The organism is Citrobacter sp. CK185, from assembly GCF_030333565.1.
GTDB lineage: Bacteria > Pseudomonadota > Gammaproteobacteria > Enterobacterales > Enterobacteriaceae > Citrobacter_B > Citrobacter_B koseri.
This window is the reverse complement of record NZ_JAOWFR010000025.1, coordinates 1-456133: the sequence shown is the minus strand read 5'-3', so window position 1 is coordinate 456133 and position 456133 is coordinate 1. Positions and strand designations below refer to the sequence as shown.

At 53.3% G+C, this 456133-nt stretch carries 459 protein-coding genes, 4 tRNA genes, 1 other RNA gene, 8 pseudogenes and 1 other annotated feature (1 of these 473 cut by a window edge); of the genes and pseudogenes, 277 read left to right on the top strand and 195 right to left on the bottom strand.

Going from position 1 to position 456133, the window contains the following annotated elements; translation table 11 throughout:
- Both kdsB and OGV79_RS14720 read left to right on the top strand, forming a co-directional pair.
- Nucleotides 1-134: the 3' end of a 3-deoxy-manno-octulosonate cytidylyltransferase gene (gene kdsB, locus OGV79_RS14725; protein ID WP_012133008.1), read on the top strand. The gene continues 613 nt to the left of window position 1, outside the view; 134 of the gene's 747 nt are visible here — the last part of the coding sequence; its start codon lies beyond the left edge, outside the window; it ends in the stop codon at nt 132-134.
- Between the two features lie 154 nt (nt 135-288).
- On the top strand, nt 289-1182 hold the full coding sequence (locus OGV79_RS14720; protein WP_012133006.1) for a YcbJ family phosphotransferase: 894 nt from the start codon (nt 289-291) through the stop codon (nt 1180-1182).
- On the opposite strand, the gene elyC is transcribed toward OGV79_RS14720, so the two are convergent.
- Entirely contained in the window at nt 1159-1938 is a 780-nt protein-coding gene (gene elyC, locus OGV79_RS14715) for an envelope biogenesis factor ElyC (RefSeq protein WP_047457766.1), read from the bottom strand. The genes OGV79_RS14720 and elyC overlap by 24 nt on opposite strands.
- A gap of 135 nt (nt 1939-2073) precedes the next feature.
- On the opposite strand from elyC, the gene cmoM reads away from it, so the two are divergent.
- The 7 genes from cmoM (at nt 2074) to OGV79_RS14680 (ending at nt 12873) form a co-directional block, all read left to right on the top strand.
- On the top strand, nt 2074-2853 hold the full coding sequence (gene cmoM, locus OGV79_RS14710) for a tRNA uridine 5-oxyacetic acid(34) methyltransferase CmoM (RefSeq protein ID WP_286468641.1): 780 nt from the start codon (nt 2074-2076) through the stop codon (nt 2851-2853).
- Nucleotides 2854-2856: 3 nt separating this feature from the next.
- Nucleotides 2857-4179, top strand: coding sequence for a chromosome partition protein MukF (mukF, locus tag OGV79_RS14705; RefSeq protein ID WP_058668967.1), 1323 nt, complete (start codon nt 2857-2859; stop codon nt 4177-4179).
- Nucleotides 4160-4864: a chromosome partition protein MukE gene (gene mukE / locus OGV79_RS14700; protein WP_024130476.1), complete on the top strand. Its 705-nt coding sequence runs from the start codon at nt 4160-4162 to the stop codon at nt 4862-4864. The genes mukF and mukE overlap by 20 nt, the downstream gene beginning before the upstream one ends.
- Entirely contained in the window at nt 4864-9333 is a 4470-nt protein-coding gene (gene mukB, locus OGV79_RS14695) for a chromosome partition protein MukB (RefSeq protein ID WP_112002303.1), read from the top strand. Before mukE ends, mukB begins: the two co-directional genes overlap by 1 nt.
- Nucleotides 9334-9605: 272 nt before the next feature.
- Nucleotides 9606-11468, top strand: a complete 1863-nt coding sequence (gene ldtD, locus OGV79_RS14690; RefSeq protein ID WP_286468640.1) for a L,D-transpeptidase — start codon at nt 9606-9608, stop codon at nt 11466-11468.
- 180 nt (nt 11469-11648) lie between these two features.
- Nucleotides 11649-12197: a peptidoglycan L,D-endopeptidase MepK gene (gene mepK, locus OGV79_RS14685; protein WP_012132998.1), complete on the top strand. Its 549-nt coding sequence runs from the start codon at nt 11649-11651 to the stop codon at nt 12195-12197.
- Nucleotides 12198-12225: 28 nt separating this feature from the next.
- Nucleotides 12226-12873, top strand: a complete 648-nt coding sequence (locus OGV79_RS14680; RefSeq protein WP_012132997.1) for an MBL fold metallo-hydrolase — start codon at nt 12226-12228, stop codon at nt 12871-12873.
- A gap of 73 nt (nt 12874-12946) precedes the next feature.
- On the opposite strand, the gene aspC is transcribed toward OGV79_RS14680, so the two are convergent.
- From aspC to pncB, 4 genes are all read right to left on the bottom strand, one after another.
- Nucleotides 12947-14137 carry an aspartate transaminase gene (gene aspC / locus OGV79_RS14675; protein WP_047457753.1) on the bottom strand — a complete coding sequence of 397 codons (1191 nt, stop codon included), beginning with the start codon at nt 14135-14137 and terminating at the stop codon, nt 12947-12949.
- A gap of 184 nt (nt 14138-14321) precedes the next feature.
- Nucleotides 14322-15440: a porin OmpF gene (gene ompF / locus OGV79_RS14670; RefSeq protein ID WP_047457749.1), complete on the bottom strand. Its 1119-nt coding sequence runs from the start codon at nt 15438-15440 to the stop codon at nt 14322-14324.
- Nucleotides 15441-16035: 595 nt separating this feature from the next.
- The gene (asnS, locus tag OGV79_RS14665) at nt 16036-17436 is read right to left on the bottom strand and encodes an asparagine--tRNA ligase (protein ID WP_104868834.1); all 1401 of its coding nucleotides are present in this window, start codon (nt 17434-17436) and stop codon (nt 16036-16038) included.
- Between the two features lie 215 nt (nt 17437-17651).
- Nucleotides 17652-18854, bottom strand: a complete 1203-nt coding sequence (gene pncB / locus OGV79_RS14660; protein WP_071258278.1) for a nicotinate phosphoribosyltransferase — start codon at nt 18852-18854, stop codon at nt 17652-17654.
- 685 nt (nt 18855-19539) lie between these two features.
- Here pncB and OGV79_RS14655 point away from each other — a divergent pair.
- Together OGV79_RS14655 and pepN are read left to right on the top strand one after the other, a co-directional pair.
- Complete coding sequence (locus OGV79_RS14655) at nt 19540-20547, top strand: stealth family protein (RefSeq protein ID WP_012132987.1); 1008 nt, start codon at nt 19540-19542, stop codon at nt 20545-20547.
- A 214-nt stretch (nt 20548-20761) separates the two neighbouring features.
- The gene (gene pepN, locus OGV79_RS14650) at nt 20762-23374 is read left to right on the top strand and encodes an aminopeptidase N (protein ID WP_286468639.1); all 2613 of its coding nucleotides are present in this window, start codon (nt 20762-20764) and stop codon (nt 23372-23374) included.
- 72 nt (nt 23375-23446) lie between these two features.
- Here pepN and ssuB read toward each other — a convergent pair whose 3' ends face one another.
- The 5 genes from ssuB to ssuE are packed head-to-tail and all read right to left on the bottom strand — an operon-like array spanning nt 23447 to nt 27698.
- Nucleotides 23447-24214: an aliphatic sulfonates ABC transporter ATP-binding protein gene (gene ssuB, locus OGV79_RS14645; protein WP_012132984.1), complete on the bottom strand. Its 768-nt coding sequence runs from the start codon at nt 24212-24214 to the stop codon at nt 23447-23449.
- Nucleotides 24211-25002: an aliphatic sulfonate ABC transporter permease SsuC gene (gene ssuC / locus OGV79_RS14640; protein ID WP_012132983.1), complete on the bottom strand. Its 792-nt coding sequence runs from the start codon at nt 25000-25002 to the stop codon at nt 24211-24213. Before ssuC ends, ssuB begins: the two co-directional genes overlap by 4 nt.
- Nucleotides 25003-25013: 11 nt before the next feature.
- Entirely contained in the window at nt 25014-26159 is a 1146-nt protein-coding gene (ssuD, locus tag OGV79_RS14635) for an FMNH2-dependent alkanesulfonate monooxygenase (RefSeq protein ID WP_104868831.1), read from the bottom strand.
- Nucleotides 26156-27130 carry a sulfonate ABC transporter substrate-binding protein gene (locus OGV79_RS14630; protein ID WP_012132981.1) on the bottom strand — a complete coding sequence of 325 codons (975 nt, stop codon included), beginning with the start codon at nt 27128-27130 and terminating at the stop codon, nt 26156-26158. Before OGV79_RS14630 ends, ssuD begins: the two co-directional genes overlap by 4 nt.
- Nucleotides 27123-27698 carry an NADPH-dependent FMN reductase gene (gene ssuE / locus OGV79_RS14625; protein WP_012132980.1) on the bottom strand — a complete coding sequence of 192 codons (576 nt, stop codon included), beginning with the start codon at nt 27696-27698 and terminating at the stop codon, nt 27123-27125. Before ssuE ends, OGV79_RS14630 begins: the two co-directional genes overlap by 8 nt.
- A 243-nt stretch (nt 27699-27941) precedes the next feature.
- On the opposite strand from ssuE, the gene pyrD reads away from it, so the two are divergent.
- Both pyrD and zapC read left to right on the top strand, forming a co-directional pair.
- On the top strand, nt 27942-28952 hold the full coding sequence (gene pyrD / locus OGV79_RS14620; RefSeq protein ID WP_214143892.1) for a quinone-dependent dihydroorotate dehydrogenase: 1011 nt from the start codon (nt 27942-27944) through the stop codon (nt 28950-28952).
- Between the two features lie 170 nt (nt 28953-29122).
- Complete coding sequence (zapC, locus tag OGV79_RS14615) at nt 29123-29665, top strand: cell division protein ZapC (RefSeq protein ID WP_024130474.1); 543 nt, start codon at nt 29123-29125, stop codon at nt 29663-29665.
- On the opposite strand, the gene OGV79_RS14610 is transcribed toward zapC, so the two are convergent.
- Nucleotides 29662-30771, bottom strand: coding sequence for a YcbX family protein (locus OGV79_RS14610; RefSeq protein WP_049009867.1), 1110 nt, complete (start codon nt 30769-30771; stop codon nt 29662-29664). The two genes, zapC and OGV79_RS14610, sit on opposite strands and share 4 nt — an antisense overlap.
- Before the next feature lie 153 nt (nt 30772-30924).
- On the opposite strand from OGV79_RS14610, the gene rlmKL reads away from it, so the two are divergent.
- The 6 genes from rlmKL (at nt 30925) to rmf (ending at nt 38850) form a co-directional block, all read left to right on the top strand.
- Complete coding sequence (gene rlmKL / locus OGV79_RS14605) at nt 30925-33033, top strand: bifunctional 23S rRNA (guanine(2069)-N(7))-methyltransferase RlmK/23S rRNA (guanine(2445)-N(2))-methyltransferase RlmL (RefSeq protein ID WP_058668971.1); 2109 nt, start codon at nt 30925-30927, stop codon at nt 33031-33033.
- Nucleotides 33034-33045: 12 nt separating this feature from the next.
- Nucleotides 33046-34953: an ABC transporter ATP-binding protein gene (locus tag OGV79_RS14600; RefSeq protein ID WP_115181753.1), complete on the top strand. Its 1908-nt coding sequence runs from the start codon at nt 33046-33048 to the stop codon at nt 34951-34953.
- Between the two features lie 14 nt (nt 34954-34967).
- Nucleotides 34968-36221, top strand: a complete 1254-nt coding sequence (gene pqiA, locus OGV79_RS14595) for a membrane integrity-associated transporter subunit PqiA (RefSeq protein ID WP_047457723.1) — start codon at nt 34968-34970, stop codon at nt 36219-36221.
- A 4-nt stretch (nt 36222-36225) separates the two neighbouring features.
- Nucleotides 36226-37866, top strand: coding sequence for an intermembrane transport protein PqiB (gene pqiB, locus OGV79_RS14590; RefSeq protein ID WP_047457720.1), 1641 nt, complete (start codon nt 36226-36228; stop codon nt 37864-37866).
- Nucleotides 37863-38426 (top strand): membrane integrity-associated transporter subunit PqiC, encoded by a 564-nt coding sequence (gene pqiC, locus OGV79_RS14585; protein ID WP_012132972.1) that lies wholly within the window; start codon nt 37863-37865, stop codon nt 38424-38426. Before pqiB ends, pqiC begins: the two co-directional genes overlap by 4 nt.
- A 256-nt stretch (nt 38427-38682) precedes the next feature.
- Complete coding sequence (rmf, locus tag OGV79_RS14580; RefSeq protein ID WP_012905338.1) at nt 38683-38850, top strand: ribosome modulation factor; 168 nt, start codon at nt 38683-38685, stop codon at nt 38848-38850.
- A gap of 142 nt (nt 38851-38992) precedes the next feature.
- On the opposite strand, the gene fabA is transcribed toward rmf, so the two are convergent.
- Together fabA and OGV79_RS14570 are read right to left on the bottom strand one after the other, a co-directional pair.
- Nucleotides 38993-39511, bottom strand: a complete 519-nt coding sequence (gene fabA, locus OGV79_RS14575) for a bifunctional 3-hydroxydecanoyl-ACP dehydratase/trans-2-decenoyl-ACP isomerase (RefSeq protein WP_012132970.1) — start codon at nt 39509-39511, stop codon at nt 38993-38995.
- 68 nt (nt 39512-39579) lie between these two features.
- Nucleotides 39580-41340, bottom strand: coding sequence for an AAA family ATPase (locus tag OGV79_RS14570; RefSeq protein ID WP_275375667.1), 1761 nt, complete (start codon nt 41338-41340; stop codon nt 39580-39582).
- A 185-nt stretch (nt 41341-41525) separates the two neighbouring features.
- Between OGV79_RS14570 and matP the strand changes: the two genes are divergently transcribed.
- Nucleotides 41526-41978, top strand: a complete 453-nt coding sequence (gene matP, locus OGV79_RS14565; protein WP_012132968.1) for a macrodomain Ter protein MatP — start codon at nt 41526-41528, stop codon at nt 41976-41978.
- 74 nt (nt 41979-42052) lie between these two features.
- Here matP and ompA read toward each other — a convergent pair whose 3' ends face one another.
- Together ompA and sulA are read right to left on the bottom strand one after the other, a co-directional pair.
- On the bottom strand, nt 42053-43099 hold the full coding sequence (gene ompA / locus OGV79_RS14560) for a porin OmpA (protein WP_047463714.1): 1047 nt from the start codon (nt 43097-43099) through the stop codon (nt 42053-42055).
- Between the two features lie 355 nt (nt 43100-43454).
- Entirely contained in the window at nt 43455-43964 is a 510-nt protein-coding gene (gene sulA / locus OGV79_RS14555) for an SOS-induced cell division inhibitor SulA (RefSeq protein WP_049008471.1), read from the bottom strand.
- A 216-nt stretch (nt 43965-44180) separates the two neighbouring features.
- Between sulA and OGV79_RS14550 the strand changes: the two genes are divergently transcribed.
- The gene (locus OGV79_RS14550) at nt 44181-44804 is read left to right on the top strand and encodes a TfoX/Sxy family DNA transformation protein (protein WP_071258272.1); all 624 of its coding nucleotides are present in this window, start codon (nt 44181-44183) and stop codon (nt 44802-44804) included.
- On the opposite strand, the gene yccS is transcribed toward OGV79_RS14550, so the two are convergent.
- Both yccS and OGV79_RS14540 read right to left on the bottom strand, forming a co-directional pair.
- The gene (yccS, locus tag OGV79_RS14545; RefSeq protein ID WP_024130467.1) at nt 44773-46920 is read right to left on the bottom strand and encodes a YccS family putative transporter; all 2148 of its coding nucleotides are present in this window, start codon (nt 46918-46920) and stop codon (nt 44773-44775) included. The genes OGV79_RS14550 and yccS overlap by 32 nt on opposite strands.
- An 18-nt stretch (nt 46921-46938) precedes the next feature.
- Complete coding sequence (locus OGV79_RS14540) at nt 46939-47385, bottom strand: YccF domain-containing protein (RefSeq protein ID WP_012132963.1); 447 nt, start codon at nt 47383-47385, stop codon at nt 46939-46941.
- 123 nt (nt 47386-47508) lie between these two features.
- On the opposite strand from OGV79_RS14540, the gene helD reads away from it, so the two are divergent.
- The gene (gene helD / locus OGV79_RS14535; RefSeq protein ID WP_058668974.1) at nt 47509-49563 is read left to right on the top strand and encodes a DNA helicase IV; all 2055 of its coding nucleotides are present in this window, start codon (nt 47509-47511) and stop codon (nt 49561-49563) included.
- Between the two features lie 31 nt (nt 49564-49594).
- Here helD and mgsA read toward each other — a convergent pair whose 3' ends face one another.
- Nucleotides 49595-50053, bottom strand: a complete 459-nt coding sequence (mgsA, locus tag OGV79_RS14530) for a methylglyoxal synthase (RefSeq protein ID WP_012132960.1) — start codon at nt 50051-50053, stop codon at nt 49595-49597.
- Nucleotides 50054-50168: 115 nt separating this feature from the next.
- Complete coding sequence (locus tag OGV79_RS14525) at nt 50169-50831, bottom strand: DUF2057 family protein (RefSeq protein WP_012132958.1); 663 nt, start codon at nt 50829-50831, stop codon at nt 50169-50171.
- A gap of 173 nt (nt 50832-51004) precedes the next feature.
- Between OGV79_RS14525 and OGV79_RS14520 the strand changes: the two genes are divergently transcribed.
- Complete coding sequence (locus OGV79_RS14520; protein WP_049008447.1) at nt 51005-51418, top strand: CoA-binding protein; 414 nt, start codon at nt 51005-51007, stop codon at nt 51416-51418.
- A 60-nt stretch (nt 51419-51478) separates the two neighbouring features.
- Here the strand turns inward: OGV79_RS14520 and hspQ are convergent, their stop codons facing one another.
- Both hspQ and rlmI read right to left on the bottom strand, forming a co-directional pair.
- Nucleotides 51479-51796, bottom strand: coding sequence for a heat shock protein HspQ (gene hspQ / locus OGV79_RS14515; RefSeq protein ID WP_012132956.1), 318 nt, complete (start codon nt 51794-51796; stop codon nt 51479-51481).
- 57 nt (nt 51797-51853) lie between these two features.
- The gene (gene rlmI / locus OGV79_RS14510) at nt 51854-53044 is read right to left on the bottom strand and encodes a 23S rRNA (cytosine(1962)-C(5))-methyltransferase RlmI (protein WP_049008455.1); all 1191 of its coding nucleotides are present in this window, start codon (nt 53042-53044) and stop codon (nt 51854-51856) included.
- Nucleotides 53045-53138: 94 nt separating this feature from the next.
- On the opposite strand from rlmI, the gene yccX reads away from it, so the two are divergent.
- Complete coding sequence (gene yccX, locus OGV79_RS14505) at nt 53139-53420, top strand: acylphosphatase (protein WP_012132954.1); 282 nt, start codon at nt 53139-53141, stop codon at nt 53418-53420.
- On the opposite strand, the gene tusE is transcribed toward yccX, so the two are convergent.
- Both tusE and yccA read right to left on the bottom strand, forming a co-directional pair.
- Nucleotides 53417-53746: a sulfurtransferase TusE gene (tusE, locus tag OGV79_RS14500; protein WP_012132953.1), complete on the bottom strand. Its 330-nt coding sequence runs from the start codon at nt 53744-53746 to the stop codon at nt 53417-53419. The two genes, yccX and tusE, sit on opposite strands and share 4 nt — an antisense overlap.
- Nucleotides 53747-53836: 90 nt before the next feature.
- Entirely contained in the window at nt 53837-54496 is a 660-nt protein-coding gene (yccA, locus tag OGV79_RS14495) for an FtsH protease modulator YccA (RefSeq protein ID WP_012132952.1), read from the bottom strand.
- Nucleotides 54497-54866: 370 nt separating this feature from the next.
- Here yccA and OGV79_RS14490 point away from each other — a divergent pair.
- Nucleotides 54867-54954, top strand: a tRNA-Ser gene (locus OGV79_RS14490).
- Nucleotides 54955-55089: 135 nt separating this feature from the next.
- Here OGV79_RS14490 and pgtP read toward each other — a convergent pair.
- On the bottom strand, nt 55090-56481 hold the full coding sequence (pgtP, locus tag OGV79_RS14485) for a phosphoglycerate transporter PgtP (RefSeq protein ID WP_024130464.1): 1392 nt from the start codon (nt 56479-56481) through the stop codon (nt 55090-55092).
- A 394-nt stretch (nt 56482-56875) separates the two neighbouring features.
- On the opposite strand from pgtP, the gene pgtC reads away from it, so the two are divergent.
- The 7 genes from pgtC to OGV79_RS14450 all read left to right on the top strand — a co-directional run bounded on the left by pgtC (nt 56876) and on the right by OGV79_RS14450 (nt 65999).
- Nucleotides 56876-58108, top strand: coding sequence for a phosphoglycerate transport regulator PgtC (gene pgtC, locus OGV79_RS14480; protein WP_172962719.1), 1233 nt, complete (start codon nt 56876-56878; stop codon nt 58106-58108).
- Nucleotides 58109-58119: 11 nt separating this feature from the next.
- Nucleotides 58120-60114, top strand: a complete 1995-nt coding sequence (gene pgtB / locus OGV79_RS14475; RefSeq protein ID WP_391511774.1) for a two-component system sensor histidine kinase PgtB — start codon at nt 58120-58122, stop codon at nt 60112-60114.
- Nucleotides 60104-61351 carry a two-component system response regulator PgtA gene (gene pgtA, locus OGV79_RS14470; protein WP_049008883.1) on the top strand — a complete coding sequence of 416 codons (1248 nt, stop codon included), beginning with the start codon at nt 60104-60106 and terminating at the stop codon, nt 61349-61351. The genes pgtB and pgtA overlap by 11 nt, the downstream gene beginning before the upstream one ends.
- 125 nt (nt 61352-61476) lie before the next feature.
- Nucleotides 61477-61917 carry a DUF2946 domain-containing protein gene (locus OGV79_RS14465; RefSeq protein WP_115181746.1) on the top strand — a complete coding sequence of 147 codons (441 nt, stop codon included), beginning with the start codon at nt 61477-61479 and terminating at the stop codon, nt 61915-61917.
- A gap of 84 nt (nt 61918-62001) precedes the next feature.
- The gene (locus tag OGV79_RS14460) at nt 62002-64056 is read left to right on the top strand and encodes a TonB-dependent copper receptor (protein WP_199971437.1); all 2055 of its coding nucleotides are present in this window, start codon (nt 62002-62004) and stop codon (nt 64054-64056) included.
- Between the two features lie 164 nt (nt 64057-64220).
- Nucleotides 64221-64799, top strand: a complete 579-nt coding sequence (locus OGV79_RS14455; RefSeq protein WP_110494364.1) for a PhoP regulatory network YrbL family protein — start codon at nt 64221-64223, stop codon at nt 64797-64799.
- Nucleotides 64800-64892: 93 nt separating this feature from the next.
- Nucleotides 64893-65999 carry an acyltransferase family protein gene (locus OGV79_RS14450; RefSeq protein WP_286468637.1) on the top strand — a complete coding sequence of 369 codons (1107 nt, stop codon included), beginning with the start codon at nt 64893-64895 and terminating at the stop codon, nt 65997-65999.
- 54 nt (nt 66000-66053) lie between these two features.
- Here the strand turns inward: OGV79_RS14450 and OGV79_RS14445 are convergent, their stop codons facing one another.
- Genes OGV79_RS14445 through OGV79_RS14435 form a run of 3 tightly spaced genes read right to left on the bottom strand, consistent with a single transcriptional unit; the run spans nt 66054 to nt 68763 of the window.
- Nucleotides 66054-66920, bottom strand: a complete 867-nt coding sequence (locus OGV79_RS14445) for an ABC transporter permease (RefSeq protein ID WP_012132940.1) — start codon at nt 66918-66920, stop codon at nt 66054-66056.
- Nucleotides 66892-67734 (bottom strand): ABC transporter ATP-binding protein, encoded by an 843-nt coding sequence (locus tag OGV79_RS14440; RefSeq protein ID WP_101744364.1) that lies wholly within the window; start codon nt 67732-67734, stop codon nt 66892-66894. Before OGV79_RS14440 ends, OGV79_RS14445 begins: the two co-directional genes overlap by 29 nt.
- Before the next feature lie 21 nt (nt 67735-67755).
- Nucleotides 67756-68763, bottom strand: coding sequence for an ABC transporter substrate-binding protein (locus tag OGV79_RS14435; RefSeq protein ID WP_012132938.1), 1008 nt, complete (start codon nt 68761-68763; stop codon nt 67756-67758).
- A 242-nt stretch (nt 68764-69005) separates the two neighbouring features.
- Here OGV79_RS14435 and OGV79_RS14430 point away from each other — a divergent pair, with 242 nt between their 5' ends.
- The 6 genes from OGV79_RS14430 (at nt 69006) to OGV79_RS14405 (ending at nt 74590) form a co-directional block, all read left to right on the top strand.
- Nucleotides 69006-70028: a malate/lactate/ureidoglycolate dehydrogenase gene (locus OGV79_RS14430; protein WP_110494363.1), complete on the top strand. Its 1023-nt coding sequence runs from the start codon at nt 69006-69008 to the stop codon at nt 70026-70028.
- A 253-nt stretch (nt 70029-70281) separates the two neighbouring features.
- On the top strand, nt 70282-71295 hold the full coding sequence (gene cuyA, locus OGV79_RS14425) for a D-cysteate sulfo-lyase (RefSeq protein ID WP_071258262.1): 1014 nt from the start codon (nt 70282-70284) through the stop codon (nt 71293-71295).
- Nucleotides 71292-72011 (top strand): cysteate racemase, encoded by a 720-nt coding sequence (gene cuyB, locus OGV79_RS14420; protein WP_071258261.1) that lies wholly within the window; start codon nt 71292-71294, stop codon nt 72009-72011. Before cuyA ends, cuyB begins: the two co-directional genes overlap by 4 nt.
- A gap of 28 nt (nt 72012-72039) precedes the next feature.
- Nucleotides 72040-73047 carry a taurine ABC transporter substrate-binding protein gene (locus OGV79_RS14415; RefSeq protein ID WP_286468636.1) on the top strand — a complete coding sequence of 336 codons (1008 nt, stop codon included), beginning with the start codon at nt 72040-72042 and terminating at the stop codon, nt 73045-73047.
- A complete protein-coding gene (locus OGV79_RS14410; protein ID WP_058668982.1) occupies nt 73044-73814 on the top strand; it encodes an ABC transporter permease in 771 nt (256 codons plus the stop codon). Before OGV79_RS14415 ends, OGV79_RS14410 begins: the two co-directional genes overlap by 4 nt.
- Nucleotides 73814-74590, top strand: a complete 777-nt coding sequence (locus OGV79_RS14405; protein WP_012132930.1) for an ABC transporter ATP-binding protein — start codon at nt 73814-73816, stop codon at nt 74588-74590. The genes OGV79_RS14410 and OGV79_RS14405 overlap by 1 nt, the downstream gene beginning before the upstream one ends.
- 33 nt (nt 74591-74623) lie before the next feature.
- On the opposite strand, the gene OGV79_RS14400 is transcribed toward OGV79_RS14405, so the two are convergent.
- The 3 genes from OGV79_RS14400 to cbpA form a co-directional block, all read right to left on the bottom strand.
- Complete coding sequence (locus OGV79_RS14400; protein WP_104868816.1) at nt 74624-75730, bottom strand: 4Fe-4S binding protein; 1107 nt, start codon at nt 75728-75730, stop codon at nt 74624-74626.
- Between the two features lie 234 nt (nt 75731-75964).
- Nucleotides 75965-76270, bottom strand: a complete 306-nt coding sequence (cbpM, locus tag OGV79_RS14395) for a chaperone modulator CbpM (RefSeq protein ID WP_047457663.1) — start codon at nt 76268-76270, stop codon at nt 75965-75967.
- Complete coding sequence (gene cbpA, locus OGV79_RS14390; RefSeq protein WP_230011339.1) at nt 76270-77190, bottom strand: curved DNA-binding protein; 921 nt, start codon at nt 77188-77190, stop codon at nt 76270-76272. The genes cbpM and cbpA overlap by 1 nt, the downstream gene beginning before the upstream one ends.
- A 229-nt stretch (nt 77191-77419) precedes the next feature.
- Here cbpA and OGV79_RS14385 point away from each other — a divergent pair, with 229 nt between their 5' ends.
- The 14 genes from OGV79_RS14385 to agp all read left to right on the top strand — a co-directional run bounded on the left by OGV79_RS14385 (nt 77420) and on the right by agp (nt 91572).
- The gene (locus tag OGV79_RS14385; protein WP_047457658.1) at nt 77420-77785 is read left to right on the top strand and encodes a hypothetical protein; all 366 of its coding nucleotides are present in this window, start codon (nt 77420-77422) and stop codon (nt 77783-77785) included.
- A 48-nt stretch (nt 77786-77833) separates the two neighbouring features.
- The gene (locus OGV79_RS14380) at nt 77834-79720 is read left to right on the top strand and encodes a cytochrome c biogenesis protein CcdA (protein WP_230011337.1); all 1887 of its coding nucleotides are present in this window, start codon (nt 77834-77836) and stop codon (nt 79718-79720) included.
- Nucleotides 79717-80340: a DsbA family protein gene (locus OGV79_RS14375; protein WP_230011335.1), complete on the top strand. Its 624-nt coding sequence runs from the start codon at nt 79717-79719 to the stop codon at nt 80338-80340. The genes OGV79_RS14380 and OGV79_RS14375 overlap by 4 nt, the downstream gene beginning before the upstream one ends.
- Nucleotides 80330-80836 (top strand): protein disulfide oxidoreductase, encoded by a 507-nt coding sequence (locus tag OGV79_RS14370; protein ID WP_012132917.1) that lies wholly within the window; start codon nt 80330-80332, stop codon nt 80834-80836. The genes OGV79_RS14375 and OGV79_RS14370 overlap by 11 nt, the downstream gene beginning before the upstream one ends.
- Before the next feature lie 182 nt (nt 80837-81018).
- A complete protein-coding gene (locus tag OGV79_RS14365) occupies nt 81019-81834 on the top strand; it encodes a Na(+)-translocating NADH-quinone reductase subunit C (protein ID WP_286468635.1) in 816 nt (271 codons plus the stop codon).
- A 349-nt stretch (nt 81835-82183) separates the two neighbouring features.
- Complete coding sequence (locus tag OGV79_RS14360; protein ID WP_286468634.1) at nt 82184-84070, top strand: FTR1 family iron permease; 1887 nt, start codon at nt 82184-82186, stop codon at nt 84068-84070.
- Nucleotides 84071-84110: 40 nt separating this feature from the next.
- On the top strand, nt 84111-84638 hold the full coding sequence (locus tag OGV79_RS14355) for an iron transporter (protein WP_012132914.1): 528 nt from the start codon (nt 84111-84113) through the stop codon (nt 84636-84638).
- A 103-nt stretch (nt 84639-84741) separates the two neighbouring features.
- Nucleotides 84742-86121 (top strand): Fe-S-containing protein, encoded by a 1380-nt coding sequence (locus tag OGV79_RS14350; protein WP_000119836.1) that lies wholly within the window; start codon nt 84742-84744, stop codon nt 86119-86121.
- 2 nt (nt 86122-86123) lie between these two features.
- The gene (locus OGV79_RS14345) at nt 86124-87407 is read left to right on the top strand and encodes an ABC transporter permease (RefSeq protein WP_115614874.1); all 1284 of its coding nucleotides are present in this window, start codon (nt 86124-86126) and stop codon (nt 87405-87407) included.
- A complete protein-coding gene (locus OGV79_RS14340) occupies nt 87397-88527 on the top strand; it encodes an ABC transporter permease (protein WP_000729219.1) in 1131 nt (376 codons plus the stop codon). The genes OGV79_RS14345 and OGV79_RS14340 overlap by 11 nt, the downstream gene beginning before the upstream one ends.
- 4 nt (nt 88528-88531) lie before the next feature.
- A complete protein-coding gene (locus OGV79_RS14335) occupies nt 88532-89227 on the top strand; it encodes an ABC transporter ATP-binding protein (RefSeq protein ID WP_000117262.1) in 696 nt (231 codons plus the stop codon).
- Nucleotides 89214-89699, top strand: a complete 486-nt coding sequence (locus OGV79_RS14330; protein ID WP_012132911.1) for a TlpA family protein disulfide reductase — start codon at nt 89214-89216, stop codon at nt 89697-89699. Before OGV79_RS14335 ends, OGV79_RS14330 begins: the two co-directional genes overlap by 14 nt.
- 24 nt (nt 89700-89723) lie before the next feature.
- A complete protein-coding gene (locus tag OGV79_RS14325; protein WP_000874189.1) occupies nt 89724-90209 on the top strand; it encodes a hypothetical protein in 486 nt (161 codons plus the stop codon).
- A 121-nt stretch (nt 90210-90330) separates the two neighbouring features.
- Nucleotides 90331-91572: a bifunctional glucose-1-phosphatase/inositol phosphatase gene (gene agp, locus OGV79_RS14320; RefSeq protein ID WP_286468633.1), complete on the top strand. Its 1242-nt coding sequence runs from the start codon at nt 90331-90333 to the stop codon at nt 91570-91572.
- 36 nt (nt 91573-91608) lie between these two features.
- Here agp and OGV79_RS14315 read toward each other — a convergent pair whose 3' ends face one another.
- Both OGV79_RS14315 and wrbA read right to left on the bottom strand, forming a co-directional pair.
- Nucleotides 91609-91836 (bottom strand): YccJ family protein, encoded by a 228-nt coding sequence (locus OGV79_RS14315; RefSeq protein ID WP_047457633.1) that lies wholly within the window; start codon nt 91834-91836, stop codon nt 91609-91611.
- Between the two features lie 20 nt (nt 91837-91856).
- On the bottom strand, nt 91857-92453 hold the full coding sequence (wrbA, locus tag OGV79_RS14310; protein ID WP_047457630.1) for an NAD(P)H:quinone oxidoreductase: 597 nt from the start codon (nt 92451-92453) through the stop codon (nt 91857-91859).
- A 385-nt stretch (nt 92454-92838) separates the two neighbouring features.
- Here wrbA and OGV79_RS14305 point away from each other — a divergent pair, with 385 nt between their 5' ends.
- Together OGV79_RS14305 and rutR are read left to right on the top strand one after the other, a co-directional pair.
- Entirely contained in the window at nt 92839-93012 is a 174-nt protein-coding gene (locus tag OGV79_RS14305) for a con-10 family general stress protein (RefSeq protein ID WP_012132907.1), read from the top strand.
- Nucleotides 93013-93213: 201 nt separating this feature from the next.
- On the top strand, nt 93214-93852 hold the full coding sequence (rutR, locus tag OGV79_RS14300; protein ID WP_153258399.1) for an HTH-type transcriptional regulator RutR: 639 nt from the start codon (nt 93214-93216) through the stop codon (nt 93850-93852).
- On the opposite strand, the gene OGV79_RS14295 is transcribed toward rutR, so the two are convergent.
- Nucleotides 93849-94244 (bottom strand): lysozyme inhibitor LprI family protein, encoded by a 396-nt coding sequence (locus OGV79_RS14295; RefSeq protein ID WP_012132905.1) that lies wholly within the window; start codon nt 94242-94244, stop codon nt 93849-93851. The two genes, rutR and OGV79_RS14295, sit on opposite strands and share 4 nt — an antisense overlap.
- 127 nt (nt 94245-94371) lie before the next feature.
- On the bottom strand, nt 94372-98334 hold the full coding sequence (putA, locus tag OGV79_RS14290) for a trifunctional transcriptional regulator/proline dehydrogenase/L-glutamate gamma-semialdehyde dehydrogenase (protein ID WP_214143907.1): 3963 nt from the start codon (nt 98332-98334) through the stop codon (nt 94372-94374).
- On the opposite strand from putA, the gene OGV79_RS14285 reads away from it, so the two are divergent.
- From OGV79_RS14285 to phoH, 3 genes are all read left to right on the top strand, one after another.
- On the top strand, nt 98333-98599 hold the full coding sequence (locus OGV79_RS14285) for a hypothetical protein (RefSeq protein WP_123907508.1): 267 nt from the start codon (nt 98333-98335) through the stop codon (nt 98597-98599). The two genes, putA and OGV79_RS14285, sit on opposite strands and share 2 nt — an antisense overlap.
- 157 nt (nt 98600-98756) lie before the next feature.
- The gene (gene putP, locus OGV79_RS14280) at nt 98757-100265 is read left to right on the top strand and encodes a sodium/proline symporter PutP (RefSeq protein ID WP_024130454.1); all 1509 of its coding nucleotides are present in this window, start codon (nt 98757-98759) and stop codon (nt 100263-100265) included.
- A 562-nt stretch (nt 100266-100827) separates the two neighbouring features.
- The gene (phoH, locus tag OGV79_RS14275; protein ID WP_047457616.1) at nt 100828-101616 is read left to right on the top strand and encodes a phosphate starvation-inducible protein PhoH; all 789 of its coding nucleotides are present in this window, start codon (nt 100828-100830) and stop codon (nt 101614-101616) included.
- A 736-nt stretch (nt 101617-102352) separates the two neighbouring features.
- On the opposite strand, the gene OGV79_RS14270 is transcribed toward phoH, so the two are convergent.
- Nucleotides 102353-102440: transfer RNA gene (locus OGV79_RS14270), tRNA-Ser, on the bottom strand.
- Nucleotides 102441-102675: 235 nt separating this feature from the next.
- Here OGV79_RS14270 and ghrA point away from each other — a divergent pair.
- The 4 genes from ghrA to OGV79_RS14250 all read left to right on the top strand — a co-directional run bounded on the left by ghrA (nt 102676) and on the right by OGV79_RS14250 (nt 105600).
- Nucleotides 102676-103614 (top strand): glyoxylate/hydroxypyruvate reductase GhrA, encoded by a 939-nt coding sequence (gene ghrA / locus OGV79_RS14265; protein ID WP_286468630.1) that lies wholly within the window; start codon nt 102676-102678, stop codon nt 103612-103614.
- An 86-nt stretch (nt 103615-103700) separates the two neighbouring features.
- Complete coding sequence (locus OGV79_RS14260) at nt 103701-104438, top strand: phosphatase (RefSeq protein ID WP_012132897.1); 738 nt, start codon at nt 103701-103703, stop codon at nt 104436-104438.
- A 23-nt stretch (nt 104439-104461) separates the two neighbouring features.
- Entirely contained in the window at nt 104462-105016 is a 555-nt protein-coding gene (locus tag OGV79_RS14255; protein ID WP_012132896.1) for a TorD/DmsD family molecular chaperone, read from the top strand.
- Nucleotides 105017-105117: 101 nt separating this feature from the next.
- Nucleotides 105118-105600, top strand: coding sequence for a DUF1097 domain-containing protein (locus tag OGV79_RS14250; protein WP_114848580.1), 483 nt, complete (start codon nt 105118-105120; stop codon nt 105598-105600).
- A 117-nt stretch (nt 105601-105717) separates the two neighbouring features.
- Here OGV79_RS14250 and csgG read toward each other — a convergent pair whose 3' ends face one another.
- From csgG to csgD, 4 genes are read right to left on the bottom strand one after another with little or no spacing between them, the layout of a single operon-like run.
- On the bottom strand, nt 105718-106551 hold the full coding sequence (gene csgG, locus OGV79_RS14245) for a curli production assembly/transport protein CsgG (RefSeq protein ID WP_024130452.1): 834 nt from the start codon (nt 106549-106551) through the stop codon (nt 105718-105720).
- 26 nt (nt 106552-106577) lie between these two features.
- A complete protein-coding gene (gene csgF, locus OGV79_RS14240) occupies nt 106578-106994 on the bottom strand; it encodes a curli production assembly/transport protein CsgF (protein ID WP_012132893.1) in 417 nt (138 codons plus the stop codon).
- Between the two features lie 25 nt (nt 106995-107019).
- A complete protein-coding gene (csgE, locus tag OGV79_RS14235) occupies nt 107020-107415 on the bottom strand; it encodes a curli production assembly/transport protein CsgE (RefSeq protein WP_012132892.1) in 396 nt (131 codons plus the stop codon).
- 4 nt (nt 107416-107419) lie between these two features.
- A complete protein-coding gene (gene csgD, locus OGV79_RS14230) occupies nt 107420-108070 on the bottom strand; it encodes a biofilm master transcriptional regulator CsgD (protein WP_012132891.1) in 651 nt (216 codons plus the stop codon).
- Nucleotides 108071-108839: 769 nt separating this feature from the next.
- Here csgD and csgB point away from each other — a divergent pair.
- From csgB to OGV79_RS14200, 6 genes are all read left to right on the top strand, one after another.
- Complete coding sequence (csgB, locus tag OGV79_RS14225) at nt 108840-109295, top strand: curli minor subunit CsgB (protein WP_047457584.1); 456 nt, start codon at nt 108840-108842, stop codon at nt 109293-109295.
- Between the two features lie 40 nt (nt 109296-109335).
- Nucleotides 109336-109791 (top strand): curli major subunit CsgA, encoded by a 456-nt coding sequence (gene csgA, locus OGV79_RS14220; RefSeq protein WP_024130450.1) that lies wholly within the window; start codon nt 109336-109338, stop codon nt 109789-109791.
- Between the two features lie 59 nt (nt 109792-109850).
- On the top strand, nt 109851-110183 hold the full coding sequence (gene csgC, locus OGV79_RS14215) for a curli assembly chaperone CsgC (protein ID WP_024130449.1): 333 nt from the start codon (nt 109851-109853) through the stop codon (nt 110181-110183).
- 156 nt (nt 110184-110339) lie between these two features.
- Nucleotides 110340-110663: a YmdA family protein gene (locus OGV79_RS14210; RefSeq protein WP_047457582.1), complete on the top strand. Its 324-nt coding sequence runs from the start codon at nt 110340-110342 to the stop codon at nt 110661-110663.
- Between the two features lie 98 nt (nt 110664-110761).
- A complete protein-coding gene (gene ymdB / locus OGV79_RS14205) occupies nt 110762-111295 on the top strand; it encodes an O-acetyl-ADP-ribose deacetylase (RefSeq protein ID WP_047457580.1) in 534 nt (177 codons plus the stop codon).
- A complete protein-coding gene (locus tag OGV79_RS14200; RefSeq protein WP_080975442.1) occupies nt 111288-112718 on the top strand; it encodes a phospholipase D family protein in 1431 nt (476 codons plus the stop codon). Before ymdB ends, OGV79_RS14200 begins: the two co-directional genes overlap by 8 nt.
- Before the next feature lie 18 nt (nt 112719-112736).
- Here the strand turns inward: OGV79_RS14200 and mdoC are convergent, their stop codons facing one another.
- On the bottom strand, nt 112737-113897 hold the full coding sequence (gene mdoC, locus OGV79_RS14195) for a glucans biosynthesis protein MdoC (RefSeq protein WP_012132882.1): 1161 nt from the start codon (nt 113895-113897) through the stop codon (nt 112737-112739).
- A gap of 271 nt (nt 113898-114168) precedes the next feature.
- On the opposite strand from mdoC, the gene mdoG reads away from it, so the two are divergent.
- The 3 genes from mdoG (at nt 114169) to OGV79_RS14180 (ending at nt 118577) form a co-directional block, all read left to right on the top strand.
- Nucleotides 114169-115704 (top strand): glucans biosynthesis protein MdoG, encoded by a 1536-nt coding sequence (gene mdoG / locus OGV79_RS14190; protein ID WP_286468629.1) that lies wholly within the window; start codon nt 114169-114171, stop codon nt 115702-115704.
- The gene (mdoH, locus tag OGV79_RS14185; RefSeq protein WP_047457577.1) at nt 115697-118225 is read left to right on the top strand and encodes a glucans biosynthesis glucosyltransferase MdoH; all 2529 of its coding nucleotides are present in this window, start codon (nt 115697-115699) and stop codon (nt 118223-118225) included. The genes mdoG and mdoH overlap by 8 nt, the downstream gene beginning before the upstream one ends.
- Before the next feature lie 124 nt (nt 118226-118349).
- Complete coding sequence (locus OGV79_RS14180; RefSeq protein ID WP_024130446.1) at nt 118350-118577, top strand: YceK/YidQ family lipoprotein; 228 nt, start codon at nt 118350-118352, stop codon at nt 118575-118577.
- Here the strand turns inward: OGV79_RS14180 and OGV79_RS14175 are convergent, their stop codons facing one another.
- From OGV79_RS14175 to OGV79_RS14165, 3 genes are all read right to left on the bottom strand, one after another.
- Nucleotides 118578-118952, bottom strand: a complete 375-nt coding sequence (locus tag OGV79_RS14175; RefSeq protein WP_012132878.1) for a MysB family protein — start codon at nt 118950-118952, stop codon at nt 118578-118580.
- A gap of 81 nt (nt 118953-119033) precedes the next feature.
- Nucleotides 119034-120254 (bottom strand): multidrug efflux MFS transporter MdtG, encoded by a 1221-nt coding sequence (mdtG, locus tag OGV79_RS14170; protein ID WP_071258243.1) that lies wholly within the window; start codon nt 120252-120254, stop codon nt 119034-119036.
- A gap of 163 nt (nt 120255-120417) precedes the next feature.
- Nucleotides 120418-121338 (bottom strand): Kdo(2)-lipid IV(A) acyltransferase, encoded by a 921-nt coding sequence (locus tag OGV79_RS14165; RefSeq protein WP_200053574.1) that lies wholly within the window; start codon nt 121336-121338, stop codon nt 120418-120420.
- A 218-nt stretch (nt 121339-121556) separates the two neighbouring features.
- Between OGV79_RS14165 and trhO the strand changes: the two genes are divergently transcribed.
- Nucleotides 121557-122609, top strand: a complete 1053-nt coding sequence (gene trhO / locus OGV79_RS14160) for an oxygen-dependent tRNA uridine(34) hydroxylase TrhO (RefSeq protein WP_200075397.1) — start codon at nt 121557-121559, stop codon at nt 122607-122609.
- 253 nt (nt 122610-122862) lie between these two features.
- On the opposite strand, the gene OGV79_RS14155 is transcribed toward trhO, so the two are convergent.
- From OGV79_RS14155 to mdtH, 10 genes are all read right to left on the bottom strand, one after another.
- Nucleotides 122863-123438, bottom strand: coding sequence for a YceI family protein (locus OGV79_RS14155; protein WP_012132872.1), 576 nt, complete (start codon nt 123436-123438; stop codon nt 122863-122865).
- Entirely contained in the window at nt 123435-124007 is a 573-nt protein-coding gene (locus tag OGV79_RS14150) for a cytochrome b (RefSeq protein WP_012132871.1), read from the bottom strand. Before OGV79_RS14150 ends, OGV79_RS14155 begins: the two co-directional genes overlap by 4 nt.
- A gap of 262 nt (nt 124008-124269) precedes the next feature.
- Entirely contained in the window at nt 124270-124383 is a 114-nt protein-coding gene (locus OGV79_RS14145; protein WP_047457560.1) for a YceO family protein, read from the bottom strand.
- 50 nt (nt 124384-124433) lie between these two features.
- The gene (solA, locus tag OGV79_RS14140; protein WP_286460064.1) at nt 124434-125552 is read right to left on the bottom strand and encodes an N-methyl-L-tryptophan oxidase; all 1119 of its coding nucleotides are present in this window, start codon (nt 125550-125552) and stop codon (nt 124434-124436) included.
- A gap of 194 nt (nt 125553-125746) precedes the next feature.
- On the bottom strand, nt 125747-126001 hold the full coding sequence (gene bssS / locus OGV79_RS14135) for a biofilm formation regulator BssS (RefSeq protein ID WP_012132867.1): 255 nt from the start codon (nt 125999-126001) through the stop codon (nt 125747-125749).
- Nucleotides 126002-126290: 289 nt separating this feature from the next.
- Complete coding sequence (dinI, locus tag OGV79_RS14130) at nt 126291-126536, bottom strand: DNA damage-inducible protein I (protein WP_012132864.1); 246 nt, start codon at nt 126534-126536, stop codon at nt 126291-126293.
- Between the two features lie 78 nt (nt 126537-126614).
- Entirely contained in the window at nt 126615-127658 is a 1044-nt protein-coding gene (gene pyrC / locus OGV79_RS14125) for a dihydroorotase (protein ID WP_058668995.1), read from the bottom strand.
- Between the two features lie 104 nt (nt 127659-127762).
- Nucleotides 127763-128323, bottom strand: coding sequence for a lipoprotein (locus OGV79_RS14120; protein WP_286468648.1), 561 nt, complete (start codon nt 128321-128323; stop codon nt 127763-127765).
- A 122-nt stretch (nt 128324-128445) separates the two neighbouring features.
- Nucleotides 128446-129093 carry a glutaredoxin 2 gene (grxB, locus tag OGV79_RS14115; RefSeq protein WP_024130444.1) on the bottom strand — a complete coding sequence of 216 codons (648 nt, stop codon included), beginning with the start codon at nt 129091-129093 and terminating at the stop codon, nt 128446-128448.
- A gap of 63 nt (nt 129094-129156) precedes the next feature.
- A complete protein-coding gene (mdtH, locus tag OGV79_RS14110) occupies nt 129157-130365 on the bottom strand; it encodes a multidrug efflux MFS transporter MdtH (RefSeq protein WP_114848575.1) in 1209 nt (402 codons plus the stop codon).
- Nucleotides 130366-130725: 360 nt separating this feature from the next.
- Between mdtH and rimJ the strand changes: the two genes are divergently transcribed.
- The 4 genes from rimJ to murJ all read left to right on the top strand — a co-directional run bounded on the left by rimJ (nt 130726) and on the right by murJ (nt 134669).
- The gene (gene rimJ, locus OGV79_RS14105; protein ID WP_286468628.1) at nt 130726-131310 is read left to right on the top strand and encodes a ribosomal protein S5-alanine N-acetyltransferase; all 585 of its coding nucleotides are present in this window, start codon (nt 130726-130728) and stop codon (nt 131308-131310) included.
- A 10-nt stretch (nt 131311-131320) separates the two neighbouring features.
- Nucleotides 131321-131968: a YceH family protein gene (locus tag OGV79_RS14100; protein WP_286468627.1), complete on the top strand. Its 648-nt coding sequence runs from the start codon at nt 131321-131323 to the stop codon at nt 131966-131968.
- Nucleotide 131969: 1 nt separating this feature from the next.
- Nucleotides 131970-132893 carry a Gfo/Idh/MocA family protein gene (locus OGV79_RS14095; protein ID WP_047457547.1) on the top strand — a complete coding sequence of 308 codons (924 nt, stop codon included), beginning with the start codon at nt 131970-131972 and terminating at the stop codon, nt 132891-132893.
- A 240-nt stretch (nt 132894-133133) separates the two neighbouring features.
- The gene (gene murJ / locus OGV79_RS14090; RefSeq protein WP_024130442.1) at nt 133134-134669 is read left to right on the top strand and encodes a murein biosynthesis integral membrane protein MurJ; all 1536 of its coding nucleotides are present in this window, start codon (nt 133134-133136) and stop codon (nt 134667-134669) included.
- 103 nt (nt 134670-134772) lie between these two features.
- On the opposite strand, the gene flgN is transcribed toward murJ, so the two are convergent.
- The 3 genes from flgN to flgA all read right to left on the bottom strand — a co-directional run bounded on the left by flgN (nt 134773) and on the right by flgA (nt 136245).
- Entirely contained in the window at nt 134773-135195 is a 423-nt protein-coding gene (flgN, locus tag OGV79_RS14085; protein ID WP_012132851.1) for a flagella biosynthesis chaperone FlgN, read from the bottom strand.
- 4 nt (nt 135196-135199) lie between these two features.
- Complete coding sequence (gene flgM, locus OGV79_RS14080; protein ID WP_012132850.1) at nt 135200-135493, bottom strand: flagellar biosynthesis anti-sigma factor FlgM; 294 nt, start codon at nt 135491-135493, stop codon at nt 135200-135202.
- Nucleotides 135494-135585: 92 nt separating this feature from the next.
- Entirely contained in the window at nt 135586-136245 is a 660-nt protein-coding gene (gene flgA / locus OGV79_RS14075) for a flagellar basal body P-ring formation chaperone FlgA (protein ID WP_012132849.1), read from the bottom strand.
- A gap of 157 nt (nt 136246-136402) precedes the next feature.
- Here flgA and flgB point away from each other — a divergent pair, with 157 nt between their 5' ends.
- The 11 genes from flgB to flgL all read left to right on the top strand — a co-directional run bounded on the left by flgB (nt 136403) and on the right by flgL (nt 146222).
- Nucleotides 136403-136819 carry a flagellar basal body rod protein FlgB gene (gene flgB, locus OGV79_RS14070; protein WP_012132848.1) on the top strand — a complete coding sequence of 139 codons (417 nt, stop codon included), beginning with the start codon at nt 136403-136405 and terminating at the stop codon, nt 136817-136819.
- Between the two features lie 3 nt (nt 136820-136822).
- On the top strand, nt 136823-137227 hold the full coding sequence (gene flgC / locus OGV79_RS14065; protein WP_012132847.1) for a flagellar basal body rod protein FlgC: 405 nt from the start codon (nt 136823-136825) through the stop codon (nt 137225-137227).
- A gap of 11 nt (nt 137228-137238) precedes the next feature.
- Nucleotides 137239-137937, top strand: coding sequence for a flagellar hook assembly protein FlgD (gene flgD / locus OGV79_RS14060; RefSeq protein ID WP_012132846.1), 699 nt, complete (start codon nt 137239-137241; stop codon nt 137935-137937).
- A gap of 26 nt (nt 137938-137963) precedes the next feature.
- Nucleotides 137964-139169, top strand: coding sequence for a flagellar hook protein FlgE (gene flgE / locus OGV79_RS14055; protein ID WP_012132845.1), 1206 nt, complete (start codon nt 137964-137966; stop codon nt 139167-139169).
- Between the two features lie 20 nt (nt 139170-139189).
- Nucleotides 139190-139945 carry a flagellar basal-body rod protein FlgF gene (flgF, locus tag OGV79_RS14050; RefSeq protein WP_012132844.1) on the top strand — a complete coding sequence of 252 codons (756 nt, stop codon included), beginning with the start codon at nt 139190-139192 and terminating at the stop codon, nt 139943-139945.
- Nucleotides 139946-139958: 13 nt separating this feature from the next.
- The gene (gene flgG / locus OGV79_RS14045) at nt 139959-140741 is read left to right on the top strand and encodes a flagellar basal-body rod protein FlgG (RefSeq protein WP_012132843.1); all 783 of its coding nucleotides are present in this window, start codon (nt 139959-139961) and stop codon (nt 140739-140741) included.
- A gap of 54 nt (nt 140742-140795) precedes the next feature.
- On the top strand, nt 140796-141494 hold the full coding sequence (gene flgH / locus OGV79_RS14040) for a flagellar basal body L-ring protein FlgH (protein ID WP_024130441.1): 699 nt from the start codon (nt 140796-140798) through the stop codon (nt 141492-141494).
- 12 nt (nt 141495-141506) lie between these two features.
- Complete coding sequence (locus OGV79_RS14035) at nt 141507-142604, top strand: flagellar basal body P-ring protein FlgI (RefSeq protein ID WP_012132841.1); 1098 nt, start codon at nt 141507-141509, stop codon at nt 142602-142604.
- The gene (flgJ, locus tag OGV79_RS14030; protein WP_047457531.1) at nt 142604-143554 is read left to right on the top strand and encodes a flagellar assembly peptidoglycan hydrolase FlgJ; all 951 of its coding nucleotides are present in this window, start codon (nt 142604-142606) and stop codon (nt 143552-143554) included. The genes OGV79_RS14035 and flgJ overlap by 1 nt, the downstream gene beginning before the upstream one ends.
- A 64-nt stretch (nt 143555-143618) precedes the next feature.
- The gene (gene flgK, locus OGV79_RS14025) at nt 143619-145253 is read left to right on the top strand and encodes a flagellar hook-associated protein FlgK (RefSeq protein ID WP_012132839.1); all 1635 of its coding nucleotides are present in this window, start codon (nt 143619-143621) and stop codon (nt 145251-145253) included.
- A gap of 15 nt (nt 145254-145268) precedes the next feature.
- Complete coding sequence (gene flgL, locus OGV79_RS14020) at nt 145269-146222, top strand: flagellar hook-associated protein FlgL (protein WP_012132838.1); 954 nt, start codon at nt 145269-145271, stop codon at nt 146220-146222.
- Between the two features lie 162 nt (nt 146223-146384).
- Here the strand turns inward: flgL and rne are convergent, their stop codons facing one another.
- A complete protein-coding gene (gene rne, locus OGV79_RS14015; RefSeq protein ID WP_200031010.1) occupies nt 146385-149588 on the bottom strand; it encodes a ribonuclease E in 3204 nt (1067 codons plus the stop codon).
- Between the two features lie 686 nt (nt 149589-150274).
- Here rne and rluC point away from each other — a divergent pair.
- Entirely contained in the window at nt 150275-151228 is a 954-nt protein-coding gene (gene rluC / locus OGV79_RS14010) for a 23S rRNA pseudouridine(955/2504/2580) synthase RluC (protein ID WP_012132836.1), read from the top strand.
- Between the two features lie 151 nt (nt 151229-151379).
- On the opposite strand, the gene OGV79_RS14005 is transcribed toward rluC, so the two are convergent.
- Entirely contained in the window at nt 151380-151964 is a 585-nt protein-coding gene (locus tag OGV79_RS14005) for a Maf family protein (RefSeq protein WP_012132833.1), read from the bottom strand.
- A gap of 198 nt (nt 151965-152162) precedes the next feature.
- Here OGV79_RS14005 and yceD point away from each other — a divergent pair, with 198 nt between their 5' ends.
- The 14 genes from yceD (at nt 152163) to ptsG (ending at nt 164711) form a co-directional block, all read left to right on the top strand.
- Entirely contained in the window at nt 152163-152684 is a 522-nt protein-coding gene (gene yceD, locus OGV79_RS14000) for a 23S rRNA accumulation protein YceD (protein ID WP_012132832.1), read from the top strand.
- Nucleotides 152685-152700: 16 nt separating this feature from the next.
- Nucleotides 152701-152874: a 50S ribosomal protein L32 gene (gene rpmF, locus OGV79_RS13995; protein ID WP_000290727.1), complete on the top strand. Its 174-nt coding sequence runs from the start codon at nt 152701-152703 to the stop codon at nt 152872-152874.
- 79 nt (nt 152875-152953) lie between these two features.
- Nucleotides 152954-154033, top strand: coding sequence for a phosphate acyltransferase PlsX (gene plsX / locus OGV79_RS13990; RefSeq protein ID WP_214143786.1), 1080 nt, complete (start codon nt 152954-152956; stop codon nt 154031-154033).
- Nucleotides 154034-154109: 76 nt separating this feature from the next.
- Entirely contained in the window at nt 154110-155063 is a 954-nt protein-coding gene (fabH, locus tag OGV79_RS13985; RefSeq protein WP_012132830.1) for a beta-ketoacyl-ACP synthase III, read from the top strand.
- Between the two features lie 15 nt (nt 155064-155078).
- Nucleotides 155079-156008 (top strand): ACP S-malonyltransferase, encoded by a 930-nt coding sequence (fabD, locus tag OGV79_RS13980; protein WP_058669003.1) that lies wholly within the window; start codon nt 155079-155081, stop codon nt 156006-156008.
- 12 nt (nt 156009-156020) lie between these two features.
- A complete protein-coding gene (gene fabG, locus OGV79_RS13975) occupies nt 156021-156755 on the top strand; it encodes a 3-oxoacyl-ACP reductase FabG (protein ID WP_012132828.1) in 735 nt (244 codons plus the stop codon).
- Between the two features lie 151 nt (nt 156756-156906).
- The gene (gene acpP / locus OGV79_RS13970; RefSeq protein WP_000103754.1) at nt 156907-157143 is read left to right on the top strand and encodes an acyl carrier protein; all 237 of its coding nucleotides are present in this window, start codon (nt 156907-156909) and stop codon (nt 157141-157143) included.
- Between the two features lie 85 nt (nt 157144-157228).
- A complete protein-coding gene (fabF, locus tag OGV79_RS13965) occupies nt 157229-158470 on the top strand; it encodes a beta-ketoacyl-ACP synthase II (RefSeq protein WP_058669004.1) in 1242 nt (413 codons plus the stop codon).
- 116 nt (nt 158471-158586) lie between these two features.
- A complete protein-coding gene (gene pabC / locus OGV79_RS13960; RefSeq protein ID WP_047457518.1) occupies nt 158587-159396 on the top strand; it encodes an aminodeoxychorismate lyase in 810 nt (269 codons plus the stop codon).
- Nucleotides 159397-159398: 2 nt separating this feature from the next.
- Nucleotides 159399-160421, top strand: a complete 1023-nt coding sequence (yceG, locus tag OGV79_RS13955; RefSeq protein WP_049008934.1) for a cell division protein YceG — start codon at nt 159399-159401, stop codon at nt 160419-160421.
- Complete coding sequence (gene tmk, locus OGV79_RS13950) at nt 160411-161052, top strand: dTMP kinase (RefSeq protein WP_275166375.1); 642 nt, start codon at nt 160411-160413, stop codon at nt 161050-161052. Before yceG ends, tmk begins: the two co-directional genes overlap by 11 nt.
- On the top strand, nt 161049-162053 hold the full coding sequence (gene holB / locus OGV79_RS13945; RefSeq protein ID WP_286468626.1) for a DNA polymerase III subunit delta': 1005 nt from the start codon (nt 161049-161051) through the stop codon (nt 162051-162053). Before tmk ends, holB begins: the two co-directional genes overlap by 4 nt.
- Nucleotides 162054-162063: 10 nt before the next feature.
- Nucleotides 162064-162861: a metal-dependent hydrolase gene (locus OGV79_RS13940; protein ID WP_115626610.1), complete on the top strand. Its 798-nt coding sequence runs from the start codon at nt 162064-162066 to the stop codon at nt 162859-162861.
- A gap of 416 nt (nt 162862-163277) precedes the next feature.
- Entirely contained in the window at nt 163278-164711 is a 1434-nt protein-coding gene (gene ptsG / locus OGV79_RS13935; RefSeq protein ID WP_024130440.1) for a PTS glucose transporter subunit IIBC, read from the top strand.
- Between the two features lie 187 nt (nt 164712-164898).
- Here ptsG and fhuE read toward each other — a convergent pair whose 3' ends face one another.
- The gene (fhuE, locus tag OGV79_RS13930) at nt 164899-167097 is read right to left on the bottom strand and encodes a ferric-rhodotorulic acid/ferric-coprogen receptor FhuE (protein WP_110494920.1); all 2199 of its coding nucleotides are present in this window, start codon (nt 167095-167097) and stop codon (nt 164899-164901) included.
- A gap of 354 nt (nt 167098-167451) precedes the next feature.
- Between fhuE and hinT the strand changes: the two genes are divergently transcribed.
- The 8 genes from hinT (at nt 167452) to OGV79_RS13890 (ending at nt 173578) form a co-directional block, all read left to right on the top strand.
- A complete protein-coding gene (gene hinT / locus OGV79_RS13925; RefSeq protein ID WP_047463701.1) occupies nt 167452-167811 on the top strand; it encodes a purine nucleoside phosphoramidase in 360 nt (119 codons plus the stop codon).
- Nucleotides 167812-167813: 2 nt separating this feature from the next.
- On the top strand, nt 167814-168188 hold the full coding sequence (locus OGV79_RS13920; RefSeq protein ID WP_049008937.1) for a YcfL family putative periplasmic lipoprotein: 375 nt from the start codon (nt 167814-167816) through the stop codon (nt 168186-168188).
- 13 nt (nt 168189-168201) lie between these two features.
- On the top strand, nt 168202-168843 hold the full coding sequence (gene lpoB, locus OGV79_RS13915) for a penicillin-binding protein activator LpoB (protein ID WP_012132815.1): 642 nt from the start codon (nt 168202-168204) through the stop codon (nt 168841-168843).
- Nucleotides 168824-169648 carry a thiamine kinase gene (gene thiK / locus OGV79_RS13910; RefSeq protein WP_114848565.1) on the top strand — a complete coding sequence of 275 codons (825 nt, stop codon included), beginning with the start codon at nt 168824-168826 and terminating at the stop codon, nt 169646-169648. Before lpoB ends, thiK begins: the two co-directional genes overlap by 20 nt.
- A gap of 10 nt (nt 169649-169658) precedes the next feature.
- The gene (gene nagZ / locus OGV79_RS13905; protein WP_024130435.1) at nt 169659-170684 is read left to right on the top strand and encodes a beta-N-acetylhexosaminidase; all 1026 of its coding nucleotides are present in this window, start codon (nt 169659-169661) and stop codon (nt 170682-170684) included.
- Between the two features lie 23 nt (nt 170685-170707).
- Complete coding sequence (gene ycfP / locus OGV79_RS13900) at nt 170708-171250, top strand: alpha/beta hydrolase YcfP (RefSeq protein ID WP_012132812.1); 543 nt, start codon at nt 170708-170710, stop codon at nt 171248-171250.
- A 248-nt stretch (nt 171251-171498) separates the two neighbouring features.
- Nucleotides 171499-172803, top strand: coding sequence for an NADH-quinone dehydrogenase (gene ndh, locus OGV79_RS13895; protein ID WP_024130434.1), 1305 nt, complete (start codon nt 171499-171501; stop codon nt 172801-172803).
- A gap of 235 nt (nt 172804-173038) precedes the next feature.
- A complete protein-coding gene (locus OGV79_RS13890) occupies nt 173039-173578 on the top strand; it encodes a glycine zipper 2TM domain-containing protein (protein WP_024130433.1) in 540 nt (179 codons plus the stop codon).
- 73 nt (nt 173579-173651) lie between these two features.
- Here OGV79_RS13890 and comR read toward each other — a convergent pair whose 3' ends face one another.
- Nucleotides 173652-174287: a TetR family copper-responsive transcriptional repressor ComR gene (comR, locus tag OGV79_RS13885; RefSeq protein WP_114848564.1), complete on the bottom strand. Its 636-nt coding sequence runs from the start codon at nt 174285-174287 to the stop codon at nt 173652-173654.
- 240 nt (nt 174288-174527) lie between these two features.
- On the opposite strand from comR, the gene bhsA reads away from it, so the two are divergent.
- On the top strand, nt 174528-174785 hold the full coding sequence (gene bhsA / locus OGV79_RS13880; RefSeq protein ID WP_047457498.1) for a multiple stress resistance protein BhsA: 258 nt from the start codon (nt 174528-174530) through the stop codon (nt 174783-174785).
- Between the two features lie 79 nt (nt 174786-174864).
- Here bhsA and ldtC read toward each other — a convergent pair whose 3' ends face one another.
- The 3 genes and pseudogenes from ldtC to OGV79_RS13865 form a co-directional block, all read right to left on the bottom strand.
- Nucleotides 174865-175830, bottom strand: coding sequence for a L,D-transpeptidase LdtC (ldtC, locus tag OGV79_RS13875; RefSeq protein ID WP_286468647.1), 966 nt, complete (start codon nt 175828-175830; stop codon nt 174865-174867).
- Between the two features lie 289 nt (nt 175831-176119).
- A pseudogene (gene mfd, locus OGV79_RS13870) lies at nt 176120-179566 on the bottom strand (transcription-repair coupling factor).
- Between the two features lie 129 nt (nt 179567-179695).
- Nucleotides 179696-180769 carry an acyltransferase family protein gene (locus OGV79_RS13865; RefSeq protein ID WP_286468625.1) on the bottom strand — a complete coding sequence of 358 codons (1074 nt, stop codon included), beginning with the start codon at nt 180767-180769 and terminating at the stop codon, nt 179696-179698.
- 261 nt (nt 180770-181030) lie between these two features.
- Between OGV79_RS13865 and lolC the strand changes: the two genes are divergently transcribed.
- The 5 genes from lolC to cobB are packed head-to-tail and all read left to right on the top strand — an operon-like array spanning nt 181031 to nt 185949.
- Entirely contained in the window at nt 181031-182230 is a 1200-nt protein-coding gene (gene lolC / locus OGV79_RS13860) for a lipoprotein-releasing ABC transporter permease subunit LolC (RefSeq protein ID WP_115182341.1), read from the top strand.
- A complete protein-coding gene (lolD, locus tag OGV79_RS13855; protein WP_012132798.1) occupies nt 182223-182924 on the top strand; it encodes a lipoprotein-releasing ABC transporter ATP-binding protein LolD in 702 nt (233 codons plus the stop codon). Before lolC ends, lolD begins: the two co-directional genes overlap by 8 nt.
- Nucleotides 182924-184168 (top strand): lipoprotein-releasing ABC transporter permease subunit LolE, encoded by a 1245-nt coding sequence (gene lolE / locus OGV79_RS13850; RefSeq protein ID WP_024130429.1) that lies wholly within the window; start codon nt 182924-182926, stop codon nt 184166-184168. The genes lolD and lolE overlap by 1 nt, the downstream gene beginning before the upstream one ends.
- 32 nt (nt 184169-184200) lie before the next feature.
- On the top strand, nt 184201-185112 hold the full coding sequence (gene nagK / locus OGV79_RS13845) for an N-acetylglucosamine kinase (protein ID WP_110494339.1): 912 nt from the start codon (nt 184201-184203) through the stop codon (nt 185110-185112).
- Between the two features lie 15 nt (nt 185113-185127).
- A complete protein-coding gene (gene cobB, locus OGV79_RS13840; protein WP_047457485.1) occupies nt 185128-185949 on the top strand; it encodes a Sir2 family NAD+-dependent deacetylase in 822 nt (273 codons plus the stop codon).
- A gap of 101 nt (nt 185950-186050) precedes the next feature.
- On the opposite strand, the gene potD is transcribed toward cobB, so the two are convergent.
- The 4 genes from potD to potA are packed head-to-tail and all read right to left on the bottom strand — an operon-like array spanning nt 186051 to nt 189875.
- On the bottom strand, nt 186051-187097 hold the full coding sequence (gene potD, locus OGV79_RS13835; protein WP_134769473.1) for a spermidine/putrescine ABC transporter substrate-binding protein PotD: 1047 nt from the start codon (nt 187095-187097) through the stop codon (nt 186051-186053).
- 24 nt (nt 187098-187121) lie between these two features.
- Nucleotides 187122-187901, bottom strand: a complete 780-nt coding sequence (gene potC / locus OGV79_RS13830) for a spermidine/putrescine ABC transporter permease PotC (protein ID WP_012132793.1) — start codon at nt 187899-187901, stop codon at nt 187122-187124.
- Nucleotides 187898-188755 (bottom strand): spermidine/putrescine ABC transporter permease PotB, encoded by an 858-nt coding sequence (gene potB / locus OGV79_RS13825; RefSeq protein WP_047457478.1) that lies wholly within the window; start codon nt 188753-188755, stop codon nt 187898-187900. Before potB ends, potC begins: the two co-directional genes overlap by 4 nt.
- Nucleotides 188739-189875 carry a spermidine/putrescine ABC transporter ATP-binding protein PotA gene (gene potA, locus OGV79_RS13820; RefSeq protein WP_012132791.1) on the bottom strand — a complete coding sequence of 379 codons (1137 nt, stop codon included), beginning with the start codon at nt 189873-189875 and terminating at the stop codon, nt 188739-188741. The genes potB and potA overlap by 17 nt, the downstream gene beginning before the upstream one ends.
- 250 nt (nt 189876-190125) lie before the next feature.
- Here potA and pepT point away from each other — a divergent pair, with 250 nt between their 5' ends.
- Nucleotides 190126-191352 carry a peptidase T gene (gene pepT, locus OGV79_RS13815; protein WP_047457474.1) on the top strand — a complete coding sequence of 409 codons (1227 nt, stop codon included), beginning with the start codon at nt 190126-190128 and terminating at the stop codon, nt 191350-191352.
- Nucleotides 191353-191462: 110 nt separating this feature from the next.
- Here pepT and roxA read toward each other — a convergent pair whose 3' ends face one another.
- From roxA to OGV79_RS13760, 11 genes and pseudogenes are all read right to left on the bottom strand, one after another.
- Nucleotides 191463-192584, bottom strand: coding sequence for a [50S ribosomal protein L16]-arginine 3-hydroxylase (gene roxA / locus OGV79_RS13810; protein ID WP_047457471.1), 1122 nt, complete (start codon nt 192582-192584; stop codon nt 191463-191465).
- 92 nt (nt 192585-192676) lie between these two features.
- Nucleotides 192677-194140 carry a two-component system sensor histidine kinase PhoQ gene (gene phoQ, locus OGV79_RS13805; protein WP_012132787.1) on the bottom strand — a complete coding sequence of 488 codons (1464 nt, stop codon included), beginning with the start codon at nt 194138-194140 and terminating at the stop codon, nt 192677-192679.
- Complete coding sequence (phoP, locus tag OGV79_RS13800) at nt 194140-194811, bottom strand: two-component system response regulator PhoP (protein ID WP_024130426.1); 672 nt, start codon at nt 194809-194811, stop codon at nt 194140-194142. Before phoP ends, phoQ begins: the two co-directional genes overlap by 1 nt.
- Before the next feature lie 73 nt (nt 194812-194884).
- Entirely contained in the window at nt 194885-196171 is a 1287-nt protein-coding gene (locus OGV79_RS13795) for a site-specific integrase (protein ID WP_110123564.1), read from the bottom strand.
- Nucleotides 196171-196386, bottom strand: coding sequence for an excisionase family protein (gene xisR, locus OGV79_RS13790; RefSeq protein ID WP_104868789.1), 216 nt, complete (start codon nt 196384-196386; stop codon nt 196171-196173). The genes OGV79_RS13795 and xisR overlap by 1 nt, the downstream gene beginning before the upstream one ends.
- 64 nt (nt 196387-196450) lie before the next feature.
- Nucleotides 196451-196690, bottom strand: a complete 240-nt coding sequence (locus tag OGV79_RS13785) for a DUF4060 family protein (RefSeq protein ID WP_012132782.1) — start codon at nt 196688-196690, stop codon at nt 196451-196453.
- 40 nt (nt 196691-196730) lie between these two features.
- A pseudogene (locus OGV79_RS13780) lies at nt 196731-197890 on the bottom strand (RecT family recombinase).
- Entirely contained in the window at nt 197853-200819 is a 2967-nt protein-coding gene (locus OGV79_RS13775) for a RecE family exodeoxyribonuclease (RefSeq protein ID WP_286468624.1), read from the bottom strand. The pseudogene OGV79_RS13780 and the gene OGV79_RS13775 overlap by 38 nt, the downstream one beginning before the upstream one ends.
- A 145-nt stretch (nt 200820-200964) precedes the next feature.
- On the bottom strand, nt 200965-201318 hold the full coding sequence (locus tag OGV79_RS13770) for a DNA breaking-rejoining protein (protein WP_077956858.1): 354 nt from the start codon (nt 201316-201318) through the stop codon (nt 200965-200967).
- Between the two features lie 21 nt (nt 201319-201339).
- Complete coding sequence (locus tag OGV79_RS13765; RefSeq protein WP_060816008.1) at nt 201340-201498, bottom strand: YdaE family protein; 159 nt, start codon at nt 201496-201498, stop codon at nt 201340-201342.
- A 9-nt stretch (nt 201499-201507) separates the two neighbouring features.
- A complete protein-coding gene (locus OGV79_RS13760) occupies nt 201508-201693 on the bottom strand; it encodes a YdfD/YebW family protein (protein WP_112002254.1) in 186 nt (61 codons plus the stop codon).
- Between the two features lie 657 nt (nt 201694-202350).
- On the opposite strand from OGV79_RS13760, the gene OGV79_RS13755 reads away from it, so the two are divergent.
- Nucleotides 202351-202557: a hypothetical protein gene (locus OGV79_RS13755; RefSeq protein ID WP_175479750.1), complete on the top strand. Its 207-nt coding sequence runs from the start codon at nt 202351-202353 to the stop codon at nt 202555-202557.
- Between the two features lie 27 nt (nt 202558-202584).
- Here the strand turns inward: OGV79_RS13755 and OGV79_RS13750 are convergent, their stop codons facing one another.
- The 3 genes from OGV79_RS13750 to OGV79_RS13740 all read right to left on the bottom strand — a co-directional run bounded on the left by OGV79_RS13750 (nt 202585) and on the right by OGV79_RS13740 (nt 204251).
- The gene (locus OGV79_RS13750; protein WP_015980176.1) at nt 202585-203235 is read right to left on the bottom strand and encodes a hypothetical protein; all 651 of its coding nucleotides are present in this window, start codon (nt 203233-203235) and stop codon (nt 202585-202587) included.
- Nucleotides 203223-203489, bottom strand: a complete 267-nt coding sequence (locus OGV79_RS13745; RefSeq protein ID WP_001529821.1) for a hypothetical protein — start codon at nt 203487-203489, stop codon at nt 203223-203225. Before OGV79_RS13745 ends, OGV79_RS13750 begins: the two co-directional genes overlap by 13 nt.
- A gap of 360 nt (nt 203490-203849) precedes the next feature.
- Entirely contained in the window at nt 203850-204251 is a 402-nt protein-coding gene (locus tag OGV79_RS13740) for a helix-turn-helix domain-containing protein (RefSeq protein ID WP_286468623.1), read from the bottom strand.
- A gap of 103 nt (nt 204252-204354) precedes the next feature.
- Between OGV79_RS13740 and OGV79_RS13735 the strand changes: the two genes are divergently transcribed.
- The 12 genes and pseudogenes from OGV79_RS13735 to OGV79_RS13680 form a co-directional block, all read left to right on the top strand.
- Nucleotides 204355-204588, top strand: coding sequence for a transcriptional regulator (locus OGV79_RS13735; protein WP_044596227.1), 234 nt, complete (start codon nt 204355-204357; stop codon nt 204586-204588).
- Between the two features lie 2 nt (nt 204589-204590).
- The gene (locus OGV79_RS13730) at nt 204591-205133 is read left to right on the top strand and encodes a toxin YdaT domain-containing protein (RefSeq protein ID WP_286468622.1); all 543 of its coding nucleotides are present in this window, start codon (nt 204591-204593) and stop codon (nt 205131-205133) included.
- A gap of 134 nt (nt 205134-205267) precedes the next feature.
- Complete coding sequence (locus OGV79_RS13725; RefSeq protein ID WP_286468621.1) at nt 205268-206140, top strand: LvrA C-terminal domain-related protein; 873 nt, start codon at nt 205268-205270, stop codon at nt 206138-206140.
- A gap of 2 nt (nt 206141-206142) precedes the next feature.
- Nucleotides 206143-206892, top strand: coding sequence for an ATP-binding protein (locus OGV79_RS13720; protein WP_187305280.1), 750 nt, complete (start codon nt 206143-206145; stop codon nt 206890-206892).
- Between the two features lie 123 nt (nt 206893-207015).
- Nucleotides 207016-207327, top strand: a complete 312-nt coding sequence (locus OGV79_RS13715; protein ID WP_286468620.1) for a hypothetical protein — start codon at nt 207016-207018, stop codon at nt 207325-207327.
- Nucleotides 207324-207776 (top strand): hypothetical protein, encoded by a 453-nt coding sequence (locus OGV79_RS13710; RefSeq protein WP_286468619.1) that lies wholly within the window; start codon nt 207324-207326, stop codon nt 207774-207776. The genes OGV79_RS13715 and OGV79_RS13710 overlap by 4 nt, the downstream gene beginning before the upstream one ends.
- Nucleotides 207773-208192 carry an ead/Ea22-like family protein gene (locus OGV79_RS13705; protein ID WP_286468618.1) on the top strand — a complete coding sequence of 140 codons (420 nt, stop codon included), beginning with the start codon at nt 207773-207775 and terminating at the stop codon, nt 208190-208192. The genes OGV79_RS13710 and OGV79_RS13705 overlap by 4 nt, the downstream gene beginning before the upstream one ends.
- Entirely contained in the window at nt 208192-208947 is a 756-nt protein-coding gene (locus OGV79_RS13700; RefSeq protein ID WP_286468617.1) for a hypothetical protein, read from the top strand. The genes OGV79_RS13705 and OGV79_RS13700 overlap by 1 nt, the downstream gene beginning before the upstream one ends.
- A 12-nt stretch (nt 208948-208959) precedes the next feature.
- The gene (locus OGV79_RS13695; protein ID WP_286468616.1) at nt 208960-209433 is read left to right on the top strand and encodes a class I SAM-dependent methyltransferase; all 474 of its coding nucleotides are present in this window, start codon (nt 208960-208962) and stop codon (nt 209431-209433) included.
- A gap of 3 nt (nt 209434-209436) precedes the next feature.
- Nucleotides 209437-209760 carry a hypothetical protein gene (locus tag OGV79_RS13690; RefSeq protein ID WP_286468615.1) on the top strand — a complete coding sequence of 108 codons (324 nt, stop codon included), beginning with the start codon at nt 209437-209439 and terminating at the stop codon, nt 209758-209760.
- Complete coding sequence (locus OGV79_RS13685) at nt 209760-210182, top strand: hypothetical protein (RefSeq protein ID WP_286468614.1); 423 nt, start codon at nt 209760-209762, stop codon at nt 210180-210182. Before OGV79_RS13690 ends, OGV79_RS13685 begins: the two co-directional genes overlap by 1 nt.
- Nucleotides 210183-210655: 473 nt before the next feature.
- Nucleotides 210656-210934, top strand: a pseudogene (locus tag OGV79_RS13680) (dATP/dGTP pyrophosphohydrolase domain-containing protein); the annotation flags it as partial.
- A 396-nt stretch (nt 210935-211330) separates the two neighbouring features.
- Here the strand turns inward: OGV79_RS13680 and OGV79_RS13675 are convergent.
- Entirely contained in the window at nt 211331-211735 is a 405-nt protein-coding gene (locus OGV79_RS13675; RefSeq protein ID WP_230011290.1) for a cell envelope integrity TolA C-terminal domain-containing protein, read from the bottom strand.
- Nucleotides 211736-211975: 240 nt separating this feature from the next.
- Here OGV79_RS13675 and OGV79_RS13670 point away from each other — a divergent pair, with 240 nt between their 5' ends.
- The 10 genes from OGV79_RS13670 to OGV79_RS13625 all read left to right on the top strand — a co-directional run bounded on the left by OGV79_RS13670 (nt 211976) and on the right by OGV79_RS13625 (nt 215864).
- Complete coding sequence (locus tag OGV79_RS13670) at nt 211976-212236, top strand: cell envelope integrity TolA C-terminal domain-containing protein (RefSeq protein ID WP_071258672.1); 261 nt, start codon at nt 211976-211978, stop codon at nt 212234-212236.
- A gap of 225 nt (nt 212237-212461) precedes the next feature.
- Nucleotides 212462-212695 (top strand): DinI-like family protein, encoded by a 234-nt coding sequence (locus tag OGV79_RS13665; protein ID WP_200098958.1) that lies wholly within the window; start codon nt 212462-212464, stop codon nt 212693-212695.
- A gap of 118 nt (nt 212696-212813) precedes the next feature.
- Nucleotides 212814-213062, top strand: coding sequence for a hypothetical protein (locus OGV79_RS13660; protein WP_012132752.1), 249 nt, complete (start codon nt 212814-212816; stop codon nt 213060-213062).
- A 37-nt stretch (nt 213063-213099) separates the two neighbouring features.
- Nucleotides 213100-213699 carry a DUF1367 family protein gene (locus OGV79_RS13655; protein ID WP_012132751.1) on the top strand — a complete coding sequence of 200 codons (600 nt, stop codon included), beginning with the start codon at nt 213100-213102 and terminating at the stop codon, nt 213697-213699.
- Nucleotides 213699-213905 carry a hypothetical protein gene (locus OGV79_RS13650; protein WP_012132750.1) on the top strand — a complete coding sequence of 69 codons (207 nt, stop codon included), beginning with the start codon at nt 213699-213701 and terminating at the stop codon, nt 213903-213905. The genes OGV79_RS13655 and OGV79_RS13650 overlap by 1 nt, the downstream gene beginning before the upstream one ends.
- Before the next feature lie 2 nt (nt 213906-213907).
- Nucleotides 213908-214198, top strand: coding sequence for a DUF1364 domain-containing protein (locus tag OGV79_RS13645; protein ID WP_042999742.1), 291 nt, complete (start codon nt 213908-213910; stop codon nt 214196-214198).
- A complete protein-coding gene (locus tag OGV79_RS13640) occupies nt 214195-214551 on the top strand; it encodes a RusA family crossover junction endodeoxyribonuclease (RefSeq protein WP_286468613.1) in 357 nt (118 codons plus the stop codon). Before OGV79_RS13645 ends, OGV79_RS13640 begins: the two co-directional genes overlap by 4 nt.
- Entirely contained in the window at nt 214548-214934 is a 387-nt protein-coding gene (locus OGV79_RS13635; protein WP_012132746.1) for a hypothetical protein, read from the top strand. Before OGV79_RS13640 ends, OGV79_RS13635 begins: the two co-directional genes overlap by 4 nt.
- Nucleotides 214931-215077, top strand: coding sequence for a YlcG family protein (locus OGV79_RS13630; protein ID WP_152405020.1), 147 nt, complete (start codon nt 214931-214933; stop codon nt 215075-215077). Before OGV79_RS13635 ends, OGV79_RS13630 begins: the two co-directional genes overlap by 4 nt.
- A complete protein-coding gene (locus tag OGV79_RS13625) occupies nt 215067-215864 on the top strand; it encodes an antitermination protein Q (RefSeq protein WP_286468612.1) in 798 nt (265 codons plus the stop codon). Before OGV79_RS13630 ends, OGV79_RS13625 begins: the two co-directional genes overlap by 11 nt.
- A 489-nt stretch (nt 215865-216353) precedes the next feature.
- Here the strand turns inward: OGV79_RS13625 and OGV79_RS13620 are convergent, their stop codons facing one another.
- Entirely contained in the window at nt 216354-216593 is a 240-nt protein-coding gene (locus tag OGV79_RS13620) for a hypothetical protein (protein ID WP_286468611.1), read from the bottom strand.
- Nucleotides 216594-216672: 79 nt separating this feature from the next.
- Between OGV79_RS13620 and OGV79_RS13615 the strand changes: the two genes are divergently transcribed.
- From OGV79_RS13615 to OGV79_RS13600, 4 genes are all read left to right on the top strand, one after another.
- Nucleotides 216673-216978: a hypothetical protein gene (locus tag OGV79_RS13615; protein WP_286468610.1), complete on the top strand. Its 306-nt coding sequence runs from the start codon at nt 216673-216675 to the stop codon at nt 216976-216978.
- Nucleotides 216975-217505 carry a lysozyme gene (locus OGV79_RS13610; RefSeq protein ID WP_286468609.1) on the top strand — a complete coding sequence of 177 codons (531 nt, stop codon included), beginning with the start codon at nt 216975-216977 and terminating at the stop codon, nt 217503-217505. The genes OGV79_RS13615 and OGV79_RS13610 overlap by 4 nt, the downstream gene beginning before the upstream one ends.
- Before the next feature lie 8 nt (nt 217506-217513).
- Nucleotides 217514-218056 carry a DUF2514 domain-containing protein gene (locus OGV79_RS13605; RefSeq protein WP_286468646.1) on the top strand — a complete coding sequence of 181 codons (543 nt, stop codon included), beginning with the start codon at nt 217514-217516 and terminating at the stop codon, nt 218054-218056.
- A 192-nt stretch (nt 218057-218248) separates the two neighbouring features.
- Nucleotides 218249-218515 carry a TonB family protein gene (locus OGV79_RS13600; protein ID WP_286468608.1) on the top strand — a complete coding sequence of 89 codons (267 nt, stop codon included), beginning with the start codon at nt 218249-218251 and terminating at the stop codon, nt 218513-218515.
- Nucleotides 218516-219504: 989 nt separating this feature from the next.
- Here the strand turns inward: OGV79_RS13600 and OGV79_RS13595 are convergent.
- Nucleotides 219505-219894, bottom strand: a complete 390-nt coding sequence (locus OGV79_RS13595; protein WP_230011253.1) for a DUF6515 family protein — start codon at nt 219892-219894, stop codon at nt 219505-219507.
- 399 nt (nt 219895-220293) lie between these two features.
- Between OGV79_RS13595 and OGV79_RS13590 the strand changes: the two genes are divergently transcribed.
- The 23 genes and pseudogenes from OGV79_RS13590 to OGV79_RS13485 all read left to right on the top strand — a co-directional run bounded on the left by OGV79_RS13590 (nt 220294) and on the right by OGV79_RS13485 (nt 241745).
- Nucleotides 220294-221277, top strand: coding sequence for a terminase small subunit (locus tag OGV79_RS13590; RefSeq protein WP_286468607.1), 984 nt, complete (start codon nt 220294-220296; stop codon nt 221275-221277).
- The gene (locus OGV79_RS13585; protein WP_286468645.1) at nt 221258-222559 is read left to right on the top strand and encodes a terminase large subunit domain-containing protein; all 1302 of its coding nucleotides are present in this window, start codon (nt 221258-221260) and stop codon (nt 222557-222559) included. The genes OGV79_RS13590 and OGV79_RS13585 overlap by 20 nt, the downstream gene beginning before the upstream one ends.
- Nucleotides 222560-222563: 4 nt before the next feature.
- A complete protein-coding gene (locus OGV79_RS13580) occupies nt 222564-223967 on the top strand; it encodes a DUF4055 domain-containing protein (protein WP_286468606.1) in 1404 nt (467 codons plus the stop codon).
- Nucleotides 223954-225066 (top strand): phage minor head protein, encoded by a 1113-nt coding sequence (locus tag OGV79_RS13575; protein ID WP_286468605.1) that lies wholly within the window; start codon nt 223954-223956, stop codon nt 225064-225066. Before OGV79_RS13580 ends, OGV79_RS13575 begins: the two co-directional genes overlap by 14 nt.
- Nucleotides 225067-225158: 92 nt before the next feature.
- Nucleotides 225159-225716 carry a hypothetical protein gene (locus tag OGV79_RS13570; protein WP_286468604.1) on the top strand — a complete coding sequence of 186 codons (558 nt, stop codon included), beginning with the start codon at nt 225159-225161 and terminating at the stop codon, nt 225714-225716.
- Between the two features lie 135 nt (nt 225717-225851).
- The gene (locus OGV79_RS13565; protein ID WP_286468603.1) at nt 225852-226616 is read left to right on the top strand and encodes a DUF6651 domain-containing protein; all 765 of its coding nucleotides are present in this window, start codon (nt 225852-225854) and stop codon (nt 226614-226616) included.
- A gap of 90 nt (nt 226617-226706) precedes the next feature.
- Nucleotides 226707-227843 (top strand): major capsid protein, encoded by a 1137-nt coding sequence (locus tag OGV79_RS13560; RefSeq protein WP_286468602.1) that lies wholly within the window; start codon nt 226707-226709, stop codon nt 227841-227843.
- A gap of 49 nt (nt 227844-227892) precedes the next feature.
- Nucleotides 227893-228183 carry a hypothetical protein gene (locus tag OGV79_RS13555; RefSeq protein ID WP_286468601.1) on the top strand — a complete coding sequence of 97 codons (291 nt, stop codon included), beginning with the start codon at nt 227893-227895 and terminating at the stop codon, nt 228181-228183.
- 3 nt (nt 228184-228186) lie between these two features.
- A complete protein-coding gene (locus OGV79_RS13550) occupies nt 228187-228597 on the top strand; it encodes a protein singed (protein WP_286468600.1) in 411 nt (136 codons plus the stop codon).
- A 1-nt stretch (nt 228598) separates the two neighbouring features.
- Nucleotides 228599-228982 (top strand): glutamate 5-kinase, encoded by a 384-nt coding sequence (locus tag OGV79_RS13545; protein ID WP_286468599.1) that lies wholly within the window; start codon nt 228599-228601, stop codon nt 228980-228982.
- 1 nt (nt 228983) lies between these two features.
- The gene (locus OGV79_RS13540) at nt 228984-229535 is read left to right on the top strand and encodes a hypothetical protein (protein ID WP_286468598.1); all 552 of its coding nucleotides are present in this window, start codon (nt 228984-228986) and stop codon (nt 229533-229535) included.
- Nucleotides 229532-229924: a phage tail terminator-like protein gene (locus OGV79_RS13535; protein ID WP_286468597.1), complete on the top strand. Its 393-nt coding sequence runs from the start codon at nt 229532-229534 to the stop codon at nt 229922-229924. The genes OGV79_RS13540 and OGV79_RS13535 overlap by 4 nt, the downstream gene beginning before the upstream one ends.
- Before the next feature lie 26 nt (nt 229925-229950).
- Nucleotides 229951-230880, top strand: a pseudogene (locus OGV79_RS13530) (phage tail tube protein); the annotation flags it as partial.
- Entirely contained in the window at nt 230863-231111 is a 249-nt protein-coding gene (locus OGV79_RS21640; protein ID WP_378075501.1) for an Ig-like domain-containing protein, read from the top strand. The pseudogene OGV79_RS13530 and the gene OGV79_RS21640, both read left to right, overlap by 18 nt.
- A 62-nt stretch (nt 231112-231173) precedes the next feature.
- Nucleotides 231174-231620 (top strand): annotated as a pseudogene (locus tag OGV79_RS13525) (phage-derived protein YdaY family protein); the annotation flags it as partial.
- Nucleotides 231621-231730: 110 nt separating this feature from the next.
- Nucleotides 231731-231961, top strand: a complete 231-nt coding sequence (locus OGV79_RS13520) for a hypothetical protein (protein ID WP_286468595.1) — start codon at nt 231731-231733, stop codon at nt 231959-231961.
- A gap of 39 nt (nt 231962-232000) precedes the next feature.
- On the top strand, nt 232001-234868 hold the full coding sequence (locus OGV79_RS13515) for a phage tail length tape measure family protein (protein ID WP_286468594.1): 2868 nt from the start codon (nt 232001-232003) through the stop codon (nt 234866-234868).
- Nucleotides 234868-235332, top strand: a complete 465-nt coding sequence (locus OGV79_RS13510) for a hypothetical protein (protein ID WP_286468593.1) — start codon at nt 234868-234870, stop codon at nt 235330-235332. The genes OGV79_RS13515 and OGV79_RS13510 overlap by 1 nt, the downstream gene beginning before the upstream one ends.
- Nucleotides 235329-235817 carry a DUF1833 family protein gene (locus OGV79_RS13505; protein ID WP_286468592.1) on the top strand — a complete coding sequence of 163 codons (489 nt, stop codon included), beginning with the start codon at nt 235329-235331 and terminating at the stop codon, nt 235815-235817. The genes OGV79_RS13510 and OGV79_RS13505 overlap by 4 nt, the downstream gene beginning before the upstream one ends.
- 58 nt (nt 235818-235875) lie before the next feature.
- Nucleotides 235876-236388: a DUF4823 domain-containing protein gene (locus tag OGV79_RS13500; protein WP_200073767.1), complete on the top strand. Its 513-nt coding sequence runs from the start codon at nt 235876-235878 to the stop codon at nt 236386-236388.
- A 69-nt stretch (nt 236389-236457) separates the two neighbouring features.
- Complete coding sequence (locus OGV79_RS13495) at nt 236458-236838, top strand: hypothetical protein (protein WP_012132713.1); 381 nt, start codon at nt 236458-236460, stop codon at nt 236836-236838.
- On the top strand, nt 236835-239552 hold the full coding sequence (locus tag OGV79_RS13490) for a host specificity factor TipJ family phage tail protein (RefSeq protein ID WP_286468591.1): 2718 nt from the start codon (nt 236835-236837) through the stop codon (nt 239550-239552). Before OGV79_RS13495 ends, OGV79_RS13490 begins: the two co-directional genes overlap by 4 nt.
- Before the next feature lie 57 nt (nt 239553-239609).
- Entirely contained in the window at nt 239610-241745 is a 2136-nt protein-coding gene (locus OGV79_RS13485) for a tail fiber/spike domain-containing protein (protein ID WP_230011240.1), read from the top strand.
- 31 nt (nt 241746-241776) lie between these two features.
- On the opposite strand, the gene OGV79_RS13480 is transcribed toward OGV79_RS13485, so the two are convergent.
- The 8 genes from OGV79_RS13480 to rluE form a co-directional block, all read right to left on the bottom strand.
- Nucleotides 241777-243783 (bottom strand): hypothetical protein, encoded by a 2007-nt coding sequence (locus tag OGV79_RS13480; RefSeq protein WP_230011238.1) that lies wholly within the window; start codon nt 243781-243783, stop codon nt 241777-241779.
- Entirely contained in the window at nt 243780-244751 is a 972-nt protein-coding gene (locus tag OGV79_RS13475; protein WP_230011236.1) for a glycosyltransferase family 2 protein, read from the bottom strand. The genes OGV79_RS13480 and OGV79_RS13475 overlap by 4 nt, the downstream gene beginning before the upstream one ends.
- Nucleotides 244751-245074, bottom strand: a complete 324-nt coding sequence (locus OGV79_RS13470; RefSeq protein ID WP_230012594.1) for a GtrA family protein — start codon at nt 245072-245074, stop codon at nt 244751-244753. The genes OGV79_RS13475 and OGV79_RS13470 overlap by 1 nt, the downstream gene beginning before the upstream one ends.
- 521 nt (nt 245075-245595) lie before the next feature.
- Nucleotides 245596-246966: an adenylosuccinate lyase gene (gene purB, locus OGV79_RS13465; protein ID WP_012132704.1), complete on the bottom strand. Its 1371-nt coding sequence runs from the start codon at nt 246964-246966 to the stop codon at nt 245596-245598.
- 3 nt (nt 246967-246969) lie between these two features.
- On the bottom strand, nt 246970-247611 hold the full coding sequence (hflD, locus tag OGV79_RS13460) for a high frequency lysogenization protein HflD (protein WP_024130407.1): 642 nt from the start codon (nt 247609-247611) through the stop codon (nt 246970-246972).
- 35 nt (nt 247612-247646) lie between these two features.
- Nucleotides 247647-248753 carry a tRNA 2-thiouridine(34) synthase MnmA gene (mnmA, locus tag OGV79_RS13455; RefSeq protein ID WP_199977133.1) on the bottom strand — a complete coding sequence of 369 codons (1107 nt, stop codon included), beginning with the start codon at nt 248751-248753 and terminating at the stop codon, nt 247647-247649.
- 54 nt (nt 248754-248807) lie between these two features.
- The gene (locus tag OGV79_RS13450) at nt 248808-249269 is read right to left on the bottom strand and encodes an NUDIX hydrolase (RefSeq protein WP_110494334.1); all 462 of its coding nucleotides are present in this window, start codon (nt 249267-249269) and stop codon (nt 248808-248810) included.
- 9 nt (nt 249270-249278) lie between these two features.
- Nucleotides 249279-249932: a 23S rRNA pseudouridine(2457) synthase RluE gene (rluE, locus tag OGV79_RS13445; RefSeq protein WP_286468590.1), complete on the bottom strand. Its 654-nt coding sequence runs from the start codon at nt 249930-249932 to the stop codon at nt 249279-249281.
- A 172-nt stretch (nt 249933-250104) separates the two neighbouring features.
- Between rluE and icd the strand changes: the two genes are divergently transcribed.
- From icd to OGV79_RS13430, 3 genes are all read left to right on the top strand, one after another.
- Nucleotides 250105-251355: an NADP-dependent isocitrate dehydrogenase gene (gene icd / locus OGV79_RS13440; RefSeq protein ID WP_047457457.1), complete on the top strand. Its 1251-nt coding sequence runs from the start codon at nt 250105-250107 to the stop codon at nt 251353-251355.
- Nucleotides 251356-252059: 704 nt separating this feature from the next.
- Complete coding sequence (locus OGV79_RS13435) at nt 252060-253019, top strand: Kdo(2)-lipid IV(A) acyltransferase (protein ID WP_286468589.1); 960 nt, start codon at nt 252060-252062, stop codon at nt 253017-253019.
- A 123-nt stretch (nt 253020-253142) separates the two neighbouring features.
- Nucleotides 253143-253274, top strand: coding sequence for a hypothetical protein (locus tag OGV79_RS13430; protein WP_012132696.1), 132 nt, complete (start codon nt 253143-253145; stop codon nt 253272-253274).
- A gap of 666 nt (nt 253275-253940) precedes the next feature.
- Here OGV79_RS13430 and uspF read toward each other — a convergent pair.
- Nucleotides 253941-254369: a universal stress protein UspF gene (gene uspF, locus OGV79_RS13425; protein WP_012132695.1), complete on the bottom strand. Its 429-nt coding sequence runs from the start codon at nt 254367-254369 to the stop codon at nt 253941-253943.
- Between the two features lie 531 nt (nt 254370-254900).
- Between uspF and OGV79_RS13420 the strand changes: the two genes are divergently transcribed.
- The 7 genes from OGV79_RS13420 (at nt 254901) to OGV79_RS13390 (ending at nt 261710) form a co-directional block, all read left to right on the top strand.
- Nucleotides 254901-255995, top strand: coding sequence for a NapC/NirT family cytochrome c (locus OGV79_RS13420; protein WP_286468588.1), 1095 nt, complete (start codon nt 254901-254903; stop codon nt 255993-255995).
- Between the two features lie 20 nt (nt 255996-256015).
- The gene (locus tag OGV79_RS13415) at nt 256016-258460 is read left to right on the top strand and encodes a trimethylamine-N-oxide reductase 2 (RefSeq protein WP_047457451.1); all 2445 of its coding nucleotides are present in this window, start codon (nt 256016-256018) and stop codon (nt 258458-258460) included.
- Nucleotides 258461-258596: 136 nt separating this feature from the next.
- Nucleotides 258597-259247: a metal-binding protein ZinT gene (gene zinT, locus OGV79_RS13410; RefSeq protein ID WP_024130401.1), complete on the top strand. Its 651-nt coding sequence runs from the start codon at nt 258597-258599 to the stop codon at nt 259245-259247.
- A gap of 209 nt (nt 259248-259456) precedes the next feature.
- Nucleotides 259457-260095: a leucine efflux protein LeuE gene (gene leuE, locus OGV79_RS13405; protein ID WP_012132690.1), complete on the top strand. Its 639-nt coding sequence runs from the start codon at nt 259457-259459 to the stop codon at nt 260093-260095.
- A 186-nt stretch (nt 260096-260281) separates the two neighbouring features.
- Complete coding sequence (gene yeaR, locus OGV79_RS13400; RefSeq protein ID WP_024130400.1) at nt 260282-260644, top strand: DUF1971 domain-containing protein YeaR; 363 nt, start codon at nt 260282-260284, stop codon at nt 260642-260644.
- Nucleotides 260645-260647: 3 nt separating this feature from the next.
- On the top strand, nt 260648-260830 hold the full coding sequence (locus OGV79_RS13395) for a DUF1869 domain-containing protein (RefSeq protein WP_012132688.1): 183 nt from the start codon (nt 260648-260650) through the stop codon (nt 260828-260830).
- A 232-nt stretch (nt 260831-261062) separates the two neighbouring features.
- The gene (locus tag OGV79_RS13390) at nt 261063-261710 is read left to right on the top strand and encodes a hypothetical protein (RefSeq protein WP_058669016.1); all 648 of its coding nucleotides are present in this window, start codon (nt 261063-261065) and stop codon (nt 261708-261710) included.
- Nucleotides 261711-261773: 63 nt separating this feature from the next.
- Here the strand turns inward: OGV79_RS13390 and fdhF are convergent, their stop codons facing one another.
- Nucleotides 261774-263921 carry a formate dehydrogenase subunit alpha gene (fdhF, locus tag OGV79_RS13385; protein WP_286468585.1) on the bottom strand — a complete coding sequence of 716 codons (2148 nt, stop codon included), beginning with the start codon at nt 263919-263921 and terminating at the stop codon, nt 261774-261776.
- Nucleotides 263922-264387: 466 nt separating this feature from the next.
- On the opposite strand from fdhF, the gene OGV79_RS13380 reads away from it, so the two are divergent.
- Nucleotides 264388-264636 carry a GlsB/YeaQ/YmgE family stress response membrane protein gene (locus OGV79_RS13380; RefSeq protein WP_012132684.1) on the top strand — a complete coding sequence of 83 codons (249 nt, stop codon included), beginning with the start codon at nt 264388-264390 and terminating at the stop codon, nt 264634-264636.
- A 139-nt stretch (nt 264637-264775) separates the two neighbouring features.
- On the opposite strand, the gene OGV79_RS13375 is transcribed toward OGV79_RS13380, so the two are convergent.
- Entirely contained in the window at nt 264776-264874 is a 99-nt protein-coding gene (locus tag OGV79_RS13375; RefSeq protein ID WP_024130398.1) for a YoaK family small membrane protein, read from the bottom strand.
- A gap of 170 nt (nt 264875-265044) precedes the next feature.
- Here OGV79_RS13375 and OGV79_RS13370 point away from each other — a divergent pair, with 170 nt between their 5' ends.
- Nucleotides 265045-265299: a putative hemolysin gene (locus tag OGV79_RS13370; protein ID WP_024130397.1), complete on the top strand. Its 255-nt coding sequence runs from the start codon at nt 265045-265047 to the stop codon at nt 265297-265299.
- A 55-nt stretch (nt 265300-265354) separates the two neighbouring features.
- Here OGV79_RS13370 and OGV79_RS13365 read toward each other — a convergent pair whose 3' ends face one another.
- Nucleotides 265355-265702 carry a DUF488 domain-containing protein gene (locus OGV79_RS13365; RefSeq protein ID WP_012132682.1) on the bottom strand — a complete coding sequence of 116 codons (348 nt, stop codon included), beginning with the start codon at nt 265700-265702 and terminating at the stop codon, nt 265355-265357.
- A gap of 217 nt (nt 265703-265919) precedes the next feature.
- On the opposite strand from OGV79_RS13365, the gene OGV79_RS13360 reads away from it, so the two are divergent.
- Nucleotides 265920-266627 (top strand): CTP synthase C-terminal region-related (seleno)protein, encoded by a 708-nt coding sequence (locus tag OGV79_RS13360; RefSeq protein WP_012132680.1) that lies wholly within the window; start codon nt 265920-265922, stop codon nt 266625-266627.
- Nucleotides 266628-266659: 32 nt separating this feature from the next.
- On the opposite strand, the gene OGV79_RS13355 is transcribed toward OGV79_RS13360, so the two are convergent.
- On the bottom strand, nt 266660-267847 hold the full coding sequence (locus OGV79_RS13355; protein WP_134769462.1) for a CynX/NimT family MFS transporter: 1188 nt from the start codon (nt 267845-267847) through the stop codon (nt 266660-266662).
- Between the two features lie 99 nt (nt 267848-267946).
- Between OGV79_RS13355 and OGV79_RS13350 the strand changes: the two are divergent.
- A pseudogene (locus tag OGV79_RS13350) lies at nt 267947-268736 on the top strand (AraC family transcriptional regulator); the annotation flags it as partial.
- Here the strand turns inward: OGV79_RS13350 and OGV79_RS13345 are convergent.
- The gene (locus OGV79_RS13345) at nt 268719-269165 is read right to left on the bottom strand and encodes a DUF441 domain-containing protein (protein ID WP_012132677.1); all 447 of its coding nucleotides are present in this window, start codon (nt 269163-269165) and stop codon (nt 268719-268721) included. The pseudogene OGV79_RS13350 and the gene OGV79_RS13345 overlap by 18 nt on opposite strands.
- A 209-nt stretch (nt 269166-269374) precedes the next feature.
- Here OGV79_RS13345 and yoaI point away from each other — a divergent pair, with 209 nt between their 5' ends.
- Complete coding sequence (gene yoaI, locus OGV79_RS13340; protein WP_096753847.1) at nt 269375-269479, top strand: small membrane protein YoaI; 105 nt, start codon at nt 269375-269377, stop codon at nt 269477-269479.
- Nucleotides 269480-269483: 4 nt separating this feature from the next.
- On the opposite strand, the gene OGV79_RS13335 is transcribed toward yoaI, so the two are convergent.
- Together OGV79_RS13335 and dgcJ are read right to left on the bottom strand one after the other, a co-directional pair.
- Nucleotides 269484-269987: a YbaK/prolyl-tRNA synthetase associated domain-containing protein gene (locus tag OGV79_RS13335; protein ID WP_012132676.1), complete on the bottom strand. Its 504-nt coding sequence runs from the start codon at nt 269985-269987 to the stop codon at nt 269484-269486.
- 45 nt (nt 269988-270032) lie between these two features.
- Nucleotides 270033-271520 (bottom strand): diguanylate cyclase DgcJ, encoded by a 1488-nt coding sequence (gene dgcJ, locus OGV79_RS13330; RefSeq protein ID WP_286468582.1) that lies wholly within the window; start codon nt 271518-271520, stop codon nt 270033-270035.
- A 170-nt stretch (nt 271521-271690) separates the two neighbouring features.
- On the opposite strand from dgcJ, the gene OGV79_RS13325 reads away from it, so the two are divergent.
- Nucleotides 271691-272461, top strand: coding sequence for a class I SAM-dependent methyltransferase (locus OGV79_RS13325; RefSeq protein ID WP_049008788.1), 771 nt, complete (start codon nt 271691-271693; stop codon nt 272459-272461).
- Between the two features lie 51 nt (nt 272462-272512).
- Here OGV79_RS13325 and OGV79_RS13320 read toward each other — a convergent pair whose 3' ends face one another.
- Both OGV79_RS13320 and yeaG read right to left on the bottom strand, forming a co-directional pair.
- Nucleotides 272513-273796, bottom strand: a complete 1284-nt coding sequence (locus OGV79_RS13320) for a YeaH/YhbH family protein (protein WP_058669020.1) — start codon at nt 273794-273796, stop codon at nt 272513-272515.
- A gap of 204 nt (nt 273797-274000) precedes the next feature.
- Nucleotides 274001-275935, bottom strand: a complete 1935-nt coding sequence (gene yeaG, locus OGV79_RS13315; protein WP_012132672.1) for a protein kinase YeaG — start codon at nt 275933-275935, stop codon at nt 274001-274003.
- Nucleotides 275936-276367: 432 nt separating this feature from the next.
- Here yeaG and OGV79_RS13310 point away from each other — a divergent pair, with 432 nt between their 5' ends.
- On the top strand, nt 276368-277114 hold the full coding sequence (locus OGV79_RS13310; protein WP_012132670.1) for a MipA/OmpV family protein: 747 nt from the start codon (nt 276368-276370) through the stop codon (nt 277112-277114).
- A 209-nt stretch (nt 277115-277323) separates the two neighbouring features.
- Here OGV79_RS13310 and OGV79_RS13305 read toward each other — a convergent pair whose 3' ends face one another.
- Together OGV79_RS13305 and gapA are read right to left on the bottom strand one after the other, a co-directional pair.
- The gene (locus OGV79_RS13305; RefSeq protein WP_047457434.1) at nt 277324-278208 is read right to left on the bottom strand and encodes a D-hexose-6-phosphate mutarotase; all 885 of its coding nucleotides are present in this window, start codon (nt 278206-278208) and stop codon (nt 277324-277326) included.
- Between the two features lie 84 nt (nt 278209-278292).
- The gene (gapA, locus tag OGV79_RS13300) at nt 278293-279288 is read right to left on the bottom strand and encodes a glyceraldehyde-3-phosphate dehydrogenase (RefSeq protein WP_012132666.1); all 996 of its coding nucleotides are present in this window, start codon (nt 279286-279288) and stop codon (nt 278293-278295) included.
- 341 nt (nt 279289-279629) lie between these two features.
- Here gapA and msrB point away from each other — a divergent pair, with 341 nt between their 5' ends.
- Together msrB and OGV79_RS13290 are read left to right on the top strand one after the other, a co-directional pair.
- Nucleotides 279630-280043: a peptide-methionine (R)-S-oxide reductase MsrB gene (gene msrB, locus OGV79_RS13295; protein ID WP_047457431.1), complete on the top strand. Its 414-nt coding sequence runs from the start codon at nt 279630-279632 to the stop codon at nt 280041-280043.
- A gap of 41 nt (nt 280044-280084) precedes the next feature.
- Entirely contained in the window at nt 280085-280360 is a 276-nt protein-coding gene (locus OGV79_RS13290; protein WP_230011209.1) for a YeaC family protein, read from the top strand.
- Nucleotides 280361-280465: 105 nt separating this feature from the next.
- Here the strand turns inward: OGV79_RS13290 and pncA are convergent, their stop codons facing one another.
- From pncA to sppA, 3 genes are all read right to left on the bottom strand, one after another.
- Nucleotides 280466-281107: a bifunctional nicotinamidase/pyrazinamidase gene (pncA, locus tag OGV79_RS13285; RefSeq protein WP_058669021.1), complete on the bottom strand. Its 642-nt coding sequence runs from the start codon at nt 281105-281107 to the stop codon at nt 280466-280468.
- A gap of 10 nt (nt 281108-281117) precedes the next feature.
- Nucleotides 281118-282134: an asparaginase gene (ansA, locus tag OGV79_RS13280; protein WP_058669022.1), complete on the bottom strand. Its 1017-nt coding sequence runs from the start codon at nt 282132-282134 to the stop codon at nt 281118-281120.
- Between the two features lie 127 nt (nt 282135-282261).
- A complete protein-coding gene (sppA, locus tag OGV79_RS13275) occupies nt 282262-284118 on the bottom strand; it encodes a signal peptide peptidase SppA (RefSeq protein WP_286468580.1) in 1857 nt (618 codons plus the stop codon).
- A gap of 180 nt (nt 284119-284298) precedes the next feature.
- Here sppA and OGV79_RS13270 point away from each other — a divergent pair, with 180 nt between their 5' ends.
- From OGV79_RS13270 to topB, 3 genes are all read left to right on the top strand, one after another.
- The gene (locus OGV79_RS13270; RefSeq protein ID WP_012132658.1) at nt 284299-284850 is read left to right on the top strand and encodes an NAD(P)H nitroreductase; all 552 of its coding nucleotides are present in this window, start codon (nt 284299-284301) and stop codon (nt 284848-284850) included.
- 160 nt (nt 284851-285010) lie between these two features.
- A complete protein-coding gene (gene selD / locus OGV79_RS13265; RefSeq protein WP_286468579.1) occupies nt 285011-286054 on the top strand; it encodes a selenide, water dikinase SelD in 1044 nt (347 codons plus the stop codon).
- A gap of 4 nt (nt 286055-286058) precedes the next feature.
- Complete coding sequence (gene topB, locus OGV79_RS13260; RefSeq protein ID WP_071258202.1) at nt 286059-288002, top strand: DNA topoisomerase III; 1944 nt, start codon at nt 286059-286061, stop codon at nt 288000-288002.
- A 102-nt stretch (nt 288003-288104) separates the two neighbouring features.
- Here topB and gdhA read toward each other — a convergent pair whose 3' ends face one another.
- A complete protein-coding gene (gene gdhA, locus OGV79_RS13255; RefSeq protein WP_012132655.1) occupies nt 288105-289448 on the bottom strand; it encodes an NADP-specific glutamate dehydrogenase in 1344 nt (447 codons plus the stop codon).
- Nucleotides 289449-289717: 269 nt separating this feature from the next.
- Between gdhA and OGV79_RS13250 the strand changes: the two genes are divergently transcribed.
- A complete protein-coding gene (locus OGV79_RS13250) occupies nt 289718-289960 on the top strand; it encodes a YnjH family protein (protein WP_172773950.1) in 243 nt (80 codons plus the stop codon).
- Here the strand turns inward: OGV79_RS13250 and OGV79_RS13245 are convergent.
- Complete coding sequence (locus tag OGV79_RS13245; protein WP_111925695.1) at nt 289920-290333, bottom strand: pyrimidine (deoxy)nucleoside triphosphate diphosphatase; 414 nt, start codon at nt 290331-290333, stop codon at nt 289920-289922. The two genes, OGV79_RS13250 and OGV79_RS13245, sit on opposite strands and share 41 nt — an antisense overlap.
- A 79-nt stretch (nt 290334-290412) precedes the next feature.
- On the opposite strand from OGV79_RS13245, the gene OGV79_RS13240 reads away from it, so the two are divergent.
- On the top strand, nt 290413-290982 hold the full coding sequence (locus OGV79_RS13240; protein WP_286468577.1) for a carboxymuconolactone decarboxylase family protein: 570 nt from the start codon (nt 290413-290415) through the stop codon (nt 290980-290982).
- Entirely contained in the window at nt 290975-291610 is a 636-nt protein-coding gene (locus tag OGV79_RS13235) for a CDP-alcohol phosphatidyltransferase family protein (RefSeq protein WP_286468575.1), read from the top strand. The genes OGV79_RS13240 and OGV79_RS13235 overlap by 8 nt, the downstream gene beginning before the upstream one ends.
- A 143-nt stretch (nt 291611-291753) precedes the next feature.
- On the opposite strand, the gene OGV79_RS13230 is transcribed toward OGV79_RS13235, so the two are convergent.
- The 6 genes from OGV79_RS13230 to xthA form a co-directional block, all read right to left on the bottom strand.
- Nucleotides 291754-293061: a rhodanese-like domain-containing protein gene (locus OGV79_RS13230; protein WP_286468573.1), complete on the bottom strand. Its 1308-nt coding sequence runs from the start codon at nt 293059-293061 to the stop codon at nt 291754-291756.
- Nucleotides 293062-293148: 87 nt separating this feature from the next.
- Nucleotides 293149-293781, bottom strand: a complete 633-nt coding sequence (locus OGV79_RS13225; RefSeq protein ID WP_200073759.1) for an ATP-binding cassette domain-containing protein — start codon at nt 293779-293781, stop codon at nt 293149-293151.
- Nucleotides 293781-295316: an ABC transporter permease family protein gene (locus OGV79_RS13220; protein WP_286468644.1), complete on the bottom strand. Its 1536-nt coding sequence runs from the start codon at nt 295314-295316 to the stop codon at nt 293781-293783. The genes OGV79_RS13225 and OGV79_RS13220 overlap by 1 nt, the downstream gene beginning before the upstream one ends.
- A complete protein-coding gene (locus tag OGV79_RS13215; RefSeq protein ID WP_047457401.1) occupies nt 295289-296452 on the bottom strand; it encodes an ABC transporter substrate-binding protein in 1164 nt (387 codons plus the stop codon). The genes OGV79_RS13220 and OGV79_RS13215 overlap by 28 nt, the downstream gene beginning before the upstream one ends.
- Nucleotides 296453-296466: 14 nt before the next feature.
- Nucleotides 296467-297141 carry a TVP38/TMEM64 family protein gene (locus OGV79_RS13210; protein WP_012132644.1) on the bottom strand — a complete coding sequence of 225 codons (675 nt, stop codon included), beginning with the start codon at nt 297139-297141 and terminating at the stop codon, nt 296467-296469.
- 9 nt (nt 297142-297150) lie between these two features.
- A complete protein-coding gene (gene xthA, locus OGV79_RS13205; RefSeq protein ID WP_060816196.1) occupies nt 297151-297957 on the bottom strand; it encodes an exodeoxyribonuclease III in 807 nt (268 codons plus the stop codon).
- 445 nt (nt 297958-298402) lie between these two features.
- On the opposite strand from xthA, the gene astC reads away from it, so the two are divergent.
- From astC to ves, 7 genes are all read left to right on the top strand, one after another.
- A complete protein-coding gene (astC, locus tag OGV79_RS13200; RefSeq protein WP_286468570.1) occupies nt 298403-299623 on the top strand; it encodes a succinylornithine/acetylornithine transaminase in 1221 nt (406 codons plus the stop codon).
- The gene (gene astA, locus OGV79_RS13195; protein WP_104868736.1) at nt 299620-300654 is read left to right on the top strand and encodes an arginine N-succinyltransferase; all 1035 of its coding nucleotides are present in this window, start codon (nt 299620-299622) and stop codon (nt 300652-300654) included. Before astC ends, astA begins: the two co-directional genes overlap by 4 nt.
- The gene (gene astD / locus OGV79_RS13190; RefSeq protein WP_286468569.1) at nt 300651-302129 is read left to right on the top strand and encodes a succinylglutamate-semialdehyde dehydrogenase; all 1479 of its coding nucleotides are present in this window, start codon (nt 300651-300653) and stop codon (nt 302127-302129) included. The genes astA and astD overlap by 4 nt, the downstream gene beginning before the upstream one ends.
- Entirely contained in the window at nt 302126-303469 is a 1344-nt protein-coding gene (gene astB, locus OGV79_RS13185) for an N-succinylarginine dihydrolase (RefSeq protein WP_286468567.1), read from the top strand. The genes astD and astB overlap by 4 nt, the downstream gene beginning before the upstream one ends.
- Nucleotides 303462-304430: a succinylglutamate desuccinylase gene (astE, locus tag OGV79_RS13180; RefSeq protein ID WP_286468565.1), complete on the top strand. Its 969-nt coding sequence runs from the start codon at nt 303462-303464 to the stop codon at nt 304428-304430. The genes astB and astE overlap by 8 nt, the downstream gene beginning before the upstream one ends.
- A 324-nt stretch (nt 304431-304754) precedes the next feature.
- On the top strand, nt 304755-305243 hold the full coding sequence (spy, locus tag OGV79_RS13175; protein ID WP_047457387.1) for an ATP-independent periplasmic protein-refolding chaperone Spy: 489 nt from the start codon (nt 304755-304757) through the stop codon (nt 305241-305243).
- 172 nt (nt 305244-305415) lie between these two features.
- Complete coding sequence (gene ves, locus OGV79_RS13170; RefSeq protein WP_047457383.1) at nt 305416-305991, top strand: environmental stress-induced protein Ves; 576 nt, start codon at nt 305416-305418, stop codon at nt 305989-305991.
- A 246-nt stretch (nt 305992-306237) separates the two neighbouring features.
- On the opposite strand, the gene nadE is transcribed toward ves, so the two are convergent.
- Nucleotides 306238-307068 carry an NAD(+) synthase gene (nadE, locus tag OGV79_RS13165; protein ID WP_104868732.1) on the bottom strand — a complete coding sequence of 277 codons (831 nt, stop codon included), beginning with the start codon at nt 307066-307068 and terminating at the stop codon, nt 306238-306240.
- 228 nt (nt 307069-307296) lie between these two features.
- On the opposite strand from nadE, the gene osmE reads away from it, so the two are divergent.
- From osmE to cedA, 8 genes are all read left to right on the top strand, one after another.
- Nucleotides 307297-307638, top strand: a complete 342-nt coding sequence (osmE, locus tag OGV79_RS13160) for an osmotically-inducible lipoprotein OsmE (RefSeq protein WP_012132630.1) — start codon at nt 307297-307299, stop codon at nt 307636-307638.
- A gap of 300 nt (nt 307639-307938) precedes the next feature.
- Nucleotides 307939-308259 carry a PTS N,N'-diacetylchitobiose transporter subunit IIB gene (gene chbB, locus OGV79_RS13155; RefSeq protein ID WP_024130389.1) on the top strand — a complete coding sequence of 107 codons (321 nt, stop codon included), beginning with the start codon at nt 307939-307941 and terminating at the stop codon, nt 308257-308259.
- 86 nt (nt 308260-308345) lie between these two features.
- Nucleotides 308346-309704 (top strand): PTS N,N'-diacetylchitobiose transporter subunit IIC, encoded by a 1359-nt coding sequence (gene chbC, locus OGV79_RS13150; protein ID WP_012132628.1) that lies wholly within the window; start codon nt 308346-308348, stop codon nt 309702-309704.
- A 50-nt stretch (nt 309705-309754) separates the two neighbouring features.
- The gene (chbA, locus tag OGV79_RS13145; protein ID WP_012132627.1) at nt 309755-310105 is read left to right on the top strand and encodes a PTS N,N'-diacetylchitobiose transporter subunit IIA; all 351 of its coding nucleotides are present in this window, start codon (nt 309755-309757) and stop codon (nt 310103-310105) included.
- A 7-nt stretch (nt 310106-310112) separates the two neighbouring features.
- Nucleotides 310113-310955: a transcriptional regulator ChbR gene (gene chbR / locus OGV79_RS13140; RefSeq protein WP_012132626.1), complete on the top strand. Its 843-nt coding sequence runs from the start codon at nt 310113-310115 to the stop codon at nt 310953-310955.
- 123 nt (nt 310956-311078) lie between these two features.
- The gene (locus OGV79_RS13135; RefSeq protein ID WP_112002380.1) at nt 311079-312434 is read left to right on the top strand and encodes a 6-phospho-beta-glucosidase; all 1356 of its coding nucleotides are present in this window, start codon (nt 311079-311081) and stop codon (nt 312432-312434) included.
- A 12-nt stretch (nt 312435-312446) separates the two neighbouring features.
- Nucleotides 312447-313205 carry a chitin disaccharide deacetylase gene (chbG, locus tag OGV79_RS13130; RefSeq protein ID WP_112002381.1) on the top strand — a complete coding sequence of 253 codons (759 nt, stop codon included), beginning with the start codon at nt 312447-312449 and terminating at the stop codon, nt 313203-313205.
- Between the two features lie 176 nt (nt 313206-313381).
- On the top strand, nt 313382-313645 hold the full coding sequence (gene cedA, locus OGV79_RS13125) for a cell division activator CedA (RefSeq protein WP_196050445.1): 264 nt from the start codon (nt 313382-313384) through the stop codon (nt 313643-313645).
- A gap of 49 nt (nt 313646-313694) precedes the next feature.
- Here the strand turns inward: cedA and tcyP are convergent, their stop codons facing one another.
- The 4 genes from tcyP to hxpB all read right to left on the bottom strand — a co-directional run bounded on the left by tcyP (nt 313695) and on the right by hxpB (nt 317484).
- Nucleotides 313695-315086, bottom strand: coding sequence for a cystine/sulfocysteine:cation symporter (gene tcyP, locus OGV79_RS13120; protein ID WP_047457375.1), 1392 nt, complete (start codon nt 315084-315086; stop codon nt 313695-313697).
- A 132-nt stretch (nt 315087-315218) separates the two neighbouring features.
- On the bottom strand, nt 315219-315821 hold the full coding sequence (locus tag OGV79_RS13115; protein ID WP_077956894.1) for a metal-dependent hydrolase: 603 nt from the start codon (nt 315819-315821) through the stop codon (nt 315219-315221).
- 85 nt (nt 315822-315906) lie between these two features.
- On the bottom strand, nt 315907-316668 hold the full coding sequence (gene kduD, locus OGV79_RS13110; RefSeq protein ID WP_104868730.1) for a 2-dehydro-3-deoxy-D-gluconate 5-dehydrogenase KduD: 762 nt from the start codon (nt 316666-316668) through the stop codon (nt 315907-315909).
- 147 nt (nt 316669-316815) lie between these two features.
- The gene (gene hxpB / locus OGV79_RS13105) at nt 316816-317484 is read right to left on the bottom strand and encodes a hexitol phosphatase HxpB (protein WP_012132618.1); all 669 of its coding nucleotides are present in this window, start codon (nt 317482-317484) and stop codon (nt 316816-316818) included.
- Nucleotides 317485-317632: 148 nt separating this feature from the next.
- On the opposite strand from hxpB, the gene OGV79_RS13100 reads away from it, so the two are divergent.
- Nucleotides 317633-318169: a YniB family protein gene (locus OGV79_RS13100; protein WP_012132617.1), complete on the top strand. Its 537-nt coding sequence runs from the start codon at nt 317633-317635 to the stop codon at nt 318167-318169.
- 79 nt (nt 318170-318248) lie between these two features.
- Here the strand turns inward: OGV79_RS13100 and OGV79_RS13095 are convergent, their stop codons facing one another.
- The 3 genes from OGV79_RS13095 to pfkB all read right to left on the bottom strand — a co-directional run bounded on the left by OGV79_RS13095 (nt 318249) and on the right by pfkB (nt 320542).
- Nucleotides 318249-319109, bottom strand: coding sequence for a fructosamine kinase family protein (locus OGV79_RS13095; RefSeq protein WP_024130386.1), 861 nt, complete (start codon nt 319107-319109; stop codon nt 318249-318251).
- A 110-nt stretch (nt 319110-319219) separates the two neighbouring features.
- The gene (locus OGV79_RS13090; protein ID WP_012132615.1) at nt 319220-319507 is read right to left on the bottom strand and encodes a type V toxin-antitoxin system endoribonuclease antitoxin GhoS; all 288 of its coding nucleotides are present in this window, start codon (nt 319505-319507) and stop codon (nt 319220-319222) included.
- A gap of 105 nt (nt 319508-319612) precedes the next feature.
- Nucleotides 319613-320542, bottom strand: a complete 930-nt coding sequence (gene pfkB / locus OGV79_RS13085) for a 6-phosphofructokinase II (RefSeq protein ID WP_049008572.1) — start codon at nt 320540-320542, stop codon at nt 319613-319615.
- A gap of 287 nt (nt 320543-320829) precedes the next feature.
- Between pfkB and OGV79_RS13080 the strand changes: the two genes are divergently transcribed.
- Nucleotides 320830-321588, top strand: a complete 759-nt coding sequence (locus OGV79_RS13080) for a DUF481 domain-containing protein (RefSeq protein ID WP_012132613.1) — start codon at nt 320830-320832, stop codon at nt 321586-321588.
- Between the two features lie 189 nt (nt 321589-321777).
- Here OGV79_RS13080 and yniD read toward each other — a convergent pair whose 3' ends face one another.
- Nucleotides 321778-321885, bottom strand: coding sequence for a small membrane protein YniD (gene yniD, locus OGV79_RS13075; RefSeq protein WP_096753848.1), 108 nt, complete (start codon nt 321883-321885; stop codon nt 321778-321780).
- A gap of 304 nt (nt 321886-322189) precedes the next feature.
- On the opposite strand from yniD, the gene thrS reads away from it, so the two are divergent.
- From thrS to selO, 16 genes are all read left to right on the top strand, one after another.
- The gene (gene thrS, locus OGV79_RS13070) at nt 322190-324118 is read left to right on the top strand and encodes a threonine--tRNA ligase (RefSeq protein ID WP_060816194.1); all 1929 of its coding nucleotides are present in this window, start codon (nt 322190-322192) and stop codon (nt 324116-324118) included.
- 3 nt (nt 324119-324121) lie between these two features.
- The gene (infC, locus tag OGV79_RS13065) at nt 324122-324664 is read left to right on the top strand and encodes a translation initiation factor IF-3 (RefSeq protein WP_047457361.1); all 543 of its coding nucleotides are present in this window, start codon (nt 324122-324124) and stop codon (nt 324662-324664) included.
- Between the two features lie 96 nt (nt 324665-324760).
- A complete protein-coding gene (gene rpmI / locus OGV79_RS13060) occupies nt 324761-324958 on the top strand; it encodes a 50S ribosomal protein L35 (protein ID WP_001124225.1) in 198 nt (65 codons plus the stop codon).
- 118 nt (nt 324959-325076) lie between these two features.
- The gene (rplT, locus tag OGV79_RS13055; RefSeq protein WP_000124850.1) at nt 325077-325433 is read left to right on the top strand and encodes a 50S ribosomal protein L20; all 357 of its coding nucleotides are present in this window, start codon (nt 325077-325079) and stop codon (nt 325431-325433) included.
- Between the two features lie 119 nt (nt 325434-325552).
- Nucleotides 325553-325676 (top strand) — a sequence feature (Phe leader region).
- Nucleotides 325558-325602 (top strand): pheST operon leader peptide PheM, encoded by a 45-nt coding sequence (gene pheM, locus OGV79_RS13050; RefSeq protein ID WP_001386830.1) that lies wholly within the window; start codon nt 325558-325560, stop codon nt 325600-325602. It overlaps the preceding feature by 45 nt.
- A gap of 62 nt (nt 325677-325738) precedes the next feature.
- On the top strand, nt 325739-326722 hold the full coding sequence (gene pheS / locus OGV79_RS13045; RefSeq protein ID WP_024130384.1) for a phenylalanine--tRNA ligase subunit alpha: 984 nt from the start codon (nt 325739-325741) through the stop codon (nt 326720-326722).
- A gap of 15 nt (nt 326723-326737) precedes the next feature.
- The gene (gene pheT / locus OGV79_RS13040; RefSeq protein ID WP_104868726.1) at nt 326738-329125 is read left to right on the top strand and encodes a phenylalanine--tRNA ligase subunit beta; all 2388 of its coding nucleotides are present in this window, start codon (nt 326738-326740) and stop codon (nt 329123-329125) included.
- 4 nt (nt 329126-329129) lie between these two features.
- Nucleotides 329130-329429 carry an integration host factor subunit alpha gene (gene ihfA / locus OGV79_RS13035; RefSeq protein ID WP_001229266.1) on the top strand — a complete coding sequence of 100 codons (300 nt, stop codon included), beginning with the start codon at nt 329130-329132 and terminating at the stop codon, nt 329427-329429.
- Between the two features lie 100 nt (nt 329430-329529).
- The gene (btuC, locus tag OGV79_RS13030) at nt 329530-330510 is read left to right on the top strand and encodes a vitamin B12 ABC transporter permease BtuC (protein ID WP_286468563.1); all 981 of its coding nucleotides are present in this window, start codon (nt 329530-329532) and stop codon (nt 330508-330510) included.
- Nucleotides 330511-330539: 29 nt separating this feature from the next.
- On the top strand, nt 330540-331418 hold the full coding sequence (gene bla / locus OGV79_RS13025) for a class A beta-lactamase (RefSeq protein WP_286468562.1): 879 nt from the start codon (nt 330540-330542) through the stop codon (nt 331416-331418).
- Between the two features lie 47 nt (nt 331419-331465).
- On the top strand, nt 331466-332017 hold the full coding sequence (locus OGV79_RS13020; RefSeq protein WP_024130381.1) for a glutathione peroxidase: 552 nt from the start codon (nt 331466-331468) through the stop codon (nt 332015-332017).
- Entirely contained in the window at nt 332017-332766 is a 750-nt protein-coding gene (gene btuD, locus OGV79_RS13015; protein WP_101744283.1) for a vitamin B12 ABC transporter ATP-binding protein BtuD, read from the top strand. The genes OGV79_RS13020 and btuD overlap by 1 nt, the downstream gene beginning before the upstream one ends.
- A 78-nt stretch (nt 332767-332844) precedes the next feature.
- Nucleotides 332845-333309, top strand: coding sequence for a C40 family peptidase (locus tag OGV79_RS13010; RefSeq protein WP_012132602.1), 465 nt, complete (start codon nt 332845-332847; stop codon nt 333307-333309).
- Between the two features lie 172 nt (nt 333310-333481).
- Nucleotides 333482-333652: a hypothetical protein gene (locus tag OGV79_RS13005; RefSeq protein WP_153257548.1), complete on the top strand. Its 171-nt coding sequence runs from the start codon at nt 333482-333484 to the stop codon at nt 333650-333652.
- Nucleotides 333649-334362 carry an EAL domain-containing protein gene (locus OGV79_RS13000; RefSeq protein WP_047457349.1) on the top strand — a complete coding sequence of 238 codons (714 nt, stop codon included), beginning with the start codon at nt 333649-333651 and terminating at the stop codon, nt 334360-334362. The genes OGV79_RS13005 and OGV79_RS13000 overlap by 4 nt, the downstream gene beginning before the upstream one ends.
- A gap of 61 nt (nt 334363-334423) precedes the next feature.
- The gene (gene selO / locus OGV79_RS12995; protein WP_200075353.1) at nt 334424-335866 is read left to right on the top strand and encodes a protein adenylyltransferase SelO; all 1443 of its coding nucleotides are present in this window, start codon (nt 334424-334426) and stop codon (nt 335864-335866) included.
- 3 nt (nt 335867-335869) lie between these two features.
- On the opposite strand, the gene hemP is transcribed toward selO, so the two are convergent.
- From hemP to ppsR, 3 genes are all read right to left on the bottom strand, one after another.
- Nucleotides 335870-336061: a hemin uptake protein HemP gene (gene hemP / locus OGV79_RS12990; protein ID WP_047457344.1), complete on the bottom strand. Its 192-nt coding sequence runs from the start codon at nt 336059-336061 to the stop codon at nt 335870-335872.
- 153 nt (nt 336062-336214) lie between these two features.
- Nucleotides 336215-337261 carry a 3-deoxy-7-phosphoheptulonate synthase AroH gene (gene aroH, locus OGV79_RS12985; RefSeq protein ID WP_012132596.1) on the bottom strand — a complete coding sequence of 349 codons (1047 nt, stop codon included), beginning with the start codon at nt 337259-337261 and terminating at the stop codon, nt 336215-336217.
- 165 nt (nt 337262-337426) lie between these two features.
- Nucleotides 337427-338260: a posphoenolpyruvate synthetase regulatory kinase/phosphorylase PpsR gene (ppsR, locus tag OGV79_RS12980; RefSeq protein ID WP_012132595.1), complete on the bottom strand. Its 834-nt coding sequence runs from the start codon at nt 338258-338260 to the stop codon at nt 337427-337429.
- 335 nt (nt 338261-338595) lie between these two features.
- Here ppsR and ppsA point away from each other — a divergent pair, with 335 nt between their 5' ends.
- On the top strand, nt 338596-340974 hold the full coding sequence (gene ppsA, locus OGV79_RS12975; protein ID WP_071258186.1) for a phosphoenolpyruvate synthase: 2379 nt from the start codon (nt 338596-338598) through the stop codon (nt 340972-340974).
- 140 nt (nt 340975-341114) lie between these two features.
- On the opposite strand, the gene rprA is transcribed toward ppsA, so the two are convergent.
- Both rprA and ydiK read right to left on the bottom strand, forming a co-directional pair.
- Nucleotides 341115-341222, bottom strand: an RNA gene (gene rprA, locus OGV79_RS12970) — antisense sRNA RprA.
- Nucleotides 341223-341413: 191 nt separating this feature from the next.
- Entirely contained in the window at nt 341414-342526 is a 1113-nt protein-coding gene (gene ydiK / locus OGV79_RS12965) for an AI-2E family transporter YdiK (protein WP_047457341.1), read from the bottom strand.
- Nucleotides 342527-342739: 213 nt separating this feature from the next.
- On the opposite strand from ydiK, the gene ydiJ reads away from it, so the two are divergent.
- The 3 genes from ydiJ to OGV79_RS12950 all read left to right on the top strand — a co-directional run bounded on the left by ydiJ (nt 342740) and on the right by OGV79_RS12950 (nt 346491).
- Nucleotides 342740-345796, top strand: a complete 3057-nt coding sequence (gene ydiJ, locus OGV79_RS12960; RefSeq protein WP_114848539.1) for a D-2-hydroxyglutarate dehydrogenase YdiJ — start codon at nt 342740-342742, stop codon at nt 345794-345796.
- Nucleotides 345793-346203, top strand: coding sequence for a 1,4-dihydroxy-2-naphthoyl-CoA hydrolase (gene menI, locus OGV79_RS12955; protein WP_012132590.1), 411 nt, complete (start codon nt 345793-345795; stop codon nt 346201-346203). Before ydiJ ends, menI begins: the two co-directional genes overlap by 4 nt.
- 99 nt (nt 346204-346302) lie before the next feature.
- Nucleotides 346303-346491 (top strand): YdiH family protein, encoded by a 189-nt coding sequence (locus OGV79_RS12950; RefSeq protein WP_024130379.1) that lies wholly within the window; start codon nt 346303-346305, stop codon nt 346489-346491.
- A gap of 91 nt (nt 346492-346582) precedes the next feature.
- On the opposite strand, the gene OGV79_RS12945 is transcribed toward OGV79_RS12950, so the two are convergent.
- The gene (locus OGV79_RS12945; RefSeq protein WP_012132588.1) at nt 346583-347434 is read right to left on the bottom strand and encodes a Vmh family MBL fold metallo-hydrolase; all 852 of its coding nucleotides are present in this window, start codon (nt 347432-347434) and stop codon (nt 346583-346585) included.
- Between the two features lie 125 nt (nt 347435-347559).
- Here OGV79_RS12945 and OGV79_RS12940 point away from each other — a divergent pair.
- The 8 genes and pseudogenes from OGV79_RS12940 (at nt 347560) to ldtE (ending at nt 355641) form a co-directional block, all read left to right on the top strand.
- Nucleotides 347560-348453 (top strand): annotated as a pseudogene (locus OGV79_RS12940) (LysR family transcriptional regulator).
- Nucleotides 348454-349015: 562 nt separating this feature from the next.
- Nucleotides 349016-349384 carry a Fe-S cluster assembly scaffold SufA gene (sufA, locus tag OGV79_RS12935; RefSeq protein ID WP_012132586.1) on the top strand — a complete coding sequence of 123 codons (369 nt, stop codon included), beginning with the start codon at nt 349016-349018 and terminating at the stop codon, nt 349382-349384.
- Nucleotides 349385-349392: 8 nt separating this feature from the next.
- Entirely contained in the window at nt 349393-350880 is a 1488-nt protein-coding gene (gene sufB / locus OGV79_RS12930; protein ID WP_012132585.1) for a Fe-S cluster assembly protein SufB, read from the top strand.
- Nucleotides 350881-350896: 16 nt separating this feature from the next.
- Complete coding sequence (sufC, locus tag OGV79_RS12925; RefSeq protein WP_012132584.1) at nt 350897-351643, top strand: Fe-S cluster assembly ATPase SufC; 747 nt, start codon at nt 350897-350899, stop codon at nt 351641-351643.
- Nucleotides 351618-352889, top strand: coding sequence for a Fe-S cluster assembly protein SufD (sufD, locus tag OGV79_RS12920; protein ID WP_198448225.1), 1272 nt, complete (start codon nt 351618-351620; stop codon nt 352887-352889). The genes sufC and sufD overlap by 26 nt, the downstream gene beginning before the upstream one ends.
- Entirely contained in the window at nt 352886-354106 is a 1221-nt protein-coding gene (gene sufS / locus OGV79_RS12915) for a cysteine desulfurase SufS (protein WP_012132582.1), read from the top strand. The genes sufD and sufS overlap by 4 nt, the downstream gene beginning before the upstream one ends.
- Before the next feature lie 12 nt (nt 354107-354118).
- Nucleotides 354119-354535 (top strand): cysteine desulfuration protein SufE, encoded by a 417-nt coding sequence (gene sufE, locus OGV79_RS12910; RefSeq protein WP_049011812.1) that lies wholly within the window; start codon nt 354119-354121, stop codon nt 354533-354535.
- Between the two features lie 101 nt (nt 354536-354636).
- Nucleotides 354637-355641: a L,D-transpeptidase LdtE gene (gene ldtE / locus OGV79_RS12905; RefSeq protein WP_115181691.1), complete on the top strand. Its 1005-nt coding sequence runs from the start codon at nt 354637-354639 to the stop codon at nt 355639-355641.
- A gap of 67 nt (nt 355642-355708) precedes the next feature.
- Here ldtE and lpp read toward each other — a convergent pair whose 3' ends face one another.
- From lpp to OGV79_RS12880, 5 genes are all read right to left on the bottom strand, one after another.
- On the bottom strand, nt 355709-355945 hold the full coding sequence (gene lpp / locus OGV79_RS12900) for a murein lipoprotein Lpp (protein ID WP_001082307.1): 237 nt from the start codon (nt 355943-355945) through the stop codon (nt 355709-355711).
- Nucleotides 355946-356256: 311 nt separating this feature from the next.
- Nucleotides 356257-357669, bottom strand: a complete 1413-nt coding sequence (gene pykF / locus OGV79_RS12895; protein ID WP_012132579.1) for a pyruvate kinase PykF — start codon at nt 357667-357669, stop codon at nt 356257-356259.
- 7 nt (nt 357670-357676) lie between these two features.
- Nucleotides 357677-357871: a protein YnhH gene (ynhH, locus tag OGV79_RS12890; protein ID WP_244264181.1), complete on the bottom strand. Its 195-nt coding sequence runs from the start codon at nt 357869-357871 to the stop codon at nt 357677-357679.
- A gap of 174 nt (nt 357872-358045) precedes the next feature.
- Nucleotides 358046-359191, bottom strand: a complete 1146-nt coding sequence (locus OGV79_RS12885; RefSeq protein ID WP_012132577.1) for a trans-sulfuration enzyme family protein — start codon at nt 359189-359191, stop codon at nt 358046-358048.
- Between the two features lie 9 nt (nt 359192-359200).
- Complete coding sequence (locus OGV79_RS12880; protein ID WP_071258175.1) at nt 359201-360571, bottom strand: pyridoxal-phosphate dependent enzyme; 1371 nt, start codon at nt 360569-360571, stop codon at nt 359201-359203.
- A 423-nt stretch (nt 360572-360994) separates the two neighbouring features.
- On the opposite strand from OGV79_RS12880, the gene OGV79_RS12875 reads away from it, so the two are divergent.
- The 10 genes from OGV79_RS12875 (at nt 360995) to ydhT (ending at nt 370081) form a co-directional block, all read left to right on the top strand.
- A complete protein-coding gene (locus tag OGV79_RS12875) occupies nt 360995-362017 on the top strand; it encodes a methionine ABC transporter ATP-binding protein (RefSeq protein WP_047457318.1) in 1023 nt (340 codons plus the stop codon).
- Nucleotides 362010-362678 carry a methionine ABC transporter permease gene (locus OGV79_RS12870; protein ID WP_012132573.1) on the top strand — a complete coding sequence of 223 codons (669 nt, stop codon included), beginning with the start codon at nt 362010-362012 and terminating at the stop codon, nt 362676-362678. The genes OGV79_RS12875 and OGV79_RS12870 overlap by 8 nt, the downstream gene beginning before the upstream one ends.
- A gap of 21 nt (nt 362679-362699) precedes the next feature.
- Entirely contained in the window at nt 362700-363512 is an 813-nt protein-coding gene (locus OGV79_RS12865; RefSeq protein ID WP_012132572.1) for a MetQ/NlpA family ABC transporter substrate-binding protein, read from the top strand.
- A gap of 203 nt (nt 363513-363715) precedes the next feature.
- Entirely contained in the window at nt 363716-363925 is a 210-nt protein-coding gene (gene fumD, locus OGV79_RS12860) for a fumarate hydratase FumD (RefSeq protein ID WP_012132570.1), read from the top strand.
- 421 nt (nt 363926-364346) lie between these two features.
- Entirely contained in the window at nt 364347-364973 is a 627-nt protein-coding gene (locus OGV79_RS12855) for a ferredoxin-like protein (RefSeq protein ID WP_012132569.1), read from the top strand.
- 20 nt (nt 364974-364993) lie between these two features.
- Entirely contained in the window at nt 364994-367096 is a 2103-nt protein-coding gene (locus OGV79_RS12850; protein WP_353622151.1) for an aldehyde ferredoxin oxidoreductase, read from the top strand.
- 10 nt (nt 367097-367106) lie between these two features.
- The gene (locus tag OGV79_RS12845) at nt 367107-367751 is read left to right on the top strand and encodes a YdhW family putative oxidoreductase system protein (RefSeq protein WP_286468559.1); all 645 of its coding nucleotides are present in this window, start codon (nt 367107-367109) and stop codon (nt 367749-367751) included.
- A 63-nt stretch (nt 367752-367814) separates the two neighbouring features.
- The gene (locus OGV79_RS12840; protein ID WP_070518460.1) at nt 367815-368483 is read left to right on the top strand and encodes a 4Fe-4S dicluster domain-containing protein; all 669 of its coding nucleotides are present in this window, start codon (nt 367815-367817) and stop codon (nt 368481-368483) included.
- On the top strand, nt 368480-369265 hold the full coding sequence (gene phsC / locus OGV79_RS12835) for a thiosulfate reductase cytochrome B subunit (protein WP_286468557.1): 786 nt from the start codon (nt 368480-368482) through the stop codon (nt 369263-369265). The genes OGV79_RS12840 and phsC overlap by 4 nt, the downstream gene beginning before the upstream one ends.
- 3 nt (nt 369266-369268) lie before the next feature.
- Nucleotides 369269-370081, top strand: coding sequence for a protein YdhT (ydhT, locus tag OGV79_RS12830; RefSeq protein ID WP_047457302.1), 813 nt, complete (start codon nt 369269-369271; stop codon nt 370079-370081).
- Between the two features lie 5 nt (nt 370082-370086).
- Here ydhT and OGV79_RS12825 read toward each other — a convergent pair whose 3' ends face one another.
- The 4 genes from OGV79_RS12825 to OGV79_RS12810 are packed head-to-tail and all read right to left on the bottom strand — an operon-like array spanning nt 370087 to nt 373186.
- The gene (locus tag OGV79_RS12825) at nt 370087-370764 is read right to left on the bottom strand and encodes an amino acid ABC transporter permease (RefSeq protein ID WP_286468555.1); all 678 of its coding nucleotides are present in this window, start codon (nt 370762-370764) and stop codon (nt 370087-370089) included.
- Nucleotides 370754-371533 (bottom strand): amino acid ABC transporter permease, encoded by a 780-nt coding sequence (locus OGV79_RS12820; protein ID WP_049010155.1) that lies wholly within the window; start codon nt 371531-371533, stop codon nt 370754-370756. Before OGV79_RS12820 ends, OGV79_RS12825 begins: the two co-directional genes overlap by 11 nt.
- Entirely contained in the window at nt 371533-372351 is an 819-nt protein-coding gene (locus OGV79_RS12815; protein WP_112002403.1) for an amino acid ABC transporter ATP-binding protein, read from the bottom strand. The genes OGV79_RS12820 and OGV79_RS12815 overlap by 1 nt, the downstream gene beginning before the upstream one ends.
- 1 nt (nt 372352) lies before the next feature.
- Entirely contained in the window at nt 372353-373186 is an 834-nt protein-coding gene (locus tag OGV79_RS12810) for an ABC transporter substrate-binding protein (RefSeq protein WP_047457292.1), read from the bottom strand.
- Between the two features lie 304 nt (nt 373187-373490).
- Here OGV79_RS12810 and OGV79_RS12805 point away from each other — a divergent pair, with 304 nt between their 5' ends.
- Nucleotides 373491-373670, top strand: a complete 180-nt coding sequence (locus tag OGV79_RS12805) for a hypothetical protein (protein WP_024130375.1) — start codon at nt 373491-373493, stop codon at nt 373668-373670.
- A 96-nt stretch (nt 373671-373766) separates the two neighbouring features.
- Here the strand turns inward: OGV79_RS12805 and OGV79_RS12800 are convergent, their stop codons facing one another.
- Together OGV79_RS12800 and OGV79_RS12795 are read right to left on the bottom strand one after the other, a co-directional pair.
- On the bottom strand, nt 373767-373907 hold the full coding sequence (locus OGV79_RS12800) for a hypothetical protein (RefSeq protein WP_096753850.1): 141 nt from the start codon (nt 373905-373907) through the stop codon (nt 373767-373769).
- A 135-nt stretch (nt 373908-374042) separates the two neighbouring features.
- The gene (locus OGV79_RS12795) at nt 374043-374945 is read right to left on the bottom strand and encodes an endonuclease/exonuclease/phosphatase family protein (RefSeq protein ID WP_012132554.1); all 903 of its coding nucleotides are present in this window, start codon (nt 374943-374945) and stop codon (nt 374043-374045) included.
- A 243-nt stretch (nt 374946-375188) separates the two neighbouring features.
- Here OGV79_RS12795 and OGV79_RS12790 point away from each other — a divergent pair, with 243 nt between their 5' ends.
- The gene (locus OGV79_RS12790) at nt 375189-376127 is read left to right on the top strand and encodes an alpha/beta hydrolase (RefSeq protein WP_024130374.1); all 939 of its coding nucleotides are present in this window, start codon (nt 375189-375191) and stop codon (nt 376125-376127) included.
- Nucleotides 376128-376199: 72 nt separating this feature from the next.
- Here the strand turns inward: OGV79_RS12790 and OGV79_RS12785 are convergent, their stop codons facing one another.
- The 4 genes from OGV79_RS12785 to mdtK form a co-directional block, all read right to left on the bottom strand.
- Nucleotides 376200-378500, bottom strand: coding sequence for a TonB-dependent siderophore receptor (locus OGV79_RS12785; protein ID WP_200004994.1), 2301 nt, complete (start codon nt 378498-378500; stop codon nt 376200-376202).
- A 282-nt stretch (nt 378501-378782) separates the two neighbouring features.
- A tRNA-Val gene (locus OGV79_RS12780) sits at nt 378783-378859 on the bottom strand.
- A gap of 4 nt (nt 378860-378863) precedes the next feature.
- Nucleotides 378864-378940 (bottom strand) — tRNA-Val (locus OGV79_RS12775).
- Nucleotides 378941-379091: 151 nt separating this feature from the next.
- Nucleotides 379092-380465: a multidrug efflux MATE transporter MdtK gene (mdtK, locus tag OGV79_RS12770; RefSeq protein WP_047457282.1), complete on the bottom strand. Its 1374-nt coding sequence runs from the start codon at nt 380463-380465 to the stop codon at nt 379092-379094.
- A gap of 216 nt (nt 380466-380681) precedes the next feature.
- Between mdtK and OGV79_RS12765 the strand changes: the two genes are divergently transcribed.
- Entirely contained in the window at nt 380682-381323 is a 642-nt protein-coding gene (locus OGV79_RS12765) for a riboflavin synthase subunit alpha (protein WP_286468544.1), read from the top strand.
- 39 nt (nt 381324-381362) lie between these two features.
- Here OGV79_RS12765 and cfa read toward each other — a convergent pair whose 3' ends face one another.
- Together cfa and punC are read right to left on the bottom strand one after the other, a co-directional pair.
- Nucleotides 381363-382511, bottom strand: a complete 1149-nt coding sequence (gene cfa / locus OGV79_RS12760; protein ID WP_115626654.1) for a cyclopropane fatty acyl phospholipid synthase — start codon at nt 382509-382511, stop codon at nt 381363-381365.
- A gap of 290 nt (nt 382512-382801) precedes the next feature.
- Entirely contained in the window at nt 382802-384007 is a 1206-nt protein-coding gene (gene punC, locus OGV79_RS12755) for a purine nucleoside transporter PunC (protein WP_024130373.1), read from the bottom strand.
- A gap of 112 nt (nt 384008-384119) precedes the next feature.
- On the opposite strand from punC, the gene punR reads away from it, so the two are divergent.
- Nucleotides 384120-385052 (top strand): DNA-binding transcriptional activator PunR, encoded by a 933-nt coding sequence (gene punR, locus OGV79_RS12750; protein ID WP_115626655.1) that lies wholly within the window; start codon nt 384120-384122, stop codon nt 385050-385052.
- On the opposite strand, the gene purR is transcribed toward punR, so the two are convergent.
- A complete protein-coding gene (gene purR / locus OGV79_RS12745; protein ID WP_115626656.1) occupies nt 385049-386074 on the bottom strand; it encodes an HTH-type transcriptional repressor PurR in 1026 nt (341 codons plus the stop codon). The genes punR and purR overlap by 4 nt on opposite strands.
- 297 nt (nt 386075-386371) lie before the next feature.
- Between purR and cydH the strand changes: the two genes are divergently transcribed.
- Nucleotides 386372-386461, top strand: a complete 90-nt coding sequence (cydH, locus tag OGV79_RS12740) for a cytochrome bd-I accessory subunit CydH (RefSeq protein WP_096753851.1) — start codon at nt 386372-386374, stop codon at nt 386459-386461.
- 174 nt (nt 386462-386635) lie between these two features.
- The gene (locus tag OGV79_RS12735; RefSeq protein ID WP_071258165.1) at nt 386636-387802 is read left to right on the top strand and encodes an MFS transporter; all 1167 of its coding nucleotides are present in this window, start codon (nt 386636-386638) and stop codon (nt 387800-387802) included.
- A gap of 46 nt (nt 387803-387848) precedes the next feature.
- On the opposite strand, the gene sodB is transcribed toward OGV79_RS12735, so the two are convergent.
- Both sodB and OGV79_RS12725 read right to left on the bottom strand, forming a co-directional pair.
- Complete coding sequence (sodB, locus tag OGV79_RS12730; protein ID WP_110494293.1) at nt 387849-388430, bottom strand: superoxide dismutase [Fe]; 582 nt, start codon at nt 388428-388430, stop codon at nt 387849-387851.
- A gap of 125 nt (nt 388431-388555) precedes the next feature.
- Nucleotides 388556-389377 carry a C40 family peptidase gene (locus OGV79_RS12725; protein WP_047457273.1) on the bottom strand — a complete coding sequence of 274 codons (822 nt, stop codon included), beginning with the start codon at nt 389375-389377 and terminating at the stop codon, nt 388556-388558.
- Nucleotides 389378-389714: 337 nt separating this feature from the next.
- On the opposite strand from OGV79_RS12725, the gene grxD reads away from it, so the two are divergent.
- Entirely contained in the window at nt 389715-390062 is a 348-nt protein-coding gene (gene grxD, locus OGV79_RS12720; RefSeq protein WP_003832760.1) for a monothiol glutaredoxin 4, read from the top strand.
- Between the two features lie 109 nt (nt 390063-390171).
- Here grxD and rnt read toward each other — a convergent pair whose 3' ends face one another.
- From rnt to OGV79_RS12700, 4 genes are all read right to left on the bottom strand, one after another.
- Complete coding sequence (gene rnt, locus OGV79_RS12715) at nt 390172-390819, bottom strand: ribonuclease T (RefSeq protein ID WP_047457270.1); 648 nt, start codon at nt 390817-390819, stop codon at nt 390172-390174.
- A gap of 101 nt (nt 390820-390920) precedes the next feature.
- Nucleotides 390921-391328, bottom strand: a complete 408-nt coding sequence (gene gloA / locus OGV79_RS12710) for a lactoylglutathione lyase (protein WP_024130371.1) — start codon at nt 391326-391328, stop codon at nt 390921-390923.
- A gap of 88 nt (nt 391329-391416) precedes the next feature.
- Entirely contained in the window at nt 391417-392514 is a 1098-nt protein-coding gene (locus OGV79_RS12705) for an alkene reductase (protein WP_286468537.1), read from the bottom strand.
- Nucleotides 392515-392572: 58 nt separating this feature from the next.
- The gene (locus OGV79_RS12700; RefSeq protein WP_047457263.1) at nt 392573-393172 is read right to left on the bottom strand and encodes a TetR/AcrR family transcriptional regulator; all 600 of its coding nucleotides are present in this window, start codon (nt 393170-393172) and stop codon (nt 392573-392575) included.
- Between the two features lie 101 nt (nt 393173-393273).
- On the opposite strand from OGV79_RS12700, the gene OGV79_RS12695 reads away from it, so the two are divergent.
- The 3 genes from OGV79_RS12695 to sodC all read left to right on the top strand — a co-directional run bounded on the left by OGV79_RS12695 (nt 393274) and on the right by sodC (nt 395060).
- Nucleotides 393274-393513: a DUF1289 domain-containing protein gene (locus OGV79_RS12695; protein ID WP_012132532.1), complete on the top strand. Its 240-nt coding sequence runs from the start codon at nt 393274-393276 to the stop codon at nt 393511-393513.
- 49 nt (nt 393514-393562) lie between these two features.
- Nucleotides 393563-394459 (top strand): aldo/keto reductase, encoded by an 897-nt coding sequence (locus OGV79_RS12690; RefSeq protein ID WP_115626657.1) that lies wholly within the window; start codon nt 393563-393565, stop codon nt 394457-394459.
- Nucleotides 394460-394538: 79 nt separating this feature from the next.
- Nucleotides 394539-395060, top strand: a complete 522-nt coding sequence (sodC, locus tag OGV79_RS12685; protein WP_071258163.1) for a superoxide dismutase [Cu-Zn] SodC — start codon at nt 394539-394541, stop codon at nt 395058-395060.
- On the opposite strand, the pseudogene OGV79_RS12680 reads toward sodC, so the two are convergent.
- From OGV79_RS12680 to OGV79_RS12670, 3 genes and pseudogenes are all read right to left on the bottom strand, one after another.
- A pseudogene (locus tag OGV79_RS12680) lies at nt 395036-397076 on the bottom strand (FUSC family protein). The gene sodC and the pseudogene OGV79_RS12680 sit on opposite strands and share 25 nt — an antisense overlap.
- On the bottom strand, nt 397076-397936 hold the full coding sequence (locus OGV79_RS12675) for an efflux RND transporter periplasmic adaptor subunit (RefSeq protein ID WP_286468532.1): 861 nt from the start codon (nt 397934-397936) through the stop codon (nt 397076-397078). The pseudogene OGV79_RS12680 and the gene OGV79_RS12675 overlap by 1 nt, the downstream one beginning before the upstream one ends.
- A 2-nt stretch (nt 397937-397938) precedes the next feature.
- Nucleotides 397939-398175 (bottom strand): DUF1656 domain-containing protein, encoded by a 237-nt coding sequence (locus tag OGV79_RS12670; protein ID WP_012132527.1) that lies wholly within the window; start codon nt 398173-398175, stop codon nt 397939-397941.
- Nucleotides 398176-398369: 194 nt separating this feature from the next.
- Here OGV79_RS12670 and slyA point away from each other — a divergent pair, with 194 nt between their 5' ends.
- The gene (gene slyA, locus OGV79_RS12665; protein WP_012132526.1) at nt 398370-398810 is read left to right on the top strand and encodes a transcriptional regulator SlyA; all 441 of its coding nucleotides are present in this window, start codon (nt 398370-398372) and stop codon (nt 398808-398810) included.
- A gap of 48 nt (nt 398811-398858) precedes the next feature.
- Here the strand turns inward: slyA and slyB are convergent, their stop codons facing one another.
- Nucleotides 398859-399326 carry an outer membrane lipoprotein SlyB gene (gene slyB, locus OGV79_RS12660; protein WP_012132525.1) on the bottom strand — a complete coding sequence of 156 codons (468 nt, stop codon included), beginning with the start codon at nt 399324-399326 and terminating at the stop codon, nt 398859-398861.
- Between the two features lie 283 nt (nt 399327-399609).
- On the opposite strand from slyB, the gene anmK reads away from it, so the two are divergent.
- From anmK to pdxY, 5 genes are all read left to right on the top strand, one after another.
- Nucleotides 399610-400731, top strand: coding sequence for an anhydro-N-acetylmuramic acid kinase (gene anmK / locus OGV79_RS12655; protein WP_024130367.1), 1122 nt, complete (start codon nt 399610-399612; stop codon nt 400729-400731).
- A gap of 86 nt (nt 400732-400817) precedes the next feature.
- Nucleotides 400818-401147: a C-type lysozyme inhibitor gene (mliC, locus tag OGV79_RS12650; RefSeq protein ID WP_012132523.1), complete on the top strand. Its 330-nt coding sequence runs from the start codon at nt 400818-400820 to the stop codon at nt 401145-401147.
- A 58-nt stretch (nt 401148-401205) separates the two neighbouring features.
- Nucleotides 401206-401862: a pyridoxamine 5'-phosphate oxidase gene (gene pdxH, locus OGV79_RS12645; protein WP_012132522.1), complete on the top strand. Its 657-nt coding sequence runs from the start codon at nt 401206-401208 to the stop codon at nt 401860-401862.
- Between the two features lie 126 nt (nt 401863-401988).
- On the top strand, nt 401989-403263 hold the full coding sequence (tyrS, locus tag OGV79_RS12640; protein ID WP_024130365.1) for a tyrosine--tRNA ligase: 1275 nt from the start codon (nt 401989-401991) through the stop codon (nt 403261-403263).
- 61 nt (nt 403264-403324) lie between these two features.
- Entirely contained in the window at nt 403325-404185 is an 861-nt protein-coding gene (gene pdxY / locus OGV79_RS12635) for a pyridoxal kinase PdxY (RefSeq protein WP_058669168.1), read from the top strand.
- Nucleotides 404186-404359: 174 nt separating this feature from the next.
- Here pdxY and gstA read toward each other — a convergent pair whose 3' ends face one another.
- The 12 genes from gstA to blr all read right to left on the bottom strand — a co-directional run bounded on the left by gstA (nt 404360) and on the right by blr (nt 414625).
- Nucleotides 404360-404965 carry a glutathione transferase GstA gene (gene gstA, locus OGV79_RS12630; RefSeq protein WP_024130363.1) on the bottom strand — a complete coding sequence of 202 codons (606 nt, stop codon included), beginning with the start codon at nt 404963-404965 and terminating at the stop codon, nt 404360-404362.
- Between the two features lie 104 nt (nt 404966-405069).
- A complete protein-coding gene (gene dtpA / locus OGV79_RS12625) occupies nt 405070-406575 on the bottom strand; it encodes a dipeptide/tripeptide permease DtpA (protein ID WP_047457245.1) in 1506 nt (501 codons plus the stop codon).
- Between the two features lie 611 nt (nt 406576-407186).
- Complete coding sequence (gene nth, locus OGV79_RS12620; protein WP_049008478.1) at nt 407187-407822, bottom strand: endonuclease III; 636 nt, start codon at nt 407820-407822, stop codon at nt 407187-407189.
- On the bottom strand, nt 407822-408514 hold the full coding sequence (locus OGV79_RS12615; RefSeq protein WP_012132516.1) for an electron transport complex subunit E: 693 nt from the start codon (nt 408512-408514) through the stop codon (nt 407822-407824). Before OGV79_RS12615 ends, nth begins: the two co-directional genes overlap by 1 nt.
- A 3-nt stretch (nt 408515-408517) precedes the next feature.
- Nucleotides 408518-409138 carry an electron transport complex subunit RsxG gene (rsxG, locus tag OGV79_RS12610; protein ID WP_012132515.1) on the bottom strand — a complete coding sequence of 207 codons (621 nt, stop codon included), beginning with the start codon at nt 409136-409138 and terminating at the stop codon, nt 408518-408520.
- Nucleotides 409139-409147: 9 nt separating this feature from the next.
- Nucleotides 409148-410200 (bottom strand): electron transport complex subunit RsxD, encoded by a 1053-nt coding sequence (rsxD, locus tag OGV79_RS12605; protein WP_012132514.1) that lies wholly within the window; start codon nt 410198-410200, stop codon nt 409148-409150.
- A complete protein-coding gene (rsxC, locus tag OGV79_RS12600; protein ID WP_199977079.1) occupies nt 410201-412219 on the bottom strand; it encodes an electron transport complex subunit RsxC in 2019 nt (672 codons plus the stop codon).
- Nucleotides 412212-412790: an electron transport complex subunit RsxB gene (gene rsxB, locus OGV79_RS12595; RefSeq protein WP_012132512.1), complete on the bottom strand. Its 579-nt coding sequence runs from the start codon at nt 412788-412790 to the stop codon at nt 412212-412214. Before rsxB ends, rsxC begins: the two co-directional genes overlap by 8 nt.
- The gene (gene rsxA, locus OGV79_RS12590) at nt 412790-413371 is read right to left on the bottom strand and encodes an electron transport complex subunit RsxA (RefSeq protein ID WP_005121199.1); all 582 of its coding nucleotides are present in this window, start codon (nt 413369-413371) and stop codon (nt 412790-412792) included. The genes rsxB and rsxA overlap by 1 nt, the downstream gene beginning before the upstream one ends.
- A 76-nt stretch (nt 413372-413447) precedes the next feature.
- Nucleotides 413448-413888, bottom strand: coding sequence for a DUF2569 domain-containing protein (locus OGV79_RS12585; RefSeq protein ID WP_012132511.1), 441 nt, complete (start codon nt 413886-413888; stop codon nt 413448-413450).
- Between the two features lie 89 nt (nt 413889-413977).
- Entirely contained in the window at nt 413978-414193 is a 216-nt protein-coding gene (gene ydgT / locus OGV79_RS12580; protein ID WP_024130361.1) for a transcription modulator YdgT, read from the bottom strand.
- Between the two features lie 306 nt (nt 414194-414499).
- Complete coding sequence (blr, locus tag OGV79_RS12575) at nt 414500-414625, bottom strand: division septum protein Blr (RefSeq protein ID WP_048902389.1); 126 nt, start codon at nt 414623-414625, stop codon at nt 414500-414502.
- Nucleotides 414626-414870: 245 nt separating this feature from the next.
- Here blr and OGV79_RS12570 point away from each other — a divergent pair, with 245 nt between their 5' ends.
- The gene (locus OGV79_RS12570) at nt 414871-415911 is read left to right on the top strand and encodes an oxidoreductase (RefSeq protein WP_024130359.1); all 1041 of its coding nucleotides are present in this window, start codon (nt 414871-414873) and stop codon (nt 415909-415911) included.
- Nucleotides 415912-416201: 290 nt separating this feature from the next.
- Here the strand turns inward: OGV79_RS12570 and add are convergent, their stop codons facing one another.
- From add to malX, 3 genes are all read right to left on the bottom strand, one after another.
- Nucleotides 416202-417203, bottom strand: a complete 1002-nt coding sequence (gene add, locus OGV79_RS12565) for an adenosine deaminase (RefSeq protein WP_286468531.1) — start codon at nt 417201-417203, stop codon at nt 416202-416204.
- 100 nt (nt 417204-417303) lie between these two features.
- Nucleotides 417304-418476 (bottom strand): MalY/PatB family protein, encoded by a 1173-nt coding sequence (locus OGV79_RS12560; protein ID WP_286468530.1) that lies wholly within the window; start codon nt 418474-418476, stop codon nt 417304-417306.
- A 10-nt stretch (nt 418477-418486) separates the two neighbouring features.
- The gene (gene malX / locus OGV79_RS12555; RefSeq protein WP_286468529.1) at nt 418487-420079 is read right to left on the bottom strand and encodes a maltose/glucose-specific PTS transporter subunit IIBC; all 1593 of its coding nucleotides are present in this window, start codon (nt 420077-420079) and stop codon (nt 418487-418489) included.
- Between the two features lie 176 nt (nt 420080-420255).
- Between malX and OGV79_RS12550 the strand changes: the two genes are divergently transcribed.
- Complete coding sequence (locus OGV79_RS12550) at nt 420256-421284, top strand: Mal regulon transcriptional regulator MalI (protein ID WP_012132499.1); 1029 nt, start codon at nt 420256-420258, stop codon at nt 421282-421284.
- Between the two features lie 70 nt (nt 421285-421354).
- On the opposite strand, the gene OGV79_RS12545 is transcribed toward OGV79_RS12550, so the two are convergent.
- A complete protein-coding gene (locus OGV79_RS12545; RefSeq protein WP_049011603.1) occupies nt 421355-422863 on the bottom strand; it encodes a YdgA family protein in 1509 nt (502 codons plus the stop codon).
- A gap of 102 nt (nt 422864-422965) precedes the next feature.
- Nucleotides 422966-424141 (bottom strand): mannose-6-phosphate isomerase, encoded by a 1176-nt coding sequence (manA, locus tag OGV79_RS12540; RefSeq protein ID WP_049011602.1) that lies wholly within the window; start codon nt 424139-424141, stop codon nt 422966-422968.
- Between the two features lie 261 nt (nt 424142-424402).
- On the opposite strand from manA, the gene fumB reads away from it, so the two are divergent.
- Nucleotides 424403-426049 carry a class I fumarate hydratase gene (gene fumB / locus OGV79_RS12535; RefSeq protein WP_286468528.1) on the top strand — a complete coding sequence of 549 codons (1647 nt, stop codon included), beginning with the start codon at nt 424403-424405 and terminating at the stop codon, nt 426047-426049.
- 159 nt (nt 426050-426208) lie between these two features.
- Nucleotides 426209-427612, top strand: a complete 1404-nt coding sequence (fumC, locus tag OGV79_RS12530; RefSeq protein ID WP_047457217.1) for a class II fumarate hydratase — start codon at nt 426209-426211, stop codon at nt 427610-427612.
- Here fumC and tus read toward each other — a convergent pair.
- From tus to rstA, 3 genes are all read right to left on the bottom strand, one after another.
- Entirely contained in the window at nt 427609-428538 is a 930-nt protein-coding gene (gene tus / locus OGV79_RS12525) for a DNA replication terminus site-binding protein (protein WP_286468527.1), read from the bottom strand. The two genes, fumC and tus, sit on opposite strands and share 4 nt — an antisense overlap.
- 97 nt (nt 428539-428635) lie before the next feature.
- The gene (gene rstB, locus OGV79_RS12520; RefSeq protein ID WP_200092640.1) at nt 428636-429937 is read right to left on the bottom strand and encodes a two-component system sensor histidine kinase RstB; all 1302 of its coding nucleotides are present in this window, start codon (nt 429935-429937) and stop codon (nt 428636-428638) included.
- A 12-nt stretch (nt 429938-429949) separates the two neighbouring features.
- Nucleotides 429950-430684 carry a two-component system response regulator RstA gene (gene rstA, locus OGV79_RS12515; protein ID WP_024130356.1) on the bottom strand — a complete coding sequence of 245 codons (735 nt, stop codon included), beginning with the start codon at nt 430682-430684 and terminating at the stop codon, nt 429950-429952.
- A 127-nt stretch (nt 430685-430811) separates the two neighbouring features.
- Between rstA and OGV79_RS12510 the strand changes: the two genes are divergently transcribed.
- Nucleotides 430812-431147 (top strand): GlpM family protein, encoded by a 336-nt coding sequence (locus OGV79_RS12510; RefSeq protein ID WP_012132490.1) that lies wholly within the window; start codon nt 430812-430814, stop codon nt 431145-431147.
- Here OGV79_RS12510 and folM read toward each other — a convergent pair.
- From folM to ydgH, 3 genes are all read right to left on the bottom strand, one after another.
- Nucleotides 431144-431866, bottom strand: coding sequence for a dihydromonapterin reductase (folM, locus tag OGV79_RS12505; protein ID WP_047457214.1), 723 nt, complete (start codon nt 431864-431866; stop codon nt 431144-431146). The two genes, OGV79_RS12510 and folM, sit on opposite strands and share 4 nt — an antisense overlap.
- 36 nt (nt 431867-431902) lie before the next feature.
- On the bottom strand, nt 431903-433285 hold the full coding sequence (locus tag OGV79_RS12500; protein WP_012132487.1) for an amino acid permease: 1383 nt from the start codon (nt 433283-433285) through the stop codon (nt 431903-431905).
- 289 nt (nt 433286-433574) lie between these two features.
- Nucleotides 433575-434519 (bottom strand): DUF1471 family protein YdgH, encoded by a 945-nt coding sequence (gene ydgH, locus OGV79_RS12495; RefSeq protein WP_012132486.1) that lies wholly within the window; start codon nt 434517-434519, stop codon nt 433575-433577.
- Between the two features lie 525 nt (nt 434520-435044).
- Between ydgH and pntA the strand changes: the two genes are divergently transcribed.
- Complete coding sequence (gene pntA / locus OGV79_RS12490) at nt 435045-436574, top strand: Re/Si-specific NAD(P)(+) transhydrogenase subunit alpha (protein WP_071258296.1); 1530 nt, start codon at nt 435045-435047, stop codon at nt 436572-436574.
- Nucleotides 436575-436584: 10 nt separating this feature from the next.
- Nucleotides 436585-437973 carry a Re/Si-specific NAD(P)(+) transhydrogenase subunit beta gene (pntB, locus tag OGV79_RS12485; protein ID WP_012132483.1) on the top strand — a complete coding sequence of 463 codons (1389 nt, stop codon included), beginning with the start codon at nt 436585-436587 and terminating at the stop codon, nt 437971-437973.
- Nucleotides 437974-438033: 60 nt separating this feature from the next.
- On the opposite strand, the gene OGV79_RS12480 is transcribed toward pntB, so the two are convergent.
- Nucleotides 438034-439068 carry an AI-2E family transporter gene (locus tag OGV79_RS12480; RefSeq protein ID WP_047457210.1) on the bottom strand — a complete coding sequence of 345 codons (1035 nt, stop codon included), beginning with the start codon at nt 439066-439068 and terminating at the stop codon, nt 438034-438036.
- Nucleotides 439069-439204: 136 nt separating this feature from the next.
- Between OGV79_RS12480 and OGV79_RS21715 the strand changes: the two genes are divergently transcribed.
- From OGV79_RS21715 to mdtI, 3 genes are all read left to right on the top strand, one after another.
- Nucleotides 439205-439378, top strand: coding sequence for a protein YdgV (locus OGV79_RS21715; RefSeq protein WP_012132481.1), 174 nt, complete (start codon nt 439205-439207; stop codon nt 439376-439378).
- A 111-nt stretch (nt 439379-439489) separates the two neighbouring features.
- Nucleotides 439490-439852 (top strand): multidrug/spermidine efflux SMR transporter subunit MdtJ, encoded by a 363-nt coding sequence (gene mdtJ, locus OGV79_RS12475; RefSeq protein WP_012132479.1) that lies wholly within the window; start codon nt 439490-439492, stop codon nt 439850-439852.
- Complete coding sequence (gene mdtI / locus OGV79_RS12470; protein WP_012132478.1) at nt 439839-440168, top strand: multidrug/spermidine efflux SMR transporter subunit MdtI; 330 nt, start codon at nt 439839-439841, stop codon at nt 440166-440168. Before mdtJ ends, mdtI begins: the two co-directional genes overlap by 14 nt.
- Nucleotides 440169-440213: 45 nt before the next feature.
- Here the strand turns inward: mdtI and OGV79_RS12465 are convergent, their stop codons facing one another.
- The 4 genes from OGV79_RS12465 to OGV79_RS12455 form a co-directional block, all read right to left on the bottom strand.
- The gene (locus OGV79_RS12465; protein ID WP_214143739.1) at nt 440214-441032 is read right to left on the bottom strand and encodes a trypsin-like serine peptidase; all 819 of its coding nucleotides are present in this window, start codon (nt 441030-441032) and stop codon (nt 440214-440216) included.
- A 101-nt stretch (nt 441033-441133) separates the two neighbouring features.
- Nucleotides 441134-441214 (bottom strand): small membrane protein YdgU, encoded by an 81-nt coding sequence (gene ydgU / locus OGV79_RS21710; protein ID WP_455549893.1) that lies wholly within the window; start codon nt 441212-441214, stop codon nt 441134-441136.
- Nucleotides 441215-441302: 88 nt separating this feature from the next.
- Nucleotides 441303-441563: an acid resistance repetitive basic protein Asr gene (gene asr, locus OGV79_RS12460; RefSeq protein WP_049011953.1), complete on the bottom strand. Its 261-nt coding sequence runs from the start codon at nt 441561-441563 to the stop codon at nt 441303-441305.
- Nucleotides 441564-441723: 160 nt separating this feature from the next.
- A complete protein-coding gene (locus OGV79_RS12455; protein ID WP_047457202.1) occupies nt 441724-443214 on the bottom strand; it encodes a carboxypeptidase M32 in 1491 nt (496 codons plus the stop codon).
- 175 nt (nt 443215-443389) lie between these two features.
- Here OGV79_RS12455 and OGV79_RS12450 point away from each other — a divergent pair, with 175 nt between their 5' ends.
- Nucleotides 443390-444079 (top strand): CPBP family intramembrane glutamic endopeptidase, encoded by a 690-nt coding sequence (locus tag OGV79_RS12450; RefSeq protein WP_200024293.1) that lies wholly within the window; start codon nt 443390-443392, stop codon nt 444077-444079.
- A 130-nt stretch (nt 444080-444209) separates the two neighbouring features.
- A complete protein-coding gene (locus OGV79_RS12445) occupies nt 444210-444305 on the top strand; it encodes a KPN_01571 family protein (RefSeq protein WP_233609019.1) in 96 nt (31 codons plus the stop codon).
- A gap of 57 nt (nt 444306-444362) precedes the next feature.
- On the opposite strand, the gene ynfM is transcribed toward OGV79_RS12445, so the two are convergent.
- Nucleotides 444363-445616, bottom strand: a complete 1254-nt coding sequence (gene ynfM / locus OGV79_RS12440) for a multidrug efflux MFS transporter YnfM/SxtP(Kp) (RefSeq protein ID WP_286468525.1) — start codon at nt 445614-445616, stop codon at nt 444363-444365.
- A 120-nt stretch (nt 445617-445736) separates the two neighbouring features.
- Here ynfM and ynfL point away from each other — a divergent pair, with 120 nt between their 5' ends.
- The 3 genes from ynfL (at nt 445737) to bioD (ending at nt 448806) form a co-directional block, all read left to right on the top strand.
- Nucleotides 445737-446636 carry a multidrug efflux transcriptional activator YnfL/SxtR(Kp) gene (ynfL, locus tag OGV79_RS12435; protein ID WP_130028383.1) on the top strand — a complete coding sequence of 300 codons (900 nt, stop codon included), beginning with the start codon at nt 445737-445739 and terminating at the stop codon, nt 446634-446636.
- Nucleotides 446637-446764: 128 nt separating this feature from the next.
- Nucleotides 446765-447985: a sugar metabolism global transcriptional regulator Mlc gene (gene mlc, locus OGV79_RS12430; protein WP_012132466.1), complete on the top strand. Its 1221-nt coding sequence runs from the start codon at nt 446765-446767 to the stop codon at nt 447983-447985.
- A gap of 125 nt (nt 447986-448110) precedes the next feature.
- Nucleotides 448111-448806, top strand: coding sequence for a dethiobiotin synthase (gene bioD / locus OGV79_RS12425; protein WP_058669088.1), 696 nt, complete (start codon nt 448111-448113; stop codon nt 448804-448806).
- Here bioD and clcB read toward each other — a convergent pair.
- From clcB to dmsB, 8 genes are all read right to left on the bottom strand, one after another.
- Nucleotides 448762-450051: a voltage-gated ClC-type chloride channel ClcB gene (gene clcB / locus OGV79_RS12420; RefSeq protein WP_048902388.1), complete on the bottom strand. Its 1290-nt coding sequence runs from the start codon at nt 450049-450051 to the stop codon at nt 448762-448764. The genes bioD and clcB overlap by 45 nt on opposite strands.
- A 164-nt stretch (nt 450052-450215) precedes the next feature.
- Complete coding sequence (osmV, locus tag OGV79_RS12415; RefSeq protein ID WP_047457187.1) at nt 450216-451364, bottom strand: osmoprotectant ABC transporter ATP-binding protein OsmV; 1149 nt, start codon at nt 451362-451364, stop codon at nt 450216-450218.
- Nucleotides 451364-452011, bottom strand: a complete 648-nt coding sequence (gene osmW, locus OGV79_RS12410; RefSeq protein WP_012132461.1) for an osmoprotectant ABC transporter permease OsmW — start codon at nt 452009-452011, stop codon at nt 451364-451366. Before osmW ends, osmV begins: the two co-directional genes overlap by 1 nt.
- Before the next feature lie 9 nt (nt 452012-452020).
- Entirely contained in the window at nt 452021-452923 is a 903-nt protein-coding gene (osmX, locus tag OGV79_RS12405) for an osmoprotectant ABC transporter substrate-binding protein OsmX (RefSeq protein ID WP_012132460.1), read from the bottom strand.
- Nucleotides 452924-452950: 27 nt separating this feature from the next.
- Entirely contained in the window at nt 452951-453661 is a 711-nt protein-coding gene (gene osmY / locus OGV79_RS12400; protein ID WP_012132459.1) for an osmoprotectant ABC transporter permease OsmY, read from the bottom strand.
- A 305-nt stretch (nt 453662-453966) separates the two neighbouring features.
- The gene (gene dmsD / locus OGV79_RS12395) at nt 453967-454581 is read right to left on the bottom strand and encodes a Tat proofreading chaperone DmsD (RefSeq protein ID WP_024130349.1); all 615 of its coding nucleotides are present in this window, start codon (nt 454579-454581) and stop codon (nt 453967-453969) included.
- Between the two features lie 41 nt (nt 454582-454622).
- Complete coding sequence (locus OGV79_RS12390; RefSeq protein WP_286468518.1) at nt 454623-455480, bottom strand: dimethyl sulfoxide reductase anchor subunit family protein; 858 nt, start codon at nt 455478-455480, stop codon at nt 454623-454625.
- 1 nt (nt 455481) lies between these two features.
- Nucleotides 455482-456099: a dimethylsulfoxide reductase iron-sulfur subunit DmsB gene (gene dmsB / locus OGV79_RS12385; RefSeq protein WP_012132456.1), complete on the bottom strand. Its 618-nt coding sequence runs from the start codon at nt 456097-456099 to the stop codon at nt 455482-455484.
- Nucleotides 456100-456133: the final 34 nt, after the last annotated feature.

Here is a 456133-nt window from a genome sequence, read left to right as displayed (position 1 = left end):
ATATTGAGATGCTGGAGCAGCTTCGTGTGCTGTGGTATGGCGAAAAAATCCATGTTGCCGTCGCCAAAGAAGTCCCGGGAACGGGCGTTGATACAGCCGAAGATCTTGAGCGCGTTCGCGCCGAAATGCGCTGATATCCGCTATCGCACTCCTCTCACAAATGGGAGGAGTGTCGTATCGTTACGATTTTCCCTTCATTTTTCTTTTCATCAATTGATCTCATCCGGGTGACATCTGTCCATACGGCGCTCATTATAAAAGCAGTGGCGTTTATGAGGGCAATCTGAAATGGAACAGCTGCGAGCCGAACTGAGTCATCTGCTGGGCGAAAAACTCAGCCGTATAGAGTGCGTGAGTGAAAAGGCGGATACGGCCTTGTGGTCGCTGTACGACAGTCAGGGAAACCCGATGCCGCTAATGGCGAGAAGTTTTACGACCCCTGGTGTGGCGCAGCAACTGGCATGGAAAACGACCATGCTGGCGCGTAGCGGCACGGTACGCATGCCGGTTGTCTATGGCGTGATGACGCATGAGGAACACCCCGGGCCTGATGTCCTGCTGCTGGAGCGTCTGCGTGGCGTCTCTGTGGAAGCGCCCGCCCGCACGCCTGAGCGCTGGGAGCAATTGAAGGATCAGATTGTAGAAGGGTTGTTAGCCTGGCATCGACAGGACAGCCGGGGTTGCGTGGGCGCGGTGGATCATACGCAGGAAAATATCTGGCCGTCCTGGTATCGCCAGCGTGTTGAAGTGCTATGGACGACGTTAAACCAGTTCAACAACACCGGGTTAACCATGCAGGATAAACGCATTCTGTTTCGTACCCGGGAGTGCCTGCCTGCGCTGTTTGAAGGATTTAATGATAATTGCGTGCTCATCCACGGCAATTTTAGCCTGCGCAGTATGCTGAAAGATGCCCGCAGCGATCAGCTTCTGGCGATGGTAGGGCCTGGCGTTATGCTGTGGGCGCCACGAGAGTATGAACTGTTTCGGCTGATGGACAATGCGCTGGCGGAAGGGTTGCTCTGGCATTATCTGCAACACGCGCCAGTGGCGGAATCGTTCATCTGGCGGCGTTGGCTTTATGTGTTATGGGACGAAGTCGCGCAGCTGGTCAATACCGGGCGTTTTAGCCGCTCCAACTTTGACCTCGCGACAAAATCACTGCTGCCCTGGCTCGCCTGACGCGCCTTTCAGCCACTGCCAGATGCGCCCCAGCGTTTCATAACCGGCGCGATCGCTATGCATCAACCATACCGGGGAGGGAATTGCTCGCTCCCACGGATTTAACGGTGAATCTATCGCCAGTTGATTGGCTGGCGCAGGCAGCGGATGTAACCCAACATGCTGGAAGAATATCATGGCGCGCGGTAAGTGGGAGGCGGAAGTGACCAGCAGGAAAGGGGAATCGCCGATGGCCTGTTTCACCGCTTCCGCCTCTTCTTCGGTATCTTTTGGCTGATCCAGCGTGATGATGTCGCTGCGCGGCACACCCAGCGATTGTGCCACTCTTGCGCCCGCTTCTGCCGTACTCACGCGATTGGTTTTTGCCGCCGCGCCCGTAAAGATCAGTTTCGATCCCGGATTGGCCAGCCAGAGGCGTACGCCTTCGTTCAGACGTGGGAGGCTGTTATTGATCAGATTTGAACTGGGCGCCCACTGGGGGTTCCAGGTGTAGCCGCCGCCCAGCACCACGATATAGTCTACTTTTTGCGTTCCCTGCCAGGTGGGGTAACTGTCTTCAATCGGTTTGAGTAAACGGTCAGCAACAGGTTGCAGGCTTAACAGAAATATTGCCAGCCATCCCAGGCTGATAAACGCCTTCCCGGTTTTCTGAAAGCGGCTAAACCATACCAGCGCCAGCCCCACGCCCATGATGAGCAGCATAAAGGGAAGCGGCAGCAACAGACCGCCAGTCACTTTCTTCAGAGTAAAAAGCATCCTTTTTGGTTCCTTTTTTGACCATACAGCAGGGGATCAGCAGGGATATTACACCAGACAGGTTAAATATCGCCGCGACTATGACAAAATAGCTTCTTTTTAAAAGCACACCTGAGCCAGCCTGTGGAGAGTCCGATGCGGGACCGCAATTTTGATGACATTGCTGAAAAGTTTTCCCGTAACATCTACGGAACCACTAAAGGACAGCTGCGACAGGCGATTCTGTGGCAGGATCTTGATCGGTTGCTGGCGGAATTCGGCGAGCGAAAACTGCACATCCTGGATGCTGGTGGCGGAGAGGGGCAAACGGCCATCAAAATGGCGGAGCGTGGGCATCAGGTTACATTGTGCGATCTGTCCAGCGAGATGATCGCGCGTGCGCAGCAGGCGGCAGAAGCAAAAGGTGTGAGCGGAAACATGCATTTTATACAATGCGCCGTTCAGGATGTCGCTTCGCATTTGGAAACCTCCGCTGATCTGATATTGTTTCATGCTGTGCTGGAGTGGGTGGCGGAACCGGTCGGCGTGTTAGAGACGCTTTGGTCAGTTTTGCGTCCCGGCGGAGCACTGTCGTTAATGTTCTACAATGCTAACGGCCTGTTGATGCATAACATGGTGGCAGGGAACTTTGACTATGTGCAGGTGGGGATGCCAAAACGCAAAAAGCGTACGCTTTCGCCAGACTATCCACGTAAACCCGAGCAGGTTTATCAGTGGCTGGAAGATATTGGCTGGCAGATTACCGGTAAGACCGGCGTACGCGTATTTCATGATTATCTGCGTGAGAAGCATCAACAGCGTGACTGCTATGAGATGTTAGTTGAATTAGAAACGCGTTATTGCCGCCAGGAGCCGTATATTAGCCTTGGCCGCTACATTCATGTCACCGCGCGCAAACCGCAGATGCAAGGATAACTTATGAGTGAATTTTCCCAGACAGTCCCCGAACTGGTTGCCTGGGCCAGAAAAAATGACTTTTCCATCTCTCTGCCGGTAGACCGACTTTCGTTCCTGCTGGCGGTAGCCACGCTGAACGGCGAGCGCCTGGACGGGGAGATGAGTGAAGGCGAACTGGTGGATGCGTTCCGCCATGTCAGTGATGCGTTTGAGCAAACCAGCGAAACCATCGGCGTGCGCGCCAACAACGCGATCAACGATATGGTACGTCAACGTCTGCTGAACCGCTTTACCAGCGAGCAAGCGGAAGGCAACGCCATTTATCGCCTGACGCCGCTCGGGATTGGCATTACCGATTACTACATCCGCCAGCGTGAGTTTTCCACGTTGCGCCTTTCCATGCAGCTATCCATTGTCGCGGGTGAACTGAAGCGGGCGGCGGATGCGGCAGATGAGGGCGGCGACGAATTTCACTGGCATCGCAACGTTTATGCGCCGCTGAAATATTCGGTCGCGGAAATTTTCGACAGCATCGACCTGACCCAGCGCATCATGGATGAGCAGCAGCAGCAGGTAAAAGACGACATTGCGCAGTTGCTGAACAAAGACTGGCGCGCGGCGATTTCGAGTTGCGAACTGCTGCTTTCTGAAACATCCGGCACGCTGCGTGAGTTGCAGGATACGCTTGAAGCGGCTGGCGATAAATTACAGGCTAATCTGTTACGCATCCAGGACGCCACGATGGCGCATGACGACCTGCATTTTGTGGATCGTCTGGTGTTCGATCTGCAAAGCAAACTCGACCGCATTATTAGCTGGGGTCAGCAATCCATCGACCTGTGGATTGGCTATGACCGACACGTACACAAATTTATCCGTACTGCGATTGATATGGATAAAAACCGCGTCTTTGCCCAGCGACTGCGCCAGTCCATCCAGAGCTATTTTGATGAGCCGTGGGCGCTGACCTATGCCAACGCCGATCGTCTGCTGGATATGCGCGATGAAGAGATGGCGCTGCGCGATGAAGAGGTGACCGGCGAACTGCCGCCGGACCTGGAATATGAAGAATTTAACGAGATCCGCGAACAACTGGCGGCGATCATCGAAGAACAGCTGGCTATCTATAAATCCAGACAAGCCCCACTGGATCTCGGCCTGGTAGTGCGCGAATATCTGGCGCAATACCCACGAGCGCGTCACTTCGACGTGGCGCGTATTGTTATCGATCAGGCGGTACGTCTTGGCGTAGCGCAAGCAGACTTCACCGGACTGCCAGCCAAATGGCAGCCGATTAATGATTACGGAGCCAAGGTACAGGCGCATGTCATTGACAAATATTGAACAAGTGATGCCGGTTAAGCTGGCGCAGGCGCTGGCAAACCCGTTATTTCCGGCGCTGGATAGCGCATTACGCTCCGGCAGACATATCGGTCTGGATGAGCTGGATAATCATGCCTTCCTGATGGATTTCCAGGAGTATCTGGAAGAGTTTTACAGTCGCTATAACGTCGAACTGATTCGCGCGCCGGAGGGTTTTTTCTACCTGCGCCCGCGTTCCACGACGATTATCCCGCGCTCTGTCTTGTCTGAACTGGACATGATGGTGGGTAAAATCCTCTGCTATCTCTATCTCAGCCCGGAGCGGTTGGCGAATGAGGGGATTTTTACCCAGCAGGAACTGTACGATGAGCTGCTCGCCCTGACAGACGAAGCCAAATTGCTGAAACTGGTCAACAACCGCTCAACGGGGTCTGACGTGGATCGTCAGAAACTACAGGAGAAGGTGCGCTCGTCGTTAAACCGTCTGCGTCGCTTAGGGATGGTGTGGTTTATGGGCCATGACAGCAGCAAATTCCGCATCACGGAATCGGTGTTCCGCTTTGGCGCGGATGTGCGTACCGGTGACGATCCGCGTGAAGCGCAGCGTCGCTTAATCCGCGATGGGGAAGCCATGCCGGTTGAAAATCACCTGCAACTCAACGATGAGACCGAAGAGAATCAGCCGGACAGTGGAGAGGAAGAATAATGATTGAACGCGGTAAATTTCGCTCACTAACGCTGATTAACTGGAACGGCTTTTTTGCCCGCACCTTTGACCTCGATGAGCTGGTCACCACGCTGTCCGGCGGGAACGGCGCCGGTAAATCCACCACGATGGCGGCGTTCGTCACGGCGCTGATCCCGGACTTAACCTTACTGCATTTCCGTAACACCACGGAAGCCGGGGCCACCAGCGGATCGCGCGATAAAGGCCTGCACGGTAAGCTGAAAGCGGGCGTCTGTTATTCCATGCTCGACGTCCTCAATTCCCGCCATCAGCGTGTTGTGGTGGGCGTACGTTTGCAGCAGGTCGCCGGACGCGATCGCAAAGTTGATATCAAACCGTTTGCCATTCAGGGCTTGCCGATGTCGGTGCAGCCGACGCAGCTGGTGACGGAAACGCTGAACGAGCGCCAGGCGCGCGTGTTGACCCTCGCGGAGCTGAAAGAGAAGCTCGATGCGATGGAAGGCGTGCAGTTTAAGCAGTTTAACTCGATCACCGATTATCACTCGCTGATGTTCGATCTAGGCATCATTGCCCGCCGTCTGCGTTCTGCGTCCGATCGCAGCAAGTTCTATCGTCTGATTGAAGCCTCGCTGTACGGCGGGATCTCCAGCGCGATTACTCGTTCCCTGCGTGACTACCTGCTGCCGGAAAATAGCGGCGTGCGTAAAGCGTTCCAGGATATGGAAGCCGCGCTGCGTGAAAACCGTATGACGCTGGAAGCGATCCGCGTAACCCAGTCGGATCGTGACCTGTTCAAGCATTTGATTAGCGAAGCCACTAACTACGTGGCGGCGGACTACATGCGCCACGCCAACGAACGCCGGGTTCATCTGGATAAAGCGCTGGAGTTTCGTCGCGAGCTGTACACATCGCGTAAGCAACTGGCGGCGGAACAGTACAAACACGTCGACATGGCGCGTGAACTGGGCGAGCACAATGGTGCGGAAGGGGATCTGGAAGCGGATTACCAGGCCGCCAGCGACCACCTGAACCTGGTGCAGACCGCGCTGCGCCAGCAGGAGAAGATCGAGCGCTACGAAGCGGATCTCGATGAGCTGCAAATTCGTCTCGAAGAGCAAAATGAAGTGGTGGCCGAAGCCGCCGACATGCAGGAAGAGAACGAAGCCCGTGCGGAAGCCGCCGAGCTGGAAGTGGATGAACTGAAAAGCCAACTGGCGGACTATCAGCAGGCGCTGGATGTGCAGCAGACGCGCGCGATTCAGTACAACCAGGCGATCCAGGCGCTCGACCGCGCCAAAGCGCTTTGTCATCTGCCTGACCTGACGGCGGACAGCGCCGCAGAATGGCTGGAAACGTTCCAGGCGAAAGAGCAGGAAGCAACGGAAAAACTGCTTTCGCTGGAACAGAAAATGAGCGTGGCGCAAACCGCGCACAGTCAGTTTGAACAGGCATATCAGCTGGTGGCCGCCATTAATGGCCCGCTGGCGCGTAATGAAGCCTGGAGCGTGGCGCGCGACCTGCTGCGCGAAGGCGTGGAACAGCGTCACCTGGCGGAGCAGGTTCAGCCGCTGCGTATGCGTCTGAGTGAACTGGAACAGCGCTTGCGCGAACAGCAGGAAGCTGAACGCCTGCTGGCGGAATTCTGTAAACGTCAGGGCAAACATTTCGACATTGATGAGCTGGAAGCGCTGCACCAGGAGCTGGAAGCCCGCATCGCCGCCCTGTCGGATAGCGTTTCTAACGCCCATGAACAGCGTATGACGCTGCGTCAGGAGCAGGAGCAACTCCAGTCCCGCATTCAGCACTTAATGCAGCGCGCCCCGATCTGGCTGGCGGCGCAAAACAGTCTGAATCAGCTGTGCGAACAGAGCGGCGAAGAGTTTACCTCCAGCCAGGATGTAACCGAGTATCTGCAACAGTTGCTGGAGCGCGAGCGTGAAGCGATTGTAGAGCGCGACGAAGTTGGCGCGCGTAAGAACGCGGTTGACGAAGAGATTGAACGTTTAAGCCAGCCGGGCGGCTCGGAAGACTCGCGTCTGAACGCGCTGGCGGAGCGTTTTGGCGGCGTGTTGCTGTCGGAAATCTATGATGACGTCAGCTTCGAAGACGCGCCGTACTTCTCCGCGCTGTACGGCCCGTCCCGTCATGCTATCGTGGTGCCGGATCTGTCGCTGATCGCCGAACAGCTTGAAGGGCTGACGGATTGCCCGGAAGATCTCTATTTCATCGAAGGGGACCCGCAGTCGTTCGATGACAGCGTCTTCAGCGTTGATGAGCTGGAAAACGCGGTGGTGGTGAAAACCGCCGAGCGTCAGTGGCGTTATTCCCGTTTCCCGACGGTGCCGATCTTTGGTCGCGCCGCGCGTGAAAACCGTATTGAAAGTTTGCATGCTGAGCGCGAAGGGCTATCTGAACGCTTTGCGACGTTGTCCTTCGACGTGCAGAAAACTCAGCGTCTGCATCAGGCGTTCAGTCGTTTTATCGGCAGCCATCTGGCGGTCGCGTTTGAGGCCGACCCGGAAGCGGAAATTCGCCAATTGAATGGCCGTCGCGTTGAACTGGAACGCGCGCTGGCTACGCATGAAAACGACAACCAGCAGCAGCGTATTCAGTTTGAACAGGCGAAAGAGGGGGTCTCCGCTCTGAACCGCTTACTGCCGCGCCTGAACCTGCTGGCGGACGACACGCTGGCTGACCGCGTGGATGAAATTCAGGAACGTCTGGATGATGCGCAGGAAGCGGCGCGTTTTATACAGCAACACGGTAATCAGTTAGCCAAACTGGAGCCGATCGTCTCGGTTCTGCAAAACGATCCCGAACAGTTTGAGCAACTGAAAGAAGATTACGCATACTCCCAGCAAACGCAGCGGGATGCGCGTCAGCAGGCTTTTGCGCTGACCGAGGTCGTACAGCGTCGGGCGCACTTCAGCTATTCCGACTCAGCCGAAATGCTGAGCGGCAACAGCGATCTGAACGAAAAACTGCGTCAGCGTCTGGAACAGGCGGAAGCCGAGCGTACCCGTGCCCGTGAAGCGTTACGCGGTCATGCCGCGCAACTCAGCCAGTACAATCAGGTTCTGGCCTCACTGAAAAGCTCGTATGACACCAAGAAAGAGCTGCTGGGCGACCTGCAACGTGAATTACAGGATATCGGCGTGCGCGCCGACAGCGGTTCGGAAGAGCGCGCGCGTATCCGCCGTGACGAACTGCATACGCAACTGAGCAATAACCGCTCACGTCGTAACCAGCTGGAAAAAGCGCTGACCTTCTGTGAAGCGGAGATGGATAACCTGACCCGCAGACTGCGCAAACTGGAACGCGATTATCATGAAATGCGCGAGCAGGTGGTCACCGCGAAAGCCGGGTGGTGCGCGGTGATGCGGATGGTGAAAGATAACGGGGTAGAGCGCCGTTTGCATCGTCGCGAGTTGGCTTATCTGTCGGCAGATGAACTTCGCTCCATGTCGGATAAGGCGTTGGGTGCGTTGCGTCTGGCGGTGGCGGATAACGAACACCTGCGTGATGTATTACGTATGTCGGAAGATCCAAAACGACCGGAACGTAAGATCCAGTTCTTCGTGGCGGTTTACCAGCATCTGCGGGAGCGTATTCGCCAGGATATCATCCGTACCGATGACCCGGTTGAGGCCATCGAACAGATGGAAATTGAGTTGAGTCGCCTGACGGAAGAGTTGACCTCCCGCGAACAGAAGCTGGCGATCAGCTCGCGCAGCGTGGCGAACATTATTCGTAAGACGATTCAGCGCGAACAAAATCGTATTCGTATGCTGAACCAGGGACTGCAAAACGTCTCATTCGGTCAGGTGAACAGCGTGCGTCTCAACGTTAACGTGCGGGAAACGCATGCGACCTTGCTGGATGTTCTTTCCGAACAGCATGAGCAGCATCAGGATCTGTTTAACAGCAACCGCCTGACCTTCTCTGAAGCGCTGGCGAAGCTGTATCAGCGCCTGAATCCGCAGATTGATATGGGGCAGCGTACGCCGCAGACCATTGGCGAGGAGCTGCTGGATTACCGTAACTATCTGGAGATGGAAGTCGAGGTCAACCGTGGTTCAGACGGCTGGCTGCGTGCGGAGTCCGGCGCGCTGTCTACCGGTGAAGCGATTGGTACCGGGATGTCCATTCTGGTGATGGTAGTACAAAGCTGGGAAGACGAAGGCCGCCGCTTGCGCGGAAAAGATATCTCCCCATGCCGCCTGCTGTTCCTTGATGAGGCTGCGCGTCTGGATGCGCGTTCCATCGCGACGCTGTTCGAACTGTGCGAACGTCTGCAAATGCAGCTTATCATCGCAGCGCCGGAAAACATCAGCCCTGAGAAAGGCACCACCTATAAGCTGGTGCGTAAGGTTTTCCACAATACCGAACACGTTCATGTGGTCGGACTGCGTGGCTTCGCCCCACAACTGCCGGAGACCCTACCTGGCACTGGCACCGAAGATGCCTCGTCGCAGGCCGCCGGGTAAGTAAGATGAAGACGGCCTTCGCGCCGTCTTTTTTCATCATAAAATCGATCAATAGAAGTCTGAAAAGCACCTTACACCAGGTGCTTTTTCTTTAAACTTCTTTACATTAGGTTAGGCAAAACCTTTTTGATGTTTATATACTGAAGGTAAGCCTGACGAGTAAGCAGGCTTGCTCGTCATACTTCAGAAGGTATTGGCGTTTTCAGGTTTTTACCCAATGTGAGCGGGCAACCTGGCTATTCAAAGTATGATAAAGAAACAGGGGGCAAGGGATGTTGCTTAACAAAATTTGTAGTCGTCGGCTGTCGGCAATCAGTTTATGCCTGGCCGTAACATTTGCTCCACTGTTCAGTGTGCAGGCCGATGAGCCTGAAATGATTCCTGGCGACAGCTCTGCGACCGTCAGCGAACAGCCTACCGCGTTGTCACAGCCGCAAGCGCAATCGCCTGCGACAGCGGTAATGGCGGGGATTCAACTGCTGCCGGAGGGGATCTCTGCGGAGAAAGCCCGGGCTGAATTACAATCGCAACTTCCTTCTGGTTATACGCCGGTTTATCTGAATCAACTGGAACTGCTGTATGCCGCCCGCGATATGCAACCAATGTGGGAAAATCGCGATGCGGTGAAAGCGTTTCAGCAGCAGCTGGCGGAAGTGGCCATCGCCGGGTTCCAGCCGCAATTTACCACCTGGGTCGCGCTGCTGACCGACCCGTCGGTCACCGGTCTGGCGCGAGATGCTGTTTTATCCGACGCCATGATGGGCTATCTCCATTTCATCGCCAATATTCCCGTAAAAGGGACGCGCTGGCTGTACAGCGACAAACCTTATGCGCTGGCAACACCGCCGCTTTCGGTGATCAACCAGTGGCAGATTGCGCTGGACAACGGTCAACTGACGACGTTTGTCGCCAGCCTTGCGCCACAGCATCCGCAATACGCCGCGCTGCATGATTCACTGAAAAAGCTGGTTAGCGACGCTCGCCCCTGGCCGCAGTTGACCAGTACCGCGACGTTGCGTCCTGGTCAGTGGAGCAATGATGTGCCTGCGCTGCGTGAGATTTTACAGCGCACCGGTATGCTGGAAGGCGGGCCTAAGATAGCGCTCCCGGGGGATGACGTGGCGGCCGATGTGGTTGTCAGCCCTTCCGCCGTCGCAGTGGAGCCTGCCGCCGTGAAACCTGTCGCCCGGCAATCCACTCAGCGCAGCCAACCCGCTCCGGCAGTCCGTGCGGCTTATGATCGTGAGCTTGTTGATGCGGTGAAACGTTTTCAGACCTGGCAAGGACTGGGAGCGGATGGCGCTGTCGGCCCGGCGACACGCGAATGGCTGAATGTGACGCCTGCGCAACGTGCGGGGGTGCTGGCGCTGAATATTCAGCGTTTGCGTTTACTGCCAGGAGAATTATCAACGGGCATTATGGTCAATATTCCGGCCTATTCGCTGGTTTATTACCAGAACGGCAACCAGGTGTTGGCTTCCCGGGTGATTGTTGGCCGCCCCGATCGGAAAACGCCAATGATGAGCAGCGCGCTTAATAACGTGGTGGTGAATCCGCCCTGGAATGTGCCGCCAACGCTGGCCCGAAAAGATATTCTGCCCAAAGTCTGGAATGATCCGGGGTATCTGGAACGCCACAGTTATACCGTTATGCGCGGCTGGAACAGCAAAGAGACGATTAACCCGTGGCAGGTGGACTGGTCGACCATTACGCCATCGAACCTGCCGTTCCGCTTCCAGCAGGCGCCGGGCGCGCACAACTCGCTGGGGCGTTACAAATTTAATATGCCAAGTTCAGACGCGATTTATCTGCACGATACGCCGAATCACAATCTGTTCCAGAAAGATACGCGAGCGCTCAGCTCCGGCTGCGTGCGTGTGAATAAGGCCTCTGAGCTGGCAAATATGCTGCTTCAGGATGCAGGCTGGAACGATACGCGGATTTCGGATGCGCTGAAGCAAGGTGATACCCGGTACGTCAACATCCGTCAGAATATTCCGGTGAATCTGTATTACCTGACGGCGTTTGTGGGAGCAGACGGACGCACTCAGTATCGTACAGATATTTACAATTATGATCTGACTGCGCGATCCAGCGCACAAATTGTGTCAAAAGCAGAACAATTAATCAGGTAAATGAAGAAGTTCTGATAAATCTGTTGTCGTAATATTGGTCATCGGCAGGGCTGATTCGCTGCAAGCCCCGCCGTTGCTGGGGATGGGCCACCTTGACGTCGGCTTTTTTGCCAGTTAAGGTGCCCCTCGTGCGCCAGAAGTGCATATTAACGAAAACATTTACCTGTAGACCTGATTATCATGGACAAATTTGACGCTAATCGCCGCAAGTTGCTGGCGTTTGGTGGCGTTGCTCTCGGCGCCGCCATCTTGCCTACGCCAGCATTTGCCACACTCTCCACCCCACGTCCGCGTATTTTGACACTGAACAACCTCCATACCGGAGAGTCAATTAAAGCGGAGTTTTTCGACGGAAGAGCCTATATTCAGGATGAATTAGCAAAACTAAACCATTTTTTCCGTGATTTTCGCGCGAATAAAGTGAAAGCCATCGACCCAGGATTGTTCGATCAGCTCTTCCGCCTGCAAGGCCTTTTAGGCACCCGTAAGCCCGTACAGCTCATCTCGGGTTACCGCTCACTGGATACCAATAACGAACTGCGTGCGCACAGTCGTGGAGTGGCGAAAAAAAGCTACCACACGAAAGGGCAGGCGATGGATTTCCATATTGAAGGCGTTTCGTTAAGTAATATTCGCAAAGCTGCGTTATCTATGCGCGCAGGTGGTGTAGGATACTACCCACGCAGTAACTTTGTGCATATTGACACCGGGCCGGCACGGCACTGGTGATCCGCAGACTTAACGAAACAGGAGCAGTATGAACTATCGTATTATTCCGGTCACCGCATTCTCCCAGAACTGTTCATTGATCTGGTGTGAGCAAACCCGTCTGGCCGCGCTGGTCGATCCCGGCGGCGACGCACAGACCATCAAACAGGAAGTGGACGCCAGCGGCGTGACGTTGATGCAGATCCTGCTTACGCACGGTCATCTCGATCATGTTGGCGCGGCGGCGGAACTGGCGAAGCATTATGGCGTGCCAGTGATCGGCCCGGAAAAAGAAGATGAGTTCTGGCTACAGGGTTTACCGGCGCAAAGTCGCATGTTTGGTCTGGAAGAGTGTCAGCCGTTGACGCCTGACCGTTGGCTGAATGAGGGAGATCGTATTAGCGTAGGGAATGTGACTTTACAGGTGTTGCATTGTCCTGGGCATACGCCGGGCCATATCGTCTTCTTTGATGAGTCTTCACGGCTACTGATTTCCGGTGACGTGATCTTCAAAGGCGGCGTTGGGCGCAGCGATTTCCCGCGTGGCGATCACGCTCAGCTGATTGATTCGATCAAGCGTAAATTATTGCCGTTGGGCGATGATGTGACGTTTATTTCGGGTCATGGGCCGATGTCGACGCTTGGCCATGAGCGGCTGCATAACCCGTTCCTGCAAGATGAAATGCCGGTCTGGTAAATTCTTGTCCGGCCTGCAATGGGAAACCACTGTAGGCCGGGTAAGCGCCAGGCACTACCTGGCGCTATGATACTTACAGTACGGCGACAATGGCTTCGCACAGCGGAGCCATGTTATCCGGCGTCATTCCAGCCACGTTGACGCGACCAGAAGCTACCGCATATACGCCAAACTCTTCACGCAGACGCAGTACCTGCTCTTTCGTCAGGCCGCTGAATGAGAACATGCCATTCTGTTTGGTGATAAAGCTGAAATCGCGATCTGCGCCTTTTTCCTGCAACGTATTAACGAACAACAGACGCATGCGCTGAATACGCTGGCGCATATCGGTCAGTTCCTGTTCCCAGATAGCACGCAGGGCATCGTTGCTCAGGATAGTCGCTACAACGGATGCGCCGTGTGCCGGAGGGTTAGAGTAGTTGGCGCGAATGGCGGATTTCATCTGGCTGAATGCGCGGTCAACGGTTTCCGCATCTGCGGCAACCAGCGTACAGGCACCGACACGCTCGTTATACAGGCCAAAGTTTTTAGAGTAGGAACTGGCGACGATCAGCTCTTTATGCAACGCTGCGAACGCACGCAGACCTTCCGCGTCCTCTTCCAGACCGCGAGCAAAACCCTGATAGGCGAAGTCAAACAGCGGCAGCCAGCCTTTTTCGACAGAAAGCTGAGCCAGCGTTTGCCACTGTTCCAGCGTCGGATCGATACCGGTTGGGTTATGGCAGCAGCCATGGAACAGAACGACGTCACCAGCCTGCGCGTTATTGAGGCTTGCCAGCAAGGCATCGAAATCAAGCGCGTGGTTTTCTGCATCGTAATAAGCGTATTCGCACACTTCCAGACCGGCGGAATTAAACACGCCCTTATGGTTTGGCCAGCTTGGATTACTTACCCACACGCGTTTTACCGCCGTATTTTTTGCCAGGAAGTCCGCGGCAACACGGAGCGCGCCAGTACCGCCTGGCGTTTGCGCGGTGCGAGCGCGTTTGTCATTGATCAGCGCGCTACCTTTGCCAAACAGTAATTCCTGCGTGCAACGGCCGAATTCTGGAATACCATCAATACCGAGATAGTTTTTGGTGGTTTCATTTTCCAGTAAATACTGCTCGGCTTTTTTAACGCTGGTTAACACCGGCGTTTTGCCTGTCTCATCTTTATAGACACCGATACCAAGGTTAATTTTTCCGGGACGGTCATCGACACGAAACAGATCGGCCAGGCCCAGAATAGGGTCGGCAGGGGCGGCGGTAATGTTCTCAAACATGACGAGGTTCCATTGTGGTTACAGAAGGGAAATCCGTAATCAGGTTAACGGCAGATTTACAAAATGCCAACTGTTAGTGACAAAAAGGCTGAGTGTTTTTTTAAGACGCCAGATTTTGCTGGCAGACATAAAAAAACAGGACCGAAGTCCTGTTTTTTAGGCATTTAACAAAGAGGTCTGCTGATTAGAACTGGTAAACGATACCTACAGCAACCGTGTCGTCAGAGCCTACGCCCAGTTTGTTGTCAGAATCAATCTGGTTGATGATGTAGTCAACATAGGTGGACATGTTTTTGTTGAAGTAGTAAGTCGCGCCAACTTCTACGTAGTTGACCAGATCTTCGCTACCCACGCCTTCAACGTTTTTGGCTTTGGACTTGGTGTAAGCGATGGACGGACGCAGACCGAAGTCGAACTGATACTGAGCAACTAACAGGATGTCCTGAGTTTTGTTGGCGAAGCCGCCGTCGATAGCCGTGGCGTTACGGGTTTCACCGTAGTTGGCTGCCAGGTAGATATTGTTGGCGTCGTATTTCAGACCAGTAGCCCACTGCTCAGCGGTTTTACCACGACCAGCAAGGCGAGAATCTTGCTGAGCGTTGGTGCGGTCAGCGGCACCGTAAGCACCAACGATACCAAAGCCTTCGAATTCATAGCTCAGAGATGCACCCCAGCCGTCGCCGTTAGAGCGCTGTACGTCGCTGAAGTTACTGGAATCGTCTGCGTTAACAACATAGTTGCTTGCGCGCTCGTTTTTGCCCAGATACTGAACGCCGAAGTTCAGGCCGTCAACCAGACCGAAGAAGTTGGAGTTACGGTAGGTTGCCACACCGCCAACACGGCCAACGAAGAAGTTATCGCTGTATGCGGTGTCACCACCAAATTCTGGCAGCATATCGGTGTAGCCCAGTGCATCGTAAACGATACCGTAGTTACGACCGTAGTCCAGAGAACCCGCATCGCCGAGTTTCAGACCCGCGAATGCCAGACGGGTTTTGTTGCCTTTCTGAGAGTCAGAACCACCTTCGGATCTGTTACCGCTGAACTGGTATTCCCACTGGCCGTAACCGGTCAGTTGATCGTTGATCTGGGTTTCACCTTTAAAACCCAGACGTGCATAGGTCTGGTCGCCATCACCGCCGTAGCTGTTTTTGCCGTTGTCTTTAGAGAAGTAGTGCAGACCTACCGCTTTACCGTAGAGGTCCAGTTTATTGCCATCTTTGTTATACACTTCGGCTGCGTTTGCGGCGCCAGCTGCCAGCAGGGCAGGGATTACCACTGCCAGGATATTACGCTTCATCATTATTTATTACCCTCATTGGTTTTTATATGACACCTGCCACTGCCGCCAATAAATTCTGTCAATAAAAATTTACGGAACTATTGATGAGAGTTTGGTGTCTTTATGTGTCTGACAAGCATCTTTCCATTCAAACCACCGTTTCGCTACCGTGAAAGTGCTACAAAGATAAAGAATTGGTTTCAAAAAGAAAAAATGTGTAACTAAATGTTTTATTTTTGGCGCTTTGTGAACGACTTCAAATTTCGGGCCAATTTCAGCCACCATTTCCCATTTTTATTTCTATTTATATGATTTCCTTATGTTTAATTTTTCTAAACATAGCACTTACTGCAAATGTGATTGAACACGGGTGTGATTGATAACTTTTTTCAGACGTCTGGAATGCCGTGCGATTGATTAAAAATTATGCTATCAGGTGAGGAAAAACTAATCCGCAATGATCGGAGGGATTATTTTTTGTACTGAGATGTTGCAATGAAATATCAGGTAACAGGAAGGGGGAGCTGAGGGGCTTGTTTTTAGATTTGTTTACTTCTTATCCATAAAACTTGACATTCTGAGAGAGAAAAAGGCCAGCAAAGCTGGCCTTTTAAAATCAGAAACTGGCGTTACGTGGAGTACGCGGGAACGGAATCACATCACGAACGTTTTGCACGCCGGTGACATAAGCGATCAGACGCTCGAAGCCGAGACCGAAACCTGAATGCGGAACAGTACCGTAGCGGCGCAGATCGCGATACCACCAGTAATCTTCTTTATTCAGGCCCATTTCCGCCATACGGGCATCCAGTACGTCCAGACGCTCTTCACGCTGGGAACCCCCAATGATTTCACCAATGCCCGGCGCCAGAACATCCATTGCCGCCACGGTTTTACCGTCTTCGTTAAGGCGCATATAAAACGCTTTAATGTCTTTCGGGTAGTTTTTCACTACCACTGGCGCTTTAAAGTGCTCTTCTGCCAGATAGCGTTCGTGCTCAGAGGAGAGATCCACACCCCAGTAAACCGGGTTTTCGAATTTCCTACCGCAGTTTTCCAGAATTGTGACCGCATCGGTGTAATCAACCTGGGCAAAGTCTGCATCAATAAAATGTTCCAGACGAGAAATCGCATCTTTATCGACACGCTCGGCGAAGAATTTCATATCATCCGCGCGTTCATCCAGTACGGCTTTGAAGACGTATTTCAGCATCGCTTCGGCAAGGCCAGCTACGTCATTCAGGTTGGCAAAGGCGACTTCCGGCTCCAGCATCCAGAACTCAGCCAGGTGGCGGCTGGTGTTGGAGTTTTCTGCACGGAATGTAGGGCCAAAGGTATAGATTTTGGACAGGGCGCACGCATAGGTTTCGCCGTTCAACTGGCCGGATACGGTCAGGAAGGACTCTTTACCAAAGAAGTCTTTATCAAAATCGACTTTGCCCTGGTCGTTACGCGGCAGGTTTTCCAGATCCAATGTTGATACACGGAACATTTCACCCGCGCCTTCGGTATCGGAGGCGGTAATCAGCGGCGTCGAAACCCAGAAGAAACCCTGCTCGTCAAAGAAACGGTGCAGCGCTTGCGCCAGCGTATGGCGCACGCGCGCGACTGCGCCAATCATATTGGTGCGCGGACGCAGGTGCGCGACTTCACGCAGATATTCGATACTGTGGCGTTTCGCCGCCATCGGATAGGTATCAGGATCTTCAACCCAACCGGTTACTTCAACCGTGGTGGCCTGAATTTCAAAACTTTGCCCTTGTCCTGGAGACGCAACGACTTTACCTGTGACGATAACCGAGCAGCCGGTTGTCAGGCGCAATACGTCTTCATTGTAATTGGGCAGAGAATTATTAATGACAGCCTGTACAGGATCAAAGCAGGAACCGTCATAAACGGCGAGGAAGGAGATGCCAGCTTTTGAATCTCGGCGGGTACGCACCCATCCGCGCACGGTGACTTCGCTGTCAACGGCTACGCGGCCCTGGAGTACGTCGGCTACAGGCACAACGCTCATAATATTCTCTCTGTTAATAGTCGGAAAAAATAAACACTTGTCCACCCTGCTTGGGGGGATACCTATGTTACCTGGCATCTGCAATCAGACAAGCAGAATTCGCAGCTGGAACGAAAGATTTCGGAAATAAACATGAAAAGGGAAGCAAAGTCGCGATAAGACGCGCTTTCTGTCGACCGGATAGCGGCGCAAGCGCGTTATCCGGCCAACAATGATTAACTGGCTTTCTTTATATGAGGAAGGTCAAAAGCTTTACGTAATGCACGCACAAAAGCTTTGTCATGACAGATTGTTTTCCCCGGGCTGTCTGACAATTTGGCGACCGGTTTGCCGTTACATTCCACCAGTTTGATGACAATATTGAGCGGCTTCACCTGTGGGATATCGCAGGTCAGACGGGTGCCAATACCAAAGCTCAACTGCACGCGTGAAGAGAAGTGACGATAGAGATCGACCGCTTTCTTCAGATCGAGGTTATCTGAGAAGACCAGCGTCTTACTCAGCGGGTCAATGCCCAGCTTCTGGTAATGGGCGATGGCTTTTTCACCCCATTCAACCGGATCGCCAGAATCGTGGCGTAAGCCCTGATAACGCGTGGCAAATTCGGTGCCGAAGTCGCGTAAGAAAGCGTCCATCGTTATGCAGTCCGTCAGCGCGATACCGAGCTGGTTAGGGTATTCATTCAGCCAGGCGGCGAGAGCTGCGCGCTGGCTGGTTGCCAGATCCGGGCTGATTTGCTGATGCGCCTGGAACCATTCATGCGCCTGTGTGCCCATAGGCGTAAGCGACAGCCGACGGGCGAGATCGTAGTTACTGGTGCCGACAAACCACGGTTCCTGCTGAAGGCGTTTGACGATGGCCTGCTGCACTTCGCGAGAGAAACGGCGACGGGTGCCGAAATCCATCAGATGGAAGCGGGACATATCGAGATCGGCGGTTAATGCAGAGAAATCGACGAGTTTACTCTCCAGCGCATCAAGCGCCTGCGCCACACCCATTTCCGGCGAGCGGTAACGGTGCACCAGTTCGCTGATCACCGCCAACAGCGGGACTTCCCACATGATGACTTCGCGCCACGGACCGGTTAAGCGGATGTTTAGCTTCCCGTTATCGTTGGTCACGCAGACTTGTTCCGGGTTATAGCGGAAGTCACGTAACCAGTTGAGATAATCAGCTTTAAAGAAGGGCAGGCCGGAGAGCCACTGGAACTCGTCCTCCTGAAGTTGCAGGTGTTGCATTGCATTCACCTGCTCGCGAATAGCGTCGGCGTAAATACCGAGCAGGTCGTCACCACGGCAACGAAATTCAGCCGCTACATGCACATCATAGTAGTGGTGAAAAACGGCTTGCTGCATATGCAACTTATAAGCGTCTGTATCCAGCAACGAGTGCAGAACAGGAGAAGCGAATTGTGTCATAGGTGCGCAGTAGCATCCTCTCACGGGAGCGTTTAGTACAATAAACAACTAAGAAAACCGCTGGAGTATACCTTGTTTAGCGATTTATTGAACCCCGATCACAACATAAGCTGTCTTTGCGGTCGAGTGCATTTCGTGCCGCGTGTTATGAAAATGTAGAATGTATGCTATTAACTCTTTGAATTTAATCACTGTTAGCCCCCGATGCCGCGCCCCGAGGGGCTGGTGGAGACAATGTTCATCCCGCCCCCAATAATCAAATTGATCAGATCGTGAAATATCGACGCGTAAGAATCATCTCATCGTTTATTTTTTCTTCAAAAATCATTCTGCATTACCGGATAACAGGGCGATTCTATGACTTCTGTCCTTGATTTCATCTGAATCCGTCATGTATCATTTTCGCGATAAAGTATCGCAGAGCCTGTTCGAACCCAGGAAAACCCTCTATTACCTGGGCTTATCAATATTGAATCTTTATTCTCAAAGGCTTAAAGGGTATGAAAACGTGCCCGGCTGATGCTTTTATTACCTGATTATTTATGCGCGACTCACCGCTCCGGCGGGTTCATCGTCAGGCAATTTAACCGTGCTCATCTTGTTTGCCTTTGCCTTGATGGGGTTAAAAATAGCCTTTCGGACTTGTTATATTTTATGAGCGCAATGATTATTTGAGATAAAAACGATGAGTGATATTGATTTTGTTGTTTTATGGGTTGATTCAACCGATGTAGCCTGGCAAGAAAAGTTTACTGAGTTCAAAGGAAAAGGTAGCCACGGTGAGAGAGCCGTCCACCCTGCGCGGTTCAGGGATATGGGTATCTTTAAATATTGGTTCAGATGTGTCGAAAAATATGCGCCATGGGTAAGAAAAGTACATTTGGTTACCTGTGGACAAATTCCGTCATGGATCAATGTAGAACATGAAAAATTAAATATTGTCTTTCATGATGAGTTTATTCCGTCTGAATATTTACCAACGTTCAACTCTAATACGATAGAGCTAAATCTTCATCGGATAAAAGATCTCAGTAATAAATTTGTTTTATTTAATGACGATACGTTCATTACCTCTCCTTTGCGGGAAGATTTTTATTTTGATAATGGCTATCCTAATGACTTCCTCATCATAAAAAAACAATCACCTAAAAATAAAGACGAGATCATAATGAGGTCGTCAGAATTTCTTAATGTCAGTGTTTTAAATACGCATATTAATAAAAAAACAATAATCAAAGAAAACCGACGTAAATACTATAGCTTACGTTATAAAAAAGGTCTGTTGAAAAATTTTATGAACCGCCGTGCAAGTTATTTTGAAGGCTTCTACGGTAAGCATCTTCCCCAGCCATTCCTGAAAAGTACATTCACTGAGATATGGCAGGCCGAAGAGGAGTTGTTGAAAAAATCATCAAGTAAAAGGTTCAGAGAGCCATTATGTTTAACGCAGTATTTATTCAGGTACTGGCAACTGGCCCACGGTAACTTTAATCCTAAGAACCCGGAAGGGCGTGGAGTATATTTCAATTTGTCGTCCAGTAACATAAACGAGGCCATCAAGACGCTGTCAAATGGCACCGCACAGGCCTGTTTTAATGACACTGAAAAGTTACACGATTTTGAAAAGGTAACGACTACGCTAAGAAATGCCTTTGAAATGAGGCTTGGTCATAAATCAAGTTTTGAGATTTAAGCCTGTGGTTCTCATTGTACTGGCGATGTGACGTTTTCATTTGGCTGGTGGGCGCCTGAACGGCCTCCGTGATTTTAAACGTGATGCCTTTATGTTATAAAAATGTAGCAAAAAGAGTGTTTGTGTCTGAAAAGATGAACATTCTGCATAGCGCGATTTCGACAACAGGAATAGACTGGAGTCGGGACTCTACAAAAGATGCTAAAGGTTTTTTATGACACAACAGCCACAAGCCAAATACCGTCACGACTACCGTGCCCCGGATTACCAGATTACTGACATTGATTTGACCTTTGACCTGGATGCTGAGAAAACCGTCGTTACAGCACTGAGTCAGGCTGTCCGTCATGGCGCATCTGACGCGCCCCTTCGCCTGAGCGGTGAAGATCTGCGACTGGTATCCCTCCATGTAAACGATGCGCCGTGGACTGACTACAAAGAAGAAGAAGGCGAGCTGGTGATCGGCAGCCTGCCCGAGCGCTTTACTTTGCGCATTGTGAATGAGATCAGCCCGGCGGCGAACACGGCGCTGGAAGGCCTGTACCAGTCAGGCGACGCGCTGTGTACGCAGTGTGAAGCGGAAGGTTTCCGCCACATAACCTGGTATCTTGACCGCCCGGATGTGCTGGCGCGTTTTACCACCAAAATCATTGCCGATAAATCCAGATATCCGTTCCTGCTTTCCAACGGCAACCGTATTGCGCAGGGTGAACTGGATAATGGCCGTCACTGGGTGCAGTGGCAGGACCCGTTCCCGAAACCCTGCTACCTGTTTGCGCTGGTGGCGGGCGATTTCGATGTACTGCGCGATACCTTCATCACGCGTTCTGGCCGGGAGGTGTCGCTGGAACTGTACGTTGATCGCGGCAATCTGGACCGTGCGCCGTGGGCGATGACTTCGCTGAAAAACTCCATGAAATGGGATGAAGAGCGCTTCGGCCTGGAGTATGACCTCGACATCTACATGATCGTGGCGGTGGACTTCTTCAATATGGGCGCGATGGAGAATAAAGGTTTGAACGTCTTTAACTCCAAATATGTGCTGGCCCGCACCGATACGGCGACCGACAAGGATTATCTCGACATTGAGCGTGTTATTGGTCACGAATATTTCCACAACTGGACGGGTAACCGCGTTACCTGTCGCGACTGGTTCCAGTTGAGTCTGAAAGAAGGCCTGACCGTTTTCCGCGACCAGGAATTCAGTTCCGATCTTGGCTCCCGCGCGGTGAACCGCATCAGCAACGTGCGCACCATGCGCGGTCTGCAATTTGCTGAGGACGCGAGCCCAATGGCGCATCCTATCCGCCCGGATAAGGTCATTGAGATGAACAACTTCTACACCCTGACCGTCTACGAGAAGGGCGCGGAAGTGATTCGCATGATCCACACGCTGCTGGGCGAAACGAATTTCCAGAAAGGGATGCAGCTTTATTTTGAGCGTCATGACGGCAGCGCCGCTACCTGTGATGACTTTGTGCAGGCGATGGAAGATGCGTCGAATGTCGATTTGTCTCACTTCCGCCGCTGGTACAGCCAGTCCGGCACGCCGGTTGTCAGCGTACGGGACGACTATAACCCGGAAACGGAACAGTACACGTTGACCATTAGTCAGCGTACACCTGCGACGGCGGATCAGGCAGAAAAGCAAGCGCTGCATATTCCGTTCGCGATTGAGCTGTACGACAACGAAGGCAACGTTATTCCGTTGCAGAAGGGCGGTCATCCAGTCAATTCCGTGTTGAACGTGACCCAGGCGGAGCAAACCTTTGTCTTTGACAATGTGTATTTCCAGCCGGTGCCAGCACTGCTGTGCGAATTCTCCGCGCCGGTGAAACTGGAGTACAAATGGAGCGATCAGCAACTGACGTTCCTGATGCGTCATTCGCGCAATGACTTCTCACGTTGGGACGCGGCGCAAAGCCTGTTGGCGACGTATATTAAGCTGAACGTTGCGCGCCACCAGCAGGGGCAGCCGCTGTCGCTGCCGGTACATGTGGCGGATGCCTTCCGGGCGGTTCTGCTGGATGAGAAAATCGATCCGGCGCTGGCGGCGGAAATTCTGACGTTGCCTTCGGTGAATGAGATCGCGGAACTGTTCGAGATCATCGATCCGCTGGCAATTGCCGAAGTCCGCGAAGCGTTGACCCGCACGCTGGCGGCGGAACTGGCAGACGAGTTCCTGGCAATCTATAACGCGAATCATCTTGATGAGTACCGCGTTGAACACGCCGACATTGGCAAGCGTACGCTACGCAATGCCTGCCTGCGCTTCCTGGCCTTTGGTGAAACCCACCTGGCGGATACGCTGGTGAGCAAGCAGTACCATGAAGCCAATAATATGACCGATGCGCTGGCGGCGCTGTCGGCGGCGGTCGCGGCGCAATTGCCGTGCCGTGACGCGTTGATGCAGGAGTATGATGATAAGTGGCATCAGGACGGACTGGTCATGGATAAATGGTTTATCCTGCAATCCACCAGCCCGGCGGATAACGTGCTGGAAACGGTGCGTGACCTCCTGAAGCATCGTTCTTTCAGTATGAGCAACCCGAACCGTATTCGTTCGTTGATTGGCGCATTTGCCGGGAGCAATCCGGCGGCGTTTCATGCTGAAGACGGCAGCGGCTATCAGTTCCTGGTCGAAATGCTGACGGACCTCAACAGCCGTAACCCACAGGTGGCATCACGCCTGATTGAACCGCTGATTCGTCTGAAACGTTACGATGCGAAGCGCCAGGAAAAAATGCGCGCCGCGCTGGAGCAACTGAAAGGGCTGGAAAACCTCTCTGGCGATCTGTTCGAGAAGATTACCAAAGCGTTAGCCTGATAATATTGCCGGATGCGTCCGGCCTACCATTTACGTGTAGGCCGGATAAGCAACAGCGCCATCCGGCATTTTTTAACCGTGCTTGCGTAGCGGAGCCTCATTTTCGCCACGTTGCATCACCCGACCCAACACTTCCGCTTCCAGTTCCGCTAAACGTACCGTCCCCAGACGGCGCGGCCTCGCGATATCCACCGTCAAGTCCAGACCAATTTTCCCGTCCTCGATCAACAGAACCCGATCGGCCATCGCCACGGCCTCGCTGACGTCATGCGTGACCAGCAGCACTGTAAAACCGTGTTCTTGCCATAACGAGACGATCAAATCCTGCATTTCCAGCCGGGTCAGGGCATCCAGCGCGCCGAGAGGTTCATCCAGCAGCAATAATCCAGGCCGGTGGATCAGCGCGCGGGCCAGCGCGACACGCTGTTTCTGCCCGCCGGACAGCGCCGCAGGCCACTCCGTCGCCCGGTTTTCGAGACCGACCGCCGCCAGCGCCTGACGCGCCGCATCTCGCCAGCCGCCTTTCAGACCCAATCCAACATTATCGATCACCGACTTCCACGGCAGCAGACGCGCATCCTGGAACATCATACGCGTGTCGTCCTGGATCTCGGCCAGCGGCGTTGTTCCGGCAAGCAATTCGCCAGCTGTAGGGGATTCCAGACCGGCCAGCAGACGCAGCAGCGTACTTTTCCCGCCACCGCTGCGTCCAACCACCGCCACAAATTGCCCGGCGGGAATATGCAGATCCAACTGGTTCAGCACCGTGTTGTCAGCATATTGTTTGGTTACCGCGTTGAGCAGTAGCGGCGTTCCCTGATTAAGACGAGCGGTATTCATACGGTTGCCTCTTTCGTGTAATAAGCAGGATTCCAGCGCAGCCAGACGCGCTCTAACAGCTGCGCGCTGACGTCGGCGAGTTTACCGAGCAGGGCATACAAAATAATCGCGACCACGACGATGTCCGTTTGCAGGAATTCCCTGGCGTTCATCGCCAGATAGCCGATCCCGGCGTTCGCCGAAATGGTTTCCGCCACAATCAGCGTCAGCCACATCAACCCGAGCGCAAAACGAACGCCAACCATAATAGAGGGCAGGGCGCCGGGAAGGATCACATGCACAAACAGCGGGAAGCCGGATAAGCCATAGCTGCGAGCCATCTCCACCAGACCCCGATCGATATTACGAATCCCATGCCAGGTATTGATATAAATCGGAAACAGCGTTCCCAGCGCCACGAGAAAAATCTTCGCGCTTTCATCAATCCCGAACCATAAAATCACCAGCGGGATCAGCGCCAGGTGCGGCACGTTACGCAGCATTTGTACTGAAGTATCCAGCAGACGTTCTCCCCACCGCGACAAACCGCTGATCAGCCCCAGCGTCAGACCGATAGAACCGCCAATTGAAAAGCCGATGAAAGCGCGCCACGAACTAATGGCCAGATGCTGCCAGAGTTCGCCGCTGGCGGAGAGTGTCCAGAATGCCGCGATCACCCCTTCAGGAGAGGGGAGTATGCGGGTTGACAACCAGCCCATCGAAGAGGCTATTTGCCAGACCGCCACGATGCCCACCGGTAAAAACCAGGGGGCAACGCGCAATAACCATTTGTTTGTGGGCGTTGCCATTGGCGTACTCCTTAACTCTGCGCGGCTTTACGGGGGATAAATTCATTGGCAACCGCTTCGCCTTGCTGATGCAGAGGCTGCGGTTGCGGAATTTCCGGGATGGCGACGTCCAGATGCGGGAACAGCAGTTCGCCTACGTTGTAGGCCTCTTCCAGATGCGGATAACCGGAGAGCACAAAACTGTCGATACCCAGCGCCGCGTACTCATTAATACGTGCGGCGACGGTCGGGCCATCACCCACCAGGGCGGTTCCCGCGCCGCCGCGCACCAGCCCGACGCCTGCCCACAAGTTAGGGCTGATCTCCAGTTGATCACGCTTACCGTTATGCAGCGCGGCCATCCGGTGCTGACCGACAGAATCCGTTCTGGCGAATGCGGCTTGTGCTTTGGCGATCGTATCGTCATCCAGGTGAGCAATCAGGCGCTCGGCCGCACGCCAGGCCTCTTCATTGGTTTCACGCACAATGACGTGCAGGCGGATGCCGAAACGGATTTTACGCCCGCGAGCCGCCGCTTTGGCGCGTACCTGTTCAATTTTCTCTTTTACCTGCGCAGGCGGTTCGCCCCAGGTGAGATAGAGATCGACCTGCTCAGCGGCGAGATCCTGCGCGACATCCGATGAACCGCCAAAATAGAGCGGTGGATACGGTTGCTGAATGGCAGGGAAGAACAGTTTTGCGCCACGAACGTGAATATGTTTACCGTTGAAGTCCACCGTCTCGCCTTGCAGCAGGCGTCGCCATACCTGCGTAAACTCGGATGAGGCTTCATAGCGTTCGGTGTGGTCAAGGAAGACGCCGTCACCGGCCAGCTCCTGCGGATCGCTACCGGTAACCAGATTAAACAGCGCGCGGCCATTGGAGAGTCTGTCCAGCGTTGCAGCCTGACGGGCGGCAACCGTTGGCGACGTGACGCTTGGGCGCAGGGCGACCAGGAATTTCAGTCGCTGTGTGACCGGAATCATTGAGGCGGCAACCAGCCAGGCGTCTTCGCAGGAACGCCCGGTTGGGATCAATACGCCCGTAAAGCCCAGGCGGTCCGCCGTTTGCGCGATTTGTTGCAGGTAACCGTGATCGACCGGGCGCGAGCCTGCTTCGGTTCCCAGATAATGCCCGTCACCGTGGGTAGGTAAAAACCAGAACATATTCAGGCTCATAATTTTGCTCCTTCTTGTTGAGTGGGCTGCCAGATACGCTGGCGAATATCAATTTTTTTCGGCACCAGACGGTTGTCGTAAAACAGATCGGCGGTTTGCTGCTGCAAGGTAGCGACAGAGGCGCTCACCGGCGTAATGGTGGTTGGCGGGCGATGATCCAGATAGGTGGCAATCACCGGTTCAGGCAATCCCATCGTTTTTGCCAGCAGGGTGATACTTTGTTCACGCTGGCTTATCGTTAACGCATCGGCCTGACTGAAGGTGTCCAGAACGCCCTGAATGAAGCTGCCGTTCTTTTCGGCATAAGGGCGCGCCGCCAGATAGAACGAACCGGTTTGTTTCAGGTCGGTCCCGTCTTTCAGGACGCGAACGCCACCCTGCAACAGCGCAGCGGAATAGTAAGGGTCCCAGATTGCCCACGCATCGACATTCCCTTGCTGGAACGCGGCGCGGGCGTCTGCTGGCGTCAGGTATGTGGCCTGGATATCGGTAAATTTAAGTCCGGCCTGTTGCAGTGCGCGCAACAGCAGATTGTGCGAACTGGAACCTTTCTGGAAGGCGACTTTGTGTCCTTTCAGATCCGCGACGGTTTTTATCGGACTGTTTTCAGGGACGAGAATGACCTCGGCTTTTGGTTTGGGAGGCTCAACGCCAACATAAACCAGGTCCGCCCCGGCAGCCTGCGCAAAAATAGGGGGGATATCGCCGGTACTGCCGAGATCGATACTGCCGACATTCAATGCCTCCAGCATTTGCGGGCCTGCCGGGAACTCAACCCAGGAGATTTTGGTTTGCGGGTAACGCTTCTCCAGCAGTTGGTGGCTTTTCGCCAGCACCATACTGATGCTGCCTTTCTGATAGCCGATGCGCAGTGCGTCAGGCGCTGACTCTGCCGCGTGTGACCAGGCCGAAAGCGAGAGCAATCCGGCCAGCGCCAGCCATTGAGGACGATGTCTGAAAAATTTAAACATGGGCAACGCCTCGTGGTGAATGAATGACGGGAACCGGCACATCGCGGCGGTGCAATGCTTGCCAGAATGTTTCAAGCGCGCTGTCAAGGCGATGTTGTAAATTAGGGGTGAACTGCGGTTTATGCTGGTAATCAATCACCTGGGAATCGTCGGCAAATACGCCGTGCAGGATCTCTTGTGCTTTCAGCGCGCTCAGCACCGGCTTGAGCGCGTAGTCAACGGCCAGTAAATGGGCGACAGTACCGCCGGTTGCCAGCGGTAATACGGCTTTGCCTTCCAGCGCTCGTTCAGGAAGCAGGTCGAGCAACGTTTTTAACGCCCCGGAATAGGCGGCTTTATAAACCGGCGTTGCGACGATCAGCCCGTCTGCATCCTGTAATTGTTCTATAAATGTTTTTAACGCCGGGCTGTCGAAACGCGCATATAGCAAGTCTTCGGGGTCAAAGTTATGCAAATTCCAGTGGCTGACTTCGACGTCCAGACTGTTCAGTTTTTCCCGGGAATATTCCAGTAACGCACTGGAACGAGAGGGAAAGCGTGGGCTTCCCGCCAGAGTGATGACGCGCATAATCTCAATCTCCCCTTATAACTAATTATTCGATTTTCATTAACATTGATAACAATTTGTGCAGTCTGACAGAGAGATTTTGTTTACCGAAATGATTTATGCGGGATAGAAAAGTTGGAAATTGAATAAAAAGAGGACAACAAGGAAAACGATTGCTATTTATTGCCGCAAGTCAATTCCCTTTTCGCTGGATATCGCACATAATACGCCCCCGGTCTGCACACCGGGAATCCAGGAGAGTTCATGTACTACCCCTTCGTTCGTAAAGCCCTTTTTCAGCTCGATCCAGAGCGCGCTCATGAATTTACGTTTCAGCAATTACGCCGTGTAACAGGCACGCCGCTGGAAGCGCTTGTCCGACAGAAAGTCCCTGCGAAGCCAGTAAGCTGCATGGGGCTGACATTTAAGAATCCGCTCGGCCTTGCTGCGGGTCTGGATAAGGACGGAGAGTGCATCGACGCTCTGGGCGCAATGGGATTCGGATCGATTGAGATCGGAACCGTGACGCCGCGCCCTCAGCCTGGTAACGATAAGCCGCGCCTTTTCCGCCTGGTTGATGCCGAAGGGTTGATCAACCGGATGGGCTTTAATAATTTGGGCGTTGATAACCTGGTAGAGAATGTCAAAAAAGCGCATTTCGACGGTATCCTCGGAATTAATATCGGCAAAAATAAAGATACGCCGGTAGAGAATGGCAAAGATGACTATCTGATTTGTATGGAAAAAGTCTATGCATATGCCGGTTATATCGCCATTAATATCTCTTCGCCAAATACCCCTGGGTTACGTACGCTACAATATGGCGAGGCGCTGGATGATTTGCTGACGGCAATTAAAAATAAGCAAAATGATCTCCAGACGATCCACCATAAATATGTTCCGATCGCGGTAAAGATCGCCCCGGATCTTTCTGAGGACGAATTGATCCAGGTGGCCGACAGTTTAGTTCGCCATAATATTGATGGTGTGATTGCGACAAATACGACGCTCGATCGTTCTCTGGTTCAGGGAATGAAAAATTGCAATGAAGCGGGTGGTTTAAGCGGTCGACCATTACAGTTAAAAAGTACAGAAATTATTCGCCGACTGTCCCAGGAATTGAAAGGACAGTTACCGATTATTGGTGTCGGCGGGATAGATTCTGTCATCGCGGCGCGTGAGAAGATGGCTGCTGGCGCTACGCTGGTACAAATTTATTCCGGCTTTATTTTTAAAGGCCCGCAACTGATTAAAGAAATCGTTACCCATATTTGATTCTTTTCTCTCATTATCAGACAACCAGGGCTTTATTTCCGGCCCTGGTTGTTTTATATTCCTTCATTGTTGCTTATTTAAACATTTTAGGCTTTGCTTATTAAGGTAATAAACGAAGCGGTGAAAAAGGACATTTTTGCAACAGGGTGATGGAAACGGGAGAGAGTACAATGCGAATTAAACCTGACGATAACTGGCGCTGGTATTATGATGAAGAGCATGACCGAATGATGCTCGATTTAGCCAATGGCATGTTATTTCGCTCGCGCTTTGCTCGCAAAATGCTCACGCCGGATGCATTTTCGCCGTCTGGTTTTTGTGTCGATGACGCCGCGCTCTATTTCTCTTTTGAAGAAAAATGTCGCGACCTCGAATTATCGAAAGAACAAAAAGCGGAACTGGTGCTCAATGCGCTGGTGGCGATCCGTTATCTGAAACCACAGATGCCAAAAAGCTGGCATTTTGTCGCACACGGCGAGATCTGGACGCCAACGGTGGGTGATGCCGCCTGCGTGTGGCTTAGCGATACCGAAGAGCAGGTGAATTTACTGGTGGTTGAGCCGGGTGAAAACGCGGCGCTGTGCCTGCTGGCCCAGCCCGGTGTCGTCGTGGCTGGACGCACTATGCAGCTTGGCGATGCGATTAAGATCATGAACGACAGACTGAAGCCGCAACAGCGACTCGCCAGCTTCAGCCTTGAACAAGCGGTTTAATTTCCCAGCCTGAGCGCGGTTTTTGGCACGCAGCTACAGCTAAGAATCGTTCCGTCATCGTTAATCGCTGATTTTTTCAGCGGACTCACTTCGCCTTCCAGCAGCGTTATCCGGCAACTGCCGCAGATCCCGGCCCGACATGAATAAGGGATGCGGATACCCTGATTCTCCAGTTGTTCAAGCAGCACCTGTTGGTTATTCCCACGAAAGGTTTGCCCCTGCCAGTCGATAGTGACTGTTGTATCAGGCTGTTTTTCCGGCGCCACCGCATCATCAGAATTTGCGGCGCCATAAGGTTTGGCGGGGGCGGTTGCGAGAATGTCAACCTCATCGCCTACGCGAATGACGCCGCTGTTACGCGCAATCAGGTTCTGCCCGAAATCAACATCGCCGTTGTCCTGCGCCGTGCGAAAGGTTTGCAAGGTTGCCAGCGGCTCACCCGTTGGGTGCTTTTGCCCTTTCTCAGGGCTGACGGTGGTGAAAATACAACGGCTGCACGGTTTTGCGACATCAAAGATGACGTCGCCGATACGAATGACTTTCCAGGTGTCTTCTTCCCAGGGCGCCGCGCCGGAAACGACCAGATTGGGACGAAACTGTTCTATTTTCACGCCAGCCGGGCAACGCTGCTGTAAGTCGCGCAGTGAGGCTTCGTTGGCCAGCAGAAAGGGATAACCATCGGCAAATGACAACGGCACGTCGTCGCGGCGTTTGACTCTACGCGTAAGTTGGGGGCCGACCCAGCGTAATTGCACGTCACGGGAAAAGAATCCGCTTAACCACTGATTTATCGCGTCCGGGGCGATACGGGCAGTAAAATGGTTTCCCCAGACTTCGGTTGGCGCATCCTGCGCGGCGAAATCAGCAAAGCGCACCACCACGCTGCTGCCATCCGGGGCGCTAAGATGTAATCCGTCGTGTAGCGGAGAAGGCGTAAAGCGCACCATTTGCGGAAACTGGCGGGCGGTAATAAAGGTGCCATCAGGTTCAGTAACCATAAAGATACGATCGAAAGCCAGGCCACTGATGTCTGCCAGCGCATGCGTCAGGCCGATGCCGCGCATCGATTTGACCGGATGAATAAAAAGCCGGGTTAACGTCACCACTGTACAGCCCTCGAACGAAAATAAGCCTTCAATCTTATGACATGAGCGCCAGATTAGCTATATAAGCCCCATCCTTCACGCTTGTCGCTGCGAGGCAACGCGAAAGATTTTGTGTATAATGCGCAGCAATTTTCTTAGAGTAAAAGTGACAATATGAATTCTCTGTTTGCCAGTACGGCCCGCGGGCTGGAAGAGCTGTTAAAAACTGAACTTGAAAACCTGGGCGCTGCGGATTGCCAGGTGGTTCAGGGTGGTGTCCATTTTCAGGGCGACACGCGGCTTGTGTACCAGAGTTTAATGTGGAGCCGCCTGGCCTCGCGCATTATGCTGCCGATGGGAGAGTGCAAGGTCTACAGCGATTTAGACCTGTACCTCGGCGTGCAGGCAATCAACTGGACAGAGATTTTTAATCCAGACGCCACCTTTGCCGTGCATTTTAGTGGGCTGAACGACACCATTCGCAACAGCCAGTATGGTGCAATGAAAGTAAAGGATGCGATTGTTGATGCGTTCACGCGTAAAAACCTGCCGCGTCCTAATGTCGATCGTGAATCTCCAGATATTCGCGTTAACGTCTGGCTGAACAAAGACACTGCCAGCATTGCCCTCGATCTGAGCGGCGATGGTCTGCACCTGCGCGGCTATCGCGATCGTACCGGTCTGGCGCCAATTAAAGAGACGCTGGCGGCGGCCATCGTGATGCGTTCCGGCTGGCAGCCGGGAACGCCGCTGCTCGACCCGATGTGTGGTTCCGGTACGCTGCTGATCGAGGCCGCAATGTGGGCGACCGATCGCGCGCCGGGTCTGCATCGTGGTCACTGGGGCTTTAGCGGCTGGGCGCAGCATGATGAGGCTATCTGGCAGGAAGTCAAAGCAGAAGCGCAAACCCGCGCCCGTAAAGGGCTTGCGGAATATAGCTCGCATTTTTATGGTTCTGACAGCGATGCCCGCGTGATTGAACGTGCGCGCAGCAACGCCCGTCGCGCAGGCATCGGTGAGTTGATTACCTTCGAGGTAAAAGATGTCGCCCAACTGAGCAACCCGCTGCCGAAAGGGCCGTACGGTACGGTAATCAGCAACCCGCCGTATGGTGAGCGTCTGGACAGCGAACCGGCGCTGATTGCGCTGCACAGCCTGCTGGGGCGCACCATGAAAAATCAGTTCGGCGGCTGGAGCCTGTCGCTGTTCAGCGCCTCGCCGGATCTGCTGAACTGCCTGCAACTGCGCGCGGATAAGCAATTCAAAGCCAAAAACGGCCCGCTGGACTGCGTGCAGAAAAACTATCATCTGGCGGAAAAAACGCCAGACAGCAAGCCTGCGACGGTGGCGGAAGATTACGCCAACCGCCTGCGCAAAAATATTAAGAAGCTGGAGAAATGGGCGCGCCAGGAAGGGATCGAATGCTATCGCCTGTATGATGCCGATCTGCCGGAATACAATGTGGCGGTCGATCGCTACGGCGAGTGGGTGGTGATTCAGGAATATGCGCCGCCGAAAACGGTTGATGCGCAGAAAGCGCGTCAGCGTCTGTTCGACATCATCGCCGCCACGCTGTTGGTACTGGAGATGGCGCCGAATAAACTGGTGTTAAAAACCCGTGAGCGCCAGAAAGGCAAAAGCCAGTATCAAAAGATGAACGAGAAGGGTGAGTTCATTGAAGTCAGCGAATATAACGCGCGTTTATGGGTTAACCTGACCGACTATCTTGATACCGGTCTGTTCCTCGATCACCGTATTGCGCGCCGGATGCTGGGTCAGATGAGCAAAGGCAAAGATTTCCTTAACCTGTTCTCCTATACCGGCAGCGCCAGCGTACATGCGGGGCTGGGCGGCGCACGCAGCACCACTACGGTGGACATGTCGCGTACCTATCTGGAGTGGGCTGAACGCAACCTGCGTCTGAATGGGCTGAGCGGCCGTGCGCACCGCCTGATTCAGGCCGATTGCCTGGGCTGGTTGCGTGAGGCGAATGAACAGTTCGATCTGATTTTTATCGATCCGCCGACGTTCTCCAACTCAAAACGGATGGACGAGTCGTTTGATGTGCAGCGCGATCACCTGGTGTTAATGAAAGATCTGAAACGTCTGCTGCGCAAAGGCGGCACGATCATGTTCTCCAACAACAAACGCGGATTCCGTATGGATCTGGACGGCCTGGCGGCGCTGGGACTGAAAGCACAAGAAATTACGCAAAAAACGCTTTCTCAGGACTTTGCCCGTAATCGTCAGATCCACAACTGCTGGCTGATTACCGCAGCCTGAAAGGAAAAGTAAATGTCATTAATCAGTATGCATGGCGCATGGCTGTCGTTTAGCGACGCGCCGCTTCTCGATAACGCAGAGCTGCATATCGAGGATAACGAACGCGTGTGCCTGGTGGGCCGTAATGGCGCCGGGAAGTCAACGCTGATGAAGATCCTCAACCGCGAACAGGGACTGGATGATGGACGCATCATTTATGAGCAGGATCTGATCGTCGCGCGTCTGCAACAGGATCCGCCGCGTAATGTCGAAGGCAGCGTTTATGATTTTGTTGCGGAAGGGATCGAGGAGCAGGCTGAATACCTGAAACGTTACCACGATATTTCCCGCCTGGTGATGACCGACCCCAGCGATAAAAATCTCAATGAGATGGCGCGGGTGCAGGAACAGCTCGACCACCACAACCTGTGGCAACTGGAAAACCGTATTAATGAAGTGCTGGCGCAGCTTGGGCTCGATCCTAACGCGGCGCTCTCTTCGCTTTCCGGCGGCTGGCTGCGTAAAGCGGCGCTGGGCAGGGCGTTGGTCAGCAACCCTCGCGTATTGTTGCTGGATGAGCCGACCAACCACCTGGATATTGAAACGATCGACTGGCTGGAAACGTTCCTGAAATCTTTCAACGGGACGATTATTTTCATTTCCCACGACCGTTCGTTTATCCGCAATATGGCTACCCGCATCGTCGATCTCGATCGCGGCAAACTGGTTTCTTATCCGGGAGATTACGATCAGTATCTGCTGGAGAAAGAAGAAGCCCTGCGCGTGGAAGAGTTACAGAATGCTGAGTTCGATCGCAAACTGGCGCAGGAAGAAGTCTGGATCCGCCAGGGCATTAAAGCGCGCCGTACCCGCAATGAAGGTCGCGTACGTGCTCTGAAAGCGATGCGCCGCGAGCGTAGCGAACGCCGTGAAGTGATGGGGACGGCGAAGATGCAGGTCGAAGAAGCGGCCCGCTCCGGCAAGATTGTTTTCGAAATGGAAAACGTCAGCTATCAGGTTGACGGCAAGCAGCTGGTAAACGATTTCTCCGCGCAGGTGCAGCGTGCCGACAAGATTGCTTTAATTGGCCCTAACGGCTGCGGGAAAACCACGTTGCTGAAACTGATGCTGGGTCAGCTTCAGGCGGACAGCGGACGTATTCATGTCGGCACGAAGCTGGAAGTGGCTTATTTCGATCAGCATCGCGCGGAACTGGATCCCGATAAAACCGTGATGGATAACCTTGCTGAAGGTAAGCAAGAGGTGCTGGTTAACGGTAAGCCGCGTCATGTGCTGGGCTATCTTCAGGACTTCCTGTTCCATCCTAAGCGCGCCATGACGCCGGTTCGCGCCCTGTCTGGCGGAGAACGTAACCGCCTCTTACTGGCGCGTTTGTTCCTGAAACCCAGCAATTTGCTGATTCTCGATGAACCGACTAACGATCTGGACGTTGAAACGCTGGAGCTGCTGGAAGAGTTGATTGACGGCTATCAGGGAACTGTCCTGCTGGTGAGCCATGACCGTCAGTTTGTGGATAACACCGTGACCGAGTGCTGGATCTTCGAGGGCGGCGGTAAGATTGGTCGCTATGTCGGCGGATACCATGATGCGCGTGGTCAGCAGGAACAGCATCTGGCGTTTAAACAACCCGTCGTCAAGAAAACTGAGGAAGTGGTTGCCCCGAAAGCAGAAATTGTAAAGCGCGGCAGTAACAAACTAAGCTATAAACTGCAACGCGAACTGGAACAGCTCCCCCAGTTACTGGAAGAGCTGGAGGTCAAACTGGAAGCGTTGCAGGCGCAGGTGGCGGATGCCGCCTTTTTCAGCCAACCGCATGATCATACGCAAAAAGTTCTGGCCGATTTGAGCCACGCAGAGCAGGAACTTGAACAAGCCTTTGAGCGCTGGGAGTATCTTGAAGCCTTGAAGAATGGCGCATAATTAAAGGAGCGCATATGTGCGAACATCATCATGCTGCGAAGCACATTTTATGCTCGCAATGTGACATGCTGGTGGCGTTGCCCCACCTTGAGCATGGGCAGAAAGCGGCATGTCCAAGATGTGGCACAACGCTGACGACCGAGTGGGACGCGCCAAGGCAGCGTCCCACCGCCTATTCGTTAGTGGCGTTGTTTATGCTGCTGCTTTCCAATCTTTTCCCTTTCGTGAATATGAACGTCGCGGGTGTGAGGAGCGAAGTCACGCTGCTTGAAATCCCCGGCGTCATGTTTTCGGAAAATTACGCCAGCCTTGGCACCTTCTTTTTGCTGTTTGTCCAGCTGGTTCCGGCTTTTTGCCTGGTGACGATATTATTGCTTGTGAATCGTGTCGAATTGCCGCTACGTGTGAAAAAGGTTCTGGCGCGCGTGCTGTTCCAGCTAAAAACCTGGGGAATGGCGGAGATCTTCCTCGCAGGCGTGCTGGTCAGTTTTGTTAAGCTGATGGCTTACGGGGATATCGGGGTTGGAAGCAGTTTTATTCCGTGGTGCTTCTTCTGCATCCTGCAATTGCGCGCGTTTCAGTGCGTCGATCGCCGTTGGTTATGGGACGATATTACGCCGATGCCTGTGCTGGCGCAGCCGCTGAAACCTGGCGTTACCGGCATCCGCCAGGGACTGCGTTCCTGCTCCTGTTGTACGGCCATTCTCCCGGAGAATGAATTAGTGTGTCCGCGCTGTCATGCAAAGGGTCATGTGCGACGCAAAAACAGCCTGCAATGGACGCTGGCCCTGTTATTTACGTCGATCATGCTTTATCTGCCCGCGAATATCATGCCGATCATGATCACCGATTTATTGGGATCAAAGATGCCTTCTACGATCCTCGCCGGGGTCGTTTTGCTCTGGAGTGAAGGGTCTTATCCGGTGGCGGCGGTTATTTTTATTGCCAGTATTATGGTGCCAACGCTAAAAATGATTGCGATTGCCTGGCTGTGCTGGGATGCGAAAGGGCATGGCACACGCGACAGTGAAAGAATGCACCTGATTTATGAGGTGGTGGAATTTGTTGGTCGTTGGTCAATGATTGATGTGTTTGTAATTGCCGTACTCTCTGCGCTGGTGCGCATGGGGGGGTTAATGAATATTTATCCAGCGATGGGTGCATTGATGTTTGCTTTAGTCGTCATTATGACAATGTTTTCTGCGATGACCTTTGATCCGCGTCTGTCGTGGGATCGTGAACCTGAACCAGGCCATGAGGAGTCCTGACAGTATGGAATCTAAAAATGGGGAAGCCAAAGTGCAGAAGGTAAAAAACTGGTCTCCCGTGTGGATATTCCCTATCGTCACTGCGCTGATTGGGGCATGGGTGCTGTTTTATCACTACAGCCATCAGGGGCCTGAAGTCACCTTGATCACCACGAATGCCGAAGGTATTGAAGGCGGTAAGACCACCATCAAGAGCCGTAGCGTGGATGTGGGGGTGGTGGAAAGCGCGACGCTGACCGACGATCTTACGCATGTAGAGATCAAGGCCAGATTGCATTCCGGCATGGAAAAACTGCTGCACAAAGATTCGGTCTTTTGGGTGGTGAAACCGCAGGTCGGGCGTGAAGGGATCAGCGGCTTAGGCACGTTGCTGTCCGGGGCTTATATTGAGTTGCAGCCGGGGACGAAAGGTAACAGGCTGGAGGATTACCAGTTGCTGGATTCCCCACCTCTGGCGCCGCCAGATGCGAAAGGCATCCGCGTTATTCTTGACAGCAAAAAAGCCGGGCAGCTCAGTCCGGGCGATCCGGTGCTTTTCCGTGGTTACCGCGTTGGCTCGGTTGAAACCAGCACCTTCGATCCGCAAAAACGCTCCATCAGCTATCAACTCTTCATTAATGCGCCAAACGATCGGCTGGTGACCAGCAACGTCCGTTTCTGGAAGGACAGCGGTATTGCGGTGGATCTGACTTCTGCCGGTATGCGGGTTGAAATGGGATCGCTAAGCACGCTGTTTGGCGGTGGCGTGAGCTTTGACGTGCCGGAAGGGCTTGAACTGGGGCAGCCGGTTGCGGAAAAAACCGCTTTCAGCCTGTATGACGATCAGCGAAGCATTCAGGATTCGCTGTATACCGACCACATCGACTATCTGATGTTCTTCAAAGATTCGATTCGCGGCCTGCAACCGGGCGCACCGCTGGAGTTTCGCGGGATTCGCCTGGGGACGGTCAGCAAAGTGCCTTTCTTTGCGCCGAATATGCGTCAGGTGTTTAACACTGACTACCGTATTCCGGTGCTGGTACGCATTGAGCCGGAACGCCTGAAAGCACAATTGGGCGAAGAGACGGATGTCGGCGCGCATCTGGCCGAACTGCTCAAACGCGGCCTGCGCGGTTCACTGAAAACGGGCAATCTGGTGACCGGCGCGCTGTATGTTGATCTGGACTTCTATCCGAAAGAGCCGCCAATTACGGGCATTCATGAGTTTAACGGTTATCAGATCATCCCGACGGTAAGCGGTGGTCTGGCGCAAATCCAGCAGCGTCTGATGGAAGCGCTGGATAAAATTAATAACCTGCCGCTGAACCCGATGATTCAACAGGCGACCAATACGTTGTCGGAAAGCCAGCGGACGATGAAGCATCTGCAAACCACGCTGGATAATATGAACAAGATTACCTCCAGCCAGTCGATGCAGCAGCTCCCGGCGGATATGCAGAACACCTTGCGCGAACTGAACCGCAGCATGCAGGGCTTCCAGCCTGGCTCCGCGGCGTATAACAAGATGGTGGCGGATATGCAGCGTCTTGATCAGGTTCTCCGCGAACTGCAACCGGTATTGAAAACGCTGAACGAAAAGAGCAACGCGCTGGTATTTGAAGCGAAGGACAAGAAAGATCCAGAGCCGAAGAGGGCGAAACAATGAAAAAGTGGCTAGTGGTGATGATGGCGTTCTGGTTAACGTCATGTAGTAGTAGCGGAGAAAACAAGAGCTACTACCAGCTACCCGTCGCGCAAGGGGGCGTACAGAGTACGGCAAGCCAGGGAAACCGCTTATTGTGGGTGGAACAGGTTTCGGTGCCGGACTACCTGGCGGGCAACGGCGTGGTGTATCAAACCAGTGATGTGCAGTACGTGATTGCGAGTAACAATCTTTGGGCCAGCCCGCTGGACCAGCAGTTGCGCAATACGCTGGTGGCGAATCTGAGCGCTCAGCTTCCGGGCTGGGTGGTTGCCTCACAGCCGCTGGGCAGCGTGCAGGATACGCTTAACGTGACGGTGACGGGATTTCATGGCCGTTATGATGGCAAAGTTATCGTAAGCGGGGAGTGGCTACTGAACCATCAGGGGCAGTTGATTAAGCGCCCATTCCACATCGAAACCGCGCAGCAGCAGGACGGGTATGACGAAATGGTCAAGGTGCTGGCAGCCGCCTGGAATCAGGAAGCCGCCGCTATCGCTCAGGCGCTGAAGCAAATACCATAAGTTAAAAATATTGTAAATTTAACCGCTTTCGGCACGTCGCCGGGGGCGGTTTTTTTGTTTTTCTGCCCGGTGAAAATAGCTGTTCTGGCTCACAATTTTTGTACAAATGATTTATTGAGTAGCTCACAAATATGACAATGGCGTGAATTTTGCGCATTGACGGGACAACTTTTTCGCGGTATTCGTTTACTGTGATTGCACATTTCGTAATCACTGTTTTCTTTTCCACCAGACATGAAGATGAGGGAAACGAGGCATGAAGAGACAAAAACGAGATCGCCTGGAACGGGCACATCAACGTGGATATCAGGCCGGCATTGCCGGACGCTCAAAAGAAATGTGTCCCTATCAGACGCTGAATCAGAGGTCGCACTGGCTGGGAGGTTGGCGAGAAGCCATGGCGGACAGGGTAGTAATGGCCTGATTCTGTCTCTTTAGAAAAAAGAAACCTCCGCACTGCGGAGGTTTCGCCTTTTTACAGGCAGGTCAGATAACGTGGTTATGCTGCCATCCGGCAATGACGCCGTGCTTGTGGCAACGCTTATCAGACCTGGAGATGTCCGCGATCAGAACGCTGACGTGTCCTGGAACAGACCTACTTTCAGGTCGTTGGCGGTGTAGATCAGACGGCCATCAACCAGAACTTCGCCATCCGCCAGACCCATGATCAGACGACGGTTAACGATACGTTTGAAGTGAATACGGTAGGTCACTTTCTTCGCGCTTGGCAGAACCTGACCGGTAAATTTCACTTCACCTACGCCCAGCGCACGGCCTTTACCTTCGCCGCCCAGCCAGCCGAGATAGAATCCAACCAACTGCCACATTGCGTCCAGACCCAGGCAGCCCGGCATAACCGGATCGCCGATAAAGTGGCATCCGAAGAACCAGAGATCTGGATTGATATCCAGCTCAGCTTCAACATAACCTTTGTCGAAGTTACCGCCAGTCTCTGTCATTTTGATGACACGGTCCATCATCAGCATGTTTGGTGCCGGCAGTTGTGGGCCTTTAGCGCCAAACAGTTCACCGCGACCAGAGGCAAGAAGGTCTTCTTTTGTATAGGATTCGCGTTTATCTACCATGTTCTCTGTAAGCCTTATTTTATTGAAGCACGCAGGATAGCTAACACGTGTACGCTGAACAAGTCCGATCAGTTCGGTATAAACCAGTTTAGCCAACGTAGCGGCCAGGGAAAACGATGACGTCCTTCCTGTTGTGTAGCCTGGGCAATACGTTCCTGGATGGTCTGCATCAATGTTGTCTGACCTTCGCCATCCCACACCAGATTAAGCAGAAGCGGCAGTGCGTCTGTTACGTCGTCTACCGCCCAGATGCTGAATTTCTCTTCTTCCACGGCCTGCAACAGCGCAGGCTGGAGGCTGAGGTGTCTCACGTTAGCTGCCGGAATAATAACGCCTTGTTTACCCGTCAGTTCACGCTGCTGACAAATTGTGAAAAAGCCTTCAATTTTTTCATTCAGGCCGCCAACAGGCTGAGCGCGTCCAAACTGATCGACGGAACCGGTAATCGCGATATTTTGATTAACCGGCACATTGGACAGAGCGCTGATCAATGCGCACAGTTCTGCCATTGAGGCGCTGTCGCCATCCACTTCACTATAGGACTGTTCAAAGGTCAGCGAGGCAGAGAATGGGATTTGCTGTTCAAGCTGTAGTTCCGACATCAGGAAAGCCTGCATGATCATCATCCCCTTGGCATGAATGTTACCGCCAAGCTCGGCTTTTCGCTCGATGTCCGTGAATTCACCGTCGCCAATATGAACGACGCAGCTGATGCGTGAAGGCTCGCCAAACGCGCGCGGATGGCCGGGAAATTCAATGACGGAAAGGGCGTTAATCTGACCAATGCGCTCGCCTTCCGTTTCAATCAGGATCTGCTCTTGCAGGATTTCGTCCTGCATACGCTCTGCAAGATAGCCTTCGCGCCATTCGCGTTGGGCAAGCATCAGGGCGAGCTGTTCGGCGCTGCATGTCCCGTCCTGGCACAGCGGCGCGGCTTCTCTGAACTGGCGGGAAATCCATAGCGGACACAGTGGAAGCGTGTCCTGTTCTCCCGTGTAGCGAACGGCTTCGCGTACCAGCACTTGCCAGGCATCAGGCGTTGGCGTTGGCAGATTATTGCGTTTAAGCGTGTGCTGAACCCACTGACACCACTGGGTCATGGTTTCGGCATCCACTATTTGCAGATTGTCTTCAAATTCGCTGTAAATCGCCTGTTCAGCCAGTTCCGGCTCCATTTCCTGGAAGTCGGCTAACGATTCACGCTCGCCAACCAATACGACTTTCAGCTTGAGCGGCATAGACGGCACAGAGACCGGCAACGGACGCGACTCGTCAAACGCGACCCAGTCGAATCGGTTATGGCTGACAATCGCCTTCAGACGCATCCACAGCAACGGCTGCGCCAGAAGGGTGCGTAAGGAGATCACCAGAACGCCGCCGTTAGCCTGATGCACCAGACCCGGTTGCAGCGTAATTTCGCCGTTAAACTGGCGCAGACAGCCAAACAGCTGTTCGGCTTCAACCCAGTCAGCGCTGACAACCTGCGCCGACGTGGCAAAATTGTCTTCTGCTTTTTCTGCTGCGCGATAACGGATAGTGTGGCCCGAAATTTCGTAATGGCCCCCGGTCAGCTGACCGGCATCGGCTTGCAACGTTCTGGCCGCATCAGAAAGGAGAGTGAGATACTCGGGCTCTTCCGGCGCTTTCGCCAGCATAAAAGAGGACGACGCCCAGGGCTGAAGAAGTTGTTCCAGCGCAAATTGCAGTCGCGGTTGAATATCGCTGAGTAGGGTGGCGCTTTCGTCAGTAAAGTGTGGCTGTGCAAATATTTCCTGATAACTGTCGGTATCAGGAACCAGATCACGCCATGCAAGTTTCGTAATGGTCAAAGTTGAGGTTTTTTAGTCTGTTGTAAAAAACGCGATTATACCGTAACAGGCAACGCTGCACACGCGGAAAGCGAATGTAAACGTGCAGGATGACGCGTGAGAGTTCACAGGCTGGATATTCTTTTCTTCAGATGCCCAAAAAACTGATATTCTGATAGGAGTTACACGGTAACGTTGAGAGCGCAATGAAATATCAACAACTTGAAAACCTTGAAAGCGGCTGGAAATGGAAGTATCTGGTGAAGAAGCACCGCGAAGGGGAGTTGATTACCCGGTACGTGGAAGCCAGTGCTGCCAAAGAAGCCGTTGATTTGTTGCTAACCCTCGAAAATGAACCGGTTCGGGTAAATGCCTGGATTGAAGAGCATATGAATCCTGCGCTGTTAAACCGTATGAAGCAGACCATACGAGCACGGCGTAAACGACACTTTAATGCCGAGCATCAACATACGCGCAAGAAGTCTATCGATCTGGAGTTTATTGTCTGGCAGCGTCTGGCGGGACTCGCGCAGCGACGTGGCAAAACGCTTTCAGAAACGATTGTGCAGTTGATTGAAGATGCGGAACATAAAGAGAAATACGCCAGCAAGATGTCGACCCTGAAGCAGGATTTGCAGGCATTACTGGGGAAAGAGTAGCGGTTCGTTTCTTCTTTCTTCTGGTTTCAGACGAAAAAAACCCCGCAGTGCGGGGTTTTTTATTAGACGGAAACTTAAGCCTGCGGCTGAGTTACAACGTCTTTAACGCCTTTAACTTCGATCTCAACGCGACGATCCGGGGCCAGGCAGTCGATCAGTGCAGCGCGAGCTTTCACGTTGTCACAGGTGTTGCCAGTAACCGGGTTGGATTCGCCCATACCGCGTGCGGAGATTTTGTCAGCCGGGATACCTTTGGAGATCAGGTAATCAACAACAGACTGAGCACGTTTTTCGGACAGACCCTGGTTGTAAGCGTCGGAACCGATACGGTCAGTGAAGCCCAGAACCACGACGGAACCGTCTTTCGGGTCCAGGTTGCTCAGCTGGCTGTACATCTGATCCAGAGCCTGCTGGCCTTCTGGTTTCAGCGTTGCTTTGTTGAAGTTGAACAGAACGTCAGACTTCAGAGTGAAGTGCTTGGTCTGTACTTCTGGAGCCGGTGCCGGAGCTGGAGCAACCGGAGCTGCTTCTTCCTGCTGGCCGAAACGGTAGGAAACACCAACGCTCAGCAGGCCGTTATCTGGACGACCGCCAACGGTGTTTGCGTCGCCGATGTTGTTAGTCCACTGGTATTCCAGACGGGTAGCGATGTCACGCGTTACAGCGTACTCTACGCCACCAGCGAATACTGGGGAAACACCGGTATCGTGATCTTTGAAGCCAGTGTTGTTCTGAGCGTCTGCGCGCCAAACCATACCACCCAGACGGGTGTAGACATCCAGATCGTCAGTGATCGGATAACCCAGTTTAGCAGTCAGCTGAACGCCCTGAGCTTTGAATGCACCGTTTTGAGTGTTGCCTTTGTACGGCATACGACCTAACCAGTCGTAACCCATTTCAAAACCAACGTACGGGTTTACCTGATAACCACCGAACGCACCAGCACCCAGTTGGCTTTCATGGGTCGGGCCGTTGTTGTCGATCTGGTTGTTGCCAACATCATGGAACTGAGACCAGCCCAGTTTGGCACCAGTGTACCAGGTGTTATCTTTCGGAGCGGCCTGCGCTACGGTAGCGAAACCAGCCAGTGCCACTGCAATCGCGATAGCTGTCTTTTTCATTTTTTGCGCCTCGTTATCATCCAAAATACGCCATGAATATCTCCAACGAGATAACACGGTTAAATCCTTCACCGGGGGATCAGCTCAATAGTTACTCTACCGATATCTGCGGCTTATGCCGAGCACCCCTGGCGATGTAAAGTCTACAACGTAGTTGAAAACTTACAAGTGTGAACTCCGTCAGGCATATGAAAAAAAAAGGCTTGTATACATAATATTTAACATTTCCTGCTGAGAAATCGCTCAGCGAAAATCGCGGAAACCGCTTCTGACAAGCATTCACACACAAAAAGTATTAAGCTTCAGAGCAGATCAAAGAGCAGAAAAAAAATTCCAGGATAAATCCTAATTTCACTCAATGATATAAATTTGAGTGAATTTTTAGCCCGGAATGGTGTCTCGTGGCATGAGCGTGTGCGCTCACAGGACGCATGATAAATCCCATCGCATTTCCCTCATCTGCCGCTTGCACAAGCCGGGTGTGTTCTTCTTCACTGAGCTCATCCGCCAGCCAGCCGATAACGACGCTGTAGTTGCCCGTCCGCAATGCGCGAATCATCGACTCCAGCGTATGGCATGGAGAAAGTTGGCTAATCTGCATCACTTTTGTTAAAGGCAGCCCCGCAGATTGAACCCATTCCCGGCTCAGCTTTTGTTGCGGCGTCAGCCAGAGCTGCCAGCGTGATTGCTGACCTAATTGTTGCAGCAGCGGTAAAAGCAGTAATTGCGTCATCATGGGCTGGTCCTCGCGATAGACCACTTCGCTAATAAGCCCGGCGGTGGTGTTCTCTGAAGAGACGCGCGCAATGCTGCCCGCAGTGGAAGAGAACAACGAAGAACGATTTGCATAGCCTGAAGTGTACATAATCAATCCAGCCCTGTGGGTTACTGTATGGATATACAGTAACTCTGCCGCCAATAAAGATCAACCCTATTTTCGGAAACAGACTCGCAATTTTTATCTGTTGTCGCCGTAAAAATGAAATTCATCTTGCTCACTGAGAATAAGTTGCCTATTTTCGTCATTAACGGATCTGTTACTGCAAATCATTCTTTTACTTTATGATTTAAAAGGGATTTTATGAAATTACGTTCCTATGACAAGATCTATAAATCACAAGAATATTTAGCCTCTCTGGGCACGGTTCACTATCGTTCGCTGTTTGGTAGCTACAGCCTGACAATCGAGGATACGGTGTTTGCGATGGTGGCTGAGGGAGAGCTATACCTGCGCGCCTGTGAGCAAAGCGTCGCGTACTGCGTGAAGCATTCTCCCGTTTGGTTAACATTTATGAAACGTGGCCGTCCCGTCATGTTGAATTATTACCGGGTGGATGAAAGCTTATGGCGCGATCAACAACAGCTGGTGCTTTTATCGCAGTATTCGCTGGATGCTGCCATAAAAGAAAAACGTACCCGTTTTTCACAACGTCGATTGAAGAATCTGCCAAACGTGACGTTTCATCTGGAGAACCTTCTGCATGAGGCCGGAATTAATGATGAAAACACATTGCGGATACTCGGCGCAAAAATGTGTTGGCTGCGGCTAAGAGAGAGCAATAAGCTGCTGACGGTGAAAACTCTCTATGCGTTAGAAGGGGCGATTGCTGGCGTACATGAAGCGGCGCTCCCGGCGGTACGCCGCCAGGAGCTTGCTGAGTGGGCGCAGTCGCTTACGCCGGAGCACCAGAAGGCGACGGCGTGATTTGCCGCTGTAAACGACCAATCTCAGGCAGTAATGCAATGAGCAGGCCGACTTGTTGCACCACCAGGGGTTCTTTACTGTCTGGTTTTGGCTCCAGGTGCTGAATCCGCTCTTTCAGGCTTGCCAGCTCCTGGTGAACGCGCTGTTCATCGGCGGGTTGATGGTGAAGCGCATCATCGACATAACACACTGCATCATCCAGCAGCGCCAGGACATCCGGGTTGGTGAGCTGTTCGCGATGCGCGCCCAGAGCAGAGATATAGCTGGTAAAGGTATGATTGAGGCAGAGTAACCGGAACGCCGCCTCACGAGTTTCGGCAGTGACATCGGGTTCGCTGGACATATTCGACACCACCGAGGCCAGCTCGGCATCACGGTTGTGGGCGTCACGGCGGGCAATGCGGTAGGCCAGCCGGTTATCCCGCCCCTGATGATACTGCTCAAGGATCGCGTCCAGGTAGCGGCAGTTCGCATCCGTGGCCCGTTGCAGGACACACGGCAGGTTACGAAAGCGCCAGTCGGGCCAGATAAAGCTGACGGCGGCCCACGCGATCGCACAGCCGATCAGCGTATCGATCACGCGCGGCAAGGCAACTTCGAAGCCTTCACCCAGCAGGTTAAAACAGAGTAGCACCAGCAGGGTGATGAACATCGTCGCATGGGCATACTGTACGTTTCGAAAAGCAAAAAACAGGACGCCGGTGATGACCAGCAGTATCAACTGGCCTTCAAGCGAGGGGACAAACCACAAGATTGGTATACCAATGGCGACGCCGACCAGCGTCCCGATGACCCTCAGCGCCAGCCGGTGCCGCGTGGCGTTATAGTTAGGCTGGCAGACGAACAGGCTGGTGAGCAGGATCCAGTAACCGTGAGTCATGCCGGTAATCTGGATCAGCGCGTAACCGACGCAGAGCACCAGCGACATACGCACCGCGTGGCGAAATAGCGCTGAATCGGGAGTGAAGTTACGGCTCAGACGTAGCCAGATATCACTGAATCCGTGAGGACTGTCGTCGGCAAGCAGGTTTTCTGATTCGCTGCGCGGCATTGCCTGCGCCTGCTCGGATTCAATCGTCGCCAGTTGCGCATCAATCGCCCGCAGATTGGACAATAAAAAGCCCAGTGTTTTGAGTAAGTCAGCAGATGCTCCAGCGGCGCGCATACGTTCGAGCGCCGCATCAATATGGGTAAACGCGCGTTCAAAGTGTGGATCATGCTGATAAGGCGTACGCAGTAATATACAGCGTGAGAGCTGCATACAGGCTTGCCCCTGCATCGACATCAGGCGCTGGAAACGGAACATCACGTCGCTGTGGCGGAAATGATCGCGCAACGTCTGATACTGAATATGCGATGAGCTTGCACGCTCGTGAATATCCTGCGCGACAAAATAGTAGTGCAGCGTGCGACGGGTTCCCCGTTGCCCCCGGTCGCCGCGTAAGCGAGTAAGAAGAGAGACTTTCGTCTGATTCAGCGTCGCCATCAGTTGTCCGTTGGCCAGCGCTAAATCATACAGCGGCGCCTGGCTTTCATCCTCGATATCCGGGTCAAACAAGCGCGACTTCAACTCCAGGTAGCGTGCAAGCTGTTCGTAGCTGCGCGCCAGATTATCCTGTAGGGGGCGAATTGGGAAGAGCAGATGCCCGGTCAGCGTCAGCAGGTTGTACCATACGGCGCCAGCAAGGAGCAGAATGGGCTGTTGATACCACTGGTCGTAAAGCGAGGTGCCCAGCATCGTGTAAATAGCGATAAGCAGCGCCCCGAAAGCAATGGTGGCGTAACGCTGCCCTAAACCGCCGAGCAGAATGAATCCGCTGGTAGAGAGCGTTAATCCAATTGCGAACAGCCACGGCCAGGGAAAGAGCAGTTCCACGGAAGCGGAGGCGATAAAAAAACAGATTAATGTGATGATTAAATTGCGCAGACGCCCGGTGAGACGATCATCCAGATCGGTCAGGGCGGCGGCGACCATACCGAGCGTTAACGGTATGGTGAGTTTGACATCGCCCAACCACCAGGGCAGGGCCGTTGTGCCGCATAGCGCGATAAAAATGCGAACGTAATACAGCCAGGTGCTGTTCCAGGTATAGCGTTTGAGCAAGGGACTTAACATAAAGGCCATCAGTCCTGATTACTCAAAGCGGCGACGCGCACTGGCTTCACGCGCCGCGCGAGCTGTCTCTACGGAAACCACGCGACGCCCTACCGGCCAGAGCGCAATGGCGGCGATTTTAAAATTCGCGATGCCGACGGGAATGCCGATGATCGTAATGCATTGCGCAATGCCGGAGGCGATGTGCATCAGGCAGAGCCACCAGCCAAAGACGATCAGCCAGAAAACATTGAGTACCGTACCGCCGGTATTCAACAGCGTGCTTTTCCCTGCCGGGTTCAGCTCGTCAACATGAACGGCCTCATTGCCGTAGGGAAGCAGCGAAAGTTTTGTAATCTCCCAGCATGAGCGGGTTAACGGTAATGTGAAAATGAGCACGATGCTGACGAGCGTCGCCAGCAGCCAGGCCAGAGTGGTGGCAAAACCACCCAATACAAAATTTAAAATATTCAGAACAGTACGCATAAACCCTCGGCTAACTCTGGTTTTCTGTGATTGCAGGCAATTGTAACGTTTTTTTGGGCTGGAGCACGTTTTCTCTGGCGGTTACACTGACAAGAAATACTCTTCGTCTGGATTCGCTGAGTCATGGAACTGAAAGCAACTTCTCTTGGAAAACGTCTGGCGCAACACCCGTACGATCGGGCCGTTATTCTCAATGCCGGTATTAAAGTCTCGGGCGATCGCCACGAGTATCTTATTCCATTCAATCAGTTACTGGCTATTCATTGTAAACGGGGACTGGTGTGGGGGGAGCTTGAGTTTGTCCTCCCGGATGACAAAGTGGTGCGTCTGCACGGTACTGAATGGGCAGAGACGCAGCGTTTTCATCACTACCTGGATGCGCACTGGCAGCGCTGGAGCCAGGAGATGAGCGAGGTGGCGGCCCGGGTTTTACAGGAACAACGGGATCTTATTGCCGAGCGAACCGGAGAAAAACGGTGGTTAACGCGCGAGCAAACGTCAGGATTACAGCAACACATTCGCCGCGCTTTTGCTGCATTACCGCTGCCGGTTAATCGCCTGGAGGAGTTTGAGAACTGCCGCGATGCCTGGCGTAGCTGTCTGGCATGGTTGAACGATATCGAGGGATGCCGCCAGCAGCATAATCAGGCCTATACCGAGGTGATGCTGACGGAATATGCCGACTTCTTCCAGAACATTGAGTCCTCGCCGCTGAATCCGGCGCAGGCCAGAGCCGTGGTCAATGGTGAACATTCTTTGCTGGTGCTTGCGGGAGCCGGGAGCGGTAAGACGTCTGTGCTGGTCGCGCGCGCAGGCTGGCTGTTAGCCAGGGGAGAAGCGGCGGCTGAGCAAATTCTGCTGCTGGCCTTTGGCCGCAAGGCCGCAGAAGAGATGGACGAACGCATTCGTGAAAGATTGCATACGGACGCGATCGCCGCCCGTACGTTCCACGCCCTGGCGCTGCATATCATTCAGCAGGGGAGTAAGAAAGTCCCGACCATCAGCAAACTGGAAAACGACGCTGCCGCGAGACATAAACTGTTTATCAAAACCTGGCGTCAGCAGTGCAGCGAGAAAAAAGCGCAGGCGAAAGGGTGGCGGCAGTGGCTGGAAGAGGAAATGCAATGGCCGCTGCCTGAGGGCAATTTCTGGGATGATGAAAAGCTACAGCGCCGTCTGGCCTCCCGGCTGGACCGTTGGGTGAGCCTGATGCGAATGCATGGCGGCGCTCAGTCTGAGATGATCGCCAGTGCGCCTGAGGAGATTCGCGATCTGTTCAGTAAGCGCATCAAATTGATGGCGCCGTTGCTGAAAGCGTGGAAAGGCGCGCTGAAAGAGGAGAACGCCGTCGATTTCTCCGGGCTTATCCACCAGGCGATCGTTATCCTGGAAAAGGGGCGTTTTATCAGTCCCTGGAAACATATTCTGGTGGACGAATTTCAGGATATCTCCCCGCAGCGTGCGGCGTTGCTGGCGGCGCTGCGCAAACAAAATTCGCATACCACGCTGTTTGCCGTTGGCGATGACTGGCAGGCGATTTACCGTTTCAGTGGGGCGCAGCTCTCTTTAACGACCGCGTTTCATCACTCTTTTGGCGAGGGCGATCGCTGTGACCTCGACACAACCTACCGTTTTAACGGGCGCATTGGCGAAATCGCCAATCGTTTTATCCAGCAGAATCCGCATCAGCTCAAAAAGCCGCTTAACAGTCTGACGGCGGGCGATAAGAAAGCGGTAACGTTACTGGATGAAAACCAGCTGGATGCCTTGCTGGATAAGCTTTCAGGATATGCGAAAGAGGATGAGCGCATTCTGGTACTGGCGCGCTACCATCATCTGAAGCCAGCCAGTCTTGAAAAAGCGGCGACCCGCTGGCCTAAGCTGCAACTGGATTTTATGACCATCCATGCCAGTAAAGGCCAGCAGGCTGACTATGTGATTATTGTCGGGTTACAGGAAGGCAGTGATGGTTTCCCGGCGCCTGCGCGCGAGTCGATTATGGAAGAAGCATTATTGCCGCAGGTGGAGGATTTCCCGGATGCGGAAGAGCGGCGACTGCTGTATGTGGCGCTGACGCGCGCCCGGCATCGGGTCTGGTTGTTATTTAACAAAGAGAACCCGTCGCGCTTTGTGGACGATCTTAAGCATCTGGATGTGCCGGTGGCGAGGAAACCTTAAGAGCAGGCGGCTTGTGCCGCCTGTGGGAGCGTTATTTCAGGCGTTCAGCCAGGTAACGTTGATAATCCGGGATCAGGATATCCACGGCATCGTTAAAATGGGGAGACTGGACAATAAAGTCAGCCGTAGACGCGTTGGTGGCGACCGGAATGTTCCACACCGTAGCCAGACGCAGGAGCGCCTTCACATCTGGATCGTGCGGAACGGCATTGAGCGGGTCCCAGAAGAAAATCAGCACATCAATCTTCCCTTCAGAGATCAGGGCGCCGACCTGCTGATCGCCGCCCATCGGGCCGCTCAGCATTGCGTTAACGTTCATACCCGTGGCGCGTTGAATTAAGTTTCCGGTTGTGCCTGTGGCATAAAGCTCGTGCTTTTCCAGCAGCGGCTGGTGGCGTTCCACCCAGCTCATTAACATCTGTTTGCAGTGGTCGTGCGCCACCAGAGCAATGTGTTTGCGCGCAGGCAAGGTGCGAGTCGTCAGTTCCATAGTTCAATTCCGTAGTTAACCTTGCTACAGAGTACTGGAAGCGCTTGACGCTGCAAGAGAAAGACGAAAAAAATGCGCGCCGACTCGTCATACTCGCCAGCGTCGACATAAAATGTCAGGAAGGCGGTTGTTTTTCCGCCCATTGCAGGAAGTTATTACGCGTTTGCGGATCGGCTTGTTTGAACCAGTATTTGAGTCGCTGCTCCGTGAGTGCCTGAGACTGCGGCGGAACGGCGTCCAGCTCAGAGATCCCGGAAAGCAGCGTGCTGTCATCGGCCATCATCGTGGCGAACTGCGGCAAGGAGGCGCGTTTATCGGCTTTGTTGTAGCGCTCAGTTTCGGTTTCGTAATCAATGATTTTGGCGGTCGAGGTGATTGCCAGAATATCCAGTTTGACCGGGATCGGCATTGCGTCGCCGTCCAGCAGTTCCAGACGCGGCGTGGTGGAAAAATGCGCGGCTTCTCGTTCGGTTTCCAGATGCGGAAGATGAAAATTGACCTGGCTGATGAGTTGCGTGTTAAAGCTGATCACCAGCGGGGGAGAAATGTAGAGTCGTTCCTCGTGGCTGGACAGGCGAATGGTTTTCTCAACGCGAAACACAAGCTGATGCGGGCCATTGTCCAGTTCGATGCTGTCCGCGCCGCGCAGCAATGAACTGGAGACTTTTTTGCCGTCTAACACTAAAAGGTCAATGTCATTTGAAAGACGAAGGGTCGTGGCAAAGGCGGTTACCGGCAAATACAGAACGAATAACATGGTTATAATGCCGGTTTTCATAGGGTTCTCCTGTCCAAAAACCGCCCGATTAATAATGTATCAAAATTTTTCGCTAATCATGTTTACTAACATATAGACATATTTTTAGCTTTTGCTCTCATACGTCCGTATGGGATGAATGGTTGCAATGTCAGGTTTGTCGTACACTTTGCAAAACAGCCTGGAGAAAGATGATGAAAGAGACCGATATCGCTGGCATTTTGACGTCCACGCGTACCATCGCGCTGGTGGGGGCAAGTGATAAGCCCGAGCGCCCAAGTTACCGTGTGATGAAATATTTACTCGACCAGGGCTACCACGTTATTCCTGTCTCGCCGAAGGTGGCCGGAACCACGTTGTTGGGGCAGAAAGGCTATGCGAAGCTGACGGACATACCGGAAAGGGTCGATATGGTTGATGTCTTCCGTAATTCAGAAGCCGCATGGGGCGTCGCGCAGGAAGCTATCGCCATTGGCGCGAGGACCTTATGGATGCAACTGGGCGTAATTAATGAGCAGGCCGCCGTGCTGGCGCGAAATGCGGGATTGAAAGTCGTGATGGATCGCTGTCCGGCAATAGAGATTCCGCGTTTAGGGCTGGCGAAATAAGGGCTCAGACATAGCGTGTAAGCCCGATAAGCGTCGCGCTATCGGGCATTTTACGTTGAATCAGTTGCGCAGACGCGGCGCTTGCAGCTGTTTGCGAATAGTGCGCGCCAGTTCATCCATCGAGGGTTGCTCGGGATGCTCATCTTGCGTTTCACTGCTTAACTGGGCTTCAGCCAGATAGGTATGTACAGGCTGGCCTTCATCATCTTCCATCACCACGTGATACCAGGGAGCGGCGCGAAGTTCGTCGTTAACCGCCAGCTCATCAGGTGACGGTTCATCAAGCGAATATTCCGGGTCGATATCCACGACCACTCCGAGGTAACCTAACAGGGAATGGCGGACCTGCTGGCCGATACCGAATTTGCTGGCAATCATAGTCACCTCCCGGGAAATAGATACTCTCAATATGAGGGTAACATTCCACTTTTCAAGTTACATGACGCGACAGGCAAACCCTTTCAGATACAGCCCTTCCGGGTAGGTAGCGATCACCGGATGATCGGCAGCCTGACGGAACTGCTCTATAAATTGTACATCACGACCGGCATCTATTGCGGCATCTGCAATGATTTTCTGAAATAAATCTGTGGTCATCAGGCCGGAACAGGAGAACGTCAACAGCACGCCGCCCGGATTCAACAACTGGATAGCCAGCATGTTGATATCTTTATAGCCGCGACAGGCCCCCATAAGTTGGCTTTTATTTTCGACGAACTTCGGCGGGTCCATCACGATGACGTCGAATTTCTCTCCACGATCGCGATAGGTGCGCAGCAGTTTGAACACATCGTCACGCACAAACTCGGCTTTGCTCAGATCCAGTTTGTTCAGCTCAACGTTTTGCTTCGCGATATCCAGCGCTTCCTGCGATGTATCAACGCTCACCACCTGACGGCAACCGCCCATCAGTGCCGACACGGCAAAACCGCCGGTATAGGAGAAGCAGTTCAGCACGCGCTGGTTTTCCACATAGCGACGTGTCGCCAGGCGGCTGTCACGCTGATCGAGGTAATAGCCTGTCTTATGACCCCCCTGAATATCCACCAGCAGCTTCATGCCATGCTCTTCAATGGGCAGCAGGGCCGGCGGCAGTTCGCCAGTGACAGGCCCCTGGGTGAGTTCCATCCCTTCTTTTTTACGCACGGCGACGTCGCTGCGGTCGTAGATCGCACATTCGGGATACTGCGTTTGCAATGCGCTGATCAGCGCGGCGCGTTGATATTCCGCACCTGCGCTCAATAGTTGCAGAACCAGGAAGTTACCGAAGCGGTCGATAGTGATGCCCGGCAAGCCATCGGATTCACCGGCGATCAGACGGTAGCTGTCCAGCCCGTCTTTTTTCGCCAGCCAGTCGCGCCACTGTTGCGCCTGGTGCAGACGACGAGTGAAGAACGCAATGTCGATGGATTCCGCCTGATCGAATGTCCAGACGCGTGCACGAATTTGCGAGGCGGGAGAATAGGCGCCGCGCGCTAACCATTTACCCTGATGGTCAACAATATCGATGGTTTCACCGAGGCTGGCTTTACCTTCCATTCGGGCTACGGCACCGGAAAAGACCCACGGATGGCGACGAAGTAAAGATTTTTCGCGCCCTTTGGCTAACACTAAACGTACACTCATAATTTGCTATTCTGTCGAATCAAAGAAATGGGCGCCATTGTCCTGAGTTTTGCGAGGATTTGCAACGCGCCCCGCGATGATAAGGAGCACAACAATGTCGAAAGTTTGCATAATCGCCTGGGTACACGGTCGGGTTCAGGGCGTTGGTTTTCGCTATACCACGCAGCATGAAGCGCAGCGCCTGGGGCTGACGGGCTATGCGCGCAATCTGGATGATGGAAGCGTGGAGGTGGTGGCCTGTGGCGAAAGTGAACAGGTGGACAAACTGATGAAGTGGCTGAAGGATGGTGGGCCACGTAGCGCCAGGGTAGACAGGGTTCTGAGTGAGCCACATCGTCCTGGCGAGGAGTTAACAGGTTTCCGTATCCGCTATTAAATACATTTCACCGGTTTAGGCAGGCCAGCAATCTTCGTTGCCTGCTTTGCCGGGCCTTTCGGAAACAGGCGATACAGGTAGCGGCTGTTGCCTTTTTCTTCGCCAAACTTATTCGCCATTGCTTTCACCAGCATACGGATGGCCGGAGACGTATTAAACTCCAGGTAGAAATCACGCACAAAACGCACCACTTCCCAGTGTTCAGGAGAGAGGGTAATACCTTCCTTTTCAGCAATCGCGACTGCCAGAGGTTCGCTCCATTCCGCCGTCTCTTTTAAATAGCCTTCGCTATCCGTACTGATTTCTTTGCCTTCAAAGATCAACATAAATTCTTCACAGCGTTAGTCAAACTGGCGTCAGTTTACCAAAAAACAAAGCCCCGCATAAGCGGGGCCTGGTTAATGCGTTCTTATATCTTAATCGCGGCTGGCGAAGCCCAGAATGCTCAGCAGGCTGACGAAGATATTGTACAGCGAGACATACAGGCTGACCGTTGCGCGAATGTAGTTCGTCTCACCGCCACGGATGATGTTGCTGGTCTCGAACAGGATTGCCCCGGAAGAGATCAGGATAAACACCGCGCTGATGGCCAGATGCAGCGCAGGCAGTTGCAGGAAGATATTCGCAACCATGCCAATCAGCACCACAACGATACCCGCCATCAGCATACCGCCCAGGAAGGACATATCTTTACGCGTTGTCAGTACATAAGCGGAGCAGCAGAAGAAGACCAGTGCCGTACCGCCCAGCGCCATGCCGATAACATCGCCCATACCCGCTGAGAGGTAGGCGTTGAGAATTGGGCCAAGAATGTAGCCCAGGAAGCCGGTAAAGGCGAACGCCGACAGGATACCGGTGGGTTTATTCGCCGTTTTATAGGTCAGGAACATCAGACCGTACATGCCTACCAGCGTCAGAATGAGACCCGGAGACGGCAGCATCAGCACCGTACTGGCGGTGGCGGTGATCGCAGAGAACGCCAGCGTCAGGCTCAGCAGGAAATAGGTATTGCGCAGCACTTTATGGGTGCTGAGTAGCGATGTGCGGTCGCGTGAAGAAGTAATAATACGATCCATGAGTCACTCTCTTATGACAGATGTAGTTAGCGAAAGAGGATAATAAAACCGCTGATAATCACACAGCGGTTTTACCCATCTTTACGCATTTGATCTCTAACAGGTTAAGCATGTTATTTCAGGCGTTGTCGCGAAACCCACCCGACATAAAACGTGACGGGGGAGAAGAGGCGGCAGTAAAGGTTGATGATGAGCGCATAATAAAAGAGGCGCAACGGAACATTTGCCGCCGGGCCTCTTTTTTATGCTGAATAAATGGTCAATTTGTTGTTATTTCAGGCTATTAACAGCTTTTTGCCTGTTTTTCAGGCAAACGAACACATTCGGGCTTTACACGGCGCATCGGGATGTTTATAGTGCGCCTCATTCAGGAAGTGTGGCCGAGCGGTTGAAGGCACCGGTCTTGAAAACCGGCGACCCGAAAGGGTTCCAGAGTTCGAATCTCTGCGCTTCCGCCAGATTAAACAAGGGGTTACCGAAAGGTAGCCCCTTTGTTTTTGTGTCAAAAAATATCGTATCCCGCTTCTTTCAGATCATGCCGAACCCCGGATAACAAAAGCTATCCGGGGTTTTCTTTTCCCTGGTGTGGGCGATTATTGTGCGTCGGCCAGTGTTAAAGAGGCGTCTTCCTGCTGAGTGTTCTTACGCTGTTGCTCAAGTTCCAGCGCGCCGCGATGAGAGAGATAGCAGAACAGAATGCAGCAGACGATCCCGCCCATCAGCAGATAGAAACCGCCGTGCCAGCCCATTTTATCCACCATTACGCCAAACAGGCTGGTACCTAACGAGGCGCCAAAGATGTAGCTCATAAATCCGCGTAAGCCAACGGCTGAACCTACGGCAAAGCTGGGAACAATTTCCATCGTCTGGACGGAGGCCAGAAACTGCGGGACGTAAATCAGGCAGCCAACAATCGCCGCGAAAACCGTCACCATCAGCAGAGATTCACTTTTCCAGTAACCGATCAGGCAGACGAAGATCAGCGCCATACAGATCATGGCTAACGGCATCCGACGACCTTTGAACAGTTTGTCGGAGAGCCAGCCGGCCAGCAGGGTAGAAGGAATGGCCGCCCATTCAAAAAACAGGAAGGCGACGCTCATCTGTTCCTTGGAAAAATGTTTCACCGTCAGCAGGTAGATAGGCAACCAGCTGATCATGCCGAAGCGCACCATATAGACGAACACGTCCACAAGGGAGACATACCAGGCGTTTTTGTTACGCAGCACGTACGTGCAGAAGATCTGGAATGCGCTCATGTTCTCCGGCGCTTTTACGGCGTGTCTGGTCTTCAGCACCACTTTCTCTTCCGGCATCATCTCTTCCAGCGCAGGCAGGCCCTCCTCACGCGGCGAGCCTTTACCAAGCAGCAGTACAATCAGGGCGAAAACCACCGCCACGCAGGCCGGAACAATGTAGCTGGCGCTCTGCCAGTGTTCACTGCCGAGGATTGCAAACGCGGCACCTACGATCGGGGCGACAATCCCGCCGCCAACGTTATGCGAAATGTTCCAGAACGCCCCCACACGTCCACGCTCCCGACGCGGGAACCAGTTAGCGATAGTGATAAAAGAGGGGCCGACGCCCATCCCCTGAAACAGGCCGTTCAGGACAACCAGCGCAGCGAAGATCCAGAATGCGGTACTGAACCCCAATCCGACGTTTACGATAGCGCACAGCACCAGGCCGCAGGCCATAAAGACTTTCGGGCTGGCTTTATCTGCGAGGCTGCTCATGACGCCTTTGCTGATTCCGTACGCAATGAGCATACAGCTGCTGAGCAAACCGATCTGCGTGGCGCTCAGGTCTAACTGTTCTTTCAGGTAAGGCGTGGATAATGTGAAGTTATTGCGCACAATATAGTACGCCAGATAGCCCAGAAATACGCTAAGCAGCGCCTGCATACGGTATCGACCATAAGTTGCCTGAATTTTCTCAGCAGGAACTTTATTCGCCGATGGCCCTGTTTTAAATATTGATAACATGTCGTCACCTGTATTTTATATTGGTATGAACATCAGGAGTATTCGGCATGAAGAGTGAAATAAGCGGCGATGAAACTCAAGTCGATGAAATGTGTCAAAATTGACTCAAAATGATGAATTGAAAGGCTATTTTTGACACGTTTTGAATGAGTGAAATGCGGCGTAATTAATCAGGCGCTGATTTTATGTCTGGCTTGTGCAGATATTAACAAATTCCACATTCATTATCTGGTAATCTTTGCTGGTATTTTCGGATGCCAGCACGAATATTTTTACGATAGTGGTTATTCATCCGCTAATCGTCATAAACGGGTAAGTTTTGTCTCAACGTTATTTTTTCGATATCTCAATATTTATGAACGGGATCACAAACATGTTTCTTCGTCGGGGCGGGATGGTTAGCAAAACGTTCGCGTTGCTGCTGCTGACCGCGTTGTTCAGACCCTGTGCGGCGCAAAGCAATGAACTGGTGATGGCGACAACATTTTCCCCCAGCGCCACCGCGTGGATTATCCAGCGCTGGCAGACGGAGCCGGGGTCGGTGATGATCCGCACGCTCAATCGCACCAGCGCCTCGCTGGAACAGTTGCTTGATACGGCAAATGCAGAAAACGTTGATCTGATTCTGACCTCGTCGCCGATGTTGCTTCAGCATCTTCAGGAACATCAAAAACTGGCGCCGTTCAACGGTGCGCCGTCAGTCAGTCAACATCTGGTACCGGAATCGATCCGTTCAACCTCCGTTGCCGTGGCTATATCGGGATTCGGTTTGCTGATTAATCGCTCGGCGCTGACTGCACGGCATCTGCCTTCGCCAACGGACTGGGACGACCTGACCGATCCCAGATATCAGGGGGCGCTGCTGATGAGCAGCCCATCGCGCTCGGATACCAACCACCTGATGGTGGAGGCGCTGTTGCAACAAAAAGGCTGGGCGCAGGGATGGGAAACGTTGTTGGCGAGTGCGGGAAACCTCGTGACGATTTCATCACGCAGCTTTGGCGTGGCGGATAAAATAAAAAGCGGGCTGGGCGTGGCCGGCCCGGTGATTGATAACTATGCCAATCTGTTGCTGAACGATCCTCATCTGGCCTTTACCTACTTTCCGCAGTCGGCCGTTTCGCCCACCTATGTCGCGGTACTCAAAAACAGCCAGCATGCCAGCGAAGCGCGGCGTTTTATTCGCTATCTGCTAAGCCCGGAAGGGCAGCGGATCCTCGCTGACGCCAATACGGGGAAATATCCGGTTACGCCGCTGGCGGCAGGAAACCCACGGGCAGCGCAACAGGCGGTGCTGATGAATCAACCGCCGTTAAATTATCGGCTGATCCTGAAACGTCAGCGTCTGGTTCAGCGTATGTTTGATACGGCAATCAGCTTTCGTCTCGCCCAGTTGAAAGATGCCTGGCGAGCGCTGCACAGCGCGGAAGCCCGTCTTAAGCGCCCGTTGCCTGAAATACGCGCGCTGCTAACCCGTGTGCCGGTCGATCCGGCAAGCAGTGAAGATGAAGCCTGGCTGGCGCAGTTCGACAATAAGAGCTTTGCGGAGCAGCAAATGATGGAGTGGCAGATCTGGTTTCTCAACAACCAGCGTCAGGCTATCAATAAACTGGAAGAACTGAAATGAAGGGCGGGTCAATGCTGCAACGTCTGCGGCAAATCAGCATCAGCAGCAGTTTACGGGGCGCTTTCCTGATGGGGGCGCTGCTGACGCTGATAGTCAGCAGCGTCAGCCTCTATTCATGGCATGAGCAAAGCTCGCAAATACGCTATTCGCTGGATGAGTATTTTCCCCGCATCCATTCTGCTTTTCTGATTGAAGGGAATCTCAATCTGGTGGTGGATCAGTTGAATGAGTTTTTGCTGGCGCCGAACACTACGGTGCGCCTGCAACTGCGCAACCAGATTATTCAGCATCTGGATAAAATCGAGCGGCTGAGCCAGGGGCTGTCACCCGCAGAACGCCAGCAGCTGGCGGTGATTTTGCAGGACAGCCGCGCGCTGCTGTCGGAACTGGATCGCGTGCTCTACAACATGTTTCTGGTACGTGAAAAGGTGGGTGAGCTGTCTGCGCGTATTGACTGGCTGCACGATGATTTCACCACCGAACTGAATTCTCTGGTGCAGGATTTCACCTGGCAACAGGGAACGCTGCTGGATCAGATTGAAGCCCGGCAAGGCGATGCGGCGCAGTATCTGAAACGCTCCCGTGAAGTACAGAACGAGCAGCAGCAGGTCTATACGCTGGCGCGCATCGAGAATCAAATTGTTGACGACCTGCGCGACAGGCTCAATGAACTGAAGTCTGGAAATGATGATGGCATGCTGGTTGAGACGCATATCCGCTATCTCGAAAACCTGAAAAAAACGGCGGATGAAAATATTCGTGCGCTGAATGACTGGCCGAGCACGATCACCCTGCGACAAACCATTGATGAGCTGCTGGAAATTGGCATGGTGAAAAATAAAATGCCGGACACCATGCGCGACTATGTCGCCGCGCAAAAAGCGTTAGTGGATGCCAGTCGCGCCAGAGAAGCGACGCTGGGGCGCTTCAGGACGCTGCTTGAGGCCCAGCTTGGCAGCAGTCACCAGCAAATGCAGATGTTTAATCAGCGTATGGAGCAGATTGTCCGCGTTAGCGGCGGGTTGATTCTGGTGGCGACGCTGCTGGCGCTGCTGCTGGCATGGGTGTTGAACCATTATTTTATCCGTTCGCGGCTGGTGAAACGCTTTACCGCGCTGAATCAGGCGGTGGTGCAGATTGGTTTAGGGCGGACGGATGCCACGATTCCGGTGTATGGGCGGGATGAGCTGGGGCGGATTGCGGGTTTGCTTCGCCACACGCTGGGTCAGCTTAACGCGCAAAAACAGCAACTTGAGCAGGAGATTGCCGAGCGAAAAGCGATTGAGGCCGATCTGCGCGCTACCCAGGACGAGCTGATCCAGACGGCAAAACTGGCGGTGGTCGGGCAGACGATGACCACGCTGGCGCATGAGATCAACCAGCCGCTGAATGCGCTGTCGATGTATCTGTTTACGGCGGGGCGGGCGATTGAACAGGGGCAGACGGAGCAGGCGCGAACGACGTTAAGCAAAGCGGAAGGGCTGATTAACCGCATTGACGCGATTATCCGCTCGCTGCGCCAGTTTACCCGTCGTGCTGAACTGGAAACGCCGCTGCATCCGGTTGATTTGCGCCAGACGTTTACGGCGGCGTGGGAACTGCTGGCGATGCGCCATAAGCCTCAGCAGGGGGCGCTCGCGATACCGGATGAAACCGTTTGGGTCAGCGGTGATGAAATACGCATCCAGCAGGTGCTGGTGAACGTGCTGGCGAATGCGCTCGACGCCTGCCCGAACGCGGCGGCAATTACGGTGAGCTGGCAAATTCAGGGCGATACGCTGTGCGTGTTGATTGCCGACAATGGCCCCGGCTGGCCTGCGGCCTTGCTACCCTCATTACTGAAGCCGTTTACGACCAGTAAAGATGTGGGGCTGGGCATTGGGCTTTCGATTTGTGTCTCGCTGATGACGCAAATGGAAGGCGCGTTGCGCCTGGCGTCCACGTTGACGCGAAATGCCTGCGTGGTGCTGCAATTCAATGTGACGGATGTAAAAGATGTTGAGTAATGAATGTTCGATTCTGCTGATTGATGATGATGCCGATGTGCTTGATGCCTATACACAGCTGCTTGAGCAGGCGGGCTATCGCGTCTGTGTCTGCAATAATCCCTTTGATGCGCGGGAGTGGGTGCAGAAGGACTGGCCCGGTATCGTGTTGAGCGATGTCTGCATGCCTGGCTGCTCCGGCATCGATTTGATGACGTTGTTTCATCAGGATGACGAGCAGCTGCCGATTCTGCTTATCACCGGACATGGTGACGTGCCTATGGCGGTGGATGCGGTGAAAAAAGGGGCCTGGGATTTCCTGCAAAAGCCGGTAGACCCGGGCAAGTTACTCTCGCTGGTTGAGGCGGCGTTACGCCATAGGCAATCGGTGATAGCGCGTCGCCAGTACTGCCAGCAGAAGTTGCAGGTTGAGCTAATTGGGCGCAGCCAATGGACGCATCAGTATCGTCAGCGCTTACAGCAACTGGCAGAAACGGATATTGCGGTCTGGCTTTACGGCGAACCGGGAACCGGCCGCATGACCGGCGCGCGCTATTTGCATCAGCTGGGGCGTAACGCCGGGGGCCCTTTTATTTACTGCGAACTGACCCCTGCCAGTGCCCAAAAACTTAATGAGCTTATAGCGCAGGTTCAGGGTGGGACGCTGGTATTAAGTCACCCGGAGAATCTGACCCGCGAACAGCAGCATCAACTGGTGCAGTTGCAGAGTCTGGAGCGGCGGCCTTTTCGCCTGATCGGTATCGGCAACGCTTCGCTGGTGGAACTGGCGGCCAGCAACCAGATTGTGGCGGAGCTTTATTACTGTTTCGCCATGACGCAAATCGCCTGTCAGCCCCTGTCACAGCGACCTGATGATATCGGGCCGTTGTTCCATCACTATTTGCAGAAAGCCTGTCAGCGGCTGAATCATCCGGTGCCAGAGGTGGATAACGACCTGCTGAAGGGGATGATGCGCCGGGTGTGGCCGAACAACGTCCGTGAACTGGCGAACGCCGCCGAACTGTTTGCCGTGGGGGTATTGCCGCTCGCGGAAACGGCGAATCCACAGATGCATGTCGGTGAGCCGACGCCGCTTGACCAGCGGGTTGAAGACGTTGAACGGCAGATCATCACCGAAGCGCTGAATATCCATCAGGGGCGCATTAACGAAGTGGCAGAGTACCTGCAAATTCCCCGTAAAAAGCTCTATCTCAGAATGAAGAAATATGGCCTGAGTAAAGAGCACTATAAGTTTTAGCGCAGGTCAGGGGAGCGAGATGTGATGTGTGGGGCTATGAATCACCTGTTCCCCTGTAATTAGTTGTGATATTGCGAATGTAAATCAGTTACAATCTGGCAAACACCTCAACTCCGGGTAACGTTTTGCACGGGCGAACGCGAATCAACCGAATAACAGCATGGCTGGCATTATTTGCCGTCGCCATGTTGTTTATTGCGCCCGTTATTTCAAAATCAATTGCCCGCCAGGCCGACTGTGAGCACTCGTCGCACTCAATGGTGATGATGTCGTCAGGCTCGCACCATGACATGGCGGCTTCTGCGCCGTGTCAGACTTCTCTTTCGGTCGCTCACCAGATGATGTCCGGCAAAGCGATGTCGCCCGTGGAAGAGATCGTCTGCGGGTACTGCCAGTTGCTGGTACATCTGCCGTTTGTCCAGTTTGCGCTGGTGTTCTTGCTCTGGCTGTTGCTGCTGTTTGTTATCTGTTGTTCGGTACGGCCATTACACCTTTCCGTTATCTTCCGCCCGTGGGCGCCTCAGCGTGCTCGCGCGCCGCCTGCTGTATTTCCGTTTTCGTTTTAAACAATAAAAAAACAGACATTGCGTAGCGTTTTGCCCTTTTGACGGGCAATGCGTCGTTGCGCCTGAAAAACAGTAAGGAATGTTATGAAACGGCAATACTTCGGGCTTACTCCTCTGGCTTCTCTGGTCCTGATCGCGCTGACCGCAAAGGCGGCGTGGGCAAGCGAACAGCACGATCATGCAAAAATGGCGGATGATTCGGTAATGATTGTGACCGCGCCGGTCGCTTCTCCGCTGGAAATCGTCACGTCGCCAAAAACGCCTCGTCAGCCCGTTCCCGCCAGCGATGGCTCTGATTATCTGAAAACGATCCCTGGGTTCTCGCAAATTCGCAATGGCGGGACAAACGGCGATCCGGTCTTTCGCGGGATGTTTGGCTCTCGTCTGCGAATTTTGACCGATAACGGCGAAATGCCGGGAGCCTGCCCGGCACGTATGGATGCGCCGAGTTCTTATATCTCCCCGGAAAGTTTTGATGTGCTGACCCTGATAAAGGGGCCGGAAACCGTGCTCTGGGGGCCGGGCAACTCTGCGGGAACCCTCCGCTTTGACCGGGAACAGCCGCGTTTTGATAAACCCGGTATTCAGGGGACGGCCAGCGTCCTTGCCGCCTCGAATAACCGCTGGGATGAAAATGCGGACATCAGTCTGGGAAGTGAGGACGGCTATTTGCGGCTTATCGGCAACAAATCCCGGGCGGGTGACTACAAAGATGGCAATGGCGACCGCGTGCCGTCGAAATGGGATAAATGGAACGGCGATATGGCGCTGGGCTGGACGCCAGACAAAGACACGCTGCTGGAAATGACGGCGGGTAAAGGCGACGGTGAAGCCCGCTATGCCGGGCGCAGTATGGACGGCTCCCGCTTCAGGCGTGAAAGCCTGGGGATGCGGTTTGAGAAATCCGGCATCGGCGAGGTATTTGATAAGTTAGAAGCGAATATCTACTACAACTATGCGAATCACGTTATGGATAACTACTCGCTGCGCGCTCCCGGCATGAATATGTCAGGAAGCATGGGTTCGGCGATGGGTTCGGCAATGGAACACGGTTCTGCCATGCATTCGATGAGTATGCCAATGGCAATGCAGCTGGATCGCCGTACTGTTGGCGGACGGATGATGGGAACGTGGTTGTGGTCAGACTATGAGTTACGCAGCGGCGTTGATACGCAACTGAGCACGCATCGCAGTAAAGATGATGATCGCTGGGACAAAGACGCCCGTTTTCACGACTATGGTTTATTCAGTGAATTGACCTGGCTTGCGACGGAGCAAAGCAAAGTGACAGGCGGCGCGCGTCTTGATCGCGTGCTGGTGGACAATTTCACTGACACCGGCTCCTCGCAGCGCACGGATCTACTACCGGCCGGGTTTGTGCGCGTTGAGCATAACCTGACGGAGATGCCCGTGATGTTTTACGCGGGGATAGGCTATACCGAGCGTTTCCCCGACTACTGGGAGCTTTTTTCTCCCACCTATGGCCCTGGCGGGTCGGCAGATGTTTTCGATAACGTCAAAACGGAAAAGACGACTCAGCTTGATATTGGCGCGCAGTATACCGGTAAGCGTCTTAACGGCTGGGTTTCTGCCTATATTGGCCGGGTTAATGATTTTATTCTGTTCCGTTACGACCCTCATCATCCCCGTATAAGTCAGGTTGATAACGTCAATGCGACCATCATGGGGGGAGAAGCGGGCATCGGCTATCAATTGACCGAAACATGGAAAACCGATGCCAGCCTTGCTTATTCCTGGGGGCGAAATACCGACGACCATCAGCCATTGCCGCAGATTCCGCCGCTTGAAGCGCGCCTGGGTCTGACATGGGAACGCGGCGACTGGAGCAGTACCGGTCTGCTGCGTCTGGTCAGCAGCCAGCATCGCGTCGCAATTAACGAAGGGAACGTCGTGGGTAAAGATTTTGATAGCAGCGCGGGGTTCGCCATCTTCTCCGCGAATGCGGCCTACCGGCTGAACAAGTCTGTGAAACTCAGCGCGGGCGTTGATAATCTGTTTGATAAAGCTTACAGCGAACATCTGAACCTTGCCGGTAACAGCAGCTTTGGTTACTCCGCGAATACGTCAGTGAATGAACCGGGAAGAACATTCTGGGGAAAAGTGAACGTGACGTTTTGATAGCCTTCCGGCGGACGTGAACCGTCCGCCGACTTCATGACTCATTGACCTGCCGTTTAGGTTATTAACATTAAACTGTCTCGGCTGTAACCAGGATATGACGTAACGCCATCTCTTCGTTTGCATGGGCCAGTCTGTTTTTTTCTTTTATGAGTCAACACTGTATGAAAAAGCTTACCTTGACCGAAAATGATTTACTGGCCAGAGGGAACGATCGTTACGTCTTTCAGCATCCGCACAATCATCAACTACTGATCAAAGTCGTCATCCCGAGCATTCCCAAATATAAAAGTAAGCTTCGTGAAGTCTATCGGGACGTCAGAGAGTGCAAGCCGCGCGACGAAACTGACTCGCTCTTCATCCAGAAAATTGAAGGGCTAGTGGAGACAGATAAAGGGATTGGGCAGGTTATCGTCAAAGAGCATGACGAACAGGGCAACATTGCCAGAACATTGTATGACCTTGCAAAGCACAACGAACTGGACGCGGAGAAATTCAGTAAGCTCAACGCTTTTTTAGCGTGGTTTATTCATACAGACGTCATTATCAACTCGCTGCATTGCAAAAATATTGTTTATGCCTGGGACGATGCTCGTCAGGAGTACCGCTTCAAAGTTATTGACGGCTTTGGGGATAAGACGCTCTTTCAGTTGAGCAAGTTCTGGAGCGTTATACGGGATAAAAACAAACTTAAGTGCCTCAGAAGGATGCTGAGGGATCTGCAAAGTATCACGCAAGCGTAATCTACACGTTATCCTTGAACAGGCCTGGTCATTTTCCCAGTATGCAACCGGACCTTTGTCATGTTGTCTGCTGGCTTGTTAACAAGAAAGAGTATGCAAACAACACGTAATTATTTTTTTGATATTCTCCGCATTCTGGCTGTACTGCTGGTTGTCACCTCGCATTACAGCTACATGTTCGATACCAGTACCGTGTTGACGTTCCCGCGCGAATACCTGACCGGAGGAATAGGGCGGCTGGGCGTCTCTTTCTTCTTCATGATATCCGGCGCGCTGGCTTACCTGTCGCTGCGTAAATACTCTGTGCAGGAGTATTACCTGAAACGCGTCTATTCGATCCTGCTTCCCTACAACATCGCTTATTTCTCAATGGCGATCCTGTTCCTCATCCTGAGCGTGTTTTTCCTCTATCCAGGCAATCCGCTGGCTGACGTGCTCGCCGGGAAGCGTGCATTTCACTCGCTGCTGCCTTCCGTTCTCGGGTTTGACCATTATCTGCACGGTGTCTACGACATCAATACCGCGTACTTCACCGGAGAGTGGTTTATTGGCTGTATTATCCTGCTGTACGCCGTTTCTCCGGTGATCTACTGGGCCATTGTCCGTTTTCCTGTCTGTACGATGCTGGCGGCGGTCGTCGTTACGCTACTGGCATATGATAAAAGCATCGTGAACCCTTACTGGTCAGCACAGGTTCGGGTGAGTGATTTTACCTTCGGGATGCTGTTTATACACTTTCAGCCGTGGTTCACGCGCTACCGTCTTCAGGCGGCGTCAGTCAGCCTGCTGCTGGTGGTGACCGGGGTGATTGTGGCGCATATCGATCAGCTACCGGTTCGGGAAGTGCTGTTTCCTCTGAAACCCTCAAGCCTGCTGTTTGCTGCGGCCTTCCTCTTCATTCTGCTGGCGGGATACCCGCTGATTCATCCTCTGTTTAATCTGGATCGCTTCCGGCAGGGGTTATCCAGCCTGGCGTCGCGGGCCTACATTATTATGCTGTTGCAGCATGTGGTGGTGATATTTGTCAGCGCCAATATCGATATGTCGGTACTGAATGCGCCCCAGGCGGTGATGCTGTATTTTGGGATTCTGATTTGCATCGAAAGGCTGTCGTCTTTCATGAAACCGCTATCGGTAAAGTGTGAGCAGGTCTTGATCGCCAGAACGCCGTGGCTACGTGAAAAGCAAAAAGGGAACTAAGACCATTTCGCGCTAAGCCGGACAACGTCCGGCTGCAAAGAACGCGGGGAGGGGTTAACGCTGCATCCCCCAGCGTTTCACCGTGATCTTTTCCAGACTGGCGAATACCACGCCTTCCACCAGCAGGCCAATCGCGATTACCGTTAACAGTCCTGCAAATACCCGGTCGGTGAACAGCTCATTGCGATTCTGGAAGATATACCAGCCCAGGCCTCCTTCGCCGCTGGACGCGCCAAATACCAGTTCGGCGGCAATCAACGTGCGCCAGGCGAACGCCCAGCCGATCTTGAGCCCGGACAGGATAGCGGGCAACGATGCCGGAATAAGAATCGTGATCACATAGCGTGGCCCGCTGAGGCCGTAGTTGCGCCCCGCCATGCGTAGCGTTTCCGGTACGCTGCTAAAGCCAGACCAGGTGTTCAGCGCGATTGGCCACATCACTGAATGTATCAGCACAAATATCAGGCTGGCATTCCCCAGACCAAACCACAGCAAAGCCAGCGGCAGCAGCGCAATTGCCGGCAGCGGATTTAGCATCGCGGTTAATGTGCTGAGCAGATCGCGGCCAAACTGGGTGGTCACGGCCAGCGCGCTGGCAATCAGCGCCAGCGCACTGCCTGCCAGATACCCTTTCAACAGGGTACTGAGTGAGTTGACGATTTTTTCCGGCAGTTCGCCATTGCGCATGTCTTCGCTAAACGCCTGCAACGTCTGAAGTACTCCGGGCAACATCAGATCGTTTTGCTGGATGCGCGCGGCGATCTCCCATAGCGCCAGCACCAGGGCGACAATCAGACACTTGCGCAGCCACGTCTGATTCCACAGGCGCTGGTTTAAAGGCAGCGGCGTTTCCACCGGCAGATTGCGCAGCGGCGGTAATTCGCGTTCGAATTCAGGACGAATGTACGGTGGCTGGGACATACTCTGGCTCCTCGCCGGATGAGTGAGACGGACTGTTCCCGATTGTCGGGAATAACAGATGGTGAATATGACGCGCAGCGTGCTGAAACGCCTCGCTGCCGAAATCATTAAGCGTGAACTGATGACAGTTAAGCTCCGCCCTGACGCGCCCTGGATGCGGCGAAAGCACCAGGATACGGCTGCCCACCACCAGCGCCTCTTCAATCGAATGGGTGACGAACAGCAGGGTAAAGCGCTCTTCTTCCCAGAGCGCAAGCAGTTCTTCCTGCATTGTGCGTCGGGTCAGCGCATCCAGCGCGGCAAAGGGCTCGTCCATCAGCAGGATGCGTGGTTTCATCGCCAGCGCCCGCGCAATGGCGACGCGCTGCTTCATCCCGCCGGAGAGCATATGGGGCATAGCGTCGGCAAATTCTGCCAGCCCAACTTTGTGGAGAAAATGCAGCGCCGTCTCTTTTGCTTGTGAACGACTGGCTTTCCGGCTGGCCAGCAGAGGAAACATGACGTTTTCCAGCACGGTTTTCCACGGCGGCAGTTGGTCGAACTCCTGGAATACCATCATGCGTTCCGGGCCGGGAGCGCTAACCGGCGTTCCCGCAAGCGAAATGTGGCCGCTGCGCGGGGCGAGAAAACCGCCTGTGGCTTTCAACAGGCTTGATTTCCCGCAGCCTGACGGCCCAAGCAAAATAAAGCGGTCGCCAGGCCAGACATCAAAACTGACATCATGCGTCGCGCGCACTTGCCGTTCACGGGTACGGTATTCAATATCAACATTGCTGACCTGTAGCAGCGGGCCGTCGATTTGCTGAGTGACCATCAGAGCCTCCGGTGTCGCGGTTTAACTGCCTGGGTTTTCCCATGCTTCGTTAAAGAAATAGTCTTTCCAGGAGTCGGCCTTATTTTTCAGTACGCCAAGCTCATGGAGTTTTTCGGCATATACGCCAGTACGCTCAGGGAAAACCGTAAAGCTGATTTCTGGATCGTTAACAATTTTTTGTACCAGCGGTAAGGGCAGCCGTGATTTCTCGACGCGAATATACGTTTCGGCAGCCGCATTTTTGTCACGGTTAATGATATTTGCGGCTTCACTGAGGGCGCGATAAAACGCTTTATAGGTTTTTGGATTTTCATCATGGAATTTCTGGGTGGTATAGAGAACATTAAATGTCGCCTGCCCACCCAGCACATCATAGGAACTGAGCACTTTATGCACGTTGCTGTGCTCCAGCGCCTGATACTGAAACGGAGGGCTGGAAAAATGCGTGGTAATTTCCGAGCCACCGGCAATTAAGGCTGCGCTGGCGTCCGGGTGCGGTAAACTGACGCTAATCTTATCGAAGCGTTTGAAGTCCTGGTCGCCATATAATTTCGCCGTCTCGATTTGTAATGTACGAGACTGAAAACCGACCCCAGCCGCTGGAACGGCAATACGGTCTTTTTCGGTTAGATCTTTAATGCTTTTTACCGCCGGGTTATTACTCAATAAATAATTGGGCATCGATCCCAGCGAGGCTATCGCTTTCACATTTTGCTTACCTTTGGTGCGATCCCATAGGGTGAGTACCGGGGGAACGCCAGCTGACGCAACGTCCAGAGCGCCAGAGAGCAACGCTTCATTCATCCCGGTTGCGCCTGAAATCGTGCGCCACTCTACCTTGATATCCAGCCCCTCTTTTTGCCCCTCTTTTTCGATAAGCTGCTGGTCTCGCACCACATCAAGAATTAAATAACCGATGCCAAATTGCTGCGCGATACTAATGTTCCCTTCCGCAAATGCCGACTGGCTGACTCCGCCAAGGGCGGAAAACGCCAGCGTCCAGGCAAATACCCTGTTTCTTTTATTCATATCTGTTCCCCAGAAAGGTGTTTCTCAGCAAAAAATCATGGGCAGAGGCGAGAGGGAAAGGAAATGATTTAAATGGCAATGAATATCAGGAAAATGAATAACGATATTCATGGCGTGTTAGTTAATAAGCGGAAAAGCTTAGTCATTATTCATGGTTATGTAACAAATACATCCTCGCTATAGTCGGACTCACCTCTTTAATAGCCCTTGCCATTGCAGGGGCAATGTCCGTGAGTAGAATCATGCCATTATTTTCACATCATCACTTACGTTCGCTTTTACAACGCTATCTGGTACGGGCGGGTACGGGATCTGATATCGCGCAAAAAGTAGCGGATAACCTGGTTGAATCCTCACTAAAAGGCCACGACTCGCATGGCGTGACCCTGTTGCCTCGCTATATTCGGGCCATTCTGGCGGGAGATTTGAACCCTGGCGCCACGCTGACCACCTTGTCTGATGCCGGGCCGATTGTCTCTTTTGATGGGGGACATGGCTTCGGCCAGGCGTTGGGCGAACAGGCCATGACCGTGGGTATTGAACGTGTGCGCCAGTTTGGGGTGGCAATAATTGGCTTGTCTAATACCCACCATCTCGGGCGGATCGGCGCATGGGCAGAGCAGGTGGCGAGCGCCGGGCTGGTCTCGATCCATTTTGCTAACGTGGCGGCGCCGTCGGCCGTGTTGCCGTTCGATGGGCTGCGCGCCAGGCTTGGTACAAACCCCTTTTGCGTGGGCGTACCGCTACAGAACCGCCCTCCGGTTATCCTTGATTTCGCGACCAGCGCCATTGCGGGCAATAAAGCGCGCATCGCCTGGAATGAAGGGCGCGCCATCCCGGCAGGATGCGCGGTAGATGCGAACGGGCAACCCACGACCGACCCTGCCGTATTAATGACTGAGCCGCTCGGCGCTTTGCTGCCTTTTGGCGGCCATAAAGGCGCGGGATTGTCGCTAATATGTAGCTTACTCGGCGCTGCGCTGACCGGCGGCGAGACCGAAAGCCAGCAGATTCCGCCGCGTGCCGGAATCATTAACAATATGCTGTCGATTCTATTTGACCCCGCGCGACTGGGCGCGGAGGAACATTACTCACAGGCGCTGTTAGCGCAGGTGGACTGGGTTCGTAGCGGGCAGGAAGGGCGCGATGTGCAGATCCCCGGAGAACCGGAATTGCGCGCGTATGCCCGGCGCCAGGAAGAGGGCATCTGGATTGATGACGTCAGCTGGCAGACGTTTGTCGCCCTGGAAGCATTAAATACCTGAGCGTGTCTGCGCACCAAAAGACATATTTGGTTATTTGTTTAAACGGATCGGCATGATGGTCAGTTAATGAATGCTGGTGAATAAATAAAGCGATCGTTTTTTGTTTTATCTTTTTTCCTCATATCCATAGCTGAAAAACTTGGTAAGCCGCGAGTGAGAAAATCAATATAGTCATTCTTATATTCCATGAACCTTTCTTACTCTCGCTGCCGAATTTTAATGTGCGGCGTCGTTATTCTTTACAGGAGTTATTATGCATCTGGCGCGTTTTCCCCGGCTTCATTTTGGCCATTTCCCGACTCCACTGGAGCCCCTCACTCAACTTTCACGCTTGCTGGGGGGGCCAAATATCTGGATAAAACGAGACGATTGCACCGGCCTTGCCACTGGCGGCAATAAAACCCGCAAACTTGAGTTTTTGCTCGGCGACGCCCAGGCGAAACAGGCGGATATTATCATTACCCAGGGTGCCACGCAGTCTAACCATGTGCGTCAGACCGTCGCGGCGGCGGCCAGACTGGGTCTGGAAGCGCATATTTTTCTCGAACAACGCGTCACGACGCTGGGTGATGAGTATCAGCAATCCGGCAATGTGCTGCTGGACGGTTTGCTCGGCGGCAAAGTTATTGCCCATTTGCCTGGCGGTACGGATATGCAGCAGGCAATGGAGCATCATGCGGAAAGCCTGCGTGCGCAGGGCCATACCCCTTATGTCATCCCCGGTGGTGGTTCGAACGCAATCGGGGCGCTGGGTTACGTATCCTGCGCGGAAGAGTTGCTTTGGCAGTCCAGCCAGTTACGGCTGCGTATCGATCATATCGTCCATGCCACCGGCAGCGCAGGCACGCAGGCTGGCCTGATTGCGGGTTTAACCGCCACGCACAGCGGCATTCCTCTCCTCGGGATTAGCGTACGTGCCCCGCGTGATAAACAGGAACACAACGTCTGGCGTCTGGCGCAGCAGACCCGGGAACTGCTCGGCGTGCCGGGTGAATTGCCGCGTGAGGCGGTGGTCGCCAACAGTGATTATGTGGGCGAAGGCTATGGTCTGCCCACCGAGGGGATGCTTGAAGCGCTGCAACTGCTGGCGCAGCACGAGGGGATTCTGCTCGACCCTGTCTATTCCGGTAAAGGTATGGCCGGATTGATTGATCTGATCCGTCAAGGCCATTTCCGCAAGGATGAGAATGTGGTGTTTATCCATACGGGAGGAAGCGCAGGTCTGTTTGGCTATCGTCAGGTCATCGCAGATTCTTTGTCATCATGAGCACACCTTTTCTGCTGGGGATTCTTGGCGGCATGGGGCCGCTGGCGACGCTTGATTTGATGCATAAATTGCTGCGCGCAACGCCCGCCAGCAGCGATCAACAGCAAATTCCCCATGTGGTGTGGAATGTGCCGCAAATTGCGGATCGCCAACAGGCGCTGGCGGGAACAGGGCCTTCGCCGTTGCCGCAGCTCTTGCACGGTGTGGAACAGCTGAACCGCGCGGGCGCCAGCCACATTGTGATCGCCTGTAATACGGCGCACCACTGGTATGAGGCGCTGGCGCAGCACAGCGACGCGCCGTTGCTGCATATTGTGGACGCCACGCTGGCGGTATTTGAAGGGAAAGAGAAGCCCCGCCGGGTCGGGCTTATCGCCACGCAGGGCACGCTGGATGCCGGTTGGTTCCAGCACGGTTTCGCCTCTATGGGGATTGAAAGCGTGCAGCCGACGCCAGAGGAGCTACGGCAGTGGTTTGTGCCGGGGTGCTATGCGGTAAAACGCGGCGAACTGCGTACCGGCGGTGAGCTGCTGAGTTTACAGGCTCAGGCATTGTGCGATCGCGGCGCAGAGAGGCTGGTGCTGGCCTGCACGGAAGTGCCGGTTGCGCTGGCGGAGGTGACATCCCCGCATTTAGCCGTGTCGATTGATCCCGCAGAAGCGCTGGCGCAACAGTGTGCCCGGTTATGGCTAACGCAGCGCGAAGCATGGCATTAATAACGTTATTATTTAAAGGATAAATTAAATGAAAAAAAGTCTCTGCGTATTACTTGCAGCGGGTGGCCTGTGGGTCAATATCAGCGTTGCCGAAACACCCGCAGAAGTCCGCGTGGCATACAGCGGCGGTTCTCAGGTGCTGATGCTGGCAAAAGCCGATGGTTCTCTGGATAACGCTTTACACAGCAAGGTCAAATGGGTGCAATTTGCGTCCGGTGCGGACGCGTTAAATTATTTTGCCAGCAACGCGATTGATATTGCTAATTTCGGTTCCAGCCCGGCAACGGCAGGCATTGTCAGAAAACTGCCGGTGGAGATTGTCGGTGTCTCCGGGGTGATTGCCAGCTACGAGCGTTTAATTGGTAAAGACGGCATTACCCGTATTAACGATATTGAAGGCAAACGCGTAGCCTATCCGCCAAACTCGACGGCGCAATATGCGCTTGAAGCCGCCATCAGCGTTAACCATCTCGATCGCAGCAAAATAACCTTATTGCCGCTGCGTCCGGCGGAAATGGTCGCGGCCTGGAAACGCGGCGATATCGACGCGGGCTATGTCTGGGCGCCGTTTGCTCAGGAACTTGAAGCCTCCGGCGGGCATCAGGTATTCGCGACCAAAGATCTGCAAAAGGACGGCTACCTGATTTACAACAACTACGTCGTGCGTAAAGCCTTTGCCGAGCAGTATCCGCAAACCGTCAGCGCGTTCCTGCGCGTTCATCAGGAAAAAGTTGATGAGTTTAAGAAAGACCCGGAACGCGCGGCGGCGATTGTGGCGAAAGAGGTGGGCGCGCCGGTGACGACTGCCGTGAATACGTTGGGTGGGCTGGAATACCCAACCCTGACGCAGCAGGGTACGGCGGACTGGCTTGGCAATGGAACCCAGACGACTGACAGCGGTATTGGTAAAGCGCTGACCAAAACCTCTGACTTCCTGGCGGGGATTGGCGAGATCCGCAAACGTGATATCCCGGCGAACTGGGACAGCGCCATTAACTCCCGCTACATCCGTGACGCGGCGGTAGCAGCGCAATGAGATTGAGTTATCACATCGCCATCAGCGTCGTTTCGGTGGCTATTTTCTTTATCGTCTGGCAAGTGGCGACGATGCGGCAATGGGTGGACCCGCTGCTGCTGCCGTCGCTACAGGATATCGGTCTGACAACCGAAGAGCTGTTGGCTGATGGTTATCGTCAGGTGCCGTTGTGGGAGCATGTCGCAGTCAGCCTGGCCCGGGCCCTAAGCGCTTTTTCTGTGGCAATTCTCATCGGCATCCCCCTGGGGTTGCTGATGGGGTTGTCGGAAGGTCTGGCGGCGGTACTGAATCCGTTCGTGCAGTTTTTGCGCCCGCTACCCAAGATTGCGCTTATTCCGCTGGCGGTCGTCTGGCTGGGGATCGGTGAGGCGTCGAAGTTCTTTCTGATCTTCATCGCCACCTTCCTGAGCGTGGTCGTGGGGGCATCTGCTGCGGTCGATCGTATTGGTCGCTCGCGTATTCGTGTGGCGCAAACGCTCGGCGCGTCGCGCAAACAGATTTTTCTGCGCGTGGTGTTGCCGGATGCGCTGCCGGAACTGTTTACCACCGTCAGGCTGTCGATAGGGATCGGCTGGACATCGCTCATCGCGGCGGAAATGGTGGCGGCCAGTTCGGGTCTCGGCTGGATGGTGATTAACGCCAGCTCGTATCTGCGAACCGATATCGTGATGCTGGGGATCCTGCTGCTCGGCGGTATCGGCTATTTACTGGATTTATTGCTGCTGGGGCTGCAACGCTTTTTTGTGCCCTGGGCGGGGAAAGAGTAATGAGTGCCATCACACTGGAAAACGTATCGCTCTCTTTTGCGGCAAAACCGCAGCCGTTCACGGTGCTGGACGATATCAGCCTGTCTCTGGAGAAAGGGGAGTTTGTTGTTCTGTTGGGGCCGTCCGGCTGCGGGAAGTCCACGATCCTGAATCTGGTCGCCGGATTCAACAAGCCGGATCGCGGGCGCGTGGCGGCAGGCGGAAAGACAGTGAAGCTGCCAGGGCCAGACCGGGGAATGATCTTCCAGCAGCCAAATTTGTTTCCCTGGCTGTCGGTACTGGAAAACGTCACCTTTGGCCCACGGCTGGGGAAATACCACAAAGATGAGGTCAACGCCCAGGCGCTGGACTGGCTGACGCGGGTAGGGCTGAAAGGCTTTGAACATCATGCGCCCTGGCAACTCTCCGGCGGGATGAAACAACGCGTAGCGCTGGCCCGCGCCTGGCTGCCGGAGCCGGAGGTGTTGCTACTTGATGAACCGTTCGGCGCGCTGGATGCGCAAACGCGTCTGATGATGCAGGAACTCCTGCGCGATGCCTGGCTTGCCACCGGCACCACGCTGCTGTTTGTGACTCACGACGTAGAAGAGGCGCTGTTCCTGGCCGATCGTATTCTGATTATGTCGGCGAAGCCTGGAAAAATCGTTGAGGAGGTTATCCTGCCTTTTGGCCGCGAACGCGATATCGAAACCCTGGCTGAACACCCGGCTTACAGTGGGATCAAACATCATGTACTGCACCGGGTGCGTCAGGAGGCAAAGCGCCATTTAGGATGAAAACACCGCCAGCGTGGGCGCGTTATTTCTTAACTAATGCCCAATCATCCTCGCCTGGGGAATTAAGCGGAAGTAAAGATGCTCCGGCACCGGGCTATCCCAGGCGCCGGCATACATCGCAATCGCGATAGCGGCAAAAAGTATCCCGAGTATCAATATTGTCATGGCGACGCCCGAGAGCGCGGCCTGTCGCCATAACGGTTTTATCGCCTCGGGTTTTCCTTCCGGCGCGCCAGAAGGCGTGCGTAGTGAAAAGTTGAGCGTTGAGGCAACCGGGCAGGACTCCACGCAGGTCATGCAGCCTGTGCATTCAACGGTTCTGACCTGAATCAGCTTGTCTACCGGGATACGGGAGGGACAATTTTGAGCGCACTTTCCACAATCAATACAGCTGTCGGCATTGCGGCGGATTTTAAAGGGAGAAAAAAACGAAAACAGACCAAGCAGAGCGCCGTAAGGGCACAGATAACGACACCAGAAATGACGAATAAATAAGCTGGCGACGGCGAAAAATATGACGCAGATAAGCGTGGTTGTTCCAATATTGCGGAAAAAATCGAGCATTTTAACGTCGATAATAATGCCATAAGCTGACATCAGGAACATCTGAATACCCTGTGCAGGCATGGATAACGCGATATAAAGAAAAAAGCTCAATAACAGATATTTCAGACTGCGCAGGGGAATATCCAGCCAGCGGGGCAGGGTAATCGACGGCCCAAAGAGCGTTTCCCCGAGTTTGCCGATCAGCTCTGACAACGCGCCAACAGGACACAGCCATGAGCAAAAAGATTTTTTTAGCAGCAGGCTGATGACGATAAATGCAACCAGAAGCAGCATGGAGGCGGCGTGAACAGGAGGGAGCAGACCGGTTTCCCAGGTGTATCGGATGTTCATCAAACCGGCGACAGGAAGCCAGCCTTCAATACCACCGGGTCTGGGGACGTAAACGCTGGCGGCGGCAGTTTCGTAATACCGGACCCAAAAATAGAATGTGATGCCAATATAAATATTGATCAGCAGGAGCAGAAATTGTGTCGCCCTGCGCCAGGTCGATGCATTTCGCCAGTCATTCCACGGCAATTTACCGCCGATGGTGCCTGGTCGACGCTGCCAGCGCGTTCTTTTCATCCCACCCATGATCTTTATTTCCCTGTGAACATGTATTCAGAATGCCACTATGCTACGGCGGTTCCCGGAGGCAGGATTTGATTTATATCGGATTAACGGCTTTTGCCACGGAATAATAATGACGATGGATGTCGAAGTACCTATAAAGGATTATATTAAGGAGCGTGAAGGTGAAATGTTTTTTACCGTATCGCGGTGATAAAAATAAGGGGGCGGGCAGTGTGCCAACCCCCGTTTATTATTTTATGGGTGTTTGATAAAGCGGGAAAGACGCTGTATCAGCAAGCGGTTTTCCTGGCGTAGCCGGTCATTTTCTTCCAGCAAGGTCAGCGTCATTGCGATGCCCGGCCAGTCCAGCGCCAGCTCCTGGCGCAAACGTAAAGCACGCTGCACGACGATCGCCGCATGATCGTCAAATAACCAGGATGCGGTTTCGTTCTCGCAGGGCTCGATCACCCCAAGCCCGACAATTTCGTTAAGCTCTTCCTCCGAAACCCCGGTATGCAGGCAAAATTCGGTAATTGTAAAGGTGACGGTTACGTTAGCCATTATGCTTTCCCCCACTCTTTGCGTGGATCAAAGGAGGACTGCGCGTCCGCCAGTTGCTGCCACAGGGCTGTGGCACTGTCGTCGGGTTTCGGCGGCATCACGATTTTGATCACAGCATACAGATCGCCCGTGTGTTTTTTACTGACCAGGCCTTTGCCTCTGATGCGCAGGCGCTGCCCGGCCTGACTGCCTGGCGGGATGGTCAGCAGAATCTTCTCTTTTAGCGTTGGTACGGCGACCTTCGCGCCCAGCGCGGCCTCCCACGGGGCGAGAGGAACCACAATCTCCAGATCCTGATTGACGATATCAAACAGAGGATGCGGCGCGATATGAATCACTAACCACAGATCGCCATTCGGCCCGCCGTTTTCCCCCGGCGTTCCCTGGCCTTTCAGCCGAATGCGCTGGCCGTTGCCAACGCCTGCGGGAATTTTCACATTCAGCGTTTTAGGGATCTCATGCTCCACAAGACCGAACGCGTTATACACCGGCAAGTTATAGCTGATTGTACGGCTGTGTTCGGCAAGGGTTTCCTCCAGGAACACCGCCACTTCAATCTCAATATCGTGGCCGCGCGTCGCCTGACGCTGGCGGGATTGTCGGCCGTGTTGCCCAAAGATGGACGAGAAAATGTCGTCAAAATCTTCGGCGTTATAACTCTGGCCTTCGCCCTGCTGGAACTGTCGGTTGAACTGCGGATCGTTGCGGTGTTGCCACAACTGGTCGTATTCGGCGCGACGCTGTTCATCACTCAGCACTTCCCATGCTTCCGCCACCTCTTTAAAGCGGGCTTCGGCATCAGGCTCTTTGCTGACATCAGGATGGTATTTGCGGGCCAGTCGGCGGTAGGCGGTCTTGATAGTCTTGAGATCGTCCGTCGGTTTCACGCCCATAATGGCGTAATAATCCTTTAATTCCATAGCGTTATCTCGCGTAAATCAATACATACGGCAGGGAATCCCCGGAAAAGTCATCGTTGTTAAGTGTAGGGTAAACCCGAAAGATGCGTATGAAAACAGCAAAATCATTATTAAAACTAATGCGTTTCGCCTGTAATGAGCGGGGCGACGCCGACATAACTTTACAGCGCAAAGGTTGCTAAAACCTTGTCAGTGGCTAAGATAACTCGCGTCAATCAGTGAGGATGTCATGGCGAAACGTCAACAACTGGGATGGTGGTTCCTCTGCCTGGCATGTGTTGTGGTGATAGTTTGCACCGCGCAGCGCATGGCGGGTCTGCACGCCTTGCAGATGGCGCCAGCCGCGACGGCGGTCGTCACTCAGGCGGATAGCTCGTCTGCTGATGATGCCTCGCCCGTGACGCCATGCGAACTCAGCGCGAAATCATTGCTTGCCGCGCCGCCCGTGTTGTTTGAAGGGGCGATTCTCGCGCTGTGTCTGTTGTTGTCCCTGCTGGCGCCCGTACGCGCCGTACGCCTGCCATTCTTTCCACCGCGAGCAATCTCGCCTCCCACACTCAGAGTCCATCTACGCTTCTGCGTATTCCGTGAATGACAGTCTGGTCGTTGCTGACTGTTAATTACCTGTTCACGGAGAAAAAATATGATCACTGTTTTCAGGCAGACTTTGTGCTGTCTGTTATTGCTATGGCTGCCCGTCTCGTGGGCGGCAGAAAGCGGCTGGCTGCGCTCGCCGGATAACGACCATGCCAGCGTCCGCCTGCGCGCGGACACGTCCCCGGAAGGCGAAACCCGGTTACTGTTGGATGTAAAACTGGAAAACGGCTGGAAAACCTACTGGCGTTCGCCGGGGGAAGGGGGCGTGGCGCCCGCCATTGCCTGGAAAGAAGATATGCCTGCGGTTGACTGGTTCTGGCCGACGCCGTCGCGCTTTGACGTCGCCGGTATGACCACTCAGGGTTATCACCACCGCGTGACCTTCCCGATGGCGGTTCGCGGTCCGTCACCCGCGATGCTCAGCGGCGTGCTGACCTTGTCTACTTGCAGCAATGTCTGCCTGTTGACCGATTACCCCTTTACCCTCAAACCTTCGGCGCATGACCCGGCGTTCGCGCATGACTATGCCCAGGCGATGGGGCAGATCCCGCTCTCCCGGGGGCTGACGCAGACGCTCAGCGTGGGCGCTCGTCCTGGTGCGCTGGTGGTTGAAGCCACGCGTGCCGGAGGCTGGTCATCGCCAGCATTGTTTCTCGACGCCGTTGATAACGCTGATTTTGGCAAGCCGCAACTGCGTGTTGAGGGCGAAAAACTGCTGGCGACGGTTCCTGTCAGCGACGGCTGGGGAGAAGGGGCGCCCGATTTGCGTGGTCAAACGGTCACGCTGGTACTGGCGAATGACGGCGTGGCTCAGGAAAGTACCCTGGCGATCGGCAGTACGACGGCAAAAATGGCCGATAGCGGCGAACTGCCGCTCTGGCAGGTGATGTTGATGGCGCTGGCGGGTGGGTTGATTCTCAACCTGATGCCCTGCGTGCTGCCCGTACTGGGGATGAAGCTCGGCTCGATTCTGCTCGTCGAAGAGAAAAGTCGTCAGCGGATACGGCGGCAGTTTCTGGCGTCGGTTGCCGGGATTATTGCCTCTTTTATGGCGCTGGCGATGCTAATGACCGTTCTGCGGCTGACCCATCAGGCGCTTGGGTGGGGCATTCAGTTCCAGAGCCCGTGGTTTATCGGGTTTATGGTGCTGGTGATGTTGATCTTCAGCGCCAGCCTGTTCGGGCTGTTTGAATTCCGTCTGCCTTCCGCGATGACGACCCGACTTGCCACCCACGGCGGCAACGGGATGGCCGGTCATTTCTGGCAGGGCGCGTTTGCCACGCTGCTGGCGACGCCGTGCAGCGCGCCGTTTCTCGGGACGGCCGTTGCGGTGGCGTTGACGGCCTCCTTCCCGGTGTTATGGGGGCTGTTTCTGGCGCTCGGGGTGGGGATGAGCCTGCCGTGGCTGTTTGTCGCGCTACGCCCTGGTCTGGCGCTGCGCCTGCCGCGCCCCGGACGCTGGATGAACGGATTGCGGCGCGTACTGGGCGTTATGATGCTCGGTTCGGCAATCTGGCTGGCGACGCTCCTGCTGCCGCATCTGGGATACGCGACAAGCAGCCCGGCGAAAGAGCGCGTCGTCTGGCAGCCGTTGAGCGAACAGGCGATCCAGGACGCGCTTGCGCAGCACAAACGCGTATTCATTGACGTTACCGCTGAGTGGTGCATTACCTGCAAGGTCAATAAGTACAACGTGTTACAGCGAGAAGAGATACAGGATGCGCTGCAACAGCCGGATGTTGTCGCATTGCGCGGCGACTGGACGCTACCTGCGGATGACATCACCAACTTTTTGAAAAAACGCGGCCAGGTGGCTGTGCCGTTTAACCAGATTTATGGCCCCGGTTTACCGCAGGGTCAGTCATTGCCCACGCTGCTGACGCGCGATGCGGTGCTGCAAACGTTGCGCGATGCGAAAGGAGTTACGCCATGAAATATCTGATGATTATGCTGTTAGCGCTGTTTACCGGTCTGAGCGCGGCGAAAGAACCCGCACCGTTTACGCCGGAGCAGGAAAAGCAAATTGAAGCGCTGATCCAGGAAGCGCTGTTTAACGATCCTGCCAGCCCACGGATAGGCGCGGAGAAGGCGACGCTGACGCTCGTCAATTTTACGGACTACAACTGCCCGTACTGCAAGCAGCTCGATCCGTTGCTGGAGAAGATCGTGCAAAAGTATCCGCAGGTCGCGGTAGTGATTAAGCCGCTGCCGTTTAAGGGCGAAAGCTCGGTACTGTCGGCGCGTACCGCGTTAACCACCTGGCGTGAGCGCCCGCAGCAGTTTTTAGCGCTGCATGAGAAACTGATGCAGAAAAAGGGCTACCACACCGCCGCCAGTATTAAACAGGCGCAGGAAAAGTCCGCCGCCACGCCAGTTACGCTGGATGAGAAAAGCATGGAGACGTTGAGCACCAATCTGCAACTCGCCCGGCTGGTTGGCGTTCAGGGGACGCCGGCAACCATCATTGGCGACGAGATGATCCCCGGCGCGGTATCGTGGGAGACCCTTGAGGCGGTGGTGAAAGAAAAACTGGCGGTGGCCCATGCTCAGTAAACTGCGCCGCTGGCTGCGTGAAGGCGCGATCTTACTGGTTCTGCTGGCAGGCGTGATAATCCTGCTGGATGTCTGGCGTTCTCCGCAGATGCCAGCCATGTTTGACAGCACGCCGCTGCATACGCTGGACGGGGAAACCGTAACGCTGGCGTCGATCAGTGAAGAGCGCCCGGTGCTGCTCTACTTCTGGGCGAGCTGGTGCGGTATCTGCCGTTTCACTACGCCGGATGTCGCCCGTTTGCAGTCGGAAGGAGAGAACGTCATGACCATCGCGCTGCGTTCCGGTAATGACGGGGAGGTTTCCCGCTGGTTATCGCGTAAAGGGGTGACGTTCCCCGTCGTGAATGATAGCGGCGGTGAGATATCACGAAACTGGGAAATCAGCGTCACGCCAACGCTGGTGGTGGTGTCGAAGGGGCAGGTGGTAACCACGACCAGCGGCTGGACCAGCTACTGGGGCATGAAGTTACGTCTGTGGCGGGCAGCCATGTTTTGATAGCGTGCCGGGGAAACCCGGCATTTTTTAACCCATTGTCAGGATGTGTAAAACGAGCGGAGAGCGTGTTTTCTGTTATTTTTGCTGCTCTTTTACCGACGCCAGTTATTATTTTTTACCGCTGCCTGACGTTGCAAACCTGAATTGATAATGGCATATCTGTTTTAATTGAATGAAAGTCTGTGATACGTTCAGGCGATTTTTTCGATTTCCATTTTGACAGGGATAACAATTCAATGCGCAAGGGTAAAATTATTGTTGCATCAATGATGGTGCTTTGTGTCCTTATTTTTGTTGCGGCGGCGGCATGGTTTATGCTGTTCCAGGGAGAAATGACGGAGCCGACAGGGGAGGAAAAACAGGCGGCGATTTTACACGCTGCGGGCCTGATGAAATCAGGGGCCCAGGATAAAAAATCAGTCGAAACGCTCTATCATCGTTATATTATTCAACGCCATGTCAATTTAGATTCCGGCGAACTGGTGGCTGAAAGCAGCGCGGACGCCGCGCGCCAGAAATGTGAAAAACTCGCCCCTGAACGCGACCCAGCGCAGGTTCGTCAGCGCTGTACGGTGGCGGATGTGTTCTTTGTGAAAGATAAAAATAATGAAATTCAGCAGGTTATCATTCCAGTTACCGGTAAGGGCGCGAAATCCATGATGCATGCGTTTCTTGCTCTGGGGCTGGACGGTCGTACGGTGAGAAATCTGTATTATTATCAGCAACGGGAAACGCCGTTTCTGGGGGCTAGGGTGGAAGACGCCAGCTGGCGCAAACAGTGGCCAGGGAAACGATTATTAGATAACAGCGGACATCCTGCATTGAAAATAGTACAGGATAAACCTGAACATGCCGATGAATATACCGTTGACGGTATTTCCGGTGCGACGTTGACATCAACCGGTGTTGAGAAAAGTATTAACTACTGGATGGGGCCGCAGGGATATGGTCAATTCTTACAGCGTCTTGCCAGCGATCGAAATAACCTTAATCTTTGAATATTGCTGTACGCAATAACGCGTTTTATTTCTGCCTGCCGACAATGAATAACATCACTGTCGGCAGGGGAATTTATTCCTCTGTTACCGCGCCTGCCTTGCCGTTAATTCCATGAGAAAAACAGGGAGATAACGTCCCTTTTATCAACGCATAATGTGTGTGTTCATCACGATTTGATGAAATAAGTTTACATAACTTGTCGTCTGCTGACATTTTTATGATCCAGGTCATGTACAACGCGACAAAAAGATATAATGATAATAATTATCATTTGTATTCTTTGGCGGTGTGCACGTGCGTAACTTCCGTAACTCTTTGTTGGTTACTCTCTTTGGCTTGTTTATAAGCATGAGTGTCTGGGCGTCGACGAATTATGCGCCTTTGATTGAAGATATCGAGCAACGTCTTGATAAAACAGCGGAACTTTATCAGCAACAGCATACCGACGAGGCGCGCCGCACGGTACAAATGGCCTATTTCGAGGTATTCGAGAACCTGGAAGGGCCGATCCGCATCAACATTTCCGCGCGCAAAAGTTACGAGATGGAGAGCTCATTCGGTGAGATCCGTCGAATGATTGGCGAGAAAAAACCGCTCGCTGACGTTCAGGCGCGCATTGACTGGCTGAAAGCCGCACTGCGCGAAGTGGAACCGGTGCTGGATGGCGGACATCGTCTGGTGGCCGAAGAGCAGCACAACGCGCTGTCCAGGGACGACATTGCCGTTCACTGGCAGGAGAGTTTCAGGACGATCGACGATCTGCTGGCGCAGGCGGTCACTGAATATCAGGCCGGGAACTACAGCGTTGCCAGTCAGCACGTTCAACAGGCGCACTATCAGGGCTTTAAAAACTCTGAGATGGAGATGTCCCTCAGACAAAACCGTTCTGCAAAAGATGCCGCCGCCATTAACCAACAATTCTCATCCCTGATTGCGCTGACCGCGCAACCTGACCATCTCAACGATGTCTCTTATCAGGTCACTACGCTGCTACAGGATATCGAGGATATCTTACCCGGCTTGCCAACTACCCGTGACGATCAGCAGGTTGCCGCAGCGCAAAGCGCAGACAACATTCCGGCGGCGGACGAGGGAAATAACCGCACCGACTGGGCTGAGGTGACGACGGGAATTAACCAGAGCATTCAGGACGCGATAGCGCGCTATCAGGGCGGCGATGCGAAGAATGCGATTCTGGATATCCAGGATACCTACTTCGACCGCTTCGAAGCCAGCGGCATGGAAAACAAAATCGGCTCTCGCGATTCGGCATTTAAAACCACGCTGGAGGCGTATTTTACCCGCCTGGTCAGTCTGATGAAGGCCGGTCAGCCGGTTGAGCGCCTGAATGCGGAGGCCAGCGCGCTGGCGCAGGATCTGCAAAAAGCCGTGACGATGCTGGGCGAAGGCGAAGAAACCCAGTGGAGTCTGCTGCTCTATAGTCTGATGATCATCGTGCGCGAGGGGCTGGAAGCGCTGCTGATTGTGGCGGCAATCGTGGCCTACATGGTGAAAAACAACCATCAGGATAAGCTGCCGCTTATTCGTCAGTCGGTAATTGTGGCGCTGATCGCCAGCGTCATCACCGCCGCTATCTTCCAGATGCTGTTTACTAACTCCGGCGCCAGCCGTGAACTGCTGGAAGGCATAACGATGCTGATTGCCGTTGTGATGCTGTTCTTTATGAGTTACTGGCTGCTGTCCAAAGTGGAAGCGCGCCACTGGAAAGCCTGGCTGGAAGGCAAACTGTCTCATTCCCTGTCACGAGGCTCCCTGGTCGGACTATGGCTGACCAGCTTCCTGGCGGTGTACCGCGAAGGGGCGGAAACGGTGCTGTTCTATTACGCTCTGATTGGCGATGCAAACACGGTATCCGGCCATATGGCGATTGGCGCCGGTTTTGTGATTGGCTGCGTGGTGCTGCTGCTCGCCTGGCTGGTAATGCGTTACTCAGTGGTGCGCCTGCCGCTGAAACCCTTCTTTATGTTTACCGGCAGTTTCATGTATCTGATGGCCTTCGTCTTTGCGGGCAAAGGCGTTCTGGAACTGGTGGAAGGCAAACTGTTCCAGCCTACGTTGATTAACGGCTTCCCTGAAATCAGCTGGCTGGGGATTTATCCCTACGTGGAAACGTTGTTACCGCAGGTCGTATTGCTGCTCGCGGCGCTGGTGGCGCTGTGGGTGATGCGGCGCAAAAGCGCGGTTCCCGGGGAGACGATAAAAAATAACCCATAATCGTTGTATAGCCGTTGTTTTAGACGAGAGGATACGTTTGATGACCATGAAGAAAACCCTGATTGCCAGCGCAGTGATGGCCAGCATTTTCACTGCGCCAGCCGCGTTTGCTTTTAAAGAGTACCCGGCAGGCGAGCCTGTCACCATGAATGAAATGGAGCTGGCGGCCGTTTACCTGCAACCGATTGATATGGAACCGCGCGGCATGGGCTTACCGGCAGCAAAAGCCGATGTTCACCTTGAAGCGGATATCCACGCTGTAGAAGGCAATAAAAACGGCTTTGGCGCAGGGGAATGGATCCCGTACCTGACCATCAGCTACACCCTGGTCAACAACGACACGGGCGAAAAACAGGAAGGCACCTTCATGCCGATGGTTGCCAGCGACGGCCCGCACTATGGCGCGAACATCAAAATGATGGGCGTGGGCAACTATAAAGTGACCTACCACATTGAACCGCCGTCAAAAGCCGGGATGCATCGCCATACTGACAGCGAAACAGGCGTAGGCCGCTGGTGGAAACCGTTTGATGTGAGCTACGAGTTTAAATATGTCGGTCTGAACTAAAACCGACTAACCAACGCGCCAGGAGGATTCCCCCTTCTGGCGCGTTGGTCAGACCGATCATATGCCCGTCGCCTAATTCAACCCGCCGTACAGAGTCGAAGTTATGAGTTACTTTTTCGTCACGACGCTACAGGTCTTTTTCTGCATTGCGCTTCTTTCCGGTGTTCTCTGGAGTCGAAACGATCCTCCCTCTTTACGTCCACTGACCTGGACGCTGCTGACCGGGCTGATTGCCGGCGTGCTGGCGGGACTGTTTATTCACGGCAGCCAACCGGTACAACTGCTGCTGGTTGGGGCGGAGGTCATGGTATCGCTGCTGTTTGTCCTCAGTTTCTGGTGGGCTTCAACGCGTATTCGCTATCTGTGGCAGGGGATTCTGATTTTCGGCGCTGCCCGCCATTGGGCGCTGGACCCTAATCTGGGCGGGTTGACCAGTACGCATGTGCTGAATACTGACCTGCTGTTAAACCTGACGGCCGTCGTTCTCGCTTTTGCGATCCTCTGTCTGGCGGGCGTACTCTGCGCGATGTTGCTGCGGCGTATTCGTGGCCTGTACTGGCCGTTAACGCTGATTCTGCTGGTGATGATCTGGCTGCCGCTGAGCGGCAACCTGCTGTTGTTGCTGATGAAATTACAGGTTGTTCCGCTGGGTAAATCACTGCTGAGCTTCGTGGCGAAAGTCACAAATAACACGGCGCTGTATAACTGGGCGGGAGCCGCGCTGCTGCTGGCCCTGGCGCTGTGCTGGCTTCCGGCGCTGTTGCGGGCTTTTCGACAGACGCGGGAAACCGAAGAACCGATCGCTCACCGTCTGGCGCTGGCGCAGCGTCGCAACGCTTTACGGCTGTGGCTGGTCACAATCGGCTGCGCGGTGGTCGTTATCGCAGGCCAGCTGTGGTGGGATAAAGTGGCCTCGCAGCCGCCGCAACTCTCTGAAGCCGTGCCCGTAACGCTGGGGAGCGATGGCATGGTGCGCCTGCCGGTCGAACAGCTTCGTGACGGTAAACTGCATCGTTTCGTCTGGGTGGCGGACGATGGCAAAGCGGTGCGCTTCTTCGTGATTAACCGCTATCCCGACAAGCTGCGTTTTGGCGTGGTGTTCGACGCCTGCCTGCTGTGCGGCGATCAGGGTTATGTCATGGAGGGCAATCAGGTTATCTGCGTCGCCTGCGGAGTGCATATTTTTATTCCGTCTATCGGCAAGGCCGGTGGCTGTAACCCGGTGCCGATTGAAAACTGGCACAATGATGAAAAAGAGCTGGTGATCCCCGGTAAAGAACTGGCGACAGGGGTGAACTACTTCTCGACGGTCATGACCATTAAAGTGACCGATCCGGTCGATGGTTCAACGTTGACCAATACCTCAGCCGATTACAAATACAGCTATGGCGGCAAGACCTGGTTCTTCTCGTCAGAGGCTAACTATGAACGCTTCCGTGAAACGCCGGAGCAGTTTGTTCCTGCCGACATGAGGGAGGAATAATCATGCTGTGGCGGATGTTACGACAATCCTGGGGGCGCAATTTACGCCGCAAAGTGCTGGCGATAATTACCGTTTTTCTGGCCTCCAGCCTGATTTCGGCGCTGCTGGCGGTGTCCATTGATATCGGCGACAAAATGTCCAGAGAGCTGAAGTCTTATGGCGCGAACATTTTGATTGAACCCGCCGGACAGGCTGCGCTGCCCGCGCTGTTTAGTGAGAGCAGTAATCCGCTTTCCGGTCAGGATTTTCTTGATGAATCCGAACTGCCGAACATCAAAGATATCTTCTGGCGAAACAACATTGTCGGGTTTGCGCCGATGCTCGGCGGCGAAGCCAGCGTGGAGGGAGAACCGGTGCGGATTCTGGGCACTTTCTTCAGTCAGCCAGTGGATATTCCTGATGAAGAAGGATATGAGACGGGGCAGAAAACGGTCAGCCCTTACTGGCAGGTGACCGGCGACTGGCCGCAGGAACCCGCAGGCGCAGAGCCGCAGACCTTAGTCGGGCACGCGCTGGCGCGGCAAATGGGCTGGAAACCCGGTGATAAGCTGACATTACGTACCGAAGGCGAAGCGGTGCAGGTCACCGTCAGCGGTATCCTCTCCAGCGGCGGCGATGAAGATAACCAACTGGTGATGCCGCTAAGTACGGTACAGCACCTGCTGGGGCTCCCCGGAAAAGTGCAGGCGATTCGCGTCTCGGCGCTGACGGTGCCGGAAAACGAACTGTCCCGCCGCGCGCGGGAAAACCTGGACGCGCTCAATGCCGAAGAGTACGACCTCTGGTATTGCACGGCCTATGTGTCGTCGATCGCGCATCAGCTGGAAGAGGCGATTTCCGGCGCGGAAGTGCGCCCGGTATGGCAGGTCGCGGCGTCCGAAGGGGTGGTGATCGATAAAATTCAGCTGCTGATGGCGGTCGTTACCGTCGCGGCGCTGGCGGCTTCCGCAATGGGGATCGCCTCGCTGATGACCAGCACCATTATGGAACGCGCCAAAGAGATCGGTTTGATGAAGGCGCTGGGTGCGCGACAGTGGCAAATTATGCTGCTGTTCTACCTGGAAGCGGCGTCCAGCGGGCTGGCTGGTGGTGCGCTGGGATGTATTGCCGGGTGGGGGCTGGCGAAAGCGATTGGCGTCATGCTCTTCGACGCGCCGCTTAATTTTGCCTGGATCGTGGTGCCGTGCGTACTGGTGATTGCGGTACTGATTGCGTTGATCGGCACCTGGTTCCCGGCCCGGCGGATCGCCCGACTGTATCCTGTGGAGGTGCTGTATGGCCGCTAAACGTACCATGCTCTGGCTGCTGGTGTGGCGGGCGCTGCGTCTGCGTTTTCAGCGGGTCAGCGTGGTGTTTGCCGCGCTGATGGTGGGGGCGACCATCGTGACGGCGCTTTCTGCCGTCTGGTTCGACATTAACACCAAAATGAGCGAAGAACTGCGCACCTTCGGCGCGAATTTTTACATCGGGCCGGGGCACGGTTCCAGTATGCCGCAGCAGGAGTTGCAGAGCATTCTCGATCAGGCGCCGCAGGGGCTGGTGCATGGCGCCAGTCCGTGGTTGTACGGCATGGCGCGTACCGAGCTGGAAAAAGTGGTGATGGTTGGCGTGTGGTTCGAGTCGCTGCAAAAACTGGTGCCGTACTGGCAGGTCACCGGTAGCTGGATTGGCGTCAGCTTTGACGACCGTAATGCGATGATCGGCGTCAAACTGGCGGAACGCCTCAACGTGCAGCCGGGCGACAGCATCACGCTGGTGGATCACAATCAGCGTAAGAATTTGCAGATTAAAGGCATTGTGGAGTCTGGCGATGCGACGGACAACATGCTGATCGTCAGCCTCGATGTGGCGCAGGCCTGGCTGCATCAGCCGGGCAAAATCAGCCACGGCTTGTTGAGCGTCAGTAACGATGTCGGCCAGGTGGAGAACTACGCCAGCCGGTTGCAGGCGCAGTATCCTGACCTGGAGATTCGTCCGGTGCGTAAGGTCTCTGCTTCCGAAGGGCAGGTGCTGGATAAAATTAAAGGTCTGATGGGACTGGTCTCGATCGTGATTCTGGCGCTCTCTTCGCTGTGCGTGAATACCACGCTGATGGCGATTGTCGGCGAGCGGGCGCGCGAGTTTGCGCTGCAAAAAGCGCTTGGTTCCAGCAACGGCGATATTGTGCGGCAAATTCTGCTGGAAACCAGCATCATCGCGCTGGCGGCGGTGGCGTGCGGCTGGGTACTGGGATATTTGCTGGCGCAACTGTTGGGATTAACGGTGTTTAATGCCGCCATTTCGCTGCGTCTGCCGGTGTTGCCCATTACTCTGGTGTTGTCTTTACTGGTCGCCATTCTGGCGGCGATTGTTCCGGTGCGACGCGCGGTAAGCGTCGAGCCTGCTAAAGTGCTGAAAGGAGAGTAGCGCCATGTCCGTTACGCATATCCCTCAGGTGGCGATCGAAACCCGCCACTTATACAAACGGTTCGGTGACGTTACCGCCCTGGATGACATTAATCTGCGCATTGCGCAGGGTGAATTTGTCGCCATTATGGGCGCTTCTGGTTCTGGTAAAACCACGCTGATGAATATTCTGACGTGCCTTGATACGGCGACGGAAGGGCAGGTGTTTCTTGACGGCACCGATGCCGCCGCGCTGGATGAAGAGGGGCGTCGTCGCTTTCGCGCCGAGAAAATCGGCCTGGTATTTCAGCAGTTCCATTTGATCCCGTTCTTAACTGCGCTGGAAAACATCATGCTCGCCCAGCATTACCACAGCGTGGTGGATGAAGCAGCGGCGAGGAAGGTGCTGGAGCAGGTAGGGCTTGGGCATCGTGTGACGCACCTGCCGAGCCAGCTTTCCGGTGGTGAGCAGCAGCGTGTGTGTATCGCCCGGGCGCTGGTCAACGAACCGCCGGTTATTTTCGCGGATGAACCGACGGGCAACCTGGATGAAGAGAATGAGCAGCGGGTGCTGGATCTGCTCACCGATCTGCATCGTCAGGGGCGCACGATTGTGATGGTGACGCACAACCCTGCGCTTGGGCAGTTTGCCGACCGTATTCTGCGGCTGCAACACGGTAAATATCTGGGTGAGGAGGCCAATCAACATGCGCTGGCATAATGTGCTGCTACTCGCGGCGGCGATCCTGATAAGCGGGTGTAAAGAAGAAAAGCTGGCGGTCGGGGCACCGGCCCCGGCGCTGGCGGCGTTTGATCTGCAAGGCCAGGAGTCAGGCCTTGAACGCTGGCAAGGAAAGGCGGTGTACCTGAATTTTTGGTCTGCGGGATGCGGGGGGTGTCTGGCGGAAATGGACACGCTGGAAGCGCTGAGCAAAAAATGGGGCGATAAAGTGGTGGTTGTGGCGGTCAATACCGATCCTGAAACGGTCAGGATTAACGATCTGCTGGCAAAGCATCAGATAACCTATCCGGTGGTGCGCGATCAGCTCAACATTACCCAGGAACGTTATCAGGTGATCGGCACGCCGACCTCCGTACTGATTGACCCCGAAGGACGCGTTCTGGAGCTACACCAGGGTATGCGTAAGCCGCCAGAGTTAGAGGCCACGTTTGCGCGCCTGGCGGCGCGATGAACGACGCGTACGGAGAGATACCCAATGGCATTTATCTGGAACGACGAAAGCCTTGCGATTCTGCGGGAAAACGCGGGCATCCTCACGACAGAGCAGATAGCGCAACTGCTTCACACTAATATTACCGCCGTGCGGAATATGGCCTATCGGCTGAAACTGAGCCTTCGGGTGACGGCGTATAATCACCGACGCATAGCGCAGGTTCAGGCGCTTTATGCCTCTGAGACGTTGAGTCTCAAAGAGATCGCGGCGAAAACGGGGCTGACGGCCAGTACCGTGCAATATATCGTGTACGTGAAATCAAAAAATAAGCCTTACGCCACCACGGAATATGTCTCTTTTGAAACGGAGAACGCCGTTCATTACCGCGTGCAAAAAGAATTTGTCGATACGGAACGTTCCCTGCTGGACAACATCTCTGATAACACGCGATTTCGTGAACTGTATCTGACGGACGGCACTTTTTATTGCGCCCGCAATATTAAGTATGAGGTTTTTATCTCGGAATAACCGGAACACGCTGACCTGCCGGTTATCTTCTGGAATCTCCCGTTTTGCGAAACCGTTCCCGGAAAAATGTCATATTTCTGTCACACTCTATGAGGATTGATAACAACAAGAGGTTGTAGGGATGAAAAAATCGATACTCGCCGCCGCTGTGGCAGGGGCTGTTTTATTGTCGTCCGCCGCGCAAGCGCAGACAACGCCGGAAGGTTATCAACTGCAACAAGTGTTGATGATGAGCCGACACAACTTGCGCGCGCCGTTGGCCAATAATGGCAGCGTGCTGGAGCAGTCCACGCCGAATCAGTGGCCGGAGTGGGATGTGCCCGGCGGGCAGCTCACCACGAAAGGCGGTGTGCTGGAAATTTATATGGGCCACTACATGCGAGAATGGCTGGCGGAGCAGGGGATGGTCACGTCAGGCGAATGCCCGACGCCGGACATGGTATATACCTATGCCAACAGTCTGCAACGCACCGTTGCGACGGCACAATTCTTTATCACCGGCGCTTTCCCTGGGTGCGATATTCCGGTACATCATCAGGAAAAAATGGGCACGATGGACCCAACGTTTAATCCGGTGATCACCGATGACTCCGCGGCGTTTAGCCAGAAAGCGGTGCAGGCGATGGAAAAAGAGCGCAGCCAGATGCAGCTTGATGACAGCTATCAACTGCTGGCGCAGATGACGGACTACAAAGATTCACCGTCCTGCAAAGAAAAACAGCAGTGTTCGCTGACCGAAGCCAAAGACGCCTTTAGCGCGAAGTATCAGGAGGAGCCTGGCGTTTCGGGGCCGCTGAAAGTCGGCAACTCGCTGGTGGATGCGTTTACGCTGCAATACTACGAAGGCTTCCCGATGGACCAGGTCGCCTGGGGCGAGATTAAATCCGATCAGCAGTGGAAAGTCCTGTCAAAGCTGAAGAACGGGTATCAGGACAGCCTGTTTACCTCGGGTGAAGTGGCGCGCAACGTCGCCAAACCGCTGGTCAAATATATTGATAAAGCGCTGGTGACTGACCGTAGCAGCGCGCCGAAAATTACCGTTTTGGTGGGGCATGACTCGAATATTGCTTCGCTGCTGACGGCGCTGGATTTCAAACCCTACCAGCTGCACGGTCAGTACGAACGCACCCCGATTGGCGGCAAGATTGTGTTCCAGCGCTGGCATGACAGCAAAGGCAATCGCGACCTGATGAAAATCGAATATGTGTATCAGAGCTCGCAGCAGTTACGTAACGCGGACGTCCTGACGCTGAAATCACCGGCGCAGCGCGTCACGCTGGAACTGGCGGGATGCCCGATAGACGCAAACGGCTTCTGTCCTCTTGATAAGTTCGATAACGTGTTGAACAGCGCGGCAAAATAGCAGCGGTTCTCCCCCGCGCAGGCGGGGGAGAAAAGGTCAGACATTTTTACGTTCGATGGTTTGTTCGCCCCAAAATAGCGAATCTTTATCCGTCTTCTCAAAGGCTTTAAGCAACACTTCGTCGCTGCCTTCCTCCCAAATTTTTTCAGCCAGTTTCTCGTCATACTTCGCGACTTCAAAAATGGCTTCGGCTATTTCTGGTGATGTATTACGCAGACTTGCCCATTCGCCGACGTGATGAGCCTTCGCTTCTTGAGTTGGCATTCGAATCCTCCTGTTGAAGATTAGCCGTTGAGTTTTACTGCCAGACCTGCAACATATTCACCCTGATAGCGAGCGATAGAAAGTTCTTCCTGGCTTGGCTGGCGTGAACCATCGCCCCCGGCAATTGTGGTGGCGCCGTATGGCGTACCGCCGCGAACCTGCGAGACGTCAAACAGTTCCTGCGCGGCGTAACCGATAGGGACAATCACCATGCCGTGGTGAGCCAGCGTGGTCCAGGTTGAGGTAATGGTTTGTTCCTGACCGCCGCCGGTGCCTGTCGAGCTGAATACGCTGGCGAGTTTTCCATACAGCGCGCCGGATGCCCACAAACCGCCCGTCTGGTCCAGGAAGGTGCGCATCTGGCCTGACATATTGCCAAAGCGCGTCGGCGTACCAAAAATGATGGCGTCGTAATCAGGCAGTTCCTGCGGGGTTGCGACTGGTGCGTTTTGTGTTTTACCTCCGGCCTTTGCGAAGATTTCAGGCTGCATCGTTTCCGGTACGCGTTTGATAATGACTTCTGCGCCGTCCACCTTGTTTGCCCCTTCCGCCACCGCATGCGCCATAGTTTCGATGTGTCCGTACATGGAATAATAAAGCACCAGAATTTTTGCCATTTTGCACTACTCCTCGAGTTAACCGTGTCCGTAGCGATTCGCTACCTCTATTTAAAGATATGACGTCCTGGAGAGAGTGCAAATATCACAACCATTTCTTTGATTTATAACAAAATTTATCAACGTCGTTTTTGTTGCAAAATGATACATTTTTCGCCGTTCGGATTTCTTTAACCATAAGAGAGGCTTATTGATTTCCTGGGGGGATTATTCCTGTCCCCCTGACGAACCTGTTGCAGAATATTACGATTTACTGGTCAGTCGGGGTAACTTCGCTAAGCTTAGTTCCGCGTGGCAATAATTGTGGCGTCTGCCATATGCCGCGTGAGGAGATCTTCCTCAACACCGATGCAATATGATGTCTAATCTATGACGGAGGTCAGTAATGGCAAACCATCGGGGCGGTTCCGGTAATTTTGCGGAAGACCGCGAAAGAGCATCAGAAGCAGGTCGTAAAGGTGGCCAGCACAGCGGGGGCAACTTTAAGAATGACCCGCAGCGTGCATCAGAAGCAGGCAAAAAAGGGGGCAAAAGCAGTCACGGTAACCGTAACAGCTAGCCTGTAAGTTAACGCCATAATGTTTAGCGCATGCCGCTGGTAAACGTTATGATGCCACCGCCGCCGGTTCCTCCGGCGGTTTTTTTGTCCGTAAGATTGAAGTGTCGCAGCAGGCGACGCAAACTAAGCGTCCTGACGTTCAAAAAGAAAAAAGCGCCGTTGCCACGGTATCCTGGCGGCAATAAAACAAGGAGAGGGCGCATGGTTCAACGCGCAGAGAAAAAAACAGGTAAACGTTCACAGGCCGTCAGCGCCAAGCGGCAGGCGATTTTAACTGCTGCATTAAACACGTTTTCCCAGTACGGTATTCATGGCTCACGTCTGGAGCAGGTGGCTGAGCAGGCGGGAGTGTCCAAAACCAATTTGCTCTATTATTACCCGTCGAAAGAGGCGCTTTATGTCGCCGTACTGCGGCAAATCCTTGATATCTGGCTGGCGCCGTTAAAGGCCTTTCGTGAAGATTTCGCGCCGCTGGTGGCGATCAAAGAGTACATCCGTCTTAAACTGGAGGTCTCCCGTGATTATCCGCAGGCTTCCCGGCTTTTTTGCATGGAGATGCTGGCGGGCGCGCCGTTGCTGATGGAAGAACTGACCGGGGATTTGAAGGCGCTGATTGACGAAAAATCGACATTGATTGCCGGATGGGTAAACAGTGGAAAACTGGCGCCCGTCGATCCGCATCACCTGATCTTTATGATTTGGGCTTCAACGCAGCATTACGCCGATTTTGCGCCTCAGGTCGAAGCGGTAACGGGCGCAACGCTGCGTGATGAAGCCTTTTTCAATCAAACGGTCGAAAGCGTACAGCGGATGATTATTGAAGGCATTCGCGTACGTTAACCGGCAGGCGGCAACGGACAGCTCAAATCACCTTCCTCACATTGCAGCAGCGAAGCTAAAAACGCTTCGCGTTCGTCCGTTTTGTCCGTCATGCACTGGCTGGCGATCATCGGCTGTATACTGCCGCCTTCCGTGCCGGAACTGACCAGCGCGCAGTCGGCGTCCCGCAGGGCAATCCAGGCGATTTGCGCTTTTTTCAGCAAGTCACGCTGCGGCGGTTCGGCGCGTTTTAGCGCATTCTGGTACGTCTCATTGAGTTTTTTATCGGCGGTTTGAAATTGCGCGGCGGCGCAGGTGTTCATCTCCATTTGCGTGCTGGCGTTGGCGCAGTCATCGGCCAGTGCCTGAGCGCTGAGTAGCAGCGCGGCGCATGTGAATATAATTCGCTTCATACTTCCCTCTGGCTCTAAAACATTGCCGGATGGCGGCTTTGCCTGATCCGGCCTACAAATGTGTTTTGTAGGCCCGGTGAGCCGTAGCGCCACCGGGCATTTTCCAAAGCCTTAATTAACCACAGCCTTAACCAATTGTCATCAGGCTGGCGTTACCACCTGCCGCAGCGGTGTTAACGCTGAGCGAGCGCTCGATATACAGACGCTCCAGCAGGATATTGGTTTCACCACGGGCAAAGCCCTGTACCGACACGATCGCGCCGTCACGGGCGGCTACCGCCTCGCACAGCGCCCGTAGCTGATCGGAATCGCCGTGGAAGATCACCGCATCGAACGGCTGCGAAGTCAGCGTGTCCGCTTTCGCAAACTGAATACGTTCACAAACCGCAGCAGGCAGGCGCTTCGCCAGTTCGCGATGGAAGGCATCGTCCGGCCACAAAATCAGACTCCCGACCGCTGTCACGGCGGCGACCTGCACCAGAGCGTCCTGCTCGTCATCAGCCAGACACAATACGCGTTCACGCGGCAGTAACGTCCAGGTATTGCGCTCACCGGTAGGGCCAGGCAGCAGACGCTGGGTTCCGGCCTGCGCCAGCTCGCTAAACTGCTGACAAAGCGTATGCAAAGCCGGGCGATCCGTCGCCCACCCGGTCAGCGCGTCAAGCGGCTGAGTCAGCGCGGCTTTAAGCTGGGCATCCACCGGGTAGTCCGCATCCTGACGGGCAAGCGTAATGCCCAGCGCGTTTTCCGGGCGATTTGCCAACAGACGGTAGAGATAGAGCGGACCGCCCGCTTTCGGCCCGGTGCCGGACAAGCCTTCGCCGCCGAATGGCTGGACGCCCACGACCGCGCCGACCATATTACGGTTGACGTACAGGTTGCCTGCGTGCGCTGAACCGGTGACCTGCGCAATGGTCTCGTCAATTCGGGTATGTACGCCCAGCGTCAGACCGTAGCCGGAGGCGTTGATCTGCGCAATCAGTTCGGGAAGGTGGTTGCGCGTGTAACGCACCACATGCAGCACCGGCCCGAAGATCTCTTTTTGCAACTCATCAAAACTTTCCAGCTCAATCAGCGTTGGCGGAACGAAGGTGCCGGTTTGCCATTCGCGCGCATCGTCGCTGTTTTCACGTACGGCCTGGAATACCGGACGACCTTTCGTACGCATCGCCTGAATATGGCGCTCAATATTGGTTTTGGCTTCGTTATCGATAACCGGGCCAATGTCGGTGGTCAGACGGCCCGGATTGCCCATGCGGCATTCCGCCATTGCCCCGCGCAGCATTTTCAGGGTGTGGTCGGCGATATCATCCTGCAAGCACAGTATGCGCAGCGCCGAGCAGCGCTGCCCGGCACTGTCAAACGCAGATGCCAGCACATCCACAACCACCTGCTCGGTAAGGGCGGAGGAGTCCACGATCATGGCGTTCATCCCGCCGGTTTCCGCAATCAGCGGAATCGGGCGACCCTGCGCATCCAGACGGGTGGCGATATTACGCTGCAATAAGCTGGCGACTTCGGTCGAGCCGGTAAACATCACGCCGCGTACTCGCTCGTCGGAGGTTAACTGCGCCCCAACGGTTTCACCCTGGCCGGGCAGCAACTGCACTACGCCCGGCGGAACACCGGCTTCCAGTAAGATGGCGATGCCCTGGGCGGCAATCAGCGGCGTTTGTTCCGCCGGTTTCGCGAGGACGCTGTTGCCCGCCGCCAGCGCAGCGGCAATTTGTCCGGTGAAGATGGCCAGCGGGAAGTTCCACGGGCTGATACAGACGACCGGGCCTAAAGGACGATGCGTTTCGTTATCAAAGTCATCGCGTACCTGCCCGGCGTAGTAGTGAAGGAAATCCACCGCTTCGCGTACTTCTGCAATGGCATTACTGAAGGTTTTCCCGGCTTCACGAACCAGAATGCCAATCAGCTGTTGCATTTGGCCTTCCATTAATACCGCCGCGCGTTGCAGGATGGCGGCGCGTTCCTGCGGTGGCGTGGCAAACCAGATAGGGGCGTTGTTAACCGCGTTTTGCAGCGCTTGTTCAACGTCCGCAGCGCTGGCTTCGCGCACGTAGCCGACGATGTCTTTCGGCTCTGCCGGGTTGATCACCGGCGTCATCTCTCCGTCAGCGACCGGCTGTTCCAGCATCGGTTTGGCCTGCCATTTTTGCAGCGCATTGTTCAACAGGGCGGAGGAGAGGGAGGCCAGACGGTGTTCGTTCGCCAGATCCAACCCGCCGGAGTTTTCCCGGCCTTGTCCGTAGAGGTCGCGAGGCAGCGGGATTTTCGGATGCGGTAAGCCGGTTTGCCCTTCTTGCTGCGCCAGTTTTTCCACGGCCTCCACCGGGTCGGCGACCAGTTCATCCAGCGGTAGCGTGGCGTCGGCAATACGGTTAACGAAGGAGGTGTTAGCGCCGTTTTCCAGCAGGCGGCGCACCAGATACGCCAGCAGCGTTTCATGCGTGCCGACCGGGGCATAAATACGACACGGACGGTTGAGTTTGCCATCCGCCACTTTACCGGTGACCTGCTCGTACAGCGGTTCGCCCATGCCGTGCAGACACTGGAATTCATACTGGCCCGGATAGTAGTTCTGCCCCGCCAGTTGATAAATCGCCGCCAGAGTATGGGCGTTATGGGTCGCAAACTGCGGGTAAATCAGATTCGGTACGGCGAGCAGTTTTTTCGCGCAGGCCAGATAAGAAACGTCGGTATAGACCTTGCGGGTGTAAACCGGGTATCCCTCCAGTCCGTCCATTTGGGCGCGTTTGATTTCACTGTCCCAGTATGCGCCTTTCACCAGGCGGATCATCAGGCGACGACGGCTACGCGTGGCGAGATCGATCAGATAATCAATCACAAACGGGCAGCGTTTCTGATAAGCCTGAATTACGAAACCGATGCCGTTCCAGCCAGCCAGTTCCGGCTCAAAACAAAGTTTTTCCAGCAGGTCGAGGGAGATTTCCAGACGGTCAGCTTCTTCGGCGTCGATGTTGATGCCGATATCATACTGACGCGCCAGCAGCGTCAGTGATTTCAGGCGCGGATACAGCTCCTCCATCACGCGGTCATACTGCGCGCGGCTGTAGCGCGGGTGCAGGGCGGAAAGCTTGATGGAGATCCCCGGCCCTTCATAAATTCCGCGTCCGTTAGACGCTTTGCCAATGGCGTGAATAGCCTGCTGATACGAAACCATATAAGCCTGCGCATCGGCGGCGGTCAGCGCCGCTTCGCCTAACATATCGTAGGAGTAGCGGAAGCCCTTGTCTTCCAGCTTACGCGCATTCGCCAGCGCTTCGGCGATGGTTTCGCCGGTGACGAACTGCTCGCCCATCAGGCGCATTGCCATGTCAACGCCTTTGCGGATCAGCGGCTCGCCGCTCTTACCGATAATCCGGTTCAGCGAGCGAGAGAGACTGGCTTCGTTGTGGGTAGAAACCAGCTTGCCGGTAAACAACAGACCCCAGGTGGCGGCATTAACAAACAGCGACGGGCTGCGGCCAATATGCGACTGCCAGTTGCCGTTGCTGATTTTGTCGCGGATGAGCGCGTCACGCGTCGCTTTATCCGGGATACGCAGCAGCGCTTCCGCAAGGCACATCAGCGCGACGCCTTCCTGTGAGGAGAGGGAGAACTCCTGCAACAGCCCCTGTACCATCCCGGCGCGACCGCTGGCCGTTTTCTGGTTACGCAGTTTCTCCGCCAGTTGATAGGCCAGCTTGTGGGCCTGCTCAGCCACCGGCTGCGGCAGACGCGCCTGCTCCATTAACATCGGCACCGCATCGGTTTCGGCGCGACGGTAAGCTGCGGTAATCGCGGCGCGGGAGACCGACTGAGGCAAGATCTGCTCGGCAAACTCAAGGAAAGGCTGGTGGTTTTCTTCCTGCTGTGCGGTTGACTCATCGCCTTCATTGGCGGCGCCAGCCAGCAGGGCGGGCAACTCCGGTAACGCCTCGTCGCTTTCCAGTTTTTCCAGATAATTAAAGATTGCCTGTTTGATCAGCCAGTGTGGGGTGCGATCAATTCGTGTTGCTGCTGTTTTAATACGTTCGCGCGTCGCGTCGTCCAGCTTAACCCCCATCGTGGTGGTTCCCATGCCGTCTACTCCTGTTGTTCTGATATGTGCTGCTGATAGTTATCGAGAAATATCCACCATGTTGCAACTTTGTGCAACCTCGTTAAATGTGACCTGCCTTGCAAGCTTAAAAATGAATGAAATGTTAAAGGAAGAGACGCTTCTGGATGGGATAAAAACAATAACCAAATCTTTTTCTCTGCGGCAGTTAACACTTTTGAAAGGTGCAACCTTAAAAAATGTGAGAGAGTGCAACCTGGAGAAAAATAGTATCCCACCCGAATAAAATTTGATGTAAATGATGTGTTAAATCGATTGTGAATGACCACCGCTTCCGGCAGGATACGGTCGCCCTGGTAAACATAAACACCATTGCCACGTTCCGGCAGGGTATAAAACGGCAGCTCTTATTATTGCCGGCACATAAAATCTGGAGACTTTTGATGGCTATTAGCACACCGATGTTGGTGACGTTTTGTGTCTATATCTTTGGCATGATATTGATAGGGTTTATTGCATGGCGTTCGACCAAAAACTTTGATGACTATATTCTCGGCGGCCGCAGCCTTGGGCCGTTTGTGACGGCATTATCCGCTGGCGCATCTGATATGAGCGGCTGGCTGCTGATGGGTCTGCCGGGGGCGATTTTCCTGTCGGGGATTTCTGAAAGCTGGATCGCGATTGGTCTGACGTTAGGGGCATGGATTAACTGGAAACTGGTGGCGGGACGTTTACGCGTCCACACTGAATTTAATGATAACGCCCTGACTCTGCCGGATTATTTTACCGGGCGTTTTGAAGATAAAAGTCGCGTTCTGCGCATTATCTCTGCCCTGGTTATCCTGCTGTTTTTCACCATTTATTGCGCATCGGGGATTGTGGCAGGGGCGCGTCTGTTTGAAAGCACCTTTGGCATGAGCTATGAAACCGCGCTGTGGGCGGGGGCGGCAGCCACCATTATCTACACCTTTATTGGCGGCTTCCTGGCCGTGAGCTGGACCGACACCGTCCAGGCCAGCCTGATGATTTTCGCCCTGATTCTGACGCCTGTTATGGTGATCATCAGCGTCGGCGGTTTTGGTGACTCCCTGGAAGTGATCAAACAAAAGAGCATTGAGAATGTGGATATGCTCAAGGGGCTGAACTTTGTCGCCATTATCTCCCTGATGGGCTGGGGGCTGGGCTACTTTGGTCAACCGCATATTCTGGCGCGCTTTATGGCGGCGGATTCTCATCACAGCATCGTGCACGCGCGCCGCATCAGTATGAGCTGGATGATCCTGTGTCTGGCGGGGGCGGTGGCTGTCGGCTTCTTCGGTATTGCTTACTTTAACAATAACCCGGCACTGGCCGGAGCGGTGAACCAGAACTCGGAGCGCGTGTTCATTGAACTGGCGCAAATCCTGTTCAACCCGTGGATTGCCGGTATTCTGCTGTCCGCTATTCTCGCGGCGGTGATGTCGACGTTGAGCTGCCAGCTGCTGGTGTGCTCCAGCGCGATTACCGAAGATTTGTACAAGGCCTTCTTGCGTAAAGGCGCGAGCCAGAAAGAGCTGGTATGGGTAGGGCGCATTATGGTGCTGGTGGTTGCGCTGGTGTCTATCGCGCTGGCTGCTAACCCTGAAAACCGCGTGCTCGGTCTGGTGAGCTATGCGTGGGCGGGCTTCGGCGCGGCGTTTGGCCCGGTCGTGCTGTTCTCGGTGATGTGGTCGCGTATGACCCGTAACGGCGCGCTGGCCGGAATGGTTATCGGGGCGCTGACGGTTATTGTCTGGAAACAGTTTGGCTGGCTGGATCTGTACGAAATCATCCCTGGCTTCATCTTCGGCAGCATCGGGATTGTGGTCTTTAGCCTGCTGGGTAAAGCGCCGTCGTCGGCTATGCAAGAACGCTTTGCGAAAGCGGATGCGTATTACCACTCCGCACCGCCGTCGCGTTTACAGGCAGAGTAATCTGACCGCTGTCCGTTTACTTTCATAGCCCGCCATGCGCGGGCTTTTTATTCAGAATTGTGGCGTGTTTCTCTGTATGTCGATGAATGAAAGTATTAATTTTTACTATGAGCGTTCAGGTGAAATAATTTTGTAATATCTCTGTAAGAGACTATTGCCAGTGCAAAGGGGAACTTTAGTTAATGTATGGTAAATATGTTGTTGCATTAATGATAAATTATGTTGTACTAATACGTAATAGCGGTAGTTCCCGGCAGTGATGACACTTTTCACTATGGAGATCGCGAATGGTAAGGTCCTGTACTGGACACGTTTTTCGCAGTAACAGCAATAACTTATGCGGATGCCTCTCCTCCGGTAGCCCTGTCGTCACCGCTAAATTCCTCTCACTTCCTCTTTTTATCCCTGTTACTGACGCCGTATTCGGTGCGCGTAGCCGTGTAGGGCGTCTTTTCAAAAAGCAAGCTATGGCTTACAAGGAAGCCAACCCTCAGATGTTCGTGCGCATAATCGTGCCGCCAACGGCGCGTGTGATGTATACCAACAACTCAAGGTGCTATCCATGGGAAGACAAAAAGCAGTGATCAAAGCTCGTCGTGAAGCAAAACGTGTGCTGAGACGGGATTCGCGTAGCCACAAACAACGTGAAGAAGAATCGGTCACCTCGCTTGTGCAGATGAGCGGCGTAGAAGCGATAGGTATGGCGCGTGATAGCCGTGACGCCACACCAATCGTAGCGCGAAATGAGGCTCAGGAGCACTACCTGAATGCTATTGAGAGTAAACAACTGATCTTCGCCACTGGCGAAGCCGGGTGTGGAAAAACCTGGATCAGTGCGGCAAAAGCAGCAGAGGCCCTGATACATAAAGATGTAGACAGGATTATTGTTACCCGTCCGGTTTTGCAGGCCGATGAAGATCTCGGCTTCTTACCAGGCGATATATCCGAGAAGTTCGCGCCTTATTTCCGGCCCGTCTATGACGTGCTGGTGAAACGCCTGGGCGCGTCTTTTATGCAATACTGCCTGCGGCCTGAGATTGGTAAGGTGGAAATCGCGCCGTTCGCCTATATGCGCGGACGTACATTTGAAAATGCAGTCGTTATTCTTGACGAGGCTCAGAATGTGACTGCTGCGCAAATGAAGATGTTCTTAACGCGCCTCGGGGAGAACGTGACGGTTATCGTAAATGGCGACATTACCCAGTGCGATTTACCGACTCATGTTCAATCGGGGTTAAGTGATGCGTTAGCTCGCTTTGAAGAAGATGAGATGATAGGTATTGTCCGTTTCCATAAAGACGACTGCGTGCGTTCGGCATTGTGCCAACGAACCCTTCATGCCTACAACTGAAGCGTCGTCAGATCTCATAGCCCGGGAAACCGGGCTTTGTTTTTTGTAGGCCGGATAAGGCGCTTGCGCTGCCATCCGGGGATGTGCAGGTGCCCGGTGGCGCTAACGCGTATCGGTCCTGGGATGTTTTTGTAGGCCGGATAAGGCGCTTGCGCTGCCATCCGGCGATGTGCGAGCGCCCGGTGGCGCTAACGCTTACCGGTCCTGGGATGTTTTTGTAGGCCGGATAAGGCGCTTGCGCTGCCATCCGGCGATGTGCGAGCGCCCGGTGGCGCTAACGCTTACCGGTCCTGGGGTGTTCTTGTAGGCCGGATAGCATGTGCAATAGGCAAAAAAAAGCCCGTACTTTAGTACGAGCTCTTTTTCCGAATATGGCGGTGAGGGGGGGATTGACTCGCTTCGCTCGCTCTGCGGGCAGCCCGTTCTCTGCGTTCGCGGTCTGTCCAACTGGCTGCCGCCAGTTGTCGAACCCCGGTCGTGGGTTCTCATCCCCCCACAGCGCGTGCAACGTGCAAAAAAAGCCCGTACTTTAGTACGAGCTCTTTTTCCGAATATGGCGGTGAGGGGGGGATTGACTCGCTTCGCTCGCTCTGCGGGCAGCCCGTTCTCTGCGTTCGCGGTCTGTCCAACTGGCTGCCGCCAGTTGTCGAACCCCGGTCGTGGGTTCTCATCCCCCCACAGCGCGTGCAACGTGCAAAAAAAGCCCGTACTTTCGTACGAGCTCTTTTTCTGAATATGGCGGTGAGGGGGGGATTCGAACCCCCGATACGTTGCCGTATACACACTTTCCAGGCGTGCTCCTTCAGCCACTCGGACACCTCACCATATTGTCGTTCCAGTGTTGCTGGAACGGGCGCTAATTTAGGGAAATATGCCCCCGGCGTCAATCACCTTTTCTAAAAAATCGTGCAATTACACAAACTTCAATCAACATGCAGTTTAAATAAGCGGAAACTGCTTTTTTTGCCAGCATCTCTAAATTTGTTATGCTGATGATCCCTATGAAAATGATGATAATAAGTGCGAGTAAATTCCGCACAACAACACTCAGGAGTCAACATGGAGATAATGTTCTATCACCCGACCTTCGATACGGCCTGGTGGCTTAACGCTTTGGCAAAGGCGATTCCCGGCGCGAATATTCGTGAATGGAAACCCGGTGATAACGAACCTGCGGATTATGCGCTCGTGTGGCATCCGCCGGTGGAGATGCTCGAAGGACGGAAGCTAAAAGCCGTATTTGCGCTTGGCGCAGGTGTGGATTCCATTCTGAGTAAGCTCAAAGCGTACCCGGAAATGCTGGATGCCTCTATCCCGCTGTTCCGCCTGGAAGATACCGGCATGGGCCTGCAAATGCAGGAGTATGCCGTGAGCCAGGTGCTGCATTGGTTCCGCCGTTTCGATGATTATCAGGCGCTGAAAAACCAGTCAATATGGCAGCCGCTGCCGGAATATGATCGCGATGAGTTCACCGTCGGTATTATGGGGGCAGGGGTGCTGGGCGCCAAAGTCGCTGAAGCGCTCCAGGCATGGGGATTCCCGCTTCGCTGCTGGAGCCGTAGCCGTAAATCCTGGCCTGGCGTAGAGAGTTTTGCGGGAGCTGAGGAGTTAGGCGCATTCCTGAATCAAACAAGGGTGCTGATCAACCTGCTGCCAAATACGGCGGAGACGGTGGGCATTATTAATTCCGGCTTGCTCAATCAGTTACGGGATGGCGCTTACCTGCTTAACCTGGCGCGCGGCGTGCATGTTAATGAGGACGATCTGCTTGCCGCGTTGAATAGCGAAAAACTCAAAGGGGCGATGCTGGATGTTTTCAGCCGCGAGCCGTTGCCAAAAGAGAGTCCGCTCTGGCAACACCCTCGCGTGGCGATGACGCCGCACATTGCCGCCGTCACCCGCCCGGCGGAAGCCGTGGACTATATTTCGCGCACCATTGCGCATCTGGAGCGCGGCGAATCCGTGACGGGTCAGGTCGATCGCGTTCGCGGCTACTGATGACAACCCGGTTAGCGCCGGGTTTCGACTAATAAATGGCGACGATACCTGCTATCCTTGTCGGAAAACGACTACAGGAGTGAGTTATGTATCCCGTTGACTTGCATATGCATACCGTCGCCAGCACCCACGCATACAGTACCTTGCACGATTATATTGCCGAAGCGAAACGCAAAGGTATTAAGCTCTTTGCCATTACCGATCACGGCCCGGATATGGCCGATGCCCCGCATCACTGGCACTTTATCAACATGCGTATCTGGCCGCGTCTGGTTGACGGGGTGGGCATTCTTCGCGGTATTGAAGCCAACATCAAGAATATTGATGGCGAGATTGACTGCACGGGCCCGATGCTGAACTCGCTGGATGTGATTATCGCCGGTTTCCATGAACCGGTTTTCGCGCCGCACGATAAAGAGACCAATACCCAGGCGATGATTGCCGCAATGGCCAGCGGAAATGTGCATATTATCAGCCATCCGGGAAACCCAAAGTATCCTGTCGATATCACCGCGATTGCGCAGGCGGCGGCTAAATACCAGGTGGCGCTGGAAATCAATAACTCGTCATTCCTGCATTCGCGCAAAGGCAGTGAAGATAATTGCCGCGCGGTGGCCGCAGCCGTGCGTGACGCTGGCGGATGGGTGGCGTTAGGGTCGGATTCCCATACTGCGTTTACACTCGGTGAATTTGCCGAATGCCGGAAGATCCTGGATGAAGTGGATTTCCCGGAAGAACGCGTTTTAAACGTTTCGCCAGGACGCTTACTGAGATTTCTGGAATCGCGCGGTATGGCGCCGATCCCGGAGTTTGCTGAACTTTAATTGCTGATAACTGGAATATATCAATGAATGAGTTTTCTATCCTGTGTCGTGTGCTGGGATCGCTGTATTACCGCCAACCGCAGGACCCTCTGCTGGTTCCTCTGTTTACGCTGATCCGCGAGGGTAAATTGTCGGCAAGCTGGCCGCTGGAGCAGGATGAGCTTCTGGCGCGGTTGCAAAAAAGTTGCGACATGACCCAACTGGCGGCAGACTACAATGCGCTGTTTGTCGGCGACGAGTGCGCCGTGTCGCCTTATCGTAGCGCCTGGGTGGAAGGGGCGAAGGAATCCGATGTTCGCGCGTTTCTTTCCGCTCGCGGTATGCCGTTGGCGGATACCCCTGCCGACCATATCGGTACGCTGCTGCTGGCCGCCTCCTGGCTGGAGGATCAGTCTGCTGAAGATGAGAGCGAAGCGCTGGAAACGCTGTTTATTGAATACCTGCTTCCCTGGTGCGGTACTTTCCTTGGCAAAGTGGAAGCCCATGCCGCGACGCCATTCTGGCGTACGATGGCGCCGTTGACGCGCGATGCGATCGGCGCAATGTGGGATGAGTTACAGGAAGGCGCTGAAGAGTAAGTGTGATCATGGTCACTTTGTTATGCAACGTGATTAATTGCCTTGCATAAAATGTGTGCGTGATCTCATTCGTATGCCGCTTTTCTGCTATGATGCGCGGCATGAATATACTTATCTCCATTGCAATCACAACGGGCATTCTCTCCGGTATCTGGGGATGGGTGGCCGTTTCCCTTGGCCTGCTCAGCTGGGCGGGTTTTCTGGGCTGTACGGCCTATTTCGCCTGCCCGCAGGGCGGCCTGAAAGGGTTATTGATTTCTGCATGTACGCTCCTGAGCGGCGTGGTGTGGGCGCTGGTGATTATTCACGGCAGCGCGCTGGCTCCGCATCTGGAGATCGTCAGTTACGTCATGACGGGAATCGTCGCGTTTTTGATGTGCGTTCAGGCGAAGCAACTGTTGCTTTCTTTTGTGCCTGGCACCTTTATCGGCGCATGCGCGACGTTTGCAGGGCAGGGGGACTGGCGACTGGTTCTGCCTTCGCTGGCCCTGGGACTCGTGTTTGGCTATGCGATGAAAAATAGCGGGCTGTGGCTGGCGTCTCGTCGGGTAAGAGAGTCTTCGCCGACGGCGGTCAGCAAATAAAAAAGCGTGAGGTTTCCCCCACGCTCATATGATGTCAATCCTGATGGCGCAAACTTATCCTGCCTGCTGTAGGCCCGATAAGCCTGCGCCATCGGGCATTCTACGGTTGGCGAAATATCAGGATTCCGGCGGTACGGACATGTGGCGGTATTTCACCAGAATGTCGTTCTGACGCTCCGCTTTGTTCTGCAAATCCCACAGGCCGCGATCGATCCCGTCGTTAATCAGGAAGATAACGCCCGTTTCAATCGCTGACATCAGACACAGCATCACCGGTTCATTAGAGGTGTAGCCGATTTCACCTTCCAGCAGTCGCTGGTAATCAATAAAGCGGAACACCCCGGCCTGCACTTCATAGGAAAGGATGGTCTTGCTGGTATTGACCGAAGAGAGGATCTCGCCGGTGCTGACGTTAACCACGCGCAGGTTTACTGCAATCTGGTCAAGCTGATACTGCGTATCCGCACCGATACCGAAGTACCGCGCGCCGACCCCGCCTGACTTCACGTTGCTTTCGTAACCGATAATCGACCCTTCCACCATGATATTCGCGGCGGTGAGGGACTGAAGCGGGATTCGGTTATTGATAGCCACCGTGCCGTTTTCCTGCGCTGCACGAATAATTTTGCGTTCGTTCAGCAGGTTTTGCAGTCCCTGACGCTCCAGCGGGATAAACCAGCGGGAGTCTTTCAGCGCAGTCACCAGCATCGCGGTGGCGCTCTGCGGAACGGCAGTCGAGAAGTTACTCGCCGGATAAGGTTTAAACTGGCCCGTTTCATCCTGAATATTATAAACCGAGACAAAAATCTTACCCGTTGGCATCGGCAGGTGCGTCAAATCTTTATAGCTTTGCGCACGAGGCATTAATGTCGGTTTCGCGGCTTCTTTAGGCGGGGCGGTTAAGCATCCGCTCAGTAAACATACTGCAACCAAAATAAGTAAGCGCTGCATGATTATTGTCCTTTGGTAGCTGGGGCTTAGAAATCGGTTGACTGTGTTTGCAAACCTGACACTTCAATCGTCGAGGTTTTCCCGGTTTTCCTGTCCGTGACATTAAGTCGCAGTTGCCCATCCCGGTTGGCGATATCAATGATAAAATCATTGGTCACCATTCTGCCTGGTTTGCCGGTGTTAATATTCGTCAGTAATCCGCCAAGGATTTGCGATTGAATAGCCTGCGTAAAGTTATCCAGGGCAGACGGGGTTTCAATCCCGAAGTCGTCGTAATAACTTGGGTCCTTATAAGAGTTTTGTGCCTGAGCGCTATTTAATAAAAATGCGCCGTTATTTGGGTTTCCACCAAAATTAGGATTTCGGAACTGGAATGTCATATTTCCGGCCCAACTTAATGGTGAAATAAGCATGAGCATAACTACTGCATGTTTGACACGCATGGCAGCCTCCAGACTAAATCATATTTTAGAATTCATCGCGCGCTAAATCACTCGTGCTTAATAGCGTTTGATCTATTTGCCGACGATTTAATGCTTCTTCAGTTTGCGCCAGCGCGAAGTCAACGGTTCGCTCGAAGTCTCTTTTCGTTGGGAATAAAAAAGTCTGGAATATAACGTCCTGATTTACCGTTATCGTGATCCAACTTCCCCAACGCGCACTGGGTCTTTCATTGATGGTCAAATTGCCTGTGTACTCACTTTCCCATTTGTCGCTGAAGGCGCGATAAAAATTGTGGCCGACTGATGAGACGGTATGGTCAGTTAAGAGTCCGGGAACTTCCACTTCAACTTCCGCAGCGTGAAGATTCCCTGCGGCAAGCAGTAATTCTGCTGCCACAATCCAGGTCAGATAGCGTTTCATGGCTTTATCGCCTGAGGTTATCGTTTGCCCACGAGACCGCCTGAGTACGGTTTTTAACAGCTATCTTTTTGAAAAGATTATAAAGATGTGTTTTTACCGTATTCTCGCTGATAAAAAGCGAACGGGCGATTTCAATGTTTGAGGCGCCGATTCGCAGTTTATTGAGGATCTCTTTTTCACGATGAGTGAGAAGCGCTGATTCCGTGCTGTTGTAACGGTAGTTTCCTGAATGAGTGATCAGGTAACTGGCCAGCTTTTGCGAAAAATAGCATTCGCCTCGCAGGATCCCCTGCAAGCCGTTAACGACACGTTCTTCATCCTCCGTTGCGTAAAACACGCCATTGATATGTGGCCAGTTTTCAATATCACGGAAGGGATAGTCGTCGGGAGTATTCAACAATAACGTCTTGATATTGTTGTTTTTCCGACTCAAATTGTCTTGCCAGTAATGGATAATTTTTTTATCCGCTTCCATCATATCCAGTAAAACAATGCAGCTGGCGGATATATCATCCAGAGAACGTTGAATATTATGTAGTTTTCCGGTAACAGCCAGTGATTGCTTTAAATGCTGCAATAATGCAGTGGCCTGTAAAGATGGTTTTGTGATCAACAATAATGTATGACCATGAATACTATGGACTTCATTAAACATGATGAAACCCCACTTTTTTTAGTCGCACATCTGACAGCTGCCTCAGCTAAAATACGAGGCACCAGAAGTACTGACAGATGTTGCACTGCTGTGTGTAGAAATAAAACATCAACCCAAAAAGGGTAAAAATATTAAAACAGATGGACTACAACTGATTTCAATCTAGTCATTACAAACCTTAAAGCAAGTGTTAAACTTGTAACAAAATGTAAAATTATATATTCATATGTTAATGTGTGGATTTTTTAGAGATTAGATTTGATAGAAAAGTTGTACATGTTGCTGTTATTGCATAGATTTAAAAAATCATACAAATTATAATAACTGATTGATTTTAAATCATAATTTAAAATTATTTTTGAGTTTGTCTGACAAGTTAATTTTAAAACGTTCGACTCAGGGCCGCCTGGACATTTTTAGTGAGAAAAAAATGATGTTTGTCACGAGTTGTGACGGCGATGCAGTGTGATGCCCGGAGAAACGCATAATGATATGCAGAAAACGGTTTTTCCCTCTCACTGGCAGAAATGTTTAGCCCGCTACAGATAAGAAAATAAATTTTTCGTAAATAACAGTGGAGTCAACAGTGAATTAGCACTTTGGTGTGACGCTGAATATCAAAATACCACTCGCGGGTGAGTTATTTAAAATGTTTCCACGGACATACTCTTCATCGTAACGCGGCGTTAACAAAAAACGAATCGCGTTAACAGTCAAATTGAAATGCTTTTAAATTAACGTAATGTACGACCAGGTCCAGGGTGACAACATGAAAAACAAATTGTTATTTATGATGTTAACAATACTGGGTGCGCCTGGGATTGCAGCCGCGACAAGTTATGATCTGGCAAATGCAGAATATAATTTTGCGGTAAATGAATTAAGCAAGTCTTCATTTAATCAGGCAGCCATTATTGGTCAAAAGGGCACTTATAATAGTGCAAAAACACGCCAGGACGGCTCAAAACTTTTATCTGTTATTTCACAAGAAGGCGGAAATAACCGAGCGAAGATTGACCAGTCAGGAGCTTATAACCTTGCATATATTGATCAGGCGGGTTACGCCAATGATGCAAGTATATCGCAAGGCTCTTATGGTAATACTGCAATGATTATTCAGAAAGGTTCTGGTAATAAAGCAGATATTACGCAGTACGGTACGCAAAAAACAGCAGTTGTAGTGCAGAGACAGTCGCGCATGGCTATTCGCGTTACGCAACGTTAATACCATGACGACTTTTAAATCAATCCGATGGGGGTTTACCATGAAACTTTTAAAAGTGGCAGCATTCGCAGCAATCGTAGTTTCTGGCAGTGCTCTGGCAGGTGTTGTTCCGCAGTGGGGCGGTGGCGGCGGTCATAATAATGGCGGTAATAATTCCGGCCCTGAATCTACCCTGAGTATTTTCCAGTACGGTAGCGCAAACTCTGCTCTTGCTCTGCAAAGCGATGCTCGTAAATCAGATCTGTCCATCAAACAATATGGTCATGGTAACGGCGCAGACGTAGGCCAGGGCGCTGACAACAGCGGCATTGACCTGACCCAGAATGGGTACAGAAACAGCGCGACTATCGATCAGTGGAATGCCAAAAACTCTGATATCGTTGTGAGCCAGTTTGGTGGCCGCAACGGCGCGCTGGTTAACCAGACTGCGTCCGACTCCCAGGTATCGGTTACTCAGGTCGGCTTCGGCAACAACGCCACGGCTAACCAGTACTGATTCAGGTCGGGTACTCATAATAAACAGGGCGAAAGCCCTGTTTTTTTCGTGAGGATATGATGAATACGCTATTACTCCTTGCCGCGCTCTCCAGCCAGATTACATTTAATACCACACAACAAGGTGAAATTTACACCATTGTCCCCCAGGTTACGCTCAGTAAACCCTGCGTGTGCGAAGTCCAAATTTTTGCCGTTCGTGATGGGAAAGGAGGGCAAAGCCGTACACAGCAGAAAACAACCCTTTCTTTGCCCGCTAATCAACCCATTGATTTAACGAAACTCAGTTTAAATATTTCCCCGGAGGACTCGGTAAAAATTATCGTTACCGTTTCCGACGGGCAGTCGTTGCATTTGTCGCAGCAATGGCCATCTCCTGAGAAATCATCTTAATCATTTGATTTATTTGGTGATTGTTTGTGGCAGGGGATGGATTACTGTTCTATGAATTATAGAGAGGCAACAACGTCGTTTCCGTTCACCGCGAGCGTCGCAGTGGAAGGAAAACTCCGATCCTTCAAGTATGATTGATCATTGAGGAGCTATTGTATGTTTGCGTTGTGTTCGAAAAATATCCTCGGAGCGGGCCTTGGCGTCTGCATTCTCTTTTCTTCCTCTGTTACAGCTCAACAAATCACTACCGGCGGCGTTATTCATTTTCGTGGTCAGATTGTCGAACCTCCCTGTGAGGTCAGTGCCCGGCAGCAAAATATTGACATGACATGCGTGAATAATGGCCAGATGAAAACTAACCGTTTTACCCTGCAACAGGTTACAACCGCCCCGCAAAGCCTTCGACAAATTGCATCCGTGAGAGTCAACTATCTCGATCCGCAACAACGTCTGGCGATTATGAGTATTGAATACCAATAGACGCATCACGTCAGAGATAAAACCGTTCGATTAAAAAACGCGATTTCATTGAAAGCCCTGCTGTACACTTAGGCTATAGGTTAAGGTAAGGGGGATCTATGAAATCGCGTATTCATGTACAACATGGCGACATAACCCAACTCACGGTAGATGTGATTGTTAATGCCGCCAACGCTTCATTACTGGGGGGCGGTGGCGTTGACGGCGCGATTCATCGTGCAGCAGGTCCGGCGCTACTGGAGGCCTGCAAAAAAGTCAGGCAGCAGCAGGGCGAGTGCCCGGCAGGACACGCGGTCATCACTCTGGCTGGCAATCTGCCGGCGAAAGCAGTGATTCATACGGTGGGGCCCGTCTGGCGTGGCGGCGATCACAACGAATCCCAGCTCCTGGAAGATGCCTATTTCAACAGTTTGCAACTGGTGCTGGCCAATGGCTACCGGTCTGTCGCGTTTCCGGCGATCAGCACCGGCGCTTACGGCTACCCACGCCCCGCCGCCGCAGAGATAGCGGTCAATACGGTCGCGGATTTTCTTGCCCGCCACGCGCTACCTGAGCAGGTATACTTTGTCTGTTATGATGAAGAAACTGCCCGACTTTACGAGCGATTACTGACCCAACAAGGTGATGAGTGAGTTGACCCGACTTGAGCGCGCTGTTACCCCGCTGTGTGAACGTCATCCCGGCGAATGCGGCATTCTTGCCCTGGATGACAGCCTGGATGCCTTTGCCGCACGCTATCGATTAACAGAAATGGCTGAGCGCACCCTGGATGTGCAGTATTACATCTGGGAGGACGACATGTCCGGGCGTCTGCTGTTTTCGATATTATTGGCGGCGGCAAAGCGCGGCGTTCATGTTCGCCTGCTGCTGGATGATAACAACACGCCGGGGCTTGATGATACGCTGCAACTGCTGGATAGCCACCCCAATATCGAAGTGCGCCTGTTTAATCCTTTCTCTTTTCGTATGCTGCGTGCGCTGGGGTATTTAACCGACTTTGCCCGGCTTAATCGGCGTATGCATAATAAAAGCTATACGGCAGATGGCGCAGTCACCATTGTCGGCGGGCGGAATATTGGCGATGCCTATTTTGGCGCAGGTGAAGAGCCGCTGTTTTCCGATCTCGACGTGATGGCGATTGGCCCTGTCGTAAAAGACGTGGCGGATGATTTTGAACGTTACTGGCACTGCAAATCGGTTTCAACGCTGCAAAAAGTGTTGTCGCTGTCTGAGCAGGAAATCACCCGACGCATTGACTTACCGGATTCCTGGTACAACGACGACATTACGCGCCGCTATTTGCATAAGCTGAAAACCAGCCACTTTATGTCCCATCTTGATCGCGGCGCTTTACCGCTGATATGGGCGAAAACCCGTCTGCTCAGCGACGATCCTTTAAAAGGCGAGGGGAAAGCGCAGCGTCATTCGCTTCTGCCGCAACGTCTGTTCGATGTGATGGGGTCGCCAACGGAACGTATCGACATTATTTCCGCCTATTTTGTCCCCACCCGGGCGGGCGTCGCGCAACTGCTGCAACTGGTGAGAAAAGGGGTCAGGATCGCGATTCTTACCAATTCACTGGCGGCGAACGATGTGGCGGTCGTCCATGCGGGCTATGCGCGGTGGCGTAAAAAACTTCTGCGCTACGGCATTGAGCTCTATGAGCTTAAACCCACTAACGGGCATGCGGCTGAACTTCACGATCGTGGTTTAACCGGTAACTCAGGTTCCAGCCTGCATGCGAAGACCTTCAGCATTGACGGGAATAAGGTTTTTATCGGTTCGCTCAATTTCGATCCCCGATCGACGTTACTCAATACCGAAATGGGGTTTGTGATTGAAAGCGAAACGCTGGCAACGCTGATTCATAACCGTTTTATGCAGAGCCAGCGTGATGACGCCTGGCAACTGCGGCTGGATCGTTGGGGAAGGATTAACTGGGTTGATCGCCACCTGCGTGACGAGGTGGTACTGAAAAAAGAACCCGCCACAGGATTCTGGAAGCGGGTTCTGGTGCGACTGGCGTCTGTCTTGCCCGTCGAATGGCTGCTTTAACGCCCTTCAGCGGGCAGCTTAACTGGCGACAGCCTTGCTGTTATCACGTTTAACCGCGGGTTTGCCCGAAAATAAAAATTTCAGTACGGGAACCCGTAAATGCAGTTCATACAGGACCAGCGCAATACCGATAACAAAGACCAGCCCGCATAAAAAGCCCAGCAGATTCGACGTAATATGCGGCGTAATATACGCGCCGAAAAACAGCGTTAGTGGATGATGCACCAGATAGATGAAAAGCGATGCATTCACAAAATAGGTGACGCGAGCGGACTGGAAATTAAGTAAACGATGGCCCAGCGAAAAGACCACGTTAACCATCCACAATCCCATTAGCATAGTAATGACGTATTCTGTCTCATACATCCAGGCATCGCCGCTGCCATAACGCTGGTTCAGCAGGTAGGCAACGAAGGCGAGCGCCGCAGCCAGCGTGCATCCGCGTGACGGTACGGTAAACAGCGCTTTCAGCGCCGGGTTGATGAATGCCAGCGCGCCCAGGATAAAGAAAGGGAGATAAAACAGCGTTTGCATGACGACAAAATTGAACATGCCATCGCTAAGAATAGAGGGATAAATGATAAAAATGGCGCGTCTCAGCGCGGCGTAACCGACGCCAAGGATAAAGAAGATAAGCGTCAATTTGGTCATCGAAACGGCGGCGAATAACGGCTTTGTTGTGCGTTCCGCGCTTTTTTTGATTTGGCTGAATGCCCACATGCTCAGGGTTGTTAATACAACAAGCACTAATAAAAACCACAGATGAGAAATTAATTCCCAGGCCAGCGTATTGTATTTCTCATACAAAGAAAGCGTGTGCCAGTTCTCGGTTTTTCCTTTGACAAATTGCAGCATGATAAATTGCGGCAAGGTGAGTAAAGGAATGGCCGTCAGCATAGGAATACCTACGCGTTCAACACGCACTTTCCACCAGCGTTTTAATGGATAACGCAGGAATAACATGTACGAAAAATAACCGGAAATAACAAAAAAGACCTGCATGCGAAATGCGTGGACAAAATCGTTAAACAGGGTCAGCCACCATGAGGGCTCTGCGCTGTTGATATGCCAGGTATGGCTTGAATAGATCAACGAGATATGAAAGGGGATCCCCAACAACATCAGCCAGGCGCGGATGGAGTCAAGAAAATATTCACGCTGTGGAGGTACTGGATTCATAGATAGATACATATTCTCAGACTTTTCGTCTTATCCCTGGGACGAATAATGTTTACATTCGGGGGCAACCCTACACGAAGTCCAACAACCTGTCTCCAGGATAAGCACGCAAAGTGAAAACAGGAGCAAAACCTGCTTAATCCATGAGCCAGCGCGCTGAACAAAGCCGGGATTCAGTTGTCGGATTGCCTGATTATCCATTAAAATGGATCGGATCGATATAAGCACACAAAGGGGGAAGTGCTTACTTATTATGAAACATAAACGACAAATGATGAAAATGCGTTGGTTGGGCGCGGCGGTAATGTTAACGCTGTACACATCGTCGAGTTGGGCGTTCACCATCGATGATGTTGCAAAACAAGCTCAATCCTTAGCCGGTAAAGGCTATGAGGCGCCGAAAAGTAACTTGCCCTCCGTTTTCCGCGACATGAAATATGCGGACTATCAGCAGATCCAGTTTAACCGTGATAAAGCGTACTGGAGCAATATCAAGACCCCATTCAAACTCGAGTTCTACCACCAGGGTATGTACTTCGACACACCGGTCAGGATCAACGAAGTTACCGCGACGACGGTAAAAAGAATCAAATACAACCCGGACTATTTCAATTTTGGCGATGTTCAGCATGATAAAGACACCGTCAAAGACCTCGGCTTCGCCGGGTTCAAAGTGCTGTACCCGATCAACAGCAAAGACAAAAATGATGAAATCGTCAGCATGCTCGGTGCCAGCTATTTCCGCGTCATTGGCGCAGGCCAGGTCTATGGTCTTTCCGCGCGTGGTCTGGCGATTGATACCGCGCTGCCTTCCGGTGAGGAATTTCCCCGCTTTCGCGAGTTCTGGATTGAGCGTCCAAAACCGACTGACAAACGTTTGACCATCTATGCGTTGCTCGATTCCCCGCGTGCGACCGGGGCATACCGCTTCGTCATCATCCCTGGGCGTGACACCGTGGTGGACGTTCAGTCGAAAGTCTACCTGCGTGATAAAGTCGGTAAACTGGGCGTTGCGCCGTTAACCAGCATGTTCCTGTTTGGGCCGAACCAGCCGTCTCCGGCAACCAACTATCGCCCGGAATTGCACGACTCTAACGGGTTGTCTATCCATGCGGGCAACGGTGAATGGATCTGGCGCCCGCTGAATAACCCGAAACATCTTGCGGTGAGCAGCTATGCGATGGAAAACCCACAAGGGTTCGGTTTGCTGCAACGCGGCCGCCAGTTTTCGCGCTTTGAAGATTTAGACGATCGCTACGACCTGCGCCCAAGCGCCTGGATCACGCCGAAAGGCGAGTGGGGCAAAGGGAAAATCGAACTGGTGGAAATTCCGACCAACGATGAAACTAACGATAACATCGTGGCCTACTGGACGCCGGATCAACTGCCTGAAGCAGGCAAAGAGATGAACTTCAAGTACACCATGACGTTTACCCGCGATGAAGAGAAACTTCATGCGCCGGAGAATGCCTGGGTTCAGCAGACGCGTCGCTCTACGGGCGATGTCAAACAGTCTAACCTGATTCGCCAGCCTGACGGCACCATCGCCTTCGTCGTGGATTTTGTCGGCACAGATATGAAAAAGCTGCCGCAGGATACCCCTGTCATGGCGCAAACCAGTATTGGCGATAACGGCGAAATCGTTGAGAACTCAGTGCGTTATAACCCGGTGACGAAAGGCTGGCGTTTGACGCTGCGCGTAAAAGTGAAAGACGCGAAGAAAACCACTGAAATGCGTGCTGCGTTGGTGAATGCCGATCAGCCGTTGAGTGAAACCTGGAGCTACCAGTTACCTGCCAATGAATAAGACAACTGAGTATATTGACGCAATGCCGCTTTCAGACATTGAGAAAGCGGCGCTGCCGAAAACGGACATCCGCGCCGTCCATGAGGCGCTGGATGTTGAGCATCGAGCTTACTCGCGAGAAGACGATTCACCGCAGGGATCTGTTAAAGCGCGCCTTGAGCAGGCCTGGCCGGATTCGCTGGCCGAAGGGCAACTGATTAAGGATGATGAGGGACGCGATCAGTTGCAGGCAATGCCGAAAGCGACGCGTTCTTCTATGTTCCCCGATCCCTGGCGCACCAACCCGCTGGGTCGTTTCTGGGACCGCTTGCGCGGCCGGGACGTGACGCCGCGTTATCTCTCCCGCCTGACGAAAGAAGAGCAGGAGAACGAGCAAAAATGGCGTACCGTCGGGACAATCCGCCGCTACATCCTGTTGCTGCTGACGCTGGCGCAGACGGTGGTTGCGACCTGGTATATGAAGACCATTCTTCCTTATCAGGGCTGGGCGCTCATTAATCCTGCCGACATGATCGGGCAGGATCTGTGGGTCTCCTTTATGCAACTGCTGCCGTATGTGCTGCAAACCGGCATCCTGATCCTGTTCGCCGTGCTGTTCTGCTGGGTGTCTGCGGGGTTCTGGACCGCGCTTATGGGCTTCCTGCAACTGCTGATTGGCCGCGATAAATACAGTATTTCGGCGTCAACGGTGGGAAATGAGCCGCTGAATCCAGAGCACCGTACCGCGTTGATTATGCCTATCTGCAACGAGGACGTTGACCGCGTGTTCGCGGGGCTACGCGCTACGTGGGAATCGGTTAAAGCCACCGGCAACGCAGCGCATTTCGACGTCTATATCCTGAGCGATAGCTACAACCCCGATATCTGCGTGGCGGAACAAAAAGCGTGGATGGAGCTGATTGCTGAAGTGCAGGGCGAAGGACAGATTTTCTATCGCCGTCGCCGCCGTCGTGTGAAGCGCAAAAGCGGCAACATCGATGACTTCTGCCGTCGCTGGGGCAACCAGTACAGCTACATGGTGGTGCTGGACGCTGACTCGGTGATGACCGGCGAGTGTCTGAGCGGCCTGGTGCGTCTGATGGAAGCGAACCCGAATGCCGGGATCATCCAGTCGTCGCCGAAAGCGTCCGGTATGGATACGCTGTATGCGCGTTGCCAGCAGTTTGCTACCCGCGTGTACGGCCCGCTGTTTACCGCCGGGCTGCACTTCTGGCAGCTAGGCGAGTCGCATTACTGGGGCCACAACGCGATTATTCGCGTGAAGCCATTCATCGAACACTGTGCGCTTGCGCCGCTGCCGGGCGAAGGATCGTTCGCGGGTTCCATCCTCTCGCATGACTTCGTGGAAGCGGCGTTAATGCGTCGTGCAGGGTGGGGCGTCTGGATTGCCTACGACCTGCCGGGTTCGTATGAAGAACTGCCGCCGAACCTGCTGGATGAACTTAAGCGTGACCGCCGCTGGTGTCATGGCAACCTGATGAACTTCCGCCTGTTCCTGGTGAAAGGGATGCACCCGGTTCACCGTGCGGTGTTCCTGACGGGGGTCATGTCTTACCTGTCGGCACCGCTGTGGTTCATGTTCCTGGCGCTTTCCACCGCTTTGCAGGTGGTTCATGCGTTGACCGAACCGCAATACTTCCTGCAACCGCGCCAGCTGTTCCCGGTCTGGCCGCAGTGGCGCCCCGAACTGGCGATTGCGCTGTTTGCATCCACGATGGTGCTGCTGTTCCTGCCGAAGCTGCTGAGTATTATGCTCATCTGGTGTAAGGGCACAAAAGAGTATGGCGGATTTGTGCGCGTAACGCTGTCGCTGCTGCTGGAAGTGCTGTTCTCTGTGCTGCTGGCGCCGGTACGCATGTTGTTCCACACGGTGTTTGTGGTGAGCGCATTCCTCGGCTGGGAAGTGGTCTGGAATTCACCGCAGCGTGACGATGACTCTACCCCGTGGGGTGAAGCCTTCATGCGTCACGGTTCCCAACTGCTGCTCGGCCTGGTATGGGCGGTTGGCATGGCCTGGCTGGATTTACGTTTCCTGTTCTGGCTGGCGCCGATTGTCTTCTCGCTGATCCTGTCGCCGTTTGTGTCCGTGGTTTCCAGCCGTTCAACGGTGGGCTTGCGCACCAAACGCTGGAAACTGTTCCTCATCCCGGAAGAGTATTCCCCGCCGCAGGTGCTCGTGGATACTGACAAATACCTGGCGATGAACCGCAATCGCACGCTGGATGACGGCTTTATGCACGCGGTGTTTAATCCGTCGTTTAACGCACTGGCTACGGCGATGGCTACGGCCCGTCACCGCGCCAGTAAGGTGCTGGAGATTGCGCGCGACCGCCATGTGGAGCAGGCGCTGAATGAAACGCCGGAAAAACTGAATCGCGACCGCCGTCTGGTGTTGTTGAGCGATCCAGTGACGATGGCGCGTTTACACTATCGCGTCTGGAATTCACCGGAAAGATATTCATCGTGGGTTAACTACTATCAGGGTATCAACCTGAACCCACTGGCGTTGCAGAAGAAGTAAGCCGTAGCGGTCTGATAAACGTGGCGTTTATCAGGCCGACAAATATGCGCTGACAATTATCTGAAAATACCGGCCTGCTGCCGGTATTTTTTTATACTGAACAAAACGACGAATGAGGTATCCGGTGCGAATAATCGTGGTTGGCGTAATGGCGCTACTTCTGAGCGGGTGCGGCAGCATCATTAGCAGGACGATCCCCGGACAAGGGCACGGCAATCAATACTATCCCGGCGTGCAGTGGGATGTCCGGGATTCCGCGTGGCGCTATGTCACGGTTCTCGATCTGCCGTTTTCACTGGTTTTTGATACGCTGCTGCTGCCGCTGGATATACACCACGGCCCTTATGAGTAGTTAACGCTCATCCCACTCATCCGCCGCAGTCTGGCCTTCTTCGGTATCCAGAGGCGGCTCGAGCTGAAATTCACCGTCATCCCACTCATGCAGAGTGTTCTCTTCCAGCCACTCCTGACGAATCTCTATCTCATCATAATCGCCGTCAAAGACGCTTTGCGCCGCTTCGCCACTCAGCATTGGCAGACATTCGCCTTCTTCGCCTTCATCGGCAAAAAACTCGGCTTGCCACATGATGTCGCCATCCTGTAGCACGTATTTCTGGATATTGAGTTGTTGAACATTGGCTTCATCTTGTTCGAGTTCCGGGTTGTCAGCCAGAAACTCTTCACGGGCTGCATCAATGGCTTCTTCCAGCGTGGCGTACATAGTCATCACTGTCTCCCTTTGATTTGATGAGGTATTCAGGGAAAGAATAGCTGATTCTCCGGTTTTGCAAGTATGAAAGCGCAAAAATCATTTTGCCGCGAGGGTCTCTCTGCGCCGCCGCAGGCTGTTCCACGAATAAATTGCGTTGAACAACACGACGCCTGCGGTGACGCAAAACACGGCGCGAAAACCGTAGCTGGCAGAAATAGCCGCCCCCATTAACGGGCCTGTGACGTTGCCAATATCGCGAAATGACTGGTTGTAACTGAAGATGCGCCCGGCGATCTGATTGCTGGCGTTATAGACCAGCAGAGTCTGTACGGCAGGGAGCAGGGCGCCGTCCGCCGCGCCAAGTAAAAAGCGCAGCACGCCAAGCTGCCAGGGCGTTTGTACGAATGACATCGGGATCAGCAGCAGGACAGAGATAATCAGGGCGGTAATCAGGATCTTTTCGGGGCCAATGCGATCGCCCAGTTTGCCGAGCCGGGGCGCGCTGAGCAACGCCGCCACGCCGGGCACCGAGGCGATCATTCCGCTGATAAATGCGATATTGCTGACGTTACCGGCTAGCTCTCGCACATATAACGTCAGAATAGGCGCGATCGATCCGGTTGCAACCTGAATGATCAGCGTGGTGACGAACAGACTCAAAACCAGCTTTGGGTTTTTTAGTGAGCCAACGACCTCCCGGACGTGCAACATCTCCTTTTTGCTGACAGGCTGAAAACGCTCGCGAATAAAAAAGAGCGTCAGTAAGAAACAGACCAACAGCACGCTGGCGGTGATGAAGAAGACAGGGCGTAATCCGTACTGGTCGGCAAGTAATCCGCCCGCCAGAGGGCCGAGCAACGCGCCGCTGACGCCGCCAGTAGAAAGCGTTCCTAACGCCCAGCCGCTCTTATTACGCGGCACCTGAGTGGCGATAAGCGCATTTGCGTTTGGCACAAATCCGCCGAGCAGACCTAACAATGCGCGCAGGATCAGAAACTGCCAGATGTTCTGCGCCAGCCCCATCAGCAGCATAACCATCGCCATGCCGAGGGCTGAGCGCAGCAGCATGATCTTTCGCCCTTTGCGATCGGCCAGCCCGCCCCAAAAAGGCGAGGCAATAGCGGAAAACAGGAAGGTGATACTGAAAACCAGCCCCGACCACATATTCAGCGCGCTGTGGCCCGTTACGCCGAGCTGCTCAACGTAGAGAGGTAAAAATGGCATCACCAGGCTAAACGCCGCGCCGGTCAAAAAACAGCCCAGCCAGGCTACGGTGAGATTGCGTTTCCAGTTTATGGGGACATCAGAGGGTGACATAGCGATCCGCAGTGTGATGCGCTGTTTGCGCTATCATCAGAATAAAAATAAGGCAATACTCTCTTATTATGCGCCTGCCTGCTGAGGGCGGCAATGTGAGTAGCTTTTAAAGCTAAAAGAGGCGATGAGAAGGTGCAACCGTCGCCCGGCTGCACCTGATAAATCAGTAACGGGAGGGCATACCTTCAGGACGCGTTTTGAAACGGCGATGCAACCACATGTATTGCTCGGGCGCCATCATGATGCATTTCTCTACGATCGTGTTCATCCAGGCCGCGGTGGTTTCGGCGTCATCCAGCGGTGGTGAGCATTCCGGCGGCAGAAGAATCAGCTCATAGCCTTTGCCATCGGGTTTACGACGCGGAACAAACGGCACCAGACAGGCGTTGGACATCCGGGAGAGCATCCAGGTTCCTGACGTGGTGGCGGCCTGTTCCACGGCAAACAGCGGGACAAACACGCTGGCGCGCGGGCCATAGTCATGATCCGGCGCATACCAGACCACTTCACCTTTTTTCAGCGCTTTGATCATGCCTTTCAGGTCTTTGCGATCGAGCATCGACTTGTTGGAGCGCATACGTCCCCAGGTCTGTAGCCAGTCAAGCAACGGATTGTCATTCGGACGATAAACGCCAATGCCAGGCTGTTGCAAACCAAACTGGCGCGCGCCCAGCTCCAGCGTCAGAAAGTGCAGGCCAACCAGCAGAATCCCTCGCTCCCGGGCCTGAACGTCGCGGATATGCTCAACGCCGCTGACATCTGTCCAGCGTGAAATACGGCGGTCGGACCAGAACCAGGCCATGCCGGTTTCCATCACGCCCATCCCGACAGACTCGAAGTTCTTCACCACCATCTGGTGGCGTTCTTGCTCGCTCATCTGTGGAAAGCACAATTCAAGATTACGATAGGCGATGCGGGCGCGGCGCTTCATAAAACGCAACGCCAGACGTCCCATTGCACAACCCAGTTTGTAAATCATCGGGTAGGGCAATTGCACGACCAACCAAAGAGCACCAATACCCAGCCAGGTTAACCAATAACGTGGATGCAGTAGCGCAACGGAGAACTTAGGTAAATTCGTCATCTCTATCCTGTCTGTAAACGAGCAATTCCCTGTATTGTCGCATTTTTTCGTGTACAGCAAAAATTTGTGGTTGGAGAACGACGATAAAAGCGGCAATTGTTGTTAATTTCTTAGTATGAAGAATGAAATGTAGCGCAAAATGTGTGGATGTAAATTGGCGATGTTTGCTTTATGATGCCGCCCGATTTCATTTTTACTGATTGCAGGATACGTACACCATGCCAGTGTTACACAACCGCATTTCGAACGATGCGCTTAAAGCCCGGATGTTAGCTGAAACGGAGCCGCGCACGACCATCTCTTTTTATAAATATTTCACGATCGTCGATCCGCAGAGCACGCGCGACGCGTTGTACCAGATGTTTACCTCGCTGAATGTTTTTGGTCGCGTTTATCTGGCGCGTGAAGGCATTAACGCACAGATCAGCGTGCCGCAAAGTCAGGTCGCGGCGTTTCGTGAGCAGCTGTATGCGTTTGATCCCGCATTAAACGGCTTGCGTCTGAATATTGCGCTGGACGATGACGGTAAGTCCTTCTGGGTGCTGCGTATGAAAGTACGCGAGCGGATTGTGGCCGATGGTATCGACGATCCGAATTTTGATGCCAGCGACGTTGGCGAGTACCTGAAAGCGGCGGAAGTGAACGCCATGCTGGACGATCCTGATGCCGTGTTTATCGACATGCGTAACCACTACGAATATGAAGTGGGGCATTTCGAAAATGCGCTGGAAATTCCGGCTGACACGTTCCGCGAGCAGTTGCCGAAAGCTGTTGAAATGATGCAGGAGCATAGAGACAAGAAAATCGTCATGTATTGTACGGGCGGTATTCGTTGTGAAAAAGCCAGCGCCTGGATGAAGCATAACGGTTTTAACAAAGTGTGGCACATTGAGGGCGGCATCATTGAGTACGCGCGTAAGGCGCGCGAGCAGGGACTGCCGGTGCGTTTCATTGGTAAGAACTTTGTGTTTGATGAGCGCATGGGAGAGCGGATCTCTGATGAGGTTATCGCGCATTGTCACCAGTGCGGCGCTCCGTGCGACAGCCATACCAACTGTAAAAATGATGGTTGCCATCTGCTGTTTATTCAGTGCCCGACTTGCGCCGAGAAGTTTAAAGGCTGCTGTAGCGAACTGTGCTGTGAAGAGAGCAGTTTGCCGGAAGAGGAACAGCGCCGTCGCCGCGCTGGCCGTGAGAATGGCAATAAAATCTTCAATAAATCGCGTGGCCGCCTGAATACCCAACTGGGCATTCCCGACCCGGCGGAATAACGTAGCGCCATCCGCCATTGTGCCCGGTGGCGCTTTGCTTACCGGGCCTACAATGTGTGCTGCTGTAGGCCGGATAAGGCGACTCCGTCATCCGGCATTATGCCCGGTGGCGCTCCGCTTACCGGGCCTACAATATGTGCTGAAGGCAATGCCGTCATCCGGCATCACGCCCGGAGGCGCTACGCTTACCGGGCCTACAATACAATATGTGTTGCTGTAGGCCGGATAAGGCGAAGCCGCCATCCGGCATTCGTTACTTCTGCTGTACGCCTTCCACCGAGATAATCAGATCGACTTCCTGCGATGCAGGGCCGAGGTCGGTGGTGATGTTGAAGTCTTTCAGCTTAATTTTACCTTCCGCTTCAAAGCCCGCGCGCTTCCCGCCCCACGGATCGTCACCCTGGCCGATCAGCTTCGCTTCCAGCGTGACCGGTTTGGTGACGCCATTGAGCGTCAGGTCGCCGGTGATATCCAGCTCGTCGCCATCTTTTTTCACGCTGGTCGAGGTAAACGTCGCCTGCGGGAATTTCGCCACGTTCAGGAAATCAGCGCTACGCAGGTGCTTATCACGCTCCGCATGGTTGGTATCAACGCTGTTGGTGTTAATGGTGACGTTCACTTTATCCGCTGCCGGATTTTTTTCATCGAAGGTAAATGTCCCGTCGAAATCTTTGAACGTCCCGTACAGCCAGCTGTAACCCAGGTGCTGGATACGGAAGTTAACGAAGGCGTGTTGTCCCTCTTTATCAATTTTATAGTCTGCCGCGATTGCAGAACCAGTGGTGAATAACAGGGAAGCAAAAGTCAGTCCCAGCAGGCTTTTTTTCATTTTTCAACTCCATAGTCAGGCGACGATCTCCCCAGCATACGCTTCAGGGTGTCGTCTTTATCGATGAAATGGTGCTTCAGGGCCATTAGCCCATGCAGAACAGACAAAATCACAACGCTCCAGGCCAGCCACAGGTGCAGACTACCGGCAAGATCGGCCTGAGCGCCCGCGTCGGCCAGCGTGGCGGGCACGTCAAACCACCCAAACACGCTGATCGGTTTGCCGTCGGCGGTTGAGATCAGATAGCCGCTGATCACAATGGCGAAGAGCAGAAGATACAGCGCAAGGTGGCCCACCGCCGCACCCAGACGGGTCAGGCGTGAATAGCTTTTCAGCGCCTTTGGCGGTGGTGAGACGAAACGCCAGAAAACACGTATAACCAGCCCCATCATTAGCAGGATGCCGATACTTTTATGCAATTCCGGCGCCTGGTGATACCAGCCATCGTAATAGCTGAGCGTCACCATCCATAAACCCAGGGCAAACATGCCGTATACAACAATGGCGACCAGCCAGTGAAGCAATACAGAAATGGCGCCATAGCGCTGAGGAGTATTTTTGAATTGCATAAACACACCAATGGATATTTCAGGAGAGAATGAAAATGACCTGTTAGAGACATTAATGCAACTAATAAATAACAATCCTGGCGATATTTGTTTTTATTTCAATAAAATTGATTGAATTTGTCATTGTGCGTCAGAAGATTCGAGGTGATTAGCGGTTTTATCTATATGGGGCAGGAGGGCGGGAGGTTTCTTATTGGTCAAATTATTACAATGAAAGTTAGAGTAATCTCAGGTTTTGTCAATTTTTGTCAGCTGAAATAAATTAAAAGAACATGATATAAATAATGTCCATGATGGCCAGCAGCGACCATAAAATAACGTAGAGCATAAAATGCTCACGAATATTATTGATCAGATAGTGAAAAATACGACGCACAGCCTGACTCCTCAAAAAGAAACGGCCCCGTTTGCGAGGCCATTGGGTCATTATTGCGTAAAGCGCTTCAGTTTGAATGGCGTCAGGTCAAAAGCCGGCGATTTACCCTGTGCGAAATCGGCGGCAATCTCGCCCAATACCGAGGCGAACTTAAAGCCGTGGCCGCTCAGACCGGTGACGATCAGCGTATTATCATGTCCCGGCAATGTATCGATAATAAAATCTTCATCCGGGGAATTATCATAGGTACAGGCGGCGCCGTTCAGGCAGCAGCCAATGCCGGGCAGGATAGTGCGCAGGAAGGGGAACGCTTCGGAACCATCGCTGGCGACGGCGGCAAACGGCTTGCGCTCTTCCGGTGAGTGAATCAACTGACCACCGTTGTGTTTTCCTATTTTTAATGCGTCGTTTTCGGCGGGAAAACCGTAATACTGATCGCCGTTCGGGAGTTCTCCAGTGAACGCCGGGAAGTTATTTTTCATGCTGTAGCGCCCGTCAGCCTGATACCAGGCAAAAACTTTACGAACGGGTTGGATGGGGACTTCTGGCACCAGCGCCTGTACCCATGTACCGGCACTGATCAGCACTTTCTTCGCGCGGTATTCGCCGTCAGCGGTTTCAACGGTAACGCCGTCGTTATCGTGGTGAAGGGCAGTGACGGGGCAGTTAAAGAGCTGCGCACAGCCAGCCTCTTCGGCAAGGCGAACCCAGGTTTTGATCGCCAGTTCACTGCGCAGAAAACCGGAGTCCGTTTCGAACAGGCCAATGTAGTTGTCAGGGACGCGAATTTCAGGCCAGCGCGCCATGATGGCGGCGGCATCCAGTTGCTCAACGTTTAACTGCCATTGCTGTGCGCTGTGCGCCACGTTCGCCAGAAATGGCGAGTCCGCCGGGCCGAGGTTTATGACGCCGGAGCGAACGAAGATGGGATCTTCATTATGCGTTGAAAGCTCTTCCCATAACGTTTGCGCACGCAGCACCAGAGGAACGTATTTCTCACCCTCGCCATAAGCGTGGCGGATTAACCGGGTATCGCCGTGATGGCTGCCCTGTTGATGTGGCGGCATATGGGCATCTGTCATCAGAACCTTCAGTCCGGCGCGAGTGGCATAATATCCGGCTGCGGCGCCGACGGAACCGCTGCCAATAATGATTAAGTCGTATTTCATCAGCTTCTCTCTGCTATCGCGATTATTGCAGGGTAAATAAGTGAATTGAGATATACAAGTTATACTCGTCATACTTTCGGATTGCCGTCGCGGCGGCGCGTTTGTCGGCCGACTTTCTGTCAGTGGAATTATTGAGAGTATGAAACGATAAAGGCACCTTTTAAGGTGCCTTTGGGTGGAGGGGTCGCGTCACGTTAATGACGGCGATACTCATTTTCCTGGTAATCGCCAGATTCAATTTTGGCGATGCCTGCTTCTAATATCGAAATAAATTGTCTGGCAACATCGGTGGTTAACCAGAGCGTCTGACCAACTTCAGTCCCATCAGGGTCAGGGCGATTCGGGGTCTGGTAGTGCAAACGCAACATCAGCGCATCATAGCTGTCAACGGTGCTGATGTCCCATCCTACAAGCGGATGAGTCTGAATGACTTCATTATTCTTTTCCATTATGCCCCCTAATACGTGTTACAAGACAACGGTTTTCGAGGTTCAATGCGTGTTTTTTTCTGAAGCAACTTCAGTATATCAATAAATAAGGCTATTCACTGGAAATTTAAAGGGTGACAGAATAAATTTCTTCTTTTTAAGAATTATGTGCACAATAAAACAGCATGTTATTCATATTTTTTTGGCATGTTGTGCAGTTATTTTGAGTAATGGATTAAAAAGCGACCAGTTGCGCAAATAAAAAAGCCGGGGCGACCCGGCAAAAACGAACATTACTGCATATCATTTTTTATTCATTGACGAACCAGTCATCCGCGCTTTCCCAGGTTTCCTGTAGGATTTCGCTGATGCGTTCTTTATCCTCTTTTGTCGCGCCAATGACCGACAAATTGTTGGCTGCGGCATAACGGACGACAACATTGCCCGCGTTATCTGGAAAAGAGTGATGGATACGGCGGGAGAGTTCACCGGCCAGCGCGTCAATCGCGCCAGCAGGCAAAGGTGACGTTTTCGCTATAGTGACTTCAATACGCATAATGGCCCCCTGTTGAATATACTGTGTATTTATACAGTTAACCTTTCCGGCTTACAACAGTTGGCCACATTTTTTTTATTATTTTACTGACCAGCGTACGCGCTCGCCGCCCAGGAAGGGCACCAGTGAGTCATCGGCAAGCGTGATGCTTTCCGGGACGAGCTGCTCTTCGCGTACCAGTTCAACGTAGGTTTCATTGACCGGCAGGCCGTAGAACCGTGGTCCATTGAGTGAGCAGAACGCTTCAAAATGCGCGAGGGCGTTCATCTCTTCAAAGACCGTAGCGTAGCTGCCAAGCGCCGTCGGGGCATTAAAGCAGCCTGCGCAGCCGCAGCTGGTTTCTTTCCGATGACGGGCGTGCGGTGCGGAGTCGGTACCGAGGAAGGCGCGGCTAAATCCGCTGGCGACCAGTTCACGCAAGGCCTGCTGGTGGACGTTACGTTTGAGGATCGGCAGGCAATACAGATGCGGGCGAATGCCGCCGACCAGCATATGGTTGCGATTAAACAGCAGATGCTGTGGCGTGATGGTGGCGGCTAACAGCTCGTTGCCGTCGCGAACGTACTCTGCGGCATCTTTGGTGGTAATGTGCTCAAACACGACCTTCAACGCCGTCAGACGCTGGCGCAGCGGCTCCATCACCGTTTCAATAAACCGTGCTTCGCGGTCAAAAATATCGATATCAGCATGGGTAACTTCGCCGTGTACCAGCAACGGCATGCCGAGTTTTTCCATGCGCTCCAGTACCGGCATGATCGTATCGACAGAGGTGACGCCGTGGCTGGAGTTGGTGGTCGCGTTGGCCGGATAGAGTTTTGCTGCGGTAAAGACGCCTTCGCGGAATCCGCGCTCAAGCTCATCAGGATCAAGCGTATCCGTTAAGTAGCAGGTCATCAGTGGGGTAAAGTCATGCCCGGCAGGAACGGCATCGAGAATGCGCTGGCGGTATGCGATGGCCGCATCGACCGTCGTAACAGGCGGCGCCAGGTTCGGCATCACTATCGCGCGGCCATAAATTTCACTGGTGTAAGGCACGACAGTTTTTAACATGTCGCCATCGCGAAGGTGAACGTGCCAGTCGTCTGGGCGGCGGATCTTTAAAACCTGGGATGGTGCAGTCATTAATATGCTCCGGCTGGGGGATAGTCATTTTTGCCGGAAACCAAGGATAAGCGGAAACGTTTTCGTTTGCACGAAAAAAAAGGGCGCAAATGCGCCCTGGTGCGTTAGTCGGTGAACGGGATGATGATTTCGCCCGGTTTAACCTCTATGCCTTTGGCATATTTTTTCGCCAGCGCTTCGCCTTTGCTGCTGTCTTCACGCAAAACGTAGGCCGGTTGCTGATTAAAATAATTACGCAACGACTGATTCAGGTAAGGCATCAGCGTTTGCAGCACCGATTGCATTTTTTCCGGCGTTACGGTTGCATCCACCACTTCCATTTCTTGCAGATAAATCGCGCCTTTTTCTTTGTTAAAGACCGGTAGCGCTTTCAGCTTCAGTTTCATGGTGGCTTTCTGGCTGCCAAACAGGGAGCTCATATCCAGGTTCGCATCACCGGTTAGCGTGACTTTGTTGGGCTCTTCCCGGCCAATCTGGCTGCTGAGATTCGTCAGAATAATATGCGCATCCGCGATGCCCGGTAAGCCAATGTCTTTGGAAAAGTTATTCCGTTTTTCAAGCGCCTGATTAATTTCTTGCTCGCTTACCGTGTACTGCGTGAGTTGGTTGCAGCCAACCAACAGGCCGCTAACCAACAATGCAGCGGCAAAGACAATCTTTTTCATGGGGTTCCTCAACATGATGCCCGTGTCGTAATCCTGACACAAAGCAGCATGTGGCACCAGCACGCCGCGCACCAGCAGAAAAAACTGAAAGGGTGGCGGCATGGCGCCTCCACCCACAAACATTAGAGGGCCATAGACGATAACAGGTTGATTTGCGTCTGTTTTGCCATGTTATCACGGTAATCAGCGACCCGGGTTGGCCAGTTTATGCCTGCGACCAGCGTCAGGTTACGTAATAACGGGAACAGATGAATATCGTCTTCAGACAGTTCACCGTTCACGGCATTAGGCTGCACAATCAATTTATCCAGCGCGCGCAGATCGTCGCTGATGTTTTTGATGAGCCCACTGGAATGCGCCAGATTTTCGCCAAAGTCGCCAATCATGGCCTCTTTTTTCTCAGTGAAGTATTTCCGCGCCGACGGCGTGGAAAACTCATCAAATGCCGATTTTGCGAAACGCGGAAGGAGCAGGCGATTGGCGTAACCGTTAACTTTGCGTAGCCACTCATCAATCGCGGGGTTCTGTTTTCCGATCAGCAAGGGTTTGCCGTCAAGGTTGTCCACATAATGGACGATATCCATACTTTCGGGCAGATAACGGCTGTCGTCCTTTTGCAGAATGGGCGCCATTTTTTTGCCGATCATGCGGGTGGGCGTTGCGTCGTCGTCGTTTGCCAGGACGTTTAGCTCAACGGGAATATTTTTCAGGCCGAAAATCATGCGGGCTTTGATGCAGAAAGGGCAGTGATCGTAAATATAAAGCTTCACGTTTCTCCTCCATTTAACTGTCGGTTCTCTTTCAGTATGGAGGAGATGAAAGCAGGTATCAAATCAGGCGCCTGGCTCCAGCATGCCGCGTGGCGTCCGTTTGTGGCTGAATTGCCAGCCGAGCGCAAGAAAGGTCATGATTCCGATTACCCCAAGCATCATCCAGGGCAGTTCAGGCTGTTGCAGCGCTTTCCCCATATCGAACAACCATCCTCCGCCGATATACCCTATCGCGCCGCCAATGGCTAAACCCAGTCGACTGAAGCCCATATAGCTGCCGCGCGCCCGCGCATCGGACAGCGAGGCGCTGAGCGTTTCACGCGCCGGTTCTGCAATGACCGAACCGATATAGAACGTGCAAATGAGCGTGAAGAGCTGCTGTAAATTACCGACCAGCCCGACAGGCAACATACTGAGCGACATCAGCAGCAGTCCGGCCATCAGGCGGTGCTCCAGGCGAAAACGTTTCTCGCTCCAGCGGGCGATTGGGTAGAGCAGCGTCAGTGAGAGGCAGGCTTCGATCGCATACATCCACTTGACGGCGGACGGTGATCCCGCGATGTCATTGACCATGATGGGCAGCATCAGCATCACCTGTACGGCCAGCATGTAGTATCCCGCCAGGGTCAGTACGTAAGTCACGAACCGTTTGTCTGCCATGACGCGCCCCATGCCCTCGCGTACCGGGATTTTCACCGTTGACAGCTTCCACGCCGGAAGCAGCCAGGCGTTAAACGCGGCGCACAAAACGAACAGTACCGCCCCCGTCGCGCATACCAGACGAAAATCGTACTGCAACAACCAGCTACCCAATAGCGCGCCAGTCACGGCGCCCGCGCTGTCCTGCATCATCAACAGCGAAAAGAAACGACCGCGTTGTTCAGGGCGAATCAGCTTGACGACCAGCGCAGAGCGCGGCGGATCGAAAAGGGTGCCGCCAAGCCCGGAAAGAAAGCAGGAAAACCAGAGCAGCCAGGGCTCATGGGCGATCCCCATCGTCGCGAATCCGGCTGCGCGCATAAGCATCCCGGTAACAATCATTGGCTTCGCGCCAAAACGGTCGGCAATCGCGCCGCCAAAAATGCCCAGCCCTTGCTGGATGAACTGGCGCAGTCCGAGCGCAATGCCGACCATCAATGCCGCCCAGCCCATCTGGTCGACAAAGCGAATGGAGATCAGTGGAAACACCACGAAAAAGCCTAATACGACCAGCATATTATCGATGAGCAGGAAATATTTACCCAGGTTCCTGGCCTGCGAGACACGCGACATTTCCCCTCCCGGGAAAGACACTCGTCATCCTTCACGTCGCAGGCGCGTCGGCGGCGTTCGCGCTCCCCGGCCACGTATTTCTGTGCGCTTTCAGGGAGTGACTCGCTTGCCGCCGTCCTGCAACTCGAATTCTGTTGAGTTTAAAAGGTGAGCACCTTCTATTCTGCGGTGTCGGCGCGTTTTTTCCCACCTTTGCCGGGACAATATTTTTTTATCAAAAGTCCATCTTGATAGAGAGTTTTCATCAAAATGTGTGAATAAGCCAAAAAATGACGATTTGCACTTTTCACAGAGCGTACAGGCGCAGGTATAGTAACGTTATCAGGGTGTGAAGACGTTACGGGAAGGAGTAGGTATAGAATGTTTGGCTATCGCAGTAACGTGCCAAAAGTACGCTTAACAACCGACCGTCTGGTTGTGCGTTTAGTACATGAGCGTGATGCCTGGCGTCTGGCCGATTATTACGCGGAAAATCGTCATTTTTTAAAACCCTGGGAACCCGTTCGTGATGAAAGCCACTGCTATCCTTCGGGCTGGCAGGCGCGTCTGAGCATGATCGCCGAGTTTCATAAACAGGGTTCAGCGTTCTATTTCGCGCTGCTCGACCCGGAAGAGAAAGAGATCATCGGCGTGGCCAATTTTTCTAACGTGGTGCGTGGCTCATTCCACGCCTGTTATCTGGGATACTCCATCGCACAAAAGTGGCAGGGGCAGGGGCTGATGTATGAGGCCTTAACCTCGGCGATTCGCTATATGCAGCGTACGCAACATATTCACCGTATTATGGCGAACTATATGCCGCATAATAAGCGCAGCGGCGACTTGCTGGCGCGACTCGGCTTTGAAAAAGAAGGGTATGCGAAAGATTACCTGTTGATTAACGGACAGTGGCGCGATCATGTGCTGACGGCGTTGACGACGACTGAATGGACCCCCGGTCGCTAAGGAGAGGACGATGAAATACGAACTAACCGCCACTGAAGCGCGAGTGATTGGCTGCCTGCTGGAAAAACAGGTGACAACGCCGGAGCAGTACCCGCTCTCGGTTAACGGCGTGGTTACCGCCTGCAATCAAAAAACCAACCGTGAACCGGTAATGAACTTATCGGAACATGAGGTGCAGGAACAGCTTGATAACTTAGTGAAACGCCATTTTCTGCGAACGGTGAGCGGCTTCGGCAATCGCGTCACCAAATATGAACAGCGCTTCTGCAACTCCGAGTTTGGCAATCTTAAACTGAGTCCGGCAGAGGTGGCGCTGATCGCCACGCTGCTGTTGCGCGGCGCCCAGACGCCAGGTGAACTGCGCAGCCGTGCATCCCGCATGTATGAATTCAGCGATATGGCAGAAGTGGAATCGACGCTGGAACAGCTTGCCGCCCGTGACGACGGCCCTTACGTAGTGCGCCTGGCGCGCGAAGCGGGTAAGCGTGAAAGCCGGTATATGCACCTGTTTTGCGGCGAAGTCGATGAGCCGGTGAGTTCAGATGACGCGCCGCAGGCGGCGTCGGGCGATCTGCATGCGCGCGTTGAGTCGCTGGAAGGCGAAGTCGCGGAGCTGAAACAGCGCCTTGATTCGCTCCTGGCGCACCTGGGAGACTAACGTGAAAAAATTACGTATCGGTGTTGTTGGGTTAGGGGGGATCGCCCAAAAAGCCTGGTTGCCCGTACTGGGCGCATCCGGCGACTGGACGCTACAGGGGGCCTGGTCTCCTTCGCGGGATAAGGCGCTGCGCATTTGTGAAAGCTGGCGGATGCCGTACGTTGAGTCGTTGCCAGCGCTGGCGTCAACCTGCGACGCCATTTTCGTCCACTCCAGCACGGCGACGCATTATGAGGTGGTAAGCGAACTGCTCAATGCCGGGGTTCATGTCTGCGTCGATAAACCGCTGGCGGAAAACCTGCGCGATGCGGAACGGCTGGTGGCGTTGGCCGCGCGCAAAAATTTGACGCTAATGGTCGGGTTTAACCGACGCTTCGCTCCGCTCTACCGCGATCTGAAAGCGCAACTGGGCGCCGCCGCTTCTGTCCGTATGGATAAACACCGGACGGACAGCGTCGGGCCGCATGATTTGCGTTTCACGCTGCTGGATGACTACCTGCACGTTGTGGACACCGCGCTGTGGCTGACGGACGGCAAGGCGCAACTGAACGGCGGCACGTTGCAGACCAACGATCTTGGCGAGATGCTGTATGCCGAACACCATTTTTCGACGGATCAGTTGCAAATTACCACCAGTATGCACCGTCGCGCCGGGAGTCAGCGTGAATGTGTGCAGGCGGTGACGGACGGTGGCCTGTTTGACGTGACGGACATGCGCGAATGGCGCGAGGAACGCGGTCAGGGCGTGGTGCATAAACCCATTCCGGGCTGGCAGACAACCCAGGAACAACGGGGATTTGCCGGATGCGCCCGTCATTTTATTGAATGCGTGCAAAATCAGACGGTTCCTGAAACGGCGGGCGAACAGGCGATTCTGGCGCAGCGCGTCGTAGAGAAACTCTGGCGCGAGGCGATGAGCGAATAACGCCCTGTAACATCTGGCTGTAGTAATTCATCATAATCCAGGTACTATATGCCAACTCAAAATAACACCTCTTTCTGACAGAGAATGATGGCAAACCGTGGATCGTTCTGTCGGCCTGATAAGACGTTTTTACGTGGTTATCAGGCACAGCGATATTACCGGATGGCGGCGTAAACGCCTTTATCCGGCCTGCGGTCGGCCATGCAAGGGTTTTGCTCCAGGGTCTGGAATACAACACTGATGAATTTATTAAAATCGCTGGCTGCCGTCAGCTCGATGACCATGTTTTCGCGCGTGCTTGGTTTTGCGCGTGACGCGATTGTCGCCAGAATTTTTGGCGCAGGGATGGCGACCGACGCCTTTTTCGTGGCATTCAAGTTACCGAATCTGTTGCGGCGCATTTTTGCCGAAGGGGCATTTTCCCAGGCGTTTGTGCCGATCCTTGCAGAATACAAGAGCAAGCAGGGCGAAGAGGCGACCCGGGTTTTTGTCGCCTATGTCTCCGGCCTGCTGACCCTGGCGTTAGCCGTAGTGACGGTGGCAGGTATGCTCGCCGCGCCGTGGGTGATCATGGTAACCGCGCCGGGTTTTGCCGATACCGCTGATAAATTCGCCCTGACCACCAAACTGCTGCAAATCACCTTTCCGTATATTCTGCTGATTTCGCTGGCCTCGCTGGCGGGCGCGATCCTCAACACCTGGAACCGTTTCTCGATTCCTGCGTTTGCGCCCACATTTCTGAACATCAGTATGATCGGCTTTGCGCTGTTTGCCGCGCCGTATTTTAATCCTCCCGTACTGGCGCTGGCCTGGGCGGTGACGGTGGGCGGCGTGCTGCAACTGGTTTACCAGCTTCCTCATCTGAAGAAAATTGGGATGCTGGTATTGCCGCGCATCAATTTTCGTGACGCAGGCGCGATGCGCGTTGTGAAGCAAATGGGCCCGGCGATCCTCGGCGTTTCGGTAAGCCAGATATCTCTGATCATCAACACCATTTTCGCCTCGTTTCTGGCTTCCGGTTCGGTCTCCTGGATGTATTATGCTGACCGACTGATGGAGTTTCCGTCAGGGGTTCTGGGCGTGGCGCTGGGCACCATTTTGCTGCCTTCACTGTCTAAAAGTTTTGCCAGCGGCAATCATGATGAGTATTGCCGTCTGATGGACTGGGGGCTGCGTCTGTGTTTTCTGCTGGCGTTGCCGAGCGCCGTCGCGCTGGGCATTCTGGCCAAACCGCTGACGGTATCGCTGTTCCAGTACGGCAAATTCACCGCCTTTGATGCGTCGATGACCCAGCGCGCGCTGGTGGCCTATTCCGTTGGTCTGATCGGCTTAATTGTGGTGAAAGTTTTGGCTCCGGGATTTTACTCGCGCCAGGATATCAAAACGCCGGTCAGAATCGCCATTGTGACGCTGATCATGACTCAGTTGATGAACCTGGCGTTTATCGGGCCGTTGAAGCATGCCGGTCTGTCGCTGTCTATTGGTCTGGCGGCGTGTCTGAATGCGTCGCTGCTGTACTGGCAACTGCGCAAACAGAAAATCTTTACTCCGCAGCCGGGCTGGACGTGGTTCCTGACCCGCCTGGTGATTTCCGTGCTGGTGATGTCCGCCGCGCTGGTTGGCATGTTGCATATTATGCCGGAGTGGTCAGAAGGGACGATGCTGTGGCGTCTGGCCCGACTGATGGCGGTTGTGGTTGTGGGGATTGCCGCCTATTTCGCCGCGCTGGCGGTGTTGGGTTTTAAAGTGAAGGAATTTACTCGCCGGACGGCATAGAGCCTCTATCCGGCAAATCGCCCGGTGGCGCTGCCGCTTACCGGGCCTACAGGGTTGTTCTGTGATTGTGTAGGCCGGATAAGGCGTAGCCGCCATCCGGCAATCAGATAGAGATTTTTTTCCCGCCACGGTGGGGAGAGGCGGTTTGACCGTTCGCGCCATACAGCGTCGGTTCCTGATGCGGTTTCAGCATGTCGAGCGCCTGATGATTCCGTTCAATCTGCCCTTCCAGCAGCCAACCATTATGTTGGTTGAGATCGCGTAAATGCTGCGTTTTTTCCGTAATCGCCTGCCAGCGTCTGGCGACATCATCATTAACGTTACGCTGCGCATCTTGTTCAAGACGGCGCTGCTGCTCCAGATAATCCAGCGTCGCCAGTAAAGAGCTTTTTTCTTCTGTAATACGCTGTAACTGGCTACCGTTAATGTGACCTACGGAGAGCTGCTGCTGCTCGGCATCCATCACCTTTTTCAGGTCATTGAGGACAGCCGTCATATGATCCAGAATTTCTGACAGACGAGTCATACGCTTATTTACTCTGTAAGTAGCTCTGCGCCTCGCGGATCAGCGAGTCTGCAATTTTACCGGTGTCCATCTTCAACTCACCGTTACGAATCGCCGTTTTCAGGGTTTCCACGCGCTCCATATTGATGTCGCTGGTGCCGGGTTGCATCAGTTTCGCCTGAGCATCGCTTAACTTCACACTGGTACTGGTCGTGGTTGACGCTTTTTCCTGACGCGCTTTTTGTACCGGCGCATCGCTGGTTTCGCGCGATTGGACAGTGCTAACGGGCTTCAAAGGTGAGGTACGGTCAATGCTCATTTATTTATCCTCATCGAGGGGTTACGCTGTAGCAGCCAGCTATCATCATTGGTTGATTATTTATCGGCAGCCACTACAAAATCTTTAACTCATTATAGATTAATAAGAATATTCCCATCAGGATCGACGGTTCCACTCACGACCTGGCCTGACAACATGCGTACGCGCGCGTTTTGCGCGACGGCGGCATTGTTCAGTGCCTGGCCTTCCGCATTGACGCTAAATCCGTCGCCGTTCGCCACCACCAGAACGCGCTGACCAGCTTTTATCCGCCATGCCTGGCGCAACATACTGAGCTGTATTGGCTGCCCGGGAACGAGGTCGCGCAAGCTGACGGCGTCCTGAATCTGGTTAATGTCCAGGACGGTTCGCGGGGGAAGCTGATCCAGCCGTCCGCGTTTTAGCGTGATGTTAGCCGGGCCAAGCGCACCGCCACGGGCGACGGGGGCCGCGGCAACAACGTAATTCCCCGTTGCCTGTACATTTACCTGTAGGTAGCGCTTTTCGTTCGCGCAGCGCGCCAGTACGTTCACATGCCCCCATAACTTCGCGCTTCCGGTTACGCTCAGCGCGGGCTGTTCGCAATTCGGCAACAGATTGGGCGACGTGCGGATCGTGACGACGACGTCATCGCTGAACCCTGCCAGACGCTGAGAAAACCAGTCCGTTAACTGGGCATTCAGATCCTGAGCCATCGTCAGGGGGCTGAACAGCAGCGCCAGCAGCGCTATTCCACGTTTTAACGTTTGCATCGTCACTTCCCGCCAGTTTAAGCAATGACAGGATTCTACCTGCGTACCACAAGCATCAACGCAACAAATAGCGACGCATTTTGCGTTTATTCCGGCGATAACGCGCGCGTGATGGGATTTAAGCTGTCGGCTGAATTTTGTCATTTGCGGAGGAGATATGCTCGATAAGCTCGATGCCGCCTTACGTTTTCAACAGGAAGCGCTGAATCTGCGCGCTCAACGCCAGGAGGTGTTGGCCGCCAATATCGCTAACGCCGACACCCCTGGGTATCAGGCGCGTGATATGGATTTCGCCAGCGAACTCAAAAAAGTCATGGTGCGTGGCCGGGAAGAAACCGGCGGAATCGCGTTGAAGCTCACCTCTGCACAACACATTCCGGCCCAGACCGTCGCGTCTCCTTCGGTGGATCTGCTCTACCGTATTCCTGACCAGCCGTCCCTTGATGGCAATACCGTCGATATGGACCGCGAGCGTACGCAGTTTGCGGATAACAGTCTGAAATACCAGACGGGCCTCACCGTGTTGGGTGGACAAATCAAAGGCATGATGAATGTGCTACAGGGAGGAAACTAATTCGTGGCGCTGTTAAACATTTTTGATATTGCCGGGTCGGCGCTCACCGCGCAGTCCAAACGTCTTAACGTGGCGGCCAGTAACCTGGCGAACGCCGATAGCGTCACCGGGCCGGACGGTCAACCGTATCGCGCTAAACAGGTGGTCTTTCAGGTAGACGCGGCGCCAGGGGCGGCAACCGGTGGGGTAAAAGTGGCGGATGTCATTGAAAGTCAGGCGCCGGACAAACTGGTGTATGAGCCTGGCAACCCGCTGGCGGACGCCAATGGGTACGTAAAAATGCCTAATGTGGACGTGGTCGGTGAAATGGTCAACACCATGTCAGCCTCGCGCAGCTATCAGGCAAACGTCGAAGTTCTTAATACCGTGAAAAGCATGATGCTTAAAACGCTGACATTAGGCCAGTAAAGGAGGCGCGTATGTCTATTGCCGTAAATATGAATGACTCGACCAACTCGGGAGTCGCATCCACCAGCAGTGGCAGTTCGCTGACGGGAAGCAGTGCGAGTGATTTGCAAAGCAGCTTCCTGACATTGCTGGTCGCGCAGTTGAAAAATCAGGACCCGACCAACCCACTGCAAAATAACGAGCTGACCACGCAACTGGCGCAGATCAGCACCGTTAGCGGAATTGAAAAACTGAACACCACGCTGGGCGCGATTTCCGGGCAGATCGACAACAGCCAGTCGCTACAGGCCAGCACCCTGATTGGTCATGGCGTCATGATCCCCGGCACCACCATTCTGGCCGGTACGGGCACCGAAGAGGGCGCGACCATCACCACGACGCCGTTTGGCGTGGAGTTGCAGCAGGCAGCGGATAAAGTCACCGCCACCATTACCGACAAAGACGGCAAGGTGGTGCGCACGATCAATATCGGCGAGCTGAAGGCTGGCGTTCATACCTTTACCTGGGACGGTACGTTGGAGGATGGCACAAGCGCGCCAAACGGTTCCTATAACGTCGCGATCGCCGCCAGCAACGGCAGTACGCAGCTTGTGGCGCAACCGCTTCAGTTTGCGCTGGTTCAGGGGGTTATCCGCAACAGTAGCGGTAATACCCTGGATTTAGGGACCTACGGAACCACCACACTCGACGAAGTACGGCAGATCATTTAAGCCTTTACACTTATCAGGAGTAAGTCATGGCCTTTTCTCAAGCGGTCAGCGGTCTGAACGCAGCAGCGACCAACCTCGATGTTATTGGTAATAACATCGCCAACTCCGCCACCTACGGGTTTAAATCCGGTACGGCGTCTTTTGCTGATATGTTCGCGGGCTCCAAAGTGGGCCTGGGCGTTAAAGTCGCCGGGATTACCCAGGACTTTACCGACGGCACTACCACCAACACCGGGCGTGGCCTGGATGTTGCGATTAGCCAGAACGGTTTCTTCCGTCTGGTAGACAGCAACGGCTCCGTTTTCTACAGCCGTAACGGCCAGTTCAAACTGGATGAGAACCGCAATCTGGTTAACATGCAGGGGCTGCAACTGACCGGCTATCCGGCAACCGGAACGCCGCCGACGATCCAGCAGGGGGCGAACCCAGGCCCGATCACCATCCCGAACACCCTGATGGCCGCGAAGGCGACTACCACGGCGTCTATGCAGATCAACCTTAACTCCAGCGATGAACTGCCGTCGAAAACGCCGTTTGATCCGAGCGATGCGGATTCCTATAACAAAAAGGGTACCGTTACCGTTTTTGACAGTCAGGGTAACGCCCATGATGTGAATGTGTTCTTTGTTAAGACGCAGGACAACACCTGGGAAGTTCACACCATGGACAGCAGCGATCCAACCGCGACGCCGACGTTGTCTACCACGATGGAATTCAATGAAAACGGGATGCTGGTTTCTGGCGGTTCCGCCAATATCGTCACTGGCGCAATTAATGGTGCGGACCCAGCCTCTTTCTCCCTGAGCTTCCTGAATTCCATGCAGCAGAACACCGGTGCGAACAACATCGTCGCGACCAACCAGAACGGCTATAAGCCGGGCGATCTGGTGAGCTATCAGATCAACGATGACGGCACCGTAGTGGGTAACTATTCCAACGAACAAACGCAGGTTCTGGGGCAGATCGTGCTGGCTAACTTCGCCAACAATGAAGGTCTGGCTTCTCAGGGCGATAACGTCTGGGCGGCGACGCAGGCTTCAGGCGTTGCGCTGCTTGGTACGGCGGGTACGGGTAACTTCGGTAAGTTGACCAACGGCGCGCTGGAATCCTCAAACGTGGATTTGAGTAAAGAGCTGGTGAATATGATCGTCGCGCAGCGTAACTATCAGTCAAACGCGCAGACCATCAAAACCCAGGATCAGATCCTCAACACCCTGGTTAACCTGCGCTAAGCGCCTGACGGGATGGCTTAATGGATCACGCAATATATACCGCCATGGGCGCGGCCAGTCAGACGCTTAATCAACAAGCGGTGACGGCCAGCAACCTGGCGAACGCCTCCACGCCGGGTTTTCGTGCGCAACTTAATGCGTTGCGCGCGGTGCCGGTGGAAGGTCTCTCTTTACCGACGCGTACGCTGGTGGCCGCGTCCACGCCGGGAGCCGATATGACGCCCGGGCAGATGGATTACACCTCGCGCCCGCTGGATGTGGCGCTGCAACAGGATGGCTGGCTGGTTGTTCAGACCGCTGATGGTAACGAGGGATACACCCGTAACGGCAGCATTCAGGTGGACCCGACCGGGCAACTGACAATTCAGGGGCATCCGGTTATCGGTGAAGCCGGGCCGATTGCCGTTCCTGAAGGTTCAGAAATCACTATCGCGGCAGACGGGACTATCTCTGCGCTTAACCCTGGCGATCCGGCCAATACCGTCGCACCGGTAGGACGTCTGAAGCTGGTGAAAGCGCTTGGCAGCGAAGTGCAACGCGGCGATGACGGTATGTTCCGTTTAAGCGCGGCGACACAGGCTGCGCGTGGCCCGGTGTTGCAGGCTGACCCGTCCATTCGCGTGATGTCTGGCGTACTGGAGGGCAGTAACGTGAATGCGGTGTCCGCCATGAGCGATATGATCGCTAACGCCCGCCGTTTTGAAATGCAGATGAAGGTTATCAGCAGCGTGGATGACAATGCCGGGCGCGCTAACCAACTGCTGTCGATGAGTTAATACAGGACATTTTATGATCAGTTCATTATGGATCGCCAAAACCGGCCTGGACGCGCAGCAAACCAACATGGATGTGATTGCCAACAACCTGGCAAACGTCAGCACCAATGGTTTTAAGCGTCAACGCGCGGTGTTTGAAGACCTGCTGTACCAGACGATTCGTCAGCCTGGCGCGCAGTCGTCAGAACAGACGACCTTACCTTCTGGTCTGCAAATCGGTACGGGCGTTCGCCCGGTCGCCACCGAGCGTCTGCATAGTCAGGGCAACCTGTCTCAGACCAACAACAGTAAAGATGTCGCCATCAAAGGGCAGGGCTTCTTCCAGGTGATGTTGCCGGATGGCACTTCTGCTTATACCCGTGACGGTTCTTTCCAGGTGGATCAGAACGGTCAACTGGTCACGGCGGGCGGTTTCCAGGTACAGCCAGCGATCACCATTCCGGCGAACTCGCTGAGCATCACCGTGGGTCGCGATGGCGTGGTAAGCGTAACTCAGCAGGGGCAGGCCGCGCCGGTACAGGTGGGGCAGCTTAACCTGACCACGTTCATGAACGATACGGGGCTGGAAAGCATTGGTGAAAACCTGTACACCGAAACGCAATCCTCGGGTGCGCCGAATGAGAGTACGCCAGGGCTTAACGGTGCGGGTCTGCTGTATCAGGGCTATGTCGAAACCTCTAACGTAAACGTGGCGGAAGAACTGGTGAATATGATCCAGGTTCAGCGCGCTTACGAAATTAACAGCAAAGCGGTATCGACTACCGATCAGATGCTGCAAAAACTGACGCAACTCTAAGTGTCGTCCGGTGAGGGAAACCTCACCGGCACACTGATTTTGAAGATGAAGGCAATGCAAAAATACGCTGCGCACCATTACCCGATTATGGCCCTGCTGGTGGTTTCACTGACAGGATGTGCCTGGATACCTTCCACACCGCTCGTGCAGGGCGCGACCACTGCACAGCCCATACCGGGCCCGACTCCGGTGGCGAATGGTTCCATTTTTCAGTCTGCGCAGCCGATCAACTATGGCTATCAGCCGCTGTTTGAAGACCGACGTCCACGCAATATCGGCGATACGCTGACGATTGTATTGCAGGAAAACGTCAGCGCCAGTAAGAGCTCCTCCGCCAATGCCAGCCGTGACGGTAAAACCAACTTCGGCTTTGATACGGTTCCTCGTTATTTGCAGGGATTGTTCGGCAACGCGCGTGCAGATATGGAAGCCTCTGGCGGGAACTCCTTCAACGGTAAAGGCGGCGCGAACGCCAGCAATACCTTTAGCGGCACGCTGACCGTAACCGTCGATCAGGTACTGGCAAATGGCAATTTACACGTCGTGGGTGAAAAACAGATCGCCATTAATCAGGGCACTGAGTTCATCCGCTTCTCCGGGGTCGTGAACCCACGCACCATCAGCGGCAGCAACTCCGTTCCGTCAACACAGGTTGCGGATGCGCGCATTGAATATGTCGGCAACGGCTATATCAACGAGGCGCAAAATATGGGTTGGCTGCAACGTTTCTTCCTTAACTTGTCGCCGATGTAAGCGAGGTCTCCAGTGTTTAAATCTCTTGTTGGAATTGTACTGATACTGGCAACCACCCTGGCGCATGCCGATCGTATTCGGGATCTGACCAGCGTGCAGGGGGTGCGGGAAAACTCGCTGATTGGTTACGGGCTGGTGGTCGGCCTGGACGGGACGGGCGACCAGACGACCCAGACGCCCTTTACCACCCAGACGCTGAATAACATGCTGTCTCAGTTGGGGATCACCGTCCCGACGGGCACCAATATGCAGTTGAAAAACGTTGCGGCGGTAATGGTCACTGCACAATTTCCGGCATTCGGTCGCCAGGGGCAAACGATCGACGTGGTGGTGTCCTCAATGGGGAACGCGAAAAGTCTGCGCGGCGGTACATTGCTGATGACGCCGCTGAAAGGGGTCGATAGCCAGGTGTATGCCCTGGCGCAGGGAAATATTTTAGTCGGCGGCGCAGGGGCGTCTGCGGGCGGCAGCAGCGTGCAGGTTAACCAGCTCAATGGCGGGCGTATCACCAATGGCGCAATTATTGAACGCGAACTGCCCAGCCAGTTTGGCGGCGGAAATACCCTCAATCTGCAACTGAACAACGAAGACTTCGCAATGGCGCAGCAGATCACTGACACCATCAACCGCGCCCGTGGCTATGGCAGTGCGACCGCGCTGGATGCGCGCACGATTCAGGTTCGCGTACCCAGCGGCAACAGCTCGCAGGTCCGTTTCCTGGCGGATATCCAGAATCTGGAGGTGAACGTCACACCACAGGACGCGAAGGTGGTGATTAACTCCCGTACCGGTTCCGTGGTGATGAACCGTGAAGTGACGCTGGACAGCTGCGCCGTCGCGCAAGGCAATTTGTCCGTAACGGTGAATCGCCAGGCGAACGTCAGCCAGCCGGACACGCCGTTTGGCGGGGGGCAGACGGTCGTCACGCCACAAACGCAGATTGATTTACGTCAGAGCGGCGGTTCGCTGCAAAGCGTCCGTTCCAGCGCCAACCTGAACAACGTCGTCCGCGCGCTGAATGCGCTGGGCGCCACGCCGATGGATCTGATGTCCATCCTGCAATCCATGCAGAGCGCGGGTTGTCTGCGCGCCAAACTGGAAATTATCTGATGATTGGTGACAGCAAACTGTTGGCCAGCGCGGCCTGGGATGCGCAATCGCTCAATGAGCTGAAAGCCAAAGCGGGGCAAGATCCGGCGGCGAATATCCGCCCGGTCGCTCGTCAGGTTGAAGGGATGTTTGTGCAGATGATGCTGAAAAGTATGCGGGAAGCGCTGCCGAAAGACGGCATATTCAGCAGCGATCAAACGCGACTGTACACCAGCATGTATGACCAGCAGATTGCGCAGCAGATGACCGCCGGTAAAGGGTTGGGACTGGCGGAGATGATGGTCAGGCAGATGACCGAGGGGCAGACGCAGCCTGCGGAAGAAGCGCCGCAGGTACCAATGAAGTTCCCTCTGGAAACGGTGACCAGCTATCAAAATCAGGCGCTGACGCAACTGGTGCGTAAGGCGATGCCAAAAGCGCCGGAAAATAATGATGAGCCGCTGTCCGGCGACAGCAAAGACTTCCTGGCCCAGCTTTCGCTTCCGGCACGCCTGGCGAGTGAACAAAGCGGCGTGCCGCATCATCTGATTCTGGCGCAGGCGGCGCTGGAGTCGGGATGGGGTCAGCGACAGATCCGCCGTGAAAATGGTGAGCCGAGCTTTAACCTGTTTGGCATTAAGGCCTCGTCCAACTGGAAGGGGCCGGTAACAGAGATTACCACCACCGAATATGAGAACGGCGAAGCGAAGAAGGTAAAAGCGAAATTCCGTGTTTACAGCTCCTATCTGGAGGCGCTATCGGATTATGTGGGGCTGCTGACCCGTAACCCGCGCTATGCCGCGGTGACCGCCGCGTCTACCGCTGAACAGGGCGCACAGGCGTTACAAAATGCCGGTTATGCGACCGATCCTGACTATGCGCGTAAATTAACCAGCATGATTCAACAGCTGAAATCCATGAGCGACAAGGTGAGCAAAACGTACAGCGCGAATCTCGACAATCTCTTTTAAATAGCTCAAGTCCAGGAACCCGCTGCCGATAATAACCAGTATTGAAGGATTACAAGGAACCTCCATGTCCAGCTTAATTAACAACGCCATGAGCGGACTTAGCGCAGCCCAGGCTGCGTTAAATACTGCCAGTAATAACATCTCCAGCTATAACGTTGCCGGGTATACCCGACAGACGACGATTATGGCGCAGGCCAACAGTACGCTGGGAGCGGGCGGTTGGGTCGGTAATGGCGTCTACGTTTCTGGCGTACAGCGTGAGTATGATTCTTTTATTACCAATCAGTTACGCGCGGCGCAGAATCAGAGCAGTGGTTTGACCGTGCGGTATGAGCAAATGTCGAAAATTGATAACCTGCTCTCCAGTACCACCAGCTCGATTTCGACCTCTCTGCAAGGTTTCTTCACCAGCCTGCAAACGCTGGTCAGCAACGCGGAAGACCCGGCAGCGCGTCAGGCGCTTATCGGTAAAGCCGACGGCCTGGTAAACCAGTTTAAAACGACCGATCAGTACCTGCGCGATCAGGATAAGCAGGTCAATATCGCCATTGGCTCCAGCGTTGAACAGATCAACAATTACGCGAAGCAAATCGCCAGCCTGAACGATCAGATTTCCCGTCTGACCGGGGTGGGCGCGGGCGCTTCACCGAACGATCTTCTCGACCAACGCGACCAACTGGTGAGTGAGCTGAACCAGATTGTCGGTGTGGAAGTTAGCGTCCAGGACGGCGGCACCTATAACCTGACGATGGCGAATGGCTATACCCTCGTGCAGGGCAGCAGCGCCCGTCAACTGGCCGCGGTGCCGTCCAGCGCCGATCCGTCACGCACCACGGTCGCCTATGTTGATGCGACTGCCGGAAACATTGAAATCCCGGAAAAATTGCTCAATAGCGGCTCGCTTGGCGGGTTGCTGACGTTCCGCTCTCAGGATCTGGATCAGACTCGCAATACCCTCAACCAGCTGGCGCTGGCCTTTGCCGAAGCGTTTAATGCCCAGCATAAACAGGGATATGATGCCAATGGCGATCAGGGCGAGGACTTCTTTTCCATCGGTAAACCGTCCGTATTGAGTAATGCGAAAAATACGGGTAGCGGAACCTTGTCTGCGGAAGTCACCGACAGTTCCGCGGTACAGGCTACCAATTATAAGCTGGTATTTGATGGTCAGGACTGGCAGGTCACGCGCTTGTCAGACAACACCAGCTTTAAGGCGGTTGAAACCAACGGGAAACTGACGTTTGACGGGCTGGAAGTGACGGTCGGGGCAGGGGCAAATGCGAATGACAGCTTTACCCTGAAACCGGTCAGCGATGCCATTGTGAACATGAACGTGCTGGTGACCGATGAATCCAAAATTGCGATGGCTTCCGATCCCGATGCGGGTGGGAGCGATAACCGTAACGGTCAGGCGCTGCTGGATTTACAAACCCAGAAAACGGTAGGCAATAAGTCCTTTAATGATGCTTATGCGACGATGGTCAGTGATGTGGGGAACAAAACCGCCACGTTGAAAACCAGCAGCACGGCGCAGGGCAATGTCGTGACGCAGTTGTACAACCAGCAGCAATCGATTTCCGGCGTTAACCTTGATGAAGAATACGGCAACCTGCAACGCTACCAACAGTATTACCTGGCGAACGCCCAGGTGCTGCAAACCGCGAATACGCTGTTTGATGCGCTGTTGGGCATTCGCTAAGGGAGAGGAGGATAAATGCGTATCAGTACCCAGATGATGTACCAGCAGAATATGCGTGGTATCACCAATTCCCAGGCTGAATGGATGAAGTACGGTGAGCAGATGTCCACCGGTAAGCGCGTGATTAATCCGTCCGACGATCCTATTGCCGCTTCTCAGGCTATCGTACTCGCTCAGGCCCAGGCTCAGAACAGTCAGTATGCGCTGGCACGTACCTTTGCGACTCAGAAAGTGTCGCTGGAAGAAAACGTGCTAAGTCAGGTGACAGCTGCAATTCAAACTGCGCAGGAAAAAATCGTTTACGCCGCTAACGGCACCTTAAGCGATGATGACCGCGCCTCGCTGGCGAGCGATCTACAGGGGATTCGCGATCAGTTAATGAACCTTGCCAACAGTACCGACGGCAACGGTCGTTACATTTTCGCAGGCTATAAAACTGAAAAAGCGCCGTTTGATCAGGCAAATGGCGACTATAGCGGTGGCACTGAAAACATCACCCAGCAGGTTGATGCTTCGCGTACGATGGTGATTGGTCATACGGGCGATCAGATTTTTAATCGTATTACCAGTAATGCCGTACCGGAGCCTGATAACAGCGCTTCAGAAACCAGCCTGTTTGCGATGCTGGATACAGCCATTGCAGCGCTGAAAACGCCGGTTGCTGACGATGATGTGAAGAAGGCGGAAGCTGCTGCGGCGATTGATAAAACAAACCGTGGCCTGAAAAACTCCCTTAATAACGTCCTGACCGTTCGTGCGGAACTGGGAACGCAATTGAGTGAGCTGGATTCCCTGGATTCATTGGGAAGCGAGCGCGCACTGGGTCAGGCGCAGCAGATGAGCGATCTGGTCGATGTGGACTGGAACGCGGCCATCTCGTCGTATGTAATGCAACAGGCTGCGTTACAGGCGTCCTATAAAGCGTTTAGCGATATGCAAGGAATGTCTCTGTTTCAGTTGAACAGATAGCACATGTTTTGAAACATATCATGAAACTGGGTATGTTTTGTCTGCCCGCTCCCTTCACCCCGGAGCGGGCATTTTTTTGCCCGGAAAACAGATAACGGGCACCGATTGCAGGTACAAAAAAGCCGACCCGCAGGTCGGCTTATCTTTAACATTGCGTTCAGCTTATTCTACAGGCTGCGGGCGCGTGGCTGGTGCGGCGGCCTGATGCGTTGCGCTATGACCACCTGCCGCACCTTTACCTTCAAAGATGAAGGCAGGGCGCTGCCAGTCGCTGTGATGTGGCGCTTCCGGGACATATTCCGGCGCAGGCGCGCGGGTCATCGGCGCACTGGCGTGGCTGACGGGTTTCTCCCCGGTGGTTACCGCGCTTTCTGACACGGTTTCAGCAACGGCAATGGCAACGGCGACAGGCGCAGCGACAATCTCTTCCGGTTCAGCGGCAACCACGACAGGTTCAACCGTTTCTTTAACAATCTCTTCCGGTTCGGCGATGACAACGTCAGCGGATTCTTCAGCCGTCGTGGGTTCCTGAACGTCAGCGACAGGTTCCGCTTGTGCAGCGACTTCCTGCGCAACAGGGACGTCAGCCTCTGCAATCACCTGAGGTTGTTCTTCAATCGGGGTGGCAATCACTTCAGGATGCGTTGTTTCCACAGTAGCGGGCTGAGGTTCAGCGACAACGGTTTCAGTTTGAACCGGTGCGTCTACAACCTGTTCGGCTGCGGCAGCGACGACCTGCGGCTCTACTGCAACCGGCTGAGCTTGTACGGTCTCTTCTTCGTGCTGTGCTTCAACCTGCGTATCCTGAGGACGGGCGACAGGGTAGCGAATCCACACTTTGCCAGACGCCATTTCCGGTGAAGCGCAAGCGACGGTTAACGGCATTGGCGATTGAAGCGGGTAACGCTCATCGCGGTAGCGACGACGACGCTGGCCGCTGACGCGCAGGTGGCGAGGAGAACGACGGGAGCGACGCGGCATTCCTGCGTTATCACGCGCTTCGCCGTTTTCTTCCTGCTCTGCTGGTGCAACGTCTGCGATCGCTGGCAGGTCAACTTTCGCCAGTTCAGTACGCTGAGCAGGCGCGCTTTGCGTAGCAGGCTGGGCGGCGACAGCGTCTTCAACGACTGGTGTTGCGACAGCTTCTGCTTCAGAGGTTGCAGAGTCTGTGTAACGAACTTTCTGGCTCAGCTGACGCTGTTTGCGGCGAGGCTGCGCCTGACGAACGCGTTCTTCCTGTTCCGCCTCCTGAGCTGGTTGCTCATCCAGATTCAACGCCTTGACTTCTTGCTGTGCCTGACGTTTTTCATCGTTGCGACGACGGTTGCGTTCACGACGCGGCGTCTGCTGCTCGTCACCGGACTTCGCCTTATCGGCAACGTCGTTAGACTGCTGGCGGTTGTCACGCGCTTCTGCGTTCTGCTGCTGCGCCTGACGACGGTTACGACGGTTGTCATCACGGTTTTCACCGCCTTCAGCGCGGTTGTCGCGATTATCACGGTTGTCACGGCGATCGTTACGGTCGCGGCGATTATTCTGGCGAGACTTACGGCGATCCTGCTGACGCTCCGGTTTTTCTTCTGCTTTCGGTGCAGGTTGTTCAATCGGCTTGGCGACTTCGCTGCCGCTGAACATGTTTTTCAGCGCGCCGAAGAAGCGGGTAAGCAGACCTGGCTGTGCAGGCGCAGTGGCAACGGCTTTCGGTGCTGCCGTCGCTGCTTTCACCGCAGGTTCTGCTGGCGTCGGCGCAGGCGGCACTTCCGGCATCGCGAAGGTCGCCAGTGCTGGTTGTTCAGGGCGTTTACGCTCGGCGTACTCTTCTTCAGAAGGCAACGCCATCGCTTCTTCATGCAGTTTCGGCAGCATGTAGCTCAGGGTTGGCGTTTCTTCCCCTTTACGTACGCGCAGAACGGAGTAGTGCGGCGTTTCCATCTGATCGTTTGGTACGATCACGCAGCGCACGCCATCCTGACGAGTCTCAATAGCATTAACCGCGGTGCGCTTTTCGTTAAGCAGGTAAGAGGCGATCGGGACCGGAACAATGGCGTGAACTTCCTGGGTATTCTCTTTCAGCGCTTCTTCTTCAATCAGACGCAGAATAGACAGGGAGAGCGATTCGTTGTCGCGGACGGTGCCGGTGCCGCTACAGCGTGGGCAGACGTGATGGCTGGACTCGCCCAGAGACGGGCTGAGACGCTGGCGGGACATCTCCAGCAGGCCAAAACGAGAAATATGGCTAATCTGGATACGCGCACGATCCTGACGTACCGCTTCGCGCAGACGGTTTTCCACCGCACGCTGGTGGCGTACTGGCGTCATGTCGATGAAGTCGATAACGATCAGGCCGCCGAGGTCGCGCAAGCGCAACTGGCGAGCAATTTCATCGGCCGCTTCCAGGTTTGTGTTAAACGCGGTTTCTTCGATATCGCCGCCGCGTGTGGCACGCGCGGAGTTAATATCAATCGCGGTTAACGCTTCGGTTGTGTCGATAACGATAGAGCCGCCGGAAGGCAGACGCACTTCACGCTGGAAGGCGGATTCAATTTGCGACTCGATCTGGTAGTGGCTGAACAGCGGAATTTCGCCGGTGTAAAGCTTAATCTTGCTGCTGAAATCCGGGCGACCCAACGCCGCGATGTGCTGGCGCGCCAGCTCAAGCACTTTCGGATTATCGATAAGAATTTCGCCGATATCCTGACGTAAGTAGTCACGGAATGCGCGGACGATAACGTTGCTTTCCTGATGGATCAGGAATGGAGCAGGGCGGCTTTCAGCGGCTTTCTGAATCGCTTCCCAGTGTTTCAGGCGGAAGCTCAGGTCCCACTGCAACGCTTCGGCGGATTTGCCGACGCCTGCGGTACGCACGATAAGCCCCATGCCGTCAGGCAGTTCGAGGCTTGCCAGCGCTTCTTTTAATTCGGTGCGATCGTCGCCTTCAATGCGACGGGAGATGCCGCCCGCGCGCGGGTTGTTCGGCATTAAAACCAGATAGCTCCCTGCCAGACTGATAAACGTCGTCAGTGCAGCGCCTTTGTTGCCGCGTTCTTCTTTATCAATCTGAACAATCACTTCCTGACCTTCGCGCAACACATCTTTAATGTTTGGACGGCCGTGGGCGTTGTAGTTGGCGGGGAAATATTCGCGGGCAATTTCTTTTAACGGGAGGAAACCGTGACGTTCAGCGCCGTAATCAACAAAAGCCGCTTCCAGACTCGGTTCGATACGGGTAATTTTGCCTTTATAGATGTTCGCTTTTTTCTGCTCGTGTCCTGGACTCTCAATGTCCAGGTCGTACAGGCGCTGCCCATCTACAAGGGCAACACGCAACTCTTCCTGCTGAGTTGCGTTGATTAACATTCTTTTCATCGTAACTTACTCATTATTCTTACATTGACGACTAAGCTGCGGGCATAGTAATGCCTTTCCGGGTGTGAACCGATGGCCTCGTGTCTATTCGCGTCGCCAACCTCACGGTTATCGTCTGCTCAAAGAGGCGCAGAGTGTCGGTTGCCTGTATTTCATACGGAAATACAGCGCAATTATCAGGGGAACAGCCTGGGAGTTACTCTCCAGAGAAGATTCCATTATGTTCATCGTCTTTCACGCGCAGATGCGTTGGCTTCATCTGCTCACCCGGGCATAAGCTCCTGGGGATTCCCAGATTTGCCGCCTTTCTGCAACGCGTAGTACATAGAACATATACCGGTAAGGACTGCAACCCGCAGCCCGCTAACTGCCTGAAAAATCAATACGTCTTACGCCATTGCTGCGTTGATGATCTGTCTGGCAAAATGGGTCATTCCGTAAAATTTCTTGTTTTAACAAGGTTCGACACGGAAACGGTTACATTATTCCACTGCTAACCTTGTTATAGCAAGATGACTTTTACCATTTATCACCCGGTTACTCACAGTTTTTTCACTTCCTCATGGCGATTGGTTTAATAACCAGCAAATTGGTCATGTTGAACGTGAGTAACAGGATATAGAAGTAAATATAAGCATAGAAAAATGAGTGGCGCTAATCCTTATGGCTATTTAGAATCGGCCCCCATGAAAACTGAGACTCCATCCGTAAAAATAGTTGCCATTACTGCCGACGAAGCGGGGCAACGCATCGATAACTTTTTGCGCACGCAACTCAAAGGCGTACCGAAAAGCATGATTTATCGCATTTTGCGTAAAGGCGAAGTGCGGGTGAACAAAAAACGCATCAAACCGGAATATAAGCTCGAAGCCGGGGATGAAGTGCGTATTCCGCCGGTGCGCGTCGCCGAACGCGAAGAAGAGGCCGTTTCGCCGCATCTGCAAAAAGTGGCGGCGCTGGCCGATGTCATTTTGTATGAAGATGACCATATCCTGGTGCTGAACAAACCTTCCGGCACGGCGGTGCATGGCGGAAGCGGGTTGAGCTTCGGCGTTATCGAGGGGCTGCGCGCGTTGCGGCCAGAAGCGCGTTTCCTGGAACTGGTGCATCGTCTTGACCGCGATACCTCTGGCGTACTGCTGGTTGCGAAAAAACGCTCAGCGCTGCGTTCTTTGCATGAGCAACTGCGTGAGAAGGGGATGCAGAAAGATTATCTGGCGCTGGTTCGCGGCCAGTGGCAGTCGCATGTTAAATCGGTACAGGCGCCTTTATTAAAGAATATTCTGCAAAGCGGCGAACGTATTGTTCGTGTGAGTCAGGAAGGAAAACCCTCCGAAACGCGCTTTAAGGTTGAAGAGCGCTATGCGTTTGCGACGCTGGTGCGCTGTAGCCCGGTGACGGGACGTACGCATCAGATTCGTGTGCATACGCTGCATGCGGGCCATCCGATCGCGTTTGACGATCGTTACGGCGATCGCGAATTTGATAAGCAGCTTGCGGGAACGGGGCTGTCACGGCTTTTTCTGCACGCGGCAGCGCTGAAGTTTACCCATCCGGGGACTGGCGAGGTGATGCGTATCGAAGCGCCGATGGATAACCAACTCAAGCATTGCCTTCAGGTGTTACGTAACAAAGCCTGATGCGCGTTGCGATATTATCGCGCTAAACCTGTAGGCCGGATAAGACGTTTACGTCGTTATCCGGCTGATGACGCTGTGCTTATCAGGCCTACGGGCATTGCTCCGCTGTGGGCCTGATAAGATGTTTTAGCGTCGCCACCAGACGCGTCTACTATGCCATCAGCGGGTTCATCTCCTCCCGGCGCAGCATCTGGCACAGCGCAATCAGCGGTAGCCCAATAAGCGTATTGGGATCTCGCCCCTCCAGGCGTTCGAAAAGGGCAATGCCAAGACCTTCGCTTTTAAAACTTCCGGCACAATGCAATGGACGCTCTTTGCGGACATAGTCCTCTATTTCCGTTTCGCTTAAATGGCGGAAATGCACATCAAACGGTTCGACTTCCGTTTGTAAATGTCCGGTTGCAGAATTATAAAGCGCCAGTCCGGTATAAAACGTCACAATATTACCGCTGGCTTTGGTTAATTGCTGGCGCGCTTTTTCTTCGGTTAACGGTTTGCCGGTAATTTCGCCATCCAGAACGCAAATTTGATCGGAGCCAATAATCAGATGATCGGGGAAACGGTGGGCGAGCGATTGCGCTTTCGCCTGTGCGAGGCGAGAGACCAAATGGCGCGGCGCTTCGCCAGACATGGGCGTTTCGTCAACCTCGGGAGCCGCGCACTCGAAAGGGATCGCCAGTTTTTCGAGCAGCGCGCGACGCCAGGGAGAGGTAGAAGCAAGGATGAGACGGGGCATATTTTTTTCCCTCAGATATAGCGTATTAATGAGAGCCATCTTAAACTATGCTCTTCGTCCTTCAAGCATGACATACAGTCACGGTTTGAGCGAAAATAAGTCTGTAACCCGCAATGTGTGCGAATTATTGGCAAAAGGCAACCGCAGGCTGCCTTTTTCTTTGACTCTATGACGTTACAAAGTTAATATGCGCGCCCTATGCAAAAGGTAAAATTACCCCTGACTCTTGATCCGGTTCGTACGGCTCAAAAACGCCTCGATTATGAAGGTATCTATACTTCTGATCTGGTAGAGCGCGTCGCCGATTCTGTAGTCAGTGTGGACAGTGATGTGGAATGCTCCATGTCGTTCGCTATCGATAACCAACGTCTCGCCGTTATTACGGGTGATGCGAAGGTGACGGTATCGCTCGAATGCCAGCGTTGCGGGAAGCCGTTTACCCATCAGGTTCACACAACGTATTGTTTTAGTCCGGTTCGTTCTGACGAACAGGCTGAAGCACTCCCGGAAGCGTATGAGCCGATTGAGGTTAACGAATTCGGTGAAATCGATCTGCTTGCAATGGTTGAAGATGAAATCATCCTCTCCTTGCCGGTAGTTCCGGTGCATGATTCTGAACACTGTGAAGTGTCCGAGGCGGACATGGTCTTTGGTGAACTGCCTGATGAAGCGCAAAAACCAAACCCATTTGCCGTATTAGCCAGCTTAAAGCGTAAGTAATTGAGGAGTAAGGTCCATGGCCGTACAACAGAATAAACCAACCCGTTCCAAACGTGGCATGCGTCGTTCTCATGACGCTCTGACCGCAGTCACCAGCCTGTCTGTAGACAAAACTTCTGGTGAAAAACACCTGCGTCACCACATCACTGCCGACGGTTACTACCGCGGCCGTAAGGTCATCGCTAAGTAATCACGCGCAAGCGTGATGAAGCTTAGTGAGGATTTCCCCGCGTAAGCGGGGAAACACCAAACCAGGCAGCGACGATACCTTGACACGTCTAACCCTGGCGTTAGATGTCATGGGGGGAGATTTCGGCCCTTCCGTGACAGTGCCTGCAGCACTGCAGGCACTGAATTCTAATTCGCAACTCACACTTCTTTTAGTCGGGGATCCCGATACCATCACGCCATTACTTGCCAAAGCTGACTTTGAACAACGTTCGCGTCTGCAGATTATCCCTGCACAGTCAGTTATTGCCAGTGATGCCCGGCCTTCGCAGGCTATCCGCGCCAGTCGCGGCAGCTCAATGCGTGTGGCCCTGGAGCTCGTGAAAGAAGGTCGAGCCGAAGCCTGTGTGAGCGCCGGTAATACGGGCGCGCTCATGGGACTTGCGAAGTTATTGCTCAAACCCCTTGAGGGCATTGAGCGTCCTGCGTTGATGACGGTTTTACCGCATCAGCAGAAAGGAAAAACGGTGGTGCTGGATTTAGGCGCCAACGTCGATTGTGACAGTACCATGTTGGTGCAGTTTGCCGTGATGGGGTCCGTGATGGCGGAAGAGGTGATTGGGATAACCAATCCCCGCGTGGCGTTGCTCAATATTGGTGAAGAAGAAACCAAAGGTCTCGACAGTATTCGTGATGCCTCTGCGTTGCTCAAAACAGTCCCTTCCATCAATTACATTGGTTATCTTGAAGCCAATGAATTATTGACGGGAAAAACTGATGTGCTGGTATGTGACGGATTTACAGGTAATGTCACATTAAAGACAATGGAAGGGGTTGTCAGGATGTTCCTTTCACTGCTGAAATCTCAGGGTGAGAGTAAAAAACGGTCGTGGTGGCTGCTGTTATTAAAACGTTGGTTACAAAAAAGCCTGACGAGGCGATTCAGTCACCTCAACCCCGACCAGTATAATGGCGCCTGTCTGTTAGGATTGCGTGGCACGGTGATTAAAAGTCATGGTGCGGCCAATCAGCGAGCATTTGCCGTCGCGATTGAACAGGCAGTGCAGGCGGTGCAGCGACAAGTTCCTCAGCGAATTGCCGCTCGCCTGGAATCTGTATACCCAGCCGGATTAGAACTGTTGGAAGGTGGCAAAAACGGACACTCACGGGTGCACAATTAACGGTGTAACCTGAGCGCAACCAACATACCAGCAGTTTGCACGCGGTGGTATATAACCGAAAAGTGACTGAGCGTACATGTATACAAAGATTATTGGTACTGGCAGCTATCTGCCTGAACAAGTGCGTACTAACGCCGATTTGGAAAAGATGGTAGAGACGTCTGACGAGTGGATTGTCACGCGTACAGGCATCCGTGAACGCCATATTGCAGCGCCAAACGAAACAGTCGCGACGATGGGCTATACAGCCGCAAACCGCGCGCTTGAAATGGCGGGCATCGATAAAGACCAGATTGGCTTGATTGTGGTGGCGACCACGTCAGCAACACATGCTTTCCCAAGCGCAGCATGCCAGATTCAGAGTATGCTGGGCATTAAAGGCTGCCCGGCGTTTGACGTTGCAGCGGCCTGCGCCGGTTTTACCTACGCGTTAAGCGTTGCCGATCAGTATGTAAAATCAGGCGCCGTTAAATATGCGCTGGTCATCGGTTCCGATGTCCTGGCGCGCACCTGCGATCCCACCGATCGCGGGACGATCATTATCTTTGGTGACGGCGCGGGCGCAGCGGTTCTGAGCGCATCCGAAGAACCAGGCATTATTTCGACGCATCTTCATGCAGACGGCAGCTATGGTGAGTTGCTGACGCTGCCAAACGCCGATCGCGTCAATCCAGAAAATCCGATTTATCTGACGATGGCGGGCAACGAGGTGTTTAAAGTGGCGGTAACTGAACTGGCACACATCGTTGACGAGACGCTGGCGGCGAATAATCTGGATCGTTCCGCTCTGGACTGGCTGGTTCCGCACCAGGCTAACCTGCGCATCATCAGCGCGACAGCGAAAAAGCTGGGTATGTCGATGGATAATGTGGTGGTTACGCTGGACAGACACGGCAACACCTCTGCGGCCTCTGTGCCGTGCGCGCTGGACGAAGCCGTGCGCGACGGGCGGATTAAAGCCGGGCAGTTGGTATTGCTTGAGGCCTTCGGGGGTGGATTCACCTGGGGCTCCGCGCTGGTTCGTTTCTAGTATAAGGATTTAAACATGACGCAATTTGCTTTTGTGTTCCCGGGGCAGGGTTCCCAGACGGTTGGGATGTTGTCTGAAATGGCAGCCAGCTACCCGATCGTAGAAGAAACCTTTGCTGAAGCTTCTGCGGCGCTGGGTTATGATCTGTGGGCGCTGACGCAGCAAGGGCCTGCGGAAGAACTGAATAAGACCTGGCAGACTCAGCCAGCATTGCTGGCCGCTTCCGTTGCGCTGTATCGCGTATGGCAGCAGCAGGGCGGTAAAGCGCCTGCGCTGATGGCGGGACACAGCCTGGGGGAATACTCCGCGCTGGTATGTGCTGGCGTCATCGATTTCGCTGACGCGGTTCGTCTGGTTGAACTGCGCGGCAAATTCATGCAGGAAGCTGTGCCGGAAGGCACCGGCGCAATGGCGGCGATCATCGGTCTGGATGATGCGTCCATCGCCAAAGCGTGTGAAGAGGCGGCTGAAGGCCAGGTGGTTTCTCCGGTGAACTTTAACTCTCCGGGCCAGGTGGTTATCGCCGGGCATAAAGATGCGGTTGAACGTGCGGGCGCAGCCTGTAAAGCCGCTGGCGCAAAACGTGCGCTGCCGCTGCCGGTAAGCGTGCCGTCACACTGTGCGCTGATGAAACCTGCGGCAGATAAGCTGGCGGTTGAATTAGCGAAAATCACCTTCAATGCCCCGACCGTACCGGTTGTGAATAACGTTGACGTGAAGTGTGAAACCGACGCTAACGCTATCCGTGATGCGCTGGTACGCCAGCTGTACAACCCGGTGCAGTGGACGAAGAGTGTAGAATTTATCGCAGCACAAGGTGTTGAACACCTTTATGAAGTGGGTCCAGGTAAAGTCCTCACTGGTCTGACTAAACGTATTGTTGACACCCTGACGGCCTCGGCGCTAAACGAACCGGCGGCACTGTCAGCGGCGCTTGAGCAATAAAAGAGGAAAACCATGAGTTTTGAAGGAAAAGTCGCGCTGGTTACCGGTGCAAGCCGTGGCATTGGCCGCGCAATTGCTGAGACGCTCGTTGCCCGTGGCGCGAAAGTCATCGGTACTGCTACCAGCGAAAATGGCGCTCAGGCCATTAGCGAATACTTAGGTGCGAACGGTAAAGGTCTGATGTTGAATGTGACCGATCCGGCATCTATTGAATCTGTTCTGGAAAATATTCGCGCAGAATTTGGTGAAGTTGATATCCTGGTCAATAATGCCGGTATCACTCGCGATAATCTGCTGATGCGAATGAAAGATGATGAGTGGAACGATATTCTCGAAACCAATCTGTCATCTGTTTTCCGTCTGTCAAAAGCGGTAATGCGCGCTATGATGAAAAAACGTCATGGACGTATTATCACTATCGGTTCTGTGGTTGGTACCATGGGAAATGCGGGTCAGGCCAACTACGCTGCGGCGAAAGCGGGTCTGATTGGCTTCAGTAAATCACTGGCGCGTGAAGTTGCGTCGCGTGGGATTACTGTCAATGTTGTGGCTCCGGGCTTTATTGAAACGGACATGACGCGTGCGCTGTCTGATGATCAGCGTGCGGGTATTCTGGCGCAGGTTCCTGCGGGTCGCCTCGGCGGCGCTCAGGAAATCGCCAGTGCGGTTGCATTTTTAGCCTCTGACGAAGCAAGTTACATCACTGGTGAGACTCTGCACGTCAACGGCGGAATGTATATGGTTTAACCACGAAAAATATTTGCGTTATTGTAGGTCTTGGCCTCAAAATAACGTAAAATCGTGGTAAGAACTGCCGGGATTTAGTTGCAAATTTTTCAACATTTTATACACTACGAAAACCATCGCGAAAGCGAGTTTTGATAGGAAATTTAAGAGTATGAGCACTATCGAAGAACGCGTTAAGAAAATTATCGGCGAGCAGCTGGGCGTTAAGCAGGAAGAAGTTACCAACAATGCTTCTTTCGTTGAAGACCTGGGCGCAGATTCTCTTGACACCGTTGAGCTGGTAATGGCTCTGGAAGAAGAGTTTGATACTGAGATTCCGGACGAAGAAGCTGAGAAAATCACCACCGTTCAGGCTGCCATTGATTATATCAACGGCCACCAGGCGTAAGTGAACATCTCCAGGCGGTCATTCGACCGCCTGAGTTTTATCTTTTTGTCCCACTAGAATCATTTTCCCTCCCTGGAGGACAAACGTGTCTAAGCGTCGTGTAGTTGTGACCGGACTGGGCATGTTGTCTCCTGTCGGCAATACCGTAGAGTCTACCTGGAAAGCTCTCCTTGCCGGTCAGAGTGGCATCAGCCTGATCGACCATTTCGATACTAGCGCCTATGCAACGAAATTTGCTGGCTTAGTAAAGGATTTTAACTGTGACGACATCATCTCGCGCAAAGAACAGCGCAAGATGGATGCCTTCATTCAATATGGAATTGTCGCTGGCGTTCAGGCCATGCAGGATTCTGGCCTTGAAGTAACGGAAGAGAACGCAGCCCGTATTGGCGCCGCTATCGGCTCTGGTATCGGCGGTCTCGGACTGATCGAAGAAAACCACAGTTCCCTGGTGAACGGTGGGCCGCGTAAGATCAGCCCGTTCTTTGTTCCGTCGACGATTGTTAACATGGTGGCGGGTCACCTGACCATCATGTACGGCCTGCGTGGGCCAAGCATCTCTATCGCTACCGCCTGCACCTCAGGCGTACATAACATCGGTCATGCCGCGCGTATCATTGCATACGGCGATGCGGACGCGATGGTAGCGGGTGGTGCGGAAAAAGCCAGTACGCCGCTGGGTGTCGGTGGCTTTGGCGCAGCGCGTGCGCTGTCTACACGTAATGATAACCCGCAAGCGGCCAGCCGCCCGTGGGATAAAGAGCGTGACGGTTTTGTTCTCGGCGATGGCGCGGGCATGGTGGTACTGGAAGAGTACGAACATGCAAAAGCGCGCGGCGCGAAAATTTATGCCGAAATCGTTGGCTTCGGGATGAGCAGCGATGCTTATCACATGACGTCACCGCCGGAAAACGGCGCGGGCGCCGCGCTGGCGATGGTCAATGCGCTGCGTGATGCGGCCATTGAGCCGGGTCAGATTGGTTACGTCAACGCTCACGGTACGTCTACGCCGGCAGGCGATAAAGCGGAAACTCAGGCGGTAAAATCTGTCTTTGGCGATGCGGCAAGCCGTGTGCTGGTCAGCTCGACGAAATCCATGACGGGTCACCTGCTGGGTGCTGCGGGCGCGGTAGAGTCCATTTTCTCTATTCTGGCGCTGCGCGACCAGGCTGTTCCGCCAACCATCAACCTGGATAACCCGGATGAAGGTTGCGACCTGGACTTTGTGCCTCACGAAGCTCGTCAGGTTAACGGAATGGAGTATACGCTGTGTAACTCCTTCGGCTTTGGCGGTACTAACGGCTCGTTGATCTTCAAAAAGGTCTAAGTCGTTCCACCAGAGAGTAAAAAGGTCCGCTTGTCGGGCCTTTTTTATTCAGCTTTCTTCCCTTGTCCTGTGTTAACCATCCTGCCACACTAATCGACCACGAATAAGGAGCCACTATGTTCTTAATTAATGGCCGTGAACAGGATTCTCTTGCCGCCAGCGATCGCGCGACGCAGTTTGGCGATGGCTGTTTCACTACTGCGCGAATCCGTGACGGTAGAATTTGCCTCCTGCCCGCACACCTTCGCCGTTTGCAGGATGCCTGCGAAAAACTGCTGCTTCCCTTCAGTCAATGGACGGAACTGCAACACGAAATGACGGCGATGGCAGCAGGCCAGAACAGTGGCGTACTGAAAGTTATTCTGAGTCGTGGCAGCGGCGGCAGGGGCTACAGCCCGTCAAACTGTCGTGCGGCCACGCGAATTTTATCCGTTTCTCCTTATCCCACTCATTATGAACGCTGGCGTACGGAAGGTATTACGCTGGCGCTAAGCCCCGTACGGCTGGGGCGTAACCCTATGCTTGCGGGTATAAAACACCTTAACCGACTGGAACAGGTACTGATCCGGTCTCATCTTGAGCAGACAAACGCCGATGAAGCGCTGGTTCTTGACAGCGAGGGATGGGTTACGGAATGCTGTGCGGCTAATTTGTTCTGGCGTAAAGAGAATGTGGTGTATACGCCGCGCCTGGATCAGGCGGGGGTAAACGGCATTATGCGACAATTTTGTTTACAGTCGCTGGCACAATCGCCTTTTCAGGTTGTCGAAGTGTATGCCGGGGAGGACGCGCTTATGCAGGCCGATGAGATGGTTATCTGCAATGCGTTGATGCCCGTGATTCCCGTGCGCGCCTGTGGCGATAAACTGATGTTTGCACGTTCATTGTTCGATTTTTTAGCCCCACTTTGTGAGCACCCGAATTAGTCATGAAAAGAATGTTACGCTTTTTCCTTCTGCTGGTCGTTGTGTTGGGCATTGCCGCTGGCGCAGGAATGTGGAAAGTGCGCCAACTGGCCGACAGTCCCTTGTTAATAAAAGAAGAGACGATCTTTACCCTGAAGGCCGGAACCGGGCGTCTGGCATTAGGCGATCAACTCTACGCCGACAAAATTATCAATCGGCCGCGCGTGTTTCAGTGGTTGTTGCGCGTTGAACCTGAATTATCAAACTTTAAAGCGGGCACCTATCGTTTAACGCCTGACATGACCGTACGGGAGATGCTGAAACTGCTGGAAAGTGGTAAAGAAGCACAGTTCCCGCTACGTCTGGTCGAAGGGATGCGCCTGAGCGATTACCTGAATCAGCTGCGAAATGCGCCTTATATTCAGCATACGCTTAGCGATGACCGTTACGAAACCGTCGCGCAGGCGCTGAAGCTGGAGAACCCGGAGTGGCTTGAAGGCTGGTTCTGGCCGGACACCTGGATGTATACCGCCAACACCACCGATGTCGCGCTTCTGAAGCGTGCGCATCAAAAGATGGTTAAAGCGGTAGATGACGTCTGGGAAGGGCGCGCGGAAGGGCTGCCTTATAAAGATAAGAATCAACTGGTGACGATGGCGTCTATTATCGAAAAAGAGACGGCCGTCGCCAGCGAACGCGACCAGGTGGCATCGGTCTTTATTAACCGTCTGCGTATTGGTATGCGTTTGCAGACCGATCCGACCGTGATTTACGGCATGGGGGCGAGTTATAATGGTAAGCTGTCGCGCGCGGCGCTGGAAACGCCGACGGCGTATAACACCTATACCATCACCGGGTTGCCGCCAGGTCCTATCGCCATGCCTGGCGAAGCCTCTTTGAAAGCCGCCGCGCATCCGGCGAAAACGCCGTACCTCTATTTTGTGGCTGACGGAAAGGGCGGTCACACGTTTAACACCAATCTTGCCAGCCATAACCGGTCAGTGCAGGACTACCTGAAAGTGCTTAAGGAAAAAAATGGGCAGTAACTATATCGTCATCGAAGGCCTGGAAGGCGCCGGAAAAACCACCGCGCGTAACGTGGTGGTGGAGACACTTGAGCAACTGGGTATTCACGACATGATTTTTACGCGTGAGCCGGGCGGCACCCAGCTTGCAGAGAAATTAAGAAGTCTGGTGCTGGACATCAAATCGGTAGGTGATGAAACAATCACGGATAAAGCTGAAGTGCTGATGTTTTATGCCGCGCGAGTGCAACTGGTGGAAACCGTTATCAAGCCTGCGCTGGCGAAAGGAACATGGGTCATTGGCGATCGCCATGACCTGTCCACTCAGGCCTACCAGGGTGGCGGCCGTGGGATCGATCAGACAATGCTGGCGACGCTGCGTGATGCGGTATTGGGCGACTTCCGTCCTGACCTGACCCTGTATCTGGATGTGACGCCGGAGGTTGGCTTAAAACGCGCGCGCGCGCGCGGCGAGCTTGACCGCATTGAGCAGGAGTCTCTGGATTTCTTCAATCGCACGCGTGCCCGCTACCTTGAGCTGGCCGCCAGCGATGCCAGCATCCGCACCATTGATGCGACTCAGCCGCTGGAGTCTGTGATGAACGATATTCGCACAACCGTAACGGCCTGGATCAAGGAGCAGGGTGCATGAAATGGTATCCGTGGTTACGGCCAGACTTTGAAAAACTGGTAGCAAGCTATCAGGCGGGTCGGGGCCACCATGCGTTACTGATTCAGGCGTTGCCCGGAATGGGGGATGATGCGCTGATTTATGCCCTCAGTCGTTATTTGCTGTGCCAGCAACCGGAAGGGCATAAAAGCTGCGGGCGCTGCCGTGGCTGCCAGTTAATGCAGGCGGGTACGCATCCTGACTATTATTCGCTGTTGCCGGAAAAGGGGAAAAGCACCCTTGGCGTGGACGCGGTACGCGATGTGGGCGAGAAGCTGTACGAACATTCTCGACTTGGCGGCGCGAAAGTCGTATTGATCCCGGATGCGGCCCTGCTGACTGATGCCGCGGCGAATGCCTTATTAAAGACGCTCGAAGAGCCGCCGGAGCAAACCTGGTTCTTCCTTGCCAGCCGTGAACCGGCACGCCTGCTGGCGACTTTACGCAGCCGCTGTCGTCTGCATCATCTTGCGCCGCCATCTGAACAATACGCTGTTTCCTGGCTTTCTCGTGAAGTGACAATGTCACAAGAGACGTTGCTGGCGGCGCTGCGCCTGAGCGCAGGGGCTCCCGGCGCCGCTCTGGCGTTGTTGCAGGCCGACAGCTGGGCGCATCGTAACGCGCTTTGCGAAGCGCTGGCGAATACGCTGCAATCCGGCGACTGGTATATCCTTCTGTCGGTGTTGAATCACGAACAGGCCGCCATACGTTTACACTGGCTGGCGACGCTGCTTATGGATGCCCTTAAATACCAGTATGGCGCTTCCAGCCTGACAAATCAGGATGCCGGAACGCTGGTGGCGTCGATAGCTGAACGGTTATCCGTCGCACGCATCCAGGCCATACTCAGCGATGTCTGCCATTGTCGCGAACAGTTGATTAACGTGACCGGATTAAACCGCGAACTGGTATTAACCGATCTTATTCTCCGCATAGAGCATTACCTGCAACCAGGCGCCGTGTTGCCTGTTTCCCATATTTGAGAGAGACATTATGTTTTTAGTCGACTCACACTGCCATCTTGATGGCCTGGATTATCAATCTCTGCATAAGGACGTGGATGACGTGCTGGCAAAAGCCGCCGCGCGCGATGTGAAGTTCTGCCTGGCGGTGGCGACAACCCTGCCCGGATACCGGAATATGCGCGAACTGGTTGGCGAGCGGGATAACGTTGTGTTTTCCTGCGGCGTACACCCGTTAAACCAGGATGAAACATACGATGTGGAAGACCTGCGTCGCTTTGCCGCTGAAGAAGGCGTGGTGGCCATGGGAGAGACCGGGCTGGATTATTTTTATACGCCGGAAACAAAAGTTCGCCAGCAAGAATCCTTCATTAACCATATTCAGATTGGCCGTGAATTAAATAAACCCGTGATTGTGCATACCCGTGACGCACGCGCCGATACGCTGGCGATTTTGCGCGAAGAAAAAGTGACGGATTGCGGTGGCGTACTACACTGTTTTACAGAGGACAGGGAGACGGCGGGTAAATTATTGGATCTTGGGTTTTATATCTCTTTTTCCGGGATCGTGACCTTCCGCAACGCGGAGCAGTTACGTGATGCCGCCCGCTATGTTCCTCTGGATCGTCTGCTGGTTGAGACGGACTCTCCTTATCTTGCTCCGGTGCCGCATCGTGGTAAAGAGAACCAGCCTGCAATGGTTCGCGATGTCGCAGAGTATATGGCCGTATTGAAGGGTGTTGCCGTTGAAGAACTGGCGCAGGCAACCACTGAAAACTTTGCCTGCCTGTTCCACATCGACGCTTCTCGCCTGCAATCAACCCGTTAACTGAGTTTTTTTAAAGCTCGTAATTAATATTCAAAGCGAGTAAAGTTCACCGCCACAAAATGGGCGGTGAATGAGCGAATTGTAACATTCAGACACTCATTTTGTCAGAATGTGATGGTTTTATGGCTGTCAGGAGCTGAAACGTGATAGCCGTCAAACAAAACCGAGCTTATTTATTTTACTCTGTGTAATAAATAAAGGGCGCTTAGATGCCCTGTCCACGGCGAGGTTCTCCCCCCTCGCCAATGCGTGAAAACGTAGAATACACAAAATCATTCAGGCTGCATCAGGGCGGCAAGTGAGTGAATTGCAGGAGCTTACTTGAGTAAGTGACTGGGATGAACGAACGCAGCCAACGCTGAGGCGGTTTGAAGGATGAAGTGTATAAGCACAAATACTCAGGAGCACTCCTAATTATGTTTAAGAATGCATTTGCTAACCTGCAAAAGGTCGGTAAATCGCTGATGCTACCGGTATCCGTACTGCCTATCGCAGGTATCCTGCTGGGCGTCGGTTCCGCTAACTTCAGCTGGCTGCCAGCCGTTGTGTCGCACGTTATGGCAGAAGCAGGCGGTTCTGTTTTTGCAAATATGCCGCTGATTTTCGCCATTGGTGTCGCACTGGGCTTCACCAACAACGACGGCGTTTCGGCTCTGGCCTCGGTTGTCGCTTACGGCATCATGGTCAAAACCATGGCCGTGGTTGCGCCGCTGGTTCTGCATTTACCTGCTGAAGAAATCGCAGCAAAACACCTGGCGGATACCGGTGTTCTCGGGGGGATTATCTCCGGTGCGATTGCAGCGTACATGTTTAACCGCTTCTACCGTATCAAATTGCCTGAGTATCTGGGCTTCTTTGCGGGTAAACGCTTTGTGCCGATCATTTCTGGTCTGGCTGCCATCTTCACCGGCGTGATCCTGTCCTTCATTTGGCCGCCGATCGGGACGGCTATCCAGACGTTCTCTCAGTGGGCTGCTTACCAGAACCCGGTTGTGGCGTTCGGTATCTATGGCTTCATTGAACGCTGCCTGGTGCCGTTTGGTCTGCACCATATCTGGAACGTTCCTTTCCAGATGCAGATCGGTGAATACACCAACGCAGCAGGTCAGGTGTTCCACGGCGACATTCCTCGCTATATGGCGGGCGACCCGACTGCGGGCAAACTGTCCGGCGGCTTCCTGTTCAAAATGTACGGTCTGCCTGCTGCGGCTATCGCGATCTGGCACTCTGCTAAACCGGAAAACCGCGCGAAAGTGGGCGGTATCATGATCTCCGCAGCGCTGACCTCGTTCCTGACCGGTATCACCGAGCCGATCGAGTTCTCCTTCATGTTCGTTGCGCCGATCCTGTACGTTATCCACGCGATTCTGGCAGGTCTGGCATTCCCGATCTGTATCCTGCTGGGTATGCGTGACGGTACATCGTTCTCGCACGGTCTGATCGACTTCATCGTTCTGTCTGGCAACAGCAGCAAATTGTGGCTGTTCCCGATCGTTGGTGCAGGTTATGCGATTATTTACTACACCGTCTTCCGTGTGCTGATTAAAGCGCTGGATCTGAAAACGCCGGGTCGTGAAGACGCGAGCGAAGACAGCAAAGTGGGCGCAACCAGTGAAATGGCTCCGGCCCTGATCGCCGCGTTTGGTGGTAAAGAGAACATCACTAACCTCGACGCATGTATCACCCGTCTGCGCGTTAGCGTCGCTGACGTTGCTAAAGTGGATCAGGCTGGCCTGAAGACGCTTGGCGCAGCTGGTGTCGTCGTCGCAGGTTCCGGCGTTCAGGCTATTTTCGGTACGAAATCCGATAACCTGAAAACGGAAATGGATGAATACATCCGCAATAGCTAAGCAGTAAGACGTTGGGGAGAACTAAGGCAGCCAAATGGCTGCCTTTTTTACGCTGTGTTGCCGGATGGCGCGTGGCTTATCCGGCCTACGGTTATAGCAGTAGGCCTGATAAGGCGTTAGCCGCCATCAGGCTTGCGAGAACGTAAAAAAGGGAGCCAGATGGCTCCCTTTTCGTCAGTGACGTTTATCAGAACTGATAGCTTGCAGTAATGCTGACGTTACGTGGTTCGCCGTAGACAATAGAACCATCGATATTGGTGTCGTAGGTTTTGTCTAACAGGTTGTTGATGTTGCCCTGTACGGCGAAGTTTTTGGTTACCTGGTAGCGAGTGAACAGATCCACTAACGCATAGCTGCCTTGTTCCGCGCGCCATGTGCCGTATGGTGTGACCGTGTCGCTGCCGTGAACACGGTTCTGCCAGTTAACGCCACCGCCGACGGTCAACTCAGGCATGACTGGCAGACGGTAGCTGGTAAACAGCTTCACGGTTGTACGTGGCAAGTTCGGATTCACCGCATTTCCCTCGTTATCTTCCGCGATGAAGCGCGTTGCGCCGAAAGTCATCTGCCAGTTGTCGGTGATAGCGCCGTTAATTTCGAATTCAACGCCTTTGCTGACGGTTCCATCTACCGCTTTATAAGCGGTGTCGCCGTTACTACCTGAAATCGGTCTACCGGTCGATTGGCCGACGTTATCCTGCTCAATACGGAAGACCGACAATGTGGTGGTCAGGCGGCTGTTCATCCAGTCAGATTTCAAGCCCACTTCATAGTTGTTACCCGTAATAGGGGCGAGGTATTTACCCGAGCTATCACGATAGTTTTGTGGCTGGAAGATGGAAGTATAGCTGGCGTAGGCAGACCAGTTATCATCAATGTCATACACCAGTCCGGCATATGGCGTGGTATGGTTTTTCTCCATCCGGTAGGTCAGCGTGTCGATACTCCAGTTGGTGTAGCGAGCGCCGATGATCAGATGCAGCGGATCGGCCAGCGAAATGCGGGTCGCTGCATAGAGCGATTTCATGTGCGTGGTATCATCCTGGGCAACGGTTTGTTGACCCCAGTTTGTTTCCGGGAAGTTACCGTCGTAGTTGTAGAAATTGCCCAGTTCATCCGGGAATACGTTCGCCCAGGTATTCATATAGCGGTTATTCTGTTTACTGTAGCTTCCGCCGATCATCAGGTTATGCTGACGGCCAAACAGGTCGTAGCCCCCATCGGTGAAAAGATCGACAGCATCGACTTTACGTTTGCCGCTGTTCCAGCCCGTACCGCCAATGTAACCGTACTCTGGCCCATAGTTGGCGTAAGGGCCAACCAGCATACCGGTGTCTTTATTGACATAGGCATCCAGGTACATCATTTTACTGTCGAATTTGATTTCAGAATGCGTGGCGTTGAGCGTTGCCTGCCAGGTATCCGCAAAACGCTGCTTCAGCGTGACAAAGACCTTATTAAACTCTTTATCGTTGTAAGCCCAGTCTGGAGCGGTACTGCGCGAGCGGTCATATTTGTTGGTGCTGCCATCCGTATTCCAGCGAGGTAAACCGCCCCAGGTCGGGCTGTTAACGTCGATGCGTTGATATTCATACCCGGCGGAAAGGCTGGTTGTGCTCCCCAGATCGGCATCGATAATGCCGGAGAAGAATGTTTTCTCGCTGTTATAACGATCCAGCCATGAGTCATTGTTCTGATAACCCGCAACAATCCGCGCACGTACGTTACCGTCTTCTGTCAGCGGGCTTTGTAAATCGGTTACGTAACGCTGTTTGTTCCAGCTTCCATATTCCGCAGACACATTACCTTTGAATTCACGGCTGGTGGCATGTTTGCGGATCATATTGATAGACGCGGAAGGGTTGCCGGTCCCGGTCATTAATCCATTTGCGCCGCGTACGACTTCCACACGTTCAAACAGGGCTGTGTCAGAAAGGGCATCGCCAAGATTCCAGCGTGATTCAAAATAGGTGGGGATGCCATCGACCATGTAGTTGTCGATGAGGAAACCGCGTGAGTAGTAGAGGTTGCGGTCGGAGTCTGACTGGCTTCTGCTGATACCCAGCGTGCTGTCCATCACATCGCCAAGGGTTTGTAATTGCTGATCAGCCATGCGTTGCTGGCTGATGATACTGACAGACTGAGGAATATCGCGCTGCGCCATCTGCATTTTAGTGCCAGCGGTTGTCGTTTTAACGTTGTAGTCCTGTTCTTCATCGCTGGACGTGTCGGCTTGTGATGCGCTATCAACAACGATTGTTTCTTCTGTTGTGGTAGCGGCGAAGCTGGTGGAAGGCATCAATGCCATAGCGATGCAGGCTGCCAGCAGTGTGGGAACTGCGGCAGGCTGACGCTGCTCATCCTGGGTGTGTGTTGTGAAAGACATCGAAAAACCCCTAATAATGATGAACGTTAAGTTCAAACCATGAAATGGCATGGCGAACCCTTTTAATTTTCTAACCATCAAATGCGCATGAAAATGCAAATGCGAAATATACGCACTTGCATTAATGCTGTAAACAGATGTTACGGGTGAAAATGAAATCTTGTTTCAGTGCTATGAGGTGCAAAGAGAAGAGGGAAATGAGTATAAGCGCAGCAACTGACAGATTTTTTGCTTAATAAATCGTGGGTTAAAGTTGAAAGAGCGTGAGTAACTCGCTCATACTCTATACTCGCAGTGTGGCTCGGCGTAGCATGGCGCAACGTTATGGCTAATTTTGAAAAAAGGAAAAATGTCGTGGCAGAAGAAACTATATTCAGCAAAATTATCCGTCGTGAAATCCCCTCGGATATCGTTTACCAGGATGAACTGGTTACCGCATTTCGCGATATTTCGCCGCAGGCGCCCACGCACATTCTGATCATCCCGAATACCCTGATCCCAACGGTTAATGATGTCACGGCGGAGCACGAACAGGCGCTGGGCCGTATGATCACCGTCGCGGCAAAAATTGCCGGGCAGGAAGGCATTGCCGAAGACGGCTACCGCCTGATCATGAATACTAACCGTCATGGCGGGCAGGAGGTTTATCACATTCATATGCACCTGCTGGGCGGGCGTGCGCTGGGGCCGATGCTGGCGCATAAAGGCCTCTGACAATGACCAGAGGATGCCTTGCGATATCACTGGCCTTACTGTTGCTTGTGGGTTGTCGTTCACACCCTGAAATTCCGGTCAGTGATGAACAGACACTGGTGATGGAGTCAACGCTGCTGGCGGCCGGTATCACGGCGGAAGCGCCTGCGTTGACGACGTCCGATATTCAGCCTTCTGCATCCTCACGCCTCTATAACGAAAGGCAAGAACCCGTTACCGTGCATTATCGGTTTTACTGGTATGACGCCAGAGGGCTGGAAATGCATCCTCTGGAAGCGCCACGCAGTGTGACTATCCCGGCGCGTTCGTCGGTCACGCTGTATGGCAGCGCCAATTATCTGGGGGCGCATAAGGTTAGACTTTATCTTTATTTGTAAGGGGTGAATTTTGATGATGAAAATGAATCGCTACGCACTGGTGGCCGCGCTGGCGATATTCCTCTCCGGTTGTGTGGGGCAACGTGAACCCGCACCGGTTGATGAAGTCAAACCGGCGCCGGAACAGCCAGCTGAGCCGCAGCAGCCTGTGCCGGTCGTGCCATCGGTGCCGACGATCCCGCAGCAGCCGGGCCCGATTGAACACGAAGACCAGACCGCACAGCCTGCGCCGCGCGTGCGCCATTATGACTGGAACAGCGCGATGCAGCCGATGGTCGGAAAAATGCTTCAGGCTGATGGCGTAACGGCGGGTAACGTACTGCTGGTCGATAGCGTAAATAACCGCACCAACGGTTCGCTCAACGCGGGCGAGGCCACAGAGACTTTACGTAATGCGCTGGCGAATAACGGTAAATTTACGCTGGTTTCCGCGCAACAACTGGCGATGGCGAAGCAGCAACTGGGTTTATCACCGCAGGACAGCCTCGGTACGCGCAGTAAAGCGATTGGCATCGCCCGTAACGTAGGGGCGCAATATGTGCTCTATTCCAGCGCGGCGGGTAACGTCAATGCGCCATCGCTGCAAATGCAGTTAATGCTGGTACAAACTGGCGAGATAATCTGGTCAGGTAAAGGTGCAGTCCAGCAACAATAATCTACTGACGCGCGACGACGTTTTGTCGCGCTACTTCCCGCAATATCATCCCGTCGCCGCCTGCCACAACGGATTAAGCGGCGGGAGTTGCATCATTGAACATGACGCCCGCCGTCTGGTGCTCCGTTGCCATCATGATCCCTTTGCGCCTGAATCTGATTTTTTGCGTCAGTATCACGCATTGTCACGTTTACCGGAAACCCTTGCCCCCAGACCGCGTTTTTATATTCCCGGCTGGATGGCGGTGGACTATTTGCAGGGAGAGGTAAAATCTGGATTACCGGATACCGACGAACTGGCGGGTTTACTGTATCATCTGCACCAACAACCGCGTTTTGGCTGGCGTATTTCGCTGTTACCGCTGCTTATGCGCTACTGGCAGGGGAGCGATCCGGCACGCAGGACGCCGTACTGGCTACGGATGCTAAAACGGCTGCGAGCGGCGCGGGAACCTCGTCCGCTGCGTCTGGCGCCTTTGCATATGGATGTCCACGGCGATAACCTGGTACAGACGGCATCGGGGCTACGGTTGATTGACTGGGAATACGCCGGGGACGGCGATATCGCTCTGGAACTGGCCGCCGTATGGGTAGAGGATGAGCGGCAGCATCAACGGCTGGTGGCATCCTATGCCGCCGTTGCGCATATCTGTCCGCAAACGCTATGGCGGCAGGTCAGGTTATGGCGCCCCTGGGTAATGATGCTGAAAGCCGGATGGTTTGAATACCGCTGGCAGCAAACCGGCGAACAACAATTTATCAGGCTGGCCGACGACGCCTGGCGGCAGCTGAAAAAGAAAGGATAAGGAGAGCAGTGTGGGTCCAGTAATGTTGGATGTCGAAGGGTTTGAACTGGACGCAGAAGAGCGCGAGATTCTGGCCCATCCGCTGGTGGGGGGGCTGATCCTCTTTACGCGTAATTATCATGACCCGGAGCAGCTGCGCGAGTTAGTCCGCCAGATTCGGGCGGCTTCGCGCAATCATCTGGTGGTGGCGGTTGACCAGGAAGGCGGACGCGTACAGCGTTTTCGTGAAGGTTTTACCCGCCTGCCAGCCGCACAATCTTTTGCTGCGCTGCACGGGCTGGAAGAAGGGGGCAAACTGGCGCAGGATGCTGGGTGGCTAATGGCCAGCGAGATGATCGCGATGGACATTGATATCAGTTTCGCGCCGGTGCTGGATGTCGGGCATATCAGCGCAGCAATTGGCGAGCGTTCTTACCATGCCGATCCGCTTAAAGCTCTGGCAATGGCGACGCGTTTTATCGACGGGATGCATGCTGCCGGAATGAAAACCACCGGTAAGCACTTCCCCGGACACGGGGCAGTCACTGCCGATTCGCACAAAGAAACGCCAACCGATCCGCGTCCTGAGGCGGAAATTCGCGCCAGGGATATGTCGGTGTTCCGTTCGCTAATCACCGGGAACAAACTTGATGCGATTATGCCGGCGCACGTCATATACAGCGATGTCGATCCGCGTCCGGCAAGTGGTTCACCGCACTGGCTGAAAACGGTGCTGCGTGAGGAACTTGGTTTTGATGGCGTGATTTTCTCCGATGACCTGTCGATGGAAGGAGCGGCGATTATGGGGAGCTACGCAGAGCGCGGGCAGGCGTCGCTGGATGCGGGTTGCGATATGATCCTGGTCTGTAATAATCGTAAAGGAGCGGTCAGCGTGTTAGATAATCTGTCGCCGATCAATGCAGAACGTGTTACGCGTTTGTATCATAAAGGTTCATTTTCGCGTCAGGAGTTGATGGACTCCGCACGCTGGAAAACGGTCAGCGCCCAGCTTAACCAGTTGCATGAACGCTGGCAGGAAGAAAAAGCAGGTCATTAACCCGAGTTTTGTGTGAGGATGCGATGATTATCTATTTACACGGTTTTGACTCCAACAGTCCGGGTAACCACGAGAAAGTGTTGCAGCTACAGTTTATTGATTCGGATGTCAGACTGATCAGCTATAGCACACGGCATCCCAAACATGACATGCAGCATCTGCTGAAAGAAGTAGACAAAATGTTGCAACTGAATGTGGACGATCGGCCATTAATTTGTGGCGTAGGACTGGGTGGGTATTGGGCGGAGCGGATTGGCTTCCTGTGCGACATACGCCAGGTGGTATTCAACCCTAATCTGTTCCCCTATGAGAACATGGAAGGCAAAATCGACCGCCCGGAAGAGTATGCCGATATCGCAACGAAATGCGTCACCAATTTCCGCGAAAAAAACCGCGATCGCTGCCTGGTGATCCTGTCCCGGCATGATGAAGCGCTGGACAGCCATCGTTCGGCAAAAGAGCTGCATCATTTCTATGAAATTGTCTGGGACGAAGAGCAGACCCATAAATTTAAGAATATCTCTCCTCATTTACAGCGGATAAAAGCGTTTAAAACGTTAGGTTAAGCTGTTGTAACCCGATCACCCCCCTCAGAAACCAGCCTTCGGGCTGGTTTTTTTATGAGCATTCAGGCAGGGTTGTCTATCTTTTCAGCGAGAAAACTTGATGTACATCAATTTTGGTATGACCAATGCACCGTTCGTGTTATTCTCACTAGCGAAGTCACTTTGCATTACCGTAACTTGTTGTTAATTAAAGGCTATATTTATAACTTTTACTTAACAATTGGTTAATAAATTTAAGGGGGGTCACGTTGACTACACCATTGAAAAAGATCGTGATTGTCGGCGGCGGTGCTGGCGGGCTTGAAATGGCGACTCAGTTGGGTAAAAAACTGGGTCGTAAGAAAAAGGCAAAAATCACGCTGGTGGACAGAAACCACAGCCATCTGTGGAAGCCGTTGCTGCATGAAGTGGCGACCGGTTCACTGGACGAAGGCGTGGACGCTCTGAGCTACCTGGCGCATGCGCGTAATCATGGTTTCCAGTTCCAGTTGGGTTCGGTTATGGATATCGATCGTGAAGCGAAAACGATCACCATTGCGGAACTGCGTGACGAGAAAGGGGAACTGCTGGTTCCTGAGCGTAAAATCGCGTACGACACCCTGGTGATGGCGCTGGGCAGTACCTCTAACGACTTCAACACCCCTGGCGTTAAAGAACACTGTATTTTCCTGGACAACCCGCATCAGGCGCGTCGCTTCCATCAGGAAATGCTGAACCTGTTCCTGAAATACTCTTCCAGCATGGGTGTTAGCGGTAAGGTCAACATTGCGATTGTCGGTGGCGGCGCAACGGGCGTGGAGCTTTCTGCGGAACTGCATAACGCTGTGAAACAGCTGCACAGCTACGGCTACAAAGGCCTGACTAACGAAGCGCTGAACGTGACGCTGGTTGAAGCCGGTGAGCGCATTCTGCCTGCGCTGCCGCCGCGTATTTCCGCTGCGGCGCATAGCGAACTGACCAAACTGGGCGTACGCGTACTGACTCAGACGATGGTGACCAGCGCAGACGAAGGCGGTCTGCACACGAAAGATGGCGAACACATCAAAGCTGACCTGATGGTGTGGGCGGCAGGGATTAAAGCGCCTGATTTCCTGAAAGACATTGGCGGGTTGGAAACTAACCGCATCAACCAGTTAGTGGTTGAACCAACGCTGCAAACCACTCGTGACCCGGATGTTTATGCCATCGGCGACTGTGCTTCCTGCGCACGTCCTGAAGGGGGCTTTGTGCCGCCGCGCGCACAGGCCGCGCATCAGATGGCAAGCTGCGCACTGAATAATATTCTGGCGCAGATGAAAGGCAAACCGATGAAAGACTATGTTTATAAAGATCACGGTTCGCTGGTATCGCTCTCTAATTTCTCGACTGTCGGCAGCCTGATGGGGAACCTGATGCGCGGTTCAATGATGGTGGAAGGGCGTATTGCGCGTTTTGTTTACATTTCGCTTTACCGTATGCACCAGATTGCGCTGCACGGTTACTTTAAAACCGGGTTAATGATGTTAGTAGGCAGCATTAACCGTGTGATTCGCCCGCGTCTGAAACTGCATTAATCCTTACCGTATCGCCTGATGGCGCTTCGCTTATCAGGCCTACGGCTCGCACAGCATGTAGGCCGGATAAGGCCATCGGCCGCCATCCGGCAATTTAATCGCGCCATCTGCTTCAGAGTTCTCTGAATCGTGTCTGTTTGCCGCATAACCCCGCACTTTTCATCCTCTTTCTGATTTGCTTAACCCCACTGCTGGTTGCAAAATTGTTACTAATAGCAAAAAAGGAGGAATTCCCGTGAATAAATCAATGTTGGCGGGTATAGGGATTGGCGTAGCTGCTGCGCTGGGTGTGGCGGCGGTGGCCAGTCTGAACGTTTTTGACCGTAGCCCGAAATATGCGCAAGTCGTATCAGCCACACCCATAAAAGAAACCGTCAAAACACCGCGTCAGGAATGCCGCAACGTGACGGTCACGCACCGCAAACCTGTTCAGGACGAAAATCGCATTGCCGGTTCGGTGCTTGGCGCGGTTGCTGGCGGCGTGATTGGTCATCAGTTCGGCGGTGGCCGTGGTAAAGATGTGGCGACCGTCGTCGGGGCGCTGGGCGGAGGTTACGCCGGTAACCAAATCCAGGGATCAATGCAGGAAAATGACACCTACACCTCTACGCAGCAGCGTTGTAAAACGGTGTATGACAAGTCAGAGAAAATGCTGGGCTATGACGTCACTTACAAGATTGGCGATCAGCAGGGGAAAATCCGTATGGATAAAGATCCCGGAACGCAAATCCCGCTGGATAATAACGGTCAATTGATTCTGAATAACGACGCGTAAAAAAAGCTGTACTCTGCACGTTAGCCCCTCATTCGCTCAGGCTGAGGGGCTTTTTTTATCAGACGGTCAGGCGCTAAGCCTTCAGCATCTCCGGCCACAGCCGTAGGGTGGTGCGGGTTATCTGCATCAGCTTGTCAAACGTCGCGCCTTCACGCGCGCTGATCGACATTCCTTGTAAAATACAGTTCAGATATTCCGCCAGCGTTTGTGGATTGCTGTGCGCCGGAATTTCACCGCGCTCCTGCCGCTGGCGCAAAAACTGGGTCAGCGTCTGCTCCTGCATTGCGTGGCGGGATTTCACCGTATGGGCGATTTCACGGGAGGAGGCGGCCAGTGTGGCGGACGTGTTGATCATAAAGCACCCGGCAGGGGTGTCTTTACTGGTGAAGCATGTCGCGACGGCGGTGAAATAGTCTTCCAGCGCAGACTCAACGCTTTTTTCTTCACAAAAGAGTTGGGCCTCATGCTTTGCCGCAAAGCGGCTGATATAGCGATCCAGCACTGCGCGGAACAACCCTTCCTTGTTCGTAAATTCTGCGTACAGCGTGGGCGCTTTTGCGCCGGTCGCTTCCACGAGGTCGGCGAGCGATGTTGCTTCATAGCCGTGCTGCCAGAAGAGTGTCATGGCCTTGTCAAGCGCGGCTTCCCTGTCGAACACTTTTGGTCGGCCACGGCTTTTTTTTACGCAACCTGTCGAGTCAGTTGTCATGATGCCGTTGTACCTTGTTGGGTTTGTTGAACAACCATTATAAAAATAATCCCGCTCAGTCTCCAGCGCATTCAGAAGAAAAATAATTCACCTGTATTGATATGAAAAATAAGTCCTTTTTAATTTATATAATGATCGTTATAAAAAAATATTGACGTGTGACCTGGATCACATCTATGATTTACCTATCGATCGTTAAGTAAATATTTCGACACCGTTCATCTGCTAAAGGTCACTATCATGAAAAACGTAAAAACCCTCATTGCTGCCGCTGTACTGAGTTCACTCTCTTTCGCAAGTTTCGCTGCTGTTGAAGTTCAGGCGACGCCAGTAGATCAACAGAAAGTGGGCACCATTTCCGCAACCGCCGGGACTAACCTGGGATCTTTGGAAGATCAACTGGCGCAAAAAGCGGATGAAATGGGCGCGAAATCTTTCCGCATTACTTCGGTAACCGGTCCTAACACCCTCCACGGGACTGCGGTTATCTACAAATAAGCATTAACCCTCATTAATGCCACTGCTACTGCCACAAAAAAGCCCCGCTGTCTGAGCGGGGCTTTTTTATTATCCGACGTTACATCGACTGCTGCGTTATCCCGGGATGGCGGGTGACATCGACCGGCATTCCTGAACGCACTTCCATAACATGCTCCATAACGGCGGCATCGGTCTGTGCGGCATCTTTGAAAGCCTGCATTTGACCGTTCAATACGATCGGCAATATCTGCGGATCGTCATCAATATTCTTCGATAACGGCTGGTGGACTTCTACCAGGCGCATGCCGCCAGGTTCAACGGACGCTTTGATCGGCGTATTAATAATGTTGACCTTCGTACCCGGCGTGACCTGACGGAACAGCGTCTCAATATCACCGTCACGCAGGCGAATACAGCCGGAACTGACGCGCATCCCGATACCGAAATCAGCATTCGTGCCGTGCAGCAAATAGACGCCGCCATAAGCCGCTAAGCGGATCGCATGATGGCCCATTGGGTTATCCGGCCCGGCGGGAACCACGGCAGGGAGGTCTATCCCCTGAGCTTTGTAACGGGCGCGGATATTCGCCGTAGGCGTCCAGGTTGGATTCGCGCGCTTATCCGAGACGGTAGTGACCATCGTTGGCGTCAGCGTATCGCCACCCAGTTGACCGATACCGATTGGATACACGGTCACCGAATTTTTTCCGGGAGGATAGTAATACAGACGCAATTCGGCAAGGTTAATCACAATACCTTCGCGCGGCGCATCCGGCAGTAAGGTTTGTAGAGGGATGGTCAGAACGCTGCCCGCGCGGGGAACGTAAGGATCAACGCCCGGGTTTGCCTGTAGCAACGCTAAAAAACCGACATTGTATTTTTTAGCAATCGCCTCCAGCGAGCCGCCGTTGTTTTCGACAACGTGAAATGTATTTTCGCCCACCAGGTTGCTGCCGGGAGGAGGAAGCGGCCAGGTGTTCGCCTGCGCCGGTATCGCCAGCGCTACGGACGCGGCGAGCGTAAAAAACGCCAGCCAGCGGGAAAGTCGCATGTTATTCATTATCATCACAAATCAAAGGGTTATTGTAATAAATTGAGTCAATGATCATTATGGCGGGTTGTCATGTCTTGAAGTGCAAGAGAAGTGCAAAGTGTTGTAAATGTGGGCGAAAACGCGGGGATGGCAGAGGGCATTACGCCCGGTGGCGCTGCGCTTACCGGGCCTACAGGGTATGCTTCCCGTAGGTCGGATAAGGCGATGTGCCCGGTGGCGCTGCGCTTACCGGGCCTACAGGATATGCTTCCCGTAGGCCGGATAAAGCGCTTGCGCCGCCATCCGGCGTCGTAGGGCGTTACGCCGCCGCGTTTTCTTCCAGTTGCGCCATAAACTGGCGCACCCAGTCCATACGCGTTTTACGCTCCGCCAGATCCTGAATAAATTTCAGGCGTGTCGGGCCGTCGAGGCGGAAGTGCTGTGGTTGTTTTTGCAACAGACCAATCAGCCAGGTTGGGTTAACGTGATTTTTCTCGGCAAACTCGATCGTACCGCCTTTCTCGTTGCCTTCCAGTTTTCGAATGCCCAGCTTCTGTGCCTGTTGGCGCAGACGCGCGATATCCAGCAGATTGCGCGCCGGGTCAGGCAGCAGGCCGAAACGGTCGATCAGCTCTACCTTGAGCTCCTCCAGCTCGTTTTCGTTTTTCGCACTGGCAATGCGTTTATAGAACGACAGACGCGTATTCACATCCGGGATAAAATCATCCGGCAACAGCGACGGCATACGCAGTTCGACTTCCGTCTGCTGGCTGGTGAGGTCTTCCAGCGACGGCTCACGTCCGGCTTTCAGCGCATCCACGGCGTTTTCCAGCAGCTCCATATACAGCGAGAAGCCGATGGTCTCCATCTGCCCGCTCTGATCTTCGCCAAGCAGCTCGCCAGCGCCGCGAATTTCGAGGTCGTGAGTCGCCAGCGCAAAACCGGCACCCAAATCTTCCAGCGAGGCAATGGCTTCCAGACGTTTTTGCGCGTCGGTCGTCATCGCTTTTGGATGCGGCGTCAGCAGCCAGGCATACGCCTGATGGTGCGAACGTCCAACGCGACCACGTAGCTGGTGGAGCTGCGCCAGGCCGAAATGGTCGGCGCGCTCAATGATGATCGTGTTCGCGGTTGGAATATCAATACCGGTTTCGATAATGGTGGTACACACCAGAACGTTAAAGCGCTGGTGGTGGAAGTCGTTCATAACGCGCTCAAGTTCGCGCTCGCGCATCTGCCCGTGACCAATCGCGATGCGGGCTTCCGGCACCAGTTCCGCCAGTCGGTCCGCGGCTTTCTGGATATTCTCCACGTCGTTATACAGATAATACACCTGGCCGCCGCGCAGAACTTCACGCAGGATAGCCTCGCGCACCACCAGGTTGTCATATTCACGGACGAAGGTTTTTACCGCCAGACGACGGGCGGGCGGTGTGGCAATGATCGACAGATCGCGCATACCGCTCATCGCCATGTTGAGCGTACGAGGGATTGGCGTTGCCGTCAGCGTCAGAATATCAACGTCGGCGCGCATTGCCTTGATGCGCTCTTTATGCCGCACGCCGAAACGGTGCTCTTCATCGACAATCAGCAAGCCCAAATCTTTTAATTTCACATCGCTTTGCAGCAGCTTATGAGTGCCGATCAGAATGTCGATTTTCCCCTCAGCGACCTGCTCAAGGATCTGCGCTTGCTCTTTGGCGCTACGGAAACGGGAGAGCATTTCGATGCGCACCGGCCAGTTGGCGAAGCGGTCGCGGAAGTTATCGAAATGCTGTTGCGCCAGCAGGGTGGTAGGCACCAGCACCGCGACCTGTTTGTGGTTTTCCACCGCCAGGAACGCGGCGCGCATCGCCACTTCGGTTTTCCCGAAGCCGACGTCGCCGCACACCAGACGATCCATTGCCAACGGTTGGCACATATCGCTCAGGACGGCGTTAATGGCCTGCGCCTGGTCTGGCGTGGTCTCGAACGGGAAGCTGTCGCAGAACAGTTGATACTGCTCGCGATCGTGCTTAAAGGCGAAACCTTCTTTCGCCGCGCGCTGGGCGTAAATATCCAGTAGCTCTGCCGCCACGTCGCGCACTTTCTCCGCGGCTTTCTGTCGGGCGCGAGACCAGGCGTCGCCGCCCAGTTTATGCAGCGGCGCGTTCTCTTCGGCGCCTCCGGCATAGCGGCTGATGAGATGCAAAGATGACACCGGTACGTACAGTCTGGCGTCGTTGGCGTAGGTAAGCATCAGGTACTCGCCCTTGATGCCGCCGGCTTCCAGCGTCGTCATACCCGCATAACGCCCCACACCATGCTCAAGGTGTACCACCGGCTGGCCAGGATGCAGTTCCGCCAGGTTGCGGATCAGCGTGTCGGGGTTAATCGTGCGACGTGAGTCCTGACGGCGACGCGCAACGCGTTCACCCAGCAAATCGCTCTCGCAAATAAGCGCCAGATTACGCTGCGTATCAATGAAGCCATGCTCCGCAGCGCCAATCATCAGGTAACGTCCGGCGTCGAGCGCTTCATCCAGGCGCAAAATTCGTTTGGGTGAAATTTTAATACGGGCGAGCAGTTCCCCGAGCGCTTCGCGGCGGCCTTCGCTTTCTACGGAGAAAATGACCGGCCCGTTGAAGGATTCAAGAAATCTACGCAGCGCGTCCAGCGGCGCTTTTTGCTGCGCCTGTACCGCCAGATCCGGCAGTTTCTGAAAACCCAGATTGGTATTCGCCGCCTTACCTGGCAGATGTTCGGTTTTTAACTGTACGCGGGGCCAGCGTTTGAGTTCGGAGAACAGTTCATCGACCCGCAGCCACAGGGATTCCGGCGGCAAAAGCGGGCGCATAGGATCGACGCCACGGTTTTCAAAACGCGCCAGGGTATCGGCCTGGAAGCGTTCAGCGCTGTTTTCCAGCGCGCCGGTATTCACCAGCAGCGTGTTCGCCGGGAAGTAGCTGAACAGAGGCGGCAGCGGCTCGTTGAAGAACAGCGGCTGCCAGTATTCGATCCCGGCAGGCAGCGTGCCTTTACTGACCTGCTGGTAAATATGTTCGGCGTCGCGTTTAACTTCAAATGTGTCACGCTACTGGCTGCGGAACAGCTCGATGGCCGTTTTATCGGTCGGAAATTCATGCGCGGGCAGCAAATTGATGGCGTCGACTTCTTCCAGCGTACGCTGGGTATCGGCATCAAACAGGCGCAAACTGTCGATTTCATCATCAAAAAAATCAAGACGATAGGGCTGTTCGCTGCCCATCGGAAACAGATCCAACAGCGCGCCGCGAGTGGCGTATTCACCGTGTTCCATGACCTGATCAACATGGCGATAGCCCGCGCTATCCAGCTGTGCGCGCAGGGCGTCGCGCGACAAACGCTGACCCTTTTTCATCACTAGGGCGTGGCCGTGCAAATAACTGTGCGGGCAAACGCGCTGCATCAGCGTATTTACCGGAACAATCAATACGCCGCGCTGCATTGACGGCAACTGGTAAAGCGTGGACAGGCGTGAAGAGATGATTTCCTGGTGTGGGGAAAAGCTGTCGTAAGGGAGCGTTTCCCAGTCCGCCAGATTCATCACCAGTTGGTCGGTGAACTGGCGAACTTCGTCATGCAGGCGCAGGGCGTTTTGCATGTCAGGTGCAATAAGCACGATTGGGCCAGCATGACGCTCGGCAATCTCCGCCACCAGCGTGGCGCAGGCGGCGCCGGTAAGCTCACCCAACTGGCGCTGATCGCCGGGTTTGGTTGGCAGAGTATAACGTTGTTGTTCAGGCATAGTGGTTGCAGGATCTCTATTGGGTATACACCACACTATGGGGGCATATCACTGATAAGCAATGCTCTTTATTATCCGTGATCGTTTCTCTTTAGCAAATTGATTCGCCCCCGGGAGGGGGCGAAAAGATTAACGCGAATAGCTGGTAACGGCAGGGAGAGAAGGCGGAGAGAAGAAGAGATCGGCAAACAGGCGTTGCGAAATTTTTCGGACGGTAAGGCCCATCAGCGTGCAAATCAGCAGACTGGCAAAGGGGTAAACCAACAGCAGAGCAAACTCAAGCTGCGGCGACCATGCCGCGCCGTTGATTTTTGGAATCAACGTTAAGCTGAACGCTTCGACCAGGATACGGTGGGTTGTATAGATAGCAATAGTGTTTGAGCCGATGACATTCAGCAGGCTGGAAGAACGCATGCCGAAGCGCTGCTCATACTGATAGAAAAGCTTCATGATCAGCACAATCGACACCAGTGAGAGCAGCAGGGATACATTAACCAGCCAGGCGATGACGGCGAGCAGCGCAATGCCCGCAAACGCGATAGCATAACGACGCAGTGGGACATGCTTAATCCACTCCATCAGCGTGGCGCCAAACCAGGCGCCGAGGCTGTAGTAAGGCAGGTTGCGGATCACGCTGTTCATTCCCCACCACGGCGTCGGCACGAAGTTTATCGTCACGCTCAGCAGTACAAACAGTACGAACAGTGGTTTTGCCCATTGGCTGAAGACTTTACACAGCACAAAATAGACAACCAGCGCATACAGATACCAGAGGCTGGTGCTGGCCGTCAGCATTCCGTGAATAAACTCGCCGACGGACCCGGCATAAGCGGCGTTGGAGGCGTTGTTGATGTCGCGTTCGGGCGCCAGCCAGTGGTTGAGCCAGCTAAGCGCCAGCCATTGCGCCACTCCCCAGAGCGCCAGTACCCAGACAATGCTCCAGATCCGTTTATCAATACAGGTTCCCCAGGGCACGCTGTCAATATAGCGGCGGATCAGATACCCGGAAATAAAGAAAAACACCGGCATGCGAAACGGCGCCAGATAGAGGTTAAAGTAGATCCAGCATTTCGTCAGGATCTCCGATAACGGATACTGGAAAGCGGTCAGGTGGGGATAGAACGTAATCACAGAGTGATAAATAACCACCAGGCAGATGCATAACCCTTTGATTTGGTTGATCCACAATTCTTTTTGTTTCATCAGGACGGCGTACTCGTGTTATTCAACATAGCCTGTGATCCTGCGGGCGGGGATCGGTGTTGTAATGCGTAACATTCTGTATTTTATTTTTTTAAGATAAAGATCAGGGTCAAGGGTGAGTATCAAGGCAGGTATCTTCAGGAAGTTGATTTCTTGATACTTTTCAGAATTACGCTGACGAACACTTACGGTTCAGTCATTTACCCATTCCGCTTTCGCTTATATACTCGGGGCTTTGCTAACAGCAACCAGACGGATTTCATGTACCAACCTGTCGCTCTATTTATTGGCCTGCGTTATATGCGTGGGCGTGCAGCAGATCGTTTCGGTCGTTTCGTCTCCTGGCTTTCCACCATTGGCATTACTCTCGGGGTGATGGCGCTGGTCACGGTATTGTCGGTGATGAATGGTTTTGAACGTGAACTGCAAAACAACATCCTTGGCCTGATGCCGCAGGCAATTCTCTCGTCTGAGCAGGGCTCCCTTAATCCACAGCAGATACCCGAAAAAGCGGTTACGTTGAATGGCGTCAATCGTATCGCGCCGCTTACCACGGGAGATGTCGTGCTGCAAAGCGCGCGTAGCGTCGCCGTGGGCGTGATGCTGGGTATCGACCCGGCGCAAAAAGATCCCTTAACGCCGTATCTGGTCAATGTGAAGCAAACCTCTCTTGAAGCGGGCAAGTATAATGTCATCCTCGGCGAGCAGCTTGCCGGGCAGTTGGGCGTCAATCGCGGCGATCAAATTCGCGTGATGGTGCCTTCCGCCAGCCAGTTCACGCCAATGGGACGGCTGCCGAGCCAGCGCCTGTTTACGGTGATTGGCACCTTCGCGGCGAACAGCGAAGTGGATGGCTACCAGATGCTGACCAATATTCAGGACGCGTCGCGCCTGATGCGCTACCCGGCGGGCAATATCACCGGCTGGCGCTTGTGGCTCAATGAGCCGCTGAAGGTGGATACCCTCAGCCAGCAGACGCTGCCGGAGGGGACGAAATGGCAGGACTGGCGTGAGCGAAAAGGTGAACTGTTCCAGGCCGTGCGCATGGAAAAAAACATGATGGGTTTGCTGTTAAGCCTGATCGTCGCCGTGGCGGCGTTTAATATTATTACTTCGTTAGGTTTGATGGTGATGGAGAAGCAGGGCGAAGTGGCTATTTTACAAACCCAGGGGCTGACGCCGCGCCAGATCATGATGGTGTTTATGGTTCAGGGCGCCAGCGCCGGGATTATCGGCGCGCTGCTGGGGGCGGTGCTGGGCGCATTGCTGGCCAGCCAACTGAATAACCTGATGCCGATCATTGGCGCATTCCTGGATGGCGCTGCGCTGCCGGTGGCGATTGAACCGCTACAGGTTGTTGTTATTGCGCTGGTGGCGATGGCCATCGCGTTATTGTCCACGCTGTATCCTTCCTGGCGCGCTGCCGCCACCCAACCCGCTGAGGCTTTACGTTATGAATAAGATCCTGTTGCAATGCGACAACCTGTGCAAACGCTATCAGGAAGGCTCCGTGCAAACCGACGTGCTGCACGATGTCAGCTTCAGCATTGGCGAAGGCGAAATGATGGCGATTGTCGGCAGCTCCGGCTCCGGGAAAAGTACGCTTCTGCACCTGCTGGGCGGCCTGGATACGCCGACGTCGGGCGATGTCATTTTTAGCGGCCAGCCGATGAGCAAACTCTCGTCGGCGGCGAAAGCGGAACTGCGCAACCAGAAGCTTGGCTTTATTTATCAGTTCCATCACCTGCTGCCGGATTTCACCGCGCTGGAAAACGTCGCGATGCCGCTGCTGATCGGCAAGAAAAAACCGGCTGAAATTACCGAGCGGGCGCGTGAAATGTTGCAGGCGGTGGGGCTGGATCACCGAGCTAACCATCGTCCATCCGAACTTTCCGGCGGCGAGCGTCAGCGTGTCGCCATCGCCCGAGCGCTGGTCAACAATCCGCGCCTGGTGCTGGCGGATGAACCGACCGGCAACCTGGATGCGCGCAATGCCGACAGTATTTTCCAGCTTCTGGGTGAACTCAATCGCGCTCAGGGAACGGCGTTTCTGGTAGTGACTCACGATTTGCAGCTGGCGAAGCGAATGAGCCGTCAGCTTGAAATGCGCGACGGTCTGCTGACGGCAGAACTGAGCCTGATGGGAGCTGAGTAATGGCTTCGCCTTTATCGTTATTGATCGGCTTGCGCTTTAGTCGTGGTCGTCGACGCGGCGGTATGGTGTCGCTGATTTCCGTTATCTCGACTATCGGCATCGCGCTGGGCGTGGCGGTACTGATTGTCGGCTTAAGCGCGATGAACGGTTTTGAGCGCGAGCTGAACAACCGTATTCTGGCCGTGGTGCCGCATGGTGAAATTGAAGCGGTGAATCAGCCGTGGACTCACTGGCGCGAAGCGCTGGAAAAAGTGCAGCACGTACAGGGGATTGCAGCGGCAGCGCCCTATATCAACTTTACCGGGCTGGTGGAGAGCGGGGCGAATCTGCGCGCAATCCAGGTGAAGGGCGTGGACCCTAAACAGGAACAGCGCTTGAGCGCGCTGCCGTCGTTTGTGCAAAACCATGCCTGGGATAACTTCAGGGCGGGCGAGCAGCAGATCATCATTGGCAAGGGCGTTGCTGATGCGCTGAAAGTGAAGCAGGGCGACTGGGTGTCGATCATGATCCCCAATGCCAGCGCCGATCATAAATTGCAGCAGCCTAAGCGAGTGCGTCTGCATGTGACGGGGATTCTGCAACTGAGCGGTCAGCTCGATCACAGCTTTGCCATGATCCCTATGGAAGACGCGCAGCAGTACCTGGATATGGGGGCCAGCGTGTCCGGCATCGCGATTAAGGTCAACGATGTCTTTAACGCCAATAAATTGGTACGGGACGCTGGCGAAGTGACCGACAGTTACGTTTACATTAAGAGCTGGATCGGTACTTACGGCTATATGTACCATGATATTCAGATGATCCGCGCCATCATGTATCTGGCGATGGTGCTGGTGATCGGCGTGGCCTGCTTCAATATCGTTTCGACGCTGGTGATGGCGGTAAAAGATAAGAGCGGCGATATCGCGGTATTAAGAACCTTAGGGGCGAAAGATGGCCTAATCCGCGCCATTTTCGTCTGGTATGGGCTGCTGGCGGGTCTGCTCGGCAGTCTGTGCGGTGTGGCGATTGGCGTGGTCGTCTCATTGCAACTGACCCCTATTATCGAAGGCATCGAAAAGCTGATAGGGCATCAGTTCCTTTCTGGAGACATCTATTTTATCGACTTCCTGCCATCCGAATTACACTGGCTGGACGTTATTTACGTACTGGTTACGGCATTGTTGCTGAGCTTGTTGGCGAGCTGGTATCCGGCGCGACGCGCCAGCAATATTGACCCCGCGAGAGTGTTAAGCGGCCAGTAGTCGCAGTACATAAGAACAAGGAGCGGTGCGTGATGTATTACGGGTTTGACATTGGCGGGACAAAAATTGCCTTAGGCGTGTTTGATAACGAGCGACGTTTGCGCTGGGAAAAACGCGTACCGACGCCACGCGAAGGCTATGAGGCTTTTTTAACGGCGGTCTGCGATCTGGTGGCGGAAGCCGACCAGCGGTTTGACGTAAAAGGCTCCGTGGGCATTGGTATTCCCGGGATGCCGGAAACGGAAGACGGAACGCTGTATGCCGCCAATGTTCCGGCCGCCAGTGGTAAACCGCTCCGCGCCGATCTCAGCGCCCGGCTGGATCGTGATGTTCGCCTGGATAACGACGCGAACTGCTTTGCACTGTCGGAAGCCTGGGATGATGAGTTCACGCAGTATCCGCTGGTCATGGGGCTTATCCTCGGGACAGGCGTAGGCGGCGGACTGGTGCTCAACGGTAAGCCGATCACCGGTCGCAGCTATATTACCGGCGAGTTTGGTCATATGCGTTTGCCTGTCGATGCGCTCACCCTGATGGGGTTCGATTTTCCTCTGCGTCGCTGCGGCTGCGGTCAACTGGGCTGCATCGAAAATTATCTTTCCGGCCGCGGGTTTGCGTGGCTGTATCAGCATTACTATCATCAACCTCTACAGGCGCCGGAGATTATTGCTTTGTGGGAGCAAGGTGATGAACGCGCGCGTGCGCATGTTGAACGTTACCTGGATTTACTGGCGGTCTGCCTGGGGAATATCCTCACGATCGTCGATCCCGATCTGGTGGTGATTGGGGGAGGATTATCAAACTTCACTGCTATAACAACGCAACTGGCAGACAGGTTGCCACGTCATCTCCTTCCTGTTGCTCGTGTACCGCGTATTGAACGGGCGCGACACGGTGATGCGGGCGGGATGCGCGGCGCTGCCTTCTTACATCTTACCGATTAATCAAAAGAGGTTGTTATGCAGTCGCGTCGGGCTCATCGATTAAGCCGTTTTCGTAAAAACAAACGCCATTTGCGTGAACGCCTGCGTCAGCGAATCTTTTTCAGAGACAGAGTGGTGCCGGAAATGATGGAAAAACCAAGAGTATTAGTTCTTACTGGAGCGGGAATCTCTGCCGAATCCGGCATTCGTACATTTCGCGCCGCTGATGGTCTCTGGGAAGAGCATCGGGTAGAGGATGTGGCGACCCCGGAAGGGTTTGCCCGCGATCCAGAACTGGTTCAGTCATTTTACAACGCCCGCCGTCAGCAGTTGCAGCGGCCTGAGATTCAGCCCAACCCGGCGCATGTCGCGCTGGCAAAACTGGAAGAGGCGCTGGGCGATCGTTTCCTGCTGGTGACGCAAAATATCGATAATCTGCATGAACGCGCGGGCAACAAGAATATCATTCACATGCACGGCGAGCTGTTGAAAGTGCGCTGCTCCCAGAGCGGGCAAATTCTGGACTGGACGGGCGATGTGACCTCAGACGATAAGTGCCATTGCTGCCAGTTCCCGGCTTCGCTTCGCCCGCACGTCGTGTGGTTTGGTGAAATGCCGCTTGGCATGGATGAGATCTATATGGCGCTGGCGATGGCGGATGTGTTTATCGCTATCGGAACATCCGGGCATGTTTATCCGGCGGCCGGGTTTGTGCATGAGGCCCGCCTGCACGGCGCGCATACGGTCGAGCTAAACCTCGAACCAAGCCAGGTTGGCAGCGAGTTTGAAGAGAAATATTATGGCCCGGCAAGCCAGGTCGTACCGGCGTTTATTGAGAAATTATTGAAAGGACTGTGATTTTTTTGCCGGATGGCGGCGAATGCCTTATCCGGCCTACGGTTCGCATTTGTCCAGGCCCGATAAGCGCAGCGCTATCGGGCATTTTTTACAACGCTGAATTAGCGTCCCGCTTTCAGCTTTTGATAATACTCTTCATAGATAGCACTGGCGGAACCCACGTCGTTCTGCCATTCCCCTTTATTGATGGTGTCGGCATCAGGGTAGAGTGATTTATCATTTGCCACTTCAGGACTTAACAGCTTACGTGCGGCCAGGTTCGGCGTCGGATAACCGATGGTTTCCGCCACTTCTTTCGCCACATCCGGGCGCAACAGGAAGTTGATCAGCTTCAGCGCGCCTTCTTTGTTTTTGGCGTTTGCCGGAATAGAAAGGCTGTCCATCCAGAAAATACCGCCTTCTTTCGGCCAGATAACCTCAAGCGGCGTCCCCGCCTGACGTGCAACGTACGCAGAACCGTTCCACACCATCCCCAGGTTGACTTCGCCTTCCATATACGGGTTAGCCGGGTTGTCGGAGTTGAACGCCGCCACGTTTGGCATCAGTTTTTTCAGTTCGTTATACGCCGCTTCAATCTCTTTAGGATCGGTGGTGTTGCCGGAGTAACCCAGCTTACGCAGCGCCATCTGGAACACTTCACGCGCATCGTCAGTCAGCAGCAGGCTGCTTTTATACTCAGGCTTCCACAGGTCAGCCCAGCTGGTGACGGTTTTCGGGTCAATTTCGTCGCTGTTAACGCCAATTGCCGTTGCGCCCCAGATATACGGGATGGAGTAGTCGTTATTCGGGTCAAACGGTTTGTTGAGCATTTCAGGATCGAGGTTGTGGAAGTTGGTTAACTTCGTTTTGTCGATCTTCTGGATCATGCCCTCTTTACGCATTTTATCGACGTAATAGGTGGAAGGCACCACCAGGTCGTAGGCGCCGTCTTTATACGTTTTCAGCTTGGCATACATGGTTTCATTCGACTCGTAGGTCGAATAGATAACCTTAATGCCCGTCTCTTTAGTGAACTGTTCCAGCAGTCCTGGTGGAACATACTCGGTCCAGTTGTAGAAATAGAGCGTGTTGTTGTCATCAGCGTGAGCGGCGCTCATGCCCAGTGCCAGAGCACCCGCCGCGAGCAGGTGGCGTGACCATTTTTTCATTTAACGTCCCCTGAATAGTGGGCCTCAACGGCCCTTGGTTTTATCACGAGCAATAAGCTGGCTGGCGATGACCATAACCAGCGACAGAACCAACAAAATCGTTGCCAGCGCATTAACTTCCGGTGAAACGCCGACTTTTACCATTGAGTAAATTTTCAATGGCAGAATCTCATAGCCGGGCCCGGTGACGAATGACGAAACCACCACGTCATCCATCGACAGGGTGAAACTGAGCAACCAGCCAGCCGCGACCGCAGGCATGGCCAGCGGCAGAATGATCTTACGCAAAATCGTGACTTCACTGGCTCCCAGGTCTTTTGCCGCTTCCAGCATCCGCACGTCAAACCCTTTCAGGCGCGAGTAAACGGTAACGACCACGAAGGGCAGGCAAAAGGTGATATGCGAAAACAGCAACGACCAGAAGCCCAACTGGATGCCGAGCAGCATAAACAGCACCAGCAGTGAAATCGCCATTACAATATCCGGCGACATCATGACGACGAACAGCATGCCGCTGACAAACGGTTTACCGCGAAAACGATAGCGATACAGCGCCACTGCCGTTAGCGAGCCGATGATCGTAGCAAAGGTGGCCGAGAACACCGCCATCGTCAGCGAATGCTGTGCCGCCTGCAACAGGCTGTCGTTATTCATCAGCAGGCTGTACCAGTTGGTGGTAAAACCCTGCCAGTTGATGCCAAAGCGCGAACTGTTAAAGGAGTTCACAATCAAGATGATGATTGGAATATACAGGTACGCGTAGATAGCGGTCATAAAACCGCCACGAAGCAGTCGACCGATCATTCGAGTTCCACCTTCTTATTCAGCAGCCGCGATGCGCGCCAGTAAACCAGCAGCATCAGGCCCATCACAATCGTCAGCGTAATGCTGGTGGCTGCGCCAAACGGCCAGTCGCGAATGTTCAGGAACTGAACCTTAATAACGTTACCAATCAGCAGGTTCTTTGCTCCACCCATCAGGTCAGAGACATAGAACAGCCCCATCGCCGGCAGCATCACCAGCAGACACCCGGCGATGATCCCCGGCATGGTCAGTGGAATAATAATGCGAATAAAGGTCTGCAATTTACTGGCGCCCAGATCGCGGGCGGCCTCCAGCAGCGGCTTATCCAGTTTTTCAATGCTGGAGTAGAGCGGCATCACCATAAACGGCAGCAGGATATAGACCAGACCGATAATGACCGCGCCCGGCGTGAACATGATGCGGATCGGGGTGTCAATCACACCCAGCCACAGCAGGAACTCGTTGAGATAGCCTTTGGTGCTGAGAAAAATTTTCAGGCCGTAAATACGGATCAGCGAGTTGGTCCAGAACGGTACGATCAGCAAAAATAGCAGCAGCGGGCGCACTTTTTCCGGCAGTTTCGCCAGAAACCAGGCAAAGGGATAGCCGAGCACCAGGCAGGCGAAGGTGGCGATGAGCGCCATATTGAGGGAGTGCAGCAAGACCTCAAAATAGAGCGGATCGAGCAGACGAGCGTAGTTATCCAGCGTAAAGACCATTTTGACGAAGTTCGCGTCATCACGGGTCAAAAAGCTGGTACCAATAATCATCAGGTTGGGCAGAAAGACAAACAACACAAGCCAACCAACGACAGTGACAATCACCACATTCTGGAATTTACTTGTGTTCTTCATCAGCCAGTACGACCTCCCAGCTTTCTACCCAATTAATGGCCATTTTTTGGTCGAGAGAGTGGTCGAAGTCAGGATCGTCTTCATTGAAGAATTCGCTGACCATCACCATTTTGCCATTTTCCAGTTCGACGACGGACTCCAGCGTCATACCTTTGTAGTTGCGCTCGCGCACGTAGCCAATGAGACCTTCAATGTGGTTATCATCGTTAATTTCATCAACGCGCAGATCTTCCGGGCGTAACAGTACGTTCAGTTTCTGACCAGGAACGACGGCAAAGTTAACATAAATATTGCACTCGCGTCCTTCTACATTGGCGCGTACGCGTTGTTCGTCCAGACGTTCAATTACCGTGGCGTTAAACATGTTGATTTCGCCAATGAATCCGGCGACGAACAGGTTTTTCGGCTCCTCATAGATTTCTCGCGGCGTGCCGTCCTGCTCAATAATGCCGTCGCGCATCACCACGATACGGTCAGACATGGTCAGCGCTTCTTCCTGATCGTGCGTAACGAACACAAAAGTGATGCCCAGCTTACGCTGCAACGCTTTCAGTTCGTTCTGCATCTGCTTTCGCAGCTTGTAATCCAGCGCGGAGAGGGATTCATCCAGCAGCAATAAACGCGGTTTATTGACGACGGCGCGGGCGATGGCCACACGCTGCTGCTGCCCGCCGGAAAGCTGATGCGGCTTTCGCTGCGCAAACTCTTCCAGTTGCACCATGCGCAGAGCGTCGGTGACGCGAGGGGTAATCTCGGCGGCGGGGGTTTTCTGCATGCGTAAACCGAAAGCCACATTTTCAAATACGGTCATGTGGGGGAATAACGCATAGCTTTGAAAGACGGTGTTTACATAGCGGTGTTCCGCTGGAACGTCGGTGATGTCCTGGTTATCCAACATGATATGACCGGCATCAACATTTTCCAGACCGGCAATCAGGCGCAGAACGGTTGTTTTACCGCAGCCAGAGGGGCCAAGCAGCGTGAGGAATTCGCCGTTATTGATGGTCAGATTCAGATTAGAAATGACCTCTTTTCCGTCGAAGCTTTTGCGAATTCCCGCCAGTTGTACCAGCGGTGAAAGCGAACGCGGTTGTTTATTCAATTTTTTACTCTGTCCCATGTAGACGCAACGGATGGCTGACCGATGCGGGGTTTGTGGTTAACCACCTTGGTGACTCTTAATGAGGGCGGTCATTCTACGGCAAACCGCTAAAATCGCCAATCCTTGTTGCGAATTACTGGCTTAGCTTTATAGTCAGAAAAAGTGTCTACGCGAAATATTCTCGTTTGCAGGGATAAAAGTGACCTGACGCAATATTTGTCTTTTCTTGCTTATTAATAATGTTGTCACGAAAAGTGAGGGTGACTGCATGGATAAACTACTTGAGCGTTTTTTACACTACGTGTCGCTGGATACCCAATCAAAGGCGGGCGTACGGCAAGTGCCCAGCACTGAGGGCCAGTGGAAATTATTACATTTGCTCAAACAACAGCTTGAAGAAATGGGGCTGGTGAATGTCACGTTAAGTGACAAAGGGACCGTCATGGCGACGCTGCCAGCCAACGTTGCTGGCGATATTCCCGCGATTGGTTTTATCTCTCATGTGGATACCTCACCTGATTTCAGCGGTAAAAATGTGAATCCGCAGATTGTGGAAAACTACCGTGGTGGCGATATTGCGCTAGGGATCGGCGATGAGGTGCTGTCGCCGGTGATGTTCCCGGTTCTGCATCAACTGCTGGGGCAGACGCTGATCACCACTGACGGGAAAACGCTGCTGGGCGCTGACGACAAAGCGGGCGTGGCGGAAATCATGACCGCGCTGGCGGTACTGAAACAGAAAGATATTCCGCACGGTGATATTCGCGTGGCCTTTACGCCGGATGAAGAGGTCGGGAAAGGGGCGAAACATTTTGACGTTGAGGCTTTCGGCGCGCAGTGGGCTTATACCGTTGATGGCGGCGGTGTAGGGGAGCTGGAGTTTGAAAACTTCAATGCGGCCTCCGTGAATATCAAAATCGTGGGCAATAACGTACACCCCGGTACGGCGAAGGGCGTGATGGTGAATGCGCTGTCGCTGGCGGCGCGTATTCATGCCGAGGTTCCGGCGGATGAGAGCCCGGAGACGACCGAAGGCTATGAAGGCTTCTACCATCTGGCGAGTATGAAAGGCACCGTTGATCGTGCGGATATGCACTACATCATTCGCGATTTCGACCGCAAACAGTTTGAAGCCCGCAAGCGCAAAATGATGGAGATCGCTAAAAAGGTCGGGAAGGGGCTGCACCCGGACTGCTACATCGAGCTGGTGATCGAAGACAGCTATTACAATATGCGTGAGAAAGTGGTCGAACACCCACATATTCTCGATATTGCACAGCAGGCAATGCGTGACTGCGATATTGTGCCGGATATGAAGCCGATTCGTGGCGGCACTGACGGCGCCCAGCTTTCGTTTATGGGCTTACCGTGCCCGAACCTCTTTACCGGCGGCTATAACTATCATGGCAAGCATGAGTTTGTGACGCTGGAAGGGATGGAGAAAGCGGTGCAGGTGATTGTGCGTATTGCGGAGCTAACTGCGAAGCAGCAGTAATGGTGCCGTGGTGTGATGGCGCCGGATGGCGCTTCACTTATCAGGCCTACCGTGCGTAGGCCTGATAAAACGCGTTCGCGTTGCCATCAGGCTCAATCGCAATAACTTATTTACCCTTCGAAGAACCAGTACCCGCTATTGACCAGCGCGGCCAGCATTGCGAGGAACGACGGGTCTTCCAGCGCATCGCCAAAATTCTCGGCGGTCAGCACGATGTGACTGGAGAGCGCCTCCAGCGCCGGGCGGTGCGGAGAATCAATCTTCTCACCGTTGGCGTAGACCTCATCGCCAATGCGCAGGACGCGTAAGCCGCCCAGACGCACCAGCACATCGCCTTGTTTCAGCGCATCATAGATCTCATCCGGCTGATACGGCGGTTCCGGCGGCGCGATGTCCAGTTCGTGACGAGACTGGGAGATAAATTCGCCAAACCACTGTTTAAAGTGTTCAGGCTGATTGATCAGGTCGAGCATCATTTCACGCAGCTTGTCCATCTCCTGCGGCAGAACGTCGGCAGGATGCTCGCGCGGCGGGATATCCGGGTCGCTGTAATAGGTGCTGCCCAGCTCGCGTTGCAGAACGTAGTCGGCAAAACCGCTGATCAGTTCACGCGTATTCGGCGCGCGGAAACCAACCGAGTAGTTCATCGCGTTTTCCAGCGCGTAGCCTTCGTGCGGGAATCCCGGTGGGATATACAGAATATCGCCGGGCTCCAGCTCTTCATCAATGATGGCTTCAAAAGGATCGACCTGGAGCAAATCCGGGTGAGGGCAATGCTGCTTCAGTTGCAGCTTCTCGCCTACGCGCCAGCGGCGGCGACCGGTTCCCTGAATGATAAATACATCGTACTGATCCAGATGCGGACCCACGCCGCCGCCAGGGACGGAAAAGGAGATCATCAGATCGTCAATACGCCAGTCCGGCAACGCGCGGAAAGGGCGCATCAGCGCAGCGGTAGGTTCATGCCAGTGGTTTACGGCCTGAACCAGCAGCGACCAGTTGTTCTCGCCGAGGTGGTCGTAACTCTCGAACGGGCCGTGGCTGACCTGCCATTTACCATCCTGATGACTGACCAGACGGCTATCGACTTCGCTTTCCATCGCCAGTCCCGCCAGTTCGTCAGGGGAGAGCGGATCAATGAAGTTGTTGAACCCGCGTTTTAACACCACCGGGCGTTTTTGCCAGTGGCGTTCAAGAAATTCGGGCCAGTTAAGTGTTAATTGATATTCCATGTTGATTATCCGCAGGCTGGTATCTGACACCGATTATAACGGATGCTTAACGACATGCGGTGAAGAACATATATAAATATTACACGCCAGCGTCATTCATCGCGCTGAATCGGGTGCTGGCGACCAAAAATCACCTCCATCCGCGCTCCGCCGAGCAAACTGTCACCGGCGACGATCTTCCCTTCATATTGCTCAGTGATCTCACGGGCGACCGCCAGCCCCACGCCTTGCCCTGGTCGCAGGGTGTCAATGCGCTGACCGCGATCGAAAACCACATCACGCTTGCTTTGCGGAATGCCCGGGCCGTCGTCTTCTACCAGAATATGCAGATGCTCATCGGTCTGCCGGGCTGAAATTTCAACAAACTCCAGGCAGTATTTACAGGCGTTATCCAGCACGTTGCCCATCACTTCAACAAAGTCATTCTGCTCGCCGACGAAGCTGATTTCCGGCGAAATATCGAGGCTAATGTTGACCCCTTTACGCTGATACACTTTATTGAGCGCGCAGGTGAGATTGTCCAGTAACGGCGCTACGGGGTGCAGCTCGCGACTGAGTAACACGCCGCTTCCGCGCATGCTGGCTCGATGCAGGTAATAACCGATCTGCTGGGATATACGGCTGATCTGTTCCAGCATGACCGGTTCGGCGTCGCTGACGCTCATTTTTTCGCTGCGCATTGAACGCAGGGTGCTCTGCAATACCGCCAGCGGCGTTTTCAGACTATGGGTGAGGTCGGTTAACGTGGTGCGGTATTTATCATAACGCTCACGTTCGCTCTTCAGCAGCCGGTTGAGGTTGCGCACCAGGCTGGTCAGTTCCCGCGTGGTTTCCGGGTTGAGCATTTCGCGGTGGTGTTCTTCCAGCTCACGCACTTCACGCGCCAGCGCTTCGATAGGGCGTAAACTCCACCACGCGGCGACCCAGAGCAACGGGATGACTAACAGCAGGTTTGCCGCCAGAACATAAATAAACCAGCTCCAGACCATATACGAGCGTTTCAGCTCGATGGGGATAGTATCGACAACCACTATCGTCAGTTGCGGCATCCGCGCGGTAGCCGGATAGACATTCACCGCCACGGAGTGGGTCATTTCCGCATCGTCGTCATCTTCCCGCACCTCTTTGAGCTGCTGTTGGGCGGAATGATCTTCACTCAGCAACGTGCTGGTGGCGTCGACATCGGCTTCAATTTCATGAAAACCGTTGGCTTTCAGCCATTCCGGCTGGATACGTTTCTCCAGCCAGGGAACGTTGCGCTGCGCCCATAACAACTTGCCGTTCTCATCATAGATCAGTGTCATCGTGGGGCTTTGCATATCGAGATTTTCCGGGATCTCGATATTGATTTTATTGTTTTGCCATGACGCGAGGGTGTAGAAAAGGTTGCTCTCACCGCGTAACAGGCGAAAGGTTGTCTTATCAAAACTGACGCTGTAGCCAACCAGCGCGACCATGCCGTAGGCCAGAGAGAGCACCAGCACAACGCCTGCCGTCGCCAGCAGAAAGCGCAGGCGCAGCGATAAAGGAAAAAGATGACGCAGTAATTTATTCATTAGCGCAGTTCGAACAGGTATCCCTGACCACGGACGGTGGTAATCACATCATCAGGATATCGCGCCTGAATTTTTTTGCGTAAGCGCCCCATCAATACATCAATGGTATGGCTTTCACGCAGTTCCGCATCCGGGTAGAGCTGTAGCATCAACGAATCTTTACTGACGACTTTGCCATTATTGCGGATCAGCGTTTCCATAATGGTGTATTCAAACGCCGTCAGTTTTATCACTTCATCATTTACGGACAATTCACGGCGGGAGAGATCCACCTGAAAAGGCGGAATAGAGATAACCTGCGAGGCCAGACCGCTGTTGCGGCGCATTAACGCCTGCATACGCGCGACCACTTCTTCAATATGAAACGGTTTTGTCACATAGTCGTCGGCGCCGGCGCTCAGCACTTCCACTTTATCCTGCCAGCCTTCACGGGCGGTTAATACCAGAACAGGAAGGGAAACGTCATTGCTGCGCCAGCGGCGGATCAGCGAAAGCCCGTCTTCATCCGGGAGGCCTAAATCGACGATGGCGATGTCCGGCAGATGCTCGTTAAGATAATAATCGGCTTCCTTTGCATCTTCTGCGTCATCAACCTGGTGCCCCAAATCCTGTAATTGAACCTTCAGGTGGTGGCGTAATAAGGCATTATCTTCGACAACCAGTACGCGCATCATCTTTTCTCCCTAAATTAACGGTATTAGTAGTTTAACGCTGATTGTGTGGATTGAAACCAGCGCTATGAAATTAAATGACTTTTTTCATACTCCCTCGCCCTTGGGGGCGTCCTGGGGGCAGTGCTGTCGGCATCTGATTGTTCAGCATGTTGACCTGATCCTGGTTCATATCACCAATCCACTTGGAGTAAACCTCGTACACCATACGCGCATCCTCGTGCCCCATCTGGCTGGCAATGAACGACGGGTTCGCTCCGGCCATCAGCGTCCAGCAGGCATATGTGTGACGCGACTGATATGGATTGCGCTCACGTATACCTGAAAGTTTAGTCCCACGTTTCCAGCCATACGAAATCGAGTCCTTGGAAAAGTAACCGCCTTTCGTTGACGAGTATGTTGTCGGTGAAAAAACGAAGCGAAGATATTGCTGCTCAGTTTTTCCGATCTCACGATGATGAAACTTAATTTCCTGTTTTGGACTGTTCCCGGTGATTTCGTATTGCTCCAGCAGAGCATCATGAGCAGGTTTCAGCAACGTTATCGTCCTTATCCCGGCATCTGTTTTAGGGGGTACAAATACTCGCTTGTTCGTCAAATTTCTGGATACGTGGATTTCACCTTTTACCAAATCAATATCTTCCCATGCCAGTGCGCATATCTCGCCTGGCCTCATCCCTGTATGTACCGCAATAATGATGATTAATGCCTGGCTACGGGGAAGGGCGGCTATCAGTGCCTGGTACTCATGAAGTAAAAGTGGGTCGGGATCATTTTTAGATAACTTGAGTCGCGACACTCCTTCATAAGGAGCATGCAATATAAACTGGCTTCGGTTTGCAAGCTTCAGCATTTCTGATAAAACAGCCATCTGTTTATTGACTGTTGAGGGCGCGCGCCCATTTTTGATGCGGTTTGGTATTGAAGGGTTGAAAACTTCCCCGGTCAGGAGTTCTTTGCGGTAATTCAGAATATCTGCGTGCTGAATATCAACCAGCCGTGTGTTCTCGCCCACTACTCGTTTCAGGGTGTTAACGACTGATGTGATGGATAGCAAAGTGGCTTCAGATACCTCCAGTGACTTTGTATCTGTAAAAAAATCACTCAGTTCTTTGAATGTGGAGATCCGTTTTGTGGACGAAAATTTCTTAAGAGCCTTTGATTCCGGGAAACGATCTGCGTAGTCGAACTTACCGAGTTGTATCTCACTCACAATTGCCGCGCGCAGATTGCCCGCTTTTTTAATGTTGCTACTGTTGACAACCCAACCCTGGAGAACTTCGCGGCAACGAATGCCGCGATAGATAAATGTGATCCTGATTTTTCCGTTATGCAGTTCAACACCAGTCGGGTATTTCATTAAGCATCCTGAACTAACTGATTAATCTTCGGGTAGTTGTACCAAAGCAGACCTTTAGAGTTGTCAGTCTGTCCAAGCGCAGTAAGGCGCTTGAAGTGAACACCTTCAACCCATAGCTTCAGGCGATAATTTTTAATTTGTCCTTCAGTAAGTCCTGTTCTTTCGGTAAGTCTGGACTCAACAACCCACTCTTCGTTAAAAATTACCTGTGACATGGTTCACCTCAGGTAACCGGCGCCAGTATAGATGCGCCGGTGTTGTGACATTGATAATTCGTTATCAGGCAATCTGCCCTGGCAGTGCGCGCAGTCGGCGCATACCTGTCATTGCGGTGGCGACATAGCTCTTATGTCGGTTAACAACTTCTACTGTCACCTTCACGCCGTCGACCGCCACGGTATAAGTGGTCTTTGTTTTCTGTCGGCCAAACTCCCCGTAAAGCTCAACATGCTTTGCCAGTGCTGCATCGCATGCCCGACGACCTAACGGCGATTGCTTACTGCGATTGATAAGGCGCATATAACCCCCTGTGACGGGAGGGGCCGCCCTCCCGCCTCCCTTAGCCCACGTATTCCGGTTTCATGTCGTCCAGGGTGATGCGGAACTGATCATACAGTTCATCGCCAAGATGACGTTTGGCAGTGCTGAGAGCACTTTCAGCTTTAGCGAACATCGCTGCGGATTCCGGTTCGCCAGGATTTGGAAGTGAGTTGATCACAGCCTCGACCTTGTTCTGCGCATCGACCTGGTAGTAGCGCTTAACTGCCTTATTTTTCAATTCGGTGAACAGCGCGGTTCCCAGCAGCGCTTTCTGCGACTCAATATCAGCGCGGATAGCTTTGGCCTGGTCAACGGAGCTTGCTGTGTCAATGCGGTCGCGTAGGTCGTCGGCAACGGCGTCAATGTTAGTTGCCGATTCCTGCGCGCTGGTCGTGGTACTAACCTCGCCAGTGATTTCCTGTACGCTCATGCGCTGGACTGGCGCCGGATTGATTTCTCGCTCGGTACGTTGCTCAAGCTCATCTGGTGTGTAAACACCGAGAATCACATGCGGGCAGTACAACCGCGCCCAATATTTCACCCCAAGATAGGCTATTTGCTGGTCAGGCTTTGAAACCCACAGCGGCGAATTTCGAGTAACTACCTGAGACAGGTAGAGTGGTTTGTCCCAAGTGATTTCACTTTCACCACGAAGAATTGCCCCGACCTCGATGTAGAGGCCTGCTTCATCTTCATCAGTCCAGTCGCGAACGCGTTCCGTTACAGTGTATTTGCCATTTTTCCCTGTTTTCTCGCGGGTCACTTCTTTGGTTCTGGTGCAACATTCCCAGTCACCACCGTAGCGATAATGGAAGCGGCCATGGATGGCGCTGGAACTGGTGATAACGGCATTAACAAGCTGTGCTTCGTAACCCAGTTGCCCATTGACCAGGTGCGTCTTTTGCGCAACTGCATATGGATTCATGCCCCATTGCATGGCTTGCATGACGATAGCCATGCAATCTGCTGGCTTTCCTGCCAAGTGCGCGGGCACGGTAACGACGGATTGAGCCATCAGCCCGGCGAAAGACTGCAACTGTCCCAGGGCCTGTACGTTGAAAATTGAGTTACTTGCAGAGATTGTGTTTGGTGCCTGCTGTTCGGCTGTAACAATGTTGGTATTTTCCATGACAGTTCCCCCTTAGGCCTGTACGCGAAGCGCTTCAAGGCGGCGCACATCAAAATCGTTGAGTTCTTCGGCGTAATCTTCGGTAATCGGCGCTGGCCATTCGCCAGTGTCGAACCCGTTCGCTATGGCGCGCATTGCTTTGCGGTATTCCAGCATGCCGAGTTCAAGCAGTTCTTCGGATGCCTCGATGATGGCGATCCAGTGGTAGTTCTCGTCTTTGTTGACGAATATCCAGAAAAACTGGTCCAGCGCTGCGGTTTCGCAGTACATGGCAGCGCTCAGGTGATAATCGCGATCGATGATTTCCCGGTGCAACTTCGCGCGCAGACCATCCTGCTTGATATTCCACATGCTGATAGTCTTCAGGTCAGCGCCGATGCGTAGGCCGCCCATGTCGATTTCAAGGTCTGGCCGCACGCGGATTTCCAGCCCGGTTTCCTCATCAATACCGAAATAGCTCACTTCTACGGCGCGGTTCGGATGCGTCAGCAGCTTCCCGGCGGTCGGGTGATTCAGTAGCGCTTTCTGGATGGCCTGCGCGGTGCTCAACTGCTGGCGGGTAACCAGGATTCTATCGCCGGGGTTTTCGCGCCATGCGTCAAGCAGCTCGTCGGCAAACACTGTTTCAGGTTTGACGGTTTTCACTGCCTGAATCAGATCCGCTTTGGTGCCGGATACTTTCAACGGCTGTGGCTTCTGCGCTTCCTGTGCAACGAGATCAGGATTGATGATCGTCAGTTGCTCAAGCAGCGCGTCACGGCTTCCGCTGGTTTTCACCTGCGGCGGCAGGGTGGCGTTGTACTCTTTGATGCAGGCCTTCATTGCTGTGGCGGTATGCTTGGTTCCGTTCTCAATACGCTGGAACTCTTCAGGCAATTGCTCATATGATGCATACGATTCGTCAACGGATGCCCCAAGCGGTAATGGCGCGGGCAGGGTGGCGTTGTACTCTTCCAGCAACGCTTTGATATCGTCAGTGCTCAACAGCGGCGGCAGGCTGGCGTTGTGCTCGTCGATAACCGCGCGGATCGTCGCTGTCGTCGTGAGCGCGCCTTCCGGGATTTCCGGCTCGATGCTGAATTCTTTTTCCAGTTGTTCAGGCTGTAATGCCAGCGCGTGCACCAGATTCCCCATATCCAGAACTTTGGTGCGTTCTTTCTGGATGGTTTTGGATACGTGGCGCGCCTCGAAATACATCAGCGATACCCGGGCATCTTTTACCATCGTCGAACTGGTGCCATTCGCCGCGTGATATACCTCGTTCGGTACGCCTTCATAACGCCCCGGCTCGAAGTATTCCGGCCACACTGGCATTGGTTCTTCCTGTTGCGCTTCTGGCTCAGAATGGCTTGCAGAATCGTTGTTCTGGCTCACTTCCGGCTGATTGTGGTCTACATCGGCTTGTTCGCCGGTATCTGCTTCTTCACCATTCCCCAGATCGCTTTCGCTTGTACGCAGCGCATCACCAGCCTGTTCTTCATTACCGTCAGTTTCTTGAACCTGCACATCGCTGGTGGTCTCCGCTTTCTGTTTTGTGCCATGAGTTGAGGAGTTCTGAATCAGCGCAGAAACGTCAAATATGCCTGCGGCAACCTTTTTCACCAGTTCCGGTTCGGCTTCCTGCTTACCTGCATCAGCCTTCACCCATTTCGGATCATTCGGGTCGCTGATACCTTCAACATACTCGCCGCGCTCAGCAGCAAGCTGGCGGTTAGCTTCTTCCACTGCGTCTTTTTCTGGTGTATGGCGGGCGGCAGTGAGCGTTTCTGCTGTGGGGTTCTCGTGATCGCTCTCCGTTAAGTAGGCGTTGATATAACCCTGAAGGCGCCCTGGATAGTGATAAAACTCAGGGTGAGCGCTTCGGATAAGCGCAAAAATAGCGGCGCGGGAATAGTCCAGGATACCCGGTGTTGCGCGAAGTGCTGCGGACCATTCTTTGAATGGACTTTCTTTTTTCTTAACGATTTCTTTTGCGCGACGATAAACGCTACCAGGTAATTCATAGATATTAAAATCCATCGGCAGGGTGGCCAGCGCGATTTCCTGATCAAGCGTATCCAGCGTGTGGACATAATCCGGGTTGCGGTCTGTTTTGTTTCCGCCGCCAGCGTTCGCGCCGCTTTCAGTACGCTGAATAGCTGATACACGATTACCTTTGCACCACTCTTTAACGAGCAGCCCGCGATCAATATGAGGGGTATCGAACCATGTTTTCAGAAACTGGATAACGCTTGCCAGCTCAGGGATTTTGCCATCGGCAGGAAACACGTTCTTAACAGCATTTACCGCTTTATGGATATCGTGTTCAATGGCCTTTTTGAATGGTTCAACATTCTCAGACGCAAGTAAAAGGTTCTGGACATATGAGTTATCAGTGTCCATTTCCAGAGCGAGAATTGCTTTTTTCTGCTCTTCATCGACATGATAGAGATACTCGCCATCGCCAATATGTTGAGCCAGAACACGATGACGGAAGGGCATTGTTGCCACAACGGTTAACTGAGGGTGTTCAGGTAGATCGCCATTGTCTTCAGTTGACGACTGTTCGTGCTGGGTAATTTCGCCAGTTTCGGTATCGACAACTTCTTCATTGCCAAAATCTTCCGTGTGATCTTCCAGCACCTCACCTGTTTCGGTATCAACACCGTTAACGATATGCTGACGTGCTTCGGCGGCAGCATCAGAAGAGGGCAACGTAACACCGGGGATCTGCGCCCAGGTCATGTTGTCTTTACCGAGTTGGTAGAAATCGCAGAACGTTAAGCTGAGTTCGCCTTCCGGCGGCAGTTCGTTAACGACAGGGAAATTAGTGGCGACAGCTTTAAAATAATCTTTCAGCTTTGCGCCGGATTTAATCAGGAGATAATCCAGTGTGGCATTTGCCGCTTCAAAATCATCGCTGCACCAGAGAACTGCATCTTTCTGTCCTGATGATTTCTTTGCTTTGCGGACTAAAAATACAGGATTAGTTCCACTCATTGCTTTATCCTCAATAAATTGTGTAGAATTAATACCGTGTAGATAAGAGGTGCTTTAATAACACCTCTGATTTACCTGGTAGAATGTCCGGTTCGCTTTGGTCGGTGAGGCCGGACATAGCGGGCCCACTTCGGTGGGCTTTCGCTTAATGAACGGTGCTGAAAACTTTTTCTGAGTAATCGAGTTTGTAGCTTCGGTAGTTACCAAACCCGGCGTTATCGCCATCACTTACTTTCACGGACAGCATTGAAATTGCCTCTACAGCACAAAGAGGACAGTCGAACTTGCCGAATACATAGCCACCGTCGAGAATGACCGTGACCGCACCCGTTTCGGCTGAATGAATAACGCCTGATACTTTCTTCTCGCAGTTGAATACAGCCAATTCTTTATTCACTGCTTTCAGGTTCATTTCAATTTTTACGATTTCCATAAAACTTCTCCGGTTGTTAAATTCAGGGTGTAAGAAGCCGCGCCAAATTAATGGCGAATTTTTTATTTCATATTTCAGGACTGCTGGTTAACTCTCGTGCGCCATCTGGTCGTATTCAGCGCATTGTTTAGAGCAATATTCTTTTTCTTTCTGTGCCAGTTGCGGACCGTTGAGATAGAGCAATACGTTTTTTACTTCCTTGCCTTCTTCAACGGGTTTGCGGCAGTAACCGCATTCTTTCTGCATTACCCCTCCTCAGATGCTTGCTGGCAGCTCTCCGTTGCGAATAATTCCCTCAACAGGCCAGCACTCACCATTAACCTTTTGCTCGACAGCTGCGGCCTGGCATTCCTGCTGGTTGTCATATACACCGAGAATCACATCCTGAAAGTCACCGTTGGTCATTGCGACCGTTAATACCAGTGCGAACAAAGAGTTCATTTGCTGGTTTCCTTTTTGGTGATGCAACCTTTCATGACACACCAAAAAAATCGAAATGGCGCTGTAAAAGCATTCCCGCGAACGGCCTGGATGCGTGCTGGCTGACGTGCGAAATCAATCATTTTCAACCTCTGCTATGACTGTTTTTAATGTCATTCCAGTACTGAAAAGTGCACGGAATGTTTGCATCCAGGACTGCCTGCGTGGCCGCAATGATGTTCGCATGCCAGGTTACACAGACAGTTGCGCGTATATGCACATAACGCAGTGACGGATCCGCCTTATTCATCAACATCCCAGCGCGTGCTGCGTCACTGGAGTTTTCAAAGCTAAAAATTACCTCACTCATGATTTATCCCTCTTCTTGCCGTTGTCGCCCGGCTGGCGGAACGTTTGAAACCTGCTGCGCGTTAACTCATCCACCTCATCACCATCTTCATACGCCTGGTGCGGCTACTTCGTGGGCGTCCTGCCTTGGTGGTCGTGTTGCTGGAGTAATTAAACACAATGTTTATTTATGTGTCAACATAATGGGTGTTTTTATATAAACAAAAAGTTTATTTTGTAGCGAAGGTTGATGCAGGTAGTATGTTTTTGGGTCTATTGTATGGTTATAAAAACATCGAAGAGGGCGTTGTTATGGGTTTAGGAATGGATATGGAACGGGATGAGCTATTGGAAGACCGTGCAGCATTCATCGCCGGCGAGATTGGCGGAGCGGTTGTTGAGTTGATTATCGGCGGGGTAGTGATTAATCGGGATGCGATTGTGGATAGCCTGGAAGCCAAGAGGAAGGCGGTTGGTAATGTGATTCACAAGGGATTGCTGAGGGATGCTGCGGAGTTCGTGAGGAAAGGGCAATAAAAAACCCGGCGCGGTGGCCGGGTTTATTTATTGCTTAGGAGCTTGTTGTGATGACGATTGGTTAGTTGGAGCGCTCGTTAATGGTTGCTGTGTCGGTACCTGTATTATAATTGGAGCCGGGCTGGTTACTGATGGTGACTTGTCATTGCCGGAGATAATCCAACTTGAGGCTAACATCACGCCAGACAGAATCACAGTAACTAAAGTCAAGCCAACGGCCATCGCCCACTGAGTCGTTGTAAGTCCCGTTTTCAAACCGCCGATTTCACCTTTAATTTCAGCAATACCTCTCTCAATAGAAGAAAATTGCTGAGTATAATAGGTTTTAAAGTCAGCTGATTCGCGACGCATTTCCGCAGCAATAGACTCTACCTCTGATTTGTTTTGTGAAAGCTTTGCGTCAAGTTCTTCTCTGGACATTCCGCTCACGCTTACCTCCAGGGTATCACTCTTCATCGCTACATCTTCCTTACTTGGGCGCAAACCCGTTTCGTCCATGGCGTATGAAACTCTATTTGATACCTTAGCATCAATACCAATACTTTGGTACTGAGATGGATCCCCATAAGGAGAAACGGTTGTCGCTGCTAGGGTTGCACTAACTATAATACTTGGAAGAACTGATGATGTTGTTCCTGAGGTAGGTTGAACTGAAGAAACTGGCTTCAGTCTTTCCATAGCCCATTATCCCTGAGAGCTACCTGTAATGATTTTACTAATGCAACAGCTTGATCCGGGCTCATTGAGACTGACATGTTAGGGGTCAACTCAACTTTTACTTGGAAGCTATTCTTTCCTTGCTCATCAGACTGCATGTGATGCTCAAATTCATGGCGGTAAAAAGTAATGATTGTTTCAGCACGATCAGGCGTAATAAGAACTGATGTGGCGGTCATGTGCTGAGGTATGATTTTAATAGTGTTATCTGACATAAGTATCCTTTTTGTTTCCTTAGTATTTTTTTGCATTGACATCAGAAATAGCGAATCCACAAGAGTATGAGTAAAGCTAATCAGTTTAGTGATACGGTGACTATTAAAGTGGTAAACCACATCAAAGCTCGCAGAGTGCATACCAGGCTGTCACACATGACAAAGTAACGAGGATGCCTGATCTCATAGCGCTCAAAGAGACATGCCGATCACCGCATTAACCACACTGGACGCCATAAACACACCACCAACGATGAAACTCGCCTGGTTCTTCCTGGTAGCGCCAAGAGTCAACAGAACCACTGAAAGAGCAAAGAAAGGTATCGCGAGTATGCTGAATGTGTTCATGTTGACCTCAACTTATTTCAATTCTCCATCACCCTTAATCCGCCGCCCCATGTACTTGGCGTACAACTCGTCGAGTTCCTTCAGACGCAGAGATACGATCCGCAACATGTTCTGCTGCTCTTCTTCGTTTGGTAGTTGATTATAGAGTTCCAATAGTCTCCGTTCGTCGTGTCTCAAACCGTCCTTAGCATCCACGTCCTGACCTAGAACCCACTCAAGACTCACACCCAACGCATCGGCAAGTTTTATTGCTGAGCTTTTTCCTATCGCCCCTCTGACAAACCAGTTGTTGACTGATTGTGCGCTCACACCACAGATCCTCGCTATATCCGCTTTGGATATGCGCTTCTTCTCGATGATCTCATTTAACCGCCGAACCTGCGGGTTATCTGTTTGGTGTGTGTTTTTTCTCATATATCAAGATTCTAAACTAAAAGTTTATCGCCTCAACATTCATAATGTTGACTTGCGTATAAACATAATGTTTAATTTGGTTTGTTATTACTTGGAGCCAAATATGAAAGCACTTGATAAAGCAATAAGCATTGCAGGGGGCGCAACCCGTTTAGCAGAAAAGCTCGATGTATCTTCAATGACGGTCAGCCATTGGCGTCACCGTGATAATGGAGTCGTACCGGCTAACCGTGTCATTCCTATTTTCAATGCTACAGGTGTAACTCCACATGAGTTGCGCCCTGATTTGTACCTCAACCCAACGGATGGATTACCGGCGCAGGAAGCGAGGGCGTAACCGTGCATTCAATTTCATTTCAACAAAATACCGGGTTTCCTCCGGCCACGATGATAAATCGCAATCAGCCTGATCCGGCGGATAAGCATGACCAGATTCGGGCTGCCGTTCGTGCGTGGTCGGCATCGCTGGACAACCAGGACGTAGTTGCCGGGATCATCGTTGAAGAATGGGAACGGCAGGGCGGCGCCGGGCTGGATTTTCCTGACGACCTGAGCCGTAAGCGGCAGAAGCTTTTCCGCTGGCTGGACAGCGACACCGGATATGCGCGCGAAAACATCCGCCAGCTGACTCCTGCAATCCTGGCCGTTTTGCCGCTGGAATTTCGTGGGCGCCTTATCGGACAGGATTGTTTCATGACGCGTTTTGCAGCGATGGAGAAGGAAATCAGCGAGGCGAAACAGGCCGTAATGCTGAATGCGCCAAAGCATCAACTGGTGAAAGAGGTCAGGGAAGGGATTGAGCATCTGCTGAATATGTTGCCGGGTGATGCTGTCATTCAGGTTCTGAGTGGTATCGCGGCCATAGCGCCGGGTGTCATGTGAGGGTGAAGACCGCTGTGCGCCAACACAGACGGCCTTCGGTGTAATTCCAGGCAGAAATTACGAGGAAATTATGACAGAAAAATCAGCCGTCAAAAAGATAGATGGACCACCACTTTAGCGATTAAGAGGTTTTTATGCGTGATTACGCAACTGTTGCGCCTCAGTTCTGGCTTGGAAAGACCGGTCGTGAGTTGAGGAAACAAGGCGCGGAGGCGCAGGTGGTTTCGTTTTATCTGATGACCTCGCCACACGCAAACATGCTCGGGTTGTATTACCTGCCAATTCTATACATAGCCCATGAAACAGGTCTGGGCTTGGAAGGGGCTTCAAAGGGGCTTAAAAGCGCCATTGAAGCTGGATTTTGTAGCTATGACGAGGACACAGAGATGGTCTGGGTGCATGAAATGGCGGCCTATCAGGTAGGGAAGGCATTAAAGCCCGGTGATAACCGCTGCGCTGGCGTCAGGAATGAATATTCTTCGTTGCCTGAAAATCCTTTTCTTTCATCATTTTATGAACGTTACAAGACGGATTTTCATCTGAATTTTAAGCGCGAATCACGCCATATTTCAGAAGGGGCTTCGAAGGGGCTAGGAAGCCAAGATCAGGAACAGGATCAGGAACAAGATCAGGATAAAGATATTTCGGGGCATGGCGACGCCACACCCCAAGGGAAAAATACTTACTCGGAAGATTTTGAACAGGCTTGGGGTATTTACCCAAAGCGTGACGGTGGAAATAGTAAATCTGACGCCTACAAGGCCTGGAGTGCCCGACTCAACGACGGGGTATCCGCAGAGGACATGATCGCGGGTACTCAGAGGTATGCCGATTATGTCAAAGCGGATGGAAGCCTCAACACCAGGTACGTCAAACAGGCAAAAACATTTTTTGGCCCGGGCATGCACTTTAGTGAGGCGTGGGAAATCCAGCGATCATCAGGGGTGAGAGATCCGAACAAAATTTCTAAACCTGATGAAAAAATCCCATCGGGATTCAGGGGGTAGCGATGAAAAACATTGTTAGCACCGGCAGTGCGCTTGAGCGACTGAAAAGAATTATTCCGGCCAGCGTTCAGCCTAAGTTCTCGACCGTTGAAGAGTGGCGCGCCTGGCAGGAGTCCGAAGGCAGAAAACGTTGCGAGGAACTGGAGAAGCTGAACCAGAAGGCCAGAACAGAAAAAATTTTCGGTCGTTCCGGTATTCAGGATCTGCATCGCAGTTGCACCTTCGCGAACTATGAAGTGACAGGGGATAAGCAGCGCAGGGCGTTCACTATGGCAAAAAGCTATGCGCAGAACTTTGGCAATGGTTTTACCAGCTTCGTGTTCAGTGGCGAACCGGGCACAGGGAAAAACCATCTGGCGGCCGCGATCGGAAATCATTTGCTGGCTGCTGGACACTCCGTGCTGGTGGTGACTATCCCCGATCTGATGCTGCGTGTACGTGAGTGTTACGACAGTGGCCTGTCTGAAGCGTCACTGCTTGATGACCTGTGCAAAGTTGACCTGCTGGTGCTGGACGAAGTCGGTATTCAGCGTGGCAGCAGCGGCGAGAAAGTCATCCTCAACCAGGTTATTGATCGTCGCCTGTCGTCGATGCGGCCGGTTGGTGTTCTGACGAACCTGAACTATGAGGGATTGCTTGAAACCCTGGGTGCGCGGGTTATCGATCGCCTCCAGATGGACGGTGGAATGTGGGTCAATTTTGACTGGAAAAGCTACCGGAAAAACGTTAGCCACCTACGGCTCGTTAAATAATTTCGTGGGGAATCCTATGGAAACTGTAATCGATGTTTTAAAAGCAATGGGCAAAGCCACATATCGTGAAGTCGGCAGGAATCGTCACGCGCTCCGGTTCTTCAACGTGGAGGGAGAATGACGATGGCAAGCAAATCACTGTGGGCAATTGTTGATTTCCTTCGGGAAAACCAGACCATCACGCCGCGACAGGTTCAGAACCTGCTGGGATGCGACTGCAAGAAATCTCACAACCTGCTGCTTCACCTGACACGCAAAGCGGTAGTGATCCGTACAGGCGAGCCGCATCACCCGGTTTATTCGCTGTTGCCCGGCGGAGAGCTGAATATCAAGCGCTTCAAATCGACCGTGAGAAAAAACATGGTCACATCCGTTTGCCGCAACAGCGCAGCGATGAAGCGAGTTTTGATGGTTTGGGGGAGGGTAGGGGTATGAGCAACATAGAGAAATTAGCAAAAGAAAATGGGATGACAGTTGAATTCGTGAACTGGTTTTTCGAAACCAAGAAGGATGGCTGCGGGAATGCCTGGTTCATGATGATGGCAGCCATGTGGGAAGGCTGGAAATCTCAGGAAGCAAGATGCCGGGCGCTGGCTGCGGAGAATGCGGGGCTGAATAAGTTTATTGCAGAGAGTTGCTTTGTGCAGGCTGGCGAGGTTCCGTCATGGCATCAGGCTATTGACCATGCTCCAGAAACCCCAGCAACCGACGCTTTCCTGGCTGAAGTGCGGGCGCAGGGTGTGGAGAGTTATGCAGAACAACTTAACTCTGAGGCTGAACGCGCTAATGAAACAGGCTGGGATGGCGCCGCTAAATTCCTGCGCTCTGAACTCGAGAAGGTGCGCGAGTTCGCAGCCCAGCTTCGCCAGGGAGGTGCAGCATGACAGACAAACAGGCGCTGCGTGAAGCTGCGGAAAAATACCGCACAACATATGCCGCTCATCTCAAAAACCCAAGAAATTATGATGCGCTGGATGCATGGGATAAGGCTACCAGTGAGTTTATGGCGTTAGTTAATAACGACGAGCTCAACATCATCGCGTCATTGATAGACGAAATTGACATGGAAACAGGATATAGGGAGGGGGCGTTTGTTGCATGTAACCGCTGGCATACCAAATTTAGAGAGACAGAGGCAAAGCTGGAAGCCGCAGAGAAGCGCATAGCAGACTATCACAGGGTGCTAAACAATCTCGCCGCTGTCGCACGTCGCTATCTGCCTGATTATGACGAGCATCATGATATTCAGGCCGCAGACGACTTGTTAGAAAGCGCCGCTGGCATCGGTAAGGGGGAGTGATGATCCACTATCACGGCGGTCCAATAACGCCGGATACGTGCGCCATGAAAGCGTGGAAAGGACGCCATGCGTTTATCAGTTTCGCGCACTCCGGGCAGATCAATCTGGCTGCTGAATATTGTCAATCTTTCGCCCTGGACAACGGTGCATTCACTGCGTGGAAAGCAGCTGGCAAGAACAAAATCGACTGGAGCGACTACTACGAGTTTGTTGAGCGCTGGAAGAACCATCCGGGCTTTGACTTCGCCATCATCCCGGACGTTATCGATGGCGGAGAGGAAGAGAACGATGCGCTGCTGCTTGAGTGGCCACACAATAAATTCTTCGGCGTTCCTGTCTGGCACATGAATGAACCTGATGAACGGTTTATCAGGCTCTGCAACGAGTATCCCCGCGTCGCAATCGGCAGTTGCGGGGATTATGACGTAAAACGACCAAAAGAGGCGATAGCAAGACTTCGAGACTTGATACGTCATGTAGTTAATGACCTCGGGCAACCAGTTGCAAAGTTGCACGGATTAAGAATGCTCAGACCACAAATATTCACAAGCATCCCATTAGCCAGCGCAGATAGCACCAATGTTGCGAGGAATATTGGCATCGATAAGGCATGGAAAGGTTCTTATGCGCCTTCCAGCAAAGAGACACGCGCCGCACTGATGGTTGAGCGTATTGAATCTCACAATAGCCCAGGTTCTCTGAATTATTGCGCGGAAAAAGACAAATTCAACATGCAACTGCAATTGGCAGTGTAAGGGGGAGTGAGCATGGCAGAGCAAACTGTTTTAGATATGTGCTGCGGCTCTCGCATGTTCTGGTTCGATAAGCAGGATGGGCGGGCATTGTTCACCGATATTCGCGATGAACAGCACGAGCTGTGCGATGGTCGCCAACTGGTAATAAGCCCTGACATGGTGGCTGACTTTCGTAACCTTCCTTTCGCCGATGCTTCGTTTGGGGTTGTGGTGTTCGATCCTCCTCACCTTGAGAGGGTCGGTGAAAACGCGTGGATGGGAAAAAAATACGGACGCCTTAACAAAGATACCTGGCGTGATGATTTGCGTGCCGGCTTCGCTGAAGCATTCAGGGTGTTGTGGCCACAAGGCGTACTCATCTTCAAATGGAACGAAACGCAGATACCAGTTAGCCAGATTCTTGCGCTTACAGACGTTAAGCCACTAATCGGACAGCGAACCGGTAAGAACGACAAAACCCACTGGATCATCTTTTTGAAGGACTAACCCATGACCACTATTACCAGAGAGCAGTCAGTAAAACCAATGAATCAAGCGGAAGTGATGGAGGCCATCAATAACGATGACTGCACAGCGCAGGGTCTGCTGCTTGACGTCATGCCCACAGCCGTGACGCGCTTTAACCGCGTGACAGCAAGCCTTAATGCCCTACTAGTTGATATCCGAAAGCACTTCCCGGACGCCTGCTACTACAGCGCCAGTGACACCCTGTGTCTGATGCTGGGTGACAGCCATAACGATGATGGGCAACCGCAGTGCGAGCTTGTGGTCACTATAACGAATAAACCGATGATTGGCGGGGGTGACTGGTAATGCAATTTACCAAAGAGCAGTTAATCGAAGAAGCGAAGCAATCTATAAAAGCATGTCATACCATAATGCGGGTGTCGCCAAATATTGACGCGCACAAGATTAGTCTCCGCCTGGCAGAAATAGCGCTGGCATCGCTTGACGCTGAGCCAATGTTTTACGTCGATGGTGAGGCGGCGAAGCGTTTAATTAGAGAACATACTCGTTTTGCCACAATAACCAACAAGCCCAAAAAAGGTGCAACCTTACCGCTATACATCGCCCCGCCAGCACCAGACAACAAACAGATGGACGAACTTGTTATGTGGGTTAAGCGTTTAGCCCATTCGCTTAAAAATGCCAGACCAGACAGCAGTTTACACAGGGATGCTATGGACTACCTGTGCAGCAAGGGTTTAATCAGCGTGGGGGATGTATTGCGATGACCAATAACAAACTAACAGGACTCGGTGCTAACCATCCGGCAAACGGCCCGCTTACAATCGAGCGACTGCACCAGCTGCGCGACGCGTTCCTGCGTACTCTTCAATACTCGAACGGCGGCAGGATGGATTACATCATCGCTGACGCTGTGAAAGCTATTGATGAATTGCTTGAGGCGAGGATGGCGGAGCCAATGGCGTGTGGCTGGAAGCATCAGCCTCTCTACACAGCCCCGCCAGCGCCGGTAGAGCCGATTTGGAGAGCAACAAAATATCCTGTTTCTCGTCCATTACCTGGATCGAAACTCATTGTTTGGGATGAGGCGGGTAGGTTTGTCGGTTACGGTTCCGCAGTGGATACGCGGGATTCCGGTGTAGCAATCCAGATGAGAGATGGTCGTCGGTTTGATTCAAACCATGACCTTCGTTGGCAGTATGCACTACAGCCTGCGCCGGTACAGATGCGGCATTTAATTCGTCAGCGCCATGCTGAATGGTCTGATGCCACGTTCGGCAATGTCGGCCCGGTTGGGCCATTGAAGCATCTTTCTAAAGAAGCTCTGGAGGCAGCCGATGATGTTATAGACTTGAGCGAATGAGCTGACATGCAGTTCCTGCTGTGGGACGCGCAGAGACGTGCCGGCATCTGTGACGGTGAAATTACAGCAGCGATGGAAGAAAAACTGAAGGTGAACATGGCGCGCCAGTGGCCGGAGCCGAAAAACGGTGAGCCGCGCCTGCATATCAAAGCGGAACAGCATCAGGAGGAATGGGGTGATTACTTATCTTTTTTTCGGTTTCCTTGTTGTTTGCACTCTGTTTTGTCTGGTGATGTTGTGGCGGGTGGTCAAGGTAGCAGAGTGGCGACTTAAGGCCCTCGAGATGAGTGCTGATGATTATCGGACACTACCTGAATTTCATAAGATGTTGTGGATGATTTGGATATGGAGGCTAGAACGCTTCCCGAGACGTAATAAGCGGGTATGGCGGGAGACGAAGTGATGATCAACTTCTGCAATACGCCACCAATCGGATTATAGAGCTGGAAAACCTGCTGCTGGTGGACGTTGAGGAAGATGTTTGACCAGCGGAAGTGAAAATGGTTTTTCTCAGGTTGAGAACGCCGGGGATCTCCCGGCGCACCATAGTTATCATGGCTGACCTTCGAAGTTCCATCTTGCGGAACCCATATTAAAGTAAACTCTCCGATCGGTAAACGACGGGAATGTTGCTCTTTCAGAAGCTTTTTGCAATGCAGCGCAATAATCTTTGTCACCACCTTTCACGATAAAATTTTGCAGAGTGCCATCAACTTTGAAATCCAGATGGGCATTACATCTTTTGCCATTCCAGGCATGGGGCTCTGTAAGTGCTGCGTCCAAAGCTTTTTTTATTCTGGATGAGTACCATCCATATATATCCTTATCCGACACTTTACCTGAACTCTTATATTCGCATGATTCCATTGCATTTTTTTTCTGACAGCCTGTAGGTGCAAGAGGGGAGCAACCTGCAATAGTTAACGCCACTATAGCCAACATTAAGATTTTTTTCATATATGTGTCCTGTAACATTGTAATGCAATTTAATTCCATGAAGTATATTCGTATATTAGTGATTTTGAACACGGTTAGTGTTCCGTTGCCATATTTGGAGAAATTATGAGAGTGTTTTTTTGGGTTTTTGTTTCTTTAATGTTATCGGGGTGTGTGGCTAAAAGATATGAACCAATATCAACGACGTGTTTGCCATCGAATAGCGTGTCTGTTCGGTATCATGATAACCCGGAAGCGGATATGAGTGAGGCCGAGTATATGGCAAAAATTAGAAAAATCATTTCGTCAAAAATGTATAACTCATCAATGTATAAGGGGCAGGAGTGTACAGTAAGACTAAATGCCAGGAATCAGACTGCTTCCGTTGATTACGGTGATTTCAGGTTATGTCTTTCTTTACTGTACGCAATTTCATCATCTTCTTTTCCTGTAGTTCCTGAGGGTATTAAAGAACAAGATGCAAACGCGTTGATGTCCATTCCCGTAAAGGTTAAGTTTTAACAAAGTGATTGTCTGTTTGCTTGGTGAACTGTAGGAATTTTTGCGATTTTTCTCTTCGCCGCTTCTAGCATCATCAAACTCACCTCCACCATGAACCCGCCGCTGGCGGGTTTTTTATGCCTGAAATTTGTGTCTCTGGGTTAACAATTCGTGCTCTTAAAACGTTGATCATTTCGTTTTATAGGTATACTGTATAAAAATACAGTATACGCGGTGGAGGCCACTATGAAAGTTGAGTTAACTATTGATCGAACAAAGAAACTTCCTGATGGTGCAGTGCCAGCACTGGAAAAAGAATTACTTAAACGACTGAATAATCAGTATGAGAATTGCAGCCTGATAATCCGTCGCGCCGGATCAGATGGACTAAGCGTTTTCGGTGGCGATAAGGACGATAAAAAGAAAATTGAAAAGATCCTCCAGGATACCTGGGAAAGCGCTGACGACTGGTTTTACTAACATTGCGCTTGGGGCTGGCGCGCATTTTTTTCAGAATACCGCAATTTGCGTATCCCTTTGATGCTGCTGCCGACAATTTTTAACCGCGTCTGTATGTCGCTCGAAGGGAGAACAGAATGTGAGTAATTCAGCTTTGCAAACGTCAGAAGATAACTGGTATGACATTGTAAGACGGTCTGACGGCTGCGTGGTATTTAGCTTTCCTTCGTCGGGCAGGCATCTTATCTATCGCGTCAATGGCATGGTTTCCATGCGGCCTTTGCTGGATGATGAAGAAGTCTTTACTCCCAATGGCTTTATGCAATTTATTCGCCGTCTCGGCTACCGGGTAACGCCACCTTCTGATAATATGAAATCAACGGTCTGAACAGCCGTTAACCTGCTGCGCCACGGAGTGAACAACCATGGCGCAATTACAACTCATTAAGCAGTCAACAGGAATCCTGATCCCCGCGACGCCGGAGACCAGTGATTTTCTGCAATCAAAATGCAAGCTCGGCTCCGTTCTGGTTGCCGACTTTAAGCTTGTCCGCAATCCGGCGTTTCATCGCCGTTTCTTTGCGCTCCTGAATCTCGGGTTCGAATACTGGGAACCAACCGGCGGCGCTATTTCTTCGAATGAACGCAAACTCGTTAACGGTTATGCCAGATTCCTTGCCTCATACGGCGGCAATGAAAGCGCTCTGCTGGATGCTGCCGAGCAGTATCTGGAGCAGATCGCCAGTCGCCGTATCACGAACGGAATCAGCCTGTGTAAATCCTTTGATGCATACCGCGCCTGGGTAACTGTCGAGGCCGGTCACTTTGACGCCATCCAGTTACCAGATGGCACGCTCCGCAAACACCCTCGCAGCATCGCGTTCGCCAGTATGGACGAAACCGAATTCCAGCACCTCTATAAGGCCGCACTCGATGTCCTGTGGCGCTGGATCTTGTCCCGCACTTTCAACAGCAGGGAAGAGGCCGAAAATGCCGCCGCCCAGCTTATGAGTTTTGCGGGGTGATGGCGATGAAGTATTCATATTTTCACCATACGGAATGCACCACCGAGCAGGCTGAACGCCTGATTGCCGATTATCAGTCTCGCGGCGTCAGAGCCAAAAAGAGCCTCAATCCTGATTTCCTGACCTGGACAGTCAGCGCGAAATTACAAGAGTGCGAACGTCCGGCGCGGACGCCGAGAACCTTCCGACAAAAAGGCTGGGGGTGAGCATGGCTAATCTTCGAAAAGCTGCGCGTGGTCGGGAGTGCCAGGTGCGTATTCCGGGAGTATGCAACGGCAACCCTGAGACATCTGTGCTGGCCCATATCCGCATCGCTGGGTTATGTGGCACCGGAATCAAACCGCCTGACCTTATCGCGACTATTGCATGCTCATCATGCCATGACGAGATCGACCGCCGTACTCACCTGGTTGATGCGGAATATGCGAAGGAGTGTGCGCTGGAAGGAATGGCCAGAACGCAGGTTATCTGGCTGAAAGAGGGGCTCATTAAATCATGACAGTCTACGACATCACGCCGATCGGCAAGCCCAGAATGACTCAGCGCGACAGATGGCACAAACGGCCAGCGACAGCGGCGTACTGGTCATACAAAGCGCAGGTTCGTCTGCTGGGCATCGAGTTACCGGAATCCGGTTATCACATCACATTCGTTATCCCCATGCCCCAAAGCTGGAGCAAGAAGAAGCGAGCCCAACACGCCGGGAAGCCACATCAGCGGAAACCAGACAAAGACAATCTGGAAAAGGCGCTGCTGGATGCAGTGTTTGATGAAGATAGTCACGTCTGGGATGGGCGGGTTACCAAAATCTGGGGTGAGAAAGGACAGATCATCATCGAGGAGGGCGTATGACAACCGAAACGGAAAAAGAACTGAGCAATGTCGTTGCGTTCCCCGAGAGGAAAGAGGATCTGCGCGACGAACTGGCGATGCGACGGGAAGAAGGCGGCAAAATTTATTGTCATCACGATTCCGTCTGGGTGGATGAAAAGGAGCGAACATTGCGCTGTCGTCGCTGCGATGCGCTGGTGGACCCTTTCAACTACATCCTGCACCTATGTGATACCGAAAACAGATATGTCGAGAATGTGAAATATCTGCGTCGGGAAGAAAAGCAGCGCCGACAGAACATCGAAAAGCTGATCCAGATTGAGCGTAATGCTAAATCAAGGATCAGGCGAGCAGGACATAAAGGGATGTTGCCGCTATGGCAAAACGAGAGGGTGGACAAGTGAAGCCTGAAGTTATTGAGTCTCTTCGCTGGCGCTGGCTGCGTCTCCGTATTTATCGCTACCGGGGATCTTTTCCTGTGGCATACCGCATCCTTCGCAATTACATCCGTATTGAAGCAAAACGGGAGCATCGAAATGAAGCTTGAGTCCTTACCAAAATATTTTTCGCCTAAATCCATGATGCCCGGCGCTGTTCCATGCGGTATTTCAGCAGATACGCTGACTATTACTGACGTAATGGCATCCCTCGGGCTACTTTCCGCAAAAGCAGCGGTGGGTATTGAATTGTATCTGGCAAAAGCCGGGGTTTTATCTTCAGACAATATCATTGCCTACATCAAGAAGCTGGCAGAGCAGCGCGCAGAACGGCATGGATCGCTGCGAAAAATGGAAGAGGGGGAGCGATCAAAATTTCTCGGCATTCTGGCGCGGTATGTTTTCCGCGATTATTCCCTCAGCGCTGCAAGCCTAGTGACGTGCAGTAGCTGTCATGGCGCTAAATTTATTGATGCTGAGGTTTTCACGAACAAGGTTACTTACCCAGATGGTAAGCCACCAAAATGGGTAAAAGATACGAAAGGCATTTCTCCTTCTGACTGGGAGGTGTGGAAATCAGTACGTGAGCAAGTGCGCGTCGTGTGTAAGACGTGCGATGGTAAAGGCCATGTGAAAAACGAATGCCGTTGCCGGGGGCGCGGAGAAATTCTCGATAAGAAAAAATCAGAGTTGCAGGGCGTGCCGGTTTATAAAAAATGCCCGAGATGTAAGGGAAGAGGTTACCCACGCCTGAAAGATACCGAGATTTTTAAAGCGCTGGGGATAACGGAAATGGTATGGCGGTACAACTATAAACAGTTTTTCGATCGGCTGGTGGAGCATTGCCATATTGAGGAATCCTATGCAGAAAATGTTCTGGGAAACGTGACCCGATGACCAGCATAATTTAGCTATTGCAAAATTAACGGAAAATGGCTAACCTGATTCCAACGATGGGTTATTACGCCTGTGACGTTTCAAGAATTAAAAAACCTCGCCTCGGCGGGGTTTTCTTTTATGGATTCCCGACGCCAATAAGACAAAGTGCGGGGAGTGTTGCGGAGCCTACATGTTCCAGCCGTCCGCAAAAGCTCACATAGGCAGGACCACAATCTGATACCGCGATAGCTTTTGCTGATCGCGCCGGAGCGGTAACCGGCAACAATTTAAGCCCCGGTTATTGCCGGAGCTTTCTGAGTTAGATATAAATCTCACTCTTACTTAGTGTGGTAAAAGAGGTTTTGGTTGGCGAGTTTAGCTGAAGATCTGAAATCAACCCGCCAACTTGCTGTTGACCCGATGTAATTACGTAAACATTTACTGTCTGATTTACATAAGTACTGAAATTTCCTGTAGCACCCTGACTGATTTGGTGTAGTTGGCTAGTCAGATTGTGGCGTTGAACTTCAAACTTAAAGTAAGCATCGTTTTGATGTTGAACACGGAAAATGTACATGCTTTATCCTTTTTGTTGAAAATAATATTAACGGCATTTTGCAATAATCCTTTAGTTTTTTTAACAAACTCCAGCCAGGGTATCTTCAGCCGCAGAGCTGACATTGCCACACCCTCACATTGCCAGCTTATCGCTGGCTTTTTTATTTCAGGCTCACGGGAATCAATCACTACGTGCTTTGTTGAAAATCCAGCCCGTGAAGCCTGACCCTACAGCACACAGCCTCCGAAAAATGCGAGGTAAGAGACCATGAGAATGAACGATCACTCAGGGAACATTTTCACGCAGTTTTTCGCGTGGATTGGAACCCTCGCGGCAGCATTGGGTTTTACCACACAGGATATGGTCTACATGTTCTTTGGTGCTGTCGGCCTGCTTATTTCTCTGATCTCTTACGTAAATGGCCGAATTGATGCCCGTCGTAAACGTAAAGAAGACGAGAAACGCACAGCCATGATCCGCGATTACCTGGATGGCATCAGTGATAAACCCATTGCTGAGCGTCCGGCTGCTGTAAGTGTTGTTGCTGATGCGCTTACTAAGGCTGGTGAATGATGGGGTGGAGAGCAAAACTTAGTGCCGCCGTTCTGACACTGGTTCTCGCCGGTGCGCCAGCGTCGGTTATTCTCGATCAGTTCCTGAATGAGAAAGAGGGTAACAGTCTGACAGCGTACAAAGATGGTGGCGGGATCTGGACGATTTGCCGTGGCGCCACAATGGTTGATGGTAAACCGGTGGTGCAGGGCATGAAGCTGACGCAGGCGAAATGTGACCAGGTAAACGCCATCGAGCGCGATAAAGCGCTGGCCTGGGTAGAGCGAAATATCAAAGTACCACTGACAGAACCACAGAAAGCGGGGATCGCGTCGTTCTGCCCGTACAACATCGGCTCTGGTAAATGCCTGCCATCTGGATTTTTTCGTAAGCTGAACGCAGGAGACCGCAAAGGGGCCTGTGCTGAAATCAGGCGTTGGATATTCGACGGCGGAAAAGATTGCCGCATTCGCTCCAATAACTGCTTTGGGCAGGTTTCCCGTCGCGACCAGGAAAGCGCGCTTACGTGCTGGGGGATAGACCAGTGAACCCGGCGCTGTTAATTGCTGGCATAAAAGCCTGGTGGAAACCCGTTGTCGTTTTACTTCTGGTAGTTGGCGCGTTTATCACCGGAAATGTCTGGAGCGATCGGGGCTGGGAAAAGAAGTGGGCAGAGCGCGACAGCGCGGAGTCGTCACAGACAGTGAACGCACAGACCGCCGCCCGCTGGATTGAACAAGGGCGCATAATTGCCCGTGATGGGGCTGTAAAAGATGCACAAGCACAAGCCGCTAAATCTGCTGCCACTGCTGCTGGCCTGTCTGCCACTGTTAGCCAGTTGCGCACCGAAGCAAAAAAACTCGCTACCCGCCTGGACGCCGCAAAGCACACCGCAGATCTTGCCGCTGCCGTCAGAAGCAAAACAGCCGGAGCCGACGCCGCAGTGCTCGCCGACATGCTCGGACGCCTTGCAGATGAAGCTCGATATTATGCTGAGCGATCTGACCAAAGTTACCAGGCTGGAATGACGTGTGAGCGGATTTACAACTCGGTGAGAGAGTCAAATATGGAGGAGAGCTATCGGGCGGGCAAACAATAATTCTGGTGTAATTGCAGTTATTGAATCAAACAGAATCTGTCCAGATGACGTGATTAATAGTTTATTCCAGGTAACATGGCACAGTCCTTTTTGATAGTATTGATAATCATTATCAATTGAGGGCTGGCCGTGAGAAAAGGATTTGTTTGCGTATTTTTCCTCTGTACCTTTCTTATGGGGTGTAGTGGTCATGTGGAAAGTAATCAACCAAAACAGCTGACTTCTGCATTCCCAACATATCCATATTATGCGATGGCGAACAGGATAGAAGGCTTTGTGGAAGTAAAATACGATATCGGGAGTGATGGAAGGATTTCAAAAGTCTGGATTATGAAATCTGAACCACAGCATCTTTTCGATTCATCAGTTATTTCTGCTATGTCGAAATGGCGTTATGAAAAAGATAAGCCGACCCGGGGAATGACAAAGAATATTAAGTTTAAGTTGCGGCATTTGTGACAGGCCGCTGACAGCCTGATACAGACACGATGCAGGTAAGATAAGCATTACAGAAGCACTTCATTGTGGTACTTCTGTAACGCATTGCTACAGTTAATTTTTCTCTCAGCCCCAATCTAATATTCGCTGGTTGCCTCTGCGGGTACCAGGTGGATGAGCAAAACCCCGTTTTCTGATGAAACAGAAATATACTCTGGTGCCTTATTCTGCGAAGGACGCCTAAGTTTTGGCCTTTGGGGATTAAAGAATGCACTAACTATCCGTTGGCAATGCCTTTTGTTTTTCGCGACCATATGACTCCGAAAAGGCCGCCCGGAGGCGGCGTTAGTGTACCAGGAGAGATTATGTGTCAGTCACTGCTATAACCGACGCCCCATAATAATGCAAATGATAATCATTATCAATAATGAACGGTATTGGTATGATGCAACGACGGTAGCCGTAGAAGCTACCGCGCCGGAATGATGTGTGAGCGTATTTACAATTCGGTGAGGGAGTCAAATAACAAAGGGCTATAATCCCTCTATGACAGATAATCCCACAGTTAACGTTGAATCTAGGCCATCAGTCGGGGGAATGCTTCTTACATTGTTGGAGAGACATGCAATAGAGCCACACCCGGCGATCAGAGCGCTGGTATTATCAGGCTGTAAGCCCAGCCTTGCTATCGTGCAGTGTAGTTGCTGTAAAAAAGGCCCATAGAAAGGGCCTTAACTTATTACCGGGGGGCTGGTCCATAAGGATGTCCTCCGTCGGGTCCGCCGCCGTGCCCTCCCGGAGGAGGAATGCACCCGGAAAGAGACATGGCTCCACAGAGCACAAAAACCAGTAGCATAATTTTTTTCATAAATAACTCCTGAACAGGGGGAGTCAATTTCAAAGCGTAAATGTGAATATTTTATGGAGAATCTATAATTTCTCTCCTCCACACGCATTAAACAGGATTAATCCGAACCCGGAGGTTATTACGATGGTGTTCCGGGGCGAATTTACAGGCCAGCAGGGCGAGGGACTTCGATATAGTTACCGTTGATATCTTTCTGATAATAGCTCCCGTCACGAACATAGTAACGCCTCCCGTTGTAATCGACGACGCTAAGCCCTGAACTTGCGTTCGAAGGTGTATCCACGCGAACATATTCAGAACCCTGTTTCCGGTAATACACATCGTTAACAATGTAGTAGGTTAGCCCGCCAAGAATTAGAGTGGTTGCAATATCCGGCAGAAAGCCCAGCCGGGCCGGACCTGGGTGCCCGGGGGCGGAATTGAATTCCGGGCCATGCCCGCCTGGCCCACCATGCCCGCCGGGGCCAGCATAAACCAGTGATGGTGAGGCAATCAGTACAGTCATTACCAGAGAGAGGATGCTTTTGTTCATCTAAAAACTCCTTGTTGGTTACATTCAGCAATATCGTCAGTAAAGGATGATTATAAATACAATTACCGACATTTTATCCCTGGCAAAAGTAAATCCCATAAATCTTCACAATTTAGTGGCAGATCATGGCAAAGGGGACCACTGACTCATATTCGTGACGCAGAGGACCCCGTTGCTTTTAACCATAGAAAAAGTCCCGACAGAATTTTTGATAGAACTGATAAACAGGCTGATATCCATAAACCGAACCAACCTGGGATTTCAGCCTAACCTGGCAACAGAGCGATGGATATCTTTTATTCATAGGGACGGCAAGTCGCAATAGCGAGAAAGAATACGCCATGACTGCCATCTCACTAGCTGCACTGGATATCCAGAAAGAATTATCGGAGTGATCACATGGCAAAACCGGACTGGGGCGAGCTTCAGCAACGGTTCCTGTCCGACAATGCCGCTACCGGCGTATCACCGAAGGAATGGTGTGAAGCGCAGGGACTGAATTACGCAACGGCCCGTCGATATATCAAAAAGGTACCTGCGCAGAAGAAATTGCGCACTGCGCAAAAGGAAAAGTGCGCAAAAGAGCTGGTGGATGATGACGGCCTTACTGCTCAGCAGCGTTTATTTGTCGCAGAGTACCTGAAGGACAACAATGCCACGCAGGCCGCCATTCGAGCCGGGTACAGCAAGAAGACCGCTGAACAAATTGGTTATCAACTGCTTCAGAAAACTTCAGTTGCGCGGGTCATTGCGCAGCAGCAGAAAGAATCGTTAATGCGCACACTCGGCAATGCAGACGAGGTGCTTGCGCAGATGTGGCAACTCGCCACTTTCGACGCAAACCAGCTTTCGCAATATCGTCGTGGATGCTGTCGGTATTGCTGGGGCTTCGGTCATCAGTACCAGTGGCGGGATGCTGTTGAGTATGAAGAGAAGCGACTCGAAGCGATTGAACGCAAACGTCGCGAGCCTGAGGACGTGGGCGGATATGGATATGACCATACACAGGAGCCAAACCCTCAATGTCCACGCTGCAATGGCGATGGGATAGGCCAGCCATTTTTTGCTGATACCCGCAAGTTGTCCGCCACGGCAGCACTGGCTTATTCCGGTGTGAAGCTCGGTAAACATGGTGTGGAAATTACCGCGATAAGCCGCGAACGGATGTTTGAAGCCGTAATGAAGCGCCTCGGCCTGGCGGACAGTGAATTTGCGCAGCGACTTCAACAGATTGAAATCGAGCGGCGCCAGCTTGAAGTGGATAAACTACGGAAAGAACTGGCCGCCGATCCAGAAGATGAAGAGCCGTTGCCGGTTGCTATCGCTATTAACATAGTCGATGCGCGCGTAAGGAGTGATGACGATGATAGCTCCGACGCTTAATATCCCTCAGGCACAATTTCTGGCGATGCCGCATAAGTTTAAAGCCTACGTAGCCGGATTCGGTTCCGGTAAAACGTGGGTTGGTTGTGGCGGCATCTGTAAGGGGATGTGGGAACACCCAAAAATCAACCAGGGCTACTTTGCGCCGACGTACCTGCAAATTCGTGACATTTTTTATCCCACAGTTGAGGAAGTAGCCCATGACTGGGGGCTGAACGTCAAAATCAACGAGGGTAATAAAGAGGTTCATTTCTACGCCGGGCGCCAGTATCGAGGAACGACGATTTGCCGTTCAATGGAAAAGCCACAGACCATCGTTGGTTTCAAAATAGGTAATGCGTTGATCGACGAACTGGACATCATGCCAACGAAAAAAGCGGAATTAGCCTGGCGGAAAATTATCGCGCGTATGCGCTACAAAGTTTCCGGCCTTCGGAATGGAATTGATGTAACGACGACGCCGGAAGGGTTTAAGTTTGTCTATAAGCAGTTCATGAAGGCTGCGCGTGATAAGCCTGAACTTTCGGCGCTTTACGGACTGGTTCAGGCATCTACGTTCGACAACGAAAAAAACCTGCCTGACGACTACATACCCTCTCTGTTGGGCTCATACCCACCGGAACTGATAAAGGCGTATCTGCGCGGCCAGTTCACAAACCTTACCAGTGGCACGATTTATCACCAGTTCGATCGCAAACTGAATAATTGCGATGAGATTGAGCAGCCCGGCGAGGCGCTTTATATCGGGATGGATTTCAACGTCGGGAAAATGGCGGGAATTGTTCATGTGCTGCGGCTTGGTCTTCCGTGCGCAGTGACGGAGATCATTAACGCCTACGACACCCCGGACATGATCCGCATTATCAAGGAACGTTTCTGGCTGTATGACGGTAACGACTACCGGAAGGTGAGAGAAATTTACATCTACCCGGATGCCTCCGGCGATTCCCGAAAATCCAGTAATGCCAGCGCCACCGATATAGCCCAGCTTAAGCAGGCAGGATTTAACGTGGTGGTGAACGCCGCCAATCCACCAGTGAAAGACCGCATAAATTCTATGAATGCGATGTTCTGCAATGGCAATGGTGTGCGCCGTTACAAAGTGAACGTGAAGCGTTGTCAGGTCTATACAGAGTCGCTTGAACAGCAGGTTTGGGATGACAACGGAGAACCGGACAAGAAATCTGGTAATGACCACCCCAACGATGCTGGCGGGTATTTCATCGTGAAGCAGTTCCCGATCATCAAACCAACAGGCAAAGTCTCCCAACTTCGGATGTAAAACCATGGCCGATATTTCGACACCCAATCTCGACTATAACGACATGATCGAGGCGTGGGATATTAATGATGCCCTGATGGGCGGTACTCTGGAAATGCGGCGACAGGGTGAGACGTATCTACCTAAGTGGCCGAACGAAGATCCTGAAGGGTACAAAGAGCGCCTACGTGTTGCGACGCTGCTCCCGGCCTACGAAGAAAGCATTAAGCAAAATACCGGGCGCGTTTTCGCTGAACCAACGGTATTGAGTCAGGATACACCTGACCGGATTAAAACCCTGGCTGAAAACATCGATATGGAAGGCAGTCGCCTTGATGTCTGGGCCCAGCAGTTTTTTAGTCTGGCATTTCAGTACGGTCTTGCTCATGCGCTGGTGGATTATCCACGTACTAATGCGGAAGAAATCCGCACAAAAGCAGATGAACAGGCTGCTGGTGGTCGACCCTATGTAACGATGCTTAATCCTCGCCAGGTGATCGGCTGGAAGTCAAAGGTTGTTGGTGGGAAGGTCGTTCTCACTGAACTGAGAATCAAAGAAGTCATTGTCGTGGATGGTGACGACTTCGGGCAAACCAAAGTTGAGCAGATTCGCCATATTATGCCGCGTAAAGTGGAAATCTGGCGCCGTAACAAAGGTGATGGCGGGGAATCTACTTGGGCTCTTTATGAAGAGTGGGAAACCAGTCGCGACGACATTACTCTTGTAACGCTCTACACCAAAAAAACTGGATTTATGCGCGGTTCTCCGCCGCTGTTGAATCTGGCTCTGCTGAACATCAAGCACTGGCAGAGTCAGAGCGAGCAGGACAATATTCTTCATGTCGCCCGCGTGCCGCTGCTGGTGGCTTATGGGCTGGCTGAAGGCGAGTCGCTAACTATCGGTTCGTCTACAGCGACAAAATTCGATAATCGCGATCAATACGGTCTGGAATACGTCGAGCATACAGGAGCCGCTATCGACTCCGGCAAAACGTCGCTGGATGATCTGGAAAATCAGATGCGCCAGGCGGGCGCGAAACTGCTTCGCGCAGAAAACACTTCAACAAAATCTGACGACCAGACGCATGAAGAACACATGCAGGAAAACTCACCGCTCTACACAATGGCGAGTTCGCTGGAGGATGCGCTCGATAACATTCTGCAAATCATGGCCGAATGGATTGATCTGCCTGATGGCGGCAATGTTGATGTGCGCACAGAGCTGGATGTTTCTACCCAAACGTTCGATTCATCTGCTGCTATGGCCGTTCAGTCCCTGCGACAGGGGGGCGACATCCGCCAGGTTGATGCCGTTCGCGTGCTTCAGGCGCTAAAATTCATCGACCCTGACGCGAAACCGGAAGAGGTTATCGACGAGCTGAAAAACCAGCAGGTAACGTTGATGGGCGGTAACAATGGCGACGGTTAACGAGCAACTGCGTGACGAGTCCATAGCGCACGCTATCTGGATTAGTCGTTACAGTACCGGCGTTGCCAACAGGATGGTGAAACTACTCAACGAAAGTGATGCTGAGCTGACGGCGCGCCTGCTGGTGGCGATGGATGGTATAGAGCCGAATAGCTTTACGGTCACACGCCTTGAAGCGCTGCTGGCGAGCGTGCGGGAGATTAATCGCACGGCGATAAACGGCATGTTTTCCAGCCTGTCCACCGAACTGAATGATCTGGCGCAACACGAGGCTGGGTATCAGTTGAGCCTGTTTGACGCGCTGTTGCCGGAGTTCGTGACCGACGTTCATCCGCTGGTGGGTATCTCTCCTGACGCGGTTTACGCGGCGGCGATGGCGCAGCCATTTCAGGGGCGATTGCTCAGCGAATGGGCGTCAAACCTCGAAGCAGATCGCCTCAACCGCATAAATAACACAGTGCGACAGGGCTTTTTGCTGGGAGATACGAACGAGCAGATTGCGCGCAAGGTGCGCGGCCACGCTAATCGTGGCTATCAGGATGGCGCGTTACAGATGAGTCGAGCCAATGCCGCCAGTATCGCGAAAACGGCAGTGGGCCATCTTGCGGCGACGGCGTGTAACAGCTTCGCTGACGCCAATAACGACCTGATGAAGGGTAAGCAGTGGCTTTCCACCCTGGACAACCGAACGACACAGATATGCAGGATTCGAGACCGCCTTAAGTACACGCTTGATAACAAGCCGATTGGTCACAAAATCCCGTATTTGCAGGGGCCAGGAAAAATTCATTTCTGCTGCCGCTCTACTGAAACCTTCATCCTCAAATCGGCGAAAGAGTTGGGTATCGATGTTCGCGATATCCCGCCAGCGGAACGCGCAAGCATGGATGGCGTTGTACCGGGCGATACCAACTATCAGGAATGGTTCTCCCGCCAGTCGTTCGATCGCCAGAAGCAGATCGTTGGTGAGAAACGCGCGCGACTTATCCGTGATGGTGGTATGTCTCCTGATGAGTTCTACACCGACAAGGGCGAATGGCTGACGCTGGCGCAGTTGCGTGAACGTGACGCGCAGGCATTCAGAGAGGCTGGGTTGTGATAGGATTAATCAGTGGCTAGGGTAGCTCCCGAAAAGCGGCATCGTCACCGCCTGCCACTAATAACCTGACGAGCAACGAGACGAGGTTGACGATGGCTGCTCCAGAAAATAATTTACATTACGCCGGTAATGAATTGATTATTCATGACTCAGGTGACGGACCTGATCAATTTTATCGCTACGTTAGTCCGAACGACCTAACAAATACTGAATTATTGAACGCGCTGCGCGATGTTGTTGAGCGCAATGGCATTGGATACATAGAATCATCCGATACGGTAGTACGGGTCGGTGATCATGTTGGTCCATGCAAAGAGCTATTTAAAAAATTCAGTCAGCATGAAACGATGACTATTATCGTTGATGGTGAAAGAACAGAAGTTCCGGCACCGCTGAATACGTCAACTCTCGCCGGGTTTGCTGATGGCGGATACACTAAAGGCGGGCGAATGGATACTGAAGTTTGCGGTCAAGTCTCCCTGGGTCGCTTACTCATGACCGTGAGAGTGGATGGCCGAGATGTTCTTGTTCCGTATCAGGAGGAGGTATCTCTCGGTGGTTATGTAAAGAAAATACCGATCATTGATGAAAGCAATTTAATTGAGGTGACAACGCTTGGAAGTAACATTCCTGAGTTTGTAACCAGGTAAAACAACAGGTCGCTAAGGCGGCCTTTTTTATTATCTGAAATTCACAACAGGCTGCCTCCGGGCGGCCTTTTTTTATGGCCGCAACTCGGATGATGCGCGGCGCAACGGTCGGATGACCAAATCAAAGGTAACAACATGAAACTGAAGACAGTAGAAGTAAACGGTAAGCACTACGCAGAAGTCGATGCTAACGGCCTGCCGGTTTACGTGCATGACGACGGGAAAGAGATTGGTTTTGATGCTGCTCAGGCGATGAGCACAATTTCTGCACGCAACGCCGAAGCAAAATCTCATCGTGAAGCCAAAGAAGCGGTTGAAGCAAAACTGGCAGCTTTCTCCGGGATTGAAGACCCCAAAAAGGCGCTCGACGCAATCGAGATGATGACCAAAATCGACCAGAAAAAGCTGATCGATGCTGGCGCAGTTGACCAGGTGAAAGCCGAAATCACCAAATCATTCCAGGCGCAACTGGATGAGGCCAACAACAAAAATAAAACGCTGGAAGGTCAACTGTACGATTCGATGATCGGCGGTAGTTTTACCGGCTCCAAGTTTATCACTGATAAAATCGCCATCCCTGCCGATCTGCTTCAGGCTCGCTTCGGTCAGTCGTTTAAGGTCGAAGAGGGTAAAGTTGTCGCCTATGACGGCACCGGCAACAAAATTTATTCCCGCTCTAAACCGGGCGAACTGGCCTCATTCGATGAAGCGCTGGAGTTCCTGGTAGAGCAGTACCCGCAAAAAGACCACATCCTGAAAGCCAGTGGCAATAACGGCGGTGGTTCTCGCCCAACTCAGCATCAGGCAGGACAAAAGACAATGAAGCGCGACGCGTTTACAGGTCTTAGCCCTGTCGAGCAGCAGTCGACGCTGAAAGAAGGCATCACCATCGTCGACTGATCGCATTTGCCAGTTGCCGGATGGTGGCTGGCGCCAGAGCTGGATAGCTCACTAATCAATCCACGATAAAATCTCAAGGAACACAGAAAAATGGCTAATACCCTTACCGGGTTGATCCCGACTATCTATACAGCTCTGGATATCGTTTCCCGTGAGCAGGTGGGCTTTATCCCTGCTGTTGCACGAAATACCAAAGCAGACGCAGCAGCGAAAGACCAGACCGTTACTGCGCCGGTTGCTCCGGTTGCTGTTACCGAAGACATCGTGCCGGGTCCGTCTGCGCCGAATACCGGCGATCAGAATATCGGCACCGTCGATGTCAAAATCACCAAATCCAAAATGGCCCCGGTCAAATGGAACGGTGAAGAGCAACTGGCTCTCGGTCCCGCTGGTACTTACAACACCATTCTTGCTGACCAGTTCACCCAGGCATTCCGCGCACTGTCAAATGAGGTCGATGCTGATCTCGGCGCACTTTACTACGGCACTTCTCGCGCCGTTGGTACTGCTGGCACAACGCCGTTTGGCGTGAAGGAAGATCTGACCGACGCAGCTAATGCACGCAAGGTTCTGGAGGACAATGGTTCGCCAACCACCAGCCTGCAAATGGTTCTCGGTTCTTCTGCAATCGCGAATCTTCGCGGGAAGCAGACGGTACTGTTCAAAGTGAATGAATCCGGTACTGAGCAACTGCTTCGCGAAGGTACGCTGGGCCGACTGGAAGGCTTCAACATTCACAACTCTGCGGGCGTTAAGCGTGCGCCAGCTGCTACCGCGACAGGATATCTGGTCAATGGCGCGAAACAGGAAGGCGATATCATCATTGCCATTGATACCGGTACGGGTTCTATCGTAGCTGGTCAGGTCGTTACTTTCGACGGCGACGATAACCAGTATGTTGTTGCGGCAGCTACTTCCACCACCATCACTCTGGCTGCGCCGGGCCTGCGTCAGGATCTGGCGGACAACACCGAAATCACGGTTGTCGGCGGCTTCACCGCAAATATGGCGTTTGACCGTAACGCATTCCTTCTGGCTTCGCGTACCCCGGCAATGCCGGAGGGTGGCGATACCGCTGATGACGTGATGAATGTAACCGATCCAGTCTCCGGCATCACCTTCCAGGTTGCGTTGTATCGTCAGTACCGTCAGGTGCGTTATGAAGTTGGCCTGGCGTGGGGTGTCGCATCCGTTAAGCCTGCTCATGCGGTAATGCTGCTTGGCTAACGCAACCACTCACTAAGGGGCTTCGGCCCCTTTTCTTTCTGGAGGGCTTATGGCCGGATTGACGAAAGAGCAGCGCGCTCAGCGAGCGGCGGAAAAACTTGCTGCTGAACTGGCGGCGAAAAACAATTCTGAGCAGCAGGAGCAGCAGGAGCAGCAGGAGCAGCAGGAGCAGCAGGAGCAGCAGGAGCAGCAGGAGCAGCAGGAGCAGCAGGAGCACGGTGCTCAGTTGGTTGCTATGTTCTCTGACTTCCCGGCATTTCCCGGCGCGCCCACCACCGCAGATGTGCATCCTGACGAAGTGGAAAACTGGAAGGCGGCAGGCTGGCGCATAGAGGAGTGATTCATGATCACCTACATCACGGTAGCGGACGTTGATCAAATCCTCGGTGCCGACTGGACTGATGCCAGCAAAAAATCAAAATCGGTACTGATGGCTAACACCTGGATGAATGGCCTTGGCCTGAAATTATCATGCGACAAAAATACCCACGAAATCATTATCCCTGATGATGTGAAGCAGGCTGGGGCGTATGCGTCGCTGGCCGCAGCAAATGGCGGGCTGTATCAACAGAAAACCAGTTCTGGTGTCCTCACCAGTGAATCGGTTGATGCCGATGGTGTGAGTGTGTCAGAAAGCTACGCCGAAATGGCAACAAACAGCACATCTTTGCTGGATTCCGATCTGCAACTGGCACTGGCGATGCTCAAGCCGTATGGCGCGAATACTTCGCAGATTCGGATTGTCAGGGGGTGACGTGGGAATTCGTGACAAGATTCAGACGAAGGTCGCAAAGGCCTTTGATACCAAGCTGGCGGATGCTGTCAACGATTTCACCGGCTCTTACGTCATCCAAACCGGATGGGACCCGGTAACGGAAACAGGCGGTGAAACCACCGTGACCTACACTGGCCGTGGCGTTCTGTCGAAATACAGCCTCAACCGCATTGATGGCGTCAATATCCTGCACGGCGACCTGAAATTAACCGCGCTGACGAATGAAGTTACCGACGAACCGAAAGTCGATCACATAATCACTGCACCAGACCTGATTACTGGCGAGCAGCAGCGTTACAAGGTCATTACGGCAGGAACCGATCCGGCGAAAGCGACATATTCCATCCAGTTGCGGAGGGTGTGATATGGCTAAGGCCTGGAGTCTTGACCCAGCATTATTCGCTGACAAGGTGGAAGAGGATGTCGGAAAACTGCAACGTGTTATAGCCATTCAGTTGCTCAATGAGATCGTTATTCGGTCACCGGTCGGTAACCCTGAAATATGGGCTGTAAACCAGACAGCAGTTCAATACAACAAAGCGGTAAGCGAGTGGAATGAGTCGCAGCTCTCTAACCCCGAAAATCTGACAAAAACAGGGAGGCTTAAAAGGAAAGCACGCGTCAATGACAGCATGGATATAAAACGTCCCGCAGAATATCGAGCAGGAACTTTTCGGGCATCGCATTTTGTTAGCGTTGGCTCTCCAAGTAATTATGTGCCAAGCGAGCCAGATCCGAACGGTGCAAACACCATAAATAACGGGACTTCGACAATTCTTGCGGCACCAAATTATTCAGTCATCTACATCCAGTCAAACCTTCCTTATTCCGTACCGCTTGAAAACGGGCACTCAAAGCAGGCACCGGCAGGCGTTTATGCGGTTTCATTTAATGGTGTAACACAGGCCTACAAATGACCCTCACAGAAATTCGTAACGCTGTCATTGCTCGCATGACGGCGCAGACGGCTATTGCCTCTAATGCCGTGGATTATCCAAACGGACCCGTATTTGATCCAAGTGGTCGTGATATCTGGGCTCGTTTCACCAACATTTCAGGCATGGCCGGAGCAAATGAAATCGGCGGTGGTCCGGTTGTTCACCGTACCGGCGTCCTCATCATTCAGATCTTCGTCCCTGTTGGTTCTGGCTCTCTGCTTATCACTCAAACAGCAGACAAACTCCGTGAATTATTCGAATTCCAGGATGACGGAAAACTCAGTTATTTCTCCGTATCAGCTGTTCCTGCTGGTGAAGCAGATGGCTGGTCTCAGCTCAATCTACAAATTCCTTACCGCGCTCTGTAGCGCTTAACTTCGATGGAGGTGACCGCATGTCGAGCGGCGCTAAGGTACTCTCGGCCTTTATCCGGGAGACGACACCAGGAATTACGCCTGCTGGCGCCTGGAATCTTCTCAAACGCACAAGTTGGGGCGTTGGCCCGTCCCAGAATACCAATGGCAACGATGAAATCGGCGGCTCCCGAATGGCGCAGGGCGCTACGCTTGGAACGGTCGATGTTGGCGGCGATGTCGGGGCAAAATTCCGCTACGGCCAGCATGATGAATTCCTGGCTTCGTGTTTTGGCGCGGAGTGGGCGGGCAATGTACTGACGATGGGGAATGACCGTATCTCTTTCTCACTTGCAACGTATGCCTCTGATGTTGGTATCGCCTCCATCGTTCGCGGCGCGCAGGTAAGTGTGTTCCAGTTAGAAGTTCCTAACGATGGTGACGTTACCGCGACAATCACTTTCGCCGGGCTGGGCTGGGATTCGAAAGCAGACGATACGAGCTATATCGAAGGTACACCTGCCGATAATGCTGGCGAGCTGCGTTACTCGTTCAAAGAGGTCACCGCAATCAACCTGAACGGAATCGACGGTGGTGATGGCTTCTGTATTGATACCTTCAACATCCAGTTCGACAACAACGTCCAGACGCAGCGCTGTATCGGCACTGGTTCACCATATGCAGGGGCTAATATCCCAACCACCTTCACGCCGTCAGGTTCGATCACGCTCTCCTGGTCTAAAGCTGCGTGGGAGGTCTGGAGCAAAACGCTTACCGGAGCAACCGTGCCGTTCAGTTTCACCCTGGCGAACGACGAAGGTCAGTACACTTTCAACTTCCCTAAAGTGCAGGTTGCTGGCGACTGGCCTGATGGCGGCAATACCGACATCATTCAAGTGCAACTCGACATCACTGCGGCCGACGAGTCACCGACCATTACCCGCGCCGTTACCATTCCGGCAACCGGTATCACGGTAACCCCGGAAACAGCTTCCGTTGATGTGGGCGATACAACCAGCCTCACTGCAACGCTGGCTCCCGCCGGCGCCACGGATACTGTTACGTGGGAGTCATCAGATCCTGAAGTGGCAACAGTTAGTGCGTCAGGCGTCGTTACTGGTGTGGCGGCCGGAACGGCAACCATCACCGCTAAGGCACGCACTTTTACCGATACGGCAACCATTACCGTAACTGAACCATAAAATTTCCCTTGCCCGTTCCGCTCTGCATGGCGGCGCGGGCTTTTTTCATGCAGGAGTTTCGAATGATTATCCTAACCCCACGAATTGATGTTGGCGGCGAGCGCTGGTTTACGCCGCTGAAAGATCTCAAACCCATTGAAGGCCTGAAGCTGCTCGTCAGCAGCATCGATAACGACCAGTATCGCTCGCGTAATGCACTTATTCGCCGCCACATTGAAAAAATGGATGCCAGTTACCAGGTGGGAACCAGCGAATTTAGCCTGTCAGCGGTCGGGGAAATTGACTCTGCCGATGACCTGCTGATCGACAACTGCGCGCGTTACCTGCTGAAAGACTGGAAGGGTGTCGGTGAGCTTGTGGATGGCAAAGAAGTGCCGATTGAGTACACACCGGAACGCGGTGCTACCCTTCTGAAACAGGAACCAGCGTTTTACTGGCAAATTCTGGCTGAAGCCGCCAGCATCGCCCAGGGCAAAGAGCAGCAAAAGCAGGAAACCGTAAAAAAGCCATCGAAGCGCAACAATGGTTCAGCGAATTCGGCGGGGAGAAGGGCGAAAAGGCAAAGTGGCGAAGGGAGAAATTAAAACTCCCGCCAATTCCCGAACCTGAAATTGACGGTGTGACAGGGGAAATCCTCAACGCTTACTCCGTTATCTCCCGCTCCCGGCTGTATGCCGGGATGGCTGGCGCGCCGCTGCCAATCTCACTTCATGATATTGAGCGCTTTCTTTCTGCACGTCCCGTCCTCATTGATCGTGATGAATTTGACGCGGCGATATTTGCCCTCGATGACGCATGGCGTGATCAGTGGGCGCAGGAACAGAAAAAACACGGCAAACAGAAACAATAAGCCCGGCATATCCGGGTATTTTTATGCCCGGAGATCGCAATGGCAGAACAGACATCCCGCCTCGCCGTCATTATTGACAGCACCGGCGCAGAAAAAAATACTGAAAGCCTGACCAGCGCCCTTCACGGGCTTACCGAGTGGGGGCAGAAAGCAGCGGCCAGCGCCGGGAGGGTAACGAAGGCGACCGAAGAAGAATCCGCTGCTTTATCGGAACTACTGGACCGCATTGATCCGGTTAACGCTGCGCTGAATAAACTGGATAAACAACAGCAGCAACTGGCGAAATTCAAGTCGAAAGGCATGCTGGACGATGAGACCTTTGATGTCTATTCGAAAAAAATCGAAGAGGCTCGTAATCGTCTCACCGGGTTTTCAGAGCAACTGAAAAATACTGGCATGTCAGCAAAGCAGACGGCTTTTGCGATGCGCATGATCCCTGCTCAGATGACCGATATCGTCGTGGGTCTGTCTACCGGGCAAAGTCCGTTCATGGTGCTGATGCAGCAGGGCGGCCAGTTAAAGGACATGTTCGGCGGTATCGGCCCGGCGATTAAAGGTGTCGGCTCTTATGTGATGGGCCTGATCAATCCTTTCACGCTGGCGGCTGCTGCGGTCGGCGTGCTGGGCGTGGCGTACTACAAAGGCACGCAGGAACAGGACGCTTTCAATAAATCACTCATCCTGACGGGTAACCAGGTAGGGAAAACATCGGGTCAACTGGCGGACATTGCCGCGCGCGCTGGTGTAGCGGCGAACTCAACCACTGGCAAAGCGGCATCGGCGCTAAACCTACTGGTGGAATCTGGAAAGGTTGCCGGTGATTCGCTTGAGCGCGTGACCACTGCCGTTGTTAAAACGAGTGAAGCCACTGGTATTGCGACCGATAAACTGGTGGACGATTTCAACAAAATTGCCGCCGATCCGGTTGCAGCAATCACCAAACTGAACGACCAGTACCACTTCCTTACGCTGGCAACTTACAACCAGATAAAAGCCCTCCAGGATGAAGGAAATCAGCAGGAAGCCGCCCGTATTGCGACTGATGCTTACGCCACCACCATGCAGCAGCGTGCATCTGACATTCAGCAGAATCTCGGACTCCTTGAGAAAGCGTGGAATGGTCTGGCCGGCGCTGCGAAAGGTGCATGGGATGCCATGCTTAACGTCGGGCGTGAGTCCGGCGGTGTGGGACGAATAGCGGAAATTCGTAAAGAGCTGGACTGGATTGATAACGCCGTTGGTGGAAAAACTGTTTTTGGTAGCCGTCGTAAGGAACTAGAGCAGGAGTTAAACCTTCTTCAACTCACGATGACAGCGCAGGGAGATTTGAACGGGGCGATCGCTAAAGCTAACCAGGATGAACAAGAGCGCATTAAAATCCAGCAAGAAGCTGACCGGGCCAACCAGCAGTTCCTGTCGAATGCTGATAAGCGAAACAAGGCGATTCAGCAGCAGAAGAAATTCCTTGATGCCGGGGCTATCAGTGCAGATCAGTATGCGAAAAATGTCGCCCGCATTAATGAGATGTACAAAGACCCAAAAAAGCCGAAGGGGAAAACATATAGCGAAGATGCCGCGACACGATTACTGGATCAGATTAACCAGCAGACCGCCGCAATGCAGTCCCAGCTTGACGCCAGCGATAAGCTCACCAGTGCCACTCAGGCGCGAGTGAAGTTTGAACAACAGATCGCTGATCTCAAATCGAAAACGCAACTCACCGCCGATCAGAAATCGATTTTGTCCCGCTCTGAAGAAATTATTCAGGCCTACAAACGACAGGAGGCGTTGCAAAACTCCGTTAAAACGCTCGACGATTACTGGAAAATGCAGGAGCAGGTTAAAGCGAAGGATGAGCAGCAGAATGATTTGCTTCGCGAACGGCTTGCGCTGCTGGAAAAAGCAAAAGCCACAGGGAAGCTGGCGCCGGGGGAATACGAGCAAACCCGATCTGATATTTACAAAAACACCCCAGCGGAGTTGCCTTCTTCAGTGAAGAGTGTGGTTGGCAACCTGTCACCGACTGGCGGCCAGTTATCCGGCACGTTCGGCGGTATGCAACAGCAGTACATGCAACTCGATCAGGCGCAACAGCAGTTACAGACGTGGTTGCAGGCTCAGGAAGCAGCATATGCCCAGGCTGCGCAAATCACCACGGAAGGCGAAGCGCGCATGACAGCAATCCGCCAGCAGGCGGCGCAAGCCAACCAGGTTATTGAATCCCAGAAAAACGAAATCATCACCAGTGCGACGCAAACCATGATCGACAGTGGTTTGCAGATTCTGGCAACTGGTTTCGGGGAGCAATCCGGGATTTATAAAGCTGCGTTCGCTGCCAGCAAGGCATTCGCTATTGCACAGTCTCTGGTTTCGATCCAACAGGGGATAGCGATGGCAGCTGCCAACCCGTTTCCGTACAACATCGCTGCGATGGCATCCGTTGCAGCGGCGACGGCGAGCATCGTTTCTAATATCGCAGCTGTTGCGGATGTCGGTTTTGCTGCCGGTGGTTTTACGGGCCCGGGCGGGAAATACCAGCCCGCCGGGATAGTTCATAAAGGCGAGTATGTTTTTGACCAGGCTGCAACCAACCGGATCGGCGTCTCGAACCTTGAGGCGCTGCGCAATGGTGGTTCTCTGGATGCAACGCTGAGCAAACCCGGTTTCGGTACAGGGGCGCAGAACGTCAATAACAATAGCAATGCTATGACCCTGAACGCACCCATCAACCAGAACTTCAATATTCAGCAGGGAGTAACCCCTGACCAGATGAATCTGTCGCTGGCGCAGACTCAGAAACAGGCTACCAGCGATGCATTGGATCAGGTCGCCAATCAGATCGTGAAAGGCAACGGGAAAGTAGGTAACGCAATGCGAGGAACGTACACCGGAAGGAGAACGACCTGATGGCTGAAAAATACTACCCTCACGATTATCTCCCTATGCCGCTTCAGGACGGTTATGCATTTCAGCCAGTCAGCCCGTTAAAGCGCACCGAAATGACCACCGGCCGCGCCCGCCAGCGCCGCGCATTTATTTCGACGCCGACACAGGCAAATGTGCAGTGGCTTTTCGAAAAAGATGCTCAGGCTCAGCTTTTTGAGGGCTGGTATCACGAAACCATTACTGACGGTGCCGACTGGTTTTTTATGCGGTTGCAAACGCCGTTGGGCGTTGAACTCTACAAATGCCGGTTTATGGACATCTATCAGGGGCCGACGCTGGTCGCCCCGATTTACTGGCAGTTCTCCGCGACGCTTGAGTTGTGGACTCGACCCGTCCTCGGTGATGGCTGGGCTGAGTTCCCGGATTACATCATCAACAGCAGCATCATTGATATTGCACTTAACAGGGAGTGGCCGGAAGCATGACCAGCCCGACTTTGAAACGACTGTATGCCTCTTCCGGTGAAGAGGTCATTATCAAAACTTTGCAGATCAACATCGGTGATGATGTCCTTTATCTCTGTGATGGTTACGACAACGTAACAGCGACGACGGAAACTGGTGAAGAGGTCACATTCATCGCCAGCGCCATCGATGTTGCGCTACCGGCGCGGAACAGTGACGGCACGCAGGACTTGCAGTTTGCTGTCTCAAACATCAAAGGAGAAGCATCCACATCCGTGCGTAGCGCGCTGGAAAATCTACGTGGCGCCACGGTGACCTACCGACAATATACATCCGATGATTTAGCTGCCCCCGCAGAACGTCCATACACGCTAACTGTGAAAAATGGGTACTGGACCGCGACGCAGGCGCAAATTATCGCTGGATATATGAACGTGCTGGATACTGGATGGCCCCGCTATAGCTACACACTCCCGTTCTATCCGGGCTTGCGTTACATGAGTTAATGTTCAGCCATAAATTACTTGATAAGATAAGGTTCTTCTTATTGACAGGGATAGAAAAGTGAAACGATTTTTGCTGGTTTCTGCCGTAATTTTACTGGCCGGATGTTCGGCTAAATACAATACGAACAATATTCAGAGCAACACTGAGCAGTTAGTCAAAGATGCTCCAGTTGCTATTTCTATGCCATCTGATGGGGTATATGAAACCCGCACATATGCTGGCTCTGGAAATTCGACAGCGACTGCATTAAAAGCTGCTTTTTTGCGACATTCAGATAACGTAGCGATTTACGCTGATTGTGAAGATGTTACTTGTCTGAAAAATAATCATACAATCCATCATGGATACTACGTTGTTCCTCAGATATTGCATTGGGAGGACAGGGCTACTGAGTGGTCAGGAATTCCAGATAAAATTGAAGTGAAAATTACAATTTATAATGCAGAATCCAACAATCGGATTGCCTCAACGATTATTAGCGGGAAAAGTAAGTGGGCAACATTTGGTGGTGATCATCCGCAAGACTTGTTGCCAGAGCCAGTAAACTCGTACATCTCCAGCCTGTATTGAACCGTCAGTAAACTACATTTCAAACCCCGTATAAACGGGGTTTTTTATTGCCTGAAATTCGGAGGCTTAATGTTCAATCAAGATAAATACCTTTCGGTCAGATGGCTGAAGGGCGGTCGCGCTTACCCTGAACTTGACTGTTTCGGCATTGTGAATGAGGTGCGTCGCGATCTGGGGCTTCATGAGTGGCCGGATTTCGCCGGAGTGACGAAAGATAGTGGAGGGCTTAATCGAGAAGCGAGGAAACTGATGCTTTCCCTACAACGCTGCGAGCCATGTGAAGGTGCGGGTGTTGCCTGCTATTCAGGCTCAACTGTTACGCATGTCGGCGTTGTCGTGGTGCTTAATGGCCGTCTGCATGTGGCCGAATGCAACCCTAAATCCAACGTTTCTTTTACGCCGGTGGCGCAGTTTGTTCGCCGCTTCGTTAAAGTGGAGTTCTGGAAGTGACCATCAGAATTTATCCTTCCCGGTTACCCGGCGAGCCGCTGGAAACGCATGAACATGGTGCGGTGACTATTCATCAGTGGATGGCGCGGAATGTTGAAAATTACCGCGCTGACATGAAGCATCCGATCGCCATTGAAGTGGACGGCGTGAATATCCCGGCTGCTGCATGGTTTGATTATGCGATCAGCCCGAAAAGTGATGTGCGCATTTATCCGGTCCCTCATGGCGCCGTTGCGCTGGCGTGGATTGCCGTTGCTGTTTCGGTCGCATCTGTTGCTTATGCGCTGTTCTTTGCGCCTGGCGCATCAGATCCCGGTGGTTTCTCTTCGTCGACAGGCGATTCACTGGACGTTAACCCGGCAAAAGCGAACCGTGCAAAGCTGGGTGATCCAATTCGCGAGTTGTTCGGACGCCGCCGAATTTACCCCGATTACGTAGTGCAACCGGTAACCCGCTTCAGCCCGGACGATCCGACAGTGATGACCGTTGAAATGTTCGTTGCTCTGGGATTCGGACAATTTTCATTCGGCGAAGGGGATATGCGCGTCGGCGCCACGCCAGTTTCATCGCTTGGTGATGGTTTCGCATACACCGTTTTTCAGCCGGGCCAGAATGTGGCTGGTGATCGCCGTAGTGAAAACTGGTTTAACTCTACCGAGGTTGGCGGGACGTCATCGGGTGCCGGGCTGGATATGGCCCAGACCGCACCGGATACGGATGATGTGGTAGCGCAGTCACTGACGGTGTCGGGAAGCACAATCACGTTTAACGGATTAAGCGCTGATGATGATACTGCAACAAACGAGCTGCCTGATTCGTGGATTGCTGGCGCAACGGTTGAGCTAATCGTACCCGATCAGTTTGTTGTTACCAATGATGGCGCATACAGCCGCATTACCAGTGACAATCTGGCGGAAATCGCCCCTTACGTCGGAATGCCGGTAACGCTCTGGTACAACAGCGTCGACTACAGCCTGTTTATCGCTTCGTATACGCCGCATGCAGATGCGACAGAGGAAGAAGAAGAGATCACCGCGTCGGTAACGCTGGCTTATGAGAGTGAGACCGGCGCGCCATTTACGGGTATTCCAGAGGGGTATATCAGGCTTTCCGTTTCTCACGCTGGATATCAGTACAAAATTTTCGATGTGGACGGCACCAGTGTGACTCTTCAGCGCTTGATTGACGGCGTTGTCGATAACACATGGCCGGGTTTCGTGGCGCGTACCGTGCTTGATTTTGAGGCATCTGGCGTTAACCAGAACGACTCCTGGATGGGCCCGTTTCTGGCATGCCCGGATAATGAAACCATCGACATGTTTGAAGTGAATTTCTTCTTCCCGAATGGCATTTGCGGGTACGACAAAAAAGGGAGAAAACAAAACAGAACGGTTCGCTGGGAAGTTCAGTACCGTGTCTATGGATCTGGTTTGGGATGGATGAGCAAAACCGGTTCGTATAACACAAAAAATATTAATGGCCTTGGTTTCACTGAGCGCATCACGCTGAGTTCTCCCGGCCTTGTTGAAGTGCGTTGCCGGCGCACTAACGAGCAGGGGCAGGATAACAGCCGCGATAATATGTACTGGCAATCGTTGCGTGGCCGCCTGCTGACCAGACCGTCATTGTACGCTGGCGTAACGACGATGGGGGTCACGGTGGAAACCGGTGGCAAGCTGGCAGCGCAGTCCGATCGCCGGGTGAATGTGGTAGCTACAAGGATTTACGACACTGGAGCGGCGCGCAGCATCTCCGGCGCGCTGTACCACGTTGGTAACTCGTTAGGTCTGGACATGGACACCGACGCCATTAATGCCCTGGAAAGTACCTACTGGACGCCTGACAATGAGTTTTTCGACTTCGAGACGACCGACAGTACATCTGCGCTGGAGGTTTTACAGAAGATCGCCAATGCCGGGAAAAGCTATTTTCTGCTGGCAGACGGGCTTGCCTCGGTTGCGCGCGAAGGCGTTAAGCCCTGGTCGGGGGTTATCAGCCCGCATGAGATGACTGAAGACCTGCAAACCGCGTTCGTGGCTCCGTCTGACGACGACTATGACGGCGTGGACGTTACGTATATCAACGGAACGACATGGGCTGAGGAAACGGTACAGTGCCGGACACCAGATAATCCAACGCCCGTAAAAATTGAAGACTATACGCTTGATGGCGTTCTCGACCGGGACCGGGCATATCAGATCGGCATGCGTCGTCTGATGAAGTATTTACAGCAACGGCTGACGCATACGACCTCAACTGAACTGGACGCGCTTTGCTATAACGTCGGCGATCGTATCGTGCTGACCGACGATATACCGGGCAGCCAGACGATTAGTGCGCTGATTGAAGAGATGGATACCACTGAGAACAAGACAACGTTTACGGTGACGGAGCCTCTTGACTGGTCTTTCGAGAACCCTCGGGTACTAATTCGTTACCAGGATGGCACCGCTTCTGGCCTGATGGTTGCAACAAGAATGGGGGATTATCAGGTGCTGGTTCCCGAGCAACCAGAATTCAGCTCTATTATTCTCAATGATCCGGCTACCGAGCCGCCGCGCCTGATTTTCTGCGATTCTTCACGCACAGGTTATGACGCTATCGTCTCAGAGATAGCACCACAATCAGACGGCACATGCCAGATAACTGCGAAGCAGTATAAACCCAGCTTCTACGATTACGACAATGCCACTTATCCCGGCAATGTCGCATAACAACAATCTCTCCAATACAGACCCGCTTCGGCGGGTTTTTTCGTTTATGAGGCCCATATGACGACTTACAACACCGGCAATCCGCTGGGGTCTGCTGCTGCAAAAGATTTGTACGATAACGCCCAGAACCTTGATCACCTTTCAAATGACCGGGTCAATGAAACGTGGGATGACCGTTTTGGCGTGCCGCGCCTTACCTGGCATGGAATGGAGCAGTGTTATAAAACAGCCCTCGCGAACCTCGGCTTAAATCCTGTCGGGACATTTCAGGGCGGGGCGGTTATTAATTCCGCCGGTGACATCATTCAGGATGAAGATACTGGCGTCTGGTACCGCTGGGATGACCTGTCCACGCTGCCTAAAACTGTTCCATCTGGATCCACCCCTGCGTCTACTGGTGGGATCGGTGATGGAAAATGGCTGGCAGTTGATGTTAGCGACGTGCTCAGGAAGCAACTTGCAGACAATTCTGGTGCAGAAATGGTTGGCACCAGTGATGGTATCTCCGTCCAGCAATATATTGATAAAACAGTAAATGTTAATAATCGAGTGCCTTCAGAGGATGCATCCGATTTTTATGTTGGCATTTTCTTTAATAATCAGATAGACAGGAAAGTGACTTTATTCAAAAGCTACAATGGAGCATGGTTAGAGTCAGTTAACACAACTTATATGCAAACTGATAGTCATTGGTACCTTTCGTCAGCACAAACCTCTTTGACAGACCTGACAACTGTCAGAGGGAACGACCCGGACATTTCTTTCTTCAATGGGAAATGGCACATTTGCATCACTTCGGGGCATCCAAACCCTCCAATTGGCGAACCTCGAGATCTTATCATTCTAACGAGTGACGATATGATTAATTGGACGCCGAAAGAAGTAAAAATGGGGCCAACATTACTTTACGGTCAGTCCGCAGTTCAGTTTGGCGGCACTACGACTAGCATCAACCAAATATGGGCCCCGGCTTTATTCCAAGATAACAATGGTGATGTATGGATTATAGCTACTGTAGGCATCAATCCAAATGCACCAGACATTAACGGGACTTCCGTAACATGGGCTGCTGCGATAGGTTGCAAGTGCAATGATCTAGAAAACCTCACATTTGATGCGCCACAACTTTTCTTGCAAGATATCACTGTGCAGAGACTTGATCCGCAAATGAACCAGGATTCCCTGGGGCGTTACCTGATAGCCATTAAAAATGAGTACAACAAACACATTGAAATTTGGCGGTCTAACACAGTAGTTGGTGGTTATACCAAGATTTCTGACCTTGATTTTGGTGGTACTGCCATTGAAGCGCCGTGCCTAATGTATTCAAAGAAATATAATCAATGGTATCTATATGCTGATGCCTATAATACCAATGGAGAATATTATTTTGTCACCACAACAGATTTCTCTACATGGACTTCTCCAGCCCCCGTCAGAAGTTCTGAGGGGATTCGACATGGAACAATGCTAAACTTGGCAATGTTGAAGGAAGGGCAGCAGGCAATTGCGTCATACACACGAGCCGCAACTCTTCTCGGAAGATACATGGAACAGAGCCCGTTAACATCTACCCGTGGTCAGTTTAATACCACAGGAACATCGAACTTAGTTCCAGAGAATGGGATGGTATACAGGGTTCTTGGTGCCGCATATCGGAGATTCTTCATTGAAGATATCGGCACCACCGACCATTTCTATTTAGCATGTACAAGCGATAGCCCAGCAGCTGGAATAGTAATAAGCGGGACATACTTGTCAGGCGGACTTCACTATATAGGCTTTGGAGTAAATAATAACAAACTAGTTAAGGTTCTGTTCGATAAGCGAAACCGCACATATTATATAGAAGGTGACGGAGAGCGTCAGCCATCAACAAACACCATACCCTTTAACACGATTGGCAATGGATGGCCGACCGTTACAAACTCTTGGGTTCCTCAGAACGGAGCTACATATACTATCGCATCTGCTGCCGATAACACTGTAATTGCAGGCATAAATCAACCTGCAAGAGATGGCATGTACTTCCATGTATTGATCACGAATGATACAGCAGGTCAAATAACCTTCAATTCAGGAGGGGAAGGACTTGCAGTTGGCGGTACTAACAAGGTGTTTACTGGGTCAGCTAACGGTAACCGAGTCATTACCGTTAAAAAGATAGGAGGGGCCTGGAGAATACTAATCTGAAGAAAAAAGCGCCCAAGTGGGCGCTTCTTATTCAATTTATCGAAACGCTATCGCAGGAATCATTCAGGCCTTTATTTATACGCAACTCCAACTGGGCGTATTTATTATGCAGCGATATTTCTACTTCTCTCCCCGGTTCGATATGCAATCGCCCACTATCTTCTGCTGATGAATATGAAACATATACGCCGTCTCCATTTTTACAAGTCGTGCTTGTTGACTTGATGGTTATAACGTCTCTCAGAGGGATGAATCTGATAACAGTATCAAGATTTTTACCTGGATGAGTGTTTATGCCAAAATCGTTGGTTCTTGAGAACCATGCAGCACCATCACCAAGCTCAATGTTGGATGTCATTAGCGACAATACTTTATCATTTTCATATTTATCTTGCCATTCTGGGTAATGCTTTGAAAATTTAAAAATAAAATCTTTGACTTCGCTAGTTGTGAATGGAGATGTTTTTTTATAAACAACTCCAAATGCTCCGTTCGCAAGTTGGAATCTTTTAATTTCTTCATAGTGAGACCCCAAGCCCTTACCGGACATAACTTCATTGGCCGTTATTTTTATTACCTCCTGCCCATGAGGAAGATGAGTATCTATCGGCGTAACAACCACTAAATATTCAGATAGTAAGGAATCAATAGGTATCCCATCACGTAAATCTACTTGCGGGGTTAGCTTGATTCTATTGTCGAGAGAGCCTTTTGCCATATATTTGAGCATGCTTTGATTAAGCACCCCACCTGAACTAATCACTGATACATATTTAACATTACCAGTCAGGACTCTCTCTTTAATATAGCTAATCATATTGAGATAATTTTCATAATTATCTAACTTAAGTTGGTAAACCTTTTCAGGGAAAAATGTCCTGCCAAACCAATCAGAAAATAATGAACGGTAAATAGATACAGAAGTAATTAAGATGGAGAATAATATCATTACAACAATTGATTGCGCTTTTAGTTCACTATTTTTTATGTTATCCAACAGTTTGGTTGTGACTATTAATAATGGGATGAGCATCCATGTTACGAATGGTATCTCATGCTGATGCCCTGGTGACTGTGTGCGCACAAATAGGATATAGCTTAACACAAAAATAAAAGAAATGATGAAGATTATTTTTCGGGAGCTTTTAATTGTAAAATATGAAATAAAAAAACTAAGTGAACAACTAACAAATAAAAAATATCCAATGTGAGCTATAGTCTTATAGATGCTCTCCATCACCGGCAGACCATAAGCCGAATAGATAGACGAGTAGTCTGTTGTTATAGCTCTTATTGCAACATCTTTTTGAAAAAAGATCACAAGTAGAATACTTGTTGCTCCTGCTATTGAAAAGTTTATAACTATATTAATTAGTGCATTTTTATAATTTGTGGCTTTGTTCCAAATGAGATCTGCTAAAGGGAGAGCTAAGTATGTAGCTACAATCGTATATGCATACCAACGACGCAATACAAATGGCAGCCATAAGAGAAAACCAACAAATAATGCTCGCTTAAGATCAATCTTGAAAGAGAATGAATGGTGCTGCATATAATAAATGCAGAAAAGCAGCGGTATCATAGCAACAATGTCAGGGTAACCCCTGAGAATTGGTTTCCAATAGCCTACAAAACTTACCGATATCAATAAACACACTGCAAATGTTGCATTGCTCCGAATATTAGTGGCATCTCTTACAATAAGATATGTCAAGTAAGAAACGGGTATCAAATAGCATACGGCAATGGCAGAAATAAAAATAAACCTAGAACCGCCAAATATAAAGTAGATGGGGGCTATAATCGAAGATGCTAAAGGATTGTAGTCTTGGCTATAAACCTCGTGGAGGGTTTTTGATAGATATTGAGCTGGGTCGTCAAATAGCATTGAACTATAATCAGCGTACATTTTCCAATACGCTAGGAAATCGAACGAGTAAATGTCATTTTCAGTTGATGTGTAAAAATATGATGTCATCAGGCAAATGACTAACGCCATAGTTAAGTATATTAGCTTATTAAATGATTCATTTCTCATTTATAGATTCCACCATCCTCTTTAAATCCTGATGTTCTCTCAGTAAAAAATTTTGGTCTTTTCTTAGATTCCATATAAATTTTACCGATATATTCACCGATTACACCAAGGCAAAGCATTTGAACCCCTCCTATAAACAGGACAGCCAAAATCATCGACGCCCATCCACTAACGGTATGTCCAAGAAAATACTGAGCAAGGGTATATATAACTCCAATTGATGAAAGTATAGAAATAATAAAACCTAAAGCGGTTACGATCCTTAATGGCGTTACCGAAAACGATGTGATTCCTTCAAGTGCAAGAGCCAGCATTTTTCTAAGCGGGTACTTTGATTCTCCGGCTGCTCGCTCATGACGAGAATAGTACACTTTATCACTTGGATATCCGATCAGGGGGATAAGACCCCGAATATATAGGTTTTGTTCTTTATACTGTAAAAGGGAGTTGAGCGCCCTTCGACTTAACAGCCTAAAATCAGCATGATTTTCAACCTGATTTACACCAAGCCTGGTCATTACCTTATAGAATGCTTCTGCTGTAAACTTCTTAAAAAAACTATCTGAGGTTCTGTCGTTCCTTACTCCGTATACTATGTCGTGACCAGAGAGATAGGAGTCAACCATTTTTTCAATCACAGCGGTGTCATCTTGCAAGTCAGCATCAATACTTACAGTAATGTCAGATGTAGTGCATGATGATAACCCTGCCATCAATGCAGTCTGATGGCCTTTATTTCGTGAAAGTTTTACCCCTTTCACCAGACAACTGTCACTTGATGCTTCTTCTATTAATCGCCAGGTATTATCTTTGCTTCCATCATCAACAAAGACTATATGACTTTCTCTGTCTATTTTCCCTTTGTCTTTCATTTCACTCATACGAGATGATAACTCATTAAGACAAAGGCTAAAAACATCTTGCTCGTTATAGCAAGGCACAACAATGGAAAGAACAGGCGCTTTCATTATTTCATTACCCAGAGTTTATTAATTAAAAAACCAGAGATTGTATAGAAAAACATCCCTGCCAGCTGGATTAAATATTTATTTTCAAAACCAAATGCTATAGTTGTTTTCATGGCTATGAGATTGATGACGTAGCAGGCTGCACAACATACAATGAACTTAACCAACCTTCTGAATGATGGCTTTGACGAGAAAGTAAAATATGTGTTAAGGACGTAACTGAACAATATCCCAACAACATAGCCAGAAAAATTAGATACATACAAGCCGAAGCCTGAGGCTGTAAGGGCAAGTATCACGCAAGCTGTGACTGCCGTATTCATACCGCCGACAATGCAGTATCTAATGGCCTGATTTTGGTAGACCGCAGACAGTTTTATGTCCATGAGATAGATAGCTTTAACATGTGAAAAATCAGTGAATTCTGAAAGAGTGCAAGTGTAGCATTAACGCGGTACTTGATCGACCAGCGCGTTAGAGAAGCCCACTTAAGGCCGGGGATTTCTCAGTGCTTCGGCGAGGTTTTTTGTTGGTTTTCGGTATGGATTTTGGGGGCGGATCTGGGGGCAAATAGTAGGTTAGGGGCAACTTTAGGGGCGATAAAATACCTGATATTGTCTGCTATTGTCCGATAACTACATTCCCCAACTTCTTGATATTGTTATAAATGCATGTTTCTTAAACTGTTTATTTTTTTCATTCGCAGTTTAACGCTGATTATGTTGCGGCGGGGATAAACATTTCGTAAACCGGGGGGAGAGTTATGCCGGATGAGTCTCCGGCATTGGGGGCGCTGAATATCGGCCGGATAAGATGCGTTAGCATCGCTATCCGGCAGGGGGGATTACTTCAGCTCGTCAACCATAGTGATGGCGCGACCAATATAGTTGGCCGGGGTCATCGCCTTCAGGCGCGTTTTCTCTTCTTCCGGCAGGGCCAGACTGTCGATAAACTGCTTCATGCCTTCGGCGTCAACACGTTTGCCGCGCGTTAACTCTTTCAGCTTCTCGTACGGTTTCTCAATGCCGTAGCGGCGCATTACGGTCTGGATCGGCTCTGCCAGCACTTCCCAGTTGTGATCCAGTTCATCCAGCAGACGATCGCGGTTCACTTCCAGTTTGCTTACGCCTTTCAGGGTGGACTGATACGCGATCAACGCATAGCCAATACCGACGCCCAGGTTACGCAGCACGGTGGAGTCCGTCAGGTCGCGCTGCCAGCGGGAAACCGGCAGTTTGCTTGCCAGGTGTTGCAGTACGGCGTTAGCCAGGCCCAGGTTGCCTTCGGAGTTTTCGAAGTCAATCGGGTTAACCTTGTGCGGCATGGTGGAAGAACCAATTTCACCCGCGATGGTTCTCTGTTTGAAGTGGTTGAGCGCGATATAACCCCAGACGTCGCGATCGAAGTCAATCAGGATGGTGTTAAAGCGCGCGACGCAGTCAAACAGCTCTGCGATGTAGTCATGCGGTTCAATCTGTGTGGTGTACGGGTTCCACTGGATACCCAGCGACGTCACAAACTCTTCGCTGAAATGGTGCCAGTCCACTTCCGGGTAAGCGGCAATGTGGGCGTTATAGTTACCGACCGCGCCGTTGATTTTACCAAGGATTTCCACCTGGTTTAACTGGCGGAACTGGCGTTCCATGCGGTAAGCCACGTTAGCCATCTCTTTCCCCATCGTGGACGGCGTAGCCGGTTGACCGTGGGTACGGGAGAGCAGGGGAATGTCGCGATACTGAACGGACAGATCTTTGACCGCGTCGATCAGCTGACGCCAGTACGGCAGGATCACTTCGTCGCGCGCGGTTTTCAGCATCAGCGCATGAGACAGGTTGTTGATGTCTTCAGAAGTACAGGCGAAGTGGATGAACTCAGAAACCGCATGCAGTTCCGGGATATCCGCCACTTTTTCTTTCAGGAAATACTCAACTGCCTTCACGTCGTGGTTTGTCGTGCGCTCAATGGTTTTGATACGCGCGGCATCTTCTTCATTGAAGTTCGCGACGATCGTATCCAGGAAACCGTTTGCGTCGGCAGCAAAAGCAGGAACTTCCTTGATCGCTGCGTGCGCGGCCAGTTTTTGCAGCCAGCGTACTTCAACCTGTACACGGAATTTCAGCAAACCGTATTCGCTGAAAATCCCGCGCAGCGCGCTGACTTTATCGCCGTAGCGTCCATCGACAGGGGAAACGGCGGTCAGTGAGGATAATTCCATAGATCACAACTCCGGGGTTAAATGAGCAAGAATTTGTTTTGCCTGAGTGGTCAGGCGATTACGAGAAAACATTAATTGCAGGCGGCCACCGCCGACCTGGTGCCAGAGCACTGCGGCACGGATACCGGCCAGAAGCGAGGCGCGAACTTTTGCCTGCACCTGCGGGCTTTGCAGCACGGCGGGTGAGCCCGTCACCTGAATGCGCGGCCCCAGCGGGCTGATGACATCGACATAAATACCGGCCATCGCGCTCATCAGCGTTTCTGATTGCAGGTCAAAATGGTCAAGCTGACGCTGTAAGCCGTTAATGCGCTCGCCCAGCATGTCCAGCGCGCCTTTGGCGGCTGACAGTTTGCGCTCCAGCACCATCAGGCTTAGCGTATAGCGCGTCAGCTCTGCGTTCAGCCCCTGGCGGCTACTGGCATTCAGGACACCGAGCAGGGTTTCCAGACCGAGGCGAAGGTTCGCTTCGCTGCCGCCGAATACGCCCAGCGTAGAGCTGGGGTTCATATCGATAACGCTGTTCAGTGAAACGTGTAGCGCATCGGCATCACAGTGCCCCTGGTGCGCCAGCTGTTGCACCAGGCGTGCTGACTGGCAAATGCCTGCCAGTGCGAGGGTGATGTCATAATAATTCTTTGCCACGATCACTGCTTCCTTGTATCAGTTATAGAGAATAATTATACCGGCAGGGGCAGGCGCTGCTCGATAATACCGCCGCCGAGGCACACTTCTCCGTTATAAAAGACAGCCGACTGACCCGGCGTTACTGCGGCTACCGGCTCATCAAAAATCACTTCAATGCGTTCGTCATCCAGCGCTTTCACGGTGCACGGAATGTCGGTCTGGCGGTAGCGGGTTTTCACCGTGCAGCGCAAGGGGCCGCTAAACGGTTCGCGATCGACCCAGTGAAGCTGTTGGGCAATCAGGCCGACGGACATCAGACGTGGATGCTCATGACCCTGAGCGACAACCAGAATGTTATTCTCGACATCTTTATCGACCACGTACCACGGATCTTCGGTGCCTTCTTTGGTGCCACCGATACCCAGACCTTTACGTTGGCCCAGCGTGTGGTACATCAGCCCCTGGTGCTGACCGATTTCGTCGCCGTCTACGGTGATGATTCTTCCTGGCTGCGCCGGGAGATAGCGACCGAGGAACTCGCGGAATTTACGTTCGCCGATAAAGCAGATGCCGGTAGAGTCTTTTTTCTTCGCGGTGATCAGACTGAGGTCTTCGGCAATTTTGCGTACCTGCGGTTTTTCCAGTTCACCGACCGGGAACAGGCTTTGGGCGATCTGCTCATGGCCGAGTGTGTAAAGGAAGTAGCTCTGATCTTTGTTACCGTCGAGCCCGCGCAGCAGGCGGCTTTTGCCGTCCACATCCGCGCGACGGACGTAGTGACCGGTGGCGATATAATCAGCGCCCAGATCTTCAGCGGCAAATTCGAGGAAGGCTTTAAATTTGATCTCTTTATTACACAGAATATCCGGGTTCGGCGTGCGGCCCGCTTTGTACTCTTCCAGGAAGAGTTCAAAAACGTTGTCCCAGTATTCTGCGGCAAAGTTTACGGTATGCAGTTCAATGCCAAGTTTGTCGCAAACGGCCTGCGCATCAGCCAGGTCGGCTGCCGCTGTGCAATATTCCTCACCGTCGTCCTCTTCCCAGTTCTTCATGAACAGGCCTTCTACCTGGTAGCCCTGTTGTTGCAACAGCCAGGCGGAAACGGAGGAGTCGACACCGCCGGACATGCCGACGATCACTTTTTTTGGGCTTTCTGACATTGGAATACTCACGACATTGAACTTCAAGGCGGCGTATTCTATCACGCAGCCCTTTTACTTGACACCCTCTGTAAACGGCCAGTTAAATTCGCCGATGATCGTCAGCGGATAACGTTGCCCGTTCTGCCAGCAACGAATGCTCTCGGCAACCAGCGGCGAACGCAGGTTGGGGGCGTTGAGGATCGCGTCGGCGCTGACCCAGCGACAGCAGTCAATGTCGTTGTCGTGAGGTTCAGTGGCGCACATCCTGGCAAGCTCAATGGAAAACAGGAAACGCAGGAACGGCGTGTTGTCCGGCGCGATCCATTGATGCAGACGAATAAAGTGCTGGGGTTGCGCGGTAATCCCTGTCTCTTCCCAGAGTTCGCGCGCGGCGGCTTCCACCAGCGTTTCGTCGGCTTCCAGGTGTCCGGCTGGCTGATTCCAGAGCGCTTTGCCGTTAATGGTCTCTTCCACCACGAGGAATTGACCTTCTGCATGGACGATGCAGGCGACGGTGACGTGCGGTTTGAACATGGTTTTTCCTTAATCGGTAGCGTCTCGCCATTCGCCGTTGGCAAGATTATCCAGCGTGTAGTTGCCCATTGCGTAGCGGATCAGTCGCAGCGTAGGGTGGCCGACGTGCGCCGTCATACGCCGTACCTGACGGTTACGGCCTTCATATAAGGTCACTTTGAGCCAGCGGGTGGGGATACTTTTTCGTTCGCGAATCGGCGGCGTTCTCGGCCACAGCCATTCGGGTTCGTCCACTACCTCAATGCCCGCAGGCAGAGTGGGGCCATCATTGAGCGTCACGCCATTGCGCAGGGCTTCCAGCGCTTCTGCGGTGGGTTCACCTTCAACCTGAACGTAATAAATCTTACCGGTACGTTTGCCGGGCTGCGTCAGACGAACCTGCAATGCGCCATCGTTGGTGAGCACCAGAAGACCTTCGCTGTCCCTGTCCAGACGACCTGCTGCATAGACGCCCTGGACAGGAATATAGTCTTTTAATGTGCTGCGCCCGGCCTCATCCGTAAATTGCGGCAAAACATCGTAAGGTTTATTGAACAAAACCACGCGTTTTGGCTGGTTTTCTTTCCGCCGCTTAGTGACTTGTCGTGAGCTGAATCGCTCAACCCGGTGATTTCTAAAAGAAGTTTTTTGCATGGTATTTTCAGGGCTTATCAATTGCCGCATTATAGCCTAATAACGAGTGTCTTTCATGGCAGCAAACAATAGGGTAGTATTGACACGCTCATTACAAATCATTAACAAAAAAGTTGCTCTAATGCATCCGTGTCGCAGGACGCAAACGCACATGCAGCGTGATGACAGACGAGCAAACCAGAAGCGCTCGAAGGAGAGGTGAATGGAAAGCAAAGTAGTTGTTCCGGCGGAAGGTAAGAAGATCACCCTGCAAAACGGCAAACTCAACGTTCCTGAAAATCCGATTATCCCGTTCATTGAAGGCGACGGTATCGGTGTTGATGTAACCCCAGCCATGCTCAAAGTGGTCGATGCCGCTGTCGAGAAAGCCTATAAAGGCGAGCGTAAAATCTCCTGGATGGAAATTTACACCGGTGAAAAATCCACTCAGGTTTATGGCCAGGATGTCTGGCTGCCTGCTGAAACCCTGGATCTGATTCGTGATTACCGCGTGGCCATCAAAGGCCCTCTGACTACCCCGGTCGGCGGCGGTATTCGTTCCCTGAACGTGGCGCTGCGTCAGGAACTCGACCTGTACGTGTGTCTGCGTCCGGTTCGTTACTATCAGGGCACCCCAAGCCCGGTTAAACACCCTGAACTGACCGACATGGTCATCTTCCGCGAAAACGCTGAAGATATTTATGCAGGTATCGAATGGAAAGCCGACTCTGCGGATGCCGAGAAAGTGATCAAATTCCTGCGCGAAGAGATGGGTGTGAAGAAAATTCGCTTCCCTGAACACTGTGGTATCGGTATTAAGCCGTGTTCCGAAGAAGGAACCAAACGTCTGGTGCGTGCGGCGATTGAATATGCCATCGCTAACGACCGTGATTCTGTGACCCTGGTTCACAAAGGCAACATCATGAAGTTCACCGAAGGCGCGTTTAAAGACTGGGGCTACCAGTTAGCGCGTGATGAATTCGGCGGCGAGCTGATCGACGGCGGCCCGTGGGTCAAAATCAAGAACCCGAACACCGGCAAAGAGATCGTGATTAAAGACGTGATCGCCGATGCGTTCCTGCAACAGATCCTGCTGCGTCCGGCTGAGTACGACGTGATTGCCTGTATGAACCTGAACGGCGACTACATCTCTGACGCCCTGGCGGCGCAGGTTGGCGGTATCGGTATCGCGCCGGGCGCGAACATCGGTGACGAGTGCGCGCTGTTCGAAGCGACTCACGGTACTGCGCCGAAGTACGCGGGCCAGGATAAAGTTAACCCGGGCTCCATCATTCTGTCTGCTGAGATGATGCTGCGCCACATGCAGTGGTTCGAAGCCGCAGATCTGATCGTCAAAGGGATGGAAGGCGCGATTGCCGCGAAGACCGTCACTTACGATTTCGAACGTCTGATGGAAGGCGCTAAGCTGCTGAAATGTTCAGAGTTTGGCGACGCGATCATCGCAAATATGTAATCCAGTTTCTGGGTTAAACAAGAACGGGAGCCTGAGGGTTCCCGTTTTTTATTATTAGCATTCGAACTTGTTTTTTGAATGTCGAATTCGCAGAGGACTAAGACGATACTTCGCAAGTCTCCAGACGGGGAAGATGTGCATCTGCCAGTGACTCAGACGATTAGCCCATCAGCGGATGTGGCTACGGAGCATTGTGCAAAACGGGCATGAACAACCTGGAACGGGTGAAGCGTCACAGGTTCCCAAAAATGTTGTCTGCGGCTCAGTACCATGCTGACTGTAAAAACTTCCCAGAATCTTACTTTCGAGTGTGCGAACGTTATCAGGAGCCGTACCGGGTACTACGTTGGGCGGCGATTTGAATGCCAGGCAACTGAACGACGAGGCTGCCAGTGATATGGCGAATATGTTTCTGACTTTCATCTGATGATTACCCTTCTCACTAAAAGTTATGTAATAACATAACCTCAATTGTGCTTAATGAATAGACCTGAAATTGTCCGATCGGTCATGTGGCGGCGAAAAGGTAAATGACGTTTTTACGACCTCGCGGTGAGCAGGGGATAAGTCGCAAAAAATGACAAAACGACTTTTTCGTCTTTTTATAGACTTTTTGTGCTAACCGGGGCTTTAGTTTTCCCCTCTTTGTAATAGTCAGATAGCTAACACCGCAGTTATCAGTAAATCGGAACGTATTTTACTCAATGACGAGACTCCCAACATTTTCATTCGCTTTTTTTCATCCTCGCTACTGGCTGCTATGGCTGGGTATTTTCTTCTTACGATGTGCTGTTTTGCTGCCTTATCCCATTCTGCTCAGGCTTGGCGCTTGTCTGGGGAGAGTGGCCATGCGCGCATTGCCTCGCAGGGTAACAATAGCCCGTCGCAACCTGGAACTTTGCTTTAAGGCGCTACCTGCGAAGGAGCGTGAAAAATTACTGATTAAAAATTTTGAGTCGGTAGGCATGGGGGTACTTGAAACCGGTATCGCCTGGTTCTGGTCAGACAGGCGTTTACGCAAATGGTTTACGGTTACGGGTTATGAACATATGGAAAGTGCGCGAGCTGAAAATAAAGGCGTGCTTCTCATCGGTATGCACTTTCTTACTCTTGAACTTGGGGCGCGCATATTTGGGATGCTCAATCCGGGCATTGGCGTATACAGGCCGAACAATAACGCGCTGTATGACTGGTTGCAGACGCGGGGACGTCTTCGCTCAAATAAAACCATGCTCGATCGCTATGATTTAAAAGGCATGATACGAGTGCTCAAACAAGGTGAGATTGTCTGGTATGCACCTGATCATGACTATGGCGCTCGTAACAGCGTGTTTGTTCCTTTTTTTGATGTTCCCGATGCGGCGACTACCGCCGGCAGTTACATACTTGTCAGAAGCGCCCGCCCGGCGGTTGTTCCTTTTGTTCCCCGACGCCGAGCGGATGGAAGAGGGTACGAGCTGATCATCCTCCCGGATATCGGCCATGAACTGTATGACGAGGGCAAGGAAACCGTTGCGACCAGAATGAATCGGGCGATTGAACGCGCAATCAACCTGGCTCCTGAACAATATATGTGGCTACACCGTCGCTTTAAGACCCGACCAGCAGGCAAGCCGGCCCTGTATGGGAAGAAAGAAAACGCGATTGAGAGTAACGGCGAATAGCTCGCTTCCTGGTTTCAAACCGCCTCCGGGCGGTTACTGGTCAATAATGCCGTCATAAACCTGTCATGTGTTCGTGCTATTGGGAATTTAGTCATTCATTTTCTGCGGTCAGGGGAGGTGAAAATGGGCACGGAACATGAACGCATTCGGTCAGTATTAACGGGGCTGCTTATCGCGCTGCTGATGCTGCTTGTCATGGCCGGGTGGCCTTATCTTGTGCGTATGATTTCCGGTTATATCGCCGGGTATCTGTAAATATGCACCTGAGGATAAACAAGAACGGGAACCTGTCAGTTCCCGTTTTTTTATGTCAGTAGAATGGCGTGTTGTGAGAGTGACGACTCTGCACCTGCAATCACCAGCCAGGCAGCGTACCCCCGACACTCCACTCTTCGGAGCCAAAATCGGGTTTCTCGCCCCGGATCACACGGTTTCTTTCTTCTTTTGTCGGTTTATGGGTGGCGGCGCGGCTGGGAAGTTTCCCGGGAGTTTTTACGCAGCCGAATCCCTGACAAATTGGGCTGGCGGAAGAGGGCGCGGGTTGTACTTCTGAGTCGACACAAGCCGTCAACAATACGATTGAAATCGTGCCGGCAACTCTCTTTATGTTCATAAATATCCTTTTAATGTTTAACGACTCACATGCCCTTTTCCCTGAGAGCATGAATACTCTGGCAAAAAAAGCCCGCAACAGAGTGCGGGCAAAATCATACTGGAAGCAATGTGAGCAATGTCGTGCTTTCAATACCTGTATTAGGCGCTAAGGTATTTAGAGCAAGAGAATGATAACCATTATCATTTAATGATTCAACCATTCGTTTTATAAGGCTGTTTTTATCGGGAGTCATTCATCAGAAAACAGGTGTGATACAAGAACGGGAGCCTGTTGGCTCCCGTTTTCGCCAGGGTTAGCGAGCGGTATTAGCGTACAACCAGAACAGGGCAGTTTGCATGGCGAACAACGGCCGCAGCAGTTGAACCCAGCAGATAGGTGCTGAAACCCGGTTGATGCGACGCAATGATAATCAGGTCGGCTTCTACCGCATCCGCCAGTTTGAGGATCTGATCTTTGGGCGGGCCGTAGACAACATGGGACTGGCTCCTGCCCTCGGGGATATTGAATTGTTTAACAATTTCCTCCAGTTTGACGGCGGCCTTTGACTGAAGACCGCTTCTATCCGGGAACTCGCTGGAGTAGGCCAGACCCAGTGAGGCATAGAACGGGACAGAAGGTATTACGGCCAAAAAATGCACCTTTGCGGTTTTAGCATGCGCCTCAACCTGCGGGATGATCTGACGGGTCAAGCTGGCTTCTGAGATATCAATCGGCACCAGAATAGAACGATACATATTCACCACCTCCTGTTTGTTTTATCTCCACCTTAAGTGTACTGGACTTATCGGTTGTATAAGAAGTAATCAGATCAAAGTTATGTGAACGAGTCCGCAAGTCGTAAGAATGTAGACACAAAACGTCCACCAGAAGGTGTTACTGACATGATGGCTGTCAGGAGAATGATTTTTACCGTGAATATCGTTATGAAGCAGTAATGGGTTCCGTTTTACTTTATTTCATTGTATATTTATTTATATAACGACGGGATGTTTTCTCTCTCTTGAATCGCCATCTTAATTATTTGAAGCTTTCTCCTGATATTTAATTTAATGCCGGTTTAAATATCTATACTATGCAGTGTAACTAACTGTGTTTTAACACTTTTGTATTCATATATTCCGTTGCTGTGTAATCTGCGATCCCCTTCAAATTTACTTGCATGCTAATTCTTATTCACATCCACGCTTGATGGATATCAATAATTAACCTGCTCAGTCTAATTATTGTCTACCTCTAAAAGGGTAGTTGTCTGACGAGAATGAAGAATGAGAAAAATAAATAAAACCATTTTATGGACGATGCTGCTTTGCATCGTTCTTGGCGCAGTAATTGTTTTAGCGGGGCAATGGACGTTACATAAAACATCGAGCACTGAATTTTGTCTGTCTTGCCATACGATGCAGGCGCCTTATGAGGAGTATACGGGCTCGGTTCACTTCCAGAATCAGAAGGGGATTCGTGCGGAATGCGCGGATTGTCATATCCCGGAAGGTGGGGTGGATTACCTGGTAGCCAAGCTCCTTGCCTCGAAAGATGTCTATCATCAGTTCATCACCAAAAAAATCGACACGCCAGAGAAGTTTGAAGAACACCGTCTGGAGATGGCGCAAACCGTTTGGGCGCAGTTGAAAGCCAGCGACTCCGCAACCTGTCGTAGCTGTCATAGCATGGATGCGATGGATCTTGACGCGCAAAGCGCTGATGCCCGCAAAATGCACCAAATGGGCATTCAGGAAAAACAAACCTGTATTGATTGCCACAAAGGCGTCGCCCACTTCCCACCCGAAATAACAATGGACGACAGCGCCCTCAAAGCGCTTGAGGCCCAGTCTGCATCCACCTCCGCATCTGCAAAAACGCTCTATGCCGTAAGCAATACCGCACTTGGCGATCTGGCAACCGTCTATCCGGCCACGCAAATGCATGTCCTGAAATCGACGGAAACCTCACGGCTGGTGGAGATCCGCGGAAGCCAGATGCAGGGGAGCGAGCAGGTTATTTACTACGCGGCAGGCCAGCGGTTGATCCTTGCCAGTCTGAGTGAGAAAGGGCAGCAATCACTCAACATTCTCTCTGACTGGAAAAAAGATGATTACGGTAACGCGTGGCGGGATGTGGCGCTACAGGGCGAGTGGAGCGGCTCTGCGCTCGCCAGCCGCGAACCGATGTGGGACTACGCGCGCAAACTCGACAATGTGTATTGCGCAGGCTGCCATGCGCCGATTCCTGCGAAGCATTTTACCCTCAATGCCTGGCCCTCTGTGGCGAAAGGGATGGGGGCTCGTACCAACATCAGTGAAAACGAACTGGATATCCTGAGCCGTTACTTCCAGTACAACGCGAAAGACATGCATGAATAGTGATAATACCAGGAGAAATCATGAAACTCACAAGACGTGACTTTATCAAGACGGCTGGAGCGGCAACCGGGACTATGGCGATTTCTTCGGTGATCCCAATGCCTGCCTGGGCCGAAAACCAAAATGGCGGCGCCATCCTGACTGCCGCACGTTGGGGGGCCGTATATGTGGAGGTCAAAGACGGCAAAGTTGTCTCTTCAAAAGGCGCATTACCTAAAACCATACCGAACTCATTGCAGCAAACCGCGCCGGATCAGGTACATACCAACGTCCGTGTAAAATACCCAATGGTGCGTAAAAGCTATCTGGAAAATCCAGGTAAAGCGGACGGTAAACGGGGAAGCGATCCCTTTGTGCGGGTGAGCTGGGAACAGGCGCTGAAACTCATTCATGAGCAGCATAGCCGTATTCGTAGCAGCTATGGCCCGTCCTCCATTTTTGCGGGTTCCTATGGCTGGCGCTCCAGCGGCGTCCTGCATAAAGCGCAAACGTTGCTGCAACGCTATATGAGTATGGCCGGGGGATATGCAGGCCATACCGGGGATTATTCCACCGGGGCGGCGCAGGTTATCATGCCATATGTTGTGGGATCGGTTGAGGTATATGAACAACAGACGACATGGCCGATGGTGCTTGAGCACAGCCAGGTGGTGGTGCTGTGGGGGATGAACCCGCTCAACACGTTAAAAATTGCCTGGAGCAGTACGGATGAACAAGGGCTTGAGTATTTTAATCTGCTGAAGAAATCGGGAAAAACCGTTATCGCGATCGACCCAATGCGCTCAGAAACCATTGAGTTTTTTGGCGACAATGCAACGTGGATCGCCCCGCATATGGGAACTGACGTGGCGATGATGCTGGGGATTGCGCATACGCTGGTGAAAAAAGAGCGTCACGATAAAGCGTTCCTGGAAAAATACACCACCGGTTATCCGCAGTTTGAAGAGTATCTGCTCGGCAAGAGCGACAACGTTGAGAAAACCGCTGAATGGGCATCCGGCGTCTGTGGCGTACCCGCAGAACAGATTGAGAAACTGGCGGAAATTTTCGCCAGCAACCAAACCATGCTGATGGCGGGCTGGGGGATTCAACGTCAGCAATACGGTGAGCAAAAACACTGGATGCTGGTGACGCTGGCCGCGATGCTGGGGCAAATTGGGACGGAAGGCGGCGGTTTCGGTTTCTCCTATCACTATTCCAACGGCGGGAACCCGACGCGTACCGGTGGTGTACTGCCTGCGATATCGGCGCAAATTGAGGGGGGATCGTCGGCAGGGAACGACTGGGCGGTATCGGATGCGGTGGTGAATCTGCCTGTGGCGCGAATTGTGGAGGCGCTGGAAAACCCGGGAGGAAAATATCAGCATAATGGTAAAGAGCAGACCTTCCCGGATATCAAAATGATCTGGTGGGCAGGCGGCGCGAACTTTACCCATCATCAGGATACCAACCGCTTAATCAAAGCGTGGCAGAAGCCCGAGCTGGTGGTGATTTCCGAGTGCTACTGGACGGCGGCGGCGAAACATGCCGATATTGTTCTCCCGATCACCACATCGTTTGAACGTAACGATCTCACGATGACCGGAGACTACAGCAACCAGCATCTGGTGCCTATGAAGCAGGTGATTGAGCCGCAGTTTGAGGCCCGTAATGACTTTGACGTCTTTGCTGATTTAGCTGAGATGCTCAAACCCGGCGGCAAAGCGGTCTATACCGAGGGTAAAGATGAGATGGCATGGCTGAAGCAATTCTACGACGCCGCGCAAAAGGCGGCTCGCGCTCAACGTGTGGCAATGCCTCAGTTCAATGCGTTCTGGCAGCAGAATAAGCTGATTGAAATGCGCGAGAACGAAAAGAACAACAAATATGTGCGTTATGCCGATTTCCGCCATGATCCGGTCATGAATGCGCTCGGTACGCCAAGCGGTAAGATCGAGATCTATTCAAAAACCATTGAAGGTTATCACTACAAAGACTGTCCGCCTCATGCTTCATGGATTGAACCGGATGAGTGGAAAGGGTCTGCGGATAAGGATCAGTTACAGTTGCTGACCGCCCATCCGGCGCACCGTCTGCACAGTCAGTTGAACTATGCGTCGTTGCGAAAAGAGTATGCCATTGCCGATCGCGAGCCGGTGACGATTCATCCAGATGATGCGAAGGCAAGAGGCATTGCTGAGGGCGACCTGGTACGCGTATGGAATGGTCGTGGTCAGGTTCTGGTCGGGGCGCACGTCAGCGACGGGATCAAGCCGGGGATCATCTGTATCCATGAAGGCGCCTGGCCTGATATCGAGAATGGCATCTGTAAAAACGGCGGCGCCAACGTGCTGACGGCGGACATCCCGACGTCAAGGCTGGCGAACGGCTGCGCGGGGAATACGACCCTGGTATACGCAGAGAAATTTACCGGCGAAGCCCCAACGCTCACGGTATTTGATGAGCCAGAGATTGTCACTCTGTAACGCCGGGGACTGTCAGTTTGTTGGAATAAGCGGGAGCCTGTGTGCTCCCGTTTTTTATGCTTCTCATTCAGAGTTGAATTAATGGTGATGTTATATTATAACATTTTATCTTTATGCACTGATTGAGGGTGATATTTTGGCGATTCATTTTGAAAAATTAGCAGTAGCTCTGGGAATGCTTCTGGTTAGCGGACACGCGCTTGCGCATGGGCACCATTCACATGGCGCACCGCTAACGGAGATGGAGCAAAAGGCGGCAGAAGGCGTTTTTGACGATAAAAACGTGAAGGACAGGGCGCTAACGGACTGGGACGGTATGTGGCAGTCTGTTTATCCGTATCTGGTAAGCGGGGAGCTTGATCCGGTATTTAAAAAGAAAGCGGAGAAAGATAACAGCAAAACGGCCGAGGAGATTAAGGCCTATTACCGTAAAGGCTACGCCACCAATGTGGATACTATCGGCATTGAGAATGGTGTCATGGAATTTCACACCGGTAATCAGGTTGAGTCCTGCCAATACGATTATGCCGGACACAAAATCCTGACCTACGCATCCGGTAAAAAAGGCGTTCGCTATCTGTTTGAGTGTAAAGATGCGAAGAGCAACGCGCCTAAATATGTGCAGTTCAGCGATCATATTATCGCGCCGCGTAAGTCGAGCCATTTCCATATCTTTATGGGGAACACTTCCCAGCAGGCATTGCTTGAAGAAATGGATAACTGGCCAACCTATTATCCGTACCAGCTGAAGGCCGAAGAGGTCGTCGACGAGATGTTGCACCACTAAGATGTTGTCATTATGGCGGGTCCGGCAGGACCCGCCATCGTGTTGCGACGGTGTCCCAAAAGAGCGATATCTGTCATAAGTAGGGCGCCTTTGCCGGTAAATATCATGATATAACGCAACGCTATGATTTCCCTTCCCATCATTCAGTTCATTCGTTAGCATATTGTTTCGCAGTAAAGCGTATCTGTTTTTTTCAGGAAGAGGTTAACGTGTTCGCAGAGTATGGAGTTCTGAACTACTGGACGTATCTGGTTGGGGCCATTTTTATCGTGCTGGTGCCGGGGCCTAATACGATATTTGTGCTGAAAAACAGCGTCGGGCGAGGGATGAAAGGCGGGTATCTCGCCGCCAGCGGCGTGTTCATTGGCGATGCGGTGCTGATGTTTCTGGCGTACGCGGGCGTCGCAACATTAATAAAAACAACGCCGGTGCTGTTTAATATCGTTCGTTATCTCGGCGCTTTTTATCTGCTGTATCTTGGTGCGAAGATTCTTTACGCCACGCTCAAATCGAAAGGGAGCGAAGTGGCGCATGATGAGGTTCCGTTTGGCGCAATCTTTAAACGTGCCTTAATTCTGAGCCTGACCAATCCCAAAGCTATCCTTTTTTACGTTTCGTTTTTCGTCCAGTTTATTGACGTCAATGCGCCGCACGCGGGGTTGTCATTTTTTATCCTGGCGACAACGCTTGAAGTGGTGAGCTTTTTCTATCTGAGCTTCCTGATTATTTCGGGCGCTTTTGTAACGCAGTACATTCGCACGAAAAAGAAACTGGCGAAGGTGGGGAATTCCCTTATCGGTTTGATTTTCGTTGGTTTTGCCGCACGTCTGGCGACGCTTCAGTCATAACGCCATCAGGCCCGCGCACTCTGTGGGCCTTCCGTTTTTACTTTTTGCTTAAAGATGATGCTCACCGCCACGCGCGACGGAAAAAAATAACCAATAAATGGTATTTAAAACACATCTTATGAGGCGTACCCTTTTTACAGCAGCGATTCAGTAAGATCGCTGGTTGTTACTGGAAGAGGGAATAAAATGCTTCAAATTCCACAAAATCATATCCATACACGCTCCACTCCGTTCTGGAATAAAGACACCGCGCCAGCCGGAATTTTCGAACGCCACCTTGATAAAGGAACCCGACCAGGGGTTTATCCTCGCCTGTCGGTTATGCAGGGGGCGGTCAAATATCTCGGATACGCAGATGAACACAGCCCGGAACCGGAAAAAGTGATGATCATTGAAGCCGGTCAGTTCGGCGTTTTTCCCCCGGAAAAATGGCACAACATCGAAGTGATGAGCGACGATACCTACTTTAACATCGACTTTTTTGTTGCACCGGAAGTGCTGATGGAAAGCGCCAGCCAACGAAAAGTCATTCATACCGGGAAGGAGTAAATCATGGGCAAAGCGACCTATACCGTTACCGTAACCAATAACAGCAACGGTGTTTCAGTTGATTATGAAACTGAAGCGCCGATGACACTGCTGGTCCCGGACGTTGCGGCAGAAGTGGTGAAAGATCTGGTGAACACCGTGCGCTCATACGACACCGAAAACGAGCATGACGTTTGCGGCTGGTGATCCCGTTCGGGAAGCCTGCGACCGCGATTTTTTAACCGTTACGCTAAACCGCACAGCGCTATCACGACGCTGGGCGGTTTTTTTTTCGCCTGATATCAGCATGTACCTGACAACTGAAGTTAATTGAAAAGAAATATTAAGGAAACCTTAAGAACATCGCATTGTTTGTTAATGCTCTGGCATTCATAAAATATATGATTGAGCATCAAACACTGAACAGAAAATGACCACCATGAAATTTGATACTCGATTAACCTCGTCGGCTCTCGTCCTTGCGCTTGTTGCGTTGGTTATTCCTTTCACTGCGAACTGGCACGTACCTCTGCTAAATGGCGTCGTGGTGTTATGGATTGAAAATGGGCAGGCGCTATGGCTACTGTTTGGTGCGCTATTTACCGCCTGGTATATCAGGCCGTTGTCTCGCCCTGACGGCGCAAAGCAGTTTTGGCTTTGGGCGGTGGTGTGGTGGCTGGTGTTATTAGGGCGAAGCACCAGCTGGGGGCGCGACTACTTTCCTGATCATCCCAAAATGATCTTCCGGGGGATCTCCGTCGTCCTGATCGCCGCGCTTGTGCTTCCGGTATTGATCTCAAAGACTTTGCGCCAGGAGATTGCGCGTCGGCTGCGTGAAGAATCCCTGCCGCTGTGGTTGCTAACTGTTACTGCCTGCGCGTTTTTAATTTCCGATACGGTGGAGCATCATCGGTTACTGGCGCCGCTGTTCCTGCACAGTAAGCAATACACCGATTTGATTGAAGAACTGTATGAATTGCCGTTCATGATCGGGCTTTTTTTGGTTACGCTGACGTTTATGAAACGCGATAAACAAGATGAATATATTGCGTTGCAGACGGCGGAACCGCAGCATGCGGAATATTGAGGTTCGCTGATGAAAACGCCCGGGTTCTTTTTCCCGAACCCGGGCTAACAGGCACAGCGCGGCTTATGCAATTGCCTCGCATAAACGCGACTTCATATCGCTGTACGATTGGGCAGCATGGTTTTCCGCCCAGCGCTGATCGGTAATGGCTTCGACCTTCACGGCGCAGTATTTGGTTTCAGGCGTTTTCGAAATCGGATCAAGATTATCCTGAGTCAGTTCGTTACAGGCGCCTATCCACCATTGATAGGTCATATAGACCGTTCCCTGGTTAATGCGATCTGAAACATCGGCCCGGCTGATGACTTTACCGCGACGTGAACTCACCCACACCAGTTCGCGATGACGAATCCCCAGTTTTTCCGCGTCGTTCGTGTTGATTTGCACGTTGCCAGGTTCATCTGCCAGCGCCTGTAGCGCAGCGCAGTTGCCGGTCATTGAGCGGCAGGAATAGTGTCCCACTTCGCGAACGGTACAGAGCACCATCGGGAACACATCATCAGGAACTTCCGCCGGAGCCCGCCACGGCGCGGCGAATAACTTGCCTTTGCCGCTGGGCGTATCAAACTGACTATGTGCGTAAAGATACGGTGTGCCGGGGTGATCAAGATCCGGGCACGGCCACTGCACATGCCCCATATCGCCCATTTTTTCCCAGGTGACGCCGTAGAAAAGCGGACACAGTTCGCGCATCTCATCCCAGATGTGCTGGTTACTTTCATAATGCATCGGGTAGCCCATTTCGGTCGCCAGCAGACTGATAATCTCCCAGTCGCGCTTCACATCTCCGGTGGGGTCGATGGCTTTTTCAAACCGCTGGAAGCCACGGTCGGCACAGGTGAAGACGCCGCCGTGTTCGCCCCATGAGGTCGCGGGCAGGAGAACATCCGCCATTTCTGCCGTTTTGGTCATGAAAATATCCTGCACCACGATAAAGTCCAGCGCCTCGAAACCGGCCCGCACCAGCCCCAGGTCGGCCTCGGTTTGCAGCGGATCTTCCCCCATGATGTAGTAGGCTTTAATTTTGCCTTCCATCGCCAGGTGCGGCACCTCGGTAATACGCGTGCCGACTTTGTCATCCATCAGGCTGGCATCGATTCCCCAGGCTTGCGCGAATTTCTCTCTGGCGGCTGCATCCGTCACGTCCTGGTAGCCGGGGAACTGGTTAGGCAGAACGCCCATATCGCACGCTCCCTGGACGTTGTTCTGACCGCGTACCGGGCCGACGCCGACGTCAGGACGCCCCAGATTGCCCGTCAGCAACGCCAGGCTCGACAAACCGCGCACGACGTCGACAGCCTGACCAAACTGGGTCACACCCATTCCCCACATGACCGTGGCGGAAGGGGCGGCGGCGAACGTTCGCATCGCCTGACGCACCTGCTGGGCAGGGACGCCGGTCAAATGTTCAACGGATTCCGGGGCGTAATCTTTTACGGTCTCCCGATAGGCCTCCAGTCCTTCCGTGTGCTTTTGTACGTACTCCGTGTCGTAAAGGTGTTCATCAAGCAGAACGTAGCCAAAGGCGTTAACCAGCGCCATATTGCAGCCGTTGTTCAGTTGCAGGTGCTGATCGGCAATACGGGCGGTCTCAATGCGCCGGGGATCGCACACAATAATTTTGGCGCCGTTCTGCCTGGCCTTAATGACTCTGCGCGCGACAATAGGGTGAGAGTCTGCGCAGTTATAGCCGAAAATCAGCAGGCATTTGGAGTTCTCTATATCACTGATGGAGTTACTCATCGCCCCATTACCCAGCGTCTCCTGCAACCCGGCGACGGAAGGGCCGTGGCATACGCGGGCGCAGCAATCGACATTGTTGGTATTGAGTACGGCGCGGGCGAATTTCTGCATGACGTAGTTGGTTTCATTCCCTGTCCCACGGGAAGAGCCTGTCGTCATAATGGCGCGGGGCCCAAAGGTTTCTTTAATGGCGGATAAGCGTTGTGCGGTATAGCGGATTGCTTCATCCCAACTGACGGGGGTAAATTTTCCGCCTTTTTGATAGCGGATCATCGGGCGGGTCAGACGTGGCGTCAAAAGCCGCGTGTCGTTAAGGAAGTCCCAGCCATAGTAGCCTTTCAGGCATAACTGGTTCTGGTTGGTTACACCCTCTGCGCCTTCGGCACGGATAATTTTGTTATTTTCAACAACAAGCTTGAGCTTGCACCCGGCCCCACAGTACGGGCACACACTGGTGATTTTTTTCATCAATAACAGACCTGTTAAAAGCTGAAATAGCGCGAATTGTAGTCGAAGCCGACGCGCGACATGGCGCTGGCTTCGGTTTGTCGTAGCGACGGGCTGTTAAAGCACAAACCGTGCCAGAAACAGAAACTCAGACGCGGCGGGGCTTGTCTGCGAAAAGATGAAGAAAATGACAGGGGATTCGTCATAAATGACGAGTAAACGTCAAAAAAAAGCCCGCACTCAGTGAGGCGGGCAAAAATACTGGAAGCAATGTGAGCAATGTCGTACTGAATACCTGAGTGATTTGCTCAACTATTCAGTAATGAGAAAGATAATCTTTATCATCTAAACTTGCAACCCCAACTTTTATGGGAATAAAGAAAAAATAATAAAAGTGACATTTATCACAAATTTCAATTCTCTGATGATGTGCTATTCTTTTTAACGGCGAGTAAACCGCTAACGTACAAACATAAGTGAGGAAAAAATGGGCATTATTTCATGGATTATCTTTGGGCTTATTGCAGGTATTCTGGCGAAGTGGATTATGCCTGGTAAGGATGGCGGCGGATTCTTCATGACGATCATCCTGGGGATCGTCGGTGCCGTGGTAGGGGGATGGATCAGCACGTTCTTCGGGTTTGGCAAAGTTGACGGCTTCAACTTTGGCAGCTTTGCCGTAGCGGTTATCGGCGCGATTGTCGTTCTGTTTATCTACAGAAAAATCAAAAGTTAAGCGAAGTAGTTCGTAAGGCGAAAAGGCTACCGTTGGTGGCCTTTATTATTTTGATAAGCCTGTTACCACCAGCCCAGGTTGGTTCCTGCCACCGCGATAATCGCAATGCCAATCATGATGAGCGTCGTTTTCTTCATCGTTACGCCCCCGGCGTGGCGTAGCCGCCGATGAAAAACCATGCCAAAAAAGTCACCGCCGTGATGAAAATTACGACAGGAAAAATAATGCCTAATTTCATGCTATCACCCGTTCTCGTTATAGGAAGACGAGCAAGGATAGCAGGGCGTCGTGCGTGACAAAAGATGTTTTAACGTCACGCTTTTCATTCTGATACGCATCGCAAGAAAACATGGAGATACAACGGCTGGCGGGTTAACCTGTCGGGGTGTAATGTTAACGGGAGTTCATATGAGATTCATGTTTGTCGCGCTGCCGTGCGCGTTGGCGCTCTCCGCCTGTTCGTCGTCATCCCAGCCCGAGGCGCCGAAACCTCCGCAAATAGGTATGGCAAACCCGGCTGCCGTCTATTGCGAACAGAAGGGCGGTACGCGAGTGCCCGTTCAAAGCCCGCAAGGGGTACGCACGGAATGCAAACTGCCCGGCGGAGAAGTGATCGAAGAGTGGGATCTCTGGCGCAGAGATCATCCTGCCAGCGGTAAGTGACACCCGGCGCATCGCTTTGCGCATGCGCCGTGTTTTGGCGGATTTTTTGTGCGAATCACAATCCGCGTAGCCAGTCGGCCAGGACAAGTGCGTGATTCTGCTCTGTGTTCTTTGCCGCATATAGCAGGGTCAGCGTCTGCTGGCGGGCAATATCCGCCAGCCGTTTACCTTCCTGCTTTTGTTGGTCGAGTTCACTCCGGTATTGCTCAGTAAAATTTTTGAAATCAATCACTTCAGAGTGAAAGGCCTTACGTAATTCAGATGAAGGCGTAAGCGTTTTATCCCACTCGTCAAAGGCCAGATCGGTTTTTTTGACCCCTCGCGGCCACAGCCTGTCAACCAGTACACGGTAGCCGTCGCTTTTTTCTGCCGGGTCGTAGACGCGTTTACACTGAATTTTCATCCTTTTCTCTCCTCAATCCAGGCCATGACTTCATTAATCTGATTGCCGGAAAATCGTGCCGCGTCATGCTGACGTAGCAGGCTGTTTCTGAAACGTAGAACGTCATCACTATAGCACTTCGATCCTCCTCAATTTAAGGGATTGTGATAACAGTAAAAGATCGGTAGTCTGAGGTTCCTTATGTTGTCCCTCATTGCATTGACATAAGGAACGCCTCATGGAACTTTCCCCTGTTAAAGACACGCTACGTATTGCGCTGGTGGGTGATTACAACCCCGATATCGTGGCGCACCAGGCCATCCCCCTTGCTATTGATGATGCGGCCGCCGTGCTGGAGTTAATGGCGGACTATGACTGGCTGACGACGCCCGACATCAATAGTGACGAAGATTTGGTGGGCTATGATGCCATCTGGGTTGTTCCCGGCAGCCCCTATAAAAATACCGAAGGGGCATTGATTGCTATTCGCTATGCCCGTGAAAACAGCATTCCTTTTCTGGGAACCTGCGGCGGATTCCAGCACGCGATCCTCGAGTATGCCCGCAACGTGCTGGGCTGGCGCGATGCGGCGCACGCCGAAACTGATGCTTCCGGTCGGATGGTTATCGCCCCGTTGAGCTGCTCGCTGGTGGAAAAAACGGATGATATCGAACTGAGGGCGAATACGCTGGTCGCCAAAGCCTACGGGCAGGACGTTATCTCCGAAGGGTATCACTGCAACTACGGGGTATCAGAGGATTTTGCCGCTGAACTTGAGAATGGCGATTTGCGGGTTACCGGGTGGGATGAGGCGGGAGACATCCGTGCCGTGGAACTGGTAACGCATCCCTTTTTCGTTGGTACGCTTTTTCAGCATGAACGTGGCGCGCTGGCGGGAAAACCCGTTCCCCTGGTGCAGGCGATGCTGCGAGCCGCACGGGGATAAAAACAAGGGCAGGTCAATGCCTGCCCGTTCGGTTATTTTGCTGCGATCTCCCGATCGCGTCCGGCATAAAGGCCGAATATCGCCATCGCGACCGCCAGAACCGCCACGCCAATTAGCGGGATGTGCCAGTCGCCGTTGGCATCATGAATCTTACCCATCAACGGCGGCCCACATGCCGCCAGCAGATAGCCGACAGATTGCGCCATGCCTGAAAGCGCCGCCGCCTGGTGTGCGGAACTGGCGCGCAGCCCAATAAACGTCAGACCCAAAATCATTGTCGCGCCAGAGCCAAATCCAAACAGAATCGTCCACAGCACCGCCTGCCCCGGCACAAACCAGAATCCGGCCGCGCCGAGAGCGCACATGAGCGATACCAGCGCGGCAATACTGCGCTGATCCTTGAACCGGTGCAGGATGAGCGGAATCAACAGTCCCGGCGCAGCCGTCGCCAGTTGCAGCAGGCCGTGTAGCGATCCGGCCTGCGCTTCACTGTAGCCGTGGCTGATTAAAATCGCGGGCAGCCAGCCGATGATAACGTAATAGATAAGCGAGTTAATGCCGAGGAATAAGGTGACTTGCCAGGCGAGGGAGGATCGCCAGATGCCGCGCGAGTGTAGCGCGCGGGAGCTGCTCAGGTTGGCGGTGGCCGTGTTGCGCCACTGCGGCAGCCAGATAAGAAAGGCCAGCAGGGGAAACAGCATCAGCATTAACAGCGCGCCGCGCCAGCCAAAGCCATGCAACGCCAGCGGTACGACCATCGCCGAACCCACCGCTGCTGCGGCGCCCATCGTCAATGAATAGGCGCCGGTCAGTTTTGCCACATGCTGTGAGTAATCGCGTTTAATCAGCCCGGGGAGCAGCACGTTTCCCAGCGCGATACCGCAACCAATAATGGCTGTGCCGGTAAACAGGAAGCTGGCAGAAGGCAGCGAGCGCACGGCAATACCAAAGCAAATCAACAGCATGGCGGCAAACAGGCTACGTTCCATGCCGAACCGACGCGCAATGTTTGCCGCCAGCGGAGAGACCAGCGCGAAAGCCAGCAAGGGAAGCGTGGTCAGGAGGCCCGTTTGTGCGGTAGTTAGCCCGTAATCCGCACGAATTGTCTCCAGTAACGGCGCAGCGCCAGTGAAGGTAACGCGCAGCGTCGTCGCAATCATCAGAATACCGGCAATCAGTAATGCACCGTTTTTGCCGCGTAATGAAGGGGAAATAGTCATTGTTTTCTCATATCAACAGGCGAGGCGATACCTTACCGTTTTTACTCTCTGGATCAATCAAGCTAAAATGACAGTTTATCGCTAAAATCGGACAATATGATGATTGGCCTGAGACTGGATGGCTACGAGCCTGACCTTCACCATGATGCGGCTGTGGCCTTTTGCATTCGCGCTCGCGAAGATGAGCTTTTCAGTCCGCTGCATCACCATCGAAAAGGGCAACTGATCCTGGCGCTGCATGGCGCCATTACCTGCGAGGTAGAAAGCGCCATGTGGATGGTGCCGCCACAGTATGCGGTATGGGTTCCCGGCGAAATTTCCCACAGTAACCACGTCACGGCGGGGGCGGAATTATGTTTTCTGTTTATTGAGCCGGATGCGGTCGTGATGCCGGATCGCTGCTGTACGCTAAAAATAACGCCATTGTGCCGGGAGCTGATTCTGGCGCTTGCCGCGAGAACGGATATTCAGCGTACCGAGCCAATGACGCAGCGCCTGACACAGGTCTTGTTTGATGAGCTTCCGCAGCAACCACAGGAGCAGATGCAGCTTCCGGTCTCCGGGCATCCCAAAATACGTCAAATGGTGGAGACGATGGCGCGTGAACCAGCCCGCTGGCAAACGCTGGGGCAGTGGGCGAGCCTGTTCGCCATGAGCGAACGCAATCTTGCCCGACTGGTGGTAAAGGAAACCGGCCTGAGCTTTCGTCGCTGGCGTCACCAGTTGCAGCTTATTCTGGCGTTGCAGGCGCTGATTGACGGACACAGCGTGCAGCACGTCGCTCAAACGCTGGGTTATGATTCAACGACCGCGTTTATCACCATGTTTAAAAAGGGGCTGGGGCAAACGCCAGGCCGTTATCTGGCCGGGCTTACTGCTTCCCAATAATCAGCGACACCAGGCCTGCGGCAATGAGCGGGCCGACCGGCACGCCCCGGAACAGCGCAACGCCCAGTACCGTCCCCACCAGTAAACCCGCGACCAGCTGTGGCTGGCTTCCCATCAGCGTAACGCCGCGCCCGCCCAGCCAGGAAACAAAGACGCCAATGGCGATGGCAACCAGTGATTTCCAGTTGACGAAGGAGTGAATGAGCGTAGAGGGAGGCAGCGAACCGCTGGCTATCGGCGCCATGACGCCGATAGTCAGGATAATGATCCCGACGGTCAGCCCCTGTTTCTCAATCCACGGGAAAAACGTATTGAGTGGGGTAACGCGGACAATGATCAACACCAGAATTGAAACGGCGACAGTGGTGTTATGGCTGATAAAGCCCAGCGCTGCCAGTCCAAGCAGGATCAGCAGAGTGACATCAAACATCGTGGTTTCCTTGCCAGAGAAAGATAAGCCTGCTTACTGTACGCGCAAATACGTGAGTGAACAGGCTTTTTTATCAATAACGGCACATTTTCAGGCGAATACCTGAGGAGAATTTTCCGGGCAGGCCAGGCTTGCTGTCATTAAATTGCCATTAATTCGATTTATCAATAACAGGTGAGCCGTTTTCTCTGTCGCAACGGGGTGAAACCATGAACGATCATATGCTGATTGAAACGCTGATCATTACCTCATCATTTTTCGCTATTGCCGCGGTGATTGTGATTTCCGTACTGGTGCTGGAAAGACGTTTCTGAGCCGTTATTGCGCTCGGCGAAAGTTGACCAGTTCCGGCTGCGCAATGCGCAGGTAATCGTCGGTATTCATAATGACCGATTTTTCCAGCACGCCGGCGTTAAACGCGATTTCGTTGAAGCGCTCGAACAACAGCGGATCGGCCACCAGCTTCAGGTTAGGGTGGAAGCTAAAAGGGGGAATTGCGCCAAAGACGCAGCCGGTCAGCGCATCCACCTCGGCAGGGCTGGCAAGCGAAGCTCTTAGTCCGCCGAGATGGTTTGCGAGTTGGGCGAGATCGGCCTGCTGGTCAGCGGAAAGGATCGCCAGGACATGTTGATTGACGCCATTGCCTTTCACTTTACACACCAGCGCTTTTGCCCCCTGGCCCAGTGCGGTGCCGCGAATTTCCGAAACCGCTTCGCACTTACCGACCGCCTCGTGGCTGAGTACACGATAAGTGGCGCCTTCCTGCGATAAAAGGGTAATCAAACGCTGGTGAGCCGTGATTCCCTTAGCGACTTCATTCATCATTCACTCCCAATATTGCGATGAAGTTTTAACGGCAAAAGGGTATCACAAACGTGCATGATTTTGTTGTTTGTTGAGATAGAGTTGCTCATCGGAGGCCTTGTATGCGTCCTGGATCGTATCCTCAGGCCGCATATGATAAAGTCCAGCGGAAAAACTAATCACCTTATCTGGCGCGATGATTCGCAACTTATTGGCAATACGCTCAGGTAAAGTTGTTGCCGGTACAATTGAATCGATAAGAATTACACAAAATTCATCACCTCCCAGTCTTATTGCGTAATCAGTTTTACGCACCGATGCTTCAATGGCTTTTGCCAGCAATGTAATTGTGCGATCGCCTTCCTGATGCCCCTGCGTGTCGTTAATGACTTTCAACCTATCCAGATCGATGGCGATAAACGTCACGGAGGTGCCTGTGTTGACCAGTCGCTGCAACCGCTGTTCAAGCTGCGGTGTCAGGATCTTACGGTTATAGAGGCCGGTCATCGCATCGCTGATATTTTCACGATTGACATTATGGTAAAGGCGAAAATGCATTCTGACCATGTTCAGTAACGTAGCGGTAACGAGCAGGTAAAAGGCGAACAGTTTCCATGATGAGACAATAAAATACAGGATGTCGAGAGATAATGTGACACGGATTCCGCCTGGCAGGTCGTGAACATAATTAACATAATTAAAGAGGTTATTTTCGCTCTGATGGACAATGATTTTTTTCTCTGAATTAAGGTCGAACAGAGTCGCGTCCAGATAGCGCCAGACCAGTGGACGATCCTGAGTGTAAAAAATATTCTTCAGGTTATCCTGGTTAATATCCACCATTACTATGCCTTTTAACTTTCCATGTAGATAAACGGGAGTTAAAAAACTCATCACATTTTTTTCAGTAAGATCGTCCTGATAAATGCTTGAGAGCACTGTTCGCCCTGTGAATTGACCATCAATATCGTTACGGTTGATTCCCAGTGTTCCTTTTCGCAGAAAAGACCAGTGGTGCATAAAAAATTGTCTGGAGTCAATCAGGTTATAGAAATAGACGTAGCGTTTTTTAATATCCAGATAGTAGTGGAATTTATCTTCTACAGTGCCCAGCCCTTTACCATAATCCTTCTGGTTACGATTCGCGGCCACCGCCTGATCAAAAGCGAACAACAGAGGAGCGTCGTCAGCTACGATCGCGCAGTTTGCCTCGGCGGTTTGCAGTGTTCCATGTAGCGATGGGTTATTATGAGTGGTGAGATTGATGCCGTGGGTATTGCGACCTGTTTCAAATCCGCGGCATAACGCATATTGTTGTTCATCGGATGGCGGTGTTTTGGGCTCCGTGAACGTGCGCATTAAATGAGCTGCAATGCTCTGATTCTGGTACTTGTCATACAAAAATGAAGAGTCTGCCTTTTCGATGATGTAGCCCATATAGGCATTCATCGCCCTGTCACTGGCGATCAATTCATAAGCCAGAAAAGAGGACGTCAGTACAATGACGCTTGCGGAGATAAAGAGCCTGAGCGCTTTATGATGCAATTTCATGATGAATAACAGTTTTCAAAGGGCGACGCTTCAGTTTATCACAGTGGTGATGTTCTCTCTAACAGCGCCTTCGTCCTCTTTTGTGTTGTGAAATAAAAATCATTCTCATACTTCCCCTTTTTCTCTTAATGTTGTATTTATAATGCAACTTATCAGGAAGGAGGTGCGCGATGAGTGCGAATGAAAAAGCGGGCCATACATTTTTAGCAAGCCTGGGCAAAACCCGTCTGCGTCCGGGCGGCATTGAGGCGACGGAGTGGCTGTTCAGCCAGTCTCAGCTGACGCCGGGCAGCCAGGTGCTGGAAGTGGCATGCAATATGGCGACGACCGCCATTGAGTTGGTGCAACGTTTTGGTTGTTCGGTCTACGCCATCGATATGGATAAAAACGCGCTGGCAAACGCGCGGAACAATGTCGCGGCGCACGGGCTGGAAAATCACATCCATGTCATGGCCGCCAATGCCAACAGCTTACCCTTTGCCGATAACAGTTTTGATGTCGTGATTAACGAGGCCATGCTCACCATGTATGCCGACAAAGCGAAAGCAAAGCTGATCGGTGAATATTATCGGGTTCTGAAGCCGGGTGGCCGTCTCTTAACGCACGATATTATGCTGACCAGCCAGAAGCTGGCGGAAGGTGAGCAGAACCAGCTTCAGCATGTGGTGAAATCGAATGTAAGTCCGATGACCAAACAAGGCTGGCGCGATCTGTTGCTGGATTCCGGGTTTGAGCAGGTTTTACAGCAGAACGGTGAAATGTCGCTGATGTCTCCGCGAGGGTTGATTCGCGATGAAGGGCTGAAAGGGGCGCTTAAAATTGTTTATAACGGGCTGTGCATCCGTGACAATCGCAGCCGTTTTATCAAGATGTTTCGCTTCTTTAAATCACAGCGCCATCAGTTGAATTACATTGCCTGCTGTTCGGTTAAGGGGAAATAAAGAAAAGCCAGAACACGGTTCTGGCTTTTTACTGACCTGACGGACTGATTTCTAGTCTTTACTTGTCGTACTTTGTTTCTGGAACAGTTCACGGAAGACCGGATAGATATCATCCTGGTCGCGGATATGCTGCATCGCAAAGTTATCAAAAGTCGATTGCAGATGCTCATATTCGCGCCATAAGGTCTGGTGGGCGCGGCGGGTGATTTCGATATAGCTGTAATAGCGCACCACCGGCAGCAGTTTTTTCGCCAGAATCTCATGACACAGCGGAGAGTCATCTGCCCAGTTATCGCCATCCGAAGCCTGCGCCGCGTAGATATTCCACTGCGCCGGGTCGTAGCGATCTTTCACTACCTCATCCATCAATTTCAGGGCGCTGGAGACGATAGTGCCCCCGGTTTCCTGGGAGTAGAAGAACTCATGTTCATCCACCTCTTTTGCCTGCGTATGGTGGCGGATATAGACCACTTCAACGTTCTTATAGGTTCGGCTGAGGAACAGGTAGAGCAGGATATAAAAACGTTTGGCCATATCTTTGGTGGCCTGATCCATCGAGCCGGATACGTCCATCAGGCAGAACATCACGGCCTGGCTGGAAGGGTCAGGGCGCTTTTCATAATTTTTGTAGCGTAAATCAAAGGTGTCGATAAAGGGGACACGGTCGATTTTTGCCCGCAGTTCGGCAATCTCTTTACGTAGCCGCTCCTCTTCCAGCAACTGCGCGGGTTCGCTTTTGGTGATGATGTCCAGGTCGTCCTCAAGCGCGCGCAGCTCCCGACGTTTACCCGCAGTCATCGCCGTGCGGCGCGCCAGAGAGTTTTGCAGGGAACGCACCACGCTGATGTTGGCCGGAACGCCGTTGGAGGTAAAACCCGCGCGGTGGGTTTTATACTCAGTAAGCTGCCGTTGCTGATTTTTTTTCAGATTAGGCAGCGCTAAATCTTCAAAGAGCAGATCCAGATACTCATCTTTGGAAATCTGAAAGACGAATTCATCCTGACCCTCACCATCCTGACTGGCCTGGCCTTGCCCACTCCCGGAACCACCGCCGCCACCTTGTGGACGCTCAATGCGATCGTTCTGTACGAAATGATCGTTGCCGGGGTGTACGCGATGGCGCAAGCCGCCCCGTCCCTGATGAAACATCGGTTCGCTGATGTCATCCGTCGGGATTGAAACGGACTCGCCGCTCTCTACATCGGTCACCGAACGTTTATTAATGGCCTCGGAGATCGACTGTTTAATTTGCGCTTTATAACGGCGTAAGAAGCGCTGGCGGTTCACCATGCTCTTGTTTTTACCGTTAAGACGCCGGTCAATAAACCAGGTCATAAGCCCCCCGTACTGCATTTGCCAACTTACGCTTCATCCTTCAAGTTGTCTCTGCGTTGGCTGTATTCGCTCACCCCAGTCACGTACTTATGTACGCTCCTGGGGATTCACTCATTTGCCGCCTTGATACCTCTTGAATGATTTCGCGTACAAAAGAATTGTTGGCCCGGTAAACGGATAAAATTTTCCGGGCCATTTATGCTGTTAAGACGATTTACGTACGCGCAGATACCATTCGCACAGCAGGCGAACCTGCTTACGGGTATAACCTTTCTCCATCATGCGGTCGACAAAATCGTCGTGTTTTTTCTGCTCGTCGGTTGAGGTTTTCGCGTTAAACGAAATCACCGGCAGCAGCTCCTCGGTATTCGAGAACATTTTCTTCTCAATAACCGTGCGCAGTTTTTCGTAACTGGTCCAGTTTGGATTGCGACCGCTGTTATTCGCTCTGGCACGCAGAACGAAGTTGACGATCTCGTTACGGAAATCTTTCGGGTTGCTGATGCCCGCCGGTTTTTCGATTTTCTCCAGTTCAGCGTTCAGTGACTCGCGGTCAAAGAGCTGGCCGGTATCCGGGTCACGGTATTCCTGATCCTGAATCCAGAAATCCGCATAGGTGACATAACGATCAAAAATGTTCTGTCCGTACTCGGAATAGGATTCCAGATAGGCGGTCTGGATCTCTTTGCCAATAAACTCGGCGTATTTCGGGATCAGATAACCCTTCAGGAACTCCAGATAACGCTCAGCCAGCTCCTGCGGGAACTGTTCGCGCTCGATCTGCTGCTCCAGTACGTAGAACAGATGCACCGGGTTGGCGGCCACTTCGGCATGGTCAAAGTTAAACACGCGGGAGAGGATCTTAAACGCGAAACGCGTGGACAGACCATTCATCCCTTCATCGACGCCGGCGTAATCCCGGTATTCCTGATAGGACTTCGCTTTCGGGTCGGTATCTTTCAGGCTTTCGCCATCATAGACGCGCATTTTCGAGTAGATGCTCGAGTTTTCCGGCTCTTTCAGACGAGAAAGAATCGAGAAGCGCGACAGGGTTTCCAGCGTACCCGGCGCGCATGGCGCATGAGTCAGCTCACTGTGATTCAGCAGCTTCTCGTAGATTTTGATCTCTTCGGAAATGCGTAAGCAATACGGCACCTTCACGATGTAAACACGGTCGAGGAAGGCTTCGTTATTTTTGTTGTTGCGGAAAGTCACCCATTCGGATTCGTTCGAGTGGGCAAGAATAATACCGTTAAACGGCAGGGCGGAGATACCTTCCGTCCCGTTATAGTTACCTTCCTGAGTGGCGGTCAGCAGAGGATGCAGCACTTTAATCGGTGCTTTAAACATCTCGACGAACTCCATGATCCCCTGGTTAGCGCGGCACAGCGCGCCGGAATAACCATAGGCATCCGGGTCGTTTTGCGCGTGGTGTTCGAGTTTACGAATATCCACCTTGCCGACCAGCGCGGAAATATCCTGGTTGTTTTCATCGCCGGGTTCTGTTTTGGCGATAGCAATCTGTTCCAGAATGGACGGCCAGACTTTGATGACGCGGAATTTGGTAATATCCCCGCCGAACTCATGCAGACGTTTCGCGGCCCACGGCGACATAATGGTGCCGAGATAGCGGCGAGGAATGCCGTACTCTTTTTCCAGAATCTGCGCGTCCTCCTGCGGATTAAACAGGCATAACGGGTGATCGTTTACCGGACTACGCTCACCGTTGGCGCTCAGAACATAAATAGGCACATGCTGCATCAAAGATTTCAGTCGCTCGGCCAGCGACGATTTACCGCCCCCTACAGGCCCCAACAGATACAGGATCTGTTTCTTCTCTTCCAGCCCCTGAGCCGCGTGTTTCAGATAAGAGACAATCTGTTCAATCGCGTCTTCCATGCCGTAAAACTCTTCGAATGCGGGATAGCGAGCGATGACCCGGTTCGAAAAGAGTCGAGAAAGTCGAGGTTCCTGGGCAGTATCGACCATGACAGGCTCACCAATAGCCATCAGTAGCCGCTCTGCCGCGTTGGCATAAGCACTGCGATCTTGCCGACAAGTGGTAAGAAACTCCTGCAGTGTGAACTCTTCGTCCTTGGCAGCTTCATAGCGCTGGCGATAGTGATCGAATATATTCATGGTATGCCGTCCTTTCGTTTTTTAGCACATGGTAAGAGCCGTTCATATGAATAGTAGAGGCTCCCGGAAGAGGTAACTGAACGACGTCTCTACTGATAAACAGCAACTCTCATGCCACAACGCAGAGCAAGAGATCAACGTGCCCGGTGATACACCTTCTTAAAATTAAGCGTAGATGGCATTTGCAAAACTTGCCTGTGCGCATAAATGAATTTCAATGGCATATCAATAACTCATCCGCTAAAAGTGCATGGTTATGTAAAGAAAAGAGATGAAAGTCATCCCACGTTCATCCGACTGCAAGCAAACTGTCATCCACTATTGAGAAATTAACCGGTTACAGAGAGTGAAACGAATAAGTAAAATAGTTGGGTTGAAACGTATTGGCAGTTACACTTTTGGCGCTAAACATTTGAATAAGGAATATGGATTGTGACCAAACTCAAACTTCTGGCATTTGGCGTGCTTATCGCCACATCAGCTGGCGTAGCGCAAGCTGAAAACGACTTGACGCTGGGCGCTGGCGTTGGTGTGGTTGAACATCCTTACAAAGATTACGATGCTGATGTGTATCCGGTGCCGGTTATCAACTATGAAAGTGATAACTTCTGGTTCCGGGGGCTGGGCGGCGGATACTACCTGTGGAACGACAAAGCGGATAAATTGTCGATTACCGCGTACTGGTCTCCGCTGTACTTTAAGCCAGGCGACAGCGACGATCGCCGACTGCGTGAACTCGACAAGCGTAAGAGCACCATGATGGCGGGCCTGTCTTACATCCACAATACCGAATACGGTTTCCTGCGCACCACGCTGGCGGGCGATACGCTGGATAACAGCAACGGCATCGTGTGGGATCTGGCCTGGTTGTACCGCTATACCAATGGCGCTCTGACGCTGACGCCGGGCATTGGCGTGCAGTGGAACAGCGAAAACCAGAACGAATACTACTATGGCGTTTCGCGCAAAGAGTCCTCGCGCAGCGGCCTGCGTAGCTACGATCCAGAAAGCGGCTGGAACCCGTACCTGGAAATCAGCGCTAACTACAACTTCCTCGGGGACTGGAGCGTTTACGGTACAGCGCGTTATACCCGTTTGTCGGATGAAGTGACCGACAGCCCGATGGTTGATAAATCCTGGACCGGCCTGATCTCAACCGGGATCACCTATAAGTTCTGATTGTGCATTTTTACAGTGCAATTCGTGCATCAAAACAGGGCGCTTGCGCTCTGTTTTGCTTTACGGTGGTGCATTGATGGGGAGGATGCGATGACAGGACGTGGTACATGGGTGAGAATGCCAGCGCAGAGATGTATGCAGACGGCGGCGCCGACAGGTTGCAGGCCGGATAAGATGCGTCAGCATCGTCATCCGGCATCAGTCAACCCTTAACGTTTTGCGACGCGAATTGTTTGCACCAGGCGAGACGGTTTTTCTTCGCTGGCTTTTTGCGGCGCGGTGGCGTAAGCCGTTTCCACACAGACAAAGGTTTTGTAGCCATCATCCGGCATGTCGCCCATGCTGGCGGCGAGTGCCGGGCCAGGGTTCCATCCCACAACGTTAATGTTGTGATGGTGGATGACGTCAATGTTGCGGTTCAGCGCATCATCATGGATAACGCTACAGGCTTCCGGGTTCAGGTAAACGCGGTCAGTACGATCCGGGAACGTCTGGACGCCGTCTGCCAGCACATCTTCTTTGGCGTCGTTCACTTTATCAATGAAACGGTCGCCAAGGCCGCTGACCTTAACTGCGGCGATATCGCCGACGTTAAAGTAGGTGTGCAGGGCAGACGTGGTTTCGAATTCGCCGTGGGCCTCCAGTTCGATCTCACAGGTTTTACCCACTTTGAAGCGCGCAAGCAGGGTGAAATCGTGCGGCCAGTACTGGCGCGTTGCCTCACTGCTCTGTAGTTCAAATGTCAGTACCGCGCCGTTGTCGTCTTCGTTGTGGGCTTTCAGCGCCCACGGCAGGTTACGGGCAAAGCCGTGAGACGGCAGACCCTGCTGCGCAGAGGGGCCAAACCACGGCCAGCAGATCGGTACGCCGCCACGCAGCGCAACGCCTGTTTTAAACGGCGTGTTGTTGCTCAGCCACAGCACTTCTTCGGCGCCTGCTGGTTTCCAGGAGAGCAAATGTGCGCCCTGGAGTGCAAAAGACGCCTTAACTTGCGGGTGATCGACGACGATCACGTCAAGCTCGTCGAGCTGGCGGCGGGAGAGGACAGGGGTAATTTGTTCGATGACCGGGAGAGCGAAAATTGTGTTAATCATGATGCAATCCTTGGAGTTGAAAACTCTTAGCCATAAAAAAAGGCGACCGGAGGTCGCCTTTTGGGATCAATTTCTCATCTCAACTTATTTGGAGATGTGAGCAATCAGATCCAGAACTTTGTTGGAGTAGCCGGTTTCGTTGTCGTACCAGGAGACCAGTTTCACGAAGTTGTCGTTCAGCGCGATACCTGCTTTAGCATCGAACACGGAAGTGCACACTTCGCCGTTGAAATCGGTAGAGACTACGTCGTCTTCGGTGTAACCCAGAACGCCTTTCATCGGGCCTTCGGAAGCAGCTTTGATCGCTTTCTTAATGTCTTCGTAAGAAGCCGCTTTTTCCAGACGAACGGTCAGGTCAACAACGGATACGTTCGGAGTCGGAACGCGGAACGCCATACCAGTCAGTTTGCCGTTCAGTTCCGGCAGCACTTTACCTACCGCTTTAGCAGCACCGGTAGAGGACGGGATGATGTTCTGAGCTGCGCCACGGCCGCCGCGCCAGTCTTTGTGAGACGGGCCGTCAACGGTTTTCTGAGTAGCGGTGGTCGCGTGAACGGTGGTCATCAGACCTTCGATGATACCGAAGTTGTCGTTGATAACTTTAGCCAGCGGCGCCAGGCAGTTAGTGGTACAGGATGCGTTGGAAACGATGTCCTGGCCTTCGTATTTGTCAAAGTTAGCGCCTTTAACAAACATCGGAGTGTTGTCTTTGGACGGGCCCGTCAGAACCACTTTTTTCGCGCCAGCAGTGATGTGCTTACGTGCGGTTTCGTCAGTCAGGAAGATACCGGTAGCTTCAGCAACTACGTCAACACCAACTTCGTCCCATTTCAGGTTAGCCGGATCACGTTCAGCGGTAACACGGATTTTTTTACCGTTAACGATCAGATGACCGTCTTTCACTTCAACGGTGCCATCGAAACGACCGTGAGTGGAGTCATATTTCAGCATGTAAGCCATGTATTCAGCGTCTAACAGATCGTTGATTGCAACAATCTCAATGTCAGAACGTTTCTGAGCAGCACGGAAAACAATGCGACCGATACGGCCAAAACCGTTGATACCTACTTTGATAGTCATATATTCCACCAGCTATTTGTTAGTGAATAAAAGGTTGCCTGTAAAATTACAAAAACCTTACGCAGCGTCAAGCGGAATCGTGTCAATCATTGCGACAAATCAATCCTCTGTACAAGCTTTGCACGGCTGACTCGCCTCACTCTTCCTTTCGGCTTGAAACCACATGGGGGCGGCGCCCCGAATTTTAAAGGGCAACTGAGATAAAAACGTGATTTCGATCACGATTCATAAGCTGCCATTTCGCAAGGATCAAGTTTAGAACAAAAGTTCACACTGGGGTGTTAATGTTTTGTTAGAATCGGTCACGCAATGTGAGTATGGCTAAAGCGAGATGTGAGCAAATGGCTAATCAACCCTCTGCGGAAGATCTGAAAAAAAAGTTGTCCGAAATGCAATTCTACGTGACGCAGAATCACGGTACAGAACCGCCATTTACCGGGCGTTTGCTGCATAATAAGCGTGATGGCGTCTACCACTGTCTGGTCTGCGACGCGCCGCTGTTTCATTCCCAAACCAAGTATGATTCCGGCTGCGGCTGGCCGAGCTTTTACGAGCCGGTCAGTGAAGAATCTATCCGTTACATTAAGGACTTTTCCCACGGGATGCAGCGTATAGAAATTCGCTGCGGCAACTGTGATGCGCACCTGGGACATGTCTTTTCGGATGGCCCACAGCCGACGGGTGAGCGTTATTGCGTCAATTCGGCCTCATTAAGCTTCACCGATGATGAAAACGGCGAACAAACTAAGGGCTGAAAAAACGATTCAGCAAATTATTCCACAGGAGCGGACTTATCATGAATCTTGATGAGATGATCGACAGCATGACGCCGGAAGTTTATCAGCGCTTATCTAGCGCCGTTGAGCTGGGAAAATGGCCGGATGGCGTTGCGCTGACGCCGGAGCAAAAAGAGAACAGCATGCAACTGGTGATGCTCTGGCAGGCGCGGCACAATACCGACGCGCAGCATATGACCATTGATACCAACGGTCAGATGGTGATGAAAAGTAAGCAGCAGTTGAAAGAGGATTTTGGTATTGCGCCAAAATCGATTGCGACGCTGAAACTGTAATGTAGCGCTTTTTTGTTGGTAGCCTGATGGCGCTTCGCTTATCAGGCCTACAAAGCGATGACCAGTAGGCCTGATAAGCGAAGCGCCATCAGGCAGTAAGAACACCTAACCCTGCGTCTCTTCCCAGTCAGCCAGCGTATACAGCGTGGCGCCGGCGGCCGCCATCTCCATAAAGGCGTGCGTGCTGTCTTGCGGCTGAATATTCACGCCGCGACAGCCGTCGGTAATCACATTCACCGTATAACCCAGTTGCAGCGCATCCAGCACGGTAAACTTCACGCAGTAATCGGTCGCCAGCCCCATCACGATCAGCGTCTGTACGCCGTTCTCCCGAAGCCAGGCGTCCAGGGCGGTTTTCTGGCGGCGTCCGTTATCAAAAAAGGCGCTGTAGCTGTCCACCTGCGGATTCTCGCCTTTATGGAAAACCGCGTCGATGGCGTTCTGCCTGAGCAGGGGATGCAGGGCCGCGCCGTCGCTATTTTGTACGCAGTGATCGGGCCAGAAGGTTTGCGCTAAACCGTCCAGTTGTCCCTGGCTGTAGGGCTGCGCCTGATGCTGGCTGGCGAAACTGCCGTGTCCGGCAGGATGCCAGTCCTGGCTGGCGATCACCGCGTCGCCGCGCGCTTTACACCAGGCGATAAGACGGTTTGCTACGTCCACGGTGCTGTCGCCTTCAGGGACGGCCAGTGCGCCGCCGGCACAAAAATCATTCTGCAAATCAACCAGTAGTAAGGCCCGGGTCGTCATGAAAAGTTCCTTATTCGTCTGGCGTCAGTTCACCGCGTAGATTTTGCGTCATCGCGGTACGAATGGTCTGTGTATCCAGATTCTGGCTTAACAAGTAGTGCAGCTTAGTCAGCGTTGCTTCAACGGTCATATCCGCGCCGCCGATCACGCCAGCATGCGCCAGCGCGTTGCCGGTGGCATACCCACCCATATTCACCTTGCCGGACATGCATTGCGTCAGGTTAACCACCACGATACCGCGTGAACTCGCATCTTCCAGTTCTTTGAGGAACTCTTTGTTCTGCGGCGCGTTGCCGACGCCGTAAGAACGCAGGATCAGCGCTTTTACCGGCTGGCGCAGGAAGTTACGCACCACTTCGGCAGAAATTCCCGGATAAATGGTGACGACGCCAATAGGCTGCGGCGTGATTGGGTGAACAATCAGCTCGCCTTCGCCGTGCGGTGCGGGCGGCGTACTTAAGCGACGGATATGAATTCCGGCTTCCAGCAGCGGCTGAAGGTTGGGGGAGGCGAACGCGTCAAAGCCATCGGCATGCGCTTTTGTCGTGCGGTTGCCGCGAAACAGCCGATTATTGAAAAAGAGGGTGACCTCATTGATGGGGTAATTCGCGGCGACATACAGGGCATTCAGCAGATTAATCTGCCCATCGGAGCGCAGCTCCGCCAGCGGGATTTGTGACCCTGTCACAATTACCGGCTTACCCAGATTCTCCAGCATGAAGGAGAGCGCCGAGGCGGTGAACGCCATCGTGTCCGTGCCGTGGAGGATGACAAAGCCGTCATAGTCGTTGTAACGCGCTTTGATGTCTTCTGCGATATGCTGCCAGTCTTCCGGCGTCATATCGGATGAGTCCATCAGCGGGGCATATTCATGAATGGTGAAGTCCGGCATTTCCGGGCGGTGAAATTCGGGCATCAGCGCCAGCTGGCGCTGGAGATGGCCTGATACTGGAATGTAACCCTGTTCCGAGCGCTGCATACCAATCGTACCGCCGGTATAGGCAACGTAAATCGATTTCTTCTGCATGGCAATGTTCTTACGAAGTGAAGTCTCTTATATTGCCGGAGGCGGTTGCGCCTTATCCGGCCTACAAATTACGCGAAACTCGTAGGCCGAATAAAACGCGATAGCATCGCCATCCGGCAATGGCAATTTAGCGCACGTTCGCGCAGGTCAGGCAGAACGCATAACGGTTTTGTGGATCGTTAAAGGCAGCCAGTTTATCACTCTCTGCTTTTACCGCGCTGGCGGCTGTCGCCAGCGGCGCCGGGAGCATCGCCTGAATGGCTTCCGGCAGCATCGCGCGCACGGAGCCGGACATGCTGTTCATGATTCTGTCGAAGAATGTCGGTTCATCCTGATAATACTCAAGATGCCATTGCTTCAGTTTAGCCAGCTCTGCGGCTTTGGCGATGGCGTCGTCAAAGTCACCCAGACTGTCTACCAGACCATTCGCTTTTGCATCCTGACCGGTCCAGACATGCCCCTGCGCGATTTTATCAATCTGCGCCGGGGTGCTCTTACGCGCATCGGCAACCAGCGTGATAAAGCGTTTGTAGCCATTCTCAATGCTGAGCTGCATCATCTGCTGCACTTCAGGCGGCAGCGATTTGGTGACAGAAACGTCCGCCAGCGGCGAGGTGGCGACGCCATCGGTATGCACGCCGATCGAATCCAGGCTGTTCTCAACGGTGTTGATAACGCCAAAGATGCCGATTGAGCCTGTCAGGGTGCTCGGGTTCGCCACAATGTAGCTTGCCGGGGTGGAGATCCAGTAACCGCCGGATGCCGCCATTCCGCCCATCGACACCACAACCGGCTTGCCTGCGGCTTTCGCAGCGGCCAGTTCGGCGCGAATGACTTCAGAGGCGCTGACGCTGCCGCCGGGGCTGTTTACGCGCAGCACAATCGCTTTCACTTTCGGGTCCAGGCGCGCCTCGCGGATTTGCGACGCTGTCGTGTCGCCGCCGACGTTGCCCGGTGTTTCTTCACCGTCCATAATCGCGCCATTGGCGAACACAACGCCAATACCGTCGCCGGTATCGGCAGGCGTTTTCAGCGAATAATCGTAATAGCTGATGGCCCGATAGTTGTTTTCTGCTTTGCTCCAGCCAAACTGTTTGGTCAGCGCTTTTTCCACTTCGGCGTTAGACGCCAGCGCATCCACCAGTTTGTTGTCGAGCGCGTATTTCGCGGTATCGCCATCCACTTTGCTCAGCCCGTCGAGCATAGCCTGCGCGCCAGGGAAGACCTGCTGCGCGGGGATCTGACGGTTCGCCGCAACGGTGTTCAGGTAGTTTTGCCACAGCTCGCCAATCCAGCGGCTGTCCGCTTCGCGCGCGGCAGGCGACATATCATCGCGGATAAACGGTTCCACGGCGGATTTATAAGTGCCGACGCGGAAGACGTGCGTGGAGACTTTCAGCTTATCCAGCAAGGATTTGTAATACAGGCCGTTGGTTGCGAAGCCGTGCAGATCGACCGTACCCTGCGGAGAAAGCCAGATTTTATTGGCGAAGCTCGCCAGGTAATATTGCCCCTGACTGTAGCTGTCGCCTACGGCAAAGACCGGCTTGCCGCTATCGCGAAATTCGCGCAGCGCTTTCCCGATGTACTGCATGGAAGGCTGATCGGCGCCCGCGAAGTTTTTCAGATCCATCACGATGCCGGTGATATTGCGATCGTCTTTCGCCTGACGAATGGTGTTGACGATATCAAACAGTGAGTTTTCTTGCAGGCGGTCAGAGCTGGCGCCAAACAGCTGTCGGCCAATGACGCCCAGGCGGTTGGTGCTGGACGGTTTATCGACGATCACGCCGGAAATATCCAACAGCAGCGCGCCGCGTGCAGTTTGTTGGCTGGTGTTGCCATCGCTAAGCTGCATCCAGATACCGACGCCCACCAGAACCAGAAAGATGAAGAACAGGTTGAGCACCAGTTCCCGGACGAAATTCAGCAGTCGCCATGTCCACTTAAAAAATCCGGCAATAAATCGCCACAGGGTTCGCATGTATTCTCCCTACCAGATTAACATTCCGCTATCTCCGTCATACTCAGAGAGAAAGCGTATAAGATGTGGGTATCGTAATGACCAGGCAGGCACTTGTCAGCAGGAATCACTGCCTGTGCTGTAACTAAATCCCCTCTCGTGTTAATTTTGTGAATAAATATCATTGCTGGAGTTAACCAAATGGACGCACTCGAATTACTTGTAAACCGTCGTAGCGCCTCTCGTCTGGCCGAGCCCGCGCCTGCGGGTGAACAGTTACAAAATATTCTGCGCGCGGGCATGCGCGTACCCGATCACAAATCCCTGCAACCCTGGCGTTTTTTTGTGATTGAAGGTGAGGGGCGTGAGCGCTTCAGCGCTGTTCTGGAGCAGGGCGCCATTGCGGCGGAAGGCGATGAGAAAGCGATAGAGAAAGCGCGCACCGCGCCATTTCGCGCGCCGCTGATCATCACGGTGGTGGCGAAATGCGAGGAGAACCACAAAGTGCCGCTGTGGGAGCAGGAGATGTCAGCAGGATGTGCGGTTATGGCGATGCAGATGGCGGCGATTGCGCAAGGCTTCAACGGCATCTGGCGCAGCGGCGCGTTAACCGAAAGCCCGGTGGTTCGCGAGGCGTTCGGCTGTCGCGCACAGGATAAAATTGTGGGCTTCCTCTATCTGGGCACGCCGCAGCTGAAAGCGTCAACGACCATCAGCGTACCGGACCCGACGCCTTTCGTGACGTATTTCTAAGCGTCATGGCCCCGGCAGGCGGCTTTTTCGATGAGCGCCTGCCGATTATTCGGCAAAACTGTCTGGATTATGAGCAAAGACGCCGGAATTCAGACACTCTCTCTTACCACGTCATGGAATGAGCGCTACCATAGCCCGATTGCAATGACAGGAGATGTCCATGAGCGAGCACGCTATTCGTTTAACGCAATACAGCCACGGAGCCGGTTGCGGTTGTAAAATTTCCCCTAAAGTGTTGGAAACCATCCTGCACAGCGAGCAGGCGAAGTTTGTCGACCCGAACCTGCTTGTGGGCAATGAAACCCGCGATGACGCGGCGGTATACGACCTGGGTAATGGCACCAGCATCATCAGCACCACCGACTTCTTTATGCCGATTGTCGATAATCCGTTTGATTTTGGCCGTATTGCGGCGACCAACGCCATCAGCGATATCTTCGCGATGGGCGGCAAACCGATTATGGCGATCGCCATTCTGGGCTGGCCCATCAACAAACTGTCGCCGGAAATTGCCCGGGAAGTCACCGAAGGCGGGCGTTTTGCCTGTCGTCAGGCGGGTATTGCGCTGGCGGGCGGGCACTCTATCGACGCGCCTGAGCCCATTTTCGGTCTGGCTGTCACCGGCGTGGTGCCGACCGAGCGCGTGAAGAAAAACAGCACCGCGCAGGCCGGATGCAAACTGTTCCTCACCAAGCCGCTGGGCATTGGCGTGTTGACCACCGCCGAGAAAAAATCACTGCTCAAGCCGGAACATCAGGGGCTGGCGACAGAAGTGATGTGCCGGATGAACATTGCGGGGGCGTCGTTTGCCCATATCGACGGCGTGAAAGCAATGACCGACGTGACCGGTTTTGGTCTGCTGGGGCACCTCAGCGAAATGTGCCAGGGCGCAGGCGTGCAGGCGCGGATCTGCTATCAGGACATTCCAAAACTGCCGGGCGTCGAAGAGTACATTAAACTTGGCGCAGTGCCGGGGGGGACGGAGCGTAATTTCGCCAGCTATGGCCATCTGATGGGCGACATGCCGCGCGAGGTGCGTGATCTGCTGTGCGATCCGCAAACGTCTGGCGGCCTGCTGCTGGCGGTCACGCCGGACGCGGTAGAGGAAGTGAAAGTCACCGCGGCGGAGTTTGGTATTGAACTGACGGCGATTGGTGAACTGGTTGACGCCCGTGGCGGTCGCGCCATGGTAGAGATCCGTTAATTCGATGCGGTTGTTTATTGCCGAAAAGCCGAGTCTGGGCCGCGCCATTGCGGATGTGCTGCCAAAGCCGCACCGCAAAGGCGACGGCTTTATCGAATGCGGGAATGGACAGGTGGTGACCTGGTGCATCGGCCATCTGCTTGAACAGGCGCAGCCGGACGCGTATGACGGTCGTTATGCGCGCTGGAATCTGGCCGATCTGCCGATTGTGCCGGAAAAGTGGCAGCTCCAGCCGCGTCCTTCCGTGATGAAGCAGCTCAATGTCATTAAGCGCTTTTTACATGACGCAAGCGAAGTGATTCACGCGGGAGACCCGGATCGCGAAGGGCAACTGCTGGTGGACGAGGTGCTGGATTATCTGCAACTGTCCCCGGAAAAACGCCAGCAGGTGCAGCGTTGCCTGATCAACGATCTTAACCCGCAGGCGGTGGAGCGTGCGATTTCCCGGCTGCGCGCCAACAGTGAATTTGTGCCGCTGTGCGTCTCCGCGCTGGCGCGTGCGCGCGCCGACTGGCTGTATGGCATTAACATGACCCGCGCGTATACCCTTCTCGGGCGCAACGCGGGCTACCAGGGCGTGCTCTCGGTAGGGCGTGTTCAGACACCGGTTCTCGGGCTGGTGGTTCGCCGCGATGAAGAGATCGAGAACTTCGTCGCCAAAGATTTCTTTGAAGTGAAAGCGCATATCGTCACGCCAGCTGAGGAGCGGTTTACCGCCATCTGGCAACCCAGTGAAGCGTGCGAACCGTATCAGGATGAAGAGGGGCGTTTGCTGCATCGTCCGCTGGCGGAGCATGTGGTAAATCGTATTAACGGTCAGCCCGCGATCGTCACCAGCTATAACGATAAACGGGAATCAGAATCTGCCCCGTTGCCGTTTTCGCTGTCGGCGTTGCAGATTGAAGCGGCGAAACGCTTTGGCCTGAGCGCGCAGAACGTGCTTGATATCTGCCAGAAGTTGTACGAAACCCACAAATTAATTACCTATCCGCGTTCCGACTGCCGCTATCTGCCGGAAGAACATTTTGCCGGACGCCATGCGGTGATGAATGCCATTGGCGTACATGCCGCGGATTTGTTGCCGCAGCCGGTGGTTGACCCGGACACGCGAAACCGCTGCTGGGATGATAAAAAAGTTGACGCTCACCACGCGATCATCCCGACTGCGCGCAGTTCATCAATTTCCCTCAGCGACAATGAAGCGAAGGTGTACAACCTGATCGCTCGCCAGTACCTGATGCAATTCTGCCCGGACGCGGTATTTCGCAAATGCGTCATTGAACTGGAGATTGCGAAGGGGAAATTCGTCGCCAAAGCGCGTTTTCTGGCGGAGGCCGGATGGCGAACGCTGTTGGGCAATAAAGAGCGTGACGAAGAGAACGACGGTACGCCGTTACCGGTGGTGGCGAAAGACGACGAACTGCTGTGCGAAAAGGGCGAGGTCGTTGAGCGTCAGACCCAGCCGCCACGCCATTTTACCGATGCTACGCTGCTGTCCGCCATGACCGGGATTGCCCGTTTCGTGCAGGATAAAGATCTGAAAAAGATCCTGCGAGCGACCGACGGACTGGGAACCGAAGCGACGCGCGCGGGCATTATCGAACTGCTGTTCAGGCGCGGATTCCTGACCAAGAAAGGGCGTTACATTCATTCAACGGATGCCGGGAAAGCCCTGATTCACTCGTTACCGGAGATGGCTGCCCGACCGGATATGACGGCGCACTGGGAGTCTGTCCTGACGCAAATCAGTGAAAAGCAGTGCCGCTATCAGGATTTTATGCAGCCGCTGGTCGGCACGCTGTTTCAGTTGATCGATCAGGCTAAACGCACGCCGGTACGTCAGTTCCGGGGCATTGTCGCGCCAGGCGGTGGCGGCGAGAAGAAAAAGAGCGCGCCCCGTAAGCGAGCGGCGAAAAAAAGCCCGCCGTCAGAAGAGGCGAGCGTATAACGCACAGGCCGGATAAGGCACTTACGCCGCCATCCGGCAATGCCTGATGGCGCTGCGCTTATCAGGCCTACAACGCTTATCAGGCCTGCATGCCACGGAAAATTAAATCACACCCTGCGCCAGCATCGCGTCGGCCACTTTGACGAAGCCTGCGATGTTCGCCCCGCGAACATAGTTGGTATGTTTGTTTTCGCCGCCGTATTCCACGCAGGCATGATGAATATCCAGCATGATGTGGTGCAGACGCGCATCCACTTTCTCGGCTTTCCAGCTCATTCGCGCGGCGTTCTGCGCCATCTCCAGACCGGAAGTCGCCACACCGCCTGCGTTGGCCGCTTTACCTGGCGCGAACAGCACGCCGGCTTCAAGGAACAGATCGGTGGCTTCAATGGTGGTTGGCATATTGGCGCCTTCCGCCACTGCTTTCACGCCGTTGGCGATCAGCACGCGCGCGGCGTCCACGTCGAGTTCGTTCTGCGTTGCGCACGGCAGGGCGATATCAACTGGCACTGACCACGGCTGTTTGCCTTCCATATAGGGCAGGCCGAACTCGCGGGCGTAATCCGCCACGCGCCCGTCACGGCTGGCTTTGATTTCGCACAGGCGCGCCAGTTTTTCTTCGGTGAAGCCGCTCTCATCCACGACGGTGCCGCTGGAGTCCGAAGCCGTCACCACACGAGCGCCGAACGCCATTGCTTTCTCGATAGCGTACTGCGCCACGTTGCCGGAACCGGACACCGCCACACGCATACCCTCAAAACCCAGACCGTGGCGTTTGAGCATCGCTTCGGTAAAGTACACCAGGCCATAACCGGTGGCTTCCGGGCGAATCAGGCTACCGCCAAACGAGAGGCCTTTCCCGGTGAACACGCAGGCGCTGTTGTTGGAGAGCTTACGCATCATACCGGCCATAAAGCCCACTTCACGTCCGCCCACGCCGATATCGCCAGCAGGTACGTCAGTGTCTGGCCCTAAATGGCGATAGAGCTCTGTCATCAGCGCCTGACAGAAACGCATCACTTCGCCTTCGCTCTTGCCTTTAGGATCGAAATCGCTGCCGCCTTTACCGCCGCCCATCGGCAGCGTGGTCAGCGCATTTTTAAACGTCTGCTCGAAGCCGAGGAATTTCAGTATTGAGAGGTTAACGGAAGGATGAAAACGCATCCCGCCCTTATACGGGCCGATGGCGGAATTAAACTGTACGCGCCAGGCACGGTTAACCTGCACCTGGTTACGATCGTCCACCCACACCACGCGGAACTGGATCACGCGTTCTGGCTCAACCAAACGTTCCAGCAATGACATCTGACGATAACGAGGATTTTGCTCAAGGAAAGGCCACAACGTGGTCATTACTTCACGAACGGCCTGCGCGAACTCGGTCTGATTGGGGTCACGCTGTTGAACATGGTTTAGAAACGACTCCAGAGAACATGTCTGATCCATAGATATAAGAACCTCTTATGTATTGATATGGTTATATTTATAATGTTGTGTTTCGTGTTTATGCAGTTTTTGACTATACCACCAGCTGTGTGACGGTAAGCAAGAAAAAAAAATGGCGTGCCAGGGAAATTAATAACGGCGCGCGCGTCATAATAAAAAGCGATGGATGGAGTGGCTAAAGTTTCAGTCGCTTACGACCGTTATACTGAAGGTAGGCTTCATAACAAGGAAACGCTATGCATCGTTTATTTATCGCGGCAGCAGCGGCGATGGTCTCTTTTGCCGCGCTGGCGAATCAGCATTATCGCCCGGATGTGGAGGTTAACGTCCCGCCCGAAGTGTTCAGCTCCAGCGGGCAGCGTGCGCAGCCCTGCAATCAGTGCTGCGTCTACCAGGATCAAAACTATTCGGAAGGGGCGGTGATTAAAGCCGAAGGCGTGCTGCTGCAATGCCAGCGCGACGAAAAAACGCTCAGTACGAATCCGTTGGTCTGGCGTCGCGTAAAGCCATAAACGCCTCTAACAGCGGAATGTCCGCAGGCGCAAGCGGGTAACGCAGCGCCTCTTTTGGCGAACACCAGATCATGTTCTGGTGATAATGCGCGGTGACGGCGCCGGTAAACGCCGGGACGTGCCAGGCGTGCAGATGGATCAGCCGGCCAGAGACTTCGCGCTGATGGCTGGCGATATAGCGCCCGACAACCGCCTCAATACCCAACTCTTCACGCAGTTCGCGAATCAACGCCTGAGGCTGCGTCTCACTGGACTCCACTTTGCCTCCGGCAAACTCCCACATACCCGGCTGATCGGCGTGTTCCGGGCGTTGAGCCAGCAATATTTTGTCGTCACGCTCAATGATTGCGGCGACGACATCAATGGTTTTCATCATATTCATCAAGGTTCAACAACGGAAAGTGACATACTATCCTTATCTTTGCGTGACCTAAAGTCTTCAGGAGCAAGCGTTGAACGATCCACAACCCTGGGTTAGCCCATTGACCCATATCCCTTCCAGTCTGAAACCTCTCGTCGCTACGCAGAAAAAACATTACGGCGACGTTCTGCACCCCACGCGCTGGTGGGGGCGAATGCCGTTTCTGTTCTGGCTGGTGGCGCTGTTTGTTGGGTTTCTGGAGCGTAAGCGCGCGCGGTTAACGCCGGTGATGCGCGCGTTGTTGATGACGCGCGTTTCGCAGGTGTGCTATTGCGCCTTCTGTGTGGATGCCAACAGTTTACGTCTGGCCGAACGGTGTGGAGCGCTGGATAAAGTACAGGCCGTTGCCGGGTGGCAATCGTCCACGCTGTTCAGCGAGGAGGATCGTGTCGCACTGGCTTATGCCGAGGCCGTGACCGCCACGCCGCCGCAGGTTGATGAGGCGCTCAAGGCGATGATGAAACGCTATTTTACTGACGACGCGATTACCGAAATGACGGCGCTGATCGCCTTTCAGAACCTGTCGGCGCGTTTTAATGCCGCGCTGGATATTCCTTCGCAAGGGCTGTGTGACGCATTGAAGGGGGCGCCACATGTTTGACCGGCATCTGCACCCACGGGTTAAACCGCTCCTGCACCGCTGTGCCGCGTATCTCGATAAACCGGCGATCACCCCGGACGGCCTGACGCTGTTCGGATTTGCCATTGGCGTGCTGGCGCTGCCGTTTCTGGCGCTGGGTTGGTATCTGGCCGCGCTGGCGGCCATTGTGCTGAATCGCCTGTTTGACGGGCTGGATGGCGCGCTGGCGCGGCGCAGAGGGTTAACCGATGCGGGGGGATTTCTTGATATCACCCTCGATTTTCTGTTTTACGCGCTGGTTCCGTTTGGCTTTATTCTGGCCGCACCGGAACAAAACGCGCTGGCAGGGGGCTGGCTGCTGTTTGCGTTTATCGGTACGGGCAGCAGTTTTCTGGCGTTTGCGGCGCTGGCGGCGAAGTATCAGATTGATAATTCGGGCTATGCGCACAAATCGTTTTACTATCTGGGCGGGTTGACCGAAGGCACCGAGACAATATTGCTTTTTGTCCTGAGCTGCCTGTTTCCGCGTTATTTCCCCGTTCTGGCGTGGGTATTTGGCGCGTTGTGCTGGATGACCACCCTGACAAGGGTCTGGAGTGGATACCTGACGCTGAAGGTTATCCGGCCTGGAAAAAGAGCCTCTCTGTAGGCCTGATAAGCGTAGCGCCATCAGGCATCAGTATGGCACGGCGCTTTCCCGTAGGCCTGATAAGCGCAGCGCCATCAGGCATCAGTATGGCACGACGCTTTCCCGTAGGCCTGATAAGCGCAGCGCCATCAGGCGCATTATGTCTACTTACTGCTGTCCGGGTCGCGCTCGCCGGTGGACACCGGATTTTTCGGATCGCTGCTCCATTCGTACCAACCGCCGTCATACACGGCGACGTTTTTCCAGCCCATCGCCCGCGCGTACATAAACGTTTCGGAGGCGCGCCAGCCGGTGCCGCAATAGAAGGCAACGTGCTGATCCGGCAGAATATCCCACTGCTTCCACATGGCGGCGATATCCTCTGCGCTGCGCATGGTGCCGTCCGGGTTATGGAAATCCTCCATATGCGTGGAGTCGCTGCCCGCATGTCCCCAGCGCGCGCCGGCAATTTCGCCTTTTGGCTTGATATAGCTGTATCCGCTGGTGGTGCCGATAAATTCCGGCCAGGAACGGATACTGACTAGCGATGCGTCCTGACGGTGCAGCAGGGCGCGGGCCTGTTCCATATCCAGCATTAACTGCGGCTGCGCCGGGATCGCCACGCCAAAGTCGGGTTCCGGCTTCACGTCAGCCGGCATGCCGCGTTCAACCGGCAGACCCGCATCGGACCAGGTTTGCCAACCGCCGTCGAGCAGACGAACGTCCTTCACGCCCGCATAGAGCATAATCTGCGCAACGCGCGCCGCAGCGTACACGTCGCGGCCATACAGAATAACCGTCGTGTCATGGCGAATACCGTGTTTCGCCAGCATCGCTTTCAACTGCGCGTCAGAGACTTTATTCCACAGCGGTTCGCTTTCCACCTCATTGGTGTCGATGTATCCGGCGCCGGGAATGTGGCTGAGCAGATAATATTTCGGCGCGCCCCAGCCTGCTTCAATCACCTTCCAGGCTCCCGCCGGTTTAGCCGTAACCGGCTGGTTTTGTTGAAGGGCATGCAACCACTGTGGGTATGCTAATTGCTCGAAGTGAGGGAGCTTTTGCAGTCGGGAAGGATCGGTCAGCGCATCGCTCAGCGTAGCAATCTGGCTGAAGCCTGCCTTCTGTAAACGTGATTTCACAGCCTGTACGCCACTGTCATTGCCATACAGCGCCAGCGGGGCGTTTTTCCTGAGCTGATGCAGTTGCAGCCAGGCGGCGAGCTGCTCGTCGCTCATTTTATCGAGCCAGGAGGCTGACAGATTCAGTGCGGAAGGTTCGTGACCGGAAGGGCCATTAAGGGTTTGCGGCCAGCCGTTGTAGAAAGCGCTCTGGCGCGTATCAATTGCGGCGCCCTGTTTTTGCTGTAGCTGGCTGAAGGTAAGCGACTGCGCCATATCAGCAGCCCAGGAGGAAGCGCAGGCGAGTCCTGAAGCCAGTGCCAGCGCGGTCATTTGAGAAACACGTTTCATCGAATAGCCCGACGTTAAAATAAGAGGGCGCCATTCTCTGCTGGCTGGCAGGGAAAAACTTTGCGTTAACGCAGTTTGTCGGCATATTCACGCCCACGCCTCCATCTGGAGCACCGTGCCGCCGGGAGGGACATCCTGGATATCGTGCGTCACCTGTACCACCGGAATATTTTGTTGCCGTACTTCGGCAAAGACCCACCGGCGGAAGGCGTCGCGGCGCCCGGCGTCCAGTCGGCTGAACGGCTCATCCAGCAGTAATGCCTGCGGTTGCGCCAGTAACGCGCGAAGCAGGGCCACCCTGGCGCGCTGGCCGCCGGACAATGACGCCGGATCGCGGCGGCTGAACCCGTCCAGCCCGGCGCGCTCAAGAGCATGTCGCACTTCCGTTTGTCTGGCCGCCCCTTTTATCGCGGCAGGCAGCGCCAGCAGTAGGTTCTGCCCGACGCTGAAATGGTCAAACAGCAGGGCATCCTGAAACAAAATACCGATTTGACGTTGCGCGGTGGGGAGCGTATCGATGCGTCGTTCGTTGAGCCAGAGCTCGCCGGAGGCCTGAAACTGAGGCGACAGTGCGCCGACCATCCACGAAAACAGCGAAGACTTTCCGCTACCGGAAGGCCCCATCAACGTGACAATGTCACCTTTTTTGACCTGAAAGGCGACCTGATTCAATAAGCGATGATTGCCCAGGCGCAGCGTGAGATGTTGAACGATGAGCATTAGCGGAGTCCTTGACGATAGTGGCCAATGACGCGTGAACATAGCGCCGTCAGCGCGAAAACCAGCAGGGGTAACAGCAGTTGCCATAGCGCCTGCGACGCAAGAATTGTGGTACTGCCGCTGCTGCTGAGCGCCACGGCTTCTGTGGTGAGCGTAGGATAGCGTCCGGCGCCCAGCCAGAGTGTCGGCATATATTGGGCGATGCTGACGGAAAAGCCGACCGCGAAGGCAAACAATGCGGGGCGCAGTAAAAGTGGGCACTTGATGCGCCAGAAGATACGAACCCGCGTCCAGCCCAGCGTTTGCGCGATCAGCACCAGCCGTGGGTCAATGCGCTGCCAGGCGGGTTTGAGGACGAATAACATCCACGGGATAACCCACAGCAGGTGCCCCCAGATAACGGTAGCGTACTGGCCGTCTTGCCCGGCGAGCAGCACTAGAGTGTATTGCCCGGCGACCAACGGCAGCGCAGGCAGCAATATTGGCAGCCAGACCCAGCGGTGCCCGGTTTGCGGCCCCCATTCCAGCCATAAGAACAGCGTCATCAACCCCAGCACGGCGGACGCCAGCCCCATTTGCAGGCTGTTCGCCAGCGCTTCGTGGTTCACCGACGCGGGTTCAGCCATATAAGCCAGCAGCGCCACGCACAGCATGCCGCTTAACGGCAGCGTCAGCGCCAGCGTTTTTCCGCTTCTGCCTGATAAGCGCTGGCGGCGAAAACCGTTGATGGCAGGAAGGGTGCGTTGCCACCCCCGCCAGATGAGATAGCCGAACAGGGCAAACAGCATAAGCAACGCCACGAGCAGTAAACTGGCGAGCGCGCCTTTGGCCTGTTGGTCGGCGTCGCCCTGGCTCAGCCATTGCCAGCTTAACACTGCCAGCGTAGGTGGATTGCCCGGCCCCAGAATCATCGCGACATCCACTGCCGATAATGACCAGGCGACAATCGCCAGCATCACCGCGCCTAATCCTGGCGCAACGGCGGGTAACAGCAGCCAGCTCAGGCATTGCAGACGGCTGTAGCCCAGGGTATCCAGCACGATGACCTGCTGCGAAAGCTGTTTTTCACTTAATAATGCCGACAGAACCCAGAGCAGAAAGGCGCTCTCTTTGACGGCCAGCGTGAGCCCAAGCCCGATGCCATAGCGATCCATCTGCGGTGTGAGCGAGGGGAAAAGGCGATAAAGCATCCCGCCTTCGGCAAAAAGCAGCAGGGCGCTGGCGGCAAAGGCCACATGGGGAATGGCCAGTAGCCAGGGGAGGCGGGCGCAAAGACGCGCCCATTTTGCGCCAGGCCACAACGCGACGACGATCGTCAGCGCAATAGCCAGCGCGCCGGTTGCCGCCAGGGTGACGGAGACCAGCGTTGCCCGCAGCGCCTGCGGAAGCTGCGGATCGCTAAACAGCGCCAGCCAGTGCGTAGCGGAGAGCGCGGGCGTGATAAGCGTGAATGCGGCAGGAACCAGCGGCAGCCAGATGACCGCCATCACGCCCCAGACCAGCAGGGTTACTGCGTACCGTAGCGGCGTAGCCATGCCTGTTCCAGCGCGTTCACCCATGCGGAATGCGGTTCCGCCAGCGTAGGCGGCAACCCGTCAGGAATGCGCGACCGTAACGCTTCCCGCTGCCCGGCGGGCAGCTTATGCGGGTCAAGCACGGAAGGATCGCCCCAGAACGCCGGATCGGCTTTGCGCAACTGCGCGTCGGGGGAGAGTAGGAAATTGGCAACCACCTTTGCGCCTGCGCTGGCGCGGGCGTTTGCCGGGATTGTGACAAAATGCACGTTGCCAATCATTCCTTGTGAAAAACCGAAACTGTAGCTGGTTTTGGGCAGTTCGCCGCTGGCGATCTTTTGCTGCGCATGAGCGGGATTAAACGTCAGAGACAGGCGCAGCGAACCGGCTTGCAGCAGCGCGTCCATCCGGGCGGGAGAGGGAGGGAAGTCTTTTCCCTTCCGCCACAGGCTGGGATGCAGCGCATCGAGGTATGCCCATAGCGGCGCGGTGACGGAATCGAACGTCGCGTCATCCGGCGCGACCTTGAGCGCATCCGGTTGAGGGGTTAACGCCAGTAACAGCTGTTCCAGAAACGCCGTCCCGGTAAAATCCGGCGGCCGTGGGTAGGTGACAGTACCGGGATGGGCTTTCGCAAAAGCGAGTAGCGCCTGCGGGCTTTGCGGCGGCTGCGGCGTAATATCCCGGTTAGCAATGAAGGTTAACTGCGCGCCGCCCCAGGGTGACTCCGCCCCTTGCGTCGGCATGGAAAAATCCTCGCGTACCGGTTTGCGCGTATCGACATAGCGCCAGTTTGGCAGCGTTTCCGCCCAGTGGGTTTGCAGCAGTCCGGCTTCTTTCAGCGTGCGGAAGTTCTCGCCATTTACCCACAGCAGATCGACGGAACCATCGGTTTTACGCCCGGCGGCGGACTCAGTCTGAATGCGTTTCACGGCATCGGCGGCATCCGCAAGCCGGACAATCCTGAGGTTAATGGCGTAATGCGTTTTCATCTCGCCGCTGACCCAGTCGAGATACTGATTAACGGCATTGTCGCCGCCCCAGGCGTTAAACCAGACGGTCTGGCCTTTGGCTTCATCTTTCACCGCCTGCCAGTTTTCGACGGCTTGCACATGGCCCGTCAACAGCAGACCCGCCAGTAATAGAGTACGACGCATGATCGCTCCTGAAATTAGGATCGTAAAAAACGCTTAACCAGCCAACGGGAGGCCAGCGGTAACAGCCCCAGCAGGGCAAAGGCCGCCAGCATACCGGGGGAAATGATGTCGCGTATTGATGTCAACTGGCTGAGCTGGCGTCCGGCGTTGAGATAAATCACCGTTGCCGGAAACATGCCCGCCTGACTGATCCACCAGTATTGACGTACGCGGATTGACGTCAACCCGGCGAGTAAATTAACGAGAACAAAGGGGAACAGCGGCATTACGCGCAGCGCAAACAGATAAAAGGCGCCGTCGCGCGCCATACCATGATTTACGGTTTGCATCTGGCGTGCGAACCGGCGGGAGATCCACTCCCGCAGCAGGTAGCGGCTGGCCAGCATGGCGAGCGTAGCGCCGAGGGTTGACGCGAAGGAGACCAGCAGCGTTCCTTGCCAGAGTCCGAATAGCGCGCCGCCGAGCAGCGTCAGCAGCGCAGCGCCGGGAATCGATAAGGCCGCCACCAGCGTATAGACCAGAAAATAGAGACCGGCGCTCAGGAATGGCGACTGTTGCTGCCAGGCCGCCAGCATCGTGTGATAGCGTTTCAGGGTATCAAGGGAGAGAAAACCGGGAGGCAAAGCCCACACCACCCCGGCGATACAGATGATTAAAAAACCTGAGAGCAGTCGTTTTTTCGCGTTCACCTGCGTTTATCAGACCCGGAATTTTGCCCAGACGGGCGCATGGTCGGACGGTTTTTCCATGCTGCGGATTTCATAGTCAATGCCGGTTTCAACGCAGTGTTCGGCCAGCGGATTGCTCGCCAGCAGCAGGTCGATGCGAAGCCCCCGGTTGTCGTCGAAACCTTTTGAGCGGTAATCAAACCATGAAAATTTATCGACCGTTTCCGGGTGCGCGTGACGGAAGGTATCCACCAGCCCCCAGCTAATCAGGCGATCCATCCACTCGCGCTCTTCCGGCAGGAAGGAGCACTTACCGGTACGCAGCCAGCGTTTGCGGTTCTCTTCGCCAATGCCGATATCCAGATCGGTTGGGCTGATATTCATATCCCCCATGATCAGCACCGGATTGTCGCGTTTCAGTTCGTTGTCCAGGTAGTTTTGCAGGTTCTGATAAAACTGCGCTTTTGCCGGAAATTTCAGCGGGTGGTCACGGCTTTCGCCCTGCGGGAAATAACCGTTAATGACGGTGATACTGCCCAGCGGCGACGGGATTTCCGCCATGATGATACGGCGCTGCGCCTCTTCGCCGTCGTCGGGAAAACCACGGCGCACAGAAACAGGCGTCTCTTTGGTCAGTAGCGCGACGCCGTAATGGCCTTTCTGTCCGTGATAGAAGACGTTATAGCCGAGCTTTGCTACCTCTTCGAGAGGGAACATATCGTCGTGAACTTTTGTCTCCTGCAAGCCGATCACGTCAGGCTGGTGCTTGTCGACAATGGCTGACAGTTGATGAGGACGGGCGCGCAGGCCGTTGATATTAAAAGAGACAAATTTCATAGTCGCTGCCACTTTGCAAGGTGAATAGTGCAAGGATGGTAGCAGAAATTAGACGGGCTGACTGCCACTTGTCGCGCGAATCAAACGATAACTGCCAATGGCCTTAACGATGGAGCAAAAACTGCACTGTTTCAGGGCGGAGTGCGTCATAACGATGCAATAATTTCCGATAAATTTCGTCTACGATCACAATTCCAGAATTATATTTGGCGACTGAATAATATTTCGATTTTTCCTCTTATTTGTTCTTTTCTTCGCAAATATATTCACTTTTTATGCAGCAATAGTGAATACCGGCGGGTTGTAACCCGTTGATTTTTCGTTTCCAAAACCGGTTTATGCATTTTTTCCTCTGGCTGGCACGAACAGTGCAATCTACATTTACAGCGCAAACACTCATTTTATTAACATATAAATAACTTTTTATTTACCGGAAGAGGTCGCTATGTCTCTGTCAATTACGCGTGAAAATTTTGATGAATGGATGATGCCGGTCTATGCCCCGGCACCTTTTATTCCGGTTCGTGGAGAAGGCTCACGCCTGTGGGATCAGCAGGGGAAAGAGTATATCGACTTCGCCGGGGGAATTGCGGTGAATGCGCTCGGCCATGCGCACCCGGCTTTACGCGAGGCGCTGAATGAGCAGGCGAGCAAATTCTGGCATACCGGAAATGGCTACACCAACGAGCCGGTGCTGCGACTGGCGAAGATGCTGATTGACGCCACCTTTGCTGAACGCGTCTTCTTCTGTAACTCCGGCGCGGAGGCCAACGAAGCGGCGCTGAAACTGGCGCGTAAGTATGCGCACGATCGTTTTGGCACGCATAAAAGCGGGATTGTGGCATTCAAAAATGCCTTTCATGGCCGCACGCTGTTTACCGTCAGCGCAGGCGGGCAGCCCGCGTATTCACAGGATTTCGCTCCGCTGCCGCCGGATATCCGCCATGCCGTGTATAACGATCTCAACGCGGCCAGCGAACTGATTGATGACACGACATGCGCGGTGATCGTGGAGCCCATGCAGGGCGAAGGGGGCGTGCTTCCGGCCACGAAAGCATTCTTACAGGGGCTGCGTGAATTGTGCGACCGACACAATGCCTTGCTGATTTTTGATGAAGTACAAACGGGGGTTGGGCGTACCGGCGAGCTGTATGCCTACATGCATTATGGCGTCACCCCCGATCTGCTCACCACTGCGAAAGCGCTGGGCGGCGGTTTCCCCATCGGGGCGCTGTTGGCCACTGAAAAATGCGCCTGCGTGATGACGGTAGGCACTCACGGAACCACCTACGGCGGCAACCCGCTGGCTTCTGCGGTGGCGGGAAAGCTGCTGGAAATCGTCAATACGCCGGAAATGCTGAACGGCGTTAAGCAACGCCATGACGGGTTTGTCGAACGCCTGAACGCCATAAATGAACGCTTCGGATTGTTCAGTGAAATTCGTGGACTGGGGCTGCTTATTGGCTGCGTTCTGGAGGCTGAGTTTGCCGGAAAAGCTAAACTTATTTCACAGGAAGCCGCAAAAGCCGGAGTGATGGTGTTGATTGCGGGCGCTAACGTGGTGCGTTTCGCACCTGCGTTAAACGTCAGCAAAGAGGAAGTGGCAACCGGGCTGGATCGCTTTGCGCTGGCCTGTGAACGCATCAAAGCAGGAGGTTCGTCATGATGGTGATCCGCCCCGTCGAACGACGTGATGTCAGTGCGTTGATGCAGCTTGCCAGTAAAACCGGCGGCGGCCTGACCTCTCTGCCAGCAGATGAAGCGACGCTGACGTCGCGTATTGAGCGCGCGCTAAAAACGTGGCGTGGCGAACTGCCGAAAAGCGAACAGGGTTACGTGTTCGTGCTGGAGGATAGCGATACGGGAAGCGTTGCGGGAATTTGTGCGATTGAGGTGGCCGTGGGGTTGAACGATCCCTGGTACAACTATCGCGTTGGCACGCTGGTGCATGCTTCTAAAGAGCTGAATGTCTATAACGCGCTGCCGACGCTGTTCCTCAGTAACGATCACACCGGGAGCAGCGAACTGTGCACGCTGTTCCTCGATCCCGACTGGCGCAAAGAGGGCAACGGCTATTTGCTCTCTAAATCACGCTTTATGTTTATGGCGGCGTTTCGCGACAAATTTAATGAAAAGGTTGTGGCGGAAATGCGCGGCGTGATCGACGAACACGGCTACTCGCCGTTCTGGGAAAGCCTGGGAGAACGCTTTTTTTCCATGGAATTCAGCCGGGCAGACTATTTATGCGGCACCGGGCAGAAGGCGTTTATTGCTGAACTGATGCCGAAGCACCCTATTTACACCCATTTCTTATCGGAAGACGCGCAGGCGGTGATTGGCGAAGTACATCCGCAAACGGCGCCAGCCAGAACGGTACTGGAGAAAGAAGGTTTCCGCTACCGCAACTATATCGACATTTTCGACGGCGGCCCGACGCTGGAGTGCGACATTGATCGGGTTCGGGCAATCCGTAAAAGCCGCCTGCTGGACGTGGTGGAAGGCCAGCCCGCGCCGGGCGAGTTTCCGGCGTGTCTGGTCGCCAATGAAAATTATCATCATTTTCGCGCCATGCTGATTCGTACCGACCCGGATACGCAACGTCTGGTGCTGACTGCGGCGCAACTTGATGCGCTCAAATGCCACGCGGGAGATCGCGTTCGTCTGGTACGTCTTTGCGCTGAGGAGAAAACCGCATGACTTTATGGATAAATGGCGACTGGGTAACTGGTCAGGGGGAGCGCCGGGTCAAAACGAATCCGGTGAATGGTGAAGTGCTCTGGCAGGGCAGCGACGCGGATGCGACACAGGTCGCTGAGGCAGGGCGTGCGGCGCGTGCGGCGTTTCCGGCCTGGGCCAGGCTGCCTTTCGCCGCGCGACAGGCCATCGTGGAAAAATTTGCCGCCTTGCTGGAGGTTCATAAAGCGGAGTTGACGGCAATTATTGCGCGAGAAACCGGGAAGCCTCGCTGGGAAGCGGCGACGGAAGTGACGGCGATGATCAATAAAATCGCTATCTCGGTGAAGGCATACCATGCCCGGACGGGAGAACAACAAAGCGAATTGCCGGACGGGGCGGCGACATTGCGCCATCGTCCGCATGGCGTGCTGGCGGTGTTTGGCCCATACAATTTTCCCGGCCATTTACCCAACGGCCATATCGTTCCGGCGCTGCTGGCCGGAAATACCCTGATTTTTAAACCGAGCGAGCTAACGCCGTGGACTGGCGAAGCGGTGATGAAACTGTGGCAACAGGCGGGGGTGCCGCCAGGCGTACTCAACCTGGTGCAAGGAGGGCGCGAAACGGGACAGGCGCTCAGCGCGCTGGATGCGCTTGACGGTCTGCTCTTTACCGGCAGCGCGAATACGGGGTATCAGTTGCACCGTCAGTTATCCGGGCAACCGGAAAAAATCCTGGCGCTGGAAATGGGAGGGAATAACCCGCTCATCATTGAGAATCCAGAGGACATTGATGCGGCGGTACACCTCACGATTCAGTCGGCGTTTGTCACCGCCGGACAGCGCTGCACCTGCGCCCGCCGTTTGCTGGTGAAACGCGGGGAACAGGGCGACGCGTTTCTGGCGCGCCTGCTGGAGGTGAGTCAGCGTTTAACGCCGGGTGAGTGGGATGATGAACCGCAGCCGTTCATCGGCGGGCTGATTTCCGAACCGGCTGCGCGTCATGTGTATGAGGCCTGGCAGCGTCTTGAGGCGATGGGCGGACGAACGCTGCTGGCCCCACGTATGCTGAAAGCGGGAACGTCCTTGTTAACGCCGGGCATTATCGAAATGACCAGCGTGAAGCAGGTCCCGGATGACGAGGTGTTTGGCCCGTTATTGAGCGTCTGGCGCTATGAGCGCTTTGATGAAGCCATTCGTATGGCGAATAACACCCGCTTCGGTTTGTCGTGCGGGCTGGTGTCTCCCGATCGTAAGCAGTTCGACCAGCTACTGCTGGAGGCGCGTGCGGGTATTGTTAACTGGAACAAACCGCTGACCGGAGCGGCCAGCACGGCGCCGTTTGGCGGCGTTGGCGCGTCGGGGAACCATCGCCCCAGCGCGTGGTATGCGGCAGATTATTGCGCCTGGCCGATGGCGAGCCTGGAATCGCCGACGCTTGTACTGCCCGATTCGCTCAGTCCGGGGCTGGACTTCTCTCGCGAGGAACCAGTATGAAAGCGCATGAAGTGAATTTTGACGGCCTGGTGGGGTTAACCCACCACTATGCCGGGCTGTCCTTTGGTAACGAGGCGTCGATACAGCATCGCTTTCAGGTGTCGAATCCCCGCCTGGCGGCGAAGCAGGGCTTACTCAAGATGAAAGCGCTGGCGGATGCGGGGTTCCCTCAGGCGGTCATCCCCCCGCACGAGCGGCCGTTTATTCCCGTGCTTCGTCAGCTAGGTTTTAGCGGGCAGGACGAGCAGGTGCTGGAGAAAGTGGCGCGCCAGGCACCTCACTGGCTCTCCAGCGTCAGCTCCGCTTCGCCGATGTGGGTGGCGAATGCGGCGACGGTATGTCCTTCAGCGGACGCGCTTGACGGCAAAGTGCATCTGACGGTGGCTAACCTGAACAACAAATTTCACCGCGCGCTGGAGGCACCGACCACGGCGTCTTTGTTGCGGGCCATCTTCTGCGACGCGCAGTTTTTCGCAGTGCACGACGCGCTGCCGCAGGTGGCGCTGCTGGGGGATGAAGGCGCTGCCAACCATAACCGGCTCGGCGGTGATTATGGCGCGCCGGGCATTCAGCTGTTTGTCTATGGGCGTGAAGAGGGCGTCGACACGCGTCCGGTGCGCTATCCGGCGCGGCAAACCCGCGAGGCCAGTGAAGCGGTGGCGCGTCTTAACCAGGTGAATCCGCATCAGGTTATCTTTGCCCGGCAGAATCCAGACGTTATCGATCTCGGCGTGTTCCACAATGATGTGATTGCGGTGTCGAACCGCCAGGTGCTGTTCTGCCATGAACAGGCGTTCGCAAAGCAGGGCGAGCTGATGCGCCAGCTCCGGTCGCGCGTGGCGGGATTTATGCCGCTTGAGGTGCCTGCCCGGGAGGTTTCTGTGCAGGATGCCGTCGCCACGTACCTGTTTAATAGTCAGCTTTTAAGCCGCGATGACGGCTCGATGGTGCTGGTTCTGCCGCAGGAGTGCCGGGAACATGCCGGTGTGTGGCGGTATCTGAACGCGTTGCTGGCGGCTGATAACCCCATCAGCGATCTGCGCGTGTTCGACCTGCGCGAAAGTATGGCGAACGGCGGCGGCCCGGCCTGTTTACGCTTGCGCGTGGTATTGACCGAGGATGAGCTGCGGGCGGTGAATCCGGCGGTGATGATGAACGATACCCTGTTCAGCACGCTCAATGACTGGGTGGATCGTTATTATCGCGACCGCCTCACCGCCGCCGATCTGGCCGATCCGCAATTGCTGCGTGAAGGGCGGGAGGCGCTTGATACGCTGACGCAACTGCTTAACCTGGGGTCGGTGTATCCCTTCCAGCAGGAGGGTGCAGGGAATGGATAACTTTCTGGCGCAGACGCTGGCAGGAATATCCCCCGATATTACGCAAGGGGAAACGGAGAGCTTTCACTGGCGCTGGCAGATGCCTGGTGTGCTTGAACTTACGCCTGCCGTTGAGGTTGACCGCGCTCTGGTGCTCTCTGCGGGCATCCACGGCAATGAAACGGCGCCTGTGGAAATGCTGGCCGCACTCCTTTCGGCGCTGTTTGAAGGGAAAATCCCCCTGCGCTGGCGATTGCTGGTGATTCTGGGGAATCCTACGGCGCTGGCCGAGGGGGTACGCTATTGCCATAGCGATATGAACCGTATGTTCGGCGGGCGCTGGCAGATGTTCGAGGAGAGCGGGGAAACGCTGCGCGCCCGCGAGCTGGAACAACTGCTGGAGGATTTTTATTCCCGCCGCAAAACGCGGATACGCTGGCATCTCGATCTGCATACTGCGATTCGCGGCTCCCGCCACGTTAGGTTTGGCGTTTTGCCGCAACGGTCGATCCCCTGGGATGAACACTTTTTGTCATGGCTGGGGGCGGCAGGGCTGGAGGCGCTGGTTTTTCATCAAACGCCGGGCGGCACCTTTACGCATTTTAGCTGTGAGCATTTTGGCGCGTTGTCCTGCACGCTAGAACTGGGCAAAGCGCTGCCGTTTGGGCATAACGATCTGACGCAATTTACCCCTACCGCGCAGGCGCTGGCGACGTTGCTGGCGGGAGAAAAGCCGATGGAAGGGGGAATAAGGCCGGTTCGCTATCGCGTGGTGGCGCAAATTACACGCCGCAGCGACGCGTTTGTTCTCTATATGGATAACCAGACGCTGAATTTCACGCCGTTCAAAGAAGGAACGCTACTGGCGCAGGATGGCGATGAACGGGTGATCGCTACCCATGATGTTGAATATGTGCTCTTTCCTAACCCTAATGTGGCCTGTGGCTTACGCGCTGGCCTGATGCTGGAAAAGCTCGCGTAATTATTTTCTCCCTCAGGCGAACGTCTGAGGGTCTTATTTTTGTGTGCTATCGCGATTTATTACGGATTAATCCTGGTAAACTGCTTTATTAATAGTCATCGGTCAGGTATAGTTCTTCATATTTCCTGCAAAATCATCCGCTTGTAATAAAATATTGCAACTCTCCTCGATTTATTCTTTTTTTCTTCATAATTGACGAAAAATTGTTTTTTACACTTTCATTGTTTTACCGTTGCTCTGACTAATTGACGATTAAGGCGGTAAAGTTTATCTCGTCAACACGGCGCTACGCCGAAAGAATAACTGAAAGGAAGGACATAGATTATGCGTAAATTAACTGCACTGTTTGTTGCCTCTACCCTGGCGCTGGGCGCTGCGAACCTGGCTCACGCGGCTGATACCACTACCGCTGCTCCGGCAGATGCGAAGCCGATGATGCACCACAAAGGCAAATTCGGTCCGCATCATGACATGATGTTCAAAGATTTGAACCTGACCGACGCGCAGAAACAGCAAATCCGCGACATCATGAAAGGTCAGCGTGACCAGATGAAACGTCCGCCGCTGGAAGAGCGCCGCGCAATGCACGATATCATCGCCAGCGACAGCTTCGATAAGGCGAAAGCCGAAGCGCAGATTGCGAAGATGGAAGAACAGCGCAAAGCCAATATGCTGGCGCACATGGAAACGCAGAATAAGATCTACAACATTCTGACGCCGGAACAGAAAAAACAGTTTAATGCCAATTTTGAGAAGCGTCTGACAGAACGTCCGGCGCCGGAAGGTAAAATGCCAACACCCCCTGCTGAGTAATCCCTCAGCGTTACGCTAACGCATTCAAGACCGCCGGTCCTGTTCACAACATCTCTTCTCGATGTGGACAGGATCGGCGGTTTTTCTTTTCTTCTCGTTAAGGTAAATCTTCACTGCTGCCGATAACAACAATGTGCCATATTATGGCGCTGCGTCCTTCTCGGGAGTGATAATGGAATACTTTGATATCCGTAAAATGCCGGTAAACCTCTGGCGCAATGGTGCGGGCGAAACGCGCGAGATTTGTTGTTTTCCTCCGGCGACGCGGGATTTTCACTGGCGCGCCAGTATTGCGTCTATCGCCGGGAACGGGGAGTTTTCCCTTTTTCCTGGGGTTGAGCGCGTTATTACGTTACTGGAAGGCGGAGAGGTGATGCTGGAAGGCGTGAATACGTTTACCCATACCCTCAAGCGACATCAGCCGTTCACGTTTGCAGGCGATAGCGTTGTGAAAGCCACGCTGTCGGAAGGGCAAATGTCGATGGATCTCAATATCATGACCCGACGCGATCGCTGTAAGGCGAAGGTCAGGGTTGCCGATCGCACGTTTACGACCTTCGGTTCGCGCGGTGGCGTTGTGTTTGTTATTAGCGGTGCCTGGCAACTGGGAGACAAACTCCTGACCGCCGATCAGGGCGCCTGCTGGCATGACGGGAAACACACGTTACGGTTGTTGAAGCCAGAAGGACAGCTGTTGTTTAGCGAGATTACGTGGTTGCCGGGTTATACGCCGGACACCGTCCAGTAAGTGCAACAGGACAGCGCCCGATGGCACTTCGCTTATCGGGCCTACGGGAGTTATGCAGAGATGTAGGCCGGATAAGACGGTACGTTCGCGCCCGATGGCGCTTCGCTTATCGGGCCTACGGGCGTTATACAGTGATGTAGGCCGGATAAGGCGGTACGTTCGCGCCCGATGGCGCTTCGCTTATCGGGCCTACGGGAGTTATGCAGTGATGTAGGCCGGATAAGACGGTATGTCGCCATCCGGCGATTATGATTTCTTCCAGAAATCGTCAAATACTGTAATGGGTGTGCGACGTTTGTGTTCCGTTCGGATATACCAACCTTCGATGATTTTCGCGACGCTGGCATCCAGCGTTTTCCCTTCCAGATAATCATCAATGTTGTCATAGGTGACGCCCAGCGCCGCTTCGTCCGGCAGAGAAGGGCGATCGTCTTCGAGATCCGCCGTTGGCGCTTTCTTATATAAATGTTCCGGGCAACCCAGCGCGGCGAGCAGCTGTTTTCCCTGGCGCTTGTTCAGACGGAAAAGCGGGTTAATATCGGTACCGCCATCGCCATATTTAGTGAAGAAACCCGTCACCGCTTCGGCGGCATGATCGGTGCCGACCACCACACCGTTGGTCATTCCGGCGATACTGTACTGTGCCTTCATGCGTTCGCGGGCTTTTTCGTTGCCGCGAACAAAATCGCTTAATTCAATGCCTGCTTCACGCAACGCCTGCTCGCTGGCCAGAACGGCGCCTTTAATATTGACGGTCAGGACTCTGTCCGGCTGAATAAACGCGATCGCATCCTGACAATCCTGCTCGTCGGCCTGCACGCCGAATGGCAGACGCACGGCAATAAATTGCAGGGCGTCGTTCCCTGTCTCTTCACGCAGTTCAGTAATTGCGGTCTGGCACAATTTGCCCGTCAGCGTCGAATCCTGCCCTCCGCTGATACCCAGTACCAGGGATTTCAGGAAGGGATATGTTTTCAGGTACGCTTTCAGGAAATCTACGCTACGGCGAATTTCCTCTTCTGCATTAATGTGCGGTTTTGCGCCAAGCGCCCGGATTATCTCTTGCTGTAGCGTCATTTAACCCCTCCGAAGATTTTCAGAATAAATATACTGCGTTAAAGCTAACGCTTTGCTCTCTAAACGACAAGACTCCACGGCCTGAGTGGCGCAATTTACGGCATTAAAACGACATCGTTTTGTTTAATTGGAATTTTCTGAAAGATTTGTTGCATCGATTGTGGGCTTGAAAAAAGCCCTGATGTATTCCAGGCTTATATAACACGCTGATAAACAAGAGGACGGAAAATGAACAAGAATATAGCAGGAATTCTGAGTGCAGCGGCGGTAATGACTATGCTGGCAGGGTGTACGGCGTACGATCGTACAAAAGACCAATTTGTCCAGCCTGTAGTAAAAGATGTGAAAAAAGGGATGAGCCGGTCGCAGGTTGAGCAGATTGCCGGTAAGCCTTCATCTGAAGTGAGCATGATTCACGCGCGCGGTACTTGCCAGACCTACATCCTGGGTCAACGTGATGGTAAAGCTGAAACCTATTTTGTCGCGCTGGATGACACTGGTCATGTGATTAACTCCGGCTACCAGAGCTGTGCAGAGTATGACACCGATCCGCAGGCTCCGAAGCAGTAACAACTGTATATTGCCTGAGCATATGTATGAACCGGCCTGTGTGCCGGTTTTTTTGTTCCTGGGATAATCTTATTTATTGTCGCGAAATATTTGCCTGAAATGTGAGAGGGGTCATAACACCAGGTCAATGAGAGACAATTTTGTTAGTCAAAGAAATACCATCCGCCAGTTCTATCCCGTATACTCATTTCAGCCACCTAAAAAAGTAAATTCGGTTACGCAAGTTGTCCAGTGCATGGATGCAGGTTAAGGCTTGCGGAATGGCTGGCTAACAGATAATCGCATATGAGGATCGTTTTTATGGAAAAGAAACACATTTATCTGTTTTGTTCTGCGGGCATGTCGACTTCTTTACTGGTATCGAAGATGCGCGCTCAGGCTGAGAAATATGAAGTGCCGGTTATTATTGAAGCATTTCCTGAGACGCTGGCAGGAGAAAAAGGTCTTTCAGCGGATGTCGTGTTATTAGGCCCACAAATTGCTTATATGTTACCCGAAATTCAGCGTTTGTTACCCAATAAACCTGTGGAAGTGATTGACTCGCTGCTGTACGGCAAAGTCGATGGTTTAGGCGTGCTTAAGGCTGCTGTCGCAGCAATTAAAAAAGCCGCCGCAAATTAATTTTTTGTTTTAATTTTTCCCGTCAAAGAGTTATTTCATAAACATTCACCGCAATATTTTATTGCGGTATTTAAGGGTATTTTTCTATGAGTAACGTCATTGCTTCACTTGAAAAGGTACTCCTTCCTTTTGCTGTTAAAATAGGAAAGCAGCCGCACGTTAATGCAATCAAAAACGGCTTTATTCGCTTAATGCCGTTAACCCTTGCGGGGGCCATGTTTGTATTAATCAACAACGTTTTCCTGAGCTTTGGGGAGGGGTCGTTTTTTTATTCTTTAGGCATTCGGCTTGATGCTTCCACCATTGAAACATTGAATGGCTTAAAAGGCATTGGCGGAAACGTCTATAACGGTACGCTCGGTATTATGTCGTTAATGGCGCCGTTCTTTATCGGAATGGCGCTGGCGGAAGAGCGTAAAGTTGATGCGCTGGCGGCGGGGCTGTTATCCGTGGCGGCCTTTATGACCGTTACGCCATATAGCGTAGGCGAAGCTTATGCGGTTGGCGCGAACTGGCTGGGCGGTGCGAATATTATCTCCGGTATTATTATCGGTCTGGTCGTGGCGGAAATGTTTACCTTTATTGTGCGCCGCAACTGGGTCATTAGATTACCGGACAGCGTCCCGGCGTCGGTTTCCCGTTCATTCTCGGCGTTAATTCCTGGCTTTATTATTCTCTCCATTATGGGGATCATTGCGTGGGCGCTGGCGAACTACGGTTCTAACTTCCACCAGATCATTATGGATACCATTTCTACGCCGCTGGCATCGCTGGGCAGCGTGGTTGGCTGGGCCTATGTGCTGTTTGTTCCGCTGCTGTGGTTCTTTGGTATTCACGGCTCGTTGGCATTGACCGCGCTGGACAGCGGTATTATGACCCCGTGGGCGCTGGAAAACATCGCCATCTATCAGCAGTTTGGTTCCGTGGATGCGGCGCTGGAAGCCGGGAAGACGTTCCACGTCTGGGCGAAACCGATGCTCGATTCCTATATTTTCCTCGGGGGGAGTGGCGCGACGCTGGGTCTGATTATCGCCATCTTCCTGGCCTCGCGTCGTGCGGATTACCGCCAGGTAGCAAAACTGGCGCTGCCGTCCGGTATCTTCCAGATTAACGAACCGATTCTGTTCGGCCTGCCGATTATTATGAACCCGGTGATGTTTATCCCGTTCATTCTGGTTCAGCCGATTCTGGCCGCCATTACGCTGATTGCGTATTACCTGGGGATTATCCCGCCGATTACCAACATCGCGCCGTGGACGATGCCAACCGGTCTGGGAGCGTTCTTTAACACCAACGGCAGCGTTGCCGCTCTGCTGGTCGCACTGTTCAACCTGGGCGTCGCGACGCTGATTTATCTGCCTTTCGTGGTTGTCGCCAACAAAGCGCAGAATGCAATTGAGCAAGAAGAAAGCGAAGAAGAAATCGCTAACGCACTGAAATTTTAAATTTAATCCGGCATGGTCTCTCCATGCCGGGCTGAACCAGAGGAAAACGTATGTTGGATCTCGAAAACGTAGCGGGTACGCCGTCAGAGGCTGAAGAACTCGAAGAAGTGGTGATGGGGCTTATCATCAACTCCGGTCAGGCGCGCAGCCTGGCTTATGCGGCGCTGAAACAGGCCAAGCAGGGTGATTTTGCTGCGGCAAAAACGATGATGGAGCAGTCGCGGATGGCGCTCAATGAAGCGCATCTCGTGCAGACGAAACTGATTGAAGGCGATCAGGGCGAAGGTAAAATGAAAGTCAGCCTGGTGCTGGTTCATGCTCAGGATCACCTGATGACGTCGATGTTAGCGCGGGAACTGGTTACAGAGTTAATCGAGCTTCACGAGAAGCTGGAACAGTGAGGGATAAATGATGCAGCTACAGGTTAACGCACCGGAGATCGCCACCGCTCGTGAGCAACAGCTTTTTAACGGCAAGAATTTCCATGTGTTTATCTATAACAAAACTGAGAGCATCAGTGGGCTGCATCAGCATGATTATTATGAATTCACCCTGGTGTTAACGGGGCGCTACTATCAGGAAATCAACGGCAAACGTGTGCTGCTGGAGCGTGGTGATTTCGTGTTTATCCCGTTGGGATCGCACCACCAGAGTTTCTATGAGTTCGGCGCCACGCGTATTCTTAACGTTGGTATCAGTAAGCGTTTTTTTGAACAACACTATCATCCTTTATTACCGTTTTGTTTTGTTGCGTCTCAGGTATACCGGGTCAACAGCGCTTTTCTGACTTATATTGAAACGGTTATCGCGTCGCTGAACTTCCGGGGAAACGGGTTAGATGAGTTTGTAGAAGTGGTCACCTTCTACATCATTAACCGGCTGCGCCATCACCGTGAAGAGCAGGTGATTGACGATATTCCGCAATGGCTGAAAGCGACCGTGGAGACAATGCACGACAAAACGCAGTTTGGTGAAAACGCGCTGGAAAATATGGTGCACCTGTCCGCAAAATCTCAGGAGTATCTGACCCGCGCAACGCAGCGTTATTACAGCAAAACGCCAATGCAGATTATTAATGAGATCCGTATTAATTTTGCGAAAAAACAGCTGGAAATGACCAACTACTCCGTAACGGATATAGCATATGAGGCGGGTTACAGTAGCCCAAGTCTGTTTATTAAAACGTTTAAAAAGCTGACCTCATTTACACCGAACAGTTATCGTAAAAAATTAACTGAATTTAATCAGTAAACAATATTGACCTGACAACACGATTTTATCGCTTGCCCTGAATAGCGCGGGACGCCCGCGCCATACCTGACGAACGGGCAGAGCGTAATACACGCCAGTGTTTTTACACTGAAGGGAGAAAGTATGAGCCAGAAATTAAAAGTCGTCACGATTGGTGGCGGGAGCAGCTACACCCCTGAATTACTGGAAGGTTTTATTAAGCGTTATCATGAATTGCCGGTTTCTGAATTATGGCTGGTGGATGTTGAAGACGGAAAAGAGAAGCTGGATATTATTTTTGACCTCTGTCAGCGCATGATCGACAAAGCCGGTGTCCCGCTGAAATTATACAAAACGCTGGATCGTCGCGAGGCTTTGCAAGGGGCAGATTTCGTCACTACGCAACTGCGCGTGGGCCAGCTGAAGGCCCGTGAACAGGATGAACGCATTCCGCTAAGTCACGGGTATCTGGGGCAAGAGACCAACGGCGCAGGCGGCCTGTTCAAAGGGCTACGCACCATCCCGGTTATCTTTGATATCGTGAAAGATGTTGAAGAACTGTGCCCGAACGCGTGGGTTATTAACTTCACTAACCCGGCAGGCATGGTGACAGAAGCGGTTTATCGCCACACCCACTTTAAGAAATTCATCGGCGTATGCAATATCCCCGTGGGGATGAAAATGTTCATCCATGACGTGCTGGCATTGCAAGACAGCGACGATCTGTCGATCGACCTGTTTGGCCTCAACCACATGGTGTTCATTAAAGACGTACTGGTGAATGGCGAATCGCGCTTTGCTGAACTGCTGGATGGCGTGGCGTCCGGGCAGTTAAAAGCGTCAACGGTGAAAAATATTTTTGACCTGCCGTTTAGCGAAGGGCTTATTCGCTCGCTGAATATGCTGCCGTGCTCCTACCTGCTTTACTACTTCAAGCAAAAAGAGATGCTGGCGATTGAAATTGGCGAATACTATAAAGGCGGTGCGCGCGCTCAGGTGGTGCAGAAGGTTGAGAAACAGCTCTTCGAGCTTTATAAAAATCCAGAGCTGAATATCAAACCGAAAGAGCTGGAGCAGCGCGGTGGGGCTTACTATTCCGACGCCGCATGTGAAGTGATTAACGCTATCTATAACGATAAGCAGACGGAACACTACGTTAATATCCCGCATCATGGTCATGTGGATAATATCCCTGCTGACTGGGCGGTGGAGATGACCTGCACATTAGGGCGGAATGGGGCGACGCCGCACCCGCGCATCACGCATTTCGATGAAAAAGTGCTGGGCCTCATCTATACCATCAAAGGGTTTGAAGTCGCAGCCAGTAAGGCGGCGCTGAGCGGCGAGTTCAATGATGTGCTGTTAGCGCTTAACCTGAGCCCGCTGGTGCACTCCGATCGCGATGCGGAAACCCTGGCGCGGGAGTTGATTCTGGCCCACGAGAAGTGGCTGCCGAATTTTGCGGAATGCATCGAGAAACTCAAAGGCGCACAACACTAACAGAGGTTGGGTATGGAACGCTTATTGATTGTGAATGCGGATGATTTTGGCCTGAGCAAGGGACAAAACTACGGCATTGTCGAGGCTTGTCGGAATGGCGTTGTGACGTCCACAACGGCGCTGGTCAATGGTGAAGCCATCGACCATGCGGCGCAATTGTGCCGTGACGTGCCGAAACTGGCGGTGGGGATGCATTTTGTACTCACCTTAGGGAAGCCGCTGACGGCGATGCCGGGTTTGACGCGTGAAGGGCTGCTGGGAAAATGGATCTGGCAAATGGCCGAGGAAGAGACCTTGCCGCTGGATGAAATTTCGCATGAGCTGGAGTGTCAGTATCAGCGTTTTATCGACCTTTTTGGCCGTGAGCCAACGCATCTGGACAGTCATCACCATGTGCATATGTTCCCGCAAATTTTTCCCATTGTGGCACAGTTTGCGGCAGAACGCGGCGTTGCTCTGCGTATCGATCGCCAGTCGGTGCTTAATGCTGACGATCTGCCGGTAGCGTTACGCAGCTCGCAGGGATTCAGCAGCGAGTTTTACGGCGACGCTATTGCAGAAGCGCTGTTTCTTCAGGTGCTGGATGCCTCTGCTGACAGAGGCGAAAAGTCACTGGAAGTGATGTGTCATCCGGCGTTCATCGACAATATCATCCGTCAGAGCGCCTATTGTTACCCCCGCTTGACTGAGCTTGACGTGCTGACGTCTGCGTCGCTGAAGTATGCGATTGCGGAACGCGGGTATCGTCTCGGCAGTTTTCTTGATGTCTGACTCCTGAGTTTGCGGCGCATTGCTGCGCCGCATTTTTTATGCCGTCAGCCTGACGGCGCTTGTTTTACCCGCCCGTGACCAGACGCGGTGCGATGCCATCAGCGTAAACCGCACATGCAAGGCGGGACGAACGGGGGCAAAATCAGCTAAGATAGTGTTTTTCTGATTTTTAGCATTTGCCTTTAGTGAAGCAACTGATGATGAAACCTCTTCGCCAACAAAATCGCCCGGTTATCAGCTATGTTCCACGCGTGGAGCCCGCGCCGCCAGAACATGCGATAAAAATGGACGCGTTTCGTGACGTATGGATACTGCGCGGAAAGTATGTCGCCTTTATCTTAATGGGGGAGGCATTTCAGCGATCGCCTGCATTTACCGTTCCTGAGTCGGCGCAGCGATGGGCGAATCAGGTTCGCCAGGAAAATGAGATAGCCGAATAATTCGCATAAAAAAACCGCCTGATTAAGGCGGTTTGTTCATCACGCGGGATCAATGATGTGCCAGTTCGGCATCGTCTTCACTGTCCAGAAGGGTTTTGTCCGTCTGCTTCAGCCACTGGCTGGTCAGCGTACCGGCAGTCATTGAGCCGCTCACGTTCAGCGCGGTACGACCCATATCGATCAGCGGTTCAACGGAAATCAGCAGCGCGACCAGCGTGACCGGCAGGCCCATCGCAGGCAGAACGATCAGCGCGGCGAAGGTGGCGCCGCCGCCGACGCCCGCGACACCGGCAGAGCTGACGGTCACAATACCGACCAGGGTGGCAATCCAGACCGGATCAAGCGGGTTAATACCGACAGTCGGCGCAACCATCACCGCCAGCATAGCCGGGTACAGGCCTGCACAACCATTCTGACCAATCGTCGCGCCAAAAGAGGCGGAGAAGCTGGCGATGGATTCCGGTACGCCCAGACGACGCGTTTGCGCTTCCACGTTCAGCGGAATGGACGCGGCGCTGGAGCGGCTGGTAAAGGCGAACGTCAGAACCGGCCATACTTTACGGAAATATTTCAGCGGGCTGACGCCGTTGACGCCCAGCAGGATACCGTGCACCACAAACATGATGATCAGGCCAAGATAAGACGCGACCACGAAGCTACCCAGTTTGATGATGTCCTGTAGGTTAGACCCTGCGACGACTTTGGTCATCAGCGCCAGTACGCCATATGGCGTCAGTTGCATTACCAGGCGCACCAGCTTCATCACCCAGCTTTGCAGGGTATCGATAGCGATTAACACGCGTTCGCCTTTCGGCGCGTCGTCTTTCAGCAGTTTCAGCGCCGCGACGCCGAGGAATGCCGCGAAGATCACCACGCTGATGATGGAGGTCGGGTTTGCGCCGGTCAGGTCAGCAAACGGGTTTTTCGGCACAAACGATAGCACCAGTTGCGGTACGCTGAGGTCGGCGACTTTTCCAACATAGTTGGTTTCGATGGCGTTCAGACGCGCGGTTTCCGCGCCGCCCTGCACCAGACCTTCCGCCGTCAGACCGAACAGGTTGGTGACCAGTACACCCACCAGTGCGGCAATCAGGGTAGTGAAAAGCAGCGTGCCAATGGTCAGAAAGCTGATCTTACCCAACTGAGACGCGTTATGCAGACGCGCAACGGCGCTGAGAATAGACGCGAAGACCAGCGGCATGACGATCATTTGCAGCAGTTGTACATAGCCGTTGCCGACGATGTTGAACCACTGAACGGAGTCTTTTAGTACCGGGCTGTCAGACCCATAAACGGTGTGCAGGGCGAGACCGAAGATCACGCCCATCACCAGACCGACCAGCACTTTTTTTGCCAGACTCCACTGTTTGTGGCGGGTTTGCGCCAGCACGAACAGCAGTGCAACGAACACCACGATGTTCGCGATTAATGGAAAATTCATCCCCGTTCTCCTGATTTTTTTATACGTATCGCCGTGTGACAGCGATCCTGTTGGCGCAAGGTTAGCAGAACTGTGACCGACCTCTTATATTCAAATGGAATTGTTTATGCCAAAAATGACATTTATGCTGGTTTACTCAGCAATCTGGTGATTTATAAAGCGATCGAACTGCATTTGCAGCATATTAATCATCTGCGACGACCAACGCACTGCACTGTTTTCGGGCATTGTCTGCGGCATCCAGATAGCCCACACGAATAACGCCATGCATAAAAAACGCTCCAGTTGATTGCCTTTTTGCGGAACGAGGATCGGCAGACGGAAGCGCCAGCGGCAGGGCCAGAGCAGGGGAACGCCCGCCGGGGTCAGCATATCGGCCAGAATATGGCTTAAATAACCGAGCACCATTCCTTGCAGGGCATCGGCCGGAATAATCCAGCTCTCCGGCACTTTCAGGTAGAAAAGGGCAAGCATAGCGAACACGGCGAACAGGCTGTGCGTAAACCCGCGATGGCCGAACGCGCGCGCGACAGGTTTTGATATCCATTTCAGACGCTGGCCAAGAAATGATTTTGGATGATCAATATCGGGCAGCAGGCAGGTCAGGATGGCCGAAGGGACAATATGCCACCAGTCGCCCTGAGCGAGAACCGGCGTCAATTCCGCATTTTTGGCAAACACTGCGCAGGCAATGGAAAAAAGAAGGTGGCCTTCCGCCGTCATGATAAAACCCAATAAACTGTCAATTCATACAGTATAGGGTTTTTATACAGTAGGCGGAAGAGGTGACGTTGTAACTCTATGTCACAAATGACATGAATTAGCGCGCCAGCCAGCCGCCATCGACGGCGAGGGTATAGCCGTGAACGTAATCAGACGCCGAAGAAGCGAGAAAGACAACCGGGCCTTGCAGATCGGCAGGTGTGCCCCAGCGTCCGGCCGGAATGCGGTCAACAATCTCTTTGCTGCGTGCGGCGTCATCCCGCAGCTGTTGCGTATTGTTCGTCGCCATATAACCGGGAGCGATGGCGTTCACGTTGATGTGATGTTCCGCCCATTCGTTCGCCAGCAACCGCGTGATACCCAATACGCCGCTTTTCGACGCGGTATAAGAAGGAACGCGAATGCCGCCCTGGAATGAAAGCATTGAGGCGATATTAATAATCTTCCCGCCATCACCTTGCTTCAGGAATTGCCGTGCGACGGCCTGAGAGAGAAAGAACACGGATTTGAGATTCAAATTCATCACATCGTCCCAGTCTTTCTCGCTAAACGACAGCGCGTCTTCGCGGCGGATCGTCCCGGCGTTGTTCACCAGAATGTCGATTCGGTCAAACTGTTCGACCGTTTGCGCGACAATAGCCGGGATAGCGCGTTGCTGGCTCAGGTCGGCCTGGATCGCCATAAAACGGCGTCCGAGCGCCTCCACTTTTGCTGCCGTATCGTGGGGGACTTTGCGATTAACGCCGACGATGTCGCAGCCTGCTTCCGCCAGCGCCAGCGTCATTCCCTGCCCAAGCCCGGTATCGCATCCGGTCACTATCGCGACTTTACCTGCAAGACTAAACGCATCCAGAATCATGTTCACCTCGGCTATCGGTTTTTATCAGTTTTTGCCCTGAGAAAAGGATAGAAGAGGCGGTGAAGGAATACAATAAAAAATGAAACAGTGTTTTATAAAGCAGATGTGCGTAGCAAAACGGGCAATGTCGCCACCGCCCGTCGCTATTTAACCGCGCAGATGCGCTGCGGTCAGTTCAGCCAGCGAAGTCAGTTTGACGTTGGCAAGGGCGAAGCGCGGGTCGTGCTGGCCTTCTTCCGCCGGAACAACAATTGAGCGCATTCGCGCCGCTTTTGAGGCGACCATGCCGTTGACGGAGTCTTCCAGCGCAACACAGGTTAACGGGTCAACGCCCAGTTTGGCCGCGCAATCGAGGTATACCTGCGGATGCGGCTTGCTGTAAGGCAGTTTTTCCGCAGAGGCCAGGGCATCGAAACTTTCACGCAGATCAAACATGGTCAGCACCTTTTCCAGCATATGCAGGGGGGAAGCGGAGGCCAGACCGACCATTAACCCCTGAGATTTGCACAGCGCAACCGCTTCGCGCACGCCGGGGAGCAGCGGGCGAGTTTCTTCAACCAGTGAGATGGCGCGGGTAATGATTCGGTCAGTAACCGCCTGACGGTCTGGCCCATTCCACGGTTGTTGGGCGTACCAGAGGTCAACAACCATATCGATGCGTAAACCCAGCGTATCCGGGAGTTCATGGCGGCGGGTAATATCTACGCCTAAACTTGCCATGACCTCCAGTTCAGCTTGATCCCAAAGCGGTTCGGAATCGATCAGTAGTCCATCCATATCGAAAATTGCAGCAAGAATCTGACGCGGGGTTGACATTACAACCTCTCCTTTTGAGGTAAGAACACAATGGATTAAGCGCTTATTATGGCTAATGACGTATCATAGCGCCTTTAAAGAACAGGCGAAATTGGTTATCAGCAGGTAGACTTAGGCCAAAACGACGCGTCTTTATCAAGGGGAACTCATGACGTATCAACAAGCTGGACGCATTGCTGTCTTAAAAAGGATTCTGGGATGGGTGATTTTTATCCCCGCGCTTATTTCCACACTGGTTTCATTGCTGAAGTTTATGTATGAGCACAGCGAAAAGCAGGAAGGGATTAACGCGGTGATGCTTGATTTTACTCACGTTATGATTGATATGATGCGGGCGAATACCGCGTTCCTGAACCTGTTCTGGTATAACTCGCCGACGCCGGATTTTCAACACAGTCTGAACATTGTTTTCTGGGTGATTTTTGTGTTGATTTTCGTTGGCCTGGCATTGCAGGACTCAGGCGCCAGGATGAGCCGCCAGGCGCGTTTTCTACGCGAAGGGGTTGAAGATCAGCTTATTCTGGAAAAAGCGAAAGGCAGCGAGGGGTTGTCACGCGAGCAAATTGAGTCGCGCATCGTGGTTCCGCATCACACGATCTTCTTACAGTTTTTCCCGCTTTATATCCTGCCGGTGATTATCATCGTGTTGGGCTACGTTTTCTTTTCGCTTCTTGGATTTGTGTAGCAATGAAAAATGCCCGATAGCGCTTCGCTTATCGGGCCTGTGGTTCAGTGCATTTGTAAGCTGTCATCCGGCAAAATGGCTATGCCGCCAGCAACCTTTCCATCGCTTTTTGCGCCACCACCAGGTGTTGCCCGCCAAACAGTCTCGCCCGATTGAGCAGGGTATAGAGCTGATAGATCGGCTGGCGATCCAGAAAATCCAGCGGTAGCGGAGAAACAGACTGGTAGCCATCATAGATCTGCGGGGGTTGATCAGTATGCAGCGGCAGCATGGCCAGATCGCACTCCCTGTCGCCCCAGTAACAGGCGGGATCGAAAATGTAGGGGCCATCAGGCCCAAGCGCGCAGTTTCCTGACCATAAATCGCCGTGCAGCAGCGAAGGCTGTGGCTGATGCGAGGCCAGACGCTGCTGAACATGCTCAACGATCGCATCGATATTGCCAAATGCGATGCCTTTTTCTGCCGCCAGTTCGAGCTGCCAGCCAATGCGTTGTTCGGCAAAAAATGTTGACCAGCGTCGTTGCCAGGCATTGGGTTGAGGCGTGGTGGACAGGGCGTTATCAAAATCAAGGCCAAACTGGGGCTGGTCGCTCCATTCATGTAAATGGGCAAGTTGCTGACCGAGGATAAAGGCGTTGTGGGCATCCAGAGGACGGGGAGGAAGATAATCCATCACCAGAAAACTGTAGTCTCTGTCTGAGCCCTGCGCCCAGACTTTCGGGACGGTGACGGTTTTACTGCGGGAAAGCAGCTCCAGTTGGTCAGCTTCCGCCGTAAAGCCGGGAAGGAGCTCTCTTTCATCACATTTGACGAAAAAATCGCGTCCCGCATAGCGTAAATGCCATGCGGCATGGATCTCTCCGCCGGGCAGTTCATTACGCAGTTCGATTTCGCCTTCACCTAATTGCTCGCTTAAAAGACGACTGATAGCCTGCCACATGATGTCTCTCCCCATGTTGTCTGCCAGATCATAAGGTTAGCGCATAAATGCGGTGAAAAAACACGAGCTAACGCACACCGTAGACGCGTTTTTGCACAATGGCACTGATATTATCGGTCTTTAGTCCACTCCTCCCATGTCATGACCGATATTTCTGGTTTCTTATCTAAAGCGCTTTCCGCCAGCCCGGCGGTAAGCGCGGCGATCTCATCTTCGCTCAGGGCGCTGATAAAACCAAATGTGTTGGTACCCAGTTCATGTACATGCCCTTGCTCGTCGGTCATGGTGAGCAGAAAACCGCACCGCGTCAGATGGTTGTTCAACTCGTTAATTTCTGTCAGCGAGTCTTCATGAAATTTCACGGTTATGACATAGCGGATGACATCACCACTGGCCATAAATCACCTCTTTGTAATCACATGATTTTTTAGCATAGTCGGTTAATTCGTATGCTGATAGCTTTGCCGCTGAAACCCCCTCGTAATAAGGAGGGGGATGGCCGATCACTGGGAAAGCCAGGCGTAGATTTTCTGCGTATCGTCCCGGGAACACAGACGTGTTCCTTGATTCAACGTCGCCGCGCTGCCTGCCGAGACGCCGAAACGCACCATCTCTTCCAGCGAGGCGTTTTCCGCCAGTTTTAGCGTCATTGCGCCAACCATGCTGTCGCCCGCGCCGACGGTACTTTGACTTCTGACGGGAGGGGGAACAACCTGGACGCAGCTTTCGCTATCCACCGCCAGCGCCCCCTGCGGCCCCAGAGAAACAACGACGCGGCGCGCTTTGCCGCTCTTCACGATTTCCTGCGCCGCTTTGCGCACATCGTCAGGCTGCGTGAGTTCGCGATTAACCAGCGCGCTCAGCTCTTTTTGGTTCGGTTTGACCAGTTCAATATTGCCGAGAGATAACGCCGCGTTGAGCGCATCGCCCGAACTATCAATAATGCAGCGGATGCCCTGTTTCTGCGCGGCGGCAATAAGCTGCGTCAGTTTTTCCAGCTTGACGCCGGGCGGCAGACTCCCGCTGATAACCAAAATGGCGCCGGATTCGATCTCCAGAACCTGTTCTTCAATCTGGCGAAATTCGTCATCGTCGAGTGCGGCGCCGGGCATGACAAAGCGATATTGCTCCCCGCTGGACTCCACATGAACATGCAGGTTTTGTCGCGTCCAGTCTTTGGCATCGATGGTGACGACGGGGACGTTTTCATCGGCCAGAAGTGCGACCAGATGTTCGCCGGTCGCGCCGCCAGCGGGGAAAATCGCGGTTGCGGTTCCGCCAAGATGGGCAATCGCGCGGGCAACGTTGATTCCGCCGCCGCCGGGTTCAAAAACAGGTGATGAACAGCGAAGTTTCCCTTCGGGATAGAGTTGTGGGGTGATTGTTGCGCTATCGAGAGAGGGCGCAAGTGTTAACGTATAGATACGTATCATCTTTACCTCCTGTTAGGCTGACTTCAGTCTGGCACTGAATGCCCGGAAAGGGAAGTAATTAACAATATGATTTACTGGATATTTATTTAAAATTACCGGGAGAAAGATATATAAATAAATATCTGCTTTGGGAACTCTCTTATTCAAAAAATGAAATAAGAATTCATTGCTATGTTATTCGAGCCTTTTTATAATTTGTTACCTTTCCTGGATCGTTTGTCATTGATCCTTATGAAAGTTTCCGGGACCGTAACGGTCTCTTTTTTTGTTGTACGGACTCTTTATAAATGAAGCTTTTGAAGACAGTACCCGCTGCATTAATGTTGGCAGGGGGCGTATTTGCGTCAATGCATGCCGCTGCTGATGATTCCGTTTTTACTGTCATGGATGATCCCGCCACTGCGAAGAAACCCTTCGAAGGTAACCTGAATGCGGGCTACCTTGCTCAGTCAGGCAACACGAAAAGTTCTTCTTTAACGGCTGACACCACGATGACCTGGTACGGTGCAACCACCGCCTGGTCGCTGTGGGGGAATGCCAGCAATACATCCTCCAACGATGAACGCTCTTCGGAGAAATACGCGGTAGGCGGCCGTAGCCGTTTCAATATGACCGACTACGATTACCTGTTTGGCCAGGCAAGCTGGCTGACAGACCGTTACAACGGTTATCGTGAGCGTGACACACTGACCGCCGGTTATGGCCGTCAGTTCCTCAACGGGCCGGTGCACAGCTTCCGTTTTGAATTCGGTCCTGGCGTACGCTATGACGAACATACCGATGGAAAAACCGAGACCCAACCGCTGGGCTACGCTTCCGGTAGCTACGCCTGGCAGATGACGGATAACACCAAATTTACGCAGGGCGTGTCCGTTTTCGGCGCTGAAGATACCACCCTCAACTCAGAGACGGCGTTGAATGTCGCGATCAACGAACATTTTGGTTTAAAGGTGGCTTATAACCTGACCTGGAACTCCGAACCGCCCGCAACGGCGCCGGAACATACCGATCGCCGCACGACGGTATCGTTAGGGTATAAGATGTAATCGCCTGCCGGGTTGTTTTAAACACGACCCGGCTTTTTAAATTAGCGTTTTTATCGCGATTGCGCGCTAAGTGAAATTATATTTATATTTTCCGTGGCGAATGCCATTCATAAAAACGCGTTGAACGTGCATATTATTGATGTTTTCTATTCATTCGCAGGAATTAACTTTCGGCGAACGCTTCGGATATTAGCCCCAAATCATCGCCGCCCAGCGGAGCAGCAACATTGCGCCGCAAATGAGGAGCAATACGACAACCATCTTCCAGTGTTTTTTGGCAAAGCGGTTTGTTGGCATTTTCTCTCTTCCTGTCAAAATCGGACTGATGCTCCCAGTGTAACAAAAGCGATGGCGCGTCAGGGAATTGATTTACATCATACAGTTCGGCGTGATTGCGGCTTTGATCGGCAGTCAATGCCGTGTACACTGTCAAGCGGTGTTATCAAAAAACGGGTGTAGGTCCAGTCTTGCCATTCAGGCGGGCCGTGACATATTTCGCAGAGTGAAGCGGGAATCAGCCCATAACTTTTTGATAATTTTAAATATTGAAACTTTGTATGTGATCTTTCGTGTGGGTCACCACTGCAAATAAGGATATAACATGCCTGTTATTACTCTTCCTGATGGCAGCCAACGCCATTACGACCACGCTGTAAGCCCCATGGATGTTGCGCTGGACATTGGTCCAGGACTGGCGAAAGCCTGTATCGCAGGTCGCGTTAATGGCGAACTGGTTGACGCGTCCGATCTCATTGAACACGACGCTCAGCTGGCAATCATCACCGCGAAAGATGAAGAAGGTCTGGAGATCATTCGTCACTCCTGTGCGCACCTGTTAGGGCACGCGATTAAACAACTTTGGCCGAACACCAAAATGGCTATCGGTCCGGTTGTCGATAACGGTTTTTACTATGATATTGATCTCGACCGTACGTTAACCCAGGAAGATGTCGACGCGCTCGAAAAACGGATGCACGAGCTTGCTGAGAAAAACTACGACGTCATTAAGAAGAAAGTGAGCTGGCACGAAGCGCGTGAAACCTTCGTGAAGCGTGGCGAAACCTATAAGGTTTCTATTCTTGATGAGAATATTGCGCATGATGACAAGCCGGGCTTGTATCATCATGAAGAATATGTCGATATGTGCCGTGGCCCGCACGTGCCGAACATGCGTTTCTGCCATCACTTCAAACTGATGAAAACCGCAGGGGCATACTGGCGTGGCGACAGCAACAACAAGATGCTGCAACGTATTTATGGTACGGCGTGGGCGGATAAAAAATCCCTGAACGCCTATCTGCAACGCCTTGAAGAAGCCGCCAAGCGCGACCACCGTAAAATCGGTAAGCAGCTTGACCTGTATCATATGCAGGAAGAAGCGCCAGGTATGGTGTTCTGGCATAACGACGGCTGGACTATCTTCCGTGAACTGGAAGTCTTTGTGCGTTCTAAGCTCAAAGAATATCAGTATCAGGAAGTTAAAGGCCCGTTCATGATGGACCGTGTGCTGTGGGAAAAAACCGGGCACTGGGAAAACTACAAAGATGCGATGTTCACTACCTCTTCAGAGAACCGTGAATACTGCATCAAGCCGATGAACTGCCCGGGCCACGTGCAGATCTTCAACCAGGGTCTGAAGTCCTACCGCGATCTGCCGCTGCGTATGGCGGAATTCGGTAGCTGCCACCGTAACGAACCGTCAGGCGCCTTGCATGGCCTGATGCGCGTACGTGGCTTCACCCAGGATGATGCGCATATCTTCTGTACTGAAGAACAGATTCGCGATGAAGTGAACGCCTGTATTCGTATGGTCTACGATATGTACAGCACCTTTGGCTTCGAGAAGATCGTCGTCAAACTTTCCACTCGCCCCGAAAAACGTATCGGTAGCGATGAAATGTGGGATCGTGCTGAGGCGGATCTGGCCGTTGCGCTGGAAGAAAACAACATCCCGTTTGAGTATCAACTGGGTGAGGGCGCATTCTACGGTCCGAAAATTGAATTTACCCTGTATGACTGCCTCGATCGTGCATGGCAGTGCGGTACGGTACAGCTGGACTTCTCTCTGCCGTCTCGTCTGAACGCCTCTTATGTTGGCGAAAACAACGAGCGTCAGGTGCCGGTGATGATTCACCGCGCGATTCTTGGGTCAATGGAACGTTTCATCGGTATCCTGACTGAAGAGTTCGCGGGCTTCTTCCCGACCTGGCTTGCGCCGGTTCAGGTAGTGGTGATGAACATTACCGATACTCAGTCTGAATACGTTAACGAATTGACGCAGAAACTACAAAATGCGGGCATTCGTGTAAAAGCAGACTTGAGAAATGAGAAGATAGGCTTTAAAATCCGCGAGCACACTTTACGTCGTGTCCCTTACATGTTGGTCTGTGGCGACAAAGAGGTAGAAGCAGGCAAAGTAGCCGTGCGTACCCGTCGTGGCAAAGACTTGGGCAGCCTGGACGTAAATGAAGTTATCGAGAAGCTGCAACAAGAGATTCGCAGCCGCAGTCTTCAACAACTGGAGGAATAAAGTATTAAAGGCGGAAAACGAGTTCAAACGGCGCGTCCTAACCGTATCAATGGCGAAATTCGCGCCCAGGAAGTTCGCTTAACAGGTCTGGAAGGCGAGCAGCTTGGTATTGTGAGTCTGAGAGAAGCTCTGGAAAAAGCTGAAGAAGCTGGAGTAGACTTAGTCGAAATCAGCCCTAACGCCGAGCCGCCGGTTTGTCGTATAATGGATTACGGCAAATTCCTCTATGAAAAGAGTAAGTCTTCTAAGGAACAGAAGAAAAAGCAAAAAGTTATCCAGGTTAAGGAAATTAAATTCCGTCCTGGTACAGATGAAGGCGACTATCAGGTAAAACTCCGCAGCCTGATTCGCTTTCTCGAAGAGGGCGATAAGGCCAAGATCACGCTGCGTTTCCGCGGTCGTGAGATGGCCCACCAACAGATCGGTATGGAAGTGCTTAATCGCGTGAAAGAAGATCTGGCTGAACTGGCAGTTGTCGAATCCTTCCCTACGAAGATCGAAGGCCGTCAGATGATTATGGTGCTCGCTCCTAAGAAGAAACAGTAAGGCCTTCAAGTAGCAATTCCTGTGGAGCCTTCGGGCTTCACAGATTTTGTTCGCCTGGGTTTCGTTTATTAACAATGCGAAGTGGAAGTTATTAAAATGCCAAAAATTAAGACCGTACGCGGTGCTGCTAAGCGCTTCAAAAAAACCGGTAAAGGTGGTTTTAAGCACAAGCACGCTAACCTGCGTCATATTCTGACCAAAAAAGCGACCAAGCGTAAACGTCACCTGCGCCCGAAAGCCATGGTTTCCAAAGGCGATCTGGGTCTGGTAATCGCGTGCCTGCCGTACGCATAAGCCGTTAACGTTTTTTTTAACTTTTTTATGCCCAATAGATTTCGCATGTCGCAAGGCGGTTAACGCCGCGAAAATGTGAAAGATGAAGGGCGAATCAGAATAGATACAGGAGAGCACTATGGCTCGCGTAAAACGTGGTGTAATTGCACGCGCACGTCACAAGAAAATTTTGAAACAAGCCAAAGGCTACTACGGTGCGCGTTCTCGCGTATACCGCGTTGCCTTCCAGGCAGTTATCAAAGCTGGTCAGTATGCTTACCGTGACCGTCGTCAACGTAAGCGTCAGTTCCGTCAACTGTGGATTGCGCGTATCAACGCAGCAGCACGTCAGAACGGTATTTCTTACAGCAAATTCATCAACGGCCTGAAAAAAGCCTCTGTTGAAATCGACCGTAAGATCCTGGCTGACATCGCAGTATTCGACAAAGTAGCGTTCACCGCTCTGGTTGAAAAAGCGAAAGCAGCTCTGGCATAAGCCAGTGAAAAGAGGGAGCCTGGCTCCCTCTCTTTTATTTGTAGTGCAATCAATCAGTTGACAATTTACCCGTAACCCTTTTCAATAAAGGTTGTCCGGTTTTACCACACAAGGTAACGCAAGCATGAATGCTGCTATTTTCCGCTTCTTTTTTTACTTTAGCACCTGACTCCAGGAGGCTAGCGCGTGAAAGAAGAAACGAAAAACAGCGCGAAAAAGCCTCCTGATGGAGGCTTTTTTTGTACCTGAAATCGAGAGATTAAGTCCAACGAACCGGTGTCTTCACCGACACAATGAGGAAAACCATGTCACATCTCGCAGAGCTGGTTGCCAGTGCGAAGGCAGCCATTAACCAGGCGTCAGATGTTGCCGCGTTAGACAATGTACGCGTCGAATATTTGGGCAAGAAAGGGCATTTAACCCTTCAGATGACGACCCTGCGTGAATTGCCGCCAGAAGAGCGTCCGGCAGCTGGCGCGGTTATCAATGAAGCAAAAGAGCAGGTACAACAAGCGCTGAACGCGCGCAAAGCGGATTTAGAAAACGCGGCGCTGAATGCACGTCTGGCGGCGGAAACCATCGACGTTTCTCTGCCTGGGCGTCGTATTGAGAACGGTGGTCTGCATCCGGTAACACGTACCATTGATCGTATTGAAAGTTTCTTCGGTGAGCTTGGTTTTACCGTGGCGACTGGCCCGGAGATCGAAGACGATTACCACAACTTCGATGCGCTGAACATTCCTGGCCATCATCCGGCCCGCGCTGACCACGACACTTTCTGGTTTGATGCCACCCGCCTGCTGCGTACGCAGACTTCCGGCGTGCAGATTCGTACCATGAAAGAACAGCAGCCGCCGATCCGTATTATTGCGCCGGGCCGAGTGTACCGTAACGACTACGATCAAACGCACACCCCGATGTTCCATCAGATGGAAGGGCTGATTGTTGACACCAACATCAGCTTCACCAACCTGAAAGGCACGCTGCACGACTTCCTGCGTAACTTCTTTGAAGAAGACCTGCAAATCCGTTTCCGTCCTTCTTACTTCCCGTTCACGGAACCGTCCGCAGAAGTGGATGTGATGGGCAAAAACGGCAAATGGCTGGAAGTGCTGGGTTGCGGGATGGTGCATCCGAACGTTCTGCGCAACGTGGGCATCGACCCAGAAATCTACTCTGGCTTCGCGTTTGGTATGGGGATGGAGCGTCTGACCATGCTGCGTTATGGCGTGACCGATCTGCGCTCATTCTTCGAAAACGATCTGCGTTTCCTCAAACAGTTTAAATAAAGGCAGGGTAAAACAATGAAATTCAGTGAACTGTGGTTACGCGAATGGGTGAACCCGGCAATCGACAGCGATGCGTTGTCGGATCAGATTACGATGGCGGGTCTGGAAGTGGATGGCGTTGACGCCGTCGCCGGTGAGTTCAACGGCGTGGTTGTGGGTGAAGTGGTGGAGTGCGGCCAGCACCCGAACGCAGATAAACTGCGCGTTACGAAAGTGAACGTGGGTGGTGAACGTCTGCTGGATATCGTCTGTGGCGCGCCTAACTGCCGTCAGGGGCTGAAAGTAGCCGTTGCAACTATCGGCGCGGTTCTGCCGGGCGATTTCAAAATCAAAGCCGCTAAACTGCGCGGCGAGCCGTCGGAAGGGATGCTGTGCTCCTTCTCCGAACTGGGGATTTCCGACGACCATAGCGGCATCATCGAATTGCCGGCGGATGCGCCGATCGGAACCGATATCCGCGAATACCTGAAGCTTGACGATAACACCATTGAAATCAGCGTGACGCCGAACCGCGCCGACTGCTTAGGGATCATTGGCGTGGCGCGTGATGTCGCTGTCCTGAACAAAATCGCGCTGGTTGAGCCGGAGATCGCGCCTGTTGCAGCCACCATCAATGACACGCTGCCGATCGCGGTTGAAGCACCGGATGCCTGCCCGCGCTACCTGGGTCGCGTGGTGAAAGGCATTAATGTTAAAGCGCCTACGCCGCTATGGATGAAAGAGAAGCTGCGTCGCTGCGGCATTCGTTCCATTGACGCTGTCGTTGACGTCACCAACTATGTACTGCTTGAACTGGGTCAGCCGATGCATGCCTTTGACAAAGACCGTATTGAAGGCGGTATTGTCGTGCGTATGGCCAAAGAGGGCGAAACCCTGGTGCTGCTGGACGGCACAGAAGCGAAGCTGAGCACCGATACGCTGGTGATCGCGGATCACCACAAAGCGCTGGCGATGGGCGGTATCTTTGGCGGCGAGCATTCCGGCGTGAATGAGGAAACGCAAAACGTGCTGCTGGAATGCGCGTTCTTTAGCCCGCTGTCTATTACCGGTCGTGCGCGTCGCCACGGTCTGCATACGGATGCTTCCCACCGCTATGAGCGTGGTGTGGACCCGGCGTTGCAGTACAAAGCAATGGAGCGCGCCACCCGCCTGTTGATCGACATTTGCGGCGGCGAAGCCGGTCCGGTTATTGACGTCACGAATGACGCCACGCTGCCGAAACGCGCGACCATTACGCTTCGTCGTAGCAAGCTGGATCGTCTGATCGGGCATCACATTGCCGATGAGCAGGTGAGCGATATTCTGCGTCGTCTGGGCTGCGAAGTGACTGAAGGTCAGGACGAGTGGAAAGCGGTCGCGCCGAGCTGGCGTTTCGACATGGAGATTGAAGAAGATCTGGTCGAAGAAGTGGCCCGCGTGTATGGCTACAACAACATTCCTGATGAGCCGATTCAGGCGGGTTTAATCATGGGGACTCACCGTGAAGCCAACTTGTCGCTGAAGCGTGTGAAAACCATGCTCAATGACAAAGGCTACCAGGAAGTGATCACCTATAGCTTTGTCGATCCGAAGGTTCAGCAACTGCTGCATCCGGGCGAAGAAGCGCTGTTGCTGCCAAGTCCGATCTCCATTGAGATGTCGGCGATGCGTCTCTCTCTGTGGACCGGCCTGCTGTCAACGGTGGTCTATAACCAGAACCGTCAGCAGAACCGCGTGCGTATCTTTGAAACCGGTCTGCGTTTCGTGCCGGATACCCAGGCAAATCTGGGCATTCGTCAGGATCTGATGCTGGCAGGGGTGATTTGCGGCAACCGTTATGACGAGCACTGGAATCTGGCGAAAGAGACCGTTGATTTCTATGATCTGAAAGGCGATCTGGAAGCGGTGCTGGATCTCACCGGCAAACTGGCCGACATTCAGTTCAGGGCGGAAGCGAATCCGGCGCTGCATCCTGGGCAGTCCGCGGCGATTTATCTGAAAGGTGAACGCATTGGTTTTATTGGGGTTGTTCATCCTGAGCTGGAACGTAAACTGGATCTGAACGGTCGCACTCTGGTGTTTGAACTGGAGTGGAATAAGCTCGCAGACCGCGTGGTGCCTCAGGCGCGCGAGATTTCGCGCTTCCCGGCTAACCGTCGCGACATCGCGGTGGTGGTCGCAGAAAACGTTCCCGCAGCGGATATTTTATCCGAGTGTAAGAAAGTTGGCGTAAATCAGGTAGTTGGCGTAAACTTATTTGACGTGTACCGCGGTAAGGGTGTTGCGGAGGGTTATAAGAGCCTCGCTATCAGCCTGATCCTTCAGGATACCAGCCGTACACTCGAAGAAGAGGAGATTGCCGCTACCGTCGCCAAATGTGTAGAGGCATTAAAAGAGCGATTCCAGGCATCATTGAGGGATTGAACCTATGGCGCTTACAAAAGCTGAAATGTCAGAATATCTGTTTGATAAGCTTGGGCTTAGCAAGCGGGATGCCAAAGAACTGGTCGAGCTGTTTTTCGAGGAGATTCGTCGTGCTCTGGAAAACGGTGAGCAGGTGAAACTCTCTGGTTTTGGTAACTTCGATCTGCGTGATAAGAATCAACGTCCGGGACGTAACCCGAAAACGGGCGAAGATATTCCCATTACAGCACGGCGCGTGGTGACCTTCAGACCCGGACAGAAGTTGAAAAGCCGGGTTGAAAACGCTTCGCCCAAAGAAGAGTAATCTGATCTAACTAAAAAGGCCGCTTTGCGGCCTTTTTTCTTTCCTGTGATGGTTACGCACCGTAAAATCAACATCATCCCTTTTCAGCTGAATGGAAAACATGCTGACTTTTGCCTGCCAACAACAGCGCCGCAATGTGCGCTGGTTATCCAGTCTGTCGGTGCTTATGCTGCTGGCAGTGGTATTAAGCCTGTGCGCCGGAGATCAGTGGATAGCCCCTGGCGACTGGTTCAGCGCCTGTGGTGAACTGTTTGTCTGGCAGATACGACTCCCTCGCACGCTTGCTGTTCTGCTGGTAGGCGCCGCGCTGGCGCTGTCAGGCGCGGTAATGCAGGCGTTATTTGAAAACCCGCTTGCCGAGCCCGGATTGCTTGGCGTCTCCAACGGCGCTGGCGTGGGCCTTATTGCCGCGGTGCTACTGGGGCAAGGTCAGTTACCCGGCTGGGCGCTGGGGGTTTGCGCTATTGCCGGCGCGCTTATCATCACACTTATTCTCCTGCGATTTGCCCGTCGACATTTATCAACCAGCCGCCTGCTGCTGGCGGGCGTTGCGCTTGGCATTATTTGCAGCGCGATGATGACGTGGGCCATCTATTTTTCAACCTCCTTCGACCTGCGCCAGTTGATGTACTGGATGATGGGCGGATTCGGCGGGGTGGACTGGCAGCAGGCCTGGCTGATGATTGCCCTGATCCCGGTTTCACTCTGGATTTGCTGCCAGTCGCAGCCGATGAATATTCTGGCGCTGGGCGAAACATCCGCGCGTCAACTGGGGCTGCCGCTGTGGTTCTGGCGCAATTTGCTGGTGGTCGCTACGGGCTGGATGGTCGGCGTTAGCGTTGCGCTCGCGGGTTCGATTGGGTTTATCGGCCTGGTGATCCCACATATCTTACGGCTTTGCGGTCTGAGCGATCATCGCGCTTTGCTGCCGGGCTGTGCGCTGGCGGGGGCGATAGCTCTGCTGCTGGCGGATGTTATCGCCCGTCTGGCGCTGGCGTCGGCGGAACTGCCTATCGGCGTAGTGACGGCGACGATGGGGGCGCCGGTCTTCATCTGGCTATTATTAAAATCCAGGCGCTAGCGAAAATGAGAAATGAGGAAGTCATTAGTATGTGGCAACGGATGAAATGGGGTCTGTATGTGCTGGCGGCACTCAGCGGTTCTGCGATGGCAGCACCGCTGACGGCGCAATACGTGTCGGCTATCGCGACGCAGGAAGAACAGCGTCTTCATGCCCGGATTGGCATTGCGGTACTTGATACGGCGACCAACAGTATCACCCATTATCGGGGAGAAGAACGGTTCCCGTTAAACAGTACGCACAAGCCGCTGTTATGCGCAGCGTTATTACGTGAAGTCGACAGGAAGGTGCTGGCGCTTTCTGCTTCAACGCAGTTTGAACCCTCACAACTGGTGGAGTATTCGCCGATTACTGAAAAACATGTGGCGCCAGACGCCATGAGCTGGGCGCAATTGTGCAGCGCGGCGGTAAGCTACAGCGATAACACGGCCGCCAATCTCATCGCCAGGAAGCTCAACGGGCCGCAGGCCGTCACGCAGTTTTTGCGTGATTCGGGGGATACGATAACCCGCCTCGATCGCTATGAGCCCGAACTGAACAGCGCCATTCCCGGTGATGAACGCGACTCCACGACGCCTGTCGCGATAGCGCAGACGCTCAATACGCTACTGCTGGGGAACGTGTTGCAGCCATCCTCAAGAGAGCAGCTTATGCAGTGGATGCGGGACGACAAAGTGGCTGACGGTCTGCTGCGTTCGGTCTTGCCGGACGGCTGGAAAATCGCGGATAAAACCGGGGCGGGCGACAACGGCTCGCGTTCTATTGTCAGCGTTGTCTGGCCGACATCACAAAAACCTTTGCTCGTGGTTATCTATATTACACAAACTCCGGCGACAATGGCGCAGCGTGACGCCGCGATTGTCCGCATCGGGGAGTCGCTGTTTTCAACACTCGCAGTCTATGATTAAAAGCTGATATTTGATCACTCACATCCGCCTGTTATATGGGAGACGCTATGCAAGATACCATTCTCAACACTGAAGTGACGACGATCGACGGGGATGTCACCACGCTTGAGAAGTACGCCGGAAACGTACTGCTGGTGGTTAATGTGGCCTCGAAATGTGGCTTAACGCCACAATACGAACAGCTGGAGAATATTCAGAAAGCCTGGGCCGATCAGGGCTTTACGGTGTTAGGTTTTCCCTGCAACCAGTTTCTTGGTCAGGAACCTGGCACTGAAGAGGAGATTAAAACCTATTGCAGCACCACCTGGGGCGTCACATTCCCGATGTTCAGCAAGGTTGACGTCAATGGTGAGAACCGCCATCCACTGTATCAGAAGTTGATTGCCGCAGCGCCTGCCGCCGTTGCGCCGGAAGGTAGCGGTTTCTATGAGCGCATGGCGAGTAAAGGCCGCGCGCCGCTTTACCCGGACGATATTTTGTGGAACTTTGAGAAGTTTTTAATCGGCAGGGATGGACAGGTCGTACAGCGTTTCTCACCGGACATGACGCCTGAAGATCCGGGGATGGTGGAAAGTATCAAAATCGCGTTGGCAAAATAATGATCTCGTTGATGCAGTTACAGGATGTTGCCGAAACGACGCGTCTGGGGCCGCTTTCCGGCGACGTTAAGCCTGGCGAGATTCTTCACCTCGTGGGGCCGAATGGGGCAGGGAAAAGTACGCTGCTGGCGCGTATGGCGGGCTTAACCTTCGGGGAAGGCACCGTCATATTCGACGGCGCGTCGCTGGAGACATGGCCTGCGGCGAAACTGGCTCAACATCGGGCCTATCTCGCGCAGCAGCAGAATCCCCCATTTTCAATGCCGGTCTGGCATTTCCTGACGCTGCATCAACCTGATAAAACGCAAACGAACCTGCTGAATGACGTTGCGCAGGCGCTTGGGCTGAGCGACAAGCTGGGGCGGAGCGCGAATCAACTCTCCGGCGGCGAGTGGCAGCGTGTACGTCTGGCGGCGGTGATATTGCAAATTCACCCTCACGCTAACCCGCACGGGCAGCTTCTGCTACTGGATGAACCGATGAACAGTCTGGACGTTGCGCAACAAAACGCGCTGGATAGGCTGCTGAGCCAGCTATGCAGCCAGGGTATCGCCATCGTGATGAGCAGCCATGACCTTAACCATACTCTGCGCCACGCGCATCGCGCCTGGTTGCTGAAACAGGGGAAATTGATCGCCAGCGGGCGGCGTGACGAGGTGCTGACGCCGCCAAATCTGGCCCGGGCATACGGCATGAACTTCCGTCGGCTGGACGTTGAAGGCCACAGAATGCTCATATCAACCACTTAAGTTAAATGGGTTCTTGAAAAACACATAATTTCCACGCTAAATAGAAGCAAGAATAAAAAGATAGAGGATTCGTCCTGAATGCGCTTTTGGCTTCTTCTTATCGCAGCACTGTTTTTGGCAGGGTGTAGCAGCCATCGTGCGCCAGCACCTAACGCCAGGCTTTCGGATTCCATTATGGTTATCGCGGGCCTGAACGATCAGCTACAGTCCTGGAGAGGTACACCGTATCGCTATGGCGGAATGAGCCGTAGCGGGGTGGACTGCTCGGGATTTGTGTTGATGACGATGCGCGACAAATTTGATTTACAACTGCCGCGTGAAACGCGCCAACAGTCAAAAATTGGTACGGAAATCGACAAAGATGAACTGCTGCCCGGCGACCTGGTCTTTTTTAAAACCGGATCGGGGGAAAGTGGTTTGCACGTCGGCATTTATGATACCAACAATCAATTTATTCATGCGTCTACCAGCCGCGGCGTGATGCGCTCATCGCTCGACAATGTCTACTGGCGGAAAAATTTCTGGCAGGCGAGACGTATTTAATGCTATCGATGGTAAAGCGGATACCCAGCGGCCGCTTCATCATCTATATTTAAGAAATTGATTTCTCATTGTCTGAATGCCAGGGCTATCGTGAGTTATCAGAAATAGTTTTAACCTTACATTTTGCAAAAGTATTTTTAGTCAAAATGATTTATCCGGTGTCTTGCGGAAAATGCAAAACTGGATATTGGTTTATAATCGAGATAAGCTAAAAAAAGGACCCGGTTTACCGGCTAAAAAGGAAAAAATGAAAGCACCTCCAGTCGTATCAGAAATGACATCTTTCTTCGTTCTTTCTTACAGGATGCCGGATTACACCCATGCAGCGGGGCTGGCACAATGATTGTTTCACTGGATAACTTTTATCATTCTCACCTTTATTTTGTTCCTGCCCGAACCGAGAAAGAGAAACTCGTCGGCCTGGAGATTGTTGCAAACTTTGTCACTGAAGACGGTAATGTCCGTATGCCGACGGAGCTGGTCATGCCGCGCCTGTCAGCAGAAGAACAGCGTTGTCTGTTCGAAGAAAAACTCGCATTGCTGGAAACGTGCCAACATTTTTTTATTCAACATAAACTTATTGCCTGGATTAATTTAACGCCAGCCGTCGTCGCATCATTATTATCGGACGGCGAGTTTGTATCTCATGTAAGGCGCTTTCCATTTTTGGAACTGATGATTAATGAGAATTATCCTGAATTAAGTCTTGGGAAAGAGAATCAAATTCTGGCTGAGTTAGCCGGACGATTTCCCCTCATCCTTGCCAATTTCGGCGCTGGCGATACATCGATAAAAGCGATCTTTGATGGTCTCTTCAAACGCGTCGCGCTGGATAAAAACTTTGTCCAGCAAAGATCCGCAAGTCTTTCTTTTGAACCCTTTATGCAGGCTATTATTTCGCAGATATCACCGTGCTGTGATTCGATAATGATTGCGGGTATTGATACTGAAGAGATGCTGGTGCGGATATCATCAATGGGATTTAGCGCGCTGCAAGGATGTTTATGGCCTGCCGTGCCAGCGAGCCAGGTTACGACGCTGGTTCAGGGATAACCTTTTTATTTGCTGGTGTTTAAGCGGGTATTAACCGTCTACACTACAGGCAGGAGGCCCTATGACCCTGTCTTTTACATCCCGCTGGCGTGACGAACTGCCAGCCACATATACAGCACTTTCTCCAACTCCTCTGAGTCATGCCCGCCTGATTTGGCATAACGATGCGCTGGCGCAGCAGCTGGCGATACCACCTTCGTTGTTTGATATGGAAAACGGCGCAGGCGTGTGGGGTGGCGAGTCATTACTGCCCGGCATGTCGCCTCTGGCTCAGGTTTATAGCGGCCATCAGTTTGGCGTCTGGGCCGGCCAGCTCGGTGATGGACGCGGTATTCTGTTAGGCGAACAACTGCTGGCGGATGGCAGTACGCTTGACTGGCACCTGAAAGGCGCCGGACTAACGCCATACTCCCGTATGGGCGACGGGCGAGCAGTGCTGCGCTCAACGATCCGTGAAAGTCTGGCCAGCGAGGCGATGCACTATCTTGGCATCCCCACAACGCGGGCGCTGTCTATCGTCACCAGCGACACGCCTGTTTACAGGGAAACGGTTGAATCCGGCGCGATGCTCATGCGTCTGGCGCAAAGCCATATGCGTTTCGGTCATTTCGAACATTTTTACTATCGGCGTGAGCCGGATAAAGTCCGTCAGCTGGCCGATTTTGCGATTCGCCATTACTGGCCGCAATTTCAGGCGGAAGAGGACAAGTATGCGCTCTGGTTCCGGGACGTTGTGGCGCGCACGGCGAGGTTGATTGCTGACTGGCAAACGGTAGGTTTTGCGCATGGCGTGATGAACACCGATAACATGTCTGTACTGGGGCTGACGATAGATTATGGTCCTTTCGGTTTCCTGGATGATTATCAGCCAGGGTTTATCTGTAACCACTCCGATCACCAGGGGCGCTATAGCTTCGATAATCAACCGGCTGTCGGATTGTGGAATCTGCAACGCCTGGCGCAAACCCTGTCGCCGTTTATGCCGGTCGATACGCTGAATGATGCGCTGGATGGCTATCAGCTGGTGCTGCTCACGCGCTACGGGCAGCGCATGCGGCAAAAACTGGGCTTCTTTACCGAGCAAAAAGAGGACAACGCGCTTCTCAACGAGCTTTTCGCCCTGATGGCGCGCGAAGGCAGCGATTATAGCCGAACGTTCCGTATGTTGAGTCAGACTGAGCAACAGAGCGCGGCATCGCCGCTGCGTGATGAATTTATCGATCGCGCGGCCTTTGACGGGTGGTTCAGCCGTTACCGGGCGCGTTTACAGCAGGAGCAGGTGGATGACGCAACGCGTCAACAGCACATGCAGCGCGTGAATCCTGCGGTGGTGCTGCGCAACTGGCTGGCGCAACGCGCGATAGCCAGCGCTGAGCAGGGGGATATGGGCGAATTACATCAACTGCATCAGGTTCTGCGCGACCCCTTTGCCGACAGAGATGACGATTATGTCAACCGTCCACCGGACTGGGGTAAACGGCTGGAAGTCAGTTGCTCAAGCTGATTGCTACTTGGTCAACAGCAACTTACCTGCCTGCGTCTTGCGCAGCAGGTATTCCTGGCCGTCATGATCGATGATGACTTTGCCTTCAGGGCCTAACAATGTCTGGCTGCTGATACGCCGCTCGGCAGCAGGGGAAGGGGGCACGCTGTCTCTTTCCTTAAAATGAAGTAACTCAATGTCGTCCATATGTGGCATATCGCTAATTAATAATAATCAGTTTAACAATGATTATTATTATCAATATTGTGTATAGCGACAGCAAGTGTTAATTCTGGTAGCAAATCAGGCGAGTGGGGAATGCGTGGAGGGGAAAGAAGCGCGCCCATCCCCGCGAGGATGGGCATGATGTCAAAAACGGCTATCAACCGCTGAGGCAAGTTTTTCTAACAGTAATTCAGTATCTTCCCAGTTCAGGCAAGGGTCGGTAATGGACTGACCGTACACCAGCGGCTGACCGCTGACGATTTTCTGCGTACCTTCACGCAGGAAACTTTCGGCCATGATCCCGGCAATTGCGGTAGAACCGTTACGGATTTGCTGGCAGATATCATCACAAACTTCTAACTGGCGGCGATGCTGCTTCTGGCAGTTACCGTGGCTGAAGTCCACCACCAGGTGTTCCGGCAGACCAAACTCATGCAGCGTATCGCAGGCGGCAGCGATGTCTTCCGCGTGGTAATTCGGTTTTTTACCGCCGCGCATGATGATATGGCCGTACGGATTCCCGCTGGTCTGATAAATCGTCATCTGGCCAGTTTTATCCGGCGAGAGGAACATATGGCTGGCGCGCGACGCGCGAATCGCATCAACGGCGATGCGCGTGTTGCCATCTGTCCCGTTTTTAAACCCAACCGGGCAGGAGAGCGCGGAAGCCATTTCACGGTGAATCTGGCTTTCCGTCGTGCGCGCGCCAATGGCGCCCCAACTGATCAAATCGGCAATAAACTGGCCGGTGACCATGTCGAGAAATTCGGTGGCGGTGGGGACACCCAGCTCATTGACCTGCAACAGCAGCTTGCGCGCCAGTTCGAGGCCATGATTTACGCGGTAACTGCCATTTAAATCGGGATCGGAGATGAGGCCTTTCCAGCCCACAACCGTGCGCGGTTTTTCAAAATAGGTGCGCATAACGATTTCCAGACGCGCCTGATGCGTGTTGCGCAACGTTTGCAAGCGCGTTGCGTATTCCATCGCAGCGTCCAGATCGTGAATCGAGCAGGGGCCGATGATCACCAGCAGGCGGCGATCTTCACCATTTAATATTTTTTCAATCCGGCGTCGGGAGTCAGTAACGTGGCTGGCGACGGAGGATGATACAGGATGACGTAGCGCTAGCTCAGCAGGGGTGACCAGGCTGTCAATACGCGCGGTACGCAGTTCGTCGGTTCTGTTCATTACAAGTCTCAGAAATTTGTTGCTTCAACGGCAGGACTACCGGGAAGTGATGGGCATCACAATAACACACTTCAACCTTCACCTGCTGATTTCAAATGCGAGGCGTTTCACACCTCGCAAGCAGAGCGGCATGATAGCAAAAAATTGAACTCTTGCACTAGTTTGTTAGTACATTCGACGATTCAGCCCCATGATGTCGAGAATCTTGGTGGCAATTTCTTCTACCGAATAGTTAGTACTGTTCAGGCAAGGGATCTGATTTTTACGATAGAGCGCTTCAACTTCCGCAACCTCCATCCGGCACTGGCGTAGCGATGCGTAGCGGCTGTTTTCACGGCGTTCCTCACGGATTGCCGCCAGGCGTTCCGGGTCAATGGTCAGGCCAAAAAGCTTATGCTGTAGCGGTTTAAGCGACGTGGGCAACACCAGGTTATCCATATCGTCAGCAATAAAGGGGTAGTTCGCCGCCCGGATGCCAAACTGCATCGCCAGATAGAGGCTGGTCGGCGTTTTTCCGCAGCGTGAAACCCCCAGCAGGATCACCTGCGCCTGATCCAGATTGCGCAAGGAGATCCCATCGTCGTGCGCAAGGGTATAGTCGATTGCCGCGATACGCGCGTCATACTTGTTGAGGTTGCCGGGGTTAAGCCCGTGGGTGCGATGCGCGATTGGCGTTGGGTCGAGCTTCATTTCCTGCTGTAGCGGCGCCACCAGCGCCTGCACGATGTCCTGACAGAACCCTTCGCTTTGTAAGATGATGGCGCGAATTTCCGGCAGAACAATCGAATAGAACACCAGCGGACGCACGCCAGTTTGCTGATAAATCGCGTCGATCTGATCTTTCACGGCCCTGGCGCGACTCTCGTTTTCAACGAACGGCAGCGTAATGCTGCTGATGGTCACAGGGAATTGCGACATCACCGCATGACCCAAAACCTCGGCGGTGATGGCCGTACCATCGGAAATATAAAAAACATGGCGATCAACAACATTATCCATTTTGTTTATCCTGAGGAGCAAACATAATTATCTGAAAGCATAAATTAAAATTTGCCAGAAGCGTATATCACGATGCTTATTTTATAAAATGAAACGCTATTTTTATATTAAGTGAAAAGTGCATTTCATTTTTCGGAACTTATGTTTATACCGACAGTTTTTGGGGAGATCGCCCGTCGCCCGCGGGTTTGCGCAAATGCGTAAACAATCTGAAAAAATAAAAAATAAATCTGCTTGAACGATTCACCGTTTTTTTCAGGGGTTTAAATATGCAAAGATAAATACGCAATAATGTAGTTTCTAAACTCGTTCATTTATCACAAAAGGATTGTTCGATGTCCAACAATGGCTCGTCACCGCTGGTGCTTTGGTATAACCAACTCGGCATGAATGATGTAGACAGAGTTGGGGGCAAAAATGCCTCCCTGGGTGAAATGATTACTAACCTTTCCGGTATGGGTGTTTCCGTACCGAATGGTTTTGCAACGACCGCCGATGCGTTTAACCAGTTTCTGGATCAAAGCGGCGTAAACCAGCGTATTTATGAACTGCTGGATCAAACGGATATTGACGATGTCACCGCGCTGGCGAAGGCCGGCGCGCAGATCCGCCAGTGGATTATCGACACTCCTTTCCAGCCAGAGCTGGAAAACGCTATTCGCGATGCTTATGCACAGCTCTCTGCGGATGATGCGCAGGCGTCTTTCGCCGTGCGCTCGTCCGCAACGGCTGAAGACATGCCGGATGCCTCTTTCGCCGGCCAGCAGGAAACCTTCCTCAACGTGCAGGGTTTCGATGCGGTGCTGGTGGCGGTGAAACATGTTTTTGCCTCGCTGTTTAATGACCGCGCTATCTCTTATCGCGTTCACCAGGGGTATGACCATCGCGGCGTCGCGCTCTCCGCTGGCGTACAGCGGATGGTACGCTCCGACCTGGCTTCGTCCGGGGTTATGTTCTCTATTGATACCGAGTCCGGTTTCGATCAGGTGGTGTTTATCACTTCAGCCTGGGGTCTGGGCGAGATGGTGGTGCAGGGCGCAGTCAACCCGGATGAATTCTACGTGCATAAACCGACGCTGGCGGCGAATCGCCCGGCGATCGTTCGTCGCACGATGGGGTCGAAAAAAATCCGAATGGTTTACGCGCCAACCCAGGAGCACGGTAAGCAGGTCAAAATTGAAGATGTGCCGCAGGAACAGCGCGACATCTTCTCGCTGACCAACGAAGAAGTGCAGGAACTGGCGAAACAGGCCGTACAGATTGAGAAACACTACGGTCGCCCGATGGATATCGAATGGGCGAAAGACGGCCATACCGGCAAACTGTTTATTGTACAGGCTCGCCCGGAAACCGTCCGTTCTCGTGGTCAGGTAATGGAGCGCTACACGCTGCATGCGCAGGGGAAAGTGGTCGCGGAAGGCCGCGCCATCGGACATCGCATTGGCGCGGGGGCGGTTAAAGTCATCCACGACATTAGCGAAATGAACCGTATCCAGCCTGGCGACGTGCTGGTGACTGACATGACCGACCCGGACTGGGAACCGATCATGAAGAAAGCGGCGGCCATCGTGACCAACCGTGGCGGTCGTACCTGCCACGCGGCCATTATTGCCCGTGAGCTGGGGATTCCGGCGGTTGTCGGCTGCGGCGACGCGACGGAACGCATGAAGGATGATGAAAACGTCACCGTTTCTTGCGCCGAAGGCGATACCGGCTATGTCTATGCTGACCTGCTCGACTTCAGCGTCAAAAGTTCAAGCGTGGACACCATGCCCGATCTGCCGTTGAAAGTCATGATGAACGTCGGTAACCCGGATCGCGCCTTTGACTTCGCCTGCCTGCCGAATGAAGGCGTTGGCCTGGCGCGTCTCGAATTTATTATCAACCGAATGATTGGCGTGCATCCTCGCGCACTGCTGGAATTTGATGACCAGGACGCGAAACTGCAAAACGAAATCCGCGAGATGATGAAAGGCTTCGATTCACCGCGTGAGTTCTATGTCGGTCGTCTGACAGAGGGCATTGCGACGCTGGGCGCGGCATTTTATCCGAAACGCGTTATCGTGCGCCTGTCGGATTTCAAATCGAACGAATACGCCAACCTGGTGGGCGGCGAGCGTTACGAACCCGATGAAGAGAACCCGATGCTGGGCTTTCGTGGCGCCGGTCGCTATGTCTCCGACAGCTTCCGTGACTGCTTCGCGCTGGAATGTGAAGCGGTGAAACGCGTGCGCAACGATATGGGGCTGACCAACGTGGAGATCATGATCCCGTTTGTACGTACCGTTGAGCAGGCGAAAGCGGTAGTTGACGAGCTGGCGCGTCAGGGGCTGAAACGGGGTGAGAACGGGCTGAAGATCATCATGATGTGTGAGATTCCGTCCAACGCCCTGCTGGCTGAACAATTCCTGGAGCATTTTGACGGCTTCTCGATTGGTTCTAACGACATGACGCAGCTGGCGCTGGGTCTGGATCGCGACTCCGGTGTGGTTTCTGAACTGTTCGATGAGCGCAACGATGCGGTGAAAGCGCTGTTGTCGATGGCGATCCGCGCGGCGAAGAAACAAGGCAAGTATGTCGGCATCTGTGGTCAGGGGCCGTCCGATCACGAGGACTTCGCCGCCTGGCTGATGGAGGAGGGAATCGACAGCCTGTCGCTGAACCCGGACACCGTCGTACAGACCTGGTTGAGTCTGGCTGAACTGAAAAAATAAGCGTCAGCGCTGATCCTAATCCGCAACGGCTCCCGTAAAAAGGAGCCGTTTTTTTTGCGATGTGCGCTATCCCGCCCGACGTCATGCGTGGGCATATCAGAATTGTTGACGGTGGAGAAAAGGGGTGTGAGGGCAGGCACTTAAAAAAAGGCCCATCGTGGGAGATGGGCAAAGACTACACACAGCAATTCGTTGTTTCACTCAGGGGATTTCCATGCTTATAAATCAAGGCGTTGATTTATAACCGTGCCCTAATAGTAGGCGTGGAGATTTTTTGCGTCGATCAGATTCGTCCCAATAGTTTAAAAACTATAAAGAATTTGCGACGTAAATGAATTACGTAAGGAGGATTACGCTATAAGGCAGGTTGGTCAGGATGCTAATTGATGAGCAATGCTAAAGTATCGGCCGACCGAACGCGTCGATCGGCCGATGGGGTTTATTTATGGCTGTCCTCAATCTCCCCCAGTTCTTCGAGGAGTTCGTCAGGGTCGTTTCCCGGCGCGGGCACTTCATGCACCCATGCGGAGAACAGACGCCAGGAAACCGCCAGCAATACCGGACCGATAAACAGACCGATCATTCCAAAGGCAATCAGCCCGCCGATAACGCCAGAGAGAATCAGGATCAGCGGCAGGTCAGCGCCCATACGAATCAATACCGGGCGAATCACGTTATCCAGCGTACCGACCACGCAGCTCCACACCAGCAGCACCGTGCCCCAGGTCGTATCGCCCGTCCAGTACAGCCAAATGATTGCCGGGATTAACACCGGTAACGGCCCCAGTTGCACCAGGCAGGAGAGGATCATGACGACCGTCAGCAGCGTTGCGTAAGGCACGCCGGAAATGGCGAGGCCAATCCCGCCAAGAATTGCCTGAACCAGCGCGGTGACAACCACACCCAATGCAACGGCGCGGATGGCCTGGGCCGCCAGTAGCACGGCGGCATCGCCGCGTTTCGCGGCCAGACGACTGGCGAAGTGGCGGATGCCCAATGCCACCTGTTCGCCGCGCCAGTACAGCAGGGCGCTGAACAGCAGCATCAGACCACAGTGCATCATAAAGCGACCGATATGCGCGGCCTGACCCACAAACCAGGTCGTGGTGGTGCCAATATAAGGACGCACTTTCGCCATGATCGCCGTGCCGCCCATATCCAGCAGGTTGTGCCACCCGGCATACAATTTGGCGCCAATCAGCGGAATACTGTTTAACCAGGCAAGGTCGGGCAACGTCATGTCGCCGGCGGTGACGGCGTGGATGAGCGGGCCGCTACCGTCCACGATACTGTTGACCAGCAGGGCGATGGGAATAATGAACAGCAGAACCAACAACAGCGTCATAACCAGAACGGCCAAAGAACGGCGGCCCCAGAGTATTTTCTGTAAACGTAATAAAACGGGCCAGGTCGCAATAACGATCGTTCCCGCCCATGCAAAACCAAGGACAAAGGGACGCACAATCCACAAGCAGGCCACGATCATGATGGCTAAAAACAGCACCGACAGCAGCACTTGCGCGATATCCCTGGGCTGACGAAGATTTACCATAAATACCTTTTCACCTTTTCTGTGCGTCAGAACGTTGACGCGACGCGAACACGCGAACCTTACCCCATAATGATGAGCAATTTCAGCGGTTTTTAACAGGCGGATTCTGCCTGTAATTCTGCTGGGCGTGTAAGAAAAAAATGTGATACAACAAACAGAGCAACACGCAAACGATTAAATTCACAATACAGACCGCAGGAAAGGGTCACTATAATGATTCCACAGATTTCTCAGGCACCTGGCGTCGTTCAGCTGGTGCTCAATTTTTTGCAGGCGCTGGAGCAGCAAGGGTTTACCGGCGATACGGCAACGAATTACGCCGATCGTCTGACAATGTCGACAGATAACAGTATCTATCAGCTTCTTCCTGATGCTGTGGTTTTCCCGCGTTCAACGGCGGATGTGGCGCTTATCGCCCGTCTGGCGGCAGAGTCGCGCTTCGCCTCATTGATTTTTACCCCGCGCGGCGGCGGCACCGGCACCAATGGTCAGGCGCTGAACCAGGGCATTATCGTTGATATGTCCCGCTATATGAGCCGTATTATTGAAATTAACCCGGAAGAGGGCTGGGTGCGGGTTGAAGCCGGGGTGATCAAAGATCAACTCAATCAGTATCTGAAGCCGTATGGCTACTTCTTTGCCCCGGAGCTTTCGACCAGCAACCGTGCGACCCTCGGGGGCATGATCAATACCGATGCGTCAGGTCAGGGGTCGTTAGTTTACGGTAAGACATCCGATCATGTGCTGGGCGTTCGCGCGGTATTGCTGGGTGGCGATATTCTGGATACCCAGGCAATGCCGGTCGAACTTGCGGAAACGCTCGGTAAAAGCAACACCGCGATCGGTCGCATCTATAACACCGTATACCAGCGTTGTCGGGAAAACCGACAGCTGATTATTGATAAGTTTCCCAGACTCAACCGCTTCTTAACGGGCTACGACTTACGCCATGTCTTTAACGATGAGATGACGGAGTTCGACTTAACGCGCGTGCTGACCGGTTCTGAAGGCACGCTGGCGTTTATCACGGAAGCGCGTCTGGATATTACTCCGCTGCCTAAAGTTCGCCGTCTGGTGAACGTCAAATATGACTCTTTTGATTCCGCGTTGCGTAACGCGCCCTTTATGGTCGAGGCGCGGGCGCTCTCGGTGGAAACCGTCGATTCTAAAGTGCTTAATCTGGCGCGGGAGGACATCGTCTGGCATTCCGTCAGTGAGCTGATTACCGATGTGCCTGATAAAGAGATGCTGGGCCTGAACATCGTCGAGTTCGCCGGGGATGACGAAGCGGCTATTGATGCTCAGGTGAGCGCATTGTGCCAGCGTCTGGATGAGCTGATTGCTCGCCAGGAAGCCGGAGTGATCGGCTGGCAGCTGTGCGCGGAGCTGGCGGGCGTGGAGCGTATCTATGCCATGCGGAAAAAAGCGGTTGGTCTGTTGGGTAATGCCAAAGGCGCGGCCAAACCGATTCCGTTTGCGGAAGATACCTGTGTGCCGCCGGAACATCTGGCCGACTATATTGCTGAATTCCGCGCGCTGCTCGACGGTCATGGCTTAAGTTATGGCATGTTCGGGCATGTTGATGCCGGGGTGCTGCACGTCAGACCCGCGCTGGATATGTGCGATCCGCAACAGGAAATTCTGATGAAGAGTCTTTCCGATGATGTGGTGGCGCTCACCGCGAAATATGGCGGTCTGCTGTGGGGCGAGCACGGCAAAGGTTTTCGTGCTGAATATAGCCCGGCGTTTTTTGGCGAGCAGCTTTATGGCGAACTACGCAAAGTGAAGGCGGCGTTCGACCCGCAAAACCGCCTGAACCCCGGAAAAATTTGTCCGCCGGAAGGCATTGATGCGCCGATGATGAAGGTCGATGCGGTGAAACGCGGTACTTACGATCGGCAGATTCCACTGGCGGTGCGTCAGGTCTGGCGCGGGGCGATGGAGTGTAACGGCAATGGCCTGTGCTTCAACTTTGACGCCAAAAGTCCGATGTGCCCGTCAATGAAAATCAGCCTGAATCGCATTCACTCTCCCAAAGGGCGTGCGACGCTGGTGCGTGAATGGTTGCGCCTGCTGGCCGACCGTGGGGTTGATCCGCTACAGCTGGAAAAAGAGCTGCCGGAAAAACGCGCCAGTCTGCGGACGTTAATTGCCCGTACCCGCAACAGCTGGCACGCTCGTAAAGGCGAATATGATTTCTCCCATGAGGTGAAGGAGGCGATGTCGGGTTGCCTGGCGTGCAAAGCCTGCTCGACACAATGTCCGATTAAAATAGACGTGCCGGAGTTCCGCTCACGCTTCCTGGCGCTTTACCACACGCGCTACCTGCGTCCGCTGCGCGATCATATGGTGGCGACGGTCGAAAGCTATGCGCCATTAATGGCGCGGGCGCCGAAAACCTTTAACTTCTTTCTCAATCAGCCGTTGGTGCGAAACCTCGCGAAGAAACATATCGGCATGGTGGATTTACCGCTACTTTCGACGCCGTCGCTGCAACAGCAAATGGTCGGGCACCGTTCCGCCAATATGACGCTGGAGCAGCTTGAACTCCTGAGTCAGGAGCAAAAAGAGCGTACGGTGCTGGTGGTGCAGGACCCGTTTACCAGTTACTACGATGCGCAGGTGGTGGCGGATTTTATCCGGCTGGTGGAAAAGCTCGGCATTCAGCCTGTATTGCTGCCGTTCTCGCCAAATGGCAAGGCCCAGCACATCAAAGGGTTCCTTAACCGATTTGCGAAGACGGCGAAGAAAACGGCCGAATTTCTCAATCGGGTGGCGCAGCTGCGTATCCCGATGGTCGGTGTCGACCCGGCGCTGGTGCTTTGCTATCGTGATGAATACAAACAAACCCTCGGTGAACAGCGTGGTGATTTCCACGTACAGCTGGTGAATGAGTGGCTGCCGACGGTGCTGGCGTCCCGACAGCCTCTTGCCGTGAGCGGTGAGCCCTGGTATTTCTTTGGGCATTGTACCGAAGTGACGGCATTGCCTGGCGCACCGGCGCAGTGGGCGGCCATTTTTGCACGCTTAGGGGCGAAGCTGGAGAGCGTCAGCGTAGGCTGCTGCGGCATGGCGGGTACTTACGGCCATGAAGTGAAAAATCATGAAAATTCGCTGGGGATCTATGCGCTGTCGTGGCAACAGGCGATGGCGCGACTGCCGCGCAATCGCTGCCTGGCGACCGGTTACTCTTGCCGCAGCCAGGTAAAACGCGTTGAAGGCACCGGGGTTCGCCATCCGTTACAGGCACTACTGGAGATTATTGGATGATCTGGAAACGTAAAGTCACGCTCGAAGCGCTGAACGCTCTGGGCGAAGGGAACATGGTGGGGCTACTGGATATTCGCTTTGAGCATATTAGCGACGATACGCTGGAAGCAACAATGCCGGTGGATAGCCGTACAAAGCAACCTTTTGGTCTGCTACACGGCGGCGCGTCCGTTGTGCTGGCTGAAAGTATCGGCTCGGTTGCGGGCTATCTGTGCACGCAGGGCGAACAGAAAGTCGTGGGGCTGGAGGTGAATGCCAACCACGTTCGCTCAGCGCGCGAAGGGCGCGTCAGAGGGGTGTGCAAAGCGCTGCATACCGGCTCTCGTCATCAGGTCTGGCAGATCGATATTTTTGATGAGCAGGGGCGGCTGTGCTGTTCTTCACGTCTGACAACCGCCGTTGTGTGACATTGTCACAAAATATCTTTATCGCAGACTGCTTTTGGTCAAAATGTGTGCAGAAAAAAGTGTTATACTGTGCACGTTTTGAACATAAGCGAGGATGATATGTCTACCGATTTAGACCCAACCCAACTGGCAATTGAATTTTTACGCCGTGATAAAACAGAGCTTTCTCCAGCCCAGTATTTGAAGCGCTTAAAACAATTAGAGCTGGAATTTGCCGATTTACTCACGCTCTCTTCCTCTGAGCTAAAAGAAGAGATTTACTTTGCCTGGCGTCTGGGCGTTCATTGATTCCGCACTGTTTTATCGCTCGGTGAATTAACACCAACAGAAAACCCCGACACGCTCTGCCGGGGTTATTTTTTGGGCTATGGGCGGCGGTTTACCACTTCATTTCACCGGTATTCACTTTCGCGCTCAGCGTCAGGGAACTTTCGTCAGCGAGGCCAGGCCAGGCGGCGGTCATCGTTTTGATGACATACTCTGACCCTTTTTTCGCCTCAAGCGCTTGCTCAAAGGATTGCAGATAATCCTGCGTGAAGCGTATAGCGGCGTCGCCTGCTGGACGTTCACCGATATAGTGACCCGGAATCACCTGGGTCGGCTGCAAGCTGTGCATCTCTGTCAACACATGACGCCAGGCCGCACGCTGCTCAGGAGACTGGGTATCCGCCGTCCAGACATGGATACCGGATGCGATTCCCGTTCCGCCAAGTATTGCGCGGTTAGCCGGGACCCAGACGTAAGCGGCGTAATCGTTCGGGTGACGCAGTTCCAGCGTTTCCCCATCAATCGTAAATTGTGTCTCGGTAGTTGCCTGCGGGATGGTGAGCGCCGCTGGCGCGCCATCTTTCATTTGCGGGCCCCAGTATTGCAGTTTGGCGTCTTTCGTTGCGCGAATGTGTTCCACCACATGCGGCGTCGCCAGAACTTTCACGTTCGGGAAGGCTTTTACAATCGGTTCCAGACCAAAATAGAAATCTGGATCGCCGGAGGTAATCACGATGGCTTTCAGCGATTTGCCGCTCTTTTTAATCATTTCGACCAGCTTTTCCCCGTCTTTGGTACTGAACTGCGCGTCGAATAAAATGGCTTCTTTAGGGCCAGAGACCAGCGTGGAAGAGACCGGGAAAATCGCGTTTTCCTGCGGATTATAGACGTCGAGTTGCAGCGGGGCGGCGAACAATGGCGCGCTAGTCAGCGACAGCAGAAGTGCCAGCGTTTTGATTTTCATTCTGAGTGACCTTATCGGCAGATGATGTTGATTTATTTACGTGGCTTATTTTAAGCAAATCTCGATCTGTTAAAATTCCCCTATCAGGACATGCTGAGTTTCATAAAACGATCGGATGGAAGGTTATGGACAGAGTGATGGCGGCAACGGTGTTTAACCATATCTGCGATTTGGGTAGCCTGAGCGCGGCTGCGCGCGCATTAGGGATCTCCAGGCCGATGGTGAGCCGTTATCTGGATGAAATGGAGAAATGGGCCGGAGCCAGACTTATTCATCGTTCGTCGCGCCGCCTGACGATCACGCCTGCCGGAGAAGACGCGTTGATGAAAACGCGAACGCTGGCGCGGCTTTCCCTGGATATTGCGGGGGCGACCGGGCGAGAGGTGCCGTCCGGCACGTTGCGCGTCGCCTGCGCCCATTTCACCGCGATGCATATTCTTGCCCCAATGCTGCCCGCTTTTTTAGCGCGTTATCCTGAATTGCGCATTGAAGTAGAGATTAATAATCAGCCTGTCAGTTTAGTGGGGGAGCGTATTGATGTGGCGATACGCATTACCGATAACCCTGAGCCAGGGACAATTGCGCGTCGGCTTGGTGACTGTGAGTCTGTGCTCTGCGCGTCTCCTGACTATCTGCATCGCTATGGCACGCCGCAGACGCCGGAGGCGCTGGCGCAACACAATTGCCTCTATTACAGCGGATTTGCTGGAAAATCCTGGCATTTTCTGGATGAGCAGGGAGAACCGATCTCTGTTGCGATCAAGGGCAACCTGAGCGCCGGAATCTCTTCGCTTTTGTGTGAAGCGGCGCTGGCAGGGATGGGGATTGCGCTGGTGCCGTAAAAAGAGGCGCGAGAGGGGCTGGCGCAGGAGAAACTGGTTCGCTTGTTGCCCCATCTACAACCGCGGCAATTGGCCGTATACGGTTTATACCTTTCCCGTGAGCATCAGCCCGCCGCGCTACGCCTGTTTCTTGAGGCGGTGCAGGGCGCGATGCGCGACGGTGAAGCCTGTTCCTGACGCAGCATAAGGCGTATAAAAATTGTGCAGAAAGCAAGATCTGTTAAATACGCGATGCAAACTTATGAGAATATTCTTACACCCCTTCAAGAGCTAAGCCTGAAATGAGTGCCGGAGATAAGCGCCGGGTGGGGCAACGAACGATCGGTGTTATGCATACAACACCGATCGTTCGTTGTTAATTACTCCGTTCTTTCCGTTCTTTCTTTTTCACGTTAGTGGATTTGCTAATCCGACGGCTGTTTGAGCTATTGTTTAGCACCGTCATCGTCCGCTTTTGACCCCCATTTTTATTGATAACCCTATCTCAAAAATAGGCATTTTCGATACATATTTAATTTTTTAACCTGCCGCGCTGTTTACTCTTCTTAAATGCTTTATCTATCAATGTATTGAATAAAATAATCCATCACTGATAACCCTCGAAACAGGGTCTATGCTTAGTAAAAGTGGTCAAAAAGGGCGGTTAACCCGAATGACCCTTCTGTCAGAGGGTTGAAGTGATAATCATTATCACTAACATGGTGTTATGCCCTGGTGGCTTATTACACGAGGTGGACCTATGGAATTGCATTCAGGAACATTTAATCCAGACGATTTTGCATGGCGTGGTCTGACGCTAACGCCTGAGGCGGCGGCGCATATTCGTGACCTGGTCGCGAAGCAACCCGGCATGCTTGGCGTGCGTTTAGGCGTGAAGCAGACGGGGTGCGCGGGATTTGGTTACGTGCTGGATACCGTCAGCGAGCCGGAAAAGGACGATCTGTTGTTTGAAACGGAGGGCGCGAGGTTGTACGTGCCGCTTCAGGCCATGCCGTTTATTGACGGGACAGAGGTCGATTATGTGCGCGAAGGATTAAACCAGTTATTTAAATTTCATAACCCGAAAGCCCAGAACGAATGCGGCTGTGGCGAAAGCTTCGGGGTATAGGCGGTACTATGTCTCGTAATACTGAAGCAACTGACGATGTCAAAACCTGGACCGGTGGTCCACTGAATTATAAAGAAGGCTTCTTCACCCAGTTACAGACTGACGAGCTGGCAAAAGGCATCAGCGAAGAGGTCGTGCGTGCGATTTCCGCCAAGAGAAATGAGCCGGAGTGGATGCTGGAGTTTCGCCTTAATGCGTACAAAGCCTGGCTTGAGATGGAAGAGCCGCACTGGTTGAAAGCGCACTACGATAAGCTGAATTATCAGGATTACAGTTATTACTCTGCGCCATCGTGCGGTAACTGCGATGAGACGTGCGCGTCAGAACCGGGTGCAGTACAGCAAACCGGTGCGAATGCGTTTCTCAGCAAAGAGGTGGAAGACGCCTTCGAACAGCTTGGCGTACCGGTACGTGAGGGTAAAGAGGTGGCGGTGGATGCCATTTTCGACTCCGTTTCCGTTGCCACTACCTACCGGGAAAAGCTGGCGGAACAGGGCATCATCTTCTGTTCGTTTGGCGAGGCGATTCACGATCACCCTGAACTGGTGAAGAAATATCTGGGCACCGTGGTGCCGGGTAATGACAACTTTTTTGCTGCGCTGAACGCTGCGGTAGCGTCTGACGGCACCTTCATCTATGTGCCGAAAGGCGTTCGTTGCCCGATGGAGCTGTCAACCTATTTCCGAATCAACGCGGAAAAAACAGGGCAGTTCGAACGCACCATTCTGGTGGCGGATGAGGGCAGCTACGTCAGCTACATCGAAGGGTGTTCTGCGCCAGTGCGCGACAGCTACCAGCTGCACGCGGCGGTGGTAGAGGTGATCATCCACAAAGATGCCGAAGTAAAATATTCCACCGTGCAAAACTGGTTCCCCGGCGATAACAACACTGGCGGGATACTGAACTTCGTCACCAAGCGCGCGCTGTGCGAAGGTGAAAACAGCAAGATGTCGTGGACGCAGTCCGAAACGGGGTCGGCTATCACCTGGAAATACCCGAGCTGCATTCTGCGCGGCGATAACTCCATCGGTGAGTTTTACTCTGTGGCGCTGACCAGCGGTCATCAGCAGGCCGACACCGGCACCAAAATGATCCACATCGGTAAGAACACCAAATCAACCATTATTTCAAAAGGGATCTCCGCCGGGAATAGCCAGAACAGCTATCGCGGGCTGGTGAAGATCATGCCGACAGCAACCAACGCCCGTAACTTTACCCAGTGCGACTCAATGCTGATTGGCGCGGACTGCGGCGCGCACACCTTCCCGTATGTCGAGTGTCGTAATAACAGCGCCCAGCTTGAGCACGAGGCGACGACGTCGCGGATCGGTGAAGATCAGCTCTTTTACTGCCTGCAACGCGGCATCAGCGAAGAGGATGCCATCTCGATGATTGTTAATGGCTTCTGTAAAGACGTCTTCTCTGAACTGCCGCTGGAATTTGCCGTTGAAGCGCAAAAATTGCTGGCAATCAGCCTTGAACACAGCGTCGGTTAAGTATTAAGGAAAGCACATGTTAAGCATTAAAGATTTACAGGTCAGTGTGGAAGATAAAGCGATTCTGCGCGGTCTGGACCTCGACGTCAGACCCGGAGAAGTGCATGCCATTATGGGGCCGAACGGTTCCGGGAAGAGTACGCTTTCCGCGACGCTGGCGGGCCGTGAAGATTATGAAGTGGTTGGCGGCTCTGTCGAATTTAAAGGCAAAGATTTACTGGAACTGTCGCCAGAGGATCGGGCGGGCGAAGGCATCTTTATGGCGTTCCAGTATCCGGTAGAAATTCCTGGCGTCAGCAACCAGTTTTTCCTGCAAACAGCGCTGAATGCCGTGCGCAGCTATCGTGGTCAGGAGTCGCTGGATCGTTTTGATTTTCAGGATCTGATGGAAGAGAAAATCGCGCTTTTGAAGATGCCGGAAGATTTGTTGACCCGTTCGGTAAACGTGGGCTTCTCCGGTGGTGAGAAGAAACGTAACGATATTCTGCAAATGGCGGTGCTGGAGCCGGAACTGTGCATTCTTGATGAGTCTGACTCCGGGCTGGATATTGATGCGCTGAAAATTGTCGCGGAAGGCGTCAACTCGCTGCGTGACGGTAAACGTTCGTTCATTATCGTGACGCACTATCAGCGTATTCTGGACTACATCAAACCTGATTACGTCCACGTCCTGTATCAGGGGCGGATTGTGAAGTCCGGCGATTTCACTCTGGTCAAACAACTGGAGGAGCAAGGATATGGCTGGCTTACCGAACAGCAGTAACGCGCTGCAACAATGGCACCATCTGTTTGAGGCGCAGGGCGAATCCCGCTCGGCGCACGCGCAGCAGCATTTACAACAGATGCTGCGCCTGGGGCTGCCGACGCGTAAGCATGAAAACTGGAAATACACGCCGCTGGAAGGGTTGGTCAGTAGCCAGTTTGTCAGCCGTTTTGCCGAGGTTACTCAGGAACAGCGCGACGCGCTGGCGCTGGATATCGACGCTGTGCGTCTGGTGTTTATTGACGGCCAGTTCAGCCCGCAGCTTAGCGACAGCGCTACAGACAGCGGTTTCGACATTGCGATCAACGACGAACGTCAGGCGCTGGCCGCACCGGTTCAGCCGGAGGTTTTCCTGCATCTGACGGAAAGCCTGGCGCAGAGCGTGACGCACATCAGCGTTAAGCGCAACCAGCGGCCCTCTAAGCCGTTGCTGCTGATGCACATCACGCAGGGGCTGGAAGGCGATGAGGTCAACACTGCGCACTACCGCCACCACCTGGAACTGGAGGAAGGGGCAGAGGCGACGGTGATAGAGCACTATGTCAGCCTTAACGCGGCACGACACTTTACCGGGGCGCGTCTGACCATGAACGTGGCGGCGAATGCGCATCTGCACCACATCAAACTGGCGTTTGAAAACCCGGTGAGCCACCACTTTGCCCATAACGACATTCTGCTGGCGGCGGATGCAAGCGCGCACAGCCACAGTTTCCTGTTGGGCGATGCCGTGCTGCGACATAACACCAGCACCCAGTTAAACGGTGAAAACACCACGCTGCGGATTAACAGCCTGGCGATGCCGGTGAAAAACGAAGTGTGTGATACCCGTACGTGGCTGGAGCACAACAAGGGTTACTGCAACAGCCGTCAGTTGCATAAAACCATCGTCAGCGATAAAGGTCGGGCGGTATTCAATGGTTTGATCAACGTGGCGCAGCACGCCATTAAAACCGACGGACAAATGACCAATAACAATCTGCTGCTCGGTAAACTTGCCGAGGTGGACACCAAACCGCAGCTGGAGATTTACGCCGATGACGTGAAATGCAGCCACGGGGCGACGGTAGGACGGATTGATGACGAGCAGATGTTCTACCTGCGTTCACGCGGGATTGGAGAGCAGGATGCCAGACAGATGATTCTCTACGCGTTTGCCGCTGAGTTGACGGAAGCCCTCGGCGATGACGCGCTTAAACAACAGGTGCTGGCGCGAATAGGGCTTCGCCTGCCGGGAGGCATAGCATGACATTTCCCATCGAAAAAGTGCGGGCTGATTTTCCCGTCCTGACGCGTGAAGTCAACGGGCTGCCGCTGGCGTATCTGGATAGCGCGGCCAGTGCGCAAAAGCCCAACCAGGTGATTGACGCTGAGGCAGAGTTTTACCGTCATGGCTATGCGGCGGTGCACCGGGGCATCCATACACTGAGCGCGCAGGCCACCGAGAAGATGGAAAATGTGCGTAAACAGGCATCGCTGTTCATTAATGCCCGCTCAGCGGAAGAACTGGTGTTCGTGCGCGGGACGACAGAGGGCATCAACCTTGTTGCCAACAGTTGGGGGCCGGAGAATGTTCGGGCTGGCGATAACATCATCATCAGCGAGATGGAGCACCACGCCAATATTGTCCCCTGGCAGATGCTGTGCGCGCGTACAGGGGCGGAACTGCGCGTCATTCCGCTCAATACGGACGGCACGTTGCAGCTGGATACGCTCCCGTCGCTGTTTGATGAGCGTACCCGACTGCTGGCTATCGCGCATGTGTCGAACGTGCTGGGAACGGAAAACCCGCTTCCTGAAATGATCGCGCTGGCGCATCAGTATGGCGCGAAAGTGCTGGTTGATGGCGCGCAGGCGGTAATGCACCATGCGGTGGATGTTCAGGCGCTGGATTGTGATTTTTACGTTTTCTCCGGGCATAAGCTGTATGGCCCCACCGGTATCGGCGTGCTGTATGTCCGGGAGGAACTGCTTCAGGATATGCCGCCGTGGGAAGGCGGCGGTTCGATGATTGCGACCGTTAGTCTGACGGAAGGGACGACCTGGACCAAAGCGCCCTGGCGTTTTGAGGCGGGGACGCCGAACACGGGCGGAATTATCGGCCTTGGCGCCGCCATTGAATACGTCTGCGCGTTAGGGCTGGCGGAAATCAGCGAATATGAACAAAACCTGATGCACTATGCGCTGGAACAGCTGGCGGACGTGCCGGAGTTGACGCTATATGGCCCGGCTAACCGGCTGGGGGTCATCGCCTTTAATCTGGGCAAACACCACGCTTATGACGTGGGCAGCTTCCTCGACAATTACGGTATCGCCGTACGAACCGGCCATCACTGCGCAATGCCGCTGATGACGTATTACAACGTTCCCGCCATGTGCCGGGCGTCGATAGCAATGTATAACACCCATGAAGAAGTGGATCGTCTGGCAACCGGGCTAAAACGTATTCATCGCTTACTGGGATAACAGGGAGACGCTATGGCTGCGCTACCAGATAAAGAAAGATTGCTGCGTAATTTTCAGCGTTGCGCCAATTGGGAAGAAAAGTATCTGTACATTATTGAACTGGGGCAGCGTCTGGCGGAATTAAATGAGCAGGATCGTCGCCCGGAAAATAGTATTCAGGGATGTCAGAGTCAGGTATGGATTGTTATGCGTCAGAACGCTGACGGCGTTATTGAATTGCAGGGCGACAGCGATGCAGCAATAGTAAAAGGGTTAATTGCCATCGTCTTCATTTTGTATCATCAGATGACGCCACAGGATATTGTGAATTTTGATGTGCGGCCGTGGTTTGAAAAAATGGCGCTGACGCAACATCTCACGCCCTCCCGTTCACAAGGACTGGAAGCAATGATTCGCGCGATCCGCGCCAGAGCCGCAACTCTTAGCTAAACTGAAAAGACGTAGAACGCCAGATGGCGTACAGCTCTACGTGACTCGTAGGCCGGATAAGGCATTTAACCGCCATCCGGCAAAACGCCAGGGGGGTGGATATGAAACGTGCGTCTCTCATTGCAGTTACACTTTTCGGCGCTTACAGCGCATTTCAGGCGGCCTGGGCAGTGGATTACCCCTTGCCGCCAGCAAACAGTCGCCTTGTCGGGCAGAATCAAACCTATACCGTGCAAGCGGGGGATAAAAACTTACAGGCGATTGCCCGGCGTTTTGATACTGCCGCAATGCTGATCCTGGAGGCAAATAATACCATCGCGCCGGTCCCTAAACCGGGGACGCCGATTATCATTCCATCTCAACTGTTATTACCCGATGCGCCGCGTGAAGGCATTATTGTGAACCTGGCGGAGTTACGACTCTATTATTTCCCGCCGGGTGAAAATAGTGTTCAGGTTTACCCTATCGGTATTGGTTTAGAGGGGCTGGAAACGCCGGTAATGGCGACGCGCGTCGGGCAAAAAATCCCGAATCCGACCTGGACGCCGACGGCAGGTATCCGCAAACGCTCGCTTGAACGCGGCATTACGCTGCCGCCGGTGGTGCCCGCCGGGCCAAATAACCCGTTAGGACGCTTCGCCCTGCGCCTGGCATACGGCAACGGTGAGTATCTCATTCACGGCACCAATGCCCCGGACAGCGTCGGGTTACGCGTCAGTTCCGGCTGTATTCGGATGAACGCGCCAGACATTAAAGCTCTGTTTGCGCAGGTCAGAACGGGAACGCCGGTACGGGTGATTAACGAACCGGTGAAATTCGCCGTGGAACCAAATGGAATGCGTTACGTTGAAGTACATCGCCCGCTGTCGCCTGAAGAGGAGCAAAACGTACAGACGATGCCGTATGTGCTGCCAGCAGGCTTTACGCAGTTTAAGGCGACTCAGGAGGTGGATGAGCGTCTGGTGGAAAACGCGCTGTATCGCCGGGCGGGATATCCGGTTGCCGTTACATCAGGGCAGGCGCCGATAGCTTCTGGTCGCTCTGTGGTGGAGTCCGCGCAAAACAGCCAACCCGGAAGCGGCGTTGAAACCCGGGCAACGCAGTAGCAGGGAAGGGAAAACACAGGCAAAAAAATGGCGCACAATGTGCGCCATTTTTATTACACAGGTACTATTACTTACGGTATTTAGTAGCCTGGTTGTCCAGACGCTGGTTAGCGCGAGCTGCGTCGTCTTTAGCAGCCTGAACGTCGGAACGCATTGCGTTCACGTCGTTGCTCAGCTGGTCAACTTTAGCGTTCAGAGTCTGAACGTCAGAAGACAGCTGATCGATTTTAGCGTTGCTGGAGCAACCAGCCAGCAGAGTAGAACCCAGGATTACCGCGCCCAGTACCAGTTTAGTACGATTCATTATTAATACCCTCTAGATTGAGTTAATCTCCATGTAGCGTTACAAGTATTACACAAACTTTTTTAGGTTGAGAATATTTTTTTGACGGGAATGCACTTATTTTTGATCGTTCGCTCAAAGAAGCACCGAATTGAGCTAAAATGGCTAAAAAACCGAGTGAAAACAGAATCCTTCCATCGGATTCGTCTTAGATAATCTGCGATTAGATAGTGAAATCCGATTTGATTTTTTATTAAGAGTGGCTATCGATTAAATAAAAAAAGCGCCGCGAGGGCGCTTTTTATTCAGAAAATTAATTCACACAGGAATTATTACAGGACGTGAACAGATGCGGTGTTGGTCGTGCCGCTCGGTACCAGCGCGCCGGAAACCATGACCACAACGTCGCCTTTCTGGCCCAGACCGCTCTGTAGAGCGACTTCTTTACCCAGACGGTAGAAGTCGTCAGTAGAGTTAATTTCTTTCACCAGCTGCGGCACAATGCCTTTGCTCAGCACCAGCTGACGCGCGGTCACTTCGTTGGTGGTCAGCGCCAGGATAGTGGCGTCCGGGAAGTATTTACGCACTGCGCGAGCAGATTTACCGCCCTGAGTCGCAACGACAATGACCGGCGCTTCCAGTTTTTCGGCAGTTTCAACCGCGCCGCGGCACACCGCTTCGGTGATGCGCAGTTTACGGCTGTCGTTATTGAAGTCCAGACGGCTGGTCATTACGCGGTCAGTACGCTCGCAGATGGTCGCCATGATGGTGACGGCTTCCAGCGGGTATTTTCCTTTTGCGGATTCGCCGGACAGCATCACTGCGTCGGTGCCGTCGAGGATGGCGTTCGCCACGTCGCCAGCTTCTGCGCGGGTCGGACGCGGGTTCTTGATCATGGAATCCAGCATCTGGGTCGCGGTGATAACGACTTTACGCGCGCGGATACATTTTTCGATGATCATCTTCTGCGCGAAGATAACTTCTTCAACCGGGATCTCAACGCCCATGTCGCCACGAGCAACCATGATGCCGTCAGACGCTTCGAGGATCTCATCGAAGTTGTTCAGGCCTTCCTGGTTTTCGATCTTGGAGATGATCTGGATGTTCTCGCCGCCGTGCGCTTTCAGGTGCTCACGGATTTCAACAACGTCAGAACGCTTACGGATAAAGGACGCGGCAACAAAGTCAACGCCTTGTTCGCAGCCGAAGATCAGATCCTGTTTGTCTTTTTCAGCCAGTGCTGGCAGCGCGATGGAAACGCCCGGCAGGTTAACGCCTTTGTTTTCGCCCAGGTCGCCGTTGTTCAGCACTTTACAGATAACCTTGTTACCTTCGATCGCGGTGACTTCCATGCCGATCAGACCATCGTCAACCAGTACGGTGTTGCCTACGGACAGGTCAGAAGTGAAACCTTCGTAAGTGACGGCAACCATTTCGCTGTTGCCGATAACGGATTTGTCCGTTGTGAAAGTGAAGGTCTGGCCCGCTTTCAGGGAGACGTCATTACCACCTTCCAGCTTAATGGTACGGATTTCCGGGCCTTTGGTATCGAGCAGGATTGCGGCTTTTTTACCGGTTTTGCTCATTACGTTGCGCAAATTCTTGATGCGCTGACCGTGTTCTGCATAGTCACCGTGAGAGAAGTTCAGACGCATAACGTTCATGCCTGCGTCCAGCATTTTGGTTAACATCTCTTCAGATTCGGTTTTCGGACCGATGGTGCAAACAATTTTCGTCTTTTTCATGACAGTCTTAGTCTTTAAGTTGAGAAGGATATGGAAATCTGGCTTCAGGGGCGCACGGCCTTGAAGCTAAACCTGTGTTGCGAAAGTGGTGTTGCCTCGCTCTAAGGATAGGTGACATCGAAAGAGCGTGCAGAGGAATGTGTGCTCGTGTTTCAGCCCAACGGGATGGCGTGTTTTTTAGTCGTTGAGTTTTGCAGTCCAATGCGCTGAAACCATTCAAGAGACAATTGGCGCGCATTATACGCTGAAATTTACACAAAAGGAAAATGAAAACAGCGTTTCAAAAAACATCTGTGCAGATTCACAACAAATTGTTATTAAAGCGTTAATTATGATCCTTGCGTTGTGCCGCCCGGGAAAGGGCGGCGTTGCGCAACTACCCGGCGAGCGCCTGAGCTAAATCGTCCTGCAAATCCTGAACATCTTCAATGCCCACTGACAGGCGAATCAATTGCGGGGTGATGCCATTCGCCAGACGCTGCTCAAGCGGAATAGAGGCGTGAGTCATGGTAAACGGCTGGCTGACGAGGCTTTCAACACCGCCCAGGCTTTCCGCCAGGGTGAATAATTTCAGCCGCGTGATAACGTCAGTGGCGCGCTGGTCATCGCCTTTTATGACGATGGAGATCATCCCGCCGAACTGTGACATCTGCTGGCGCGCAAGGGCATGCTGAGGATGCGACGCCAGCCCCGGATACCAGACGTGTTCTACCGCCGGATGTTTTTCCAGCCATTGCGCCAGCGTCAGCGCATTGCCGCTGTGCCGCTCAATTCGCAAGGCCAGCGTGCGAATACCGCGTAATGTCAGAAAACTGCTAAATGGGTCCAGTACGCCGCCGACGGCGTTTTGCAGATAACCCAGCTGTTGTGCGAGCGCCGGGTTGTCCCCGACGACCGCCAGTCCGGCGACGACGTCTGAATGGCCGTTCAGGTATTTCGTCGCGGAATGCACCACGATATCGAACCCCAGATCAAGAGGACGATGGATCAACGGCGAAGCGAAGGTGTTATCGGCCACGCTGATAAGCTGGTGGCGACGCGCGATATCGGCAATGGCCGCCAGATCGGCCAGTTTTAGTAACGGATTTGTCGGCGTTTCTACCCAGATCATGCGGGTATCAGGACGAATCGCGGCTTCAATACCGGCCAGATCGTCAGGTTTTACCCAGCTAACCTGTAGTCCGGCGCTGCGACGGCGCACATTTTCAATCAGTCGATAGGTGCCGCCATAGACATCGTCAATCGCCACCAGATGGCTGTCTTTATCGAGAAGTTCAAGCACGGTAGCGATGCCCGCCAGACCGGACGCGAAGGCATAACCTTGCGTACCGCCTTCCAGCTCGGCAATGGCGGTTTCCAGCGCATGGCGCGTCGGGTTGCCGCTGCGTGAATATTCATATCCGGTATGCTGACCCGGCGCGGGTTGCGCAAACGTCGATGTTGCATAAATCGGCGGCATAACGGCGCCGTGCGCGTCAGAAAAGGTTCCGCTGTGGACGCTAAGTGTGGAATACGATTTCATGAGAGTTCCTTATTTATCCAGGCGGTTGCGCCAGTGGGTGAGCACATCGCTACGGGTGACCAGACCGAGGAACTGGTCGTTGTCGACAATCACAGCCACCTGGCCGCGATCAAAAATAGGTTTCAGCGCGCTTTCCGGTTCACGTTTATCAAGCCGGACTACCTCGCGCGTCATTGCTTCTTTTACCGGGAGGGAAAAACGCGGGTTATCGCCCTGAATATGCGTAATCAGATCCCATTCGTCGATGATGCCGATAAGCTGATCCTCCTGAAGAACCGGCAACTGCGAAATATCGTACAGGCGCATACGCGCCAGCACGGTCGCCAGCGTATCGTCCGGCGCGGCGGTCACGGTTGCCCCTTCGTCATGACGTAAGGCGATGAAGTCGCTCAGATCGCCAGCCTGTGGCCGGGTGATGAGCCCTTGCTGGCGCATCCAGTCATCGTTAAACATTTTCGAGAGATACTTATTGCCGCTATCGCAGGCGAAGGTCGCCACGCGCTTTGGCTGCGTCTGCGCCTGGCAGTAGCGCAGGGCGGCAGCGAGCAGCGTACCGGTCGATGAACCGGCAAGGATGCCTTCGGTTCTGAGCAACTCGCGCGCCGTGGCGAAGGCGTCTTTATCGCTGATGCGAAAGGCCTGTGAAACGGATTCGATGTGGGCGAGCGGCGGAATAAAGTCCTCGCCAATCCCTTCAACCAGCCAGGAACCGGCGGTGCCGAATGTGCCTGTCTCGACCTGATCGGCAAGGATTGAACCGGCGGGGTCGGCCAGCACGAACTCCGTGTGCGGGGAGTGTTCGCGAAACCATGCCTGTAAACCGCCCAGCGTGCCGCCGGAACCGACGCCGACTACGATGGCGTCAATGCGGCCATCCATCTGGGCAAACAATTCGGGGGCGGTGGTGGAAGCATGCGCCAGCGGGTTCGCGGCGTTGTTGAACTGATCAATATAGAAGGCGCCGGGCGTCTCCTGCGCCAGACGGCGTGCGTAATCCTGATAATAGGCCGGATGACCTTTGTTGACGTCTGAGCGGGTTAATACCACCTGTGCGCCAAGCGCACGTAAATGGAAGATCTTCTCACGGCTCATTTTGTCCGGCACGACCAGCGTCAGGGCATAACCTTTTTGCGCGGCGATCAGCGCCAGCCCCAGCCCGGTGTTGCCCGCCGTCGCTTCAATAATCGTGCCGCCGGGTTTTAGCAGCCCCTGTCTTTCCGCTTCATTGATCATAGAAAGTGCGACGCGATCTTTAATCGAACCGCCTGGATTCTGGTTCTCCAGTTTCAAAAAGAGTTCGCTTACGCCGCTATTCAGCTTATGCAACTGAAGCAGCGGCGTATTGCCAATCAGTTCCGTTACGGAGTGAAACGTTGTCATGGTGAATATCCGTCAGTGAATAACATGACGAAATAATAGGGTTGCCAAAATGCACGCCTAAAGAATGTTTGTCTGTGAATAAGAACAGAATGGAATATAAAACGCTATTTGGATGGCAGGACGTTTAGCCGTGCAGTCGTCTGGCGGTGTTGATGGCCGAATTGCCCTGTTTTTGTCGATTAATTCAACAGTTTATGCTGCTCGCGTTAAGGATAATGCCGCTCCCCGCATAAAGGTTGCCGAAATTGTACTAAAGCCATTTTCCCGCGCTGCGCCTCTCTTATTCCTTGTGGATATATCAAATTCCTTTTTGGTCATTTAAAAGCAGAAACACCCTGATTACACTCGTTTGGACATCCATACTGCTAAACAGCTAAAAGCACTGGCAGGATAACCATAAGCAGCAGCGGATACGATAACGATATGATCGTCCTGAAAAATATTTCGAAAGTTTTTACGCCCGGCAAGCTGTCCATTACCGCAGTGGATAACGTTAATCTGACGGTTGAACAGGGACAAATTTACGGGATTATTGGCTACAGCGGCGCCGGAAAGAGTACGTTGATTCGTTTGCTGAACGGTCTGGAAAAACCGACCGTGGGCAGCGTGACCATCAATGGTCATGATATTTCAGCGGCGACAGGAGAGTCCCTGCGCCAGGCGAGGCTGAAAATCAGCATGGTGTTTCAGCACTTTAATTTGCTGTGGTCGCGTACCGTCAGCGAAAACATCGCTTTTTCTATGCAAATCGCGGGCGCGCCAAAAGCAAAAATCAAGGCGCGGGTGGCGGAGCTGATCGACCTGGTGGGGTTAACCGGGCGTGAGAATGCTTACCCATCCCAACTGAGCGGCGGGCAAAAGCAACGTGTGGGGATTGCCCGTGCGCTGGCAAATAACCCGGATGTGCTGCTCTGCGACGAGGCGACTTCCGCGCTGGACCCGCAAACCACCGATCAGATTCTGGATCTGCTGCTCGATATTAATCGCCGCTTCCAGCTCACGATTGTGCTTATTACCCACGAGATGCATGTGGTGCGCAAAATCTGCGATCGCGTTGCGGTGATGGAAAACGGCAGAGTGGTGGAGGAAGGCGATGTGCTGAACGTCTTTACTCATCCGCAACAGCCGATTACCCGGCAGTTTGTCCGCCAGGTAAGTCAGTATGCCGAAGAGGAGGCGTTTAACCCGCAGCTGGCGAGCGAGCTGGGCGGGACGGTGATTAAGCTGACCTTCACCGGGCACAGTACGCATCAGCCGATCGTAGGGGAGCTTACCCTGCGTTACGGCCTGCCTTTCAATATCTTACACGGCAAGATGACGCAAACCGCGCATGGCGTGTTTGGCCAACTGTGGCTGCACGTCGTGGCGACGGAAGAGCAACTGAATAATATTCTGGCGGATTTGCGGCAGAGCGATATTGAAGGTGAGGTAGTACAACATGGTTGAGAATCTGTTTCCCCATCTGAAATGGGAACAACTTTTTGCGGCAACGCAGGAAACGCTCTATATGACGGCGCTTTCCGGTATCGCGACGTTTGTGCTGGGGATTGTACTGGGGCTGGCGCTATTTTTGACCGCGCGCGGCGGGCTGTTTCAGAACCGCACGCTGTATAGCGTCATTTCGCTGGTGGTGAATATTTTTCGCTCGATCCCGTTCATCATTTTGATCGTCTTGCTGATCCCGTTTACCAAAGCGCTGGTCGGCACCATTCTCGGCGCGAACGCTGCGCTGCCAGCGCTGATTGTCGGGGCGGCGCCGTTTTATGCGCGTTTGGTTGAAATCGCACTGCGCGAGGTCGACAGAGGCGTGATTGAAGCCACGCGTTCGATGGGCGCACGTCTCAGCACACTTATTTTTCGGGTTTTACTGCCTGAATCATCACCCGCACTGGTGTCCGGGATCACCGTGACGCTGATTGCGTTGGTCAGTTACAGCGCGATGGCCGGAGTGATTGGGGCAGGCGGTTTAGGGAACCTGGCTTATCTGGAAGGATTCCAGCGCAACCACAACGACGTCACGCTGGTGGCGACGGTGACTATCCTGATCATCGTCTTCATTATCCAGTTCTGCGGCGATGTGATCACCTCTCTGTTAGATAAACGCTAATAAAATACGGAAACCATTATCATGAAAAAATCACTGACATTACTCGCCGCAGCAACCTTAAGCGCCCTGAGCTTCGCCTCCTGGGCGGATACGCTGACCGTTGGCGCCTCTAACGTACCGCATGCGGAAATCCTTGAGCAGGCGAAACCGATTCTGGCGAAACAGGGGATCGATCTGGAGATTAAACCTTTCCAGGATTACATTCTGCCGAATACCGCGCTGGCCGGTCGTGAAATCGACGCCAACTACTTCCAGCATATCCCGTACCTGAATAGCGTGCTGAAAGATCATGCGGGTGATAAAACCTATGATTTCGTCAGCGCCGGGGCGATTCATATTGAGCCGATCGGCATCTACTCTAAAAAATACAAATCGCTGAAAGATCTGCCGGAAGGCGGCAGGATCATTATGCGTGACGCGGTCTCTGAAGAGGGACGTATTCTGTCGATCTTTGAAAAAGAGGGCGTGATCAAACTGAAGCCGGACGTGGATAAGGTCAGCGCGCGCATCAGCGACATCGTGGATAACCCGAAAAAACTGAAGTTCCTGCCTAACGTGGAAGCGGCGCTGTTACCACAGATGTACAACAATGATGAAGGCGATGCGGTGGTGATTAACGCCAACTACGCTATCGACGCAGGTCTGGACCCGGTTAACGATCCGATCGCCGTTGAGAGCGGAGAAAACAATCCGTACGCCAACATCATTACCGTACACCGTGGCGACGAGAAGAAAAAAGACATCGTGGCGTTGGTTGACGTTCTGCACTCAAAAGAGATTCAGGACTGGATCCGCACGAAGTACAAAGGCGCGGTGATTCCGGTCAATAACTAATACCACGTAGTGCCGGATAGCGTGACGCTTATCCGGCCTATAAAAGAGCCTGGCCGAACGGGTGAGCAAGTTACAGAGTGTGAGGTGCCGGATATCGGTTAAGTTGAATAGTCACTCTATTTATTTGTTTGATTTATTTGAGTTTTGTCTTCATCGTTAGAGTGATATATGCTGTTTGTTTGTGCTGGCGATGAGAGACAATAATGGGAAACCTGACAAAAGACGACGAACTGTACCGTGAGATGTGCAGAGTGGTTGGCAAAGTGGTTCTGGAGATGCGCGACCTGGGGCAAGAGCCGAAGCATATCGTGATTGCGGGAGTGTTACGAACCGCCATGGCGAACCAGCGACTCCAGCGCAGCGAACTTGAAAAACAGGCGATGGAAACGGTTATCAAAGCCCTGGCAGGATAATTCTTTCAGGGATGGCGCTCGCTTCGTCATCCCTTATTCCCGGTATTTAAATTCTTCACCTTGTAAATAATCAGATATCGCGTTTATATTAATATCGATATGTATATTAATATATAACGAAGGCGATTGATATTAATAATGGGAACGAGGTCACATTATTAATTATTAATTATTAATTATTAATAGATTGCCGTGTTTTATATCCTCTAAATGATAATAAATATCACTCCGCTTTTATTATTTCACTTCCGGTTTTTAATTGATAACGATCAAAGTTAATAGCACTGAATAACCACATTATTTATATGCCTAACTCTTTAGGATTAGTCTATTTGTATTTAATGATATGACGTATGCGATCCGGTTAGGGCAAAACATCGGGTGTTGTCCGCACTGTGTTTGCGAAGAGGATGCGAAATAAATGAACCAGGTCGAACGTCCAATATTAGATTTTGGCTTAACGCGGCTCGAATTTCTGCGTATATCAGGAAAGGGTCTGGCAGGATTAACTATCGCTCCCGCGCTGCTGTCACTTTTTGGCTGCAAACAGGAAGACGTTGATAGCGGTACGGTAGGACTGATAAACACGCCCAAAGGGGTATTAGTGACCCAACGCGCCCGCTGCACAGGCTGCCATCGCTGCGAAATCTCCTGCACCAATTACAACGATGGCGCCGTGGGCTCGTTTTTCTCCCGCATTAAGATTCACCGTAATTACTTCTTTGGCGACAATGGCGTCGGCTCCGGCGGCGGCCTGTACGGCGATTTAAACTACACCGCAGATACCTGTCGCCAGTGTAAGGACCCGCAGTGCATGAAGGTCTGCCCAATCGGCGCAATTACCTGGAAACAGGACGATGGCTGCATCGCGGTTGATCATAAGCGGTGTATTGGCTGTAGCGCCTGTACCACTGCCTGCCCCTGGATGATGGCTACCGTAAACAGCGAAACGAAAAAATCATCAAAATGTGTTTTATGCGGCGAGTGCGCCAGCGCCTGTCCGACAGGGGCGCTGAAAGTTATCGAGTGGAAAGATATTACTGTTTGAATCTTGCAAAGGAAAACATTATGGCTAACGGTTGGACAGGTAATATATTACGGGTCAATCTTACAACAGGCGATATTACCCTCGAAGATTCCAGTAAATATAAAAAATTTGTCGGCGGAATGGGGTTCGGCTACAAAATTATGTATGACGAAGTTCCGCCTGGCACGAAACCTTTCGATGAAGGAAATAAACTGGTATTTGCCACCGGCCCGCTGACCGGATCTGGCGCGCCCTGTAGTTCCCGCGTCAATATCACTTCGCTCTCTACGTTTACTAAAGGTAATTTGGTTGTCGACGCGCATATGGGCGGCTTCTTTGCGGCACAAATGAAATTTGCCGGGTACGACGCGATTATTATTGAGGGTAAATCCGCTTCGCCTGTGTGGATCAATATTAAAGATGACAAGGTCAGCCTCGAAAAAGCAGATTTTCTGTGGGGCAAAGGGACGCGCGCCACGACCGAAGAGATCTGCCGTATGACCAGCCCGGAGACCTGCGTGGCGGCCATTGGTCAGGCGGGTGAAAACCTGGTGCCGCTCTCTTGTATGCTCAACAGCCGTAACCACAGCGGCGGGGCGGGAACCGGCGCGGTGATGGGGTCGAAAAACCTCAAGGCCATTGCCGTTGAAGGCACCAAAGGGGTCAATATTGCCGATCGCAAAGAGATGAAGCGGCTGAATGACTACATGATGACGGAGCTGATTGGCGCCAATAATAATCATGTTGTGCCGAGCACCCCGCAGGCATGGGCGGAATTTTCCTCACCGGCCTCGCGCTGGACGGCGCGTAAAGGCTTGTTCTGGGGGGCCGCAGAGGGCGGGCCTGTTGAAACCGGCGAGATCCCGCCGGGTAATCAAAATACGGTCGGCTTTCGCACCTATAAATCCGTGTTTGACTTAGGTCCGGCGGCTGAAAAATACACCGTGAAAATGAGCGGTTGCCACTCATGCCCGATCCGCTGCATGTCGCAGCTCAATATTCCACGGGTAAAGGATTTTGGCGTACCGAGCACCGGGGGGAATACCTGCGTGGCAAACTTTGTCCATACCACGATCTTCCCGCACGGCCCGAAAGATTTTGACGACAAGGACGATGGCCGCGTTATCGGCAATCTGATCGGTCTGAACCTGTTTGACGACTACGGTATCTGGTGTAACTACGGGCAGTTGCACCGTGACTTCACGTATTGCTACAGCAAAGGTGTGTTCAAGCGCGTGCTGCCGGCTGAGGAATATGCGGAGATCCGCTGGGATCAACTGGAAGCGGGCGATCCCAACTTTATCAAGGATTTCTACTATCGCCTGGCGCATCGCAAAGGAGAGTTGAGCCATCTTGCGGATGGTTCATACGCCATTGCCGAGCGCTGGAATCTGGGTGAGGAATACTGGGCGTACGATAAAAACAAACTGTGGTCGCCGTTTGGCTATCCGGTACACCATGCTAACGAAGCGTCGGCGCAGGTGGGGGCAATTACCAACTGCATGTTTAACCGTGACTGCATGACCCACACCCACATCAACTTTATTGGTTCTGGTTTACCGCTGAAGCTACAGCGAGAGGTCGCGGCGGAACTGTTTGGTTCTGAAGACGCCTACGACGAGACTAAAAATTACACGCCGATCAACGCGGCGAAAATCAAGTATGCCAAATGGACGCTGCTCAAAGTTTGCCTGCATAACGCCGTGACGCTGTGCAACTGGGTCTGGACGATGACCGTTTCGCCGTTGAAGAGCCGAAATTATCGTGGGGATCTGGACCTGGAAGCGAAATTTTTCCAGGCGGTGACCGGGGATGAAACCACCCAGGCGAGCCTTGATTTAGCCGCAGAACGTATCTTCACGCTCCATCGCGCCTATACCGTCAAACTGATGCAGACCAAAGACATGCGCAATGAACACGATCTCATCTGTTCGTGGGTTTTTGACAAGGACCCCAACATTCCGGTGTTCACTGAAGGGACTGACAAAATGGATCGCGACGATATGCGTGAATCCCTGACGCTCTTTTATACCGAGATGGGCTGGGACCCTGAACTGGGATGCCCGACGCGAGAAACGTTGCATCGCCTCGGTCTTGAGGATGTCGCCGCCGATCTGGCCGCGCAGAATCTGCTGCCAGCGTAAGGAAGGTGAGATGAGTCATTCAGAGGGCGAACACTCCACGCCTGAGGTGGATATTGAAAAGCGGCAGTGGCTGCAAGGCTTACATCAGCATGAAAGGCGAGTGGATGAATCGGCGCCTCCCGCGAGTCCGGCAGAGATCATGGCGGAGTTCATCCGCCAGCATTCTGCTTCAGGCCAGCTGGTGGCTCGCGCGCTTTTCCTGCAACCGCTGTATTCAGTGGAGGAAGAGGCGTTAATGCCGCTGCTGGAGACGCTGCTTCAGAGCGAGACAGGGGCGGATATCGCCTGCGTACAGGGTGCTCAGGATGATTATTACTACTCGACGCAAACCATGACCGCTAACTATGCCGACATGTGTGTGCAGGTGGTGGAGAACGATATTTGCCGGGCTATCGCACAGGCGGTGCGTTTTGATTGCCAGACCTATCCGCGACCCTACAAGGTCGCCATGCTGGAACAACCGCCATACCGCTTTGCGCCGCAGCAAATAGAGACAGCCCTTGCCGCGATCGACACGCACCCGGATTACGCGGATATTCGCCGTGTGGCGTCGTCCAACGACGTGCCGTATCTGTTTAGCGAACGTTTTATGAGCTACGGCAAGGCATATGGCTTATGCGAATGGCTTGAGGTTGAGCAGTTTCAGAATCCCTGATTGTTCAGGGTGATGTCATGGAAAGCGTGGGCGATCGCTGCCACCGGATTAGAGGATAACCAGATGTCCTTCACTCGACGAAAATTTGTGCTTGGTATGGGGACGGTGATTTTTTTCAGCGGGCCCGGCCAAAATTTGTTAGCGAACACGAAGAATAGCAAAGCGGTGCGTTATGCCATGATTCATGACGAATCCCGGTGTAACGGCTGCAATCTCTGCGCCCGGGCGTGTCGCAAGACCAACCATGTTCCGGCTCAGGGCAGTCGTTTATCCATCGCGCATATTCCTGTTTCGGATAATGAAAACGAAACCGTTTATCACTATTTCCGCCAGTCCTGCCAGCACTGTGAAGATGCGCCCTGTATTGATGTTTGCCCGACTGGTGCCTCCTGGCGTGATGAGCGAGGTATTGTGCGGGTAGATGAATCGCGCTGTATCGGCTGTAGCTACTGTATAGGCGCTTGTCCGTATCAGGTGCGTTATCTCAATCCACAAACCAAAGTGGCGGATAAATGCGACTTTTGCGCCGAATCTCGCCTGGCAAAGGGGTTCCCGCCGATTTGCGTGAATGCCTGCCCGGAGCACGCATTGATTTTTGGTCGTGAAGACAGCCCGGAAATTCAGACCTGGCTGAAGGAGAACAAATTCTATCAACACCAACTCGCAGGCGCCGGAAAACCGCATCTGTATCGCCGGTTCGGTCAACATTTGATTAAAAAGGAAAATGTATGAACGCGTCGCAGAATGCTGAACAGTTCCATGCCCAACTGGCGAACTATGTCCCCGTGTTTTCTCCCGAATACTGGCCTGTCTGGTTAGTCATCGCCGGACTGATGCTGGTAGCGATGTGGCTGGTGTTGGGGCTGCATGCCATGCTGCGGTTTCGCGCCGCCAACAAAGCCGCGGCCGGTCACGGTGAAAAGGTTTACCTGTACTCAAAAGCGGTGAGATTGTGGCACTGGTCGAACGCGCTACTGTTTGTGCTCCTGCTCGGCAGCGGGCTGATCAATCATTTCTCGCTGGTTGGCGCGTCGGTGATGAAGAGCCTGCTGACGGTGCATGAGATCTGCGGTTTTCTGCTGCTGGCGTGTTGGCTGGGTTTTGTTTTGATCAACATGCTGGGCGGCAACGGACACCATTATATTATTCGCCGCGAGGGCTGGATTGACCGGGCGATGAAGCAGACCCGCTTCTATCTGTTCGGCATTATGCAGGGGGAGGAACATCCGTTTCCCGCCACCGCGCAGTCTAAATTCAACCCGTTACAGCAGGCCGCTTATCTCGGGGTGATGTACGGCCTGGTGCCGCTGTTGCTGATAACCGGACTACTGTCGCTTTATCCGCAGGCGGCGGGCGATCTGTTCCCCGGCGTGCGTTACTGGCTGTTGCAGGCGCATTTCGCGCTGGCGATCGTTAGTCTCTTTTTTATCTTCGGTCATCTTTACCTTTGCACGACAGGTCGTACGCCCGGTGAGACCTTCCGCTGCATGGTTGATGGCTATCATCGGCACTAACGGATGATCATTACGCGAGAGGATTTACGTACCTGGCGAGTCGGGCCCGTCATCTATCGTTGGTTTGTCCGTCGCTTTCCGAATGGCGGCAGCTACGCCGACGTGCATCGGGCGCTGAGCAGTGAAGGCTATCTCGACTGGGCAAATAGCCTGGTGGAATATGCCTGGTCGCGCTGGCTGGATGAGGAGAGCTTTGCGCGTCAGGATATCAGCGCGATGGACAGCCTGGTGAGTGCGCAGTCGCACCACGGTAATAGCGAACACATTGCCTGCGCGGACGATAACGTTCATCTGGGATGTGCGGGCGATAACGTCAAAATTGCCAGCGTGGGGTACGCTTCGCAGATTGCCAGCGCGGGGTACTGCGCGCGCATTGGCAGTGCAGGCTACAACACGCATATAGGTTGTTCCGGCGATCGCGCGCGGGTGGCGGTGGCAGGGAACTCAACCCGCGTAAGCTGCGCCGGTGACGGGAGTCGTATTGCCAGTGCGGGAATGCGGGTGCGCATCAGCACGCTGGGTGACAGGAGCAATATTGCCAGCAATGGCGATCTGGCGCAGGTTGTCAGCTTTGGCGCCAATGCCAGAATTGCCAACAGCGGAGAGAATGTTCATCTCGTTACCAGCGGTGACAATGCGGTCATCGCCAGCACCGGGCACGTTGACTCCCTGATACTGGGGCCCGGCGGCTGTGCCGCGCTGGCGTATCACGATGGCGAACGTACCCGTTTCGCCGTTGCCATTGAAGGCGAGAACAACATACGCGCCGGGGTAAAATATCGCCTCAACGAACAACATCAGTTTGTTGAGTGTTGAGCCGTTTATCGGATGGCGAATCGTCGACGGGTGAATCTCTCCAGGCCAAAACAGAGCAGGTAATAGACCAGTCCGGTAAAGATAAAAATGGCCGCCGGGTAAATCTGTACCCGGTTATTCACCTGACCGGCGACGGTAGTCAGTTCAGGAACATTAACGATAAACGCCAGCGACGTGTCTTTCAGCAGGCCGATAAAAATGCCGGTCAATGACGGCATTACATTGCGTAGCACCTGGGGAAGCAGAATGAGCCATAATGCCTGAAACGGGCGAAATCCCTGTACCACCGAGGCGTCGTACTGCCCGGCAGGAAGCGCGTTTATGCCGGCATAAACGGAGTGCATCACCGATGCCGCAGTAAACCAGGCCAGCGCCAGCGTGACGGTAACGGCGCCGGGAAGATCGCTTCCGGTAAGCATAGGCAGCAAATACCACATCCAGAAGATCACGAAGATCAGCGGAATGCCGCGAATAAATTCCGACCAGAGAAACAGCCCATTACGGATAACGCCCGGAAATCGCCAGGCAAGACAGGCGAGAACCACCCCGCCGGGAAGCGCCAGCACGCCAGCACCCAGCGCCATCAACAATGTGAGAAGCACGCCGCCGGGTTGACCATCAGCAGCGCGTCCCCACAGCAGGTAATCCAGATTGTCGGTAATGACCGAAATATTAGCGATCATGGTGTGGACTCCTGAGGCTGAAAATACGCGTTTTGGGCTTCACTCTTTTGGTCGGGGCGGGGTTTAGCCGCGCCAGTAGCAGACCCAATACAATGCCGGTCAGCAAATAGAGCGCGGTGCCGACGGCAAAGGCTTCCAGAGCATGGGCGTTATAGCTTTCAATTTGTCGCACCTGATAGGTCAGTTCGGCAAAGCCGATACCGCTGGCAAGCGATGAAAGTTTCATCAGGTTAAGGTATTGCCCCACGATGGGTTGCCAGGCGTTTGCCAGCCCTTGGGGGAGCAGAATATGGCGGAGGGTCGTCCATGCGGAAAAACCTTGCGATACCGCGGCCTCTCGCTGCCCGGCGGATACCGCCTGCAACCCCGATGCGATCTCCTCAACCAGGAAGGCCGATGTGAATACCCCCAGACCCCATGCGGAGCAGAGGAATTCTGGCGTCAGCCACCAGACATCGCCAGGCAGGATCGACCAAAAATGGTCGGTATTAACGAAATCAATCACGTCACGGGGCAGAAAATTCCATGCTGCGAAGTACCAGAACATCAACTGCACAAGCAGAGGCGTATTGCGAAACAGCGAGACCCAGGCGGCGACCAGACGGCGACCGAATGCGTTGCCGGAGAGACGTAGCGCGAGCAGGATAATCGCCAGCAGTGTCGACAGCAAAACGCCTGCCAGCGTGACCCAGAGCGTGGTCAAAAAACCCGAGATGACCCATTGCAGAGGTTGCCCGCTCAGCACCCCCTGCCAGTCCAGAGTAAGCATTATAACGATGACTCCTGGTGTAACGGATCGAGCACTTTCTTCAGGAAGCGCTGGGTTCTGGGGTGCTGCGGACGGGTAAAAAATACTTCCGGCGAGGCGACTTCCAGAATATCGCCGCCATCGATAAACACGACACGGTCGGCAATTTCGCGCGCGAAGTGCATCTCGTGCGTAACGACGATCATGGTGATCCCGCTGTGGGCAAGGTTCTTCATGACCTGTAAGACTTCGCCGATCATTTCCGGGTCCAGCGCGGATGTTGGCTCATCAAAAAGGATAATTTGCGGGGAGGAGGCCAGCGCGCGGGCAATGGCGACGCGCTGCTGCTGTCCACCAGAGAGCTGGGCGGCAAATGCGTCGGCTTTTTCAGCCAGACCCACCTGGTCCAGCAACTCGCGGGCTCGCTGCCGGGCGGCCTCTTTATTCCAGCCATGCACATACTCCAGCGCCAGCGTAATGTTCTGCTGCGCCGTCAGATGGGCGTAAAGGTTGAATTGCTGGAATACGAATCCAATGCGGCTGCGTAACTGGCGCAGCGCTGCGCCCTTGAGCTGACCAATGGGCTTATCATCGATAAAAATATCGCCGCCGCTTAATGACTCAAGCTGGTTGATGAGTCGAATAAGCGTGGATTTTCCCGAACCGGATGGCCCAAGGATGGTAACGACTTCTCCGGGTTCCACCGTCAGATTGACACCGTTTAATACCCGGTGCCCGTCGTACTGTTTGATCACATCGCGCAGTTCAACGCGCGCCTGACGCAAATGCGTAAAATCCGCAGCCGAAGCTGCGGAGCGGGTAAACAAACCTGAGAGCATATTACTTCGCTTCTATTTTAAAGGCGCGCGGCTGTGGATTTTTGGTTTCGGGGCCGAACCAGACGTCATAGATTTTAGCCGCCTGTCCGGTGGACTCGAGCTTCAGCAGTTCATCGTTCACCGCCTTTAACAGCGCGGGTTCGCCTTTTTTCACCCCGACGCCGATTTCCTCTTTGCTCAGCAGGTCGGGTAGGATTTTAAAGTTGGCTTTGTCTGGCGCCCCGCTTAACAGGCCCGCCAGAATGGTGCTGTCCTGGGTGATCGCCTGAACGTTGCCATTACGCAGCGCGGTCAGCGCCAGCGGGATATCATCATAGGCCAGCACGCGGGATTGCGGGAAACGCTGGTGCAGCGCCTGTTCCCCCGTTGTTCCTTTCACCGCGCCAATTCGCGCGCGGCTGTACTCATCCAGCTTGTCGGGGGAGGTCGCCGGAACCAGGAATTGTTGCCCGGTGACAAAATAGGGAACGGAAAAGTCGATAACCTGGGCGCGCTCCGGGGTGATGGTAATATCCGCGACGATCAGATCGGCCTTACCCGATTGCAGTAACGGGATACGGTTGGCTGGGTTGGTGGCGACCAGTTCTAGTTTGACTCCCAACGATTTGGCCAGCGCTTCAGCAAAATCAACGTCGTAACCAACGATTTTATGCGTTTGCGGATCGACGGAGCCAAACGGCGGGTTCGCATCGAACGTGGCCACTTTCACTACGCCGGCGGCTTTAATATCCGCCAGTTGATCGGCCTGGGCGGGTAACGCGGCAATACCGGATGCGAATAGCGCACTTAATGCCAGTAATGTTTTTTTAGTGCTGTGAATTGTCGTTGCCATCATCTTCTTTGATATCCCTGTAGAGACGCTAAATAATTCATGTCGCGGTCAAAAAGGCCGCTACATTCGCGACATGATTGGGTTTGTCTTTTTACGCTCCCACAACTCGCCGTCGTCACCAAATAAGAAAAGATTCTTATCTATATACAAAAAGATATTAGTAAAACAGATGTTAATGGTCGGTGAATTAAGATGGGATGGTCTAATGCAATAAATGCACAAGGATGGCAGGATTTCGTATTTCATTTTTTCACGCGAATGCGCTGCAATAAAACGCATCCAGCATACAGACAGAGGGGCGGAGAAGATGAATGGGTTTAAACGTCTTTGGCATACTGTGGTGAAGGCACGTCCACAGACCCGACAGTACGATGCGGAGCCTCATCTTCAGCGTATTGTTGAGTCTGTTCTTCCTGTCGCCAGCCTGTATGGCGTGGATATCGCCAACATTGATCCGGAGTGGTTCCGTGATAAAACAGAACGCTGAACATCGACAAACGCGCGAGGCATACTGGAACGAAATCTGCGCGCTTTCTGCGGCTTAATCCTGAATAAAAAAACCGGCATCACGCCGGTTCTGTCGTTATATTTTGCAGGCATCGCCGCAGTCATCATCCGCAATAACCGCCTGGGCTTTTTTATCTGCGTCTTCCACACGTTCAGCGTTACGCTCTTGCGCTTCCTCCAGTCCGTCAAAGACCAGATTGTCGAGATCAATATCCATCAATCACCTGTTTAGTTCAGTGTTTGCCAGCTTTCCAGTATAGGGCAAAATCTGTGATTGATGCACCTTGCGCTATTGGCGATCGGTGCGGTTGCCAGCAGGGAAAGCGGAAATCCCGCCATCCCTGCCAATAGGTTACTGCTCGGTGAGTTCCATATCCGCGATAAAGGGGAGATGATCGCTTGCCGACGACCAGGTGAAAGCAGGGGAGTTATGCGGAATGTCTATTTTCTTCACATCCCATTTTTGCCCCTTGAAAGTGAAGATGTGGTCAATATCAATCGCCGGGTTAACCGCAGGCCATGTACGATAATCCGTCCCCTGTTTCTCAACCGGATTAAAGAAATAGCCAATTTCTTTTAACGGCTGTTCGTCACGGGTAGAGTTGAAATCGCCAGCCAGAATTTTTATTGAAGAGGCGATATCTTTAAAATCGGATGACGCATCGCCAATACTGACATCCAGCAGATGGCGGACTTGCTCAATTCGCATGGTGGGATCTTTTTGCCAGTCAAGGTGGGTAACCATGACCAGTACCGGCGTATCGAAACCTGGAACCGCAATTTGCGCCAGTAATGCTACCCGTTGTTCTGCATCGCCTGAGGGTAAATTGATAACCTGAGTATGCTGAATTTTGTATTTCGATAAAATGCCGAGTCCGTATTCACCACCGTCAAAATCCAGCGCCTTACCAAAGGCATAGTGATAGTTATTTGCATCAGCGATCGTTTTCAATTGATCAATCTTTTGGCTTCTTGCGGTTTTATTATCAACCTCTGGAACCGCAATGATATCGGCTGCAATTTTTTTGATAGCGGCATTAAGCGACGTGAAATCAGCTACATTTTCGGACGCTTCATTTTTGCCGATGTTATAGGTCGCAATTCTTAAATGAGGCTTGTTGTTTTCATAAATCTTATCCGGGACACCGCCTTTCTGAACGGCGAGAATTTCATTACCGGCAAGTTTTTCACTGGCTATAGCGTGTGTGGAAAGGCAGCTTAGCGCGAGGAATGTCAGTGTAAAGATGTTTTTCATAACGAATAGAGGCCTTGTTTATTTGCTGTTGTCGCCACTATAACGCGCATAAAAATAGGTTACTGTGAGACTTTGCACAAACTTATATTGTTTTGCGAAATAAGTGATTAAAGTACATTCACCAGAATTTTAAATGTGAATGAAGGCCGTAACGGTTTACTTGACCCGCAGAGCCTTTCGGGTAACTGTATGTAATGTTGCAAAAATCTGAATTTCACCTGTAAAAAAAGGAATAACGAAGAGATGTATGGCCGTGAGTATCGAAACGGGCGTCGTCGCATGGCACCGTTTTTAGCAATCTCTTGCATTACTCTGCTGTATGGCGCGAAAGGGTATGCCAGGCCGGATATGGAGCCGCTGGGACCGAATATCGCCGATCGGGGTTCCGCGTTTTACCATTTCAGGGTTGAAAATTTCGACTCCGCCGACGGAAAAAGGCACTACAAGGTCTGGACCGGCGTTCCTGATAAAACGCCGCCAGCGTCGGGTTATCCGGTTCTGTATATGCTGGATGGCAACGCGGTGATGGATCGCCTGACGGAGGACTTGCTGAAACAACTGGCGGAAAAAACGCCCCCCGTTATTGTCGCCATCGGCTACCAGACCCACTTACCCTTTGATCTGAACGGCAGAGCCTATGATTATACGCCCGCGCTGGAAGTGAAAAGCGGGGCGGAGGGGCGCTATCGTCGACCGGGTGGCGGCAGTGGGGACTTCCGTCGACTGCTGGAGACGCGTATCGCGCCGCAAACGGAACAAGGGATCAACATCGATCCTGAACGACGCGGCGTATGGGGACACTCCTACGGCGGCTTATTCGTCCTTGATTCGTGGCTGTCGTCGTCATTTTTTCAGTTTTACTACAGCGCCAGCCCATCGCTGGGAAGAGACAATTCCTCGTTGTTAACCCGGTTAACCACAATGGATGCCGCGAAAAATTGCCATAAGCGTTTATTTTTCATGGAAGGTTCCGCTTCACCGGGGAAAAATGCGCAGACTCCGGTTTCCGATATCCTGAATAAAACCCGCGACGCCGTTTCCGCCCTGCAAAAAGACGGGCTTGCGGTTGCCTGGTGGAATTACCCGGGATTGACGCACGGGCCGATGTTCACCGCCTCTTTTCAGAGCGCGTTACTGAATATGAGCGCGGAGGAGACTCCCGGGGCAGCGCGCTGCGATTAACCGGGCAGTGAGTGAAGAGGGCGGCGGGAAGCCGCCCTTAGCCATTACGCTATGATGCGAGTCTGGTGGTCGTCAGAAGTGTAGCCCCACCTGCATGTAGTAGGTGCGGCCAGGTTCGTTATAGGTGTTCGCACCGGCTCCCCACAGATACGCGCCCGTGGTGGCGTTACCGGTAGTCTGGGCATTTCCTTCACGGAAGTGGCGCTTGTCGAACAGGTTATCGATCCCTGCGGTTACATCCACATATTTCGTCACCGCGTAAGTCGCACTCATGCCCACCAGCGCATAAGGCGATACCTGTCGGGTTTCGCTGCCCGAAGTGGGGTTCCCTTGATAAGTGTATTTTTTCGGTTTCTGGCGGCCATACCACGTCAGCGTACCCTGCACCGACAGATCGTTAGCGGCCTGCCACTCCAGCGTTGAGTTGATGGTGTATTTGGGAATAACCGACAGGTAATCTCCACTCTTCTTATTCTTGTTCTCGATGATATAGGTGAAGTTATTTTTCATCTTCAGCGTATCGGCGAGCGGGAAATTGAACGTCCCTTCCAGCCCCTGAACGACGGCTTTTGGCACGTTTTCCCATTGATAAATATTTGCGGAGGTGGCTTTGCCCGCAACCGAGTCACCGGCTGCAATCTTGTCATGGTAGTCGTTGCGATACCAGGTCAGCCCGGCCTGCACTTCATCATGATTATATTCAATCCCTACCTCTTTATTGACGCTGGTTTCTGCTTTCAGGTCGCGGTTGCCTTGCAGATAGCAGGCGCCGCCGCCGTAGCATCCCTGGCCTTTACTGAACAACAGGTAATTGGGGTTGGTCTGATACAGATTTGGTGCTTTCCATGCGCGGGCAATACCCAGTTTCAACGTGAAGTCACCGCCCAGCTCCTGGGAGAGGTTCAGTGACGGACTCCAGTTACTGCCGCTAATACTCTGGTGGTTGAAGCGAACGGCAGGGGTCAGACGGGTGCTGTCCGTCAGTTCAAGGTTATCTTCCGCAAAGATGCCGTAAATATCCGCTGAGCTGTATTTGCTGCGCCCGGTATCGGCAACCCCCGGAACCGAGCCTCCGCCGGTGGTGGATTCGGTATTCGACGATGGATCTTTCATCGCCTGGTGGTTAAATTCCGCGCCAAAGGTCAGCGTCTGGCTAACCCACAGGTCAAGCGGGATATTCACTTCCGAGTGCAGGTTGGTGTCATACAACGAAATGGTCGAGAACCCTTCATTTGACGGGCTGAAAATCCCCGAAATGCCGCCAGAGAGGCCTTCATTGAGGCGGGTATTACGCGTTTTTTCAAACTGCACATAGTTATTGGTGGTGACGCCGCTGTCCCAGGCGCCGGTATATTTCAGGCTGAGCGTCTGGCGGTAGAGAACGTTTGTTTCTTTGCCATAATATTTTTTTACCAGCGCGTTGCTGTTGGTGTTTTGCGTATCACCGGCATACAGGTTGCCGTGGCGACTGTAGCCGGCCCCCAGTTCCAGCGCCTGCATCGGCATAAATTCCCAGCGCAGAGCTGAATTGATGTCTTTATTGATAAAACCTTCACGGCCAGCGGGGTAACTACCGGCATAAGAACCGATACGCGGGGTCGTGTGGTTTTCGTTGATATCCTGGGCATCAGCCTGCGTTTTATTCCAGTTACCGTAGACCCGCAGGGTCAGATTATCCGCCAGCGCGCCGCTTAAACTGCCGTTATAGCGTTTGGTGCTGCCTTCGGATTTGTGCTGTGGAAAGTTGTAATAGGTATTTAAACTGCCGTGCCATTCGTCCGTCGCCGGTTTGGTGATGATATTGACGACCCCGCCCATTGCGCCACTGCCGTACATCGCGGCGGCCGGGCCACGGATGACCTCAATGCGCTCGATCATTTCTGGCGGCACCCAGTTGGTGTCGCCACGGGTATCGCGCTCATCGCTCCAGCCATAGCGCACCGAGTTGCGGCTGGAGACAGGCATACCGTCAATCAGAATCAGAGTGTTCTCCGGCCCCATGCCGCGGATATCAATCTGGCGGTTATTCCCGCGTTGTCCGCTGTTAGAGTTCCCGGTGAGATTGACGCCCGGCATGGTGCGAATGATCTCAGCGACGTCGCGCTGTATTGGCCGTTTTTTAATGGCCTCGCTGTCAATGATAGAGACGCCGGGGGCCTGGAGCGTCTGTTCTTTGGCCGTCACGACCATGGTTTCGCCGCTGTTTATTTCTTTGTCGCGGGCAGCCTGTTTCTCCGGTGGGTTACTGGCGTTTGTTTGTTCTGCTTTCTGGTTTGCCGCTGTTTTGATGTCGTCAGCCTGTACCGCAGGAATCGCCAGACTCCCTGCAATAAGCGAACTCAAAAGCGATAATTTATATGCCTTTTTTATCATGATATTAATCACTTGCCATTGTTAAAAGAGAAATTGCGTGAAATAACTTATTAGCAATATTTCTCATTTGCAACATAATAATGATTATCATTTACATTTTTAGTCGTGCGAGCGCGCTGCCGTTAGCGGCAATTTCAGGTTATTAAATAGAATAAAATCAGTAAGATAATTAATATCAGGGCAGCAGGCGTGAAGGGACAGTTGCGGTTGTTGGTCTGTACAACGGTCAAACCATGAATTCAGGAAAGATTTGTGGGAACAGTGTGCTGTGTGGATAAAGAATGGTGCGTCTGAATGGACTCGAACCATCGACCCCCACCATGTCAAGGTGGTGCTCTAACCAACTGAGCTACAGACGCAGGATGGTGCGTTCAATTGGACTCGAACCAACGACCCCCACCATGTCAAGGTGGTGCTCTAACCAACTGAGCTATGAACGCAATGTTGCAGGTGACAACGGGGACGAATATTAGCGGCAGAGCCGGAATGAGGCAAGAGGGAAAACGTAATTTTCTTCCTGATTTCACTCGATTGCAGAGGAAACGCGCAAAATGTCGAGAGAATAGCCGCCGTCCGGCGGCTATTGCTGATTTATCGCGCAGCGCGCTGCAAAATAATCGCTGATGACTGGCGTTGCAGGTATCGCATACGCAGCATCATCATAATGGCCGCAGACGTCAGGCCGATAATAAAGCCCATCCAGAACCCGGCCGGTCCCATGCGATCCACTACCAGATCGGTCAGCGCGAGGATATAACCGCTCGGTAATCCCAGCACCCAGTAAGCTGTAAAGGTAATAAAGAAAATCGACCGCGTATCTTTATAACCACGCAAAATACCGCTGCCGATAACCTGGATCGAATCGGAAATTTGATACACCGCCGCCAGCAGCATCAGTTGCGCGGCGAGCGTGACCACTTCAGGATTGTCGTTATAGAGCAGGGCGATAGGCTCACGCAGCGTCACGGTAAAAATTGCGGTGATAACGGCCATGCAAACTCCGACGCCCAGCCCGGTTCTGGCGGCTGTCTGGGCATCCAGCGTTGAGCCCTGGCCAAGTCGATAGCCCACGCGGATGGTAACCGCAGCCGCCAGCGACATCGGCAATACGAACATCAGCGAACTGAAGTTCAGGGCAATCTGGTGGCCTGCGACATCCACAATACCCAGCGGTGAAACCAACAGCGCCACCACGGCAAACAGGGTGACTTCAAAAAACAGCGCCAGGGCGATCGGCAAACCTAGCTGTACCAGACGTTTCACGACCGCCGTATCCGGCTTGCTGAATCCGCGCTCGTTGCGGATATCGCGCATTGAACGCGCACGTTTCACATACGAGGCCATCGCGATAAACATCACCCAATAGACCGCCGCCGTGGCAACGCCGCAGCCCACGCCGCCGAGTTCCGGCATACCGAAGTGACCGTAGATGAATATATAGTTCACCGGAATGTTGACCAGCAGGCCAAGGAAGCCCATGACCATGCCGGGTTTGGTTTTTGCCAGACCTTCGCACTGGTTACGCGCAACCTGAAAGAACAGGTATCCCGGCGCGCCCCACAGGAGCGCGCGAAGATAGCCCACGGCTTTATCCGCCAGCGCAGGATCAATGTTATGCATAGAACGGATAATGTATCCGGCATTCCATAGCACAAACATAATGAGAACGGACACACAGCCCGCCAGCCAGAAGCCTTGTCGCACCTGGTGAGCGATGCGTTCGCGGCGGCCAGAGCCGTTGAGCTGCGCGATAACCGGGGTCAGAGCCAGTAACAACCCATGACCAAACAGAATGGCGGGCAGCCAGATGGATGTGCCGATAGCGACGGCAGCCATATCCGTGGCGCTGTACCCGCCAGCCATCACGGTATCGACGAATCCCATCGCGGTTTGGGCGATTTGCGCAAGAATCACCGGTATTGCCAGAGCCAATAACTGACGCGCTTCACTGATATACTTTTGCACGTATACACCATTATTTGTTGTTATTTGAGAGACTAAAAAAGCCGCCTTAAATGGCAGCAAGAAGAAAATGCAGGGGAAATTTCAGTCTATTGTAGCGAGGAATACGTAATTCTCCAGTGAAAAAACAGGTGCTTTTAGCGCTTTGCTGGCAACCTGATTTTCCACCTGCTATTGTGCTGGGCAGAGATGTATTAACTGATTTCAGGAGTTGCAGGTATGTTTACAGGTATTGTGCAGGGCACCGCGAAACTGGTGTCGATTGATGAAAAACCGAATTTCCGCACGCATGTCGTGGAATTACCTGAACACATGCTGGACGCGCTGGAGACTGGCGCATCGGTGGCGCACAACGGCTGTTGCCTGACCGTCACTGAAATAAACGGTAATCAGATCAGCTTTGACCTGATGAAAGAGACGTTACGCATTACCAATCTTGGCGATCTGAGCGTCGGCGATCTCGTCAACGTGGAGCGTGCGGCGAAATTCAGCGATGAGATTGGCGGGCATTTAATGTCGGGTCACATTATGACCACGGCTGAAATTTCGAAAATTCTGACCTCTGAGAATAATCGTCAGGTCTGGTTTAAAGTTCAGGACCCGCAGCTGATGAAATATATCCTGTATAAGGGATTCATCGGCATCGATGGCATCAGTCTGACGGTAGGGGAAGTGACGCTAACGCGCTTTTGCGTTCATCTGATCCCGGAAACGCTGGAACGCACCACGCTGGGTAAGAAAAAACTGGGTGCTCGCGTCAATATCGAAATTGATCCGCAAACCCAGGCGGTTGTTGACACCGTCGAGCGCGTGCTGGCGGCACGGGAAAGCGCGGCGAATCTGCATGCAGGCGATGCGTAACCCGACGTAAAAACCCCCGCAGCGCGGGGGTTATCAGGATTAGCGGGGAATACGCAGGCCGTGTTCGACGCCGCGAGAAAAAACCACCTGCCATAGCTGTATATCACGGGCGCGAAACGCCCCGGCGCATGCATTCAGATAATAACTGAACATGCGTTTAAACCGTTCGGTGTAATTATCTGCAATTTCCGGCCAGCCGTTGATAAAGCGAGAATACCAGGCCATCAGGGTGGTGTCGTAATCTGCGCCAAAGTTGTGCCAGTCTTCCATCACGAAATGCGATTCGCTGGCATTCGCAATCTGGCGAACAGACGGCAGGCACCCGTTCGGGAAAATATACTTATTGATCCACGGGTCGACGTTATTATCCGTCTTTTTGGAACCGATAGTGTGGAGCAGGAAAATACCGTCCGGTTTCAAATTACGGTCGACCACTTCAAAATAGGTTTTATAGTTCTTCGGCCCGACGTGTTCAAACATACCAACGGACACAATGCGATCAAACTGATCGTTAAGGTCGCGGTAATCCTGTAGCCGAATAGAAACGTCCAGACCAGCGCAACGTTCCTGGGCCATCTTTTGCTGCTCGGCGGAAATCGTGACGCCAACGACGCTGACGTCATAATTGGACGCCATAAACTGGGACAAGCCGCCCCAGCCGCATCCGATATCCAGCACGCGCATACCCGGCTGCAACTGTAATTTTTCACAAATGAGCTTCAGCTTCGCTTGCTGGGCGAATTCCAGTGTGTCGGCATCTTTCCAGTAAGCGCAGGAATATTGCATATACGGGTCGAGCATGCGGGAGAAAAGATCGTTGCCGAGATCGTAATGTTCTTTCCCGACTATCCAGGCGCGTTTTTTACTTTGTAAGTTGAACAGGCGTGCGCCCGCGATACGCAGCGTATCTTTGAAATGGTGGGGGAGTTGGTTTTCGAGCCCGGCTCGTAAGACTTTACTAAAAAACATGTCCAGTCGGTCGCATTCCCACCAGCCATCCATATAACTTTCACCTAACCCCAGCGATCCTTCCTGTAATACACGTTTGAAAAAATCGGGGTTTTTAACACGAATATCCGCCGGGGCAGTGCCATTGATGGCGATACCCGCACGGCCCAGCAATTCGTTGGTGATACGATACCAGTCATCATCTGGTACGCTGACTTCTTCTATACACGATGAACTCATAGCTTCTCCATCACTTGGTCGGTGATCAGAACCTTAAAACAGCGTAGACGCTTTTTGGGCTTTGTGAGAAATCTCACGGAATAATTCCGCGAGTCTATTATCCGACGTAGAACAGAGGAAGGGAGGAACCCTTACCGAAAAGGCCATCCGTGGTGAAACGGGAACGCTCCGGTTCCCGTTAACGCATAATAATTATCGTAATATTAACAACTGAAATTTAGTATAGGCCTCAAAATTCGATGATACAACCGAAAATTGTTAGCGAGCTAATTACCTGTTGTTGAACATTTTTAGTGAGATTCGCTGTGCGCAACTTCGGTGTTTGCTGCGCGCGCGGCCGGTTCCTGCGCCTGAAGTTGCAGCCAGTATCCCAGCGCCGCCAGAGCCACCGTCGACAGCATTACGCTGGTGGTGGTAAGCAGCGGCGTGCTGATCAGCCACGAAACGACCAGGCTTGCCAGGAAACACAGACCCAGTTGCAGCGTGTTCTGTAAGGCTGCTGCGCGTCCGGTCGCTTGTGGGAAGGGGCGCAGCGCCTGGGCGACCACGATAGGGTAGATCGCGCCGTTCGCGATAGCCATCACACAGAATGGAATCAGGATCTCCGTCAGCGAAACATGGCTGATGAAGCTGGCGCCCCAGGTGGCGACCACGCTCAGCGCATAGAGAACCAGTAACCAGGGCAACAGCTGTTGACCCTGCCATTTTTGCAGCGCCGCGCGGCAACCGTAACCGCCCACCAGGAACGCGATGGTCTGCGGTACATAGCTCAGGCCAATTACTGCCGGGCTATAGCCCATTTCGCTGAGGATAAACGGGGAACCCGTCAGCCAGGCAAAAAAACTGGCGGAGCAGGCGGCGTAAATCAGGACGTTGCCGCGATAAGTTTGTGAACGCAGCAGGCTGGCGAAGGTCAGTTTTTCCTGGCTGTGATCATGTGCTTTTGTTGTTGGCTTTAAGCGTAAGGCGGGCAGCATCAATATCAGCGTAATGATGAACAGCGTGGCAAAAATGGCCTGCCAGGAAAAATGCGTCAGGATCCAACTGCCGAGTAAAGGCGCAAGGGCGGGCGATAAACCGACCAGCGGCATAATGGTGGCGAAGATGCGATTAATTTTTTGCGTTGGATAATAATCCGTCACCAGCGCCTGCCAGATCACCGTAGCGGCACAAACCCCCACCGCCTGAATAAAACGCAGTACCAGCAGTCCGGTAGCGCTTTCGACCCACATCATCCCCAGACTGCCCAGTGCGAAGATGGAGAGACCCAGCAGCAAAATGGGTTTACGCCCGTAACGGTCTGACAGCGGCCCCCACAGCAGTTGCGCGACGGCGAAACCGGCCAGGAACAGACTGAGGCTGGCGCTGACAGCCGCAGCCGGTGTTTGCAGGTCGGCCTGAATTGCCGCGAACGCGGGCAGATACATATCTGTTGCCAGAAAGCCCAGCACGCTGAGACCCGCCAGCCAGACTAAAAAACCTTTTCCGGGTTGCATAATTGTTTCTCTTTTCCAGAAGTAAGACATTGCCGCTGAGTGTAGGGAGTGAAATTCTGCTTGTGAAACGCTAATATTTGGCTACTGGATTCAAAATTTTTGCAGGCAGAATATGTGGTCAGAATATTCACTCGAAGTGGTTGATGCCGTTGCCCGTAATGGCAGCTTTAGTTCTGCGGCGCAGGAGTTGCACCGCGTGCCTTCTGCGGTGAGCTACACCGTCCGTCAACTGGAGGAGTGGCTGGCGGTGCCGCTTTTCGAACGACGCCATCGGGACGTTGAACTGACCCCCGCCGGGGCATGGTTTTTAAAGGAAGGGCGCTCTGTTATCAAAAAAATGCAGATCACCCGGCAGCAGTGCCAGCAGATAGCCAACGGTTGGCGGGGGCAACTGGCGATTGCGGTCGACAATATTGTTAAGCCGGAGCGCACCCGGCAGATGATTGTTGATTTTTATCGTCATTTTGATGATGTGGAATTGCTGGTCTTTCAGGAGGTATTTAACGGCGTCTGGGATGCGCTGTCGGACGGGCGCGTGGAGCTGGCTATCGGCGCGACGCAGGCCATTCCGGTTGGAGGACGCTACACCTTTCGCGATATGGGGATGCTGAGCTGGAGCTGCGTGGTCGCCCGCCATCATCCGCTGGCGTCAATGGCTGGCCCGCTCAGTGACGACACGTTGCGCAACTGGCCGTCGCTGGTCCGGGAGGATACCTCGCGTACGCTTCCGAAGCGCATCACCTGGCTGCTGGATAACCAAAAACGCGTGGTGGTGCCGGACTGGGAATCCTCAGCGACCTGCCTTTCCGCGGGACTGTGTGTGGGAATGGTGCCGACCCACTTTGCTAAGCCGTGGATCGACAGCGGGAAATGGGTGGCGCTACGGCTTGAGAATCCGTTTCCTGATGCGGCGTGCTGTCTGACGTGGCAGCAGAACGACACGTCGCCCGCGCTGGCCTGGCTACTGGACTATCTGGGCGACAGCGAAACGCTGAATAAAGAGTGGTTACGGGAGCCGGAAGAGGCTCCCGCAGAAGGGGATTAACGGCGATAGTCGCGGAACGGGCCATCGGCGACAGAGCGACGCTCAATCAGACGCGGATGCACCTCAATGGACTGCGACTCTTCGCGTTTATTGACGATACGGTCAAGCAGCATATTGAAGGCCGTTTCACCCAGAGAATCTTTCGGCTGGTGAATCGTCGTCAGCGCAGGCGTAAAGTAACGCGCGTTGCGCACGTTGTCGTAGCCGATGACCGAGATATCCTGCGGTACGCGCAGCCCCATCTCGTCAGCGGCGCACAACGCGCCCATCGCCATAATGTCGCCACCGCAGAATACGGCCGTCGGGCGGTGAGACTGGGAGATTATTTGCTGCATCGCGCGGTAGCCTGATTCCGGCTCGAAATCACCCTGAACGATCCAGTTTTCCGGCACGTTTATCAGCGCTTCTTCCATCGCTTTCATAAAGCCAGCCAGACGACCTGCGCCGGTGTTGCGTTCCATCGGGCCGGGGATCACGCCAATTTCACGGTGGCCGCGTTCAACCAGATAACGACCGGCCATATAGCCGCCTGCAAAGGCGTTATCAATGACCGTATCGGTAAAGTCCGCTTTGGCTTCGCCCCAGTCCATCACCACCATCGGGATATGGCGATACTCTTCAAGCATAGAGAGCAGGGACTCAGGGTATTCGGAACACATGACCAGCAGGCCATCCACGCGTTTTTGCGCCATCATGGAGAGGTACGCGCGCTGCTTTTCCAGGTTGTTCCAGGCGTTGCCCAGAATCAGCGTATATCCTTTCTGGAAGCAGTTCTTTTCAACGGCTTCGATAATTTCAGCAAAATAGGCGGCTTCGCTGCTGGTCGCCAGCAAACCAATCGATTTGGTGTGGTTAACCTTCAGGCTGCGGGCAACCGCGCTGGGAGAGTAGTGCAACTCTTTAATGGCTGCCCATACCGCGTTGCGCGTCTCTTCCGCAACGAAGCGCGTTTTGTTAATTACGTGTGATACGGTTGTAGTGGAAACGTTTGCTCGCTTCGCCACATCTTTAATTGTTGCCATTACATCTCACTCCAGACCATATCCTGAACTCCTGAAAATACTGTAAGTAAACGTTTGCCTTTACACACCTTGATCGCAACGTCAGGGTTGCGGCACGCCGGGAAAACGACACGGAACATCAGGAAGGGGGCAATGGCCGGTACGCTAATCAAGTAAGCGTGGAATTTTGTCTGATCTTGACGAAAAGGGGAAGAGTTAAAAGCGCTTATCAATATAAATCATGGGAGATTTTTGCATTCAAGTGTGTAAAAATGCGCAATATCACTTTTTGTGTGGGAATAAAAAGGAGAAAACTTGATGAGCACCGATCTGAAATTTTCGTTAGTGACCACCATTATTGTGCTGGGCCTGATTGTCGCAGGCGGTCTGACTGCCGCACTGAACTGATTTACCTCTGAGGGAGAGCATTCTCCCTCTGTCTTTCCTCTCTCTTCTTCCTCATTTTTAACCAAATCGTAAAAGTCTTTTGCTATTTTGCTTACTTTATTAGTTTTGTGATTGATGTCATGCTTTTGACTCTTTTGCGTGCCCCGTGACGGCACGAAGCTGCGGAGTCGATGTATGAAAATAAATTATCCCTTACTGGCGCTGGCAATTGGCGCATTTGGTATTGGAACCACCGAGTTCTCTCCTATGGGCTTGTTGCCCGTTATCGCTCGCGGCGTGGATGTCTCGATTCCTGCGGCCGGAATGCTAATCAGCGCGTATGCCGTTGGTGTGATGGTCGGCGCGCCGTTGATGACGCTGCTGCTTTCCCATCGCGCACGTCGTAATGCGCTTATTTTTTTGATGGCGATTTTTACCCTCGGAAATGTGCTGTCGGCCATCTCGCCGGATTACACTACGTTGATGCTGTCGCGGATTCTGACCAGCCTGAATCACGGCGCTTTCTTCGGTCTGGGGTCGGTGGTGGCGGCCAGCGTCGTCCCCAAACATAAACAGGCCAGTGCGGTCGCCACCATGTTTATGGGGCTGACGATCGCCAATATTGGCGGTGTTCCTGCGGCGACCTGGCTGGGGGAAACCATTGGCTGGCGTATGTCCTTCATGGCGACGGCGGGGCTGGGCGTAATTTCAATGATTAGCCTCTTTTTCTCGTTGCCGAAAGGCGGTGCGGGAGAACGCCCTGAGGTGCGCAAAGAGCTGGCGGTGCTGTTGCGACCACAGGTGTTATCGGCATTACTGACCACCGTTTTGGGCGCAGGCGCGATGTTTACGCTCTATACCTATATCGCCCCGGTGCTGCACAGCATTACGCATGCAACGCCTGCTTTCGTTACCGGTATGCTGGTACTGATTGGCGTTGGCTTTTCTATCGGCAACTACCTGGGGGGAAAACTGGCGGATCGTTCGGTTAACGGCACCCTGAAAGGATTTTTGCTGCTGCTGATGGTGATTATGCTGGCGATCCCGTTCCTGGCGCGCAATGAAGTGGGCGCCGCTATCAGCATGGTGGTATGGGGGGCGGCGACATTCGCGGTGGTTCCGCCTTTACAAATGCGCGTCATGCGGGTTGCCAGCGAAGCGCCAGGCCTCTCTTCATCGGTCAATATCGGTGCCTTTAATCTCGGTAATGCGCTTGGCGCAGCGGCGGGGGGCGCAGTGATTTCCGGTGGTTTGGGCTACAGTTTCGTACCGGTGATGGGGGCGATTGTGGCAGGGCTTGCGCTGTTGCTGGTCTTTGTCTCTGCGCGCAGACAGCCTGAAGACGTTTGCGTGGCGAGCTAAGCGCAGCATTAAAACGCAGAAGGGACTCCCTTCTGCGTTATTCTCTTTATGCCGCGAAGTTTTTCGCCACAAAGTCCCAGTTTACCAGCGCCCAGAAGTGCTCCAGGTAGCCAGGACGGGCATTGCGGTAGTCGATATAGTAGGCATGTTCCCACACATCAACGGTCATCAACGGCGTGGCGTCGGTGGTCAGCGGCGTACCGGCATTCGACGTAGAGACGATAGCCAGTTTCCCATCCGTCCCTTTCACCAGCCAGGTCCAGCCGGAACCGAAGTTCTTAATTGCGGCGTCGGTGAACTGCGCTTTGAAATCGGCAAAGCTGCCGAAGGACGCGACAATGGCGTCAGCCAGTTTACCCGTTGGTTCGCCGCCAGCATCTGGCGCCAGGCAGTTCCAGTAGAAGGTGTGGTTCCAGACCTGGGCCGCGTTATTGAAGACGCCGCCTTCAGCGCTGCGAACGATCTCTTCCAGTGATTTCCCCTCAAACGGCGTGCCTTTGATCAGGTTGTTAAGGTTGGTCACATAGGTCTGATGATGTTTGCCGTAATGATATTCCAGCGTCTCAGCAGAAATGTGCGGTGCAAGAGCATCTTTGGCATACGGTAATGCAGGTAATTCAAACGACATTGCTTCTCTCCTTATATTTATATTAGGTGCGCACAATAACCTTATTGTACGTAAGGATAGGGTAGCAAATTGAAAGGTGATACAAAAGAAGAACTTACCCTGTAGCCATACTACAGGGTAACGTTTTATCGAATGGTTTTCGGCGTCATGACCCGGCGTGCGCCCACGTAATGGCGCTGCCAGTAATCTTCGCTAAGAGAGGTAATCTGTATTTCCTGACCGCTGCGCGGAGACTGAATAAATTTGCCGTTGCCAACGTAAACGCCAACGTGATCGGCGGTACCGCGACCCTGGGTACGGAAGAACACGAGATCGCCATTTTTCAGTTCGCCACGTTCAATCGGCGCGGCATCGCGCAAATGATACATTTCATTTGCAGTACGCGGGATGCGGAATTTCACCAGATCCTTATACGCGTAATAAACCAGACCGCTGCAATCAAAACCGGTTCGTGGAGACGTTCCGCCCCAACGATACGGTTTGCCAATCTGATTCATTAATTTATTCATCGCCGTGTTGGTGGCTTTCTGCATTTTCGCTTTATGCGCATCGGCAATGGCAAGCGGGGCGCCTTTTACTTTGACACAATGCGGCTTACGACCCTTGCGCGGCGTACATTTTTCCGTCCAGGTTACGGCGGCGGTTTGTGTAGTGGCGGGTTTGCTACGACGGCTTGCGGTTTTGCTGGTTTTGGTGGTTTTCGCTGGGGAGGCAATGCGTTTTTTCGATGTGGAGGCCGTTTTACTTTGGGTTTTACTCACGGCTTTTTTTGCAGTCTTCGTTTTTTTCTTGCTGGTCGCGGTGTTCTTCTGCTTATCTGCCGTTTTCGTGACATGCGCGGCAGGCGTCGCCCTGGCTTGCCGGGAAGCATGCGCCATTGACGTAAAAGGGAGCGTGGTAAAAAGCAAAGCACAGAGCGTGATCGAGATCCGGTTTATCCGCGCCACTGAGCAATCCTCTGGTTAAGGGCAGGTCGAATTCATGCCTGCGTATGATTTACAAAACGCATCGATTCTAATCTATAAAATCCCCGGAAGTTAATAGCTTTTGTCATCTAAAATCGCGTTTCGTTATTGAGTGCAAAAAAAAGCAGCAACAAAAGCGGAAACGGGTCAACAGATAAACAATTCCATACTGTTTAAGTGGATAAGAGATATTTAGAATGCAACTTCATGCTTCAGACGATAAAATAGTAAAGCGTGATGAAAATGTTATTTTCCGTTGCCAGCCTGACCCGCTACAATGTCAGACTACTGCCGTAAAGAAGTTTAAGGAAGCAAGACAATGAGCACCACTATCGAAAAAATCCAGCGCCAGATCGCTGAAAACCCGATTCTCCTGTACATGAAAGGCTCTCCAAAACTGCCAAGCTGCGGTTTTTCCGCACAGGCTGTTCAGGCGCTTTCTGCCTGTGGTGAACGTTTTGCCTATGTCGATATTCTGCAAAACCCGGACATCCGCGCCGAGCTGCCGAAATATGCAAACTGGCCGACCTTCCCGCAACTGTGGGTGGACGGTGAGCTGGTTGGCGGCTGCGATATCTTAATTGAAATGTACCAGCGCGGTGAGTTGCAGCAGTTGATCAAAGAGACTGCGGCAAAATACAAAACCGAAGAGCCTGACGCTGAGTAATTCAGCCGAAATAAAAAAGCGACCATCTGGTCGCTTTTTTTTGCTGAAAACGTGCTTGCCTGATGGCGCGTCGCTTATCTGGACGCGCGGGCACCGCCACCCGACACGATTATGCCTCTTCTGGTACCGGCAACGGCCAGCCGCCAAGACGCTTCCAGCGGTTAACGATTTCGCAAAACAGAACGGCCGTTCGTTCGGTGTCGTATAACGCAGAGTGCGCCTGCGTTCCATCAAACGCCATTCCCGCCGCCAGACACGCTTTTGACAGCACGGTCTGTCCCAGCGCCAGGCCGCTCAGGGCCGCAGTGTCAAAGGTCACGAAGGGGTGGAAGGGGTTACGTTTCAGCGAAGCGCGCTCAGCGGCGGCCATCATAAAACTGTGATCGAACGTGGCGTTATGGGCCACCATGATCGCACGATTGCAACCGCTGTCTTTAATTCCCTTGCGCACCATTTTGAAAATGGCATGCAGCGCATCGTACTCGCTGACCGCGCCGCGCAGCGGGTTAGAAGGATCGATTCCGTTAAAGGCAAGCGCTTCGGGCTGTAAGTTTGCGCCTTCGAACGGCTCAACATGGAAATGCAGCGTCGTGTCCGGCATCAGCCAGCCTTGTTCATCCATTTTCAGCGTGATGGCGGCAACCTCAAGCAGCGCATCGGTTTTGGCATTGAATCCCGCCGTTTCGACATCAATGACGACAGGATAAAAACCACGAAAACGGTCGCACAGACCGGAAAGTTGAGCGTTATCGGACATCTGGATCTCTTAATACGGAAAATTGCAGCGCGCATTATGGCAAATTTTACGCTGAGATGCAGTAAAACAACGGGCACAGAGAGTCTGCGCCCGGCGGGAGATTAGTTGCCCAGACCGCGACCGGCGTCTTTGGCTTCAATCAGCTCAATTTTGTAGCCATCAGGATCTTCAACAAACGCGATGACGGTGGAGCCGCCTTTTACCGGACCCGCTTCACGCGTGACGTTACCGCCGTTCTGGCGAATGCGCTCACAGGCTTCGGCAGCATTGTCGACGCTCAGGGCGATATGGCCATAGGCCGTGCCCAGCTCGTACTTATCAACGCCCCAGTTGTAAGTTAACTCGATCACCGCTTCTTCGCTTTCCGGGCCGTAACCCACGAATGCCAGAGAGTATTTGTATTCCGGGTTTTCGCTGGTGCGCAGCAGCTTCATGCCCAGTACGTTGGTGTAGAATTCGATGGAACGCTGCAAGTCGCCAACACGCAGCATGGTATGAAGTAAACGCATCTTTTTCCCCTCAAAAGTGCTGAATGGTCAATACATTCAAAATGTTGTTCTAGTATAGCGGCGTTTTTACGCCGCTACCAACGCAGGATTACAGGGTAGGATAGTCTGTGTAACCTTCCGCGCCGCCGCCGTAGAAGCTTTCTGCGCGTTGTGGGTTCAGTTCTGCTTTGCGTTGCAGACGAGCTACCAGGTCCGGGTTAGCGATATACGCCCGGCCAAACGCGACGGCGTCGATCAGGCCCTTATTGAGCAGGTCTTCCGCTTTTTCCGGCGTATAGGCGCCCGCGCCAATGATCGGGCCGTGGAAGCGGGCGCGAACTTTCTCACGGAAGGCGTCAGTATACGGTTCGCCGCCAGCCCAGTCAGGTTCAGACATGTGCAGATAGGCAATGCCGCGTTTACCCAGTTCCTCAATCAGATAGAGCGCATCGGCTTCTTCATTCGGGCCATTATCGACATTCTGGAATGTGCCGATAGGGGAAACACGAATACCAATTCGATCTGCCCCCCATTCCTGAATACCGGCATCGACGACTTCCAGCACCAGACGGGCGCGGTTCTCAACGCTGCCGCCATACTGGTCAGTACGATGGTTTGACGTCGGGGAAAGGAACTGGTGCAGCAGATAGCCGTGGGCGGAATGCAGTTCTACCAGGTCGAAACCGGCTTCACGCGCATTGGCGATAGCCTGACGGAAATCGTTGACGATGCCAGGGATCTCGTCGGTTTCCAGCGCGCGCGGCATTGAGGTGTCGACACGAATAGCCTGACCGTTTTCATCGCGCAGCGAGGTACGGGTGCCAGCGCCGATCGCAGACGCGGAGACGGGAGGCTGGCCGCCGGGTTGCAGGCTGGAATGAGAGATTCGACCGGTATGCCAGAGTTGAATAGCAATGTGCCCCTGTTCGGCATGAACGCCAGCGGTAATTTTTTTCCATGCCTCGATCTGTTCCGCGCTGTGCAGACCCGGCGCGCCCGCATAGCCTTTCGCCTGTGCGGAGATCTGCGTCGCTTCACTGATGATTAGCCCGGCGCTGGCGCGTTGACGATAATACTCGGCCATTAACGGGGTGGGAATGTCGCCCGGTTCAATGCTGCGCAAACGCGTCAGAGGGGCCATGAACACACGGTTTGCTGCCGTAATTGCGCCCACTTTCAGCGGGGTAAACAGTTTCTCAGATGACATAATGGCTCCTGGTATAAGTAGACCGGTCGTCTAGTGATAAGGAAAATAAAAACGCCCGTTAAGCCGCAGGCGTTGCGATAATCGTTTTTACATGTGCCAGCGCGCTTTCAAGCGGGGCGGCACTGCGAGAAATTTTGGCGTGCAGATTCGCGCCTAACCACAGCGCATACAGGATCTGCGCCTGTTGCAGCGGCTCGCCAGCAAAAGAGAGACAGCGGGCTTCGCGTCCTTTTTCCAGCGCTTGCGCTAACAGCGTAATAATATGCCGCGCGCCTTTGTCCATCGCAGTGCGCATATCTTCTGAGAGATCGCACACTTCGGCGGACAGCTTTACGGTCAAACAGCCGCTGATAGTGCCTTGCTGGCAAAACTGATTCAGGGTTTCCTGATAGTAAGCCAGAATGCGGTCACGGTAGTTGCCCGCACCGGCGTCAAAATGCGTTGCCAGCCGCTGATGATATCCGGCGTAATGCCGTTCCAGCATGGCGACGCCAAACGCTTCTTTGGAACGAAAATAGTGATAAAACGACCCCTTCGGCACTTCGGCGGTTTTGAGCAGCTCGCTCAATCCCATTCCGGTGAAGCCACGCTGCATACAAAGCTGCTCGCCGGTAGCCAGAAGATGTTCGCGGGTATCATGTTCAGTCTGTTTGTTCATGCCGCAGAGTGTAATAGACCAATCGGTCTAATGCAAGTCAGGTTGCCAGAAAGCCAGTTAGCGTCTTCAATAAGCATAAGTGCTTTCGTTGAGGAGAGAGTGTGGCCGAGCAGTTAGAGTTTTTTCCCGTCCCAAGCCCGTGCCGGGGGATCTGTCAGTCGGATGAGCGCGGATTTTGTCGCGGCTGTCTGCGCAGTCGGGATGAGCGTTTCAACTGGCAAAAAATGAGCGACGCCGAGAAGCAGGACGTGTTGCGGCTTTGTCGTCAGCGTCTTATGCGCAAATTACGCGCAAACAAACCGAACCCGCAGGAAGAACCTCAACAACCCTCACTCTTTTGAAACCGTAATTGCGTATACTCGCTAAACATCTATATATGAGGAAGCGGTTATGGTTCAGCGTATCACTATTGCCCCGCAAGGCCCGGAATTTTCGCGCTTCGTGATGGGTTACTGGCGTCTGATGGACTGGAATATGTCTGCGCGTCAGCTGGTCAGCTTTATTGAAGAGCATCTTGATCTGGGCGTCACGACCGTTGACCATGCGGATATCTACGGCGGTTATCAATGTGAGGCCGCGTTTGGCGAAGCGTTGAAACTGGCGCCGCACCTGCGTGAGCGGATGCAGATCGTAACGAAGTGTGGTATCGCCACGACCGCCCGGGCTGAAAATGTACTCGGCCATTACATCACTGACCACGACCACATTGTTGCCAGCGCTGAACAGTCCCTGAAAAATCTGGCGACCGACCGTCTTGATCTGCTGCTCATCCATCGTCCCGACCCGTTAATGGATGCGGACGACGTCGCGGAAGCATTCCAGCATCTCCACCAGAGCGGAAAAGTGCGCCATTTTGGCGTCTCTAACTTTACCCCGGCCCAGTTTACGCTACTGCAATCGCGTCTGCCGTTTACCCTTGCCACGAACCAGGTTGAGATTTCACCGGTTCATCAGCCGCTGCTACTGGACGGCACGCTGGATCAGCTACAGCAACTGCGTATTCGACCGATGGCGTGGTCCTGTCTTGGCGGCGGTCGTCTGTTTAATGATGATGAATTCGCGCCGCTGCGCAACGAACTCGCCGCGATTGCGGAAGAGCTGAACGCGACCACGATTGAGCAGGTGGTATATGCGTGGATTTTACGCCTGCCGTCTCAGCCGTTGCCGATTATCGGCTCCGGTAAAATTGAGCGCGTACGCGCAGCGATTGAGGCGGAGTCTCTGACGATGTCGCGTCAGCAATGGTTCCGTATCCGCAAAGCGGCGTTAGGTTACGACGTGCCGTAATGCTCCGTTTTCGGCTTTCCGTTCAAAATTGTGTCACTGGTTTACACTTAACCGGGTAAACACATTTGACGGAGGTCTTATGAAGCGTTTGAGTCTGGCAATGCTAACCCTGCTGGCCTGTGCGGGTGCACAGGCCGCCAGTGAAGAAGTGACGATGAATCTGGTGACTTCGCAAGGCGTCGGGCAGTCGATTGGCAGCATAACCATTGCCGAAACGGATAAAGGGCTGGAGTTTACTCCCGATCTGAAAGCGCTGCCGCCGGGCGAACATGGTTTTCATATCCATGCTAACGGCAGTTGCCAGCCTGCGATTAAAGAGGGTAAAGCCTCGGCGGCAGAGGCTGCGGGCGGGCATTTCGACCCGCACAATACCGGGAAGCACGAGGGGCCGGAAGGCGCCGGGCATATGGGCGATCTTCCCGTGCTGGTGGTCAATAATGACGGGATAGCCACCACGCCTGTTACTGCGCCGCGCCTGAAATCTCTTGATGAAATCAAAGATAAAGCGCTGATGATCCATGTCGGCGGCGATAACATGTCCGATCAGCCGAAACCGCTTGGCGGTGGTGGCGAGCGTTACGCCTGCGGCGTCATCAAATAGTCAGGACGTCAGTGAACCCTGCGGCGGCGCTTGCTCAAGCTGCGACAGCGAGCAGTGTAATCGCCAGATGAGCGCCGCCAGTTCCTGAGCCGCAGGTTGATGATGATGCGACAGCGTGTTGCAAATACGCTGTAGCTCCTGGAGCGTGGTCGCCAGCGGCCGTTGCTGTACGCCGCGCTCACTCATCACGTCGCGCAACAAGGCAATACAGATATCCCGGACGCGCGAAAGCGGGTCGGAGCGGGTTTCCCAGGCACGCAGTTGCCACACCACATGTGAACAATTCAGCAGTACCACTCCCCAGCGTAACAGCCAGCGTCGCGCCAGTGCATCCTGGCTATTGCTGAGTTGACTGACGTGATGATAGGTCAGCGATTCAAACTCATTCTCGCTGTGCGATGGATGACGACTGAGCTGATCGACAAAATCTCTGCGCAATGCGCGGATATGGCGACGGCTTTTGCGGGCATCCGAACCCGGACGCAGGATCGCAAAGGCCAGCCACGACAGCGCGACCCCGGCAATTTTAGCCGTATTGTCATTAAGAAAATCAGCAAAGTTATACACGGGGGGATTGGTGACGGCGATAAACGATCCCATAAAAACGATCAACTGCCCCCAAAGTCCGGTGAGTTTCGGCATTTGCAGCTTTAGCAGTTGCATCGTGGCCAGCAAAGGAAACAGAAACAGCAAAAACTGCCAGAGATCGGTTATCTGCACCATCAAACCGAATTTGACGACGAAGCTGAACAACGAGAGCAGAATCAGCGTGCGCATCAGTAAAGAAAGTGATTTAAACGGCGTGGCGACGGCGGAATAGAGTACGCAACTGATGGCCGCCAGCGTTAACGCCCCTGAACCGGATTCCCATTGTGAACCGATACTCCACGCGCCAATCACCATGAGGGTGGTAAATGTGCGCAATCCGCTCCATATCGCTTCGGCGTTGTCCGTATGGCGGGCCAGACCGGGGCTGTGCGTTACTTTGATCTCATCGACTGCGGCGCCGTTTTCCAGCAACCGTAGCTGATGGCTGTTGTGTAAGTAGAGCTGGCAGAAATAGCGCAATCGCTGCCAGAAGGCGACGTGGCGGTAATCCTGTCGGTTTTTCGGATGTAGCGGGGCAATAATGCGCGCGACGGTATAACTGTCGGTACGCGGATTAGCCAGCGCGGCCAGCAGTTGTTCAATCACATCGCGGGTCTGCTCCGGCGGGTTGGGCCAGTTCAGCAACATCCTGCGGAGGCTGGAAATGACGCTGGTCAGGCGAAGCTGCTGATGCAACAGAGCGTTAAGCAGCGCGTTCTGGCGACGAAAACGGTAGTGACTCCAGAATGCCTGAATGCGCAGCAGGTTCATCGTCAGAATTTGGCCGATAACCCCTTCATGGGCGGAACGTATCGCATCGGTGGTTTCCGGCTGCCAGAGCAGGTTGGCGTGCTCCAGCAGCCGTGCGTGCATATTTTTCAGCGCGGTCAACAGCGCCGTGCCGTCAGAGGTGCTGGGCAGGATCATCATCATCATGCCGCCGCAAAGAATACCGACGATCACCTCGCAGACCCTGGCCTGGGCGATATCCCACAACTGTGTGACCTCGATGATGTTGACCATGGGAAAGGCGATGATGGCGGCCGTGTAACCCGCCAACTGGAAGGCGTAGGCGACGTTATTGGTGAAATGGGCGCAGGCCCAGGTGCAAAAGCCAATCCAGGCCGCCATGCTTAATAAAAAGAGCCAGGGTTCGTTTAGCGTGTGACCTGCGATGATGAGCGCGGCGGTGGCGCCAAGTAAACTCCCGGCAATACGCCCCAGACTTTTACTGATCACGCCGCCTACCGTCGGAAAACTTACCACGGCGGCAGAGGTCATCGCCCAGTATGGCTCATCCAGGTTGATGTAGTAGGCGAACGTCAGCGCCAGGCACATGGCGAGGGTATTGCGCAATGCATAGCGCCATTGCCCAGAGGTTGCCTTGAACCAGGGCGTATCGCGCCAGGTCAGGTGAGGGAGCTTCATTAGCGCTGACCGATAGCCACGCTGCATGTTGTGCCCGAAACCAGCGTGACATTATGGGGTAACGCATCAAATTCGATACGCACCGGCACGCGCTGTGCCAGACGAACCCAGGGAACGTTAGGTTTAATGTCAGGGACCAGGCCGGAATCGCTCTCCACGCTTTGATCATAAATCGCCCGGCCAATACTGGATACGTGACCCTGTAACTTCACGTTGCCGCTGTAGAGGGTGATCTGCGCCGGAGCGCCTTCGCGAATATGGCGCAGTTTCGTCTCTTCGAAATATCCCATGACGTAGAACGAGTGGCTGTCGACCAGCGCAAACAGCGGTTGGCCGGTAGAGGCGTAATCCCCCGTGCGCGTTGAGAGGTTTGTCACCCAGCCCGCGACCGGCGCGCGAACGTCGGTCTGGGCTAATTGCCATTGCGCCTGTTTTAATGACGCTTCCGCCGCTTTGACGCTGGCCTGCATCGCTTTAACGTTCAGGTTTGCGGTGTCCATATCTTCGGCAGAGATGTAATTTTGTGATAAATGGCGACGCCGGTTGGCTTCATTATTGGCTTTCGCTAAATCGGAGCGGGCTTTAGCCAGTTCTGCCTGCGCATTAAGCTCAGCGATGTGAAAAGGGGTCTTATCGATAGAAAAGAGCAGATCGCCTGCATTCACGAACTGGTTATCTTTTATATTGAGTTTGGTGATGCTGCCGGAGACCTGAGGCGTAATGCTCACCTGTTCCGCCCGTACTTTACCGTCGCGCGTCCACGGAGACTGCATGTAGTAATTCCATAGCCACCAACCGGCCAGAACCGCGATGGCCGCAACCACAATCGTTGAAAAGTATTTCATTGTTTTAAGCGACATAATCACCACGCAATCAGCAAAATAAGGCTCAGGCACACGCAAAGTGCAAATATCGACAGATCCATCAGCAGGGGATGCCAGATTTCACCCGAGTAAATCCAGTCGCGTAGCAGGCGATGCGCCAGCAGCCAGATAACAAATCCAAGCGCGAATGCTTTGAAAAGCGGAGGGAAATAGACAGATGCGCCGATCACCAGATCTTGTAGGGGCAATCCTGTTGCAGTGGGTATAAACGTCACAAGCAAGAATCCTTTGCGTTAAACAGCGTTGCTATAGGTTTAGTAAAAACCGAGGTACAGCACGTCTTTTCCGCATAATGTCTGAAAAAATGTCTACCTGTAAGCAAATTTAGCAATACATTTGTTTTGAGCATATAAATGCTGCACACTATTCTAAAATCAGTATAATATCTTAGCAAGCTAATTATAAGGAGATGAAATTGGAATCGCCACTAGGTTCTGATCTGGCACGGTTGGTGCGCATTTGGCGTGCTCTGATTGACCATCGCCTGAAACCTCTGGAGTTGACGCAGACACACTGGGTAACGCTGCATAATATTCACCAACTTCCGCCGGATCAGTCGCAAATACAGTTAGCCAAAGCGATTGGCATTGAACAACCGTCTCTGGTGCGTACGCTGGATCAGCTTGAAGACAAAGGGCTTATCTCACGACAAACCTGCGCCAGCGATCGTCGCGCCAAGCGAATTAAGCTGACGGAGAAGGCGGAACCGCTCATCACAGAGATGGAAGCCGTGATCAATAAAACGCGTGGAGAGATTCTGGAAGGGATTTCGCCGCAGGAACTTGAGCTGTTAATTAAGCTGATTGCGAAACTTGAGCACAATATTATTGAGTTGCAGTCTCAGAACTAAGACCAGAAGAAAGGCGTGTGGCCAGAGGCTGACCACACGTCTGTTGGATTAGCGCGGAGAAACAGTAACCTGGCTGCCGTTGCTGGCCAGAACAACACGCTGACCTGCGGAGAAACGGGTATCGCCCTGTTTCTGTACCACCATGATGGTGTTGCCGTCATCCTTACGGATTTCCAGTTCCACACCCTGAGTTTTGTTCATCGCGCCCTGGACGCCTTGTCCCGCTACGCCACCTGCGACTGCGCCAGCGGCCGTCGCCAGTGAACGACCCGTCCCGCCACCGATGGTATTACCGAGGAAACCACCGAGCACTGCACCACCGATAGCGCCGATCACGTTGGAGTCATCACCGCCCTGGATTTGCACCGGACGAACGTTAACGACAGTGCCGTATGTGACATTCTGTACTTGTTTCGCCTCGGACGCGGTATAGACATCACCGGACAGGCTATCGTTATTCACACAACCCGCTAAAGATAAGCCCATCAGTGAAACGATCAGCACACGTTTAATCATCTATAAATCTCCTGTTCACCATGAAACGCCACAAAGCATCCCTCATGGTTAAATTATATGGCATATACGACCGTAAAGGCACATGTTCTGCTGGAACAATGTGAAAATCATAATCAGATTTGGGTTAACCAAGTATAAACGAATCATCCATGAGATTTATCAGAACAGAGTGTCAGCGTCTGCATCGAAGGGTAAAAATGCTTAATGAAGCATGGTATTAGCGGAAACTTTGTGGTTGAGTGGTAACGCTAAAATCATGCTTAACACGCTAAAAGGAAGATGTATGAAATCGGGCCGTTTTATCGGCGTTATGTCTGGAACCAGCCTTGATGGCGTCGATGTTGTGCTGGCGGCAATTGATGAAACGATGGTCGCACAGCAGGCGAGCCTGACCTGGCCCATCCCCGTTCATCTTAAACAAGCCATTCTGGATATTTGCCAGGGGCAACAACTCACGCTTTCCCAGTTTGGCCAGTTGGATACGCAGCTCGGGCAGCTTTTTGCCGACGCGGTGAACGCGCTGCTGGCGCAGGAAAAACTGCGGCCGCGGGATATTGTCGCCATCGGCTGTCATGGTCAGACGGTCTGGCATGAACCTACCGGCGCTGCGCCGCATACCTTACAAATCGGTGATAACAACCAAATTGTCGCGCGAACCGGGATAACGGTTGTCGGTGATTTTCGTCGTCGCGATATTGCGCTGGGCGGGCAAGGCGCGCCGCTGGTTCCCGCGTTCCACCAGGCGTTGCTGGCGCACCCGACAGAGCGTCGGATGGTGCTGAACATTGGCGGTATTGCCAACCTGTCTTTGCTCATACCGGGTCAACCGGTAAGAGGGTACGATACCGGGCCAGGCAATATGCTCATGGATGCCTGGATCTGGCGGCAGTGCGGTAAGCCTTATGATAAAGACGCGCAATGGGCCAGCGAAGGGAAAGTGATAATTCCGCTGCTGCAAAATATGTTGAGCGATCCCTATTTTTCAGCGCCCGCGCCGAAAAGCACCGGGCGTGAGTATTTCAACTATGGCTGGATAGAACGCCACCTTTCGGCCTTTCCTGGCCTCGCTCCCCGCGATATTCAGGCAACGCTGGCTGAGCTGACCGCGGTGACAATTTCTGAACAGGTTCTGTTAAGCGGCGGCTGCGAGCGGCTGATGGTGTGCGGCGGCGGGAGTCGTAACCCTTTGCTGATGGCGCGTCTGGCCGGGTTGCTGCCGGGTACGGAAGTTACCAGCACGGATGAAGCCGGGATCAGTGGCGATGATATGGAAGCGCTGGCGTTTGCCTGGCTGGCGTGGCGCACGCTCGCCGGGTTGCCGGGGAACCTCCCTTCGGTGACGGGGGCCACAGAATCCAGCATTCTGGGGGCCATTTTCCCGGCGAACCCACGAACTCAGAGTTAACTGAATTTTTCCGGGCCTGTCTGCCGTTAAACTGAAAGGGTTAGGAAGGGCGTATTTGCCCTTCGGACCAGGAAAGTCTTCGGGATATGTCTATGAAAAAACTGCTCATTGTATGTCTGCCTGTGCTCCTGAGCGGTTGTAGCGTCTACAACCAATTGCTTGAGCGTATGCAAACGGACACGCTGGAATATCAGTGTGATGAAAAACCGCTTACCGTAAAAATGAACAATACCCGGCAAGAGGTGAATTTTGTTTACGACAATAAACTGTTGAACCTCAAACAGGGCATGTCTGCGTCGGGAGCACGTTACACGGACGGCATCTACGTCTTTTGGTCAAAAGGCGATGGCGCAACGGTCTATAAACGCGACAGAATTGTGCTGAATAACTGCCAGTTACAAAACCCGAAGCGTTGAGATTTTCACCTGGGCGGCGCACAATAGCGCCACCCACTGACAATCCGTAGCGAACACCATGTCTGATAACGACGAATTGCAGCAAATCGCGCATCTGCGCCGTGAATACACCAGAGGCGGCCTGCGTCGCAACGATCTTCCCGCTGAACCGTTAACCCTTTTCGAACGCTGGCTGGGTCAGGCATGTGATGCCAGACTGGCGGACCCGACCGCGATGGTGGTCGCCACCGTCGATGAAAACGGCCAGCCTTATCAACGCATTGTGCTGCTTAAACATTACGATGAAAAAGGGATGGTGTTTTACACCAACCTGGGCAGCCGTAAGGCACATCACCTCGAAAATAATCCGCGTATCAGTCTGTTGTTCCCGTGGCATATGCTGGAACGGCAGGTGATGGTGACTGGCAAAGCGGAACGCCTTTCCACGCTTGAAGTGGTGAAATACTTCCACAGCCGCCCGCGCGACAGCCAGATTGGCGCCTGGGTGTCTAAACAATCCAGCCGAATCTCTGCGCGCGGCATTCTGGAAAGCAAGTTTCTTGAGCTGAAGCAGAAGTTCCAGCAAGGGGAAGTCCCGTTGCCCAGCTTCTGGGGCGGATTCCGCGTCAATATTGAACAGATGGAGTTCTGGCAGGGCGGCGAACACCGTTTACACGACCGCTTTTTATACCAGCGCGAAAACAACGCGTGGAAAATTGACCGGCTTGCTCCTTAAACCCCGAAATTTGTTGTGTTAAGCGCTAGCGCTGCGTGCGTCAGCGCTTTATTCTATATACCTTTCGCGTCTGGCGAAAAGTCGTGTACCGGCAAAGGTGCAGTCGTTTTATACATGGAGATTTTGATGGCAAGCAGTAACTTGATTAAACAATTGCAAGAGCGGGGGCTGGTGGCCCAGGTAACGGACGAGGAAGCGTTAGCAGAGCGACTGGCGCAAGGCCCGATCGCGCTCTATTGCGGCTTCGACCCTACCGCTGACAGCTTGCATTTGGGGCATCTTGTTCCATTGTTATGCCTGAAACGCTTCCAGCAGGCGGGTCACAAGCCTGTTGCGCTGGTAGGCGGCGCGACCGGTCTGATTGGCGACCCGAGCTTTAAAGCCGCTGAGCGTAAACTGAACACCGAAGATACTGTGCAGGAGTGGGTGGATAAAATCCGCAAGCAGGTTGCACCGTTCCTCGATTTTGACTGTGGTGACAATTCCGCCATTGCCGCGAATAACTACGACTGGTTTGGCGGCATGAATGTGCTGACCTTCCTGCGCGACATCGGCAAGCACTTCTCCGTCAATCAGATGATCAACAAAGAAGCGGTGAAGCAACGTCTGAACCGTGACGATCAGGGCATCTCCTTTACCGAGTTCTCCTATAACCTGTTGCAGGGTTATGACTTTGCCTGCCTGAATAAACTGCACGGCGTTACGCTGCAAATTGGCGGCTCTGACCAGTGGGGCAACATCACCTCCGGTATCGATCTAACCCGTCGTCTGCATCAGAACCAGGTGTTCGGCCTGACCGTACCGCTGATCACCAAAGCAGATGGCACCAAGTTTGGTAAAACCGAAGGCGGCGCGGTATGGCTGGACCCGAAAAAGACCAGTCCGTACAAGTTCTACCAGTTCTGGATCAACACCGCAGATGCTGACGTGTACCGCTTCCTGAAATTCTTCACCTTCATGGACATTGCCGAGATCAATGCGCTGGAAGAAGAAGATAAGAACAGCGGTAAAGCGCCGCGCGCCCAGTATGTGCTGGCAGAGCAGGTCACGCGCCTGGTGCATGGCGAAGAAGGTCTGGTTGCGGCGAAACGTATCACTGAAAGCCTGTTCAACGGTAATCTGAGCGATCTCAGCGAAGCCGATTTCGAACAACTGGCTCAGGATGGCGTGCCGATGATCGAGATGGAAAAAGGCGCCGATCTGATGCAGGCGCTGGTGGATTCCGAACTGCAACCGTCTCGTGGTCAGGCGCGTAAAACCATCGCCTCTAATGCGGTGACCATCAACGGTGAAAAACAGTCAGACCCGGAATATTTCTTCCAGGACAGCGACATTTTATTCGGGCGCTACACGCTGTTGCGCCGCGGTAAAAAGAATTACTGTCTGATTTGCTGGAAATAATAAAAAGTCAGCAGGGGCGTGGGAAACCACGCCCCTTTATTATTTTAGGGTTATGGTAAACATGAAGAATATCCTCGCCATCCAGTCGCATGTTGTGTTCGGCCATGCGGGCAACAGTGCTGCTGAATTTCCGATGCGCCGCCTTGGCGCGAATGTCTGGCCGCTCAACACCGTTCAGTTTTCTAACCACACGCAGTATGGCAAATGGACAGGATGTGTTATGCCGCCCGAACATTTGACTGAAATTGTTCAGGGTATTGCGGATATCGATAAACTTCAGACGTGCGATGCGGTTCTTAGCGGCTATCTGGGTTCCGCAGAGCAGGGTGAGCATATTCTGGGGATTGTCCGTAAAGTAAAAGCGGCGAATCCACAGGCGAAATATTTCTGCGATCCGGTCATGGGGCATCCTGAAAAAGGGTGCATCGTGGCGCCTGGCGTCGCTGAGTTCCACGTTCGCCATGCGCTCCCGGCCAGCGACATTATCGCGCCCAATCTGGTGGAGCTGGAAATTCTCTGTGAACATGCGGTCAATAATGTTAATGAAGCCGTACTGGCTGCCAGGGAACTGATTGCGGAAGGGCCGCAAGTTGTGCTGGTTAAACATCTCGCCCGGGCGGGATACAGCCCCGACCGCTTTGAGATGTTGCTGGTGACGGCGGATGAAGCCTGGCATATTAGCCGTCCGCTTGTTGATTTCGGGATGCGTCAGCCAGTGGGTGTCGGGGATGTGACCAGCGGTTTGTTGCTGGTAAAACTGTTGCAGGGCGCAACGTTGCAGCAAGCGCTTGAACACGTTACTGCGGCGGTATATGAAATTATGATCGCCACGAAAAATATGCAGGAATACGAGTTGCAGGTGGTGGCCGCGCAGGATCGCATTGCTAAACCTGAACACTATTTCAGCGCGACGCAGCTGTGAGTTTTACCGAAGCGCCCGGAGGCGCTAACGCTTACCGGGCCTACGGGCTGTTTTGTAGGCCGGATAAGGCGTAGCCGCCATCCGGCAAAGTGCCCGGAGGCGCTAACGCTAACCAGGCCTACGGGCTATTTTGTAGGCCGGATAAGGCGTAGCCGCCATCCGGCGCAACAACCATTAGTTCAAACCTTCCGCCTTCAGCGCCGCCGCCACGCAGGGGCGTTCAGCGACCCGCGCCATATAAACGTCGATATGGCTTAATCCTTCCATATTCAGCTTCACCGCTTTCGCCCAGCGCAATACGGTAAAAAGGTAGGCATCTGCGATCGTGAAACGCTGGCCGCAAAGACACTGGCCTTCCTGGAGCGCGTCATTCACGTAGTGCAATTTTTTCTCCAGTTGCGTACGGACAATCGGTTTATATTCCTCTGGCGTATCCGGGCGGAAGAGTGGCGTAAAACCTTTGTGCAGCTCCGTGGCAATATAGTTGAGCCATTCCAGCGTCTTGTAGCGGGAGATGGTGCCTGTCGGTGCCAACAGCTGACGATCGGGCACGCTATCTGCCAGATATTGCATAATCGCAACGCCTTCGGTCAGTAAGGTGCCATCGTCCAGCAGCAGAGCCGGAACCTGTCCTTTTGGGTTTACCGCGAAATAATCATCGCCGTTTTCCAGACGCTTTTTCGCCAGATCAACGCCATCCAGCGTGAAATCAATACCGCTTTCCCGCAGGGTGATGTGAGAAGCAAGAGAACAGGCGCCCGGTTTGTAGAACAGTTTCATCGGTAACTCCTTTTTGCTGAGGTTTAACGTATGGTAGTGCGGCATCAGGCAAAAAAAAAGCCGCTAACGCACGTTAGCGGCCTGAATATCAGTTTCCCTGAAAATTACGCGGTAGCGGTTTTGGCGGCCTTCGCGTTTTCTTCATCATCCTGAGTCATGCGATTCAGTTTCGGCGCGGTGATAAGCATCAGCGCGGCGATAACCGCAGTGGCGACACCGATTTGCAGGAATACGCGACCGTAAACTTCCAGAGACATCAGCGGGTCAGTAACGTTTTCCGGCACTGCCATCATGCCAGCCACGTAGCCACCAATCAGGTTGGCGCCCGCCGTAGTCAGGAACCAGCTCCCCATGATGAAGCCCATCAGACGCTGTGGAACCAGTTGGGCAACCATTGCCAGACCCAGACCGGAGATCATCAGTTCACCGATACTTTGCAGACCGTAGCTGAGGATGAGCCAGTTAACAGACACAATGCCTGCATCTGTAGCGAATTTCGCGCCCAGCGGCAGAACGAGGAACGCGCCAGAGCACAGAACCATACCGATAGCGAATTTGGTCGGCATCGGCAGCGTATCACCCATCTTGTTATAGATGGCCGCCAGAATCGGGCTGCCAATGATGATCCAGAACGGGTTCAGCGCCTGATACTGCTCCGGTTCAACCGCGATACCGAGGATAGTGTGTTCAACGTTACGGATTGCGAAGAAGTTCAGTGACGTCGGCATCTGGCTGTACAGCACAAAGAAGATAATCGCTTCCAGCATCAGGATGAATGCGACGATCATTTTACGACGTGCCGCGCCCTGCATCGCGAACGCTTCTTTACCAAAGATAATCACGATACCCAGAGCGATCACGCCCAGAACCATACGTGCAATGCCCTGGTTGTGCAGCAGCCAGGTCGCGATAGCGATCAGCACGATAACGCCTGCGATAGTCGCCAGCAATTTACCGAAATGTACCGCTTCGAAGTCTGGTTTTGAGCCGTAATCTTTAACCCAACTGCGGCAGAACAGGAAGTTAACCACCGTGATGAGCATACCGACGAAGCTCAGGGCAAACGCCACGCTCCAGCCGAATTTTGCGGCAAGCCACGGCGTCGCCAGCATAGAGAAGAAGGAACCGATGTTGATGGACATGTAGTACATGGTGAATGCACCGTCCAGACGCGGGTCATCTTTGGCATAGCAGGTCGACAGCAGAGAAGACGGGTTCGCTTTGAACAGACCGTTACCTACGGCGATGGTCGCCATCCCCATATAGACGATCGCAACGTCATGACCGGACCAGGCGACCAGGCCATAACCAATCGCCAGTACGATAGCACCCAGCAGAATGACGCGTTTGGTGCCCAGAACTTTATCCCCTAACCAGCCGCCAATGGCGACCAGACCATACACCAGGGCGCTAAAGGAAGAGAAAAGGGTGATGGAATCCGCTTCTGACATACCCAGTTGTTTAACCAGGTAGACGGCCATAATTCCTTGCAGGCCGTAATAACCAAAACGCTCCCATAACTCAATAGAGAAAATGAGATAGAACGATTTCGGTTGTTTGAAAGCGTTCAAACTGACGCTTTCAGTTGGTTTATTGTTTGCAGTAGACACTTTTACCTCTTTTTTTACATCCCATATTAACGGGGGTGTTCTGGCGCGTGATGAGTCAAGTTCATCCGTCCGATTGTTATAGTGGGAGGGGAAACGGCAAGTAATGTTCACTATCTTTCCCTTCCATACAAGGGGTTTGTAATATTCTGTTACATATATCTTGCGTGGTGGAATCATCGGGACTGAGAAATGTTATGTAGCGTTAAATTTCTTCATTTGTAAAATGGCAGTTTTTTACACTACAGGGAGGGGCGAAAAAGCGGATGGTGGCGATATGTTCTGCTATTTGAGGTTTAAAGTAGTGATATAGGCCATTATCTGAAAAATAGCCAGTGTAATGTTTTGTATTGAAAAGGCATCATCAGGTCATCTGGTTGTAATTTTAACCGTATTTGATAAAAAATTTTACACGAAGTTATCAACGTGATCTGGATCACGTATAGATAGAAATTTCAGTTTCTAAAAAAACGATTAACCTGGTGAAGTGTTAAATCAAAAGAACATTGCATTAAGAAAGCGAAGCGGGCCGGTATCATAGTCGGGTAAACAGGTGAGCCGAAGTGGATAACAAATTGTTATGCGTCGGGGCGTACGGCGTCGCCCCTGGCGCATCAGATATCGACTTTCTCTTTGTATTCGCAAAGATCTTCAATAATGCAGGAGCCGCAGCGTGGTTTACGGGCAATGCAGGTGTAGCGGCCATGCAGAATTAACCAGTGGTGGCAATCGACTTTAAATTCCGCTGGAACGACCTTGAGCAGTTTTTCTTCCACCTGCTCGACGTTTTTACCGGGGGCGAACTGTGTCCGGTTACAGACGCGGAAAATATGCGTATCGACAGCGATAGTTGGCCAGCCAAATGCGGTATTGAGCACCACGTTGGCTGTTTTACGCCCGACGCCGGGCAGCGCTTCCAGAGCCGCCCGATCCTCTGGAACCTCGCCATTGTGCAGTTCAAGCAACATCCGGCAGGTCTTAATCACATTCTCCGCTTTGCTGTTGAACAGGCCGATAGTCTTGATATACGACTTTACGCCCTCGACGCCAAGCTCCAGCATAGCCGCCGGGGTATTGGCGACGGGATAAAGTTTTGCGGTCGCTTTATTCACGCTGACGTCCGTGGCCTGTGCTGACAGCAATACGGCGATGAGTAGCTCAAACGGCGAGGTGAAATTTAACTCCGTTGTGGGGTGTGGATTGTTGTCACGCAGGCGCGTTAATATTTCCAGTCGTTTTGTTTTGTTCATTACACATTCCCTGTTTCACCTGACGGAAGCTCAGCGGCAACGGCTTCGGCGCGGCGTTTTTTCATTTTCTCGTCAATAAGGTACTTCACGGCCAGCATCAGCCCCAGGCCAATAAAAGCGCCGGGCGGCAGCATCGCCAGCAGGAAAGGCGAGTCGGTATGAAAAATCTCCACGCGCAGCACTTTCGCCCAGTCGCCCAGCAGACCGTCAGCGCCATCAAACAACGTGCCATTGCCGATGATTTCACGCATGGAGCCGAGGACAAACATGGCACCGGTCGCTCCCATGCCAATGGAAAAACCGTCCAGCGCGGACAGCGCCGGGCCTTTTTTCGCGGCAAAAGCCTCTGCGCGCCCCACAACGATGCAGTTGGTCACAATCAGTGGAATGAAGATCCCCAGCGACTGATACAAGCCGAAGGCATAAGCGTTGATCAGCATCTGTACTGCACTGACCACGGACGCGATGATCATTACGTAGATTGGGATGCGGATTTCCGCTGGCGTCCAGCGGCGCAGGGCGGAAATTGTCAGGTTGGTCAGCGTCAACACCAGCGTGGTAGCGAGGCCGAGGCCTAATGCATTCGTGGCGGTGGAGGTCACTGCCAGTAGCGGGCACATGCCAAGCAGCTGTACAAGCGCTGAGTTGTTTTTCCACAAGCCCTGAACGATAACGTCTTTAATTTCGCTCATGGTTTATTCTCCACAGGCGGTAAGTTGAGGAAGTTGCGCCGGTAAGGTCTGCGCGTACAGGCCCGCACGTTTCACCGCGTTGACCACTGCCCGGGGGGTAATGGTTGCGCCGGTAAACTGGTCAAAATCACCGCCGTCTTTTTTCACGGCCCAGTGAGCATCGTTCTCAGCGCCGATGGTCTTCCCGCTGAAGTGGGTGATCCAGTCGGATAAGCGCAGCTCAATTTTATCGCCCAGGCCAGGCGTCTCATGATGTTCTGTCACGCGTGTACCCAGCACCGTGCCGCTGAAATCAGCGCCAACCAGGAGCTGTATGGCGCCAGAATAGCCGTCCGGCGCCGTGGCTTCAAGAATGGCGGCGACGGGCTTATCGTCCTGACGGGCGATATAGATGCGGTGCGTACCTTTGCCCAGCGCCGGAGCATTCACCAGAAAGCAGCTGTCCTGCAAGGTATTATTGTAGCGATCGGCAGGCAGAACCTGATCAAATAACGCTTTTTGCTGGAGAACCGCCTGTTCGGCAATCGTCGATTTAGTGACCAGGTTAATGGCCGCCGTCAGCCCCGTCGAGCCTGCGGCAAACAGCGCCAGCGTGATACCGTGTTTACGAATCGTTTTCAGCATGGGGTGTCCTTAGCGATGCCCGTAGACGCGAGGTCGGGTGTAATAATCAATCAAAGGCACCGTGATATTCGCCAGCAGTACAGCGAACGCCACACCGTCCGGGTATCCCCCGAAACTGCGAATCAACCACACTAACAAACCCGCCAGCGCGCCAAAAATCAGACGACCACGATTGGTTGTCGAGGCGGTGACGGGATCGGTCAGAATAAAGAACGCGCCCAGCATTGTCGCGCCAGAAAGCAGATGCAACTGCGGAGACGCCAGTGAATCCCCGGCGAATGCCCATCCCAGAGTGGAGCAGACAGCCAGCGTCACTAAAAAGCTGACCGGAATGTGCCAGCGGATCGCTTTTTGCCAGAGCAGCCACACGCCGCCAATAAGCCAGGCGATGTTTACCCACTGCCAGCCCGCACCGGCCAGCATGCCGCTGTAGATGGGGTACTGCATAATCTGTTCAACAGCGTGCCCGGCATGTAACGAGGTTTTGAACGTATCGAGCGGCGTAGCCTGGCTGATGCCGTCAATGCCCATGCGTAACGTATTCATGTCGCCGCCGCTGGCGGTGTGTCCGGTGAAGATGACCTGCAACGCATCCAGAAGGCCTGGCGCCGTTGCGGCGATGTCATGCGGCGGGAGCCAGCTTGTCATCTGTACCGGGAATGAAATCAACAGAACGACATAACCAATCATCGCTGGGTTGAATGGGTTTTGCCCCAGACCGCCGTAAAGCTGCTTGGCGATAATGACGGCAAATACGGTGCCCAATACCACCATCCACCACGGGGCGAGAGGCGGTATGCTCACAGCGAGCAGCAAACCGGTCAGCAATGCTGAGTTGTCTTTTAAGATAGCGGCGATCGGCTGTTTACGCAGTTGAAGCACGGCGGCTTCTGCGGCCAGCGCGCTGACTGCGGCCAGTATAATCTGGAACAATGTGCCCCAACCGAAAAACCATAGCTGGGTGGCAATCCCCGGCAGCGCGGCGATTAATACCAGCATCATGATACGCGATGTCTGGCGCTGGTTATGGGTATAAGGCGAGCTTGCGATTCTGAATACCATTTATTCCTCGTTAACAACCTGCTGCTGTGCTGCTTTTTTTGCCTGAACGCGGGCAATCGCCGCTGCGACGGCGGCTTTACGCGGGTCGACCGGTTCGGCGGGTTCCGCAGCGGCCTGCTGTTCCTGCTTACGCGCTTTGGCGCGGGCAATTGCCGCTTCGACAGCGGCTTTGCGCGGGTCGACCGGTTCGGCGGGTTCCGCAGCGGCCTGCTGTTCCTGCTTGCGCGCTTTGGCGCGGGCAATTGCCGCTTCGACAGCGGCTTTACGCGGGTCGACCGGTTCGGTAGGTTCCGCAGCGGCCTGCTGTTCCTGCTTGCGTGCTTTGGCGCGGGCAATTGCCGCTTCGACGGCGGCTTTGCGCGGGTCGACCGGCTCGGCGGGTTCCGCAGCGGCGTTCTCCGTCTGTCTGGCGCGCGCCTGCGCTTTACGCGCTTCACGGGCAGCAATAACCGCGCTGTTATCCGGCTTCTCTCCCGCGTTGATGACAACAGGCTGAGTCGCCTGTGCCTGTTTCTCTTTTACGCGCGCCAGCGCTGCGGCGATGGCATCCTGATCTTTTGCCGCAGGTTGTGCGGCCGCATTTTTATGGCGCTCAAGGCGTGCGGCTTTCTCACGCTCCAGTCGCGCCTGTCTGGCCTCAAAACGCGCTTTCGCTTCAGCCGCGCGTTTTTCTTCTTGCGCGATCGCGTAAATCTCCGCTTTTTCCTGACGGAAATACTGCACAAGCGGAATGCTGCTGGGGCATACCCAGGCGCAAGCGCCGCACTCAATGCAGTCGGCAATGTTATGCGCGGTGGCTTTATCGTGCTGTTGGCCTTTGCTGAACCAGTACAACTGTTGGGGCAACAAATCGGCGGGACAGGCATCGGCACAGGCGCTACAGCGGATACAACCTTGCTCTTCCGGCGTTTCGCCCATTTCCGTAGCGGAAGGCGCGAGAAGGCAGTTAGTGATCTTCACAACGGGAACATCAAGCCAGGGCAGGGTAAAGCCCATCAGCGGGCCGCCCATAATCACCATTTGATCGGCTGAAGAACAGAAGCCCGCATCATTAAGCAGGTGGCTGACAGGCGTCCCCAGCCTGGCCCAGACGTTACCGGGACGGCTGACGGACTCTCCGGTCAAGGTCACAACGCGCTCGGTGATCGGTTCCCCGTCAATCACTGCGCGTTTGACGGCATAAGCCGTACCAACGTTTTGCATCAGCACGCCGATATCAGAAGAGCGGCCACCGTGCGGAACCTGTTTCCCGGTCAGGATCTGGGTAAGTTGTTTTGCGCCGCCGGAAGGGTATTTCGTTGGGATAACGCGTAACGCGATATCATGCGCATCGGCCAGAACGGCACGCAGCATTGAAATGGCCTGCGGCTTGTTATCTTCGATACCTATCAGGACCTCACGCGGTTGCAGAATATGGGCAAGGATACGGATGCCTTCCACCACCTGCGCGGCGCAATCCTGCATTAAGCGGTCATCAGCGGTGATATAAGGTTCACACTCCGCCGCGTTGATGATCAGCGTTTCAATCTTATCGCCGCCGCCCTGTAATTTGACGCCGGTCGGGAACCCTGCGCCGCCGAGTCCGGCAACGCCGAACTGGTGAATCCGGGTAATTAGCTCTTCGCGGCTGCGGCGCTGATAATCCGCCCAGCCGTCGCGTTCGATCCAGCGATCTTCGCCATCGGCATCAATCATCACGCTAAGCTCAGCCAGGGCTGACGGGTGCGCGGTAGAGTGGGGCGCAATCGCGATAACTTTCCCGGACGTCGGCGCATGGACGGGCAGCATGCGGCCGCGACCTCGGGTCAGCGGCTGGCCTCGCAGGACGCGATCGCCCACGTTAACGCACAGCTCTCCCTCAGCGCCAATATGCTGCTTAAGAGGAATGATAAAGCGCGGCGCCAGTGGAACCTGTCGCAGAGGCGTACCGTTTGACTGGGTTTTCATTTCCGGCGGATGAATGCCGCCATCGAAATCCCAGATTTTATCTTTTCTGAATGCAGAGAATAACTTAAGCATGTTGTTCCACGGGAATGATACGAACGGGGATGGTGTTCAAATCCCACTTCCAACTGTCAGGTGTTTCCGCGACCGGGCGTAATTCAATGCATTGCGTCGGGCACGGGTCAACGCACAGGTTACAGCCGGTGCAGAGATCGCTCATGACCGTATGCATCGCGCGCGTGGCGCCCACAATGGCATCCACCGGGCATGCCTGAATACATTTAGTGCAGCCGATGCAATTGTTTTCATCGATGACCGCCAGCATACGCACTGGCGCAACTTCTTGTTCATCACCGTCGATAGGTTGCGGATCGACGTTCAGTAACGTTGCGATTTTCAACATCACCGCTTCGCCGCCCGGCGCACAGCGGTTAATTTTTTCACCCTGACTACCGATGGCTTCAGCATAAGGGCGGCAGCCAGGATAGCCGCACTGCCCACACTGGCTCTGCGGTAAAATTTCGTCGATTTTTTCGACAACGGGATCGTCTTCCACGGCAAACCGGCGGGAGGCGTACCCCAGGATGGCGCCGAATGCCAGGCCCAGCAGGCTCACGGCGACTACGGCAATCCAGATAGCATTCATTACAACTTCACCAAACCACTAAAGCCCATAAAGGCCAGAGACATTAAACCTGCGGTAATCAGCGCAATCGCGTTACCGCGAAAAGGGGCAGGGACGTCTGCCACGGCGAGGCGCTCGCGAATCGCCGCGAACAGCACCATCACCAGAGAGAAGCCGACGGCGGCGGAGAAACCGTACAACGCCGACTGCAAAAAATTATGACCGAGGTTAATGTTCAACAACGCCACGCCAAGCACCGCGCAGTTGGTGGTGATGAGCGGCAGGAAGATCCCCAGCAGACGGTACAATGCCGGACTGGTTTTACGCACCACCATCTCAGTAAATTGCACTACCACCGCGATGACCAGAATAAACGCCAGCGTCCGCAGGTAGATGAGATCGAGCGGAATCAAAATCCAGGTGTCAATCAGCCAGGCGCAGATAGACGCCAGCGTCATCACAAACGTGGTGGCGAGCCCCATACCCATTGCGGTTTCCAGCTTTTTGGAAACCCCCATAAACGGGCAGAGACCCAGAAACTTGACCAGTACAAAGTTATTGACCAGTACAGTTCCGACAAAGAGCAGCAGGTAATCAGTCATTTTTCGGCCTGAAATAAAAAAGCCGCCTATTATCTGTCAATCTACAGCAGGCGACAACAGGTTAACTGTAAGGGTATTACGGGTTCACAAACGTTGCTTTAACGCGCGCCGAGCGTTTGAAATAGGGTACGATCAGCGCGGCCGCCAGTAACGGGAACAACAGTTGGCGAACCGCAAACGCGTCTGAGACTGGCGAAAAAGCAAAGGCTTTAATTGCCAGCAAGACCGACACCAGCAGCCAGATAATATAATGTTTAGGCACGCAGTGGCGGCGCTTGAAGAAGGCGATGGTCAACCATAGGGTGTAATACCACATTGCGATGGCGGTAATAAACGAAACGCCCCACAACAACAGGTTGCCGGTACTTTGCTCACTGAGCATATGGAATGTCTGCGGCGTAGCCAGCGCAGTAGCATAGAGCAATAACGCGAGCGAGGCGCTCAGTAACGCGACTAACAGCCAGGCCAGTGGGCCAAGCAACCAGCCCCCGATGCGTTGTGCCGGTGTTGTGGTCATATCTTCTCCAGATTTGCCAGCGCGAACAGGCAGACTATTTCATTTTGGGGCCAGTATTATAAAGCTTTTAACGCCGATCGCTACTTTCTTTATTGTACGTAATGCCAGACTGATTTTGGCACCTGACCGACATCATACAGACGACCGCCCGAGACCAGCTCCGCGCGACGATGATCTGCGGCGCGATACATATTGATGATCTCCCGATCGTCAGAGAGGGTGTAGTTAAGGTGATCAAACAGTTTTTCCAGGCTCTCAAGCGAACTGATTTTGCGGAATTTTAATAAATAATCCTGAACTGTCATAAATAGCGATCCATATTAAACAAATAACACCAACGGAGTAGTGAATATAAAAATAAACAAAACGACACCGAAAAGAATAATCGGCGCGCAAGGGTAAATAAGCGTATTCTTACGTGTCATGAATCAGGTGAGCAGAGCACCTGCCGGAAGGGTAACGCGCTTCATGACAACTGGCAATAAGCGTGCGGCCAGCAGACGGCATATTTCGCTTTTTTTGCCGCTTTTCATCTTTTCCTGATTTTTCTGGCTGTAAACCGAAACCATTTCTGACGATATGCCGCTATGCCGCAACTGGCCAGGACACGCTTATTTTTTCTGAACGGAGGCCGTCGGTTCAGGGGGCTGGTAATTATCGATATGGCTGGCGACGCCTAAGAGGATCACTGAGACAACGAGAACAATCCAACCGGTTAATTCAATAAGGCGATTCATTACTGACGACATTTTTTTGCTTTGATTTATCCATAAACACAGGATGCAAATGTTACTCATCAATAAATAAGACGGCAAGGGTGTCGGGAACGATTTCAGCGACTTTTTCGCCGCAGGAGAGCCCAAAGTCACTGATGTTTGACTTAAGTTAAGCAACAACCTTTATAACCTGGCGGTTATTAAACTATTGTGAGTGGTTAAGGGATAGTGTGAAATGACCCCGTTCTGACATGAGAGGCAAAGACATGAGTGACAACATCCGGGTAGGGCTAATTGGTTATGGTTATGCCAGCAAGACTTTCCATGCGCCCTTAATCGTGGGGACGCCGGGTCTGGAACTGGCGGCGGTTTCCAGTAGTGATGAAACAAAAGTGAAGGCAGACTGGCCTTCTGTGGCGGTTGTCTCAGAGCCTAAGCATCTTTTTAACGATCCGAATATCGACCTTATCGTCATTCCTACGCCCAACGACACCCATTTTCCGCTGGCGAAAGCCGCGCTTGAAGCGGGAAAACATGTGGTTGTGGATAAACCCTTTACCGTGACACTGTCACAAGCCCGTGAACTCGACGCCCTGGCGCGCAGCCTGGGACGCGTGCTTTCTGTGTTCCATAACCGCCGTTGGGACAGTGATTTCCTGACGCTGAAAGGATTGCTGGCCGATGGCGTTCTGGGGGAAGTGGCTTACTTTGAATCCCATTTCGACCGTTTCCGCCCGCAGGTCCGCGATCGCTGGCGCGAACAGGGCGGCCCTGGCAGCGGTATCTGGTACGATCTGGCGCCGCATCTGCTGGATCAGGCGATCAATCTGTTCGGTTTACCGGTCAGCATGACGGTGGATCTGGCGCAGCTTCGTCCTGGCGCGCAGTCGACGGATTATTTCCACGCGATATTATCCTACCCGCAGCGTCGGGTGATTCTGCACGGTACGATGCTGGCAGCGGCAGAATCAGCACGTTATATCGTGCACGGCTCGCGCGGCAGCTACGTGAAATATGGCCTCGATCCACAAGAGGAGCGGTTGAAAAACGGTGAGCGACTGCCGCAGGAAGACTGGGGTTACGACATGCGTGACGGCGTGTTGACGCGCGTGGAAGGCGAAGACCGTGTGGAAGAGACCTGGCTGACGGTGCCGGGTAATTATCCGGCTTATTATGCGGGCATCCGTGACGCGTTGAATGGCAACGGTGAAAACCCGGTTCCGGCGAGCCAGGCGATCCAGATTATGGAGTTGATTGAGCTGGGGATTGAATCAGCGAAGCATCGCTCTACGCTGTGCCTCGCGTGATGACGGTGTACTCTTCTGGTGCCGGGTGTTGCCGGATGACGGCGTAAACGCCTTATCCGGCCTACGGTTGTGCAGTTACAGGACTGATAAGCGCAGCGCCATCAGGCGTCGGGATGTTGCCGGATGGCGGCGTAAACGCCTTATCCGGCCTACGGTTGTGCAGTTGTAGGCCTGATAAGCGCAGCGCCATCAGGCGTAGGTGCTGCCGGATGACGGCGTAAACGTCTTATCCGGCCTACGGTTGTGTCGCTGTAGGCCTGATAAGCGCAGCGCCATCAGGCGTTGCGTGCTTAAACCGCTGCGACTTTCTCACGCAATGCGCGTTTTTCCGCTTCGCTTAAAAACGCCATTTCCAGGCCATTGATCTGTGCCTGACGAATCTGCTCGCGGGTTAATCCTGCCGCTGGCGCCGCTACCGTGTATTCGTGAATAATATCCACACCCTGTACCGCGGGATCATCCGTATTCAAACTTGCCAGCACGCCATGCTCAAGGAACGTTTTCAGCGGATGTGCAGCCAGCGAGGCAACGGTGCTGGTCTGGATATTAGACGTCAGACAGGATTCGATACCGATTCGCTGTTCGATCAGAAAATCTATCAGCGCGCGATCTTCCACGGCCTTCACGCCATGACCGATACGTTCGGCGCCCAGTTCGCGAATGGCCTGCCAGATGCTCTCCGGGCCCGCCGCTTCGCCAGCATGTACGGTAATATGCCAGCCCGCATCACGCGCGCGGTTAAAGTGAGAGAGGAACAGACTGCCCGGGAAGCCAAGTTCATCGCCCGCTAAGTCAAGCGCAGTAATGTGATCGCGGTGCGCCAGCAGCGCTTCCAGTTCCTGCTGACAGGCCGCCTCGCCGAAAGTACGGCTCATGATGCCGATCAGACGAGCTTCAACGCCAAAAGTCTGGCACCCTTCACGTACGCCAGCGATGACCGCTTCGACCACGCCTGCCACAGGCAACTGGTGCGTCATCGCCATATAACCCGGAGAAAAACGCAGTTCGACATAATGCAGGCCGTTGCGGGCGGCATCTTCAATATTTTCAAAGGCCACGCGACGACAGGCATCCAGCGACGCCAGAACTTTAACGCCCCAGTCGAGCTTTGCCAGAAAACTGACCAGGTCAGGCTCCGTTGAAGTGATCTGCACATGCGGAATGAGCGCGTCAAGCGTTTGTGCCGGGAGGGCTAAATTGAACTGACGGCCAAGATCAAGAATAGTTTGGGCACGAATGTTGCCATCAAGGTGGCGATGAACGTCAGTTAACGGAAGGGAAGTATCAATCATGGTCGCACTCTTTTTTAATATAAAAGTGCTCGCCATTATAAAAATAAAACGGGCGTAAAATCTATGTTGCGCAATAAATAATTTTATTGCGCAATCATTGTCAGCGTATAGCGCGGATCGCGTTGATCAGGCCGTTAACGCCTTTTTCGAGTTTCGAACGTGGACAACCGGCATTAAGACGAACAAACCCGCGACCTTCTTCGCCATAAGTATACCCGGGCATGATGGCCACTTTCTGCTGATGAATCAGCGCATCCTGTAAGGCGTGGTCGTCAATATTCAGCGCGCGCAGATCAATCCAGGCCAGATAGGTCGATTGCGGAACCTGCCAGTTTAGCGTCGGGAACGCGGTGTTTAACGCATGTGCGATATAATTCAGGTTATCAGCAAGATACTCGCGCAGGGCATCCAGCCACGGCGCGCCCTGTTGATAAGCGGCAATGTGCGCGCTAAGCGCCAGAACGGCGGGTGACGACAGCCCGTCACGCCCCTTCAATACGCTGAGGTAACGATTGCGGCTTTCCTCATCGCCGATGAGCCCGTAGGCGCCGGTCAGCGCCGGAATGTTGAAGCTTTTTGACCCGGAGGTCAGCAGCGCCCAACGACCACGCGCCACATTGCTCCAGGGGATATGCGGCTGCGCGCCCCATACCATATCCATGTGGATTTCATCGGAGATGACCCGCACGCCGTGACGATGGCATAGCTCAGCCATCGTCTCCAGTTCATCGCGCGTCCATACCTTTCCGGTAGGGTTCTGCGGGCTGCACAGCAGGAGAATTTTACTCTCTGGCCGGGCGAGCACCGCTTCCAGCGCGGCCATATCGCAGTGCCAGCCGTCCGCGTTTTTCTGTAGCGTAACCGGCATAACGGTGCGCTGGTTGCCTTCGATGGCGTTATAGAACGCATCGTAAGCGGGGGTGTGAATCACCACCCCTTCACCGACGGATGACCACTGGCGGATCAGCTCCGACACCATGTAGATCACGGAGGGGCCGTACACGATCGACTGCGGGTCGATCGTGGTGTGGTGACGGGTTGCGAACCAGTGGGCGATCGCCCCTAAAAACTCATCGTTTTTCCAGCGGCTGTAACCCAGCACGCCGTGCGCCAGACGCTGGTTGATGGCCTCCAGGATGCACGGCGCGGTAGCGAAATCCATATCCGAGATCGTAAACGGGAGCAGGTCAGGGGCGCCAAAGCGATCGGCGACATAATCCCACTGCGTACACCACGTACCGTGACGATCCACCACCTTTGAAAAATCGAACATATCGTTGTCCTTATGCCTCAACCGTGTTCATCAGACCCGCCATTTCATCCTTAACGGACTGTACCTGAGGGCCAATAACCACCTGTAAGTTATGTTGATTCAGCTGTACTACGCCGATAGCGCGATTGTCCTTCAGCGCCTGTACATTCACAAGCGACATATCCTTCACCGACAGGCGCAGACGGGTAATGCAGTTATCCAGGCTGACGATATTTTCACTGCCGCCAAGCGCGGCCAGAATCGCCGGGACGTTATAGCCTGATTTCCCTGGCGCGCCCGCCATGACTTTTTCAATATTGCTGGCGATTTCGGTATCGCGGCCCGGCGTTTTCAGATTAAAGCGCGTAATGGCGAAACGGAAGATGATGTAGTACACCGCGAACCAGACGGCGGCGACCACCGGAACCAGATACCACTTGGTCGACAGACCGTGCAGGATCCCGAATACCACAAAGTCGATGATGTTGCCGTCGGTGTTGCCGATGGTGACGCCGAGGATCGCCATGATGGTGAATCCCAGACCTGTCAGCAGGGCGTGAATCACATACAGCACAGGCGCGACGAACAGGAACAGGAATTCCAGCGGCTCTGTGGTACCGCCAACGACACAGGCGATAAGACCAGAAATCAGCAGGCCCTTAATTTTGTGACGGTTTTCAGGACGCGCACAGTGGTACATCGCCAACGCAGCGCCCGGCAAGCCGCCGAGGAAGGCAGGCATTTTCCCCTGAGACAGGAAGCGGGTCGCACTTTCAGAGAAGCCGTGCGTTGTCGGGCAGCTCAGCTGCGCCTGGAAAATGGTCAACGCGCCGCTCACGCTATGGCCGCAGACTTCCTGCGTACCGCCCGCTTCGGTAAAGCGAATCAACGCGACCAGAATGTGGTGCAGGCCGAACGGCAGCAGCAGGCGCTCACCCGTACCAAAGATCATCGGACCGAAATCACCCGCGCTATTGATAATGTGGCCCAGACCGCTGATGCCCATTGCAAAAACAGGCCATACCAGCGGAATGACCAGCCCGACCAGTCCCATCACCACGGAAGAGACGATCGGCACGAAACGCGTACCGCCAAAGAAAGCCAGCGCATCGGGCAGACGAATATTGTGGAAACGCTCATGCAGCATCCAGACAACGATACCGGCGATCACCGCCCCCAGAATCCCCGTGTCGATAGACTGAATCCCGAGGATATTCTGTACGTTATTGGCTTTCAGAATGGCGGCGTCAGTCGTCGGCAGAATGCCTTTCGCCGTTAACCAGAAGTTCACGGCAAGGTTCATTACGGCGTAACCGACGAAACCGGCAAACGCGGCGACACCTTTGTTTTCACGCGCCAGACCGAGCGGAATCGCGATACAAAACATCACCGGGAGGAAGCTAAAAGCGAACGAGCCGACTTTACTCATCCAGGTAAAGATGGCCTGTAGCACCGGGTTGCCCAGCGCCGGGAGCAGGGTGACGACATCGTGGCTGCTTAACGAGCTGCCGATCCCCAGCATGATCCCGCAGAAAGAGAGCAGCGCCACGGGCAGCATAAACGTTTTACCCAACTGCTGGAAAAATTCCCATAATGTTATTTTTGGTGTTGTCTTCGTCGTCATCTAACGACTCCTCGTGAAAAAGAAGGCTGTGGTCAATTATTTGAGCGAGAAGATAAAACGTTTTACCTAATTTTAGTGCGGCGCAAATCACATTATCGAACGATAATAAAGCGTATAAATATAAGTGATTGATAAAACGTTTTATCTGTCACGTTATCAGGGAGCTTTCTTTTTTCATGGCTATAGCCAAAAAAACCACCATCCATGATGTCGCGTTGGCGGCTGGCGTCTCCGTCAGTACCGTCTCATTAGTGCTCAGTGGCAAAGGGCGGATTTCGTCAGCCACCGGCGAGCGGGTTAACGCGGCGATTGAACAGCTGGGCTTTGTGCGTAACCGCCAGGCATCGGCGCTTCGCGGTGGGCAGAGCGGCGTCATTGGGCTGATTGTGCGCGATCTGTCTGCGCCTTTTTATGCGGAACTCACGGCCGGGTTGACAGAGGCGCTGGAAGCGCAGGGGCGCATGGTCTTTTTGTTGCACGGCGGTCAGGATGGCGAACAACTGAGTCAGCGCTTCGCTATGCTCCTTAATCAGGGGGTGGATGGCGTGGTGATCGCCGGAGCGGCGGGTAACAGCGATGCGCTCCGGGAACGGGCAGAAGAAAAAGGGATTCCGGTGGTGTTTGCCTCGCGCGCCAGTTATCTGGAAGAGGTGGATACTGTCCGGCCGGATAACATGCAGGCGGCGCAGCTACTGACGGAACATCTGATTCGCCTTGGGCATCAGCGGATCGCGTGGCTGGGAGGGCAAAGCTCCTCATTAACGCGCGCGGAGCGCGTCGGCGGCTATTGCGCGACGCTGCTGAAGTTTGGGTTGCCTTTTCACAGCGACTGGGTGCTGGAGTGCGCATCCAGCCAGAAGCAGGCCGCCGAAGCCATTACCGCATTACTGCGGCATAACCCGACCATCAGCGCAGTGGTGTGCTACAACGAAACCATTGCGATGGGAGCATGGTTTGGCCTGATGAAAGCGGGGCGTCAGAGTGGTGAAATTGGCGTTGATCGCTATTTTGAACAACAGATCTCGCTGGCGGCGTTTGCTGATGTGGCGGAAAACGCGCTGGACGATCTGCCGATCATCTGGGCCAGCACGCCAGCCCGCGAAATTGGCTATACCCTTGCGGAGCGCATCCTGCAACGGATTGGTCATGAAGAGAGCCATTCGCGCAGCCAGACCATTTCCGCTCGTCTGGTGACGCAAAAATAGCGTGGCGGGACAGGTGTTTGAATAGCGGCCCGACGGGAAAATCCCGCCGGGCGCGGGACGTACAGAAAACTTACTGCTGAGGAATCGCCGGAGCGTCCGGCACGGAGAGCGCAGGCATACCAAACATGCCGACAAACTCTTCCAGCGTCATTTTTTGCCCGTTGAGCGTTACCTGACCATTGGCATACTGTAGGTTGGTGGCAATGGTATTATCCTGCAACGTGGTGATGCGGAACATTTGCCCCATCGCGGCTAACCCTTTGACTTGTTGATTCGCCAGCTTATCGGCATCTTCCTGCTGATAACCTTCCAGTCTGGCGACCTGGGTCATAAACTCAACGGCCATATCCATCGGGATCGTCAGCTTCGCATCGAGAGATTTAACGGAACGATCCACTTCCTGAGTCAGCGTTTGCGGTTCTTCAGTGGTCGCGGCCGGATCTTTCAGGAACAAGGAGAGGTTCAGCGCGGTCTCGCCTTTAGCGTTTTTCCAGCTTAACGGCGCGACGGTAATCACCGGTTCGCCCTTCATCAGCAGCGGCAGGGCGCCAAAGAACGCTTCGGTCACTTTCTCCTGATAAAGTTCAGGATTTTGCACCACCTCGGGTTGCGTCATCAGCGCCTGAGTCTGAGCGTTATACTGGCGGCTAAACTGGTGCCAGGCTTCGCCATCGATCTGTCCCACTTTCAGCGTCAGCTTGCCGCTACCCAGATCCTGATTCTGCACTTTAAGGCTGTTCAGCGAGTAATCCAGCTGGCTATTGATAGTTTTGCCGTCGTTGACGAGATCGGACTTACCGTCGATCACCATGCCTTCCAGCACGGCCATCTCTTTACCTTCTACCGATACCGTCATTTTTTCCAGCGACAGCGTCTGGTTGCCAATACGCTCGCCGAAGCTGGCCAGGGTGCTGGAACCGTCGGTTTTCAGGTTATTAAAAGTAATCTGGACTTTCTGGTTATATTCGTTGACGGCATCCACCAGGCCGCTTTGCGCTTCGCCTGACAGTGAAACAACATTGCCGTCTTTATCGGCATTCAGCTGAAATTCCCCGCCGCTAAAGGCGACTTTTTCACCGTTATTTTCATAATTCAACGGCTTGAGCGAGATATCTGAGCGGGTATCGCCGCCATAACCAATCCGGGAATTAATCTCGACCGGCGTCTCGCCCTTTGCGATATCAAACAACGGTCTGGTGACGTCGTTGTTGACCAGGGTCGTCTTCACCGAGGCCATCGCAGGGATAAGGTTGAACGATTTCAACTGTGCGAACGGGAAAGGGCCATGATCCACCGCTTCGTTCAGTACGACGCTTTGTCCTGGTTTCAGCCAGGGATTTTCCTTGCCTTCGACAGGTTTCGCCACCAGCTGTAACTGGCTGCTGAAAATGCCGCGCTGGTAGTTTTGATAGCTCAGCTCAATGGCGGCTTCAGGCGCCGTGCGTTTAAGCTGCTCATTTGCCTGATTCACCATCTGTGCGAGATGCGTTTCCAGTTTTTTCCCGGTGTACCAGGCCCCGCCTGTCCAGACCACGCCCAGGGCGACGATCACACCTGTAGCTACCAGCGATTTTTTCATATCGATTATCCATAAAAATGAAACCAGGCGGATTAAACCGCCTGGAGAAGTTGTGAGCCTTTAACTAGCTTAGCAAGAGTTGTTAAAAAATTCAGTATGTTGCTACAGCTTGTTGTAAACCCTGGCCAAACGGCCCACGCCGCTGGCGTTGACCGGAGACTCATCAGCGCCGATAAACGCGGATTCACCGGGTTTCAGCACCAGACGCTGCTCGCCCTTGCTCAGCACCGCTTCGCCTTCCACGCAGAACAGAATGGCGGCGCTCTGCTGGCTGATGGCCGTTTCCTGAGCGGAGAGGTCATGCAGCGAAAACGCGAAATCTTCCACCGGAATCGGGAAGTCCAGTTCCGCACCGTGTTTTACCGGCGTTGTCAGCAGCTGATCGGCTGGTTTGGCAACGAATTTGACGTTCGCGACCAGCTCAGGAATGTCGATATATTTCGGCGTCAGCCCGGCGCGCAGGACGTTATCGGAGTTCGCCATCACTTCCAGCGCCACACCCTGCAAATAGGCATGAGGCGTTTCGGCAAACAGGAACATGGCTTCGCCAGGGTTCAGCTTGACCACGTTCAGCAGCAGTGGAGAGAAGAGGCCGCTGTCATCCGGGTAAAATTCGGATATGACGCGGATCGTCTGCCACGGTTCACCCTGTTGGCTGTTCAGCGCCGCTTTCAGTACCGCCAGCGCGCGGGATTTTTCATCGCCCTGCATATTGAGCAGGCTGGCGAACAGTTGGCTCAGGCGTTCGGCATTCGGCTCTTGCAGGAAGTGGGCAATGGCGGTATGCGCGCCGGAAACAGGTTGCAGCAGGGAGACAATCTCAGAGAACTCGCGGAATGCGTTCATCGCCAGGAACGGCGTCAGGGCAAAGACCAGTTCAGGCTTGTGGTTCGGATCTTTATAGTTACGCTCGGCGGCATCCATCGGAATACCGGCCGCATTCTCTTTCGCGAAACCCATTTCTGAGTTGTGTTTATTCGGATGAACCTGGATGGAAAGCGGCTGCGCGGCACACAGCACTTTAAACAGGAAGGGCAGCTCGCCAAAACGTTTTGCGACAGACTCGCCCAGCAGTGTGGCTTTATCGTGCTCAATCACGTCGCGTAACGAGACGGCTTTCCCGTCAGCGCCTTCAATTCGGGAGCTGCTCTTGGGATGGGCGCCCATCCAGAGCTCTGCCATTGGCTGCTGAGACGGATTCGCAATGCCGTAGAGTTCCGTTAACGCAGTTTTACTACCCCATGCATAGTTTTGCACTGAGTTGATGAGTTTTTGCATTATCAAGCCCTGTTTCAATATGGAAATTAATTCGCGTATTAAACCAAGAAACCCGCGGGAAGTAACCTCTGCGCGCAAAAAGTCGTACTTGTCTCAGTTTTTGTTAAAAAATTGTGTAGGATAGTGTAACTCGCTTTTTACACCCTGACGCATTCGGGTTGCAGGACAATAACATGTCTGCCGCTGGAGGCGTGACGGGTAAGCAGGGCAATGGAACATCTGCCCAGAGAATAACCAGACCGAGCAGTAAGTGAGAGAACAATGTCGAACAAACCCTTCCATTATCAGGCTCCTTTTCCCCTCAAAAAGGACGATACCGAATATTACCTGCTGACCAGTGAACACGTTTCCGTTGCCGAATTTGAAGGACAGGAAGTGCTTAAGGTCGCTCCTGAAGCGCTGACGCTGATGGCGCGTCAGGCATTCCACGATGCTTCGTTTATGCTGCGCCCTGCGCATCAACAGCAGGTCGCTGATATCCTGCGCGACCCGGACGCCAGCGAAAACGATAAATATGTCGCGCTGCAATTCCTGCGCAATTCGGACATTGCCGCAAAAGGGATTTTACCAACCTGCCAGGACACCGGTACGGCCATTATCGTTGGTAAAAAAGGCCAGCGCGTCTGGACTGGCGGCGGTGATGAGGCTGCGCTGGCGCGCGGCGTTTATAACACTTACATCGAAGATAACCTGCGCTATTCGCAAAATGCCCCGCTGGATATGTATAAAGAGGTCAATACCGGCACCAACCTGCCCGCGCAGATTGATCTCTACAGCGTTGATGGCGATGAATACAAATTCCTGTGTATCGCCAAAGGCGGCGGTTCCGCCAACAAAACCTATCTGTATCAGGAAACCAAAGCGCTGCTGACGCCGGGCAAACTGAAAAATTACCTGGTCGATAAAATGCGCACACTGGGGACGGCGGCCTGTCCTCCGTATCACATCGCCTTCGTGATCGGCGGGACGTCGGCGGAAGCAACGCTGAAAACGGTTAAGCTGGCCTCCGCAAAATACTATGACGAACTGCCGACGGAAGGGAACGAATACGGTCAGGCATTCCGCGACGTGGAGCTGGAAAAAGAGTTGCTGACGGAAGCGCAGAATCTCGGGTTAGGCGCCCAGTTCGGCGGTAAATATTTTGCCCATGATATCCGCGTCATTCGTTTACCGCGTCACGGCGCGTCCTGTCCGGTCGGGATGGGCGTCTCCTGCTCTGCGGATCGCAACATTAAAGCGAAAATCAACCGCAAAGGTATCTGGATCGAGAAACTGGAACATAATCCGGGTAAATATATTCCTGAAGAATTGCGCCAGGCAGGCGAAGGCGAGGCGGTTCGCGTTGACCTCAACCAGCCAATGAAAGCGATCCTGCAACAGTTGTCGCAGTATCCGGTTTCGACTCGTCTGTCGCTGAACGGGACGATTATTGTGGGGCGTGATATCGCGCACGCCAAACTGAAAGAACGGATGGATCGTGGCGAAGGGTTGCCGCAGTATGTTAAAGATCATCCGATCTACTACGCGGGGCCGGCAAAAACGCCTGAAGGATACGCGTCCGGTTCGCTGGGGCCAACGACCGCAGGGCGTATGGACTCTTACGTCGATCAGCTTCAGTCGCAGGGCGGCAGTATGATTATGCTGGCCAAAGGCAACCGTAGCCAACAGGTGACCGATGCCTGCCATAAACACGGCGGTTTCTATCTGGGCAGCATTGGCGGGCCTGCCGCCGTGCTGGCGCAGGGCAGCATCAGGAGTCTGGAATGCGTGGAATACCCTGAACTGGGGATGGAAGCGATCTGGAAAATTGAAGTGGAAGATTTTCCGGCCTTTATCCTGGTGGATGACAAAGGCAATGATTTCTTCCAGCAAATTCAGACTTCGCAGTGCACGCGCTGCGTAAAGTAAGACAATAAGAAGGTACATTTGCAGGCCGGGTAAGGCGCTGTGCCGCCCGGCATTTCAGAAGCGCACAAAGCGCCATGCAGTATTTATGAAGCAATCAATACTTAATCCTGACAGGTGTGTGAGCATGTCCTCAACTTCATTGTTAACAAGGAGAAAGTAATGACGACGGTACGCTGCGAGAAAGATTCGATGGGCGGGATTGATGTTCCGGCAGATAAACTTTGGGGAGCGCAAACCCAACGATCGCTGGAGCATTTTCGTATCTCCACGGAGAAAATGCCCGTCTCGCTGATCCATGCGCTGGCGCTGACCAAGCGTGCGGCAGCCAAAGTTAACGAGGACTTAGGGCTGCTGTCGGCGGAAAAAGCCTCCGCCATTATGCAGGCGGCTGATGAAGTGCTGGCCGATAAACATCCCGACGAATTTCCGCTGGCGATCTGGCAGACCGGGTCGGGCACGCAAAGCAACATGAACATGAACGAAGTGCTGGCGAACCGCGCGAGCGAACTGCTGGGCGGCGTTCGCGGCATGGAGCGCAAAGTTCACCCGAACGATGACGTCAATAAAAGCCAAAGTTCGAACGACGTCTTCCCGACCGCAATGCACGTTGCGGCGCTGCTGGCGCTACGCAAGCATCTCATCCCGCAGCTTAATGTCCTGACCGATACGCTGCGCAAAAAGTCCCATGCGTTTGCCGACATTGTGAAAATTGGCCGCACGCACTTGCAGGATGCGACGCCGCTGACGCTCGGTCAGGAAATTTCCGGCTGGGTGGCGATGCTGGAGCACAATCTCAAACATATTGAAAATAGCCTGCCGCATGTGGCGGAGCTGGCGCTGGGCGGCACGGCGGTGGGCACAGGGTTGAACACTCATCCTGAATATGCCCGCCGCGTGGCGGATGAGCTGGCGGTGATCACCTGCGCGCCATTTGTGACGGCGCCGAACAAGTTTGAAGCGCTGGCGACCTGTGATGCGCTGGTTCATGCGCACGGCGCGCTAAAAGGGCTGGCGGCGTCGCTGATGAAAATTGCCAATGACGTTCGCTGGCTGGCCTCTGGCCCTCGATGCGGCATTGGTGAAATTGCCATTCCTGAGAACGAGCCGGGCAGTTCGATTATGCCAGGTAAAGTGAACCCGACCCAGTGCGAGGCGCTGACCATGCTCTGCTGTCAGGTGATGGGCAACGATGTGGCTATCAATATGGGCGGGGCGTCGGGAAACTTCGAGCTTAACGTCTATCGCCCGATGGTTATCCATAATTTCCTGCAATCGGTACGCCTGTTGGCGGATGGGATGGAAAGCTTTAATGCGCACTGTGCGGTCGGTATTGAGCCAAACCGTGAGCGTATTAATCAACTGCTCAATGAATCGCTGATGCTGGTCACCGCGCTCAACACGCACATCGGCTATGACAAAGCGGCGGAGATCGCCAAAAAAGCGCACAAGGAAGGGCTGACCTTAAAAGCCTCCGCCCTGGCGCTGGGGTATCTCACTGAAGCCGAGTTTGATAGCTGGGTGCGCCCGGAACTGATGGTGGGCAGCATGAAGCCAGGCCGTTAATCCGCCACATACAGGTGCAACCGGGGGATGATAAGTTGCAACGGTTGCGCCTGAGGCTTAAAGCGGTGCTGAACATTGTCCGCATCGTAATTCAGTAGTTCGCCGATATCTGGCACGGTCATGCCTTTATCGGTATTGATCAGCGCGATAAGCGGCGTCGGACAGGCGTGCTGAACCTGTTTCTGCTGCCCTTTGTACCAGACGCGGGCAATCGGCTGTACCTTCACCGGTCTTTTAATCTTCAGCCGCGCCTGTTGCGGCAGGGCGGCGATATCCTGATATTCGCGCTCCAGCCTGGCCTGCCACTCTTCGCGCGTCCAGGGATGCACGCTGCGCGGCGTGTTCAGGCTTTTCTCCAGTTGCGCCAGCACCTCATCCCGGCGCAGATTCTTAATAATGTGCTTGTTGGCCCAGCCAAAACGGAGGGTGGCGGGATTCTTGATCACCGTTAACGCGCGGTAGGCATTCAACGTGATAAGACCGGGCAGATGGCGATGCACCCACTCAAAACGCGCCGCTGACGGCAATCCTGACTCCACCGTCACAATACGCTCAAATGTCGTTTTTAACTGATTGATGTGCTGGATCTGGTTTTCCAGCGCGACCTGCGTGGCATCATCAACCTGATAGCACAATACGCCGGGCAGGCGAACCGCCGCTTTGCTGCTGCGATTTTCAGACTGTTGCTGAATAAACAGGTGGCGATAGTGGCGCAGCGCCAGCGATTCGGCCTCTTTTCCCAGATGCTGCTCCACCGCAATGGTCGCCAGAGGGTTGTGCTCTGCCTCTTTGGTCACTTCGGGGAGGGAGAAGACGCGGGCAATCAGCAGCGGTTGCTGTTCGAGATTTTCTGTCAGGGTTGCCAGCGCGTGCTCTGTCTGGCGAAAAGTACCATTCAGGCGTTCGACAAGATCGTAACGGGCCATATCACCACCATTTCAGTGTCGCAGAAAGAAGGATATTAGTTACAACATACTTACTGTATATCACATCATACCCGGCCTGACCATCGTGCGCTATGCGTCAGGCCGGGGGAAATTCGGGGATGTTGTGCCAGACGGGCCAGCTGAAGGTGAATCTGGCGCCGCCCAGTTCACTTTCGCGACAGTTTACCGTTCCGCCCATCGCCAGAGCGATGGAGCGCACGATGGCTAATCCCAGCCCGCAGCCTCCGGTAGCGCGGTCGCGGCTGGGATCGAGGCGCACAAAGGGTTCGAACACATGTTCGCGCGCGTCTGGCGCGATGCCGGGGCCGTCGTCTTCAACAATCAGGGTCGCCTGATTGCCGCTTAATAACAGGCTGGCCTGAACGGTGGAATGGGAATAACGCAGCGCGTTATTGAGCAGATTATCCAGCACACGCTCCATTAGCCGCATATCCAGCGCGCCGTAATCGCCAGGCGTAAGCTGGCTGAGCCGCACCGTGCGCCCGGGGTTGACGCTTTGTACGTCTTCCAGGTGGCTCGCCAGCCACACGGGGAGGTCGGGAACGGTGAGCGTTAACGCAGTCTGCGGCCTGTCCAGCCGCGCATAGGTCAGTAACTCTTCGATTAACGCTTCCAGTTGGCCGATATCGCGATTCAGCGCCTGCGACTCCTGTGCGCTGAGATTTTCACTCATCTCCAGCCGGTAACGCAGACGCACCAGCGGCGTACGCAGTTCGTGGGCAATGCCGTCAATAAGCTGTTTTTTACTGGCGATCAGTGCGTTGATGTTATCCGCCATCTGGTTAAAGGCGATGCCGAGACGTTCAAAACTGGAACCGTTGTCAAAGTGAAGGCGCTCTGCGAGGTGCCCTTCGCCAAAACGCTGAGCGGCGGCCTCCAGGCGCAGCATCTCCTGCCAGTGTGGGCGCATCCAGATAAACACCGGGAAGGCGAGGGAGATGGCGATAAAGGCCATCAGCGCGATATCCAGTAGCCGCATCTGGTGAAGAAAATAGAGATAAGGAACCGGCCCGACGGCCAGCACGTAATGGCTGCGGGGGATGCGCTGAATAAACGTATACTGATCGTCCAGCGCGACAATGTCGCCTTCGCGCAGCCGCTGTGTGGTAAGCGCGTCGAGTTTGTATTTATTGAGCGGCTCTACGCGCAAATCGAAAGAGAGATTAAGATCCATCTCTTTGAGGGTTTTCCCCCAGTCGCGCGGAGGGATCTCCCGCAATTCGCTGCGCATTAAATACAGCGAGCTTTTCATCAAATCATCCAGCGACTGTCTGCCTGCGCGTTCTGCGGTGAACTTATACACCAGCCCGACCAACAGGGTCATGACCAGAAAGCAGACAAACAGCAGCAGATAAAACTGAACGAACAGTTTTTTCATTGATGCACCCGGTTAATCACGCTGACTCTCTTCCCACGCATGGGGGGCAAACAGATACCCTTTGTTGCGAACCGTTTTGATTCGATAGGGCTCGGTGGCGTTATCCTGCAATTTCTTACGCAGCCTTGAGATAGCGACATCCACGCTGCGGTCCATGCCGTCGTAGCTGACGCCGCGCAAGTTTTTTAGCAGCGCGTCGCGATCCATAATCTGCCCGGCATGGGTTGCCAGTTCCCAGAGTAATTCGAAATCGGCGGTGGAAAGCGAAACCGGTTCGCCGGAGAGTGCGACTGAACGATTGACCGGGTCAATAATCAACGCGCCAAAACGCAGCGTTTTATGCGGGGTCATTGCCGTATCCTGAATGCCTTTTGCCTGCGCGGTGAGTTCATTCTGCCGTAAATGCAGGCGCAGACGGGCGAGGAGCACGGCAGGGGGCGTGGTTTTCAGGATGTAGTCACAGGCGCCCATTTCCAGCGCCAGGATGTGGTTCATGTCGCTGTCCAGCGAGGTCAGCAGGACAATCGGCCCTTGCCAGCGGCCTCGCAAATCGCGGCAAATGGTCATACCGTCTTTGCCCGGCAGCATGATATCCAGTAACACCAGCTCGGGTTGCGTGCGAAGGATCGTCTCTTCAGCCAGATCGCCGCGAGGTTCAATCAGCACCTCAATATCGTGTTTCGCCAGATAAGCGGCAATCAGCGAGCCAACTTCAGGGTCATCCTCAACAAATACGATGGTGTTCATAACGTTCATTACGCGGAGAAAACGCCAACATACACCGCCTCCGTTTTCCCTTCCATTAATCTTTTCTAAACGAGAGCGCTTCCGTTATGCTACAGCCTCAATGTTATTGATGTGTTAAGGCATCGAAATGGGACTCGTGATAAAAGCCGCGCTGGGTGCGCTGGTGGTGGTATTGATTGGTTTGCTGGCAAAAACAAAAAATTACTATATCGCCGGATTAATTCCGCTTTTTCCGACATTTGCACTGATTGCCCACTATATTGTCGCCAGCGAGCGCGGAATTGACGCGTTACGCACGACCATTGTATTCAGTATGTGGTCGATCATCCCTTATTTTGTCTACCTCGCCACGCTTTGGTATTTCACCGGTTTTCTGCGTTTGCCCGTTGCGCTCGGCGGGGCGGTGGTGTGCTGGGGCCTGAGCGCATGGCTACTGATATTTTGCTGGATCAAACTGCATTAACGCAGGTGCCGGCCGCCATCCACGGCGAAACTGCGGCCGGTAACGAAGCAGCTGGTGAGAAGGTAATCCACCAGGTCGATTACCTCTTTCTCGCCGGGCGCTGTCTTCATCAGGGATTTATTGAGCGCCTGCTGACGGTACTCGGCGTCGTCGTTTTCGTTAAACAGGATCAGCGACGGGGCGATGGCGTTGACTTTCACTTCCGGGGCCAGTTTGCGGGCAAAAGAGCGGGTCATATTATCCAGCGCTGCTTTACTGGCGGCGTAGGCGATGTGTTTGTCGCTGCCGCGTTCCACAACATAGTCCGTAAAATGGATGATATCGGTGGCCGCATGTCCGTGGCCGCGCAACAGTCTTTCCAGCGCATGGTTTAACAGATAGGGCGTATTGACGTGAATCTGCATCATGCATGCCAGCACGTCAGAGAGCGGGGTGCCAGGCGCCTCGGCCATCCAGGCGCTGGCGTTATGCAAAATAGCCCGCAGGCCTGGCGTATGGGTTTTTATCTTCTCAGCAAATGCCAGGACGCCGTCATCGGTGGAAAAATCGGCCTGAATGCACAGCGCGCCCGCTTGCGTCAGGCCGTCGATGGCCGGATAGTGCGTCCGGTAGCTGACAATCACCGGCTGTTTTTGATTGAGAAAGTGCCACGCGAGCGCGAGACCGATGCGGCGGCCTCCTCCCGTGATAAGGATGGGCAAGGGCTGGTTTTTACCCATTGTAGTCTCCTTTGGCATCAAACAATGGGGCGACGATTACCCCACCAACATCCACGTAGCCGGAACAGCGGCGATGAGTAGCAGACCGATCAACATCACTTCCTGACGATTCAGGACATTATCGTGCGTATGCGTCTTGCGTGCGTAGAGGAAAACTAGCAATCCCGGCGCATACAGTACCACCGACAGCAACAGGTGCATCGGGCCGGACGCATACAATAACCATAAGCCATAAATGCAGGCCCCGACACCTACCGCCTGATGAAGAGGGCGCGCGGCGATTTTCAGCAGGAACGCGCCGACCAGGAAATAGGGTACCAGAATCATCTCTGAAGCAATCGTCAACAGCGTGTTGTAGTCCGAACCTGTGAGCCAGATCAGCACCAGGCAGATCTGAACGCACGCGTTGGTGAGCCACAGAGAAGCCGATGGCGCGCCTTGCGCATTCTGGCGGGCGAAAATGCGTGGGAAGGCTTTATGCGTTGAGGCCAGAAACGGCACTTCTGCCGCCATAATGGTCCAGCTCAGATAAGCGCCGCAGACTGAAACGATAAGACCCGCCGCGATAATGATTTCGCCCCACGGCCCCATCATTTTCACCATCAAACCCGCCATTGACGGATTGCGAATCTCCGCCAGTTCCGGGCGGGCGACGACGCCTAAAGAGAGCAGCGTCACCAGCAGGTAGACGCCCAATGCGGCGAGAACCGCCAGCAGCGTTGCACGTCCGACATCACGCTTATTTCTCGCCCGGGCGGAGACGACAACCGCGCCTTCCACGCCGATAAACACCCACAGCGTGATGAGCATCGTGTTTTTAACCTGCTCCCAGACGGGAACGCCCAGCGCCAGACCGGTGAAATCCAGGCTGAACGTATCAAGCTTAAACATGATGATAGCCAGGACGATGAACAACCCCAGCGGCAACAGCTTCGCCAGCGTCGCGACCAGGTTGATGCTGGCGGCGGTTTGCACACCGCGCAGCACCAGGAAGTGCACCACCCAAAGCAGCACTGACGCGCCGATGATGGACTGCCAGGTATTGCCGTCGCCAAACAGGCGGAGTTCCGGCGTATCGGTAAAGAAGCTCAGGGCAGAAAAAACGATAACCAGATAAGAGACGTTGGCGATAACGGCACAGAGCCAGTATCCCCAGGCGGAGCAGAAACCGATCAGTTCGCCGAAACCTTCGCGCGCGTAGGTGAAAATTCCGCCATCCAGTTCCGGGCGAACGCGCGTCAGGATCAGCATAGCGAAAGCCAGCAGCAGTATCCCGACGCCCGTAATCGCCCAGCCAATCAGCAGCGCTGCCGGGCTGGCCACCGCTGCCATGTTCTGTGGCAGACTAAACACACCTGCGCCAAGCATTGAGCTTAAAACCAGCGCAGTCAGCGCGCTCAGTCCCAGTTTCTTTTCCATCGGTATCCAGTTATAAAAACGAGAGTGGGAGAATAATTATTTTGGCAAAACGCATAAAAATGGTGAAAGCCACTAAGGCGCGGGATTTTACGGAGAGAAGAGACCGCATGCAATGATCTCTGAAACATTTGTGACTAAAAATGCTAAAGGCGGGTAGATTTCACATAGGGCAGCATCGTATTGGCGCCTGATGGCGCTACGCTCATCAGGCCTACTAACACGTAGGCCGGATAAGATGCCTGGTCTCGCCATCAGGCGTTATGACAACACCGGATGGCGGGAGCGTACTTTACTTATACAGGTCGGCGCTGATCGTCATGTTGTTACCACGTTCCTGCCACTGGCGGGTAATGTGATAATATTTCGCGCCTTTCTTCGCCGCACGCTTGGCAACCTGGTAGGAGACTTCCGTCATGTTGCCGTAGTTGCCGGTGAATTTGATGCTGTCAAACGGCACCATCATCGCAGCGGTCGCTTTGTTCAGCTCTTCGACTTTCGTTCCGTCAGGAAGAGTGACAGTGTAACGTCCACCTTTTGAGGATTGCGTTTCGAAGAAGCGTCCGACTTCAGCGCTTGGAGAAGCGGTCGTCGCGACGCCCGGAATCTCCACTTTCTTCGCTGCTTCACCGCCGGCGGCCAGCGCTGCGCGACCCGCATCGGAATCAGCAGGAATAACGTCCGGGCTCTGGACGACGCGTTTCTTCGCATCTTCTTTATAGATAAACGCGGTAATACGCTGGTTGCCGCCCTGGTTGGCATCGACCTGGCGCACAATGTAGAACGAGTAGGCGCCTTTCGCTTTTGCTGCTTTGGTGATGGCGTCATTCACTTCCGGCTGGCTACGGTAGAAACCCTGCACCGTTACGGTGTCGTAAGGTTCCAGCAGCACGGCCTGATCTTTCGGTAATTCGACGATACCGTTAATTACACGGTTTTGAGGCGCGTCGGATTTTGGCGCGTCTGATTTATAAACGTCAGCCACGACACGCCAGTTACCGCTGTTGCCAAAATCGGACGTATCAACAACATAAAAAGAGGCTGCACCTTCTTTATCTGCGCGGCGGGATACGGCATTTACCGCATCGCCAATGGCATTAAAACGCCCGGTGACCACAATGCGGTCATAAGGTTTTAGTGCTGCCGCTTGCTCCGGCGTCAGTTCTGTCGCTGCATTTACGGAAAAAGCAGTCGCAGAAAGCAGTGCGGACGCCAGGAGAGTGTTCTTAAGCTTCATAAAAATAATCCTTCGCCTTGCGCAAACCAGGTACTGGTATTGTTATTGACTAGAAACGTGGCTGATTATTGCATTTAAACCCTGCAAATGTCTGCGTCATTTTTCACTCATCGTACCGCCTGAAGTGACAAGAATGATAACATTTGGTGATATGTCTAAAAAACAGGCGCTTGACCGGCAAAACTGATAAAGCATACGCATTTTATAAGTTAATTTAATGTTAAACGATTGAATGTCGATGGCGCTAAATCATGTTTTGCCGCTTCGCTTGAGCGAATTATCGGTCACTGAAGGCGATTTCAAGGTCATTATTCCTGTTTGTGGGCTGAATCGTTCATATTTTGCAAATTTCATAATAAATACTGTTTTTTGGCGCTAGATCACAGGCGCTATTTTCAGTAGGTTATAGAGAGTTTGTTACTGTTTTATTTTTCCGGGGTAGCACTTACCTCTTACGCAGGCGTGTGTATGCATCCTGCGATCACTGACAAACCATCATCAAAAAAACCGATGGAAGGGAACATTATGCGAATTGGCATACCAAAAGAGCGGTTAACCAATGAAACCCGAGTCGCAGCAACGCCAAAAACGGTTGAGCAACTGCTGAAACTGGGTTTTACCGTCGCGGTTGAAAGCGGCGCGGGTCAACTGGCAAGTTTTGACGATAAGGCATTTACAGAAGCGGGCGCAGAAATTGTAGAGGGAAATGCGGTCTGGCAGTCAGAGATCATCCTGAAGGTCAATGCGCCGGAAGACGATGAAATTCCTTTACTGAATGCGGGCACGACGCTGGTGAGTTTCCTCTGGCCGGCGCAGAATCCTGAGCTATTGCAAAAACTCGCGGAACGCAATGTAACCGTGATGGCGATGGACTCCGTGCCGCGTATTTCGCGCGCGCAGTCGCTGGATGCCCTGAGCTCAATGGCCAACATCGCCGGTTATCGCGCGATTGTGGAAGCCGCACATGAATTTGGTCGTTTCTTTACCGGGCAAATTACTGCTGCGGGCAAAGTGCCGCCAGCGAAAGTGATGGTGATTGGCGCGGGCGTCGCAGGTCTGGCGGCCATTGGCGCGGCAAACAGCCTCGGCGCCATTGTACGTGCGTTTGATACCCGTCCAGAGGTAAAAGAGCAGGTTCAGAGTATGGGCGCTGAATTCCTCGAACTGGATTTTAAAGAGGAAGCGGGCAGCGGCGATGGCTATGCCAAAGTGATGTCCGAAGCGTTTATTAAAGCGGAAATGGAACTCTTTGCCGCGCAGGCGAAAGAGGTCGATATTATCGTCACGACCGCGCTAATTCCGGGTAAACCTGCGCCGACGCTGATCACGCGCGAGATGGTTGATTCCATGAAGTCCGGCAGCGTGATTGTCGATCTGGCCGCGCAAAACGGCGGTAACTGTGAATACACCGTCGCCGGTCAGGTGACCACGACCGACAATGGCGTGAAGGTTATCGGTTACACCGATCTGCCGGGCCGTCTGCCGACGCAATCCTCCCAGCTTTACGGCACCAACCTGGTCAACTTGCTCAAACTGCTGTGCAAAGAGAAAGACGGCAATATCGACGTCGACTTTGACGACGTGGTTGTGCGCGGCGTAACGGTCGTGCGTGACGGTGAAATTACCTGGCCCGCGCCGCCGATTCAGGTGTCTGCTCAGCCGCAGGCTGCGCCGCAAGCGGCTCCAGCGCCGAAAGAAGCGGAAAAACCGGCTTCACCGTGGCGTAAATATGCGCTGATGGCGCTGGCGATCATTCTGTTTGGTTGGCTGGCTGACGTGGCGCCGAAAGAGTTCCTCGGCCACTTCACCGTTTTCGCACTTGCTTGCGTGGTGGGTTACTACGTGGTGTGGAACGTTTCGCACGCGCTGCATACGCCGTTGATGTCTGTGACTAACGCCATCTCAGGGATTATCGTTGTCGGGGCATTGTTACAGATTGGCCAGGGAGGCTGGGTGAGTTTCCTGAGCTTTATCGCGGTGCTTATCGCCAGCATTAATATTTTCGGTGGCTTCACCGTGACTCAGCGTATGCTGAAAATGTTCAGGAAAAACTAAGGGGTAACACATGTCTGGAGGATTAGTTACAGCTGCATACATTGTTGCCGCGATCCTGTTTATCTTCAGTCTGGCCGGGCTCTCTAAGCATGAGACGTCCCGACAGGGTAACAACTTTGGTATCGCCGGGATGGCGATTGCGCTGGTGGCGACGATCTTCGGCCCGGATACCGGCAACGTTGCCTGGATTCTGGTGGCGATGATTATTGGTGGGGCGATCGGTATCCGTCTGGCGAAACGCGTTGAAATGACCGAAATGCCGGAGCTGGTGGCGATTCTGCACAGCTTCGTCGGCCTGGCGGCGGTACTGGTGGGCTTTAACAGCTACCTGTACCACGAGGCGGGTCTGGAACCGATTCTGGTGAATATTCACCTGACGGAAGTGTTCCTCGGCATCTTCATTGGCGCGGTTACCTTCACCGGTTCCGTGGTGGCGTTTGGCAAGCTGTGCGGTAAGATTTCGTCCAAACCGCTGATGCTGCCGAATCGTCACAAAATGAACCTGGCGGCGCTGGTGGTTTCTTTCCTGCTGCTGGTGGTGTTTGTACGTACCGAAAGCGTTGGCTTGCAGGTTCTGGCGCTGCTGGTGATGACCATTATTGCGCTGGCTTTCGGCTGGCACCTGGTGGCGTCCATTGGCGGGGCGGATATGCCGGTTGTGGTGTCCATGCTGAACTCCTATTCCGGTTGGGCAGCGGCGGCGGCAGGCTTTATGCTGGGTAACGACCTGCTGATCGTCACCGGCGCGTTGGTCGGTTCTTCGGGTGCGATTCTGTCTTACATCATGTGTAAGGCGATGAACCGCTCTTTCATCAGCGTTATCGCGGGTGGTTTCGGCAGCGATGGATCTTCTACTGGCGACGATCAGGTCGCGGGCGAGCACCGTGAGATCACGGCGGAAGACACGGCTGATATGCTGAAAAATTCGCACTCGGTCATCATTACCCCTGGCTATGGCATGGCGGTTGCGCAGGCGCAGTATCCGGTGGCGGAAATCACCGAGAAACTGCGCGCGCGCGGTATCAAGGTGCGTTTTGGCATCCACCCGGTTGCGGGGCGCTTGCCTGGTCACATGAACGTACTGCTGGCGGAAGCGAAAGTGCCGTATGACATCGTGCTGGAAATGGACGAAATCAACGACGACTTCGCTGACACCGATACGGTGCTGGTTATCGGCGCGAACGACACGGTGAACCCGGCGGCGCAGGACGATCCGCGTAGCCCGATTGCCGGTATGCCGGTTCTGGAAGTCTGGAAAGCGCAAAACGTTATCGTGTTTAAACGCTCGATGAATACCGGCTATGCCGGGGTGCAGAACCCGCTGTTCTTTAAAGACAACACGCATATGCTGTTTGGCGATGCGAAAGCCAGCGTGGATGCGATTCTGAAAGCGCTTTAATCTTTACCGACGCAAGTCATAAAACGGCCTCTCAGGAGGCCGTTTTTACATCTGAAGAGATCAGGTTTTATTCAAATCACTGAGCAGGACGGCAATGCTTTGCCCGCCGGAGGTTTGCTCCAGCGCGATTTTAACGATGATCGTCAACGGCACGGAAAGCAGCATGCCGACAGGGCCTAATAACCACCCCCAGAAGATCAGGGAGAGAAAAACCACCAGCGTGGAAAGGCCTAATCCACGCCCCATGATGCGGGGCTCAAGGATGTTCCCGAACACCAGATTGATAATCAAATACCCCGTCAGCACCACCAGCGCGTCATAAAGACCACTGAACACCAGAACCTGCGCAATAGGCGGGATTGCGGCCAGAACCGAGCCAATATTGGGGATGTAGTTAAGCGCGAAAGCCAGCAGTCCCCAGACGAATGCGAAACGAACTTCCAGCAGCGCCAGCATTCCCCAGACCACAACGCCCGTGATAATGCTGATCGCCGTTTTCAGCACCAGATAATGCGATACGCTGTCGATTGCGCGCTGAATCGCGGCCATACCTTCAACCGGCCTGGCCATCATCTGCTGGAGTTTACCGGGCAATTGCGGAACTTCCAGCAGCATAAAGACCACGGTTAACAAGAGCAGGAAAATGGATGACATGGCGTTAGACAGCTGCGCCAGCAAATTCGTCACCAGCGTCATGGCGGCGTTAGGGTCGATATATTTCACCAGCTCATCCACCGAGACGCCGATGCCCAGGCGCTGTAGCCACGGTTCAATGTTTTTCAGCGGCACAACCAATGATGAGCGGTATTGCGGCAGCGTGCGGGCTAACTCATTTAGCGATGTGCCGAGATAGGCCAGCAGCAACACCATGCCCATCACGATAATCCCGATCAGTATCGATACGGCCAAAACGCGCGGGATGCGAAGCCTGACCATGCGCTGCACCAGCGGGCTCAGTACCACCGCAATAAATAACGCCAGAATAAACGGCACAATAATATCGGCAGCGAAGCGAATACCGGTGAGAATGATGACCAGCATTCCCAGCATGATTACGAGTTTCAGGCCGTTAAGCGTGATGATCGGTTTTGCCATGATAATTCCTGAATTTTTGTTCTTACTCTTTATAATAATGTGATTTTTGTCGGGCTGTGCTAACAAAAATCAAACGGCGCGGGTAAAGAAGTGAAAAGGTTTTGAGTTAATTCTAAGGCTGTGGTACAAATCAGACGTGTTTAACTACCGAGGACAATTTTCATCCGCGATGACGAGAAGCAACACTGCGGATAATTGTAATATTATGGACAATATGTTCAGGACGTTTTTTTCTACACAGACCGTACTTCTTCGCACTTCTTCCTCTTTCCTGCTTGCTGGTGAGCAGCACTGGCGCAACGCGCTTTAGTCCCTTACTTCTGCCTGAGCTGGCGTTACGCGCCTGGCTAATTCATTTTATTTTTTGGTTTGCTGCATGCGGCAGGCCCGAAGGACTATATTCTCAAGCAGGAGAAGCACCATGTTTTACTGGATTTTATTAGCCCTTGCCATTGCGGCTGAAATTACCGGAACGCTGTCGATGAAATGGGCAAGCGTAAGCAATGGCAACACGGGTTTTATTTTAATGCTGGTCATGATTACGCTGTCGTATATTTTTCTCTCTTTTGCCGTAAAAAAAATTGCGCTTGGCGTGGCGTATGCCTTGTGGGAAGGCATCGGTATTTTATTTATTACGCTGTTTAGCGTGCTGTTATTTGACGAAGCCTTATCGGCCATGAAAATTGCGGGTCTGGTTACGCTGGTATTCGGGATTGCGCTGATCAAATCGGGTACGCGCAAGCCAGTAAACGCCGCGAAGGAGGCGACGCATGCCGCAGTTTGAGTGGGTTCATGCCGCGTGGCTGGCGATGGCGATCGTTCTGGAAATCGTCGCTAACGTGTTCCTGAAGTTTTCTGACGGCTTTCGTCGCAAGTTCTATGGCATTCTGTCGCTGGCCGCGGTGCTGGCGGCCTTCAGCGCGCTCTCTCAGGCGGTGAAAGGCATTGATCTTTCGGTGGCATATGCGTTGTGGGGCGGATTTGGTATCGCCGCCACGCTGGCAGCCGGGTGGGTGCTTTTTGGACAGCGTCTGAACAACAAAGGCTGGGTAGGCGTGGTATTGCTGCTTATCGGCATGATCATGATAAAACTGGCCTGACAGCTATGCTGCCCGTTACGGCGGGCAGCGCACGGGAACCATCATCTATTCCTGAGCCAGCGCTTCCAGCTTGTCGCGAAAGCCGGTGACGGAAATCGCACGGTTGTCAGCCCGCCAGCGATCTTTTGCCGCCGGAGCGGAACTTTGTACGCCAATCAACTGCCAGCCAGCGTCGGTATGCAGCATTAACGGAGAACCGCTGTCGCCGGGCAGCGTGTCGCACTGGTGAGAGAGCACCGCGTTTTGCGCCCAGCCGGTAATCAGGCAATCCTGATGTGAGTAAAGCGTATCAAGATGATCTTCCGGGTAACCTGACTGCGTCACTTTGCGGTCAGCGGTTTTCAGGGCGGCGGTTAGCGCGGCTTTATCGCCTTCAAATAAGGGCAGTGGGGTAATGCCGGACGGCGGATAACGCAGCACAATCAAACCAAAATCCCACGGCGCGGCGGCCGGAGGGACAATCCAGCCATCGCCATCAGGCTTTAAGCGCTTTCCCAGCGACGGATCGACCCGACCTTCAATACCGTGAATTTCATAACGCCAGAGACCTTTTTGCGATACGAAACGCAAAGCCACGGCTTTATCTGGCTTTCCCTTCGGCGGCGTTAACAAGCAGTGTCCGGCGGTGAGCGCCAGATGAGATGAAATGAGCGTGGCGGTACACAGGTTGCCGCTGGCGGTTTCCAGTTGACCAATAGCGTCCCACGGCGACTGCGTCGGATCTTCAACCTTGACCCGATCGTCATGGTCAAAAAATAACGTTTTGACTTCGCGGGTATCCGTGGTGGTATCAGCCTCATCCGCATGAGCAACAACAGGGGAAAGACAAATTACGCCCAGTAATACCGCAATGGTTTTATGCATATCACACTCTGTGTGGGTAATTATGATTATTAAAAGCAAACCCTCAGTGAATACTATAGACGTGACGGCAGGAAAGTGGGAGTAAAATCAGATAACTACACTCAGGAAATATAAAAATGCGTGGCAATAAGGGCGCATAATATAAGCATGGTGAGAATCAACTCAAAGCGGTAACGAAACACGTTAACCCTCCGAAGAAACGGCGCTAAACCCGATGATTTAGCGCCGTGTGTTATGGCGCGGGGGAGCGCCATAGAACTCGCCAGTGCCTTATGCCGCCGGTTTAGCTGCCGGTTTAGCCGCAGTATGTTTTACCGCTTTTTTGGTGTGTTTTTTCGCTGCCTGCGCTTTTTGTTCAGGCGCTTTCTGAGCCGCTGCTTTGTGGTGTTTTTTGTGATGCGTGGTTTTTGCCGGTGCGGTTTTAGCGGGTGCCGCAGCCGGAGCCGTCGTGGACGTTGCCGTTTCAGCAGCAAATGCAGCAGAAGACAGACCCATAGCAGCGGCAACAACCAGAGCTAATACTTTTTTCATTCTGATACCCTCGATTTGGTTTTTTATTCAACCCCACTGCGGGGCCGGTGAAATCACTATATCGCTGTAAATCGAGGGCTTCCGTGAGTCATTGGTATCGGCGTGTAACGGTATGTACAACCGGCCCGACAGATTGACGCTATCGGGCAAACAAGAGACATCATGACAAATAGCGTGATTCCAGATGCGCCCGGAAGTAACGGCTGCTCAACGGTTCTCCGGTGGCCTGAGCGATCAGCTGCGCGGTAGTAAAGCGACTGCCGTGCTGCCAGATATTTTGTCGCAGCCAGTCAAACAAGGCGCTGAGATCGCCTTGCGCAATCTGATTATGCAGATCCGGCAATGCGCTATGGGCGGCGCTAAACAGCTGTGCGGCATACATGGCGCCCAGCGTATAAGACGGGAAGTAGCCAAAGCCGCCGTCGGTCCAGTGGATGTCCTGCATACAGCCGTTACGGTAATCTCCCGCGGTTGACAGCCCCAGCCAGGCCTGCATTTTTTCATCCCACAGTGCGGGAATATCATCCACTTCGATGTCGCCGTTAATCAGCGCCTGTTCAATGTCATAGCGCAAGATAACATGGGCAGGATAACTCACTTCGTCGGCATCCACGCGGATAAAGCCCGGTTTCACCCGCTGATTCCAGGCAATGAAATTCGCTTCTTCAAAAGCGGGCTGATCGCCAAAATGACGTTTAACGGCGGGAATGAGCCGTTTGAGGAACGCAGCGCTGCGACCCAGTTGCATCTCGAAAAACAGGCTCTGGGATTCATGGATGGCCGTGGAGCGGGCAAATGCGATCGGCTGACCCTGCCAGGCGTGGGGCAGATTCTGTTCATAGCGGGCGTGCCCCGTTTCGTGGATCACGCCAAAGAGCGCGCTGAGTAATTCATTTTCATCATAGCGCGTGGTGATGCGCACATCTTCCGGCACACCGCCGCAGAACGGGTGGGCGCTGATGTCCAGCCGACCGGCGTTAAAATCAAACCCTAACTGCGACATGGTTTCCAGTCCCAGTTCACGCTGTAGCGCCGTCGGGAACGGGCCGACCGGCGCAATCAGTGGCTGATGCGACTGTTTTGACACCGCGCGGTTTAACAGATCGGGAAGCCAGGTTTTGACATCCGCAAACAGAACATCCAGTTGGGCGCTGGTCATATCGGGCTCAAATATATCCAGCAGGGCATCGTAGGGCGAACATCCTTTAGCTTCGGCGCGAAGTTTTGCCTCTTCACGGCTGTATTTCACAACCTCTTTCAGATTCTGCGCAAATCCTTGCCAGTCATTCGCCGGACGCTGACTCCGCCATGCGTGTTCACACCGGCTCCCCGCCAGCGATTTCGCCTCCACCAGTGACTCAGGCAGCAGGGCCGCCTGATGGTGCCGCCTCGCCATTTCACGCAGGTTCGCCTGCTCAACATCGTTCAAATCTTCCTGCCCGGCGGCGGCTATCCACTGCGCAACCTTCGGGTCAGTCAATAACTGATGTTCCAGCACGTTCAGCTCGGCCAGCGCTTCGCCTCGCGCGGTGCTTCCACCGGGAGGCATCATGGTGAACATATCCCAACTGGCGATAGCGGAGAGATGCGAAAAGCGGGAGAGGCGCTGGAAAGTGCGGGTGAGTTGTTGATAGTGGCTCTTGTTGGACATTGTTGTGTTCCCGTCGTGTTCTGCGAATGTGAGGAGTTTACCCTGATTCATACATGTTTATGCGCTGATGGCAACGATGGCAGAAATGTTGGTAGGTTGTAAGTGATAATGATACTTCTTATCATAAATGGCGGTGTCGTGAAGCACACTGGTGAAATATTAACAGGGAACAGGGATGCAACAGGAAATCGATAACGCCTATATTGTCAGGACAAAAGCAGTGTCAGGCTGCTTTTCTATGTTTATGCTGATGTTTGGCATTACATTTACGCCACTGTTTTTTACCCGCAGTGCGCAATTAATGGAAAGTGGGTTACTTTTACCGCTGATGTTTGTGCTGGAATTTCTTATTCTGGTCCCGCTGTATTATCTCTTTTTTAGAAAAAGAGACGGTCTGGGAAAAGGCACATTGAGCGCAAAGTGGTTTGTTATTTTGTTTGGCGCCATTCTGATTATCCAGTTTCTTTTACCTGCTATGTTGGGGATGAGAAAAACAGAAGCGTGGGTCATGACGCAGGTTTCATTGCATAACTACGCTTTCTGGCTGACCAACCTGTCACTGATTTTCCTCGTCCCGGTCTACGAGGAAATCGTCTTCAGAGGGTGTCTGTTCAACGCCTTTCAGTACTGGTTCAATGATAAGGTGTGGGCGACGTCGCTTGCCGTTTCAACGCTGTTTGCGCTGATGCATACGCAGTACGCCGATATCAGAACATTATTGATGTTATTTTTAATATCGCAGGTGCTTATTGTTGCCAGAGTCAAATCTAAAGGGTTATTAATGCCTGTTACCCTGCATATATTAATGAATGCGACGGTGATCGGAATACAATATGGCGTTCAGGTCTTATTATCCTCCGGGTGATATTTACGGCATTCGGAAGCGATATCGTCAGTGTTGCCCACCATTACAGGTAGTTTTATCTTCCGGTCTCGCCTTTGGCTATCGCGCGGGGTAAAGTCAAACCTCAACAATAAAAATAAATACACACAGCATGATGAATCCAATTATCTGGGTTATCTTTGCTCTTCTGGCACTGGATGCCGTCAGGGAATTGATGGGGGCTTCTTCCATCCTGGGATTGTGGTAATCCAAAGCGCTGGTTGAGCTGTAAAGAGTGCCCGGGCTCGACCCGGGCTTCTCTTTATCAAACGTGCAGACGATGATGCAGGCGGGAGCCAACCAGCAGCGCCAGAAACAGCATCAGCGCGATAAACCCGCCCACACCGTTCCAGCCGTAGCTGTGCCAGAATACCCCGCCTAACGTCCCGGCAATGCTGGAACCCAGGTAATAGCTGAAGAGATACAGGGACGATGCCTGGCCTTTGGCGCGTTTCGCGCGTGGGCCAATCCAGCTGCTTGCCACCGAATGCGCGGCAAAAAATCCGGCGGAGAAGAGCAGCATTCCGGCGAAAATCAGCCATAGCGACGTGAACAGCGTCATTAACAGCCCGAACAACATCACGCCGGTTGAGAACAACATCACCGGCCCGCGACCATAACGCGTCGTCATGGCGCCTGCTTTAGGCGAGCTCCAGGTGCCCGTCAGGTAAGCCACCGATAAAAGCCCCACAATGGCCTGGCTGAGTTCCCAGGGCGAAAGCATCAACCGATAGCCGATATAGTTAAATAGCGTGACAAACGACCCCATTAACAAAAAGCCTTCTGCGAATAACAGCGGCAGGCCCCTGTCGCGCCAGTGAAGGCGGAAGTTGATGAACAGCGTTTTGGGGCGTAATGAAGTCGGTCGGAAATGGCGGGATTCCGGCAAAATTTTCCAGAACATCAATGCGGACGCCAGCGCGAAACAGCCGATCGCCGCCAGTGCGATGCGCCAGTTAAAAAAGTCGGTAAATACGCCGCTGATCAGACGCCCGCTCATGCCGCCAATCGAGTTTCCGCTAATGTACAACCCCATTGAGAAGGCGACGAAACTGGGATGGATCTCTTCACTTAAATAGGTCATGCCTACCGCAGCGACGCCGCTCAACGACAGGCCAATCAGCGCGCGCATGATTAAAATGCCATGCCAGCTGGTCATCATGGTGGAAAGCAGCGTACAGCAGGAGGCCAGCAGTAGCGCCGTCACCATTACAGGTTTGCGGCCGATCGCGTCGGACAACGGGCCGGTAAACAGCAGCCCGATGGCTAACATGCCGGTGGAGATGGAAAGCGAGATACTGCTGCTGGCGGGAGAGACGCCAAATTCATGGGACAACACAGGCAGTATCGGTTGTACGCAATAGAGAAGGGCGAACGTCGCCAGCCCGGCGGAGAATAGCGCCAGCGTAACGCGCATAAACTGGGATGTACCACGTTTTATATATTGAACCGGCTGGGAAATAATGTGTTCATCAACATCGCTCGCCGTTGCGGTGTCGACAGCAGTAATACGACTCACTTGAAATCCTTGCTCAACATCCCCGTGATTATGGTGACGGGTATGACCTCAGTGCTAAGAGTAGGAAAATCAAAATATTCTGTCTAATATATTAATAATCTCAAATAATATTTATAAAATATGAATATTGAACTTCGTCATCTACGTTACTTTGTGGCGGTTGCGGAAGAGTTGCATTTTGGCCGGGCGGCTGCGCGGCTGAACATCTCTCAACCTCCGCTAAGCCAGCAGATCCAGACCCTTGAGCAGCAGATTGGCGCGCGGCTGCTGGCGCGAACCAACCGGAGCGTTGCGCTGACGGCGGCGGGTAAGCAGTTTCTGGCAGACAGTCGGCAGATCCTTGGGCTGGTGAATGAGGCCGCCGCCCGCGCGGAACGCTTGCATCAGGGGGAGACCGGCGAGCTGCGCATTGGCTTCACCTCATCCGCGCCGTTTATTAAAGCCGTCTCGGATACGCTATCTCTGTTTCGCCAGGACTACCCGGATGTGCATATGCAGACCCGTGAAATGAACACTCGCGAGCAGATTGCGCCGCTTAATGAAGGCGCGTTGGATATGGGGTTACTGCGCAATACCTCATTGCCGGATACGCTGGACTGGGAAGTGATTCTGCATGAACCGTTGCTGGCGATGATCCCCCGTGAACATCCGCTGGCGCAAAAGCCGGTCGTGACGCTGGCGGAGCTGGCGAAAGAACCGTTTGTCTTTTTTGATCCGCATGTCGGAACGGGGTTGTATGACGATATTCTCGGCCTGATGCGCCGTTACCATCTCACTCCGGCGATCACTCAGGAGGTTGGAGAGGCGATGACGATTATCGGGCTGGTAGCCGCAGGGCTGGGGGTGTCGATCCTGCCCGCCTCGTTTAAGCGGGTACAGCTTGATGAAATGCGTTGGGTGCCCATTGCCGAAGCGGACGCCGTGTCGGAAATGTGGCTGGTATGGCCGAAACATCATGAACAAAGTCACGCTGCGCAACGATTTCGCCATCAACTTTTAATGGCCGCAAAGCGCGCTTAATTTAGTTTAAAAAGGGATGAAAATGTGCAGTAAATCACACGGCTAAGTAAAAAGTTGACGACAACTATTGAAGTCATTCACCATAGCCCACAGATTATTTCGGAGCGCGAAAATAAAGGGAGTCAGAGGTGGTTGCTGATAGTCAGCCAGGGCATATCGATCAAATCAAGCAGACCAATGCTGGCGCGGTATATCGCCTGATTGATCAGCTGGGCCCCGTGTCGCGAATTGATCTTTCTCGTCTGGCGCAACTGGCGCCTGCCAGTATCACTAAAATTGTTCGCGAAATGCTCGAAGCGCATTTAGTTCAGGAGCTGGAGATCAAAGAGGCGGGAAGCCGTGGTCGCCCGGCGGTCGGGCTGGTGGTGGAAACCGAGGCCTGGCACTATTTGTCTATTCGTATCAGCCGTGGCGAGATTTTTCTCGCCCTGCGCGACCTGAGCAGCAAACTGGTGGTGGAGGAGTGCCTTGAGCTACCGCTGGTCTCAGAGACTCCGCTGCTTGAACGCATCATTTTTATGGTCGATCAGTTTTTTATCCGTCACCAGCAAAAACTCGAACGCCTGACCTCTATCGCCATCACCTTACCCGGTATTATTGATACTGAGAATGGCATTGTGCACCGCATGCCGTTTTACGACGATGTCAAAGAGATGCCGCTGGGGGAAACCCTCGAACACCACACCGGCGTACCGGTCTACATTCAGCATGATATCAGCGCCTGGACGATGGCCGAGGCGCTTTTTGGCGCATCGCGCGGCGCGCGTGATGTTATTCAGGTGGTGATTGATCACAACGTTGGGGCTGGCGTGATTACCGACGGCCACTTACTGCATGCGGGCAGCAGCAGCCTGGTGGAGATCGGCCATACGCAGGTCGACCCCTACGGTAAACGTTGTTACTGCGGGAACCACGGCTGTCTGGAAACGATCGCCAGCGTGGACAGCGTGCTTGAACTGGCGCAACTGCGACTCAATCAGTCAATGAGTTCTTCGCTGCACGGGCAACCGCTGACGGTGGATTCGCTGTGCCAGGCGGCGGTGCAGGGGGATTTGCTGGCGAAAGATATCATTAGCGGCGTCGGGATGCATGTTGGCCGCATTCTGGCGATCATGGTGAATTTATTTAATCCGCAAAAAATTCTGATCGGTTCGCCGCTGAGCAAAGCGGCGGAAATCCTTTTTCCGGCAATTGCGGACAGCATCCGTCAACAGGCGCTGCCGGCGTATAGCAAACATATCGCCGTCGAAAGCACGCAGTTTTCCAATCAAGGGACGATGGCGGGCGCCGCACTGGTAAAAGACGCGATGTATAACGGTTCTTTGTTGATTCGTCTATTACAGGGTTAACATTTTTTAACTGTCGTACGAAAATTTGCGCTAACGCAAGCTGATCGCGATTGTCATACCTTAGACTTTCTCCACTGTATTATTTTCCTGGCTTATATTTTCGAAGCATAACGGTGGAGTTAGTGATGCTGAAGCGTTTCTTTATTACAGGTACAGACACTTCTGTTGGGAAGACAGTGGTTTCCCGCGCATTACTACAAGCGTTAGCGTCAGGGAACAAAAGCGTCGCAGGTTATAAACCCGTTGCGAAAGGCAGCAAAGAGACGCCGGAAGGCATGCGCAATAAAGATGCGCTGGTGTTGCAGAGCGTCTCTTCTATTGAGCTGCCTTATGAGGCGATCAATCCGATTGCGCTGAGCGAAGACGAAAGCAGCGTGGCGCATAGCTGTCCGATCAATTACACCCTGTTATCTAACGGGCTTGCCAGCCTGAGCGAAAAGGTTGACCACGTCGTGGTGGAAGGCACTGGCGGCTGGCGCAGCCTGATGAACGACCTGCGTCCGTTATCTGAATGGGTCGTGCAGGAGCAGTTACCGGTGTTGATGGTGGTGGGGATTCAGGAAGGCTGCATTAACCATGCGCTGCTGACCGCACAGGCTATCGCCAATGACGGATTACCGCTGATCGGCTGGGTGGCGAACCGCATCAATCCCGGACTGGCGCATTATGCCGAAATCATTGATGTGTTAAGCAAAAAACTGCCTGCGCCGCTGATTGGCGAACTGCCTTATTTGCCGCGTGCCGAACAACGCGAGCTGGGGCAATATATCCGTCTGTCAATGCTCGGCAGTGTGCTGTCGATAGACCGAGTCCTCGCGTAACGTTCGCGATAAGACCGACGCCACCACGCAGGCAATCAGTAATCCGGGGAGTAGCCGATACTCCCCGGTCATTTCACAGATCATCAGCGTCGACATCATCGGCGCGTGTGTTGTTGCCGCCAGCAGCGTCGCCATTCCTGTTAATCCCAGCAATATTGCCATCTCATCCGCTCCCGGAAGCCAGAATCCCCACATCCGACCGTATAACATACCAATCGACAAGCCGATGAACAGCGTGGGGGTAAAGACGCCGCCGGGCGCACCGGAACCGCTGCTGGCGAGTACGGCGAGTAATTTGCAGATGAAGATCCCGGCGATCACGGAGAGCAGCGGCGGGGAGAGCAAAAATGACTGCACGACGCTGTAGCCATTTCCCCAGACGGCCGGCGTCAGCAGGGATAGCAAGCCAACGATGAATCCGCCCAGCGCCAGTTGCCACGGAGGCGATAATTTCAGCCGAATAAAACCGTTATGAGTGGTGGTCATTAACCACATAAACAGCGGCCCGCAGACGCCAGCCACCAGCCCAGTGCTGATAATCATCGCATATTCCCGCACATGTAAATCCAGCGACAGGTGAACCGTATAGAGCAGGGCATTACCGCCGCTGAGCAAATGGGTGGTCAGTAATGCCACGACGGCGGAAATCACAACGGGGCCCAGCGACGCCAGCATCAGCGTGCCAAACAGGATTTCCGCGATAAAGAGGCTGCCCGCCAGCGGGGCGTGATACGCGCTGGCCATCCCTGCCGCAGCGCCGCAGGCGATCCACAATTTCCACTCTTCACGCGGGGTGCAACGCTGAGCAAAACAGGACGCCGCCAGTGCTGCCAGTAAGATCATGGCCCCTTCGCGCCCGATGGCGCTACCGCTGGCGACGACCAGCAGCGAAGCAAGGGACTTCACCAGACTTGCCCCGTAATCGAATTGCCCATCTGTTTGCAGGGCTTCCATGTAGTCGGTGGGGGCATGGGGGCGTTGTTGATTCATTTTCTGCCAGCCCCAGAGCAGCGCACCTGCCGCGAGGCCGCCCACGGCGGGGGTGATCAGCCGTCGCCAGGGCGAAAGGTTTGTCGCGGCATTCACCAGGCTTCCCGTATCGTTACGTAAAAAAAGCCATTCCAGCACCAGCATGGCGTGACGAAACCCGGCTACCGCCAGTGCGGCAAGGATGCCAATTATTGTCGCGATTAACAGGCGGCGAAACATCGCTCGCAGGTCAGGGTATGTATGTAGGCGGTGCATGGGCAGACCACACAGGCATTTTCAGGAGTGTCTATTTTGCGGGTAAACAGCGCGGGACGCAAAAGCACTGCGTGCGCAGGGGGAACTGCCCGATGGCGCTTCGCTTACCGGGCCGACAAGAATGTGCTCCGTAGGCCGGGTAAAGCGTAGCCGCCATCCGGCGTTTAGCTACTTTCGTGAATATTCAACGCCCGACGGGTACGGCCTGAACTGAGATAATCGGCAATGTAATCCTGCGAGATTTCGCCGTTATAGCGTCCTTCCTCATCGACAATAGGCATCCAACTGGTGTTACTCTCGTACAGTTTCGACAGTACAATACGCAGGTTGTCTTCCGCTTTTCCGGTGACGCGAAACGGGTGGATTATATCCGCGCAGGTGCCGTTGGCGTTTCTGGCTTCACGACGCTTCACAAAGCCAAGCGGCTTGCCGTCGCTATCGACAACGGTGATCGCGCGAATATCATTATCGTCCATGATGCCAAACGCCTCTGCCAGCGAGGTGGCGGTGCGGGCGGTCAGGGTGGGTTGTTGGTCGGTTACGTCGCCCGCCGAAACCAGCAGAAGACGTTTTAGCGTACGATCCTGACCGACAAATGAGCCGACGAATTCATTCGCCGGTTTTGCCAGCAATTCATCCGGGCTGGCGCACTGTATAATGCGGCCCTGGCGGAATACGGCAATCCTGTCGCCCAGTTTCAGCGCTTCATCGATATCATGGCTGACCAGCATCACCGTCTTTTTCAGCGCCCGCTGCATATCAAGAAACTGATTCTGAATTACCTCGCGGTTAATCGGGTCTACCGCACCGAAAGGTTCATCCATCAACAGCACCGGGGGATCGGCCGCCAGCGCGCGGATCACGCCGATGCGCTGTTGTTGACCGCCAGACATCTCTTTCGGGTAGCGATGCAGAAACTTTTTCGCATCCATTGCCACCATGTCCATTAACTCTTCCGCACGACGTTTGCAGCGGGTTTTATCCCAGCCCAGCATACGCGGGACAACCGTGATGTTCTCTTCGATGGTCATGTTGGGAAACAGGCCAATTTGCTGGATCACGTAGCCAATGTTGCGCCGTAGCGTGACGGTATCCATCGCACTGGTGTTTTGTCCGTTAATGAAAATATTGCCGCTGCTGGGCGCGATCAGCCGGTTGATCATCTTCAGGGTGGTGGTCTTGCCGCAGCCTGACGGCCCAAGCAGCACGCACATTTCACCTTCCGGCACGTTCAGATTGATGTTATCAACGGCGTTAAGCGGTTGGCCGTTCTTCTGTGAAAAGCGTTTGGTGAGGTTTTCCAGTTTTATCATTATCGTATCCCCTTAGGTGTCAGTACGACTTGCAGGCGATGCAGCAACCAGTCGAGCACAATGGCCAACAGACAAATCATCAGCGCACCGGCGATTAACATGCGGATGTCACTCCCGCCGATGCCGTTCAGTAACAGTAACCCCAGGCCGCCAGCGCCAATAACGGCGGCGATGGCCATCACGCCGATATTCATGACGACGGCAGTGCGAATCCCGCCAAAAATCACCGGCAGGGCCATCGGAATTTCTACCCAGCGCAGACGCTGCCAGAACGTCATGCCAATTCCGCGTCCCGCTTCGCGCAAGCCCGGCGGTAAACTGTCGAGCGCGGTGTGCGTGTTGCGCACAATCGGCAGCAGCGAGTAAAGAAAAACGGCGGTAATTGCGGGAAGGGCGCCAATCCCCTGACCGATCAGCGAAAACAGCGGGATCATCAAACCAAATAATGCGATGGACGGGATAGTGAGCAGCAGCGTCGCCGCCCCTAACACCGGCGTAGCCAGCCATTTATGACGAACAATCAGAATGCCCAGCGGCACGCCAATGATAATCGCCAGACCGACGGCCAGCGCAACCAGCCACAAATGCTGAAGAGTGAGGCTCGTCAGATAACCTGCGTTATCCATCATGTAATGAATCGTATCCATAAGCGCTCCTTACAGCAGACCTTTTTGTTGCAGGAATGTGCGCGCAACCTGCTGGGGTGACTGGTGATCGATGTCGACCTGCGCATTAAGCGTCGAGATGACGTCGTTATTGAGCAGCCCGGAAAGGGTATTCAGCGCATCATCCAGCCCCGGATGGGCATCCAGTATCTCTTTACGGACGACAGGCGTGACAGCGTAACCTGGGAAGAAGCCTTTATCATCTTCCAGCACCTTGAGGTCAAAACCCTTCACCCGGCCATCCGTGGTGTACACCAGACCGGCGTCCACAAAGCCGTCGCGCACGGCGTTATAGACCAGACCCGGGTCCATTTGCCGAATCTGCGGACGGTCAAGCTGCATCTGGTAGGCATCCTGCAACGGCTTCATCCCGTCGCTGCGCCCGGAAAACTCAAGGTCGAGACCTAACATCCAGTTATTGTCAGGGTCGGTCTGGCGGATGTGTTCGATTTTCGCCACCATTTCCGACAGGGTGTTGATGTTCTCTGCTTCGGCGCGTTTGCGCTGCATGGCGAACGCGTAGGTGTTATTCATATTCGCCGGGTTTAGCCATACCAGTCCGAGCTTCGCATCCAGGCGTTTGACGGTATCGTAGGATTCCTGCGGGCTCATCCGTTTATCAATGTGGTTAAAAATGATCAGGGACGTGCCGGTGTATTCCCAGGTGATATCAATCTGCTTATTCACCATGGCATTACGTGAAATCACCGCCGCAATGTTGGTGCGCGGCTGAACCTGAAAACCCTTTTTTTGCAGGTACTGCACGGTCATGGCGGAAAGGATGTGTTGTTCGGTAAAACCTTTGGTTGCAAGGATCAACGGGGCCGCCTGAGCCTGTCCGGTAACGAGCAACGCGGCGGCAAGCCATCCCAGCAGATGTTTTTTTAATGTCATTCAGCGCTCCTTATTCTTATCGTTGTATCAGGCCGTATGCGGACTGAGGATGCGGCCAAGCAGGGCAAGCAGGCTGTCGAGAATCAGCGCCACCAGAGCGGTTGCCGTTGCGCCCAGAATCAGCGTCGGGAAGTCATTGAGGTAAATGCCGGGGAAAATCAGCTCGCCGTAGCTGCTGGCCCCAATCAGGAACGCCAGCGGGGCCGTACCCACATTAATCGCCGTCGCGATCCGAATCCCTGCAAGCATCACCGGCCAGGCATTGGGCAGCTCAACCTGACGCAGACGCTGCCATTTCGTCATACCGATGCCGTTCGCGGCTTCAATCAGGGAGGCGGGAACAGAACAGAGCCCGGCGTAGGTATTGCGCACAACAGGAAGGAGCGAGGCGAGGAACAGCGCGAAAATCGCTGGAACGTCGCCAATGCCGATGATCACCATCGCCAGTGCCAGCACGGCCAGAGGCGGCAGAGTATTGCCTACATTAAAGAGCTGCATTACGTATTCGGCGAATCCTTTGGCTGCCGGACGGCTCAGTAAAATGCCGCTGGGAATACCGATAACTAAGGCGAAGAACATGGAGGTAAAGACGAGGAGTAAATGCTGTTTGCCCAAATAAAGCAGATCAACCTGACGCGCTTTAATGGTTTCCAGACCCACTCCCCAAACCAGCAGCGCCAGCACAAGAGCGATCGCGCCAGTAAACCCGAGCACGCGTTTTAACGTAAAAGTGTGCATTGCGGTGTGTCTCCCTGTTTGCATGCGTTATGGCAACGAAAGAGACGTTGCGTGTTGTTATGCCATGTAGCGGCAGGGTGTTTTGAGCTATAGCAACACGTCGGGAAGGATTCCAGCGAGACAGGTATTTAAATTAGCAGGCTATGCATGCCCGTTGCTCATTTGCCCTTACAGGGCTAAGGATGTGCGCGAATGTGAAGAATTGTCTTAAAAATGGAAAGTTAAAGTGACGTTGTCACTTATAGGTAAGGAGAAACAACCGGTTTTTGACGATAAAGGCAGGGCGCGCCCTGCCTGAAAAAGCGTTAGCGAAACAGCGGTTTTACGGCGACAGGGATCAGTAACTGAGACTGCCACTGCGCCAGCGTTTGCTGTGCCAGCTCACCTGCCGCCTGGTAAAATGGATGGTTTGCGCCTTCGATGAAAACCGCCAGGAAGCGCGCAGACCACGGTAACAGATGCCAGGCCAGCAGTTGTTCGCATTCGCTATGACGGCCATTTTCCGCAAGCCAGGCAGCCAACAGCAGCAGGGAACCAAAATGATCTTCCGGTTCATTTTGCTGGATCTCAAACTGGATGCCGTTGTCCCGCATCCACTGGCGTAATGCCAGCGTAGACTCGCCAAACAACACGCTTTCACGGTCCAGCCAGACCGACCCCCAGGGAGGCGACGGAAGCGCCCAGGGACCGACAAACAGACGTTGCCAGGCTTGCGGGAGCGGCTCCTCGATGTCGGCCTGAAAAACCGCCGCAATCGGCGCCAGAACCTCCGGTGAAAGTGGCCACTGCGCCTGCCAGCCGTCGGTTTTTAACGCTGAAACCAACGGGGCGGCTTCGGTACTGTCTGGCGCATAATAAAACAACGCGCCCAGCACGCGTGCAGCCATAGAAAAATCGTCACGTTGTGAAAAAGAAGTCATGAAACCATCCTGAAAGGTGCGGGTTTCCCCGCACGCGTAAGTTAACCTGCAACGGCCATTCCGACTGTCATATGCAGGCCGTAAAACAATCCGCGACCTATGATTTCGCCGCCAAGCACCAGGATTAACCCCAGTAACAATCCGGCGACGTGCGGTTCTTTGCGGCGCACTAACGGGCATATCCAGCAACCCAGCCCGGCAGCAAGCAGCACTACGCGCCAGACCTGTAAGCGGCCATAGTCTGGAACCAGCGCGCTCGCCTGTTGCACGGAGCTGTGGATCGCCCCAAGCGACATGCCTTGCATGATGATTACGGCCGCGCAGACTAACAGCGCCAGCACGCTGATGCTTGCGAACGTCGTGCCGTTGAATCTGGCGCGTGCGGCGCGCAATATCAGCGCCGCAAATAGCGGCCCGCTCAGGAACACCGTCAGGAAGAATACCAGCGTCGTGTAGCCATTATACCAGGTCGGAACGGTATCGATCTGATAGACCCGCGTCATTGCCCAGACAAATACCACCCCGAGTACCATGCTGACCAGCAGCCAGATTTTGCCCAGTGCTTCCGGCATTTTGCCGAGCACAGCCACCAGCCACCAGAAACCGCCTACGGCAAAAAAGACAGAGCCAGCGGCAATTTCATTACTCAGCGCGGAAGCGCCCACCCGGTTAAGCGAGTTAAACGCGCGGAACGGCGAGCCGAGGTGCATGATCGACGCCAGAAAACCCAGCCCCATGACGACCCATAAAAAGAACATACCGCGCACAATACGCTGTCTGCTGGCCGCATCGTCTTTCGCCGCAAACCAGCCCAGACCGCTGACAATCAATGCGCCGACAACGCATTGACCGAACACCGTAAACAGCACCAGCGGCCATTCATGCCATCCATTTCCCATTTTATACCTCCTTCGGATTTGCCAGATAACCCGTGGTATCCCCGGTCGGGCGGCTGTTGGCGTTGGGTTTAATCACAATGTTCGGTCTGGTGAAGTGCGCACCCGGCAGCGGCGCAACGGCCGCCAGCGTGCCATGTTTCTTCCGCAGCTCTTCTATCGGGCCAAAGTCCAGCGCGCGCAGCGGGCAGGACTCGACGCAGATCGGTTTTTTGCCGTCGGCAACGCGGTCATGACAGCCGTCGCATTTGGTCATGTGGCCTTTGGCGGCGTTGTACTGCGGCGCACCGTACGGGCAGGCCATATGGCAGTAGCGACAGCCGATGCAGACGTCCTCATCCACCACCACAAAACCGTCCTCGCGTTTGTGCATCGCGCCGCTCGGGCACACTTTCGTGCAGGCCGGGTCTTCGCAGTGGTTGCAGGAAATGGAAAGATAGTAGGCAAAGACATTCTGGTGCCAGACGCCGTTATCCTCCTGCCAGTCGCCGCCCGCATATTCATAGATGCGACGGAAGCTGACGTCCGGGGTTAAATCTTTGTAGTCTTTGCAGGCCAGTTCGCAGGTTTTGCAACCGGTGCAACGACTGGAGTCAATAAAAAATCCATATTGGGTTGTCATCGGTTACTCCTTATACCTTCTCAACCTGAACGAG

Excerpts from the sequence above, each read along its gene's own strand:
- OGV79_RS13665 (WP_200098958.1), top strand. The coding sequence starts at position 212,462 with ATGAAAGTTGAGTTAACTATTGATCGAACAAAGAAACTTCCTGATGGT.
- elyC (WP_047457766.1), bottom strand. The coding sequence starts at position 1,938 with ATGCTTTTTACTCTGAAGAAAGTGACTGGCGGTCTGTTGCTGCCGCTT.
- OGV79_RS13635 (WP_012132746.1), top strand. The coding sequence starts at position 214,548 with ATGACAACCGAAACGGAAAAAGAACTGAGCAATGTCGTTGCGTTCCCC.
- OGV79_RS14385 (WP_047457658.1), top strand. The coding sequence starts at position 77,420 with ATGGCGAAACGTCAACAACTGGGATGGTGGTTCCTCTGCCTGGCATGT.
- OGV79_RS12690 (WP_115626657.1), top strand. The coding sequence starts at position 393,563 with ATGGTTCAGCGTATCACTATTGCCCCGCAAGGCCCGGAATTTTCGCGC.
- OGV79_RS13020 (WP_024130381.1), top strand. The coding sequence starts at position 331,466 with ATGCAAGATACCATTCTCAACACTGAAGTGACGACGATCGACGGGGAT.
- bioD (WP_058669088.1), top strand. The coding sequence starts at position 448,111 with ATGCTGAAGCGTTTCTTTATTACAGGTACAGACACTTCTGTTGGGAAG.
- pgtB (WP_391511774.1), top strand. The coding sequence starts at position 58,120 with ATGCTGCAACGTCTGCGGCAAATCAGCATCAGCAGCAGTTTACGGGGC.
- OGV79_RS12500 (WP_012132487.1), bottom strand. The coding sequence starts at position 433,285 with ATGGAAAAGAAACTGGGACTGAGCGCGCTGACTGCGCTGGTTTTAAGC.
- lolE (WP_024130429.1), top strand. The coding sequence starts at position 182,924 with ATGGCTTCGCCTTTATCGTTATTGATCGGCTTGCGCTTTAGTCGTGGT.
- dgcJ (WP_286468582.1), bottom strand. The coding sequence starts at position 271,520 with ATGAAATTGCATCATAAAGCGCTCAGGCTCTTTATCTCCGCAAGCGTC.
- ydgT (WP_024130361.1), bottom strand. The coding sequence starts at position 414,193 with ATGACAGTTCAGGATTATTTATTAAAATTCCGCAAAATCAGTTCGCTT.
- OGV79_RS13220 (WP_286468644.1), bottom strand. The coding sequence starts at position 295,316 with ATGGCTACGCCGCTACGGTACGCAGTAACCCTGCTGGTCTGGGGCGTG.
- OGV79_RS13775 (WP_286468624.1), bottom strand. The coding sequence starts at position 200,819 with ATGAGTGGAACTAATCCTGTATTTTTAGTCCGCAAAGCAAAGAAATCA.
- fumD (WP_012132570.1), top strand. The coding sequence starts at position 363,716 with ATGGGAAACCTGACAAAAGACGACGAACTGTACCGTGAGATGTGCAGA.
- OGV79_RS13735 (WP_044596227.1), top strand. The coding sequence starts at position 204,355 with ATGAAAGCACTTGATAAAGCAATAAGCATTGCAGGGGGCGCAACCCGT.
- fumB (WP_286468528.1), top strand. The coding sequence starts at position 424,403 with ATGTCGAACAAACCCTTCCATTATCAGGCTCCTTTTCCCCTCAAAAAG.
- ydhT (WP_047457302.1), top strand. The coding sequence starts at position 369,269 with ATGATCATTACGCGAGAGGATTTACGTACCTGGCGAGTCGGGCCCGTC.
- OGV79_RS12790 (WP_024130374.1), top strand. The coding sequence starts at position 375,189 with ATGTATGGCCGTGAGTATCGAAACGGGCGTCGTCGCATGGCACCGTTT.
- OGV79_RS13745 (WP_001529821.1), bottom strand. The coding sequence starts at position 203,489 with ATGTCAGATAACACTATTAAAATCATACCTCAGCACATGACCGCCACA.
- OGV79_RS13655 (WP_012132751.1), top strand. The coding sequence starts at position 213,100 with ATGGCGCAATTACAACTCATTAAGCAGTCAACAGGAATCCTGATCCCC.
- OGV79_RS13360 (WP_012132680.1), top strand. The coding sequence starts at position 265,920 with ATGGAACTTTCCCCTGTTAAAGACACGCTACGTATTGCGCTGGTGGGT.
- OGV79_RS12880 (WP_071258175.1), bottom strand. The coding sequence starts at position 360,571 with ATGACAACGTTTCACTCCGTAACGGAACTGATTGGCAATACGCCGCTG.
- sulA (WP_049008471.1), bottom strand. The coding sequence starts at position 43,964 with ATGTACACTTCAGGCTATGCAAATCGTTCTTCGTTGTTCTCTTCCACT.
- OGV79_RS13710 (WP_286468619.1), top strand. The coding sequence starts at position 207,324 with ATGAGCAACATAGAGAAATTAGCAAAAGAAAATGGGATGACAGTTGAA.
- folM (WP_047457214.1), bottom strand. The coding sequence starts at position 431,866 with ATGGGTAAAAACCAGCCCTTGCCCATCCTTATCACGGGAGGAGGCCGC.
- bssS (WP_012132867.1), bottom strand. The coding sequence starts at position 126,001 with ATGGAAAAGAATAATGAAGTCATTCAGACTCATCCGCTTGTAGGATGG.
- mdtI (WP_012132478.1), top strand. The coding sequence starts at position 439,839 with ATGCCGCAGTTTGAGTGGGTTCATGCCGCGTGGCTGGCGATGGCGATC.
- mdoC (WP_012132882.1), bottom strand. The coding sequence starts at position 113,897 with ATGAATCCAGTACCTCCACAGCGTGAATATTTTCTTGACTCCATCCGC.
- flgH (WP_024130441.1), top strand. The coding sequence starts at position 140,796 with ATGCAAAAATACGCTGCGCACCATTACCCGATTATGGCCCTGCTGGTG.
- grxD (WP_003832760.1), top strand. The coding sequence starts at position 389,715 with ATGAGCACCACTATCGAAAAAATCCAGCGCCAGATCGCTGAAAACCCG.
- mliC (WP_012132523.1), top strand. The coding sequence starts at position 400,818 with ATGTCTATGAAAAAACTGCTCATTGTATGTCTGCCTGTGCTCCTGAGC.
- OGV79_RS12615 (WP_012132516.1), bottom strand. The coding sequence starts at position 408,514 with ATGAGCGAAATTAAAGACGTTATCGTTCAGGGCTTGTGGAAAAACAAC.
- OGV79_RS14165 (WP_200053574.1), bottom strand. The coding sequence starts at position 121,338 with ATGACGAATTTACCTAAGTTCTCCGTTGCGCTACTGCATCCACGTTAT.
- OGV79_RS14335 (WP_000117262.1), top strand. The coding sequence starts at position 88,532 with ATGTCCGTTACGCATATCCCTCAGGTGGCGATCGAAACCCGCCACTTA.
- OGV79_RS12390 (WP_286468518.1), bottom strand. The coding sequence starts at position 455,480 with ATGGGAAATGGATGGCATGAATGGCCGCTGGTGCTGTTTACGGTGTTC.
- pntA (WP_071258296.1), top strand. The coding sequence starts at position 435,045 with ATGCGAATTGGCATACCAAAAGAGCGGTTAACCAATGAAACCCGAGTC.
- OGV79_RS13135 (WP_112002380.1), top strand. The coding sequence starts at position 311,079 with ATGAGCCAGAAATTAAAAGTCGTCACGATTGGTGGCGGGAGCAGCTAC.
- OGV79_RS12545 (WP_049011603.1), bottom strand. The coding sequence starts at position 422,863 with ATGAAAAAATCGCTGGTAGCTACAGGTGTGATCGTCGCCCTGGGCGTG.
- OGV79_RS14655 (WP_012132987.1), top strand. The coding sequence starts at position 19,540 with ATGAGTGATATTGATTTTGTTGTTTTATGGGTTGATTCAACCGATGTA.
- OGV79_RS12700 (WP_047457263.1), bottom strand. The coding sequence starts at position 393,172 with ATGAACAAACAGACTGAACATGATACCCGCGAACATCTTCTGGCTACC.
- mdoG (WP_286468629.1), top strand. The coding sequence starts at position 114,169 with ATGATGAAAATGCGTTGGTTGGGCGCGGCGGTAATGTTAACGCTGTAC.
- chbR (WP_012132626.1), top strand. The coding sequence starts at position 310,113 with ATGATGCAGCTACAGGTTAACGCACCGGAGATCGCCACCGCTCGTGAG.
- gstA (WP_024130363.1), bottom strand. The coding sequence starts at position 404,965 with ATGAAACTGTTCTACAAACCGGGCGCCTGTTCTCTTGCTTCTCACATC.
- wrbA (WP_047457630.1), bottom strand. The coding sequence starts at position 92,453 with ATGGCAAAAATTCTGGTGCTTTATTATTCCATGTACGGACACATCGAA.
- topB (WP_071258202.1), top strand. The coding sequence starts at position 286,059 with ATGCGGTTGTTTATTGCCGAAAAGCCGAGTCTGGGCCGCGCCATTGCG.
- pykF (WP_012132579.1), bottom strand. The coding sequence starts at position 357,669 with ATGAAAAAGACGAAAATTGTTTGCACCATCGGTCCGAAAACCGAATCT.
- OGV79_RS12675 (WP_286468532.1), bottom strand. The coding sequence starts at position 397,936 with ATGTCGCTTAAAACAATGAAATACTTTTCAACGATTGTGGTTGCGGCC.
- sufC (WP_012132584.1), top strand. The coding sequence starts at position 350,897 with ATGTTAAGCATTAAAGATTTACAGGTCAGTGTGGAAGATAAAGCGATT.
- OGV79_RS13495 (WP_012132713.1), top strand. The coding sequence starts at position 236,458 with ATGTTCAATCAAGATAAATACCTTTCGGTCAGATGGCTGAAGGGCGGT.
- OGV79_RS13695 (WP_286468616.1), top strand. The coding sequence starts at position 208,960 with ATGGCAGAGCAAACTGTTTTAGATATGTGCTGCGGCTCTCGCATGTTC.
- clcB (WP_048902388.1), bottom strand. The coding sequence starts at position 450,051 with ATGCACCGCCTACATACATACCCTGACCTGCGAGCGATGTTTCGCCGC.
- tus (WP_286468527.1), bottom strand. The coding sequence starts at position 428,538 with ATGGCCCGTTACGATCTTGTCGAACGCCTGAATGGTACTTTTCGCCAG.
- OGV79_RS12805 (WP_024130375.1), top strand. The coding sequence starts at position 373,491 with ATGAATGGGTTTAAACGTCTTTGGCATACTGTGGTGAAGGCACGTCCA.
- chbB (WP_024130389.1), top strand. The coding sequence starts at position 307,939 with ATGGAAAAGAAACACATTTATCTGTTTTGTTCTGCGGGCATGTCGACT.
- mgsA (WP_012132960.1), bottom strand. The coding sequence starts at position 50,053 with ATGGAACTGACGACTCGCACCTTGCCTGCGCGCAAACACATTGCTCTG.
- chbG (WP_112002381.1), top strand. The coding sequence starts at position 312,447 with ATGGAACGCTTATTGATTGTGAATGCGGATGATTTTGGCCTGAGCAAG.
- menI (WP_012132590.1), top strand. The coding sequence starts at position 345,793 with ATGATCTGGAAACGTAAAGTCACGCTCGAAGCGCTGAACGCTCTGGGC.
- thrS (WP_060816194.1), top strand. The coding sequence starts at position 322,190 with ATGCCTGTTATTACTCTTCCTGATGGCAGCCAACGCCATTACGACCAC.
- OGV79_RS13535 (WP_286468597.1), top strand. The coding sequence starts at position 229,532 with ATGACCCTCACAGAAATTCGTAACGCTGTCATTGCTCGCATGACGGCG.
- OGV79_RS13760 (WP_112002254.1), bottom strand. The coding sequence starts at position 201,693 with ATGAACTCTTTGTTCGCACTGGTATTAACGGTCGCAATGACCAACGGT.
- ydgH (WP_012132486.1), bottom strand. The coding sequence starts at position 434,519 with ATGAAGCTTAAGAACACTCTCCTGGCGTCCGCACTGCTTTCTGCGACT.
- OGV79_RS13325 (WP_049008788.1), top strand. The coding sequence starts at position 271,691 with ATGAGTGCGAATGAAAAAGCGGGCCATACATTTTTAGCAAGCCTGGGC.
- anmK (WP_024130367.1), top strand. The coding sequence starts at position 399,610 with ATGAAATCGGGCCGTTTTATCGGCGTTATGTCTGGAACCAGCCTTGAT.
- OGV79_RS14305 (WP_012132907.1), top strand. The coding sequence starts at position 92,839 with ATGGCAAACCATCGGGGCGGTTCCGGTAATTTTGCGGAAGACCGCGAA.
- OGV79_RS14455 (WP_110494364.1), top strand. The coding sequence starts at position 64,221 with ATGAAAAAGCTTACCTTGACCGAAAATGATTTACTGGCCAGAGGGAAC.
- pdxH (WP_012132522.1), top strand. The coding sequence starts at position 401,206 with ATGTCTGATAACGACGAATTGCAGCAAATCGCGCATCTGCGCCGTGAA.
- OGV79_RS14120 (WP_286468648.1), bottom strand. The coding sequence starts at position 128,323 with ATGAAAAAGATTGTCTTTGCCGCTGCATTGTTGGTTAGCGGCCTGTTG.
- ssuC (WP_012132983.1), bottom strand. The coding sequence starts at position 25,002 with ATGGCAACGCCCACAAACAAATGGTTATTGCGCGTTGCCCCCTGGTTT.
- astB (WP_286468567.1), top strand. The coding sequence starts at position 302,126 with ATGAAAGCGCATGAAGTGAATTTTGACGGCCTGGTGGGGTTAACCCAC.
- yccS (WP_024130467.1), bottom strand. The coding sequence starts at position 46,920 with ATGTTAAGTCCCTTGCTCAAACGCTATACCTGGAACAGCACCTGGCTG.
- blr (WP_048902389.1), bottom strand. The coding sequence starts at position 414,625 with ATGAATCGCCTTATTGAATTAACCGGTTGGATTGTTCTCGTTGTCTCA.
- tmk (WP_275166375.1), top strand. The coding sequence starts at position 160,411 with ATGGGCAGTAACTATATCGTCATCGAAGGCCTGGAAGGCGCCGGAAAA.
- dinI (WP_012132864.1), bottom strand. The coding sequence starts at position 126,536 with ATGCGTATTGAAGTCACTATAGCGAAAACGTCACCTTTGCCTGCTGGC.
- OGV79_RS14260 (WP_012132897.1), top strand. The coding sequence starts at position 103,701 with ATGTATCCCGTTGACTTGCATATGCATACCGTCGCCAGCACCCACGCA.
- OGV79_RS14525 (WP_012132958.1), bottom strand. The coding sequence starts at position 50,831 with ATGAAAACCGGCATTATAACCATGTTATTCGTTCTGTATTTGCCGGTA.
- OGV79_RS13345 (WP_012132677.1), bottom strand. The coding sequence starts at position 269,165 with ATGTTTGATGTCACTCTGCTGATCCTGCTTGGACTGGCAGCGCTGGGC.
- zapC (WP_024130474.1), top strand. The coding sequence starts at position 29,123 with ATGCGAATTAAACCTGACGATAACTGGCGCTGGTATTATGATGAAGAG.
- dmsB (WP_012132456.1), bottom strand. The coding sequence starts at position 456,099 with ATGACAACCCAATATGGATTTTTTATTGACTCCAGTCGTTGCACCGGT.
- acpP (WP_000103754.1), top strand. The coding sequence starts at position 156,907 with ATGAGCACTATCGAAGAACGCGTTAAGAAAATTATCGGCGAGCAGCTG.
- rmf (WP_012905338.1), top strand. The coding sequence starts at position 38,683 with ATGAAGAGACAAAAACGAGATCGCCTGGAACGGGCACATCAACGTGGA.
- astA (WP_104868736.1), top strand. The coding sequence starts at position 299,620 with ATGATGGTGATCCGCCCCGTCGAACGACGTGATGTCAGTGCGTTGATG.
- cuyA (WP_071258262.1), top strand. The coding sequence starts at position 70,282 with ATGCATCTGGCGCGTTTTCCCCGGCTTCATTTTGGCCATTTCCCGACT.
- osmX (WP_012132460.1), bottom strand. The coding sequence starts at position 452,923 with ATGACATTAAAAAAACATCTGCTGGGATGGCTTGCCGCCGCGTTGCTC.
- phoQ (WP_012132787.1), bottom strand. The coding sequence starts at position 194,140 with ATGAATAAATTACTGCGTCATCTTTTTCCTTTATCGCTGCGCCTGCGC.
- OGV79_RS14435 (WP_012132938.1), bottom strand. The coding sequence starts at position 68,763 with ATGAATAAAAGAAACAGGGTATTTGCCTGGACGCTGGCGTTTTCCGCC.
- tusE (WP_012132953.1), bottom strand. The coding sequence starts at position 53,746 with ATGTTGATCTTTGAAGGCAAAGAAATCAGTACGGATAGCGAAGGCTAT.
- OGV79_RS13785 (WP_012132782.1), bottom strand. The coding sequence starts at position 196,690 with ATGCGCCTTATCAATCGCAGTAAGCAATCGCCGTTAGGTCGTCGGGCA.
- osmE (WP_012132630.1), top strand. The coding sequence starts at position 307,297 with ATGAACAAGAATATAGCAGGAATTCTGAGTGCAGCGGCGGTAATGACT.
- OGV79_RS13575 (WP_286468605.1), top strand. The coding sequence starts at position 223,954 with ATGGCGACGGTTAACGAGCAACTGCGTGACGAGTCCATAGCGCACGCT.
- OGV79_RS12570 (WP_024130359.1), top strand. The coding sequence starts at position 414,871 with ATGAGTGACAACATCCGGGTAGGGCTAATTGGTTATGGTTATGCCAGC.
- OGV79_RS12885 (WP_012132577.1), bottom strand. The coding sequence starts at position 359,191 with ATGAAATCGTATTCCACACTTAGCGTCCACAGCGGAACCTTTTCTGAC.
- OGV79_RS12810 (WP_047457292.1), bottom strand. The coding sequence starts at position 373,186 with ATGATGGCAACGACAATTCACAGCACTAAAAAAACATTACTGGCATTA.
- OGV79_RS12445 (WP_233609019.1), top strand. The coding sequence starts at position 444,210 with ATGATGAATCCAATTATCTGGGTTATCTTTGCTCTTCTGGCACTGGAT.
- sppA (WP_286468580.1), bottom strand. The coding sequence starts at position 284,118 with ATGCGAACCCTGTGGCGATTTATTGCCGGATTTTTTAAGTGGACATGG.
- sufB (WP_012132585.1), top strand. The coding sequence starts at position 349,393 with ATGTCTCGTAATACTGAAGCAACTGACGATGTCAAAACCTGGACCGGT.
- cbpA (WP_230011339.1), bottom strand. The coding sequence starts at position 77,190 with ATGGAATTAAAGGATTATTACGCCATTATGGGCGTGAAACCGACGGAC.
- murJ (WP_024130442.1), top strand. The coding sequence starts at position 133,134 with ATGAATTTATTAAAATCGCTGGCTGCCGTCAGCTCGATGACCATGTTT.
- pepT (WP_047457474.1), top strand. The coding sequence starts at position 190,126 with ATGGATAAACTACTTGAGCGTTTTTTACACTACGTGTCGCTGGATACC.
- OGV79_RS12840 (WP_070518460.1), top strand. The coding sequence starts at position 367,815 with ATGTCCTTCACTCGACGAAAATTTGTGCTTGGTATGGGGACGGTGATT.
- OGV79_RS13320 (WP_058669020.1), bottom strand. The coding sequence starts at position 273,796 with ATGACCTGGTTTATTGACCGGCGTCTTAACGGTAAAAACAAGAGCATG.
- phoP (WP_024130426.1), bottom strand. The coding sequence starts at position 194,811 with ATGCGCGTACTGGTTGTCGAAGATAATGCCTTATTACGCCACCACCTG.
- OGV79_RS12875 (WP_047457318.1), top strand. The coding sequence starts at position 360,995 with ATGATCGTCCTGAAAAATATTTCGAAAGTTTTTACGCCCGGCAAGCTG.
- OGV79_RS14155 (WP_012132872.1), bottom strand. The coding sequence starts at position 123,438 with ATGAAAAAAAGCCTGCTGGGACTGACTTTTGCTTCCCTGTTATTCACC.
- OGV79_RS13480 (WP_230011238.1), bottom strand. The coding sequence starts at position 243,783 with ATGAGAAATGAATCATTTAATAAGCTAATATACTTAACTATGGCGTTA.
- OGV79_RS14100 (WP_286468627.1), top strand. The coding sequence starts at position 131,321 with ATGAAATACGAACTAACCGCCACTGAAGCGCGAGTGATTGGCTGCCTG.
- OGV79_RS13215 (WP_047457401.1), bottom strand. The coding sequence starts at position 296,452 with ATGCGTCGTACTCTATTACTGGCGGGTCTGCTGTTGACGGGCCATGTG.
- csgC (WP_024130449.1), top strand. The coding sequence starts at position 109,851 with ATGAATACGCTATTACTCCTTGCCGCGCTCTCCAGCCAGATTACATTT.
- solA (WP_286460064.1), bottom strand. The coding sequence starts at position 125,552 with ATGAAATACGACTTAATCATTATTGGCAGCGGTTCCGTCGGCGCCGCA.
- gloA (WP_024130371.1), bottom strand. The coding sequence starts at position 391,328 with ATGCGTTTACTTCATACCATGCTGCGTGTTGGCGACTTGCAGCGTTCC.
- sufS (WP_012132582.1), top strand. The coding sequence starts at position 352,886 with ATGACATTTCCCATCGAAAAAGTGCGGGCTGATTTTCCCGTCCTGACG.
- nadE (WP_104868732.1), bottom strand. The coding sequence starts at position 307,068 with ATGACGCTACAGCAAGAGATAATCCGGGCGCTTGGCGCAAAACCGCAC.
- cfa (WP_115626654.1), bottom strand. The coding sequence starts at position 382,511 with ATGAGTTCATCGTGTATAGAAGAAGTCAGCGTACCAGATGATGACTGG.
- OGV79_RS14400 (WP_104868816.1), bottom strand. The coding sequence starts at position 75,730 with ATGGGTGGGATGAAAAGAACGCGCTGGCAGCGTCGACCAGGCACCATC.
- OGV79_RS13000 (WP_047457349.1), top strand. The coding sequence starts at position 333,649 with ATGATTGTTTCACTGGATAACTTTTATCATTCTCACCTTTATTTTGTT.
- yniD (WP_096753848.1), bottom strand. The coding sequence starts at position 321,885 with ATGCCAACAAACCGCTTTGCCAAAAAACACTGGAAGATGGTTGTCGTA.
- csgG (WP_024130452.1), bottom strand. The coding sequence starts at position 106,551 with ATGCAGCGCTTACTTATTTTGGTTGCAGTATGTTTACTGAGCGGATGC.
- OGV79_RS13230 (WP_286468573.1), bottom strand. The coding sequence starts at position 293,061 with ATGAAACGTGTTTCTCAAATGACCGCGCTGGCACTGGCTTCAGGACTC.
- add (WP_286468531.1), bottom strand. The coding sequence starts at position 417,203 with ATGATTGATACTTCCCTTCCGTTAACTGACGTTCATCGCCACCTTGAT.
- kduD (WP_104868730.1), bottom strand. The coding sequence starts at position 316,668 with ATGATTCTGGATGCGTTTAGTCTTGCAGGTAAAGTCGCGATAGTGACC.
- ydiK (WP_047457341.1), bottom strand. The coding sequence starts at position 342,526 with ATGGTAAATCTTCGTCAGCCCAGGGATATCGCGCAAGTGCTGCTGTCG.
- OGV79_RS14295 (WP_012132905.1), bottom strand. The coding sequence starts at position 94,244 with ATGAAGCGAATTATATTCACATGCGCCGCGCTGCTACTCAGCGCTCAG.
- OGV79_RS12820 (WP_049010155.1), bottom strand. The coding sequence starts at position 371,533 with ATGCTTACTCTGGACTGGCAGGGGGTGCTGAGCGGGCAACCTCTGCAA.
- OGV79_RS13940 (WP_115626610.1), top strand. The coding sequence starts at position 162,064 with ATGTTTTTAGTCGACTCACACTGCCATCTTGATGGCCTGGATTATCAA.
- bla (WP_286468562.1), top strand. The coding sequence starts at position 330,540 with ATGTGGCAACGGATGAAATGGGGTCTGTATGTGCTGGCGGCACTCAGC.
- purR (WP_115626656.1), bottom strand. The coding sequence starts at position 386,074 with ATGGCAACAATTAAAGATGTGGCGAAGCGAGCAAACGTTTCCACTACA.
- OGV79_RS14440 (WP_101744364.1), bottom strand. The coding sequence starts at position 67,734 with ATGGTCACTCAGCAAATCGACGGCCCGCTGCTACAGGTCAGCAATGTT.
- rpmF (WP_000290727.1), top strand. The coding sequence starts at position 152,701 with ATGGCCGTACAACAGAATAAACCAACCCGTTCCAAACGTGGCATGCGT.
- OGV79_RS13080 (WP_012132613.1), top strand. The coding sequence starts at position 320,830 with ATGAAGCTTTTGAAGACAGTACCCGCTGCATTAATGTTGGCAGGGGGC.
- pheS (WP_024130384.1), top strand. The coding sequence starts at position 325,739 with ATGTCACATCTCGCAGAGCTGGTTGCCAGTGCGAAGGCAGCCATTAAC.
- slyA (WP_012132526.1), top strand. The coding sequence starts at position 398,370 with ATGAAATTGGAATCGCCACTAGGTTCTGATCTGGCACGGTTGGTGCGC.
- OGV79_RS13010 (WP_012132602.1), top strand. The coding sequence starts at position 332,845 with ATGCGCTTTTGGCTTCTTCTTATCGCAGCACTGTTTTTGGCAGGGTGT.
- OGV79_RS12510 (WP_012132490.1), top strand. The coding sequence starts at position 430,812 with ATGGGACTCGTGATAAAAGCCGCGCTGGGTGCGCTGGTGGTGGTATTG.
- OGV79_RS13235 (WP_286468575.1), top strand. The coding sequence starts at position 290,975 with ATGTTTGACCGGCATCTGCACCCACGGGTTAAACCGCTCCTGCACCGC.
- OGV79_RS13740 (WP_286468623.1), bottom strand. The coding sequence starts at position 204,251 with ATGAGAAAAAACACACACCAAACAGATAACCCGCAGGTTCGGCGGTTA.
- OGV79_RS12865 (WP_012132572.1), top strand. The coding sequence starts at position 362,700 with ATGAAAAAATCACTGACATTACTCGCCGCAGCAACCTTAAGCGCCCTG.
- OGV79_RS14340 (WP_000729219.1), top strand. The coding sequence starts at position 87,397 with ATGGCCGCTAAACGTACCATGCTCTGGCTGCTGGTGTGGCGGGCGCTG.
- OGV79_RS12560 (WP_286468530.1), bottom strand. The coding sequence starts at position 418,476 with ATGTTCGATTTTTCAAAGGTGGTGGATCGTCACGGTACGTGGTGTACG.
- OGV79_RS13395 (WP_012132688.1), top strand. The coding sequence starts at position 260,648 with ATGGGCAAAGCGACCTATACCGTTACCGTAACCAATAACAGCAACGGT.
- rsxA (WP_005121199.1), bottom strand. The coding sequence starts at position 413,371 with ATGACTGATTACCTGCTGCTCTTTGTCGGAACTGTACTGGTCAATAAC.
- hspQ (WP_012132956.1), bottom strand. The coding sequence starts at position 51,796 with ATGATTGCCAGCAAATTCGGTATCGGCCAGCAGGTCCGCCATTCCCTG.
- ssuD (WP_104868831.1), bottom strand. The coding sequence starts at position 26,159 with ATGAGCCTGAATATGTTCTGGTTTTTACCTACCCACGGTGACGGGCAT.
- ptsG (WP_024130440.1), top strand. The coding sequence starts at position 163,278 with ATGTTTAAGAATGCATTTGCTAACCTGCAAAAGGTCGGTAAATCGCTG.
- ynfL (WP_130028383.1), top strand. The coding sequence starts at position 445,737 with ATGAATATTGAACTTCGTCATCTACGTTACTTTGTGGCGGTTGCGGAA.
- OGV79_RS13095 (WP_024130386.1), bottom strand. The coding sequence starts at position 319,109 with ATGTGGCAGGCTATCAGTCGTCTTTTAAGCGAGCAATTAGGTGAAGGC.
- OGV79_RS12765 (WP_286468544.1), top strand. The coding sequence starts at position 380,682 with ATGTTTACAGGTATTGTGCAGGGCACCGCGAAACTGGTGTCGATTGAT.
- selD (WP_286468579.1), top strand. The coding sequence starts at position 285,011 with ATGAGCGAGCACGCTATTCGTTTAACGCAATACAGCCACGGAGCCGGT.
- icd (WP_047457457.1), top strand. The coding sequence starts at position 250,105 with ATGGAAAGCAAAGTAGTTGTTCCGGCGGAAGGTAAGAAGATCACCCTG.
- gdhA (WP_012132655.1), bottom strand. The coding sequence starts at position 289,448 with ATGGATCAGACATGTTCTCTGGAGTCGTTTCTAAACCATGTTCAACAG.
- pyrC (WP_058668995.1), bottom strand. The coding sequence starts at position 127,658 with ATGACTGCACCATCCCAGGTTTTAAAGATCCGCCGCCCAGACGACTGG.
- OGV79_RS13380 (WP_012132684.1), top strand. The coding sequence starts at position 264,388 with ATGGGCATTATTTCATGGATTATCTTTGGGCTTATTGCAGGTATTCTG.
- ompF (WP_047457749.1), bottom strand. The coding sequence starts at position 15,440 with ATGATGAAGCGTAATATCCTGGCAGTGGTAATCCCTGCCCTGCTGGCA.
- OGV79_RS14005 (WP_012132833.1), bottom strand. The coding sequence starts at position 151,964 with ATGCCCCGTCTCATCCTTGCTTCTACCTCTCCCTGGCGTCGCGCGCTG.
- fabD (WP_058669003.1), top strand. The coding sequence starts at position 155,079 with ATGACGCAATTTGCTTTTGTGTTCCCGGGGCAGGGTTCCCAGACGGTT.
- OGV79_RS14540 (WP_012132963.1), bottom strand. The coding sequence starts at position 47,385 with ATGCGTACTGTTCTGAATATTTTAAATTTTGTATTGGGTGGTTTTGCC.
- OGV79_RS14210 (WP_047457582.1), top strand. The coding sequence starts at position 110,340 with ATGTTTGCGTTGTGTTCGAAAAATATCCTCGGAGCGGGCCTTGGCGTC.
- yccA (WP_012132952.1), bottom strand. The coding sequence starts at position 54,496 with ATGGATCGTATTATTACTTCTTCACGCGACCGCACATCGCTACTCAGC.
- OGV79_RS13580 (WP_286468606.1), top strand. The coding sequence starts at position 222,564 with ATGGCCGATATTTCGACACCCAATCTCGACTATAACGACATGATCGAG.
- OGV79_RS13430 (WP_012132696.1), top strand. The coding sequence starts at position 253,143 with ATGGGCACGGAACATGAACGCATTCGGTCAGTATTAACGGGGCTGCTT.
- nth (WP_049008478.1), bottom strand. The coding sequence starts at position 407,822 with ATGAACAAAACAAAACGACTGGAAATATTAACGCGCCTGCGTGACAAC.
- rstB (WP_200092640.1), bottom strand. The coding sequence starts at position 429,937 with ATGAAAAAACTGTTCGTTCAGTTTTATCTGCTGCTGTTTGTCTGCTTT.
- OGV79_RS12800 (WP_096753850.1), bottom strand. The coding sequence starts at position 373,907 with ATGGATATTGATCTCGACAATCTGGTCTTTGACGGACTGGAGGAAGCG.
- mdoH (WP_047457577.1), top strand. The coding sequence starts at position 115,697 with ATGAATAAGACAACTGAGTATATTGACGCAATGCCGCTTTCAGACATT.
- cydH (WP_096753851.1), top strand. The coding sequence starts at position 386,372 with ATGAGCACCGATCTGAAATTTTCGTTAGTGACCACCATTATTGTGCTG.
- OGV79_RS13640 (WP_286468613.1), top strand. The coding sequence starts at position 214,195 with ATGACAGTCTACGACATCACGCCGATCGGCAAGCCCAGAATGACTCAG.
- OGV79_RS13435 (WP_286468589.1), top strand. The coding sequence starts at position 252,060 with ATGACGAGACTCCCAACATTTTCATTCGCTTTTTTTCATCCTCGCTAC.
- comR (WP_114848564.1), bottom strand. The coding sequence starts at position 174,287 with ATGACAACTGACTCGACAGGTTGCGTAAAAAAAAGCCGTGGCCGACCA.
- OGV79_RS13565 (WP_286468603.1), top strand. The coding sequence starts at position 225,852 with ATGAAACTGAAGACAGTAGAAGTAAACGGTAAGCACTACGCAGAAGTC.
- OGV79_RS13650 (WP_012132750.1), top strand. The coding sequence starts at position 213,699 with ATGGCGATGAAGTATTCATATTTTCACCATACGGAATGCACCACCGAG.
- flgE (WP_012132845.1), top strand. The coding sequence starts at position 137,964 with ATGGCCTTTTCTCAAGCGGTCAGCGGTCTGAACGCAGCAGCGACCAAC.
- OGV79_RS12945 (WP_012132588.1), bottom strand. The coding sequence starts at position 347,434 with ATGAAAATCAAAACGCTGGCACTTCTGCTGTCGCTGACTAGCGCGCCA.
- osmY (WP_012132459.1), bottom strand. The coding sequence starts at position 453,661 with ATGCACACTTTTACGTTAAAACGCGTGCTCGGGTTTACTGGCGCGATC.
- rluC (WP_012132836.1), top strand. The coding sequence starts at position 150,275 with ATGAAAACTGAGACTCCATCCGTAAAAATAGTTGCCATTACTGCCGAC.
- pncB (WP_071258278.1), bottom strand. The coding sequence starts at position 18,854 with ATGACACAATTCGCTTCTCCTGTTCTGCACTCGTTGCTGGATACAGAC.
- pgtA (WP_049008883.1), top strand. The coding sequence starts at position 60,104 with ATGTTGAGTAATGAATGTTCGATTCTGCTGATTGATGATGATGCCGAT.
- xthA (WP_060816196.1), bottom strand. The coding sequence starts at position 297,957 with ATGAAATTTGTCTCTTTTAATATCAACGGCCTGCGCGCCCGTCCTCAT.
- flgL (WP_012132838.1), top strand. The coding sequence starts at position 145,269 with ATGCGTATCAGTACCCAGATGATGTACCAGCAGAATATGCGTGGTATC.
- rpmI (WP_001124225.1), top strand. The coding sequence starts at position 324,761 with ATGCCAAAAATTAAGACCGTACGCGGTGCTGCTAAGCGCTTCAAAAAA.
- OGV79_RS13720 (WP_187305280.1), top strand. The coding sequence starts at position 206,143 with ATGAAAAACATTGTTAGCACCGGCAGTGCGCTTGAGCGACTGAAAAGA.
- ves (WP_047457383.1), top strand. The coding sequence starts at position 305,416 with ATGGAATACTTTGATATCCGTAAAATGCCGGTAAACCTCTGGCGCAAT.
- sufD (WP_198448225.1), top strand. The coding sequence starts at position 351,618 with ATGGCTGGCTTACCGAACAGCAGTAACGCGCTGCAACAATGGCACCAT.
- ppsR (WP_012132595.1), bottom strand. The coding sequence starts at position 338,260 with ATGGATAATGTTGTTGATCGCCATGTTTTTTATATTTCCGATGGTACG.
- OGV79_RS14375 (WP_230011335.1), top strand. The coding sequence starts at position 79,717 with ATGAAATATCTGATGATTATGCTGTTAGCGCTGTTTACCGGTCTGAGC.
- OGV79_RS14600 (WP_115181753.1), top strand. The coding sequence starts at position 33,046 with ATGTCATTAATCAGTATGCATGGCGCATGGCTGTCGTTTAGCGACGCG.
- flgG (WP_012132843.1), top strand. The coding sequence starts at position 139,959 with ATGATCAGTTCATTATGGATCGCCAAAACCGGCCTGGACGCGCAGCAA.
- ghrA (WP_286468630.1), top strand. The coding sequence starts at position 102,676 with ATGGAGATAATGTTCTATCACCCGACCTTCGATACGGCCTGGTGGCTT.
- OGV79_RS14680 (WP_012132997.1), top strand. The coding sequence starts at position 12,226 with ATGAACTATCGTATTATTCCGGTCACCGCATTCTCCCAGAACTGTTCA.
- OGV79_RS13100 (WP_012132617.1), top strand. The coding sequence starts at position 317,633 with ATGACGTATCAACAAGCTGGACGCATTGCTGTCTTAAAAAGGATTCTG.
- osmV (WP_047457187.1), bottom strand. The coding sequence starts at position 451,364 with ATGATAAAACTGGAAAACCTCACCAAACGCTTTTCACAGAAGAACGGC.
- fabH (WP_012132830.1), top strand. The coding sequence starts at position 154,110 with ATGTATACAAAGATTATTGGTACTGGCAGCTATCTGCCTGAACAAGTG.
- ansA (WP_058669022.1), bottom strand. The coding sequence starts at position 282,134 with ATGCAGAAGAAATCGATTTACGTTGCCTATACCGGCGGTACGATTGGT.
- OGV79_RS13335 (WP_012132676.1), bottom strand. The coding sequence starts at position 269,987 with ATGAATGAAGTCGCTAAGGGAATCACGGCTCACCAGCGTTTGATTACC.
- OGV79_RS14360 (WP_286468634.1), top strand. The coding sequence starts at position 82,184 with ATGAGTGTCTGGGCGTCGACGAATTATGCGCCTTTGATTGAAGATATC.
- phoH (WP_047457616.1), top strand. The coding sequence starts at position 100,828 with ATGGGAAGACAAAAAGCAGTGATCAAAGCTCGTCGTGAAGCAAAACGT.
- flgM (WP_012132850.1), bottom strand. The coding sequence starts at position 135,493 with ATGAGCATTGACCGTACCTCACCTTTGAAGCCCGTTAGCACTGTCCAA.
- OGV79_RS14445 (WP_012132940.1), bottom strand. The coding sequence starts at position 66,920 with ATGTCCCAGCCACCGTACATTCGTCCTGAATTCGAACGCGAATTACCG.
- OGV79_RS14405 (WP_012132930.1), top strand. The coding sequence starts at position 73,814 with ATGAGTGCCATCACACTGGAAAACGTATCGCTCTCTTTTGCGGCAAAA.
- astD (WP_286468569.1), top strand. The coding sequence starts at position 300,651 with ATGACTTTATGGATAAATGGCGACTGGGTAACTGGTCAGGGGGAGCGC.
- cuyB (WP_071258261.1), top strand. The coding sequence starts at position 71,292 with ATGAGCACACCTTTTCTGCTGGGGATTCTTGGCGGCATGGGGCCGCTG.
- rluE (WP_286468590.1), bottom strand. The coding sequence starts at position 249,932 with ATGCGGCAATTGATAAGCCCTGAAAATACCATGCAAAAAACTTCTTTT.
- pgtP (WP_024130464.1), bottom strand. The coding sequence starts at position 56,481 with ATGTTATCAATATTTAAAACAGGGCCATCGGCGAATAAAGTTCCTGCT.
- hemP (WP_047457344.1), bottom strand. The coding sequence starts at position 336,061 with ATGCCACATATGGACGACATTGAGTTACTTCATTTTAAGGAAAGAGAC.
- OGV79_RS13005 (WP_153257548.1), top strand. The coding sequence starts at position 333,482 with ATGCAAAACTGGATATTGGTTTATAATCGAGATAAGCTAAAAAAAGGA.
- flgJ (WP_047457531.1), top strand. The coding sequence starts at position 142,604 with ATGATTGGTGACAGCAAACTGTTGGCCAGCGCGGCCTGGGATGCGCAA.
- pfkB (WP_049008572.1), bottom strand. The coding sequence starts at position 320,542 with ATGATACGTATCTATACGTTAACACTTGCGCCCTCTCTCGATAGCGCA.
- OGV79_RS12825 (WP_286468555.1), bottom strand. The coding sequence starts at position 370,764 with ATGATCGCTAATATTTCGGTCATTACCGACAATCTGGATTACCTGCTG.
- OGV79_RS12950 (WP_024130379.1), top strand. The coding sequence starts at position 346,303 with ATGTCTACCGATTTAGACCCAACCCAACTGGCAATTGAATTTTTACGC.
- yeaG (WP_012132672.1), bottom strand. The coding sequence starts at position 275,935 with ATGAATATATTCGATCACTATCGCCAGCGCTATGAAGCTGCCAAGGAC.
- sufE (WP_049011812.1), top strand. The coding sequence starts at position 354,119 with ATGGCTGCGCTACCAGATAAAGAAAGATTGCTGCGTAATTTTCAGCGT.
- OGV79_RS13540 (WP_286468598.1), top strand. The coding sequence starts at position 228,984 with ATGGCTAAGGCCTGGAGTCTTGACCCAGCATTATTCGCTGACAAGGTG.
- spy (WP_047457387.1), top strand. The coding sequence starts at position 304,755 with ATGCGTAAATTAACTGCACTGTTTGTTGCCTCTACCCTGGCGCTGGGC.
- pyrD (WP_214143892.1), top strand. The coding sequence starts at position 27,942 with ATGTACTACCCCTTCGTTCGTAAAGCCCTTTTTCAGCTCGATCCAGAG.
- lolD (WP_012132798.1), top strand. The coding sequence starts at position 182,223 with ATGAATAAGATCCTGTTGCAATGCGACAACCTGTGCAAACGCTATCAG.
- rlmKL (WP_058668971.1), top strand. The coding sequence starts at position 30,925 with ATGAATTCTCTGTTTGCCAGTACGGCCCGCGGGCTGGAAGAGCTGTTA.
- malX (WP_286468529.1), bottom strand. The coding sequence starts at position 420,079 with ATGACGACGAAGACAACACCAAAAATAACATTATGGGAATTTTTCCAG.
- purB (WP_012132704.1), bottom strand. The coding sequence starts at position 246,966 with ATGGAATTATCCTCACTGACCGCCGTTTCCCCTGTCGATGGACGCTAC.
- matP (WP_012132968.1), top strand. The coding sequence starts at position 41,526 with ATGAAATATCAACAACTTGAAAACCTTGAAAGCGGCTGGAAATGGAAG.
- OGV79_RS13615 (WP_286468610.1), top strand. The coding sequence starts at position 216,673 with ATGAGAATGAACGATCACTCAGGGAACATTTTCACGCAGTTTTTCGCG.
- putP (WP_024130454.1), top strand. The coding sequence starts at position 98,757 with ATGGCTATTAGCACACCGATGTTGGTGACGTTTTGTGTCTATATCTTT.
- yceG (WP_049008934.1), top strand. The coding sequence starts at position 159,399 with ATGAAAAGAATGTTACGCTTTTTCCTTCTGCTGGTCGTTGTGTTGGGC.
- OGV79_RS12465 (WP_214143739.1), bottom strand. The coding sequence starts at position 441,032 with ATGCATAAAACCATTGCGGTATTACTGGGCGTAATTTGTCTTTCCCCT.
- selO (WP_200075353.1), top strand. The coding sequence starts at position 334,424 with ATGACCCTGTCTTTTACATCCCGCTGGCGTGACGAACTGCCAGCCACA.
- OGV79_RS13485 (WP_230011240.1), top strand. The coding sequence starts at position 239,610 with ATGACGACTTACAACACCGGCAATCCGCTGGGGTCTGCTGCTGCAAAA.
- pqiC (WP_012132972.1), top strand. The coding sequence starts at position 37,863 with ATGAAAAAGTGGCTAGTGGTGATGATGGCGTTCTGGTTAACGTCATGT.
- csgE (WP_012132892.1), bottom strand. The coding sequence starts at position 107,415 with ATGAAACGCTATCTGACCTGGATTGTGGCAGCAGAATTACTGCTTGCC.
- OGV79_RS14250 (WP_114848580.1), top strand. The coding sequence starts at position 105,118 with ATGAATATACTTATCTCCATTGCAATCACAACGGGCATTCTCTCCGGT.
- mnmA (WP_199977133.1), bottom strand. The coding sequence starts at position 248,753 with ATGTCAGAAAGCCCAAAAAAAGTGATCGTCGGCATGTCCGGCGGTGTC.
- ldtD (WP_286468640.1), top strand. The coding sequence starts at position 9,606 with ATGTTGCTTAACAAAATTTGTAGTCGTCGGCTGTCGGCAATCAGTTTA.
- sodC (WP_071258163.1), top strand. The coding sequence starts at position 394,539 with ATGAAGCGTTTGAGTCTGGCAATGCTAACCCTGCTGGCCTGTGCGGGT.
- ssuE (WP_012132980.1), bottom strand. The coding sequence starts at position 27,698 with ATGCGCGTCATCACTCTGGCGGGAAGCCCACGCTTTCCCTCTCGTTCC.
- OGV79_RS14370 (WP_012132917.1), top strand. The coding sequence starts at position 80,330 with ATGCTCAGTAAACTGCGCCGCTGGCTGCGTGAAGGCGCGATCTTACTG.
- aspC (WP_047457753.1), bottom strand. The coding sequence starts at position 14,137 with ATGTTTGAGAACATTACCGCCGCCCCTGCCGACCCTATTCTGGGCCTG.
- ydiJ (WP_114848539.1), top strand. The coding sequence starts at position 342,740 with ATGATTCCACAGATTTCTCAGGCACCTGGCGTCGTTCAGCTGGTGCTC.
- OGV79_RS14350 (WP_000119836.1), top strand. The coding sequence starts at position 84,742 with ATGAGTTACTTTTTCGTCACGACGCTACAGGTCTTTTTCTGCATTGCG.
- ppsA (WP_071258186.1), top strand. The coding sequence starts at position 338,596 with ATGTCCAACAATGGCTCGTCACCGCTGGTGCTTTGGTATAACCAACTC.
- OGV79_RS13355 (WP_134769462.1), bottom strand. The coding sequence starts at position 267,847 with ATGACTATTTCCCCTTCATTACGCGGCAAAAACGGTGCATTACTGATT.
- rplT (WP_000124850.1), top strand. The coding sequence starts at position 325,077 with ATGGCTCGCGTAAAACGTGGTGTAATTGCACGCGCACGTCACAAGAAA.
- mukB (WP_112002303.1), top strand. The coding sequence starts at position 4,864 with ATGATTGAACGCGGTAAATTTCGCTCACTAACGCTGATTAACTGGAAC.
- yceD (WP_012132832.1), top strand. The coding sequence starts at position 152,163 with ATGCAAAAGGTAAAATTACCCCTGACTCTTGATCCGGTTCGTACGGCT.
- OGV79_RS12450 (WP_200024293.1), top strand. The coding sequence starts at position 443,390 with ATGCAACAGGAAATCGATAACGCCTATATTGTCAGGACAAAAGCAGTG.
- OGV79_RS14520 (WP_049008447.1), top strand. The coding sequence starts at position 51,005 with ATGAAAGAGACCGATATCGCTGGCATTTTGACGTCCACGCGTACCATC.
- OGV79_RS14380 (WP_230011337.1), top strand. The coding sequence starts at position 77,834 with ATGATCACTGTTTTCAGGCAGACTTTGTGCTGTCTGTTATTGCTATGG.
- OGV79_RS13250 (WP_172773950.1), top strand. The coding sequence starts at position 289,718 with ATGGTCTCTTTTGCCGCGCTGGCGAATCAGCATTATCGCCCGGATGTG.
- astC (WP_286468570.1), top strand. The coding sequence starts at position 298,403 with ATGTCTCTGTCAATTACGCGTGAAAATTTTGATGAATGGATGATGCCG.
- OGV79_RS13470 (WP_230012594.1), bottom strand. The coding sequence starts at position 245,074 with ATGAATACGGCAGTCACAGCTTGCGTGATACTTGCCCTTACAGCCTCA.
- OGV79_RS13765 (WP_060816008.1), bottom strand. The coding sequence starts at position 201,498 with ATGCAGAAAGAATGCGGTTACTGCCGCAAACCCGTTGAAGAAGGCAAG.
- OGV79_RS13625 (WP_286468612.1), top strand. The coding sequence starts at position 215,067 with ATGAAGCTTGAGTCCTTACCAAAATATTTTTCGCCTAAATCCATGATG.
- OGV79_RS14415 (WP_286468636.1), top strand. The coding sequence starts at position 72,040 with ATGAAAAAAAGTCTCTGCGTATTACTTGCAGCGGGTGGCCTGTGGGTC.
- rsxB (WP_012132512.1), bottom strand. The coding sequence starts at position 412,790 with ATGAATGCTATCTGGATTGCCGTAGTCGCCGTGAGCCTGCTGGGCCTG.
- OGV79_RS14550 (WP_071258272.1), top strand. The coding sequence starts at position 44,181 with ATGAAATTACGTTCCTATGACAAGATCTATAAATCACAAGAATATTTA.
- OGV79_RS12815 (WP_112002403.1), bottom strand. The coding sequence starts at position 372,351 with ATGCTCTCAGGTTTGTTTACCCGCTCCGCAGCTTCGGCTGCGGATTTT.
- OGV79_RS12480 (WP_047457210.1), bottom strand. The coding sequence starts at position 439,068 with ATGGCAAAACCGATCATCACGCTTAACGGCCTGAAACTCGTAATCATG.
- potA (WP_012132791.1), bottom strand. The coding sequence starts at position 189,875 with ATGGGACAGAGTAAAAAATTGAATAAACAACCGCGTTCGCTTTCACCG.
- astE (WP_286468565.1), top strand. The coding sequence starts at position 303,462 with ATGGATAACTTTCTGGCGCAGACGCTGGCAGGAATATCCCCCGATATT.
- bhsA (WP_047457498.1), top strand. The coding sequence starts at position 174,528 with ATGAAAAACGTAAAAACCCTCATTGCTGCCGCTGTACTGAGTTCACTC.
- OGV79_RS14175 (WP_012132878.1), bottom strand. The coding sequence starts at position 118,952 with ATGACTATGTACGCCACGCTGGAAGAAGCCATTGATGCAGCCCGTGAA.
- chbC (WP_012132628.1), top strand. The coding sequence starts at position 308,346 with ATGAGTAACGTCATTGCTTCACTTGAAAAGGTACTCCTTCCTTTTGCT.
- OGV79_RS12550 (WP_012132499.1), top strand. The coding sequence starts at position 420,256 with ATGGCTATAGCCAAAAAAACCACCATCCATGATGTCGCGTTGGCGGCT.
- OGV79_RS13415 (WP_047457451.1), top strand. The coding sequence starts at position 256,016 with ATGAAACTCACAAGACGTGACTTTATCAAGACGGCTGGAGCGGCAACC.
- OGV79_RS13705 (WP_286468618.1), top strand. The coding sequence starts at position 207,773 with ATGACAGACAAACAGGCGCTGCGTGAAGCTGCGGAAAAATACCGCACA.
- OGV79_RS13550 (WP_286468600.1), top strand. The coding sequence starts at position 228,187 with ATGATCACCTACATCACGGTAGCGGACGTTGATCAAATCCTCGGTGCC.
- asr (WP_049011953.1), bottom strand. The coding sequence starts at position 441,563 with ATGAAAAAAGTATTAGCTCTGGTTGTTGCCGCTGCTATGGGTCTGTCT.
- sodB (WP_110494293.1), bottom strand. The coding sequence starts at position 388,430 with ATGTCGTTTGAATTACCTGCATTACCGTATGCCAAAGATGCTCTTGCA.
- OGV79_RS12850 (WP_353622151.1), top strand. The coding sequence starts at position 364,994 with ATGGCTAACGGTTGGACAGGTAATATATTACGGGTCAATCTTACAACA.
- ycfP (WP_012132812.1), top strand. The coding sequence starts at position 170,708 with ATGATTATCTATTTACACGGTTTTGACTCCAACAGTCCGGGTAACCAC.
- roxA (WP_047457471.1), bottom strand. The coding sequence starts at position 192,584 with ATGGAATATCAATTAACACTTAACTGGCCCGAATTTCTTGAACGCCAC.
- OGV79_RS13420 (WP_286468588.1), top strand. The coding sequence starts at position 254,901 with ATGAGAAAAATAAATAAAACCATTTTATGGACGATGCTGCTTTGCATC.
- flgK (WP_012132839.1), top strand. The coding sequence starts at position 143,619 with ATGTCCAGCTTAATTAACAACGCCATGAGCGGACTTAGCGCAGCCCAG.
- flgB (WP_012132848.1), top strand. The coding sequence starts at position 136,403 with ATGCTCGATAAGCTCGATGCCGCCTTACGTTTTCAACAGGAAGCGCTG.
- OGV79_RS13700 (WP_286468617.1), top strand. The coding sequence starts at position 208,192 with ATGATCCACTATCACGGCGGTCCAATAACGCCGGATACGTGCGCCATG.
- OGV79_RS13670 (WP_071258672.1), top strand. The coding sequence starts at position 211,976 with ATGAGTGAGGCCGAGTATATGGCAAAAATTAGAAAAATCATTTCGTCA.
- potB (WP_047457478.1), bottom strand. The coding sequence starts at position 188,755 with ATGAAGAACACAAGTAAATTCCAGAATGTGGTGATTGTCACTGTCGTT.
- rstA (WP_024130356.1), bottom strand. The coding sequence starts at position 430,684 with ATGAACACCATCGTATTTGTTGAGGATGACCCTGAAGTTGGCTCGCTG.
- OGV79_RS14200 (WP_080975442.1), top strand. The coding sequence starts at position 111,288 with ATGAGTGAGTTGACCCGACTTGAGCGCGCTGTTACCCCGCTGTGTGAA.
- OGV79_RS13305 (WP_047457434.1), bottom strand. The coding sequence starts at position 278,208 with ATGATTAACACAATTTTCGCTCTCCCGGTCATCGAACAAATTACCCCT.
- OGV79_RS14630 (WP_012132981.1), bottom strand. The coding sequence starts at position 27,130 with ATGTTTAAATTTTTCAGACATCGTCCTCAATGGCTGGCGCTGGCCGGA.
- OGV79_RS13755 (WP_175479750.1), top strand. The coding sequence starts at position 202,351 with ATGGAACGGGATGAGCTATTGGAAGACCGTGCAGCATTCATCGCCGGC.
- OGV79_RS13570 (WP_286468604.1), top strand. The coding sequence starts at position 225,159 with ATGGCTGCTCCAGAAAATAATTTACATTACGCCGGTAATGAATTGATT.
- flgA (WP_012132849.1), bottom strand. The coding sequence starts at position 136,245 with ATGCAAACGTTAAAACGTGGAATAGCGCTGCTGGCGCTGCTGTTCAGC.
- trhO (WP_200075397.1), top strand. The coding sequence starts at position 121,557 with ATGCCAGTGTTACACAACCGCATTTCGAACGATGCGCTTAAAGCCCGG.
- tcyP (WP_047457375.1), bottom strand. The coding sequence starts at position 315,086 with ATGAATTTTCCATTAATCGCGAACATCGTGGTGTTCGTTGCACTGCTG.
- msrB (WP_047457431.1), top strand. The coding sequence starts at position 279,630 with ATGGCTAATCAACCCTCTGCGGAAGATCTGAAAAAAAAGTTGTCCGAA.
- OGV79_RS13270 (WP_012132658.1), top strand. The coding sequence starts at position 284,299 with ATGGACGCACTCGAATTACTTGTAAACCGTCGTAGCGCCTCTCGTCTG.
- pepN (WP_286468639.1), top strand. The coding sequence starts at position 20,762 with ATGACACAACAGCCACAAGCCAAATACCGTCACGACTACCGTGCCCCG.
- flgF (WP_012132844.1), top strand. The coding sequence starts at position 139,190 with ATGGATCACGCAATATATACCGCCATGGGCGCGGCCAGTCAGACGCTT.
- rutR (WP_153258399.1), top strand. The coding sequence starts at position 93,214 with ATGGTTCAACGCGCAGAGAAAAAAACAGGTAAACGTTCACAGGCCGTC.
- pncA (WP_058669021.1), bottom strand. The coding sequence starts at position 281,107 with ATGACGACCCGGGCCTTACTACTGGTTGATTTGCAGAATGATTTTTGT.
- OGV79_RS13595 (WP_230011253.1), bottom strand. The coding sequence starts at position 219,894 with ATGAACAAAAGCATCCTCTCTCTGGTAATGACTGTACTGATTGCCTCA.
- tyrS (WP_024130365.1), top strand. The coding sequence starts at position 401,989 with ATGGCAAGCAGTAACTTGATTAAACAATTGCAAGAGCGGGGGCTGGTG.
- pabC (WP_047457518.1), top strand. The coding sequence starts at position 158,587 with ATGTTCTTAATTAATGGCCGTGAACAGGATTCTCTTGCCGCCAGCGAT.
- aroH (WP_012132596.1), bottom strand. The coding sequence starts at position 337,261 with ATGAACAGAACCGACGAACTGCGTACCGCGCGTATTGACAGCCTGGTC.
- OGV79_RS13675 (WP_230011290.1), bottom strand. The coding sequence starts at position 211,735 with ATGAAAAAAATCTTAATGTTGGCTATAGTGGCGTTAACTATTGCAGGT.
- fhuE (WP_110494920.1), bottom strand. The coding sequence starts at position 167,097 with ATGTCTTTCACAACACACACCCAGGATGAGCAGCGTCAGCCTGCCGCA.
- csgB (WP_047457584.1), top strand. The coding sequence starts at position 108,840 with ATGAAAAACAAATTGTTATTTATGATGTTAACAATACTGGGTGCGCCT.
- manA (WP_049011602.1), bottom strand. The coding sequence starts at position 424,141 with ATGCAAAAACTCATCAACTCAGTGCAAAACTATGCATGGGGTAGTAAA.
- lolC (WP_115182341.1), top strand. The coding sequence starts at position 181,031 with ATGTACCAACCTGTCGCTCTATTTATTGGCCTGCGTTATATGCGTGGG.
- OGV79_RS12870 (WP_012132573.1), top strand. The coding sequence starts at position 362,010 with ATGGTTGAGAATCTGTTTCCCCATCTGAAATGGGAACAACTTTTTGCG.
- potD (WP_134769473.1), bottom strand. The coding sequence starts at position 187,097 with ATGAAAAAATGGTCACGCCACCTGCTCGCGGCGGGTGCTCTGGCACTG.
- OGV79_RS14450 (WP_286468637.1), top strand. The coding sequence starts at position 64,893 with ATGCAAACAACACGTAATTATTTTTTTGATATTCTCCGCATTCTGGCT.
- OGV79_RS13225 (WP_200073759.1), bottom strand. The coding sequence starts at position 293,781 with ATGCTCATCGTTCAACATCTCACGCTGCGCCTGGGCAATCATCGCTTA.
- OGV79_RS14330 (WP_012132911.1), top strand. The coding sequence starts at position 89,214 with ATGCGCTGGCATAATGTGCTGCTACTCGCGGCGGCGATCCTGATAAGC.
- pdxY (WP_058669168.1), top strand. The coding sequence starts at position 403,325 with ATGAAGAATATCCTCGCCATCCAGTCGCATGTTGTGTTCGGCCATGCG.
- OGV79_RS13865 (WP_286468625.1), bottom strand. The coding sequence starts at position 180,769 with ATGAAACAAAAAGAATTGTGGATCAACCAAATCAAAGGGTTATGCATC.
- OGV79_RS12585 (WP_012132511.1), bottom strand. The coding sequence starts at position 413,888 with ATGACCACAACACCGGCACAACGCATCGGGGGCTGGTTGCTTGGCCCA.
- fabG (WP_012132828.1), top strand. The coding sequence starts at position 156,021 with ATGAGTTTTGAAGGAAAAGTCGCGCTGGTTACCGGTGCAAGCCGTGGC.
- nagK (WP_110494339.1), top strand. The coding sequence starts at position 184,201 with ATGTATTACGGGTTTGACATTGGCGGGACAAAAATTGCCTTAGGCGTG.
- OGV79_RS13725 (WP_286468621.1), top strand. The coding sequence starts at position 205,268 with ATGCGTGATTACGCAACTGTTGCGCCTCAGTTCTGGCTTGGAAAGACC.
- OGV79_RS14315 (WP_047457633.1), bottom strand. The coding sequence starts at position 91,836 with ATGCCAACTCAAGAAGCGAAGGCTCATCACGTCGGCGAATGGGCAAGT.
- OGV79_RS14325 (WP_000874189.1), top strand. The coding sequence starts at position 89,724 with ATGGCATTTATCTGGAACGACGAAAGCCTTGCGATTCTGCGGGAAAAC.
- yccX (WP_012132954.1), top strand. The coding sequence starts at position 53,139 with ATGTCGAAAGTTTGCATAATCGCCTGGGTACACGGTCGGGTTCAGGGC.
- OGV79_RS13505 (WP_286468592.1), top strand. The coding sequence starts at position 235,329 with ATGACCAGCCCGACTTTGAAACGACTGTATGCCTCTTCCGGTGAAGAG.
- OGV79_RS13920 (WP_049008937.1), top strand. The coding sequence starts at position 167,814 with ATGACCAGAGGATGCCTTGCGATATCACTGGCCTTACTGTTGCTTGTG.
- csgF (WP_012132893.1), bottom strand. The coding sequence starts at position 106,994 with ATGCGTGTCAAACATGCAGTAGTTATGCTCATGCTTATTTCACCATTA.
- fdhF (WP_286468585.1), bottom strand. The coding sequence starts at position 263,921 with ATGAAAAAAATCACCAGTGTGTGCCCGTACTGTGGGGCCGGGTGCAAG.
- putA (WP_214143907.1), bottom strand. The coding sequence starts at position 98,334 with ATGGGAACCACCACGATGGGGGTTAAGCTGGACGACGCGACGCGCGAA.
- OGV79_RS14255 (WP_012132896.1), top strand. The coding sequence starts at position 104,462 with ATGAATGAGTTTTCTATCCTGTGTCGTGTGCTGGGATCGCTGTATTAC.
- OGV79_RS13690 (WP_286468615.1), top strand. The coding sequence starts at position 209,437 with ATGACCACTATTACCAGAGAGCAGTCAGTAAAACCAATGAATCAAGCG.
- helD (WP_058668974.1), top strand. The coding sequence starts at position 47,509 with ATGGAACTGAAAGCAACTTCTCTTGGAAAACGTCTGGCGCAACACCCG.
- asnS (WP_104868834.1), bottom strand. The coding sequence starts at position 17,436 with ATGAGCGTTGTGCCTGTAGCCGACGTACTCCAGGGCCGCGTAGCCGTT.
- pqiA (WP_047457723.1), top strand. The coding sequence starts at position 34,968 with ATGTGCGAACATCATCATGCTGCGAAGCACATTTTATGCTCGCAATGT.
- btuC (WP_286468563.1), top strand. The coding sequence starts at position 329,530 with ATGCTGACTTTTGCCTGCCAACAACAGCGCCGCAATGTGCGCTGGTTA.
- cbpM (WP_047457663.1), bottom strand. The coding sequence starts at position 76,270 with ATGGCTAACGTAACCGTCACCTTTACAATTACCGAATTTTGCCTGCAT.
- chbA (WP_012132627.1), top strand. The coding sequence starts at position 309,755 with ATGTTGGATCTCGAAAACGTAGCGGGTACGCCGTCAGAGGCTGAAGAA.
- pheT (WP_104868726.1), top strand. The coding sequence starts at position 326,738 with ATGAAATTCAGTGAACTGTGGTTACGCGAATGGGTGAACCCGGCAATC.
- flgN (WP_012132851.1), bottom strand. The coding sequence starts at position 135,195 with ATGACTCGTCTGTCAGAAATTCTGGATCATATGACGGCTGTCCTCAAT.
- OGV79_RS13560 (WP_286468602.1), top strand. The coding sequence starts at position 226,707 with ATGGCTAATACCCTTACCGGGTTGATCCCGACTATCTATACAGCTCTG.
- slyB (WP_012132525.1), bottom strand. The coding sequence starts at position 399,326 with ATGATTAAACGTGTGCTGATCGTTTCACTGATGGGCTTATCTTTAGCG.
- osmW (WP_012132461.1), bottom strand. The coding sequence starts at position 452,011 with ATGGATACGATTCATTACATGATGGATAACGCAGGTTATCTGACGAGC.
- OGV79_RS12845 (WP_286468559.1), top strand. The coding sequence starts at position 367,107 with ATGAGTCATTCAGAGGGCGAACACTCCACGCCTGAGGTGGATATTGAA.
- OGV79_RS12705 (WP_286468537.1), bottom strand. The coding sequence starts at position 392,514 with ATGTCATCTGAGAAACTGTTTACCCCGCTGAAAGTGGGCGCAATTACG.
- sufA (WP_012132586.1), top strand. The coding sequence starts at position 349,016 with ATGGAATTGCATTCAGGAACATTTAATCCAGACGATTTTGCATGGCGT.
- OGV79_RS14345 (WP_115614874.1), top strand. The coding sequence starts at position 86,124 with ATGCTGTGGCGGATGTTACGACAATCCTGGGGGCGCAATTTACGCCGC.
- agp (WP_286468633.1), top strand. The coding sequence starts at position 90,331 with ATGAAAAAATCGATACTCGCCGCCGCTGTGGCAGGGGCTGTTTTATTG.
- rsxG (WP_012132515.1), bottom strand. The coding sequence starts at position 409,138 with ATGCTGAAAACGATTCGTAAACACGGTATCACGCTGGCGCTGTTTGCC.
- OGV79_RS13515 (WP_286468594.1), top strand. The coding sequence starts at position 232,001 with ATGGCAGAACAGACATCCCGCCTCGCCGTCATTATTGACAGCACCGGC.
- phsC (WP_286468557.1), top strand. The coding sequence starts at position 368,480 with ATGAACGCGTCGCAGAATGCTGAACAGTTCCATGCCCAACTGGCGAAC.
- mepK (WP_012132998.1), top strand. The coding sequence starts at position 11,649 with ATGGACAAATTTGACGCTAATCGCCGCAAGTTGCTGGCGTTTGGTGGC.
- lpoB (WP_012132815.1), top strand. The coding sequence starts at position 168,202 with ATGATGAAAATGAATCGCTACGCACTGGTGGCCGCGCTGGCGATATTC.
- uspF (WP_012132695.1), bottom strand. The coding sequence starts at position 254,369 with ATGTATCGTTCTATTCTGGTGCCGATTGATATCTCAGAAGCCAGCTTG.
- mdtH (WP_114848575.1), bottom strand. The coding sequence starts at position 130,365 with ATGTCGCGTGTCTCGCAGGCCAGGAACCTGGGTAAATATTTCCTGCTC.
- OGV79_RS13590 (WP_286468607.1), top strand. The coding sequence starts at position 220,294 with ATGGCAAAACCGGACTGGGGCGAGCTTCAGCAACGGTTCCTGTCCGAC.
- yoaI (WP_096753847.1), top strand. The coding sequence starts at position 269,375 with ATGAACGATCATATGCTGATTGAAACGCTGATCATTACCTCATCATTT.
- ompA (WP_047463714.1), bottom strand. The coding sequence starts at position 43,099 with ATGAAAAAGACAGCTATCGCGATTGCAGTGGCACTGGCTGGTTTCGCT.
- ymdB (WP_047457580.1), top strand. The coding sequence starts at position 110,762 with ATGAAATCGCGTATTCATGTACAACATGGCGACATAACCCAACTCACG.
- rsxC (WP_199977079.1), bottom strand. The coding sequence starts at position 412,219 with ATGCTTAAGTTATTCTCTGCATTCAGAAAAGATAAAATCTGGGATTTC.
- rsxD (WP_012132514.1), bottom strand. The coding sequence starts at position 410,200 with ATGGTATTCAGAATCGCAAGCTCGCCTTATACCCATAACCAGCGCCAG.
- ldtE (WP_115181691.1), top strand. The coding sequence starts at position 354,637 with ATGAAACGTGCGTCTCTCATTGCAGTTACACTTTTCGGCGCTTACAGC.
- cobB (WP_047457485.1), top strand. The coding sequence starts at position 185,128 with ATGCAGTCGCGTCGGGCTCATCGATTAAGCCGTTTTCGTAAAAACAAA.
- OGV79_RS13610 (WP_286468609.1), top strand. The coding sequence starts at position 216,975 with ATGATGGGGTGGAGAGCAAAACTTAGTGCCGCCGTTCTGACACTGGTT.
- csgD (WP_012132891.1), bottom strand. The coding sequence starts at position 108,070 with ATGTTTAATGAAGTCCATAGTATTCATGGTCATACATTATTGTTGATC.
- ihfA (WP_001229266.1), top strand. The coding sequence starts at position 329,130 with ATGGCGCTTACAAAAGCTGAAATGTCAGAATATCTGTTTGATAAGCTT.
- csgA (WP_024130450.1), top strand. The coding sequence starts at position 109,336 with ATGAAACTTTTAAAAGTGGCAGCATTCGCAGCAATCGTAGTTTCTGGC.
- hxpB (WP_012132618.1), bottom strand. The coding sequence starts at position 317,484 with ATGTCAACCCCGCGTCAGATTCTTGCTGCAATTTTCGATATGGATGGA.
- OGV79_RS13715 (WP_286468620.1), top strand. The coding sequence starts at position 207,016 with ATGGCAAGCAAATCACTGTGGGCAATTGTTGATTTCCTTCGGGAAAAC.
- potC (WP_012132793.1), bottom strand. The coding sequence starts at position 187,901 with ATGATCGGTCGACTGCTTCGTGGCGGTTTTATGACCGCTATCTACGCG.
- pqiB (WP_047457720.1), top strand. The coding sequence starts at position 36,226 with ATGGAATCTAAAAATGGGGAAGCCAAAGTGCAGAAGGTAAAAAACTGG.
- fabA (WP_012132970.1), bottom strand. The coding sequence starts at position 39,511 with ATGGTAGATAAACGCGAATCCTATACAAAAGAAGACCTTCTTGCCTCT.
- rlmI (WP_049008455.1), bottom strand. The coding sequence starts at position 53,044 with ATGAGTGTACGTTTAGTGTTAGCCAAAGGGCGCGAAAAATCTTTACTT.
- mdtG (WP_071258243.1), bottom strand. The coding sequence starts at position 120,254 with ATGTCACCCTCTGATGTCCCCATAAACTGGAAACGCAATCTCACCGTA.
- xisR (WP_104868789.1), bottom strand. The coding sequence starts at position 196,386 with ATGTCACAGGTAATTTTTAACGAAGAGTGGGTTGTTGAGTCCAGACTT.
- OGV79_RS13375 (WP_024130398.1), bottom strand. The coding sequence starts at position 264,874 with ATGAAATTAGGCATTATTTTTCCTGTCGTAATTTTCATCACGGCGGTG.
- rnt (WP_047457270.1), bottom strand. The coding sequence starts at position 390,819 with ATGTCCGATAACGCTCAACTTTCCGGTCTGTGCGACCGTTTTCGTGGT.
- OGV79_RS13475 (WP_230011236.1), bottom strand. The coding sequence starts at position 244,751 with ATGAAAGCGCCTGTTCTTTCCATTGTTGTGCCTTGCTATAACGAGCAA.
- OGV79_RS14150 (WP_012132871.1), bottom strand. The coding sequence starts at position 124,007 with ATGCAATTCAAAAATACTCCTCAGCGCTATGGCGCCATTTCTGTATTG.
- gapA (WP_012132666.1), bottom strand. The coding sequence starts at position 279,288 with ATGACTATCAAAGTAGGTATCAACGGTTTTGGCCGTATCGGTCGCATT.
- mukF (WP_058668967.1), top strand. The coding sequence starts at position 2,857 with ATGAGTGAATTTTCCCAGACAGTCCCCGAACTGGTTGCCTGGGCCAGA.
- pgtC (WP_172962719.1), top strand. The coding sequence starts at position 56,876 with ATGGTTAGCAAAACGTTCGCGTTGCTGCTGCTGACCGCGTTGTTCAGA.
- OGV79_RS12735 (WP_071258165.1), top strand. The coding sequence starts at position 386,636 with ATGAAAATAAATTATCCCTTACTGGCGCTGGCAATTGGCGCATTTGGT.
- mdtJ (WP_012132479.1), top strand. The coding sequence starts at position 439,490 with ATGTTTTACTGGATTTTATTAGCCCTTGCCATTGCGGCTGAAATTACC.
- OGV79_RS13090 (WP_012132615.1), bottom strand. The coding sequence starts at position 319,507 with ATGGCCAGTGGTGATGTCATCCGCTATGTCATAACCGTGAAATTTCAT.
- dmsD (WP_024130349.1), bottom strand. The coding sequence starts at position 454,581 with ATGACTTCTTTTTCACAACGTGACGATTTTTCTATGGCTGCACGCGTG.
- OGV79_RS12795 (WP_012132554.1), bottom strand. The coding sequence starts at position 374,945 with ATGAAAAACATCTTTACACTGACATTCCTCGCGCTAAGCTGCCTTTCC.
- btuD (WP_101744283.1), top strand. The coding sequence starts at position 332,017 with ATGATCTCGTTGATGCAGTTACAGGATGTTGCCGAAACGACGCGTCTG.
- pntB (WP_012132483.1), top strand. The coding sequence starts at position 436,585 with ATGTCTGGAGGATTAGTTACAGCTGCATACATTGTTGCCGCGATCCTG.
- OGV79_RS13510 (WP_286468593.1), top strand. The coding sequence starts at position 234,868 with ATGGCTGAAAAATACTACCCTCACGATTATCTCCCTATGCCGCTTCAG.
- OGV79_RS12455 (WP_047457202.1), bottom strand. The coding sequence starts at position 443,214 with ATGTCCAACAAGAGCCACTATCAACAACTCACCCGCACTTTCCAGCGC.
- OGV79_RS13290 (WP_230011209.1), top strand. The coding sequence starts at position 280,085 with ATGAATCTTGATGAGATGATCGACAGCATGACGCCGGAAGTTTATCAG.
- OGV79_RS13365 (WP_012132682.1), bottom strand. The coding sequence starts at position 265,702 with ATGAAAATTCAGTGTAAACGCGTCTACGACCCGGCAGAAAAAAGCGAC.
- OGV79_RS14460 (WP_199971437.1), top strand. The coding sequence starts at position 62,002 with ATGAAACGGCAATACTTCGGGCTTACTCCTCTGGCTTCTCTGGTCCTG.
- OGV79_RS14430 (WP_110494363.1), top strand. The coding sequence starts at position 69,006 with ATGCCATTATTTTCACATCATCACTTACGTTCGCTTTTACAACGCTAT.
- OGV79_RS13370 (WP_024130397.1), top strand. The coding sequence starts at position 265,045 with ATGAGATTCATGTTTGTCGCGCTGCCGTGCGCGTTGGCGCTCTCCGCC.
- OGV79_RS14410 (WP_058668982.1), top strand. The coding sequence starts at position 73,044 with ATGAGATTGAGTTATCACATCGCCATCAGCGTCGTTTCGGTGGCTATT.
- OGV79_RS13750 (WP_015980176.1), bottom strand. The coding sequence starts at position 203,235 with ATGGAAAGACTGAAGCCAGTTTCTTCAGTTCAACCTACCTCAGGAACA.
- OGV79_RS13555 (WP_286468601.1), top strand. The coding sequence starts at position 227,893 with ATGGCCGGATTGACGAAAGAGCAGCGCGCTCAGCGAGCGGCGGAAAAA.
- OGV79_RS13245 (WP_111925695.1), bottom strand. The coding sequence starts at position 290,333 with ATGAAAACCATTGATGTCGTCGCCGCAATCATTGAGCGTGACGACAAA.
- rimJ (WP_286468628.1), top strand. The coding sequence starts at position 130,726 with ATGTTTGGCTATCGCAGTAACGTGCCAAAAGTACGCTTAACAACCGAC.
- punR (WP_115626655.1), top strand. The coding sequence starts at position 384,120 with ATGTGGTCAGAATATTCACTCGAAGTGGTTGATGCCGTTGCCCGTAAT.
- flgD (WP_012132846.1), top strand. The coding sequence starts at position 137,239 with ATGTCTATTGCCGTAAATATGAATGACTCGACCAACTCGGGAGTCGCA.
- OGV79_RS13685 (WP_286468614.1), top strand. The coding sequence starts at position 209,760 with ATGCAATTTACCAAAGAGCAGTTAATCGAAGAAGCGAAGCAATCTATA.
- yeaR (WP_024130400.1), top strand. The coding sequence starts at position 260,282 with ATGCTTCAAATTCCACAAAATCATATCCATACACGCTCCACTCCGTTC.
- mukE (WP_024130476.1), top strand. The coding sequence starts at position 4,160 with ATGTCATTGACAAATATTGAACAAGTGATGCCGGTTAAGCTGGCGCAG.
- cmoM (WP_286468641.1), top strand. The coding sequence starts at position 2,074 with ATGCGGGACCGCAATTTTGATGACATTGCTGAAAAGTTTTCCCGTAAC.
- lpp (WP_001082307.1), bottom strand. The coding sequence starts at position 355,945 with ATGAATCGTACTAAACTGGTACTGGGCGCGGTAATCCTGGGTTCTACT.
- punC (WP_024130373.1), bottom strand. The coding sequence starts at position 384,007 with ATGCAACCCGGAAAAGGTTTTTTAGTCTGGCTGGCGGGTCTCAGCGTG.
- OGV79_RS13645 (WP_042999742.1), top strand. The coding sequence starts at position 213,908 with ATGGCTAATCTTCGAAAAGCTGCGCGTGGTCGGGAGTGCCAGGTGCGT.
- fumC (WP_047457217.1), top strand. The coding sequence starts at position 426,209 with ATGACGACGGTACGCTGCGAGAAAGATTCGATGGGCGGGATTGATGTT.
- OGV79_RS13450 (WP_110494334.1), bottom strand. The coding sequence starts at position 249,269 with ATGTTCAAACCGCACGTCACCGTCGCCTGCATCGTCCATGCAGAAGGT.
- rne (WP_200031010.1), bottom strand. The coding sequence starts at position 149,588 with ATGAAAAGAATGTTAATCAACGCAACTCAGCAGGAAGAGTTGCGTGTT.
- OGV79_RS12785 (WP_200004994.1), bottom strand. The coding sequence starts at position 378,500 with ATGATAAAAAAGGCATATAAATTATCGCTTTTGAGTTCGCTTATTGCA.
- OGV79_RS13390 (WP_058669016.1), top strand. The coding sequence starts at position 261,063 with ATGAAATTTGATACTCGATTAACCTCGTCGGCTCTCGTCCTTGCGCTT.
- OGV79_RS14720 (WP_012133006.1), top strand. The coding sequence starts at position 289 with ATGGAACAGCTGCGAGCCGAACTGAGTCATCTGCTGGGCGAAAAACTC.
- OGV79_RS13795 (WP_110123564.1), bottom strand. The coding sequence starts at position 196,171 with ATGAAATACCCGACTGGTGTTGAACTGCATAACGGAAAAATCAGGATC.
- ssuB (WP_012132984.1), bottom strand. The coding sequence starts at position 24,214 with ATGAATACCGCTCGTCTTAATCAGGGAACGCCGCTACTGCTCAACGCG.
- OGV79_RS14285 (WP_123907508.1), top strand. The coding sequence starts at position 98,333 with ATGCCGTCTACTCCTGTTGTTCTGATATGTGCTGCTGATAGTTATCGA.
- OGV79_RS14355 (WP_012132914.1), top strand. The coding sequence starts at position 84,111 with ATGACCATGAAGAAAACCCTGATTGCCAGCGCAGTGATGGCCAGCATT.
- OGV79_RS12855 (WP_012132569.1), top strand. The coding sequence starts at position 364,347 with ATGAACCAGGTCGAACGTCCAATATTAGATTTTGGCTTAACGCGGCTC.
- holB (WP_286468626.1), top strand. The coding sequence starts at position 161,049 with ATGAAATGGTATCCGTGGTTACGGCCAGACTTTGAAAAACTGGTAGCA.
- OGV79_RS13585 (WP_286468645.1), top strand. The coding sequence starts at position 221,258 with ATGATAGCTCCGACGCTTAATATCCCTCAGGCACAATTTCTGGCGATG.